General features: G+C 67.9%; 420 protein-coding genes, 4 tRNA genes, 1 pseudogene and 1 riboswitch (1 of these 426 cut by a window edge). Of the genes and pseudogenes, 174 read left to right on the top strand and 251 right to left on the bottom strand.

Annotation, left to right across the window (positions count from 1 at the left end):
• The 4 genes from DKG74_RS08330 to DKG74_RS08315 form a co-directional block, all read right to left on the bottom strand.
• Nucleotides 1-689: the 5' portion of a helix-turn-helix domain-containing protein gene (locus DKG74_RS08330; RefSeq protein ID WP_109904572.1), read on the bottom strand. It extends 403 nt beyond the left edge of the window; the window shows 689 of its 1,092 coding nt (coding positions 1-689); its start codon is at nucleotides 687-689; the stop codon falls past the left edge of the window.
• Between the two features lie 193 nt (nucleotides 690-882).
• Nucleotides 883-3,150 carry a phosphoenolpyruvate--protein phosphotransferase gene (ptsP, locus tag DKG74_RS08325; RefSeq protein ID WP_109904570.1) on the bottom strand — a complete coding sequence of 756 codons (2,268 nt, stop codon included), beginning with the start codon at nucleotides 3,148-3,150 and terminating at the stop codon, nucleotides 883-885.
• Nucleotides 3,150-4,211, bottom strand: a complete 1,062-nt coding sequence (locus DKG74_RS08320; protein ID WP_109904568.1) for an NAD(P)H-dependent flavin oxidoreductase — start codon at nucleotides 4,209-4,211, stop codon at nucleotides 3,150-3,152. Before DKG74_RS08320 ends, ptsP begins: the two co-directional genes overlap by 1 nt.
• Nucleotides 4,212-4,253: 42 nt before the next feature.
• Nucleotides 4,254-5,477, bottom strand: coding sequence for an aspartate kinase (locus DKG74_RS08315; RefSeq protein ID WP_109904566.1), 1,224 nt, complete (start codon nucleotides 5,475-5,477; stop codon nucleotides 4,254-4,256).
• 151 nt (nucleotides 5,478-5,628) lie between these two features.
• Here DKG74_RS08315 and ubiG point away from each other — a divergent pair, with 151 nt between their 5' ends.
• Nucleotides 5,629-6,381, top strand: coding sequence for a bifunctional 2-polyprenyl-6-hydroxyphenol methylase/3-demethylubiquinol 3-O-methyltransferase UbiG (ubiG, locus tag DKG74_RS08310; protein ID WP_109904564.1), 753 nt, complete (start codon nucleotides 5,629-5,631; stop codon nucleotides 6,379-6,381).
• A 7-nt stretch (nucleotides 6,382-6,388) separates the two neighbouring features.
• On the opposite strand, the gene DKG74_RS08305 is transcribed toward ubiG, so the two are convergent.
• From DKG74_RS08305 to DKG74_RS08285, 5 genes are read right to left on the bottom strand one after another with little or no spacing between them, the layout of a single operon-like run.
• Nucleotides 6,389-6,811 (bottom strand): DUF1178 family protein, encoded by a 423-nt coding sequence (locus tag DKG74_RS08305; RefSeq protein WP_109904562.1) that lies wholly within the window; start codon nucleotides 6,809-6,811, stop codon nucleotides 6,389-6,391.
• A gap of 42 nt (nucleotides 6,812-6,853) precedes the next feature.
• On the bottom strand, nucleotides 6,854-7,831 hold the full coding sequence (locus tag DKG74_RS08300) for a lysozyme inhibitor LprI family protein (RefSeq protein ID WP_109904560.1): 978 nt from the start codon (nucleotides 7,829-7,831) through the stop codon (nucleotides 6,854-6,856).
• Nucleotides 7,831-8,652, bottom strand: coding sequence for a carbon-nitrogen hydrolase family protein (locus tag DKG74_RS08295; RefSeq protein ID WP_109904558.1), 822 nt, complete (start codon nucleotides 8,650-8,652; stop codon nucleotides 7,831-7,833). The genes DKG74_RS08300 and DKG74_RS08295 overlap by 1 nt, the downstream gene beginning before the upstream one ends.
• A 21-nt stretch (nucleotides 8,653-8,673) precedes the next feature.
• Nucleotides 8,674-8,934, bottom strand: coding sequence for a glutaredoxin 3 (gene grxC / locus DKG74_RS08290; protein ID WP_109904654.1), 261 nt, complete (start codon nucleotides 8,932-8,934; stop codon nucleotides 8,674-8,676).
• 52 nt (nucleotides 8,935-8,986) lie between these two features.
• Nucleotides 8,987-9,775 carry a ComF family protein gene (locus tag DKG74_RS08285; RefSeq protein ID WP_243404059.1) on the bottom strand — a complete coding sequence of 263 codons (789 nt, stop codon included), beginning with the start codon at nucleotides 9,773-9,775 and terminating at the stop codon, nucleotides 8,987-8,989.
• Here DKG74_RS08285 and DKG74_RS08280 point away from each other — a divergent pair.
• Nucleotides 9,774-10,706 (top strand): methyltransferase domain-containing protein, encoded by a 933-nt coding sequence (locus tag DKG74_RS08280; RefSeq protein ID WP_207779289.1) that lies wholly within the window; start codon nucleotides 9,774-9,776, stop codon nucleotides 10,704-10,706. The two genes, DKG74_RS08285 and DKG74_RS08280, sit on opposite strands and share 2 nt — an antisense overlap.
• Before the next feature lie 87 nt (nucleotides 10,707-10,793).
• On the opposite strand, the gene DKG74_RS08275 is transcribed toward DKG74_RS08280, so the two are convergent.
• Nucleotides 10,794-11,465, bottom strand: a complete 672-nt coding sequence (locus DKG74_RS08275; protein ID WP_207779288.1) for a hemerythrin domain-containing protein — start codon at nucleotides 11,463-11,465, stop codon at nucleotides 10,794-10,796.
• Between the two features lie 162 nt (nucleotides 11,466-11,627).
• Here DKG74_RS08275 and DKG74_RS08270 point away from each other — a divergent pair, with 162 nt between their 5' ends.
• From DKG74_RS08270 to DKG74_RS08250, 6 genes are all read left to right on the top strand, one after another.
• On the top strand, nucleotides 11,628-12,098 hold the full coding sequence (locus tag DKG74_RS08270; RefSeq protein WP_109904550.1) for a hypothetical protein: 471 nt from the start codon (nucleotides 11,628-11,630) through the stop codon (nucleotides 12,096-12,098).
• Nucleotides 12,095-13,426, top strand: a complete 1,332-nt coding sequence (locus tag DKG74_RS08265) for a GAF domain-containing protein (RefSeq protein WP_109904548.1) — start codon at nucleotides 12,095-12,097, stop codon at nucleotides 13,424-13,426. The genes DKG74_RS08270 and DKG74_RS08265 overlap by 4 nt, the downstream gene beginning before the upstream one ends.
• A gap of 78 nt (nucleotides 13,427-13,504) precedes the next feature.
• Entirely contained in the window at nucleotides 13,505-13,645 is a 141-nt protein-coding gene (locus tag DKG74_RS21720; RefSeq protein ID WP_165837592.1) for a hypothetical protein, read from the top strand.
• Nucleotides 13,632-14,153, top strand: coding sequence for a hypothetical protein (locus DKG74_RS08260; RefSeq protein WP_133251541.1), 522 nt, complete (start codon nucleotides 13,632-13,634; stop codon nucleotides 14,151-14,153). The genes DKG74_RS21720 and DKG74_RS08260 overlap by 14 nt, the downstream gene beginning before the upstream one ends.
• Nucleotides 14,150-14,569, top strand: a complete 420-nt coding sequence (locus DKG74_RS08255; RefSeq protein WP_243404058.1) for a DUF1924 domain-containing protein — start codon at nucleotides 14,150-14,152, stop codon at nucleotides 14,567-14,569. The genes DKG74_RS08260 and DKG74_RS08255 overlap by 4 nt, the downstream gene beginning before the upstream one ends.
• 2 nt (nucleotides 14,570-14,571) lie before the next feature.
• Nucleotides 14,572-15,009 carry a diheme cytochrome c gene (locus DKG74_RS08250; RefSeq protein WP_109904650.1) on the top strand — a complete coding sequence of 146 codons (438 nt, stop codon included), beginning with the start codon at nucleotides 14,572-14,574 and terminating at the stop codon, nucleotides 15,007-15,009.
• Here the strand turns inward: DKG74_RS08250 and DKG74_RS08245 are convergent, their stop codons facing one another.
• From DKG74_RS08245 to DKG74_RS08235, 3 genes are read right to left on the bottom strand one after another with little or no spacing between them, the layout of a single operon-like run.
• Nucleotides 15,010-16,344 (bottom strand): sensor histidine kinase, encoded by a 1,335-nt coding sequence (locus tag DKG74_RS08245; protein WP_109904544.1) that lies wholly within the window; start codon nucleotides 16,342-16,344, stop codon nucleotides 15,010-15,012. It abuts the gene before it with no gap.
• Nucleotides 16,341-17,000 carry a response regulator gene (locus tag DKG74_RS08240; protein WP_109904542.1) on the bottom strand — a complete coding sequence of 220 codons (660 nt, stop codon included), beginning with the start codon at nucleotides 16,998-17,000 and terminating at the stop codon, nucleotides 16,341-16,343. Before DKG74_RS08240 ends, DKG74_RS08245 begins: the two co-directional genes overlap by 4 nt.
• Before the next feature lie 2 nt (nucleotides 17,001-17,002).
• Nucleotides 17,003-17,311, bottom strand: a complete 309-nt coding sequence (locus tag DKG74_RS08235; RefSeq protein ID WP_109904540.1) for a PepSY domain-containing protein — start codon at nucleotides 17,309-17,311, stop codon at nucleotides 17,003-17,005.
• 116 nt (nucleotides 17,312-17,427) lie between these two features.
• Between DKG74_RS08235 and DKG74_RS08230 the strand changes: the two genes are divergently transcribed.
• Entirely contained in the window at nucleotides 17,428-19,581 is a 2,154-nt protein-coding gene (locus tag DKG74_RS08230) for a PepSY domain-containing protein (protein ID WP_109904538.1), read from the top strand.
• 4 nt (nucleotides 19,582-19,585) lie between these two features.
• Here the strand turns inward: DKG74_RS08230 and DKG74_RS08225 are convergent, their stop codons facing one another.
• Together DKG74_RS08225 and DKG74_RS08220 are read right to left on the bottom strand one after the other, a co-directional pair.
• Nucleotides 19,586-20,263, bottom strand: coding sequence for a tellurite resistance TerB family protein (locus DKG74_RS08225; protein WP_109904536.1), 678 nt, complete (start codon nucleotides 20,261-20,263; stop codon nucleotides 19,586-19,588).
• 63 nt (nucleotides 20,264-20,326) lie between these two features.
• Nucleotides 20,327-20,728 carry a (deoxy)nucleoside triphosphate pyrophosphohydrolase gene (locus tag DKG74_RS08220; protein WP_243404057.1) on the bottom strand — a complete coding sequence of 134 codons (402 nt, stop codon included), beginning with the start codon at nucleotides 20,726-20,728 and terminating at the stop codon, nucleotides 20,327-20,329.
• 280 nt (nucleotides 20,729-21,008) lie between these two features.
• Between DKG74_RS08220 and DKG74_RS08215 the strand changes: the two genes are divergently transcribed.
• Complete coding sequence (locus DKG74_RS08215) at nucleotides 21,009-21,230, top strand: AbrB/MazE/SpoVT family DNA-binding domain-containing protein (protein ID WP_109904532.1); 222 nt, start codon at nucleotides 21,009-21,011, stop codon at nucleotides 21,228-21,230.
• On the top strand, nucleotides 21,227-21,643 hold the full coding sequence (locus tag DKG74_RS08210) for a PIN domain-containing protein (protein ID WP_109904530.1): 417 nt from the start codon (nucleotides 21,227-21,229) through the stop codon (nucleotides 21,641-21,643). Before DKG74_RS08215 ends, DKG74_RS08210 begins: the two co-directional genes overlap by 4 nt.
• Here the strand turns inward: DKG74_RS08210 and argJ are convergent.
• The 8 genes from argJ to kdpF all read right to left on the bottom strand — a co-directional run bounded on the left by argJ (nucleotide 21,621) and on the right by kdpF (nucleotide 31,776).
• A complete protein-coding gene (argJ, locus tag DKG74_RS08205; protein ID WP_109904528.1) occupies nucleotides 21,621-22,868 on the bottom strand; it encodes a bifunctional glutamate N-acetyltransferase/amino-acid acetyltransferase ArgJ in 1,248 nt (415 codons plus the stop codon). The genes DKG74_RS08210 and argJ overlap by 23 nt on opposite strands.
• Before the next feature lie 43 nt (nucleotides 22,869-22,911).
• On the bottom strand, nucleotides 22,912-23,787 hold the full coding sequence (locus DKG74_RS08200) for a peptidylprolyl isomerase (RefSeq protein WP_109904526.1): 876 nt from the start codon (nucleotides 23,785-23,787) through the stop codon (nucleotides 22,912-22,914).
• 147 nt (nucleotides 23,788-23,934) lie between these two features.
• Entirely contained in the window at nucleotides 23,935-24,633 is a 699-nt protein-coding gene (locus DKG74_RS08195; RefSeq protein WP_109904524.1) for a response regulator, read from the bottom strand.
• On the bottom strand, nucleotides 24,626-27,319 hold the full coding sequence (locus DKG74_RS08190) for a sensor histidine kinase (protein ID WP_109904522.1): 2,694 nt from the start codon (nucleotides 27,317-27,319) through the stop codon (nucleotides 24,626-24,628). Before DKG74_RS08190 ends, DKG74_RS08195 begins: the two co-directional genes overlap by 8 nt.
• Nucleotides 27,320-27,341: 22 nt before the next feature.
• On the bottom strand, nucleotides 27,342-27,914 hold the full coding sequence (gene kdpC, locus DKG74_RS08185) for a potassium-transporting ATPase subunit KdpC (RefSeq protein WP_109904520.1): 573 nt from the start codon (nucleotides 27,912-27,914) through the stop codon (nucleotides 27,342-27,344).
• 19 nt (nucleotides 27,915-27,933) lie between these two features.
• Complete coding sequence (gene kdpB / locus DKG74_RS08180) at nucleotides 27,934-29,973, bottom strand: potassium-transporting ATPase subunit KdpB (protein WP_243404056.1); 2,040 nt, start codon at nucleotides 29,971-29,973, stop codon at nucleotides 27,934-27,936.
• A gap of 8 nt (nucleotides 29,974-29,981) precedes the next feature.
• On the bottom strand, nucleotides 29,982-31,685 hold the full coding sequence (gene kdpA, locus DKG74_RS08175; RefSeq protein WP_109904516.1) for a potassium-transporting ATPase subunit KdpA: 1,704 nt from the start codon (nucleotides 31,683-31,685) through the stop codon (nucleotides 29,982-29,984).
• 1 nt (nucleotide 31,686) lies between these two features.
• Nucleotides 31,687-31,776 (bottom strand): K(+)-transporting ATPase subunit F, encoded by a 90-nt coding sequence (kdpF, locus tag DKG74_RS08170; protein WP_109904514.1) that lies wholly within the window; start codon nucleotides 31,774-31,776, stop codon nucleotides 31,687-31,689.
• Between the two features lie 192 nt (nucleotides 31,777-31,968).
• On the opposite strand from kdpF, the gene ruvX reads away from it, so the two are divergent.
• From ruvX to DKG74_RS08140, 6 genes are all read left to right on the top strand, one after another.
• Nucleotides 31,969-32,445, top strand: coding sequence for a Holliday junction resolvase RuvX (ruvX, locus tag DKG74_RS08165; RefSeq protein WP_109904512.1), 477 nt, complete (start codon nucleotides 31,969-31,971; stop codon nucleotides 32,443-32,445).
• A gap of 70 nt (nucleotides 32,446-32,515) precedes the next feature.
• Nucleotides 32,516-33,478, top strand: coding sequence for an aspartate carbamoyltransferase catalytic subunit (locus DKG74_RS08160; RefSeq protein ID WP_109904510.1), 963 nt, complete (start codon nucleotides 32,516-32,518; stop codon nucleotides 33,476-33,478).
• Nucleotides 33,475-34,803: a dihydroorotase gene (pyrC, locus tag DKG74_RS08155; RefSeq protein WP_243404055.1), complete on the top strand. Its 1,329-nt coding sequence runs from the start codon at nucleotides 33,475-33,477 to the stop codon at nucleotides 34,801-34,803. The genes DKG74_RS08160 and pyrC overlap by 4 nt, the downstream gene beginning before the upstream one ends.
• 19 nt (nucleotides 34,804-34,822) lie before the next feature.
• Nucleotides 34,823-35,446: a glycerol-3-phosphate 1-O-acyltransferase PlsY gene (plsY, locus tag DKG74_RS08150; RefSeq protein WP_109904508.1), complete on the top strand. Its 624-nt coding sequence runs from the start codon at nucleotides 34,823-34,825 to the stop codon at nucleotides 35,444-35,446.
• A 76-nt stretch (nucleotides 35,447-35,522) separates the two neighbouring features.
• Nucleotides 35,523-36,095: a TetR/AcrR family transcriptional regulator gene (locus tag DKG74_RS08145; RefSeq protein WP_165837590.1), complete on the top strand. Its 573-nt coding sequence runs from the start codon at nucleotides 35,523-35,525 to the stop codon at nucleotides 36,093-36,095.
• A complete protein-coding gene (locus DKG74_RS08140) occupies nucleotides 36,095-36,439 on the top strand; it encodes a DMT family transporter (protein ID WP_109904504.1) in 345 nt (114 codons plus the stop codon). The genes DKG74_RS08145 and DKG74_RS08140 overlap by 1 nt, the downstream gene beginning before the upstream one ends.
• Nucleotides 36,440-36,457: 18 nt before the next feature.
• Here the strand turns inward: DKG74_RS08140 and DKG74_RS08135 are convergent, their stop codons facing one another.
• The 5 genes from DKG74_RS08135 to DKG74_RS08115 form a co-directional block, all read right to left on the bottom strand.
• A complete protein-coding gene (locus tag DKG74_RS08135) occupies nucleotides 36,458-36,922 on the bottom strand; it encodes a hypothetical protein (protein ID WP_109904502.1) in 465 nt (154 codons plus the stop codon).
• Nucleotides 36,923-37,008: 86 nt separating this feature from the next.
• Complete coding sequence (gene secA, locus DKG74_RS08130) at nucleotides 37,009-39,708, bottom strand: preprotein translocase subunit SecA (RefSeq protein WP_109904500.1); 2,700 nt, start codon at nucleotides 39,706-39,708, stop codon at nucleotides 37,009-37,011.
• A 188-nt stretch (nucleotides 39,709-39,896) separates the two neighbouring features.
• On the bottom strand, nucleotides 39,897-41,330 hold the full coding sequence (locus DKG74_RS08125; protein ID WP_109904498.1) for an FGGY family carbohydrate kinase: 1,434 nt from the start codon (nucleotides 41,328-41,330) through the stop codon (nucleotides 39,897-39,899).
• Complete coding sequence (locus tag DKG74_RS08120; protein WP_109904496.1) at nucleotides 41,327-42,571, bottom strand: FAD-dependent oxidoreductase; 1,245 nt, start codon at nucleotides 42,569-42,571, stop codon at nucleotides 41,327-41,329. The genes DKG74_RS08125 and DKG74_RS08120 overlap by 4 nt, the downstream gene beginning before the upstream one ends.
• A complete protein-coding gene (locus DKG74_RS08115) occupies nucleotides 42,568-43,944 on the bottom strand; it encodes an NAD(P)/FAD-dependent oxidoreductase (protein ID WP_109904494.1) in 1,377 nt (458 codons plus the stop codon). The genes DKG74_RS08120 and DKG74_RS08115 overlap by 4 nt, the downstream gene beginning before the upstream one ends.
• A gap of 149 nt (nucleotides 43,945-44,093) precedes the next feature.
• Here DKG74_RS08115 and DKG74_RS08110 point away from each other — a divergent pair, with 149 nt between their 5' ends.
• The gene (locus DKG74_RS08110; protein ID WP_165837589.1) at nucleotides 44,094-45,008 is read left to right on the top strand and encodes an alpha/beta fold hydrolase; all 915 of its coding nucleotides are present in this window, start codon (nucleotides 44,094-44,096) and stop codon (nucleotides 45,006-45,008) included.
• A gap of 130 nt (nucleotides 45,009-45,138) precedes the next feature.
• On the top strand, nucleotides 45,139-46,131 hold the full coding sequence (locus DKG74_RS22025) for a hypothetical protein (protein ID WP_109904490.1): 993 nt from the start codon (nucleotides 45,139-45,141) through the stop codon (nucleotides 46,129-46,131).
• Between the two features lie 129 nt (nucleotides 46,132-46,260).
• Here DKG74_RS22025 and DKG74_RS08100 read toward each other — a convergent pair.
• Nucleotides 46,261-46,335 (bottom strand) — tRNA-Val (locus DKG74_RS08100).
• 21 nt (nucleotides 46,336-46,356) lie between these two features.
• A complete protein-coding gene (gene gph / locus DKG74_RS08095) occupies nucleotides 46,357-47,082 on the bottom strand; it encodes a phosphoglycolate phosphatase (protein ID WP_109904488.1) in 726 nt (241 codons plus the stop codon).
• Nucleotides 47,083-47,197: 115 nt separating this feature from the next.
• Here gph and glmU point away from each other — a divergent pair, with 115 nt between their 5' ends.
• Both glmU and glmS read left to right on the top strand, forming a co-directional pair.
• Nucleotides 47,198-48,565, top strand: coding sequence for a bifunctional UDP-N-acetylglucosamine diphosphorylase/glucosamine-1-phosphate N-acetyltransferase GlmU (gene glmU, locus DKG74_RS08090; protein WP_109904486.1), 1,368 nt, complete (start codon nucleotides 47,198-47,200; stop codon nucleotides 48,563-48,565).
• 12 nt (nucleotides 48,566-48,577) lie between these two features.
• Complete coding sequence (glmS, locus tag DKG74_RS08085; RefSeq protein WP_109904484.1) at nucleotides 48,578-50,401, top strand: glutamine--fructose-6-phosphate transaminase (isomerizing); 1,824 nt, start codon at nucleotides 48,578-48,580, stop codon at nucleotides 50,399-50,401.
• Nucleotides 50,402-50,425: 24 nt separating this feature from the next.
• Here glmS and DKG74_RS08080 read toward each other — a convergent pair whose 3' ends face one another.
• On the bottom strand, nucleotides 50,426-50,998 hold the full coding sequence (locus tag DKG74_RS08080) for a TetR/AcrR family transcriptional regulator (RefSeq protein WP_165837588.1): 573 nt from the start codon (nucleotides 50,996-50,998) through the stop codon (nucleotides 50,426-50,428).
• 108 nt (nucleotides 50,999-51,106) lie between these two features.
• Here DKG74_RS08080 and DKG74_RS08075 point away from each other — a divergent pair, with 108 nt between their 5' ends.
• On the top strand, nucleotides 51,107-52,537 hold the full coding sequence (locus DKG74_RS08075; protein ID WP_109904482.1) for a flavin monoamine oxidase family protein: 1,431 nt from the start codon (nucleotides 51,107-51,109) through the stop codon (nucleotides 52,535-52,537).
• Nucleotides 52,538-52,608: 71 nt separating this feature from the next.
• Nucleotides 52,609-53,922 carry an SAM-dependent methyltransferase gene (locus DKG74_RS08070; protein WP_109904480.1) on the top strand — a complete coding sequence of 438 codons (1,314 nt, stop codon included), beginning with the start codon at nucleotides 52,609-52,611 and terminating at the stop codon, nucleotides 53,920-53,922.
• 9 nt (nucleotides 53,923-53,931) lie between these two features.
• On the opposite strand, the gene DKG74_RS08065 is transcribed toward DKG74_RS08070, so the two are convergent.
• From DKG74_RS08065 to DKG74_RS08055, 3 genes are all read right to left on the bottom strand, one after another.
• Nucleotides 53,932-54,360: a type II toxin-antitoxin system VapC family toxin gene (locus tag DKG74_RS08065; protein ID WP_109904478.1), complete on the bottom strand. Its 429-nt coding sequence runs from the start codon at nucleotides 54,358-54,360 to the stop codon at nucleotides 53,932-53,934.
• On the bottom strand, nucleotides 54,357-54,659 hold the full coding sequence (locus DKG74_RS08060; RefSeq protein ID WP_109904476.1) for a hypothetical protein: 303 nt from the start codon (nucleotides 54,657-54,659) through the stop codon (nucleotides 54,357-54,359). Before DKG74_RS08060 ends, DKG74_RS08065 begins: the two co-directional genes overlap by 4 nt.
• A 76-nt stretch (nucleotides 54,660-54,735) precedes the next feature.
• Nucleotides 54,736-55,149 carry a DUF3830 family protein gene (locus DKG74_RS08055; RefSeq protein ID WP_109904474.1) on the bottom strand — a complete coding sequence of 138 codons (414 nt, stop codon included), beginning with the start codon at nucleotides 55,147-55,149 and terminating at the stop codon, nucleotides 54,736-54,738.
• A 93-nt stretch (nucleotides 55,150-55,242) separates the two neighbouring features.
• Here DKG74_RS08055 and DKG74_RS08050 point away from each other — a divergent pair, with 93 nt between their 5' ends.
• The gene (locus DKG74_RS08050) at nucleotides 55,243-55,743 is read left to right on the top strand and encodes a GNAT family N-acetyltransferase (RefSeq protein ID WP_207779287.1); all 501 of its coding nucleotides are present in this window, start codon (nucleotides 55,243-55,245) and stop codon (nucleotides 55,741-55,743) included.
• On the opposite strand, the gene DKG74_RS08045 is transcribed toward DKG74_RS08050, so the two are convergent.
• Complete coding sequence (locus DKG74_RS08045; RefSeq protein ID WP_109904470.1) at nucleotides 55,719-56,201, bottom strand: hypothetical protein; 483 nt, start codon at nucleotides 56,199-56,201, stop codon at nucleotides 55,719-55,721. The genes DKG74_RS08050 and DKG74_RS08045 overlap by 25 nt on opposite strands.
• 127 nt (nucleotides 56,202-56,328) lie before the next feature.
• Here DKG74_RS08045 and gabD point away from each other — a divergent pair, with 127 nt between their 5' ends.
• From gabD to DKG74_RS08030, 3 genes are read left to right on the top strand one after another with little or no spacing between them, the layout of a single operon-like run.
• Entirely contained in the window at nucleotides 56,329-57,789 is a 1,461-nt protein-coding gene (gabD, locus tag DKG74_RS08040) for an NADP-dependent succinate-semialdehyde dehydrogenase (RefSeq protein ID WP_109904468.1), read from the top strand.
• 22 nt (nucleotides 57,790-57,811) lie between these two features.
• Nucleotides 57,812-59,206 (top strand): glutathione-disulfide reductase, encoded by a 1,395-nt coding sequence (gor, locus tag DKG74_RS08035; protein WP_109904466.1) that lies wholly within the window; start codon nucleotides 57,812-57,814, stop codon nucleotides 59,204-59,206.
• Between the two features lie 2 nt (nucleotides 59,207-59,208).
• Nucleotides 59,209-59,688 carry a nucleoside deaminase gene (locus DKG74_RS08030; RefSeq protein ID WP_109904464.1) on the top strand — a complete coding sequence of 160 codons (480 nt, stop codon included), beginning with the start codon at nucleotides 59,209-59,211 and terminating at the stop codon, nucleotides 59,686-59,688.
• A gap of 168 nt (nucleotides 59,689-59,856) precedes the next feature.
• Here DKG74_RS08030 and DKG74_RS08025 read toward each other — a convergent pair whose 3' ends face one another.
• From DKG74_RS08025 to DKG74_RS07910, 24 genes are all read right to left on the bottom strand, one after another.
• Nucleotides 59,857-61,152 carry a virulence factor family protein gene (locus tag DKG74_RS08025; RefSeq protein ID WP_133251540.1) on the bottom strand — a complete coding sequence of 432 codons (1,296 nt, stop codon included), beginning with the start codon at nucleotides 61,150-61,152 and terminating at the stop codon, nucleotides 59,857-59,859.
• Entirely contained in the window at nucleotides 61,149-63,683 is a 2,535-nt protein-coding gene (gene mprF, locus DKG74_RS08020) for a bifunctional lysylphosphatidylglycerol flippase/synthetase MprF (protein WP_109904460.1), read from the bottom strand. Before mprF ends, DKG74_RS08025 begins: the two co-directional genes overlap by 4 nt.
• A gap of 96 nt (nucleotides 63,684-63,779) precedes the next feature.
• Nucleotides 63,780-65,831, bottom strand: coding sequence for an NAD-dependent DNA ligase LigA (gene ligA, locus DKG74_RS08015; protein ID WP_109904458.1), 2,052 nt, complete (start codon nucleotides 65,829-65,831; stop codon nucleotides 63,780-63,782).
• Nucleotides 65,831-67,498, bottom strand: coding sequence for a DNA repair protein RecN (gene recN / locus DKG74_RS08010; protein WP_109904456.1), 1,668 nt, complete (start codon nucleotides 67,496-67,498; stop codon nucleotides 65,831-65,833). Before recN ends, ligA begins: the two co-directional genes overlap by 1 nt.
• Nucleotides 67,499-67,537: 39 nt before the next feature.
• Nucleotides 67,538-68,368 carry an outer membrane protein assembly factor BamD gene (locus tag DKG74_RS08005; RefSeq protein ID WP_109904644.1) on the bottom strand — a complete coding sequence of 277 codons (831 nt, stop codon included), beginning with the start codon at nucleotides 68,366-68,368 and terminating at the stop codon, nucleotides 67,538-67,540.
• 216 nt (nucleotides 68,369-68,584) lie between these two features.
• Nucleotides 68,585-69,517 carry a UDP-3-O-acyl-N-acetylglucosamine deacetylase gene (gene lpxC, locus DKG74_RS08000; protein ID WP_243404053.1) on the bottom strand — a complete coding sequence of 311 codons (933 nt, stop codon included), beginning with the start codon at nucleotides 69,515-69,517 and terminating at the stop codon, nucleotides 68,585-68,587.
• Nucleotides 69,518-69,695: 178 nt separating this feature from the next.
• Complete coding sequence (gene ftsZ, locus DKG74_RS07995) at nucleotides 69,696-71,435, bottom strand: cell division protein FtsZ (RefSeq protein WP_109904454.1); 1,740 nt, start codon at nucleotides 71,433-71,435, stop codon at nucleotides 69,696-69,698.
• Between the two features lie 55 nt (nucleotides 71,436-71,490).
• Nucleotides 71,491-72,732: a cell division protein FtsA gene (gene ftsA / locus DKG74_RS07990; protein WP_109904452.1), complete on the bottom strand. Its 1,242-nt coding sequence runs from the start codon at nucleotides 72,730-72,732 to the stop codon at nucleotides 71,491-71,493.
• Nucleotides 72,733-72,753: 21 nt separating this feature from the next.
• Nucleotides 72,754-73,674, bottom strand: coding sequence for a cell division protein FtsQ/DivIB (locus DKG74_RS07985; RefSeq protein ID WP_133251539.1), 921 nt, complete (start codon nucleotides 73,672-73,674; stop codon nucleotides 72,754-72,756).
• Entirely contained in the window at nucleotides 73,662-74,576 is a 915-nt protein-coding gene (locus DKG74_RS07980; protein ID WP_109904448.1) for a D-alanine--D-alanine ligase, read from the bottom strand. The genes DKG74_RS07985 and DKG74_RS07980 overlap by 13 nt, the downstream gene beginning before the upstream one ends.
• Nucleotides 74,573-75,514: a UDP-N-acetylmuramate dehydrogenase gene (gene murB, locus DKG74_RS07975; RefSeq protein WP_109904446.1), complete on the bottom strand. Its 942-nt coding sequence runs from the start codon at nucleotides 75,512-75,514 to the stop codon at nucleotides 74,573-74,575. Before murB ends, DKG74_RS07980 begins: the two co-directional genes overlap by 4 nt.
• The gene (murC, locus tag DKG74_RS07970; protein WP_109904444.1) at nucleotides 75,514-76,953 is read right to left on the bottom strand and encodes a UDP-N-acetylmuramate--L-alanine ligase; all 1,440 of its coding nucleotides are present in this window, start codon (nucleotides 76,951-76,953) and stop codon (nucleotides 75,514-75,516) included. The genes murB and murC overlap by 1 nt, the downstream gene beginning before the upstream one ends.
• On the bottom strand, nucleotides 76,950-78,092 hold the full coding sequence (murG, locus tag DKG74_RS07965; protein ID WP_243404052.1) for an undecaprenyldiphospho-muramoylpentapeptide beta-N-acetylglucosaminyltransferase: 1,143 nt from the start codon (nucleotides 78,090-78,092) through the stop codon (nucleotides 76,950-76,952). The genes murC and murG overlap by 4 nt, the downstream gene beginning before the upstream one ends.
• The gene (ftsW, locus tag DKG74_RS07960; protein WP_109904442.1) at nucleotides 78,089-79,219 is read right to left on the bottom strand and encodes a putative lipid II flippase FtsW; all 1,131 of its coding nucleotides are present in this window, start codon (nucleotides 79,217-79,219) and stop codon (nucleotides 78,089-78,091) included. The genes murG and ftsW overlap by 4 nt, the downstream gene beginning before the upstream one ends.
• Nucleotides 79,216-80,595, bottom strand: a complete 1,380-nt coding sequence (gene murD, locus DKG74_RS07955) for a UDP-N-acetylmuramoyl-L-alanine--D-glutamate ligase (RefSeq protein WP_109904440.1) — start codon at nucleotides 80,593-80,595, stop codon at nucleotides 79,216-79,218. The genes ftsW and murD overlap by 4 nt, the downstream gene beginning before the upstream one ends.
• Nucleotides 80,596-80,599: 4 nt before the next feature.
• Nucleotides 80,600-81,685: a phospho-N-acetylmuramoyl-pentapeptide-transferase gene (gene mraY / locus DKG74_RS07950; RefSeq protein WP_109904438.1), complete on the bottom strand. Its 1,086-nt coding sequence runs from the start codon at nucleotides 81,683-81,685 to the stop codon at nucleotides 80,600-80,602.
• A 28-nt stretch (nucleotides 81,686-81,713) separates the two neighbouring features.
• Nucleotides 81,714-83,123 carry a UDP-N-acetylmuramoylalanyl-D-glutamyl-2,6-diaminopimelate--D-alanyl-D-alanine ligase gene (locus DKG74_RS07945; protein WP_109904436.1) on the bottom strand — a complete coding sequence of 470 codons (1,410 nt, stop codon included), beginning with the start codon at nucleotides 83,121-83,123 and terminating at the stop codon, nucleotides 81,714-81,716.
• A complete protein-coding gene (locus tag DKG74_RS07940; RefSeq protein ID WP_109904434.1) occupies nucleotides 83,120-84,589 on the bottom strand; it encodes a UDP-N-acetylmuramoyl-L-alanyl-D-glutamate--2,6-diaminopimelate ligase in 1,470 nt (489 codons plus the stop codon). Before DKG74_RS07940 ends, DKG74_RS07945 begins: the two co-directional genes overlap by 4 nt.
• A gap of 11 nt (nucleotides 84,590-84,600) precedes the next feature.
• Nucleotides 84,601-86,373 carry a peptidoglycan D,D-transpeptidase FtsI family protein gene (locus tag DKG74_RS07935; RefSeq protein ID WP_243404051.1) on the bottom strand — a complete coding sequence of 591 codons (1,773 nt, stop codon included), beginning with the start codon at nucleotides 86,371-86,373 and terminating at the stop codon, nucleotides 84,601-84,603.
• Complete coding sequence (gene ftsL, locus DKG74_RS21470; RefSeq protein WP_133251538.1) at nucleotides 86,370-87,089, bottom strand: cell division protein FtsL; 720 nt, start codon at nucleotides 87,087-87,089, stop codon at nucleotides 86,370-86,372. The genes DKG74_RS07935 and ftsL overlap by 4 nt, the downstream gene beginning before the upstream one ends.
• Nucleotides 87,086-88,063, bottom strand: a complete 978-nt coding sequence (gene rsmH / locus DKG74_RS07925) for a 16S rRNA (cytosine(1402)-N(4))-methyltransferase RsmH (protein ID WP_109904636.1) — start codon at nucleotides 88,061-88,063, stop codon at nucleotides 87,086-87,088. Before rsmH ends, ftsL begins: the two co-directional genes overlap by 4 nt.
• 5 nt (nucleotides 88,064-88,068) lie before the next feature.
• Nucleotides 88,069-88,569 carry a division/cell wall cluster transcriptional repressor MraZ gene (locus DKG74_RS07920; RefSeq protein WP_109904430.1) on the bottom strand — a complete coding sequence of 167 codons (501 nt, stop codon included), beginning with the start codon at nucleotides 88,567-88,569 and terminating at the stop codon, nucleotides 88,069-88,071.
• Between the two features lie 417 nt (nucleotides 88,570-88,986).
• Nucleotides 88,987-95,814 carry a M10 family metallopeptidase C-terminal domain-containing protein gene (locus DKG74_RS22400; RefSeq protein WP_165837586.1) on the bottom strand — a complete coding sequence of 2,276 codons (6,828 nt, stop codon included), beginning with the start codon at nucleotides 95,812-95,814 and terminating at the stop codon, nucleotides 88,987-88,989.
• 256 nt (nucleotides 95,815-96,070) lie between these two features.
• Nucleotides 96,071-96,985 (bottom strand): LysR family transcriptional regulator, encoded by a 915-nt coding sequence (locus tag DKG74_RS07910; RefSeq protein ID WP_109904426.1) that lies wholly within the window; start codon nucleotides 96,983-96,985, stop codon nucleotides 96,071-96,073.
• Nucleotides 96,986-97,118: 133 nt separating this feature from the next.
• Between DKG74_RS07910 and DKG74_RS07905 the strand changes: the two genes are divergently transcribed.
• Nucleotides 97,119-97,892 (top strand): SDR family oxidoreductase, encoded by a 774-nt coding sequence (locus DKG74_RS07905; protein WP_109904634.1) that lies wholly within the window; start codon nucleotides 97,119-97,121, stop codon nucleotides 97,890-97,892.
• Nucleotides 97,893-97,929: 37 nt separating this feature from the next.
• Here DKG74_RS07905 and DKG74_RS07900 read toward each other — a convergent pair whose 3' ends face one another.
• A complete protein-coding gene (locus DKG74_RS07900; RefSeq protein ID WP_109904424.1) occupies nucleotides 97,930-98,925 on the bottom strand; it encodes an NADPH:quinone oxidoreductase family protein in 996 nt (331 codons plus the stop codon).
• 72 nt (nucleotides 98,926-98,997) lie between these two features.
• On the opposite strand from DKG74_RS07900, the gene DKG74_RS07895 reads away from it, so the two are divergent.
• Nucleotides 98,998-101,628, top strand: a complete 2,631-nt coding sequence (locus tag DKG74_RS07895; RefSeq protein ID WP_109904422.1) for an acetate--CoA ligase family protein — start codon at nucleotides 98,998-99,000, stop codon at nucleotides 101,626-101,628.
• An 893-nt stretch (nucleotides 101,629-102,521) separates the two neighbouring features.
• Here the strand turns inward: DKG74_RS07895 and tsaD are convergent.
• Nucleotides 102,522-103,601: a tRNA (adenosine(37)-N6)-threonylcarbamoyltransferase complex transferase subunit TsaD gene (gene tsaD, locus DKG74_RS07890; RefSeq protein WP_243404050.1), complete on the bottom strand. Its 1,080-nt coding sequence runs from the start codon at nucleotides 103,599-103,601 to the stop codon at nucleotides 102,522-102,524.
• 47 nt (nucleotides 103,602-103,648) lie between these two features.
• On the opposite strand from tsaD, the gene hemC reads away from it, so the two are divergent.
• From hemC to DKG74_RS07860, 6 genes are read left to right on the top strand one after another with little or no spacing between them, the layout of a single operon-like run.
• Nucleotides 103,649-104,554, top strand: a complete 906-nt coding sequence (gene hemC / locus DKG74_RS07885; RefSeq protein WP_279340860.1) for a hydroxymethylbilane synthase — start codon at nucleotides 103,649-103,651, stop codon at nucleotides 104,552-104,554.
• Nucleotides 104,554-105,282: a uroporphyrinogen-III synthase gene (locus DKG74_RS07880; RefSeq protein WP_109904416.1), complete on the top strand. Its 729-nt coding sequence runs from the start codon at nucleotides 104,554-104,556 to the stop codon at nucleotides 105,280-105,282. The genes hemC and DKG74_RS07880 overlap by 1 nt, the downstream gene beginning before the upstream one ends.
• A complete protein-coding gene (locus DKG74_RS07875; protein ID WP_109904414.1) occupies nucleotides 105,279-106,616 on the top strand; it encodes a mitofilin family membrane protein in 1,338 nt (445 codons plus the stop codon). The genes DKG74_RS07880 and DKG74_RS07875 overlap by 4 nt, the downstream gene beginning before the upstream one ends.
• Nucleotides 106,617-106,618: 2 nt before the next feature.
• The gene (locus DKG74_RS07870) at nucleotides 106,619-107,995 is read left to right on the top strand and encodes a heme biosynthesis protein HemY (protein WP_109904412.1); all 1,377 of its coding nucleotides are present in this window, start codon (nucleotides 106,619-106,621) and stop codon (nucleotides 107,993-107,995) included.
• 24 nt (nucleotides 107,996-108,019) lie between these two features.
• A complete protein-coding gene (locus DKG74_RS07865; protein ID WP_109904410.1) occupies nucleotides 108,020-110,647 on the top strand; it encodes an ATP-binding cassette domain-containing protein in 2,628 nt (875 codons plus the stop codon).
• On the top strand, nucleotides 110,634-111,074 hold the full coding sequence (locus tag DKG74_RS07860) for a cyclic nucleotide-binding domain-containing protein (protein ID WP_165837585.1): 441 nt from the start codon (nucleotides 110,634-110,636) through the stop codon (nucleotides 111,072-111,074). The genes DKG74_RS07865 and DKG74_RS07860 overlap by 14 nt, the downstream gene beginning before the upstream one ends.
• 4 nt (nucleotides 111,075-111,078) lie before the next feature.
• On the opposite strand, the gene DKG74_RS07855 is transcribed toward DKG74_RS07860, so the two are convergent.
• The 3 genes from DKG74_RS07855 to DKG74_RS07845 all read right to left on the bottom strand — a co-directional run bounded on the left by DKG74_RS07855 (nucleotide 111,079) and on the right by DKG74_RS07845 (nucleotide 114,602).
• Nucleotides 111,079-113,412 carry a S8 family peptidase gene (locus DKG74_RS07855; RefSeq protein WP_109904406.1) on the bottom strand — a complete coding sequence of 778 codons (2,334 nt, stop codon included), beginning with the start codon at nucleotides 113,410-113,412 and terminating at the stop codon, nucleotides 111,079-111,081.
• A gap of 87 nt (nucleotides 113,413-113,499) precedes the next feature.
• Complete coding sequence (gene xth / locus DKG74_RS07850; protein ID WP_109904404.1) at nucleotides 113,500-114,297, bottom strand: exodeoxyribonuclease III; 798 nt, start codon at nucleotides 114,295-114,297, stop codon at nucleotides 113,500-113,502.
• 11 nt (nucleotides 114,298-114,308) lie between these two features.
• Nucleotides 114,309-114,602, bottom strand: a complete 294-nt coding sequence (locus tag DKG74_RS07845; RefSeq protein ID WP_109904402.1) for a 2Fe-2S iron-sulfur cluster-binding protein — start codon at nucleotides 114,600-114,602, stop codon at nucleotides 114,309-114,311.
• 143 nt (nucleotides 114,603-114,745) lie between these two features.
• On the opposite strand from DKG74_RS07845, the gene DKG74_RS07840 reads away from it, so the two are divergent.
• The 4 genes from DKG74_RS07840 to DKG74_RS07825 are packed head-to-tail and all read left to right on the top strand — an operon-like array spanning nucleotide 114,746 to nucleotide 118,320.
• Nucleotides 114,746-115,207: a MarR family winged helix-turn-helix transcriptional regulator gene (locus tag DKG74_RS07840; protein ID WP_109904400.1), complete on the top strand. Its 462-nt coding sequence runs from the start codon at nucleotides 114,746-114,748 to the stop codon at nucleotides 115,205-115,207.
• Nucleotides 115,204-117,234: an FUSC family protein gene (locus tag DKG74_RS07835; protein ID WP_109904398.1), complete on the top strand. Its 2,031-nt coding sequence runs from the start codon at nucleotides 115,204-115,206 to the stop codon at nucleotides 117,232-117,234. The genes DKG74_RS07840 and DKG74_RS07835 overlap by 4 nt, the downstream gene beginning before the upstream one ends.
• Nucleotides 117,231-117,437 (top strand): DUF1656 domain-containing protein, encoded by a 207-nt coding sequence (locus tag DKG74_RS07830; RefSeq protein ID WP_243404049.1) that lies wholly within the window; start codon nucleotides 117,231-117,233, stop codon nucleotides 117,435-117,437. The genes DKG74_RS07835 and DKG74_RS07830 overlap by 4 nt, the downstream gene beginning before the upstream one ends.
• 13 nt (nucleotides 117,438-117,450) lie before the next feature.
• Nucleotides 117,451-118,320: an efflux RND transporter periplasmic adaptor subunit gene (locus DKG74_RS07825; RefSeq protein ID WP_109904396.1), complete on the top strand. Its 870-nt coding sequence runs from the start codon at nucleotides 117,451-117,453 to the stop codon at nucleotides 118,318-118,320.
• A gap of 4 nt (nucleotides 118,321-118,324) precedes the next feature.
• Here the strand turns inward: DKG74_RS07825 and DKG74_RS07820 are convergent, their stop codons facing one another.
• Together DKG74_RS07820 and putA are read right to left on the bottom strand one after the other, a co-directional pair.
• Nucleotides 118,325-118,747 (bottom strand): SRPBCC family protein, encoded by a 423-nt coding sequence (locus tag DKG74_RS07820; protein ID WP_109904394.1) that lies wholly within the window; start codon nucleotides 118,745-118,747, stop codon nucleotides 118,325-118,327.
• A gap of 106 nt (nucleotides 118,748-118,853) precedes the next feature.
• The gene (putA, locus tag DKG74_RS07815) at nucleotides 118,854-122,690 is read right to left on the bottom strand and encodes a trifunctional transcriptional regulator/proline dehydrogenase/L-glutamate gamma-semialdehyde dehydrogenase (protein ID WP_109904392.1); all 3,837 of its coding nucleotides are present in this window, start codon (nucleotides 122,688-122,690) and stop codon (nucleotides 118,854-118,856) included.
• Between the two features lie 174 nt (nucleotides 122,691-122,864).
• Here putA and DKG74_RS07810 point away from each other — a divergent pair, with 174 nt between their 5' ends.
• Nucleotides 122,865-124,259 (top strand): GGDEF domain-containing protein, encoded by a 1,395-nt coding sequence (locus tag DKG74_RS07810; RefSeq protein ID WP_109904390.1) that lies wholly within the window; start codon nucleotides 122,865-122,867, stop codon nucleotides 124,257-124,259.
• Here DKG74_RS07810 and DKG74_RS07805 read toward each other — a convergent pair.
• The gene (locus tag DKG74_RS07805; RefSeq protein ID WP_109904388.1) at nucleotides 124,256-125,434 is read right to left on the bottom strand and encodes an NAD(P)/FAD-dependent oxidoreductase; all 1,179 of its coding nucleotides are present in this window, start codon (nucleotides 125,432-125,434) and stop codon (nucleotides 124,256-124,258) included. The two genes, DKG74_RS07810 and DKG74_RS07805, sit on opposite strands and share 4 nt — an antisense overlap.
• A complete protein-coding gene (gene amaB / locus DKG74_RS07800; RefSeq protein ID WP_243404048.1) occupies nucleotides 125,431-126,960 on the bottom strand; it encodes an L-piperidine-6-carboxylate dehydrogenase in 1,530 nt (509 codons plus the stop codon). Before amaB ends, DKG74_RS07805 begins: the two co-directional genes overlap by 4 nt.
• A gap of 140 nt (nucleotides 126,961-127,100) precedes the next feature.
• Here amaB and DKG74_RS07795 point away from each other — a divergent pair, with 140 nt between their 5' ends.
• The 3 genes from DKG74_RS07795 (at nucleotide 127,101) to DKG74_RS07785 (ending at nucleotide 129,612) form a co-directional block, all read left to right on the top strand.
• On the top strand, nucleotides 127,101-127,607 hold the full coding sequence (locus DKG74_RS07795) for a peptide deformylase (RefSeq protein WP_109904386.1): 507 nt from the start codon (nucleotides 127,101-127,103) through the stop codon (nucleotides 127,605-127,607).
• Nucleotides 127,604-128,860: an Hsp70 family protein gene (locus DKG74_RS07790; protein WP_109904384.1), complete on the top strand. Its 1,257-nt coding sequence runs from the start codon at nucleotides 127,604-127,606 to the stop codon at nucleotides 128,858-128,860. The genes DKG74_RS07795 and DKG74_RS07790 overlap by 4 nt, the downstream gene beginning before the upstream one ends.
• 152 nt (nucleotides 128,861-129,012) lie before the next feature.
• On the top strand, nucleotides 129,013-129,612 hold the full coding sequence (locus DKG74_RS07785) for a TetR/AcrR family transcriptional regulator (protein ID WP_133251537.1): 600 nt from the start codon (nucleotides 129,013-129,015) through the stop codon (nucleotides 129,610-129,612).
• Here DKG74_RS07785 and DKG74_RS07780 read toward each other — a convergent pair.
• Genes DKG74_RS07780 through DKG74_RS07770 form a run of 3 tightly spaced genes read right to left on the bottom strand, consistent with a single transcriptional unit; the run spans nucleotide 129,593 to nucleotide 131,509 of the window.
• A complete protein-coding gene (locus DKG74_RS07780) occupies nucleotides 129,593-130,312 on the bottom strand; it encodes an NAD(P)H-dependent oxidoreductase (RefSeq protein WP_109904380.1) in 720 nt (239 codons plus the stop codon). The two genes, DKG74_RS07785 and DKG74_RS07780, sit on opposite strands and share 20 nt — an antisense overlap.
• Before the next feature lies 1 nt (nucleotide 130,313).
• Entirely contained in the window at nucleotides 130,314-130,934 is a 621-nt protein-coding gene (locus DKG74_RS07775) for a pyridoxamine 5'-phosphate oxidase family protein (protein ID WP_109904378.1), read from the bottom strand.
• Nucleotides 130,935-130,966: 32 nt separating this feature from the next.
• Entirely contained in the window at nucleotides 130,967-131,509 is a 543-nt protein-coding gene (locus DKG74_RS07770; RefSeq protein ID WP_109904628.1) for a carboxymuconolactone decarboxylase family protein, read from the bottom strand.
• Nucleotides 131,510-131,625: 116 nt separating this feature from the next.
• On the opposite strand from DKG74_RS07770, the gene DKG74_RS07765 reads away from it, so the two are divergent.
• The 4 genes from DKG74_RS07765 to cysQ all read left to right on the top strand — a co-directional run bounded on the left by DKG74_RS07765 (nucleotide 131,626) and on the right by cysQ (nucleotide 135,124).
• Nucleotides 131,626-132,561, top strand: coding sequence for a LysR family transcriptional regulator (locus DKG74_RS07765; RefSeq protein WP_109904376.1), 936 nt, complete (start codon nucleotides 131,626-131,628; stop codon nucleotides 132,559-132,561).
• 79 nt (nucleotides 132,562-132,640) lie between these two features.
• Entirely contained in the window at nucleotides 132,641-133,798 is a 1,158-nt protein-coding gene (locus tag DKG74_RS07760) for an iron-containing alcohol dehydrogenase (RefSeq protein WP_109904374.1), read from the top strand.
• 12 nt (nucleotides 133,799-133,810) lie between these two features.
• A complete protein-coding gene (locus DKG74_RS07755) occupies nucleotides 133,811-134,248 on the top strand; it encodes an acyl-CoA thioesterase (RefSeq protein ID WP_109904372.1) in 438 nt (145 codons plus the stop codon).
• 87 nt (nucleotides 134,249-134,335) lie between these two features.
• Nucleotides 134,336-135,124 (top strand): 3'(2'),5'-bisphosphate nucleotidase CysQ, encoded by a 789-nt coding sequence (cysQ, locus tag DKG74_RS07750; RefSeq protein WP_109904370.1) that lies wholly within the window; start codon nucleotides 134,336-134,338, stop codon nucleotides 135,122-135,124.
• Nucleotides 135,125-135,128: 4 nt separating this feature from the next.
• On the opposite strand, the gene DKG74_RS07745 is transcribed toward cysQ, so the two are convergent.
• Both DKG74_RS07745 and DKG74_RS07740 read right to left on the bottom strand, forming a co-directional pair.
• The gene (locus tag DKG74_RS07745) at nucleotides 135,129-135,779 is read right to left on the bottom strand and encodes a LysE family translocator (protein WP_109904368.1); all 651 of its coding nucleotides are present in this window, start codon (nucleotides 135,777-135,779) and stop codon (nucleotides 135,129-135,131) included.
• A 19-nt stretch (nucleotides 135,780-135,798) separates the two neighbouring features.
• A pseudogene (locus DKG74_RS07740) lies at nucleotides 135,799-137,658 on the bottom strand (AMP-binding protein); the annotation flags it as partial.
• 229 nt (nucleotides 137,659-137,887) lie between these two features.
• On the opposite strand from DKG74_RS07740, the gene DKG74_RS07735 reads away from it, so the two are divergent.
• Nucleotides 137,888-138,904, top strand: coding sequence for a glycerophosphodiester phosphodiesterase family protein (locus DKG74_RS07735; RefSeq protein WP_109904364.1), 1,017 nt, complete (start codon nucleotides 137,888-137,890; stop codon nucleotides 138,902-138,904).
• Between the two features lie 14 nt (nucleotides 138,905-138,918).
• Here DKG74_RS07735 and cobT read toward each other — a convergent pair whose 3' ends face one another.
• On the bottom strand, nucleotides 138,919-139,941 hold the full coding sequence (gene cobT, locus DKG74_RS07730) for a nicotinate-nucleotide--dimethylbenzimidazole phosphoribosyltransferase (RefSeq protein ID WP_109904362.1): 1,023 nt from the start codon (nucleotides 139,939-139,941) through the stop codon (nucleotides 138,919-138,921).
• An 87-nt stretch (nucleotides 139,942-140,028) separates the two neighbouring features.
• Here cobT and DKG74_RS07725 point away from each other — a divergent pair, with 87 nt between their 5' ends.
• The 8 genes from DKG74_RS07725 to DKG74_RS07690 are packed head-to-tail and all read left to right on the top strand — an operon-like array spanning nucleotide 140,029 to nucleotide 146,677.
• Nucleotides 140,029-140,790, top strand: coding sequence for an adenosylcobinamide-GDP ribazoletransferase (locus DKG74_RS07725; RefSeq protein WP_165837584.1), 762 nt, complete (start codon nucleotides 140,029-140,031; stop codon nucleotides 140,788-140,790).
• Nucleotides 140,783-141,430, top strand: coding sequence for a prepilin peptidase (locus tag DKG74_RS07720; protein ID WP_109904358.1), 648 nt, complete (start codon nucleotides 140,783-140,785; stop codon nucleotides 141,428-141,430). The genes DKG74_RS07725 and DKG74_RS07720 overlap by 8 nt, the downstream gene beginning before the upstream one ends.
• Nucleotides 141,431-141,460: 30 nt before the next feature.
• Nucleotides 141,461-142,366, top strand: a complete 906-nt coding sequence (locus DKG74_RS07715; RefSeq protein WP_109904356.1) for an MBL fold metallo-hydrolase — start codon at nucleotides 141,461-141,463, stop codon at nucleotides 142,364-142,366.
• 4 nt (nucleotides 142,367-142,370) lie between these two features.
• Nucleotides 142,371-144,125 carry a patatin-like phospholipase family protein gene (locus DKG74_RS07710; protein ID WP_109904354.1) on the top strand — a complete coding sequence of 585 codons (1,755 nt, stop codon included), beginning with the start codon at nucleotides 142,371-142,373 and terminating at the stop codon, nucleotides 144,123-144,125.
• A gap of 55 nt (nucleotides 144,126-144,180) precedes the next feature.
• Nucleotides 144,181-145,092 carry a CAF17-like 4Fe-4S cluster assembly/insertion protein YgfZ gene (gene ygfZ, locus DKG74_RS07705; protein WP_109904352.1) on the top strand — a complete coding sequence of 304 codons (912 nt, stop codon included), beginning with the start codon at nucleotides 144,181-144,183 and terminating at the stop codon, nucleotides 145,090-145,092.
• Complete coding sequence (locus tag DKG74_RS07700; RefSeq protein WP_109904350.1) at nucleotides 145,092-145,682, top strand: DNA-3-methyladenine glycosylase I; 591 nt, start codon at nucleotides 145,092-145,094, stop codon at nucleotides 145,680-145,682. Before ygfZ ends, DKG74_RS07700 begins: the two co-directional genes overlap by 1 nt.
• Before the next feature lie 38 nt (nucleotides 145,683-145,720).
• Complete coding sequence (locus tag DKG74_RS07695) at nucleotides 145,721-146,200, top strand: GNAT family N-acetyltransferase (RefSeq protein ID WP_109904348.1); 480 nt, start codon at nucleotides 145,721-145,723, stop codon at nucleotides 146,198-146,200.
• A 45-nt stretch (nucleotides 146,201-146,245) separates the two neighbouring features.
• Nucleotides 146,246-146,677 carry a PaaI family thioesterase gene (locus tag DKG74_RS07690; RefSeq protein ID WP_109904346.1) on the top strand — a complete coding sequence of 144 codons (432 nt, stop codon included), beginning with the start codon at nucleotides 146,246-146,248 and terminating at the stop codon, nucleotides 146,675-146,677.
• A gap of 15 nt (nucleotides 146,678-146,692) precedes the next feature.
• Here the strand turns inward: DKG74_RS07690 and DKG74_RS07685 are convergent, their stop codons facing one another.
• From DKG74_RS07685 to pdxH, 4 genes are all read right to left on the bottom strand, one after another.
• On the bottom strand, nucleotides 146,693-146,956 hold the full coding sequence (locus DKG74_RS07685) for an usg protein (RefSeq protein WP_109904344.1): 264 nt from the start codon (nucleotides 146,954-146,956) through the stop codon (nucleotides 146,693-146,695).
• A 216-nt stretch (nucleotides 146,957-147,172) separates the two neighbouring features.
• A complete protein-coding gene (locus tag DKG74_RS07680) occupies nucleotides 147,173-147,919 on the bottom strand; it encodes an SDR family NAD(P)-dependent oxidoreductase (RefSeq protein ID WP_109904342.1) in 747 nt (248 codons plus the stop codon).
• Nucleotides 147,920-147,966: 47 nt separating this feature from the next.
• Nucleotides 147,967-148,914 (bottom strand): cation diffusion facilitator family transporter, encoded by a 948-nt coding sequence (locus tag DKG74_RS07675; protein WP_109904340.1) that lies wholly within the window; start codon nucleotides 148,912-148,914, stop codon nucleotides 147,967-147,969.
• 32 nt (nucleotides 148,915-148,946) lie between these two features.
• Nucleotides 148,947-149,567, bottom strand: a complete 621-nt coding sequence (pdxH, locus tag DKG74_RS07670) for a pyridoxamine 5'-phosphate oxidase (protein WP_109904338.1) — start codon at nucleotides 149,565-149,567, stop codon at nucleotides 148,947-148,949.
• A gap of 159 nt (nucleotides 149,568-149,726) precedes the next feature.
• On the opposite strand from pdxH, the gene fabI reads away from it, so the two are divergent.
• Both fabI and aroC read left to right on the top strand, forming a co-directional pair.
• A complete protein-coding gene (fabI, locus tag DKG74_RS07665) occupies nucleotides 149,727-150,545 on the top strand; it encodes an enoyl-ACP reductase FabI (RefSeq protein WP_109904336.1) in 819 nt (272 codons plus the stop codon).
• A 1-nt stretch (nucleotide 150,546) separates the two neighbouring features.
• Nucleotides 150,547-151,617: a chorismate synthase gene (aroC, locus tag DKG74_RS07660; protein ID WP_109904334.1), complete on the top strand. Its 1,071-nt coding sequence runs from the start codon at nucleotides 150,547-150,549 to the stop codon at nucleotides 151,615-151,617.
• Here aroC and DKG74_RS07655 read toward each other — a convergent pair whose 3' ends face one another.
• The gene (locus tag DKG74_RS07655; RefSeq protein ID WP_109904332.1) at nucleotides 151,618-152,163 is read right to left on the bottom strand and encodes a cysteine hydrolase family protein; all 546 of its coding nucleotides are present in this window, start codon (nucleotides 152,161-152,163) and stop codon (nucleotides 151,618-151,620) included.
• A 94-nt stretch (nucleotides 152,164-152,257) separates the two neighbouring features.
• Between DKG74_RS07655 and DKG74_RS07650 the strand changes: the two genes are divergently transcribed.
• On the top strand, nucleotides 152,258-153,232 hold the full coding sequence (locus tag DKG74_RS07650; protein ID WP_109904330.1) for a GlxA family transcriptional regulator: 975 nt from the start codon (nucleotides 152,258-152,260) through the stop codon (nucleotides 153,230-153,232).
• Nucleotides 153,233-153,350: 118 nt separating this feature from the next.
• On the opposite strand, the gene DKG74_RS07645 is transcribed toward DKG74_RS07650, so the two are convergent.
• Both DKG74_RS07645 and DKG74_RS07640 read right to left on the bottom strand, forming a co-directional pair.
• The gene (locus tag DKG74_RS07645) at nucleotides 153,351-154,298 is read right to left on the bottom strand and encodes a CE1 family esterase (RefSeq protein WP_109904328.1); all 948 of its coding nucleotides are present in this window, start codon (nucleotides 154,296-154,298) and stop codon (nucleotides 153,351-153,353) included.
• Between the two features lie 11 nt (nucleotides 154,299-154,309).
• Nucleotides 154,310-155,290, bottom strand: coding sequence for an extracellular catalytic domain type 1 short-chain-length polyhydroxyalkanoate depolymerase (locus tag DKG74_RS07640; protein ID WP_109904326.1), 981 nt, complete (start codon nucleotides 155,288-155,290; stop codon nucleotides 154,310-154,312).
• Nucleotides 155,291-155,430: 140 nt separating this feature from the next.
• On the opposite strand from DKG74_RS07640, the gene DKG74_RS07635 reads away from it, so the two are divergent.
• Both DKG74_RS07635 and DKG74_RS07630 read left to right on the top strand, forming a co-directional pair.
• Entirely contained in the window at nucleotides 155,431-155,988 is a 558-nt protein-coding gene (locus DKG74_RS07635) for a methyltransferase family protein (RefSeq protein ID WP_165837583.1), read from the top strand.
• A gap of 4 nt (nucleotides 155,989-155,992) precedes the next feature.
• On the top strand, nucleotides 155,993-157,132 hold the full coding sequence (locus DKG74_RS07630; protein WP_109904322.1) for an acyltransferase family protein: 1,140 nt from the start codon (nucleotides 155,993-155,995) through the stop codon (nucleotides 157,130-157,132).
• Nucleotides 157,133-157,281: 149 nt separating this feature from the next.
• Here DKG74_RS07630 and DKG74_RS07625 read toward each other — a convergent pair whose 3' ends face one another.
• From DKG74_RS07625 to DKG74_RS07620, 3 genes are all read right to left on the bottom strand, one after another.
• On the bottom strand, nucleotides 157,282-158,892 hold the full coding sequence (locus tag DKG74_RS07625; protein ID WP_109904320.1) for a GMC family oxidoreductase: 1,611 nt from the start codon (nucleotides 158,890-158,892) through the stop codon (nucleotides 157,282-157,284).
• Between the two features lie 233 nt (nucleotides 158,893-159,125).
• Entirely contained in the window at nucleotides 159,126-159,503 is a 378-nt protein-coding gene (locus DKG74_RS21465) for a hypothetical protein (RefSeq protein WP_165837582.1), read from the bottom strand.
• Nucleotides 159,504-159,668: 165 nt separating this feature from the next.
• Nucleotides 159,669-160,403 carry an SDR family NAD(P)-dependent oxidoreductase gene (locus tag DKG74_RS07620; protein ID WP_109904318.1) on the bottom strand — a complete coding sequence of 245 codons (735 nt, stop codon included), beginning with the start codon at nucleotides 160,401-160,403 and terminating at the stop codon, nucleotides 159,669-159,671.
• 86 nt (nucleotides 160,404-160,489) lie between these two features.
• Here DKG74_RS07620 and DKG74_RS07615 point away from each other — a divergent pair, with 86 nt between their 5' ends.
• Nucleotides 160,490-160,900, top strand: coding sequence for a winged helix-turn-helix transcriptional regulator (locus DKG74_RS07615; protein WP_109904316.1), 411 nt, complete (start codon nucleotides 160,490-160,492; stop codon nucleotides 160,898-160,900).
• A 366-nt stretch (nucleotides 160,901-161,266) separates the two neighbouring features.
• Here the strand turns inward: DKG74_RS07615 and DKG74_RS07610 are convergent, their stop codons facing one another.
• The 3 genes from DKG74_RS07610 to DKG74_RS07600 form a co-directional block, all read right to left on the bottom strand.
• Nucleotides 161,267-161,944: a transposase gene (locus tag DKG74_RS07610; protein WP_109904314.1), complete on the bottom strand. Its 678-nt coding sequence runs from the start codon at nucleotides 161,942-161,944 to the stop codon at nucleotides 161,267-161,269.
• Between the two features lie 81 nt (nucleotides 161,945-162,025).
• A complete protein-coding gene (locus tag DKG74_RS07605; RefSeq protein WP_109904312.1) occupies nucleotides 162,026-162,463 on the bottom strand; it encodes a cupin domain-containing protein in 438 nt (145 codons plus the stop codon).
• Nucleotides 162,464-162,630: 167 nt separating this feature from the next.
• Entirely contained in the window at nucleotides 162,631-163,986 is a 1,356-nt protein-coding gene (locus DKG74_RS07600) for a dicarboxylate/amino acid:cation symporter (RefSeq protein ID WP_109904310.1), read from the bottom strand.
• Between the two features lie 205 nt (nucleotides 163,987-164,191).
• Here DKG74_RS07600 and DKG74_RS07595 point away from each other — a divergent pair, with 205 nt between their 5' ends.
• A complete protein-coding gene (locus tag DKG74_RS07595) occupies nucleotides 164,192-165,946 on the top strand; it encodes a sensor histidine kinase (RefSeq protein WP_207779286.1) in 1,755 nt (584 codons plus the stop codon).
• Nucleotides 165,943-167,292, top strand: a complete 1,350-nt coding sequence (locus DKG74_RS07590) for a sigma-54-dependent transcriptional regulator (RefSeq protein WP_109904306.1) — start codon at nucleotides 165,943-165,945, stop codon at nucleotides 167,290-167,292. Before DKG74_RS07595 ends, DKG74_RS07590 begins: the two co-directional genes overlap by 4 nt.
• Before the next feature lie 27 nt (nucleotides 167,293-167,319).
• Here the strand turns inward: DKG74_RS07590 and DKG74_RS07585 are convergent, their stop codons facing one another.
• On the bottom strand, nucleotides 167,320-168,213 hold the full coding sequence (locus DKG74_RS07585; protein ID WP_109904304.1) for a LysR family transcriptional regulator: 894 nt from the start codon (nucleotides 168,211-168,213) through the stop codon (nucleotides 167,320-167,322).
• Between the two features lie 102 nt (nucleotides 168,214-168,315).
• Here DKG74_RS07585 and DKG74_RS07580 point away from each other — a divergent pair, with 102 nt between their 5' ends.
• Nucleotides 168,316-169,953 carry a GMC family oxidoreductase gene (locus DKG74_RS07580; RefSeq protein ID WP_109904302.1) on the top strand — a complete coding sequence of 546 codons (1,638 nt, stop codon included), beginning with the start codon at nucleotides 168,316-168,318 and terminating at the stop codon, nucleotides 169,951-169,953.
• 62 nt (nucleotides 169,954-170,015) lie between these two features.
• Entirely contained in the window at nucleotides 170,016-170,513 is a 498-nt protein-coding gene (locus tag DKG74_RS07575; RefSeq protein WP_109904300.1) for a GNAT family N-acetyltransferase, read from the top strand.
• Here the strand turns inward: DKG74_RS07575 and DKG74_RS07570 are convergent.
• The 3 genes from DKG74_RS07570 to DKG74_RS07560 form a co-directional block, all read right to left on the bottom strand.
• Nucleotides 170,485-171,357 (bottom strand): LysR family transcriptional regulator, encoded by an 873-nt coding sequence (locus tag DKG74_RS07570; protein WP_109904298.1) that lies wholly within the window; start codon nucleotides 171,355-171,357, stop codon nucleotides 170,485-170,487. The two genes, DKG74_RS07575 and DKG74_RS07570, sit on opposite strands and share 29 nt — an antisense overlap.
• 4 nt (nucleotides 171,358-171,361) lie before the next feature.
• On the bottom strand, nucleotides 171,362-172,354 hold the full coding sequence (locus DKG74_RS07565) for a YeiH family protein (protein WP_109904296.1): 993 nt from the start codon (nucleotides 172,352-172,354) through the stop codon (nucleotides 171,362-171,364).
• 72 nt (nucleotides 172,355-172,426) lie between these two features.
• Complete coding sequence (locus DKG74_RS07560) at nucleotides 172,427-173,473, bottom strand: AraC family transcriptional regulator (RefSeq protein ID WP_207779285.1); 1,047 nt, start codon at nucleotides 173,471-173,473, stop codon at nucleotides 172,427-172,429.
• Between the two features lie 115 nt (nucleotides 173,474-173,588).
• On the opposite strand from DKG74_RS07560, the gene DKG74_RS07555 reads away from it, so the two are divergent.
• Genes DKG74_RS07555 through DKG74_RS07545 form a run of 3 tightly spaced genes read left to right on the top strand, consistent with a single transcriptional unit; the run spans nucleotide 173,589 to nucleotide 178,101 of the window.
• A complete protein-coding gene (locus tag DKG74_RS07555) occupies nucleotides 173,589-175,196 on the top strand; it encodes a carboxyl transferase domain-containing protein (RefSeq protein WP_109904294.1) in 1,608 nt (535 codons plus the stop codon).
• Nucleotides 175,197-175,213: 17 nt separating this feature from the next.
• Entirely contained in the window at nucleotides 175,214-177,187 is a 1,974-nt protein-coding gene (locus tag DKG74_RS07550) for an acetyl/propionyl/methylcrotonyl-CoA carboxylase subunit alpha (RefSeq protein WP_109904292.1), read from the top strand.
• 11 nt (nucleotides 177,188-177,198) lie between these two features.
• Nucleotides 177,199-178,101 (top strand): hydroxymethylglutaryl-CoA lyase, encoded by a 903-nt coding sequence (locus tag DKG74_RS07545; protein ID WP_109904290.1) that lies wholly within the window; start codon nucleotides 177,199-177,201, stop codon nucleotides 178,099-178,101.
• A 4-nt stretch (nucleotides 178,102-178,105) separates the two neighbouring features.
• On the opposite strand, the gene DKG74_RS07540 is transcribed toward DKG74_RS07545, so the two are convergent.
• The 16 genes from DKG74_RS07540 to DKG74_RS07465 form a co-directional block, all read right to left on the bottom strand.
• Nucleotides 178,106-178,987 carry a peptidylprolyl isomerase gene (locus tag DKG74_RS07540; RefSeq protein ID WP_109904288.1) on the bottom strand — a complete coding sequence of 294 codons (882 nt, stop codon included), beginning with the start codon at nucleotides 178,985-178,987 and terminating at the stop codon, nucleotides 178,106-178,108.
• A complete protein-coding gene (locus DKG74_RS07535) occupies nucleotides 178,984-179,607 on the bottom strand; it encodes a hypothetical protein (RefSeq protein ID WP_109904286.1) in 624 nt (207 codons plus the stop codon). Before DKG74_RS07535 ends, DKG74_RS07540 begins: the two co-directional genes overlap by 4 nt.
• A gap of 2 nt (nucleotides 179,608-179,609) precedes the next feature.
• Entirely contained in the window at nucleotides 179,610-181,379 is a 1,770-nt protein-coding gene (locus tag DKG74_RS07530) for a putative porin (RefSeq protein ID WP_109904284.1), read from the bottom strand.
• A 23-nt stretch (nucleotides 181,380-181,402) separates the two neighbouring features.
• A complete protein-coding gene (locus DKG74_RS07525) occupies nucleotides 181,403-182,140 on the bottom strand; it encodes an energy transducer TonB family protein (RefSeq protein WP_109904282.1) in 738 nt (245 codons plus the stop codon).
• Nucleotides 182,141-182,146: 6 nt separating this feature from the next.
• On the bottom strand, nucleotides 182,147-182,554 hold the full coding sequence (locus DKG74_RS07520) for an ExbD/TolR family protein (protein ID WP_109904280.1): 408 nt from the start codon (nucleotides 182,552-182,554) through the stop codon (nucleotides 182,147-182,149).
• A gap of 5 nt (nucleotides 182,555-182,559) precedes the next feature.
• A complete protein-coding gene (locus DKG74_RS07515) occupies nucleotides 182,560-184,533 on the bottom strand; it encodes a DUF2341 domain-containing protein (protein ID WP_207779284.1) in 1,974 nt (657 codons plus the stop codon).
• A gap of 29 nt (nucleotides 184,534-184,562) precedes the next feature.
• Nucleotides 184,563-186,152 carry a ShlB/FhaC/HecB family hemolysin secretion/activation protein gene (locus DKG74_RS07510; protein ID WP_207779283.1) on the bottom strand — a complete coding sequence of 530 codons (1,590 nt, stop codon included), beginning with the start codon at nucleotides 186,150-186,152 and terminating at the stop codon, nucleotides 184,563-184,565.
• Nucleotides 186,153-186,393: 241 nt separating this feature from the next.
• Nucleotides 186,394-187,257, bottom strand: a complete 864-nt coding sequence (locus tag DKG74_RS07505; RefSeq protein ID WP_165837581.1) for a type II secretion system minor pseudopilin — start codon at nucleotides 187,255-187,257, stop codon at nucleotides 186,394-186,396.
• 1 nt (nucleotide 187,258) lies between these two features.
• Nucleotides 187,259-187,834, bottom strand: coding sequence for a type II secretion system protein GspM (gene gspM / locus DKG74_RS07500; protein ID WP_109904272.1), 576 nt, complete (start codon nucleotides 187,832-187,834; stop codon nucleotides 187,259-187,261).
• The gene (locus tag DKG74_RS07495) at nucleotides 187,831-188,853 is read right to left on the bottom strand and encodes a PilN domain-containing protein (protein ID WP_133251534.1); all 1,023 of its coding nucleotides are present in this window, start codon (nucleotides 188,851-188,853) and stop codon (nucleotides 187,831-187,833) included. Before DKG74_RS07495 ends, gspM begins: the two co-directional genes overlap by 4 nt.
• Nucleotides 188,853-189,518, bottom strand: coding sequence for a prepilin-type N-terminal cleavage/methylation domain-containing protein (locus tag DKG74_RS07490; protein WP_109904268.1), 666 nt, complete (start codon nucleotides 189,516-189,518; stop codon nucleotides 188,853-188,855). Before DKG74_RS07490 ends, DKG74_RS07495 begins: the two co-directional genes overlap by 1 nt.
• Nucleotides 189,502-189,882: a prepilin-type N-terminal cleavage/methylation domain-containing protein gene (locus DKG74_RS07485; RefSeq protein WP_109904266.1), complete on the bottom strand. Its 381-nt coding sequence runs from the start codon at nucleotides 189,880-189,882 to the stop codon at nucleotides 189,502-189,504. Before DKG74_RS07485 ends, DKG74_RS07490 begins: the two co-directional genes overlap by 17 nt.
• The gene (locus DKG74_RS07480) at nucleotides 189,882-190,301 is read right to left on the bottom strand and encodes a GspH/FimT family pseudopilin (protein ID WP_165837595.1); all 420 of its coding nucleotides are present in this window, start codon (nucleotides 190,299-190,301) and stop codon (nucleotides 189,882-189,884) included. Before DKG74_RS07480 ends, DKG74_RS07485 begins: the two co-directional genes overlap by 1 nt.
• The gene (gene gspG / locus DKG74_RS07475) at nucleotides 190,285-190,722 is read right to left on the bottom strand and encodes a type II secretion system major pseudopilin GspG (protein WP_109904624.1); all 438 of its coding nucleotides are present in this window, start codon (nucleotides 190,720-190,722) and stop codon (nucleotides 190,285-190,287) included. The genes DKG74_RS07480 and gspG overlap by 17 nt, the downstream gene beginning before the upstream one ends.
• 2 nt (nucleotides 190,723-190,724) lie before the next feature.
• Nucleotides 190,725-191,933 (bottom strand): type II secretion system F family protein, encoded by a 1,209-nt coding sequence (locus DKG74_RS07470; RefSeq protein WP_109904262.1) that lies wholly within the window; start codon nucleotides 191,931-191,933, stop codon nucleotides 190,725-190,727.
• The gene (locus DKG74_RS07465; protein ID WP_207779282.1) at nucleotides 191,930-193,645 is read right to left on the bottom strand and encodes a GspE/PulE family protein; all 1,716 of its coding nucleotides are present in this window, start codon (nucleotides 193,643-193,645) and stop codon (nucleotides 191,930-191,932) included. The genes DKG74_RS07470 and DKG74_RS07465 overlap by 4 nt, the downstream gene beginning before the upstream one ends.
• Nucleotides 193,646-194,157: 512 nt before the next feature.
• Between DKG74_RS07465 and DKG74_RS07460 the strand changes: the two genes are divergently transcribed.
• Complete coding sequence (locus DKG74_RS07460) at nucleotides 194,158-195,528, top strand: substrate-binding domain-containing protein (protein ID WP_165837580.1); 1,371 nt, start codon at nucleotides 194,158-194,160, stop codon at nucleotides 195,526-195,528.
• A gap of 65 nt (nucleotides 195,529-195,593) precedes the next feature.
• Here the strand turns inward: DKG74_RS07460 and DKG74_RS07455 are convergent, their stop codons facing one another.
• From DKG74_RS07455 to DKG74_RS07440, 4 genes are all read right to left on the bottom strand, one after another.
• Nucleotides 195,594-196,517 carry a helix-turn-helix domain-containing protein gene (locus DKG74_RS07455; RefSeq protein ID WP_109904258.1) on the bottom strand — a complete coding sequence of 308 codons (924 nt, stop codon included), beginning with the start codon at nucleotides 196,515-196,517 and terminating at the stop codon, nucleotides 195,594-195,596.
• Nucleotides 196,508-209,410: a filamentous haemagglutinin family protein gene (locus DKG74_RS07450; RefSeq protein WP_109904256.1), complete on the bottom strand. Its 12,903-nt coding sequence runs from the start codon at nucleotides 209,408-209,410 to the stop codon at nucleotides 196,508-196,510. The genes DKG74_RS07455 and DKG74_RS07450 overlap by 10 nt, the downstream gene beginning before the upstream one ends.
• 138 nt (nucleotides 209,411-209,548) lie before the next feature.
• On the bottom strand, nucleotides 209,549-213,349 hold the full coding sequence (locus DKG74_RS07445) for an ExeM/NucH family extracellular endonuclease (protein WP_109904254.1): 3,801 nt from the start codon (nucleotides 213,347-213,349) through the stop codon (nucleotides 209,549-209,551).
• Between the two features lie 141 nt (nucleotides 213,350-213,490).
• The gene (locus tag DKG74_RS07440) at nucleotides 213,491-213,934 is read right to left on the bottom strand and encodes an Lrp/AsnC family transcriptional regulator (RefSeq protein ID WP_207779281.1); all 444 of its coding nucleotides are present in this window, start codon (nucleotides 213,932-213,934) and stop codon (nucleotides 213,491-213,493) included.
• A 139-nt stretch (nucleotides 213,935-214,073) separates the two neighbouring features.
• On the opposite strand from DKG74_RS07440, the gene ald reads away from it, so the two are divergent.
• The 3 genes from ald (at nucleotide 214,074) to DKG74_RS21710 (ending at nucleotide 216,369) form a co-directional block, all read left to right on the top strand.
• Complete coding sequence (ald, locus tag DKG74_RS07435; protein ID WP_109904252.1) at nucleotides 214,074-215,192, top strand: alanine dehydrogenase; 1,119 nt, start codon at nucleotides 214,074-214,076, stop codon at nucleotides 215,190-215,192.
• A 15-nt stretch (nucleotides 215,193-215,207) separates the two neighbouring features.
• A complete protein-coding gene (locus tag DKG74_RS07430) occupies nucleotides 215,208-216,161 on the top strand; it encodes a CE1 family esterase (RefSeq protein WP_109904250.1) in 954 nt (317 codons plus the stop codon).
• A 61-nt stretch (nucleotides 216,162-216,222) separates the two neighbouring features.
• A complete protein-coding gene (locus tag DKG74_RS21710; RefSeq protein WP_165837579.1) occupies nucleotides 216,223-216,369 on the top strand; it encodes a tetratricopeptide repeat protein in 147 nt (48 codons plus the stop codon).
• 13 nt (nucleotides 216,370-216,382) lie between these two features.
• On the opposite strand, the gene DKG74_RS07425 is transcribed toward DKG74_RS21710, so the two are convergent.
• The 3 genes from DKG74_RS07425 to DKG74_RS07415 form a co-directional block, all read right to left on the bottom strand.
• On the bottom strand, nucleotides 216,383-217,951 hold the full coding sequence (locus DKG74_RS07425; protein WP_109904248.1) for a helix-turn-helix domain-containing protein: 1,569 nt from the start codon (nucleotides 217,949-217,951) through the stop codon (nucleotides 216,383-216,385).
• Nucleotides 217,952-218,017: 66 nt separating this feature from the next.
• Nucleotides 218,018-218,680, bottom strand: a complete 663-nt coding sequence (locus DKG74_RS07420) for a TetR/AcrR family transcriptional regulator (protein WP_109904246.1) — start codon at nucleotides 218,678-218,680, stop codon at nucleotides 218,018-218,020.
• A 9-nt stretch (nucleotides 218,681-218,689) separates the two neighbouring features.
• Nucleotides 218,690-219,967 (bottom strand): cytochrome P450, encoded by a 1,278-nt coding sequence (locus tag DKG74_RS07415; RefSeq protein WP_109904244.1) that lies wholly within the window; start codon nucleotides 219,965-219,967, stop codon nucleotides 218,690-218,692.
• Between the two features lie 374 nt (nucleotides 219,968-220,341).
• Between DKG74_RS07415 and DKG74_RS07410 the strand changes: the two genes are divergently transcribed.
• Nucleotides 220,342-221,583, top strand: a complete 1,242-nt coding sequence (locus tag DKG74_RS07410) for an NAD(P)/FAD-dependent oxidoreductase (RefSeq protein ID WP_207779280.1) — start codon at nucleotides 220,342-220,344, stop codon at nucleotides 221,581-221,583.
• Between the two features lie 22 nt (nucleotides 221,584-221,605).
• Nucleotides 221,606-221,926 (top strand): 2Fe-2S iron-sulfur cluster-binding protein, encoded by a 321-nt coding sequence (locus DKG74_RS07405; protein WP_109904240.1) that lies wholly within the window; start codon nucleotides 221,606-221,608, stop codon nucleotides 221,924-221,926.
• Nucleotides 221,927-222,050: 124 nt separating this feature from the next.
• Here the strand turns inward: DKG74_RS07405 and DKG74_RS07400 are convergent, their stop codons facing one another.
• Both DKG74_RS07400 and DKG74_RS07395 read right to left on the bottom strand, forming a co-directional pair.
• Complete coding sequence (locus tag DKG74_RS07400; protein ID WP_109904238.1) at nucleotides 222,051-222,833, bottom strand: SDR family NAD(P)-dependent oxidoreductase; 783 nt, start codon at nucleotides 222,831-222,833, stop codon at nucleotides 222,051-222,053.
• A 133-nt stretch (nucleotides 222,834-222,966) separates the two neighbouring features.
• On the bottom strand, nucleotides 222,967-224,202 hold the full coding sequence (locus DKG74_RS07395; RefSeq protein ID WP_207779279.1) for an acetyl-CoA C-acetyltransferase: 1,236 nt from the start codon (nucleotides 224,200-224,202) through the stop codon (nucleotides 222,967-222,969).
• Nucleotides 224,203-224,355: 153 nt separating this feature from the next.
• On the opposite strand from DKG74_RS07395, the gene DKG74_RS07390 reads away from it, so the two are divergent.
• Entirely contained in the window at nucleotides 224,356-225,507 is a 1,152-nt protein-coding gene (locus DKG74_RS07390) for an acyl-CoA dehydrogenase family protein (RefSeq protein ID WP_109904236.1), read from the top strand.
• 13 nt (nucleotides 225,508-225,520) lie between these two features.
• On the opposite strand, the gene DKG74_RS07385 is transcribed toward DKG74_RS07390, so the two are convergent.
• From DKG74_RS07385 to DKG74_RS07360, 6 genes are all read right to left on the bottom strand, one after another.
• Nucleotides 225,521-226,276, bottom strand: a complete 756-nt coding sequence (locus tag DKG74_RS07385) for an ABC transporter ATP-binding protein (protein ID WP_109904234.1) — start codon at nucleotides 226,274-226,276, stop codon at nucleotides 225,521-225,523.
• Nucleotides 226,264-227,061, bottom strand: coding sequence for an ABC transporter permease (locus DKG74_RS07380; RefSeq protein WP_109904232.1), 798 nt, complete (start codon nucleotides 227,059-227,061; stop codon nucleotides 226,264-226,266). The genes DKG74_RS07385 and DKG74_RS07380 overlap by 13 nt, the downstream gene beginning before the upstream one ends.
• Nucleotides 227,062-227,192: 131 nt before the next feature.
• Complete coding sequence (locus DKG74_RS07375; protein ID WP_109904230.1) at nucleotides 227,193-228,230, bottom strand: ABC transporter substrate-binding protein; 1,038 nt, start codon at nucleotides 228,228-228,230, stop codon at nucleotides 227,193-227,195.
• 134 nt (nucleotides 228,231-228,364) lie between these two features.
• Nucleotides 228,365-229,717, bottom strand: a complete 1,353-nt coding sequence (locus tag DKG74_RS07370; RefSeq protein WP_279340859.1) for a calcium-binding protein — start codon at nucleotides 229,715-229,717, stop codon at nucleotides 228,365-228,367.
• Between the two features lie 110 nt (nucleotides 229,718-229,827).
• Entirely contained in the window at nucleotides 229,828-230,871 is a 1,044-nt protein-coding gene (dmpG, locus tag DKG74_RS07365) for a 4-hydroxy-2-oxovalerate aldolase (RefSeq protein ID WP_109904226.1), read from the bottom strand.
• Nucleotides 230,871-231,812, bottom strand: coding sequence for an acetaldehyde dehydrogenase (acetylating) (locus tag DKG74_RS07360; protein ID WP_109904224.1), 942 nt, complete (start codon nucleotides 231,810-231,812; stop codon nucleotides 230,871-230,873). The genes dmpG and DKG74_RS07360 overlap by 1 nt, the downstream gene beginning before the upstream one ends.
• 113 nt (nucleotides 231,813-231,925) lie before the next feature.
• Between DKG74_RS07360 and DKG74_RS07355 the strand changes: the two genes are divergently transcribed.
• The gene (locus tag DKG74_RS07355) at nucleotides 231,926-232,678 is read left to right on the top strand and encodes an IclR family transcriptional regulator (RefSeq protein WP_109904222.1); all 753 of its coding nucleotides are present in this window, start codon (nucleotides 231,926-231,928) and stop codon (nucleotides 232,676-232,678) included.
• 14 nt (nucleotides 232,679-232,692) lie between these two features.
• Here the strand turns inward: DKG74_RS07355 and DKG74_RS07350 are convergent, their stop codons facing one another.
• The 3 genes from DKG74_RS07350 to DKG74_RS07340 all read right to left on the bottom strand — a co-directional run bounded on the left by DKG74_RS07350 (nucleotide 232,693) and on the right by DKG74_RS07340 (nucleotide 236,385).
• Nucleotides 232,693-234,069 (bottom strand): DUF1329 domain-containing protein, encoded by a 1,377-nt coding sequence (locus DKG74_RS07350; RefSeq protein ID WP_109904220.1) that lies wholly within the window; start codon nucleotides 234,067-234,069, stop codon nucleotides 232,693-232,695.
• Nucleotides 234,070-234,093: 24 nt separating this feature from the next.
• Nucleotides 234,094-235,467: a hypothetical protein gene (locus tag DKG74_RS07345; RefSeq protein WP_133251533.1), complete on the bottom strand. Its 1,374-nt coding sequence runs from the start codon at nucleotides 235,465-235,467 to the stop codon at nucleotides 234,094-234,096.
• A gap of 255 nt (nucleotides 235,468-235,722) precedes the next feature.
• Nucleotides 235,723-236,385: a TetR/AcrR family transcriptional regulator gene (locus DKG74_RS07340; RefSeq protein WP_207779278.1), complete on the bottom strand. Its 663-nt coding sequence runs from the start codon at nucleotides 236,383-236,385 to the stop codon at nucleotides 235,723-235,725.
• A 64-nt stretch (nucleotides 236,386-236,449) separates the two neighbouring features.
• Between DKG74_RS07340 and DKG74_RS07335 the strand changes: the two genes are divergently transcribed.
• The 4 genes from DKG74_RS07335 to DKG74_RS21705 all read left to right on the top strand — a co-directional run bounded on the left by DKG74_RS07335 (nucleotide 236,450) and on the right by DKG74_RS21705 (nucleotide 240,184).
• On the top strand, nucleotides 236,450-237,310 hold the full coding sequence (locus DKG74_RS07335; protein ID WP_109904214.1) for a M24 family metallopeptidase: 861 nt from the start codon (nucleotides 236,450-236,452) through the stop codon (nucleotides 237,308-237,310).
• Nucleotide 237,311: 1 nt separating this feature from the next.
• Nucleotides 237,312-239,072, top strand: a complete 1,761-nt coding sequence (locus DKG74_RS07330) for an SDR family oxidoreductase (RefSeq protein WP_165837578.1) — start codon at nucleotides 237,312-237,314, stop codon at nucleotides 239,070-239,072.
• A gap of 11 nt (nucleotides 239,073-239,083) precedes the next feature.
• A complete protein-coding gene (locus DKG74_RS07325; protein ID WP_109904210.1) occupies nucleotides 239,084-239,950 on the top strand; it encodes a metal-dependent hydrolase in 867 nt (288 codons plus the stop codon).
• A gap of 93 nt (nucleotides 239,951-240,043) precedes the next feature.
• A complete protein-coding gene (locus tag DKG74_RS21705; protein ID WP_165837577.1) occupies nucleotides 240,044-240,184 on the top strand; it encodes a hypothetical protein in 141 nt (46 codons plus the stop codon).
• Nucleotides 240,185-240,206: 22 nt separating this feature from the next.
• On the opposite strand, the gene DKG74_RS07320 is transcribed toward DKG74_RS21705, so the two are convergent.
• From DKG74_RS07320 to cobD, 8 genes are all read right to left on the bottom strand, one after another.
• Complete coding sequence (locus DKG74_RS07320; RefSeq protein ID WP_109904208.1) at nucleotides 240,207-242,363, bottom strand: malate synthase G; 2,157 nt, start codon at nucleotides 242,361-242,363, stop codon at nucleotides 240,207-240,209.
• Between the two features lie 29 nt (nucleotides 242,364-242,392).
• Entirely contained in the window at nucleotides 242,393-242,800 is a 408-nt protein-coding gene (locus DKG74_RS07315; RefSeq protein ID WP_109904206.1) for a heme-binding protein, read from the bottom strand.
• Between the two features lie 97 nt (nucleotides 242,801-242,897).
• Nucleotides 242,898-243,677, bottom strand: coding sequence for an ABC transporter ATP-binding protein (locus tag DKG74_RS07310; RefSeq protein ID WP_109904204.1), 780 nt, complete (start codon nucleotides 243,675-243,677; stop codon nucleotides 242,898-242,900).
• Nucleotides 243,677-244,684 (bottom strand): FecCD family ABC transporter permease, encoded by a 1,008-nt coding sequence (locus DKG74_RS07305; protein ID WP_109904202.1) that lies wholly within the window; start codon nucleotides 244,682-244,684, stop codon nucleotides 243,677-243,679. Before DKG74_RS07305 ends, DKG74_RS07310 begins: the two co-directional genes overlap by 1 nt.
• Nucleotides 244,681-245,493, bottom strand: a complete 813-nt coding sequence (locus DKG74_RS07300) for an ABC transporter substrate-binding protein (RefSeq protein WP_165837576.1) — start codon at nucleotides 245,491-245,493, stop codon at nucleotides 244,681-244,683. The genes DKG74_RS07305 and DKG74_RS07300 overlap by 4 nt, the downstream gene beginning before the upstream one ends.
• 82 nt (nucleotides 245,494-245,575) lie before the next feature.
• Entirely contained in the window at nucleotides 245,576-247,489 is a 1,914-nt protein-coding gene (locus DKG74_RS07295) for a TonB-dependent receptor plug domain-containing protein (RefSeq protein WP_109904198.1), read from the bottom strand.
• Between the two features lie 147 nt (nucleotides 247,490-247,636).
• A riboswitch (cobalamin riboswitch) is annotated at nucleotides 247,637-247,830 on the bottom strand.
• 48 nt (nucleotides 247,831-247,878) lie between these two features.
• A complete protein-coding gene (bluB, locus tag DKG74_RS07290; protein WP_109904196.1) occupies nucleotides 247,879-248,517 on the bottom strand; it encodes a 5,6-dimethylbenzimidazole synthase in 639 nt (212 codons plus the stop codon).
• Nucleotides 248,514-249,503: a threonine-phosphate decarboxylase CobD gene (gene cobD, locus DKG74_RS07285; protein ID WP_109904194.1), complete on the bottom strand. Its 990-nt coding sequence runs from the start codon at nucleotides 249,501-249,503 to the stop codon at nucleotides 248,514-248,516. Before cobD ends, bluB begins: the two co-directional genes overlap by 4 nt.
• 34 nt (nucleotides 249,504-249,537) lie before the next feature.
• Here cobD and cbiB point away from each other — a divergent pair, with 34 nt between their 5' ends.
• The 3 genes from cbiB (at nucleotide 249,538) to DKG74_RS07270 (ending at nucleotide 252,358) form a co-directional block, all read left to right on the top strand.
• Nucleotides 249,538-250,524: an adenosylcobinamide-phosphate synthase CbiB gene (gene cbiB, locus DKG74_RS07280; protein WP_243404047.1), complete on the top strand. Its 987-nt coding sequence runs from the start codon at nucleotides 249,538-249,540 to the stop codon at nucleotides 250,522-250,524.
• A 63-nt stretch (nucleotides 250,525-250,587) separates the two neighbouring features.
• Entirely contained in the window at nucleotides 250,588-251,436 is an 849-nt protein-coding gene (locus DKG74_RS07275; RefSeq protein ID WP_109904192.1) for a PaaX family transcriptional regulator C-terminal domain-containing protein, read from the top strand.
• The gene (locus DKG74_RS07270; RefSeq protein ID WP_109904190.1) at nucleotides 251,399-252,358 is read left to right on the top strand and encodes a fatty acid desaturase family protein; all 960 of its coding nucleotides are present in this window, start codon (nucleotides 251,399-251,401) and stop codon (nucleotides 252,356-252,358) included. Before DKG74_RS07275 ends, DKG74_RS07270 begins: the two co-directional genes overlap by 38 nt.
• A gap of 19 nt (nucleotides 252,359-252,377) precedes the next feature.
• Here the strand turns inward: DKG74_RS07270 and DKG74_RS07265 are convergent, their stop codons facing one another.
• The 5 genes from DKG74_RS07265 to DKG74_RS07245 all read right to left on the bottom strand — a co-directional run bounded on the left by DKG74_RS07265 (nucleotide 252,378) and on the right by DKG74_RS07245 (nucleotide 257,998).
• Nucleotides 252,378-252,983, bottom strand: coding sequence for an exosortase-associated EpsI family protein (locus DKG74_RS07265; protein WP_109904188.1), 606 nt, complete (start codon nucleotides 252,981-252,983; stop codon nucleotides 252,378-252,380).
• A gap of 114 nt (nucleotides 252,984-253,097) precedes the next feature.
• Nucleotides 253,098-256,118: a calcium-binding protein gene (locus tag DKG74_RS22390; protein ID WP_109904186.1), complete on the bottom strand. Its 3,021-nt coding sequence runs from the start codon at nucleotides 256,116-256,118 to the stop codon at nucleotides 253,098-253,100.
• A 652-nt stretch (nucleotides 256,119-256,770) separates the two neighbouring features.
• Nucleotides 256,771-257,223 (bottom strand): hypothetical protein, encoded by a 453-nt coding sequence (locus tag DKG74_RS07255; RefSeq protein ID WP_109904184.1) that lies wholly within the window; start codon nucleotides 257,221-257,223, stop codon nucleotides 256,771-256,773.
• Entirely contained in the window at nucleotides 257,223-257,633 is a 411-nt protein-coding gene (locus DKG74_RS07250) for a hypothetical protein (RefSeq protein ID WP_109904182.1), read from the bottom strand. Before DKG74_RS07250 ends, DKG74_RS07255 begins: the two co-directional genes overlap by 1 nt.
• Nucleotides 257,634-257,635: 2 nt before the next feature.
• Nucleotides 257,636-257,998 (bottom strand): hypothetical protein, encoded by a 363-nt coding sequence (locus tag DKG74_RS07245; RefSeq protein ID WP_109904180.1) that lies wholly within the window; start codon nucleotides 257,996-257,998, stop codon nucleotides 257,636-257,638.
• Nucleotides 257,999-258,188: 190 nt separating this feature from the next.
• Here DKG74_RS07245 and DKG74_RS07240 point away from each other — a divergent pair, with 190 nt between their 5' ends.
• Both DKG74_RS07240 and DKG74_RS07235 read left to right on the top strand, forming a co-directional pair.
• On the top strand, nucleotides 258,189-258,467 hold the full coding sequence (locus DKG74_RS07240; RefSeq protein ID WP_133251532.1) for a hypothetical protein: 279 nt from the start codon (nucleotides 258,189-258,191) through the stop codon (nucleotides 258,465-258,467).
• Nucleotides 258,467-259,024, top strand: a complete 558-nt coding sequence (locus DKG74_RS07235; protein ID WP_109904176.1) for a hypothetical protein — start codon at nucleotides 258,467-258,469, stop codon at nucleotides 259,022-259,024. The genes DKG74_RS07240 and DKG74_RS07235 overlap by 1 nt, the downstream gene beginning before the upstream one ends.
• Nucleotides 259,025-259,169: 145 nt before the next feature.
• On the opposite strand, the gene lysC is transcribed toward DKG74_RS07235, so the two are convergent.
• From lysC to DKG74_RS07155, 17 genes are all read right to left on the bottom strand, one after another.
• A complete protein-coding gene (gene lysC / locus DKG74_RS22500; RefSeq protein WP_423841694.1) occupies nucleotides 259,170-259,460 on the bottom strand; it encodes an Rz1-like lysis system protein LysC in 291 nt (96 codons plus the stop codon).
• The gene (locus tag DKG74_RS07230; protein WP_109904174.1) at nucleotides 259,345-259,719 is read right to left on the bottom strand and encodes a hypothetical protein; all 375 of its coding nucleotides are present in this window, start codon (nucleotides 259,717-259,719) and stop codon (nucleotides 259,345-259,347) included. Before DKG74_RS07230 ends, lysC begins: the two co-directional genes overlap by 116 nt.
• Entirely contained in the window at nucleotides 259,716-260,216 is a 501-nt protein-coding gene (locus tag DKG74_RS07225; protein WP_207779277.1) for a lysozyme, read from the bottom strand. The genes DKG74_RS07230 and DKG74_RS07225 overlap by 4 nt, the downstream gene beginning before the upstream one ends.
• On the bottom strand, nucleotides 260,200-260,454 hold the full coding sequence (locus DKG74_RS07220; protein WP_109904170.1) for a DUF7940 domain-containing protein: 255 nt from the start codon (nucleotides 260,452-260,454) through the stop codon (nucleotides 260,200-260,202). Before DKG74_RS07220 ends, DKG74_RS07225 begins: the two co-directional genes overlap by 17 nt.
• Before the next feature lie 2 nt (nucleotides 260,455-260,456).
• Complete coding sequence (locus tag DKG74_RS07215) at nucleotides 260,457-260,675, bottom strand: hypothetical protein (RefSeq protein WP_109904168.1); 219 nt, start codon at nucleotides 260,673-260,675, stop codon at nucleotides 260,457-260,459.
• Entirely contained in the window at nucleotides 260,672-260,989 is a 318-nt protein-coding gene (locus tag DKG74_RS07210; protein WP_133251531.1) for a phage holin family protein, read from the bottom strand. Before DKG74_RS07210 ends, DKG74_RS07215 begins: the two co-directional genes overlap by 4 nt.
• 65 nt (nucleotides 260,990-261,054) lie before the next feature.
• A complete protein-coding gene (locus DKG74_RS07205) occupies nucleotides 261,055-263,865 on the bottom strand; it encodes an SGNH/GDSL hydrolase family protein (RefSeq protein ID WP_109904164.1) in 2,811 nt (936 codons plus the stop codon).
• 19 nt (nucleotides 263,866-263,884) lie between these two features.
• The gene (locus tag DKG74_RS07200; RefSeq protein ID WP_133251530.1) at nucleotides 263,885-264,094 is read right to left on the bottom strand and encodes a hypothetical protein; all 210 of its coding nucleotides are present in this window, start codon (nucleotides 264,092-264,094) and stop codon (nucleotides 263,885-263,887) included.
• Complete coding sequence (locus tag DKG74_RS07195; RefSeq protein ID WP_109904160.1) at nucleotides 264,091-264,729, bottom strand: hypothetical protein; 639 nt, start codon at nucleotides 264,727-264,729, stop codon at nucleotides 264,091-264,093. Before DKG74_RS07195 ends, DKG74_RS07200 begins: the two co-directional genes overlap by 4 nt.
• On the bottom strand, nucleotides 264,729-267,005 hold the full coding sequence (locus DKG74_RS07190) for a phage tail protein (protein ID WP_165837575.1): 2,277 nt from the start codon (nucleotides 267,003-267,005) through the stop codon (nucleotides 264,729-264,731). Before DKG74_RS07190 ends, DKG74_RS07195 begins: the two co-directional genes overlap by 1 nt.
• Complete coding sequence (locus DKG74_RS07185) at nucleotides 267,002-267,400, bottom strand: DUF6950 family protein (RefSeq protein ID WP_133251529.1); 399 nt, start codon at nucleotides 267,398-267,400, stop codon at nucleotides 267,002-267,004. The genes DKG74_RS07190 and DKG74_RS07185 overlap by 4 nt, the downstream gene beginning before the upstream one ends.
• Before the next feature lie 2 nt (nucleotides 267,401-267,402).
• Entirely contained in the window at nucleotides 267,403-268,029 is a 627-nt protein-coding gene (locus DKG74_RS07180) for a hypothetical protein (RefSeq protein ID WP_109904154.1), read from the bottom strand.
• Nucleotides 268,026-268,739, bottom strand: a complete 714-nt coding sequence (locus DKG74_RS07175) for a hypothetical protein (RefSeq protein WP_109904152.1) — start codon at nucleotides 268,737-268,739, stop codon at nucleotides 268,026-268,028. The genes DKG74_RS07180 and DKG74_RS07175 overlap by 4 nt, the downstream gene beginning before the upstream one ends.
• A 3-nt stretch (nucleotides 268,740-268,742) precedes the next feature.
• Complete coding sequence (locus DKG74_RS07170; RefSeq protein ID WP_109904150.1) at nucleotides 268,743-271,550, bottom strand: tape measure protein; 2,808 nt, start codon at nucleotides 271,548-271,550, stop codon at nucleotides 268,743-268,745.
• Between the two features lie 59 nt (nucleotides 271,551-271,609).
• Entirely contained in the window at nucleotides 271,610-271,894 is a 285-nt protein-coding gene (locus DKG74_RS07165; RefSeq protein ID WP_109904148.1) for a hypothetical protein, read from the bottom strand.
• Nucleotides 271,895-271,908: 14 nt separating this feature from the next.
• The gene (locus DKG74_RS07160; protein ID WP_109904146.1) at nucleotides 271,909-272,718 is read right to left on the bottom strand and encodes a phage antirepressor KilAC domain-containing protein; all 810 of its coding nucleotides are present in this window, start codon (nucleotides 272,716-272,718) and stop codon (nucleotides 271,909-271,911) included.
• 26 nt (nucleotides 272,719-272,744) lie between these two features.
• Entirely contained in the window at nucleotides 272,745-272,963 is a 219-nt protein-coding gene (locus tag DKG74_RS07155; protein ID WP_109904144.1) for a hypothetical protein, read from the bottom strand.
• A 93-nt stretch (nucleotides 272,964-273,056) separates the two neighbouring features.
• Here DKG74_RS07155 and DKG74_RS07150 point away from each other — a divergent pair, with 93 nt between their 5' ends.
• Nucleotides 273,057-273,362: an Arc family DNA-binding protein gene (locus DKG74_RS07150; protein WP_109904142.1), complete on the top strand. Its 306-nt coding sequence runs from the start codon at nucleotides 273,057-273,059 to the stop codon at nucleotides 273,360-273,362.
• A 42-nt stretch (nucleotides 273,363-273,404) separates the two neighbouring features.
• Here the strand turns inward: DKG74_RS07150 and DKG74_RS07145 are convergent, their stop codons facing one another.
• The 19 genes from DKG74_RS07145 to DKG74_RS07055 all read right to left on the bottom strand — a co-directional run bounded on the left by DKG74_RS07145 (nucleotide 273,405) and on the right by DKG74_RS07055 (nucleotide 287,334).
• On the bottom strand, nucleotides 273,405-273,902 hold the full coding sequence (locus DKG74_RS07145) for a hypothetical protein (RefSeq protein ID WP_133251528.1): 498 nt from the start codon (nucleotides 273,900-273,902) through the stop codon (nucleotides 273,405-273,407).
• Nucleotides 273,903-273,964: 62 nt separating this feature from the next.
• Complete coding sequence (locus DKG74_RS07140; protein WP_109904138.1) at nucleotides 273,965-274,510, bottom strand: gene transfer agent family protein; 546 nt, start codon at nucleotides 274,508-274,510, stop codon at nucleotides 273,965-273,967.
• Between the two features lie 2 nt (nucleotides 274,511-274,512).
• On the bottom strand, nucleotides 274,513-274,962 hold the full coding sequence (locus DKG74_RS07135; RefSeq protein ID WP_109904136.1) for a phage tail tube protein: 450 nt from the start codon (nucleotides 274,960-274,962) through the stop codon (nucleotides 274,513-274,515).
• A gap of 48 nt (nucleotides 274,963-275,010) precedes the next feature.
• Nucleotides 275,011-275,199: a hypothetical protein gene (locus DKG74_RS07130; protein WP_109904134.1), complete on the bottom strand. Its 189-nt coding sequence runs from the start codon at nucleotides 275,197-275,199 to the stop codon at nucleotides 275,011-275,013.
• Entirely contained in the window at nucleotides 275,180-275,527 is a 348-nt protein-coding gene (locus DKG74_RS07125) for a gene transfer agent family protein (RefSeq protein ID WP_109904132.1), read from the bottom strand. Before DKG74_RS07125 ends, DKG74_RS07130 begins: the two co-directional genes overlap by 20 nt.
• Complete coding sequence (locus DKG74_RS07120; RefSeq protein WP_109904130.1) at nucleotides 275,527-275,940, bottom strand: DUF3168 domain-containing protein; 414 nt, start codon at nucleotides 275,938-275,940, stop codon at nucleotides 275,527-275,529. The genes DKG74_RS07125 and DKG74_RS07120 overlap by 1 nt, the downstream gene beginning before the upstream one ends.
• Nucleotides 275,940-276,395 carry an HK97 gp10 family phage protein gene (locus DKG74_RS07115; RefSeq protein ID WP_109904128.1) on the bottom strand — a complete coding sequence of 152 codons (456 nt, stop codon included), beginning with the start codon at nucleotides 276,393-276,395 and terminating at the stop codon, nucleotides 275,940-275,942. Before DKG74_RS07115 ends, DKG74_RS07120 begins: the two co-directional genes overlap by 1 nt.
• Nucleotides 276,392-276,769, bottom strand: a complete 378-nt coding sequence (locus DKG74_RS07110; protein WP_109904126.1) for a head-tail adaptor protein — start codon at nucleotides 276,767-276,769, stop codon at nucleotides 276,392-276,394. The genes DKG74_RS07115 and DKG74_RS07110 overlap by 4 nt, the downstream gene beginning before the upstream one ends.
• Nucleotides 276,766-277,059, bottom strand: coding sequence for a head-tail connector protein (locus tag DKG74_RS07105; RefSeq protein ID WP_165837574.1), 294 nt, complete (start codon nucleotides 277,057-277,059; stop codon nucleotides 276,766-276,768). Before DKG74_RS07105 ends, DKG74_RS07110 begins: the two co-directional genes overlap by 4 nt.
• Before the next feature lie 2 nt (nucleotides 277,060-277,061).
• Nucleotides 277,062-277,502, bottom strand: a complete 441-nt coding sequence (locus DKG74_RS07100) for a hypothetical protein (protein WP_109904122.1) — start codon at nucleotides 277,500-277,502, stop codon at nucleotides 277,062-277,064.
• Between the two features lie 61 nt (nucleotides 277,503-277,563).
• Entirely contained in the window at nucleotides 277,564-278,826 is a 1,263-nt protein-coding gene (locus DKG74_RS07095) for a phage major capsid protein (RefSeq protein ID WP_109904120.1), read from the bottom strand.
• A gap of 9 nt (nucleotides 278,827-278,835) precedes the next feature.
• Entirely contained in the window at nucleotides 278,836-279,666 is an 831-nt protein-coding gene (locus DKG74_RS07090) for a head maturation protease, ClpP-related (protein ID WP_109904118.1), read from the bottom strand.
• Nucleotides 279,653-280,915, bottom strand: a complete 1,263-nt coding sequence (locus tag DKG74_RS07085; RefSeq protein ID WP_207779276.1) for a phage portal protein — start codon at nucleotides 280,913-280,915, stop codon at nucleotides 279,653-279,655. Before DKG74_RS07085 ends, DKG74_RS07090 begins: the two co-directional genes overlap by 14 nt.
• A gap of 1 nt (nucleotide 280,916) precedes the next feature.
• Nucleotides 280,917-282,518 carry a terminase large subunit gene (locus tag DKG74_RS07080; protein ID WP_243404046.1) on the bottom strand — a complete coding sequence of 534 codons (1,602 nt, stop codon included), beginning with the start codon at nucleotides 282,516-282,518 and terminating at the stop codon, nucleotides 280,917-280,919.
• Between the two features lie 23 nt (nucleotides 282,519-282,541).
• The gene (locus DKG74_RS07075; protein WP_109904114.1) at nucleotides 282,542-283,075 is read right to left on the bottom strand and encodes a phage terminase small subunit P27 family; all 534 of its coding nucleotides are present in this window, start codon (nucleotides 283,073-283,075) and stop codon (nucleotides 282,542-282,544) included.
• 165 nt (nucleotides 283,076-283,240) lie between these two features.
• Entirely contained in the window at nucleotides 283,241-283,552 is a 312-nt protein-coding gene (locus tag DKG74_RS07070) for an HNH endonuclease signature motif containing protein (protein ID WP_207779294.1), read from the bottom strand.
• A 92-nt stretch (nucleotides 283,553-283,644) separates the two neighbouring features.
• Complete coding sequence (locus DKG74_RS07065) at nucleotides 283,645-284,238, bottom strand: hypothetical protein (RefSeq protein ID WP_133251527.1); 594 nt, start codon at nucleotides 284,236-284,238, stop codon at nucleotides 283,645-283,647.
• 265 nt (nucleotides 284,239-284,503) lie between these two features.
• Nucleotides 284,504-286,249: a hypothetical protein gene (locus tag DKG74_RS07060; protein ID WP_133251526.1), complete on the bottom strand. Its 1,746-nt coding sequence runs from the start codon at nucleotides 286,247-286,249 to the stop codon at nucleotides 284,504-284,506.
• Between the two features lie 11 nt (nucleotides 286,250-286,260).
• The gene (locus tag DKG74_RS07055) at nucleotides 286,261-287,334 is read right to left on the bottom strand and encodes a DUF7146 domain-containing protein (protein WP_109904106.1); all 1,074 of its coding nucleotides are present in this window, start codon (nucleotides 287,332-287,334) and stop codon (nucleotides 286,261-286,263) included.
• Between the two features lie 111 nt (nucleotides 287,335-287,445).
• Between DKG74_RS07055 and DKG74_RS22495 the strand changes: the two genes are divergently transcribed.
• Together DKG74_RS22495 and DKG74_RS07045 are read left to right on the top strand one after the other, a co-directional pair.
• Nucleotides 287,446-287,637 (top strand): type II toxin-antitoxin system HicA family toxin, encoded by a 192-nt coding sequence (locus DKG74_RS22495; protein WP_109904104.1) that lies wholly within the window; start codon nucleotides 287,446-287,448, stop codon nucleotides 287,635-287,637.
• Between the two features lie 71 nt (nucleotides 287,638-287,708).
• Nucleotides 287,709-288,137, top strand: coding sequence for a HicB family protein (locus DKG74_RS07045; RefSeq protein WP_109904102.1), 429 nt, complete (start codon nucleotides 287,709-287,711; stop codon nucleotides 288,135-288,137).
• A 35-nt stretch (nucleotides 288,138-288,172) separates the two neighbouring features.
• On the opposite strand, the gene DKG74_RS21460 is transcribed toward DKG74_RS07045, so the two are convergent.
• The 7 genes from DKG74_RS21460 to DKG74_RS07015 form a co-directional block, all read right to left on the bottom strand.
• Entirely contained in the window at nucleotides 288,173-288,382 is a 210-nt protein-coding gene (locus DKG74_RS21460) for a hypothetical protein (protein WP_133251524.1), read from the bottom strand.
• Nucleotides 288,379-288,987, bottom strand: a complete 609-nt coding sequence (locus DKG74_RS07040; RefSeq protein ID WP_133251523.1) for a helix-turn-helix domain-containing protein — start codon at nucleotides 288,985-288,987, stop codon at nucleotides 288,379-288,381. The genes DKG74_RS21460 and DKG74_RS07040 overlap by 4 nt, the downstream gene beginning before the upstream one ends.
• Before the next feature lie 5 nt (nucleotides 288,988-288,992).
• The gene (locus DKG74_RS07035) at nucleotides 288,993-289,226 is read right to left on the bottom strand and encodes a hypothetical protein (RefSeq protein ID WP_109904098.1); all 234 of its coding nucleotides are present in this window, start codon (nucleotides 289,224-289,226) and stop codon (nucleotides 288,993-288,995) included.
• Nucleotides 289,223-289,399: a hypothetical protein gene (locus DKG74_RS21675; protein ID WP_165837573.1), complete on the bottom strand. Its 177-nt coding sequence runs from the start codon at nucleotides 289,397-289,399 to the stop codon at nucleotides 289,223-289,225. Before DKG74_RS21675 ends, DKG74_RS07035 begins: the two co-directional genes overlap by 4 nt.
• Nucleotides 289,396-289,683 carry a hypothetical protein gene (locus DKG74_RS07030; RefSeq protein WP_109904096.1) on the bottom strand — a complete coding sequence of 96 codons (288 nt, stop codon included), beginning with the start codon at nucleotides 289,681-289,683 and terminating at the stop codon, nucleotides 289,396-289,398. The genes DKG74_RS21675 and DKG74_RS07030 overlap by 4 nt, the downstream gene beginning before the upstream one ends.
• Before the next feature lie 542 nt (nucleotides 289,684-290,225).
• Nucleotides 290,226-290,522, bottom strand: coding sequence for a hypothetical protein (locus DKG74_RS07020; protein ID WP_133251522.1), 297 nt, complete (start codon nucleotides 290,520-290,522; stop codon nucleotides 290,226-290,228).
• Complete coding sequence (locus tag DKG74_RS07015) at nucleotides 290,519-290,770, bottom strand: carph-isopro domain-containing protein (protein WP_109904090.1); 252 nt, start codon at nucleotides 290,768-290,770, stop codon at nucleotides 290,519-290,521. The genes DKG74_RS07020 and DKG74_RS07015 overlap by 4 nt, the downstream gene beginning before the upstream one ends.
• Before the next feature lie 87 nt (nucleotides 290,771-290,857).
• Here DKG74_RS07015 and DKG74_RS07010 point away from each other — a divergent pair, with 87 nt between their 5' ends.
• Nucleotides 290,858-291,592, top strand: a complete 735-nt coding sequence (locus DKG74_RS07010) for a S24 family peptidase (RefSeq protein WP_109904088.1) — start codon at nucleotides 290,858-290,860, stop codon at nucleotides 291,590-291,592.
• Between the two features lie 8 nt (nucleotides 291,593-291,600).
• Here DKG74_RS07010 and DKG74_RS22015 read toward each other — a convergent pair whose 3' ends face one another.
• Both DKG74_RS22015 and DKG74_RS07000 read right to left on the bottom strand, forming a co-directional pair.
• A complete protein-coding gene (locus DKG74_RS22015) occupies nucleotides 291,601-292,068 on the bottom strand; it encodes an HIRAN domain-containing protein (protein WP_207779275.1) in 468 nt (155 codons plus the stop codon).
• Nucleotides 292,069-292,351: 283 nt separating this feature from the next.
• Nucleotides 292,352-292,696 carry a hypothetical protein gene (locus DKG74_RS07000; protein WP_109904086.1) on the bottom strand — a complete coding sequence of 115 codons (345 nt, stop codon included), beginning with the start codon at nucleotides 292,694-292,696 and terminating at the stop codon, nucleotides 292,352-292,354.
• 116 nt (nucleotides 292,697-292,812) lie between these two features.
• On the opposite strand from DKG74_RS07000, the gene DKG74_RS06995 reads away from it, so the two are divergent.
• Entirely contained in the window at nucleotides 292,813-293,073 is a 261-nt protein-coding gene (locus DKG74_RS06995; protein WP_109904084.1) for a hypothetical protein, read from the top strand.
• Here the strand turns inward: DKG74_RS06995 and DKG74_RS06990 are convergent.
• Nucleotides 293,064-293,264, bottom strand: a complete 201-nt coding sequence (locus tag DKG74_RS06990; RefSeq protein WP_109904082.1) for a hypothetical protein — start codon at nucleotides 293,262-293,264, stop codon at nucleotides 293,064-293,066. The two genes, DKG74_RS06995 and DKG74_RS06990, sit on opposite strands and share 10 nt — an antisense overlap.
• 256 nt (nucleotides 293,265-293,520) lie before the next feature.
• Here DKG74_RS06990 and DKG74_RS06985 point away from each other — a divergent pair, with 256 nt between their 5' ends.
• The 11 genes from DKG74_RS06985 to DKG74_RS06940 all read left to right on the top strand — a co-directional run bounded on the left by DKG74_RS06985 (nucleotide 293,521) and on the right by DKG74_RS06940 (nucleotide 300,882).
• A complete protein-coding gene (locus DKG74_RS06985) occupies nucleotides 293,521-294,225 on the top strand; it encodes a hypothetical protein (RefSeq protein WP_109904080.1) in 705 nt (234 codons plus the stop codon).
• A gap of 110 nt (nucleotides 294,226-294,335) precedes the next feature.
• Nucleotides 294,336-294,608 carry a hypothetical protein gene (locus tag DKG74_RS06980; protein ID WP_109904078.1) on the top strand — a complete coding sequence of 91 codons (273 nt, stop codon included), beginning with the start codon at nucleotides 294,336-294,338 and terminating at the stop codon, nucleotides 294,606-294,608.
• Nucleotides 294,609-294,611: 3 nt separating this feature from the next.
• Nucleotides 294,612-294,866, top strand: a complete 255-nt coding sequence (locus DKG74_RS06975; protein WP_109904076.1) for a hypothetical protein — start codon at nucleotides 294,612-294,614, stop codon at nucleotides 294,864-294,866.
• Nucleotides 294,863-295,621, top strand: a complete 759-nt coding sequence (locus DKG74_RS06970) for a hypothetical protein (RefSeq protein WP_109904074.1) — start codon at nucleotides 294,863-294,865, stop codon at nucleotides 295,619-295,621. The genes DKG74_RS06975 and DKG74_RS06970 overlap by 4 nt, the downstream gene beginning before the upstream one ends.
• Nucleotides 295,614-295,769, top strand: a complete 156-nt coding sequence (locus DKG74_RS21670; RefSeq protein ID WP_165837572.1) for a hypothetical protein — start codon at nucleotides 295,614-295,616, stop codon at nucleotides 295,767-295,769. The genes DKG74_RS06970 and DKG74_RS21670 overlap by 8 nt, the downstream gene beginning before the upstream one ends.
• On the top strand, nucleotides 295,766-297,052 hold the full coding sequence (locus DKG74_RS06965; protein ID WP_109904072.1) for a ParB/RepB/Spo0J family partition protein: 1,287 nt from the start codon (nucleotides 295,766-295,768) through the stop codon (nucleotides 297,050-297,052). The genes DKG74_RS21670 and DKG74_RS06965 overlap by 4 nt, the downstream gene beginning before the upstream one ends.
• A complete protein-coding gene (locus tag DKG74_RS06960) occupies nucleotides 297,049-297,402 on the top strand; it encodes a hypothetical protein (RefSeq protein ID WP_109904070.1) in 354 nt (117 codons plus the stop codon). Before DKG74_RS06965 ends, DKG74_RS06960 begins: the two co-directional genes overlap by 4 nt.
• A 1-nt stretch (nucleotide 297,403) precedes the next feature.
• Nucleotides 297,404-297,868, top strand: coding sequence for a single-stranded DNA-binding protein (ssb, locus tag DKG74_RS06955; protein ID WP_109904068.1), 465 nt, complete (start codon nucleotides 297,404-297,406; stop codon nucleotides 297,866-297,868).
• 11 nt (nucleotides 297,869-297,879) lie between these two features.
• Nucleotides 297,880-299,553 (top strand): DNA cytosine methyltransferase, encoded by a 1,674-nt coding sequence (locus tag DKG74_RS06950; protein ID WP_109904066.1) that lies wholly within the window; start codon nucleotides 297,880-297,882, stop codon nucleotides 299,551-299,553.
• Complete coding sequence (locus DKG74_RS06945) at nucleotides 299,553-299,843, top strand: helix-turn-helix transcriptional regulator (protein WP_109904064.1); 291 nt, start codon at nucleotides 299,553-299,555, stop codon at nucleotides 299,841-299,843. The genes DKG74_RS06950 and DKG74_RS06945 overlap by 1 nt, the downstream gene beginning before the upstream one ends.
• Nucleotides 299,830-300,882: a tyrosine-type recombinase/integrase gene (locus tag DKG74_RS06940; RefSeq protein WP_109904062.1), complete on the top strand. Its 1,053-nt coding sequence runs from the start codon at nucleotides 299,830-299,832 to the stop codon at nucleotides 300,880-300,882. Before DKG74_RS06945 ends, DKG74_RS06940 begins: the two co-directional genes overlap by 14 nt.
• Before the next feature lie 9 nt (nucleotides 300,883-300,891).
• Here DKG74_RS06940 and DKG74_RS06935 read toward each other — a convergent pair.
• The 7 genes from DKG74_RS06935 to tsaE all read right to left on the bottom strand — a co-directional run bounded on the left by DKG74_RS06935 (nucleotide 300,892) and on the right by tsaE (nucleotide 310,068).
• Nucleotides 300,892-300,966, bottom strand: a tRNA-Gly gene (locus DKG74_RS06935).
• 107 nt (nucleotides 300,967-301,073) lie between these two features.
• A complete protein-coding gene (gene trxA, locus DKG74_RS06930; protein WP_109904059.1) occupies nucleotides 301,074-301,394 on the bottom strand; it encodes a thioredoxin TrxA in 321 nt (106 codons plus the stop codon).
• A 66-nt stretch (nucleotides 301,395-301,460) separates the two neighbouring features.
• On the bottom strand, nucleotides 301,461-304,880 hold the full coding sequence (addA, locus tag DKG74_RS06925; RefSeq protein WP_165837571.1) for a double-strand break repair helicase AddA: 3,420 nt from the start codon (nucleotides 304,878-304,880) through the stop codon (nucleotides 301,461-301,463).
• Entirely contained in the window at nucleotides 304,877-307,861 is a 2,985-nt protein-coding gene (addB, locus tag DKG74_RS06920) for a double-strand break repair protein AddB (RefSeq protein ID WP_243404045.1), read from the bottom strand. The genes addA and addB overlap by 4 nt, the downstream gene beginning before the upstream one ends.
• Nucleotides 307,845-308,573, bottom strand: a complete 729-nt coding sequence (locus tag DKG74_RS06915) for a nucleotidyltransferase family protein (RefSeq protein WP_109904053.1) — start codon at nucleotides 308,571-308,573, stop codon at nucleotides 307,845-307,847. The genes addB and DKG74_RS06915 overlap by 17 nt, the downstream gene beginning before the upstream one ends.
• Nucleotides 308,570-309,616, bottom strand: coding sequence for an aminoglycoside phosphotransferase family protein (locus DKG74_RS06910; protein WP_109904051.1), 1,047 nt, complete (start codon nucleotides 309,614-309,616; stop codon nucleotides 308,570-308,572). Before DKG74_RS06910 ends, DKG74_RS06915 begins: the two co-directional genes overlap by 4 nt.
• Nucleotides 309,613-310,068, bottom strand: coding sequence for a tRNA (adenosine(37)-N6)-threonylcarbamoyltransferase complex ATPase subunit type 1 TsaE (gene tsaE, locus DKG74_RS06905; protein ID WP_207779274.1), 456 nt, complete (start codon nucleotides 310,066-310,068; stop codon nucleotides 309,613-309,615). The genes DKG74_RS06910 and tsaE overlap by 4 nt, the downstream gene beginning before the upstream one ends.
• 273 nt (nucleotides 310,069-310,341) lie before the next feature.
• Between tsaE and DKG74_RS22170 the strand changes: the two genes are divergently transcribed.
• The 3 genes from DKG74_RS22170 to DKG74_RS06890 all read left to right on the top strand — a co-directional run bounded on the left by DKG74_RS22170 (nucleotide 310,342) and on the right by DKG74_RS06890 (nucleotide 316,004).
• Nucleotides 310,342-314,538 (top strand): beta strand repeat-containing protein, encoded by a 4,197-nt coding sequence (locus DKG74_RS22170; protein ID WP_109904047.1) that lies wholly within the window; start codon nucleotides 310,342-310,344, stop codon nucleotides 314,536-314,538.
• Between the two features lie 102 nt (nucleotides 314,539-314,640).
• On the top strand, nucleotides 314,641-315,663 hold the full coding sequence (locus DKG74_RS06895; protein WP_109904045.1) for an NAD(P)/FAD-dependent oxidoreductase: 1,023 nt from the start codon (nucleotides 314,641-314,643) through the stop codon (nucleotides 315,661-315,663).
• Nucleotides 315,664-315,677: 14 nt separating this feature from the next.
• Nucleotides 315,678-316,004: a YnfA family protein gene (locus tag DKG74_RS06890; RefSeq protein WP_109904043.1), complete on the top strand. Its 327-nt coding sequence runs from the start codon at nucleotides 315,678-315,680 to the stop codon at nucleotides 316,002-316,004.
• A gap of 3 nt (nucleotides 316,005-316,007) precedes the next feature.
• On the opposite strand, the gene DKG74_RS06885 is transcribed toward DKG74_RS06890, so the two are convergent.
• The 7 genes from DKG74_RS06885 to DKG74_RS06860 all read right to left on the bottom strand — a co-directional run bounded on the left by DKG74_RS06885 (nucleotide 316,008) and on the right by DKG74_RS06860 (nucleotide 320,858).
• Complete coding sequence (locus DKG74_RS06885) at nucleotides 316,008-316,337, bottom strand: hypothetical protein (protein WP_109904040.1); 330 nt, start codon at nucleotides 316,335-316,337, stop codon at nucleotides 316,008-316,010.
• Between the two features lie 10 nt (nucleotides 316,338-316,347).
• The gene (locus DKG74_RS06880; protein ID WP_109904038.1) at nucleotides 316,348-317,442 is read right to left on the bottom strand and encodes a PLP-dependent cysteine synthase family protein; all 1,095 of its coding nucleotides are present in this window, start codon (nucleotides 317,440-317,442) and stop codon (nucleotides 316,348-316,350) included.
• A 78-nt stretch (nucleotides 317,443-317,520) separates the two neighbouring features.
• Nucleotides 317,521-318,147: a peptide chain release factor H gene (prfH, locus tag DKG74_RS06875; RefSeq protein ID WP_109904036.1), complete on the bottom strand. Its 627-nt coding sequence runs from the start codon at nucleotides 318,145-318,147 to the stop codon at nucleotides 317,521-317,523.
• A complete protein-coding gene (locus DKG74_RS06870; RefSeq protein WP_109904034.1) occupies nucleotides 318,144-319,223 on the bottom strand; it encodes an RNA ligase RtcB family protein in 1,080 nt (359 codons plus the stop codon). Before DKG74_RS06870 ends, prfH begins: the two co-directional genes overlap by 4 nt.
• Nucleotides 319,220-319,690 (bottom strand): hypothetical protein, encoded by a 471-nt coding sequence (locus tag DKG74_RS06865; RefSeq protein ID WP_133251521.1) that lies wholly within the window; start codon nucleotides 319,688-319,690, stop codon nucleotides 319,220-319,222. The genes DKG74_RS06870 and DKG74_RS06865 overlap by 4 nt, the downstream gene beginning before the upstream one ends.
• Nucleotides 319,680-319,817, bottom strand: a complete 138-nt coding sequence (locus tag DKG74_RS21665) for a hypothetical protein (RefSeq protein ID WP_165837569.1) — start codon at nucleotides 319,815-319,817, stop codon at nucleotides 319,680-319,682. Before DKG74_RS21665 ends, DKG74_RS06865 begins: the two co-directional genes overlap by 11 nt.
• 207 nt (nucleotides 319,818-320,024) lie before the next feature.
• Nucleotides 320,025-320,858, bottom strand: a complete 834-nt coding sequence (locus DKG74_RS06860) for a sterol desaturase family protein (protein ID WP_109904030.1) — start codon at nucleotides 320,856-320,858, stop codon at nucleotides 320,025-320,027.
• 148 nt (nucleotides 320,859-321,006) lie between these two features.
• Here DKG74_RS06860 and DKG74_RS06855 point away from each other — a divergent pair, with 148 nt between their 5' ends.
• Nucleotides 321,007-321,714, top strand: coding sequence for a Crp/Fnr family transcriptional regulator (locus DKG74_RS06855; protein WP_165837568.1), 708 nt, complete (start codon nucleotides 321,007-321,009; stop codon nucleotides 321,712-321,714).
• 12 nt (nucleotides 321,715-321,726) lie between these two features.
• On the opposite strand, the gene DKG74_RS06850 is transcribed toward DKG74_RS06855, so the two are convergent.
• On the bottom strand, nucleotides 321,727-322,356 hold the full coding sequence (locus DKG74_RS06850) for a thermonuclease family protein (protein WP_109904026.1): 630 nt from the start codon (nucleotides 322,354-322,356) through the stop codon (nucleotides 321,727-321,729).
• A 152-nt stretch (nucleotides 322,357-322,508) separates the two neighbouring features.
• On the opposite strand from DKG74_RS06850, the gene DKG74_RS06845 reads away from it, so the two are divergent.
• Genes DKG74_RS06845 through DKG74_RS06835 form a run of 3 tightly spaced genes read left to right on the top strand, consistent with a single transcriptional unit; the run spans nucleotide 322,509 to nucleotide 326,143 of the window.
• Nucleotides 322,509-323,186 (top strand): acyl carrier protein, encoded by a 678-nt coding sequence (locus DKG74_RS06845; RefSeq protein ID WP_109904024.1) that lies wholly within the window; start codon nucleotides 322,509-322,511, stop codon nucleotides 323,184-323,186.
• Between the two features lie 32 nt (nucleotides 323,187-323,218).
• The gene (locus tag DKG74_RS06840; RefSeq protein WP_109904022.1) at nucleotides 323,219-323,653 is read left to right on the top strand and encodes a hypothetical protein; all 435 of its coding nucleotides are present in this window, start codon (nucleotides 323,219-323,221) and stop codon (nucleotides 323,651-323,653) included.
• Between the two features lie 33 nt (nucleotides 323,654-323,686).
• On the top strand, nucleotides 323,687-326,143 hold the full coding sequence (locus DKG74_RS06835; protein WP_133251520.1) for a DUF4132 domain-containing protein: 2,457 nt from the start codon (nucleotides 323,687-323,689) through the stop codon (nucleotides 326,141-326,143).
• Nucleotides 326,144-326,205: 62 nt separating this feature from the next.
• On the opposite strand, the gene ahcY is transcribed toward DKG74_RS06835, so the two are convergent.
• On the bottom strand, nucleotides 326,206-327,501 hold the full coding sequence (gene ahcY, locus DKG74_RS06830) for an adenosylhomocysteinase (RefSeq protein ID WP_109904018.1): 1,296 nt from the start codon (nucleotides 327,499-327,501) through the stop codon (nucleotides 326,206-326,208).
• A 157-nt stretch (nucleotides 327,502-327,658) separates the two neighbouring features.
• Here ahcY and DKG74_RS06825 point away from each other — a divergent pair, with 157 nt between their 5' ends.
• The gene (locus DKG74_RS06825) at nucleotides 327,659-328,381 is read left to right on the top strand and encodes a DUF599 domain-containing protein (protein ID WP_165837567.1); all 723 of its coding nucleotides are present in this window, start codon (nucleotides 327,659-327,661) and stop codon (nucleotides 328,379-328,381) included.
• Between the two features lie 110 nt (nucleotides 328,382-328,491).
• Here the strand turns inward: DKG74_RS06825 and DKG74_RS06820 are convergent, their stop codons facing one another.
• Nucleotides 328,492-328,689, bottom strand: coding sequence for a hypothetical protein (locus tag DKG74_RS06820; protein ID WP_109904014.1), 198 nt, complete (start codon nucleotides 328,687-328,689; stop codon nucleotides 328,492-328,494).
• Between the two features lie 326 nt (nucleotides 328,690-329,015).
• Nucleotides 329,016-329,678: an OmpW/AlkL family protein gene (locus tag DKG74_RS06815; protein WP_109904012.1), complete on the bottom strand. Its 663-nt coding sequence runs from the start codon at nucleotides 329,676-329,678 to the stop codon at nucleotides 329,016-329,018.
• 181 nt (nucleotides 329,679-329,859) lie between these two features.
• Between DKG74_RS06815 and hemN the strand changes: the two genes are divergently transcribed.
• Complete coding sequence (gene hemN, locus DKG74_RS06810) at nucleotides 329,860-331,200, top strand: oxygen-independent coproporphyrinogen III oxidase (protein ID WP_109904010.1); 1,341 nt, start codon at nucleotides 329,860-329,862, stop codon at nucleotides 331,198-331,200.
• 6 nt (nucleotides 331,201-331,206) lie between these two features.
• On the opposite strand, the gene DKG74_RS06805 is transcribed toward hemN, so the two are convergent.
• The 4 genes from DKG74_RS06805 to DKG74_RS06790 all read right to left on the bottom strand — a co-directional run bounded on the left by DKG74_RS06805 (nucleotide 331,207) and on the right by DKG74_RS06790 (nucleotide 335,933).
• Entirely contained in the window at nucleotides 331,207-332,763 is a 1,557-nt protein-coding gene (locus DKG74_RS06805) for a sensor histidine kinase (protein ID WP_109904008.1), read from the bottom strand.
• The gene (locus tag DKG74_RS06800) at nucleotides 332,760-333,464 is read right to left on the bottom strand and encodes a response regulator transcription factor (RefSeq protein WP_243404044.1); all 705 of its coding nucleotides are present in this window, start codon (nucleotides 333,462-333,464) and stop codon (nucleotides 332,760-332,762) included. Before DKG74_RS06800 ends, DKG74_RS06805 begins: the two co-directional genes overlap by 4 nt.
• Before the next feature lie 25 nt (nucleotides 333,465-333,489).
• Nucleotides 333,490-334,926, bottom strand: a complete 1,437-nt coding sequence (locus DKG74_RS06795; RefSeq protein ID WP_165837566.1) for a DUF4153 domain-containing protein — start codon at nucleotides 334,924-334,926, stop codon at nucleotides 333,490-333,492.
• 215 nt (nucleotides 334,927-335,141) lie between these two features.
• Nucleotides 335,142-335,933 carry a thioesterase family protein gene (locus DKG74_RS06790; protein ID WP_109904004.1) on the bottom strand — a complete coding sequence of 264 codons (792 nt, stop codon included), beginning with the start codon at nucleotides 335,931-335,933 and terminating at the stop codon, nucleotides 335,142-335,144.
• A 287-nt stretch (nucleotides 335,934-336,220) separates the two neighbouring features.
• Between DKG74_RS06790 and miaB the strand changes: the two genes are divergently transcribed.
• From miaB to DKG74_RS06740, 10 genes are all read left to right on the top strand, one after another.
• The gene (miaB, locus tag DKG74_RS06785) at nucleotides 336,221-337,582 is read left to right on the top strand and encodes a tRNA (N6-isopentenyl adenosine(37)-C2)-methylthiotransferase MiaB (protein WP_109904002.1); all 1,362 of its coding nucleotides are present in this window, start codon (nucleotides 336,221-336,223) and stop codon (nucleotides 337,580-337,582) included.
• Between the two features lie 23 nt (nucleotides 337,583-337,605).
• Nucleotides 337,606-338,604, top strand: coding sequence for a PhoH family protein (locus DKG74_RS06780; protein WP_109904000.1), 999 nt, complete (start codon nucleotides 337,606-337,608; stop codon nucleotides 338,602-338,604).
• Complete coding sequence (locus DKG74_RS06775) at nucleotides 338,604-341,078, top strand: HD family phosphohydrolase (protein WP_109903998.1); 2,475 nt, start codon at nucleotides 338,604-338,606, stop codon at nucleotides 341,076-341,078. Before DKG74_RS06780 ends, DKG74_RS06775 begins: the two co-directional genes overlap by 1 nt.
• A complete protein-coding gene (gene ybeY, locus DKG74_RS06770) occupies nucleotides 341,032-341,553 on the top strand; it encodes an rRNA maturation RNase YbeY (protein ID WP_243404062.1) in 522 nt (173 codons plus the stop codon). The genes DKG74_RS06775 and ybeY overlap by 47 nt, the downstream gene beginning before the upstream one ends.
• Nucleotides 341,550-342,434: a hemolysin family protein gene (locus tag DKG74_RS06765; RefSeq protein WP_109903994.1), complete on the top strand. Its 885-nt coding sequence runs from the start codon at nucleotides 341,550-341,552 to the stop codon at nucleotides 342,432-342,434. The genes ybeY and DKG74_RS06765 overlap by 4 nt, the downstream gene beginning before the upstream one ends.
• A gap of 8 nt (nucleotides 342,435-342,442) precedes the next feature.
• A complete protein-coding gene (gene lnt, locus DKG74_RS06760) occupies nucleotides 342,443-343,993 on the top strand; it encodes an apolipoprotein N-acyltransferase (protein ID WP_109903992.1) in 1,551 nt (516 codons plus the stop codon).
• Nucleotides 343,994-344,076: 83 nt separating this feature from the next.
• Nucleotides 344,077-344,484 (top strand): helix-turn-helix domain-containing protein, encoded by a 408-nt coding sequence (locus tag DKG74_RS06755; RefSeq protein WP_109903990.1) that lies wholly within the window; start codon nucleotides 344,077-344,079, stop codon nucleotides 344,482-344,484.
• Nucleotides 344,485-344,569: 85 nt separating this feature from the next.
• Nucleotides 344,570-345,742 carry a methionine adenosyltransferase gene (gene metK / locus DKG74_RS06750; RefSeq protein WP_109904608.1) on the top strand — a complete coding sequence of 391 codons (1,173 nt, stop codon included), beginning with the start codon at nucleotides 344,570-344,572 and terminating at the stop codon, nucleotides 345,740-345,742.
• A 2-nt stretch (nucleotides 345,743-345,744) separates the two neighbouring features.
• Nucleotides 345,745-346,461 carry a tRNA (guanine(46)-N(7))-methyltransferase TrmB gene (gene trmB, locus DKG74_RS06745; protein WP_109903988.1) on the top strand — a complete coding sequence of 239 codons (717 nt, stop codon included), beginning with the start codon at nucleotides 345,745-345,747 and terminating at the stop codon, nucleotides 346,459-346,461.
• A gap of 225 nt (nucleotides 346,462-346,686) precedes the next feature.
• Nucleotides 346,687-348,609, top strand: a complete 1,923-nt coding sequence (locus DKG74_RS06740; RefSeq protein WP_109903986.1) for a sigma-54-dependent Fis family transcriptional regulator — start codon at nucleotides 346,687-346,689, stop codon at nucleotides 348,607-348,609.
• Between the two features lie 364 nt (nucleotides 348,610-348,973).
• On the opposite strand, the gene DKG74_RS06735 is transcribed toward DKG74_RS06740, so the two are convergent.
• The 5 genes from DKG74_RS06735 to DKG74_RS06720 all read right to left on the bottom strand — a co-directional run bounded on the left by DKG74_RS06735 (nucleotide 348,974) and on the right by DKG74_RS06720 (nucleotide 355,298).
• Entirely contained in the window at nucleotides 348,974-349,837 is an 864-nt protein-coding gene (locus DKG74_RS06735) for a DUF3800 domain-containing protein (protein ID WP_109903984.1), read from the bottom strand.
• 152 nt (nucleotides 349,838-349,989) lie between these two features.
• Nucleotides 349,990-350,101, bottom strand: a tRNA-OTHER gene (locus DKG74_RS21660).
• A 171-nt stretch (nucleotides 350,102-350,272) separates the two neighbouring features.
• Nucleotides 350,273-350,779, bottom strand: coding sequence for an acetone carboxylase subunit gamma (locus DKG74_RS06730; RefSeq protein WP_109903982.1), 507 nt, complete (start codon nucleotides 350,777-350,779; stop codon nucleotides 350,273-350,275).
• Between the two features lie 23 nt (nucleotides 350,780-350,802).
• Nucleotides 350,803-353,130, bottom strand: coding sequence for a hydantoinase B/oxoprolinase family protein (locus DKG74_RS06725; protein ID WP_109903980.1), 2,328 nt, complete (start codon nucleotides 353,128-353,130; stop codon nucleotides 350,803-350,805).
• 20 nt (nucleotides 353,131-353,150) lie between these two features.
• Nucleotides 353,151-355,298: a hydantoinase/oxoprolinase family protein gene (locus tag DKG74_RS06720; protein WP_109903978.1), complete on the bottom strand. Its 2,148-nt coding sequence runs from the start codon at nucleotides 355,296-355,298 to the stop codon at nucleotides 353,151-353,153.
• Between the two features lie 308 nt (nucleotides 355,299-355,606).
• Here DKG74_RS06720 and rimP point away from each other — a divergent pair, with 308 nt between their 5' ends.
• The 10 genes from rimP (at nucleotide 355,607) to DKG74_RS06670 (ending at nucleotide 367,020) form a co-directional block, all read left to right on the top strand.
• Complete coding sequence (gene rimP / locus DKG74_RS06715) at nucleotides 355,607-356,221, top strand: ribosome maturation factor RimP (protein ID WP_341475850.1); 615 nt, start codon at nucleotides 355,607-355,609, stop codon at nucleotides 356,219-356,221.
• Nucleotides 356,222-356,231: 10 nt separating this feature from the next.
• Entirely contained in the window at nucleotides 356,232-357,788 is a 1,557-nt protein-coding gene (gene nusA, locus DKG74_RS06710; RefSeq protein WP_109904606.1) for a transcription termination factor NusA, read from the top strand.
• On the top strand, nucleotides 357,757-358,458 hold the full coding sequence (locus DKG74_RS06705) for an RNA-binding protein (RefSeq protein ID WP_109903974.1): 702 nt from the start codon (nucleotides 357,757-357,759) through the stop codon (nucleotides 358,456-358,458). Before nusA ends, DKG74_RS06705 begins: the two co-directional genes overlap by 32 nt.
• 3 nt (nucleotides 358,459-358,461) lie before the next feature.
• Nucleotides 358,462-361,503, top strand: coding sequence for a translation initiation factor IF-2 (infB, locus tag DKG74_RS06700; RefSeq protein WP_109903972.1), 3,042 nt, complete (start codon nucleotides 358,462-358,464; stop codon nucleotides 361,501-361,503).
• Between the two features lie 127 nt (nucleotides 361,504-361,630).
• Nucleotides 361,631-362,086, top strand: coding sequence for a 30S ribosome-binding factor RbfA (gene rbfA, locus DKG74_RS06695; RefSeq protein WP_109903970.1), 456 nt, complete (start codon nucleotides 361,631-361,633; stop codon nucleotides 362,084-362,086).
• 11 nt (nucleotides 362,087-362,097) lie between these two features.
• Nucleotides 362,098-362,568: a YbaK/EbsC family protein gene (locus tag DKG74_RS06690; RefSeq protein ID WP_109903968.1), complete on the top strand. Its 471-nt coding sequence runs from the start codon at nucleotides 362,098-362,100 to the stop codon at nucleotides 362,566-362,568.
• Complete coding sequence (gene truB / locus DKG74_RS06685; protein WP_109903966.1) at nucleotides 362,565-363,494, top strand: tRNA pseudouridine(55) synthase TruB; 930 nt, start codon at nucleotides 362,565-362,567, stop codon at nucleotides 363,492-363,494. The genes DKG74_RS06690 and truB overlap by 4 nt, the downstream gene beginning before the upstream one ends.
• Nucleotides 363,495-363,505: 11 nt before the next feature.
• Entirely contained in the window at nucleotides 363,506-363,775 is a 270-nt protein-coding gene (gene rpsO / locus DKG74_RS06680) for a 30S ribosomal protein S15 (RefSeq protein ID WP_109903964.1), read from the top strand.
• Between the two features lie 241 nt (nucleotides 363,776-364,016).
• On the top strand, nucleotides 364,017-366,140 hold the full coding sequence (gene pnp, locus DKG74_RS06675; protein WP_109903962.1) for a polyribonucleotide nucleotidyltransferase: 2,124 nt from the start codon (nucleotides 364,017-364,019) through the stop codon (nucleotides 366,138-366,140).
• A 115-nt stretch (nucleotides 366,141-366,255) separates the two neighbouring features.
• Nucleotides 366,256-367,020, top strand: a complete 765-nt coding sequence (locus DKG74_RS06670; RefSeq protein WP_109903960.1) for a hypothetical protein — start codon at nucleotides 366,256-366,258, stop codon at nucleotides 367,018-367,020.
• 114 nt (nucleotides 367,021-367,134) lie between these two features.
• Here DKG74_RS06670 and DKG74_RS06665 read toward each other — a convergent pair whose 3' ends face one another.
• A complete protein-coding gene (locus tag DKG74_RS06665; protein ID WP_109903958.1) occupies nucleotides 367,135-368,955 on the bottom strand; it encodes a calcium-binding protein in 1,821 nt (606 codons plus the stop codon).
• A gap of 205 nt (nucleotides 368,956-369,160) precedes the next feature.
• Between DKG74_RS06665 and DKG74_RS06660 the strand changes: the two genes are divergently transcribed.
• Both DKG74_RS06660 and DKG74_RS06655 read left to right on the top strand, forming a co-directional pair.
• Nucleotides 369,161-369,964, top strand: coding sequence for a hypothetical protein (locus tag DKG74_RS06660; protein ID WP_109903956.1), 804 nt, complete (start codon nucleotides 369,161-369,163; stop codon nucleotides 369,962-369,964).
• A gap of 54 nt (nucleotides 369,965-370,018) precedes the next feature.
• Nucleotides 370,019-370,792: a hypothetical protein gene (locus tag DKG74_RS06655; RefSeq protein ID WP_109903954.1), complete on the top strand. Its 774-nt coding sequence runs from the start codon at nucleotides 370,019-370,021 to the stop codon at nucleotides 370,790-370,792.
• On the opposite strand, the gene DKG74_RS06650 is transcribed toward DKG74_RS06655, so the two are convergent.
• Nucleotides 370,764-372,350 carry a toll/interleukin-1 receptor domain-containing protein gene (locus tag DKG74_RS06650; protein WP_109903952.1) on the bottom strand — a complete coding sequence of 529 codons (1,587 nt, stop codon included), beginning with the start codon at nucleotides 372,348-372,350 and terminating at the stop codon, nucleotides 370,764-370,766. The two genes, DKG74_RS06655 and DKG74_RS06650, sit on opposite strands and share 29 nt — an antisense overlap.
• Before the next feature lie 249 nt (nucleotides 372,351-372,599).
• On the opposite strand from DKG74_RS06650, the gene DKG74_RS06645 reads away from it, so the two are divergent.
• The 3 genes from DKG74_RS06645 (at nucleotide 372,600) to DKG74_RS06635 (ending at nucleotide 374,980) form a co-directional block, all read left to right on the top strand.
• A complete protein-coding gene (locus DKG74_RS06645; RefSeq protein ID WP_109903950.1) occupies nucleotides 372,600-373,997 on the top strand; it encodes an NAD(P)H-dependent flavin oxidoreductase in 1,398 nt (465 codons plus the stop codon).
• A gap of 16 nt (nucleotides 373,998-374,013) precedes the next feature.
• Nucleotides 374,014-374,457 (top strand): iron response transcriptional regulator IrrA, encoded by a 444-nt coding sequence (gene irrA, locus DKG74_RS06640; RefSeq protein ID WP_109903948.1) that lies wholly within the window; start codon nucleotides 374,014-374,016, stop codon nucleotides 374,455-374,457.
• Between the two features lie 106 nt (nucleotides 374,458-374,563).
• Nucleotides 374,564-374,980, top strand: a complete 417-nt coding sequence (locus DKG74_RS06635; RefSeq protein ID WP_109903946.1) for a rubrerythrin family protein — start codon at nucleotides 374,564-374,566, stop codon at nucleotides 374,978-374,980.
• 16 nt (nucleotides 374,981-374,996) lie between these two features.
• Here DKG74_RS06635 and DKG74_RS06630 read toward each other — a convergent pair whose 3' ends face one another.
• Nucleotides 374,997-376,160: a helix-turn-helix transcriptional regulator gene (locus DKG74_RS06630; protein ID WP_109903944.1), complete on the bottom strand. Its 1,164-nt coding sequence runs from the start codon at nucleotides 376,158-376,160 to the stop codon at nucleotides 374,997-374,999.
• A 426-nt stretch (nucleotides 376,161-376,586) separates the two neighbouring features.
• Between DKG74_RS06630 and DKG74_RS06625 the strand changes: the two genes are divergently transcribed.
• The 3 genes from DKG74_RS06625 to DKG74_RS06615 all read left to right on the top strand — a co-directional run bounded on the left by DKG74_RS06625 (nucleotide 376,587) and on the right by DKG74_RS06615 (nucleotide 380,194).
• On the top strand, nucleotides 376,587-377,612 hold the full coding sequence (locus tag DKG74_RS06625; RefSeq protein ID WP_165837565.1) for a spirocyclase AveC family protein: 1,026 nt from the start codon (nucleotides 376,587-376,589) through the stop codon (nucleotides 377,610-377,612).
• An 89-nt stretch (nucleotides 377,613-377,701) separates the two neighbouring features.
• Nucleotides 377,702-378,859, top strand: coding sequence for an ATP phosphoribosyltransferase regulatory subunit (locus DKG74_RS06620; protein ID WP_109903940.1), 1,158 nt, complete (start codon nucleotides 377,702-377,704; stop codon nucleotides 378,857-378,859).
• A 42-nt stretch (nucleotides 378,860-378,901) separates the two neighbouring features.
• Entirely contained in the window at nucleotides 378,902-380,194 is a 1,293-nt protein-coding gene (locus DKG74_RS06615; protein WP_109903938.1) for an adenylosuccinate synthase, read from the top strand.
• A 60-nt stretch (nucleotides 380,195-380,254) separates the two neighbouring features.
• On the opposite strand, the gene DKG74_RS06610 is transcribed toward DKG74_RS06615, so the two are convergent.
• Entirely contained in the window at nucleotides 380,255-380,920 is a 666-nt protein-coding gene (locus DKG74_RS06610) for a TetR/AcrR family transcriptional regulator (protein ID WP_109903936.1), read from the bottom strand.
• A 75-nt stretch (nucleotides 380,921-380,995) separates the two neighbouring features.
• Here DKG74_RS06610 and DKG74_RS06605 point away from each other — a divergent pair, with 75 nt between their 5' ends.
• Together DKG74_RS06605 and DKG74_RS06600 are read left to right on the top strand one after the other, a co-directional pair.
• Nucleotides 380,996-382,072, top strand: coding sequence for an efflux RND transporter periplasmic adaptor subunit (locus DKG74_RS06605; protein ID WP_109903934.1), 1,077 nt, complete (start codon nucleotides 380,996-380,998; stop codon nucleotides 382,070-382,072).
• On the top strand, nucleotides 382,069-385,200 hold the full coding sequence (locus tag DKG74_RS06600; RefSeq protein WP_109903932.1) for an efflux RND transporter permease subunit: 3,132 nt from the start codon (nucleotides 382,069-382,071) through the stop codon (nucleotides 385,198-385,200). The genes DKG74_RS06605 and DKG74_RS06600 overlap by 4 nt, the downstream gene beginning before the upstream one ends.
• Before the next feature lie 6 nt (nucleotides 385,201-385,206).
• On the opposite strand, the gene DKG74_RS06595 is transcribed toward DKG74_RS06600, so the two are convergent.
• Entirely contained in the window at nucleotides 385,207-385,668 is a 462-nt protein-coding gene (locus DKG74_RS06595) for an NUDIX hydrolase (RefSeq protein ID WP_109903930.1), read from the bottom strand.
• A gap of 160 nt (nucleotides 385,669-385,828) precedes the next feature.
• Between DKG74_RS06595 and DKG74_RS06590 the strand changes: the two genes are divergently transcribed.
• Nucleotides 385,829-386,611 carry a DUF2066 domain-containing protein gene (locus DKG74_RS06590; RefSeq protein ID WP_109903928.1) on the top strand — a complete coding sequence of 261 codons (783 nt, stop codon included), beginning with the start codon at nucleotides 385,829-385,831 and terminating at the stop codon, nucleotides 386,609-386,611.
• Here DKG74_RS06590 and DKG74_RS06585 read toward each other — a convergent pair.
• Genes DKG74_RS06585 through DKG74_RS06575 form a run of 3 tightly spaced genes read right to left on the bottom strand, consistent with a single transcriptional unit; the run spans nucleotide 386,599 to nucleotide 388,712 of the window.
• Nucleotides 386,599-387,318 carry an RluA family pseudouridine synthase gene (locus DKG74_RS06585; RefSeq protein WP_109903926.1) on the bottom strand — a complete coding sequence of 240 codons (720 nt, stop codon included), beginning with the start codon at nucleotides 387,316-387,318 and terminating at the stop codon, nucleotides 386,599-386,601. The two genes, DKG74_RS06590 and DKG74_RS06585, sit on opposite strands and share 13 nt — an antisense overlap.
• 3 nt (nucleotides 387,319-387,321) lie before the next feature.
• Nucleotides 387,322-387,789, bottom strand: a complete 468-nt coding sequence (gene queF, locus DKG74_RS06580) for a preQ(1) synthase (RefSeq protein ID WP_109903924.1) — start codon at nucleotides 387,787-387,789, stop codon at nucleotides 387,322-387,324.
• Nucleotides 387,790-387,800: 11 nt separating this feature from the next.
• The gene (locus DKG74_RS06575; RefSeq protein WP_109903922.1) at nucleotides 387,801-388,712 is read right to left on the bottom strand and encodes a LysR family transcriptional regulator; all 912 of its coding nucleotides are present in this window, start codon (nucleotides 388,710-388,712) and stop codon (nucleotides 387,801-387,803) included.
• A 103-nt stretch (nucleotides 388,713-388,815) separates the two neighbouring features.
• Here DKG74_RS06575 and DKG74_RS06570 point away from each other — a divergent pair, with 103 nt between their 5' ends.
• The 5 genes from DKG74_RS06570 to DKG74_RS06550 all read left to right on the top strand — a co-directional run bounded on the left by DKG74_RS06570 (nucleotide 388,816) and on the right by DKG74_RS06550 (nucleotide 393,456).
• On the top strand, nucleotides 388,816-389,232 hold the full coding sequence (locus DKG74_RS06570) for a DoxX family protein (protein WP_109903920.1): 417 nt from the start codon (nucleotides 388,816-388,818) through the stop codon (nucleotides 389,230-389,232).
• 79 nt (nucleotides 389,233-389,311) lie between these two features.
• A complete protein-coding gene (locus DKG74_RS06565; RefSeq protein WP_109903918.1) occupies nucleotides 389,312-390,091 on the top strand; it encodes a dioxygenase family protein in 780 nt (259 codons plus the stop codon).
• A gap of 94 nt (nucleotides 390,092-390,185) precedes the next feature.
• A complete protein-coding gene (gene cyaY, locus DKG74_RS06560) occupies nucleotides 390,186-390,515 on the top strand; it encodes an iron donor protein CyaY (RefSeq protein WP_109903916.1) in 330 nt (109 codons plus the stop codon).
• Entirely contained in the window at nucleotides 390,508-392,307 is a 1,800-nt protein-coding gene (locus DKG74_RS06555; protein WP_109903914.1) for an ABC transporter transmembrane domain-containing protein, read from the top strand. Before cyaY ends, DKG74_RS06555 begins: the two co-directional genes overlap by 8 nt.
• Before the next feature lie 63 nt (nucleotides 392,308-392,370).
• The gene (locus DKG74_RS06550; protein WP_109903912.1) at nucleotides 392,371-393,456 is read left to right on the top strand and encodes an SMP-30/gluconolactonase/LRE family protein; all 1,086 of its coding nucleotides are present in this window, start codon (nucleotides 392,371-392,373) and stop codon (nucleotides 393,454-393,456) included.
• A 477-nt stretch (nucleotides 393,457-393,933) separates the two neighbouring features.
• On the opposite strand, the gene DKG74_RS21455 is transcribed toward DKG74_RS06550, so the two are convergent.
• Genes DKG74_RS21455 through DKG74_RS21445 form a run of 3 tightly spaced genes read right to left on the bottom strand, consistent with a single transcriptional unit; the run spans nucleotide 393,934 to nucleotide 395,722 of the window.
• Entirely contained in the window at nucleotides 393,934-394,308 is a 375-nt protein-coding gene (locus DKG74_RS21455; RefSeq protein WP_133251519.1) for a hypothetical protein, read from the bottom strand.
• Between the two features lie 47 nt (nucleotides 394,309-394,355).
• The gene (locus DKG74_RS21450; RefSeq protein WP_133251518.1) at nucleotides 394,356-395,168 is read right to left on the bottom strand and encodes a hypothetical protein; all 813 of its coding nucleotides are present in this window, start codon (nucleotides 395,166-395,168) and stop codon (nucleotides 394,356-394,358) included.
• The gene (locus tag DKG74_RS21445; RefSeq protein ID WP_165837563.1) at nucleotides 395,165-395,722 is read right to left on the bottom strand and encodes a hypothetical protein; all 558 of its coding nucleotides are present in this window, start codon (nucleotides 395,720-395,722) and stop codon (nucleotides 395,165-395,167) included. The genes DKG74_RS21450 and DKG74_RS21445 overlap by 4 nt, the downstream gene beginning before the upstream one ends.
• A 783-nt stretch (nucleotides 395,723-396,505) precedes the next feature.
• On the opposite strand from DKG74_RS21445, the gene DKG74_RS06545 reads away from it, so the two are divergent.
• The 6 genes from DKG74_RS06545 (at nucleotide 396,506) to DKG74_RS06520 (ending at nucleotide 403,866) form a co-directional block, all read left to right on the top strand.
• Nucleotides 396,506-397,525: an ABC transporter ATP-binding protein gene (locus tag DKG74_RS06545; protein ID WP_243404043.1), complete on the top strand. Its 1,020-nt coding sequence runs from the start codon at nucleotides 396,506-396,508 to the stop codon at nucleotides 397,523-397,525.
• On the top strand, nucleotides 397,522-398,256 hold the full coding sequence (locus tag DKG74_RS06540; protein WP_109903910.1) for an ABC transporter permease subunit: 735 nt from the start codon (nucleotides 397,522-397,524) through the stop codon (nucleotides 398,254-398,256). Before DKG74_RS06545 ends, DKG74_RS06540 begins: the two co-directional genes overlap by 4 nt.
• A gap of 4 nt (nucleotides 398,257-398,260) precedes the next feature.
• A complete protein-coding gene (locus tag DKG74_RS06535; RefSeq protein ID WP_109903908.1) occupies nucleotides 398,261-400,195 on the top strand; it encodes a Gldg family protein in 1,935 nt (644 codons plus the stop codon).
• Nucleotides 400,196-400,206: 11 nt separating this feature from the next.
• Nucleotides 400,207-401,370 carry a DUF4340 domain-containing protein gene (locus DKG74_RS06530; RefSeq protein WP_109903906.1) on the top strand — a complete coding sequence of 388 codons (1,164 nt, stop codon included), beginning with the start codon at nucleotides 400,207-400,209 and terminating at the stop codon, nucleotides 401,368-401,370.
• Nucleotides 401,371-401,443: 73 nt separating this feature from the next.
• Complete coding sequence (htpG, locus tag DKG74_RS06525) at nucleotides 401,444-403,330, top strand: molecular chaperone HtpG (RefSeq protein WP_109903904.1); 1,887 nt, start codon at nucleotides 401,444-401,446, stop codon at nucleotides 403,328-403,330.
• A gap of 182 nt (nucleotides 403,331-403,512) precedes the next feature.
• Complete coding sequence (locus tag DKG74_RS06520; protein WP_109903902.1) at nucleotides 403,513-403,866, top strand: hypothetical protein; 354 nt, start codon at nucleotides 403,513-403,515, stop codon at nucleotides 403,864-403,866.
• A gap of 129 nt (nucleotides 403,867-403,995) precedes the next feature.
• Here the strand turns inward: DKG74_RS06520 and DKG74_RS06515 are convergent, their stop codons facing one another.
• A complete protein-coding gene (locus DKG74_RS06515; RefSeq protein WP_109903900.1) occupies nucleotides 403,996-407,472 on the bottom strand; it encodes an indolepyruvate ferredoxin oxidoreductase family protein in 3,477 nt (1,158 codons plus the stop codon).
• Between the two features lie 124 nt (nucleotides 407,473-407,596).
• On the opposite strand from DKG74_RS06515, the gene DKG74_RS06510 reads away from it, so the two are divergent.
• Complete coding sequence (locus DKG74_RS06510) at nucleotides 407,597-407,950, top strand: RidA family protein (protein ID WP_109903898.1); 354 nt, start codon at nucleotides 407,597-407,599, stop codon at nucleotides 407,948-407,950.
• 72 nt (nucleotides 407,951-408,022) lie between these two features.
• On the opposite strand, the gene gcvA is transcribed toward DKG74_RS06510, so the two are convergent.
• Nucleotides 408,023-408,910: a transcriptional regulator GcvA gene (gene gcvA / locus DKG74_RS06505; protein ID WP_109903896.1), complete on the bottom strand. Its 888-nt coding sequence runs from the start codon at nucleotides 408,908-408,910 to the stop codon at nucleotides 408,023-408,025.
• Nucleotides 408,911-409,020: 110 nt separating this feature from the next.
• On the opposite strand from gcvA, the gene DKG74_RS06500 reads away from it, so the two are divergent.
• Nucleotides 409,021-409,257 (top strand): hypothetical protein, encoded by a 237-nt coding sequence (locus DKG74_RS06500; RefSeq protein ID WP_109903894.1) that lies wholly within the window; start codon nucleotides 409,021-409,023, stop codon nucleotides 409,255-409,257.
• On the opposite strand, the gene DKG74_RS06495 is transcribed toward DKG74_RS06500, so the two are convergent.
• Both DKG74_RS06495 and DKG74_RS06490 read right to left on the bottom strand, forming a co-directional pair.
• Nucleotides 409,235-410,623: a sensor histidine kinase gene (locus DKG74_RS06495; protein ID WP_109903892.1), complete on the bottom strand. Its 1,389-nt coding sequence runs from the start codon at nucleotides 410,621-410,623 to the stop codon at nucleotides 409,235-409,237. The genes DKG74_RS06500 and DKG74_RS06495 overlap by 23 nt on opposite strands.
• Entirely contained in the window at nucleotides 410,623-411,297 is a 675-nt protein-coding gene (locus tag DKG74_RS06490; RefSeq protein WP_109903890.1) for a response regulator, read from the bottom strand. Before DKG74_RS06490 ends, DKG74_RS06495 begins: the two co-directional genes overlap by 1 nt.
• 114 nt (nucleotides 411,298-411,411) lie before the next feature.
• On the opposite strand from DKG74_RS06490, the gene DKG74_RS06485 reads away from it, so the two are divergent.
• Nucleotides 411,412-411,681 carry a PepSY domain-containing protein gene (locus DKG74_RS06485; RefSeq protein WP_207779273.1) on the top strand — a complete coding sequence of 90 codons (270 nt, stop codon included), beginning with the start codon at nucleotides 411,412-411,414 and terminating at the stop codon, nucleotides 411,679-411,681.
• Between the two features lie 122 nt (nucleotides 411,682-411,803).
• A complete protein-coding gene (locus tag DKG74_RS06480) occupies nucleotides 411,804-412,331 on the top strand; it encodes a cytochrome b/b6 domain-containing protein (protein WP_109903888.1) in 528 nt (175 codons plus the stop codon).
• A gap of 102 nt (nucleotides 412,332-412,433) precedes the next feature.
• Here DKG74_RS06480 and DKG74_RS06475 read toward each other — a convergent pair whose 3' ends face one another.
• From DKG74_RS06475 to DKG74_RS06445, 7 genes are all read right to left on the bottom strand, one after another.
• Complete coding sequence (locus tag DKG74_RS06475) at nucleotides 412,434-413,039, bottom strand: EF-hand domain-containing protein (protein ID WP_165837562.1); 606 nt, start codon at nucleotides 413,037-413,039, stop codon at nucleotides 412,434-412,436.
• 200 nt (nucleotides 413,040-413,239) lie between these two features.
• The gene (locus DKG74_RS06470; RefSeq protein WP_109903884.1) at nucleotides 413,240-414,688 is read right to left on the bottom strand and encodes a porin; all 1,449 of its coding nucleotides are present in this window, start codon (nucleotides 414,686-414,688) and stop codon (nucleotides 413,240-413,242) included.
• Nucleotides 414,689-414,905: 217 nt separating this feature from the next.
• A complete protein-coding gene (locus tag DKG74_RS06465; protein WP_243404042.1) occupies nucleotides 414,906-416,102 on the bottom strand; it encodes a type 1 periplasmic-binding domain-containing protein in 1,197 nt (398 codons plus the stop codon).
• Complete coding sequence (locus tag DKG74_RS06460) at nucleotides 416,099-417,343, bottom strand: FCSD flavin-binding domain-containing protein (protein ID WP_109903882.1); 1,245 nt, start codon at nucleotides 417,341-417,343, stop codon at nucleotides 416,099-416,101. Before DKG74_RS06460 ends, DKG74_RS06465 begins: the two co-directional genes overlap by 4 nt.
• A complete protein-coding gene (locus DKG74_RS06455) occupies nucleotides 417,340-418,155 on the bottom strand; it encodes an ABC transporter permease (RefSeq protein ID WP_109903880.1) in 816 nt (271 codons plus the stop codon). Before DKG74_RS06455 ends, DKG74_RS06460 begins: the two co-directional genes overlap by 4 nt.
• Complete coding sequence (locus DKG74_RS06450; RefSeq protein ID WP_109903878.1) at nucleotides 418,152-418,946, bottom strand: ABC transporter ATP-binding protein; 795 nt, start codon at nucleotides 418,944-418,946, stop codon at nucleotides 418,152-418,154. Before DKG74_RS06450 ends, DKG74_RS06455 begins: the two co-directional genes overlap by 4 nt.
• 7 nt (nucleotides 418,947-418,953) lie before the next feature.
• Nucleotides 418,954-419,322, bottom strand: a complete 369-nt coding sequence (locus DKG74_RS06445) for a c-type cytochrome (RefSeq protein ID WP_243404041.1) — start codon at nucleotides 419,320-419,322, stop codon at nucleotides 418,954-418,956.
• A 152-nt stretch (nucleotides 419,323-419,474) separates the two neighbouring features.
• Here DKG74_RS06445 and DKG74_RS06440 point away from each other — a divergent pair, with 152 nt between their 5' ends.
• Nucleotides 419,475-420,638 (top strand): FIST N-terminal domain-containing protein, encoded by a 1,164-nt coding sequence (locus tag DKG74_RS06440; protein ID WP_165837561.1) that lies wholly within the window; start codon nucleotides 419,475-419,477, stop codon nucleotides 420,636-420,638.
• Nucleotides 420,635-423,223, top strand: a complete 2,589-nt coding sequence (locus DKG74_RS06435) for a hybrid sensor histidine kinase/response regulator (RefSeq protein ID WP_109903874.1) — start codon at nucleotides 420,635-420,637, stop codon at nucleotides 423,221-423,223. Before DKG74_RS06440 ends, DKG74_RS06435 begins: the two co-directional genes overlap by 4 nt.
• A gap of 9 nt (nucleotides 423,224-423,232) precedes the next feature.
• Here DKG74_RS06435 and DKG74_RS06430 read toward each other — a convergent pair whose 3' ends face one another.
• The 6 genes from DKG74_RS06430 to pedF all read right to left on the bottom strand — a co-directional run bounded on the left by DKG74_RS06430 (nucleotide 423,233) and on the right by pedF (nucleotide 428,977).
• Nucleotides 423,233-423,895: a response regulator gene (locus DKG74_RS06430; RefSeq protein WP_109903872.1), complete on the bottom strand. Its 663-nt coding sequence runs from the start codon at nucleotides 423,893-423,895 to the stop codon at nucleotides 423,233-423,235.
• Nucleotides 423,896-424,048: 153 nt separating this feature from the next.
• Nucleotides 424,049-425,818, bottom strand: coding sequence for a PQQ-dependent methanol/ethanol family dehydrogenase (locus DKG74_RS06425; protein ID WP_109903870.1), 1,770 nt, complete (start codon nucleotides 425,816-425,818; stop codon nucleotides 424,049-424,051).
• A 154-nt stretch (nucleotides 425,819-425,972) separates the two neighbouring features.
• Nucleotides 425,973-426,896 carry a quinoprotein relay system zinc metallohydrolase 1 gene (locus tag DKG74_RS06420; RefSeq protein WP_109903868.1) on the bottom strand — a complete coding sequence of 308 codons (924 nt, stop codon included), beginning with the start codon at nucleotides 426,894-426,896 and terminating at the stop codon, nucleotides 425,973-425,975.
• The gene (locus tag DKG74_RS06415; RefSeq protein ID WP_207779272.1) at nucleotides 426,893-427,666 is read right to left on the bottom strand and encodes a quinoprotein dehydrogenase-associated SoxYZ-like carrier; all 774 of its coding nucleotides are present in this window, start codon (nucleotides 427,664-427,666) and stop codon (nucleotides 426,893-426,895) included. The genes DKG74_RS06420 and DKG74_RS06415 overlap by 4 nt, the downstream gene beginning before the upstream one ends.
• Nucleotides 427,663-428,535: a substrate-binding periplasmic protein gene (locus DKG74_RS06410; RefSeq protein ID WP_109903866.1), complete on the bottom strand. Its 873-nt coding sequence runs from the start codon at nucleotides 428,533-428,535 to the stop codon at nucleotides 427,663-427,665. The genes DKG74_RS06415 and DKG74_RS06410 overlap by 4 nt, the downstream gene beginning before the upstream one ends.
• A 1-nt stretch (nucleotide 428,536) precedes the next feature.
• On the bottom strand, nucleotides 428,537-428,977 hold the full coding sequence (gene pedF / locus DKG74_RS06405) for a cytochrome c-550 PedF (protein ID WP_243404040.1): 441 nt from the start codon (nucleotides 428,975-428,977) through the stop codon (nucleotides 428,537-428,539).
• Between the two features lie 264 nt (nucleotides 428,978-429,241).
• Between pedF and DKG74_RS06400 the strand changes: the two genes are divergently transcribed.
• Complete coding sequence (locus DKG74_RS06400) at nucleotides 429,242-430,225, top strand: YVTN family beta-propeller repeat protein (protein ID WP_109903864.1); 984 nt, start codon at nucleotides 429,242-429,244, stop codon at nucleotides 430,223-430,225.
• A gap of 93 nt (nucleotides 430,226-430,318) precedes the next feature.
• On the opposite strand, the gene pqqE is transcribed toward DKG74_RS06400, so the two are convergent.
• The 11 genes from pqqE to pabB all read right to left on the bottom strand — a co-directional run bounded on the left by pqqE (nucleotide 430,319) and on the right by pabB (nucleotide 439,080).
• Nucleotides 430,319-431,410: a pyrroloquinoline quinone biosynthesis protein PqqE gene (gene pqqE / locus DKG74_RS06395; protein ID WP_109904592.1), complete on the bottom strand. Its 1,092-nt coding sequence runs from the start codon at nucleotides 431,408-431,410 to the stop codon at nucleotides 430,319-430,321.
• The gene (pqqC, locus tag DKG74_RS06390) at nucleotides 431,407-432,132 is read right to left on the bottom strand and encodes a pyrroloquinoline-quinone synthase PqqC (protein ID WP_109903862.1); all 726 of its coding nucleotides are present in this window, start codon (nucleotides 432,130-432,132) and stop codon (nucleotides 431,407-431,409) included. The genes pqqE and pqqC overlap by 4 nt, the downstream gene beginning before the upstream one ends.
• A complete protein-coding gene (pqqB, locus tag DKG74_RS06385; protein ID WP_109903860.1) occupies nucleotides 432,129-433,025 on the bottom strand; it encodes a pyrroloquinoline quinone biosynthesis protein PqqB in 897 nt (298 codons plus the stop codon). Before pqqB ends, pqqC begins: the two co-directional genes overlap by 4 nt.
• A 30-nt stretch (nucleotides 433,026-433,055) precedes the next feature.
• Nucleotides 433,056-433,136 (bottom strand): pyrroloquinoline quinone precursor peptide PqqA, encoded by an 81-nt coding sequence (gene pqqA / locus DKG74_RS22490; RefSeq protein WP_109903858.1) that lies wholly within the window; start codon nucleotides 433,134-433,136, stop codon nucleotides 433,056-433,058.
• A gap of 128 nt (nucleotides 433,137-433,264) precedes the next feature.
• Nucleotides 433,265-433,657, bottom strand: coding sequence for a DUF779 domain-containing protein (locus DKG74_RS06375; RefSeq protein ID WP_109903856.1), 393 nt, complete (start codon nucleotides 433,655-433,657; stop codon nucleotides 433,265-433,267).
• A gap of 117 nt (nucleotides 433,658-433,774) precedes the next feature.
• Nucleotides 433,775-435,295: an aldehyde dehydrogenase gene (adh, locus tag DKG74_RS06370; RefSeq protein WP_109903854.1), complete on the bottom strand. Its 1,521-nt coding sequence runs from the start codon at nucleotides 435,293-435,295 to the stop codon at nucleotides 433,775-433,777.
• A gap of 196 nt (nucleotides 435,296-435,491) precedes the next feature.
• The gene (locus tag DKG74_RS06365; protein ID WP_109903852.1) at nucleotides 435,492-436,298 is read right to left on the bottom strand and encodes an aminotransferase class IV; all 807 of its coding nucleotides are present in this window, start codon (nucleotides 436,296-436,298) and stop codon (nucleotides 435,492-435,494) included.
• Nucleotides 436,295-436,864 (bottom strand): anthranilate synthase component II, encoded by a 570-nt coding sequence (locus DKG74_RS06360; protein WP_109903850.1) that lies wholly within the window; start codon nucleotides 436,862-436,864, stop codon nucleotides 436,295-436,297. The genes DKG74_RS06365 and DKG74_RS06360 overlap by 4 nt, the downstream gene beginning before the upstream one ends.
• On the bottom strand, nucleotides 436,861-437,337 hold the full coding sequence (locus DKG74_RS06355; RefSeq protein ID WP_109903848.1) for a type II toxin-antitoxin system YhaV family toxin: 477 nt from the start codon (nucleotides 437,335-437,337) through the stop codon (nucleotides 436,861-436,863). Before DKG74_RS06355 ends, DKG74_RS06360 begins: the two co-directional genes overlap by 4 nt.
• A 12-nt stretch (nucleotides 437,338-437,349) precedes the next feature.
• A complete protein-coding gene (locus tag DKG74_RS06350) occupies nucleotides 437,350-437,667 on the bottom strand; it encodes a type II toxin-antitoxin system PrlF family antitoxin (RefSeq protein ID WP_109903846.1) in 318 nt (105 codons plus the stop codon).
• Between the two features lie 78 nt (nucleotides 437,668-437,745).
• On the bottom strand, nucleotides 437,746-439,080 hold the full coding sequence (pabB, locus tag DKG74_RS06345; RefSeq protein WP_109903844.1) for an aminodeoxychorismate synthase component I: 1,335 nt from the start codon (nucleotides 439,078-439,080) through the stop codon (nucleotides 437,746-437,748).
• Between the two features lie 136 nt (nucleotides 439,081-439,216).
• On the opposite strand from pabB, the gene dcd reads away from it, so the two are divergent.
• From dcd to DKG74_RS06280, 13 genes are all read left to right on the top strand, one after another.
• Nucleotides 439,217-439,771: a dCTP deaminase gene (gene dcd, locus DKG74_RS06340; RefSeq protein WP_109903842.1), complete on the top strand. Its 555-nt coding sequence runs from the start codon at nucleotides 439,217-439,219 to the stop codon at nucleotides 439,769-439,771.
• A 20-nt stretch (nucleotides 439,772-439,791) separates the two neighbouring features.
• Nucleotides 439,792-441,051: a UDP-N-acetylglucosamine 1-carboxyvinyltransferase gene (gene murA / locus DKG74_RS06335; RefSeq protein WP_109904590.1), complete on the top strand. Its 1,260-nt coding sequence runs from the start codon at nucleotides 439,792-439,794 to the stop codon at nucleotides 441,049-441,051.
• Complete coding sequence (locus tag DKG74_RS06330) at nucleotides 441,048-441,488, top strand: DUF2948 family protein (protein WP_109903840.1); 441 nt, start codon at nucleotides 441,048-441,050, stop codon at nucleotides 441,486-441,488. Before murA ends, DKG74_RS06330 begins: the two co-directional genes overlap by 4 nt.
• Nucleotides 441,488-442,159, top strand: coding sequence for an ATP phosphoribosyltransferase (gene hisG / locus DKG74_RS06325; RefSeq protein ID WP_109903838.1), 672 nt, complete (start codon nucleotides 441,488-441,490; stop codon nucleotides 442,157-442,159). The genes DKG74_RS06330 and hisG overlap by 1 nt, the downstream gene beginning before the upstream one ends.
• Nucleotides 442,149-443,450, top strand: a complete 1,302-nt coding sequence (gene hisD, locus DKG74_RS06320) for a histidinol dehydrogenase (protein WP_109903836.1) — start codon at nucleotides 442,149-442,151, stop codon at nucleotides 443,448-443,450. The genes hisG and hisD overlap by 11 nt, the downstream gene beginning before the upstream one ends.
• Entirely contained in the window at nucleotides 443,450-443,926 is a 477-nt protein-coding gene (locus DKG74_RS06315) for a UPF0262 family protein (RefSeq protein WP_109903834.1), read from the top strand. Before hisD ends, DKG74_RS06315 begins: the two co-directional genes overlap by 1 nt.
• Before the next feature lie 11 nt (nucleotides 443,927-443,937).
• Nucleotides 443,938-444,393, top strand: a complete 456-nt coding sequence (locus DKG74_RS06310; RefSeq protein ID WP_243404039.1) for an arsenate reductase ArsC — start codon at nucleotides 443,938-443,940, stop codon at nucleotides 444,391-444,393.
• Between the two features lie 106 nt (nucleotides 444,394-444,499).
• Nucleotides 444,500-444,718, top strand: coding sequence for a translation initiation factor IF-1 (gene infA, locus DKG74_RS06305; protein ID WP_109903830.1), 219 nt, complete (start codon nucleotides 444,500-444,502; stop codon nucleotides 444,716-444,718).
• Nucleotides 444,719-444,739: 21 nt separating this feature from the next.
• Nucleotides 444,740-445,345: a Maf family protein gene (locus DKG74_RS06300; protein ID WP_109903828.1), complete on the top strand. Its 606-nt coding sequence runs from the start codon at nucleotides 444,740-444,742 to the stop codon at nucleotides 445,343-445,345.
• Nucleotides 445,342-446,463, top strand: coding sequence for a ribonuclease E/G (locus DKG74_RS06295; RefSeq protein WP_109903826.1), 1,122 nt, complete (start codon nucleotides 445,342-445,344; stop codon nucleotides 446,461-446,463). The genes DKG74_RS06300 and DKG74_RS06295 overlap by 4 nt, the downstream gene beginning before the upstream one ends.
• Nucleotides 446,460-446,654: a DNA gyrase inhibitor YacG gene (locus tag DKG74_RS06290; RefSeq protein ID WP_109903824.1), complete on the top strand. Its 195-nt coding sequence runs from the start codon at nucleotides 446,460-446,462 to the stop codon at nucleotides 446,652-446,654. Before DKG74_RS06295 ends, DKG74_RS06290 begins: the two co-directional genes overlap by 4 nt.
• A 217-nt stretch (nucleotides 446,655-446,871) precedes the next feature.
• Nucleotides 446,872-446,947, top strand: a tRNA-Phe gene (locus DKG74_RS06285).
• A gap of 87 nt (nucleotides 446,948-447,034) precedes the next feature.
• A complete protein-coding gene (locus DKG74_RS06280; RefSeq protein ID WP_109903822.1) occupies nucleotides 447,035-448,666 on the top strand; it encodes a site-specific integrase in 1,632 nt (543 codons plus the stop codon).
• Nucleotides 448,667-448,766: 100 nt separating this feature from the next.
• On the opposite strand, the gene DKG74_RS06275 is transcribed toward DKG74_RS06280, so the two are convergent.
• A complete protein-coding gene (locus DKG74_RS06275; RefSeq protein WP_109903820.1) occupies nucleotides 448,767-449,675 on the bottom strand; it encodes a ParB/RepB/Spo0J family partition protein in 909 nt (302 codons plus the stop codon).
• 1,405 nt (nucleotides 449,676-451,080) lie between these two features.
• On the opposite strand from DKG74_RS06275, the gene DKG74_RS06265 reads away from it, so the two are divergent.
• The gene (locus DKG74_RS06265) at nucleotides 451,081-451,755 is read left to right on the top strand and encodes a recombinase family protein (RefSeq protein WP_109903816.1); all 675 of its coding nucleotides are present in this window, start codon (nucleotides 451,081-451,083) and stop codon (nucleotides 451,753-451,755) included.
• Nucleotides 451,756-452,278 lie beyond the last annotated feature (523 nt).

Raw genomic sequence — 452,278 nt, 5'->3', positions numbered from 1 at the left:
TGGGGCAAGGCCCCCGGCACGGCCGGCGCACCCGGCGCGACGGTCAGCGCGGGCACCGTGGCGGCGACGGGCGCCGGCTGGGCGGCCGCAGGCACGTCGACCGCGGGCAGCGGCGCGGCCTGGGCCGCAGTCGGATCATGCTGGGGCACGGCTTCCGGCGTGGCGGCGACAGGCGCCGCCGGCGCCTCGGGCACGGTCGCCAGTTCGGCCGGCACCGCCGGCACGACCTCGGCCAGCGGCGTATTGGAGCGCGAGATATAGTAATAGGCGCCGTAGACCAGCACCGCGAGCACGACCGAGAGCGAGAGCACGCGGCCGGTCGGGAACTTGGCTTCCTGCACCGGCGCGGGGAAGACCAGCGGCCGGTTTTCCGGTTCGCGGTTCAATTCCGCCTTGAAGGCGACCACCGCCGCCTCGCCGTCGAGACCGAGATACTGGGCGTAGGAGCGCAGGTAGCCGAGGGCGTAGGTCAGGCCCGGCGTCCCCTCGATCTCGCCCCGCTCCAGGGCATCGAGATGGGCCGGCTTCAGGCGCAGCACCTGGCCGATTTCGGCCGTGGTCCGGCCATAGGACAGGCGGGCATCACGCAGCTGCGCGCCGACGCCCGTGTAATAGAGTTCCTGTTCCGGCGGCACGAAGTGCTGGTCGTCGGAAGAAACCAGATACGGCTTACGTTTGCCCAGTGCCATCGAAACTCTCGCAACACCCCGGCCGATACGCGGTACCGAATTGGGCCTGGGGGTTTCCTCTAGCCGGCCAATCGGGAAGATGCCACTACGCTCGGAAATCTGCCGTCACCATAAGAAGGTCGCGGCGTTAACGCAACTCGGTTAACACCCGTAACGCCGGGTAAAGTGACGCTGTTGCCGCTACTCCGCAGCGTCAGATGCGGACACCGTGATCGCGGGCGAAACTCTCCAGCTTGCCGCGCAGGGTCCGGTCCGGCCCTTCGATCAGCGTGTCGATATAGGCGCGGCACTGGCCGACATCGAGGCTGCGCAGCATCGCCTTCACCGGACCGATGGAAACCGCGTTCATCGACACCGAGCGGAAGCCAAGACCGATCAGGGCCATCGCCTCAAGCGGCCGCCCGGCCATCTCGCCGCAGAGCGAGATCGAAACCCCGGCCGCCGTGCAGGCGGCGCAGACGTCGCGCAGCAGCTTCAGGGCGGACGGCGCGAGCAGATCGTAGCGGCTCGACACCTTGGGGTTGCCCCGGTCGGCGGCGAAGAAGAACTGCAGCAGATCGTTGGAGCCGACCGAGATGAAATCGACGAGCGGCAGCAGCGCCGGCAGCTGATAGGCGAGCGCCGGCACCTCGAGCATGGTGCCGATCCTGATGTTCACCGGCAGGGTCTGGCCCATGCGCTCCAGCCGGCGGCGTTCCACTTCAAGAATCTGGCGCGCCTGCCGGAATTCGGCGACATCGGCGACCATGGGGAACATGACCGACAGGGTGCGCCCGCCCGCCGCGATCAGCAGGGCGCGCAGCTGATAGCGCAGCAGTGCCGGCCGGTCGAGCACGAGACGGATCGCCCGCCAGCCGAGCGCGGGATTCTCCTCCCGCTGGCCGACCATATAGGGCAAGACCTTGTCGCCGCCGACATCGAGCGTGCGGAAGATCACCGGCCGGTCGCCCGCCGCGTTCAGCACATGGGCATAGAGTTCGATCTGGGCGGCGAGGCGCGGCATGGTCGAGGAGACCATGAACTGCAGCTCGGTCCGGAACAGACCGATGCCGTCGGCCCCGGTCTCGTCGAGATGGGGCAGGTCGACGGTCAGTCCAGCGTTCATGTAGAGCTGGACATCGACGCCGTCGCGGCTGGTCGCCGGCATGTTGCGCAGCGCGGCGTATTCCGCCTTGCGCTCGACCCGGATCAGCAGGTTTTCCGAGAAGGCGGCAGCGACTTCCGGCGTCGGGCGGAAGATCGCCTGGCCGGTGTCGCCGTCGACGATGGCGATATCGCCCGGCTCCACCCGCTCGAGCACGCGCTCGCAGCCGCCGACCACGGGAATGCCGAGGCCGCGGGCGACGATGGCGACATGGCTCGTGGGCGAGCCTTCCTCGAGCACCACGGCTTTCAGCCGGCTGCGGTCGTAATCGAGCAGCTCGGCCGGCCCCATGCTGCGGGCGACCAGGATCGCCTCGTCGGGCAGGACTTCGCCCGCCGCCGTCTCGGTCTTGCCGGCGAGATGGCGCATCAGCCGGTTGGCGAGGTCTTCGAGGTCGGACAGGCGCTCGCGCAGGTAGGGATCGGTGATCTGGCCCATACGGGCGCGGGTTTCCATCTGCACCCGCTCGACCGCCGCCTCGGCGGTGAGGCCGGAGCGGATCGCTTCCTCGATCTTGTCGCGCCAGCCCCGGTCGTGGGCGAACATGCGATAGGTCTCGAGCACGTCGCGGTGCTCGCCCGCCGGCACCATGTCCTGGTCGGCCAGCATGGCGTCGATGCGCTTGCGCAAGGAGGCCATGGCGACGGCGAGGCGATTCAGCTCGGCCTGGGCGTCCTCGGCGATCAGCCGCTCCACCGCGACGCGGGGCTCGTGCAGCACCGCGACGCCCATGGCGATGCCCTCGGCCAGACCGACGCCATCGTAGGTATAGGGCTCGCGCCGCCGCGCCTCGCTCTCCGAGAATTCGGCGGGATCGACCAGATCGCCCTGCCCGACGAGTTCCGCGAGGACCATGGCGATGGTCTGCATCACGTCGATCTCGTCCTCGTCGTATTCCCGCATGGTGCGGTTCTGGACGACGAGCACGCCGACGACGCGGCCGGCCCGGATGATGGGCACGCCCATCAGCGAGTGGAAAATCTCTTCGCCGGTCTCGGGCAGATAGGCGAATTTGGGATGCGACTGGGCGTCCGGCAGGCTGAGCGGCAGCGCGGTATCGGCGATGGTGCCGACGAGGCCCTCGCCCACCCGCAGGGTCGCCTTGTGCACCGCGTCCGGGTTCAGGCCTTCGGTCGCGAAGAGTTCGAGCCGGCGGCCCGCCCGCAACAGATAGATCGAGCACACGTCGGCGACCATGTTGGCCGCGATGTTGCGCACGATGCGATCGAGACGATCCTGGGCCGACCCCGGCCCCGCCATGACTTCACGCAGGCGCCGAAGGAGGGCACGCGGGCCACCGACAGCGCCCATCGCCATCAGGCCCTCAGCGGTGTCGATGTCGCCACCGTATGGAGCGACATGCGGGCATCGAGCGCGGCCGCCGCCTGATCGACCAGTTCGGCGATGATCTCGGTCGTCGGCTGTTCGCGGGTGACCATGCCGACCGACTGGCCCGCCATCAGCGAGCCATTCTCGACGTCACCCTCGATCACCGCGCGGCGCAGGGCGCCCGCCCAGAAGTGCTCGATTTCCAGCATGGCGGCGTCCTTGTCCACTTCGCCACGATTGAAGCGCGCGACCACATCGGCCTGCATTTCCATGAAGCGGCGCGTGCCCTGATTCTGCAAGGCGCGAACAGGGATGACGGGAAAACGGGCGTCGAGCTGGACCGACGGAATGGCATCCCGGGCGGCGCCCCGGATGAAGGCCTTCTTGAAATTGGCGTGGGCGATGGATTCGGTCGCGCAGACGAAACGGGTGCCGAGCTGCACGCCGGACGCCCCCAATTCGAGATACATGACGATCGCCTCGCCCCGGCCGATGCCGCCGGCGACGAAGACCGGAATATCCCGGATCTCGGGCAGGATTTCCTGCGCGAGCACGGCGGTCGAGACGGGACCGATGTGGCCGCCCGCTTCCATGCCCTCGATCACCAGCGCGTCGACGCCGGAGCGGACGAATTTCTTGGCGAGGGCGAGCGCCGGGGCGAAGCAGATCACCTTGGCGCCCGCCGCCTTCACCTTGTCGATGGCGAATTTGGGCGGCAACCCGCCTGCGAGGACGACATGGCCGACCTTCGCGGCGATGCAGACATCGACCAGCTGGTCGAGCTGGGGATGCATGGTGATCAGGTTGACGCCGAAGGGCTTGCTGGTCAGGCCCTGCGTGCCGGCGATTTCCTTTTCCAGCAGCTCGGGCGACATGGCGCCGCAGGCGAGGACGCCGAAGCCGCCCGCGTTCGAGATGGCGGCGACCAGATGCCGCTCCGACACCCAGGACATGGCGCCGCCCATGATCGCGGTCTCGGTGCCAAGGAAATCCCGGCCCCTCTGCCACAGTCGGTTCAGGACCTCGAGTCCGCCGGCCGTATGGGTCATCACGCCACCTTCATTCTGTAGGGTCCGAATCGCCGCGAACGGTCAGGCGACCGCGTCGAGACCATAGGCCGTGTGCAGGGCACGGACCGCAAGCTCGGTGTATTCCGCGGCGACGAGGACGCTGATCTTGATTTCCGAGGTGGAGATCACCTGGATGTTGATGCCCTTGTCCGCCAGGGTGGTGAACATCTGGCGGGCGATGCCGGCGTGGGAGCGCATCCCGACGCCGATCACCGAAATCTTGGCCACATTGCCGTCGGTGTGCAGGTCGCGGAAACCGATCTGCTGGCGATTGTCTTCCAGCACCTTGATGGCGAGGGCGAGGTCCGCCTTGCCGACGGTGAAGGTGACGTCCGTCGTCTTGCCGTCATCGGCGACGTTCTGGACGATCATGTCGACATTCACATTGGCATCGGCCAGCGGGCCGAAGACGGCGGCGGCGACGCCCGGCCGGTCCGCGACCTTGAGCACGGTCACCTTGGCTTCGTCGCGGCTGTAGGCGATGCCGGAAATGAGTTCCTGTTCCACGATTTCTTCCTCGTCAACAACGAGCGTGCCGGGCTTGTCCTCGAAGCTGGAGAGGACCTGCACGCGGACGCGATGCTTCATCGCCATCTCGACCGAGCGGATCTGCAGGACCTTGGCCCCGACCGAGGCCATTTCCAGCATTTCCTCGTAAGTGATCTTATCGAGTTTGCGGGCCTTTTCGACAATGCGGGGATCGGTCGTGTAGACGCCGTCGACATCGGTATAGATGTCGCAGCGGTCAGCCTTCATCGCCGCCGCCAGCGCCACCGCCGAGGTGTCGGAGCCGCCACGGCCGAGCGTGGTGATGCGCTTGTCCGGGCCGATGCCCTGGAAGCCGGCGATGACCGCGACCTGGCCTTCCTTCATCCGGCGCTCGATCTCGGCGGTGTCGATCCGCATGATGCGGGCCGAGCCATGGGCGCCATCGGTCTCGAGCGGGATCTGCCAGCCGGCCCAGGAGCGGGCGGAGACGCCGAGTTCCTGCAGGGCGATGGCCAGCAACCCCGCCGTCACCTGTTCGCCGCTCGCCACCACCGCGTCATATTCGCGCGCATCGTGCAGCGGGGCAATGTCGCGGCAGAAGCCGACCAGCTTGTTGGTCTCGCCCGACATGGCCGAAACGACCACGGCGACTTCATTGCCGGCATCGACGACGGCCTTCACCCGGCGGGCGACATTCTTGATGCGCTCGATATTGCCGACGGAAGTGCCGCCGAATTTCAGGACCAGGCGGGCCATGCGCGTGCTACTCCAGATCTAGTCTCGCTCGGGGCCGGAACGCAGCTTGGGGCTGGCCGGCCGTAAAAGGCGCGTATACATATCCCCCGTCAGGTCCTTAGGCAAGGCGCCCTTCCCGATCGGAGGGCGCGGCGACGAAGAGGTAAAGTCCATGTCCGGCGAAACCGCGCAACGCACCACCATCGACGACGCCGAAGTCGCCCAGTTCGCCGCCATCGCCGACGAATGGTGGGACCCCACCGGCAAGTTCAAGCCGCTGCACAAGTTCAACCCGACGCGCCTGACCTATCTGCGCGGCAAACTGGGGGCACATTTCGGCCGGAATGAGGCGGACCCGAAACCCTTCGCCGGGCTTCGCTTCCTCGATATCGGCTGCGGCGGCGGGCTTCTGTCGGAACCCATGGCCCGGCTGGGCGCCGAGGTCGTCGGCGCCGATGCCGCCGAAAAGAACGTGAAGGTGGCGGCACTGCACGCGCAGCAGTCCGGTCTTTCCATCGACTACCGCCACACCAGCGCCGAGGCCCTGGCGACGGCGGGTGAGCGATTCGACGTCGTCCTCAACATGGAAGTGGTCGAGCATGTCGCCGACCTGAACCTGTTCATGGCGGCCTGCGCCTCGATGGTGAAGCCGGGCGGCGTCATGGTGACCGCGACGCTGAACCGCACCATGAAGGCTTTCGCCCTTGCCATCGTCGGCGCCGAATATGTCCTCGGCTGGCTGCCGCGCGGCACCCACAAGTACCAGAAATTCGTCCGCCCCAGCGAACTCGCCGCCGCGCTCCGCCCGACCGGCATGGAGATCACCGACTGCGCCGGCGTCTCCTACAATCCCTTGAGCGACGAATGGCGCCTCGGCCGGGATGTCGACGTCAACTACATGGCCTTCGCCGTCCGGCCCGTGTGATCGCCGCTCAGGCGTCTTCGCGGTCGATCCAGGGAATGCGGGCGACCGGCACTCCCTCCTCGTCGAGGGCCTTGGCTTCCTCGACCGTGGTCTCGCCATAGATGCCGCGGGCTTCGGCCTCGCCGTAGTGAATCTTGCGGGCTTCCTCGGCGAAATTGCTGCCGACATTCTCGAGATTGCTCTCGACCGCCGAGCGCAGCTCGCGGAGCGCAGCGCGCATTTCCGCCTGTTTCTCGGATGCCTTCACCGAGCGGTCGCGCGAAACCCCGGTCGCGACCTGAGTCGCCTGCGGCCCGCGCGTCACCGTGGTGACACCGCAGGTCGGGCAGACGACCTTGCCCTGCCGGGCCTGCCGTTCATAGGTGGCGCTGTCCTTGAACCAGGCCTCGAAGACGTGGCCTGCCGAACAGCTGAGGTCATAGACGATCATGCTCTTGATGTGACAAGCCGCCCGCCGTTTGACAAGGGGGGATCAGTCGAAGGGCAGCGGGGCGCCGGGTTTGAGGAGGGGCTTCAACGCCGTCCAGCCGATCGCGCAGTCGTAAGAACCTTCGGCATAGGCGCCGAGGGCATAGGCGTCGTATCGGATGCGGGCCCCCTTCGCGTCGAAGCTCCAGGCCGGCAGCACGTCGATGCCGTCGCCCAGGGCCTCGTCGGTCAGGGACGGCGCGATCAGTTCGTCCGGCACGCCCCGTTCGCGCTTCTCCGCGGCGATACTGTCGCGGCACAGGGGGATCAGGGCCTTTCGCCCCGCCTCGTCGATGAAATCGTCGAAGGCAAGGGCACGGCCCGCCGCCGGCAGGAAATTCACCGCCCGGCCATAGCTCATGCCATGGGCGCCGCCGGTATATTCGTAGATGTCGAAGAACACCGAAACGAAGCGGGCCGAGGCATAGAGGATGCGATAGGAAACGGTGCGGCCGTAAGGCCCCTCGCCGCCGCCGATCTCCGCCTCGCTGGCATCAGCCGCCTGCTCCAGAGCCGCGTTCAATGGCGCGAAGGCGTCATCGACGGCCCGCGGCCGCAGGATGGAGACCGAAATCTGCGCCGCCGCGTCGTCGACCCGGGTCAGCACGGGCAGGAAGCGCGGCGCCCCCGGTCCTTGGGTTTCAGCCGTCGCGGACAATTCCCGCGTCCGTTCCTCGGTCATGCGTTTGAGGCAGGCGCGATCGAAGCTCGTTTCCTGACCTTGATCGTATTGGGCGCAGATGCCGTCGCGCCGCTCGATCCAGTCGCGCTGATCGCCGCGCCAGGCCGTCCGCTGCGCCTCGTCCGAGGCGCCGCGCAGCGTGGCGTAGGCGGCGCTCATGCGGTCGTCGGCCGCTTTCAGGGCGGGATCGGCGCAGATCGCCAACTCGACCGGCGCTTTCGCCTTGGCGCAATCGAAGGCCAGCGCGGCGGGCGCGAAACCGCCGGCCAGCGCCAGGCCGAGCAGCAGGGCGCGGCGCATCACGGCCCCTCGAACGGCCGGTCGTGCTGGAGCGCGGGGATACGTCCCCGGGCGGTGGTCACCTCCGACAGGTCGAGATCGGCGACGATGATGCCGACCTCGGTGCCCGCATCGGCCAGCACCCGGCCCCAGGGATCGACGATCAGCGCATGGCCGAAGGTCTGGCGGCCATCCTCATGGGTGCCGGTCTGGGCCGGGGCGATGACGAAACTGCCGGTCTCGATCGCGCGGGCGCGCTGCAGCACATGCCAATGGGCCTCGCCCGTCACCCTGGTGAAGGCGGCCGGCGTCGCGATGATGTCGGCCCCGGCCTGCGCCAGCCGGCGATAGAGCGGCGCGAAGCGGATGTCGTAGCAGATCGTCAGACCCAGCCGCGCCCCGTCGACATCGGCGAGCACCGCCGCCTCGCCCGGGCGATAGCCGGCGCTCTCGCGGAAGCTCTCGCCTTCGGGCAGGTCGACGTCGAACATGTGAATCTTGTCGTAGCGCGCCTTGATCGCGCCGTCCGGCCCGATCAGGAAGGCCCGGTTGGCCAGCCGCGCCTCGCCGATGTCGATGGGCAGGGAGCCGATCAGCAGGTCGATGCCGAGTTCGGCCGCGAGGCCCCGGAAAGCGGCCAGCGCGCTATCCTCGGCCTCGGTCTTCACCTTGGGCCGCATCGCGCGCTTGTCCCGCTCCATCAGCGAGGTCATCTCGGGCGTCGCCACCAGTTTCGCCCCCGCGGCCGCCGCCTGACGGATAAGACCCGAGGCGGTCTCGATATTGGCCGCGACATCGCGTCCGGAGCAAAGCTGGACGCAGGCGACACGCAAGACGGACATGGGATGACGACTCCGGCCGGATCAGTGGGCGGCGAGAAGCGTATCCAGCCGCCCGGCGTGATCAAGGGCATAAAGATCGTCGCAACCGCCGACATGGGTGCCGCCGATGAAGATCTGCGGCACGGTGCGCCGACCGCCCGCCTTTTCCGTCATTTCCCGGCGCAGGGCGGCATCCATCGAAACGTCGATTTCCTTGTAGGCGACGCCCTTCGACTGCAGCAGCTGCTTGGCCCGGTAGCAATAGGGACAGATCTGGGTGGTGTAGATGGTGACGTCGGTCACGGCGGTCTCCTGCGAATGCTCCTTGTTAACGTGGTGCAGTGCGAAAGGATCCTCAAGTCCCATCGCCGTCATGTATGACCCGCGCCGCGGTCAGGACATCGACCCGCGCCGCCCCCGCCGCCTTCAGGACCCGGGCGCAGGCGTAGACTGTGGCCCCGGTGGTCAGCACGTCGTCGATGAGGACCAGATGCTTGCCGGCGATGCCCCCCTTCGCCCCCGCTGGCACCGAAAAGGCCCCGGCGACATTGCGCAGCCGGGCGAGGCGCCCCAACCGGCCCTGCGGCGGTGTCGGCCGCGCCCGGACGAGGGCCTGCGGCAGCACCGGCACATGGGCGATGCGCGAGATCGCCCGCGCCAGTTCGGCCGACTGGTTGTAGCGCCGCATCAGCCGCCGCCGCCAGTGCAGCGGCACGGGCACCAGCGCGTCAGCGTCGGCCAGCGCCTCCACCCCCGCCTGTGCCATCAACCGGGCGAGGCTGGGCGCGAGGTCCAGCCGGTCGGCATGTTTGAAGCGCAGCAGTAGTTCACGCATCGGCCCGCCATAGCGCGCCGCCGCCCGGGCGACGGTAAAGGGCGGCGGATGGGCGATGCAGCCGCCGCAGCGCGTCCCCGCCGGCACCGGCAATTCAAACGGCAGGCCGCAGCAGGCGCATTGCGGCGCGGTAATGAAGCCGACGTTCGGCCAGCACTCGGGGCACAGGCGCCCGGGCGCGTCGACGGCTGCGTCGCAGCCAAGACAAGCCGGCGGCAACAGAAAATCGAGGAGGCCGGTGAAGCCCCGCCGAAATTGCCGCTGCATCCCTCTCGCGATCATGGCGCCATCGTGCCATATCAGGGCCATGTCCGCAGCCCCGCCCCGCACGCCCACCGCCGCGCCCGACGATATTCTCGTCTTCGACCGCCGTGCCGTCGCCCGCAACCGCGCCCGCGCCGCCACCGGCCTCGCCGCCCATGATTTCCTGTTCCGCGAAATCGCCGAACGGATGATCGACCGGATCGAGGATGTGAACCGCCGCTTCCCCCTCACCCTCGATCTCGGCTGCCACGACGGCGTCCTTGGCCGCCTGCTCGGCGCGACCGGGCGGATCGACACCCTGGTGTCGGCCGATCTGTCGCCGGCCATGGCGCGGCGCGCGGGCGGCCTCGCCCTCGCCGCCGACGAGGAATGGCTGCCCTTCGCCGGGGGGAGTTTCGATCTCATCGCCTCGGCCGGCTCGCTGCATTGGGTGAACGATCTGCCGGGCAGCCTCGTCCAGATCCGCGATGTCCTGAAGCCCGACGGCTTCTTCGTCGCCTCGCTGATCGGCGGCGGCACCCTGACCGAGCTGCGTCAGGCCTTCCTCGCCGCCGAAGCGCGGGTGGAGGGGGCGGCCTCGCTCCATGTCTCGCCCTTCGTCGACCTGCGCGACGCCGCCGGGCTGATGCAGCGCGCGGGCTTCGCCATGCCGGTCGTCGACCTGGAGACGATCACGGTCACCTATGGCGATGTCTTCGGCCTGATGCGCGACCTGCGCGGCATGGGGGAGCAGAACGCCCTCGCTGCCCGCCGCCGCCGGCCCCTGCGGCGCGAGACGATCCTCGCCCTCGCCGAAGAATACCGCGACCGTTTCGCCGATGCGGACGGCCGCATCCCCGCGACCTTCGAGATCGTCACCCTGTCGGGCTGGGCCCCCGGCGAGGGTCAGCCGGTGGCGAAACGCCGGGGCTCCGCCACCCACCGCCTCGCCGACGCCCTCGGCACCGTCGAGGTGCCTGCGGGCGAGAAGCCCTGAGGGCCCGGCCCACCTCACCCCGGCCCTCTCCCTCCCCCCTGAAGGGCGGAGAGGGAGATGCAGAATGGCCCCCGCTCCACCCGACCTTCAGGCTGCGATGCCCAGTTCGCCCGCGAGGCGGTCGAAGTCCCGCGCCGGCAGGCTGGGCTTCGCCGCGAGCTCGATGACGGCGGCGAAGGCTTCGGCCGGGGCGCCCGCCTTCATGCCGGACAGCAGACCGGCGCGTTCCGCCGGGGTCATGGCCGGCAGCATCAGGCGCATGTAGGCGATATTCTCGTCCGGCGTCAGGCTGGCGATGATCGTCATCTCGATCGCCTGCAATTCCTCGTCGGCGAACAGCCGATGCAGGATCGGCCCCGTGACCGCCTCTTCCTCGTGCATGTGGTGGAAATCCTCGGCGACGAAGGCCGAGAAGGCGAGGTAAAGACCGTGGCCATGGGCCGGGTGCTCGGCGACGGGCGCCGCTTCGAGGGCGGCCATCAGGCGGGCCAGCTGGGCGAAGCGGGTCTGGTGGCCGCGATGCTGATCCTCGAGGGTGCGGGCCGCGCCGGGCAGGCGGGCGTCCAGCGCCTTGTGCAGATGGGTTTCCTCGTGCTCCAGATGGGCGGCGGACAGCGCCAGCTGGGCACGCAGATCGGCGAGCAGCGCCGCCGCGCTCACGGAATCCGTGAAGTCCTGACTGCCGAGACGCAGCATAAGCCGGGAGAGACCGAGGCGAAGGCCCTTGTGGATCGGACCGTAGAAATCGTAACGCGGCATGACCGTCATCCTGTCCCCCGTGGGGGCTGTTGTTGCGATGACCATCCAGATAGGCCACGTCCCGGACCGGCGCTTCCTAAATGCCTCCTAAGTGCTGTTCGCTTTTCCTAAATTTTCGCTATCGGCTAATCTGTTCGCGCGGGCACAGACCGGGGGACAGGGGTGATCGACAACGCCATTGCCGAGTTCGTCGAAGGGGCGGTGATGACCATCCTCGCCTCGCGCGATCAGGGGTTCCATCCCGCCATCGGCCGGGGCGTCGGCACCCGCCGGGCGGCGGACGGGCACCTCCTCGATACCATGGTCTCGCGGGCGCAATGGCCCGATCTGATCGCCAATCTGGCGCCCGGCGCCCCGTTGGCGGTGACCTTTGTCGCCCCGGACGACTACCGCACCTTCCAGATCAAGGGCGTGATCGAGGCCGTGACCCCGGCGAGCGATGGGGACCGCGCCTTCACCCACGCCTACCACCGCGACATCCACCGCGTCCTGACCGCGCTCGGCGTCACCGAAGGGCAGATCGGCTTCTGGCTGACCGATGCCGACCTCTGGTGCCTGCGCTACCGCCCGACCGACGTCTTCGTGCAGACGCCGGGGCCGCGCGCCGGCACGCGGCTGGAGCAGTGCCCATGACCGCCGTGCCCCTGCAGAGTCTGCACGCCTGTTTCGAGGGGGTGATCCCCTCGATCATCGCCACGGTCGATGCGGCGGGCGTGCCCAACATCTCCTATCTCTCCCACGTCCACTACGTGGATGAAGAGCACGTCGCCCTGTCCAACCAGTATTTCAGCAAGACCGCCGCCAATGTCCGCGATCGGGGCACGGCGGCGCTGATCCTGGTCGACGGGCGCAGCGGCCGGCAATATCGCCTCGATATCGCCTTCGTCTCGTCGAGCCGCGAGGGCGAGCTGTTCGACCGCATGTCGGACCATCTGAGCGCCATGTCGGCCCGGCAGGGCATGTCCGACATCATGGCCCTGCGCAGCGCCGACCTTTACCGGGTCCTGCGCTGCGAAGCCGTGCCTGCCGTCGGCGTGAACGAGGAGGCGCCGCCAGCACCGCCCGATGCCGCCGCCCGGCTGGCCGCCGCCGCGCGCCTCGCCGGCGCCCTTGCCCGCGAGGCCGACGCCGACGCGATGATCGACCTCGCCTTGAACAGCCTGCATCGGGACTTCGGCTTCCCGCACCTGATGGTGCTGATCCCCGACGAGGGCGGCGCCCGCCTGACCGTGATCGCCAGCCGCGGGTACGAGACCCCGGGCACCGGGGCGGAAGTCGCCGTGGGCGAGGGGGTCGCCGGAACCGTCGCCGCCACCCTGCGCCCCTTGCGCCTCGCCGACATGAGCCGGGGCCGGCGCTATGCCGAGGCCGCCCGGGCGGAAAGGCCCCTGCCCCGCGCCGCCATTCCCTATCCCGGCCTCGGGGATCCGCTGAGCCAGATGGCCGCCCCCATGATCGGCCGGGGCGAGCTGACCGGTGTCCTGCTGGCGGAAGCGGCCGCGCGTTTCGCCTTTACCCGGGCGGACGAGGATGCGCTCGGTCTCGTCGCCGGCCAGCTGGGCGCGGCCCTCGCCCTGCACGACCTGGCGGCCGAGGGCGCGACGGCGCAGAAACCCGCCGGCACCGGCATCAGAGGCCCCTGTATCCGCATCCGTTACTTCCCCTTCGACGACAGTATCTTCATCGGCGAGGATTACCTGATCCGGGGCATTTCCGGCCGTCTGCTGCACCATTTCCTGCGCCTGCACCTCGACGAGGGCCGGAGCGATTTCACCAATCGGGAACTGCGCGTCGATCCCCGCCTGCGCCTGCCCGAGGTGAAGGACAATCTGGAGACCCGCCTGATCCTGCTGCGCCGCCGGCTGGAGGAACATGAGGCGCCCCTCCGCCTGCTGCGCCCCGAGCGCGGCCGCATCCGGCTCGAGATCGGCGGCACGCCCGAGATCGAGGTCGTGACCTGAACGACAGCTGAACGACCGGTTCAGGAAAGGCTCAGTCCCGCCCCGCGATACTGCCCCCGAGTTGAATGGAGGCAGTCGATGCTGAAACGCATGATGATCGAGGGACTGGTGGTCGCCAGCCTCGTCGTGTTCGCCGGGGCGACCTATCAGGCCCTGCGCTATGGTCCGGCGTCGCTGGCCGACATCGTTTCGGGGGCGGGCGATCATGACCGCGACTGACACCCCCCGGCGAAGGCCGAAACCCATCGAGATGCGTCTGCTGCTCGGCTTCCACGCGATCATGAGCGGCTCGTTCCTCGTCGCCTATCTCTCGGGCGGGGAAGACAGTTACGGCATCCATGTCTTCGCCGGTTACACCGTGCTGGCCGCCCTCGCCGCCCGCCTCGCCATGGCGCTGGTCGCGCCGACGGGCAGCCCCCTGCGCCTGCCCCGGCCGTCCCTGTCCGCGCTCGGCGACTGGCTGGCGCGGCTGCTGCGCCTCGACGGTGCCGCCTTTCGCGCGCGCAGCCCGCTGCTCGCCTTCATCGCCGTCGCCATGCTGATCGGCACCGCCGGTGCCGCCATGACCGGCGCCGTCGCCGACTGGGTCCAGCCGGTCGAGGACCTGCACGAGGCGCTGGGCGAATTCGCCCTGATGCTCGCCCTTGTCCATATCGCCCTCGCCTTCGGTCTCGCCGGCCTGAAGCGCGTCGCCCCCGCGCCCCATACCCGAGAGGTGCTGCCGTGAAGAAAATCTCCCCGCTTCTGCTCCTGTTCTTGATCTGCGCCGCCGTGCCGGCCTCGGCAGCCGGCAACGAGGCGGCCCGCAAGGATATCCTCGACGGTTACGCCGCGGCCGCCGGCCCCGGCTTCGCCGGCTTCTCGGCGGAGAGGGGACGCCCCCTGTTCCTCGGCCCCCATGCCGGCGGCAAGCCCGAGACGCCGGCCTGCGCCACCTGCCACACGCCCGATCCCCGCGCGGTCGGCCATCACTACCGCACCGGACGCGACATCCCGCCCATGGCGGTCAGCCAGACGCCGGATCGTTTCACCTCCTTGGCCGAGGTCGAGAAGCGTTTCGGCCGCGACTGCCCCGCCGTGCTCGGGCGCGACTGCACCCCGCTCGAAAAGGGCGATTTCATCACTTATCTGTCGGGACAATGATCATGGCCCTGCGCCCCCATCTGCTGTGCCTCGCCCTGCCGCTGACCCTGCTGGCCGTCTCCCCCGCCTTCGCCGACGAGGGCGAATGGGTGCCGCCGGTGCGCCACGCCGAAACCCTGAAGGAATGCGGGGAATGTCACATGGCCTTCCAGCCCGCCCTGCTGCCGGCGGGCAGCTGGCGCGCGATCATGGGCAACCTGTCCGATCACTTCGGCGAGGATGCCAGCCTGCCCGCCGCCACCGCAGCGTCGATCGAGCATTATCTGGTCGCCGGGGCCGGGCGGGGCGATCCCGCCCTGCTGCGCATCACCGAGCAACGCTGGTGGCGGCACGAACACGATTTCTCGCCCAGCCGCTTCACCCGGCCGGAGGTGCGCAGCAAGATCAATTGCGCCGCCTGCCACAAGGGCGCGGACCAGGGCTTCTACGAGGACGACTGATCAGGGAAGCGTCGGCAGATCGACCCGGGCCCGCAAGCCGCCGAGGGCGGAGCGGCCGAGATGGAACCGGCCGCCATAGAGCACGGCGAATTCCCGCACCATGGCAAGGCCAAGGCCCGCGCCCGGCACGCTCTCGTCGAGGCGGACGCCGGGGCTGAGCACCGCTTCCCGTTCCGCGTCGGCAAGGCCGGGTCCGTCATCGTCGACCGCGAGCCAGATCATGCCGGCTTCGCTGCCGGCGCCGATCGCGACCCGGCCCCTTGCCCATTTGCAGGCGTTGTCGACCAGATTGCCCAGGATTTCGTCGAAATCCTGCCGGTCCCCGGCGAAGACGAGACCGGGCGGCACCTGCGCCTCGATCGCGAGGCCGCGTTCCTCGTAAAGCCGGCGCATGACGCGGACGATGGCGGCGACGGCGCCTTCGACCGCCGTGCTGCTGCCCGGCACGCCCTTGGTCGCGGCCGCGCGCGCCCGGGCCATGTGATGGTCGATGGTGCGGCGGATCAACTCGATCTGGCGGCGAATGGGTCCGGCCTTGGCCTCGTCGAGGGCCGAGGCCTCGTTGGCGAGAATCGCGAGATTGGTCTTCAGCGCATGGGCCAGATTGCCAGCTTCGAGCCGCGAGCGCGCGACGACGTCGGAGGCATGGCCCAGCAGCGCGTTCAGATCATCGACCAGTGGCTGCACTTCGGAAGGCAGCGTGCCGCCCAGCCGCTCCGCCCTTCCGGCCCGGACCTCGGCGAGGCCCCGGCGCAGGCGGGACAGGGGGAACAGCCCGACCTGCACCTGCACGACGGCGGCGAGGATCAGCGCCGCCGCCAGAAGACCGAGGGAACCGAGCAGCGTTACATTGAAGGCGCGCATGACCGTGCCCAGTTCCGACTTGTCGGCGGCCACGGCGAGACGCAAACCCGCCCCCGTGTCGGCCAGGGTCACGCTGCGCTCGATCACCACGAGGTGCTGGCCCTGCGGCCCCATCACATTGTGACGATGGGCCGTGCTGTCCGGGTCGGGCGGCAGGTCGAGGACGACATCCCACAGCGAGCGGGAGCGCAGCACCGCATCCCCCGCCTGGACCTGCCAGTAAAGGCCGGAGAGCGGCCGCTGGAAACGAGGATCGCTCAGGGCCTGGGGCAGCACCGGCCTGCCATCGGGGCCGACGTCGATATTGGCGGCGAGCTGGTCGAGGTGATGTTCCAGCTCTATGTCGAAGCGGGCGATCACATGATCGCGGAACAGCGTCGACAGGCCGACGCCGGCCGCCGCCAGCGCCAGCGCGATCCACAGCGCCGCCCCGGCGAGCAGGCGAAAGCGAAGCGAGCGCGGCGCCCTCACGGCGCCTCGAGCCGGTAGCCGAGGCCGCGCACGGTGGCGATCAGGCTGTTGCCGAGCTTGCGCCGCAACCGCCCGACGAAGACCTCGATCGTGTTGGAGTCCCGGTCGAAATCCTGGGCATAGACATGCTCGGTCAGTTCCGCGCGGGAGATGACCTGACCCTGCCGGTGCATCAGATAGTCCAGCACCTTGTATTCATAGGCGGTGAGTTCGACCGGCGCGCCGTCCAGCGTCACCCGCCCGCTGCGGGTGTCGAGGGTGACCGGCCCGCAGGTCAGCGCGGCGCTGGCATGGCCCTTGGCCCGGCGGATCAGGGCGCGCAGCCGCGCCAGCAACTCCTCCATGTTGAAGGGCTTGGCCAGATAGTCGTCGGCCCCGGCGTCGATGCCCTGCACCTTCTCGTGCCAGGCATCGCGCGCGGTCAGGATCAGCACCGGCGTGTCGATGCCCTTGCCCCGCCAGTGACGCAGCACCGACAGACCGTCGATGCGCGGCAGGCCGAGGTCGAGGATGACCGCGTCATAAGGCTCGGTCTCGCCGAGAAAACGCCCTTCCTCGCCATCGCGGGCAAGGTCGACAGCGTAGGATTCGGCGGTCAGGCGCATCACCAGCTGCTCGCCAAGGGCAGGCGTATCCTCAACGACGAGAACGCGCATGTTCAGTGATATCCCCCATGACGCTGGCGAACGCGCAGCAATTGCCCGCTCGCCGCATCATAGTCCAGCTTCATGATCCGGCCATCGGCGGCGATCAGCTTGATTTCATAGACGAAGCCCTCGTCCTCGTCCTCCAGCTCGACATCGAGGATGTCGCCGCCGAAATCCTTCTGGGCGGCAGCGATGATCGCCTCAACGGGCAGGATGCGCCCGTCGCGCAATGCCTCGAGGGCACGGTCGTGATCCTCATCCGCAAGGGCCGGAAGCGGCGCCGACATGAGCGCGAAAAAAAGGGCGAGCAGGATACGCATGGCGGCAGTATCGCCCCTGCCGGCTGAACGGCGCCTGAACGGCCGGTTCAGCTTCGGCTCAGTCGCGGGATGCGATATTGGCCGCGTCATTTGCGTCATTGGGCAGGATCGTCTTCATGGTTTTCACCGATATCAAGCGGCGCCTGGTCTGGCTGCACCGCTGGCTCGCGCTGGGGCTCGCGCCCCTGTTGCTGCTCGTCACCCTGACCGGCGGCATTCTCGCCTTCGTGCCGGTGACGGAGAGTCTCGCCCCCGCGGACAGCACAAGGATCGACAGCGCCGCCCTCCTTCGCACCATCAATGGGGCCGACCCCGAAGGCAAGGCCACCATGGTCATGCCGGCGGACGGCGGCAGCGCCGTCACCCTGGTCCGCGATGGCCTGTGGCAGACCTATGCCCTCGAAGGCGGTCAGCTGCTGCGCGAGGCGCCGCCGCCCTTCGATTTCTTCCACACGGTCGAGGGCCTGCACCGCAATCTGCTGATCGGCGCCGGCATCCTGGTCGAGATCGCGGCCTGGGCCATGCTCGCCATCACCGTCATCGGCCCCCTGCTGGCCTGGCCGCGTTTCGCCAACAGCCTGATGGGCTGGCACCGGGTGGCGGGCTGGGTCGCCCTGCCGCTCGTCCTGATGCTGCCGCTGACCGGCGTCCTGATGACCCTCGGCATCGGCGGCCCCAGCCTGCCGCCGGCGACGGGCGGGCCGACCACGCCGGTTGCCGCCCTGACCCGCGCGGCCGACAGCGTCGACCTCTCGGATCTCACGCTCGCCCGCAGCTTCCGTCAGGGCCGCGTGCTGATCACGACGAGCGCGCCCGCGACCTATGTCGCGACGGCGACCGAAATCGCGCCCCTGACCGGCGGCCCCGGCCTCGTCCGCGAATTGCACGAGGGGACCTGGGCCGGCGCCTGGTCGGGCCTTCTGAACGCCGTCGGCGCCGCCGTGCTGTTCGGCCTGACCGCGACCGGCATCCTGTCGTGGTGGCGCCGCCGCCGGGCCGACCGGGCGCGCAGCAGCGATCAGGGCGCCCGCATCCTGATCGCCCATGCCAGCCATACCGGCACCGCCGCCGCCCTGGCCCATGCGAGTGCGGAAGCCCTGCGCCGCCGGGGCGATCCTGTCGCCTGCGCAGCCCTCGGCGCGGTCGATCCGGCTGAACTCGCCGGTTACGAGACCGTCCTCCTCATCGCCTCGACCACGGGCGAAGGCGAATTGCCGGACAGCGGCCGGCGTTTCCTCGCCGCCCTCGGCACGCGGCGGCTGGACGGCGTCCGCTACCGGATGCTCGCCCTCGGCGACCGGCGCTATGCGCATTTCTGCGGCGGCGCCCATCGGCTGGACGAAGCCCTGATCGCCGCCGGTGCCCGCCCGGCCGCGCCCATGGCCTGCGCCGATGGCGACCCGGCCGCGACCTGGCGCGACTGGCTGGACGCGCAGTTTCCGGGCCTCGAACTCGGCGCGCTGCCGGCGGCGGATCGCAAACTGTCGCTGACGCTGGAAAGCCGGACGCTGCTGACCGCCGAAAACGATGACGAGGTGTCGGAAAGCTGGCACATCGTGCTGACGGCCGACGAAGACCTCGACTACCGTCCGGGCGATCTTCTGATGTTCGCGCCGCCCGGCGCCGCCCCGCGCAGCTATTCGATCGGCAGCGCCGAGCCGAGGCGGATCGGCCTGACGGTCGGCCTCGCCCGCTACAGGGACGCCGACGGGCAGGAACACTTCGGCCTCGCCTCCGGCCTTCTCTGCCGCGGGCTTGCCCTGGGCAGCCGGATCGAAGCCGCCCTGCACCGGCACGAAGCCTTCCGTGCCCCCGCCGACCTCGCCCGCCCGCTCGTCATGATCGCCGGTGGCTGCGGCGTCGCGCCTTTCATCGGTTTCATCGACGAGCGACGCGGCCGCGCGGACGCGGGACCGAGCTGGCTGATCTTCGGTTGCCGCAAGCAGGAGGGCGATTTCCTGCACCGGGCGCGACTGGAAGCGGACCTGGCCGACGGCACGCTCACCCGCCTGTCCACCGCCTTCTCGCGGGAGGGAGAACGGCTGCATGTCCAGGACCGGATGCGCGCCGAAGGGCGGGAGCTGTGCCGCTGGCTGGTCGAGGACGGCGCCTTCGTCCGGGTCTGCGGGCGCAGCGACCTCGGCCTGGGCGTCGAGGCGGCGCTGGCCGACGTGCTGGTCGATTTCGGTGGCCGCACGCGGGAGGCGGCGCGGGTAGAGATCGAAGGCTGGCGCCAATCGGGCCGCCTCGCCTTCGATCTGTTCGGCTGACGGGTCAGGCGCTGGCGGCGACCTGCGCGTCGAGATGGGCGGCGAGGCCCGGCTCCAGCCGCAGCCGCGCCGCCAGCCCGTCGAGGAAGGCGCGTTCCGCCGGCTGGTCCGGCTCGATGGCGAGACGGGCGGCGAGATAGAGTTCCGCCGCCTGTTCCGGCGAGGCCGCGGCGCGGGCGATCTCGTCGATGGCGACGGGCCGCGCCAGCAGGTCGAATACCGCCGCCTTCTCCTCCGCCCCGAGGCCGAGGCGCTCGACCTCGGCGAAGAGCCGGCTCTGTTCGGATGGATCGACATGACCGTCCGATTTGGCGGCGCCGACCATGGCGGTCAGCAGGGCGAGGGCGAAGGGCTTGCCGTCGGCACCAAGCGTGCCCGGATGAAATTCCGGTGGCGGCAGGCCGGCGGGATCGGCGACGACCGGCCCCGGCGCCTTGCCGTCCTGCCAGTTGCGATAGGCCTTCCAGGCGAAATAGCCGAGCGCGGCCGCCCCGCCCACCTTGGCGACATCGCCGACGAGATGGCGCCCGGACTTGGAGCCGAGCAGCAGGCCAAGCAGGCCGCCCGCGGCGGCGCCGGAGGCAAAGCCCGTGCTGCCGTCCATGCGGTCCAGCCGGCCCCTGGTGCTCCGGCCGATATCCGAACCGAGAACCCGGTCCAGCAGCGATTTGGCGTCGAACATTCTGTCACTCCACGGCGAGGCCCCCGAAGGCTAGATCGGGGCGATCGCCATGGATTCAAGACCTCAGATCTGGTCCTGGATCGCCTGAATCAGCGGCAGGTCGGCCGGTGGCATCGGATAGTCGCCAAGACGCATCCGCGGCGCCCAGGCCAGCGCCGCATGTTCGCGCGCCTGCGGCATCCCTTCCCAGCGCCGGCAGACATAGACCGGCATCAGGAGGTGAAAGGCTTCATAGGCATGGCTGGCGAAGGTCAGCGGGGCAAGGCAGGGCTCCCGCACCGTGATGCCCAGTTCCTCGTCCAGCTCGCGGATCAGGGCCGCTTCCGGGCTTTCCCCCGGCTCGACCTTGCCGCCGGGAAACTCCCAGAGGCCGGCCAGCGATTTGCCGGCGGGACGCTGCGCCAGCAGGATGCGCCGGTCGGGATCGACCAGCACCGCGGCAACGACGAGCACGATCTTGGACACGGTCATATCCCATTGAATTCAAAGGGGTTTAGGAATGCCGATATAGCAGCGGTGGAGCCGGCTCGCAAGGCGCCTCGCGATGTATATCTTATTGAGGATATACATCGGGCGAAATATGGGCCAAAGTCATTTCGAATACGGCAAAGGCCCCCGCCCCTGCTCGTCATGCCGGCGAAGGCCGGCATCTTGGGCCGGCGGAGGCGCCTCCCTCGTCCGAAGACGCCGGGGCGACGAGGACATGGATTCAGTCTTGCGGAAGACATCGCGCGGAGGGTCGATCATGCAGGTCGCGAAATGGGGTAACAGCCTCGCCGTGCGGCTGCCCAAGGCCCTGGTCGAGCGCCTCGGCCTGAAGCCCGGCGATGAGCTGGAGGTGGTCGCGAGCGAGGACCGGCTGATCGCGGTCGAAAAGCGCGAGCGGGCAGCGGCCGCCCTGTCCCGCATGGCCGCGCGCCACTGGCCCGAAGCGCGCTTCAGCCGCGAGGACGCGAACGAGCGGTGAAGCCCTTTTTCGACACGAATATCATCGTCTACGCCCAGCAGGCCGGCCCCAAGGCGGAACGGGCGCGGGCCCTGCTCGCCGCGGGCGGCACGATCAGCGTTCAGATCCTGAACGAATTCTCCAATGTCGCTGTGCGCAAGCGGGGCCGCAGCTGGGGAGATGTCGCCGAGGCGGTCTCGGACGTGCTGGCCGTCGTGGCGCCGCCCATGCCGCTGACTCTCGAGATGCACGAGGGTGCGCGGCAACTGGCGGCCACGCACCGTCTGTCGTTCCACGACGCGCTGGTCGTCGTCGCGGCCCAAAGTGCGGGCTGCGACGTGCTCTACAGCGAAGACCTGCAGAACGGCCGGGTCTTCGACGGTTTGCGCGTCGTCGACCCCTTCGCCGATCTCAGCTCCGGTAATCGGCGTTGATGTCGATGTAGCCGTGGGTGAGGTCGCAGGTCCAGACCGTGGCCTCGCCCTTGCCGATGCCGACGTCGACTTCGATCTGGATGTCGCGGCCCTTGAAGTGCTCGGTCGCCGCCGCCTCGTCGTGGCGGGGGTGCACCGCGCCCTTCTCGGCGACGAGCTTGCCGCCCATCCTGATCGTGATCTTGTCCCGGTCGGCCTTTTCGCCGGCCTTGCCCACGGCCATGACGATGCGGCCCCAGTTGGCGTCCGCGCCGGCGATCGCGGTCTTGACCAGCGGCGAATTGGCGATGGAGAGGGCGATCTTGCGCGCCGACTTCGGCGACTGGGCACCGGTCACGGTGATGGTGACGAATTTCTGCGCGCCCTCGCCGTCCTTGGCGACGAACTGGGCGAGTTCGATCAGCAGGTCCTCGAAGGCGGCGCGGAAGGCGCGGAAATGCACGTCGGTGAGCTTGGTCACCGGCTTGTGGGTGACGCCCTTGCCGGTCGCGAAGGCGAGCAGCGTGTCCGAGGTCGAGGTGTCGCCGTCGACCGTGATCGAATTGAACGACTTGTCGGTCGCCTTGGCCAGCAGGGCCTGCAGCACGTCGGCCGGGATCGTCGCGTCGGTCGCGACGAAGGACAGCATGGTCGCCATGTCGGGCGCGATCATGCCCGAGCCCTTGGCGATGCCGACGATGGTGACGGGCTTGCCGTCGATCTCGGTCTTGCGCACGGCCGCCTTGGGGAAAGTGTCCGTGGTCATGATCGCCCGGGCGGCCTCGTCCCAGCGCTCCGGCTTCAGGGTGGTGGCGAGGCGGGGCAGCGCCGCCGTCACCTTTTCCGCCGGCAGCACTTCGCCGATGACGCCGGTCGAGGCCATGAAGACGGCGTCCGCCTTGCAACCGACCAGTTTCGCGGCAGCGACCGCCACCGTCTTGGCGGCGGCGGCGCCAGCCTTGCCGGTGAAGGCATTGGCGTTGCCGGAATTGACCACCAGCGCCCGCGCATTGCCCTTGTCGAGGATGGAGCGGCACCAGTCGACCGGCGCCGAGGCGCATTTCGACGTGGTGAAGACGCCCGCCACCGAGGTGCCGATGGCAAAGCGCATCATCATCAGGTCGGTACGGCCCTTGTAGCGGACCCCGGCCTCGATGGCGCCGACCTCGATGCCGGCGATGGCCGGCAACTCGGGCATTGCTTCGGGGGCAAGCGGCGATACGGGATGGGCTTTCCCACCGGCCATGGACACTCTCCTCGGGCTCTCGGGTACTATCTCTGTTCGGAACTTACTGGGCGGGGGCGATCTGCGGCCGCTGCACCGAGCCATCGGCGTTCAGCAGCTCGATCTTCACGCCCTTCTTCAGCTCGTCGACGCGGGCCGCGGTCAATTCCTGCGCGACCATGTCCTTGAGCTGGGGCTTCACATCCTCGAAGGGCGGCGGCGCCTGCTTGCGCTTGTCCTCGACCAGGATCAGATGCCAGCCGAACTGGCTCTTCACCGGGCCGACGACCTTGCCGACCTCGGCCGCGAAAGCCGCCTCGGCGAATTCGGGCACCATGCGCTCGCGGGTGAAATAGCCGAGATCGCCGCCCGAGCCGTCACGCGCGTCCTTGGAATTCTTGTTGGCGAGTTCGGCGAAATCCGCGCCCTTGTCGAGCTCGGCCTTCAGCTTCTTCGCTTCCTCTTCCGAGTCGACGAGGATGTGGCGGGCGCGGACCTCTTCCTCGGCCGGATTGTCGGCGATGATCTTGTCGTATTTCGCCTTCATCATCGCGTCGGTGATGCTCGCCTCGATCTCGCGGGAAACATAGGTTTCCTCCATCACCCGCTCCTTGAGGAGCTCGACCTTGCGCTTCACCTCGGGATCGTCGCCATAGCCCTTCTTGGCGGCGTCGAGCGCCATCACCCGGCGGTCGACGAGCTGCTGCAGCAATTCGCCGAAGATCGCGTCCATCGGAATCTGCGCGAACTGCTCGGGCAGGGATTTGTAGGCCTCGACCACCTCGGAGCGATGGATTTCCTGGTCGCCCACGCGGGCCACCACCGGATCCTCGGCCGGGGCCGCGGCGGGCGCGGGCGTGGCCGCGGTGCCTTCCGCGAAGGCGGGCTGGACGGAAACCAGCCCGAGGGCGAGAAGGCACGCGATATTCAGACGTTGCATGATAACCCCGATAGGGACCAACAGAAGGGCCGGACGGCCTTGGAGAGGCGCGGATCATGGCGCCTGGCGCGACTCTCCGCAAGTCGTCCCTGCACCCCGTGGAACAAGGCCATAACCGAAAGAAAAGGCAGGATTAGGGCAGAAGGATTACCCTTGTTCGTCTTCGCTGCGCACCAGCCGATAGCCGATGCCGGGCTCGGTCAGGATGAAGCGCGGACGGGCCGGATCGGGCTCCAGCTTCTCGCGCAGATGGCCGACATAGACCCAGAGATACTGGCTCTGCTCCGCCTGGGCCGGCCCCCAGACCTTTTCCAGGATGGAACGGTGGCCGACCACCTTGCCGGCATCGAGGACGAGAAGGCGCAGCACGTCCCATTCCCGGCGCGACAGTTTCACCGCCTGTCCGTCCCTCGTGGCGACGCGGGCGGCGGCGTCGATGCGCAAGCCCTCGCTCTCGAACACGGGCGACGGACTGTTCCGCTCGTGCCGGCGCAGGGCCGCGCGCAACCGGGCCAGCAACTCGCCCCCGGCGAAGGGCTTGGTCACATAATCGTCGGCGCCGAGGTCGAGGGCGCGGATCTTGGTCGCCTCGTCGCCCCGGGCGGAAAGGACGAGAATCGGCACCGCGCTCCAGCCCCGCCATTCCCGGATCAGCTCCAGCCCGTCCCGGTCCGGCAGGCCGAGGTCGAGGAGGACGAGGTCCGGTCGCTCCCCCGCCATGCGGCGCAGGGCATCCGCACCGGTCGCCGCCTCGATCACGCGGCAGCCCTGGGCCTCGATGGTCGCGCGCAGCACGCGGCGGACGGCGGCATCGTCCTCGACGATGAGCACGACGGGTTCAGTCATCCTCGCCCCCCTCCGGCGGCAGGGGCGCCATGGGATCGACCGGCAGGCCGAACCGCACCGTGGTGCCCCGCTCGCCCGGGCCGGGCCGGACCTCGATCCTGCCGCCATGGACCTCGACGAAGCCCTTGCAGATGGCAAGGCCAAGGCCGGTGCCCGCGACCTGCCGGTCGCCGCCCCGGATGCGATAGAATTTGTCGAATACCTGTGCCCGCTCGGCTGGCGGAATGCCCGGGCCTTCGTCGCTGACATCGGTTTCGACGACATCGCCCCGGCGGCGGATGTCGATGCGGATGTCGGTGCCCGCGGGCGCGAATTTCCGGGCATTGTCCAACAGATTGATCACCACCTGTTCCATCAGAGCATGATCGAGGCGGAGCGGCGGCAGGCCGGGCTCGACGGTCAGCCTGACCTCGTGGCCCTTCAACAGGCGCTCGGCCCGGCGCAGCGCGGTGGCGACCACGTCAGCCATGGCGATCCACTGCCGCCGCGGCTCCAGCGCCCCTGATTCGAGCCGCGTCATGTCCAGCAGATTGCCGACGAAGGCATTCAGCCGCTCCCCCTCCTCCTCGATGGAGAGGAGGAGATCGTCCCGTGCCGGGGCCGCCAGTTTCCCGCCGTCGCGGCGCAAGGTGGTGGCCGCCCCCATGATGCTGGCGAGCGGCGTTCTCAGGTCATGGCTGATCGAGGTGAAGAGGAGGCCGCGGAAGTGTTCCGACTGGGCCTTCACGCTCGCTTCGTCGAGATCGTCGGCGAGGCGGATGCGCTCGATCGCGACCGCTGCCTGATCGGACAGGGCATCGAGCAGGCGGCGCATGTCGCCCGAGGGCGCCGGCCCGTCGAGGCCGACCACCGCGACCGAGCCGGAAGCCGTGCGCAGCGGCAGAAAGCATCGCTCCGCCCCGGGCAGCGTATCGGTGCCGCGTCCGGCCGGGCGGCCCTGATCCCAGCTCCATTGCGCCGCCGCCCGCTCCGCCTCGGTCAGGCGGTCGTCGGGCGGATAGCCGCCGCGCACCAGCAGATGACCGTCCTCGTCCGGCATCAGGAGGACGACGCCGCGCTTCAGCATCAGCGCGAGCTGATGGACGACCGCCCACAGGAGATCGTCGAGCAGGCGCACCCCCGCCAGCTTGGCGGCGAAGGCATAAAGCGTCGCCGCATCGCTTTCCCGCCGCCGCGCCCGCTCCGCCAGCAGGCGCGTGCGCGCGGCGAGGCCCGACAGAAGCACGGCGATGCCGAGGAAGACGACCAGCGTCAGGATGTTGCCGGGGTCCGCCACGGTGAAGCGGTAGAGCGGCGGCATGAAGAAGAAATTGAATGCCAGCGTCGCGGCGAAGGCCGTGAACAGCGAGGGCAGCAGCCCGAAGGACAGGGCGGACGCCGTGACCGCGCCGATATAGAGGAGAGCGAGCGTCGGCGTGCCCGGCCCGATCGCCCCGGCGACCAGATGGGCAAGGCCGGTGATGCCGGCGACCATCAACCCGCTCCAGCCGAAGGGACCGGGGTCGATCGGGCCGGAACGGCGCCAGCGCGGCCGGGGCATCGCCTCGCCGCCCTCGATGTCGGGCAGGACATGGACCTCGACCGGGCCGACCCGGCGCAGCAGCCGGTCGACCGGGGAGCCGCGCAGGATCGCCTGCAACCGGCTGCGCCGCGACTGGCCGATGACGATACGGGTCACGTTCCGCTCCGCCGCGGCGGCGGCGATGGCATCGGCGGGATCGGCCGCCTGCAGGCTCAGGCTCTCCGCCCCCAGCTGCTCGGCGAGGCGCAAGGTCGCGTGGATCTGGTCGCGCGCCGCCTCGTCCAGCCGCTGTTCGTGCAGGGTCTCGACATGGACCGCGTACCAGCGGGCGTGCAGCCGCTCGGCGATGCGGCTGGCCGCGCGGACGAGGCGCGGCGCCGACGGCCCCGGCCCGACGCAGACCATCAGCCGCTCCCCCACCGGCCACGGGCCGGCGATGGCATGGGCGCGCATGTATTGCACGACCTGATCGTCGACCCGCGCCGCCGCCTGCCGCAGGGCGAGTTCGCGCAGCGCCGTCAGGTTCCCGGGCGAGAAGAAATGGCGCAGCGCCCGGCTGGCCTGATCGCCCAGATAAACCTTGCCCTCGCGCAGGCGCTTGATCAGATCCTCCGGCGTCAGGTCCACGAGTTCGATCTGGTCGGCGGTCTCGAGCACGCTGTCGGGCAGGGTCTCGCGCACCCTGATCCGCGTGATCTGGGCGATGACGTCGTTCAGGCTTTCGAGATGCTGGATGTTCAGCGTCGTGTAGACGTCGATGCCGGCATCGAGCAGCTCGGCGACATCCTGGTAACGCTTGGGGTGGCGGCTGCCCGGGGCATTGGTATGGGCCAGCTCGTCGACGAGAACGAGGCGGGGCCGGCGGGCCAGCACGGCGTCGAGGTCCATCTCCTCGAGCCGGCGGCCGCGATAGTCGGTCTCGCGCCGGGGCAGGACCTCGAGGCCGGCGACCATGGCGAGGGTCTCGCGCCGGCCATGGGTCTCGACCACGCCGACGACGACGTCGATGCCTTCGCGCCGGCGGGCCTGTCCGGCCTCCAGCATCGTATAGGTTTTCCCGACGCCGGGGGCGGCGCCGAGAAAGACCTTGAGCTTGCCGCGCCGCTCGGCCGCCGCCTCGGCGAGGAGGGCGTCCGGGGCCGGGCGGGCGTCTTCGTCCTGCACGTCGTGAGTCGCCTTTTCCGGGTCAGGGCGTCAATCTATCAAGGGCGAGGTTGAGAAGCAGCACGTTCACGCGCGGCTCGCCGAGGGCGCCGAGCTGGCGCCCCTCGACATGGGCGTCGACCAGCGACCGCAGCCGGGCCGGGTCGAGGCCCCGCGCCTTCGCCACCCGCTCGACCTGCAGATAGGCGGCGGCGGGCGAGACATGGGGATCGAGGCCGCTGCCCGAAGCGGTGACGAGATCGACCGGCAGGCGCTCGGCCCCGGTCTCCGCCCGGGCGACATCGACACCCTGCTTCACCCGGTCGATCAGCGGCTTCGAGGTCGGCCCGAGGTTGGAGCCGGACGAGGCGCCGGCATCGTAACCCGCGCTGCCTGCCGCGGACGGACGGCCGTGGAAATAGCGCGACCCGGTGAAGCCCTGGCCGATCAGGCTGGAGCCGATGACGCGGCCCGTCTCGTCCTTGATCAGGCTGCCGTGCGCTTGCCGCGGAAAGGCGCCTTCGGCGATGCCGGTCACGAGGGCGGGATAGAGCGCGCCGGTGATCGCGGTGAAGGCGACGACGAGCACGAGGGCGGGACGAATGAGCGAGAGCATGATGTTACCTCCTCCGCCTTCAGGCGAGCCCGAGGGCGGCGACGAGAAGATCGATCGCCTTGATGCCGGCGAAGGGCAGCACGACGCCGCCGAGGCCATAGATCGCGAGGTTCCGGCGCAGCAGCGAGGCGGCACCGACCGCGCGGTAGCGGACGCCCCGCAGGGCCAGCGGGATCAGCGCGACGATGATCAGGGCATTGAAGATGATGGCCGACAGCACGGCGCTTTCCGGCGTCGCCAGGTTCATGATGTTGAGGGCGCCGAGCTGCGGATAGGTGGCGGCGAACATCGCCGGGATGATCGCGAAATATTTGGCGACGTCGTTGGCGATCGAGAAGGTGGTCAGGCTGCCCCGGGTCATCAGCATCTGTTTGCCGATGCCGACGATCTCGATCAGCTTCGTGGGGTCGCTGTCGAGGTCGACCATGTTGCCGGCCTCGCGCGCGGCCTGGGTGCCGGTGTTCATGGCGACGCCGACATCGGCCTGGGCGAGGGCCGGGGCGTCGTTGGTGCCGTCGCCGCACATGGCGACCAGCCGCCCCTCGCCCTGTTCCTTGCGGATGAGGGCGAGCTTGTTTTCGGGCGAGGCCTCGGCCAGGAAGTCGTCGACCCCGGCTTCGGCCGCGATGGCGGCGGCGGTCAGCGGATTGTCGCCGGTGATCATCACCGTGCGGATGCCCATGGCGCGCAGTTCCGCGAAACGCTCGCGGATGCCGCCCTTGACCACGTCCTTCAGATAGACAACGCCGAGCAGCTTGCCGTTGCGGGCAACGCCCAGCGGCGTGCCGCCGGCCCGGGCGATGCGCTCCACCGCCTCGGTCCATTCCTTGGGGACGGGGCCGGTGCCGACCAGCTTCAGGATCGCCTCGACCGCGCCCTTGCGGATCGAGACCTCGCCGTGATCGACGCCGCTCATCCGGGTCTGGGCGGTGAAGGGCACGAAACGGGCGTTCAGCTCGCCCATCTCATGGGCGCGGATGCCGTATTTCTCCTTTGCGAGGACGACGATGGAGCGCCCCTCCGGCGTCTCGTCGCGCAAGGACGCGAGCTGGGCCGCCCCGGCGAGGTCGTAAAGATCGACGCCGGGCATGGCGACGAATTCGCTCGCCACCCGGTTGCCAAGGGTGATCGTGCCCGTCTTGTCGAGGAGGAGCGTGTCGACATCGCCCGCCGCCTCGACCGCCCGGCCCGAGGTGGCAAGGACATTAAAACGGATCAGCCGATCCATGCCGGCGATGCCGATCGCCGACAAAAGCCCGCCGATGGTGGTCGGAATGAGCGTGATGAACAACGCGGCGAGCAGCACGACCGAGACCGAGCCGCCGGCATAAAGCGCGAAGGGCTGGATGGTGACGGTGGCGATGACGAAGATGAGGGTAAGGCCCGAAAGCAGGATCGACAGGGCGATCTCGTTCGGCGTCTTTTGCCGCTTGGCGCCTTCGACGAGGGCGATCATGCGGTCGAGGAAGGTGCTGCCGGCGGCCGCCGTGATGCGCACCTTGATCTGGTCGGAGAGCACGCGGGTGCCGCCGGTGACGGCCGAACGGTCGCCGCCGGATTCGCGGATCACCGGGGCGGATTCGCCGGTGATCGCGCTTTCGTCGACCGAGGCGATGCCTTCGATCACCTCGCCGTCGGAGGGGATGACGTCGCCCATCTCGACGAGGACGACATCGCCCGCGCGCAGTCTGGTGCCCGGCACGGCCTCGACATGGCCGGACTCGTCGATCCGCTTGGCGATGGTCTCGGACCGGCTCTTGCGCAAGGACGCCGCCTGGGCCTTGCCCCGGCCTTCCGCCACCGCCTCGGCGAAATTGGCGAAGAGCACGGTGAACCACAGCCAGGCGGCGATCTGGCCCGAGAAGCCGGCCGCGCCGCCCGCCAGCAGATCGCGGATGAAGATCGCGGTGACGAGCACCGAGACGACCTCGACGACGAAGATGACCGGGTTGCGGATCAGGCTGCGCGGGTCGAGCTTGATCACCGCGTCGAGCAGTGCCCGGCCGAGAATGGCGCCGTCCAGCATCGAGCGGCCACGGGTGTCAGGGGTGATGGACATGGTTGACCTCAGAACATCTGGCCGGCGGCGAGGGCGAAATGCTCGACCACGGGCCCGAGGGCCAGGGCCGGCATGAATTCCAGCCCGCCGACGATCAGCACGACGCCGATCAGCAGACCGACGAACAGGGGGGTATGGGTCGGGAACGACCCGGCCGAAGGCGGCAGGCGCTTCTTGGCGGCGAGGCCTCCGGCGACGCCCAGCATCGGCACGATCATCAGGAAGCGGCCGATCAGCATCGCGATGCCGATGGTCACATTGTAGAAGGGCGTGTTGGCCGACAGGCCGGCAAAGGCGCTGCCGTTGTTCGCCGCGCCCGAGGTATAGGCGTAGAGCACCTCCGAGAAACCGTGCGGGCCGGCGTTGGCGAGGCTCTTCAAGGCATCCGGCCACAAGAGCGCGAGGGCGGTGAAGCCGAGCATGGCGAGCGGCAGCACGAGAAGGGCGAGGAAGGTCAGGCGCACTTCGCGGCTTTCGATCTTCTTGCCGAGATATTCGGGGGTCCGCCCGACCATCTGGCCGGCGATGAAGACCGCGAGCACGACGAAGAGCAACATGCCGTAGAGCCCGGCGCCGACACCGCCGACGACGATCTCGCCCAATTGCATGTTGAGCAGCGGCACGAGACCGCCCAGCGGCATGAAGCTGGAATGCATGGCGTTCACCGCACCGCAGGACGCCGCCGTGGTGATGGTGGCGAAGAGCGCGGAGTTGACGATGCCGAAGCGAACCTCCTTGCCCTCCATGTTGCCGCCCTCGACGCCGAGCGCCTGGATCAGCGGATTGCCGCCCGCTTCCGCGCCATAGGCGATGAAGACGCCGGCGAGGAAGATCACGCCCATGGCGGCCATGATCGCCCAGCCCTGACGCTCGTCCTTCACCATGCGGCCGAAGGTATTGGTCAGCCCCGCGCCGATGACGAAGATCGCGACCATCTGCAGGAGGTTGGAGAGCGGCGTCGGATTCTCGTAAGGATGCGCGGCATTGGCGTTGAAGAAGCCGCCGCCATTGGTGCCCAGCATCTTGATCGCGACCTGCGAGGCGACCGGGCCTTGCGCGATGGTCTGCTGCGCGCCTTCGACGGTGGTCGCGGTGACGTAAGGATCGAGGTTCTGCGGCATCCCCTGCCAGACGAGGACGAGCGCGAGGACGAGCGACAGCGGCAGCAGGACATAGAGGAGGCAACGGGTCAGATCGACCCAGAAGCAGCCGAGGCTGGCCACGCTCGCCCGCGAGAAGGCGCGGATGAAGGCGAGCGCGAGCGCGATGCCGGTGGCAGCCGAGGTGAAATTATGTACCGCGAGCCCGACCATCTGACTGAAGTAGCTCATGGTGGTTTCACCGCCGTAAGCCTGCCAGTTGGTGTTGGTGGTGAAGCTGATCGCCGTGTTGAAGGCGAGGTCGGCCGGCACCGCCGGCAGGTTCTGCGGGTTCAGCGGCAACACGTCCTGAAAGCGCAGCACCATGTAGGTGATCAGCAGGCCGAGCAGGTTGAACAACAGCATGGAGGCCGCATAGGCCAGCCAGTGCTGCTCCGCCTTGCCGTCGATCCCGGCGGCCCGGTAGAGCACGCGCTCGACCGGGGCGAGGACGGGGGAGAGGAACACTTTCTCGCCCGCGAACAGACGGGCCATATAGCCGCCCATGGGCCGGACGAGGAGGAGGACGACCGCGCAGAACAGCGCGATCTGGAACAGACCGTTCTGGGTCATGTCAGAACCTTTCGGGCCTGAGCAGGGCAATGACGAGATAGACCAGCAGGAAGGCGGCGACGGCGCCGCCCAGCGCATATTCCACGCTCATGATGACCGCCTCCCTACAATCGCTCGCAGCCGGCGGCATAGGCACCGGCTGCGACGAAGAAGGCGATCACGGTGGCGACAAGAATGAAATCCATGGCGAAACTCCGGATCGGGAGCGCCATGGTCGCGCCAGCCGGCCTAAAGGCGCCCTATGAGAATGGTGCGGCCTCGCGCGGGCCTGTATAAGGCGGCCATGGCCATTCTCGACAACGCGGACTTCGAGTCCGCGCTTCCCGCCTCCGCCCGTCTTCTCGGTGTCGATCTCGGCACCAAGACCATCGGCCTTGCCCTGTCCGACACCTCGCGCACGGTGGCAAGCCCGCTGGAGACGATCCGCCGGGTGAAATTCTCGATCGACGTCGAGCGGTTCTTTGCCCTGATCGACCAGCATCAGGTGGCGGGCATCGTGCTTGGCCTGCCCATGAACATGGACGGCACGGCCGGCCCGCGGGTCCAGGCCACCCGCGCCTTCGCGACCGAAGTGCTGAAGCGCCGGGAGCTAAACCTCACCTATTGGGACGAGCGCCTGTCGACCGCCGCGGTCACCCGCATGATGATCGACGCCGACATGACCCGCGCCCGCCGCGCCGAACTCGTCGACAAGCTGGCCGCGACCTACATCCTGCAGGGTTACCTCGACGCCGCCGCGAACTGGCGGCGCGGCGGGTAAACGGGGTGAGGTGGGCGTCTCCGGTCTTCCGCTTGCGGGGCGACCGGCCCCAACGTATAGAACGGGGCTTATGAGCGACTCTGCCGAAGCGGTCTTCCCGCACCGACATCTTCTCGGGATCGAGGGGATGTATCCGCCCGCCATCACCTATCTGCTCGACCTCGCCGACGGCTATGTCGAGCAGAACCGCGCCGTCGACAAGAAGAAGTCGGTGCTGCGGGGCCGGACCCAGGTGAACCTGTTCTTCGAGGCCTCGACCCGGACCTCGACCTCCTTCGAGCTGGCGGGCAAGCGGCTGGGCGCCGACGTCATCAACATGGCGGTCGCCCGCTCCTCGGTCTCGAAGGGCGAGACGCTGATCGACACGGCGATGACGCTGAACGCCATGCACCCGGATGTGCTCGTCGTCCGCCACCAGGATTCGGGCGCGGTCCAGCTGCTGTCCCAGAAGGTCGGCTGCGCCGTGATCAATGCGGGTGACGGCGCTCACGAGCATCCGACCCAGGCCCTGCTCGACGCGCTGACCATCCGCCGCCGCAAGGGCCGGCTGGACGGCCAGGTGGTCGCCATCTGCGGCGATATCCTGCATTCCCGCGTCGCGCGCTCGAACATCCACCTCCTCAACACCATGGGCGCGCAGGTCCGGGTGATCGGTCCGCCCACCCTGATGCCGCGGGCCATCGACGAGCTTGGCGTCGAGGTCCATCACGACATGCGAAAGGGCCTGCGCGGCGTCGACATCGTCATGATGCTGCGCCTGCAGATGGAGCGGATGCAGGGCGCCTATGTCCCGTCCTTACGCGAATATTTCCAGCTTTACGGCCTCGACCAGGAAAAGCTGACCCTGGCCAAGCCGGACGCGCTGATCATGCACCCCGGCCCGATGAACCGCGGCGTCGAGATCGACAGTCTGGTCGCCGACGACATCAACCGCTCGGTCATCCGCGAGCAGGTCGAGATGGGTGTCGCCGTGCGCATGGCCTGTCTCGAAGCCCTGACCCGTCACCTTCCCAACATCGGAGCGGCATCGTGAAGCGACCCGCCAATCCCGGCGCCGAAAAGGGCAAGCTGGTCGCCTATCTGAACGCCCGCCTGCTCGACCCCGCCTCCGGGCTCGACACCATGGGTGCCCTGCTGACGACCGGCGACCAGATCGCCGACCTCGGGCCCAAGCTGTTCGCTGGCGGCGTGCCGTCGGGGATCGAGGTCGTCGATTGCGGCGGCCATTGCCTCGCCCCCGGCCTTATCGACATGCACGCCTTCGTCGGCGAGCCGGGCGCGGAGCACAAGGAAAGCTTCGCCTCGGCCAGCGCGGCGGCAGCGGCGGGCGGCATCACCACACTGATCTGCCTGCCCAATACCGAACCCGCCATCGACGAGCCGGCCATCGTCGAATATGTCGAGCGCCGCGCGCGCGAGAACAGCCTCGTCCGGGTCCAGCCCATGGCGTCGATCACCAAGGGCCTCGCGGGCGCCGAAATGTCGGAAATGGGCCTGCTGATCGAAGCCGGCGCCGTCGCCTTTTCCGATGGCGACCGGGCGGTCGCCTCGGCCCGGGTGATGCGCCGCGCCCTGTCCTATTCCACCCTGTTCGGCAAGCTGGTGATCCAGCACGCCGAGGATCCGTCCCTGTCGAAGGACGGCGCCATGAACGAAGGCGACGTCGCCACCCGCCTCGGCCTCGCCGGCATTCCGGTCGCGGCCGAAGCCCTGGTGGTGGAGCGGGATGTCCGCCTCGTCGCCATGACCGGCGCGCGCTACCATGTCGCGCTGGTCAGCGCGGGCGATACGCTCGATGTCGTGCGCGGGGCGAAGGCGAAGGGGTTGCAGGTTTCCTGCGGCACCGCGCCCCATTATTTCGCCCTCAACGAGAACGCGGTGAACGACTACCGCACCTTCGCCAAGGTCTCGCCGCCCCTGCGCAGCGAGGATGACCGTCAGGCGGTGATCGCCGCCATCAAGGACGGCACCATCGACGTGATCGTTTCCGCCCATATGCCGCAGGACGTCGAATCGAAGCGCCTGCCCTTCGGCCAGGCCGCCTTCGGCGCCGCCGGGCTGGAGACCATGCTGGCGGTCTCGCTCATCCTGCATCACGACCACGGCCTGTCGCTGAACGACATCCTCTACAAGATGACGGCGGCGCCGGCCAAGCTGCTCGGCCTCGCCTCGCGCGGGGCGCTGCGGACCGGAGCCAAGGCCGACCTCATGCTGTTCGATCCCGACAAGCCCTGGCGCGTCAATGTCGACAAGCTGCGCGGCAAATCGAAGAATACGCCCTATGAGGGCCTGCCGCTGACCGGCAAGGTGCTGATGACCGTCGTCGACGGGCTGAAGGTTTTCGACGCCACGCATTAACCGGGGAAACGGCATCGCCATGGAAGACCTCGCCACCGCCGCGGCCATCGCCATCGGCCTCGTCGCCCTCGGCGGCTATCTGCTCGGCTCGATCCCCTTCGGCCTCGTGCTGACGCGGCTGGCGGGCTACGGCGATATCCGTGCGATCGGCTCGGGCAATATCGGCGCGACCAATGTGCTGCGCACCGGCAACAAGCCCCTCGCCCTCGCCACCCTGCTGCTCGACAGCGGCAAGGGCGCGATCGCGGTCCTGATCGCCGTTGCCCTGTTCGAGACGCCGATGATGGGCGTGATCGCGGGCGGCGCCGCCTTCCTCGGCCATTGCTTCCCGGTCTGGCTGGGCTTCAAGGGCGGCAAGGGCGTCGCCACCTTCCTCGGCACCATGATCGCCGCCGCCTGGCCCGTCGGCCTCGCCTGCTGCGCGACCTGGGCGGTGACCGCGGCGCTCACCCGCATGTCCTCGCTCTCCGCGCTGGTCGCGGCGGCGCTCGGCCCGGTCTATGCCCTCTTCCTCGCCGATCAGCCGCGGGCGGGTCTCGCCCTGTTCTGCGCCGTGCTGATCTTCATCCGCCACAAGGACAATATCGCCCGCATCCTGGCGGGAACCGAACCCAGGATCGGCGCCGGCAAGAAGAAGGGCTGAGTCCCCCGGCAGGGGGACTATCCGCGCGGGTTTTGGTCCGCTGGACATGATACCGTCCAGTTGGTATGTTTCAACGATGACCGAAGCCCATCGCCGCAAGAAGCAGCCGATCGAGCTGCGCCAGCAATTGCTCGATGCCGCCGCCACCCTGTCGGTGCGGGCGGGGGTCGGCAATCTGCGGCTGGATGCGGTGGCGGCGGCGGCCGGGGTTTCCAAGGGCGGTCTGCTGCATCATTTTCCCAGCCGGCAGGCCCTGCTCGAGGCGCTGTGCGAGGAATGTCTGAGCCGTTGCGACCGCCGGATCGAGGCGGAGCTGGCGGCGGACCCCGTAGTCGCCGGGCGCTTCTCCCGCGCCTATCTTCAGGTCATGACCGGGGTCGAGGTCACCGAGCGGGAGCGGGTCTGGGGCCTGCTCTCCGTCATGCTCTTCGCCGAACCCGAATTCCGTGACCGCTGGGGTCGCTGGCTGGCGGCCCATCTCGCCCGCCATGACGAGACCGGGCAATCGGTGCTGTTCGATATCGTGCGCCTCGCCGCCGACGGCATCTGGCTCTCCGACATGTCGGGCGAAAATTCCGACCCTTCGCGCCGGGCCGCCATCATCGCCCGCCTGCGCACCCTCACCCTCGACGGCCCGGAGGCCGAGTGATGTCCCCGTTGTTTCAGGCCTACGCCTTCCTCTGCGCCGCCATCCTGTGCGAATTGTCGGGCACCAGTTTCCTGCAGGCGTCGCAGCAGTTCACCCGGCCGCTGCAGACCGGGCTCATGGCCATCAGTTACCTGACGTCCTTCTACCTGATGTCGCACGCGCTGAAGATCGTGCCGGTCAGCATCGCCTATGCGATCTGGTCGGGCCTTGGCATCGTGCTGATTACGATCATCGGCTTCGTCGTCTTCAAGCAGAAGCTGGACCTGCCGGCGCTGGCCGGGGTCGGCCTGATCGTCGCCGGTGTCATCGTCGTCACCGGTTTCTCGAACAGCGTCCAGCACTGAAGGCGCGGAAGGCGCCGCTCAGTTCTCGGCGCAGACGAAGCAGGTGACGCCGCTCGGCACGATGCGCGAATCGGGGCTGAGGTTGGAGCGGAGCTGGCCGCCCGCCTCATAGGCGCCGTGATCGAAGATCGCCTCGAACGCCCGCTCTTCCGAGCGGCCCTCGGGGGTGACCAGCTTCAGACGGTAATTCACCGTGGAGCAGCGCTTGTCGGTCGAGGTGATCTCGACGAAATAGGCGATATCGGCGCCCACATTGTCGCGCCGCCGGCCGACGTCGGTCACCTTGACCTGCGCCGTGCAGGCGCCCTGCGCGATCGCGCATTCGCAGGGGCGATCCTCGGTGATGCTCTGGCTCGGCACGGACTGGGCGTCGGGATAGGTCGTCGCCGGGGCCTGCGGGATGAAAGGCTCTTCCGCCGGGGCCTGCTGGGCATGAGCCGGCGCGACGAGCGCCAGCAACGCAAGGATCGGCAGGATACGCATCTCGGTCTCCGGGGGGTGCGATGGACCGTGTCATTCTGGCCCCAAGCCGCCGCCTTGCAAAGGGGCGGCCTGGAACATGGGAGGGATCAGCCGGCGAGGGCGCCGTGGCAATGCTTGAATTTCTTGCCCGAGCCGCAGGGGCAGAGCGCGTTGCGCGACACCTTGCCCCAATTGGCGGCCGGAACGCGGTCGCTGAAGGGCATCCCTTCCGGATCGGGCATCGGCAGGGGCCGTGCCTCGTTCTCGCCGGTCAGCGGATCGTCATGCACCGGCGACAGATTGACCGGCTCGGGCGGCAGCGGCTCCGGCGGCTGCTCCACCCGGACCTCGACATGGGCGAGGATGCGGGTGACATCCTCGTTGATGCGGTCGAGCATGGCCTCGTAGAGACCGAAGGCTTCCTGCTGATATTCACGCAACGGGTCGCGCTGGCCATAGGCGCGCAGGCCGATCGCCTGACGCAGGTAATCGAGCTGGAGCAGATGCTCCTTCCAGCACTGGTCGAGAATCTGCAAGAGCATGCTCTTCTCGATCATGCGCATGATCTCGGCGCCGAACCGCTCCTCCTTCGCCTTGAAGAAGGCCGTCACCTCATGCTCGAGGCGGTGGCGGATCTCGTCCTCGGCGATGCCCTCTTCCGCGGCCCATTCGGGCACCGGCAGGTCGAGGGTGAAGATGCGCGCGACCTCGTCCTTGAGGCCCGGCGCGTTCCAGGCTTCGGAATAGGAACCGGCCGGGATATGCGAGGCGACGAGGTTGTTCACCGTGTGCTCGCGCATCGACAGGGCGACGTCCGAAACATCATTGGTGTTCATGAATTCGCGGCGCTGGCCGTAGATCGCCTTGCGCTGCTCGTTCATCACGTCGTCATAGCGCAGCAGGTTCTTGCGGATGTCGAAGTTGCGCGCCTCGACCTTCTGCTGCGCCTTTTCCAGCGCCTTGTTCACCCAGGGATGGATGATCGCCTCGCCTTCCTTGAGGCCGAGGCGCTGCAACATGCGGCTCAGATTGTCCGAGCCGAAGATGCGCATCAGGTCGTCTTCGAGGCTGAGGAAGAACTTCGACGCGCCGGGGTCGCCCTGACGGCCCGACCGGCCGCGCAGCTGGTTGTCGATGCGCCGGCTCTCGTGCCGCTCGGTGCCGATGATGTAGAGACCGCCAGCGGCCAGCACGATTTCCTTGTCGCGGGCATGCTTGGCCCGCATCTCGGCGATCAGCGCCTCGCGGTCGTCACTCTCGGGCAGCTCGGCGATCAGCATGGACAGGTTGCCGCCCATCTGGATGTCGGTGCCGCGGCCCGCCATGTTGGTCGCGATGGTGACGGCGCCCGGCTGGCCCGCCTGAGCGACGATACCGGCTTCCTGCGCGTGGAAACGCGCGTTCAGCACCCGGTGCGGGATATTCTTCTTCTTCAGATGGGCCGACAGAAGCTCGGACTTCTCGATCGAGACGGTGCCGACCAGCACCGGCTGCTGCCGCGCCCGGCATTCCTCGACCAGGAGGACGATGGCGTTGAACTTGTCGCCCATCGACAGATAGACCTCGTCGTCGAGGTCCTTGCGGATCACCGGCACATTGGTCGGGATCTCGATCACGTCGAGCTTGTAGATCTCGCCGAATTCGGCCGCCTCGGTCGCCGCCGTGCCGGTCATGCCCGACAGTTTGGGATAGAGCCGGAAATAATTCTGGAACGTGATCGAGGCGAGGGTCTGGTTCTCGTTCTGGACGGTGACGTGTTCCTTGGCTTCCAGCGCCTGGTGCAGGCCCTCGGAATAGCGCCGGCCGGTCATCATGCGGCCGGTGAACTCGTCGATGATGACGACCTTGTCGTCCTTCACCACATAGTCGCGGTCGCGCCGGAACAGGACATGGGCGCGCAGCGCCTGCTGCAGGTGATGAACGATGGTGACGTTCTCGGCGTCGTAGAGATTGCTGGTCTTCAGCATCCCGCCGGCCAGCAGCAGCTTCTCGAACTTCTCCTGCCCTTCCTCGGACAGGGAGACGGAGCGCTGCTTCTCGTCCTTCTCGTAGTCGGCCTCGACCAGCTGGGGCATCAGCGCGTCGATCCGGCGATAAAGGTCGGAATTATCCTCGGTCGGGCCGGAAATGATCAGCGGCGTGCGCGCCTCGTCGATCAGGATCGAGTCGACTTCGTCGACGATCGCGTAATGGAAGGGCCGCTGGACCAGATGCTCCAGCCGGTACTTCATGTTGTCGCGGAGGTAATCGAAGCCGAATTCGTTGTTGGTGCCGTAGGTGATGTCGGCGGCATAATTCTCGCGCCGCTCCTCGTCGGTCAGGTCATTGACGATGACGCCGGTGGAGAGGCCGAGGAAACCGTAGACCGCGCCCATCTGGGTCGCGTCGCGCTTGGCCAGATAGTCGTTCACGGTGATGACGTGGACGCCCTTGCCCTCGAGCGCGTTCAGATAGGCGGCGAGGGTCGCGACCAGGGTCTTGCCTTCACCGGTGCGCATTTCGGCGATCTTGCCCGAATGCAGCACCATGCCGCCGATCAGCTGCACATCGAAATGGCGCTGGCCGAGGGTGCGTTTCGCGGCCTCGCGCACGGTGGCGAAAGCCTCGACCAGCAGATCGTCCGTGGTCTCGCCAGCGGCGAGGCGGGCCTTGAACTTGTCCGTCTGGGCCTTCAGGTCGGCGTCCGACAGCGCGGAAATCTGGGCTTCCAGCGCATTGATGGCGGCGACCCGGCTGCGCAGCTGCTTGACGGTACGATCGTTGGCGCTGCCGAACAGCCGTTTGGCGAGCGAGCCGATGCCGAGCATGAGGCAACCTTCTTCTGCCGGTCAGCCCGGCCGGGGCCTGACGGGCGCATGAGGTGACGCGGGGCTGCAGCCCCGCCGGAATTCCTGTCGCCGGGCCCCTTATGGGCACCCGGGCGGGCATGGGACAGATAAGACGCGGCCTGCCCGATGTCAACGTGGACCCCCGCCGCTTCTCGCCGCAGTCGGGGTCAGAGGCCGTGGCGGCCCCAGGCCCGGGCCATGCGGATCGCTTCGGCGAAACGGGCACGGGCGGGGGCGCCATCCCCCTCGGGCAGGCTGCGGCGATCCGGCCCCGCCCCGGCCAGCGTCAGGTCGTCCGGTGCCCCGGCCAGCAGCGCGGTGCCGAGCGCGGTCAACTCCCCCGCGCCCCGGGCCACCACGGGCCGGCCCAGCACAAGGGCGAGAAAGCGGCAGAAGTAGGCGTTGCGCGCCATGCCGCCGTCGATCGAGACCTCCGCCCCCAGCGGGACATGGCCGGCCATGGCGTGGACGACCTCCGCCGTGCGCAGGGCGACGCCTTCGAGAACCGCGCGCGCAAGATCGCGCGGCCCCGTGTCGAGGGTCAGCCCCAGCCACAGGCCGGCGGCGTCGCGCTGCCAGTGCGGGCAGGCGAGACCGGCAAGGGCGGGCACGAAGACGAGACCGCGCTCGATGGCGGGCGGCCCCTCGAAATCGTCGATGTCGGCGTAATCGGCGAACAGCCCCAGCCGCCTGGCCCAGTCCATGGCCGAGCCCGCGGTATAGACCCCGCCGTCGAGGGCATAGGTGATGGCGCCGCCCGCGCGCTGCCAGGCGATGGTGGGCAGCAGCCCCTCGCCCGGCGCCCGGCGCATGGTCGGCCCGGTAACGGCAAGGGCGAAGGCGCCGGTGCCGAAGGTCACCTTGGCATCGCCCGCCTCGCGGCAGCCATGGCCATAAAGGCTGGCCTGCTGGTCCACGACGGAGGCCGTGACCGGCACAGGCCGCCCGGCGACCGTGATCGCGCCATGATCGGCAACGGTGGGGCGGATCGGCGGCAGCGCGGCGCGCGGCACGCCGAACAGGGCGCAGAGCGCGTCGTCCCAATCGCCGGTCGCCAGATTCATCAACGAGGTGCGCGAGGCCGTGGTGACATCGGTCTGGAAGCGCCCCGCCAGCCGGTCGAGGAAGAAGGCGTCGGTCGTGCCGAGGCGAAGCCGCCCCGCCGCCAGCGCCGCCCCGGCTTCGGGCACATGGGCCATGATCCAGCCCAGCTTCGAAGCGGAGAAATAGGGATCGAGCGGCAGGCCCGCCCGCTCCAGCGTCAGCGCCTCGTGTCCCCCGGCCTTCAGCGCCTCGGTCACATCGGCCGTGCGGTCGTCCTGCCAGACGATGACGGGGGAAAGGGCGCGCCTGGTCACCGCGTCCCAGGCGAGGCAGCTTTCGCCCTGATTGTCGATGCCGATGGCATCGAGCGGCCCCGCCGCCGCGAGGCAGGCCTCGATATTCGCGATCAGCTCCTCCGGGTCGTGCTCGACCCGCCCGGGGGCCGGGTAATGCTGCTCGTGGGGGAGAGCGTGGACCACCTCGGCCCTGTTCCCCTCGGCGACCAGGATGCGGGTGGAGGTCGTGCCCTGGTCGATGGCGGCGATGCGCCGGGTCATGGCTTGCCCCCTCCCGCCGGCTCGAGGGTCAGGCGCAGGCGGCGGGCATCGGCGATCTGCGATTCGCCCGGCAGGGGGACGAGGATGCGCCGCTCCGGCAGGGCGGACAGCCGGCGCGACCACAGCAGCCGGTCGCCTGCACGCAGGCACAGGCGGCCGCGCGCCGCCTCACTCACCCGGAGCTGGATCGCGCGGGTCTCGCCCGCGGGCGCCGGCACCACCAGCTGCGGCACGGCATAGGACAGCGGCGCCTCGATTTCGATAGGGATCGCCCCGGCGGCGGGGGGCAACAGGCCGGCCAGATCGTCGTATATGCGCCTTGCCGTCGCCACTGCCTCGCGCCAGCAGAAACCGGCGGTCTCGATCGGATGCAGCATGTTGCCGGCGGCGTAATAGGCGGGATCGCTGCACCGGCCGAACTGGTCGATGATCGGACCGCCGCTGTGCGGATCGACCGCGAGAGGACCGAGCCGGGCGAGGCTCGCCTCCGGCGTGAATTTCCCGGTGAACAGGATGCCGTCGCAATCGAGGCTGCGGCGGTGGAAGGCATGTTCGATCTCGACACCGGTGACGCGCGGGCCGCCCGCGATCTTGGTGATACGGGCGTCGAGCAGCAAGGGCACGCCCAGCAGCCGGGGCAGCAGGCCCGCCGGCCAACGCGCCGTGGTGCGCTGGCCCGCCTCGATCATGGCGACCGGCCGGATGCCCGCCTGACGGCAGGTGATCAGGGCGGAGAAGGAGACGAGTTCACTGCCGACGACGAGCGGGGCACGGAACGGCAGGCGCTTCTCGGCATGAATGAAATTCTGCAACGCGCCCGTGGTGAAGATGCCGAGGGGCCGCGCCCCGGAGACCAGCCGGGCCGAGCGCGGCGCTTCCCGCGCGCCCGTGGCCAGCAGCACCCGCCGGGCGGTCACCGTAAAGGGCGCCTCGGCGTCGCCTGCCGCCAGCACCCCGCCCGGATGCAGCGCGAAGACCGCCGTCCCCGTGCGGATTTCCACGCCCTCCCGGTCCGCCCGCTCGACCAGTTCGCGGGCATAGGCGGCCCCCCTCATCAGCTTGCCGTATTCCCGCAGGCCGAAGGGCGAATGAACGCAGGTGAGCGGCATCCCGCCCGCCGCCGACGTCCGCTCCAACACGACGATGCGGCCGGCACCCAGCCGGCGCAGCTCCGCCGCCGCGGCGAGGCCCGCCGGCCCGCCGCCAACAATGGCGACATCGCAGACGATATCCTCGCTCATGACAGCGGCCCCGCGCCGAGCGGCACGGACAGCCGCGCATCGACGAGCGCCGAGAGGCGCGCCGCGCAGTGGAAGCCCTGACAGCGCCCCATCATGGCCCGGGTCCGCCGCTTCAGCCCGGCGGGATCGGACGGCGGCAGCGGACTTTCCAGCGCCGCCTCGATCTCGCGCCTTGTCACCAGTTCGCAATGGCAGACGATCTCGCCCCGGCCCGGCGCCTGATGGTCGCGCGGCAGATGTTCGGCGAGATTGGGCATTTGCGGCCAGACGATCTCCGGCGGCGGTGTGAAGGCCCCGCCGTGGAGACCAAGGACATGGCGCGCGATGCCGAGGGCGGCGGTCAGCCCGGTCGAGCGGATGCCGCCCACGGTGATCCAGTGCCGCTCGGCATCGGCGAAGATGCGATAGTCCTTCTCCTCGGTCGCGGGCCTGATCCCGGCATAGATCGCGGTGACCGGCATCCCGGCGAGGCCGGGCAGGATGCGTTCCGCCTCCGCCTTCAGGCGGCGCAGGGTCGCCTCGTCGGTGCTGCTGTCGGCGCGGCTGTCCTGTTCCTCGGCGGTCGGGCCGACCAGGACATTGCCGAAGATGGTCGGGCAGACCACGACCCCCTTGGTCCGGCTGGTCGGCACCGGCAGCAGGATGGTGTCGAGCAGTTTGCTCGCCGCCTTGTCGTAGACGACGAACTGGCCCTTGCGCGGGTGGATGGCGAAACGGCTGGCGCCCAGCAGGCTGCGCTCCAGCCAGTCGCCGTAAAGGCCGGCGGCATTGACGACGAAGCGCGCGCGCACCTCGCCCCTGCCGGTCTGCAGGCGCCAGACCGCGCCATCGAAGCGGCCGTCGGTGACGCCCGCGCCGAACAGCGCCGTCGCCCCATTCTCGACCGCCTGGGTGAGATAGGCGAGCGGCGCGCTCCACGGGTCGATGACATACTCGCGCGGAATCTCGACCGCCGCCCGCGCCGCGGGGCCCAGCGCCGGGGTGCGCCGCCGCGCCGCCGCCGCCGTAAGGATGCGAACATCGGCGACGCCATTCTCATGCGCGGCGGCGAGGATCGCGGGCAATTGCGCCTCCTGATCCTCGGTCCAGGCGACGAGATGGGCGCCGGTCTCGAGCAAGGGCAGGTTCAGCTTGCGGTGCAGATCGAGATAGAGCGCGTGGCTTTCCGCCACCAGCCGCGCTTCGAGCGAACCGGGCACGGCGTCGAAGCCCGTGTGCAGGATCGCGCTGTTGCCCTTGGAGGCGCCCGCGAGAATATCGCCCGCGATTTCAAGAAGGACGGTGGAAGCCCCGGCCAGGGCGAATTCCCGGGCAATGGCACAGCCCACCACGCCGCCGCCGACCACGGCGACATCGAAACACAGAGACACCATCGCACCCTTTGCCCCGGCCCCGCCCGATGTTAGGGATGGTTTCCCCACAGGGTCAATCGGTGCCGCCGTTGCGACTGTCGACAAAGTCGATTCCAAGCCTTTTTGCGGCCTGTGCGCTTGCCCTGCTGCTGGCCGGCTGCGGCGCGACCGTGACCGGTCTTGGTCCCGGGCAGGGGCCGGCCCGGCTGGACGAAGGCGAGGGCTTTACCGCCGCCGACGGCACCCGATTGCCGGTGACGATCTGGCGGCCACCGGCGGGCGCGCCGGTCCGGGCGGTGATCCTCGCCCTGCACGGCTTCAACGATTACGCCCATGCCTTCGCCCTGCCCGCGCCCTTCTGGGCCAGTCGGGGCATCGCCACCTATGCCTATGATCAGCGGGGTTTCGGCCGCAGCGCGACCGCCCGCCTGTGGCCGGGGGAAGACGCCCTCGTCGCCGATGCCGGGGCCATGGTCCGTCTCGTCGCCCGGCGCCATCCGGGCGTGCCGCTCTATCTGATGGGCGAAAGCATGGGCGGCGCCGTCGCCATGCGCGCCCTCGGCCGCGATCCCGGATTGCCGGTCGCCGGGAGCATCCTGCTCGCCCCCGCGGTGTGGCGGGCCGAGGATATCCCCTTCCCGGGCGCGTTCCTGCTCGAGACCATGGCCTTCCTCATGCCGTGGAATCCGATGACCCCGCCCGAGGGCCTGAGAATCACCCCGACCGACAATCGCGACGAGATGGCGGCGATGAGCCGCGACCCCCTGATGATCAAGGGCACGCGGACCGATGCCGTGCTCGGTCTGGTCCGGCTGATGCAGGCGGCGGCCGAAACCGGCGTGCCGCGCGACCGGTCCGTGCTGCTGCTCTATGGCCTGCGGGACGAGGTGGTGCGCTTCCCCGCCATCGCCGCCCTGACGGCGCGGGCGCGGCGCGACAATCCGCGCTATCGCGAAAACTGGTATGACAGAGGCTACCATCTGCTGCTGCGCGACCGTCAGGGTCCGCGGGTGTGGCGCGACATCGCCGCCTTCGTCCTCGACCCCGATGCGCCCATGCCCGGCGATGCCCTGAATAGGCCATGATTTGGGACTATCCGGGCGAATTCCCGTTTGCGTCCGACGGTAACAGGCGCGACCTTGTGACAGTGGCGTCGGGGCCGAACAACGGTACGGATGGCAACGTATCGGGTCCGCGGCGCCGAGGGGCAGCGTGATGGTCAACAAGAACAACAATAGGGCGACAGACTGGCGCCGGGCGAATCTGTGGCCGTTGCTCCTGTTGCTGGCCCTGGTCCCCGCGCTCGAAGCCTGCTCCAAGAATCGACTCGGCCAATCCCGCGGCTCGGTGCTCACGACCGCAGTCGGTGTGCCCGCGCCCATCGTCAATGCCCCGAAACCCGTCGCTGCACCCCCTGCCAGCCCTCCTTCGGGCCATGCCGAACAGGCCGAACTCGAAGAAGCCGAAGATCAGGCCGACACGCTGACGATCGCGCCCGGCATCGCGGAAGGCGACGGGCCGGCCGGCGCCGGCGCGCCCCCCGGCCTCAGCGGCGACCCGATGCCGGCGGCCGGGCGCCAATCGCCGCCCGGCGCGGGCAGCGCGCAAACCGTGCTCGAGGCCATCGCCGCCTCCGACGGCATGAAGGTCTTCTTCAGCACCAATTCCATCGACCGCGGCCTGTCCAGCCGCCGGGTGGCGCTGGCCGCCAGCGGCACCGGCGAGCGGGCGGCCATGATCGACGAGACCTGCCGTCAGGCCGGCCTGTCCTGTTTCTACGCTGCCGATTTCAATTCGCTCTCGGTCTATGATCCGCGCGAATTTCACGCGGCGGGGCCGGACATGACCGCCCTCGTCTACAACCGGCGCGACGGTTTCGAGACGGCGGGCGCCAGTCGCCCGGTGGTAACCGAAGACAGCCGGCCGGCAAAGCCGAAACCCGTGGCGACCAAACCCGGCAAGCCCCAAAAGCCCGGCAAGCCCCAAAAGCCCGGCAAGCCCCAGAAGCCGGCCGCGCACAAGCCGGGCAAGCCGGCGAAACCCGCCGCCACCAAGCCTAAACCGACGAAACCGGCGGCGACCAAGCCGAAACCGGCCAAGCCCGCGGCGACCAAGCCGACACCGAGCAAGAAGCCGCCAGCGGCGAAGCCGAAACCCGCCGCCACGAAGCCCGCGGCCCCCGCCCCGACCAAAAAGCCGGTGTCCTAGGGGCCTGCCCCTCGCTCATCGCGCTGGCGCAGGCCGGAATCCCGATGCGCCGGAAGCGCACCGTCAGGATCGGCAATGCCCGAGGCACCGTCGTGTCTTCATAGACCGAATGTAGGGATGGAGACGAGATGGTGGGCGCGACAGGGATTGAACCTGTGACCCCCGCCGTGTGAAGGCGATGCTCTCCCGCTGAGCTACGCGCCCATCTCGTCGAGGCGCGAATATCTAGTGGCGGGCGCCGGTCCTGTCAAGCACCTGGGTCAGGGCATGAGGCAATTCGCGGAAATGGTCGATCACCGCGTCGGCGCCGAGCTTCTGTGCCGGGATCGGCGTATAGCCGAAAGTGACGAGAACGGCGGGAACGCCGGCATCGCGCGCGGCATTGAGGTCGGTCGCGCTGTCGCCAACCATCACCGCGCGGTCGAGATCGCCCGAAAGCGCCTCGATGGTGGCGATCAGATGCCTTCCGTCCGGCTTCTTCACCGTCAGGCTGTCGCCGCCGAGAATCGCGTCGGCAGGGAAAAATTCGTCGAGTTCGAGGGCGACGATCAGCTGTTTCGCCAGCACCACGGGCTTGTTGGTGCAGACGCCCAGCCGCACGCCCCGCGCCCGCAGCCAGTTCAGCGTCGCCACGACGCCGGGAAAGGCCACCGAATGATCGGCGACATGGCCCGCGTAATAGCCGATGAAGTAATCGACCAGCGCGTCGATTTCGCCCGCCGACTTCGGCACGGCATGGGCCTCCAGCCCGCGCTCGATCAGCTTGCGGGCGCCGTGCCCGACCATGTGGCGCACCTCCGCCTCGGGCAGGGCGGCGAGGCCGAGGCTGGCCATGGTCGCGTTCAGCGCCCCGGTCAGGTCGGGCGCGCTGTCGACGAGGGTACCGTCGAGATCGAAGATGACCGTGTCGGGCAGGGTGGCGGAGAAGGGCAGGATTTCGCAGGACGACATGATCGGACCAGTTTGCCGCGCGGGCGCAAAACTTTGAAACAAAAGGTGACTGTAACGGCAAGTGCCGGCTGTGGCACCTTGTCGCTCGCGATTCTGCCCGAACCTGAGTACCGCCATGCCCGCCGACACCGCCGCCCCCTCGCCGACCGCTTCGCTGCCGACCGCGGCGGTGATCCTTGCCGCCGGCATGGGCACGCGGATGAAATCGGCCCTGCCCAAGGTCATGCATCCGGTCGCCGGGCGACCGATGATCCACCATGTCGCCGGGGCCGCGAAAGCCTGCGGCGCCGACAGGCTGGTGGTCGTGCTCTCCCCCGGTCTTTCCGCCGTCGCCGACAGCCTGCCGGGGGCCAGCATCGCGATTCAGGACCCGCCGCTCGGCACCGGCCACGCGGTCGCCTGCGCCCTGCCCGCCCTCGAGGGCTTCACGGGCGGCGTGCTCGTCCTGTTCGGCGATACCCCCCTCGTCGAGGCGGCAACCCTGCTGCGCCTGCGCGCCGCCCTGGAAGCGCCCAACGTCGCCGTCGCCGTGCTGGGCTTTCGGCCCCCGGAGCCCGGGGCCTATGGCCGGCTGGTCACTGATGCGGACGGGCAGCTCGACGCCATCGTCGAGGCCAAGGACGCGAGCGCAGAGCAATTGAAGATCGGCCTGTGCAACGCCGGGGTGATGGCGATTTCGGGCGCGCACCTGGCCCACCTCGTCGGCCGGATCGGCAACGACAATGCCAAGAAGGAATATTACCTCACCGACATCGTCGCCCTTGCCCGGGCCGACGGACTGTCGGCCGTCGTCGTCGAGGGCGCGGCGGACGAGGTGCTGGGCGTCAACTCCCGGGTCGAGCTGGCGGAGGCCGAGGCGATCTGCCAGGCCCGCCTGCGCCGCCGCCACATGGAAGCGGGCGTCAGTTTCGAGGATCCGGCCTCGGTCCGGCTGATGGCCGACACGGTGCTGGGGCGCGATGTGACCATCGGCCCCCAGGTCGTCTTCGGCCCGGGCGCCGTCATCGGCGACGACGTGCGCATCAACGCCTTCTGCCATGTCGAGGGGGCGACGGTGGCGCCAAAGGCGATCATCGGCCCCTTCGCCCGATTGCGGCCGGGGGCGAAGGTCGGCGCGGGCGCCCATGTCGGCAATTTCGTCGAGCTGAAGAACGCGGTACTGGGCGAGGGCGCCAAGGCCAATCACCTGAGCTATCTCGGCGATGCCGAGGTCGGCGCGGGCGCCAATATCGGCGCCGGCACCATCACCTGCAATTACGACGGCTTCAACAAGTCGAAGACGGTGATCGGCGCCGGGGCCTTCATCGGCTCCAACTCGGCGCTGGTCGCCCCCGTGAGCGTCGGCGACGGCGCCATCATCGGCGCCGGCTCGGTCGTCGTTGAGGATGTCGCGGCGGACGCTCTCTACATCGAGCGGGCGCGGCCCGTGCACAAGGCGGGCTGGGCCGCCCGCTTCCGCGCCCTCATGCGCAAATCCAGGTAAAGGACCGGTTCCATGTGCGGCATCGTCGGTATCGTCGGCAAAAGCGAAGTGGCCTCGCGCCTGGTTGAGGGTCTGCGCCGTCTCGAATATCGGGGCTATGATTCGGCCGGCCTCGCCACGCTGGTCGACGGCGCGATCACCAGACGCCGGTCGGAGGGCAAGCTGTCCCGCCTGACCGACCTGCTGGTCAGCCAGCCCCTGCCGGGCGTCACCGGCATTGGCCACACCCGCTGGGCGACCCATGGCGCGCCGACGACGACCAATGCCCACCCGCACGCGACGGCCCATGTCGCCGTGGTCCACAATGGCATCATCGAGAATTTCCGCGAGCTGAAGGACGACCTCGTCGCCCGCGGCCACATCTTCGAGAGCGAGACCGATTCGGAAGTCGTCGCCCATCTCGTCTCCGACGGGCTGGAACAGGGCCTGACGCCGCAGGCGGCGGTCTCCGCCGCGCTGAAGCTGATGCGCGGCGCCTTCGCCCTCGCCATCCTCTTTGCCGGGCACGACGGGCTGCTGATCGGCGCGCGGCGCGGCAGTCCGCTCGCCGTCGGCTTCGGCGAGGGCGAGATGTATCTCGGCTCCGACGCCATGGCCCTGTCGAGCTGGACCCGCCAGGTGCTCTATCTCGAGGAAGGCGACTGGGTGGTGCTTTCCCACGCAGGCGCCACCGTCTTCGACGCCAACGACCGTGAGGTGACCCGGGCCGTGCGCACCGTCGCCCTGTCCCCGGCGATGATCGAGAAGGGCAATTACCGCCACTACATGCAGAAGGAAATCTTCGAGCAGCCGCAGGTGATCGGCGATGCCCTCGCGACCTATCTCGACCCGGCGACAAGGCGGCCCCGCCTGCCCGAGGGCGGGCCGGACTGGGCCGCGGTGCCGCGCCTGACCATCGTCGCCTGCGGCACCTCGTCCTACGCCGCGCTCGTCGCCAAATACTGGTTCGAGCAGATCGCCCGCCTGCCGGTCGAGGTCGATATCGCCTCCGAATTCCGCTACCGCGAGGCGCCGATGCCGAAGGGCGGCGTCGCCCTGTTCATTTCCCAATCGGGCGAGACTGCCGACACGCTGGCCGCGCTCCGCTACGCGAAGGACGAAAATCAGTTCATCGTCGCCCTGGTCAATGTCCCCGAATCCTCGATGGCGCGGGAGGCGGACCTCGTGCTGCCCATTCTCGCGGGGCCGGAGATCGGCGTCGCCTCGACCAAGGCCTTCACCTGCCAGCTGACCGTCCTGATGTGCCTCGTCCTCGCCGTCGCGCGCAGCCGGGGCACGATCGACGCGGCCGAGGAAGCGCGGCTCTGCGCCGCCCTGTCGGAAGTGCCGGCGCGGGCGCTCGAGGTGCTCAATCACGACGAGAAGATCCGCGCCATCGCGCTCTGGCTGGCCGAGGCGCGGGACGTGCTCTATCTCGGTCGGGGCGCGATCTTCCCCATCGCCCTCGAAGGCGCGCTGAAGCTGAAGGAAATCTCCTATATCCACGCCGAAGGCTATGCCGCGGGCGAACTGAAACACGGCCCCATCGCCCTCATCGACGAGGCGGTGCCGGTGATCGTGCTCGCCCCCCACGGGCCCTTGTTCGAGAAGACGGTCTCGAACATGCAGGAAGTGCTGGCGCGGGGCGGCCGGGTGGTCCTGCTGTCCGATACCGCCGGCATCGAGACCGAGGGGCGCAATGCCGCCGAAATCATCGAACTGCCGATGGTCGATGCTTTCGTCACCCCGGTGCTCTACGCGATCCCGGTCCAGTTGCTCGCCTATCACACCGCCGTCGCCAAGGGCACCGATGTCGACCAGCCGCGCAACCTCGCCAAATCCGTGACCGTGGAATAGGCCACCGCGAGGCGGCACGGCGCCTCAGTCAGCGGCAGGCCGAAGTCCGGCCAGATAGCTCCGGACCGTCATGCGGCCGAGGGCGCGGGCGTCGCCCCACGGATATTCCGGGATCGTGATCAGGTTCAGCGCCAGCCCCTGCATCACGCACAGCAGGCCGCGGGCGATCGCGTCGGGCTCCGCCCCCAGAAGATCGCCTTGCGCCCTCGCGTCGGCCGCCACCCGGGCGATGAGATCGAAGCGTTCGACGATCCCCGACGACGCCAGATAGTTCCTCGTGCCGTCGGGGGCGACGTCCTTCTGCAGGAACACAATCAGGAAGCGCCCCGGATGCTCGATCCAGTAATCGAGATAGGCGAGGGCGATGTCCTCCAGCCGGGCACGCGGCGTCTCCGCCTCGATCCGCTCCAGCCGCGCGAAAAGCTCGCCGAAGAACAGGTCCCAGACCTGCCACAGGATTTCCTGCTTGCCGGCGAAATAGCGATAGAGCGCCATCGGCGAGCAGCCCACCTCCCCCGCGATATTGCGCATCGACACGGCGTCCACGCCGTCCCGCAGGAACAGCTCGCGCGCGGCGGCGGCGATGCGCTGCCGCATCTCCTCCTCATGCGTGGCCGTCTTGCGGGGCCGGCCACGGGGCTTGGCATCGGGGCTGCTCATGTGCGATAAAATATACGCGTATATGAAAATATCGGAACCCGCATCATGTCCCCTGATCAGACCGGCGCCAAAGCGCCCCTGCATGGCCCCGAGCTTAGCACGAAGCCCGGAGACCGAGTCGACGTGTGCGTCATCGGGGCCGGCGTGTCCGGGCTTCGGGCGGCGCAGCGCCTGACGGAGCGCGGGCTCGCCGTGCACGTCCTCGAGGCGCGGGACCGGGTCGGCGGCCGCACCATGGGGGGCCTTCTGTGCGGCGAGGCCGTCGATCTGGGCGGCCAATGGGTCGGCCCCGGCCAGACCCGGGTCCTCGCGCTTTGCGACGAGTTGGGCCTCGACACCTACCCGCAATATGCCGAGGGCCGCCGCCTGATGGAGATCGACGGCCGGGTGCGCGGCTACACCGGCACGGTGCCCCGCATGTCGCTGCTCGGCCTCGCCGACGCGGGCCTCGCCATGCGGTCCCTGAACCGGGCCGCGCGCTCGATTGATCCGGCGGCCCCGTGGGATGCCCCCGATGCCGCCATCTGGGACCGCATCACCATGGATCAGTGGATGCGCCGCCATCTGCACACCAGGGGCGCACGCAGTCTGATGAAGATCATCGCGCGCGCCATCTACACCTGCGAGCCGCATGAAATCTCCATGCTCTGCGTTCTCGGCTCCATCGCGGGCGCGGGCTCCATCGAAATTCAGGCCGAGGTCCATGGCGAGGGCGCGCAGCATTCCCGGATCCGGGGCGGCGCCTTCCAGATCGCCGCCCGGTTGGCCGATCGCCTGGCACCCGGCGCACTGACCCTGAACGCGCCCGTCCATGCCGTCGAGCAGTCTGAAACCGGCGTGCTGGTCCGACATGCCGGCGGCGCGTTGACCGCCGACCGCCTGATCGTCGCCCTGCCGCCGGCGCTGGCGGCGGGTATCCATTTCCAGCCGGCCCTGCCGCCGGCACGCCTGCAGCTGCAGGCCCGTATGCCCATGGGTTCCGTGATCAAGGCACTGGTGGCTTACGAACGCCCGTTCTGGCGCGACCGCGGATGGTCGGGCGAAGCCATCGGCGAGCAGGGCCCGTTCGGCCCGGTGGCCGACGCCACGCCCCCGGGCAGCCCGCATGGTTTCCTCGTCGGTTTCTTCGTCGGCGAACACGGCCGCGCCTTCGCGGGCCTGCCGGAGACGGCGCGGCGCGACGCGGCGGTGCGAAGCTTGTGCCGCTACTTCGGCGACGAGGCGGCCATGCCGATCGGCTATGTCGACAAGAACTGGATTGCCGACCCGTGGAGCCAGGGCGGCTATGCCGGCTTCACCGCCCCCGGCACGCTGACCGCCTGTGGCCGCGCCCTGCGTGTCCCCCGCGGCCGCATTCACTGGGCCGGCGCTGAAACCGCGACGCGCTGGATCGGCTATATCGACGGCGCCGTCGCGGCCGGCGAGCGGGCCGCCGAGGAGGTGGCGGAGCTTCTGCCGCCAGTGCCGCGCGAATAAGCCGCCCGAACAGGCTGCGCCAGGGCGCCGCGCGTGGCACAATAAACGGGAAGCGAGGGGAGTTGCCGTCCGTGTCCAGTTCCGCCGAAGCCAAGCGTCTGCTTGCCGCCCGCCAGCTGTTCGAGAGTGTCGCGCAGAAACTGGACGGCAGCATCGCCGTCCGCCTGTGGGACGGCAGCGTCATCCCCCTCGGCCCCCATGCCGACACCCGCTATCAGGTGGTATTCGATTCGGCGGCGACCATCGGCCGCCTGCTGCGCAAGCCGACGCTGGAAAACCTCGTCATCCATTACGCGGAAGGCCATGTCGACCTCGTCGGCGGCGACCTGATCGACTTCGTCGAGGCGGCGCAGAAGCGGCGCATGAAGCTGAAGTGGCGCGACCTCGACAAGGGCACCCTCGCCCGCTCGCTGTGGGCATTGGCGCGGGCGCCGGGCGACCTTGCCTCCCGCCATGTTTACGGCGACGACGAGGCGGCCCGCGTCGCCTCGGACCAGCGCCACAATCAGGATTACATCCGCTTCCACTACGATATCAGCGACGATTTCTACCGGCTCTTCCTCGATCCCGAGATGCAATATTCCTGCGGTTACTTCACCGACTGGTCGAACGGGATCGAGCAGGCACAGGTCGACAAGCTGGACCATATCTGCCGCAAGCTGCGCCTGAAACCGGGGGAGCGTTTCCTCGACGTCGGCTGCGGCTGGGGCGGCCTGATCGCCCATGCGGTGCGCCATTACGGCGTGATCGCCCATGGCGTCACCCTGTCGACCAACCAGCATGATTTCGCCACGGCGAAGATGCGCGACCTCGGCATCGCCGACAAGGTGACCATCGAGCTGAAGGATTACCGGCTGCTGACCGGGACTTACGACAAGATCGCCTCGATCGGCATGTACGAGCATGTCGGCATCGCCAATTACCCGGAATATTTCGGCAAGCTGAAATCGCTGCTGCGGCCGGGCGGCATCCTGCTGAACCACGGCATCACGCGGCGGGCCAAGGCGGACAAGAGCCGTTTCCGCAAGATCAGGCCGGAAAACCGCCTGATCCTGAAATACATCTTCCCCGGCTCGGAACTCGACCATATCGGCCATTCGGTCGAGAGCATGGAAGCCGCCGGCTTCGAGGTCCATGACGTCGAGGGCCTGCGCGAACATTACGCACAGACCACCCGCCTGTGGTGCCAGCGCCTTTCCGCCCGCAAGGACGAAGCCATCGCCCTCGTCGGCGAGGCGAAATACCGGCTCTGGGTCGCCTATCTCGCCGGGGTGTCCTTCGCCTTCAAGAACGGCACCATCCGCCTGTTCCAGACCGTCGCCACCCGCCACCAGAAGAACGCCCCGCTGGAGCTGCCGCCGACAAGGGGCGATCTCTATCGGTGACGGGCGCCCTCAGGCGCCGCGCATCGGATTGACGAAGGCAAGACCGGCGAAATCCCGCTCGTTGTCGGTGACGACGACACAGGAATGCGCTTCCGCCGTGGCCGCCACGATCATGTCGAGGGCGCTGCGCGGTCGGCCGGCCGCCTTGCCTTCCGCCATCAGCCGCGACCAGATCAGGCCGGCCCTCGTATCGAAGGCAAGGATACGGCCCGGGAACAGCGCCTGCGGTCCCTCCGGCCCCGCGAACCAGGCCGATAGCGCCTCGCGCCGGCGGCCTTCCGGCAGGGCCAGAATACCACGATGGATTTCGGCCACGCTTAGGGCGGAGATGAACAGGTCATCGTCCCGCTGCGCCGCCATCCAGATCAGCAGGGACGAAGACGGCGCCGGCTTGACGGCATTGCTGACGATGTTCGTGTCGAGCAGATAGCGCGTCACAATTCGACAATCCGCCCTTCGTCCCTCGGACGATCGAGGTCGAGGTCGGCCCCGACGAGGGGGGAGCGGCGAAGCGCGGCCAGAATGCCGCCTGTCTTCGGTTCTTCCTCGGCGACGAGCGTACCGAGGGTCTCACGCAATTCGTCCGCCTGCGGTCCCTCTTCAGCCAGTCGCCGGGCGAGGCTGCGGATCAAGGCGCGATCCGTCTCGGGCGCCATGACTTCGAAGCGCGTGACACCGCGCGCGGCAAGGCGCGCGCGGTAGGCGGCGATGGCTTTTTTCTGGGCGGAACTGCTCAATCCGGTCTCCACGATCTACCCTGATATATAATCCGGATAGATGCGGCCGGCAAGGCGGACCACCGTCGGATAAGGCTCAGACCAGCTCGAAGCGGATATCTTGGGCGCCCTGCCACAGGGTCATCTTGCCCAGCTTCACCACGTCGTCGAGGTTGCTGGTGATGGTGATGAAGTGGTTGCCGGCGAGCTGGCCGACCTTGGAGGCGAACTGCACGCCGCCATAGGCCAGCAGGATCTCGGTCTCGGAAATGCCGCCCGGATAGAGGATGATCTGGCCCGGCGCCGGATAGGACGTGTGATTCTCGTAGCCGACGCCAAACTGATGATCGCCGAGCGGCATCCACACGCCCTCGCCGCTCCAGCGGACATGCACCACCTTGCTGACGAAAGGCATCTGCGCCTTGAAGGCGGCGACGGTCTGCGGTGCCAGTTCTTCTTCGAAACGGGCATCGAAGGTGAAGGGGCCGGCCGTGATGCGAAGTTTGCTCAAGGTGAATCTCCTGATTTCAGGCCGTGATTACAATGCGGCCGGGCAGCGCCGTCACCCCAAATGTCGGGCGGAACCCGCGCGAGGAGTTTCAAATTGCATTTGAAAAACAGCCTCGCTCTTCGCCCCTTCGCGCCCGAGGATGTCGGGCCCCTCATGGCCCTGTTCCGCGACAGCGTGCGCAAGGTCGCGCGGCGCGACTATAGCGACGAGCAGGTGCGCGCCTGGGCGCCGGACGAGATGGATATCGCCGCCTTCGGCGCCCGCCTCGGCCGCCAGACTGTTCTCGTCGCGATCGAGGGCGAGGCCATCGCCGGCTTCGCCGCGCTGGACGGCCAGGGCCACATCGACCTTCTGTTCGTCCACCCCGACCACCAGCGCAAGGGCGCCGGCCGTCTGCTGCTGCAAGGCATGGAGGACGCGGCGCGGGCCACCGGCCTGCCCCGCCTGTCCGCCCATGTCAGCCTGACGGCGCGGCCCCTGTTCGAAGCCATGGGCTTTGCCGCCCTCGCCGCGCGGCAGGTGCCGCTGCGCGGTCAGATCCTGACCAATTTCCGCATGGAAAAGCCGCTTCAGACCCCGGGACAGCCTTCCTGATCGAGGGCGAGATTGTCCGGATTGCCGGGCAGCAGGCGCTCGACCGTCGCGCTCGGGATGCCGGTGTAATCGGGATTGCCGCCGATGGGGTAAAACCGCTCCCGCCCCGGGGGGCCGCCGACAGCGAAACAGGACGGGTCGCCCTTGTCGTTCAGGGTCGGGTAGTCGTAACAGATGACGGGCGTGCCCGCCGCGATCTGGCCGAAGTCCTGGGGCAGGCTGGTCACCCACCAGGTGCCGGCGTGGAGGCATTGCAGCTGGAAATAGGCCGTACGCCCGTCCGGCGCATGATATTCGCGGAAATTGTCGCCCGAGGGAAAGCGGCCATAGACCGTCTTGTCGCTGAACCGGCCCTGCAGTTCCGCGGGGTCGCGGATCACGTCGAGGTCGGCGCGCGCGGCGGGCACGGCGGCAAGAATGGCAAGCACGGCGAACGCGAGACGGACAAGGCGGGCCATGACACGGCGACTCCCCGAAAGGCACGGCCCTGATATGCGCCTTTGTCGCCCCGGATGAAAGGGGGCGGGGCTTCCGCCGCCGGCCCGCCCGGTCTTAAGATGAAGATCGAGATCAAGGGAGGATGACATGGTCGCGCTCAAGGACCCCAGCCTGTTCCGCACGCAGAATTTCATCGGCGGCGAATGGGTGGACGCGGACGACGGCGCCGTCGTCGCGGTGAACAACCCGGCGACCCTCGAAACCCTGGGCACTGTCCCCAAGGCCGGCAAGGCCGAGACCGCGCGCGCCATCGCCGCCGCCGACATCGCCTTCCCCGCCTGGCGCCGCAAGACGGCCAAGGAACGCGCCCTCGTGCTGCGCCGTTTCGCCGACCTGATGATGGCGAATCAGGACGACCTCGCCCTGCTGATGACCGCCGAACAGGGCAAGCCACTGGCCGAATCGAAGGGCGAAATCGCCTATGCCGCCGCCTTCCTCGAATGGTTCGGCGAAGAGGCGAAGCGCATCTATGGCGAGACCATCCCGTCCCATGCCGCCGACAAGCGCCTGATCGTAATGAAGGAGCCGGTCGGCGTCGTCGCCGCGATCACGCCGTGGAATTTCCCGGCGGCCATGATCACCCGCAAGATCGGCCCGGCGCTGGCCGCCGGCTGTACCGTCGTGGTGAAACCGGCGACCCAGACGCCCTATTCCGCCCTCGCCCTCGCCGAACTCGGCGTCCGGGCCGGGCTGCCCGCGGGCACGCTGAATGTCGTCACCGGCGCCGCCACGGCGATCGGCGGCGAGATGACCGCGAACCCGACCGTGCGCAAGCTGACCTTCACCGGCTCGACCGAAATCGGCAAGCTGCTGATGGCGCAATGCGCCGGCACAGTGAAGAAGGTCAGCCTGGAACTCGGCGGCAACGCGCCCTTCATCGTCTTCGACGATGCCGATCTCGACGCCGCGGTCGAAGGCGCCATCGCCTCGAAATTCCGCAACACCGGGCAGACTTGCGTCTGCGCCAACCGCCTCCTCGTCCAGGACGGCGTCTATGACGCCTTCGCCGAGAAGCTGGGCCGCGCCGTCGCCGCGCTGAAGGTCGGCAATGGCGTGGAGCCGGGCGTGACGCAGGGCCCGCTGATCGACATGAAGGCGGTCGCCAAGGTCGAGGAACATATCGCCGATGCCCTCGCCAAGGGCGCCAGGATCGCGACCGGCGGCAAGCGCCACGCCCTCGGCGCCAGTTTCTTCGAGCCGACGGTGCTGACCGGCGTCACCCCCGCCATGGCCGTCGCGCGCGAGGAGACTTTCGGCCCCCTCGCCCCGCTGTTCCGCTTTTCCGACGAGGAACAGGCGATCCGCATGGCGAATGATACCGAATTCGGCCTTGCCTCCTATTTCTACGCCCGGGACGTCGGGCGTATCTTCCGCGTGGGCGAGGCGCTGGAATACGGCATCGTCGGCGTCAACACCGGCCTCATCTCGACGGAAGTCGCGCCCTTCGGCGGGGTGAAGGAATCCGGTATCGGCCGCGAAGGCTCGTCCCACGGCATCGACGATTATGTCGAGATGAAATACCTCTGCCTCGGCGGCATCGACCGCTGACGGGCGGCACGGGAACAGCACCATGACCAATAATGCCCATCCCTTCGACTACGACCTCTTCGTCATCGGCGCCGGCTCCGGCGGCGTGCGGGCGGCGCGGATTTCCGCCGGCCACGGCGCCCGCGTCGCCATCGCCGAGGAATATCGCGTCGGCGGGACCTGCGTCATCCGCGGCTGCGTGCCGAAGAAGCTCCTGTCCTATGCCTCCCACTATGGCGAGGATATCGCGGATGCCGCCGCCTATGGCTGGAACGTGACCGGCCCGGTCACCTTCGACTGGCCGACGCTGATCGCCGCCAAGGACAAGGAAATCGACCGCCTGAACGGCCTCTACCTCAAGGGGCTGGAGGGCGCGGGGGTCACCCTCCTCGAAGGCCGGGCCAGGCTCGTCGATGCCCACACGGTCGAGGTCGCGGGCCAGAGCGTGACCGCCGCCCATATCCTGATCGCCACGGGCGCCACGCCCGAGGTTCCGGACATTCCGGGCGCCGACCTTGCCATCACCTCGAACGAGGCGTTCCATCTCCCCGCGCTGCCGAAAAGGGTCGTCGTGGTCGGTGCCGGTTACATCGCGGTCGAATTCGCCGGCATCTTCCATGGCCTCGGCAGCCACACGACCATCGTGCACCGCAGGGGCCAGCTGCTGCGCGGCTTCGACGACGACATCGCCCGCCACCTTGGCGACGAATATGCCCGGAAGGGTATCGCCCTGCATTTCAACGCTTCGCCCACGGCGATCGACAAGGTGGCGGGGGGCCTCGTCCTCCACCTTTCCGACGGCACGTCCATCGAGGCGGACGCGGTCATGTTCGCGACCGGCCGACGGCCGAACACGAAAGGTCTCGGTCTCGAGAACGCTGGCGTCGTGCTCGGCCAGAAGGGCGAGGTGAAGGTCGATCTCTATTCCCGCAGCAATGTGCCCAACATCTATGCCGTCGGCGATGTCACCGATCGCATGGCCCTGACCCCGGTCGCGATCAAGGAAGGCCATGCCTTCGCCGACACGGTGTTCGGCGGCCGGCCCGGCCTTGCCGATCACAACGACGTGCCGACCGCCGTCTTCAGCCAGCCCGCCATCGGCACCGTCGGCCTGACCGAGGCGCAGGCCGCCGCCCGTTTCGGCACGGTCGATATCTACGAGGCCGGTTTCCGCCCGATGAAGCACACGCTGACCGGCAGGGCCACGCGCACCTACATGAAGCTGATCGTCGAGCCGCGCTCGGACCGGGTGGTGGGCGCCCATCTGATCGGCGACGACACGCCGGAGATCATCCAGGCCCTCGGCATCGCGGTGAAGATGGGCGCGACCAAGGCCCAGTTCGACCGCACCGTCGCCGTCCATCCGACCGCGGCCGAGGAACTGGTGCTGATGCGCACGCGCGCCCGGATCGCCAAGGCGGACGCGGTGGCCTCGTAACCATGAGCGCGGCACCCGATCACGAGGCCCTGCTGCGCCTCTGCTTCGAGGAAGCGGCGGCGGCGCGGGCGAAGGGCATGCATCCCTTCGCCGCCCTGCTGGCGGATGCCGACGGCGAGGTGCTGATGATCCAGCACAACGCCTATATGCCGGACCATGACGCCACGGGTCACGCCGAGCGGGTGCTGATGACCCGCGCCTCGACCAGCCTCGCCCCGGAAATCTTGCGCGGGGCGACCATGTATACCTCGGCCGAGCCCTGCGCCATGTGCGCAGGCGCGGCCTATTGGGTGGGGATCCGGCGGGTGGTCTACGGTCTCTCGGAAAGCCGGCTGAAGGTGATCACCGGCAACCACCCGGAAAATCCCACCCTCGACCTGCCCTGCCGCACGGTCTTCGCCGCTGGCCAGCGCCCGGTCGAGGTGATCGGCCCCCTGCTGGAGGACGAGGCCGCCGCCGTTCACATCGGGGCCTGGGGGTGACGGGTTACATCCCTCACGCCCCTTGCGGATTGAACGCCCCCAGTCCCTCGTCGCCCCGGCGCAGGCCGGGGCCTTTCGACGATGAAGGTGCCCTACCCGGCCCCAGATGCCGGCCTTCGCCGGCATGACGAGAAGTGAACGGCGGATGTCACGCCGATAATGTCACCCTCACGGTTTGGCGTCCGCCCGGCGCGCGACACCGTCCAGCACGATCTGGGCGAGGTGGTCGTAGTCGCCGTCGAAATGATGGCCGCCGTCGATGGTCACCACCTCGACGCCTTCCTTGTCGTGCAATTCCTTGCAGATGGCGTCGTCATCCTCGTTGCCGTCGATGCACTGGATGAGGCCGGGCTTGATCTTTTCAAGCTCGGGCAGGGTCGGCACAGCATCCGTGCTGTCGCCGAGGAATTCGCCGACCGAGACTTCCCAGCTCGCCTCTTCCGAGAGGCCGAGCAGGGAGAGCTGCACCACTGCCGCCCGATCCGCCTCGGGCAGCAGGTTGTAGAGCGTCGGCATGATGTCGGCGCCGAAGGAATAGCCGACGAGCACGACCTTATCGACGCCAAAGCGGCGACGGTAGGTTTCGATGATCATGGCGAGGTCGGCGGCGCTGTCCTCGGGGCTGCGCCTCGTCCAGAAATAGCGCAGCATGTCGAGGCCGACGGTCGGCACCCCTTCGGCCTGCAGATATTCCGCGACATCCTTGTCGAGATCGCGCCAGCCGCCGTCGCCCGAATAGACGATGGCCATGACGCCATGGGCGGGTTTGGCCGGCAGTTCCACCAGCGGCAGATCCTCCACCCCCTTGCCGGCGTCGACGAGGCCGGTCAGCCGGCTGGCCAGGGCGACGGCGGGCGGCAGCGAGACCTTGGCCGGCGCGACCGTCGTCATACCCGCGCGGGCCTGCACCGCATCGTTGAAAGTGCGGCGCTGGGACGACAGGGCGATGCCCGGCACATCGGCGACGGCGCCCGCCGGGCACAGCGGCTTGTCCCCGGCGGCCAGCGGCGCGCTGTCGACGGCGATCACCCCGGCGAAGGTCGCCGCCCGGGCCTGCTGCGCCAGGGCAAGGGCGAAGCCGCCGCCCTGACCGATGCCGGCGATCCACGGCAGATGATAGGTCGAGAGCGAGAGCCGGCGCTGCACCTCGTGGCTGAGGTCCTGCGCCGCCCATTGCGGCGAGACGCAGGCGTCCTGTTCCTTGGCCGTGCGGGCCAGCACGGTGGGCAGATCGACCGCGATCACGGCGATGCCCTGTGCGGTCAGCCGGTCGGCGGCGGCCTGGGCGGTCGCGTCCCAGCCCTGCCGGTCCGAGATCAGCAGGGCGACGGCGCGCACATCGGCAGCCGCCGGCAGCACCCGGACCTGACCGAGCAGGCCGCCGTCGACCGTCATGTCCTCGGCCCGGGCCCCCTGCGCGCCCATCATGAGGGCAAGGCTCAACAGAAGGGTTTTCAGTCTCATTTCGCCACCACGCCGCGCCAGCCGCCACTGATCAGCACCGTGATGTCCGCGAGTGCGATCATGGGGTTCATGCCGCCCGAGACCGCGAGATAGCGCGGCTCCCAGACCGGGGAAAACTTGCCTTTGAAACTGTGCAGGCCGGCGAAATTGTAGAACCTCTCGCCATGCTCGAACACCGCTCTTCCGACCCGGTACCACAGGGTCGCGGCGCTGCTCTCGGGCAGGCCGGCCAGCGGCGCCATGCCGAGATTGAAACGGCCATAGCCCTGTTCCTTGAAATGCAGCAACAGGCTGATGAAGAGGAAATCCATGCTGCCGGTCGGCGCGTCGGAAGCGAAGCGCATCAGGTCGACGCTGACCTCGTCCTTCAGTGTCGTCAGCATCAGGGTGGCGAAGGCGACCACCTTGCCTTCCCGCCGCAGCACGGCGACCGGCTGGCAGGCGACATAGGCGGGATCGAAGGCGCCGAGGGAGAAACGCTTCTCCCGCACATTGTGCAGCGCCAGCCATTCGTCGGACACCGCGCGCAGCTCGGCCATATGGGATGGCACGGCTTCGAGCGGGATCATCTCGAAGACGAGGCCGTCGCGCTGGCCCTTGTTGTAGGCATGGCGCAGGTTGGCGCGTTTCGAACCCTTCAGCTCGAAGCCGGCGAGTTCGACCATCGCCTCCTCGCCCAGCTTGAAGGCGGTCAGCCCGGCATCGGCATAGAGCGACAGGTGGGGCGGCTCGACCTGATAGAACACCGCCCGGCCGCCCGCGCCGCGCGCGGTCTCGACGAAGCGCCAGACCAGTTCGGGCCAGGACGAACGCTCGCCCACCGGATCGCCCAGGGCGATCCACGAGCGCCCCTGCCGGCCATACATGATGAACGCCTTGCCATCGGCCGAGAACATCAGGTTCTTGTCACCCATCAGGGCAAGCTGGCCTTGCGTGTCGGGCTGGGCGGCGAAGATCGCCCGCGCCTTCTCGATCTCGTCGTCGCTCGCCTCGGTCGCGGGCGGGGCCAGCGGACGTAGCAGCGACCAGGCGGCAAGGCCGAGGGCGAGGATGGTGAGGCCCAGCAGGGCGCGCAGGCCGCGCGGCGCCTCGGCCGAGAATTCGAACTGCCACCACAGTTCATGGGCGTAGTCGACGTCCTTGTAGGCGAAGAACAGCACGGCGACGGCGCTGACCAGCAGCACCGCGATGGTCATCAGCCAGCGCCCGCCCAGCACCTGATGCAGGAGCGGCGCCGGCCGCTTGAACGAGTCCCGGGCCAGCAGGAGGAGGACGAGCAGGATGCCGAGCAGGGTGCTCTCGGTCAGCGCGATGCCCTTCATCAGCGACAGCACCATGGCGATCGGCGTGATCGCCACCGCCGCCCACCATGCCCCATCCAGCCGGTAGGCGAGACCGCGCGCCGTCACCAGCAGCAGAAGGCCGAGGATCGAGGAGATGAAATGCGCGCCCTCGACGATGGGCAGCGAGAGCAGGACGGCCAGCTGGTCCAGCCGCGCATCCTCGGCCGGAGTCACGCCCGAGAACACCAGCATCCCGCCGAGCAGCAGGGCGAGCGCGGCGATGACCGGCGGCACCACCCGCACGCCTTCGCGGAACAACCCGCTGGTGGCGAGGCGCGCGGCCGCCCGCCGGGTTTCCAGCAGACTGACGACGACGGCCGCGAGCAGCAGCGGCACGACATGATAGACGATGCGATAGAGCAGAAGGGCGCCCAGCACCTGCCCCGTATCCGCCTGCGCGCCGACGAGGGCGACGATCACCGTCTCGAACACGCCAAGACCGGCGGGAACATGGGACAGCACGCCAAGGCCGATGGCGACGGCATAGACGGCGATGAAACCGGTCCAGCCGACGTCGATGGGGGGCAGCAGGATCCACAGCGCGCTGCCCGCGGCCGTGATGTCGATCACCGTCGCCGCCAGCTGCTGGACGATCAGGCGCGGCGCCGGCGTCTCCAGCCGGTGCTGGCGGAAGCGGAGCGCACCGCCGCGAAAGGCGGCGATCAGCAGCACCGCCGGCACGACGAGCAGCAGCGCCCCCGCCGGCCGCAGCAGCGCCTCCGGCATGTCGAGCCCCGGCGCCGCGCCCGCGATCAGAAGCCCGAGGCCAGTGGTCGACAGCAGGCCGATGCCGAAGGCGGCGGTAACGAAGGCGATCACGCGCGCCACATCCTCGGGCTCGAGACCATAGGGCGTGTAGAAGCGATAGCGGATGGCGCCAGCGGTCAGCGGACCGAAGCCCATCGTATTGCCGACGGCATAGGCGCAAAAGGACGCCACCGAGACGACGCCGTAAGGAATGCGCGCCCCGACGTAAGAAAGCGCCGAGCGGTCGTAGAGCGTGAGGGCGAGGAAGCTGACGGCGGTGCAGCCGAGCGCCACGGCGACCTGCCATGAGGGTGTGGCGCGCAGGGCGGCCATCACGTCGTCATAGGAGATTTCCTGCGCGAGATGGCTGAGCGCGACCCANGGGGGGGGGGGGGGGGGGGGGGGGGGGGGGGGGAGCCGGCGGGACCGATCGTCGCGCATGGCCGGTGCCAGAGGGGGCTTTGCCGGTGAGGGCCGGCGTCAGCCCCGAGAAACGCCCGGAACGTGGCGTAATTGGGGCGGTCTCCCCGCCGGCCTTCAACCGCCGATCAGCGCCAGCCATTCGTCTTCGGTCATGACCTGAACACCGAATTCGGCCGCCTTGGCGAGTTTCGAGCCCGCGCCGGGGCCGGCGACGACGATGTCGGTCTTCTTGGAAACCGACCCCGAGACCTTGGCGCCCAGGGTTTCCGCCCGCGCCTTGGCCTCGTCGCGGGTCATGCGCTCCAATGTGCCGGTGAAGACCACGGTCTTGCCGGCCACCGGGCTGTCGGTCGCCCGCGCCTCCGGCGGCTGGACGTCGAGCAGGGGCAGCAGATCGCGCAGGGTCTTCTGGTTATGCGGCTCGGCCAGGAACTGGCCGAAAGCCTCGACCACGATGGGGCCGAGGCCATCGACGGTCAGAAGTTCGGCAAGCGCGGCCGCCCGTGCCTCCTCATCGCCGAGGCAGGCGGCGGTGAAGGCTTCGATGCCGCCGAAATGGCGCGCGATCAGGCTGGCGTTGCGCTCGCCGACATGGCGGATGCCGAGGGCGAACAGCAGCCGGGCCAGCGGCACCCTGCGCTTCTCGCGGATCGCCTCGAACAGCTTGCGGGCGGACTGGCTGCCCCAGCCATCGCGCGCGCGCAGCGGCGTGAGCGAGCCGGCGTCCCGTTCCTCCAGCGTGAAGATGTCGGCGGGGCCATGGGAAATCAGGCCCCAGTCCCACAGCGCCTTCACCTGCTTCTCGCCCAGACCCTCGATATCGAAGGCCTGACGGCTGACGAAATGGCGCAGGCGTTCGACGGCTTGCGCCTCGCAGGTCAGGCCGCCGGTACAGCGGCGCACCACCTCCCCCTCCTCCCGCGTTGCGGTCGAACCGCAGACCGGGCAATGGTCGGGGAAGGTGAAGGGCGCGGCGCCCTCGGGTCGCAATTCGGCGATGACGCGCACCACCTGGGGGATGACATCGCCCGCGCGCTGGACGACGACCGTATCGCCGACGCGGATATCCTTGCGGGCGATCTCGTCCTCGTTGTGCAGGGTCGCGTTGGCGACGACGACGCCGCCGACGGTGACCGGCACCAGTCGCGCCACCGGGGTGAGCGAGCCGGTCCGGCCGACCTGGATGTCGATGCCCTCGACCGTGGTCCGCGCCTGTTCGGCCGGGAACTTGTGGGCGACGGCCCAGCGCGGCGCGCGCGAGACCATGCCGAGGCGGTCCTGCCAGTCCAGCCGGTCGACCTTGTAGACGACGCCGTCGATGTCGTAGTCGATGCTCGCCCGCTCGGCTTCCAGTTCGCGGAACGTGGCCATCACCGCGCCGATATCGGGGGCGAGGCGCGCGCGCGGGTTCAGCGGCAGGCCGAACCCGCCCAGCCATTGCATCGCCTGTTCTTGTGTCGGCGGCAGGGGGGCTGAAACCTCGCCCCAGCCGTGCAGGAAGAAACGCAGGGGCCGCGCCGCCGTGATCGCCGGGTCGAGCTGGCGCAGCGAACCCGCCGCCGCGTTGCGCGGATTGGCGAAGACCTTTTCGCCCGCCGCTTCCTGCCGCGCATTGAGGCGCAGGAAATCGGCGCGTCCCATGTAAACCTCGCCCCGCACCTCGAGGATGTCGGGCGCGCCGCGCAGGGCCTGGGGAATGCCGGCGATGGTCCGGACGTTTGACGTTACATTCTCCCCGACCCGGCCATCGCCCCGCGTCGCGCCGAGGACGAGTTGCCCCTTCTCGTAGCGCAACGACAGGGACAGGCCGTCGATCTTCGGCTCGGCATAGAGCGCGACCTCCTCCTCGCCGAGGGCGAGGAAGCGGCGGACACCGGTGACGAAGGCGCGGACGTCTTCCTCGGTGAAGACTTTCTCGAGGCTGAGCATGGGCCGCGCATGGGCGACCTTGTCGAATTTCGCCGCTGCTTGCCCCGCGACAGTCTCGGTCGGGCTGCCCGCCTTCAGGTCGGGGTAGTCCGCCTCGATCTCCAGCAGCCGGGCCACCAGGCCATCATATTCGGCGTCGGAGACAGTGGGGGCGTCATCCTCGTAGTAACGCCGGTCGTGCTCCCGCACTTCGGCGGCGATGCGGGCGTGTTCGGCGCGAATGTCGTCCGGGGTCATCAGCGGGCGGCCTTCAGCAGGGCGTCGGCGGCGGCGCGGGCGGCGGCGGTGATTTCCGCGCCCGAGAGCATCCGCGCGATTTCCTCGCGCCGCGCCGGCTTGTCGAGGGTGACCACCTCGGTCCGCGTGGTCACCCCATCGGTTTCCTTGGCGATGCGGAAATGCTGGCGCCCGCGCGCCGCGACCTGCGGGCTGTGGGTGACGACGAGCACCTGGGCATTGCCGGCGAGGCGGGCCAGACGGTCGCCCACCGCGTCGGCGACGGCGCCGCCGATGCCGCGGTCGACTTCATCGAAGACCATGGTCGGCGCCGTGCCGGCCCCGGCCAGCACGACTTTCAGCGCCAGGATGAAACGCGCCAGTTCGCCGCCCGAGGCGATCTTGATCAGGGCGCCGAAGGGCGCGCCGGGATTGGTCGCCACCTCGAAGGTCACGCGGTCGGCGCCGTCGGCGGTCCATTGGCCATCGCCCAGCGGCTCCACCCGCGTGCGGAACTTGGCCTTGCCCAGTTTCAGCGCGTCGAGTTCGGCGTTCACGCCCTCGTCCATGCGCGCGGCGGCCTCGACGCGGGCGCGGCTGAGGGCGGCGCAGGCAGCGACCAGATGCCGGCGGCTCTCGTCGCGCTGGGCGGCGAGGACGCCGACCCGCCCCTCGCCGGCATCGAGGGCGGCGATCCGTCCCTCCATCTCGGCGGCGAGGCCGGCGAGGGCATCGGGCTGGACATGATGCTTGCGCGCGGCGGCGCGCAGGGCGAACAGCCTCTCCTCGACGATCTCGAGCCGGCGCTCGTCATAGGCGATGGCGGACCTTGCCGCGGACAGGGCCGAGACCGCCTCCTCCGCCTCCAGCGCCGCGCGGTCGAGGGCGTTCAGCACCCCTTCCAGCTGGGGGCCGAGACGGCCCGCCGCCCGCTCCAGCCGGCGCTGGGCCGCGCGCAGCCTGGTCTCGATGCCGCCGCTCTCGGCCAGCATCCCGGCCACCTCGTCGAGGTCGCCGGCGGCGCGTGCGCCTTCCTGCATCAGATGGCGTTCAGCGGCCAGCTTCTCCTCCTCGCCCGGCTCGGGACCGAGCTGGCGGAGTTCGGCGACGACATGGCGGAGATATTCCTCGTCGCGCCGGGCGTCCTGAAGCTTCGCTTCGGCGGCGGCGAGATCGGCGGCGGCACGGGCATGGGCGCCATGGGCTTCGCGCACGGCGGCCAGCAGGGCGGCGTGACCGGCGAAGGCGTCGAGCAGATCGCGGTGGCCGGCGGGATTGAGCAGGCCCCGGTCGTCGTGCTGGCCATGCGCCTCCATCAACAGGGCGCCGATCTGGGCCAGCAGGCCGACGCTGGCCGACTGGTCATCGACGAAGGCGCGGCTGCGTCCGTCCTTGGTCACGATCCGGCGCAAGACGAGGGTATCGGCGGTCTGCCAGCCCTGATCGCGCAGCAGGGTTTCGACCGCATGGCCGGGCGGCAGGGCGAATTCGGCGCTGATCACCGCCTGATCGGCACCGGGACGCACCAGACCGGAATCGGCCCGCGCGCCAAGGGCAAGGCCGAGCGAATCGAGCAGGATGGATTTGCCGGCGCCGGTCTCGCCCGTCAGCACGGTCAGACCGGGCGCGAAATCGAGGTCCAGGCGCTCGATCAGCACCACGTCACGAATGGCGAGTCGAAGCAGCATGGCGGCGCAGAAGCGGGCCTCGCGGCCCGCCCCCCAAGATCAGAACACGGAATCGAGGGTACGATCGAACGCCCGGGTGATCCACGACCCGGAATCCGCCAGCGGGCGCAGATCGGCATTGGTCAGCAGGGCATAGGAATCCTGATACCAGCTGCTGCCCGGGTAATTGTAGCCGAGCACGGCGCCAGCGGCCTGGGCTTCCCGCGTCAGGCCGATGGCGAGATAGCTCTCGACCAGGCGATGCAGGGCCTCGGGCACATGGGTCGTGGTCTGGTACTTCTCGATCACGGTGCGGTAGCGGTTGACCGCCGCCAGATACTGCTTGCGGCTCTGGTAATAGCGCCCGACTTCCATTTCCTTGCCGGCGAGATGGTCGCGCGTCAGGTCCAGCTTCAGGCGGGCATCGCGGGCGTAATCCGTGTCGGGGAAGCGGCGCACCACTTCCGACAGCGCCGCCAGCGCCAGTTCCGTGTTCTTCTGGTCGCGGCCGACGTCGACGATCTGGCCGTAGTAACAGACGGCGACGAGGTAATAGGCGTAAGCCGCGTCCTTGTTACCCGGGTGCAGCTGGATGAAGCGCTGCGCCGTGTCGATCGCCTCGGCGTATTTCTCGGCCTGATAATAGGCGAAGGCGGCCATGAGCTGCGCCTTGGTCGCCCAGATCGAATAGGGGTGCTGGCGCTCGACCTCGAGGAAGAGATCGGCGGCCTTGTTGTAGCGCTCGGCGGCGAGGGCATCGGCCGCTTCGTTGTAGAGCGGCTCGACCGGCTTTTCGACGTAGGCTTCCGGCTCGCTGTTGTTGGAACAGGCGGCGAGGGTGGCGACGACGACGGCGAGAGCCGCGGAACGTAGGCGCGCAAAGGTACCAATGGGCGACACGAGCGTCACGGCCTCCGGCTATCCAAACAGCAAGAATCAGACAGCCGCAGCACGGGCGACCGCCATGGAAACGGCGTCACGCTACACCAGCGACAGCGGCACGCCAACCACAGAGAATCCCCCCGGATTCCCCCCGGAATCCCCGCCCCACGAACGAAAACGGCGGCCGCCGAGGCGACCGCCGTCCCTTTTCATCGGGAATTCCACTCAGAGCGGGGCGGCCACGCTGGCCCCGGCCCAGGCCGCGCCGCTCTGGCCCTCGACTTCCTCGACCGCGGCGACATAGGTCCAGGCGGTCCGGTCGGCGAACAGGGCATAGAGCAGCTTGTTGTTCAGCGCATGGCCGGACTTGTAACCCTCGAAGCGGCCGATGATCGGCGCGCCCGCGAGATAGAGATCGCCAAGGGCGTCGAGCGCCTTGTGACGGACGAATTCGTCGTCGAAGCGCAGGCCTTCCGGGTTCATGATCGCGTCGCCGTCGACCACCACCGCATTGTCGAGACTGCCGCCAAGGGCAAGGCCCTTGGAGCGGAGATATTCGACCTCGGCCCGGAAGCCGAAAGTGCGCGCGCCCGACAGAAGCTCGGCGAAACCGCCGTTGCCGAGATCGTAGGAGCCACTGCGGCGCTCGATCGCCTTCGACGGGAAGTCGATCTCGAAGTCGATTCCGAACCCTTCGCCCGGGACGAGGGCGGCGATCTTGCCGTCCACCACGACCTCGACCCGCTTCAGGATCTTGATCGCACGGCGCGGCGGGCGCTGGTTACGCGTGCCGACGCGCTCGATCATCTCGACGAAGGGCTGGGCCGAGCCGTCCAGGATCGGCAGCTCCGGCCCGTCGATCTCGATCACCACATTGTCGATGTGCAGACCCGACAGGGCCGCCATCAGATGCTCGACCGTGCGCACGGAAACCCCGGCGCCGTTGACGAGAACCGTGCACAGCGTGGTATCGCGGACATGGTCGTAAAGCGCCGGAACCATGTTGTCCCGGTCCGAGACATCGGTGCGGCGGAAGAAGATGCCATGGTCGCTGGGCGCCGGCACCAGGGTGACGCGGACAGGTGCGCCGGTGTGCAGGCCGACGCCGTCCAGCGAAACCCTGGCCGCCACCGTCTTCTGTGCCTCGAGAGCGATCACCGGAAACCTCGTCCAAAAGCAGGCCACTGAATCAACGGACTCTGAGCACCTGCAAAAAAACTGCCGGTGCCAGATGTAAGTCCTGGCACCGGCAGACTCAAATCACTCTTTGTTACGGAAGGTTACAGATGCAAGCCTTTGATTTCGCTTGGCTTTGCAACCTTCCGTGACAGATGCGTCAGTTGGCCTGACGGCGCAGGAAAGCCGGGATTTCCAGCTGGTCGTCGGCGCTGCGCGGCTGGGCCTGACGCTCGGCGCCTTCCATCCGGCCGAGCAGCGAGGGGTTCTGCTGCACCGGCGCGGGCGCCTGGGGCTGCTGCGGCTGGGTGACCTGCTGCAGCATGGGCTGGGGCGCCGGGGCCTGCGGCTGGGCCTGACCGACCGACAGGGCCGCCGTCCCCTGCGCCTGCGGCTGACCGGCATAGGTCGGACGACGGGCGTAGCCATAGGGCGCCTGCGGGGCCTGCGCCATCGGCTGGGGCTGCTGGTACTGCGGCTGCGGCTGCGGCGCCTGGGCGCGCGACGCGTTGCCGGTCATCTTGTCGAGCAGCGAACGGAAACCGCCACGCTTGGCCGGCGCGGCTTCGACCTGTTCGCGGATCGGCTGGGCACCGCCCAGATCGACGCGCGGACCGCCCTGCGGCGCCTGCTGATAGACCGGCTGCTGGTAGGCCGGCTGCGGCGGATAGACCGGGGCCGGCGCTTCGGCGACCGCCGGCATCGGCTGCGGCTGGGACACCGGGGCCTCGAACACCGGGGCCTGCGCGACCGCGGCGGCCGGGGCCGGCTGCAGGGCCGGGGCCTGGCCGGTAGCGGCCATGGTCGCGGCGGCGACGGCGGCCGGACGCAGCACGGGCGAGGCCGGCATGGCGGGAGCGGCGGCGCTGGCGGTCGGGCGGGCGGTCGCGGTGGTGGTCACCACCGGCTGGGCCGGACGCGGCTGGGCATTCGCCTCGGCCTCGATGCCGGTCGCGACGACCGAGACGCGGATGCGGCCTTCCATTTCCATGTCGAAGGTCGAGCCGACGATGATGTTGGCTTCGGGATCGACTTCGGAACGGATACGGTTCGCCGCCTCGTCGACCTCGAACAGGGTCATGTCCATGCCGCCGGTGATGTTGATGAGGACGCCGCGGGCGCCCTTCATCGAGACATCGTCGAGCAGCGGGTTGGAGATCGCGGCCTCGGCGGCCTCGATCGCCCGCTTGTCGCCCGAGGCTTCACCCGTGCCCATCATGGCCTTGCCCATCTCGGACATCACCGTGCGCACGTCGGCGAAGTCGAGATTGATCAGGCCCGGCATGATCATCAGGTCGGTGACGCCGCGCACGCCCGAGTGCAGCACGTTGTCCGCCATGGCGAAGGCCTGGGCGAAGGTCGTCTTCTCGTTGGCGAGACGGAACAGGTTCTGGTTCGGGATGATGATCAGCGTGTCGACATACTGATGCAGTTCCTTGATGCCCGATTCAGCCGTCCGCATCCGGTGGCTGCCCTCGAACTGGAACGGCTTGGTGACCACGCCGACGGTCAGGATGCCCTGCTCGCGCGCCGCGCGGGCAACGACCGGGGCCGCGCCGGTGCCCGTGCCGCCGCCCATGCCGCAGGTGATGAAGACCATGTTCGAGCCGGCCAGGGCCTCGACGATCTGGTCGTGAGTCTCCTCGGCGGCCATGCGGCCCACTTCCGGCTTGGAGCCGGCGCCGAGGCCCTGCGTGACCTCGCCGCCGAGCTGGATCTTGCGCGCCGCCTTGTTGTTGGCGAGCGCCTGGGCATCGGTGTTGGCGACGACGAATTCGACGCCCTCCAGCTTTGCCTCGATCATGTTGTTGACCGCGTTGCCGCCCGCGCCCCCAACACCGAACACGGTGATCCGCGGCTTGAGCTCAGCCGGTTCCGGCACACCCAGCGAAATCGTCATGTTGCTCTCCTTACCAAGTGGCCTTGTGGCCGGTGTTGCCCGATTGGTTACAAACTTAGAAATTCTGCTTCAGCCAGCGCCCGATGCGGCGCACCCGCCCGGTTCCGCCCGTATCGTCCGGCCCCAGCACCGCCTCGATCGGCGCCCGCGCGGCATAGGCGAGAAGCCCGGCCGCGGTCGCGAAGGACGGCCCGCCAGTCGATTCGGCGAGGCCCGAAAGGCGGATCGGCCGGCCCATGCGCACCTGCTTGTCGAGGACGCCGGCCGCGAGTTCGCGCACGCCCTGCAACTGCGACGCGCCGCCGGTCAGCACCACCTTGCGCCCACCCACCTTGTCGAATCCGCTGTCCCGCAGATGGTTCCGCACCAGCTCGAAAGTTTCCTCGATCCGGGGGCGGATGATGCCGTTGAGGACGGAGCGCGGCACATGATTGGCGGCGCCATGATCGCTCTCGCCCATCTGGGGCACGTCGATCACCTCGCGGTCGTCGTTGGCGCCGGGCACGGCGCTGCCGAACAGGGTCTTCATGCGTTCCGCGTGGGCGGTCGGCGTCAGCAGGCCTCGCGCGATGTCGTTGGTGACATGGCCACCGCCGATGGGCAGCACCGCGGTATGGACGAGACTGCCGTCATAGAACACGGCGATCGAGGTCGCGCCGCCGCCCATGTCGATGAGGGTGATGCCGAGGTCCATCTCGTCCTCGACCAGGCAGGCGAGAGCGGAGGCATAGGGCGCGAGCACGATGCCCGAAACGCCGAGATGCGCCCGGCTGATGCAGACCGAGAGATTGCGGATCGGCCCCGACTGGGCGGTGACGACGTGGATATTGACACCGAGACGCTCGCCGAACATGCCGCGCGGATCCTTGATCCCGCGCGAGCCGTCGATGGTATAGCCGACGGGAATGGCGTGGATCAGCTCGCGGTCCGGGGTTTCGGCGCGGACGCGGTTGCCCTGTTCCAGCACCTTGCGGATGTCGTTGTCGCCGACCTCGTGTCCGGCGATGGATACCTCGACCCCGATGGTATGCGACTGCGGCAAGCCACCCGAGAAGGAGACGAAGACGTCGCGGATGGTCTCGCCCGCGGTCCGCTCGGCGGTTTCGACCGCGGCGCGGATCGCGTGTTCCGTCGCCTCCATGTCGGTGACCGTGCCCGAGCGCATCCCCCGGCTGGCGTGATGGCCGACACCGATCACGCGCACCTGCCCGGTCGCGTCGATGCGACCGATGAAGCAGGCAACCTTGGTCGTTCCGACGTCAAGGGCTGCGATCAGGGCGTTGCGGGCGGCGGCCATGGCTCTCTGGGCGTCCTTCTCTCAGGTGTTCTTGGCGGGCGGCACAGCCATCTGCTGCACCGCGCCGTCCGACAGGCGGACGATCAGGCGATCGGACTGGCGCAGGTCGACGACGGTGATGTCGCGCGACAGCAGGCGGTCGGTCCGCTCCAGCCGGGCCAGCCGCTCGAAGGCCTCGGCCATGCCTTCCTCGGGCAGGCGGACTTCGACGCCATTGTCCAGCTTCAGGTTCCAGCGCCGCTTGGAGACGCGGATCGCGGCCTCGACGCGCTTGCCGATCGTCGGCTCCCGCGCGAGGAGGTCGATGAGTTCGGCGGCATAGCGCGGCGCGTCATCGCCGACGATCAGCGGCAGCTTGGCATAGAGCGCGAGCTGCGCCCCCTCGCCCTCGATGGCGATGCCGTTCTGGTCGACGAGATGCATCTTGCCGTCGGTCTGCCACAGCGCCATCGGCCGGCGCTCCACCAGCGTTACATGGATGGAATCCGGCAGGCGCCGCTCGATCGAGGCGGACTGGACCCAGGACAGGCTCTGCAACCGCTCGCGCGCCGCGCCGAGATCGAGCGAGAGGATGTCGTCGCCCCGCTCGATGTCGAGGGCGGCGAGCACGTCGCCGGCCTTGACCACGCTGCGGCCCGAGACGGTCACGCTGTCGACGATGAAGCCCTCGCCCCGGGCGAGACGAGACAGCCGCGCGCCGATATCGGCCTTCACGTCATCGAGCCGCCCGGCCAGCGCCAGCACGCCGACGACGAGCACCGAGGCCCCGGCGAGGCCGAGCACCGTCCGGCCGCGCCAGCCGAGCTGGGCAAGCCCGGGCATACCGCGGGCGACCGCCTCGCCCAGGGGACGCGGCTTCGCTTCCATCACCCGGCGCTTGCGGCGCTTCGGGGCCTTGCCCTGGCCGAAGAGCCCGCCGACCATGCCGCCTAGCGATCGCATGACGCATCCTCCACCATCCAGGTCACCAGCGCCTCGAAGCTCATGCCGCAATGGGCCGCCTGTTCCGGCACCAGCGAGGTGCCGGTCATGCCCGGCTGGGTGTTGACTTCGAGCACGATGAGTTCGCCGCTGGCGTCGTCGAACCGGAAATCGATGCGGCTGACGCCACGGCAGCCCAGCGCCCGATGAGCGGCGACGGCGAGCGCCATCGCCTTTTCGGTCACGCCTTCGGGCAGCTGCGCCGGCACGACATGACGCGAGCCGCCGGCGGCATATTTCGCCTCGTAATCGTAGAAGTCCGTGGCCGGCAGGATTTCCGTGACCGCCAGCGCCCGGTCGTGCATCACGCCGACCGTCAACTCCCGCCCGGGGATGAAACGTTCGACCAGCACCGGCTTGTCCGCCGTCCAGCCTTCGGTGAGACCTTGGGGGTAACGGTTGTCGCCCGGGCGCACGATATGCACCCCGACCGAAGAACCCTCATTGGTCGGCTTCACCACATAGGGCGGCGCCATCAGGTGGCCGGCCGCGGCCTCGCCCGCCGTCGTGGCGACACCCTCGGCCAGCGGCAGGCCGCAGGCGGCCAGCACCACCTTGGTCGCCGGCTTGTCCATGGCGACGGCGGAAGCCCGCACGCCCGAATGGGTATAGGGAATGCGCATCAATTCGAGCACGCCCTGCACGCAGCCATCCTCGCCGAAACGGCCGTGCAGCGCGTTGAAGACGACGTCGGGCTTCACCTCGGAAAGGCGCAGCGCGAGATCGGCGCCCACGTCGATCTCGGTCACGCGGAAGCCGGCGTTGCGCAGCGCCTGCGCGCAGGCAGCACCCGAATTCAGGCTCACCTCCCGCTCGGTCGACAGGCCGCCCTTGAGGACGGCGACATGCAGCGCGGCGCTCATCGCGTCACCTCCGCCGGCTGCGCGCCGTGACGGCCAAGACGCATGATTTCCCACTCCAACGTTACGCCCGAGGTCTCGAATACCCGGCGGCGAACCTCTTCGCCCAGGCCCTCGATGTCGGCGGCGCTCGCCTCGCCCTCGTTGATCAGAAAGTTGCAATGCAGGGGCGAGACCAGGGCGCCGCCCCGGCGCAGGCCCCGGCAGCCGGCGGCGTCGATCAGCTCCCACGCCTTGTGACCCTGCGGGTTCTTGAAGGTGGAGCCGCCGGTCCGGCTGCGCACCGGCTGCGCCGCCTCGCGCGCGGCGGCGATCTCGTCCATGCGGGCGGCGATCGCGGCGATATCGCCGGCGCGGCCCTGCAGCACGGCCTCGGTCACGATCCAGTCGGCCGGGAAATCGCTGTGACGATAGCTGAAATGGAAAGCATCGGGTTTCAGAACACGGATTTCGCCCGCGCCGTCGACCACCGTCGCCTCAACGAGGACATCGGCGAGTTCGGCGCCATAAGCCCCGGCATTGGTGCGGAAGGCGCCGCCGATGGTGCCCGGAATGCCGCGCAGGAATTCAAGCCCGGCGATGCCGGCGTCGCGCGCGACGAGCGAGACATTGAGATCGAGCGCGGCACCGCCGACGCGAAGCCTTGCCCCCGCCTCGACCGCGATGCTGGCGAAGCCCCGGCCCAGCCGCAGCACGATCCCGTCGAGTCCGCCGTCGCGGACGAGCAGGTTGGAGCCGACGCCGAGGGTGAGCAGCGGCACGCCTTCGGGCCGCCCGCGCAGCAGGGTCACGAGATCCTCGAGATCACGCGGGCGCACCATCACCTCGGCCGGGCCGCCGACCTGAAACCAGGTCACGCCCGACAGGGGCGCGCCCGGGGAGACCCGGCCCTTCAGGGGCGGCAGGCGCTCGGCCAGGGTGGGGGTGACGGGCGCGGTCATCATTGGCCCCGCTCCGCGGTCGCGGTCGCGGTCGCGGCCAGCGCGGCGAGCTGGCCCGGCAGGGCCGCCGCCCACTGCGTGATGTTGCCGGCACCGAGGCAGACGACGAGATCGCCCGGCCGGGCGATTTCCGCGACGACCCCTGCGAGGTGATCGGGCCCCGGCAGCGGAACGACATGGCGGTGGCCATGGGCGCGCAGCCCCTCGACCAGATGATCGCGGTCGACGCCGGGCAAGGGCTGCTCGCCCGCGGCATAGACGTCGGCGACGATCACCGTGTCGGCATCGTTGAAGCAGGTGCAGAATTCGAGGAACAGGCTGTGCAGCCGGCTGTAGCGATGCGGCTGCACGACCGCGATCACCCGGCCGGCATAGGCCGTGCGCGCGGCGCTGAGCACGGCCTGGATCTCGACCGGATGGTGGCCGTAATCGTCGATCACGGTAACGCCATTGGTCTCGCCGGTCTTGGTGAAGCGCCGCTTCACCCCGCCGAAGGTGGCGAGGGCCTTGCGCGCCACCTCGTCGTCGAAGCCCATCTCGCGGGCGATCGCGATGGTGGTCAGGCTGTTCAGCACATTGTGCTTGCCCGGCATGGGCAGGCGCAATTCCCGGATCACCCGCTTCTCGCCCGTCGGGCGGTCGGTGACCTGAACGTCGAAGGTTGCGCCGCCCTGCGCGAAGCGGACGTTGATCGCGCGGATGTCGGCCTGCGGGCTCATGCCGTAGGTGACGATGCGGCGGTCGGGCACGCGGCTGATCATGGCCTGCACTTCCGCATGGTCGATGCAGAGCACGGCGCAGCCATAGAAGGGCACATTGTCGACGAAGTGACGGAAGGCGTCCTTCACGCCGTCGAAAGTGCCGTAGAAATCGAGGTGCTCGGGGTCGATGTTGGTGACGACGCCGATGGTCGCCGGCAGACGGGTGAAGGTGCCGTCGCTCTCGTCCGCCTCCACGACCATCCAGTCACCGGCGCCGAGACGGGCGTTGGTGCCATAGGCATTGATGATGCCGCCGTTGATCACCGTGGGGTCGAGCCCGGCGGCATCGAGCAGGGCGGCGATCATCGAGGTCGTCGTCGTCTTGCCATGGGTGCCGGCGACGGCGATGCACCAGCGCAGGCGCATCAGTTCGGCCAGCATCTCGGCCCGGCGCACCACCGGCAGCAGGCGGGCGCGCGCCGCGTCGAGTTCCGGGTTGCCCGGCTTCACCGCCGAGGAAATGACAACGATGCGGGATTCGCCCAGATTTTCCGCGGCATGGCCGACGGCGACGGGAATCCCCGCCTCGCGCAGGCGCTTCACATTGGCGCTGTCGGCCATGTCCGAACCCTGGACGCGATAGCCGAGGTTATGCATGACCTCGGCGATGCCGGACATGCCGATGCCGCCGATACCGACGAAATGGATGAGCCCGATGTCGAGCGGCAGCGCTCTCATGCGGCTACCCTTTCGGAAAGAGACTTGAGGGGGTCGCGGCACAGACCTTCGACCAGATCGGCCAGCCGCTCGGCGGCGTCGATGCGGGCCTGGCCGCGCGCGGCCTGCGCGGCATCGGCGAGGCGCGACGGCACGGTGACCAGGCGCTGCAGGCGTTTCGCGAGTTCGGCCGGGGTGAAGTCGGCCTGCGTCACGGCGAAGGCGGCGCCCGCGTCGACGAGGGCGGCGGCGTTCACGGTCTGGTGATCGTCGGCGGCCGAAGGCAGCGGCACGAGGATGGACGGGCGGCCGGCGGCGGCAAGCTCGGCCACGGTCGAGGCCCCGGCCCGCGCGATCACCAGATGCGCCCAGTCGAGACGCGACGGCACATCGGTGAAGAAGGGCGCGAGTTCGGCGGCGATGCCCTCGGCCCGGTAGCGGGCGGCGACCTCCACCGCTTCCTCGTCCCGCGCCTGCTGGGTGACCTGCAGGCGGGACTTCAGCGCGGGCGGCAGCAACGCGAGGGCGGCGGGCACCACCTCGCTCATCACCCGGGCGCCGAGGCTGCCGCCGAGGACAAGCAGGCGGAACAAGCCATCGGCCGCCGGTTCGGCATAGGGCTTGGCGGCGATGGCGACGATCTCGGGCCGCACCGGATTGCCGGTGAAGACCGCCCGCGCCGCGTCGCGCGCCGAAAGGCCCAGCGTCTTCGCGAAGGAAATGGCGAGAGCGGACAGGCGCGGCGCCATCAGGCGGTTCACCCGGCCCAGCACGGCATTCTGTTCGTGCAGGCAGGTCGGCACCCGGCGACTGACCGCGGCCAGCATGGGCGGCAGGGTGGGATAGCCGCCGAAACCGACCACGGCGACGGCACCCCAGCGTTTCAGCAGACGGCGCGCGGCAAGCGTGCCGCGCAGGATATCGACGACGGCGCGGAGCTTCGCCAGCGGGCTGCGCCCGGCGAATGTGCCGGCGGGAAGGACCGCGAAGGGCACGTCGCCGAAGCCGGCGCGGAATTTCTCGCCCCGCACGTCGGTCATCACGGCGACGCGGCGGCCGCGGCGGCGCAATTCTGCCGCCAGCGCCTGCGCCGGCATGACATGGCCGCCGGTGCCACCGGCGGCAAGGACGATGAGGCCCCGCTCGGTCGCCGCGCTCACCGGTAACCTCCCAGGCCCGGCCGCGTCCGCGACAGCGCCAGCAACATGCCCATGCCGAAGGCGAGGGCGAGCATGGACGAACCGCCATAGGAAATGAACGGCAGCGTCATCCCCTTGGCCGGCAGCAGGTGCAGGTTCACGCCCATGTTGATGAAGGCCTGCAGGCCGAACTGGCAGACAAGGCCGGTGCCGGCATAGACGACGAAGGAATCGGTTTCCTGCAGCAGTCGCGCGAGCAGTCGCAGCACGATGAAGGCGAACAGCAGCACGAGGGCAAGGCAGGCGATCATGCCGAATTCCTCGCCCGCGACGGCGAAGATGAAGTCGGTATGGGCGTCGGGCAGGATGCGCTTCACCGTGCCCTCGCCCGGGCCCCGGCCCCACAGGCCGCCGGACATGAAGGCATCCATCGAACGGTCGACCTGATAGGTATCGCCCGCTTCCGGGTTCAGGAAGCGGTCGATGCGCGAGGCGACGTGGGGCAGCAGCAGATAGCCGCCGACAATGCCCACCGTGGCAAGGCCGGCCAGGGCGAAGACGATCACCATGGGCAGACCGGCGACGAAGAGCTGCGTCCCCCACATCATCGAAACCAGCAGGGTCTGGCCGAAGTCGGGCTGCATCAGCAGGATGGCGACGACGGCAAGATAGGCGAGCACCGACAGGATGCCGCCCGGAAAACCCGGATGGCGCTGACGCTCGGCCAGCAGCCAGCCCGAAACGACGATGAAGGCCGGCTTCACGAATTCCGACGGCTGCACCGACAGCGAGCCAACCCCGATCCAGCGGCGCGAACCCTTGATTTCCGCGCCGATCACCAGGGTCGCGGCGAGCGCGGCGAGGGTCAGCACGAAGGCGAAACAGGCAAGGCGCCGCACCTGATCGACATTCATCAGCGAGATCACGAACATGGCGGCGATGGACGGCACCAGGAAGGCGACCTGCCGGCGCACGAAGTGGAAGGGATCGACGCCGATCCGCTCGGCCACCGCGGGACTGGCGGCGAGGGTCAGCACCAGCCCCATGATGATGAGGAGCGTGAGCGCGATCACCGCCCAGCGGTCGACGGTCCACCACCAGCGGCCGACGACCGAGTTATCCGTGCGGGCGAAGGTGAAGGTCGTCATGCCGCCGCCGCCCCCAGAGCCTGAACGAGGGCGCGGAAGCGATCGCCCCGCGCCTCGTAATCGCTGAACTGATCGAAGGAGGCGCAGGCCGGCGACAGCAGGACGACGGGCGCGGCATCGCCGCTCGCCTGTGCGTCGCGCGCCGCGGCCTCGACCGCGGCTTCAAGGGTGACCGTGACGGTCGCCGGAACATGGCCGGCCAGGGTCGCGGCAAAATCCTGCGCTGCCTCGCCGATCAGATAGGCCTTGGCGATGCGCGGCCAATAGGCGCCGAGGGTGGTGATGCCGCCCGCCTTGGGTTTGCCGCCGGCGATCCAGTAGATGCGGTCATAGGCGGCGAGCGCCTTGGCCGCGGCATCGGCATTGGTCGCCTTGCTGTCGTTGACGAAACGCACGGGGCCGCGCTGGCCGACCAGTTCCATCCGGTGGGCAAGACCGGGGAAACTGGCGAGCCCGGCCAGGATCGCCTCGCGGCCGAGGCCGACAGCGCGCAGCGCGGCGAAAGCCGCGGCGACATTCTGCCAATTGTGCGCGCCGGGCAGGCGCGGCAGCGTGGTCAGATCGAACAGGGCCTCGCCGTCCTCATAAAGCGTGCCGCCTTCGGCCGAGACGCCCGAGGCCAGCACCCGGCCGATGGCGAGTTCGGTCACCTTGCGGCCCCTGCCCTCGAGGTCGCGGGCGATGCCGGCGACATGCGCGTCGTCGATGCCGACGACCGCGGTTTGGCCAGCGCCCTGATCGCGGAACAGTCGGGCCTTCACCGCGACATAACCGTCCATGCCGCCGTGGCGGTCGAGATGGTCGGGCGTGATGTTCAGCAGAACGCCGACATCGGGCACCAGCGTGTCGATCAAGTCGATCTGATAGGACGAGATTTCAAAGACATAGACCCCGCCCGCCGGCAGCGGATCGAGATCGAGAACCGCCGTGCCCAGATTGCCGCCCACGGCGACGGGAACGCCGGCCACCGCCAGCAGATGCGCGGTCAGCGCCGTCGTCGTCGACTTGCCGTTGGTGCCGGTGATCATGATCACCCGGGTACCGGGCAGACGCTGGGACGAGCGGGCGAACAGTTCCATGTCGCCGATGACAGGAACGCCCGCCGCCCGCGCCAGCCTGACGACGTCGTGGGGCATGGGATGGGTCAGGGGCACGCCCGGCGCCAGCACCAGGGCGGCAATGTCCGGCCAGTCCGCCGCCCGCAGGTCCGCCAGCGGCACGCCTTCGGCCGCCGCGTGATCGCGCGACGCCGGCTTGTCGTCCCAGGCCAGCACCGTCGCCCCGCCGGCCAGCAGCGACTTCGCGGCCGAAATCCCGGTCCGGGCGAGGCCGAAGACGGCGACTTTGCGGTTGCGGAAACTGTCGGCGACGATCATGGCCTCACCTCAGCTTCAGCGTGGCGAGGCCGACCAGGGCGAGCACGACGGCGATGATCCAGAAGCGGATCACCACGGTCGGCTCCGACCAGCCCTTCTGTTCGAAGTGATGGTGTAGCGGCGCCATGCGAAACACGCGCTTGCCGGTCAGCTTGAAGGAAATGACCTGAACGACGACCGACACGGTCTCGAGCACGAAGAGGCCGCCGACGATGGCGAGCACCAGTTCGTGCTTCACCGCGACGGCGATGGCGCCGAGCGCACCGCCAAGGGCGAGGCTGCCGGTATCGCCCATGAAGACCATGGCCGGCGGCGCGTTGAACCACAGGAAGCCGAGACCGGCGCCGACGAGGGCGCCGCAGAACACGGCGAGTTCACCCGCCCCGGCGACATGGTGGATTTGCAGGTAATCGGCGAAGCGGAAGTTGCCGACCAGATAGACGATGATGCCGAAGGCCCCGGCCGCGATCATCACGGGCACGATGGCGAGTCCGTCGAGACCATCGGTCAGGTTGACGGCATTGCCGGCGCCAACGATGACGAAGACCGCCACCGGAACGAAGAACCAGCCAAGCTGGATCAGCAGATCCTTGAAGAAGGGGATCGCCAGCGCGGTCGAATGTTCCGGCGTCGTGATGGCGACGATCCAGCCGACGGCGCCGGTCGCGACCACGACCTCGAGCAGAAGCTTCAGCTTGCCCGGCACGCCCTTGGGATTGACCTTGGAAACCTTCAGATAGTCGTCGGCGAAACCGATCAGGCCGAAACCGAGGGTGACCACGGTCACCGCCCAGACATAGCCCGACGACAGGTCGGCCCAGAGCAGGACCGAGACGACGAGGCCGATCAGGATCAGGAAGCCGCCCATGGTCGGCGTACCCTGCTTGCTCAGATGGGTTTTCGGCCCGTCCGTGCGGATGGGCTGGCCCTTGCCCTGCTTGGTCTTCAGCCAGGAAATCAGACGCGGGCCAAGCACGAAGGCGACCAGAAGGGCGGTCAGGGTCGCCCCGCCGGTCCTGAAGGTCAGGTACCGGAAGAGGTTGAAAACCGCGAACTGGTCGGCCAGCGGGGCCAGGAGGTTGAACAGCATGACGCTTCCCAAAGACTGTCCGACGCCCTCACGGGGCCGAATCAGCCGAATCAAGCTTTAGTAGTGTAGCGATGATCGAAGCCATATAACTGCCCAAAGATCCCTTCACCACCACAACATCTGCTTGACGAACCGCCTCTGACACATAGGGCGCCAGGCTCGTCGAGTCGGATGTGTGACAGCCGCGGATAGGGGCGGGCAGGGCTTCGTAGAGGGCCTTCATATGGGGGCCGCAGGCGAAGACGAGATCGACGCCCGAGGCGACGAGCGCATCGGCGAGACCGGCGTGCAGGGCATCGGCGTCGGCCCCCAGTTCGCGCATGTCGCCAAGCACGGCGATGCGCCGGCCGCGCGGCCCGGGTTCGGACAGGGCGAGATTGGCGAAAGCCGCCCGCATCGAGGCGGGGCTGGCGTTATAGCTTTCGTCGACGAGGGTAAAGCTGCCACCGGACGCGAGGGTGACGACATGGGCCCGGCCACGACCGGCCGGCGGCTTCATCTCGGCCAGCGCCAGCGCGGCGAGGCTGAGGTCGGCGCCCGACAATTCGACCGCGGCCATGACGGCGAGCGAATTCATCGCCCAGTGCCGGCCCGGCGTGCCGATCTTGTAAGTCAGGTGGCGGCTGCCGACCATGGCGTCGACCACCACCATATGGGGCTTCAGCACGAGGTCGAGCAGGCGGACATGGCAGCCGGGCGCCGTGCCGAAGGCCGCGACATGCAGGCCCCGCGCCGCCGCCGCCACGGCCAGCCGGTCGAAATGCGGATTGTCGCGGTTCAGCACCGCGGCACCGCCCGCCGGCACCCCGGCGAAGATTTCCGCCTTGGCGTCGGCGATCGCCTCGACCGAGGGGAAGAATTCCATATGCGCCGGCTCGACCGTGGTGATCACGGCGATATGCGGCCGGACGAGGCGCGACAGCGGCGTCAGTTCGCCCGGGTGGTTCATGCCCATCTCGAACACGCCATAGCGCGTCTCGCGCGGCATCCGGGCGAGTGTCAGCGGCACGCCGACGTGATTGTTGAAACTGCCGACCGAGGCATGGGTCGGCCCACTGGGCGCCAGCGCGACCTTCAGCGCCTCCTTGGTGCCGGTCTTGCCGACGCTGCCGGTGACGCCGATGGCGACGACATCGGCGCGGGCGCGGGCGGCGCGGGCCATGTCCTCGAGCCCGACCATCGTGTCGGCGACGATAACGAGGCCGGCATCTTCGGCCACGCCTTCGGGCACATGGGTGACGAGGGCGCCGGCCGCCCCGGCGGCGAGGGCGCGGGCGACGAAATCATGGCCATCGACCTTGCTGCCGGACAGGGCGACGAAGAAATCCCCGGTCTCGACCTTGCGCGAATCGAAGACGACATGGGCGACGTCGAAATCGCTCAGCGCCTTGCCGCCGGTCGCGGCGGCGATCTCGGCCGACGTCCAGAGCGCGCTCATGCCGCCCCTCCCCTCATGATGCGCAGGGCCGTGCGCACGACGGCGCGGTCGTCGAAGGGGCGGGTCTCGCCCTTCACGATCTGACCCTGCTCGTGGCCCTTGCCGGCGACGACGACGACATCGCCCGCCGACAGGTCGGAGACGGCGGCGGCGATGGCGGCGGTACGGTCGCCGATCTCGACCGCGCCGGGGCTGGCGGCGAGGATCGCGGCGCGGATCGTCGCCGCCTCTTCGCTGCGCGGGTTGTCGTCGGTGACGATCACCCGGTCGGCGAGGCGGGCGGCGATGCGGCCCATTTCCGGCCGCTTGCCGGGATCGCGGTCGCCGCCGCAGCCGAAGACGACGATCAGGCGCCGCTCGACGTGGGAGCGGAGGGCCGCCAGCACCCGCTCCAGCGCGTCGGGCGTATGGGCGTAGTCGACGAAGACCGGGGCGCCGCTGGCATGAACCCCGGCGAGTTCGAGCCGGCCGGGCACGCCGCGCAGGCCGGCGATGGCGCCGACCGCAGCGCCGGCATCGGTGCCGGTGCAGACGACAAGGCCAAGGGCGACGAGGGCGTTGGCGGCCTGGAAATCCCCGGCCAGCGGCAATTCGACTTCGAACATCTCGCCGAACAGCGACAGGCGCAGGGCCTGTCCGGCCGCCGTCGGCTGGCGGCGCAGGAGGGCGATATCCGCCCCCTCCCCGCCCAGGGTGACGAGGCGAAGGCCGGCCTCGCGGGCGGCGCGGGCGATGGCGACGCCCGGCTCGCCCGCCTGATTGACGATGGCGGGCGCGCCCGCGGGCAGCAGTGTGTCGAACAGCCGGCGCTTGGCCGCGAGGTAGCTGCCGAAATCGTGGTGATAGTCGAGATGGTCGCGGGTCAGATTGGTGAAGGCGCCGGCCGACAGGCGGACGCCGTCCAGCCGCCGCTGATCGAGACCGTGGCTCGACGCTTCCATCGCCGCATGGTCGATACCGCGGGCGGCGAGATCGGCCAGCACCCGGTGCAGCACGACCGGATCGGGCGTGGTCGCGCCGAGGGGGGCATCGCCCGCCGCCGTGGTCACGCCCAGGGTGCCGATGGCGGCGGCTGGCCGGCCGGTGGCTTCCCAGATCTGGCGGGTGAAGCTGGCGACCGAGGTCTTGCCATTGGTGCCGGTAACGGCGACGACGGTCGACGGCTGGGCACCGAACCAGCGCGCGGCAGCCAGCGCGAGGGCGCGGCGCGGGTCGGCGGCGGCGATCACGGGAACGGACCCGACCTCGATCCCGTCGGCCGAGGCGGCGACGATGGCGGCGGCGCCCTTCGCGATGGCGTCGGCGACATAGCGCCGGCCGTCGTCCCGACTCCCCGCGAGGGCGAAGAACAGGGCGCCGGGCACGACCGCGCGGCTGTCGGCGGTGATCGCGGAAATGTCGGTGGCGCCGACCGCCGGACCTGGGACAAGGTCCGGGATCAGGTCGGCGAGGCGTTGCGTCGCCATGTCTCTGTCCTTCAGTCCTTGTCGGTCGACGCGCTGATCAGCACGCCGCCTTCGGTCGCGGGATCGGGGCCGTCGGTCGGCAGGACGCCCAGCATGGGCGCGATACGTTCGACGATGCGGCCGACCGTGGGGGCCGCCGTCCAGCCGCCGGTGGCATAGCCGTAGGTTTCCTTGGTGCCCTTCGGCTCGTCGATCATGACGAGCACGACATAGCGCGGCTCGGTCATCGGGAAGGCCGAGACGAAGGAGGACAGCAGCGCCTTGCGGGCATAGCCGCCGGCCGCGGCCTTTTCCGCCGTGCCGGTCTTGCCGCCGATCCAGTAGCCCGGAACGTCGGCCTTCTTGCCCGTGCCCATGGTGACGACGAGGCGCATCAGCTTGCGCATGGCGGCCGAGGTCTTGGACGAGATCACCCGCTCGCCCGCGGGCGGATGGGCGCTGTCGGGATGCAGCAGGGTCGGCTGGAAATAGATGCCGCCGTTGACGAGGGCGGAAACACCCGTGGACAGATGCAGCGGCGTGACCGACAGACCATGGCCGAAGGCGATGGTCATCGCATTGATTTCGCGCCAGGGATTGGGCACCAGCGGCGAGCCCGTCTCCGGCAGTTCGACCGACAGGCGGCGGGTCATGCCCAGCTTGGTCAGGAAGGCGCGCTGGGTGTCGACCCCGGCGTCGAGCGCCATCTTCACCGAGCCGATGTTGGACGAGTAGATGAAGATTTCCGGCACCGAGAGCCAGCGATACTTCGGATGGTCGTCATTGATCGTGAAGCGGGCGATGCGGATCGGATGGGTCGCGTCATAGGACGAGGTCAGCTTGGCGACGCCGCTGTCGAGGGCCATCGCCGTGTTGAACGTCTTGAAGGTGGAACCCATCTCGTAGGTGCCGAGGGTGGCGCGGTTGAAGCGGTTCTCGGGCGTTGCGTCGCGCGGGTTGTTCGGATCGAAATCGGGCAGCGAGGCCATGGCGAGGATTTCGCCCGTGCGCACGTCCTGCACCAGCGCCGCGCCGCCGATGGCGCGGAAGGTCTGGATCGCCTTGGCCAGCTCGTCGGTCACGGCGTGCTGGATGCGGATGTCGATCGACAGCTGCAGCGGCTTGCCGGCGCGCAAGGGGTCGCGCAGGTCCTCGTCGAAGCGGGCCTCGATGCCCGAGATGCCCTTCGAGTCGATGTCGACGAAGCCGAGGATATGGGCCGCCAGCCGGCCGAAGGGATAGACCCGGCGCTCCTCGCGCTGGAAGGCGAAGCCGGGCAGGCCGAGGCTGTTCACCTCGTATTCCTGACGCGGGGTCAGGTTGCGGCGGATCCAGACGAAGCTCTTGCCCGAGCGCAGCTTGGCATCGAGCTCGACCCGCGACAGGTCGGGCAGCACCCGCATCAGCTTGGACACCGCCTCGTCGACGTCGATCAGCTTGGTCGTGTTGGCGTAGAGCGAGGCCGTGGTCAGGTTGGTGGCCAGCACCGTGCCGTTGCGGTCGGTGATGGCCGCGCGTTCGGCGATCGGCTCGCCCGAGGTCGCGGCGCGGCTGTCGTCCGGCTGGCTAAGGATCGTCAGGTCGAACAGGCGCAGGCTAAGCGCGAGGAAGCAGAAGCAGAACACGGCGCCGAGGATCATCAGCCGGCTGCGGCCGATCTCGATCGCCGTCTTGGCCTGACCGTCGAGCATGACCGTCTGGCCGGTGCGCGGCCCGACATAAAGCGTGACGCCTTCCGGGATATGAACCTGGGTCAGGGACGGCTGTCGCCCGACGTTCAGCGGTTCGCGATCCATCTCGGTCATCGGCGCCCCGTCGGATAGCTGGCTTCGGCATTGGCGAACAGGCTGTCGATATCGGCGATGGTCTGATCGTCGTAGGACGTCGCCGAGACCGGCGTCGCGCGCGGCACTTCGGCCGTCCGCGTGACCGGGGGCGCCGCCGGACGCGCCGGAGCCGGCGCGGGCGCGGGGCTGCGCGCCGGCACGGTGGCGGGGACCGCCGGGGCGGCGGGCTTGGCCGGCGCGGGCTTGGCGGCGGCCGGGGCCATCGCCGGGGCGGGCTTCTGCGGGCTGGCGGCCGCGGGGGCCGAGGCAGGCTCGACCCGGGCCGGGGCCGCGCGGCCGGCCTGGGGCCGCAGGGTCGGCATCGGCACGCCGGACGGCGCGCTGGCGGACGGCGGCACGGCATAGGCGACCAGCCCGTCACCCGGGGTGGCGGAGCCGGGGGCGATATCGGGCGTGACCGGGCGCAGGGGCAGACGGTCGATCGTGGTGATCTGCGTCGGCTTCACCGGTTTCAGGTCGAGATAGCGCTCGGCCAGATCCTGGATGCGCGAGGGCTGGTTCATGAAGGCCCATTCAGCGTCGAGCACCTGGATCGACTGCCGCTCGCGGGTCACGCCGCGGTGCAATTCGCGCGCTTCCTGTTCGAGCAGGCGAACCTCGTATTTCACCTGATAGAGGGTGGCGGCGGTACCGACGGCGAGGCCGATCGCGGCCAGGGTCAGGATGCGGCTCATCGGCGGGCCTCCTCGGTGATGGGGAATGCCGGGGCCGTGGTCCGCCGCGCCGCACGCAGGCGGGCCGAGCGGGCCCTCGGATTGATGCGGATCTCGTCGTCGCCCGGCTTGGCGGCGCCGCGGAACAGCAGGTCGAAACTGGGCGCCCGTCCGCCGGCACGAACGGGCGCATGGCGCGACGGAGCACCCTCTGCCCCGGCACGCTTGGACAGGAACCGTTTCACGGCCCGGTCCTCGAGACTGTGGAACGAAACGACGGCGAGACGACCGCCCGGCCGCAGAAGGCGCTCGGCGGCGGCGAGGCCGCGATCAAGCTCGCCCAACTCGTCGTTCACGGCGATGCGCAGGGCCTGGAAGGTCCGGGTCGCGGGGTGGATGCGGTCGCGCTCCGCCCCGCGGCCGATGGCGCGGGCGACGATGTCGGCAAGGGTGCGCGTGCGCGTGATCGGGGCTTCGCCCCGGGCCGCCACGATGAAACGGGCAATCCGGCGCGAGGCGCGTTCCTCGCCGAAGTCGTAGATGATGTTGGCGAGGTCTTCCTCGGCCGTTTCGTTCACGATATCGGCGGCGGTGCGGCCGGGGCCGCCCATGCGCATATCGAGGGGGCCGTCCTCGCGGAAGGAGAAGCCCCGCTCCGCCTCGTCGAACTGCATGGAGGAGACGCCGAGGTCGAGGGCGACGCCGTCGACACCGTCGATGCCACGCGCGGCGAGCAGGCTTTCCATGTCGCCGAAGCAGCCTTCGAGCATGGCGAAACGCGCGCCGAATTCCGCCTCGAAGGCGCGGCCGCGCGCCACCGCCGTCGGGTCGCGGTCGATGCCGACGACGAGCCGGGGGCCGGCGCCGAGAAAGGCGCGGGCATAGCCGCCGGCGCCGAAGGTGCCGTCGACAATGGTCTCGCCCGGCTGGGGCGCGATCGCCTCGACCACTTCGCGGCCAAGGACCGAGATATGGGGGCCGTCGGTGTTCAGCATGTCGCTCATGCCGCGCCTCCCCCGTTGGTGCCGCCATTGCCGGTGGCGGGCGCGCGGGCCGGCCAGGACAGGCGGGTCCGCGTTTCGCGGGTGATCTGGGCGGCCTTGGCGTTCATTTCGGCGAAGGCCGTCGGCTCCCAGATGCGGAACTGCTGGCCGAGGCCGACGAAGACCACGGCTTCCGACAGGCCGGCATGGGCGATCAGGTTTTCCGGCAGGATGATGCGGCCTTCCGGATCGAAACCGAGCTGGTGCGAGGCGCCGAAGATGGCGGTCGAGAAGGCTTCACGCTCCTCCGAGAAGGGCGGCAGTTCGTCGACCATGGCGGCGAGGCGCTCGAAATAGGCCGCGCCCGAGCCGTCGATGGCGGCATAGTCGAGCGAGGGATAGACGAAGACGCCGTTGAAGCCCTGGGACGCGGCGAGCGAGCGGAAGGGCGCCGGGACGGAAACCCGCCCTTTCTTGTCCACCTTGTTGGTGTATGTGGACGTGAACAACGCCAGCATCGAATGCCCCCGGTCCACCCCGCGCGCTGCGACGGGTCAGGGGCTTGTCGCGCCTGCGAGATGGGATGATCTGGGATATCATGGGTAAAGATGGGCGGTCAATGGGCGGACAGGGTAAATGGCGGCAATGAATCCCCATTTACGCCTTCTGGAGAAGCGCCACGGGCTCGGTCGGAACAAACGCGAAACGGCGCGAAAGCGCACCTGGCCTCGATAATGGGGGTTTGTCGGAGGACGTTTCCACGAATTGCCCTGGAAACCCATCTCTCTCGAAAGAGGCGCCCGCTTCGACCCCGGGCGCCGGTGCCGGAGCGTCATCGCCGGCACACACAATCCAGCCCTCACACCCCCGCTCCCGGCGGGCTGAGGCATGGACTGGAAGCGGGGGCCGACCTTGCCGGTCGGCCCCCCCATGCGTCAGACCACCACGAAGTCCAGGCTGCTGAGCGCGGCCTTGTTGTCCAGCGTGGCGAACTGGATCATGTCGATGGCGCCCGACCCGTCTTCGTCGAAGAAGAGCGTACCCGCCGCGCCGTCGTACAGAATGCGGTCGCTGTCATCCACGACCCCGTTCGAGATATCCTTGAAGGCCGCGGCGGCGAGGCCGCCGAGCGCCAGCGTATTGAAGATGGCGGACGAAAGCTGGATCAGGTCGTGGACCGGCGCGGACGCCACACTGAAATCCATGATCCTGTCGATGTTCCCGGCGCCGAGCGCGGTGCTGAACACGAAGGTATCGGCACCACCGAAGCCGAACAGCGAATCATTGCCCAGGCCGCCGTTCAGGATGTCGTTGCCATCCCCCGTCCTGAGGCTGTCGTTGCCATTGCCGGTCCAGAGATTGAAGCGCTCGACACCCGAGAACGCCACCCGATTGCGGTCGCCATAGTCGGGATCCCCGCGGTAGGTGCCGCTGTAGCCCGTGGCCAGACTGCCCGTGACGTCGTAACTATAGATGTCGTAACCCGACACCGCCGACCAGTTGACCACCAGCGTGTCGCCCTTGCCGGCCCCCAATGCCGCCACATCCTTGCCACCGGCGACGGTCACGGTGTCGTTGCCCGCGCCCGTGGTGACCGTGTCATCGAAGAAATCGGCCCGCGTCGTGATGACGTCGGCCCCCGCCCCCGTGGTCAGGGTCAGCATTTCGATGCCGCGCACCGACCCGCCCGTGCCGTAGGTTGCTGCACCGGCGCTGTTCAGGTCCAGCACGAATGCCTGTCCCGATGTCAGCGCCGACTTGTCGGCGACCCAGCGGTCGTTGCCGGCGCCGCCGTCGATGACGTCGTTGCCCTTGCCCGACGACAGCGTGTCGTTGCCGCCACCGCCGTTCAGGGTGTCGTTGCCATCCCCGGTCGCGATGGCGTCGCCCTCGCTGCCCCCCTTGATGTCGAAATGCTCGACCCCCGAGAAATCGACCCGGTTACGGTCGCCGTAATCAGGATCGGCGTGATAGGAGCCGCTGTAGCCCCCGGCGAGGGTGCCTACAATATCATAGCTGCCGAAGCCATAACCGGCCGTACCCGACCAGTCGATCACCAGCGTATCGCCCGTGCCCGCCCCCATGGACACCACATCCTTGCCACCGGCGACCGTGACAATGTCGTTGCCCGCCCCCGTGTCGATCGAATCGTTGAGGAAACTGGCCAGTGTCGTGATGACGTCGGCCCCCGCCCCCGTGGTCAGGGTCAGCATTTCGATGCCCTTGACCGATCCGCCGGTGCCATAGGTCGAGGCGGTGGCGCTGCGCAGGTTCAGGATGAAGCCCTGCGACTCCGTCAGGGCCGACTTGTCGGCAATCCAGCGATCGTTGCCCAGACCGCCGTCGATGACGTCATTGCCCTTGCCGGACGACAGCGTGTCGTCGCCCGCCCCGCCGGAGAGCCTGTCGTCGCCGTTGCCGGTCGTGATGCCGTCGTTGCCGTTACCGGTCCTGATGTCGAAATGTTCGACGCCGGTGAAATCGACCCGGTTACGGTCGTTGTAGTCGGGGTCGGCGCGGTAGGTACCGGCATAGCCGGCGACCAGATCGCCCGCGAAATCGTAGCTGCCAAAGCTGTAATCGGTAACGCCCGACCAGTCGACGATCAGCGTATCCACCCCGTCGCCGGCCAGGACGACGTCCTTGCCGCCCTTGATCGTGACGGTGTCCGCGCCGCCGTTCGTCTCGATGAAATCGCCGAGGAAATCGGCCCGGGTGACGATCCTGTCGGCGCCGGCGCCGGTGGCGAAGCGGTTGCCTGGACTGTTCCCGAGCCCCAGCGCCTCGATCCCCCTGACCGAGCCCAATGCGCCCCCCTCGGTCAGACGGTAGCTGGAGGATGACCGATCGAGGTCGATGGTCAGGGCCAGCGTTGCATCGGATTTGTCGGCGTGCCAGCGGTCGGCACCCGCCACCCCGCCGTCGACGACATCGGCGCCCTTGCCCGTGACGATGGTGTCGCTCCCCAGGCCGGCCGCCACTCTGTCGTCGCCGTCGCCGGTGACAATGCCATCGTTGCCGTTACCGGCCTTGATGTCGAATCGCTCGATGCCGGAGAAATCGACCCGGTTACGGTCGGCATAATCCGGGTCCGAGCGGTAGGTGCCGGCATAACCATTGACCAGATCGCCCGCGAACTCGTAACTGCCGAAACTGTAATCGGTAACGCCCGACCAGTCGACGATCAGCGTATCCATCCCGTCGCCGGCCAGGACCACGTCCTTGCCGCCCTTCACCGTGATGGTGTCGGCACCGCCGTTCGTCTCGATGAAATCGCCAAGGAAGTCGGCCCGGGTGACGATCCTGTCGGCACCGGCGCCAGTGGCGAAGCGGGCACCGCCCGCAATGCCCAGCGCCTCGATGCCCTTCACCGTGCCGGTCGACCCGCCCAAGACCAGCCGGTAGCTGGAGGACGACGCGGTCAGGTCGATGATCATAGCCAGCGTCGCGTCCGACTTGTCCGCCTGCCAGCGGTCCGCTCCACCGGTGCCGCCGTCAATGAGGTCAACGCCCTTGCCGCTGACGATGGTATCGTTACCGCCGCCGGTCGCCACGCTGTCATTGCCGTCGCCGGTCACGATGCCGTCATCCTGGCTGCCGGTCTTGACATCGAAATGCTCGATGCCGGAGAAATCGGCCCGGTTACGGTCGGCGTAGTCGGGATCGGAGCGGTAGGTGCCGCCGTATCCGCCGGCCAGATTGCCGGAAAATTCATAGGTGCCAAAGCCGTAACTGGTGACGCCTGACCAGTCGACGATCAGTGTATCCGTGCCGCTGCCGGCGATGATCACATCCTTGCCGGCCTTGATCGTGACGGTGTCATCGCCGCCATTGGTTTCGATGAAATCGCCGAGGAAGTCCCCGCGGGTGACGATCTTGTCATCGCCGGCACCACTGGCGAAGCGGTTGCCATCGCTGTTGCCGAGGCCCAGCGCCTCGATCCCCCGGACCTTGCCGAGCCCGCTGTCGGCGGTCAACCGGTAGCTCGAGGACGAACGGGTAAGGTCGATGACAATGTCCAGCGTCGCATTGGACTTATCGGCGTGCCAGCGGTCGGCGCCGGTCGTCGCGACCCCGTCGACCATCGTCACACCGCCATCAATGTTGTCGACCCCCTTGCCGCTGACGATGGTGTCGTCTCCGCCACCGGTCGCGACAGTGTCGTTGCCATCCCCGGTCGCGATGGCATCGCCCTGGTCTCCGGTCTTGACGTTGAAATGCTCGATGCCGGAGAAAATGACCCGATTGCGATCAGCATAATCGGGATCGCTGTGGTAGCTGCCACTGTATCCATCGGCCAGGCTGCCGGTGAAATCGTAGCTGTAGCTGCCGTAACCGGTGACGCCGGACCAATCGACGATCAGCGTGTCCGTGCCCGCGCCCGCAGCCACGACATCCTTGCCGCCGCCGACCGTGACGGTGTCGTTGCCGGCGCCCGTCGTCAGATTGTCGTCGAAGAAGGCGATCAGGGTCGTGATGATGTCGTTGCCGGCGCCCGTGGACAGGGTCAGCATCTCGATGCCGCGCACCGACCCGCCCGAGCCGTAAGTGGCGGGTGATACGCTGCGCAGGTTCAGCACCATGGGGCGTTGCACGGTGAGGGCCGACTGGTCCGCTATCCAGCGGTCATCGCCCAGCCCGCCATCAATCACGTCATTACCCCTGGCGCTGGACAGCGTATCGTTACCGGCCCCGCCATTGAGGATGTCGTCACCGTCTCCGGTCACGATACCGTCGCCCTGATCGCCCGCCGTGATCTCGAAACGCTCGATCCCCGAGAAATCGACCCGGTTACGGTCGCTGTAGTCGGGGTCGCTGTGATAACTGCCATTATAACCGGCGGCCACACTGCCGGTTATATCGAAACTATAGATGCCGTAACCCGTCACGCCGCCCCAGTCGACAACAAGTGTGTCGGCGCCAGCGCCTGCCTCCACCACGTCCTTGCCGGCGCGTCCGCCACCCAGGCGATCGGCGCCGCTGCCGCCATAAAGGTAATCGTTTCCGGTTCCGCCCGTCAGGTCGAACCGCTCCACGCCGACGAAAGTGGTCGAGAAGAAATATTCAGTGGAATGGGAGACGCCTTCGCTGACCACGGTGACGGTGTGGGAATAGCTGCGATAGACATTGTCCTGCAGGAAGATACCGTAGGAGGCGGCAGACCAGTCCATGATGAGCAGGTCGCCGCTGCCCTGGCCGCCATTGAATACGGCGCTATAGGAGGTCGCCAGATCGACCGCCAGCGTGTCGTTGCCGGCCTTGCCGTCAAAGAACGTGCTGGTGCGCTGGAAGTTGGGGTCTGTCGACGGCATTCCCACGGGATTGACGACGGTCCCCCGCACGTCGAGGAAATCGTTGCCGCTGCCGGCCTCGAGATCAATCGCTTCGATCGAAGACAGAATGGTCCCATTCGACAGCGTCACGGTTCCACTGCCGATGGCGTCTTTCAGAACGATCGAGTTGTTGCCGCCCGACAGACTGATCACGGCGCGATCGAAGCCGTTACCGCCTCGGAGCGTGTCGACGCCGCCGCCGCTAACCAGTGTGTCGTCCCCGCCATTGCCGATCAGCGTGTCGTTGCGTTCGCCGCCGCGCAGCATGTCGCCACCGGCGCCGCCGGTCAGGTTGAAGCGCTCCACCTCCTTGAAGTAGAGGTTCTGGCCGTTGCTGAAAATGCGATAGTTTCCGGCTTCGCCGATCACCGGGGAACTCGTGGTGCCCGGCGCGCTGTAGAGGATGGCGCTCTGCGCCCCGGACCAGTTCATGACCAGCAGGTCGTCGTCACCCGATCCGCCGTCGTAATTGTCGGTGCCACCCGAAGTATCGCTGAAGATCGCGGTATCGTTGCCGCCATGTCCGAAAACCGTGTCGGAGCCGGTGCCGGGTGTGAATGTGTCGCCACCGTCCGAGAAGGGATCGTCGTCGTCGGCCTTCGCCGTGTTCGGATCGACCCGGTACATCCGGACATTGTCGAGCAGCGTGCCGTTGGCATCGGAATCGGTGCTGATTTCCTTGAAGGTCAGTCGATTCTTGTCGCCGCCCGCGCCCACCCCGCCGACGAGGTCAATGTAATAGACCAGGGTGCTCGTGGTCGGGTCGATATAGGCGTTGGTATGGCCGTCGATGGTCCAGTTCAGCTTCTGGCCGCCCCAGTAAACCTCGAGCCGGGCACCGGAGCCATCGAGTTTGCTCGCGTCGAAGGCAAGGCGATAGAGCACGCCGTCTTCGGCCCGCGTCATTTGCTGGGTGATCGCTATGTTGGACGCGGAACTATATTGCTCCATGTCCAGGCCGAACTTGCCTTCCGAAGGGGCGCCCGCCTCGCCGACCGTGAACAGCTCCAGCCCCGGTCCGGACAACCGCGTCCAGCCGTCGACCTCGCTGACCGAAGTGACGTAGCCGTTCGCCCGGACAACCGGATTGGCGATGACCTCGAAACCGCCATTGACGACGAGGTTGCTGTCCGCGCCATAGAAGGTTTCGTTGCCAAGGGCACCGGTGATGGTGTCGGCCCCGAGGCCACCACGGATGATCGTCGTCGTGGTGCTGGAGGTGATCGTGTCGTCGAAGGAACTGCCGGTCAGGTTTTCGATCGAGATCAGCCGGTCGCCGGTCGCGTCGCCACCCGTCGGGGCGATATATTGGGCATGGGACGGGTCAAGTCTCGCGCGGGCCAGGTTGACGGTCACGGCGGCGCTGGACGCGCTGTAACTCACCGTGTCCGTGCCGTTGCCGCCGTCGAGCGTGTCGCCGCCGCCGCGGCCGTCCAGCACATTGTCGGCGTCGTTGCCGGTGATCGTGTCGTTGCCGCCGGCACCGATGGCATTTTCGATCAGCGAACGGGCATCGTTGTTGTAGAGCAGCGCATTGGCGATGTTGCCGCGGGCGAAATGGTTGACGCCGTCGTCGGCGCCCAGCCAGGCCCGCTGCGTGCCCAGCGCCTCATTGCTGACCGTCGTCCAGTTGCCCGGCCGCAGGTCGACGTTCAGCGCCTGGGAGCCGTAATTCGAGAAGTCATAGGTGTCGTTACCGCCACCGTCCCAGATGGTCTGGAAGATCATGTTGCGCGCGGGCGCCTGATCCTGCTGCGGCGTGCCGTTGATCGACATCCGGCCGGTGGTGGTGCTCCACGTATAGACCGAATTGCCGGCGTTGGTCGTGAAGTTGGCGCCATAGAGATATTGCAGCGCCGCGATATCGTCCTGCATCAGTCCGATCGGGTAATCCGCCGCCGTATTGCCGACGGTCGGGCTGCCGACGTACCGCTTGTACGTCATGATCGAATATTCTTGGCTGTCGTGGTCGTTGGGCAGCTTGGGGAAGGCCTCGCCATGGACGGTCTGGCTCGCATGGCCGTGCTTCAGGCCGAGGGCATGGCCGATCTCATGCGCGATGCCGGCGGCCCAGCCGAAAGTGCCGGGCACGGGGCTGTTGTAGGCGGTCTTGTTGAACCAGGCGTCGCCATGGGCATAGTCAGGAAAATTGGTCGGGTCGGGGGGCGTGGCCTCGGCCGAATTATTCGATCCCCCTGGGACGTGGAGCGTGTCGGACGCCCCGCTGTCGATGGAATCGACCATGGCGAAACGCAGGTTGGCGCTGGTGTCGGTCGTGAGCTGGAAGCTCAGCTGCGTCACAGCGGCGACATTGTCCAGCATACGCTGAACACCGGCCTTCTGGGGGTCGCCGAAAGCCACGAGACCGTTGACCGCCTCGTAACCGTCTTCGGTATATTCGGCGGCAGAGCTTGTATAGGCGAAGGTCAATGTCGTGAGGGTCCATTTATACCCCCACAACAGACCGTTAACATCGCCGGTGTCGCCCGCCTTTTTGCTGACGGACGCATAAGTTGTAGAACTGCCGCTCATGAGTGTCCCCCCCGGAACATTACAGTAAAACTATGTCTCTCTCGCAGAACAAAGCAATAGGATTACTGTGTATCTTTGCGGTCGGAATTGCCCACGAATTGACAACAGCGGCCGGTTTCGCCGTCGAACACGACTGTCGGCAAGCGCGCCCCTCTTACGGCCGGGCTTGCCCCGGGATCGCGCGCCGGAGCAGGGCTTCGAGCCAATCCGCGAAAATTTGCAGTCGTCGCGAGAGATGCTGGCGGTGGGGATAGAGCAGTGTCATCGGCATCGCCTCGGCCCGGTGGCCCGGCATGACCTCGACCAGTTCGCCCCGGTCGATATGGGCGCGGACATCATAGGCCGGGATCTGGATCAGGCCGAGCCCGGCCAGGCAACAGGCGATATAGCTCTCGGCGCTATTGACGGTGACGCGCCCCCGCAAGGACCGGCTGCGCAGGACACCGGCCTCGAGCCATTCCCAATCCTCGACCCGCCCGCTCGAAGGAGAGGCGTAGTTGACCGCATGGTGACCGTCCAGATCGGCGGGTGACAGCGGCACCCCATGGCGGGCGAGATAGGCGGGACTGGCGACATTGATCAGCGCGAGGTCGCCGATCCTGCGCGCGACGAGGCCGGAATCGGCCAGCGGCCCCACCCGCAACACGCAGTCGACACCATCCTCCACCAGATCGACCGCCCGGTCGGTCACCCGCAACTCGATGTCGAGTCCGGGATGGCGGTCCAGAAATTCGGGCAGGGCCGGGGCGACGATCAGGCGACCGATCCGCCCCGGCACGTCGACCCGCAACCGCCCGGACGGACCGTCTGCGCCATCGCGGAACAGGCCCTCGGCTTCCTCGACATCGGCGATCAGGCGCAGGCAGCGTTCGTAGAAGGCCGTACCGTCATGGGTCGGCGATACCTTGCGCGTGGTCCGGTGCAGCAGACGGGCCCCGACCCGCGCCTCCAGTTCGCTGATCGCGGCCGAGACCGACGAACGCGGCAGGCCCAGCGTATCGGCCGCCCGCGTGAAGCTGGAACAGTCGACGACCCGGGTGAAGATGCGGAACAGGTCGATGCGGTCCAAGGATCAGGCCTCATTGTCCATGAATTCCGACAGGTCATGTCAGAATAAGGTACTTTATCCAGGTTTTTCAAACGACATGCTGCAAACCCGGAGCGGCGGCACCTCGCGGCCGCGTTATGAGGAGGCGCGTGGCATGACCGACCACAGCATCAAAGGCAAAACCGTCCTGATCGCGGGCGGCGCCAAGAACCTGGGCGGGCTGCTGGCCCGAGATCTCGCCGAACAGGGCGCGAAGGCGGTGGTCATCCATTACAATACCGAAGCGACCAAACCCGCCGCGGAGCAGACGCTGGCGGCGATCCGCGCTGCCGGGGCCGAAGGCGTCGCCCTTCAGGCCGATCTGACCACGGCCGGGGCGATGGAAAAACTGTTCGCCGACACGGTCGCCACCGTGGGCCGGCCCGATATCGCGATCAATACCGTCGGCAAGGTGCTGAAGAAGCCGATCGTTGAGATCACCGAAGCGGAATATGACGAGATGTCGGCGGTGAACGCCAAGACCGCCTTCTTCTTCCTGAAGGAGGCCGGGCGCCACCTGAACGACAATGGCAAGATCTGCACGCTGGTGACCTCGCTGCTGGGTGCCTATACGCCCTTCTATGCGTCCTATGCCGGGACCAAGGCGCCGGTCGAGCATTTCACCCGCGCGGCCTCAAAGGAATTCGGCGCCCGCGGCATTTCGGTGACCGCGATCGGCCCGGGGCCGATGGACACACCCTTCTTCTATCCGGCCGAAGGCGCGGACGCGGTCGCCTATCACAAGACCGCCGCCGCCCTGTCGGCCTTTTCCCGGACCGGCCTGACCGATATCGAGGATATCGTGCCCTTCATCCGCTTCCTCGTCTCCGACGGCTGGTGGATGACCGGCCAGACCATTCTGGTCAACGGCGGCTATACGACGAAGTAAGGGGCGGGGCGGCACCCCCGGGCCGCCCCATTTACCGTCAGGTGCTTTCCGTCTCGTCGACGGTGATCACCACCTTGCCGGTCGAGCGGCGCTCGAGCACCAACTCGAGGGCTTCGGCCGCGAGGGCGAGGGGCCGTGTGTCCGAGACATGGGGGCGCAGCCGCCCCTCTTCCCACCAGCCGATCAGGGTGCGGAAGGATTGCGCCATGGTCGCGGGCGCCTTGTCGGCATAGGCGCCCCACCAGAAGCCGACGACATCGACATTCTTCACGAGGAGGCGATTGGCGGCGATCTGCGGTACCTCGCCCGAGGCGAATCCGATGATCAGCGCCCGCGCCTCGAAGGCGGCGGCCTTCATGCCCGCCTCGAACAGGGCGCCGCCGACAGGATCATAGATCACGTCGACCCCGGCGCCGCCGGTCGCGGCCATGATCGCATCCTTCAGATCGGGCGCTTCCGCGTCGATCAGGTGATGCGCGCCTTGCACCGCGGCGACGTCGAGCTTGGCCTTGCCCTTGGCGACGGCGATCACCTCGGCCCCCATCAGCACGCCGAGTTCGACCGCGGTCAGACCAACACCGCCCGCCGCCCCGAGCACCAGCAGCTTCTCCCCCGCCTTCAGCCGCGCCCGATGCCACAGCCCGAGATGGGACGTGCCATAGGCGACCGGAAAGCCGGCGGCGGTGACATAATCCATCGCATCGGGGATTTTCACCGCCCGCGCGGCCGGCACGGCGACCTTGCCGGCATAGCCGCCATAGGAGGGAATCGCCAGCACCCGGTCGCCGACCGCATGGTCGAACACCCCCTCGCCCACCGCCGTGACCACCCCTGCGACTTCAAGTCCCGGGGAGAAGGGCAGCGGCTGTTTCGTCTGGTACCGGCCATTCAGCATCAGGCTGTCGGCGAAATTGACCCCCGCCGCCCGCACACCGACGACAATTTCCCCTTTTCCCACAATGGGTTCGGGGATGGACTCGTATTTCATGCCGCGCGGGCCAAGACCAAGGCCGGTCACAAGCATCGCCTTCATGGATCGTCTTTCCTCAGGATTTGTCCCAAACTGATCACGGGACGAACGGCCAGCTTCGTGGGATGATGGGCCATGACCGTGCGTTATCTCGAATACTTGTTCAATCCGCGTATCGTTGCGTTGCTTGGCCCGGCCGAGCCGCGCGATCCCGTCGCTGCCGCCGTGGCCAACGGGATGCAGCGCGCGCCGTTCCATGGCCACCTGCTGGTCGCCCTCGACGAGGTCGAGGCGATCGAGGCCCTCGCCGAGACGCCGGAGCTTGCCGTGCTCAACGGCGATCTCGACCGCGCCCCCGCCCTGATCGAGGCACTGGGCCGCAAGGGCTGCAAGGTCGTGCTCGCCGTCGGCGCGCCGCCGGAAAACCCGGAAATCGTGCCCGCCATGCTGGCCGCCGCCCATCCCTTTGGCCTGCGCATCGTCGGGCCCGGCGCCTTCAACCTGGCGGTGCCGGCCATCGGCCTGCAGGCCGTGGTCTCGCCCGTGTTGCCCCAGCCCGGGCGCCTTGCCTTCATTACCCATTCCAACGGCATTCTCGACACGCTGATCGACTGGGCGGCGGGCAACGGCATCGGCATTTCCCGCGCCGTCTCGCTGGGCGCCAAATGCGATGTCGACCTTGCCGACGTCCTCGACTTCCTCGCGCTCGATCATTCGACCGGCGCCATCATCATGTATCTGGAGTCGATCACCCGGCCGCGCAAGTTCATGTCAGCGCTGCGGGCCGCAGCCCGCATCAAGCCGGTCGTTGTGCTGAAGGCCGGCCGCTTCGGCCCGTTGCCCCCGGCGACGACGGCGATTCGCCGCCTCGCCGATGCCGACGCGGTGTTCGATGCCGTGCTGGCCCGCGCCGGCTGCGTCCGTGTCGACGCGGTCGAGGAATTGTTCGATGCCGCCGCCACCCTGGGCTTCCCCGGGGCGGCCATGGGCGACCGTCTGGCCATCCTCGCCAATGGCTATGGCGCCGGCCTGCTGGCCGCCGACCATCTGCAGGACCGCAACGCCCGCCTCGCCGAACTGTCGAGCGAGACGCTGGCCGGCCTCGCCAGCATTCACGGCCTGAAATCGGACCTCAATCCGATCGACATCGGCCCCGACGCCGAGCCCGAACGTTACGCCGAAGTGCTGCCGGTGCTGACGGCGGATCGCGGCGTCGACGGTATTCTGGTCGTCCATACGCCGTCGGCGGTCTCCTCCGCGCTTTCGGCGGTGGAGGCGACGCTGCGCGGCTTCGGCGTGCGTCGCCAGCCCCGCCTGATCGCCTGCTTCATGGGCGAGACCGAGGCGCGGGCGGCGCGGGCCGCCCTGCGCGCCTCGGGCATCCCGACCTTCTCGACCCCGCGTCAGGCGGCCAGGGCGATCATGCATATGGTCGCCTATCGCCGGAACCAGGAGTTGCTGGCGGAAACCCCGGCCTCGATGCCGGCGGATTTCTCGGTCGACAGCCTGACCGTCGCGCAGGAAATCGAGGAACATCGCCTCGCCGGCCGCGAATGGGTCCATGGCCCGGATGCCCTGCGCCTGCTCTCCGCCTATGGTTTTCCGACGGTGCGGCCGATCTTTGCCGCGACCCCGGCGGAGGCGGCGCAGCACGCCAAGCGCATCGGCGCGACCGTGGTCCTGAAGATCGCCACGCGCGATCCCATCGACAAGAAGGCGGTCGGCGGCGTCACCCTCGGCCTCGACGAGCCGGACGACGTGCACCGCGCGGCCGAACTCATGATGCGCCGGGTCACCGCGCGGGCGCCCCAGGCCCGCATCGACGGCTTTACCGTCGAGCCCATGGTGATCCTCCCGGACGGTCACGAATTGCTGCTCGGCTTCGTCGAGGACGAGCAGTTCGGCCCTGTCGTCGTCTTCGGCAATGGCGGCACCGCCTGCGAGGTGATCCGCGACCGCATCGTCGCCCTGCCGCCCCTGAACATGGCGCTGGCCCGCCACGCCATCGGCCGCACCCGCGTCGCCAACCTCCTGTCCGGCGGACCGGGCCGGCCGGGCATCGACAGCCGGGCACTGGAACTCGCGCTGCTCCGCGTCGCGCAGATTGCCATCGACCACCCGGAAATCATCGAGCTGGAAATCAACCCGCTGGTCGCCGATCCGGAAGGCGTGATCGTGCTCGACGCCCGCTTCCGCCTCGCCGAGGCGAGCCAGCCGGGCAGCAAGCGCCTCGCCATCCGGCCCTATCCGAAGACCCTCGAGGAACATGTGGTCGACGATGTCGGCGACCATTACCAGCTGCGGCCGATCCGGCCCGAGGACGAGCGACCGCTGATCAAGGGCGTGACCACGGTCAACCCCGAGCATCTGCGCCTGCGCTTCTTCGCGCCGATGAAGGAACTCAGCCACGCCTTCGCCGCCAAGCTGACCCAGATCGACTACGACCGGGAAATGGCCTTCGTTCTGATGGGCGAGGGCCCCCCGGGCGAGGCGGAATGGTTCGGCACCGGCCGCCTCGTCTCCGATCCCGACGGCGAGAAGGGCGAATATGCCGTCATCGTCCGCTCGGACCGGCTGGGCCGCGGCCTCGGCCGGCTGCTGATGGAGCGCATCATCTCCTATGGCAAGGAGCGGGGCCTGCGCGAGATCTACGGCGAGGTCCTGCGCGAGAACCGGACCATGCTGCAGTTGGCGGTCGAACTCGGCTTCGTCGTCAAATCGACCCCGGGCGAGCCTGACGTCGCCCATGTCGTGCTGAAGATCTGATCGGCCGGCCCGGCATCGCCGCCGGGCCTTCGACCAAGGTCCTGCGACCAACTGACTGATTTTCAGCCCCGGCATTCAGTCCTAGGCTTTCTCCCGCACCTCCGGGAGGGGTGCCCTGCGGCCCCTTGGGGTCGCCCGTGATCAATGAACATTTTTGGTAGTTTTTAGCGAAAGCGGCGGAATGCGCGGCTTTCGGCCGGAATTTTCTCGCTGACGAGTGAACGGATCGAAAAATATTTACAGAAAATGCAAAAAAGGGCTTGCGGTGAATAAATCCTGAGATATTTATTATTCATCGTTCAGCGGCGGTGACCCAAGGGGGCAGGCCCGGACGAGAGCCGCAGGAGGATGGACATGACGACCATCGAACACATCGCCGCCAAACTGAGCTTCGGCCGCATCGCCACGCTGGTCGTGCTGACCTACAGCGCGGCCGCCCTGGTGCAGATGACCAGCAACGTGCTGGCGATCTGAGCCGCACCCTGTCAAGGCGGAGACCGACCATGATTGCCACGCGCCTGAATTCGATCCTGGCCAGCCTGATGACCGCCGCCGTGCTGCTTTACGCCGCCGCCGTGGTGATCGAGAGCGCCGGACACATCGCCGCCCTCGCCTGAGCGACCGCGGCCCCCTCGCAGAACCCCATTCCAAGGACCAACGACCATGCAGACCTTCGCCCGCTTCTTCGATCGCTTCGCTCTCGCCGCCGTTGCCGTCTATGCCGTCGCGCTCACCGCGCAGATGGTGCAGAACGTCGGCCTGATCTGACGCGCAGCCTTCCCTGGAGGGTCTCGGTCTCCCCGGACCTTCCACCCTGCGGCGCACCGCAACTGTCGCGCTGCCCTAGAGCCCGATCCCGGCCAGCCCCGGATCGGGCTTCTTTTTTGTGGACTTCAGGCCTTTGCACCAGCCGCCGCCGCCACGGGATCGAGCGGCCAGCGGGCCCGCGGCTTGATGTCGAGGGCATCGGTGTGGCCGGCGCGGAAATGCTCCACCCCGGCCCAGGCGATCATGGCCGCGTTGTCGGTGCACAGACGCAGCGGCGGCGCGACGAAGGGCGAGCCCGATTCGCCCGCCAGCACTTCGAGCCGCGCCCGCAGATGCCGGTTGGCGGCGACGCCCCCGGCGACGACGAGGGGCGTGCCCGCCGGCATCAGGGCAAGGGCGCGGCGCGTCCGGTCGACCATGACGGCGCCGACGACGGCCTGGAAACTGGCGGCGAGATCGGCCTTGTCCTGCGCCGACACCGGCTGGGACAGGCCCGCCAGGGTCTCGCGCACCGCCGTCTTCAGCCCGGAGAAGGAAAAATCGCAGCCCGGCCGGCCGATCATCGGCCGCGGCAGGGCAAAACGCGCCGGATCGCCGGCTTCAGCCGCCTTTTCCACCGCCGGCCCGCCGGGATAGCCAAGGCCGAGCAGTTTCGCCGTCTTGTCGAAGGCTTCGCCCACCGCATCGTCGATCGTGGTGCCGAGGCGGCGGTAGCGCCCCACCCCCTCGACCGCCAGCAGCTGGCAATGCCCGCCCGAGACGAGCAGCAGCAGATAGGGAAAGCCGACCTCGGAGACGAGTCGCGGCGTCAGGGCGTGACCTTCGAGGTGATTGACCCCGATCAGCGGCTTGCCGCTGCCAAGCGCCAGCGCCTTGGCCGTGGTCAGGCCGACGATGACGCCGCCGATCAGCCCCGGTCCCGCCGTCGCCGCGATGGCGGCAAGGTCGGACAGGCCGACCCCCGCCTCGGCCAGCGCCTGACGGATGAGGCCATCGAGATGGGAAACATGGGCGCGCGCGGCGATTTCCGGCACGACGCCGCCATAGGGCCGGTGTTCGTCGAGCTGCGACAGCACGACATTGGACAGAATCCGCCGGTCGCCGGCCACGACGGCGGCGGCGGTCTCGTCGCAGGACGATTCGATGCCCAGCACCAGACAGGATGCTGCGGCGATCCCGGTGGTTTCCATATCCCCTGACCGCATGTTAAGGCTTTGCCGTAACACTGGATGGTCGGACCTTGCAAGCAACCTTGAGAATCGGCACCCGCGGCAGTCCTCTTGCCCTAGCCCAGGCCCATATGGTGCGCGACCTGCTGGCCGCTGCCCACCCCGACCTTTTGCCGGCCGAGATCGTGATCATCAAGACGACCGGCGACAAGGTCCTGGACCGCAGCCTGTCGGAAATCGGCGGCAAGGGCCTGTTCACCAAGGAAATCGAAGAGGCGCTGCTCGACGGCGGCATCGACCTCGCCGTCCATTCCATGAAGGATGTCGCGACGGTCCTGCCGGACGACCTCGTCATCGACTGTTTCCTCGAGCGGGAAGACCCGCGCGACGCGCTGATCGGCGCCGCCAGCCTGGCCGCCCTGCCGGCCGGGGCGCGGGTCGGCACCGCGTCCTTGCGCCGGGGCGCCCAGCTGAAGGCGCGGCGGCCCGACCTCGTCGTCGAATCCCTGCGCGGCAATGTCGGCACCCGCCTGTCGAAGATCGCCGACGGCACTTTCGACGCGACCTTCCTCGCCCTCGCGGGCCTGCGCCGGCTCGGCCTCGCCGACAAGGCGACGGGCATCCTCGCGCCCGAGGACATGCTGCCCGCCATCGCCCAGGGCATCATCGGTATCGAGCGGCGGATATCGGATACCCGCGTCGCCGCCCTGCTCGCCCCGCTGAACCACGGCCCCAGCGCCCTCGCCGCGACCTGCGAGCGCGCCTTCCTCGCCGGGCTCGACGGCTCGTGCCGGACGCCCATCGCCGGCCTTGCCCGGCCGGATGGCGCGGGCGGCCTGACCTTCATGGGCGAAACCCTGGCCCCCGACGGCAGCGCCCGCCTCGCCGTCACCACCTCGGGCCCCGAGGCCGACGCCTTCGCCATCGGGGCCGAGGCGGCGCGCATCCTGCTGGACCGGGGCGCGGCCGCCCTGCTCGGCCGGGGGTAATGCGTCTTCTCGTCACCCGCATCGCCGCCGAAGCGGCCCGCCTGACCCGCGATCTAACGGCTGCGGGCCACGAATGCGCCGTCGCGCCACTGATCGAGATCGTGCCCCGGAGCGATGTCGCCCTCGACCTCGCCGGGGCGCAGGCGCTTCTGGTGACGAGCGGCAGCGGTGTCGCCGCCCTCGCCGCGGCGACCAATGCGCGTGACCTGCCGGTGCTGGCGGTCGGCGATTCGACCGCGCGCAAGGCCCGCGCCGCAGGCTTCGCCGCCGTGACCAGCGCCGACGGCGATGTCCACGCCCTGACCGAACTCGCCGCCCGTACACTCGATCCAGCGGGCGGGCGCCTGATCCACGCCGCGGGCGCCAGCCTCGCGGGGGACCTCGCCGGGCTGCTGACGGCGCGGGGCTTCGCCGTCGACCGGATCACGCTCTACGATTCGGAAGCCGCGCGCGCGCTGCCGGACGATATCCGGGAAGCCCTGATCGCCGGGGCTTTCGACGGGATTCTGTTTTTCTCTCCCCGCACTGCGGCGACCTTTGTTACCCTCGCGCTGGCTTGCCGGCCGAGACCCGATTTCAGCGGCAAGTCAGCCTATTGCCTGTCGGCGGCGGTGGCGGCGGCGCTGGCCCCTCTCGGTTTCGGCCGGGTCCTGGTGGCGGCGCATCCGACCGAGGCCGACCTCGTGGCGCTGATCGCCTCTTCGCCTGATCAACGGAGCACGACATGACCGAGCGTCCCGACCAGCCGGGCCAGAAACCCGACCCGCGCGACCTCGACATCGAGATCGAAGCGGCGACCGGCGGCGATGCCGGCCCGGGCAGCGATGCCCCCATCCTGGACAAACCGCTGGAAGACCCGCCGCCGCGCTTCGACTCCTCGGCCTATGCCATGCCCCCGGCGCCGCGCGGCTCGCGCCGCAGTCTGTGGCTGGGCGTTTCCGCCATCGTGCTGATCGGCGCCGGCGCCGCCATCTGGCACTTCTATGGCGAGAGGCTGATCGCCGCCCCGGTCGCCGCCACGGCGCCGATTCCGGTCAACGGCGGCGCGCTCGAAAGCCGTGTCGGCGCCCTCGAAACCGCCGTCGCCTCCCTTGATCGCAAGCTTCAGGCGCTGGAAGGCCGCGTCGCCGCGGCCGGCGATTCGCAAACCGGCGATACCGCCGCCGAGGATCCTTCGTCGAGCGAGGCGGCCCTCGCCGAACTCCGCGACGAGATCGCCGCCCTGCGCGAGCGGCAGGGCGCGCTCGAAGAAAATCTGGCCGCGACCGAAGACGGCGGCGACACCCCGACAGCCGAACCCGCCAGCCCCGAGCCGGCACCGGCACCGGCCCCCGGCGGGATCATCGCCGATACCGCCCTTTCCGCCCGCATGGCGGCGCTCGAGGCCAAGCTGGCCGCGCTGCCCATGGTCGATCCCGAGGCACTCGCCGGGCTGGAGCGGGAGATCGCCGCCCTGAAGACCGCGTCGGCCGAGACCGATACCCGCATCGCCAGCGAGACCGAGCGCCTGAAATCCGTCGGGCGCGGCGTTTCCCTCGTCTACGCCATCGGCCGGCTGCGCAGCGGGGTCGAGGGCGAGGCGCCCTTCGCCGCCCCGCTCGATGCCGTGCGCGGTCATTTCGAGGCCCTCGGCCTTCTGCGCGAACCCGCCATCGGCAAGGCGCTGGACACGCTGTCCGCCCATGCCGCCGCTGGCCTGCCGAACCGCGCCAGCCTTGCCGCCCGCTTCGCCGCGCAGGCCCGCGCCGCCCTGCAGGCCGCCCGCATCCCGCAGGATGGCGACATGGTCGACCGCCTGCTGGCCGAGGCCGGCAATCTGGTCACCGTGCGCCCCATCGGCGAGATCGAGGGCGATTCGGTCGAGGCCCGTCTTGCCCGCGCCGAAGCCCGGCTCGGACGCGGCGATCTGGCCGGCGCGCTGACTGAAATTGCACCGCTTCAGGGTGGCGCGGCCAATGCCCTCGCCGGCTGGAAGGCGGATGCCGAGGCCCGGCTGGCGGCGGAAACGGCAGTCGATCTGCTCGACGGCGAGGTTTCGGCCCGCTTCGCCGAGGCGAACTGACCATGCGCGCCGTCCTGAAGATCGCCCTCGGCTTTCTGATCGTCCTCGCCATCGCCGCGGTCGCGGCCTGGCTGGCCGACCGGCCGGGCGCCATCGCGGTCGAATGGCTGGGCTACCGGATCGAGACTTCGATCGCCGTGCTGATCGTCGCCTTCATCCTGCTGATCGCGATCTTCGCCGCCCTCGGCCGTCTGATCCTGATCGCCTCGCGCGGGCCGCGCCTGCTCGCCGCCCGGCGCCTCGCCAAACGCCGCCGTCAGGGCGAGCTGGCCATCGTGCGCGGTCTCGTCGCCATTGCCGCGGGCGATGCGCGGGATGCCCGCAAGCAGGCGGTGGCGGCCGAAGGCGCCACCAATGCCTCGCCCCTGGCCCTGTTGCTGGCGGCGCAGGCGGCGCAGCTGAACGGCGATCCAGACGCAGCGGAACGCGCCTACCGCCTGATGCTGGACGACGACGAGACCAGGTTCCTGGGCCTGCGCGGTCTCATCGTGCTGGCCCGGCGGCGGGGCGACAACGATACCTCCCTCGCCCTCGCGCGGGAGGCACAGGCGCTGCGCCCGGGCGCGCCCTGGGTCGCGAGCGAGATTTTCGGCCTGCAGGCCGCGCTTGGCGAATGGCACGCGGCGGAGGAAACCCTGGTCGGCGCCCTGCGCCACAAGCTGATCGACAATGACGAGGGCAAGCGCCACCGCGCCGTGGTGCTGGTCGGCCGCTCGGATGCCGCCGCCGCGCGGGGCGACACGCGCGAGGCCCTGACCCTTGCCGAGACGGCCCATGGCCTCGCGCCCGATCTGGTGCCGGCGACCACCCGCCTCGCCCGCCTGCTCGCCGCCTCGGACAAGCGGCGCAAGGCCGAGCGGATGCTGGAAAACGCCTGGGCCAGCTATCCCCATCCCGATATCGCCGAGGCTTACGCCGATATCGGCGGCGAGCTTTCCGGGGACGAGCGCGCCCATCGGATGGCGAGCCTCGCCGCCATCAATCCCTCGGCCCGGGAAAGCCGCCTCCTTGCCGCCGAACAGGCGCTGAACCTGCGGCAATGGGCCGAGGCGCGGGAGGCGCTGATGGTTCTCGTCAACGCCAGGGAAGCCACGCGGCGCACCTTCGATCTCCTCGCCGAACTCGAACGGCGCGAGAAGGGCGACCAGCGCCGGGCCACCGAGTGGCAGGAAAAATCCGCCAGCGGCGAGGCCGAGGCGCGCTGGTTCTGCCGCGCCTGCGGCCATGCCCCGGCCAGCTGGACGCCCCATTGCCCGTCCTGCCATTCCTTCGACACGCTGGACTGGCGGGTGCCGGGCGCGATCACCGAAATCCTGCCCCCGCCGGCAGCCCCCGCCGACGGCACCTTGCCCAGCGCCAGCATCGGCAAGAGCGGCTAGGCGCCGCGCGGGGGGCGCGGAGAGGTGCAGCGGGATTTCAGACAGTTCGTCTGGCGCCACACGGCCGGCGCGCAATTCGCCATGCTCGGGATCGCCTTCGCGTCCTTCCCCTTCCTCTGGCTCTATTACGAGATGCCGAAGGAAATCGTGGCCCTGCTCGGCGCGGACAAGGGGGAGCCGTTGCGCCTGTTCGGCCGCGACCTGCCGGCCAGCCTGTTCGGCCTGCCGCTCGACCGGCCGGTGACCCTTGGCCTGCAGTGCCTCATCCTCCTGCTGCTCGTCCTGATCAACCAGCGTTTCCGCTTCTGGATCGCGCGGCTGCGCAACCTGACCGCCGAGCGGGCGCTGCGTCGCATCCGCTTCCAGATCCTCTCCCTCGTGCTGCGCTTTCCGCTGCACGCCTTCCGCCAGCGCACGGCGGGCGAGACATTGGCGGCCATGGGCTCCGATCTCGACAGTCTGTGCGGTCATGTCGGCGACGCGGTCTCGGTCCCGGCCTATCAGGGCGGCACCCTCGCGGTCATCCTGATCTTCCTCGTGTGGCAGGATCCGCTGATCGCCGCCGCCGCCGCCTCGATCTATCCCTTGAGCATGATCGTCGTGCCGCGTCTGCAACGCAGGGTCAACGACCTCTCGCGCGAGCGCGGGCGCCTGACCCGCGGCCTCGGCGAGCGGATCGACGAGACCTTCCGCCTCGTCACCGACATTCATGCCAACGACCAGACGCGCTGGACCCGCGCCTGGCTGGGCGCCCAGTTGGCCCTGATCTATCGGGTGCGGCTCGACATCGCGCAGCGCAAGTTCGCCATCAAGACCATCAACACCCTGCTGCAGCAGTCGGGGCCGGTGCTGTTCTACGCCGCGGGCGGCTTGATGGTGATCGAGGGGCGCCTCGACATCGGCACACTGATCGCCGCCATCGCCGCCCACAAGGACATGGCGACGCCCTGGCGCGAATTGCTCGACTGGTATCAGGGCCGGGAGGATGCGCGGGTGAAATATGAAAACACCCTGCGCCTGTTCAACCGGCCCGATCTGCGCCCGGCGGCCCGCGACGCCCAGCCCGAGGAGGCGGTCGACTTTCGGGGGCAGGCGATCACGGTCGAAGACCTCGTCGTGCGGGACGAGGGCGAGGCGTTGCGCCTCGACCGGGTGCGCCTGACCATACCCGCCGGCCAGTTGACCGCCCTCGTCGGCCCATCGGGCGGCGGGCGCGAGGCTCTGGCGCTGGCGCTCTGCGGTCTCGTCGAGGCTTCGGCCGGGCGCGTGCGCATCGCCGGGCAGGAGATCGCCCGCCTGCCCGCCTCGCTGGTCAACCGGCGCATCGCCTATGTCGGGCCGGGCAGCGGCCTGCAGGCCCGCTCCATCGCCGACAATCTCGCCTTCGGCCTGCAGGCGCGGCCCGGGCTGGGGCTGGGCGGCGATATCGACTTCCGCGAGGCCCTGTTGTCGGGCAATCCGGCCGATTCCATCGAGGCGGACTGGGTCGATTACGCCGCCGCCGGGGTCGCCGACCGCGAGGCCCTGCGCCGCCGCATGGTCGAATTGCTGAGCCGGCTCGGCTTTGGCGACGGGCTGTTCCGCCTCGGGCTTCAGGCCCGGCTGCCCGCGGGGGCCGTGGCCGACCTCGGCCCCCGCATCGTCGCCGCGCGCGCCGCCCTCGACACCCGCCTGCGCGAGCGCGGTCAGGTCGACCTGATCGCCCGCTTCGACGAGGGGGGCTATAACGACCACGCCACCATGGCCGAGAACCTGCTGTTCGGCCTGCCGACCGATCCCGCGCTCGACGCCGACCGTCTGGCCGAACATCCGGCGCTGCACGACCTCCTCGTCCGCTGCGGCCTCGCCGAGCGGCTGTTCGCGGCGGGGCAGACCATCGCCGCGGTGATGATCGAACTTTTCGCCGACCTCGATCCGGGCCACGAGATGGTGCGCCGCTTCGCCCTGGTCTCGCCGGGGGAATTGCGCCATCTGATCGCCCTGTCCGGCCGCCCGGGCGACAGCCTGACCCGCGCCGACCGCGCCCTGCTGACCAATCTGCCCTTTCGCGTGATCGCGTCGCGCCACCGGCTGAATGCCGTCGACGAGGCGCTGAAGGCCGCCATCGTCGAGGCCCGGCACCGCCTGCGGACCGAACTGCCCGGCATCGGCATCGCCCGTTTCGATGCCGCCAGCGTCAATCCCGCCGCCAGCATCCTCGACAATGTGCTGTTCGGCCGGATCGCGGCCGACCGCGCGGGGGCCGCCGGTCAGGTTCCGGCCCTCGCGGCGGACGTGCTCGAATCCCTCGGCCTTGGCGACGAGCTGCGCCGGCTCGGCCTCGATTTCGACGTCGGCATCGGCGGCGGGCGCCTCAGTCTCGGCGAGCGCCAGCGCATCGCCCTCGGCCGGGTGCTGCTGCGCCGGCCGGACGTCATCGTGCTCGACGATGTGCTGGGCGCGCTCGACGCCACCTGCCGCGCCGACATCATGACCCTCCTGCGCGAGGAAGCCGCCGCGGGGGTGACGGTCGTCGCCGCCCTGGGCGATGCCGGCCTCGCGGAAGGCTTCGACCGTATCGTCACACTGGAACGCGGCCGCATCTTGCAGCACGGCGAAGGCCGTCGCATCCTGCGGCAGGAAATGGGGAATAGCCGACATGAGCCTGAGTGAAGACGCCGCCACCCTGGCCGCCGTACCGTTGTTCCAGGGGGTGGACCCGGCCCGCCTGAAGCTGATCGCCTTCGCCGCCGAGCGGCTGAATGTCGCCGCCGGCACCGAACTGGTGCGTCAGGGCGAGGCGGGCGACGCGGTCTATGTCGTGCTGTCGGGCGAGGCATCGGCCTTCGTCAAGGTCGCCGATGGCAGCGAGCTGCGCGTCGGCCCGGTTCCCGTGGGCACGCTGTTCGGCGAGGTGGCCCTGCTGGCCGACGTGCCGCGCACGGCGACGGTCAGGGCCGATGGCGAGATGGCGGTGCTGCGCCTCGACGGCGAGCTGTTCTTCGACCTGATCCAGGAATTCCCGGCCGTCGGCATCGCCGTCATGCGGGAATTGGCCCGCCGCCTCGACCGCTCCACCGCCCTGCTGCGCGGCCGCTGACGGTTCAGAAACGCCGACGGTAGCGCACCATGCCCAGTACCTCGTCGTCGGCCGAGGCGATATTGCCCGGATCGACGACGTAAAGCAGGTTGAAGCCGAGCAGGGACTGTTCGTCGAGCGGCAAGGCATAGAAGGCTTCCCAGTCGATCTCGCGGCCGTCGCCGTTCAGGTCCAGCGTGACCTTGTCGCCATAGACCGTGCCGTCTTCGGTCCGGCCCAGCGGCCGGTCAAGGGTGATGCGGCCCGAGCTGGCGCGCAGCGGCTGATGGGCGCTGAACCCCCAGTGATCGCCGGCCGCGAAGGCATCCCGGCCAAGGAGGCCGACAGTCCAGCTGTCGCTGGTGATGCCGCCCGCGTCGGCGATGAAGGCGCCCGTGTCGCGGGCCGAGGTCACGGCCCGGTCGTAGCGGGCATAGAGGGCGACCTTGTCATCGAAGGCATAGGTCGCGCCGATGGAAACCTGCGCCGTTTCGGCGCCGCCGATGGACAGCAGCCCCTGACCCGAGGCGCCGAGCATCCGGCCATCCTCGGCGACATAGGCGAGTGCGGCTTCGACGGTCAGACGATCGCCGATATCCTGACGCAGGGCCGCCTGAACCGCGGTCGCGCCGGTGCCGACATCGCCCGCGCCGTAAGCCCCGGCCTCGCCCGTGCCGTTCATGACCGCGAGCGAGAGATGGCTGCCCTCGCCCAGCCGGCTGTCGATGCCGACAACAGCGCCATTGTCGGCAAGGCCGAGGGCGCCGGGCGTGAAGGCCCCTTCGGTCAGGGCGAGCCCGGCCTCGATCGGCAGGCTGTCGAGGGACGGCGAAACTTCGGCGAAACCGGCGTGCAGACCGGCGAAGGCGATGGTCGATTCGTCGAAGGCGAAGCGCAAGGTGGCGACCGTGCTGGTTGACGTCACGCCGGTGCTGGTCAGGGCAGCTTCGGCGCCGACCTCGCCCTGGCGCAGGCCCATGGTCAGGCGGAGACCAGGCACGCCGGTGACGTCGGAGAAATGGCCACGGCCGAAATCCGAAAAGGCGAGATCGGCGACCGCGCTGCCTTTCTGCCCGACCACCATGGCGCCCATGTCGGCGGTGAAGGTGGCGCCGTCATAGCTGTCGAACAGCGCGGCGGAAGTACCGGACAGGGCCTGCACCAGCGCATCGCCCATGACCGCGTTGGAGGACAGGGCGGCGCTCGTCGTCGCCGCCGTGCCATCGGTCGCCACGGTGCTGCCGACCGAGGCGGCGACCAGCGTGCCGATCGGCTTTGTCGCCGCCGCCAGATTCATCAGACCCTGACCGTAGAGCGCGCTGTCGGCATAAATGCCGGTATCCGTCGCCGTGGTCAGCAGGCGCGAGACGACCTGGGCATGGGTGAGTTCGGGAAAGCGCGACATGACGACGGCGAGCCCGCCCGAGACGAGGGCGGCGGCCATCGAGGTGCCGGTCATGGTGATATAGCCACCGCCGGCATCGGTCGCCAGGATCGAGGTGCCGGGCGCGGCGAGGCACCAGGCCGCCGCCTTGCCGCAGGCATTGGCGTAGGACGCCAGGGTGCCATCGGTGCCGACCGCCGTGACCGCGACCACCATCGCCTTGGTCAGCGTGTCGTAGAGCGGCACCATGACCGTCGCATTCGGCTGGTCGGCGCCGGCATTGCCGGTCGAGAAGACGACGACCGTGCCGCGGTCGGTCGCATAGCGCACGGCCGACGTCAGCGCGGCGGGGGTCGTGTCGGTCGGGCTGGAGCCCCAGCTGTTGTTGACGATATCCGCGCCGACGTTGGCGGCATAGATGATGCCGTCGTAAGGATCGCGGGTTTCGCTGTAATTGTTGGTATCGAAAGTCGTCAGGGGCAGGATGCTGGCCGACCAGGCGATCCCCTCCATGCCCGTGCCGTCATGGGCCGCGGCGATGGTCCCGGCCAGATGGGTGGCATGGGTATCGGGGGTCGAGTCGCCGATCCAGTTATAGCCGCCACTGGCGATCTGGCCCGCAAGCTCGCTGACCGAAGTGTCGACCTGGCCGTCGTTCACCGCGACCACGATGCCCTGCCCGGAAGCGCCGGTCGCCCAGGCGGTGCTGGCGCCGACCATGGCGAGCGCGGCCTGACGCCTGTATTCCGCCGTCTCGAAGACGCTGGCGACCGTGGTCACCAGGGTGGTGACCGTCGTCGTCGGCGTGGTCGTCGTGACCGTGGCCGGCGCCGTCGTCGTCGTGGTGGTGGTCGTGGTGGTGCTGGCGCCGCTGTTGCTGCCCCCCCCACCACCGCAGGCGGACAGGAGAGCGGCCATGGAAACCGTGAGACAGAGGAACAGGCACCGGTGGGCGGGGCGGCGGGTCTGGGGCATGATCCTTGTCCTCCCGGACTTGGTTTAATTTGCCCCCATATTGGAGATTCAATCCCCTAATAAACCCATAATGGTTGCAATCATTCCTCAGACTTCAAGAGTCAGCATCACCGGCACATGGTCCGACGGCTTTTCCCAGCCCCGGGCCTCGCGCAGGGTCCGGGTCGAGACCAGCCCGCCGGCCAGATCGGGCGTGACCCAGATGTGGTCGAGACGGCGCCCCTTGTCGGCGGCATTCCAGTCGGCGGCGCGGTAGGACCACCAGGAATAGAGCTTCTCGCTGGGCGGCACGAAATGGCGGACGGCATCGACCCAGTCGTGGGCGGCCTGCACCTCGCCAAGGAGATTGGTCTCGATGGGCGTGTGACTGACCACGTCGAGCAGCTTCTTGTGGCTCCAGACATCGTGCTCGAGCGGGGCGACGTTGAAATCGCCGACCACGATGGCGCGCTTCTCGCTCGCCCGCCGCCTCTCGCCCCAGGCGACCATCTCGCGCAGGAATTTCAGCTTGTGATCGAACTTCGGGTTGGCCACCGGGTCCGGCTCGTCGCCGCCCGCCGGAATGTAGAAATTGTCGAGCAGCAACCCGTCCTCGAAGCGGACGCGCAGGTGGCGGGCATCGCCCATGGCGACCCAGTCGTCCTTCTCGACGGTCTTGAACGGCAGCTTCGAGGCGATGGCGACGCCGTGGTAGCCCTTCTGCCCGGCGATGGCGAGATGCGGATAGCCCGCCTCGATCAGGGCCTTGCGCGGGAAACTGTCGTCGATGGTCTTGATTTCCTGCAGGCACAGGACATCGGGCGACTCCGCGGCCAGAAACTGTTCGACGATGCCGATGCGCAGGCGCACCGAATTGATGTTCCAGGTGGCAATGGTGATGGCCATGGCTTGTCCGTTCAGCCGGGCAGCGCCGGCGCGTCGAGGAAAGTGACTTCGCAGTCGGATTGCGGCAGCGCCCGGCAGGCGAGGATGAGGCCGGCCGCCGCCTCGGCTTCGGGCAGGGCGAAGCCGGCGTAGGGTTTCAGATCGACCGTGCCCGCGACCAGCACCGACTTGCAGCGGCCGCAGGTGCCGCCCCGGCAATAGAAGGGATAATCGAGGTCTTCCTCGAGCGCGGCATCGAGGATGGTCATGCCGCGCGGCACCTCGATCTCCACCCCGAATTGCGGAAGCTTTACCCGAAACGCCATGGCGGACCTCGCGATACGAAGCGGCAACCTAGGCAATGCGGCGGCGGGCGTCAAACCGGGCGGCGGCGCCCTTGCGCGAAACGCAGGGCTGATCCGTCGAGAACATAATTCAAAACATAATTATTAGAGAGCTAACTAATAGCATGAGAACGGACATCGACACCTTCGGCTTCCAGCTGATCACCACCATGCGGGCCTGGCGCCGGGCGCTGGACGATGCCTTCATCGCCGATGGCCTGAGCGAGGCGACCTGGCGGCCGCTGATCCACATCCACATCCTGGGCGAAGGCCTGCATCAGACCCGCCTCGCCGCCAGCCTCGGCATCGAGGGACCGTCCCTCGTCCGCCTGCTCGACAATCTGCAGGCGGCGAAACTGGTCGAGCGGCGGGAAGACCCGGCCGACCGCAGGGCCAAGACCCTGCATCTGACAAAGGCCGGCCGCACCCTGGCGACCCGCCTGCGGCAGGAGGCGCTGGAGCTTCAGGACCGCCTGCTGGCCGGCCTCACGCCGGAACAGATCGAAGCCTGCAAGGCGGTCTTCGCCACGGTGCAGGACAATTGCGCGCGGATCGCCGCGGAGCGGCGCGAGACGGCGACGCCATGATGCCCGTCTCCCGCAGGCTGATCTTCTCGCTGAAGACGTTCGGCGCCGGGATGCTGGCGGTCTGGATCGCCTTCCGGCTCGATCTCGCGCAGCCGACCTGGGCGCTGCTGACCGCCTATATCGTCTCGCAGCCGCTGGCGGGCGCCGTGCTCGCCAAATCCTTCGCCCGCATCGCCGGCACCTTCGCCGGGGCGACCATGTCCGTCCTCCTGATCGCCGCTTTCGCCGACGCGCGGGAATTCTTCGTGCTCGGCCTCGCGCTCTGGGTCGGGGCCTGTCTCTACACGTCGGTCCTGCTGCGCGAGGCGCCCGCTTCCTATGGCGCCATGCTGGCGGGCTATACCGCCGCCATCATCGGCTTCGCCGCCGTCGACGCGCCGCTGTCGGTCTTCGATACCGCCGTCGCCCGGGTGACCGAAATCTGCCTCGGCATCCTGTGCGCGACGCTGGTCAGCCGGGTCGTGCTGCCGATTACCGCCGGCCGCGTGCTGAAGCGCACGGTGGCCGACAGCGTGGAAGCCGCCCGGGCCTGGGCCGCCGACGTGCTGCGCGGTGTCAGCGACGAGCGCGCCGCCCTCGCCGACCGGCGCAAGCTGCTGGGCGACATCATGACCATCGACCTCTTGCGCGCGCAGGCCCGGCTGGACACGCCCGAGGTCCGGCGTCAGGACGATGCCCTGCGCCACCTGCAGGCACGGCTGCTCTCCCTCGCCTCGATCCTGCTGTCGATCCAGGACCGCCTGCGCATCCTGCTGCGCGACCGGACGGGCCGCGCCGCCGGCCTTGCCCCCCTGATGGCCGAAGTTGCCGACGCCGTCGAAAGCCGCGAGGCCGACACCGCCCTGGCCGAGAAAGTGGCGGCCGCCCGACCCAGCCTCGCCGAGATGAAGCGCGACCCCGCGCATCGCATCGAACACATCCTGGTCGCCCGCACAGGCGACGTGCTGGTGGCGACCGCCGACATGGAGCGATTCTCCCGCGCCCTGCTGCGCGGCGCGGCGCCGCCCGATCTCGGCCCGGCGCCGGGCCTCGCCCGTTATCGCGACCATACCCAGGCGCTGGTCGCCGGCCTCGTCGCCGCCCTCGCCCTTTGCGTCACCGCCGCCTTCTGGATCGGCACCGGCTGGGCCCAGGGCGGCAATGCCGCGACCCTCGTCGTCGTCGTCTGCTCGCTGATGGCGACGCTGGACGATCCGGCCGCGGGCGCCCTCGGCTTCCTGAAGCTCAGCGCGGTCGCCCTGCCCATCGCGGCGCTTTACGACTATGCGGTATTTCCCGCCATCGACGGCTTTCCACTGCTGGCCGCCAGTCTCGCGCTGCTGCTGGTGCCGCTGGGAATGCTGGTGCCCGACCGGCGCTATGCGCCGAAGGTCATGCCCCTGATCATGAGCACCATCGCCATCATGGGCGTGCAGAGCCGGCCCGTCCTCGCCTTCGAGAGTTTCGTCAACGCCTCCCTTGCCCTCATCTTCGGCATCGGCGCCGCCGTCGTCATGTTCGCCCTGCTGCGCCCCCTTGGCGTCGACTGGACCGTGCGGCGTCACGTCGACGGCATCCGGCGCGATCTCGCTTCGCTCGCCGCGGCACCCGCCGCGCAGGACCACGGCCGTTTCGCCAGCCATATGTTCGACCGCATCAACGCCCTGATCACAAGGATCGGTGCCGAAGACCTCGGCCACCGCGCGATCCTGCAGGGCAGCCTCGCCGCGCTGCGCATCGGCCACAACATCCTGATCCTGCGCGGCGGCATGGACGGTTTCGCGCCCGCCCCGCGTGCCGCGGCCGAACAGGCGCTGGCCACCCTCGCCCGGCTGTTCGCCGGCCGCGACGACGGTGCCGCCGCGCTCGACACGCTCGATGCCGTAACCGGTCAGGTGCTTGCCACCGATGGCGACGACGAGACGACGGCGACCCTCCTGGTGACAATCACCGGCATCCGCAGCAGCCTCGCCGAACATGCCGGCTTTTTCCGCCTCGCCCCGGCCCCCACCCCCGTCCCCGCCCCCATTCCGGAGCACGCCGCATGACCATGCTGAAGGAATTCGACCTCGCGGGGGTCTATCTCTCGCCCATGCTGCTTTACGCCCTGATCGCGGCCGTGCCCTGGGCGCTGGTCCGGGAAGGCCTTGGCCGGGCGGGCGCCTATGCGCTGATCTGGCACCCGCCCCTGTTCAATACCGCCCTTTACCTCGTGATGCTGGCCGGCGTCGCCGCCGTGCTGCACCAGTGACGGAGCCCATCCCATGTCCATCGCCCGGCGCCTGACGCGCCTTGCCCTTACCCTCGCCATCGTCGGCGCCGCCATCGGCGCCGGCCTCTACCTCTGGACCCTCTACATGGACACGCCCTGGACAAGGGACGGAAGGGTCCGCGCCGATGTCCTGCAGATCGCGCCCGATGTCTCGGGCCTCGTGGTCAGGGTCGAGGTCGGCGACAATCAGCCGGTGAAACAGGGCGACCTCCTGTTCGTGGTCGATCCCGAACGCTATCGCATCGCGGTCGAACGGGCTGAGGCGACGGTCGCCGCCCTGAAGGAACAGGCCGACCAGCGCCGGCGCGAGAGCGAGCGGCGCAACCAGCTCGGCTCCAACGCCATCACCGCGGAATCGCGCGAGCAGGCGGCGAGCGCGGCGGCGCAGGCCGCGGCCTCGCTGCACCAGGCGCTGGCCGACCTCGAGACCGCGCGGCTCAACCTCGCGCGGACCGAAATCCGGGCGCCGGTCAACGGCTTCGTCACCAACCTGCAACTGCACGTCGGCGATTACGCCAGCGCCGGCAAGCCGGTGTTCGCCATCGTCGACGGCGACAGTTTCTATGTCGTCGGCTATTTCGAGGAAACCAAGCTCGCCCATGTCCGCGAGGGCGACGACGCCTCGGTGCGCCTGATGGGTTTCGAGACACCCGTGTCCGGCAAGGTCGCCGGCATCGCCCGCGCCATCGTCGACCGCGAGGCGCCGCAGGGCGGCGACCTGCTGGCCAATGTCAACCCGACCTTCTCATGGGTGCGCCTCGCCCAGCGCATCCCGGTGCGGATCGCCCTCGGCCCCCTGCCGGAGGGCCTGCGCCTGTCCGCCGGCATGACCGCGACTATCGTGGTCGAGCCGGCGCGCTGATCTGTCAGGAAATCGCGCCGAGGCCCTTGGTGATACCCTTTTCGAGGGCCGCGCGGACGATGCCGCCGATGAAGGGCAGCTTGCCCTCGAACACGATGGTGTAGTCCAGCCGGCTGCCGCCAGCCGGCGTCGCCGAGAAGCGCATGGTGCCGAGGTGGTTCTTCAGCGGACTGCCTTTGGTGATGCGGTATTCGATCAGTTCGTTCTCGACCGCGCGGGTCACCGTCTCCTCGAAGGGGCCGCCGACCGGCATCTTCAGGCGGCGGACAGAGCCCGCGCCGTTGCGGCTGGTATCGCCGTCCCGAACCCGCGTGATCTTCGCCGGGGCGAAGACCTGGTTCAGATTCTCGTGTTCCGCCAGAAGGGCGTAGAGGTCGGCGACCGGCATCCTGAAGTCGCGGACGATGTGAATGCGCTGCTGGCCCATGGCCTCTCCCCCGATTTTTTGTCAGGAGGAGAGTAGAGGCCGGCACGGGCTGTCGGCAAGTGCCCATCCCGGGCACTCTCTGCCGCCAGTGCCCGCCCCGGGCGTGTCAACCTATCGTCATCAGGCTGGCATTGCCGCCCGCCGCCGCCGTGTTGGTGCTGACCGAAACCTCCTCGACGAGGGCATCGAGCCGATAGTCGTCCCTGCCGGTGGCGACGCCCTGCAGACCGACGATCGGTCCCGTGTCGATGGCCGCCAGCGCCTTCGCGAAATCGGCCAGCGTGTCACTGTCCCCTTCGTAGAGCGCGGCGGCGAGGGGGCCGGCGGCCGCGATCCCCGGCACCGTCTCGACGAAGGCCGCGAGATCGGGCGGCAACACGGCCAGAACATCCGCCGCCGAGCCATTCGCCTCGACGACGAGACGGTTGCCGGTCGCGAGCACGGTGGCGAACTGGCGCAGCAGGCCTTCCGCCGTCGCCGCCCGCGCCAGCACCCGGCCGCGCGGCCGGAAACCATAGGCGTTCCGTTCGCCGACCGGCCCCGGCAGCTCGGCGCGGCGGGCGAGCGGGCTGCGCGCCGCCATCTCCCGCGCGCGCTGGGCCAGAGGCTCCAGCGCCAGCTTCTCGAGCCAGGCGGCATAAGTCTCGACCAGTGGCGGGGGCGTGGCCGCGCCCTGTTCTTCCGGCCGCTGGGACAGCAGGCGGAGAAGATAGAGCGGCCCGCCCGCCTTGGGGCCGGTGCCGGACAAACCGCCGCCGCCGAAGGGCTGCACCCCGACCACGGCGCCGATCGTGTTGCGGTTCACATAGATGTTGCCGGCGTGGATGCGGCCGGTCACGCGGGCGATGGTCTCGTCGATCCTTGTGTGGAGGCCGAAGGTCAGGCCGTAACCCGTGGCATTCACCGCGTCGATCACGGCATCGAGATCCCTGCGCCGGTAGCGCAGGACGTGCAGGACCGGGCCGAACACTTCCCGGCCGAGGTCGGCGATGGCGCCGATCTCGATCAGCGTCGGCGCGACGAAGGTCCCGGCCGAGGTTGCCTCGGACAGAGGCAGACGGAACACCGGACAGCCCTTCTCCGCCATGGCGGCGACATGGGCTTCGATGCCTGCCTTCGCCTCCGCCGTGATCACCGGGCCGACATCGGTCGACAGCCGGTCGGGATTGCCGACGACGAGTTCCGCCATCGCCCCCTTCAGCATGGTCAGGATCCGGTCGGCGACATCCTCCTGCAGGCAGAGCACGCGCAGGGCGGAGCAGCGTTGCCCCGCGCTGTCGAAGGCGGAGGCGAGGACATCGCCCACCACCTGTTCGGCGAGGGCCGAACTGTCGACGATCATGGCGTTCTGGCCGCCGGTCTCGGCGATCAGCGGGATCAGCCGGCCCTCCGGCGTCAGCCGCCCGGCGAGCTGGCGCTGGATCGAGCGCGCGACCTCGGTCGAGCCGGTGAACATCGCGCCCCGGATGCGGCTGTCGGCCACCAGCGCCGCCCCGACCGCGCCATCGCCGACGACGAGGTTCAGAACACCCGGCGGCACCCCCGCCTCCTGCAGCAGGCGCACGGCCTCGGCCGCGATCAGCGGGGTTTCCTCGGCAGGCTTCGCGAGGACGGTATTGCCCGCGGCGAGCGCCGCCGCGACCTGCCCGGTGAAGATCGCCAGCGGGAAATTCCACGGACTGATGCAGACCACGGGGCCGAGCGGACGGTGCGTGAGACCATCGAAATCCCGTTCCACCGTCCGGCCATAATAGCGCAGGAAGTCGACCGCTTCCCGCACCTCGGCGATGGCATTGGGCAGCGATTTCCCGGCTTCCCGCACGATGAGGCCGAGCAGCAGGGGCATCCGCGCCTCCATCAGGTCGGCGGCGCGATAGAGGCAGGCGGCGCGGGCGGCGGGCGGCGTCGCGCTCCAGGCCGGGCCGGCCGCGACGGCGGCGCCGACGAAGGCCGGCGCATCGGCGGGGCTGGCAAAGGCGACCCGCCCGACCGTGTCGCGCCGATCCGCCGGATTGGCGACCGGCACCATGGCGGCGAGCGGATCACCCGCGACCCAGGCGACATCGAGACTGGCCAGCAACGCGGCCGAGACCGAGGCGAGGCGCTGTTCGTTCGAGAGGTCGAGGCCGGCGGAATTCGGCCGCTCGCCGCCGAACAGGTCGCGCGGCAGGCGGATCGCCGGATGCGGCGCGCCCAAAGGCTCGATCGCCCGCGCGGCCTGTACCGGGTCGGCGATCAGGTCTTCGACCGGCACGGTCTCGTCGGCGATGCGATTGACGAAGGAGGTGTTGGCGCCATTCTCCAGCAGCCGGCGGACGAGATAGGCGAGCAGGGTCTCGTGGGTGCCGACGGGGGCATAGATCCGGCACGGCCGGTTCAACTTGCCCTTGCCGACCACTTCCTCGTAGAGCGGCTCGCCCATGCCGTGCAGGCACTGGAACTCATATTGTCCCGCGTAATAATTGTCGCCGGCCATGACCATGACGCTGGCCAGGGTCTGGGCGTTGTGGGTGGCGAACTGCGGATAGATCGCGTCGGGTGCGGCGAGCAGCTTTCGCGCGCAGGCGAGATAGGACACGTCGGTATGGACTTTCCGCGTATAGACCGGAAAGCCTTCCAGCCCGTCGACCTGCGCCTTCTTGATCTCGCTGTCCCAATAGGCACCCTTGACGAGGCGCACCATCAACCGCCGGCCGGAGCGCCGCGCGAGGTCGATCAGATGGTCGATGACGAAGGGGCAGCGTTTGGAATAGGCCTGCACGACGAAACCGATACCGTTCCAGCCCGCGAGGTCCGGATCGAAACACAGGGCTTCGAGCAGGTCGAGGGAGATTTCCAGCCGGTCCGCTTCCTCGGCGTCGATGTTGAGGCCGATGTCGTAGCGCCGGGCGAGCAGGGCGAGACCTTTCAGGCGCGGCAGCAATTCGCCCGTCACCCGCTCGATCTGGGCGCGGGCATAGCGCGGGTGCAGGGCGGAGAGCTTGATCGAAATCCCCGGCCCCTCGTAAATGCCGCGCCCGTCCGAGGCCTGACCGATGGCGTGGATCGCCGTCTCGTAATCGCCAAGGTAACGGGCGGCATCGGCCGCCGTGGTCGCCGCCTCGCCCAGCATGTCGTAGGAATAGCGAAAGCCCTTCGCCTCCAGCCTGCGGGCATTGGCAAGGGCTTCGGCGATGGTCTGGCCGGTCACGAACTGCTCGCCCATCATGCGCATGGCGAGGTCGACACCCTTGCGGATCAAGGGCTCGCCCGAGCGGCCGATAAGCCGGGTCAGGGCGGCCGACAGACCGGCCTCGCTCGTCGTCGCGGTCAGCTTGCCGGTGACCAGCAGGCCCCAGGTCGCGGCGTTGACGAACAGCGACGGGCTGTGGCCGAGATGGGCGCTCCAGTCGCCGGCGGCGATCTTGTCGCGGATCAGCGCATCGCGCGTCGCCTTGTCCGGGATCCGCAGCAAGGCTTCGGCGAGACACATGAGGGCGACGCCCTCGGGCTCTGACAGGGTATATTCGTGGATCAAGCCCTCGACCCCGCCGTGGCGCCCCTTGGCCCGCAATTGGGTGACGAGGTCCAGCGCGAGGGTGGCGACACGCCCCCGCTTGTCTTCGGGCAGGCTCGCCTGTTCGATCAGATAGGGCAGGCATTCCGGTTCTGGCCGGCGATAGGCGGCGGTGATGCGCGCCCGCAGCACCCCTTGCGGCTGGACCCCTTGCGCGAATTCGAGGAAGGGAAGCGACAGCTCGGTTGCGCCGTCGCCGTCGAGCAGCGCCACCCCGTCGCCCTCACCCCCGGCATCGAGTCCCTGGCCGCGCTCGATCCGTTCGATCGCGGCGGTCAGCGCCTGCTTGACCAGCCAATGCGGCGTCTGGCCGATCCGGTCGGCGGCAGCCTTCAGCCGCGCGCGCAACTCGTCGCTGACTTTGACGCCGATGGTGGTGAGGGCCATGATCGCGCTCCGCCGAATGGGTTGCACCTATGTAAGCCGATTGGTGAAACCCGTACAGCGAAATCGCGGTTGCACCCTTCCGACAGCGGCAAAGCCGATTGTCCACGCTTGCACCTTTCCTTAATCGGTCCACGATGAAATGGCTTCGCGACTGCGGGGAGAGGCCGGGGGGCAATGAACAACGGGAAAGTGCGATATCTGCCGAAGGGTGTTTCGACCGACACGGCGATCGTCGCCGGGGTCGTCTTCATCGCTTGCATGACCGGAATTCTGACCCGCCCCCTGGGTTTTCTGGCTGCCTTCTGGCCGGCGAATGCCCTGCTGTTCGGCATGATGGTCCGCTTCCCCCGGATGAACACGCCGATCAACTGGATCGCCGCTTTCCTCGCCTATCTGCTGGCCGATTTCGTCACGGGCTCGTCCCTGCTGGCGGCCGTGTGGCTGAACGGCACCAACCTGGTCATGGCCGGCCTCGGCACCTGGCTCTACAACAGGGGCAATCCGGCGCAGGACCATTTGCGGCGGCCCCTGTCGGTCCTGCGCCTGTTCCTGATCTGCGTGATCGGCGCGGCGGCGGCTGCGCTGGTCGGCTGCGGCGCCAATCCGGTGCTGTTCGACCGGCCGCTGCTGTCGGGCTACGCCTATTGGTTTTCGGCGGAACTGTCCAATGCCGCCATCGTGCTGCCGGTCGTCCTGACCCTGCCGCGCTCCGCCGCGACCTTCCTGCCCGCCGTCCGCCACAGTCTTCATTCGGCGCGCCTGATCGCGCCGGGACTGACCGTGGCCGCCAGTGTCGGCGCCGCCTTCGCCGTCGGCGGCCCCGGCGCCATTGCCTTTCCGGTCCCGGCGCTTCTGTGGTGCGCGCTCAGCTATGGCATTTTCGGCACCGCCGTCCTCACGGTCGGGGTTACCGGGCTGATGCTGATCGCCGTGTCGGCCGGCTGGATTCCGGACCTCGAATCCACATCCTATGTCCACGAGACCCTGTCGGTGCGGGCTGGCGTCACCCTGCTCGCCCTTGGCCCGCTGACCGTCGCCAGCTTCAATGCCAGCCAGAAGGAATTGATGCAGCGGCTCGACCACGCCGCGACCCATGATTTCCTGACCGGCGCGCTGAACCGGGTCGCGCTGACCGGCAAGGGCGAGGCCCTGCTCCTGCGGTCGCCGCGGCTCGCCGCGCTGATGATCGACATCGACCATTTCAAGCGGGTGAACGACAACCATGGCCATGCCGCGGGCGACATCACCCTGATCAGCTTCGCCCGGCTGATGGAGGGCGCCTTGCGCGACGGCGACCTGTTCGGCCGTCAGGGCGGCGAGGAATTCGTCATCCTGCTGCCCGACAATGGTCTGCAAAAGGCCCTGGCCGCCGCGGAACGCCTGCGCCGCCTGACCGACGAGACGCCGGTCGACCTCGGCGACCGCACGCTGCGGGTCACGGTCAGCATCGGTGTCGCCGTCAGTACGGCGGAGGCCCCCCTGTCGCTGGCGCGGCTGCTGCAGCAGGCCGACGGCGCGCTCTACCGCGCCAAGGCCGAGGGGCGCAACCGGGTCATCGCCGCCGCCTAAACGATGTTGAGTTCGCGCACCGGCCGGCCGGCCGCGATCCGCCCGAAGCCAAGGGGCGAGAGGTCGAGGCTGCGGTATGCGCCCTCGACGATCAGTTCGGCGAGGCCGCGGCCGATGGCGGGCGACTGCTGCAGCCCATGGCCGGAGAAGCCATTGGCGAGATAGAAATTCCCGACCTCGCCCGCCGGCCCGACGATGGCGTTGTGATCGAACAGGTTCATGTCGTAATGCCCGGCCCAGGCGCGGCCCTGACGGATACGCTCGAAGGCGGGCACGCGGGCGGCGAGGGTCGGCCAGATATGATCGTCGAAAAAGCTGTGATCGACCTCGAAATCGCCGTCGGCGTCCGGATCCCGATCCTCCGGCGGCTGGATGCCGCAGAGGAAGCCCTGCCCTTCCGGCCGGAAGTAGAGGCCGGTCGGGTCGATCAGCAGGGGCGCGCCCGAAACCCGCTCGGCGCAGGTGAAGGTAAAGATGTAACGCTTCTTGTTATGAACGGGGATGTGCAGCCCGGTCGCGCGGGCAAGGGCCTGCCCGCCGCCGCCCGCCGCGTTGACGAGGGCGCCGCAGGGAATGCGGCTGCCGTCGTCGAGACGGACCGCGGCCACCCGGTCCCCCGCGCGCTCGACATCGGTCACCGTGGCGGCGCGGTACTCGACACCGAGGGAGCGGGCCTTGCGCCGGAAGGCCTGCATCAGACCGTAGCCGTCGAACCAGCCCTCGCCCGTGACGCCGAAGGAGCCGAGGGCGAGTCCCTCCGTGTTCAGCCAGGGAAAGCGCGCGCTCAGCCCGTCGGGGCCGAGCAGGGCGACATCGGCGCCCATCTCGCGCTGAAGCCGGTGATTGGCCTCGAGCACGGGACGCCCCGCCTCGCTCGCGAGGAAGAGGTAGCCGCCCTCGACGAGTCCGATCGCCGGAGCCTCGCCATCGACCGCCAGCGTCTCGCCGATGCCGCGCAGGAAGCGGATGCCGTGCAGCGAGATCGCGATGTTGATCGCGCTCGAATATTGCTGGCGGATCGACGCCGCCGAGAGGGCCGAGGCGCAGAAGCGATAGGCCGGGTCTTTCTCGACGACGAGGATACGGCCGGAAAAGCCGGGATGGGCCGCCAGATGATAGGCGACCGACGATCCCGTGACCGCGCCGCCGACGATCACCACGTCATAAGCGGTCATTCCACGTCGAACCTCACGCCCTGGGCGAGGGGCAGGCTGCGCCCGAAATTGATCGCCGAGGTCTGGCGCCGCATGTAGCCCTTCCAGGCATCGGAGCCGGATTCGCGGCCGCCGCCGGTCTCCTTCTCGCCGCCGAAGGCGCCGCCGATCTCCGCGCCCGAGGTGCCCATGTTGACATTGGCGATGCCGCAGTCGGAGCCGGCGGCGGACAGGAAGCCCTCCGTCTCGCGCATGTCGGTCGAGAAGATCGAGGAGGAGAGCCCCTGCGCGACCCCGTTCTGCAGGGCGATCGCCTCGGCGAAATCCTGATATTTCACGACATAGAGGATGGGCGCGAAGGTCTCTTCCAGCATCGGCCCCGCCTGCTCCGGCATCTCGACGAGGGCCGGGCGGCGATAGCAGGCGGCTTCCGCGCCCGGCACGGTCACGATATCGCCGCCGGTCACGGTCGCGCCCAGCGCCCGCGCGGCGTCCAGCGCCCGCGTCATCGCCTCGCCCGCGGCGGCATCGACGAGGGGGCCGACCAGCACATCGCCCGGCAGCGGATTGCCGACCGAGACCGTGCGATAGACCTTGGCGAGGCGCGGCACCAGCGCGTCATAGACCGAGGCGTGAACGATCAGCCGGCGCAGGGTGGTGCAGCGCTGGCCCGCGGTGCCCATGGCGCCAAACGCGATGGCCCGCACCGCAAGGTCGAGATCGGCCGAAGGCGCGACGATGGAGGCATTGTTGCCGCCGAGTTCGAGGATGCAGCGGCCGAAGCGCCGCGCCACCCGCTCGCCCACCGCCTTGCCCATGCGGGTGGAGCCGGTCGCCGACAGCACGGCGACGCGGGCATCGTCGACCAGCATCTGGCCGACCTCGCGCCCACCGGTCACGACCTGCGACAGGCCGTCGGGCACGCCGCCAAACCGGGCCGCCGCCCGCTCGAACAGGGCCTGCACCGCGAGCGCGGTCAGCGGCGTCTTTTCCGACGGCTTCCAGATCACCGGATCGCCGCAGACGAGGGCGAGGGCCGCGTTCCACGACCAGACCGCGACCGGGAAATTGAAGGCGGTGACGATGCCGACGACACCGGCCGGATGCCATTGCTCCATCATGCGGTGATCCGGCCGCTCGCTCGGGATGGCGAGGCCCTGCAACTGACGCGACAGGCCGACGGCGAAATCGCAGATGTCGATCATTTCCTGCACCTCGCCCTCGCCCTCGGACGGCACCTTGCCGACCTCGAGGGTGACGAGCCGGCCGAGGCCGCTCTTGGCCGCGCGCAATTCCTCGCCCAGCAGGCGGACGAGTTCGCCCCGGCGCGGCGCCGGCACCAGTCGCCAGGCGGCGAAAGCTGTGCTCGCCCGGGCGATCGCCGCCTCGACCGCCGGTGCCTCGCTGTCCGCCACCGCGCCGATCCGGCCGCCGGTGATCGGCGAGGTGACGGCCCGGCCCGCGCCGAAGCGCGCGGGATCGACACCGAAGCCGGTCAGGATGGCGGCGACTTCGGTCGCGAGATCGGTCGGGGCGGAAACGGTCACGGGCGATATCCTTTTGTTGCCTGTGCGGAAATATGCCAGCCTGCGCGGCGCTTCCAACCCGCATTTCGGCACGGCTGACCGGCAAGGAACGAGCGGGACGGCAGACTGGTCCGGCCCCGGCCGCCGGGCTAGAAAGATGGATGCCGATTCGTCCGATTCTCCGCTTCCCCGATCCCCTGCTGCGCCAGAAGGCCGGGTCCGTTTCCGATTTCGGCCCCGGCCTTGCCGCGCTGGCCGCCGACCTGACCGAAACCATGATCGAGGCGGGCGGCGTCGGCATCACCGCGCCCCATGTCGGCGTGATGCAGCGCCTCGTCGTGCTGAAGCTGGGCGATGCGCCGGTTGAGGTCTTCGTCAATCCGGACATCACCTGGACTTCGGACGACGTCGTCACGCGGGACGAGGGCAGCGTTTCGATGCCCGGCGTGGTCGACGCGGTGACCCGTCCCGCCCGCATCCGCCTGACCTGGGCCGACCTGTCCGGCGCCCCCCACGAGGGCGAGGCGGAAGGCTGGCGCGCCACCTGCCTGCTGCATGAGGTCGATCAGCTGGACGGCATCTTCTGGCTGCAGCGCCTGTCGCGCCTGCGCCGCGACAAGGTGGTGCGCCGCTACGAGAAAATCCGGCGTCTGGGGGGTGGGGCATGAGCGGGCTTTACTGCGGTCTCGACTTCGGCACCTCGAATTCGACCGCCGGCATCGTCGCCGGCAACGGCTTCACGCTCTGCCCGCTCGAGGGGAACAGCGTCACCCTGCCCTCGTCGATCTTCTTCGACTATGAGGAGCACCGGACGCGCTTCGGCCGCGACGGCATCGGCGCCTATGTCGAGGGCACCGAGGGCCGCCTGCTCCGCGCGCTGAAAAGCGTGCTCGGCTCCGCCCTGATCGAGGAGACGACGCTGGTCGGCCGGCGCCGGGTCTCGTTCCGCGACATCATCGGCCTGTTCCTGCACCATCTGAAGACGACGGTGGAAGCCCGGCTGGGCGGCCCCGTCGACAGTGTCGTGCTGGGCCGGCCGGTCCGCTTCGTCGATCACGACGACGAGGCCGACGCGCGGGCCGAGGCGGAACTGGTCGCCATCGCCAGGGCGCAGGGCTTTCGCCATATCGAGCTGCAGTTCGAGCCGGTCGCCGCCGCCCTCGACTACGAGCAATCGGTCAGCCACGAGGAACTGGCGCTGATCGTCGACCTTGGCGGCGGCACTTCGGATTTCGCCGTCACCCGCCTGTCGCCGCGCCATGCCGGCAAGGCCGACCGTTCGGGCGACATCCTGGGCCGGGCGGGCGTCCATATCGGCGGCACCGATTTCGACCGCGACCTCAGCCTCGCCCGGGCCATGCCGGAACTCGGCATGAAGGCGCTGATCGGGCCGAAGAAACTGCCGATGCCGATCCGGCTCTATCAGGACCTCGCCACCTGGCATCGCATCCCCAGCCTCTACACCTCGAACAACATCCATTATTTCAAGAGCCTGCTGCTCACCATCGACCGCCCCGACCTGGTCGAGCGGCTGCTCGACCTGCTGACCCATCGCAACGGACACCGGCTGGCCGGACTGGTCGAGAGCGCCAAGATCGCGCTCTCCGACGTCGAGGAAACCCATGTCGCCCTGCCCCTGTCGCGGCCGGTCGACATCGCCGTGACCCGGGGCGAGCTGGAAGCCGTGCTGGCGCCCCATGTCGCCGCGATTCTCGCCGGCATCGACCGCTGCCTGCGCGAGGCCAGCATAGCCCCCGACGCGGTCGAGGCCGTGTTCCTCACCGGCGGCTCCACCGCCGTGCCCGCCGTCCGCCGCGCCATTCTCGCCCATCTGCCGGCGGCCCGGCCGGTCGATGGCGACATCTTCGGCAGTGTCGGCATCGGCCTCGCCATCGACGCCCGCCGTAAATTCGGCCTGTGACGGCGAACACATCCCGTCAGCACTGCCTTCGACAGCGGGGCCGCCATCTGGTATTGAGGAGTAATGACAATTTTTCTGTGACCGCCGTGTCTGAAACCGGGAAAAGCGGCCGCCGCCGCTCGCCACGCCAACCCTCCGCCCTGCAACCCCGGTTGCGGGAGAAGATCGTTTCGGCCGCGGCCCAGGAATTCGCCACCGTCGGCTTCGACGCGGCCTCGGTCCTGCGCATCGCCACGGCGGCGGGGGTACACCACCCGCACATCTATTACTATTTCCGCAGCAAGGAAGAGCTGTGGCGCGAAGCCTCGACCCGGGCCTTCGCCCCGATCTTCGACCGGGTCGCCGTCGAGGGGCCGAAACTGGCTTTTCTCGGCCCGATCGAAGCCTGCGAACACGCGATCCGCACCTTCACCCGCTTTTCCGCGGAAAATCCTTTGGCCGCGCTGATCGTGACCAGGGAGACTCTGAACCCCGGCAGCCGGCTGGACTGGCTGACGGAACACCTGCTGACGCCGCTGCATCAGATCATGGTGCCGCTGCTCGAGCACGGCATGGCGGTCGGTGTCATCAGGCCGATCCCGATCCCGCATTTCATGCAGTCGATGGTCGGGGCGGTCGTGTCCTTCTTCAGCTCGGGCCCGGCGTTGCGGCCGCTCTATGGCATCGACCCGCTCAGCCCTGAGTCGATCGAGCGCCATGTCGACTTCATGGCCAGCCTGCTGATCGAAGGCATCAGGGCGCGGCCGGCCTGAGCCCGGGCTTCAGCACCAGGCGCTCGTAATCCGCCACCTTGGGCATGGGCAGCACGGCAGCCCGCTCCAGCCCCAGCAGTTTTTCGCGGTAGGCGGCGAGCACGCCCGCCCGCGTGGTCGGATCCATCCGCCCGGGGCCATAGACCACGAAGGGCTCGATCACCTGAAAGCCGGTGAAGCCGAAGATGCCGCGATGGATCGGGAACAATATGTCTTCCGCCGGGCCATAGACGCCGATGTCGGAATAGACCTCGGCGGTGCCGCCGACCGTGACCGACAGCATCGCCCGCCGGCCGGCCAGGGCGCCGCCATCGAACCAGCGCCCGCCGCCATAGGCGACGCCGAGGGCGAAGACCCGATCGACCCAGCCTTTGAGGATCGCCGGCAGGCCCAGCCACCAGATCGGAAACTGGAAGATCAGGTGGTCGCACCACAGCAGCTTTTCGATTTCGGCCGCGACATCGTCGGCGAAACCGCCCGAAGCCGCCGCCAGCCGCTCCTCCGCCTGCTGGTCGAGCCGCTCGGCGTTGGCCACGGTCCTGAAATTGCGCCGGTCGGACACCGGCTGGAAACCCATGGCGTAGAGATCGGAGACCCGCAGCTCGTGCCCGGCCGCCGCCAGCGTCTCGCGCGCCGTCGTCAACAGGGCGGTGTTGAAACTGGTCGGCTCGTGATGGGCATGGACGATCAGGACACGCATCTCAACCTCTCTCGCCCAGAAGGCCGCGCAGGCGCTCGATCTCGGCATTGGCCGCGGCCAGTCGCTGTTCCAGATGACCGATTGCGCCCGCGACATCGGCGAGATCGAGTTTCCGGGGAATATGCTGCTTGCAGTTCACGTCCCAGGCCTCGACCGTGAACAGGATCACCTGTTCCGGCCAGGCGCGATAGTTTTCGGGCATCAGGCGCCGGGTCAGCTCCTCGTCGCCTTCGACGACGCGGGCGTGGCCCCACAGTTTCACCCGGCGCTGTTCGGCATAGTCGATCAGGAACAGGAAGGCCTGGTCGTTTTCCGACAGGTTGCCGGTGGTCACGTATTGCCGGTTGCCACTGTAGTCGACGAAACCGATGGTCTCGTCATCGAGGGCGCGGATGAAGCCCTTGGGGCCGCCCCGGTGCTGGGCATACGGCTGGCCGTCCTTCGTCGCGGTGGCAAGAAACGCGGTATCGACCACGGTGAGGAAAGACACCAGCTCCGGCGTCACGCCGGTGCGAAAGCCCCCTTGCGCCTCCATCTTCTCGTAGAAGGCGCGCGACTGGCGGCGGCGCTGGATATCCTTGACCGCCGGCGTGAAGGCGATGTCGCTCGAAGGGTGCTGCATGACGTCCTCCCTGCCGGCGGTATTGTCGGCGATCAGGCGGCGACGGCCTGGACCAGCGGGAAATCGACCTCGGTTCCCGCCACATGGTTGAGGTAATTGGTGAAGCTGTTCAAGGCGACATGGGCCACGATCTCGACCACGGCGCCATGACCGATGCCGAGTTCGCGCAGCCGGTCGAGCGCCTGATCCGGCACCACGCCCCGCTGTTCGACGACGAGCCGCGCGAAACCGAGGATGGCATCGGTCTTCGGATCGGGCGAATGGGCGCGGCGGGCCTCGGCGATATCGGCATCGGACAGGCCGGCCCGGCGCGCCAGCGCGCTATGGGCGGACAGGCAATAGTCGCAGCCGTTCGCCTCGGCGACGGCAAGGGCGATGGCCTCGCGCTGCTTCACGCCGAGGCTGCCACCGGCCAGCGCCGACGAGAGGCCGAGCAGCCCTTCGAGGGCGGCGGGGGCCTGCGCGGCGACCCGGAACAGATTGGGCGTCATGCCGATGCCGGCATTGACGGCGGCCAGCAGGTCGCGGGCCTTGCCTTCGGTTGCGGCAGGATCGAGGGCGGGAATACGGCTCATCATGAAACTCCGGGGTGGGGCGGATGGGGGAAGCGACACCCGGAGCCTAGGCGCGCTTGTCATTTCTTCTGATAGCCATAATGCTGAAGGCATTATTGCGTTTGGTGGAATGATCAATGGACCGCTTCGATGTCATGAAGATCTTCGTCGCGACGGTCGAGGCCGGCAGTCTGGCCGGGGCGGCGCGCCGGCTGGGTCGTTCGCCCGCCGCCGTCACAAGGGCGCTGTCCCTGCTGGAAGAGCGGATCGGCGCGCGCCTGTTGCTGCGGACGACGCGGACCCTGCGCCTGTCGGAAGCGGGGGAGCGCTACCTGTCGAGCTGTCGGCGCATCCTGGCCGAAGTCGACGATGCCGAACGTCTCGCCGCCGGGGAGCGGGAGGCGCCGCGCGGCACCCTGAATGTGACGGCGCCGGTCAGTTTCGGCCGGCTGCACGCGCGCCCCCTGATCGACGATTTCCTTGAGCGCCATCCCTCGGTACGGGTGCGGCTGTTGCTGATCGACCGGGTGGTGAACCTCGCCGAAGAGGGCATGGATGTCGCCCTTCGGATCGGCCCGCTGCCCGATTCCGGCCTGATCGCCACCCAGGTCGGCAGCGTGGGCCGCATTCTCTGCGCCAGTCCCGCCTATCTGGCGGGTGTCGCGCCGCCGCATGGTCCGGCCGATCTGGCGCGGCTGCGCTGCATCGGCTTTTCCCATGTCGCCGGGGCACGGGGCTGGCGCTTTCCGCCCGGCCCGGGTGGCGGCGCGGCCCAGACCGTCGCCATCACCCCGCCGCTGGAGGTGAATGACGCCATGGCCGCCGTCGCCTCGGCGGTCGAGGGCCGGGGCGTGACCTGCGTGCTGTCCTATCAGGCCGATGCCGACCTGCGCGCCGGGCGCCTGATCCGCCTGTTGCCGGATTTCGAGCCGCCGCCCCTGCCCGTCCATCTCGTCTATCCCGAAAGCCGGCTGGTCGCCGCCAAGCTGCGCGCCTTCGTCGATTTCGCGGCGCCGCGCCTGCGCGCCCGTCTTGCATCCCTGCAAGAGCCGGATGCGCCGGGCGGCGGTTGATCCCTTCGCCGTGTCGGGTCACAGTCCGCCGATAACAAAGCAAGACCGCTCGACAAAACGATTCTGGGGGAACCAAGCGATGTCCGGGTTCATCTTCAACACGACGCCATCCATCGTCTTCGAGGCGGGCGCGGCGACGCGGCTGGCCCATCACGCGCGGCGCCTTGGCCCCCGGCTGCTCTTCGTCACCGATCCGGGCCTGCGCCGGCTCGGCCTGTGCGACCCGGCGCTGGCCGCGCTCGAAGCCGCCGGCATCGCCCTGACCGTCTTCGACACGGTCGAGGCCGATCCCTCGCTGGAAACGCTGAACGCGACGGTCGCCGCCGGGCGGACGGGGGACGTGACCGGTGTCGTTGGCTTCGGCGGCGGCTCCTCCCTCGATGTCGCGAAACTGGCCGCGCTGCTGCTCGGCTCGGGGGAGGATCTGGATGGCGCCTGGGGCGTCGGTAACGCCAAAGGGCCGCGCCTGCCGCTGCTGCTGGTGCCGACGACGGCGGGTACGGGGTCGGAGGTGACGCCGGTTTCCATCATCACCGTCGGGGCAGAGGAGAAGCGCGGCGTCTCCTCCGCCGTCATCCTGCCCGATGTCGCCGTGCTCGACCCGCTGCTCACCCTCGGCCTGCCGCCGGCGATCACCGCGGCGACCGGGGTCGACGCCATGGTCCATGCGATCGAGGCCTATGCCTCGGCCAGCCCGAACAACAACCCGCTGTCGAAGATGCTGGCCCGGCAGGCCCTGCAGCTGATCGGCGCCCATATCGAGACGGCGGTGTTCGACGGCAAGAATATCGAGGCGCGGGGCGCCATGCTGCTCGGCTCCATGCTGGCGGGGCAGGCTTTCGCCAATTCGCCGGTCGCCGCGGTCCATGCCCTCGCCTATCCGGTGGGCAGCCTGTTCCATGTGCCGCACGGCCTGTCCAACGCGCTGATGTTGCCCCATGTCCTGCGCTTCAACGCGCCGGACGCCGCGACGCTCTATGCCGAGATCGCGGCCGACGCCTTCCCCGTCCTTGCCGCCGAGGACAGCGTGCAGAGCCGCTGCGCCGGCTTCATCGAGGCGCTGACCCTGCTTGCCGCGCGGATCGGCCTGCAGCCGCGCCTCCGCGATGTCGGCATCGGCGAGGAAGCCCTGCCCCGGCTGGCGAGCGACGCGATGAAGCAGCAGCGCCTGCTGGTCAACAATCCGCGCCCCGTGACCGAAGCCGATGCCCTCTCGATCTATCGCGCCGCCTGGTAAGCCGGAGGTTCCATGAGTTCGCGTATCCCCCCCGCCACCCGCGACGGCTTTCCCGCCTTTCGCACCATCACCACCCGCTGGATGGACAACGACATCTACGGCCACATGAACAACGTGGTGCATTACGCGCTGTTCGACACGGCGGTGAACGGCTGGCTGATCGAACAGGGCGTGCTCGACATCCACAAGGGCGGGCAGATCGGCCTCGTGGTCGAGACCGGCTGCCGCTACCACGGGGAGCTTGCGTTCCCCGATGTGATCACGGCGGGCATCCGGGTCGGCAAGCTGGGCACCTCGTCCGTGCGCTACGAAATCGCCCTGTTCCGCAACGACGAGGCCGAAGCCGCGGCGGAAGGCTTCTTCGTCCATGTCTATGTCGACCGCGCCAGTCGCCGGCCGATGGCGCTGGCGGCGCCCTTGCGCGCCGCGCTGGAGGCGATCGCTCATTAGACCGGGCGTGAGGCTTTCTCACATTGCCTTGCCGCGACTGAACATTGTAAAGCTTCCAACCGCTTCCGCCCGCTGTACCGGATTGACATGCCCCGTCTCGACACCGCCACCCGCGCCGACCTGATCGTCGCCATCGCCGATCTCGCCGTCGCCGCCGGCGTCGAGATCATGAAGATCTACGCGACCGATTTCGACGTCAGGGCCAAGGGCGCCAACGACCCGGTGACCGATGCCGATGTCGCGGGCGAAGCCGTGATCACCGCCGGCCTCCTGAAGCTGACCCCGGATATCCCGGTCGTCGGCGAGGAAGCGGCCTCGGCCGGGCAGCTGCCGCCGGGCAATCCGGCGACCTGGCACCGCTTCTGGCTGGTCGATCCGCTGGACGGCACCAAGGAATTCATCAAGAAGAACGGCGAATTCACGGTGAACATCGCCCTGATCGAGGACGGCATCCCCATCCTCGGCGTCGTCCACACCCCGGCCAAGGGCTGGACCCATACCGGATACGGCACCGGCACCGCCATGGTGCGCAAGCAGGGCCTGCCGCCCCAGTCGATCAAGGTTCGCCCGGTGCCGCCGTCCGGCCTGACCGTGGTCGCCAGCCGCAGCCACCGCGACAAGGAAACGGATGAATTCCTGGCCGACCTTCAGGTCGCGTCGATGGTCGCCGCCGGCTCGTCGCTGAAATTCTGCCTGGTCGCCGAGGGCGCGGCCGATCTCTATCCCCGCATGGGACCGACCATGGAATGGGACACGGCGGCGGGCCACGCGGTCGTGCTGTCGGCCGGGGGCACGGTCACCACCCTCGAAGGGGCGGCGCTGTCCTACGGCAAGCCCGAATTCCGCAATCCGAAATTCGTCGTCCGCGGCGGGTGAAGCTTCAATTCGCCGCCGGCAGGATGCCGGCGAACAGCGGGTGATAGACGAGACTGGCCAGCGCCCAGACGCCGAAGCCGATGATCGCCGCGCCCGAGATGCGGTTGATCAGCACGAGGCCCCGCGCCTCGAGCCGGCCGCGCAGCAGCCCGACCAGCAGCGCGAGGGTCAGCCACCACAGCACCGAGCCGGCGAAGACGCCGGCCACGGTCAGCGATGCCCCGGCGAGCGAACCGTCGCCGGTCAGCCCGGTCGAGGCGAAGACGGTGGCAAAGCCGAGAATGGTGATCGGATTGGTCACCGTCAGCAGGAAGGTGCCCGCCATGGCGTGCGGGATCGAGCCTTCGTCGGCCTTCAATTCGCGATCCTTGGGCGTCGTGAACCAGGTCCGAAGCCCGAGCCCGATCAGGAAAAATCCGCCGAACAGGCGCATCCAGCCATCATGCGACAGCATCCAGTCGGAAATCGTGGTCAGGCCGAAAGCGGCGACGACGGCGAACAGCCCGTCCGCCACCGCGCCGCCGACCCCGGCCATGAAGCCGTTCACCCGGCTGATATGCAGGGTCCGGTGGATACAGACCAGATTGACGGGTCCGACCGGCGCCGCAACGACATAACCGACGATCAGCGCGCGGACGAACAGCTCGATATCCATATCCCCCGGTACCACCCCATCAGATCACGATCACGTCATTCCCCGGCGGATCGGCATAGAGCTTTTCGACGAGATGGGCCCTGCGGGTCAAGGCTGCTTTCTGGTTGATATAACCTTTGTCGGTGATTTCGCCGCCGTCGAGGCTGGCCGGTTCGGCCATGAACAGCACCCGGCGGATCACCGTGGACGAGCCCGGGTTGGCCTTGTTGTGGGCGCGGACGCCCTGACGGACGTGTTCGACCAGCTGGCTCGAATTCAGCATGGTGTCGAGCGAGCCCTGCGCCGCCTCGTCGGTCACCACCTTGGGCAGGCCGACCCAGTTGGGCCAGGCCAGCGCCGCGACGAACTTGCGGTCGTGGCCGCAGATCACCGCGTCCTGGATCGCCGGGGCAGCCGCGCCGACCAGATCGACCCGCAAGCGGCCCGCCTGCACCCAGGTGCCGGTGTCGAGCTTGAAATCCTCGGCCACGCGGCCGTCGAACACGAGGCCGAGTTCGGGATGCTCGGGGTCGAGGAATTTCGCGGCGTCGCCGATCTTGTAGAAGCCTTCCTCGTCGAAGGCATCGGCCGTCTTCTGCGGGTCGAGGTAATAGCCGGGCGTCACCAGCGGCCCGCGCACCCGGACCTCATAGGTATGGGCCGTCGGCACCAGCTTCAGCTCGACGCCGGGCAGCGGCAGGCCGATCATGCCGACCCGCTCGGACTCGCGGAACACGCTGGTCGCGACCGGCGCGGTCTCGGTGGCGCCCCAGCCCGTGGTGAAGATCACCCGCTCGCCCGTCACCTTGACGGCGAGAATCTGGAAACGCTCCCACAGGTCCTGCGACAGGGCCGCGCCGCCATAGGCGCAGAACTTCAGCCTGGCGAAGAAGCTCTTGGCCAATACCTCGTCCTTCTCCATCGCCGACAGCAGCATGGAGAAGGCAACGGGCACGTTCATATAGGTCGTCGGCGAGATTTCGCGCAGATTGGCGATCGTCTCGTCGAACAGGCCGGGCAGCGGGCGGCCGTCGTCGATATAGAGGCTGGCGCCATTATAGAGCGCGCCGTGCAGATTGGCGTTGCCGCCGAAGGTGTGGCTCCACGGCAGCCAGTCGACCGAGACCGGCGCCCCTTCCGCCGCCCGCCAGGCCGCCTGGTCGAGCACCAGCTGGCTCGCCATGCGGACATTGGCGCAAAGCATCCGGTGGGTATTGATCACCGCCTTGGGCATCCCGGTCGAGCCCGAGGTGAAGAGATATTTGCACACGCTGTCGGGGCCGAGCGCGGCGAAGGCGGCATCGACCTCGGGGCCGATCGGCGTCGCCAGCAGGTCGCGGAAATCGGTCGCCGGCAGGCCGCCCGGCGCATCCTGAACATAGACGACCTCGCAACCGTCGAGGTTCAGCTTGGTCAGCGCCGCCTCGAAGAAGCGGCCGTTCTGCACGAAGATGACCTTCGGCCTGATCATGTCGAAGACATAGACCAGCTTGGCGTGGTCCATCGACATCAGCGAATAGGCTTGGCTGATCGAGCTGACGGGAACGCCGGCCGCGATGGCGCCATACATCATCAGCGCATGTTCGACGGAATTGCCCGACAGGACCATGACGGCGTCCGACGGACCAAGGCCGCGCGCCAGCATGGCCGCCGCGATGGCGTTCACATGGCCCAGCCCCTGACCATAGGTCACCTTGCGCCAGTCGCGGTCCGGGCCGCGCTGGGCCAGCCACAGGGTATCCGGCTCCGCCGCCGCCCATTTGCGCAGCGGCACGATCATGTTGTGATCGTAGTCGGCCAGGGGTTCGGCAAGGCGCAGGATCATCTCGCCGCCGTCGCGGCGCTCGATCCCGATTTCGTTCGACAGATAAGTGACCTTGCGGAACGGTGGCTTCATGGCCTTCTCCCCAGCTCGAGCTGCCGGCTTTGCGCAACATCCGGCTTATGGTGCGCGAGTGTGCAAACTCGGCGCGCCTTTGCAACTGACAAAATCGTTCGCAACTGCGGCAAAGGGTGCGAATCCGCGGCCCGGGGCCGCATCGGGGCAAAATCCCGCACTCGCGATCTTCATTGATGCCGTCCTGTCGGCTAAGGTCGGCGCAGTTTTGTCCTGACGTGGAGAGCCGGTCATGTTTCGGCGCTTGCTGATTGCCGGCCTGGTCGCCGTTTCGCCCCTGCTTCTCGATGGGGTTGCCCGGGCCGATGGCGTGCAGGTCTTCGCCCGCGATGGCGCCGCCGTCACCTTCCCCGAAGGAACGCTGGCGGCCTTCGATCTCGCCATCGCCCAAGGGGCGGATGGCCTGCGGGTCGACGTCTATCAGACGGCCGACGGCGTCCAGGTGATTCGCACCGCCCGCAACCTCGCGGAAAATACCGATGCCGCCAGCCTGCTGCCGGCGCCGGCACCGATCAAGGGCGAGGCGCCGCCGGTCGGCCGCCCCATCGACCTGACCTTCTACAGCGATTACGCCCGGCTGACCGCGACCCAACCCATCGCGGGTCGCAGCACCGCCTTCGACGGCATGTTCACCGCGCCCATTCTCGAGGACCTGCTCGTCCTCGTCGAACGGCGCAAGATGGAGCGTCGGCGCCGCATCGCCCTGCTGATCGTGCTGCACGATACCGCGATTCACGCCGCCCGGGGCCGGCCGATGGAGCCGCGCCTGCTCGCCACCCTGCAGAAATATCGCCTGAACGGCGTGTCCGACGTGCTGATCGGCACCAGCGAGCCGTCGAGCTTCGCCCGCCTCGGCGCGACCGGCGGCAATCCGCGGGTCTTCGTGCTCGGCCCGTCGACCCAGCGACCCGGCGACGCCGCCCAGACCGGCGACCGCCGCAGCTTCGGCGACTATCAGACCCCGGACGGGCTGCGTGCCGTGCGCAATTTCGCCGATGCCGTATTGGTCGACGTGCAGGATGTTCAGGGCACCTATGCCGACGGCGGCGCCATGCCGGCCTCGACCATCGTCGACGACGCCCGCGCCGCCGGGCTTCAGCTCTTCGTCGGCGGCTTCGCCGATGCGGACGATCCGGTGAAGCCGCGGCGCGACGCCCTCGCCATGTATCGGCGGATCATCGCCCTCGGCGTCGACGGCATCGTGACCGACGAACCGGCACGCGCGGTTTCCGCGCGCTTCGGGCGCTGATCCGGCGGCGGGGCTCAGACCCCGCCGTCGACCCCCGCTTCGGCGAAGCTGGCCATTTCACCATGGCAGCGCGCCGCCGCCCGCACGATGCCGGCGGCAAGCGCCGCGCCCGACGCCTCGCCCAGCCGCATCCCGAGATCGAGCAGCGCGACAAGGCCGAGCCGGTCGAGCAACCGGCGGTGCGCCGGCTCGGCCGAGCAGTGACCGGCGACGGCATGGCCAAGACCGCCCGCGCGCAGCAGCCCAAGGGCGGCGACCGCCGCGGTCGCGACATAACCGTCGAGCACGACGGGCACCCGGGCATGGCGGGCGGCGACGCAGGCGCCCAGCATGGCGGCCAGTTCCCGCCCGCCGAGGCGCCGCGCGAGGTCCAATGGATCGTCGCACTGCGCCCGGTGGAAGGCGACGGCCGACTCGACCGCGGCGATCTTGGCCTGGAGCACGGGGCCGACCGCGCCGGTGCCGGGTCCAACCCAGGCCGCGGCGTCGCCCCCGAACAGCCCGGCCGACAGGGCGGCCGCCGCCGTCGTGTTGCCGATGCCCATTTCGCCGAGGCACAGAAGATCGAGCCCGGGCACGACCACGGCCATGCCGGCGGCGGCGGCGGCAACGAATTCCGCCTCGTCCATCGCCGGACCTGCGCGGAAATCCGCCGTCGGCCGGTCGAGATCGAGGGGGACGACGGTCAGATCGGCACCGATGGCGCCCGAGAGCGCGTTGATCGCGGCGCCGCCCGCGGCGAAATTGGCCACCATCTGGACGGTGACGCTGGCCGGATAGGGCGAAACACCGGCCGCGGCGATGCCGTGATTGCCGGCGAAGACGGCGATTCGGACCGACTCGGCCCGGGGCCGCGCGCGGGCCTGCCAGCGGGCGAGCCAGATGGCCAGATCCTCCAGCCGGCCAAGGGCACCGGGCGGCTTGGTCAGCAGCCGGTCGCGCGCGATCGCGGCCGAAGCCGCCGTCTCGTCGCCATCGGGCATTGTTTCGATCAGGAGGCGAAGGCCGGCGAGGTCGACGGGCGGTTTGATCGTCATGGCTAAAGCTGGCAGGGTCTCGTATGGCGGGCCCCAGCAGTAACCGTTCCGTGCCGGCCGCAGAAGTGTGAAATGCAAGATCCCGTCATGAACCGAACCGACGCCGCCACCGAATTCCGCCTCGCCCTGTCGCTGTTCTCCCGGCTGCCGGCGGGGTCGCTGCCCGTGCTGCCGCCGGGCAGCCTTGGCGCCGCGGTCTGGTGCTTTCCGCTGGTCGGCGCCCTGATCGGCCTGCTGGCCGGGATCGCCGGGCTGGTCGCCCATGGCCTCGGCCTCGGCATCTGGGGTGTCGCCATCGCCATCATCGCCGCTGAAATCCTGATCACCGGCGGATTGCACGAGGACGGTCTCGCCGATGTCGCCGACGGGTTGGGCGGGCGCGACGTCGCCAGCCGCCTCGCCATCATGCGCGACAGCCGCATCGGCAGTTTCGGCAGCCTCGCCCTGTTCCTGTCGCTGGCCGCGCGCCTCGTCCTGCTGGCCCAGATCGGCACCGGCTGGGGCGCGGGCGGTCTCGTCTTCGCCGCGATCGCCGCCAATGCCGGCGCGCGCCTCGCCCTCGTCCTGCCCCTCGCCCTGCTCGACCCCGCCCGGCCCGATGGACTCGGCGCCTCGGTCGGCCGGATTGATGGGGAGCGGGCGCTGAGCGGCGCCGTTTTCGCCTTTGGCATCGGCATCGTCTGTCTTGGCTGGGGTGTCCTGCCCGCCGCCCTCGCGGTCGTCATCGCCGGCCTCGTCGCCGTCGCCGTCGGCCGCGACCGTTTCGGCGGCTTCACCGGCGATCTCCTCGGCGCTGCCGCTTGCCTTGGCCTCGTTTTCGGCCTTGTCGCCATCGCCGGTCATGTCTGACATCGGCCTGTTCGATATCGACCGCTTCGCGCCCTATGTCGGCGCCCTGCTCGGCCTGATCGCCGGGCTGGCCGGCTGGCGCATCAACATCGCGCTGGCGCGGGCGCGGGCGCTGCCGGCGCCCCGTTTCGGCCTGCCGGCGGCCTTCGCCGCCGCGGGGATCGCCGCCGCCGCCCTCGCCCGCACCGGCTTCGCGCCCCATGGTTACGCCCTGATCGCCATGGCCGGCATCGGCAGCGCCATCCTCGCCTTCGATCTCGACCACCGGCGCATTCCCAACGAATGGTCGCTGGCGACCGCCCTCCTCGGCCTTGTCGACGCCGTCGCCACCGGGCGGGGCTGGCAGGGCCTCGCCACCGGCATCGGCGGCGCGGCCTTTCTCTGGGCCTTCGGCGCCGCCTATGCCTGGCTGCGCGGGCGGGAGGGGCTGGGCCTTGGCGACGTGAAGCTGGTCGCGGGCCTTGGCATCTGGCTGGGGCCGGTCGGCCTCGCGCTGTGCTTCATGGGGGCGAGCCTCGTCACCGTCGTCGTCGCGCTGGGTTTTCTCGCATTCCGCCGGCTCGCCGACGATCCGCCCTTCGGCCCCGGCCTCGTCGCCGCCATGCTGCTGTTGCTGGTCGGCGGCTTCGCCCCGATATAATCGACGAAACGACAGAGGAGGCGCGCGGCCATGGCGGTACAGATCCCCTTCCGCAAGGACATGAGCTTCGAATACGGCAGACTGGAGACCGTGGCCCCAGGCTTGCGCCGGATTCTCGCGCGCAATCCCTCGTCCTTCACCTTCCACGGCACCGGCACCTATGTCGTCGGCGAGGGCAAGGTCGCGGTGATCGACCCCGGGCCGGACGATCCCGCCCATATCGACGCCCTGCTGCAGGGCCTCGCCGGCGAGACGGTCAGCCATATCCTCGTCACCCATACCCATACCGACCATTCGCCGGGCGCCGCCCCGCTGAAGGCCGCGACCGGCGCCCCCACCTATGGCTACGGCCCCCATGGCAGCGGCCGGCGCGAGGCCGCGGGACATCAGGCGGTACAGGGCGGCGACATGGACTTCGTGCCCGACATAAGGCTGGAGGACGGCCATGTCGTCGCGGGCGAAGGCTGGACCATCGAGGCCGTGCACACGCCGGGCCACACCTCGAACCACCTGTGCTTTTCCTGGCGCGAGGCCGGTGTCCTGTTCTCGGGCGATCACGTCATGGGCTGGTCGACCAGCGTGATCATGCCGCCCGATGGCGACATGGGCGATTACATGGCGAGCCTCGCCCGGCTCCTCGAACGGGACGAGCGCGTGTTCTGGCCGACCCATGGCCCCGCCATCACCGAACCGCATCCGCATGTCCGCGCCTTCATCGCCCACCGGGGCGAGCGCGAGGGACAGATCGTGCAGCAACTGGCGGACGGCCCCGCCCGGATCATGGACATGGTCCCCGTCATCTACGCCGGGGTCGACCCCGGCCTGTTCCCGGCCGCCGCGCGTTCGACCTTCGCCCATCTGCTGCATCTCCACGACCGCGGTGCGGTCGAGGCGGAACCTTCGGCGACCATCGACGCCCTGTGGCGACTCGCCTGAGCCGATGGCCATCGGCGGCGAAGACGCCACCCTGATCGACGGCATCGCCTTCTTCGCCGACCTTGGCGAAGACGAACGGGCGGCGGTGGTCGAGCACGGGCAATGGTACAGCCTGCCCGGCGGCCACACGCTGTTCGCCCAGGGCGAGCCGGGCGACGCGCTCTATGTCGTGCTGCGCGGCGGCCTGTCCATCGTGCGGGTCGCGCCCGATGGCGTGCGTCGGCGCATCGCCCGCGTCCGTGCCGGCGAAGTCGTCGGCGAGATGGCGCTGGTTACCGGCCGCGCCCGCTCTGCCTCGGCCATCGCCGAGCGGGACTGCGAGATCCTGCGTCTCGACCGCGCCGCCTTCGAGGCGCTGGTGCACCGCCACCCGGAAGCCATGCTGGGGGTGACGCGCCAGATCGTCACCCGGCTGGAGGCGATCCAGGATCACCCGGGCGGGACGCCCGCGGCACGCCCGCGCAGCATCGCCCTGCTGCCCGCCGGCAGCGCGCGCGACTGCGTGGCCCTGCGCCGCGACCTCGCCCGGGCGATGCGGCTCTATGGCCGGGTCGCCGAGATCGGCGAGAGCGAGGGCGGCAATCGCCAGACCGACTGGTTCCACGACATCGAGACCGCCAACGACTACATCCTCTATCAGGCCGACGAAAGCGCGGGGCCGTGGAGCAGCCTGTGCCTGCGTCAGGCCGATCTCGTGCTCGTCGTCGCCGACGCGGACGACACCAGGGCCGGCCACCGTCACCCGCTGGAGGCGGTCGCGCGGGAGCGGGGCCTCGGCCTCGAACTCGTGCTGCTGCACCCGCACGACCGCCTGTCCCCCGGCGGTACCGCCGCCTTCCTCGAAGGCCGTGATTTCGCGCTGCATCATCAGGTGCGGATCGGCGACTGGGGCGATTCGGCCCGCCTGGCGCGGCAGGTCACCGGCCATGCGGTCGGCCTCGTCCTGTCGGGCGGCGGGGCGCGGGGCTTCGCCCATCTCGGCGTGCTGCGCGCCCTCGCCGAGGCGGGCGTGCCCATCGACATGGTGGGGGGCTGCTCCATCGGCGCCATCGTCGGCGCCGGTGCCGCCTTGCGCTGGGAAGCCTTCGAGGCCGAGCCGCGCTTCCGCCGCGCCTTCGTCGACAGCAATCCGGTCAACGATTTCACCCTGCCCATGGTCGCCCTGACCGCCGGTCGCCGGGTGATCAGGCGCCTGCGCGAAGCCTTCGGCGAAAGGCGGATCGAGGATCTGTGGCTGCCCTATTATTGTGTCAGCACCGATCTGACCGCGGGCCGCCTCGCCGTGCACCGGCAGGGGCCGCTGTGGTCCTGGCTGCGCGCCAGTGTCGCCATTCCGGGCATCATGCCGCCCTGGGTGGACGAGGCCGGCACCGTCTTCGCCGATGGCGGCGTGCTCGACAATCTGCCGGTCACCCCCATGCGCCGCCTCGGCCGGGGCGCCATCGTCGCGGTCGATGTCGGCGAGGCCCCGGCCTTTTCCGCGCCGGGCGCGCGGCCGGAGGAAACCAGCTTCGAGCGCGTCGTCCTGCGGCGGCGGCCGGCGATGCCCTCGATCTTCCAGATCCTGTTGCGTGCCGGCACGGTGAAGTCGCCGGCCGGCGATCTGCTGGGCTCGGGCCTCGCCGACCTCGTGTTGCGGCCGCCGGTGGAAAGCGTGGATTTCCTCGACTGGAAGGCTTTCGACCGGGCGCTGGCCCTCGGCCGCGATTACGCCCGGAAAGAGCTGGAACAGGCCCCCGCCTGTGTCTTTGGTCGATGACCGTCATGCTTGGCCGGCACTTGACTAACGGGCGGCCGCGCCGAACTCTTTGGACATGACCGAAACTGCAACGCCCTTCGCCACGCTGCTGCCGGGCCGCGGCCTCCTGCGCCTCGACGGCGAGGATGTACGCGGTTTCCTTCAGGGTCTCGTCTCGAACGACACCGCCCTGTTGACCCCGCGACACGCCCTGTTCTGTGCCCTGCTGACGCCGCAGGGCAAGTTCCTGCACGAGTTGATCCTTGCCGACAGTGGCGACGGCGTGCTGATCGACACGGAAGAGGCGCGCAAGGCCGACCTGCAGCGCCGCCTGACCATGTACCGCCTGCGGGCCAAGATCGGCATCGCCGCGCCGGACGGCCAAGCCGTCGCGGTCGCCTTCGGCGACGGTGTCGCCGCCCGCTTCGGCCTCTCCGAAGACGCTGGCGCCGCCCGCCCGCTGGACGGCGGCGGCGCGGTCTTCGTCGACCCGCGCAAGGCCGCGCTCGGCGTTCGCCTGGTCGGCCCGCGCGCCGCCGTCGAGGCGGCGCTGGCGGCGGCCGGCCTTGTCCCCGAAGAGGGCGAGGCTGCATGGGAGCGGCATCGCCTGAGCCTCGGCGTGCCCGACGGCTCGCGCGATATCGCGGTCGATCGCGGCTTTCTGCTCGAGAATAATTTCGAGGAGTTGAACGGCGTCTCCTTCACCAAGGGCTGCTACGTCGGACAGGAGCTGACGGCGCGCACCAAGCACCGCAGCACCATCAGGAAGAAGCTGATGACCGTGGAATTCGATCCGGCCGCGCCGCCGCCGCCGCCCGATACCACGATCATGTTCGGCGGGCGCGACGCCGGTGCCATGCGGACGGCGGTGCCGGGTGTCGGCCTCGCCATGATCCGTCTCGAATTTCTCGATCCGGCCGAGGGCGAGGACCACGTCTTCACCGCCGACGGCCTGGTGATCCACCCGATTCCGACGACGGCGGCGTGATGCGCGAAACCGGCCTCATCGTCCACGACGACGGCAAGGCGCGCTGCCCCTGGTGCGGCACCTTGCCCGAATACATGGCCTATCACGACGACGAATGGGGCGTGCCCGAGCGGGACAGCCGCGCCCTGTTCGAGAAGCTGATCCTCGACGGGTTTCAGGCCGGCCTTGCCTGGATCACCATCCTGCGCAAGCGCGACGGCTTCCGCCGCCGCTTCGAGGGGTTCGAGCCGGCGACGCTGGCGCGTTGGGGCGAGGCGGAGATCGCCGGGGCGCTGGCCGATCCCGGCATCGTGCGCCATCGCGGCAAGATCGAGGCAACCATCGGCAATGCCCGGGGTTACCTCGACATCGAGGCAAGGGAAGGCGACTTTTCGCGCTTCCTGTGGTCCTTCGTGAAGGATCGCCCGATCGTCAACACCTGGACCAGCATTTCGCAGGCCCCGACATCGAGCCCGGAAGCCGAGGCGATGTCGAAGGCCCTGCGACAATTCGGCTTCCGCTTCGTCGGGCCGACCATCGTGTATGCTTTCATGCAGGCCGTCGGGATGGTCGATGACCATCTGGCGGGCTGTCATGCCAAACGCGGATAGACCGGGAAAAACGGTTTCCGACCTGGGGACGAAATGACATGGCGGAAGGCGACAGACTTCGCGTGAGGCCGATGCTGGCGGCGGATGCCCCGGCCTGCGCCGGTATTTTCGTCGCCGCCCGCCGCCGGGCGCGCCCCGATGTTCCCGCCGACCGTTTCTCGACCGAGGATTTCGAGCTGGCGACCGCCGATCTCGAGATCGTCGTCGTCGAGCATCAGGGACTGGTCGCCGGTTTCGCCGGCTTCGACCGCCGCCACCGCGAGCTTGAATTGCTCTTCGTCTCGCCCGAGGCCCAAGGAAGGGGCGCGGGCGCCCTGCTGCTGGCGGAAACCGGCCGCATCCTCGGTCTTGGCGCGCACCTGCGCTGCGACGCACAGAATGCTTCGGGCCGCGCGTTCTATCGCGCCCAGGGCTGGGTCGAGACCGGCGAAGCCTGGGGTCGCATCCAGTTCACCCGGCCGGACCCGATCATGGCGCTGTTCCCCTCGCTGCTCGGCGTGCCGCTGATCGCCTTGTAGGACTTCGGGCTTGACGGCGAATTCAGCACTTCGTCCGATGGCGGCATGAACGATAGCAGCGATACCTTCGATCCCGCCCCGCCGCCGGGCTTCACCCGCCTGCCGGTGCGCAGCGGCTACGGCCTCTCCATCGGCCCGCTGTTCGAGCGCGAGACGGAAGACGGCGGTTTCATCCGGGGGTTCCGGGTCGGCCCCCATCTGACCAACACACTGAACAATTGCCATGGCGGCATGTTGATGGGCTTTGCCGATGTCACCTTCGGCCATGCCATCTCGCACCGGACCCGGGACAATTGGATCACCGTGCGCCTGCTGGTCGATTTCATTGCCGGCGCCCCCTTCGGCGCCTGGATCGAGGGCACGGGCCACATCGTCGCCGCCGACGAGAGTTTCCGCACGGTGCAGGGGCGCATCTGGTCGGGCGAGACCGTGATCGCCACCGGCACCGGCGTCTTCAAGGTGCTGACACCCCGCTGACGGGGCGCGAGCCGTTCAGTGCAGCGTGAAGTAATTCTGGGTGTGGCGGTATTCGCCCGGCTTGATGATGCGGTTGGACATCACCTTCACCGAATGAAGCTTGCCGTCGAGATTGGCTTCCCAGAAGTCGAGGAAACGTTTCAGTTCCGGGTATCGCGGCGCGATGTCAAGTTTCTGCCAAGTATAGCTTTGCAGCAGACTCGGATGATCCGGCATATGGTACAGAATTTCCGCCGTGGTAAGGCGATAGTCCGACAACATGCGTTCGAAGTCGCTCATGCAGAACCCTCCGTATCTTGACAGTTACATGCGCTGGATCAGCTCTACTCCCGGGAATTGCTCTACGGCGGGAACATGCCCGCGATTTGATTGAACACCTGCTTCGTAAAAGAAGCGTAACACGTCCGGCGCCGCCGTAAATACCGGCTTCGCCGCAGTGCGAAACAATTTTAATCGGGAATGGGGGAGGATCGGCGCCGATCCTCCCATTGGCGATCAGACGTGCTGGCCGCCGTTGATGTGCAATTCCGCGCCCGAGACATAGGACGACTGCTCGGTGCACAGGAAATAGATCGCCTTGGCGACCTCGGCGGTGGAGCCGAGGCGGCGCAGCGGGATCTGTTCGACCAGCTTCTCCGTCCCGGGCGAGAGAATCGCCGTCTCGATCTCGCCGGGGGAAATCGCATTGACCCTGATGCCGAGCGGGCCGAAGTCCGAGGCCATTTCGCGGGTCAGCGCCGCCAGCGCCGCCTTCGACGTGGCATAGGCCGAACCGGCGAAAGGATGCACGCGCGAGCCGGCGATCGAGGTGACATTGACGATGGAACCCTGCGCCGCCTGCAATTCCCGCAGCAGCCCGCGCGCCAGCAGGACAGGCGCGAAGAAATTCACCCGGAACACCCGGTCCCAGGTCTCGAACTCCGTCTCGATGGTGCCGAGTCGGCTGCCGCCCGGGCCTTTCGGCGAAATGCCGGCATTATTGACGAGGGCGTCGAGCCGGCCGTCGACCAGGCGGCTGCGCATTTCCTCGATCACCCGGGGCATGGCGTCGACGTCGGCAAGGTCGATCTGGACGTGATCCTCGGGACCGGCGGCCCAGGGGCAATTCTCCGGGAAAGGCTGGCGCGACAGGGTGATCACCCGCCAGCCCGCCGACGAGAAGCGCTTGACGGTGGCATGGCCGATGCCGCGGCTGGCGCCGGTCAGGATCAGGGTACGACGGGTATTTTCAACTACGGGCATGGCTATCTCGATCCTCGGCCGGACCTGCGGCGCGGGCGGATCCTGTATCAGATCCGGCGGGCGTGGCCGTCCGATTCCTCAACCCCGTCCGGATCTTCGTGAATGATCACCTCGGCACCGGGGAAAGCGGTGATCAACGCCTGTTCTACTGCTTCCGCGATCCCATGGGCATCACGAAGTTTCATATCGGCATCCAGCACCAGATGGAGCTGGATGAAGGTCGCGAGGCCGGAGCGCCGCGTCCGCAGGTCGTGAAGGGCGAGGACACGGGGTTCCGCCTTCACGATCTCGATGATCCGCGCGCGCTCCACATCCGGCAATTCCCGGTCCATCAGCATGTCGAGGGCGCCGCGCACGATGCCATAGGCGCCATGCAGCAGGATGCCCGCGATCCCGAGGGCGATGATGCCATCCGCCTCGACGAGGCCGAACTGGCTGGCGAGCACGAGGGCGAGGATGACGCCCGCGTTGGACAGAAGGTCCGACAGATAATGCAGCCGGTCGCCCGAGACGGCGATCGAGCCCGTGCGCCGCGCCACCCGTTGCTGATAGGTGACGAGACCGAGGGTGAGCACGATCGAGATCACCATGACCCCGATGCCGATCAGGCCGTTGTCGATCGGCGCCGGGTTGAGGATGCGCCGCACTGATTCGAACAGCAGGAACATGCCCGAGCCGGAAACGATGGCGGCCTGCAGGAGTCCCGCCAGCGCCTCCGCCTTGCCGTGGCCGAAGCGGTGCTCGCGGTCGGCGGGCGCGGTCGACTGATGAACCGCGAACAGGGTCGCCAGCGAAGCCGCCGCGTCGAGCGACGAATCGACCAGGCTGGACAGCATGGCGACCGAGCCCGACAGGACATAGGCCGCGATCTTGATGGCGATCAGGGTCAGCGCGACGCCGACCGACGCCATCGTCGCCCGGCGCATCAGGCGGGCGGCGTCGGCGACATCCAACGGTTCTGCGGCCGGGGCCGCGACGGCGGGGCTGGAACTCATCGAACCTTCACAAACTCAAGAACGGCGGAAAATCACGGATAGACGCGGTGAACCGTCCAGCCACCGGCGGCGACGGGCGTGAAGATCGCCCGGTCGTGCAGGCGGAACGGCCGGTCCTGCCAGAACTCTATACGCTTTGGCGCGATGCGGAAACCCGACCAATGCGGCGGGCGCGGCACGTCCTGACCCTCGTAGCGGGCGGCGACGGCGGCGATTTCCGCCTCGAAGGTGGCCCGCGACGCCAGCGGGCGGGATTGCGAACTGGCCCAGGCGCCGACCTGCGAATCGCGGGGGCGAATGGCGAAATATTCATCCGCCTCGGCCGCGGACACGGGCGCGACGGTGCCGTTGATCCGCACCTGACGGCGCAGGCCCTTCCAGTGGAAGTTCAGCCCGGCGACCGGATTGGCCAACAGGGCACGGCCCTTGTCGCTCTCGAAATTGGTGTAGAAGACGAAGCCGCGGTCGTCGTATTCCTTCATCAGCACGACCCGGACCGAGGGCTGCCCCGTTTCGTCGACCGTGGCGAGGGCCATGGCATTGGGGTCGTTCACCTCGGTTGCCGCTGCCTCGGCGAACCATTTGGCGAAAAGATCATAGGGGCCGCGCGCCGCGAGGGTCGCATCGTCGGTGGACGCCAGGATATCGGTCATGGAAAAACCTCGGATCGGAAGCTTCGGCGAACATAGGACTTTGCCCGCAAGGAAGCGAGGCATGGGCGAAATGCACCAGATGCAAGCCGTCCCTTGAGAGCCGGCCCGAGACGTCTATAATCCGCGCGCTTTGCACGCCGCCTTGAGGGAGATCAGCCTATGTCGATCGGCGCCGGCCTAATGGCTGGAAAACGCGGACTTATCATGGGGGTCGCCAACGACCGCTCCATCGCCTGGGGCATTGCCAAGGCGATTCACGCCCAGGGTGGTCAGCTCGCCTTCACCTATCTCGGCGAGGCCCTGGAGAAGCGCGTGCGGCCGCTGGCGGCGGAAGTCGGCACGCCGGACAGCCTGATCCTGCCCTGCGACGTTTCCGAGATGGCGTCCATCGACGCCGTCTTCGATGCGTTGAAGGCCGAATGGGGCACCATTGATTTCGTCGTCCACGCCATCGCCTATTCCGACAAGGAAGAGCTGAAGGGCCGCTACGTCGACACGTCGCCTGAGAATTTCAATCAGAGCCTGTTCATCTCCTGCTTCTCCTTCACCGCGGTCGCCAAGCGGGCGGAAGCACTGATGCCCAACGGCGGCTCGCTCGTCACCCTGTCCTACTACGGGGCGGAAAAGGTGATGCCGCATTACAATGTGATGGGCGTCGCCAAGGCCGCGCTCGAGGCATCGGTGCGTTATCTCGCGGTCGACCTCGGCAAGAACGACATCCGGGTGAACGCGATTTCGGCCGGGCCGATCAAGACGCTGGCGGCCTCCGCCATCGGCGACTTCCGCCTGATCCTGAAGTGGAACGAATATAATTCCCCGCTGAAGCGCAATGTCTCGACCGACGATGTCGGCGGCGCCGGGCTCTATCTGTGCTCGGATCTGTCGCGCGGCGTCTCGGGCGAGGTGCACCACGTCGATTCGGGTTACCACGTCGTCGGCATGAAGGCGGCGGACGCGCCGGACATCTCGGTGGTCTGAGGTGTCCTACAACAGCTTCGGTCATCTGTTCCGCGTCACCACCTGGGGCGAGAGCCACGGGCCCGCGCTTGGCTGCGTCGTCGATGGCGTGCCGCCGCGCCTTCCGCTGACCGAGGCCGACATCCAGGGCTTCCTCGACAAGCGCAAGCCCGGCCAGAACAGGTTCACCACCCAGCGGCGCGAGCCGGACGAGGTGAAGATCCTGTCCGGCACCTACGAGGGCCTGACCACGGGCACGCCCGTGAGCCTGATGATCGAGAATACCGACCAGCGCTCGAAGGATTATTCCGACATCGCCAAGAGCTTCCGCCCGGGCCATGCCGATTTCACCTATCAGGTGAAATACGGCATTCGCGATCCCCGGGGCGGCGGCCGCTCCTCGGCGCGGGAAACCGCGGCGCGGGTCGCGGCCGGGGCGATTGCCCGCAAGATCCTGGGGCCGGACGTCACCATCCGCGGCGCCCTGATCCAGGTCGGCGCCCGCCTGATCGAGCGCGAGCGCTGGGACTGGGCCGAGGTCGACAACAACCCCTTCTTCTGCCCGGACGCCGAGACGGCGAAACTGTGGGAAGCCGATCTCGACGCGGTGCGCAAGGCCGGGTCGTCGGTCGGCGCCGTGATCGAGGTCGTCGCCTCGGGCGTGCCGGCGGGCATCGGCGCGCCGATCTACGGCAAGCTCGACAGCGATCTCGCCGCCGCCCTGATGTCGATCAACGCGGTCAAGGGCGTGGAGATCGGCGCGGGCTTTGGCGCCGCCGCCCTGCATGGCGAGGAAAACGCCGACGAGATGCGCATGGAGAACGGCAAGGTCGTCTTCGGCTCGAACAAGGCGGGCGGCATCCTCGGCGGGATTTCGACCGGCCAGGACGTGGTCGCCCGCTTCGCGGTGAAGCCGACCTCGTCGATCCTCACCCCGCGCCACAGCGTGACGCTGGACGGCGAGGACACGGAAGTCTCGACCAAGGGCCGCCACGACCCCTGCGTCGGCATCCGCGCCGTGCCGGTGGGCGAAGCGATGATGGCCTGCGTGCTCGCCGACCACCTGCTCCGCCACCGGGGCCAGATCGGCTGATCAGGCGCCGAGGAAGGCGTCCGCCGTCTTCACCTCGGCATAGCCGAAGCCGAGCGCGGCCATGAAGGCGGCATGGACGTCGGCCGCCGGCACCTTGCGCCCGTTCAGTTCCAGATCATGGGTGGCGCAGGCATCCTCGATCACCGTCACCTTGTAGCCGAGGTCGGCGGCCGCGCGGCTGGCGGCGTCGACGCACATATGGCTCATGCTGCCGACGATGGCCACGTCGGTGACACCCGCCTGCTTCAGCGTCTCGTCGAGCGGGGTTTTCAGGAAGGCGTTGATCTCGGTCTTGGTGATCACCGGCTCGCCCGGCAGCGGTGCCGCCTTGGGATGGATTTCGGCGCCCGGGGTGCCGACCGCGAAAAAAGGCGCCTCGGCCGGGGCTTCGTGGCGGATGTGGACGACGAGATCGCCGGCCGAGCGCGCCGCGCCGATCACCGCCGCCGCCTTGTCGGCCGCCGCCTCCACCCCGGCAAGGGGCCAGCGCCCGTCCGGGAAATAATCCTGCTGGATGTCGACGACGATCACCGCGCGCTTGCTCATGTTGGGGCTCCTTGCCTGATGCCCCCTATTGATATCGGCAAGACGGCATGATTTGGATTGGCGAAATCGACATTCAGCGGGCCAAAACCGACAAATGACCGTCGCCCCCCTGCCGGAGATTGCCATCCTGCTCTACGACGGCGCGCAGGCGGCGGCGGTCCATGGGTTAACCGACCTGTTCGCCGTCGCCACCCGCATGACGCGGGAGCGGGGTGGCGGCGGCGCCTTGCGGGTCAGCCACTGGCGGCCCGAGGGGGCGGCCATGGCCTGCGTGTTCGACAGCGAGCCGGGCGCGGCGCATCGCCCCGCCATCCTGATCGCGCCGCCCAGTCTCGCCCCGCTGATGCCGGCGGAGGCGATGCGCCCCCTTGCCCGCTGGATGGCGGAGGCACACGAGCAGGGCGCCACCCTGGCCTCGATCTGCGCCGGGGCCTTCGTCCTCGCCGAGACGGGGCTGCTGGCCGGGCGGCCCGCCACCACCCACTGGGGCTATGCCGGACTGCTGTCCGCGCGCTTTCCCGATATCAGGGTCGACGCCGACCGGCTGGTGATCGACGACGGCGATCTGATCACCGCGGGCGGGGTCATGGCCTGGACCGACCTCGGCCTCGTCCTTGTCGAGCGGTTGCTGGGTCCGACCGTCATGCTCGATACCGCGCGCTTCCTGCTGGTCGATCCGCCGGGGCGGGAGCAGCGCAGCTACCGCGCCTTCATCCCCCGGCTGGACCATGGCGATGCCGCCATCCTGAAAGTCCAGCACGGCCTGCAGGCCACGGGCGCGGTCGGCGCCGCGCTGCCCGCCATGCTGGCCCAGGCGGGGCTGGAGGAGCGGACCTTCCTGCGCCGTTTCCGCAAGGCGACCGGCATGACCCCGACCGAATATGGCCAGCAGATCCGGATCGCCAACGCCCGCGCGGCGCTGGAGCTGACACGGCGCAGCGTCGGCCAGATCGCCTTCGATGTCGGCTATGAGGACCCTTCCGCCTTCCGCAAGCTGTTCCTGAGGCTGACCGGTCTTACCCCCGGCGCCTATCGCAAGCGTTTCGGCCGCGCCGGCTCAGGGGATTGAATCGCCGTCCCGGCTCAGGGGATTGAATCGCCGTCCCGGCTCAGGGGATTGAATCGCCGTCCCGGCTCAGGGGATTGAATCGCCGTCCCGGCTCAGGGGATTGAATCGCCGTCCCGGCTCAGGGGACTGAATCGCCCGGCGTCAGGAAGAAGCGCACAATCGCTTCGGTCGCGTCGAGATTGCCGGAGGAGCGGCCGGCGCGGCGCTGGCCGAGCTGGCTGGGCAGCGGCGGCCAGGCGTGGCCCCCGCCCGCGATCCACAGGCCGCGCACCCGGATACCGGCGGGGCAGTCCCGGTAATCGACACGGCGGAGCCGCGTGCCATCGTCGACCGTTGGCGGCAGATCGGCGGCCAAGGGCGCGCCCGTGCAGCCCGCGCCCTCGGCGAAGCGGCGCAGCGACGCTTCCGCCCCCGCGACCTCGCCCCGCTCGCAGAAGATTTTCGGCACGTCGGCGCAGACCGTGCCGCCCGCGAAAGGCACGATGGGATCGGCCATGCCGTTGATGGCCAGGACGGCAATCGGTCGCGAGGGATGGCAGCCGGGATAGATCGGCGACGCCACGGCGCCGATCACCGGCGCGATGCCGGCGACGAGGTCCGCTGCCTCGCAGCCCACCCGATAAGCCATCATGCCGCCGTTCGAGGCCCCGGCGACGAAGACCCGCCGCCGGTCGAGATTCACCCGCCCGCCGATATCGGCGACCAGGGCGCGCAGCGCGGCGACATCGTCGATGCCGGCCGCACTGGACGCCAGGGTGCCGCGCCCGTCGTTCCAGCGTAAGGTCCGGCGGGCGCCCGGCTCGCGATAGGCATCGGGATAGGCGACGGCGACCCGGTAAGCCTCGACATAGGACTCGAAGCCGAGGTGCCGCTCCATCTTGTCGGCGCTGCCATAGGTGCCGTGAAGCACGACGATCAGGGGCAGCGGTTCCGCCCCTGGCTTGGCCGGCACCGACAGGAGATAGTCGCGCGACCGGCCGTCCGGCGTGGTGAAACGGTATTCGCCGCCCTCGGCCAGCGCAGGAGAGGATGCCAGCAGCGCGACGAGCAGCAGCAGAAAGCGCATTTCCCCCCCCCCTAACGCACCACGCCCCAGAATTTCAGCAATTCGAGCGAGGAACAGATGCCGACATCGCTGACCAGCTGGCTGACGCCCTGGGGCGCCACGCCGCAGCCGGCCCACGAATCGACCGGGACCGAATGGCCGATGCCCTGCAGGTCGGTGAACTGCACCGCGGGGCGACCGTCGGCGCCCAGCCAGGTGGTGCGCTCGTAGGGGCCGACGCGATCCTTGATCGGCCGCTGCCCGGCGAGGCCGGTCAGACCCAGCCACTGGTCGCGCACGCGGGGGCCGTTGGATGGCGCGACCATGGGATCGGCGCTGCCCTGCCAGACCGACAGCCGGGGCCAGGGCCCGCGCCAGTCGGTCACGCTGGTGACGCGCCGGGCGAGATTGGCCGGGTCCGATTCGCCGAAGCCCAGCATGGCGACCGGCGCGGTCAGCATGATGTCGGTCTGGCCAATCGGCAGCGAACCGAAGACGCCGCCACCCGCGATCAGGTCGGGATAGCTGGCCATCAGGATCAGGGCCATGCTGCCGCCCGCCGACAGGCCGGTGACGAAGATCCGGCGCGGATCGAGCGGATAGGCGGTCAGCATGGCGCTGATCATCGAATGGATCGAGACGGGCTCGTCGCCCTTCGATCCCTGCTGCCAGGCATTGAACCACTGGAAACAATAATTGGGGTCGTTATAGGGCCGCTGTTCCGGCATCAGCACGGCGAAACCATAAGTGTCGGCAAGCGTGAGCCAGCCGGTTTCGACGGCATATTCATCGGCGGTCTGGAAACAATGATGCAGGGCGACGACGAGCGGCGCCCCCGGCTTCAGCGTGCGCGGCACATAGGCGCGCATCAACAGGCCGCCGGGATTGGCGCCGAAGCCCTCGAACTCGGTCGATCTGGGCTCGGCGACCGGCAGTTGCAGCGCACAGCCCCCGGCCAGCGCGAAAGCCAGCGCCACAACGACGAGCCGCATGATGTTGGAAAGCATATACATTCGGCGCCCCTGACTGTGCCTTCCGGCACCTTGGTGCCAAGGCGGGCGCTTTGCAAGAACCCGGCCTGCCCCTATAGTCCGCCCGGCCGGAGGAAGCGCCGGTGCCGCGATTCATGTGGCGTTGGGAAGACCATAAGAAGATGCGCCTGCCTCAGGACCTGCTGCTGATTCTCGCCAGTGTGATTTTCCTGGCTTTCACGATCGGCTATTTCGCCTACTTCCGCCGACCGGAAGGCACGCCCTGGCCGATGCGCGTGCTCGCCATCCTGTCGGGCGCGACGACGGGCGGCATCATCTCCGAGATCACCGACACGCGGGCGACCTGGGGCAGTTTCGTGCCCGCGCTCACCCTGTTGCTGCTTTCGGCCGCGCTCTATGGCTGGGCGATCCTGACCACGCGGCGTCAGCGCCTGTCCCTCGCCTTTTCGGGCGACGCGCCGGATTTCCTGCTGGCCGAGGGGCCCTACCGCCTGATCCGGCATCCGTTCTATACCGCCTATCTCCTCTACTGGCTGGGCGGGACCATCGCGGCGCGCCAGCCCCTGCTGCTGCTCGCGGTTGGCGTGATGGCGGCCGGCTTCGCCTGGGCCGCGCTCCGCGAGGAAGCGAAATTCGCCGCGAGTCCCCTTGCGGCGAATTACGCCGCCTATCGCCGCCGCACCGGCATGTTCCTGCCCTGGCGGATCTTCGGGGCCTGACGCCATGTCCCACGGCCCCGAGGCGGCGGCGCGGCGGCGCGAGCTGGACCTGCTGCGCATCTTAGCCTGTTTCGTCCAGTTCCCCTTCCACACCGCCAAGGTCTTCGACTACGACCCGGCCTATCATGTGAAGAACGCGGTCGCCTCCGGCGCGCTCGATCTCTTCGCCGCCTTCGCCCATGTCTGGCGGATGCCGCTGTTCTTCTTCATCGCCGGCTTCGCCGCGGCGACCGCCCTGTCCAGCCGCAGCGTCACCGCCTTTCTGCGCGACCGTTTCACCCGGCTGCTGCCGCCGCTGATCGTCGGTCTGCTGCTGTTCGCGCCCGCGATCAAATATATCGAGCGGCTGGGCGGCATCGACCTGCGGCCCAGCGGCCTGCGTCCGCCGACGGCGCCGATCGACATGGGCTATTTCGAATTCTATGCCCGCTTCACCACGCGGCTGAACCAGTTCACCTGGTCGCACCTGTGGTTCATCGTCTATCTGCTGCTGTTCTGCCTTCTGTTCAGCTGGCTGCTGAAGCGGATCGCCCGCGCCTATGACCGGCTGGATCGGGGCTGGGCCTGGCTGGCGGGGCCGGCCCTCCTCTGCGCGGCGGTGGAAATCCTGCTGCGGCCGCGCTTCGGCGACCTGCCCAACCTGTCCGGCGATTTCGCCAATATGTCGATCGAGGCGACATTCTTCCTGATGGGCGCCATCGTCTCGCGCCAGCCCCGGATCGAGGCGGATATCGCCGCCCGGCCCTTCGCCTTCCTCGGCCTCGGGCTTGCCGCCTTCGCCCTGTTCTATATCGGGGAAGGGCGATGGGGCCCGGTTGCGCTCGGCGCGCGGGGCATCGCCACCTGGTGCCTGGTCGCCGGCCTTCTTGGTCTCGGCCGGCGCCTGTTGCGGCCCCACGGCGCCTTCGATCGCTACATGGGCGAGGCGACCCTGCCGCTCTATGTGCTGCATCACCTGCCGGTGGTCGCGCTCGCCTTCGTGGTGGTGCCGCTCGCCCTGCCCTTGTGGGTGAAGGCGGCGGTGATCTGCTTCGGCTCCGCCGCCATCACCTTCGCCGCCTATCACTTCGCGGTCCGGCCCTTTGGCCCGATCCGCTTCCTGTTCGGCCTGAAGCCGAAGCGTCAGGCCGCCAGACCCCACTGATCGGCTCCGCAAGACGGAAACGCCGCGCCCCCTTGTCGTCATTCCGGCGCAGGCCGGAATCTCATGCCGGCAAGGGCGCTCTTGTCGTACCAAGGCCCCGGCCTTCGCCGGGGCGACGAGATTTCTTGCTCATCGCTCCGGAGGCCGTCTCAGGCCGCGCGGGAATAGGCCGAGGCACCGCCCAGGATATATTCGCTGGCCTTTTCCGCCGTCATGATCGTCGGCGCATTGGTATTGCCGCCGATCAGCGTGGGGTGGACCGAGGCATCGACGACGCGCAAGCCTTCGAGGCCATGGACCCGGCACTGGTCGTCGACCACGGCCATGTCGTCATGGCCCATCTTGCAGGTGCCGACCGGGTGATAGACCGTCTCGGCCCAGCGCCGGACATAGGCTTCGATCTCGGCATCGGTCTTCGCCGCTTCCCAGGTGAAATCGTGGTTCTTGGCGCGCTTGTCGGCGAAGGCCTGGTCGAGGATGACGTCGCGCGACAGCTTAAAGGCGCGGATCAGGCATTCCACGTCTTCCCGCTCGGCCAGATAATTCGGGTCGATCGCCGGATCGGCGAAGGGATCGGCCGACTTCAGCCACAGCCGCCCGGTCGAATGGGGCCGCAGCTGGCAGGCATGGGTCGAATAGCCATGGCCGAACTTGGTGTTCAGCCCGTGGTTCTCGAGGATCGCCGGGATGAAGTGCATCTGCACGTCGGGCCGGGGATCGTTCGGATTGGTGCGGGCGAAGCAGCCGGCCTCGGCGACATTGGTGGTGTAGATGCCGCGCTTGCGAATCCAGTAATCCATCAGGCCGATGGCGCCGCGATAGGCCATGCGCCACGAGAAGCCGTAGGATTCGGCGGTTTTCGTGCGCTGCTGCAGAGTGATGTCGAGATGGTCGCGCAGGTTCTTGCCGACGCCCGGCAGGTCGTGGCGGACCGGAATGCCCGCCGCCTTCAGGTCGGCGGGATCGCCGATGCCCGAGAGTTGCAGCACCTGGGGCGAATTGATCGCGCCGCCGCACAGGATGACGCTCTGCGCCGCTTCCTCCAGCCGGGTCTCGCCCTTGACGCGGAAGCGGACGCCCCGCGCCCGCTTGCCGTCGAATTCGATGGCCATGACATGGGCGCCGGTCAGGATGGTCAGGTTCGGCCGCGCCATGATCTCCCACAGATAGGCCCGGGCGGCGGAATAGCGCTGCCCTTCCTTCTGGGTGAGCTGGTAATAGCCGACGCCTTCCTGCTCCGCCCCGTTGAAGTCCGACGTCTCCTTCAGGCCCCAGCGCTTGCCCGCCTCGATATAGAGATCGCACAGGGGGTTCGGATGGCGCGGGTCGGTGACGTTCAGCGGTCCGAGGTTGCCGTGATACTGGTCGGTGATGCGCTCGTTGTGCTCCGCCTTCTTGAAATAGGGCAGCACCCGGTCATAGGACCAGTCGGCGAGGCCAAGCTCAGCCCAGTCGTTGTAATCGTCGCGGTGACCGCGCGTGTAGATCATGGCATTGATCGAGGAGGAGCCGCCCAGCGTCTTGCCGCGCGGCCAGAACATCTCGCGCCCGCCCATGTGCTGCTGCGGCACCGTGTGATAACCCCAGTTCCGCACCTTGGAGCGCATCAGCGCGACCACGCCGAAAGGCATCATCACCGACCAGTGCTTATCCGTCGGCCCGGCCTCGAGCAGCAGCACCTTCGTATTGGGATTGGCCGACAGCCGGTTGGCCATGACGCAGCCGGCCGAGCCCGCGCCGATGATGATATAGTCGTACATATCCCTCTCCCCGGGGCCTTATCGTTCTCGCCGGACCCGCCACCGCCAATCCGACAATTTGTCAGTCACAAAAATAGCGCATCGGCGGCGCGTGGAAAGGGAAATTTGGGGGTGGGTGAGGGGGGAGGGGGTGAACTGAGAGAGTTTTATATAGCGTCCCCGGGATTCCCGGGATTCCCGGGATTCCCCGGGATTCCCTAGCGTCCCCGGGATTCCCGATAGCTCTCCTACACTTATTTACCAGATCGGAAATAAACGCGAAAGCGATCGCCCTCCCCTCCCATGCTAAATTTATCAGTATACCAATCATTTTTGTCGCGTTCAAAGGCCTCCCAGACCAATAAACCAAACATAAGTGCGGCTAAATCAGGATTCATCTTTGCCGCCTGCTCATATATTGCTTGATACGGCGTGCCTTTCCAATCAGATCCGGGTATCCAACTCGATGTTTCAATTTCTTTTCCATCAATCCTGCTATCCAGCGCCTCACGTATAGCCGCAAGTTCGTTTTCAGTCAGTCGCGAACAAATTTTCCGATAGGTTTTGCCCCGCTCCCCTGTTTGAAGCACTCCCGTTACTACCTTCCCGCTACCCATATCCCTAATTGTCACAACTCACCTCTTTTCAATTTTAATGTTTCCTCCCCAGATTATAATCAGGGTTACATTTCAATCTCAAGCGGCATCGAGCGGTTGCTGCCTGAGCTATGGGGAGTTACGGGGACGCTACAGCGGGTCACTGGGATGCTATACTCAACTCCAGCGCCCCCGCGCCCCTCAGACCTGTGCGAAGCCGCCGTCGGCGAAGACTTCGCTGCCGGTCATGAAGCTGCTGTCGGCCGAGGCCAGGAAAGCCGCGACGGCGGCGGTTTCGGCGGGGTCGGCGATGCGGCCGATGGGGGTGCCGGCGCCGAAGGCGGTCATCGCTTCCTCTCCCACCACCTGGATCGCGAGTTCGGTCCGGGTCGGCCCGGGCGAGAGCACGTTGACGCGGATGCCGGTGCCCCGCAGGTCGAGCGCCCAGCTGCGCGCGAAATTGCGGATCGCCGCCTTGCTGGCGCTGTAGATGCTGAACTGCGGCGTGCCCATGACCCCGGTGGTCGAGCCGGTGAGGATGATCGAGGCCCCGGGGCTAAGCAGCGGCAGCGCCTTCTGCACCGTGAACAGGGTGCCCTTCACATTGATGTCGAAGGTTGCCGCGTAATGCTCCGGCGTGATCGCGCCGAGCGCCGCCAGTTCGCCAGTGCCGGCGTTGGCGAAGACGATGTCGAGACCGCCCCGCTCCGCCTTCACCGCGGCATAGAGCCGGTCGAGATCGGCGAGATCGGTCACCGAGCCCTGCACCGCCCGCGCCCGCGGCCCGAGCTTCGCCAGCGCGGCGTCGAGCGGCGCCTGCCGGCGGCCGAAGATGTAGACGAAGGCGCCTTCCTCGATGAAGCGTTTCGCCGTGGCGAAGCCGATGCCCGTGCCGCCGCCGGTCACCACCGCGGTCTTGTCTGCCAGTCTGCCCATGATGTGCTCCTGTTATGGGGGTTGCACAGAACTGGCATCTGGCTTACCTATAGACAAGTATGCACCTTTTGGTAAGTACCTGAAAAATGTCCGACGACCTCGCTGCCCTTCCTCCGGTGCCCGCCTGCACGCCGACGCTGCCGGGCTTCACCTGCGGCCTCGACGCGACGCTGCGGGTGATTTCCGGCAAGTGGAAGCCGCTGATCCTCTATTTCCTCGCCCAGGGCGGGCCGACCCGCTATGGCGAGCTGCGCCGCGCCGTGCGCGACGTCAGCGACAAGATGCTGATCCAGCAGCTGAAGGAATTGGAGGCCGATGGCCTCGTGACGCGCACCGACCATCGCGAAATCCCGCCCCGGGTCGATTACAGCCTCAGCCCGCTCGGCCACAGCCTCGCCCTGGCGCTCGTCCCGCTCTGCACCTGGGGCACGGAAAACATGGCCGAGGTCAGCCGCGTCTACGCCCGGCGGGCGGGCTGGGCGGCGGGGAAGGAGTAGGTTGGCGGACACGGCCATCGGCCAGGATTAGGTATAGCGTCCCCGGATTAAACCGAAGATATCCCTCAGTTAGGATTTTGTAGCACAATCACTCATAAGAACTTCCAGGAGATATTTCAATGCCGCGCTCTCTGACACGAAGTGGCGCATTCTTTTCTCCAATCCGCGCTCACTGTAATAAACATTCCAATAATTTTCACTCCCGGACAAAACATAGCACTCATCCTCTTGCCCATTTAAGGAAAATGCGGCGGAGCTAATATTCTCCCTTCGAACCGCATCGAGAAATTCTTGCCGGGTCATTGCCCTACCTCTTTCAGGGGATACGGGGACGCGAGATACCGGCGAGATACCGGGACACTATACTCAATCCCCCTTGCCTTTCGGTCCCGGCTTCTGGCGCTTCAGCACCCGCCCGGTCTCGGCTTCCAGCCGGTCGAGGAAGGCATCGTCGCCGCGCGGGCGGCCGGTGCGCAGGCTCGCTTCAATGGCCTCGACCTCGTCTTCCGGCAGGTCGCCGGCTTCGAGACCCTGACGCAGCAGGGCGCGCCAGTTGCGGTATGTGCCAGCGAGGGCGGAAAGGTCGGTGAAGCCGTCCGCCTTGCCGGTGACATGGGCCTTGGCGCTCGACCAGGGCCAATCCTCGGCGGGTTTGGCGAGGCCGGCCGCCACCGGGTTGTTCTCGACATAGCGGATCGCCGCCATCAGATGGGCGTCATCCATCGGGTAGGAGGCGAAGCGGCCCTGCCAGAGATAGCCGGTCCAGCCCTGCCCCTCGTTCACCTTGCGGGAGTAGCGGCGATGCGCCTCGGCAAGGGCGGCGCGCAGGCCATCCTCGTCCGAAGGAGTCAGGATCAGGTGAACATGGTTCGGCATCAGGCACCAGGCGAGGCAGCGCACCCCCGCCGCCTGGCACGAGGCCGCAACAAGGTCGCGGTAGAAGGCATAATCCGCCTCGGAGAAGAACACGGGCTGGCGGCGGTTGCCGCGCTGGGTGACGTGGTGGGGCACGCCGGGGATCACCACACGGGGAAGTCTGGCCATGGCCGCAGTGTGGCGCAAGGCGCGGGGTTTGGCAATTGGGTATAGTGTCCCCGGATTGGTGTCCCCGGATTGAGGGGCTGCTCAGGGGCCGGCGGTCTGCAGGCCGTGACGGGCCATGATGGCGGCGATGCGGGCGGGATCGGGTTTACCGCCGCCGACGAGTTCCACCGCCATTTCGGCGAAATAGCGCCGGCCGATCGACCCCGGCGTCAGCACGATCAGCGAGCGGGCGGTCGCGGTGCCGTGATTTTCGTGGCTGTGCACCGCGCCGCGCGGGATGAACAGGCTGTCCCCCGGGCCGATGCGGTGCGCGACGCCGTTCATCGTGGTGTCGGTCGTGCCGTCGAGACCGTAGATGGTTTCGTCCACCGCGACATGGAAATGCGGGGCCGGCACGCGGGACCCGGGCGGCACGGTGAATTCGAACATCACCACGCGGCCGTCGCTGTCGTCTTCGTCGGTCAGGAAGCGCAGCTCGAGGCCGCCGATCCTGATCACACTCTTCTCGTCGGTGCCCATGTCCCCCCCCGGATGTGCGCGCCGTCCTCAGGCTAGTCCATTTCGGCGCGGCGGCAAACCGCCTGCCGGACAGGACATCGGGCCGAAGCCGGAGGAGATGCACCTCCTCCGGCCGGCCCGGACCATCCCGCCGGGGGGGGCGGGGGCGGAATGGCCGAGGCGTCGGTTTATTCGGCGGCCTGGCGGGCGAGCGCCGGCACCGGCCCGGCTTCGACGTGGTCGTCGAGTTCGGGCAGGGCATGACCGTCGAGAGCGCGGGCGAGGCGGTCGGTGTCCAGTTCGCCTTCCATGCGGGCGACGACGATGGTCGCGACCGCATTGCCGATGAAGTTGGTCAGGGCCCGGCATTCCGACATGAAGCGGTCGATGCCGAGGATGAGGGCCATGCCAGCGACCGGCACCGACGGCACCACCGAAAGCGTCGCGGCGAGGGTGATGAAGCCCGAACCGGTCACCCCGGCCGCGCCCTTCGACGACAGCATGGCGACGAGCAGCAGCAGGATCTGGTCGCCGAGGGCAAGGTGCGTATCCGTCGCCTGGGCGATGAAGAGCGCCGCCATCGTCATGTAGATATTGGTGCCGTCGAGGTTGAAGGAATAGCCCGTGGGCACGACGAGGCCGACCACCGAGCGCGAGCAGCCCGCGCGTTCCAGCTTGTCCATGACGAGGGGCAGCGCCGATTCCGACGAGGAAGTGCCGAGCACCAGCAGCAATTCGCCCTTGATGTAGCGCAGCAGCTTGAGGATCGAGAAGCCGTTGACCCGGGCGACGACGCCGAGGACGCCGACGACGAACAGGATGGCGGTCAGGTAGAAGGTGCCGACCAGCAGGGCGAGATTGGCGATCGAGCCGATGCCATATTTGCCGATGGTGAAGGCCATGGCGCCGAAGGCCCCGACCGGCGCCGCCTTCATCAGGATGTTCACCATCGAGAAGACCGCGGCCGAGAGCGACTTGAGCAGCGCCGTCACCGGCTTGCCCTTCTCGCCGGCAAGGGCGAGACCGACGCCGAAGACGACCGAGAAGAACAGCACCTGCAGGATCTCGCCCGAGGCGAAGGCGCCGACGGCGGTCGAGGGGATGACGTTCATCAGGAAGCCGACCAGCGTCTGCTCATGCGCCTTCTGGGCGTAATCGGCGACCGCCTTGTTGTCGAGCGTGGCGGGGTCGATGTGCAGGCCCGTGCCCGGCTGCACGACATTGGCGACGATAAGGCCAAGGACGAGGGCGAGGGTCGAGAAGATCAGGAAGTAGATGAAGGCCTTGGCGCCGACCCGGCCGACCTTGGCCAGATTGTCGGAGCCGGCGATGCCGGTCACCACGGTGAGGAAGATCACCGGCGCGATGATCATCTTGACGAGCTTGATGAAGGCATCGCCCAGCGGCTTCAGGTCGGCGCCCAGCGCCGGCGAGAAATGGCCGAGCAGGATGCCGGCGGCGACCGCGATCAGCACCTGGAAATAGAGCACCTTGTAGAACGGACGGTGCGGCTGGACAGCGGCGACCGGCGTGAAACCTGCCATGGGGGAACCCTCCCTGAGTTATGCCGGATGCCTTTTCGGCAGCTCGGCCCCGGCCCGGCGGCGCCGGACGACGACCTGTCCGTCCGCAAGCATTGTGCCAGCCCCGAAAACCCGCTACGACTTGGCCAAGTGATTGAAATCGCAGGGGCAAATCGGCGGGGACCAGGGCCCTCGTGCGATTGTCCGCACAAGGGGAAGGATGGTCTTGGGCGGAAATCCGCACAGGCGCGCGTGGGCGCTCTTCGCTCTTGCCGGCGTGCTTTTGTGCCTCGGCGCCATGCTGTTCGCGGTCGGCGAGGCGCGGGAGCGTGCCCTGGCGGCGGCGCGGGCGCAGGTCGCGACCGATGCCCGCCTGAAGGTCGCCGTGCTGCGCGCCGAGATCGAGAAGCACCGCTCCCTCCCCGTCGTGCTGGCCGAGGATCCGGACGTCGCCGCCGCTCTGACCCTTGCGGGCGATGCCGCCGTGGTCGCGGCCATGAACGGCAAGCTGGAAGCCCTGAGCCGCGATACCCGCGTCGGCGTCATCTACGTCATGGATCGCCAGGGCCTGACCGTCGCCGCCAGCAACTGGCGCGAGCCGACCAGTTTCGTCGGCCAGCGCTACGACTTCCGGCCCTATTTCAAGGCCGCGCTGGCGAGCGGCGCGGCCGAGCATTTCGCCCTCGGCACCATGTCGAACAAGCCCGGGCTCTATCTCGCCCGGCGCCTGCGCGACGGCCTCGGCGTCGTCGTGATCAAGGTCGAATTCGACGCGCTGGAAGAGGAATGGGCCGGCGACCGCGACCCCGTCATGGTGACCGACGACAAGGGCGTCGTCCTGCTGACCGACCGGGCGGACTGGCGTTTCCACACCCTCGCCCCGCTCGACGCCGCGACCATCGAGGCGACGCGGGCTTCGCTTCAGTTCGGGGCCGCCCCCCTCGCCCCGCTGCCGGTCACGGAGCGGGCGGACGACCTGCTGCGCGTCGGCGGCGCCCGTTTCGTGACCGCCGCCGTGCCGGTGCCCACCACCGGCTGGACCCTGATGCTGCTGCGCGGATTGCAGCCCGTCACGCGGCAGGCCGAAGTCTCGGCCGCGCTGTTCGCCCTGTTCGGCAGTCTCGTCGTGATCGGCCCGGCCGGGGTCTACCTGCGGCGGCGCCAGCGCGCGCAGGAGCGCCAGCACCAGGACATCGCCCGCCGCCGCGAGCTGGAGGCCGAGGTCGAGGACCGCACCCGCGACCTCGTCGCCGCCAATACCCGCCTGTCGGGCGAAATCGCGGAACGCCAGCAATTGCAGGATGAACTGGCGCAGGCCAACCGCCTCGCCATTCTCGGCCAGATCGCCGCCAGCGTCGCCCATGAGATCAACCAGCCGGTCGCCGCCATCCGCTCCTATGCCGACAATGCCGCCGCCTTCATCGACCGGGGCGACGCGGCGACCGCCCGCGCCAACCTCGGCCTGATCGCCGGGCTGACCGAGAAGATCGGCGTCATCACCGGCCAGCTGCGCAATTTCGCCCGCCGGGCCGGCCGCGCCGCCGGTCCGGTCGACCTGTCGGCCGTGGTCGACGGGGCGCTCCTCCTGCTCGGGCCAAGGCTGCGGAGGCAGGGGGCGGAGATCGCGCGGGACATCCCCGCCGACCTGCCCGCCGCCCATGGCAACGCGGTGCGGCTGGAACAGGTGCTGGTCAATCTGTTGCAGAACGCCCTCGACGCCGTGCCCGGCGTGCCACGCATCGCCATCGCGGCCCGGGCGACGGCGGATGCGGTCGAGGTTTCGGTCGCCGACAATGGCCCTGGCCTGTCGCCCGAGGTGCGGGCGCGGCTGTTCACGCCTTTCGTGACGACGAAGCCCTCGGGCCTTGGCCTTGGCCTCGTCATTTCGGGCGATATCGTCAAGGATCTGGGCGGCAGCCTCGAAGCCGGCGAAGCACCGGCGGGCGGCGCCCTGTTCACCGTGAGGCTGCGCCGCGCATGACCGATTCCCCGCCCTTTCCCGTCGCCTTTGTGGACGATGACGCCGACCTGCGCGCCGCCAATGCCCAGAGCCTCGGCCTCGCCGGTTTTGCCGTGCAGTGTTTCGCCGACGCCGCCTCGGCGCTGGAAGCCGTGGGCGCCGATTTTCCCGGCGTCGTCGTCACCGACCTGCGGATGCCACGCATGGACGGGATCGAATTGTTCCGCCGTCTGAAGGCGCGCGACGCCGAATTGCCGGTCGTCCTGATCACCGGGCATGGCGATATCGAGACCGCCGTCGCGACCTTGCGCGAAGGCGCCTATGATTTCATCGCCAAGCCCTATCCCGCCGACCGCCTGATCGAAAGCGTGCGCCGCGCCGCCGACCGCCGCCGCCTCGTGCTCGAGAACCGCGCCCTGAAGACCGCGCTCGACGCCGCCGCAGGCGAAGCGCCGCTGGTCGGCGTCAGCCCGGCCATGCAGGCCCTGCGCGCCCGCATCCGCAGCCTCGCCGATCTCGATGTCGACGTCCTCGTCCTCGGCGAGACCGGCTCGGGCAAGGAGATGGTCGCCCAGGCCCTGCACCAATGGGGCCGGCGTCGGGCGAAGCGCCTCGTCGCGCTCAATTGCGGCGCCCTGCCCGAAAGCGTGATCGACAGTGAATTATTCGGCCATGAGGCCGGCGCCTTCACCGGCGCGCAGAAGAAACGCATCGGCCAGATCGAGCTGGCGGACGGCGGCACCCTGTTCCTCGACGAGATCGAGAGCATGCCCCTCGCCCTGCAGACCAAGCTGCTGCGCGTGCTCGAGGACCGGCAGGTGACGCCGCTCGGCGGAAACACCGGGCGACGCATCGACATGCGCGTCGTGGCGGCGACCAAGCTCGATCTGGCGCGGGCCGCCAGGGACGGCAGCTTTCGCGCCGATCTCGCCTATCGCCTCGATGTCGTGACCCTGCGCATCCCGCCGTTGCGCGAACGGCAGGACGATATCCCGCTGCTGTTCGGCCATTTCGCCGGCCGGGCCGCCGCCCGCTTCGGCCGCGAGCGACCCGAGATGACCGATGCCCTGCGCCGCCGCCTGCTCGCTCACGACTGGCCCGGCAACGTCCGCGAACTCGCCCATTTCGCCGAGCGCATGGTGCTCGGCCTCGAGGGCGACGAGGCCCCGGACGAGCCCCCGCCCGCGCCCGTCGGCGGCACCTTGCCCGAGCGCGTCGCCGCCTTCGAGGCCGCCCTCCTGCGCGAGGCCCTGCAGCGCCACCGGGGCAATGTCCCCGCGGTGATCGACGAGTTGGGCCTGCCGCGCAAGACCTTCTACGACAAGCTGACCCGCCACGGCATCGCCCCCGGCGACTTCAGGGATTGAAGGGCCGCCAGCCCGGACTCCGCCCCGCTACCCTTCCGGCAGGAAGAGCGGCCGGTCGGACCGGGCGGCATCGACGATGGCGTCGAGCACGGCGCGGACGCGGGCGAGGTGGCGCAGGTCTTCGTGGATCGAGATCCAGTAGCTGCGGCGCAGCGCGATCATGCCGGGCAGCAGCCGGATCAGGCCGGGGCGGCGGCGGGCCATGAAGGCGGGCAGGATGCCGAGGGCGGCGCCGCTTTCGATCATGTCGGCTTGCGCGACGACGCTGGTCGAGCGCAGCTGCGGCACGAGGTCGAGCCCGTCGAAATGAAGGAAATCGAGTTCGCCGGTGAACAGCAGCTCGGGGATATAGCCGCAGAACAGATGGCCCGGCAGGTCCGCGACCTCGGCCGGGGCGCCCTTCCGCGCGAGGTAATCGGCGGTGCCATAGAGATGGAGGGCGTAATCGGTGAGTTTCCGCACCGATTGCCGGCCCAGCGTCGGCCGGTCGAGGGTGATGGCGATATCGACTTCCCGCGCGGCGAGGGAATAGGCGCGCGGCAGGGCGACGAGTTCGAGTTCGAGCTTGGGATACGCAAGCGCGACGGTGCCCAGCCTTCCGCCCATATAGGCGGCGCCGAGGCCTTCCGGCGCGCCGATGCGCACCCGGCCCGACAGGTCCTGCGCCCCGGCGCCGAGGCTTTCCACCTTCTGCAGCATCAGGGATTCGATGGTCTCCGCCGTCGCCAGCAGCTCGGCCCCGGGCGCGGTCAGCCGGATGCGGCGGCCCGCCCGCTCGAACAGCAGCGTGCCGAGTTCACCTTCCAGCCGGGCCAGACGGCGGCTGACGGTCGAATGGTCGATGTTCAGCATCCGCGCCGCCTCGCCCATGCGGCCCTGGCGCGCCACTTGCAGAAATATGCGGATATCGTCCCAATCCATCGCTTTGCCCGGCAATTTCGCACAAGGTACTTGAGTCGGCCGGCCTTGAGTCCGGAAATCGGCCGTGGCACTCCAAAGGGCAGGGAAACAAGGAAACGGCTCATGAGCGGAAGCGCCAGCCCCGTCCTCGACGGTGACTATGATTACATCGTGGTGGGGGCTGGCACCGCTGGCTGCATCCTGGCCAATAGGCTGTCGGCGGACGCGCGCCGGCGGGTGCTGCTGCTCGAGGCCGGCGGCCGCGACAACTGGATCTGGTTCCACATCCCGGTCGGCTATCTCTTCGCCATCGGCAATCCCCGGGCCGACTGGATGTTCCGGACCGAGGCGGAAGCCGGGTTGAACGGCCGCTCCCTCGCCTATCCAAGGGGCAAGGTGATTGGCGGCTGTTCCGCCATCAATGCCATGATCTCGATGCGCGGGCAGGCGGCGGATTACGACCACTGGCGCCAGCTCGGCCTCGCCGGCTGGTCTTACGACGACGTGCTGCCCCATTTCCGCGCGCTGGAGGATCATTTCCTCGGGGCGAGCGCGGCCCATGGCGCGGGCGGCGGCTGGCGCGTCGAGGCACCGCGGGTGACCTGGGACGTGCTGGACGCGGTGCGCGACGCGGCGGTCGAGATGGGCGTGCGCGCCATCGACGATTTCAACACCGGCGACAATGAAGGCGTCTCCTATTTCCATGTGAACCAGAAGAAGGGCCGGCGCTGGTCCTCCGCCCGGGGCTTTCTGAAGCCGGTGCTGAACCGGCCCAACCTGCGCCTGATGACCCATGTTCAGGTCGAGCGGCTGGTGGTCGAGGGCGGCCGGGCCACCGGGGTCGCGTTCCGGGGCGCGGATGGCGCCGTGCTGACCGCGAAGGCCAGGGGCGAGGTGATCCTGTCGGCCGGGGCCGTGGCCACGCCGCAGATCCTGCAATTGTCGGGCATCGGCTCCGCCGAGTTCCTGCGGCCGCAGGGGATCGAGGTCGTGCACGGCGCCGAAGGCGTCGGCCGCAACCTGCAGGACCATCTGCAGCAGCGCGCGATCTATCGGGTCGAAGGGGTGAAGACCCTGAACGAGACTTATCATTCGCTGATCGGGCGGGGGCTGATGGGACTCGACTATCTGTTGCGGCGGCGGGGGCCGCTGACCATGGCGCCCAGCCAGCTCGGGCTGTTCACCCGCTCCGATCCGTCGCGGGAGCGGGCGAATATCGAATTCCACATCCAGCCGCTCTCGCTCGACAAATTCGGCGATCCGCTGCATCGCTTCCCGGCGATCACGGTTTCGGCCTGCAACCTGCGCCCGACCTCGCGCGGGACCATTACCCTGCGCAGCCGTAACCCCAAGGATGCCCCGGTGATCGCGCCCCATTACCTGACGACGGACGATGACCGCCGGGTGGCGGCCGACGCGATCCGGGTGACACGGCGCCTGATGGCGCAGCCCCGCCTCGCCCGCTATCGCCCCAGCGAATATCTGCCGGGACCATCGGTCGGCGACGACGACGCGGCGCTGGCCAAGGCCGCGGGCGATATCGGCACCACCATCTTCCACCCCGTGGGCACGGCGAAAATGGGCCGGGCGGACGATCCCATGGCGGTGGTCGACGAGCGGCTGCGCTGCCATGGCCTCGCCGGGCTTCGCATCGTCGATGCCTCGATCATGCCGACCATCACCTCGGGCAATACCAACACGCCGACGGCGATGATCGCGGAAAAGGGCGCCGCCATGATCGTCGCGGATGCGCGCTTGTGACGCTGGACCGAAAGCCGTGCGCGGGCGCAACAATGCCGGAGGTTCAAGGAAGGTGAGCAGCGATGGACATCCGCGACGCGACCGAGGGCGACCTGCCCGGCATTCTCGCCATCTATAACGACGCGGTGGCGAACACGACGGCGATCTGGAACGAGACGCTGGTCGATCTCGACAACCGCCGGGCCTGGCTGCACGCCCGGCTGGCGCAGGGCTATCCGGTGCTGGTCGCGGTCGATGACGGCGCCGTGCTCGGCTATGCCTCCTTCGGCGACTGGCGGGCCTTCGACGGCTATCGCCACACGGTCGAACATTCGGTCTATGTCGGGGCGAACACCCGGGGCCGGGGTGTCGGCCGGGCGCTGCTGACGGCGCTGATCCCCCGGGCCGCGGCGCTGGGCAAACATGTGCTGGTCGCCGGAATCGAGGCGGGCAATCAGCCCTCGATCCGCCTGCACGAGCAATTGGGCTTCCTGCGCACCGGCCTGATGCCGGAGGTCGGCATCAAATTCGGCCGCTGGCTCGATCTTCAGTTCATGCAGCTGACCCTGCCGACGCGATAAGCCGGCGGAAAGCCGCCTCCGCCACGCCCTGATGGCGGCCGCGATGGCGGATGGCGTGGAACGACCGGGGCGGCAGGCCGGCATCGAGCACCTGAAGATTGCCCGCCGCCAGCGCCGAGGCGACGACGAGGCGCGACAGTACGGCAAGGCCCGCGCCCGCCTCGACCGCGCGGCAAACCGCCTCGTTCGATGGCAACTCGAGACGGGACAGATCGCCGAGGCAGAGGCCACGCACCCGCAGCAGGGCCTCCATCGCCGCCCGTGTGCCCGAGCCCGGCTCGCGGCACACAAAGGGCAGGGCGCCGAGATCATCGCCCCGGGCCGCCAGCGCAGGGCTCGCCACCAGCAGCATGTCGTCGCTCCCAACGGTTTCGATGGACAGCTCGTCCGCCACCCCCTCACTCTCGATGAAACCGAGATCGGCCAGCCCCTCGATCACTTTTGCCGCCACCTGCCGCGAATTGCCAATGAACAGCTCCAGCACGATGCCCGGATGGGCGAGGCGATAGCGGTGCATCAGGGGCGGCAGCCAGTAATTGCCGATGGTCTGGCTGGCGGCGAGGCACAGGCGGCCGCGGCGCAAGCCAGCGAGGTCGGTCAGGGCCGCCTCCGCCTCTGCCGCGCGGTCAAGGACGGCCCGCGCCTCGATCAGGAAATCGCGACCGGCGCCAGTCATGGCGATGCCCCGGCCGATGCGATCGAACAGCACCACCCCATGCCGAGCCTCGAGCGCGGCGATGGCGGCGCTGACCGCCGAGGGGGTAAGGCCGAGGGCGGCGGCGGCCCTCGTTACATGTTCCCGCTCGGCGACGGCGATAAAGATGCGCAATTGTTCGAGGGTCATCGGGTCAGCCTATGGTCTCGACCAGCATCAGACTGAAACCGGCGATGAAAAGAAAGGCCGCGGCGCCCAGCAGCAGGGGGCGCAGGCCCCGCGCCTTCAGCCGGCGGATATCCGTCTCCAGCCCCATCGCCGCCAGCGCCGTGGTCAGCAGCAAGGATGTCGCCGTCGCCGCCCCCGCCGTGACCGCAGGCGGCACGGCGACGATGCTGTTCAGCCCGACGAGGGCGATGAAACCCAGCACGAACCAGGGCAGCGGCGCCCGCGCCGCCCGCTCGCCCTCGCCCCCTGCGCGGACGGCAAAGCCAAGGCCGATCACCACCGGCGCCAGCAGCATGACCCGCGCCAGCTTGGCGATGGTGCCAAAATCGCCGGCCGCCGGTCCTTCCTGATAGGAAGCGGCGACGACCTGGGCGATTTCGTGGATCGACGCCCCGGCCCACAGGCCGAAACCCTGCGCGCCGAGCCCGAGCAGCGGCGCCGCCAGTGGATAGAGCACCATGGCGATGGAGCCGAAGACGGTGACGCAGGCGATGGCATAAGCGACATCCTCGTCCCGCGCGCGGATCGCCGTGTTGGCGGCGACGACGGCGGAAGCACCGCAGATCGAGGTGCCGGCCGCGATCAGCGCCGCCAGCCCCCGCTCCACCCCCAGCAGACGGCCGAGCAGGACGGTGAACAGGAAGGTGCCCGCGAGGCTGAGGCCGATCACGGCCATGCCGCCCGGCCCCACCGAAGCGACCTGCGCCGCCGTCAATTGCAGGCCGAGCAGGATGATCGCAAGGCGCAGCAGGCGGCGTTGCGCAAACTGGAAACCCGCCACCGCCCGGGCCGGCACGCCGACGATATTGCGCCACAGAATGCCGAGCAGGATGGCCAGGATCATGGGGCTGAACAATCCAAGGCCGGGCAGGCGGTGCAGCAGGAAGCCGCCCGCCGCGACCACCCCGGCAAGGCCCACGCCGGACGCGATTTGCGCGGGCAGGGACAGGATACGCATGACCGAAACTCCATGATCGAAGTGGAGTTCAGGCTGCCATCCAGATCATTATCCGATCAAACAACTAATATTTCAATATTCGTTCGATTTATCTGCACGTTCACCAAGACGCCAGGCCGCCGGGCTGACCCCGGTCCAGCCGCGGAAGGCGCGGGCGAAGCTCCTTTCGTTGGCGAATCCGGTCTGCGCCGCGATCTGCTTCACCGGCCGGTTGCTGCGGTCGAGCAGGCGGATCGCCTCGGCCTTGCGCGCCTCGTCCTTCAGGGTCTGAAGCGAGGTGCCCTCCCGCGCCAGCTGGCGGTGCAGACTGCGGACCGAAAGGTTCAGCGCGCCGGCCAGCGCCTCGGCGTTGGCCAGCAATTCCGGCCGCGTCGCCAGCAGGGCCTGCGCCCGGCGCAGCAGCAGGCGGTCGCGCTTGTAGCGCAGCACGATCAGCGGCAGGGCGTTGCGCAGCATCTCGCGCATCGCCGCCTCGTCGCGCCGCACCGGCAGGGCGAGATAGCGGGCATCGAAGGCAACCCCGGCATCGACCGCGCCAAAGCGCGTGGGGCAGCCGAACAGAAGATCATAAGCCCCGGCATGATCGGGCGCGGGATAAGGAAACCACGCCTCGGTCAGGGCGATGCGGGAATCCGCCAGCCAGCTGGAAAAGCCGATGGCATTGCGCAGCAGGGTGACATGGCAGAATTCGCGCATGTCGGCATCGCCGCCGAGGGGCTGGTTCTCGCGCAGGTGAACCCGCGCCTCCGTCCCCTCGGCCTCGAGCGCGAGGCTGACATCGTCGGTCAGCAGGGCGTGGTGGCGGAACCAGCGCCGCAGGGCGGTGTGGATGTCCGGCGCGGTGAGCGAGCCCCGCGCCAGCAGGCCATAGGAGCCCCAGGGCAGGCGCCGGGAAAACCAGCCCAGCGCCTCGTCGTCCAGCTCGCGCATGGCGCGGCCGGCCATGGCTTCCAGCTGGGCCGCCGTCACCCCGGCGCCCGGCCCGGCAAGGCCGGCAGGGTCGATCTGCGCCCGGGCGAGGGCAGGCGCCGGATCGCGGCCCTGCCCCCTATAGGCGGCGAGGATCGCCCTGATGAAGGCGGCGGGGGTCGCGCGCGGCGCGGCGTCAGGAGTTGGCACGATTTGACCCCTGCGTGGCAGGACAGGACACGGCAAAGCCTATAATCTGCAAAGAGCCGGGGGCGCCACAAGAACATCGAAGCCCCCGGCCGAGGAAGCCCCCCCGAGGAAGTCCATGTCCGTCATCCGATCCGCCCTGTCGCCCCGCGCCGACGATTTCCGCGCCAATGCCGAACATATGCGCGGCCTCGTCGCCGACCTGCGCGAGAAGATCGCCCAGGCCGCGGAAGGCGGCGGCCCGGCGGCGCGCCAGAAACATGTCGCGCGCGGCAAGCTGCTGCCGCGCGACCGGGTGGCGGCCCTGCTCGACCCCGGCGCGCCCTTCCTCGAATTCTCGCAGATGGCGGCCCATGGACTTTATGGCGGCGACAGCCCGGGCGCCGGCATCATCACCGGCATCGGCCGGATTTCCGGCACCGAATGCGTCATCGTCTGCAACGACGCGACCATCAAGGGCGGCACCTATTACCCGGTTTCGGTGAAGAAGCACCTGCGGGCGCAGGAAATCGCCGAGGAAAACCACCTGCCTTGCGTCTATCTGGTCGATTCCGGCGGCGCCAACCTGCCGAACCAGGACGAGGTCTTTCCCGACAAGAACCACTTCGGCCGCATCTTCTACAATCAGGCCCAGATGTCGGCGAAGGGCATCCCGCAGATCGCCGTCGTCATGGGGTCCTGCACCGCGGGCGGGGCCTATGTCCCCGCCATGGCGGACGAAAGCGTGATCGTGCGCAATCAGGGCACGATCTTCCTCGGCGGCCCGCCACTGGTGAAAGCCGCCACCGGCGAAGTGGTGACGGCCGAGGATCTGGGCGGCGGCGATGTCCATGCCCGCATCTCGGGCGTCGCCGATCATCTGGCGGAAAATGACACCCACGCCCTCGCCATCGCCCGACGCATCGTCGCCAATCTGAACTGGCGCCGGCCCGACACGGTGAAACTGGCGACGCCGGAGGAGCCGCTGTATCCGGCCGAGGAGCTTTACGGCATCGTGCCGCGCGATACGCGCAAGCCCTATGACATCCGCGAGATCATCGCCCGGATCGTCGACGGCTCCCGCCTCGACGAATTCAAGGCGCGCTTCGGCACCACCCTCGTTACGGGTTTTGCCCATCTGTGGGGCATCCCGGTCGGCATCGTCGCCAACAACGGCATCTTGTTCGGCGAATCCGCGCAGAAGGGCGCCCATTTCATCGAACTCTGCGCCCAGCGCGGCATTCCACTGCTGTTCCTGCAGAATATCTCGGGCTTCATGGTCGGCCGGAAATACGAGAACGAAGGCATCGCCAAGCATGGCGCCAAGATGGTGACCGCGGTCGCCACCGCCGCCGTGCCCAAGCTCACCCTGGTCGTCGGCGGTTCCTACGGCGCTGGCAACTACGGCATGTGCGGCCGGGCTTATTCGCCCCGCTTCCTCTACATGTGGCCGAACGCGCGGATTTCGGTGATGGGTGGCGAGCAGGCGGCGAGCGTGCTGGCGACCGTTCGCCGCGACGGCATCGAAGCCAGGGGCGGCACCTGGAGCGCGGCCGAGGAAGACGCCTTCAAGGCCCCGATCCGCGCCCAATACGAGGAACAGGGCCATCCCTATTACGCCAGTGCCCGCCTGTGGGACGACGGCATCTTCGATCCCGCCCAGACGAGGCGGATGCTGGGCCTGTCGCTGTCGGCGACGCTGAACGCGCCGATCCCGTCGACCCGCTTCGGCGTCTTCCGCATGTGACCCGGGGGGAGTTCCAGATGTTCGACACCATCCTGATCGCCAACCGGGGCGAGATTGCCTGCCGCGTCATCCGCACCGCCCGGCGCATGGGCCTGCGCACCGTCGCCGTCTATTCCGAGGCCGATGCCGGCGCCCGCCATGTCCGCCTCGCCGACGAGGCGGTACTGATCGGCCCGGCCGCCGCGCGCGAATCCTATCTAGTCGCCGAGAACATCCTCGCCGCCGCCCGGGCGACCGGGGCACAGGCGATCCACCCCGGTTACGGCTTCCTGTCGGAAAACGCCGATTTCGCGGAGGCCTGCGCCGAAGCGGGGATCACCTTCATCGGCCCGCCCCCCGCCGCCATTCGCGCCATGGGCAGCAAATCCGCAGCCAAATCGCTGATGGAAACCGCTGGTGTTCCCCTCACCCCCGGCTATCACGGCGCCGAGCAGGAGCCGGATTTTCTCGCCACCGAAGCCGCGCGCATCGGTTACCCCGTGCTGATCAAGGCGGCGGCGGGCGGCGGCGGCAAGGGGATGCGCCTTGTCGAGCGGGCGGAGGACTTCGCCAGCGCCCTCGCCTCCTGCCGGCGGGAGGCCGCGGCTTCCTTCGGGTCCGACCTCGTCCTTGTCGAGCGTTATGTCACCCGGCCGCGCCATATCGAGATTCAGGTCTTCGGCGATGCCCACGGCAACTGCGTCCATCTGTTCGAGCGCGATTGCTCGGTGCAGCGCCGGCACCAGAAGGTGCTGGAGGAAGCGCCGGCCCCCGGCATGGACGAGGCGAGGCGCCGCGCCATGGGCGAGGCCGCGGTGGCCGCCGCCCGCGCCGTCGGCTATGTCGGCGCCGGCACGGTCGAATTCATCGTCGGCAACGACGGGCGCTTCTTCTTCATGGAAATGAACACCCGCCTGCAGGTCGAACATCCGGTGACCGAGATGATCACCGGGCAGGATCTGGTCGAATGGCAGATCCGGGTCGCCGCGGGCGAGCCCCTGCCCCTGATGCAGGATCAGCTTTCCATCGACGGCCATGCCATCGAGGCCCGTATCTATGCCGAAGACGCGGGCCGGGGCTTCCTGCCGTCCATCGGCCGCCTCGTCCATTTCGAGGCCCCGGCCGAGGGCGCCCATGTCCGCCTCGACAGCGGGGTGGAACAGGGCGACGACATCACGCCCCATTACGACCCCATGGTGGCGAAGCTGATCGTCTGGGACCGCGACCGGGATGCCGCCCTCGCCCGCATGGGCACCGCGCTGAAGGCGGTGCGCATCGCCGGGGTGACGACCAATGTCGCCTTCCTCGGCCGGCTGATCGCCTGCCCGTCCTTCGCGGGCGCGGACCTCGACACGGGCCTCATCGAGCGGGAACACACGGCCCTGTTCCCGCCGCAAGCGCCCACGCCCCGCGATGCCGTACTGGCCGCCGCCCTCGCCGACCTGTGCCGGGAGCAGGCCGCCGCGGGCGCCGACCCCTGGACCCGGCCTGACAACTGGCGCGCCACCATGTCCGTTCCGCGCCGGCTGCATTACCTCGACGGCGAGACCTTGCACCTCGTCGCCATCGTGGCGGAGGGCCCGGGCTGGAGACTGACCGTCGATGGCGTGACCTGCCTCGCCAGCGCCAGTCTGGACGCGGCAGGCGGCATGATGCTCGACCTCGGCGGCCGGCGCCTGCGGGCCAGCGTCGCCCTGCTGGGCGAGACGCGCCATGTGTTCCTGAACGGCGACCATCACATCCTGCGCCATCACGATCCCCTGCATCAGGATTTCGAGGACGAAGGCGAGGCCGGCGGCCTGGTCGCGCCCATGCCGGGCAAGATCGTCGCCCTGCTGGCCGAGGTCGGCGCGAAGCTGGACAAGGGAACGCCGCTCTTGGTGCTCGAAGCCATGAAGATGGAACATACGATCACCGCCCCCGCCGCCGGCACGTTGCGCGAATACCGCTTCGCGGTCGGCGATCAGGTGGCCGAGGGCGCCGCCCTCGTCCAGTTCGAGGCGGAAGCCTGAGGGAGAGGCCGATGTTGCCGAAGACCGTCACAATCGTCGAGGTCGGACCCCGCGATGGCCTGCAGAACGAGCCGGGCGTGGTGCCGACCGCGGTGAAGATCGCCCTGATCGACAAACTGGCCACGGCGGGCCTGACCATGATCGAAGCGACCGCCTTCGTTTCGCCGAAGTGGGTGCCGCAGATGGCCGACAACACGGCGGTTCTCGAGGGCATAACCCGGCGACCGGGCGTTACCTATCCGGTGCTGACCCCGAACCTGAAGGGTTTCGAGGCCGCGCTGGCCGCGGGCGCGACGGAAGTCGCGGTCTTCGCCGCCGCGTCCGAGAGCTTTTCCCAACGCAACATCAATTGTTCCATCGCGGAAAGCCTTGAACGCTTCCGTCCCGTCGTGGACGCAGCGGCGGCGGCGGGCGTTTCGGTGCGAGGCTATGTCTCCTGCGTCGTCGGCTGCCCCTATGAAGGCGCCATCGCGCCCGCGCAGGTCGCGAGGGTCGCGGCCGAACTGATGGTGATGGGCTGCCGGGAAGTCTCGCTGGGTGACACCATCGGCGTCGGCACCCCGCTCTCCATTTCCCGCATGATCGAGGCTGTGGCCAAATTCGTGCCGCTGTCCCGCCTCGCCGGCCACTATCACGACACCTATGGCATGGCGATCGCCAATATCAATGCCTCGCTGCAACTGGGCGTCGCCACCTTCGATGCCTCGGTCGGCGGGCTGGGCGGCTGCCCCTACGCGAAGGGCGCGAGCGGTAATGTCGCGACCGAGGATGTCGTCTATCTGCTGAACGGCCTTGGGCTCGCCTGCGGCGTCGACCTGAACCTTCTGGTCGATGCCGGGGCCTTTATCGCCGGCCACCTCGGCCGGCAGAGCGGCTCCAAGGTGGCGCGGGCGCTGCTGGCCGGACGGTCTTGAGCGGTTACTGCCCCTCGCCGGCCAGCAGGCGGGTCAGGGCGATTTCGTTGATCGCGGCGGGATTGGCCTGCAACAGGCCGGCCATGTAGTTCTGCGCCTCCACCTGCGCCCGCTCGCGGCGCAGGGCTTCGACCAGCTGGGGCCGCACCTCGTCCAGCGGGCGGGTATAGGCCGCCTTGGTCGCGAAGAGTTTCACCAGATGCCAGCCATCGTCGAGGCGGATGGGATCGGTCACAGCGCCTTCGTCGAGGCCGGCGATACGCTCGCGAATTTCCGGCCGGATCGCCGTCTCTGCCGCGAAGGCGGGATCGGCCCCCGCGCCCTCCTCGTCCGAGAATTGTTTGGCGAGGGCGAGGAAATCGGCGCCCTTCGGCTTCAGCGCCGCCTGTACCGCGGCGAGTTTCTTCTGCGCGGCCGCTTCCGCCGCCTTGTCGGCGCCCTTGGGCAGCGCGATGAAAATCTGGGCGAGGCGATATTGCCGGGGCACGAGGAAACTGGTGCGATTGGCATCATAGGCCGAGGCAATGTCGGCCTCGGACGGATAGCCATCCGGCGCCACCGCCTTGGTCTGCAGGTAACTCTCGACGATTACCGACTGGCGGGCGCGTTCGATGGCGGCCGCGACCTCGGGCCGCTTGTCCCATTTCTTCGCCTCGGCCTCGGCGAGGAGGAGGCGGCCGGCCAGCATCTGGCGCAGCAGGCGGCCGAGCGCCGCCGGGTCTTTCGCCAGCGCCTCGCGCTGTTGCGGGCTGAGCCCGTCGAGCAGGGCGCGCACTTCCGTCGCGGTCATATCGACACCGCCGACCCGGGCGATGACCTCGTCCGCCGCCGCCACTGGCCCGGCGAGGCCAAGGCCGATCACGAGGCCGAGGAGAGCGCGCCTCACGGCTTCACCTTGGCGTCGGCCAGCTTGTCGCGATAATCCTGCACCAGGGTTTCCAGCTCGACCCTTTTGAGGCCAAGGAACGGTTCCCGCGTCGCGACGACATCGCCAAGGCCAACGCCGGCATAGGCATCGAGGATTTCGCTGCCGACGCGGTAAAGTTCGATATTCTTCGCTTCGCAGGCGTCCGCCCGGCCACGCTGGCCGTCCAGCTCGGCCGAAAGGCGGCGCCCCTCTTCCTCCAGCGACTTGCCGAGCGTGACCGCCTTCTCGTTGGCGCTGCGGCACTGGCCCAGCACGCCCTGCATCCGGTCGAGCGCGCCGGCCTGTTCGCCGGCCCGTGTTTCGAGTTCGGCGACCTTGCCGGCTTCGGCGGCGGTTTCCTTGCGCGCGGCGGCGAGCTGGTCCTTCACGGTCGCGACCTGCGCCTTCAGCGCGTCCCGCTCCTTCTCGGCGACGGAGACCCGTGCCTGCAACGCCGTGCGTTCATCCTCGAGCGCGCGGAGCTGGCCCGTCGCGGTGCGCAGCGCGTCGCGCAGGCGGGTTTCCGTATCCTGATCGGCGAGGGCGATGCCGGCGGAAGCCGTCAGGATCGCGAGGGCGAGAGCGGAGCGGCGCCACATGGTCAGAACCTCGCGTTCAGGTCGGCTTGCAGCACATCGGCGGAATAGGGCGCGCCGGCGAGACTGTCCGCGCTCTGCCAGCGCAGCGACAACGCGACATTGTCGGCAAGACCGAGGGCACCGCCGAAGACGTAACCTTCGAGGTTGGTGCCGCCAAGACCAAAGTCGCTGTCGGTGAAACCGTCGACCACCGAATCCGATTCCAGATATTTATAGGCAAAACGCAGGTTCCAGTCCCAGCGCTGCCGCACCTGTTCGCTGCCGAGGGTGAGGCGGGCCATGAAGGCGGTATCGCCGCCCTCGAATTCGCCGATGGGATCGCCGGCCTTGGTGACCGCGCGGTTGTTCACCGCGTTGGCACGCAGGCGGCTTTCATCGAAGGCGAGGTTCTTTACATATTCGCCGTCGAGCGCGATCGGCAGGGTCTTGAATTCGCTGAGATCCAGCCGCGCGGTCAGCGAGAGTTCGCGGAAACCGGTGGCGAGACCGAAATACTGGTAAAGGTCGGTCGTGCCATTGCCGTTGGCCGCCGTCGGCAGGATGTTGCGCAGGGCCATGTAGCTGTTGCCCTTCTGCGCGAAGGAGGGCCGCGTCGCGTCGGTGTCGCAGGCGGTCGACGAACCGACCACCTCGCAGGGGCTGGAAAGCTGGCCCTTGATATCGTTGAACTGGTAATAGGCGATGCCGGCCTTCAGCTTGTAATCGTCGGCGATCTTCCAGTCGAGGCCGGCCTGGCCGCCCAGCAGCCATTTGTCATGGCTGGTGAATTTGGTCGCCTGATTGCTGGCGAAGTTGAAATCGGTGTTATAGACCGGAAAGGCGCCCAGCACCGCGAAGGGTTTCGCGCTGCCGCCGGGGTTATAGCGCGCGGCGGCAGCCAGCCCGTCGAAGCCGAGATCGTCGTCCCAGATCAGGTCTGTCGCGAAGAACGGATTGTCGAAACGCCCGCCATCGAGGGTGAGGTCGAGGCCGTCGACGATATCGCCCTTGTAGCGGATGTAGGCGCGGTCGAGCCAGATCGAATATTTGCTGAAGTCGCCGCCATTGCCGCCCAGGCTCTGGTTCGTGCTAACCGGGCTGGCGCCGTCGCCGGTCGCGATGCGAAGACCGGTGGAGAAGCCATCGCCGATATCGGCCGCAACGCCGAGCCGGGCGCGCAGGCGCATCCGTTCGCGGTCCTGATCGACATTCAGCTGCGGCAGCGGATTGAGCGCGATATTGGCGAGATCGACCGGGCTGCCGGTATTGATGGCGTTGAAATTGGGAAATTCACCCGCATTGTTCGGATCGGCGAACGTATCGCCGAAGTAATCGCCCTCGTAGCGCAGGCGCAGGTCGCCGGTGATCTTGATGCGCTGGGTCCAGTCGGGAATGGCGTTGGGCGTGGCCCAGCCTTCGCGCTTGGCCTGCGCCATCACTTCGCTGCGCACCTCGTCGCGGATTTGCTTGCGCACCATCTCGGGCACATATTGGACGCGCACCGTGCCATCGCGGTTGGGCACCGCCACCGTGGTGCCGCCGGGTGCCGCCGCCGTTGCCGGAGCCGCCGCCGCGGTCGCGGCCGCCGCTTCCGCCTCGGCCTGCTTGATCAGGCCCTCGGCGTCGGCCTTGGTGATCAGGCCGCGTTTCACCATCAGGTTGATGAGATTGATCGTCGCGTTGGGCGAAGGCGCCGTGTCCTGCGCCACGGCGGGCGCGGCGGCGGCCAGCCCGGCGGCAACCAGAAGGGCCGGGGCGGCGAGACGGCGAAGGCTGGTATCACGCTTGGACATGGGGTTCCCCACTTCGGAAGTCGTCAGCCCGGCCGCAGCGCCTTGATGCGCATGACGATGGGCTGGGGCATATCGGATGGCGGCGGCTCGAAATGCCGCCCCCGCAGGATTTCATTCTCGATCACGCGATCGACCTCGGCATCGCCGGTGGAGGCGGCGAGGCGGACGCGGGTGACATTGCCGGTGGCATCGAGCCAGAGCTGGACCCGGAGGCCGGAAATCGAGGCCTTGCGCGTTTTGCGGTTATCGCGCAGCGCGGCTTCGATCGCGGTCTGGACCTTGGCGGCATACCAGCCGAACCGGCTGCCGCCGCCCCCTCCGCCGCCACCCAACAGCCCTCCGCCCCCGGGCCGGCCGGCGAGACCGAAGCCGTCACCCGGACCCGTGCCCTGCTGGTCGAGGCCGAGGGGGCCGGGCGCGGGCGCGTCGGGCGGCGCGTCTTTGGGCTGCTCCTTCGGCGCCTCTTCCTTCACCTCGGGCTCGGCGATCTGGGGCTGCTCCTCCATCTTCTCTTCGGGCGGGGGCTGATCCTCGACCTCGGGCGGCGGCGGGGGCGGCGGTGGAGGGGGCGGCGGCGGCGTCAGGATCTGCACCACCTGCGGCTCCGGCACCTTCCGCGTCGGCTGGCTGTCGCCGCCGGTCACCATCACCGCGGCGACGCCGAACACCGCGACCGCGACGACACCCGCCGCGATTCCGGGCGCGTTGCGCCGCAGGAAGCCCTGCTTGTCGTCGTCATCCTCGTCGTCGCCGCGCATCATGGCCGGTCACTTCACCAGCGGCTTGGTGGCGAGGCCGACCTGGCTGATGCCGATCTGGCCGAGAAGGTCGAGCACGTCCATGACGCCCTGATATTGCGACAGGCCGTCGCCCTTGATCACCACGGGGAAGTCCGGCGTCAGCGCCTTCTGCGATAGCAGGCGTTGCTTCAGGTCATCGAGCGAGGCGACCGGCGTCGTGTTCAGGAACATCTTGCCGTCGGCGGTCAGGCTGATCGCCTGGGTCTTCGATTCGGCAAGACTGGGCTGGGCACTGGCGCGGGGCAGGTTCACCTTCATGCCCTGCACGCTGGCCGTCGTCATGATGATGAAGATGACCAGCAGCACATAGGCGAGATCGAGCATCGGCGTGATGTTGATGTCGTCATATGGCTTGTTGTCGCCCTGGACCTGCATCGCCGTCACTCCGCCGCGAGCGGATCGCCCGCCCGCTGCGCCGGAACCTCCGGCGACCAGGCGTAGAATTCGGCGACACGGGAAATGAACTCGTCGACGAAGACGTGAATGTCCGCCGTCGCATCCTTGATGCGCGAGTTGAGGTAGTTGTAGGCGAAGAGCGCGGGGATCGCGACGCCGAGACCGGCGACGGTCGCCAGCAGCGCGGCGGCGATACCGGGGGCGATGGCGTTCACATTGACGTCGCCGGACGCCGCGATGGCGGCGAAGGTGATCATCACGCCGACCACGGTGCCGAGCAGACCGAGGAAGGGCCCGCCCGAGATCGCGATGGTCAGGATCACGATCTGTCGGTTCAGCTTCTGCGTCTCGCGCACGACGACCGCATCGAGACTGGCACGGATCGCGGTGATGGATTCGACGCGCAGCCAGCGCTGCCCCTCCGGGGTTCCAGCGAAGCGGCGCTGGATTTCATGCAGCCCCGCATGAAAGACGCGGTAAAGCGCCGACCGGTGCACCAGCCGGAGTTCCGCCTTCGACAGATGGGCGGCCAGCACCCCGGCCTCGGCCGATTTGGTTTCGAGCGCCGAGAGGTCGCTGGCGAATTCGTCATAGGCTTCGAGGAAGCGGCGGTTGGCCTTCTGCTGGCCGCCGACATAGGACAGTTTGGCGGCAACGACGATCCAGGAAATCACCGCCATCACGGCAAGGATACCGATGACGACCCAGGCATCGAGCGTGACCGACTTCACGATCACGGCGAAATAGCCGGTCAGCCAGCTCGCCGTTTCTTCATCGACGCTGAGGGAGAGCAGCTTGGCGCTGTCGCCGCCCTGCCCGAGGGCGGCGAGGCGGATGAAGCCGGCCGGGCGCGCGACCTTGGCGATCTGCAACTCGTCGAGTTCGCCGACGAAGGCGCTGTAATGCGGCGCGGCGGGCGCGGGCGCAGCAGCCTCCGGCGCGGGCTCCGTGGCGGGCGCGGTGCCTTCGGCGGGCACGACGGCCGGCTCGGCAACGGCCTCTGCGACCGGCGCTGGCGGCGGCGCGGCATCGGCACCGATCAGCGCCGGGGTGTTCATCGCGGCGATGGCGCCGGCGATTTCCGCCTGCGGCAGTCCGTCGACATAGAGGCGGACATGGGTGCCGTCGGCGGTCACGGCGATATGGTGCCAGCTGCCGGCGGCGACGGCGGCCGGGGCCGCGCCCCGGAGCAGGCCGAAACCGCTGCGCAGCTCGACGAAGGGCACGCCATTATCCATGCCGATGTCGAGGCCGGAGACACCGTCGCGACGGCTGTAGATGAGGGCGTTCGGCTGATCCGCCGCCGACTTCACCCAGGCCGACCAGGTCAGCGCCGCGCCATTGCCAAACGCGAGCGAGGCGGAGGCGGGCAGGGTCACTGGCGTCTGGCCGTCGAGGCGCAGGCCCCGGCCGATCATCGAGCCATCGGCGGTCACGCCCGCGGTCTGGGCCGTATTGTTCCAGGTCGTGTAATCGCGGACCGGCAGGCCGTTCTCGGTGAAGTGATAGACCAGCAGCGTGTCCGGGTCGTAGCTCGCCTTGGCCTCTTCCGCCCCGCCCGCGTTCGGGTTGGCGTAATAGAGCCAGAGCTTGGCCTGCGCCCCCGGCTTCAGGTCGGGCACCGAGACCCAGACGAAAGCCTCGCCCATCAGACTGTCGAATTTCTCGACGTGATACTTGAGCGGTGTCGTGTCGTCATCGGCGACGAAACGGAGGTCCGTGCCGTCGGGCTTGGCCGCCTCGAACTGGAAATTGCCGCTGTGCAGGCGGATCAGCACGGGGCTGGTGCCGATGGGATCGGTGATGCCGGCGCCGTTCGCGCCGGTGTCGATGGTCAGCTGCTTGCGCAGCGTCCATTCGTCGTTCCACCACGCCTTGGCCGAGCCCGGCAGCATGGTCAGACCGGCCAGCAGGCCCAGCATCACCGCCAGGACGGACCCGGCCCCCTTGCGTCCCATCGCCCTCAACCCTTTAACGGAAACCATGGTCAGAACTCACCCCAGACGCGGAAATGCAGCCGGGGATCGCCGGCCCTCGTGCTGCTCTGGTCGACCAGCGGCACGCCGAGATCGACGACGCCGCGCAGGTAATCGAGCAGATGGATTTCGCTGCCGATGCCGACGCTGGCCAGGCTGAAGCCGTCTTCCTGCTCGGCGCCCGGGTTCAGCACGCCAAGCAGCGCGCCATCGGCGAAGACATAGAAGCGCCAGTCCTCGACCGTGCCGTCGCTCCAGTCCGAATCGCCGATGGTCGCGACGCTGGGGGAGCGCAGCTCCAGCCGGCCGATGACGCCGTTGTCACCCAGGCTTTCGGATTCAAGATAGCCGCGCACGGTATCGAATCCGCCCGCGCTGATCTCCTCGCTGGACACCAGGGGCTGATCGGCGGCCTGGCCCTCGATCCTCGCGAAGAACTGGAAGTCTTCGGGCAAATCGCGGGTATGGGTGGCATGGGCGCGCAGATAGACGAAATCGCCGTTGCTGCCGGCCCGCTTGTTGCGGAATTCCGATTGCGCGCTGCCGAGGCCGCGCAGGTTGAAGGTGAGGCCGACCCCGGCTTCGGTCTGTGCCTCTTCGGCGGTCCAGTTCGCCGTGTAATCGGCAGTGACCGGGTAATAGGTGATGGGGGCCGACTGGTCGGCGGCGCCGCCGAAACCCACCAGTTCCTCGAAATGCTTGTAATCGACGCCGACCGACGCCTGATGGAAGAAGCTGTCGTCACCGCCGGGCAGGGTGATCAGGCCGCGCAGCCCCAAGGTCTCGCCCCGGCCGACGACATTGGTGCCGCCGAGGGTCGAGATGTCGGAAGCGTTCTTCACCGCATAGCCGAGCAGGCTGAGCGACGGCATCCGGGGAATGCGCGCGAGATAGGAAGCGGAGAAGACTTCGCCGTCGTCCCGATCCTCGGGCGCGACCTGATAGCCGAGGGTGAGCGAATGACCGAGCTGCCACAGGTTTTCGTAGCGCAGGGAGCCCGTCAGGCGCAGCGGCTTCGTGTCCGAGCTGTAGCGGTTGTTCAGCTCGAGACTGCCATGCAGGGGGAAGCGATCCTCGACCTGCAAGTCGACGTCAACCGTCCCCGGCGCCACGCCCGCCCGCAACGTCGGTGTCACCCGCCGGTCGGGCTGCTGGTTCAGGCCGACGATGTCCCGGGTGACCGCGTTGAAGTCCGGCACCGTGCCTTCGGCCAGCGACGGCGCCTCGGCCCTGATCTGGTCGAGCGAATAGTAACGCGAACCGCGCACCCGCAACCGGCCGACCTCGCCTTCCGTGACCTTCAGGATCACGACGCCGTCCTTCACGTCCTGTGGCGGGATTTCGACGGCGACAGTCTGATAGCCCTTGTCGGCATAGGCCTTTTCGAGCGAGGCGCGCGCCCGCTCCACCTCGGCGACCTTGCGGCCGGGGCCGAGAAAGGGATAGACCGCGCGTTCCACATCCGTCTGGGCCAGGATATTCGTGCCCTCGATCCGGTATTCCCAGATGTCGAGGCGGCGCTCGTCTTCGGGTGGTGGCGACGGCTCCTCGGCGTGCGCGGCCCCGAAGAGGCAGGGCAGCGCGATCGCCGCCGCGCACACGAGCCTCGCACCCCACCGACCGACGCAAGCGACCCTGACCATCGACGTTCACACCCCGATACCGACGACGGGGCACGGGCGCCTTGCCCGGCGATACGCAGGTGCCATACCGGCACGACAGGCACCGGCCGCCCCCAAACCGCCACACGCGGCTCGTTGCGCCCCCTGTCATGGCAATAGCAGGGGCCGATGACCGGCCGGTGACTCATTTGCGATGATCCGGCGACAGTGACGGAGCCGCTCAGCGAACGGCGCGGATCCAGTAGGGCTGTTTCGGATCGCCGGTGAATTCGACGCTGGCCACCCGCTCGAAGCGCGCACCGCCTGGCAGTGTCGCGGCAATCCTGATGGTTACCAGGCGAAGGGCGATAGGCTCGTCATCGGCCATCTCGATGGCGGTCTGCTGGCCCGCCGCCTCGCGCCGCCGGTTGATGGTGGCGAAATCATCCACCCCCTCGCCCGCCATGACCGCGAGAACCTCGGGCGTTGCATGGCGACCATCGACGATGCCGACATCGGCGCGCGGGATCAGCGTGACGAGCGGTGCGACAGCGGCAAGGATGCGCGGTGTCATGCCTTTCACGAAGCCGATCTCGCCGATCGTGCGAAAGCCGGCGTTGCGCGGGACGATACCGCTGCCCGCATAGGCGTCCCGCTCGGCGCCGTGCAGACGGGGGGTGTCGTCCTCGTCCAGCCAGTCCTCGACCGCGTCGGTCAGGGCGTCGAGCTGCAGCCCGGATACCCCGGCATGGGCGAACAAGGCCCGGATCACCGGCGTATCGACGGAATTGATGGGGATCTTGCCCCGTTCGTCCTCGATGGCGATATCGAGAGTGACGCCATCGAACAGGAGACGACGCGGCCCGCCACCGACGGGCCAGCGCAAGGCCCTGTCCTCGATGGCGAGATCGTGGATCGCGATATTGAGGCCGGCATCCGCCGCCGCTTCCAACCGGGCACGCAGGCTCTCGGCGCGCAGCCAGGCGGCGGTGCCGCGTCCCCAGTCGACGATGGCGAGCGCGAGCAGGGCGAAGATGCCGACGCCGAGCACCGCCGCCGGCAGGGCGAAGCCACGCTGGCGACGCGGTGTGCCGGCGGCACGCATCTCAGTTGCCGGGGGCAGGCGCGCCATCGGCCGGGCGGAGCGTGACGGGGGCCGACACCTCCATCCGGACCGACAGGCGCGGCGCGGCGCCGACATCGTCGTTGCGGAGGACGGCGATGGACAAGCCGTCGATCACCACCGCCGGATTGTCGCGGGCAAGGCGCAGCAGCCCCTCATAAAGCTGAGGCTGGGCCATTTCCGCCTCGAGGCCCGCCCCGGCCCAGCCGGGTCGCGGCGCGGCCTGTTCGCCGACGTTGCGGATCTGGCTGCCCGGCTGGCCGAAGACCTCGGCCAGCAGGCTGCGCAGGGCCTCGGTCGCGCCACTCGCATCCTCGGCGGCGAGGGCGAAGGCCGGCGCCGTCTCGGCCTGGCGGGCGGCGGCGGCACGCCAGCCCGCGGCCCCGTCGAGAACCCTTGCGTTACGGGCGTATTCGGCCTCGAGGTCGGCGCGCTCCTCGGCGCGGGCGACGAAACCTTCCGCCAGCGGCTGCACGACGAGACCGAGGATGCCGACGACGACGGCGATCAACAGGCCGAGGGCGACGAGGCGGCTTTCGCGCGGGTTCAGCCTTCTCATGGCTGCACCTTGGCGGCAAGGGCGAGGCCGAAACTGCCGGGCGGGCCGGCGGCCTCGTCCAGCGGCCTGGCGGGGCCGAACAGTCCCGTCGCGTCGATCAGGGCGGGCAGGGCCCCGGGGTCAGCGGCCTTGCCGGCAAGGCGCAGCTCGGCGCCGTTCCAGTCGAAACGGGTGGCATGGGCATCGTCGGGCAACGCCCGCGTCACGGCGTCGAGCACGGGCAAGGGCGCCTGTCGCCGGGCAAGATCGAGCAGGTCGCGCCGCCGCGCCTCCTCGCGATCGACCTGACGGCGCAGTTGCTCGATGCGCTGGACCTGCAGGCGCTGGCCCTCCACCGCCTCGCGCAGGGAAACCGTAGCGAAATCGTCGCGCAGCACGAGAAGGCCGAGATTGGCCAACAGCAGCACGGGCAACGCGATCCGCAAAGCCATGCCGAGGCGGCCGCCCCGCGCCTGGACCGCGCCATCGAGGTCGCGGGTGAAATCGAAGCGCAAGGTCCCGGCCCCGTCGGCGAGGCCCGCGCTGGCGGGATGAATCCCCTTTCCGGCGAGAAGGGCGAGATCGCGCGCGAGATCCTCCCGCCGCATGACGGCAAGAGTAATGCGGCGGGTAGCCCCCTTCTCCGCCGGATCGGCGGCAACTTCGGCATCGAACACCGCATCCGCGGCGGCGAAGGGCGTCAGCCGGTCGAGATCGAGGGTCAACATGCGGCGGAGTTCTCCGGGCGACGGCACCGGATAGTCGAAGTCGCCGGTCAGCACCGCCTCTGGTGCGACCACCAGGGCTGCCCTCACGGCAGCCCGCCCCGGCTTGTCCACCCGGCGCCAGCTCCCTGTCCCGCTGCGGTAGAAGACAGGTTCGCCCCGCTCGATCGCGACGACCAGGCGAGGGCGCGTCAGCCGGGCACGAAACCTTGCCGGCACCAGCGCCGATAATTCCCCCGCCCACCAGTCCAGGCCACGCTTCAGACCCCGGACAAGGGTCGTCATGTCGGTATTGAGTAGGGCCTTGATATCCATCAGCCGCGCCCCGCGCATCGCGCGCCTTCGTCATAGAGTACACAATCGCCGTCGATATTGACCATGGGCCGGATCAGCAGATCGGGCCACCAGCGCGAATCGCCGGACGGAAACCGCACGCGCAACCGGATCAGCCCGGGGATGAAGGGGATCTTGTGCCAGCTTTCGCGCCAGGCCGCCGCCTCGTCCTCGGTCCGGCCGTAATAGGCGATGTCGAGGCCGGCGACGCCGCGCAACAGGACATCGCGTCGCCACGGGCGATCGCCATCGCGGCCGAACAGATCGCTGCGCGACAGCAGCACGAGATCACCCCCCGCCTCGACCGCGAGTTGATAACGGGCAAGGCCCGCCGGCCCGTCCGCCTGCGCCCGAGGTCCGGTAAAGACGAGGCCTGCCGGACCGCCGTCTATATCGGGATAGGGCGTCGGGGCGTCGTAGCGCGCTTTCAGATACATATGGCCGATCCGCTCCCGCAGCACCGCCTGCGCACCTTCGATCGCCTCGGCGACCGAAGCCCGGGCGGAAGCGCCCTGCCACAGGTTGCGCGCCGCCGTCAGCCCCTGGAGCAGCAGGAGCGAGAACAGCGCCAGCAGGGCAAGGGCGACGATGGCCTCGACCAGAGTGGCCCCGCGCTGGCGGGCGGCGGTGTCAGCGCGGGGGGACAAGGCGCAGGCTCCGCAATTCCGCGATGACCGGGCCGCCGGCCCGGGGCCAGACCGAAACGGTGACCAGCCACAATTGCCCGGCGGTGCTGGGCGCCGCAGTCTCGTAAGGCCGGCTGCGCACCGCATAGGCGAGCGGCCCCGAAACGCCGCCCACCTCGCGCCCGTCGAGGGCATAGGCGATGCCAGCGCCATCGAGCTGGCTCCGCGCGACGAGCAGCGCCGCCTGACGGTCGCCGCCGATCCGGCTGCGCAGCGCCGTGTCGCCGACGATGCCGAACAGAAGACCGAGGCCAAGGCCAAGCACGCCAAGGGCGACCAGCACTTCGACGAGGCCGAATCCGCGCTGCCCGTCCCGCCGCGCCATCACAGGCCTCGGAGCGCGACAGCGCCGGTCACGACATCCACCGTCACTTCCGCCCGGCGCGTGCCCCGCGCCGCGACAAGCGCGATGGCGCCGCCGCTGGTCGAGCCATCGGCGAAGAAGGTAACGCGAGGCGTTCCCGACAGGGTGATGCCATCGACCGCGCGCCGGGCGGCGCCGGTGCCCGGATCGTATCCCCCACCATCGCCGGAAAGGACGAGAGCGACCGGCCGCCCGGCGGTGAGTGCGAGGCCACGCGCGCCGCGCAGGTCGGCCGAAAGCTGTTCGGCGGCGCGGCGGAACTGCATCTGGGCAAAGCCCCGGTCCATGGTCGGATAGACGATGGCCCCGGCGAGGGCGAGGATGGCAAGCGCCACCATCACCTCGATCAGGGTCGCGCCGCGCTCACCAGTTGCCGACATCCTGCGCCTCGCCCGTGCCGCCCGGGGCGCCGTCGTTGCCGAGGGTATAGACATCCACTTCGCCGTGCTCGCCCGGCATCTTGTAGAGATAGGGATTGCCCCAGGGATCGCGCAGCGCCTCGGCCCGGCGCAGATAGGGGCCGTTCCAGCCCGGCGCGGTCTTCGGCGGCGCCATCAGCGCGGCCAGACCTTCCTGCTGCGACGGATAGCGGCCGACGTCGAGACGATAGAGCTCGAGGCTGGCGGTCACATTCTGCAACTGGACCCGGGCCGTCTGCGTGCGCGAGGAGCCGAGGTATTTCAGAACCTGCGGCCCGACCACGGCGGCAAGCAGGCCGAGAATGGCCAGCACCACGAGGAGTTCGATCAGGGTGAACCCGCGCTGGCGCTGCCCGCGGCGGGAAGGGATTTGGGGGAGCATGGTCATTGCAGGGCCAGATCGTTGACGCCGAGGATGGCGGACATGATGGCGGCGATCACCCCGGCGACGACGATGCCAAGCACGACGGTCAGCACCGGGGTCATCAGGGTGATCAGCCGCTGGGTCGTGTGGTTGACTTCGCGGTCGAGAACATCGGCGAGGCGCAGCAGCATGGGGCCCAATTGCGCCGTTTCCTCGCCGGTACGCAGAAACCCGATGGCGAGGCGCGGGAAGATGCCGGTCGCCGCCAGCGGCCCGGCCAGCCCCGCGCCCTCGTGCAGGCCCGCGGCGACACGGCCGACCGCCGCCGCCATGTGGCGGTTGGACAGGGTACGCGCGGCGATCGCGAGGGCGGCCGGCAGCGCGACATTGCTGTCGACGAGCGCGCCGAGGGTGCGGGCGAAACGCGCCGTCTGCGCCTCGACGACCAGCCGCCCGGCGAGCGGGACCGAGAGGATGCGGCGGTCGACGACCGCCTGCATCTCGGGCCGGCGCAGCCAGTGGCGGAGCAGGAACCCGCCGACGATGACGCCGAGCAGGGCGATCAGGCCCCAGTCACGGATGAAGCGGCTGATGCCGACAACGATGGCGGTGACCGGCGGCAGGTCGCCGCCCAGGTCGGCGAACAGCGTCTCGAACTGCGGCACGACGACGAGCAGCATGATCAGGATGACGCCGAGGGCGACCACGAGCAGCATCAACGGATAGAACAGGGCCGAACGCACGGTCTGGCGCAGCGCCTCCTGCCGCTCCAGCGCCGCGGCGAGCCGGGCGAGGGTGGTGCCCAGCCGGCCGCTGGCCTCCCCCGCCTCGGCGAGGGCGATCGCCATGGGCGAGAACAGGCCGCCTGCCTCGGCCATGGCCCTCGCCAGCGGCACGCCGCCCTTGACCCGGTCGCGTAGCGCGAGGACGGCACCGGCCAGCGCCGGATCGCGGGCATTGTCGGCGGCCATGGCCAGCGCCCGGTCGAGCGGCAGACCGGCATCGAGCAGCACGGCGATCTGGCCAACGGTATCGGGCAGGGCCTTGCGCTGGGCGCCCGCGACGCGGACCCGCGCGGGCGCGGCGGCTTCGCCTTCCGTCGCCTCGATCGCCATCAGGCCGGCGACGCGCAGGGCTTCGATCGCGGCATCGCGGTCGCGGCCCTCGACCGTGCCCTGCTGGATTTCGCCCGTGCGCAGGACGACGGCGCGATAGCGGAAATTCTTCACGCCTCGCCCTCCCGCGTCACGCGGAGGACTTCGTCGATCGTGGTCAGGCCCGCCACCACCTTGTCGATGCCGTCGGCCAGCATCGGGCGCATCCCCTCGCCGATGGCGATGCGGGCGATGTCCCGCGCTTCGGCCCGGCCGAGGACAAGGCGGGAAATCGCCTCGCTCATCGGCAGCAATTCGAGAATGGCGAGCCGGCCGCGGAAACCGCTGCCGCCGCAGGCCGCGCAGCCGACCTCGCGGTGGAAATGGATGTCCCCCGCCGGCACGGCCCCGGGGCCGAGGGCGGCGAGCGCCTCCGGCGTCGGGCGATAGGGCTCGCGGCAATGCGGGCACAACCGGCGCACCAGACGCTGGGCCAGCACGGCATTGAGGGTCGAGGCGATCAGATAGGGCTCAGCCCCCATGTCGAGGAGGCGGGTGACCGCGCTCGGCGCATCGTTGGTGTGCAGGGTCGAGAGGATGGTATGGCCGGTCAGCGCCGCCTGGATCGCGACCTGCACGGTCTCGAGATCGCGGATTTCGCCGACCATCATCACGTCCGGGTCCTGGCGCAGGAAGGAGCGCAGGGATTCGGCGAAGCCGAGGCCGATCTTGTGGCGCACCTGAGTCTGGCTGATGCCCTGCAGGCGGTATTCGATCGGGTCCTCGATGGTCAGGATCTTGCGATCCTGCGTGTTCAGGGCCGAGAGCGAGGCATAGAGCGTCGTGGTCTTGCCGCTGCCGGTCGGGCCGGTGACGAGGACGATGCCGTGCGGCCGGCGCAGGATCTTCAGCCACTGCGCCTTCATCGCCTCGCCGAAGCCAAGGGCGTCGAAATCGAGCGAGAGATGCGAGCGGTCGAGAATGCGAAGCACGACGCTCTCGCCGTGGATGACCGGCGAGGTGGCGACGCGGAAGTCGATATCCTGCCCCCGCACGGCGAGGCGCAGGCGCCCATCCTGGGGCAGGCGCCGCTCGGCGATGTCGAGATTGGCCATGACCTTGATGCGCGAGACGATGCTGTTCTTCATCGCCGCGGGCAGGGTTTCGCGGTCGACGAGGGCGCCGTCGATGCGCAGGCGCAGCTTCAGGCCATCCTCGCCCGGCTCGAGATGAATATCCGAGGCCCGCGCCTCGACCGCCCGCATGATCAGGGCATTGACCACGCGCACCACCGGGGCATCGCTGGCAAGATCGCGCATCCGCTCGATATCGGCATCGTCCGCCGCCTCGTCGGCACCGCTGGCAGCATCGCCGGTCGCCGCGCCCAGCAGGCGGTCCAGCGCCTGTTCGACATCGCTCGCCCGCGCCACCTGGGGCAGGACGGGACAGCGCAGGGCGAAGGCCAGCGCGGCGCGCGCATAAGTATCGAGGGGGTCGACGAAGGCGACCGCCATGCCCGCCTCGCCTTCGGCCAGCGGCAGGGCGCGCACCCGGCGCAGGAAACGCGGCGCGACCCGGCCGGCGGCGGGCAGGCTTTGGGGAAAGACGGCGGGGGTGGCGACCGGAAGGTCCAGCGCGCCGGCCAGCGCCTGCGCCAGGCTGTCCTCGGACATCATGCCGAGGCGGGTCAACACGGCATCGAGGGGTTCGCGGGTTTCCGCCTGCACGAGGCGGGCGCGAGCCAGTGTCTCGGGTGCCAGCAGGCCACGATCAAGCAGCAGCCCGCCGAGATCGGGAGCCGCCCCGCCTTGCTCCTCCGCACCACGACTGTCGATCAATTCGGACACACTGCGCCCCTGACGTACCCGACGCCTGCGAACCTTCGCCGCCCGAGGCCGGACCCCGGGGGACGGCGCTGGTTTAAGCAATCCCGGGTAGGGTCACAAACATTTTCCCCAGTTTCAAATAAAATTCACAAATCAGGAATTGGATTCGCCCCACCGCCATACCGTCATGAAATCGAAATAAATTCATCGCGCCGGGAAAATATAAATGTCATTGAATATCCGGAAACAGAAATACTGCTTTCACGCAGGCATCAAGAGACATTTCAGAAAACGACGTTATATCAATTCAAGCCAATTTACATATTGTTACCGTCCAGGACCTCGGATTCGGATTGATTGTGCGCCGCCAAAATCTAAATTCGGCCCGCGTTCGAAACGAACGGCAAATCTCCGTCGGGGGTGGACGGAAATTGCGCGCCATCACCAGTCGGAATTCTGGGGATTTGCCGATCGCTCCGGGCGCGGACTGAAGAGATGAACAATTCGCGGCATCTCCATCCATGAGGCCCAACATGAAGTCCCTCAAGCTCAAGCTCCTCGGCGGCGCTGTCCTCCTGGCGGCCGCCGGTCTTGCCGGCACCGCCTCCGCCACCGACATCCATGGCGGCGGTGCCACGCTGCCGGCCCCGGCCATCGCCCAGGCGTTCGGCTGCTACAGCGGCGCGACCACCGGCGCCGATTACCTGGTCCGCAATTCGTCGGGCGTGCTGGTCGACACGGCGGAAAAGCCCTGCCCGGCCAACATCGCGTCGCCGGTCGTCTCGACCAATGCCTACCACTATGCGGGCACGGGTTCGGGCCTTGGCATCGCCGGCTTCTTCAGCCACGATCCGAGCCGCTACGGCACCTATCCCGCCTCGGCTTTCCCGTCGGTCGAATTCGGCCTGTCGGACAATGCGCTGAAGCAGTCGGACATCGACGCCTATCGCAACGGCGGCACCGTCCAGGGCGTCACGGTCGTCGCCCCCGGCGCCACGCCGACCAGCGGCCAGTACGCCAATCCGTTCCAGAAGTACGGCGATATCATCCAGGTCCCGAACGTGATCGCGGCCGTCGCCATCGCCTACAAGGTTCCGGCGGGCGTCACCATCAACACCGCCAGCGGCAAGCTCGAACTGACCAAGACCGACCTGTGCAAGGTCTTCGACGGCAGCTACGCCTATTGGGACCAGATTCCGAATGTGACCGGTCACGTCCGCCTGCTGCGCGTCGGCCGTGCCGACAGCTCGGGCACGACCTCGCTGTTCACCCGTCACATGGCGGCGATCTGCGTCGGCATGAGCCGTAACAAGTTCAAGACCGCCTCGGGCACCTCGACCCTGCCGAGCACCAGCGGCTGGCGCCTCGGCACCGGCAACAGCGGTGTCTACGCCCTGCTCGACGGGACGAAGGGCACCATCGGCTACGTCGGTTCTGAATATCTGGTCGGCAGCACGCTGAATGCCGCCTCGATCCAGGAAGGCACTTCCGCCACCTTCCTGCAGCCGACCGCCGCCAACGCGACCAAGGCCTTCAACTCGCTCGGCTTCGTCGCGCCGTCGGGCGATGCGCAGAAGAACCCGCTGAACTGGGTCCCGACCGACATCAACAGCGCGGTCGAGAATCCGACGTCCGGCTACCCGATCATCGGCACCAGCAACACCCTGCTCTACAGCTGCTACAGCTCCTCGGCCAAGGTGAACGCGCTGATCTCGCCGACGTCGGGCGCGCTCGGCTTCTTCCGCTGGTATTACACCAACACCATCGTGAACTCGAGCTCGGGCCTGCTCGCCGCCAATGGCGTCGCGCCGCTGCCCTCGGCCATGCGGACCTCGGTCTACAATTTCCTGCGCGCTTCGATCCGGTACAAGAACCAGACCGGCTGCACCGGCAAGGGCGCCTGACCGCCCTCCCGTGCCCACAAGGTGACGGAACGGCCCTGGTATCCAGGGCCGTTCTTCTTTTCAGGTCAGTCGGACTGGGCCACGCCGCCCCGTCGACGCCCCAGCGAAGGCGGCTTGCCGTAGCGGCGTACATAGGCCCGCCAGAAGGGGGCGTAGGAGCCGAAGCCCACTTCCGCCGCGACCTGCCGAAGATCGAGCAGGCATTCTTCCGACGACAGCAGCCGGTGCGCCGCCTCGATCCGCAGGTTCTGCAGGTAGCGCGATGGCGTCACCCCCCGAAAGCGCAGGAAGGCGCGGTTGAGCGAGCGGGGGCTGGCGCCGACCCGGGCCGCGAGTTCGGCCACCGTCACCGGCTGGGCCATGTGGCGGGCGAGATAGTCCTCGGCCCGCTTGACATGGCGGGGAATGGACGGCGAAGCGTCGCCGCCCATCCGTGGGGTTTCACCTCCGATGGGATCGGTCGCAATGCCGAGCCCGGCCAGCAACAGGGCGGTCAGCCCGCGCAGTCCCCGCCACGGCCATTGTGTCAACGGCAGGATCAGAACGCCCTGTGGGCCGAAGGCTTCGAGCGTCGCTGACACCATCAGGCGCGAGAGATCGGCCATGACCGCCGCCGGAACGAGAGCGGCGATCAGCATCCCCCCCTCATCGAGGGCGACGGTATAGCCACGATGAGGCACCGCGACCAGCGCCTGCCTCGTCGTGACAAGCGCATCGCCAACGCGCGCCGCCGCCCCGGGGGCGAGACACAGAAGGTAACTCGAAGGCCGGCATTCGAGCGCCAGCGGTGCCCGGGTCCGGAGCACGAATCCCGTCACCCCTTCCAGCATGAAGGGATGCAGCGCGGCAAGATCGGTTGCGGCCGGCGGGCGGCCCACCGCGCCGCCGCGCTCCAGCAGCGTCGCCATGCCCTGCGCCGCCCCCGTCGCATCGGCGAAACCAAGGGCGGGCAGGACCTGAAAGACGAGACCGCCGCCGATCAGCGACATTGGCCGTCCGGTCCAACACCTTTCGGGCAGCCGTCGCCGCCGCCATAACCCAACACTTCGACCGTGATGATCGACGGCTGGTCGGTCGCCGCCGCGCCGCCGCTGCCGCCCGGCCCGGCCGCGCCCGCGGCCTCGGTCGCGGCCGTCGCCGCCGCCGAAGCCGCGGCGAGGCCGCCGACATCGGCGACTGCGACCACCGGCGTTCCGACCGAAGCGCCCGATACCTGGAAGTTGTCGGCATTGACGACATGCTGCGCGGCGACGAAAAGACTGCCCGAGACACGGACGCCCGCGTCGCCGGCATCGACCGTGCCACGCGGCGCCATCAGATAGACGTTGGGCTCGGCGCCTTCTTCCGTCGGATAGGCGGCGATGCCGGCGCCGCTGGTCGAGCCGGCGCGATCCTCCTCGACGAAGAGATCCTGATTCACCTTGACGACGACCGGCGGAACATTGGCCGTGGTCTTCGGCCCCTGACCCGCGTTCAGGTCGCCATTCGAGGACCACATGGCGATGTCACCGCCCGCCCTTGTGTAGAGACGGCTCTGGTTCAACAGGAAATCGCCATCGGTGAAGCTGGAAATGGAACCACCGCGCAGGGTCAGTACACCTTCGAGTCCGGTCGGGATCGTCTCGATCACGGCGGCGAAGGGCGAAAGGAAATTGGCGCTGTCGGCATTGCCGGCATAGAGCCGGCCGCCGTCATAGGCGCGGCGCGCGGCCTGTTCGCTGGTGCGCACGGTCGAGCCCGCGATGACCCGCCCGCCCGGGCCGAAGATGGCGATATCGCCGCCCCGTGCTGTCTGCAGCGTCGCCAGACGCAGATCGAGATCGCCGGTCTGTCGGCGAGCGACGATGCTGTCGACCCCGGTGCCGCCGGTGGCGAGGGCCGCGAGCACGCTGGCCTCGAATGCCGCCTGTTCGGCCTCGCCGAGATCGACGAGCGCATTGTCGACGACCTTGCGGTACCGGCCATCGACGAGCCGCGCGGCGAAATCGGCCCCCGCGAGCGAAATCGCATAGCCGTCGCCCGCGAGCCGGGACAGTCCGGCGGCAAGATCGTCGCTGTATCCCTTCAGGGTCAGCAGGTCGCGCAGGGCCGCGAAATCGTCCCCGGCCTCGCCGTTGGCGGTATAGCCGCGGCCCGACGGGAACAGGCGGTTCACGGCGGCATAGCCGCGCCCGCTGTCGCCGAAGGACGGGCTGTCCGGATCGGCGAAGGCTTCGAGTTCCTCGAAGAACAGCGAGGTCAGGAACGGCCGCTGGTCGAGCGCGGGAAAGGCAACGAAGACCGCATAGGCCTCGGCCGCGCTCACGTCCGTCCGGCCATAGGCCGCGATCAGCGCCTCGGGCCGGTGAGCCTTCAGCCACTGGACAAGCCCCGCGGCATGAAGCGGCAGACCGCCATCGGCGACGAGTACGCCCGGCAGGGCGGCGACACGCGCCGGATCGACGTAGTAGTCGCGCAAGGCATCGAAATCCGCGCCCCCGGCGACGCCGAACAGTACGGAAATGTCGGCCCCCGTTTCGGGTAGCGACGGGTTCCATTCATTGCCGACGGACAGGATGCCACCGGCATAGGTTTCGGCGACCGCCGCCAGCCTGGCGTCGCCTATATTGCGGATCGCCGTGATCTCGGCCGAATTCAGGAAGGGGCCGATATCGCGGCCGGCTTCGATCGTGAAGCTGCCCGGGCCGCCGATCACGAAGGTATTGCCGAGAACCGCAGGGCGAAGCTCGGTCACGATCGTCTCCGGCCCGGAGAAACCGGAAGCAGGCGCGACCAGGCGCGTCGTCGCGGTAATGTCGCGGCCGGCGACGATCCGCGTGATGTCGCCGCCTTCGACATTCTGGCCGAAGAACATCATGTTGACGATGTCGCGTCCGGCAGCCACCCGGGCCTGCTCGGCGACGGAGAGGATGAGGCCTCCGTCCTCCGCGCCGATGTCGAGGCCGGCAAAGACCCGCGCCGGCTCGCCGTCGCCGGCATGTGTGATCGCCCCGTTGTGCTGGCGCGCGCGCGCGCTGTCGCTCGTGCTCGAGAAGACCGAGGGGAAGCGGAAGGCGAGCCCCTGTCCGAGCACGGCGCCCTGCAGCGCGAAGTCGCTGAAGTAGCCGGGCAACAGCCCCGGATCGGCATCCAGCATGGCGATGCTCGCCCCGGCGATGGAGCGGCCCGCGAGCAGCGACAGGTTACCCCGGCTGCCGGGCATCATCAGGATGGCGCCGGCCTCCCCCGCGAGGTCGATGTCGCCGCGCAGGCTGACCGCCGCGACACTGGCCGGCCAGACCGCGTTGAAACTGGCGCTCGGCTGCAGATCGCTGACCAGGGCAAAGCCGGCGCTGTTGGCGAAACTGAGGTCACCGCCCGCGACGAGCGCGACCGCGGCCCGTTCCGTCGTGAAACCATAGGCATTCACATCGTCCAGCAGATAGGCGCCGTTGGCGCCCGGCCCCTTTGCCGCGATCGAGGCAATGCCCTGCAGCGCGATATCGCCAAGGGCCGACACGTCGATCGTGGTATCGAACAGGCGGAGGCCGAGGCTGTTCTCGAGCGCGCGCAGACGCCCGGTCGCATCGGGCGCCACCATGGTGCCAGCGGCCGCGATATCGCCGCCAGCGTGGATGCTCGCCCGGCCCGACCAGACGTCGAAGCGTCCGCCCAGGATGTCCGCGCCGGCCACGACCGAAAGATCGCCGCCCCCGAAGGTGACGAGGGTGCTGGCGCCCGCCTCGCCGGTCCCGGTTTTCGCGCTGCCGCCGGCGATGAGGACGAGATCGACGATATCAGCCCCCGCTGAAACTGTCAGCATTCCACCGCCCAGGGTGGCGACCCCGTCGGTAAAACCGTCGTCGCCCGGCTTCGCCACCGCGAGATCCGTCGCCATGCCGACGGCGCCGGTCAGCCAGGATTGCCCGGCCCTGGGCCCCTCGATCCGGCTGCCGATGATATTGCCGAGGGCATTGAGGGAAATGTCGCCGCCATCAGACAGATAACGCCCGGCGCCTGCCGTCACCGCGTCGCGACCCGTGGTATAGATGGCCGCCCCGCCCAGGCTATAGGCCGTGCCGTCGATGGCGGAATAGGTCGGCAACGCCAACGCGGGATCGTGGAGCGCGATATCGCCCGAAGCGTCGAGACTGATCCCGCCACCCGCGGTTCGCACCACGTTCCGGGCCAGGCCGGGCGCTATGCTCCCTTCGCTGCCGCCACCGCTACCGCCACCACTTCCTCCGAAGGGCGACGGCAGGCCGAAAGCGGTGAAATAGGCCGGCAGGTCGGCCGACACCGCCGCCGCCATGTAATGCACCACCCAATACTGCAGCACCGCGGCCGCGCCCGACAGATAGCCGTCGCCGTAAATATCGGGCATTCCATAGAGGTCGATCAGTGCCGCCAGCTCGGGATCGCCGCCATTGTCCAGCGCGTCGATGAACGCAGCCCAGGCTTCGCGCGAATGCGTGCCGGATGCATCATCCGCAGCGTCCCACGACAGGTCGATTTCCAGCACGGTATCCGCGCCCAGCGCATCGACGAGACCCGAGCCGGTAACGAAACTGGACTCTTCATCCGGAAAGGCACTGCCGAGGAAGAGATCATTGTTGCCGACATCGAAATAAAGCTCGATCTCCACCGGTCCTGCCGTCGCCGAGGCTTCGATGCCGCTGTAGGAACGATAAGGGTTGAAGGTGATGCCGGCCCGGCTGCCGGCCTCCAGCGCGCGCGGATTCGCACTGCCGAGGCTGGCGCCCGCGACGAGACTGTAGGAACTGGTCGCGACCGCGCAGGTGCCATCGGCACACAGGTCGGGGAAGGCGACCATGTAGGACAGGGTGTCGACGCCGGTCTTCGCGTCCGGCGCGTTGGCCGACGGATCGTAACCGAGTTCGATGCTGGCACCGCCTCCCCCGCCGCCGCCGTCCCCGCCCAGAATGACATAGGGCGCCCCACTGGCGAGAGAATTGAAACCATAGACGTAGTAGTAGAGACCAAGGCTGTCGAGACCGCCGAAGCGTTGGAAGGCAAACTGGAAGGGCTGGCCGCTTCCATCGCCAGCGCCTGCGTCGGTCGTCACGAGAACTGGCGCTTCGTAAGAGAAATAGCCGTCAGTCAGGCTGCCCTCGAGCCGAAGGTCGCCGCCCGCCCGGAAGGTAACCGCCGGAGCCTCGCCGTGCACCTCACCGCCGGTGCGATAGATCATGTGAGTGTAGCCGGCGAAAATCCCGGCCTCGGCGCCCGCCGCGATCCGGCTGTAGCCGCCGCCGAGGCGAGTCATCAGGCCCGCCGCCAGCGCCGATGTCACGTCCACCGTGCCTGCCCCGAGATTCCAGCTGGAAGCAAGGGTGACCGCGCCGTCGAAAGCCAGCTCGATTCCCGGCCGGGCGTGGAAATTATCGGCCCCGGCGAGACCGCCGAGCACCGCATAGGCGCCAGAGACATCGAAATTCTGCACGAAATCGGCAAGGGTGCCCGGTCCCTCGTCGCCAAGGAAATTCACCCGGCGCAGACTGGTGCGTGAGCCGTCCTCCTTCGCGGGATCGAGATCGTCGGTCACATCGAGAGTAACCGTTCGCGTTGCCTCATCGAGCGTCACACCGGCGAAATCACCGCTGGCCGCGACCTGGCCCAGATCCCAGCTTTTGTAGGCTTCGAGCACGATATCGCGGGCGCCGACGAGGGAAGCGGCATCCTCCAGCGAGACCCTGACCGTGTCGGCACCTGCCTGCTCGATCAGGGGACTGCGGATGGTGACGGTGCCGCCCCGATCCGCCGGTACCGCCAGCGCGTAGGCGACGCCATTGCGGGTGACCGGGACCGTGCGCGCCATGCCATGGGCCGAGACATCGACGACAGCGCCCCGCTCGACGCGGATCGAGCCGTCGCCCAGGGTCCCGAGCAGCACGTCGCCCCCCGCCGCCTGACGGCTGTCGTCGGAGCCATAGCCGTCCGCCGAGGCGTCGATGCGCGCGCCATCGGCGAGCAGGACGCCGTCCCGACCGAACAGGGCGACATCGCCGCCCGAAATGCCGGACGTGTCGATGGTGCCCCAGATACCGACCCGGCCGCCGTCCGATGTCAGACGGACACTTCCCGCGGACAGAACTTCGCCGGCACGCAACGTCAGGTCGCCCGTCCGCGTGCGGATATCGAAAGCACCGTCGAAGCCGCGCGCGCCGATGCTGGCGCCAAGCAGGGCGAGATCGAATCCGCCCAGGCTGTCGAGGCTGAAGCTGCCACCCGACGTCCGGCCGCGACCGTCGAGCGCGCCGCCCAAATTCACCGTACCCCCGGCAGCGGAGAGCACGAGGCGACCCGCCGCACCTGCGCCGGCGCCAACCGAAACCAGCGAGCCCGGACCGAGGTCGATATCGCCGGTCTTCGTCGCGAGGGTGAGACTGCCCGCTGGCGCCGCCTGCAGCACGCTGTCGACGGCATCGCCGAAGCGCTGGTCGTACCCTTGCGTCGCGACCACGGCGCCATCGCCCAGCCGGATGCCGGAGATGGCGTCGAACTTCAACGTTCCCGCCGTCGCGCGCAGGGTGGCCCCCGTCACCTCGATGGTATCGCCGACAATGCTCAAGGAAGAGCCCGGCATTACGGCGGTGGGCGCATCCGCTCCATCGCCGACGATGGTGACCCGCCCGCCAGAGGACAGCGCCATGGCCGCGGCAACGGCGCCGTCACCGATGAAGGACGTATGGATGTCGAGGTCAGCCATGCCGACATCGAGACCGCCGTCGCCCGCGCCGAAGATGCCGTCGCGGGCGACAAGACTTACCCCCCCCGTCTCGAAGCCGAGGACGCGGATGGTGCCGTCACCGATGTCGAGACGGCCGGTGTCGATGGCGAGCTGACCCGCGCCGCAGTCGGTCGCGCAGGCGCCCAGCGTCACACCGGTCTGGTTCGACAGGACGAGCGCGCTCGAGGACAGGGCGACCGATCCACCCTCGCGGGCGATCAGGGCCGGCGCGTCGAGACGCAGGCTGCCGAGGTCGTAATGCCCGTCGTCGAAGGCGATGCCCCGATCCGCCCGGATGGTAAGCTGGCCGGCCGCCGCGAAGCGAGCCAGCAGGGCAGGCGTCACCACGAGACCATCGGTGCCCCGTGCCTTGTCGCTGAAGGTTACGGCCCCCGCGCCGAGGACGAGGTTATCCGCCTCGATCGCGGCACGACCGGCGATGACGAGTTCGCCCGCGGAATCGACAGCGACCGAGCGACCCGCGAGATGGGCCGAGCCAACCGAGACCAGCGACCCTGGCAGGGCTCCGGCATCGGCGCCCCGCAGGCGCGTGATCATCCGCTCACCACCATCGGCGACGCGGAGGAAGGCGCCACCCTCGCCGTTTTGGACCACGAAGGCGCCGGTGTCCATGGCGGTATCTCCGCCGCTGGCCAGAACCGCCGCGCCATTGGCGACGGTGACACGGCCCGCCACTTCGGTGCCGGCGACGAGCAGGATCTCGGCCGCCGACAGGGGATGGTCCGCATCGTTCGCCACGAGGACGCTGCGCGCGGTGACGTCAATCGACGTCGTGCCATCCGTCGCCTCGGTCCTGATGCCACCGATCAGCAGGCTGCCGGCGCCGAACGAGGTCAGGCGGTCGGCCGACAGACGGACAATGCCGTCGGCGGCCGCGCCGTCCACGGAACCGGCGGAGATGACGATATCGCTGCCACCGATGTCGATCTGGGCCGCGCGGCCGCCGCCGTCTGCATTGGCGGCCACCGCCGCCTCGAGGATCAGCCGCGCCGTCGGGTCGAGCACGAGGCGACCCGCGTCGATCCCGCGTCGCGGCGCGGCGCCGTCGCCGCGCGTCGCCGTCTCTGCGAAATAGCTGTTGCCTTCGGTGATTGTATAACGCGACTGGTTCATGACCGTTTCGCGCGGCGTCACATCGAAGAGATGAACGGTGGAAGATTGCGTCCCCGACAGGGTATCGCCATAGCGACCGGAGACGGCCAATGTGCCGTCAGGCGTGGCGATGCCGGTTCCGGCGGCGACAGTGGTTGCCTCCGTCCGCTCGACGACGCGCATCCCGCCCGGCAGCAGGGCATAGCGGGCCGGCAGCAGCGTGTACCAGCCGGCGGCGAGGCCAGGCGCGGCATCGAGCCAAACCCGCTTGCCGACACCGCTGCCCGAGGCAAGATCGTAACCGGCGGCATAAATGGGATCATAGGCCGCCACCTGCGCGTCCGACAGGCCGGGCACGATGGCATAGACCTGCCGGCCATCCGGATATTGCAGCCCGCCGTTGCCAGTCGAGGCATCGCCGTTCAGACGCGACAAGACGTCGTAGGAACCGCCGGTTCCGGGAACGAACTCATAAGCGAAGACGTCACCGCCGCCGGACAGGTCGATGTTCGCCCCATCCGCGAGGTCGATGTCGTCGCCCGCGACATGCAGAGTGCCGGTCGGCGCCGCGGTCAGAGGATCGGTGGCGGTCGGCGCGAAGTACCATTCGGTGCCGTCGGTCGTTGTGCCATAGGGAATGGACAGGCCGCCGGCACTGACCGAGGTGACGCTGCCGGCGCGCAAGGTAACGCTTTCCGTCGCGGGAGCGAAGATGCTTTCCGGCTCGCCATCGTCGCCGCCAGTCACATAGGCGTCGTGACCGCCGAGGGCGATGGTGCCAAAGGGCGCGAAGATCGCGCCGCCCTGGACGATGTTCGCGGCCTGCACCGTCAGGCTGCCGCCCGCCGACAGGGGGGCCGTGGCCTCGTCGCCCTTGCGCCCGAATTCGATCGTTCCGCCCGCCACGGAAGAGGTGATCGCGAAATCGGTGCCCGTCGTCGGATAGAGCCGGCCGGCGACCAGCGTGAGATTGCCGGCGGCGGCGATCTGACCGCGCAAGGTGGTGGGGATCGCCTCGTTGGCCGGCAGCAGGGCCTGCCAGGGCCGGGCGCCGATCAACCTTATATCCTGGTCTGCCTCGAGGCGGAGGCGCGACACGCTGCCATCGACCAGCAGGGCGCCGGTGACGTCGATGGCTCTGGCGCGGAAGGTGACGCTACCGCGTCCACGTCCTTCGGCCGGGGCTGCAATCGTGTCGAACAGGCCGGAGCCAAAGCCGACGTAACCCGCCTCGATGCTCAGGTTGCCGCCAAGACTGGCGACGGTCGGCAGATAATCGTCGCGCACCGCGGCGTCGCTGATGTCGAAGCGTGGATCGACGGCATAATCCCGGCTTTCCAGCAGGAACGCGCGGCGCAGGGACAGGGAGACGTCGCCCTGGCCCGCGACGCTGCCGAAGACGCGCAGCGTGTCGAAACCCGCGGCCTCGATCTGATCGGCTGACAGCGTGCCCGGGGCCATGTCGGTGCCGGCATGTTCGACAAGGACGAGATCGGAGACTTCGAGCATACCGCCAAGGGCCCGCGGATCGCCGCCCGCGGCGTCGATTTCGGCCGCGCGGTCGATGGTCAACCCACCGGGCGCGGACAGTGTCCCTCCTTCGCTCCAGACATCGACGAGGGCATAGCCCCGGCCGTTCACCACGCGGCCGTCGATGGCGCGTTGGTCGAGCCGGCCCAAGGCGCCCGAAATGTCCAGTTTTGCTCCGCCGTCGACGACGATGCCGCGTTCCGTGCGCAAGAGGCCGTAACGCACGCCATTGTCGACGCTGAATTCGCGCAGAAGGGCTTCGTTGGCCCTGAACGGCAGACCGGCGAGGGCGTGGGACGCCAGGGCCTCGACGGTGCCGCCGGCGATCACGCGACCGTCGCGGATCATGGCGCCATCGCCGCCCAGCGTTGCCCTGGGATTGACGATCACGGCACCGGACAGATCGGTGACGCTACCCTCCGCCAGTCGGATCCCCTCCCCCTCGTCAAGGAGACCGAGGAGATAGAGCGCGTGACGGCCGGCGAGCTGGCCATTGGTCAGCAGCGAGCCGTCCTCGTCGGTGATTCCGAGGGTGTTGAGCGTCTCGCTCTCGATCCGGCCGGCGGCGTTGTAGGAGAAGGCGTCGGCAAGGTCGCGCACGCCATGAGCGAGTCCGTCGCCGCCATAGATCAGCGGCAAGGCCTCGCTCTGGGTGATGGTGCCGCCGGGCAGCACGATACTGCCCTCGTTCAACAGTTTGGGCACCGTCAGATGGGCCCCGGCGGCGCCAACGATGCGCCCCCCCGCCGCGACGTGCAGCTCGATCAAGCCGCCCAGGGTGAGGTCGACGGCCTTGCGATCGTAATCGGCTTCCGGCACCGCCGGCATCACGACGCCATAAAGATCGCCGCCAGTGGCAAGGCCGCGCAATCGTGCCGCGGTCGCCGCGTCGGGATAAGCGGGGAACATCGACTGGCTGAGATTCAACACCTCGCCCGGGCCGACCCCGAGGGTCTGTGTCGCGAAGAGGGCATTGGTGCCCCCCTTGCGGTCGGCGAAATCATTGGCCAGCAGCGCGGTCTTGTAGGACGTCAGGCTGAAGGCGCCGAAGCCCGAACGCGGGATGAAATCGAGAGGCAATGCCGTTACCCCCGCCGTCTCGGGCTCGCCGAAGGCGATGGCGGGCGCGGTGAGAGCGAAGCTGCCGCCACCGGCGAAGCCGTGGGCACGGATCGAGGCCGGGTCGAATGCCACATGGGCATTGATACGATCCGGGTTCAGCGTGAGATAGGGCGTTTCATTGCCGGAGCTGTCGGTGAAGACAAGACCGCCAACCCGGAACCCGGAAAGCCCACCGGCGAGGCCCGAGGTCGTGGTCCCCAGCTGGCCATAGGTCGTTTCACTGACAAGGGCAAGGTCGCCGCCGGTGGCCGAGGTGTCGATGCTGCCATCGGGGCGGACCCGTCCGCCACCGGAGACGTCGAGCGTGGCGCCCGCGTCGACGATGATGCTGCCGCTGATGTCGGTCGCGCTGCGCGGGGCCGCCGGGTCGTCGGGATCGGCATAGGCGGCCTGGGTCAGGCGGTTGCCGTTCCGGTCGAAGGCGATGGCGATATCCGGCGCGGCATAGAGCGAGATCGCGCCGCCGTCGATCCAGGCCCCACCGTCGCCGCCACTGACGAACTGGCCAGCATCGTTGACCCAACGCCCGTGCGTCGACACAGTGCCCGAAACCAGGATGTCATAGTCGCCAAGCGTATCGCCCAAGGCCTTGTCGGCGAAGGCGGAACCACCCCAGGCGTGTTCGCTCAGGCCGCGCGAATTGAACGTTTCGAGCGATATCCGTCCGCCCGGGGCGACGATGTCGCCCGCCACGCTCAATGTCCGCCCGGCCAGCGCGTCGAAGACACCCCCCGCGACGAGACCGACCTTGGCCCCGGCCTCGACCGTGATGGCGCCCGAGGTGTGAATGGAAACCTGGGCAATACCACTGTCCGACAGCAGGCTGTCCGCGACGGTCATCGTGGCGCGCCGCTCGCCCGGCAAACGCGAGGCATTGCCGCCTGTCCGCCGGACAAGACCGCCGTCCGCCGCGACGGAAACGGATTCGCCATAGGCGAAGCCTGGCGCCAGATCGCTGTCCTCGCCGGCCGCGACGATGGCGACATCGGCACCGCCGGTCGTATCGGTCAGCAGCTGGAAATGCAGAAAGGCACCACTGGGCAATTGCGAACCAGCGGCCTGGAGGTGGCGGGTGTCCCCGAAGATCGAGGTGTCCGCGCTCCCGGCGACGGCCGTAAGACGCTGGCGGTCCCCGGCGAAGGCTTCGCCGTGCAGCGTGCCGTCGAAGGCGATGGCCGAGGCCTTCAGGATGACGGCGCCGGCATCGCGCCCTTCGGTGAATTCGGCCACCGTCCGGCTGGCGCCGGAAAGGGGAGACATCCAGGTTCCACCGCTGCCCCAACGCCCCTGATCGAGGGTGAAACCCTTGTAGATGCCGGCATAGATCGTGTCGGGATCGGCATCGCCAATGTCGACCAGCTTGCCATCGGCAGTGATGAGACGGGTGGTCCGCACCGTACCGCCGGCATGGCGCAGCCAGCCGCCCGAGACGTCGATGATCGCACCCGCCTTTACCGTGACATCGCCCGCCAGCGCGCCGGCCCCCATGCCGGCATAGCCCTGGGCGCCGATGACGACGGTGCCGCCCGTCGTCATCAACTCCGCGACCCCGACACCGACCTGGGCATAATAACTGGCGGCGTCGATCAGGGGTGAACCGATCCAGGCGACGCCATCGTCGCGCACGCCCGACAGGCGAGGGTCGACATAGATCGTCTCGCCATTCAGGAAGCCGTTGCGCAGCAGCGGCGAATTGGCGAGTTCGTTGCCCTTCAGCGGACCGATCTCGAGCACATTGCGAGACAGGGGGACGAGGACGTCCTTGAGACCGGCGACGTCAATGGTCGCGCCCGTGTCGATGAAGACCCGGGACTTGCCCTGACCCTGACGATCGTCGGCGCCGGCCAGGCCGGCCACGGCCCCGATATTGACATCGGCCCCAGGGGCATGGATCAGGGCGTCACGGCCGATCTCGATGCGCGCGGAAGGATCGAAGGCCGCAGCACCGTAACCGTTTCGATTGCCGATGAAGATACTGGACGACTTGAAGGCGGCGATGGAGTCCGCGTCCTGCGGAATGACGTCGGAATCGGCATCCGCCTCGATTGCGAGGATCGAGCCCGGCGCCAGCTTCACATCGGCCGCGGAAAGCACGATGGAGCCGTTGCGCGATACGCTGGTGGTCGAGGCCAGCATCCCCTCGTTGATCGCCGCGGCGAAGGCGCCGAGTGTGATATTGCCCCGGTCCGCCTCGATCAGGCCGGTCTCTGTGTTGAGGACGTAATCGTCCGGGTCTCCCAGATTGCGCACGCTGGTCGCGACGACGCCTCGGATATTGGGATCGAGACTGGCCGCCGTGCCTTCCGAGCGGCGGAGCAGGACCTCGCGCCCCGACTGCAGCACGACCTGACCGCCATTGGCCGTCAGATGGCCGCTGTTCACCACCCGGGGGCCGGTCAGCAGGATAAGGCCATCGGCGCCCGCCTTCAGGATCGCCCCCGCCTCGACCGCAATCGTCCCCTCGACGGTCGCTTCATTGCGCGTGGTGCCGTCGGCCGCGACGCGCTGGGCCGAGAAGGTGGCGCCGTCCTGTATGCTGGTATCGTTGTAGCCCAGAAGGCCGGACGCGAGGAATTCGGCATTGCGGTCGGCGATGGTGCGGGGATCGGTCCTGCCGACATCGTAGGCGCGGCCGATTTCCAGCGTGCTGGCCATGAAGCTGTGAGTGTCGACCTGCGCCGTCCCCGAGAACAGGATACCGTTCTGGTTGATGACGAGCACGGTTCCGTCGGCCTTGATCGAGCCGAGAATCTGGCTGGGCGCCGCCGCCTTGGCCGGATCGCGCCGCCCGGTCGCGGGGTCGAGTCCGCCGACCACGCGGTTCAGCACAACCCAGTCCTTGTTGCCCTGCTGGTCGAAGGTCAGCGTCGTCTCGCGACCGATGTTGAAGGTATCCCACGACAGGATGGCGCGGCCGCCGGTCTGCTTGATGGTGACGTCGTAATGGCCGCCCTCGACCGTCTGCTTCGGCGCTTCGGCGTTGATCCAGTCGGTCAGGCCGTTCGCCGTCGAATTCGGGGCATCGACCGGCTTCAGGCCGCCAAGGCCGACACCGTTGGGCACGGAACCGCGCACCGCCGCCGCCGCGTCGCGCGCAGCCGCCTGGGCTGTGCGCATGGCGTCGAGGGCAAGGGTTGTGCGGGCCAGGGAATCCCGGCCGCGCCGGGCCGCCGCCTGTGCCGCCGCGGTCACGGCCGCCTGCTGGGACGAAACGGGCGCGATGGGCGAGGCCAACGGGCCGGCCAGAATGTCGCGCGCTTCCGCCCCCGACCCCGCGACCAGCAGGGCAATGATGCTGGCCCCGGCGAGAAGCCCCGCCCGCCGCAGCCCGGCCGCCCCGCGCAAACCACCGGCGACACCGGCCCCGACACGCCCCCGAACAACCATCTGACGCCCTACCCCCGCAGGTTCAAGCCGTTAGATAGCGCACGCGAATGCTGCGGATTTCAGCGCGCTTCCATGAATTTTCAACGGCAGTTTCATGGCAACGGCCGGTGCCCGTGCACCGGCCGCCATTCCTTGCGCTCAGGCCACAAGGCTGTCGGAAACCAGGACGTGGCCTGCGAGCACCGCCTGGCTCAGGATTGCGTCGAAGCGGGCAAAAGTCGCGAAGCCATCGCCGCCACCATCGACATCGACCTGAAGCTCGGCTTCCCCGCCCGCGGCGACGACATGCAGGAAGCCGCCGTCGAACAGATCGGCCGCTGTCGCGCCGGCAAAGCCGGTGAAGGCCCCCTTGTCCAGCACCAGCACGTCCCGGACACTGCCGCGCGTCTGAAAGCCGATGATCGTATCGACACCATCGAAAGCGTCGATGACGATCCGGTCGGCGCCGTGTCCCCCCTTCAGCGTATCGTTGCCCGCCCCGCCCATCAGCGTGTCGTCGCCCGAACCGCCGTCGAGCATGTCGTCGCCTTCGCCACCGGTCAGGACGTCATTGCCCTGCGCCGCGAGCAAGACATCGTCCCCCGCGCCGCCATCGAGGATGTCGGCGCCCTGTCGGCCTTCGAGCCGGTCGTTGCCCGTCCCGCCGTCCAGCCGGTCGTCGCCGACACCGCCGTCCAGCCGGTCGTTGTCGGCGCCGCCGCGCAGGATGTCGTCGCCCGCGCCGCCGATCAGCGTGTCATTGCCGGCATTGCCCGCCAGCATGTTGCCATCGCCGTTACCGCGCAGGGTATCGGCGGCGCCGCCGCCGACGAGATTTTCGATCGAAACGAAGGTGTCGACACCATAACCGCCGACGCCATCCTTCAGACTGACGCGAACGCTTGCGGTCAGGGCGCTGTAATCGAGCGTGTCGATGCCGTCGCCGCCGTCATAGAGATCGTGACCGTCCTGGCTCGGGCGATCGGCGGTAATGATGAACGTATCGTCACCCGCGCCGCCATGCACCTGGTCGTGGCCCTTGCCGGCCTCGATGACATTATCCGCGTCATTGCCGACGATGATATCGTCGCCCGCGGTCGGCAGGGTGAATTCGACGAGGTCGATGCCGATCACCAGCGGATCGTGATCGGATACCCGCACCGGACTTTCGAGGTCGGCGATGGCCGGATCGCGGCCGTAGTCGAGATTGTAATCGAGGGCATCGGCCTCGTCCGAATTGATGTGCCATTCGGTCATGCCGGTGATCTGATCGGCCAGCGCGCCATTGGCGAAGATGTAATCGAGCGAGCCGGTCTGGCCGTCGAAGACATAGGAATAGGGATCGGCGCTCAGCGTCGCCTGCAGATTGTCGAAGCCGGCGGCTTCAAGGAGGGCGATGGCGTCTTCCTTGAAGTAGGCGTTGAAATCGCCGAGCAGCAGCACGTCGCCGTCGCCCGATCCCGTGGGATCGGAGGCGACCCAGGCGGCCAGCGCCTCGGCCGCCAGTTCGCGCTGCTGCTGCCAGCCGCCCTGCCCGTCGAGCTGGTCGGCGTCGGCGCCGGTGCCCGCGCCACTCTTCGACTTCAGGTGATTGGCGACGGCGGTGAAGGTGCCGCCGGTGGCGATTTCGGTGAAGCTGACCGCGAGCGAGTTGCGGCTGGTATTCTCGCCGTCGAAGATCGCGCCGATGGTGCTTTCCTCCGTCAGGTCGCCGAGGCCGAGGCCGGCGAGATCGGCATCGCTCAGGGTTTCCACCGTGGTCCCCGCCGCGATGGACAAGGTGCCCACCTTGTAAAGGAAGCCGGGGGCGATGGCGTCGCCACCGACGAACTGCATACCCGGATCGACCCAGGCGTAGGCCTCGCTGCCGAGCGCGGCGTTCAGCTGACCGCAGAGATACTCGAGAGCATTGCCCGACGCGCCGGGCAGGAAGTTGTTTTCCAGCTCGACGAGGCTGAACAGATCGGCGTCGATGGTAACGAGAGCGGTCACCAGCTTGTCGGTCTGGCGCGCGAATTCGGCGGCGGTGTTGGCGCCACGCGGATCGAGACCGTTGGCGGTCAGACTGCCGTCGTCGAGCGTCGCGAAGTAATTCAGCACGTTCAGGCTGCAGGCGGTGATGGTGCCGCCGACATCGGCCGGCGCCATCTCGCGTGGGCCCTGCGAGGTGAAGCTGTTGTCGCCGTCCTCGACCGCACGGACGCGCCAGGTAGCGCCGCTGGACGAGGCCCCCGCCCACTGGTAATCGAGCACGCCGGTCAGGCCGGTGATCGTGTCGCCCATGCGCGGCGCGGCGTCGGTGTCGTAGCCCGCGAAGCCGTCGAGATTGGCGATGGCGCCGTTCTGGACGTTCAGGCCGTCGTCATAGGTGATGGTGCGGCTGCCGACGTCCTCAAGGTGAGCCTGATAACCCGCGACGTCGGGACTGTTGTCTTGCGTGAACTGGGCCGGACGTTCGCCCGCCACCAGCTTGATTTCGTTGAAGCGGTCGAGATTGAACTGTTCCGTGACGGTCAGCGTGTCGTCGAAGCGGACCAACATGCTCTCGAAGGCTTCGAGGTCGGGCTGGTAGTCGCCATCCTGGTTCAAGGTCGTGCCTGCCGCCGGCAGGCTGATCGTCTGCGCCATCGTGTTCACGTCGGCGACGGCGCCGGCCTCGACCACGGTCACGCTGGTCGCGGTCAGCTGGGTCTGGCCGAAATACTCGCCGATCGTGCCGGTGACCTGGACCCGGTCGCCGACATGGACATCGGTATTGCCCCGGAAGACGAAGAGACCTTCCGAGGTTCCGGCGTCGCCATCCCAGTCGGCGGCTTCTTCCTGCAGGTAGAAACCGTTAAGATTGCGCGCACCATCGGCATCGCCGTTCTGGAAGTCGCCAACGACGATGGCCTCGACCGTAACGGTCCGGCCGACCAGCGGGCTGGTTTCGGTTGCACCCTGAATTTCCGAAATCAGGGTAAGGTCGACGTCGTCATTGACGATGGTGCCAGTCGCGGTTGCGTCGCCCAGCTCCGCGGTGCCCGTGACATCGACGATATTCTGCAGGGTGACGGTAAAACTCTCGTCCCCCTCGACATCGGCATCGCCCGCGACGGTGATGGCGATATCCTGGGTCAGGGCGCCGCCGGCCTCGAAGGTCAGCGTGCCGAGCGCCGCCGTGTAATCGCTGCCGGCGGTGGCGCTGCCGTCCGTGGTGGCGAAGTCGACGGTGAAATCGCTTTCGTTGTCGCTGCGGGTGACGGTCAGATGCATCACCGTCTCACCATTATCGCCTTCCACGACCGATGAATCCGCGATGGAGACACGGGTCGCCGTGCCGGTCTCGGCCACGCTGGAGACATGGATGTCGTCGATACCGACCCATTCGTCGTTGCCGGCCGCATTGGTGGTCAGGATGCGGACCTGAATCTGCGCCTGGCCGTTCGCCTCGGCCGGCAGGGTCACGTCGAAGGCCGTGCTCTGGCCGGCCGTGCCGCCCATGGTCACATCGGCATTGTAACCGCCATCGACATTGGTCCAGCTGCCGCTGTCACCGATGCGGTACTGCACGGCGATGGGCTGGGCGGCATTGTCGGCCGAGCCGTCGAGGTCGATGGCATTGAACTGGACGCGCACGTCCTGACGGCCGCTGGCGTCGAGATGGATGACGATGCCCGGCGCATCGGCCGTGCCCGAGCCATTGAGGCCGACCGCCGGATTGGCGATGGCGAATTCGGCGACGCCGCCGCTGGTCAGCGTGTTCGGATTGGTCTGGTTGGCGATGACGTCGACCGCGCCCAGGTTGGCCCCGGTCAGGGTGCGGGGATCGACCCCGGTCGGCGATCCCGTGTCGATATCGCCGAGGAACCCCTGGATGCTGGGCACGCCCGACCAGTCGTCGTTGGCGGTGATCAGCCCGGCATCGCTCCAGTCCTGGACCAGATCGCTTGCGCCAAGATCGTGATAGACGGTCGACATGACAGATACCCCCGGTTCGCGAAATGGGGGGATGCTGGTCGGCCTCTCTTACGCCGGCATGACCGCACGATTGTCGATTTTCGAAGTTTTTGCGTCGGCCTACGCCATTACCGGTTGCAAAACACGCCCGGGTCGTAGCCTTCAGCCCGCCACCTTGCGCAGGGCGAAATTCGACTGCATCCGGTCGACATGGGGCAGGCGCGAGAGCTGTTCCTTGTGGATGCGCTCGTAATCGGCGACATCGCGGGCGACGACGCGCAGGGCATAGTCGTATTGGCCCGACAGTAGAAAGCCCTCGGCGACATTGGCGCAGGCCCGCACCGCCTTCTCGAAGGCGGACAGGCTGTCCTCGGTCTGACTGCGCAGGGTGACGAAGACGATGGCCGACAGGCCCCGGCCCAGCGCCGCCTCGTTGATCTGGGCGCCGTAACCGAGGATCACCCCCTCGTCCTCGAGCCGGCGCAGGCGGCGGGAACAGGCGGAAGCCGACAGGCCGACGCGGGCGCCAAGGTCGGTCGCCGTCACCCGCCCGTCCCGGCGCAGGATGTCGAGGATCGCCAGATCCATGCGGTCGGTTTCGATCATGCGCAAAATTCCGTCGCCAGAATGCCGGAGAACGACGAAACTTTGCATGTCTTCCGTCAGCTTGCGCAAGCATTGCACGCACATTGCGGCGAGGGCGCGGTAGTATGGCGGGATCGAAAGGCGAGGCGGAGCAACGCAAATGCGGATCGGTGTCCCCCGGGAAATCAAGAACAACGAATTCCGCGTCGGCCTCGTGCCCGGCAGCGTTCAGGAATTCACCGCCCATGGCCATCAGGTGACGGTCGAGACCGGCGCCGGCATCGGCATCGGGGCGAGCGACGATGACTACCGCGCCGCCGGCGCCGAGATCGCGGCGACCCCCGCCCTGATCTTCGCCACGGCCGACATGATCGTGAAGGTGAAGGAGCCGCAGGCGGCGGAACGGGCGATGCTGCGTCCCGGCCAGATCCTCTTCACCTATCTCCACCTCGCGCCCGATCCGGAACAGACGAAGGATCTGGTCGCCAGCGGCGCGGTCTGCATCGCCTATGAGACGGTGACCGACGCGAGCGGCGGCCTGCCCCTGCTCGCCCCCATGTCGCAGGTCGCGGGGCGGCTGGCGGTGCAGGCCGGCGCCAGCGCGCTGGAGCGGGCCCATGGCGGCAGCGGCATCCTGATCGGCGGCGTGCCGGGCGTCGCCCCGGCCCGCGTGGTGGTGGTCGGTGGCGGTGTCGTCGGCGAGAACGCGGTCGAAATCGCCGTCGGCATGGGCGCCGATGTGACGGTGATCGACCGCTCCCTGCCCGCGCTCGACCGGCTGGCCAAGCGTTTCGGCCCGGCCCTGACCACCCGCTATTCGACCAAGGCGACCTTCGATGCCCTGATCCCGGCGGCCGATCTCGTCATCGGCGCGGTGCTGGTGCCGGGTGCCGCCGCACCCCGGCTGGTAACCGCGGCCCATGTCAGGGCGATGCGTCCGGGCTCCGTGCTGGTCGATGTCGCCATCGACCAGGGCGGCTGTTTCGAGACCAGCCACGCGACGACGCACGAGAAGCCGACCTATGTCGTCGACGGCGTCGTGCATTACTGTGTCGCCAACATGCCAGGGGCGGTGCCCCGCACCTCGACCTATGCCCTGAACAATGCGACGCTGCCCTTCGGCCTCGCCCTCGCCGACAAGGGCTGGCAGGCGGCGCTGACGGCAAATCCGCATCTGAAGGCCGGGCTGAACGTCTGCGCCGGGCGTATCACCCATGCAACCGTCGCCCGCGATCTGGGTTATGATTTCACCGACCCGGAGACTTTTCTCCACGGATGAACGGCGGAGCGGGCGATGCGTTACGGTCTGGCCGTCCTGATCCTGCTGCTCGCCCCTCTCCTCCACCATCCCGGCCTCGCCGCGGATTTCCCCGACAAGGGCGATCCCGCGAGCGCCACCCGCCGCAGCCTCGAGACACGAGACGGGCCGCGCGACTATCTGGTGCAGCCGCTGGCCACGCCGGGGCGGCATCCGGTCGTCATCCTCCTCCACGGCGGCACGCAGGATGCCCGGCGCATCTGGAAACAGACCAGCCTCGCCACAATCGGCAAGGCGGAAGGTTTCATCTTCGTCGCGCCCGAGGGGATCGACGGCCACTGGAACGATGGAAGGGGTTCGACCATCGCCGGCGATCCCCCCTCGACCGCCGACGACATCGGTTTCCTGAAGGCGGTGATCGCGGACGTTGTCGCGCGCGATGGCGGCGATCCGGCCCATGTCTATATGGCCGGGGTATCCAACGGCGGCTTCATGACCATGCATTTCGCCTGCAACGCGGCCGAGGTGCTGGCGGCCGGCGCCAACCTCATTTCCGACCTGCCGGCCGAGACGGCGAAAACCTGCACCCCGCGAAAAGCCCTGCCCTGGCTGTCGCTGAACGGGACGACGGACACCATCGTGCCCTTCGGCGGCCAGCCGCCGGGTACAAAGAAGCGCGGCGTGGTCCAGCCCGAACTTTTGTCGGCCGACGCCACCTTCGCCTTTTTCGCCGACAGGGCGGGCTGCGCCAAGGCCGTGACCGCGCGGCGCCTGCCCGATCTCGACACCCGCGACGGCTCCTGGCCGGAGCTGCGGGAGAGGACGGGATGCGCGGGCGGGACCGCGTCGCTGCACTATGTCATGCACGACAGCGGCCACATCACCCCGGGTCTGAAGGTCGGGCCGATCATCGGCCGCGCCCTCGGCGGCACCAGCATGGATGTCGATACCGGCAGCCTGCTGTGGGATTTCTTCAAGACCGTGCGCTGACATTCGGGAACATGCCCCGTCACGCGGGGTTCAGCGAACATCCACCGAGCGGGAGAGTCGAATGCCCAAGAGCGTGCTTGTCGCCATCATTGTCGTGCTGATCGGCGTCGCCGGCTTCTTCGCCTATCAGGCCTATCAGAAGGACGACGACACACTGTCGATCCAGATCGGCCCGAACGGCGTGAAGATCGACCCGCCCGGCCAGTAAGCCGGGCGCGCGGTCACAGCTTGTCGAGATACCAGGCGTGGTCGAGGGGGTTCACCTCGGCCTCGTAACGCTCGAATTCGGCGCGGCGCAGGCGGCCGTAATGCTGGTGATAGGCTTCGCCCAGGCAGCGCGGCAGGATCAGCCCGTCGTCATAGGCATCGAGCGCATTCGACCAGTGGCGCGGCAGGCTGGGCGCGACCAGATCGTAGGAATTGCCCTCGACCGGCGGGCCCGGGTCGATCTGGTTGGCGAGGCCCCAATGCATGGCGCCGAGAATCGTCGCCACCGCGAGATAGGGATTGGCATCGGCACCGCACACCCGGTGCTCGATCCGGCGGGCCTTGCCGTCGCCGCCCGGAACGCGCAGCGACACCGTCCGGTTCTCGAAGCCCCAGCAGGGCGCCACCGGCGCGTAGGAGCCGAGCTGGAAACGGCGGAAGGAATTGGCGTTGGGCGCGAAAACCGCCATGGATTCCGGCATCGCCGCCATCAGTCCGCCGATGGCGTGGCGCAGGCGCTCGTCCGCCCCCGGATGACCGGGGCTGAAGGCGTTGCGGCCCTTCTCGTCGGCGAGGCTGACATGGACATGCAGGCCGGAGCCCGAAATGCCGCCATAGGGCTTGGCCATGAAGGTCGCGTCGATGCCGTGGCGCCGGGCGACCGCGCGCACCGTCCGCTTGAACAGGATCGCGTGGTCGCAGGCGACGGCGGCATCGGCGACATGATGCAGATTGATCTCGAACTGCCCCGGGGCATATTCCGACAGGGCGCCGGTCACCGGCACGCCCTGTGCCTCCATCGCCGCCGAAATGTCGGACAGCACGGTGCGATGGGCATCCATCTCGTCGAGGGAGAGGACCTGGGTCGACCAGTCGCGCCGCCCGGTATAGGGCGACGGCACCGGCTGGGGCGCGCCCAGCAGCGTGCGGTCCCGGTCGATCAGATAGAATTCCAGCTCGCAGGCGACAACCGGGTTAAACCCGAGGGTGCGGAATTTCTCGAGGACACCGCATAGCACCTGCCGGGGATCGGCGAAAAAGGGCGCGCCTTCCTCGTCAAGGAGGGTCAGCATCATCTGGGCGGCATCGGGACCGACCCAGGGCATGGGCAGGATACGGCCGTCGACCGGTACCGCGATCTGGTCGCGGTCGCCGCTGTCCATGCCAAGGCCCGCCTCCTCGACATTGTCGCCATGGATGTCGAGACCGAAGATCGAGCCGACCAGCTTCAGGCCATGGTCGATGACGTCGATCGCCTCGGCCCGCGTCGCGCGCTTGCCCCGGCAGACACCGTTGGTGTCGGCGATGATCAGGTCGACGTGGCGGACCTCGGGATGGGTATCGAGATAGTGGCGCGCGGCGACCACGGGGTCGTGGTGCTCGTCGGCGGGATCGGGCGGCGCATAGAAATCGGCGGGCGAGACCAGCCCCGAGGAGGCTTCGGCCAGGCGGCGCATGGTTTCCGGGCGAGGGATCTGGCGGCCGCTGGCATAGCGGCTCATGGCGGCGACGGAAACACCCGCGCGGCGGGCGAATTCGGTCAGGGTCAGCTGCTCTCGGGCAAGGTAATCGGTAATTTTCACGATGTCCCAGCCTAACCCGCCGCCCCCGGGGCTGGCAAGCGAGGCCCGCCCGCGACGCGCGCGGCGTTACAGATGGCGGCGGGTTTCCTCGGACATCGGGGCGCGCAACAGGCCCTCGATCCCGTCGATCAGGTTGCGCCGGGCCAACTCCTCCCCCCAGCCTTCCGGCCACAAGGCGGGATTGGCGACGGCCGACGGGCGCGACGAGATGAAGGCGAAAGCCTGCAGCATGGCGAGCCTGATGCGCTGGCCGGTGACGATTTCGGGCAGGGCCGGCATCATGCGGCGCAAATGGACGACGCAGCGCCGGGTCGCGGTGTCGAGGTCGATATGGATCGCCTCGAACAGCAATTCGCTGTGGCTGGCCATGACCCGGTCGATGAAGCGGCGGCCGTCGGCGGGGATGCCTTCCGACGTCCGGTCCGACAGGTCGAGCAGGATATCCAGCACCTCGCCCATGCTGGCCGGCCCGCCCGCCGCCTCCATCGCGTCGACCCGACGGTTGCGCCCGACCTCAAGAATGGCGGCGATATCGGTGATCAGTTCCGCGATCAGGGCTTCCTTCGAGCGGAAATAGTAATTCACCGAGCCGGCGTTCTTCTGCCCCGCCTCGCGCGTGATGTCGCGAATCGAGACCGCGTCGAGGCCGCGGTCGGCGAACAGACGGCGGGCCGCCTGTTTGATTCTGTCGCGGGTGTCCTCGCCCCGGGTCGAGCGTTCGTCGAGCATGGCCGCAGATTAGGCGATCTCGTAACGGATCGGCAGCACTTTCGGGCCGTTCACGAAACTCGATTGCGAGACCTTGGCTTCGCCCGCCAGTTCGACCGACTTGAGGCGCGGCAGCAATTCCTCGAACAGGATGCGCATTTCCATCTTGGCCAGATGCTGGCCGAGGCACAGATGCGCGCCATAGCCGAAGGCGAGGTGCTTGTTGGGCTTGCGGTCGACGCGGAAGCGGAAGGGATCCTCGAAGACCGTCTCGTCGCGGTTGCCCGAGGCATAGCACAGCATCAGCCAGTCATCCTTGGCAATCCGTCGTCCGGCCAGTTCGGTGTCTTCGGTCGCCGAGCGCATGAAGGTCTTTACCGGCGTCGTCCAGCGGATCGCCTCGTCGACGAGGCCCGGGATCAGGGATGGGTCGCGTTTCACCAGATCGAACTGGTCGGGATTCTCGGCGAGCGCCCACATCGCCCCGGCGGTCGAGGACGAGGTGGTGTCATGCCCGGCGGTGGCGACGATGATGTAATAGCTCATCGCTTCGAAATCCGAGATGGGCGCGTCGTCGATGGTCGCATTGGCGAGCACGGTCGCGAGATCGTCGCGCGGGTTGCGGCGCCGCTCCTCGGAAATCACGCCGAAATAGGACTGAAAATCGTCGACCGTCGCCTTCATCATCAGGGCGATCTGCTCGGTGTCCATCATGGTGATCATCATGCGGGCCTGATCCGGGTCCTGCGCCCCGAACAGCTCCTGCGTCAGGCGCAACATGCGCGGCTCGTCCTCGGGCGGGACGCCGAGAATGTCCATGACCACATGCAAGGGGTAGCCGAGGGCGAGGTCGGAGACGAATTCCGCCGTGCCGCCCTTCTCGAGGAAACGCTCGACCGCGGCGCGCGCGATCTCGCGCACCCGCCCCTCCACCTTCTTCAGGTTCTGCGGCATGAACCAGCTCTGGGTCAGGGCGCGGTATTTGGGATGATCCGGCGCATCCATCTGCACCAGCGAGCGGACCAGATGGGGGCTGCCCCCGGTCAGCTTGCGGACGAAGGCATCGCCCTGACGGTCGACGATGGTGGTCGGCCGGTCCGCCGAGTGGAACAGATTGTTCTGCCGGCTGACCTCGAGAATATCGGCATGGCGCGTCACCACCCAGAAGGGATCGAAGCCCTCGGGCTCGGCCATGGCGAGGGGCATGTTGGCCCGCAACCAGGCGTAAGTTTCATGCAGCTTGGCGGTATCGCCGAACACGACCGGATCGACGATGGCGTTGGCGATCTCCTGCGGAATCCTCTCCATGATGCGCGTTCCCCCTTCTTATGGGCGGGTGGTGATCCGGCCCTTGTTTTGTTAGTACGTTGTTTTAATATGTCATGAAAGCGATCGGCACAAGCGCGATCGCAAGGCGCAAGACCCGGTCAATCCGGGCGGGAGGACATGATGGTCGGGCAAAGAGGTGGGCCGCGCCATGCGCGCCCGCGAAGTATTAAGCTATTCCCGTCACCGGTTCTTCGCGCATATATTTCGCCACCGTCGCCGCTGTCGCATTGCCTTGGGGACGGAAGCCAATCTGTTGCGCATAGGGGCCGCCTGTCTTTTCGGCTATATCGGTCCCCGACGGAAAGTGTTCGAACCGTGAACCGTCCGTTGCATGAATCGAGGAGAGTACAGCGGTGACAGAACAGTCGCTTTCGCCGGAGACGAAGATCGTCGTCATCGGCGCCGGTCATGCCGGAGGCTCGATCGCGGGCTTCCTGCGCCAGTTCGGTTTTCCCGGCACGATCACGCTGGTCGGCGACGAGCCCATCGCGCCCTATCACCGCCCGCCGCTGTCCAAGGCCTGGCTGAAGGGCGAGGCCGATGCCGCCAGCCTGGCGCTGCGCCCCGCCAGTTTCTACGAGGAGCAGAAGGTCGCGCTTCGCCTGTCGCAAAGCGCGACCGCGATCGACCGCGCGGCCAAGACCGTCACCCTGTCGGACGGCGCCGTCCTGTCCTATGACGTTCTGGTCATCGCCACCGGCGCCCGCGCCCGCCGCCTGCCCATTCCGGGCGCCGATCTCGCCGGCGTCCTTGAACTCCGCAATGCCGAGGATGCCGAGAAGCTGAAACAGGCCATCGGCCCGGGCAAGCGCCTCGCCGTGGTCGGCGGCGGCTATGTCGGGCTGGAGGTCGCGGCTTCTGCCCGCGCCCTCGGCGCCGAAGCCGTGGTGATCGAGCGCGAGGCCCGGGTGTTGGCGCGCGTCGCCTGCGCCGAATTGTCGAACTTCTTCCAGACCTATCACGGCGGCAAGGGGGTCGGCTTCGAGCTGAACGCCGGGGTCGAGGGTTTCGTCGGCGCCGACGGCAAGATCACCGGCGTCCGCCTGTCGGACGGCCGGGTCATCGCCTGCGATGCCGCGGTCGTCGGCATCGGCGCCATTCCCAATGACGAGATCGCCGGGGCGGCCGGGCTTTCGCTCGACGCCGGCATCCTGGTCGACGCGGACGCCCGGACGAGCGACCCGGCGATCTTCGCCATCGGCGACGTCACCCGCCGCCCGCTCAGCCACTATCAGCGCGTGCACCGGCTGGAGAGCGTGCCCAACGCCCTCGAACAGGCGAAGCAGGCGGCGAGCGCGATCATGGGCCGGCCGCGCCCGGCGCCCGAGGTGCCGTGGTTCTGGTCCGACCAGTACGACCTGAAACTGCAGATCGCCGGCATTCCCTTCGATGCCGACCGGATCGTGATCCGGGGCGACCGGGGCGCGGCGAAATTCGCCGTGTTCCATCTGAAGGGCGACCGCATCGTCGCGGTCGAGGCGGTGAACGCGCCGCCGGAGTTCATGGCCGGCAAGCTGTTCATCGGCAATGCCAAGCCGGTCGATATCGAGAAACTGGGCAACGACAGCGTTTCAATGAAGGAGGTCGCCGCCTGAGCGGCGCGACGGGATCAGCACGATGGCGAAGATTACCTATATCGAACACAACGGCACGCCGCATGAGGTCGAGGTCAAAGCCGGGCTTTCCGTGATGGAAGGCGCCGTGAAGAACAATATCCCCGGCATCGACGGCGATTGCGGCGGCGCCTGCGCCTGCGCGACCTGCCACGTCTATGTCGACGCCGCCTGGCGCGACAAGGTCGGCACGGCCGAGGATCTCGAGAAGTCGATGCTCGAATTCGCCGAGAACGTCGAGGAAAATTCCCGCCTGTCGTGCCAGATCGTGGTCAGCGACGCGCTCGACGGTCTCGTCGTGCGGATGCCGGAAAGCCAGCACTAAGACGACCCCTGTCGCGAGATTCCGGCCTTCGCCGGAATGACGAGCGGGAGGGAGATATCCTTCCCTGAACTCGTCGCCCCGGCGAAGGCCGGGGCCTCGTGACGCGGAAGCGCGGTGTTCCGGATTACCGCGGCGACATGCGGATGGCGCCGTCGAGGCGGACATCCTCGCCGTTGAAGTAACCGCAGGTGATCATGGTCAGCGCCAGCTGGGCATATTCCGCGGGCATGCCGAGACGCTTGGGGAATGGCACGGAGGCGGCGAGCGCCGCCTTCACATTGTCGGGCGCGCCCTGCAGCAGCGGCGTGTTGAAGATGCCGGGCAGGATGGTATTCACCCGGATGCCCTCGCCCATCAGGTCGCGGGCGATGGGCAGGGTCATGCCGACGACGCCGCCCTTCGAGGCCGAATAGGCCGCCTGGCCCATCTGGCCGTCCTCGGCCGCGACCGAGGCGGTGTTGACGATGGCGCCGCGCTCGCCGTCCTCCAGCGGATCGAGGGTCAGCATCCCGGCCGCCGACTTGGCGATGCAGCGGAAGGTGCCGACCAGGTTGATCTGGATGATCTTGTCGAAACTGTCGAGCGGGAAGTGCTTCACCTCGCCGCTCGTCTTGTCGCGGCTCGCGGTCTTGATCGCATTGCCGGTGCCGGCGCAATTGACCAGGATACGCTCCTGACCGTGGGCGGCGCGGGCCTTGGCGAAGCCGGCGTCGACATCGGCGTCCGAGGTTACATTCACCTTGCAGAAGGTGCCGCCGATCTCGGCCGCGACCTGTTCGCCCTTGGCCTCGTTCATGTCGAAGAGGGCGACCTTCACGCCCTGCGCGGCCAGCGCCCGGGCCGTGGCTTCGCCAAGGCCCGAAGCCCCGCCGGTAACCACGGCGGCAATCGAATTGTCCAGTTTCATGCGCGCTCTCCCCTTGGTTTCCTCTGGTCTTATATGAATTGACGGGCGGAGCCCTGGAGGAGCAGGGGTCCGCCCGTCACTTGCCCGGGTCGCAGTCTTCCGCGCATCCGCGCCCGGTCAAGGCCGTTGTTGGTTACATACGCTCGATGATCGTCGCCGGGGCCATGCCGCCCGCGGCGCAGAGCGTGGCGAGGCCGACGTTCACATCCCGCCGCTCCATCTCGTCGAGCAGCGTGCCGAGGATGATGGCGCCGGTCGCGCCGATGGGATGACCCAGCGCCATGGCGCCGCCGTTCACATTGACGATCGAGGGATCGACATCCATCTCGCGCATGAATTTCAGCGGCACGACGGCGAAGGCCTCGTTGATCTCGACGAGGTCGACATCCTTCATGGTCATGCCGGCCAGCCTCAGGGCCTTGCGGGCGGCGGGCGCCGGGGCGTTCAGCATCAATTCGGGGCTGTCGCCCGCCGTCGCCATGGCCCGGATGCGGGCGCGCGGCTTCAACCCGTGCGCCTTCGCGTATTCGGGCGAGGCGAGCACGACCGCGCCCGCGCCATCGACCACGCCGGACGAATTGCCGGCGTGGTGGATATGCTCGATCTTCACGTCCGGGAAGCGCCTCTCGACCAGCGCCTTGTAACTCGTGCCTTCCTCGTCGAGCGGATAGCCATAGAGGGCGGCGAAGGCCGGCTTCAGCTGGGCGAGGCCTTCCATCGTGGTGCCCGGCCGCGGAAATTCGTCCCTGTCGAGAGCAAGGCGGCCGTCATCGTGATGGACGGGGACCAGCGCCCGGTCGAAATGCCCGTTGCGGATCGCGTGATCGGCACGGCGCTGGCTTTCCAGCGCCAGCGCGTCGACATCCTCGCGGCTGATGCCCTCGAGCGTCGCGATGAGGTCGGCGCAAACGCCTTGATGCGGCTGGGGATGAATCTCGCGCAGGTGCAGATTGCCCGAATCCATGAAACGCGAGCCGTTCAGCGTGGAGCCATGAGACATGGATTCGACGCCGCCCGCGACGACGAGCTGCTGCATCCCCGACATGATGCCCATGGCGGCCAGATTGACCGCGGTCAGGCCCGAGCCGCAGAAGCGGTCGAGGCTCATGCCCGGCGCGTCATTGTCGTAGCCGGCGTCGAGCGCGGCCATGCGGGCGATGCACCAGCCCTGCTTGCCCCACTGGCTGCCGCAGCCGGCGATGACATCGTCGACATCGGCCGTGTTCAGACCATTGCGCGTCGCGAGGGCCTTGAGGACGGTGGAGAGGATGCGCTGCGGATGGACCTCCGACAGGCCGCCCTTGCCGATCTTGCCGATGCCGCGCGGCGTGCGGGCCGCGTCGATGATCCAGGCTTCGGACAGGCTCATGTCTCTCTCCCTCTGCTTTATTCATTTTGATTTAAACAGACATTTAACAACCGGCGATGCTGCTGGCAAGGGGAATTCGCGACCGTTTCCCGCTTGCCCGGGAATTACGCACGGCCTAAGCCAGACCACGCGAAATCAGGTGAGGGACGAAATATGATCAGCGCCGAAGTGGCCGAGACCGTCCGCCGGGTGGACGCCTTCATCCGCGAAACCGTGATCCCCTATGAGGCGGACCCGCGGAACGGCGGCCACGGCCCGACCGACGAACTGGTGCAGGAAATGCGGGAAAAGGCGCGGGCCCTCGGCCTCGTGGCGCCCCATGTCCGGCCCGACGGCAGCCATGTCAGCCATGTCGAGACGGCGGCGCTGCTGAAGGCGTCGGGCTATTCGCCGCTCGGCCCCCTTGCCGTCAATGTGATGGCGCCGGACGAGGGCAATATGTACCTCCTCCACAAGGTGGCGACGGCGGAGCAGAAGCGCCATTTCCTGAAGCCGCTGGTCGAGGGCCGCACCCGCTCCGCCTTCCTGATGACCGAGCCGGACGGCGGCGCGGGGGCCGATCCCGGCATGATGAAGACGACGGCCCGGCCCGACGGCAACCATTGGGTGATCGACGGCCGCAAGACTTTCATCACCGGGGCCGACGGTGCCGCCTTCGGTATCGTGATGGCGAAATCGCCGGGCGGCGCGACCATGTTCCTCGTCGACCTGCCGAACCCCGCGATCCGCATCGAGCGGGTGCTGGATACCATCGACAGCTCGATGCCCGGCGGCCATTCGGTGATCGCGATCGAGAACCTGCGCGTCAGCGCCGATCAGGTGCTGGGCGAGATCGACCAGGGCTTCCGCTATGCCCAGGTGCGGCTGGCGCCGGCCCGCCTGACCCATTGCATGCGCTGGTGGGGCACGGCGAAACGCGCCCATGATATCGCCACAGGTTACGCCGTGAAGCGCCACGCCTTCGGCAAGCCGCTGATCGACCACGAGGGCGTCGGCTTCATGCTGGCGGACAATGAAATCGACCTGAAACAGGCGGAATTGATGATCGACTGGGCGGCCGGCGTGCTCGACACCGGCGCCCATGGCACGGTCGAAAGCAGCATGGCCAAAGTCGCGGTCTCGGAAGCCCTGTTCCGCGTCGCCGACCGCTGCGTGCAAATTCTCGGCGGCACGGGGGTTTCGCGCGACACGGTGGTCGAACAGGCGTTCCGCGAAATCAGGGCCTTCCGCATCTACGACGGCCCATCGGAAGTGCACCGCTGGTCGCTGGCCAAACGCCTGAAGAAGCTGAACACGCCGGCCTGAGGGGCGTGCCCCCTCAGATCCCGCCGCCGTCCGAAACCGTGTTCTGCAGGTTGTCGCGGATTTCGGCGGCGAGGCCCTGCGCCTCGACATGGTCGCGCTGGCGCGGACGGGAGGCGGTGACGACATGCTGGGACTGGATGCGTCCCGGCTTGCCGCCGAGCAGGATCACCCGGTCGGCGAGATAGACCGCCTCGTCGATGTCGTGGGTGACGAAGATGATGGTCTTGCCGGTCTCCTGCCACAGGCGCACCAACTCGTCCTGCAGGCTGGCCCGCGTGATCGCGTCGAGGGCGCCGAAGGGCTCGTCCATCAACAGGATTTCCGGCTCGACCGCGAGGGCGCGGGCAATCGCCACGCGCTGGCGCTGCCCGCCCGAAAGCTGATGAGGATAACGCAGGCCGTGACTGCCGAGGCCGACCAGCGACAACGCGGCCTCGGCCCGGGCGCGCCGGCTCTTGCGGTCGAGGGACAGACCCTCGGCACCGAATTCGACATTGCGCGTCACCCGGCGCCAGGGCAGCAGGCGGGCATCCTGGAACACCATGGCGTAGGGCCGACGATCGGGCGCGGCGGCGGCCGCGACCGCGACCGTGCCGGCGGCGGAAGGGATGAGCCCGGCGACGATGCGCAGCAGGGTCGATTTGCCGACACCGCTGGCGCCGACCACGGCGACGAATTCGCCCTTCTCGACGGCAAGATCGAAATCCTCGAGGATCGTGTTGCCGCCGAGGACGATGGCGAGGCCACGAATGTCGATCACGGGCGCCATGCGAGCAACCTGTTGCGAATGAGCATGAACACCGCGTCGACAAGACCGTAGAGCAGCGCCATGGTCAGCATGTAGACGACGACGATGTCGGAGGCGAGCAGGGTCGCCGCCTCATTCATGCGCTGGCCGAGGCCGGCAACACCGAACAACTCCGCCGCGACCACCGACATCCAGGCCTGACCGAGGCCGGTGCGCACCCCGGCGAGAATGCCGGGGGTCGAGGCCGGCAGCACGACCTTGACCAGTTTGACGAGGCGCGAACGATAGCCGAAGGATTCGGCCAGTTCGATCAGATCGCCATCCACCCCCTGCACCGCCGACAGGGTGGCGTAGTAATTGATCCAGAACACGCCGACGCCGACGATGAAGGTCGCGGCGGCGGGCGAGATCTGGAACCACAGGATGGCGAAGGGCACCCAGGCAAGGCCCGGAATCGGCCGCAGCACCCGGATCACCCAGGCGGTCAGCCCTTCGAGGGTGCGCGACATGCCGGTGGCGACACCGAGCGCGATGCCGAGCAGCGAGCCGAGCACGAGCCCGGCCAGATAATGGTCGAGGCTTTGCAGGATACGGTCGAGCCAGATGCCGCTGGTCACTTCCCGCCAGAAGGCTGTCGGCAGGCTGGACGGCGGCGGCAGGAAGATCGGCGACATCAGGCCGAAGCGCGTCACCCCTTCCCAGATCCCGAGAAAGCCGAGAAAACCGAGAATGGCGAGAAAGGTCGGATGGCGGAACAGGCCGGGGCCCGCCGGGGCGGGGCGTCGGCCGTCGGGCGCGGTGCTCATGAAGTCCCGTGTCTGCGGCGAAGGGGACCATAGACATGGCCGAGATCGGCCGCCTTGTCGACGATTTCCGACCACCGCCCCTGTAAATCGCCGGCCACCATTTCCAGTGGCCGGCAATCGGGTGGCCAGGCTTACTTGCCCACCGCCTTCTTGTAATAGCTGGCGTCGAACAGCTGGGTCAGATCGCCCGCCTTGTCGATGGCGCCGATTTCCAGCTGGAAGTCCTGGAAAATCTTGGTCGATTCCAGGATCGACTCGGGATCGGCGACGAATTTGGAGCCGGGGGAGACCAGCGCCTTTTCCACCGTCTCGACCGACAGCAGGCCCTTGCCCAACACGGCATTGACGAGGGGGGCCGCCGATTTCGGGTCCTTGTTCAGGAGATCGGTCGCCTTCACGGTCAGGTCGACCAGGCTCTGCGCCGCCGCCGGGGCCTTTTCGATGAAGGCTTCGGTCAGGCCGAAGACCGAACCGGGCTGGTTCGGCAGGATCTGGCCGCCGGTGACCAGGATCTTGATCTCCGGGTTCTTTTCCATGACGACGGTGATCGCCGGCTCGCGGATGGTCGCGGCCTCGACACCGCCGGCCAGCAGGGCCTGCTGGGTCTCCTCGATGCCGAGGGGCACAACCTCGACCGAGGCGTCGTCGATCTTGGCGACCTTGCGAATCCAGTAGAGCAGCACGGTCTGCGGCACCGAGCCCTTGGGCTGGGTTGCGATCTTCACCGGGCGGCCCAGGTCCTTGGCGACGGCGGCGAAGGCTTCGGCGATGGTGCCGCCCTTGGCCACGGCCTCGGCGACCTTCTTGCCGCCGAGCACGGCCACTTCCTCGACCGCGGTCGCCGCGACGACCTTGACGCCGATGCCCTTCTGGCGCGCGACGATCAACGGACCGACACCCGCGTAATAGGCGTCGATCCCGCCCGACGCGACGGCCTGGATCAGGTTCGGGCCGGACGCGAACTGGGTCAGGGTCAGCTTCAGGCCCTTCTCCTCGGCCCAGCCGAGGCCGTTCAGCACGAAGAGCTGCGAGACGCCGGTGACCGGGATGAAGCCGACGCGCACTTCGACCGGATCGGCCGCGCGGGCCTTGCGGCCGGCCCCGGCGAGCGCCAGGGCAGCCGCCCCGGCCCCGAGACCGAGAACCCCACGACGAGCGATGGTGAACATGATCGACCCTTTCCTTGTGTCATTCCCTGCGCCGGGCAGGTCTTTGGCCGGCGAGTGAACGATGACAAGGCTTATTGGTCAATATGAATTTGCACAATGATATATTTCACACTTATATCTGATTATATATCCCCTCAGACCGCGAAGATGAAATCGGCCGCCGTCAGGCTGGCGGAATCGACTCCGATCAGCACGAGATAGCTGATGTCGTTGAATTGCAGTTCCGCGTCGGCGGCGCCGCTGATCGCGGGAATATCGCCCAGCGACCGGAAGCCGAAGCTGGAGACGTCGATACGATCGACCCCGACCTCGAAATCGGTGATCGCGTCGGCGCCACTGCCGCCTTCGCTGCGGGCCGAGGCGACGAAGATATCGGCCCCGGCGCCGCCGGTCATGTAATCGCCGCCGTCACCGCCGTCGATCAGGTCGTCGCCCGCCCCGGCGTCGATCGTGTCGGTGCCGTCTAGGGCGAAGATGCGGTTGTCGCCATCATTGCCGTCGATCGAATTGCCGCGGGCATTGCCCGTCGCGTCGATATCGGCCGTTCCCGTCAGGGTCAGGCTCTCGACCTCGGCCCCCAGCACATAGCTGATCGAGGACAGGACGTGGTCGCCCTCGCCGCCCCCTGCCCCTTCGATCACCACATCGCCTGCGTCGTCGACGACATAGACGTCGCTGCCCGTGCCGCCGATCATCACGTCGGCCCCGTCCTGTCCGTCGAGATAGTCGAGCCCGCCTCGCCCCGACAAGCGGTCGTCGCCAGCGCCGCCATAAATCGTGTTGGCGGCATTGTTGCCGGTGATCACATTGTCGAGGTCGTTGCCGCTGGCGCCAAGCTCGGCGGCGCCGGCCAGGATCATGATTTCGACTTCGGCGGCGAGACTGCCGCCAACCAGGGTGCGTATCGTGTCGACGCCGCCGCCCGCCGTCTCGGTGACCGCGTCGCCGACATCGTCGACATCGTAGTAATCGTTACCATCGCCCCCGGTCATGGTATCGGCGCCGGCGCCCCCCGCCAGCCGATCGTCGCCCAGACCGCCGATCAGCGTGTCGTTACCGTCACCGCCCCGCAACACATCGTTGCCGGCCCCGCCGTCCAATATATTGGCGCCGACATTGCCGTAAATCCGGTTGTCGAGGGCATTGCCCGTGCCGTCAAGATCGGCACTGCCCCGGAAAGAAAGCCGCTCGACGAAATCGCCCAGGGTGAAATCCACCGTGGCGGCGACCCGGTCGGTGCCCCCGCCGTCCAGTTCGACGATCGTGTCGAAAAGATCGGTAACGACATAGATGTCGTCGTCGGCGCCGCCGGTCAGCGTGTCGCTGCCATCGCCGCCGAACAGCTTGTCCCGCCCGGCACCGCCGTCCAGCAGGTCATCGCCCGCCCGGCCGATCAGACGGTCGTCACCGCCGAGCCCGTCGATCGTATCCGCATCCGCCGTGCCCGACAGCACATTGTCGGCACCGTCACCCGTCTTCACCGCCATGTTGCGATCCCCCCGATCGAACCCGTCGGAGAGATAGCTTACGCCCGGCCGGGCCATCTGTATCGGTCGTCACGGCCGGCGACGAAAATGCCGGCCGTGACGTCCGGCTCTTACGCGACAGCCGCCTTCTTTTCCTTGGCGAGGTCGAGGGCGATGTCGACGATCATGTCTTCCTGACCGCCGACCATGCGGCGCCGGCCGGCCTCGTAGAGGATGGCGCGGGTATCGACGCCATATTCACTCGAAGCCTTCTCGGCATGGCGCAGGAAGGACGAATAGACGCCGGCATAGCCGAGGGTCAGGGTCTCGCGGTCGACGCGGACCGGACGGTCCTGCAGCGGACGCACCAGATCCTCGGCGGCGTCCATCAGCTTGAACAGGTCGCAGCCGGTCTTCCAGCCCTTGCGCTCGGCCGCGGCGATGAAGACTTCGAGCGGGGCATTGCCCGCGCCCGCGCCCATGCCGGCCAGCGAAGCGTCGACGCGGATCGCGCCCGCCTGCACGCCGACGATCGAATTGGCGACGCCGAGCGAGAGGTTGTGGTGGGCATGAATGCCGCGCTGGGTCTCGGGCTTCAGCACGCGGTCATAGGCTTCGCAGCGCGCGCGGTAGCCGTCCATGTCCATGGCGCCGCCGGAATCGGTGACATAGACGCAGGTCGCGCCGTAAGTCTCCATCAGCTTGGCCTGCTGGGCGAGGTGCTCGGGCTCGATCATGTGGCTCATCATCAGGAAGCCGATGGTGTCCATGCCGAGGTTACGCGCCGCCTCGATGTGCTGCTTCGAGACGTCCGCCTCGGTGCAATGGGTGGCGATGCGGACCGAACGGACACCCAGCGAATAGGCGTGCTTCAGTTCTTCCACGGTGCCGATGCCGGGCAGCAGCAGGGTGGTCAGCACCGAGGTCTTCACGACGTCGGCGACCGCCTCGATCCACTCCCAGTCGGTGTGGCGGCCGAAGCCGTAGTTGAAGGTACCGCCATTGAGGCCGTCGCCATGGGCGATCTCGATCGCGTCGACGCCGGCTTCGTCCAGCGCCTTGGCGATCGCCTGGACATGGGACAGGCCGTACTGGTGACGGATGGCGTGCATCCCGTCGCGCAGGGTGACGTCCTGGATGTAGAGCTTGGTCTTGGTGGGGTCGAGCGTAGCCATCACGCGACTTCCTTCAGCATCTTGCGGGTGGCGATCTTCTCGGCGGTGCGCATCCCGGCCGAGGTCATGATGTCGAGATTGCCGGCATAGGCGGGCAGGTAATGCGCCGCGCCCTCGACCTCGAGGAAGACCGAGGTCTTGATGCCCTCGAAGGTGCCGTGGCCGGGGATATGCACCGGGTTGTTCGAGCCGAAATGCTCGAACTGCAGCTCCTGCTTCAGGCGATAGCCGGGGACATAGGCCTGCACCCGCTCGATCTGTTCCTTCACCGCCTTGGTGATCGTGGCCTCGTCGGCGCCGGACGACAGGGTGAACACCGTGTCGCGCATGATCATCGGCGGCTCGGCCGGGTTCAGGATGATGATGGCGCGGCCGCGGGCGGCGCCGCCCACCTGCTCGATGCCATGGCGCGTCGTCTCGGTGAATTCGTCGATATTGGCGCGCGTGCCGGGGCCGGCCGACTTCGACGAGATCGAGGCGACGATTTCGGCGTAGTGAACCTTGGCGACCGAGGAGACCGCCGCGACGATCGGAATGGTCGCCTGGCCGCCGCAGGTGACCATGTTCACATTCTGCGCGTCGAGGTGGACGTCGCCGTTCACCACGGGAATGACATAGGGACCGATCGCCGCCGGGGTCAGGTCGATCATGATCTTGCCCGCCGCCTTGCAGACATCATTGTGCTTCTTGTGCGCGCCCGCCGAGGTCGCGTCGAAGACGATGCCGATTTCCGGCCAGACATCGAGCTTCTGCAGACCCTCGATGCCCTCGTGGGTCGTGGCCACGCCGAGACGCTGGGCCCGCTTCAGGCCGTCGGATTCGGGGTCGATGCCGACGAAGGCCCCCATCTCCAGAACCTTGGAATTACGCATGACCTTGATCATCAGATCGGTACCGATATTGCCCGAACCGATGATGGCGACCTTGACCTTGGCGCTCATACCGTTCCTCCCGCTGCTGTCCGGGGAAATGGCCCCGGTGCCGAGGGGATGATTGGCGGAAAGCCCCGGGCTTGCCAATTTACCGGGCCGCCGAATACTCATATAGTGAGAGAATGAAAAACGATCCCGAAGCCGCCGATTCCGGCACCCAGGCCCTCGACCGCGCCCTCGGGTTGTTCACCCTGGTGCTGCGGGACAGGGGCAAGACCCCCCTGTCCGAACTGGCCGGACAGGCGGAAATGCCGGTTTCGACCGCGCACCGGCTGATCGCGGCCTTCGAGCGCCAGCGCCTGATCACGCGGGCGGCGCGGGGGCGCTATGTCGCCGGCATGGGCCTCGCCGAACTCGCGTCCGACCGGCGTCAGGTGCTGATCAACGCCAGCCGGCCGCTGCTGCGCCGCCTCGCCCGGCAGCAGAAGCGGACCGCCCACCTCGGCATTCTGGAAGCCGAGATGGTCACCTATCTGGTCAAGGAGGCGGGCGGGCCGGGCAAGGTCTTCACCCGCGAGATGATGCAGCTCGAGGCCTATTGCACCGGCATCGGCAAGGTGCTGCTGGCCGGCCTCGACAAGCCGGTGCGCGAGCGTTACCTGGCCGGCGGCCCTTTCCCCCGGCTGACGGAAACGACCCTGACCGAACCCGACCAGCTGCGCGCGGCGATATCCACCATCGCCGAACGCGGCTACGCCGAGGACGACGCCGAGATGGCGGAGGGGCTGCATTGCGTGGCCGTGCCCCTGCACGACCGCCAGGGCAAGGTGGTGGCCGCCATTTCGCTGACCGGCCTCGCCGAGACAGGAGCGCCCGGCGTTCCGCCCGCGCTGCTGGCGGCCGCGCGGGCGATTGAGGACAAGCTCTGGGGCTGAAGGGCGGAAACCGATCAGTCGCCCCGGCGCTGCATCGCCCCTTGCGTGAGGTAAAGATCGTAGGTCGCGGGATCGTTCACCCGCATCACGTCGCCGCTGGCGAGGCGCTGCACCTGCTCGATCCGCGTCATGTGGCCGGTCTGGGTGTTATAGGCATGGACATGGGTCCAGGACCAATAGGGATGCTTGCCGTCCATGACCTGCCCCTTGCCATCGTCATAAAGCGAATAGGCCCCGTCGAAGGAACGGAACAGCTGGCCGCGCCGGTCGAAGCTGACCATGGTGATGGGCAGCATGGTGCGCAGGTCGAAGCGTACTTCCTTCTTCGAGATGGGCGCGCGCGGATAGCGCACGGGTTGCGCCTCGACGTTGATCGCCTGCGGCACCAGCTCGACCACCGTGTCGTAGAAGGTCTCGCCCTTGGGCCCGCCATGGGTGCCATGGGTCCAGTTGTCGGCGCTCGACGACCAGTTGCCCGACAGGCCGGCCAGCGCCGGCCCTGTGCCGATCACCTTGTAATTGCCCCAGGTCAGATAGGGATCGCCGGTCGCCCAGGCGTCGGACAGATAGAGATCGGAGCCCGGCAGCAGCGGCTCGAAGCGCTGGTTGGTGGGGAAGCGGCGGATGCGCTTGAATTCCGGCACGTAACCGAAGAGGTCCGGGAATTCGCGCTGGTCGTAGGGCCAGATGTTGAGGAAGGACGAGCCCCTGATATCGTCGGGCGAAGTGAAGATGATGGACTGGAAGCGCATCTTGTCTTCATGGCCCGGCAGATAGGGCTTGGGGTCCATCGCCACCCGGGCGACCGGGGTCATTTCGGCCCAGACGCCTTCGTAGCGATAGTCGACCTTGCCCGACGCACTGACGTCGCATTCCCGGATGCCATAGACGCTGGCATCGTGCCGGCCCCAGGACAGGGTCTGGCCGGCAAAGGCTTCGAGCCCGTTGGTGCTGGCCGGGAACGGATGGCCGCCGATCCACGGCTTGCCGTCGTCGGTCGCGATATTGCCATTGGCGTCGAGCCGGCCGCGGCCCTTGTTGCTCAAGGTCGCCTCGACATATTCCCAGGGCGACAAGCGCATGACGTCCGTCGTCTCACGCGCAAGGGTCAGGCGCCGCCCCATGTCCTTGACCTGCTGGAACTGAATGGGATCGAGCAGTTCGCGGACCTGGTCGACATTGCCGGCGTCGATGGTGTCGCCCGGCTTCAGCTTGCCCTTGGTATAGGCCTCGATCGACAGCAATTCGTCGGGATAGGCGGCCGAGGCGTCGCCCGTCTTGGCGATGGCCTGCCACAGGGGCATCAGCACCCCTGCGGCGACGGTGCCCCGGCCGAGCTGTTCGAGGAAGTGGCGGCGGGAATAATCCCGGTCATACCGTCTGATGTGCATTCCGTCGGCTCCCCCTCATACCCGTCAGGGTACGAAGGAGAGGAGAGGCAGGCCCGAAAGTCCACTGCTGCCGCCGCTCAGAAGCCCGGTCAGCGTGTCGGTCAGGCGACCGGCGAAACCCTGAAGGATGGCGGGATCGCTGGCGAAGCCCTGCAGCATACCGGGAACGAGCACGCCGAGCAGCTGATCGGGCTTGGCCGCGCCGAGGAGATAGAGCACCGGCTCGGCCGGCAGCAGGCTGACCAGATCGCCGACCAGCGGCAGGCTGGCGACGGAATTCGGGCCTGTCGGCAGGTCGCCGATGCGCACCGTGTCGGGCGACAGGATTTCGGTCAGGCTGCCCAGCAGATCGCCGACCACGGGAATGCCGTCGAGCGGCGTGCCGGTCGAACCCGCCGGCAGGATACCGGCCAGCAGATTGCCCAGCGGCGCCTGTTCGCCGTCGGTCGAGACGAGGTCGGTCAGGAGATTGGTCAGCGCCGCCGCAGGATCCGCGCTCGTGCCATTGGCGGACAGGCCGGTCAACATGCCGCCGCCCGCGTCGGGTGCCGGCACCGCCTCGATATCGCCGAACTCGGTGCCTTCCTGGATCGCGCCGGCTGCCGCGGTGATGAAGCGGATACCGGTCGAATGGGGCGCCGCGATGAAGAGATTGTTACGCCCCATGTGGCGGTGGCGATAGATCAGGCTGGGACCGCCCGCGTCCTCTTCCCCGGCCGAGGCCATGGCGGATTCCGGCGCGCCGGTATAGAGCCGCAGCCCGACCATGCCGACCGAGCCATCGTTGTCGAAGCCGCCGGTCGCGTAAAGCGCGAGGCCGCTCGCCGGGGCGACCAGATATTCGGCCTCGAGATCGCCGCCGAATTCGCTCGCCTCGGTATAGGAAATGCCGCCGCCGACCCTAAGGTTGGGGGAAGCGTAATAGGCCATGCCGAGGCGCCCGGCGAAGCCGCCGTCGACGATGTCGCCGGTCTGCACGCCCGCCATCGCCTCGAGGGTAATCTGGTCGAGGTAATATTCGCCGATGGCCGAGACGCTGAACTGGCTTTCCTCGTCGACACGAAGCGCCGTCACGGCAAGACCGAGCAGATGACTTGACGGGTCACGGAAATAGAGCTGGGCCGCGCCGCCGTAGAAGCTGACCTCGGACGCCGCCTTGCCGACGATGCCGTCGATCTGCAGACCCATGCTGTCACCGAGCGGCGTGTTGAACGAGACGCCACCGCCGTAGAGGCCGCCATTCTCGTCACCGCCACCGAAGGCTTCGAACTGGAAGCTGCTGGCGGCCACCGCGGCCATGTCCTCAGGCGACGGCGCCTGATCCTGGGCACTCGCCCACGACGCCACACCCAGCGCGGCCCCCAGCGTCGCCGCCGTCAACAAACCCGTCCTTTTCATTTCCCACCCCTCGAGCTTCCGCCTGCGCCACGGCCGGGCCCCGCCGATCCGCGAACGCTTATGTTTTTTTGCCCGGACCTTCCCTCATCCGGTGCCTGTCGGCTGGCGCAGACCATGCCGACAGAATGCGCCGAGTGTGCAGGAAGCGGGGGGAGCGGCCTCCCACCCATTAGGGGGGAAATCGGCCCGATACGGAAAGTCTGCGGTTGAGATAGCCCCAGCCCGACACCAATGTCGGTCCGGCAGAGCGGGGAATTACACCGGAATGTCGAGGTCTCGCCGGATGAGAGCGAGCATGGCGTCGAGCACCCGGCTTGCCGTCGCCGTGGTTTCCACCCGCGACACGCCTGGGGTGTTCAGCCACCATTCCGATCCGGCCTCCGCCGCGCCGAGCAGGGCATAGGCATAGGGGCTGACCCGGCGCCTCGCGATGGCCCGGTGCAGGCCGGGCGGGGCGAGTTCGGCGAGGGTGATCAGCATGGCGTGGATCAGCGCGGCCCGGTAACCCCGCGCCCGCTCGGCCAGCGGGCCGTCGCCCCGCATGGCCGACAGGATCACCCGCCAGCTCGCCGTCTGTTCGTAGAGCCGCGTGATCAACAGGTCGAGGGTCGCCCTGATGCGCGCTTCCGGGTCGGGGATCGCCGCCATCAGGGCGAGGCCCCCCAGCAGCTCGGCGCCCGTCCGCTCGAGCAACGCCGCCAGCAGGCCCGGTTTCGAGCCGAAATAACTGTAGATCATCGGCTTGGTCACACCGCAGGCGGCGGCGACATCGTCCATCGAGGTCGCGTGGAAACCCTGCGCGGCGAACATTTCCGCCGCCACCTGCAGGATCTGCGCCTCGCGCGCCGCCCGTGGCAGGCGCCGGCTGCCGTTTCGCGGCCCTTCTTCGCCCATGTTCCGGCTTTTCCGATCGCTCATTGACTCAAACTTACTTTCAAGTAACTTACTTCAAAGTAATAAACAGGGGAAGCGGGGAGCCGCCATGTCCATACCCGATCCGGCCGAGCGAATCGCCGCCTTCCGGGCCGCCCAGCGTCTGGCCTACGACTGCGCCGAAGCGATCGCGGCCGATTTGCGCCCGGGCATGACCGAGCGCGAGGCGGCAACCCGCATGAAGACCTGGGCCGCCGATCACGGCGTGCGCGAATGGTTTCACGAGCCCTTCGCCTGGTTCGGCGACCGCACGGCCTTTCGCGGCGCCATCGGCATTCGCGCCCTGCGCGGTTTCAACCCGGCCTTCTTCCCCGGCGGTCGCCGGCTGGAGGAAGGCATGGCCTTCATCCTCGACTGCGCGCCGGTGGTCGGCCGGGCAGTGGCCGACATCGGCTATTCCGGCGCCCTCGGCCACAATCCGGTGGTCGAGCAGCTGATGGACGACCTGATCGAGCATCGAAACCTCATCCCCCGCGAAATCGCCGCCGGCCGCAGCATGGCCGAGGTTTCGCGCGCGGTCGATGCCCTGTGCCGCCGTCAGGGCGTGGAGCCGCGCCACAAGGCCTATCCCTACACGGTCCTCGCCCATCGGGTGGAAGTGCTGCCGGGCGAGGCCTCGCGCTTCAGCCTCGCCCGTTTCGGCCTCCGCGCCGTGCGGGAGCTGCGCCGCCAGGTCGCCGAAGGCCGGGACAAGGGCTGGTCGCCGCTGTGGAACAGCACCGAAGCCTCGGACCATCCGCCGGTGCCCGGCCTCTGGGCGGTGGAGCCGCATCTGGGCTTTCGCGACACGGGCGCGAAATTTGAGGAATTGCTGCTGATCGGCGACGACGGCGGCGCCCGCTGGCTGGACGACGACCTGCCCCATGTCCGGCGCTTCGAAACCCGCCGCAGCCAGAAGAAAGCCGCCTGACATGAGCACACCCTTCGAGGTCGAGACCGGCGAAGTCACCCTGTCCGGCCATGTCGCCGGCCCTGAAAAGGCGCCGGTCGTCCTGCTGATCCACGGCTATCCCGACGACAGCACGGTGTGGGACGGCGTCGTCGCCGACCTCGCCGCCGACCACCGGGTCATCACCTATGACGTCCGGGGCGCCGGCGCCTCGACCGCGCCGGCGGGCCAGCGCGGCTATCATCTCGGCCGGCTGATGGCCGATCTCGCCGCGGTGATCGAGGCGCAGGTGCCGGATGGCGCCAGGGTGCATCTCGTCGGCCACGACTGGGGCTCCATACAGGGCTGGCAGGCGCTGGTCGATTCCCGCACCCGGCACCGCATTGCCTCCTATACTTCAGTCTCCGGCCCGTCGCTCGACTTGGCCTTCGGCGCCATGTCGGAGCGGCTGCGCGCGCGGAAACTGGCCGCCCTGCCGCCCATGCTGGGGCAGATGCTGCGCTCCTGGTACATTTTCGCCTTCCATGTCCCCGCCTTCGCCCCCCTCGTCTGGCGGGCCGGCGCTGCCCACCTCTGGCCGCGTCTCCTGCGCCGGACCGACGGCATCGAAGTCGCGCCCCGCGCCGGCCAGTTGGCCGATGCGCTGCGGGGCATCAACCTCTACCGCGCCAATTTCCGTGAAAAGGCGCTGGCGCCCCGGCCCGCGACCATCGAGCAGCCGGTTCAGCTGCTGGTGCCGCGCAACGATCCTTTCGTCAGCCCGGCCGTCTTCGACGATCTCGCCACCCGCGTGCCCCATCTGGTGCGCGAGGATATCGAAAGCGGTCACTGGCTGCCGCTGAAGGATCCGGCCCTGCTGGCCGCGCGTGTCCGCCGCTTTGTCGCCCATGTCGACGGCGGCCGTGACTGCGGCGCCCTCGTCCATGGCCGGCGCCTCGCCGCGCGGAAGACCGCCGGCGCTGGTCCCCTCGCCGGCCGCCTCGCCCTCGTCACCGGGGCGGGCAGCGGCATCGGCCGGGCGACCGCCATCGCCCTCGCCGGCAAGGGCGCCGACATCGTCGCGACCGATATCGACAAGGCGGCGGCGGAACGCACCGCGACCCTCGCCCGCCTCGTCGGAGTGGAAGCCCATGCCCGCGTGGTCGACGTTTCCGACGCGGGCGCCATGGCCGCCCTCGCCGACTGGACCGACGATGTGCTGGGCGGGATCGACATCCTCGTCAACAATGCCGGCATCGGCATGGCTGGCGATTTCCTCGACACGAGGATCGAGGACTGGCGCCGCGTGCTCGACGTGAACCTCTGGGGTGTCATCCATGGCGCGCGGCTGTTCGGCGCGCGCATGGCGGCGCGGCAATCCGGCGGTCACATCGTCAATGTCGCATCGGCCGCCGCCTTCATGCCGGCGCGGGGCCTGTCGGCCTATGCCGCGACCAAATCCGCCGTGCTGACCATGACGACCTGCCTGCGCGCCGAACTGGCCGACCAGGGCATCGGCGTTTCCGCCATCTGCCCCGGCATCATCGACACCGGCATCACCGACCGCACGACCTTCGTCGGCGCCAGCGCCGAGACGCAGGACCGCAAGCGCGCCGCCGCCTCGCGCCTCTATGCCCGTCGCGCCCTGACCGCCGAGGCGGTGGCGGACCAGATCCTCGCCGCCATCCTGAAGAACGAGCCGGTCGCCCTGGTCGGGCTCGAAGCCGTGATCGGCAATCTGCTCGGCCGCGTCTCGCCCGCCCTGATGCGCCGCCTCGCCGGCGCCGACCTGATGCCGAAGTAGGAGTTCCGCCCGTGACCCGTCACAAGATCACCCCGCGCAAGGTCGCCTTCGACTGGAGCAAGACCAGGCCGCAGTGGATCGAGGGGGAGGCCTTCATCTCCCACCTGACCAATTCGACCCATATCCTGCTGCCCATCGTCGAAGTCTGGTTCTGTCAGGTGTTCAAGGAAGCCCTGCCCCATGTCACCGACGACAAGGTGCGGGAGGATGTCATCGCCTTCATGCGACAGGAAGCGATTCACGGCGCCGCCCACAAGCCGCTGATCGAGCATTTCCTGCAGCACGGCATGGATATCAGGGACGGCGCCGCCCGCACCCAGCGCATGATCGACCGGCTGCTGGGCGATCCGGCGCGCATCTTCGGCCTGCTGCCGACGGGCAGGCGCCTCGCCCGCTGGTGGCTGGGCACCCGCGTAGGCATCATCGCCGCGGGCGAGCATTTCACCTGTATCCTCGGGCGTTTCATCCTCGAGAACGAGGAATTGCCCCGGCTGGACGCCGACCCCGCCATGATGGAGCTCCTGCGCTGGCATGGCGCCGAGGAGGTCGAGCATCGCTCGGTCGCCTTCGATCTCTACAAGCACCTGACCGGGGCGCCGCTGGCCAACCGGCTGCTGGTCATGGGTTTCATCATTCCGTTTCTCACCTGGTACTGGATCGAATCGACCCGCTACCTGATGCGGCAGGATCCGGCGTTGGCGATCAAGCCGGGCTTCTTCGCCGAATGGCGCCGGGCCTCCAGCCGCAACCTGATCCCCTCGGCCCGGGACCTGCTCGGCGGCAGCTGGCGCTTCCTCATGCCCGGCTACGATCCCGAGAAGGAGGCGGACACGGATATCGCCCTCGCGCATCTGGCGAAAAGCCCGGCGGTGCGCTGACCCCATCCTTTAGACCGGTGATCGCCCATTCTGCGATCGGCTAATCCGATATAGAATGATCGTGGGTTCGATCTCTTCAGAAGGAAGACCGGAATGACCCTGTGCCCCATCGCCGCGGCCGTGACCTGCAAACGCTGCCCGGTCTTCGCCATCTGCCCCGCCAAGAGCATCCTCGGCGATCAGAAGAAGGCCCCGGCCAAGCCCGAGACGGACGCCGCGCCGCCCAAGTCCTGACCCGAGCGGGCGCCGGGGCCGGTCAGCCCGCCTTGGCGACCTGACGCCAGCGGTGCAGCAGCGGCTCGGTATAACCGGACGGCTGCTCCCGCCCCTTGAACACGAGATCGCAGGCCGCCCGAAAGGCGACGCCGTCGAAACCGGGTGCCATCGGCGTGTAGAGCGGATCGCCCGCGTTCTGCGCGTCGACGACGGCGGCCATGCGGCGGAAGGTTTCCGTCACCTGCGCCTCGGTCACGATGCCGTGGTGCAGCCAGTTGGCCATGTGCTGGGATGAGATGCGCAAGGTGGCGCGGTCTTCCATCAGGCCGATGTCGTTGATGTCCGGCACCTTGGAACAGCCGACGCCCTGGTCGATCCAACGCACGACATAACCGAGGATGCCCTGGGCGTTGTTGTCCAGTTCCGCCTGCACCTCGGCCGGGGACCAGTTGGTGTCCTTGGCGACCGGAATGGTCAGCAGCTCGGCGGTCAGGTCGGCGCGCTGGCCTTCCATGGCCTTCTGCACGGCGGCGACATCGACCTCGTGATAATGCAGGGCGTGCAGGGTCGCGGCGGTCGGCGACGGCACCCAGGCGGTATTGGCGCCGGCCTTGGGATGGGCGATTTTCTGCTTCAGCATCTCGGCCATCAGGTCGGGCATGGCCCACATGCCCTTGCCGATCTGCGCCTTGCCGCGCAACCCGCAGGCAAGGCCGATCAGCACGTTGTTCTTTTCATAGGCCGAAATCCAGGCGGCCGACTTCATGGCGCCCTTGCGCACCATCGGCCCTGCCTCCATCGAGGTGTGGATTTCATCGCCGGTCCGGTCGAGGAAGCCGGTGTTGATGAAGGCGACCCGGTGCCTGGCCGCGGCGATGCAGGCCTTCAGGTTCAGGGTCGTGCGGCGTTCCTCGTCCATGATGCCGAGTTTCACCGTGTAACGCGGCAGGCCCGCGATATCCTCGGCCCGGGCGAACAGTTCGTCGGCGAAGGCGACTTCGGCCGGGCCGTGCATCTTCGGCTTCACGATATAGACGGAACCGGCGCGGGAATTGCGGAACTTGCCCGCGCCGCTCAGGTCGTGCTTGGCGATCGTCACCGTGATCGCGGCATCCATCAGGCCTTCCGGGATCTCGCTGCCATCGGCGAGCAGGATCGCCGGGTTGGTCATCAGATGGCCGACGTTCCGAATGAACATCAGCGAGCGGCCCGGCAGGGTCAGTGTGCCGCCCGACGGCGCCACATAGGTGCGGTCGGGGTTCATGGCGCGGGTGAAGCTCTTGCCGCCCTTCGCCACCTCCTCGGTCAGCGTGCCCTTCATCAGGCCGAGCCAGTGGCGATAGACCACCACCTTGTCCTCGGCATCGACGGCGGCGACCGAATCCTCGCAGTCCATGATCGTGGTCAGGGCGGCCTCGGTCAGCACGTCCTTGATCCCGGCGGGATCGCTCGCGCCGATGGGATGGCTCTTGTCGAACTGGATTTCGAGATGGAGGCCGTTGTGGCGGATCAGCACCGAGGTCGGCGCCGAAGGATCGCCGGTGTAACCGACGAAGGCCTTGCCGTCGGCAAGGGTGGTCAACCCGGTGCCGAGCGCGACCGACAGGCGCCCGCCCTCGACCGTATAGGCGATGGCCGCGGCGTGGGAGCCGGTGACGAGCGGCGCCGCCCGGTCGAGCATGTCGCGGGCGAAGGCGATGACCCGCGCGCCCCGCACCGGATTATAGCCGCCGGCCTTGCCCGCGCCGTCGCTTTCCGGGATCGCGTCGGTGCCATAGAGCGCGTCGTAAAGGCTGCCCCAGCGCGCGTTGGCGGCGTTGAGGGCATAGCGCGCGTTCATGACCGGCACGACGAGCTGCGGCCCCGCCTGTTCGGAAATTTCGCTGTCGATGCCGCTGGTGTCGATGGCGACACTGTCGGGCACCGGCACCAGATAGCCGATATCGCGGAGGAAAGCGCGATAGGCGGCGGGATCGCCGACGCCATTCGCCTTGTGCCAGGCGTCGATCTTGGCCTGCAACTCGTCGCGAATCGCGAGCAGCGTCCGGTTCTTGGGCGCCAGATCATGGGCCATGGCGTCGAAGCCGGCCCAGAAATCCGCCGCCTCGATCCCGGTGCCGGGCAGCGCCTCGTCCTCGATGAAGGCGACGAGATCGGCGGACACCTGCAGGCGGTTACGGGTGATGCGGGACGTCATGGGCGCGGCCTCCGGGCGATGGGTCGGGATCAGCCGAGCAGGGCGGCGATGCCGGCCTTGGCGATCTGGGCATCCTCGATCGACTTGACGCCGGAAACGCCGACCGCGCCGATCACATCGCCGTCGACGATCACCGGCACGCCGCCTTCGAGCAGGCCCTGCAGCACCGGGGCCGAGAGGAAGGACATGCGGCCGCCATTGACCATATCCTCGAAAATCTTGGTCTCGCGCCGGCCGAGGGCGGCGGTGCGGGCCTTTTCAGTGCCGATATAGGCGCTCATCTGCGGGCAGCCGTCGAGACGGATCATGCCGAGGGGATGGCCGCCGTCGTCCACCACCGCGATGGTCACCGCCCAATTGTTGGCCAGGGCTTCCGCCCGCGCCCCTTTCAGGATGGTATCGACATCTTCGACGGTCAGAACGGCCTTGGTCTTCATGCGATGGTCTCCAGCAACACTACAGGCACCATAGGGGTGTCGCCCGCCGCCGTCCACCGCGCGGCGCCCTGAAGCATTCTTCGGGTTTTCCGTAAGATCAGGCCGGGTCGATGCGCTGCCACGGCAGGGTGAAATCCGCCCCCTCCGCTTCCCCGTGAAGGGCGCGGATGTGATAGGCGGCCGCCAGATTATCGTCCGACAGGACCGCGCGGGGCGCCCCCGCCGCCATCACCCGCCCGCCCGAGAGCAGCACCAGCCGGTCGCAGAAGCGCGCCGCCAGCGTGAGATCATGCAGGACGACGACGACGCCTGCACCGCGCGCCGCCACATCGCGCAACAGTTCCATAGTGTGGAGCTGGTGATAGGGGTCGAGGGCGGCGACCGGCTCGTCCGCCAGCAGCATCTCCGCCTCGACCGCCAGCGCCCGGGCCAGCAGCGCCCGCATCCGCTCCCCGCCCGAGAGCGTGTCGAGCCGGCGTCCGGCCAGCCGCTCGCAATCGGTCGCGGCCAGCGCCCGGGCGACCGCCGCAAGGTCCGCCGCCGATTCGCCCGCCAGCGGCCTTCGGTGCGGCAGCCGGCCGAGGCGGACCAGCTGGTCGACCCGGATCGGCCATTGCGCCTCGGCATCCTGGGCGAGATAGGCGAGGCGGCGGGCCAGTTTCGCCCTTCCGAGGGCGCGCAGGCTTTGCCCGTCATAAGTGACGGTGCCCGCCGCCGGCACCGCGAGCCCGGCGAGATGGCGCAGCAGCGTGGTCTTGCCCGCGCCGTTCGGCCCGATCAGCCCGACCATTTCGCCCGCCCCGAAGGCAAGGCCCACGTCGCGCAGCAGCAGCGTATCGCCCACCCGGCAGGACAGGCCCGTCGCCTCGATCCGCATCACGCTCCCTCCCGCCGCAGCCGGTAGATGAGGGAGAACAGGAAGGGCGCGCCGACGACGGCGGTCACCACCCCCAGCTTCAACTCGGGCTGGATGCCGATCAGGCGAACGCCGATATCCGCGGCGAGCAGAAGAACCGCGCCGCCAAGGCCGGAGACCAGCAACAGCCGCCCCGGCCGATGGCCGACGAAGGGGCGCAGCACATGGGGCACGACGAGGCCGACGAAGCCGATGGCCCCGGTAACCGCCACCGCCGCCCCGACCGACAGCGCGGCCCCGGCGACCAGCTTCAGCCGCAGGCGCGGCAGGTCGAAGCCCATGCTGGCCGCCGTGTCGTCGCCCAGCGACAACCCGTCCAGCGCCCGGCCGGACGACAGCAGCATGAGCCAGCCCGCCGCCATCAGCGGCAGCGCCAGCACGACATGATCCATGCTGCGGTCGGTGAGCGAGCCCATGAGCCAGAAGGTGATCTCGACCACGGCATAGGGATTGGGCGAGAGATTGAGGGCGAGCGCGGTCAAGGCCCCGGCGAAGGCGGACACCGCGACCCCGGCGAGGACGAGGGTGGTGGTCCCCGCCCCCCGCCCGACGAGGGCATAGAGCAGCACGGTCGCGACCAGCGCCCCCCCGATGCCGCCGAGCGGCAGGGCAAGGCCGAAACTGCCGGCAAGCCCCGAATAGAACACCAGCACGGCGCCGAGGGCGGCGGCGCTGGAAACACCGATCACCCCCGGCTCCGCCAGCGGATTGCGCAAGAGGCCCTGCATGGCGGCCCCGGCGAGACCGAGGGTGAAGCCGGTCATCGCCCCCATGAGGGCACGCGGCAGACGGAGTTCGGTCAGGATCACCGCCGGCAGCGTCTCCCGCCCGGCGAGGACGTCGGCGAAAGCGGCCGAGAGGTCGAAGGGGGCATAGCCGATGGCGACGGACACGGCCATGAGCGCGAGCATGGCGAGGGCAAGCCCCCCCGCCAGCAGGGCATGGGGCGGCTCGGGCAGGTTGATCATGGCGTGCCCTCGATCCGCCCGGCGGCCCGGGCGAGCACCGAGACGGCATCGACGATGGCGGGACCGGCGCAGGTCCACAGGCGCGACGGCAGGCCGGTCACCGTCATCCGGTAGGGCATGTGGCGCAACACCGGATGGCGCAGCACGTCATAGGCGAGGGCGGGGGCCGGCACCTCCTCCTCGTCGAGGATGACGAGATCGGGCTTCGCCAGCACCAAGGCTTCAAGGGGCATTTCACGATAGGTCGAGAGCGCGGGATCGGCCCCCAGATTGGCAAGTCCCGCGCGCCGGATCAATGTGTCGACGAGGGAGCCGCCGCCGACGGTAAAGCCGTTCGGCCGCAGCACCAGCGTGCGCAAAGGTTTCGGCGCCGGGGCGATGGCGGCGAGGCGGCGCTCCATGTCGGCGATCATGGTCTCGCCCCGCGAGGCCTCCCCGAGCAGGGCGGCGACCTCGCGGATCTGCGCCACGACTTCCTCGAAGCTGACCGGCGCGTCGAAGGCGACGACCTTCATGCCCGCCTGCCGCAGCAGGGCGACGCTGGCCTGCGAGGTATAGATGCCGGCGAAGACGATATCGGGCCGCGCCGCCAGGATTTCCTCGGCGAGGCCATGGTTGACCGGCACCTGTTCGGCGAGGGCGGCGACATTGGAGCCGCCGGGATCGCGCGAGAGATAGGAGACGGAAACCACCCGGTCGAGATCGGCCAGTTGGAGCACGAGTTCGTCGGTGCAGAGATTCATCGAAGCGATGCGGGCGGGCGCGGCGATGGTCGGCGTTCCGAACAACAGGACGACGGCGAGAAACAAGCCGAAGGCGCCCCTTCCCCCACGAGATTCCGGCCTTTGCCGGAATGACGGGAAAGAAGGAAGGAGGCGCCTCATCACGACCTCAGAAATCCGCCTTCACGCCGGCATAGGCGGCGCGGCCGGTGCTGCCGTAACTCCAGGCTTCCTCATATTCCGCATCGCCCAGATTCTCGATCCGGGCATAGAGCTGCACATTGTCGAGCACGTCGTAGGAACCGGCGAGATTGACCAGCGTATAGCTGCCGAGATTCTGCGTCGTATAGGTCGCATAGTCGATATCGGTCGTGTCGCTGTTGACGACGATGCCGAGGTTCACCTGCGCCTTCTCGTCGAGGAAGCGGTAACCGATGTCGAAACTGCCCTGATGCACCGGCTGCAGGATTTCGGGCGCGTTGCGGTTGGCATCGTGGGAATGGGTATAGGTATAGGCGGCGCGCAGGCTGAGGTTCTTCACCGGCTCCAGGGTCGCCTCGACCTCGATGCCGCGATGGCGCGAGGTCGCGGGATCGTTCTGCGGCGTGCTGCCCAGGAAGACGCCGGTGCCCGTGTCATAGAGATAGACCGTGGTGATCTCGTTGCTGATGCGCTGGTCGAAATAGGTGAGGCCAAGGCTCAGGCGGTCGCCGAACAGCGACTGGTCGAGGCCGACATCCCAGCCCTTGGCCTTCTCCGGCTGCAGGTTGGGATTGCCGATGTAACTGCCCCCGTAACCGTAAAGCTCGTTGATGGTCGGGTTCTTCACCCCGGTGCCATAGGACGTGCGCAGCTTGGTCCCGATGGCCGCGATATCATAGGCCGCGGTCAGGCGATAGGTCGTCGCGTCCTCGAACTTGTCGTTGGCGTCGCGGCGCAGCGCCCCGGTCAGCGACAGGGCGTCGAACAGGCCGAGCTGATATTGCGCGACATAGGAGCTCTGGGCCATGTCCTCCTGGACATAGCTGTCGATCTCGTCGTGCTGATATTCGACGGCGGCGGTCACCGTGTGGGACAGGTCGGCGCCGGTATCGAAGCTCAGGTTGCTCTGGTAATCGTATTTCGTCGTCTCGCCCCACAGGGTCGAATCCGGCCACAGGCCGGGCGCGGTGTAATCGACATCATTGCGGAAATGGCTGACGCCGAGGCGCTGGGTCCAGCGCCCGTCGAGAAGGGCGAGCCGCGCCTGACCCCGGGCGAAGGTCTCGGTGCCATCGGCGACCGAGGGCCAGTCGGACAGGGTGTAGAAGGGCGGCGGCGTGTCGTCGTATTCGCTGCGGTAATCCGTGTTGCGGAACACGAGGTCGAAACCATAGACCGGCGTGGGATCGTAGCTGGCGTTGACATAGGACGACAGGCTGCGGAAACCGTCCTCCTCGCTGTTGCCGCGCCACTTGGAGGCCGAGGAGGTGCCGGTGGTGGAAAAGCCCGAGGCGCCGGCACGGATGCTGAAACCGTCGCCCGCGGCATGGGCCGAGACCGCGGAGGCATAGGTGTTCATGCTGCCGGCCTCGGCGCTGACCGTCACGCCCGAACCCGGCTCGCCCTTCTTGGTGACGATATTGATCACGCCGCCCACCGCGTCGGAGCCATAGAGCGCGCTCTGCGGCCCGCGCAGCACCTCGATCCGCTCGATGTCCTGGGCCATCAGATGGCCGAAATCGAATTCCGAGCTGGAGGCGGGATTATTCACCGCGACACCGTCGATCAGCACCAGCGTCTGGTTGCTCTCCGAGCCGCGCAGGCGAACCGTGGTCTGGTTGCCGAAACTGCCGTGCCGGCTGACCGAGACGCCGGGAATGAGACGCAGCGCGTCCGAGACGACACGGATCTGCTTCGCCTCGATGTCCTCGGCGGTGACGATGGTGACCGCGCTGCCGACCTCGGTCAGCGGCGTCGCCTCGCCCCGGTTGGCGGTGACGGAGACTTCCGGCAGGGCCTCGGCCTCTTCCGCCCGGGCACTGCCGAGCGAGAGGCCGAAAACCGAAACGGAAAGAAGAAACGTGCTGCGAATGCTGCTCATGCCCAACCCCACGGTGCCGGTGTCCCGGCTCGTCCAGATACGGACGGTGCCGCGCGGTGACCCCTGGGGGCGGAACCGGCCGCGACAACGTCCAACGACGCATCACCGCAGCGGTTTTCCGCACCAAAGGCTCGCCCGGCCCCTGGTAGAGTGATGCCCTTGGCGGCAGGTCTCCTGGCTCGCGGGTTATGACCGTCGCATCGTCTTCCCGGCCATAACGCCAGTGACCTCTGATGCGCGGCTCGCCGCTCACAGTTGCGGGGACAGCCACGGTGGGGCGCCGACAGGCGCCTTCCGTGTTCCCTTTTCATCCCGAAGGAACCGCCAAAGCAGGCGCAGTTGAAGCGTGAGCGGCGGTTGATGTCAATCCTGTTGCCGCACCCGCGGCATCAGCGGCGGAACAGGCGCGCCGACAGGGGGCTGCGGGCCTGCCAGCCGAGGCGGGCCAGTTCCGCGTCCTCATGCTCTTCGACCGGATAGCCGAGGCAGAGATAGGCGATCAGATGCCAGTCGGCCGGGCAGTCGAGATCGGCATTGATCGTGGCGGGATCGAGAATCGACACCCAGCCGAGGCCGACGCCATGGGCCCGCGCCGCCAGCCACAGGGTATGGACCGCCGTGGTCGCCGAATGCTCGATCGTCTCGGGCATGGTGCGCCGGCCGAGGCCCGCGCCCTGATCCGGATGCAGATCGGCGAAGACGGCGAGATGGACCGGCGCCTCGCGCAGGCCCGACAGTTTCAGCCGCGCGTAGAGCGCCGCCCGCTCTCCGGCGTAATCGCCGAGGGCTTCGGCGTTCGCCCGCTCGAAATTGGCGATCACCGCCGCCCGCCGCGCCGGATCGTCGATGGTGACGAAGCGCCAGGGCTGGCTGTTGCCGACCGAAGGGGCAAGATCGGCGAGCAGCAGCAGACGGTCCAGCAGCCCTTCCGCCAGCGGCTCGGTGCGGAAGCGGCGGACGTCGCGGCGCCAGCGCAGCAGGGTCTCGAAACGGGCGCGGAAAGCGTCGTCGAAGACAGGCGGGGTCATGACAGCGCCGCCGCCAGCCGCTGGAAATCCGCCTCGCTCGCCGGCAGACCGAGGCGGAGGAGATCGCTCCGCCAGGCGAAGGGCCGGGTCAGGATGCCGGCCCGGGCCAGACGCTCGAACCACGCCGTCGCATCCTTGCGGGCATAAAGCCGGAACAGACGGCAGCCGCCCTCGACCGCGAAGCCGGCGCCGGTCATCAGGCCATCGAGCCTTGCCGCCGCGCTTGCCGTCCAGTCGGCCGCCGCGCGGCGCCAATCCTCGTCCGCGAGGGCCTTGCGGCCGACGGCGATGGCGGGGCCGGAGACCGCCCAATCGCCAAGGCCGGCGCGGATCGCCGCCGCCATGTCCGGCGCCGCCAGCGCGAAGCCGAGGCGAAGACCGGCAAGGCCATAGGTCTTGCCGAAAGAGCGCAGCAACACGAGACCGGGGCGCGGCAGATGCGCGCCAAGGCCCGGACCTTCGAGATCGGCGAAAGCTTCATCGACCAGCAGGAAGCCGCCCCGCGCGCCCAGCCGGGCGGCGAGCGGCAAAAGGTCGGCGGCGGCGAAGACCCGCCCGTCCGGATTGTTGGGATTGACCACCACGCCGTAATCGGCGCCCGCCAGATCGCCGAGGTGATGGACACTGCGCAACTGATGGCCGGCGCGCAGCCAGCCCGGGCCATGCCCGCCATAAGTCGGCCCGAGCACCGCCGCCTTGCCCGGCGCGACCAGCAGCGGCAGGAGGTCGATCAGCCCCTGCGTGCCGGGCGCCGCGACCACCATCGCGGGGTCGGCGACGCCGTAAGCCCTTGCCGCCGTCGCTTCGAGGGCGGCGAGATCCTCGGGGTCGGGCAGATCGGCGAAGACGGCGGGATCGAGCGGGCCGACCGGATAGGGCCGCGGATTGATGCCGGTGGACAGGTCCAGCCAGGGGCGCGGCGCCTCGGGAAATCGGGCCATGGCGGCGGCGCGCCTTCCGCCGTGGACCGACAAGGGGTCTGCCATCGCCTGCCCATTCGTGCTAGCGGTGCCCGCGTCCATGATGATCGACCCCTTCCCCCTGCTTCTCGCCTTCGCCCTTCTGATCGAGGCGGCGCTCGGCTATCCCCAGCCTCTCGTGCGGCGCATCGGCCATCCGGTGATCTGGATCGGCGGCCTGATCGCCCGACTCGACCGGGCCCTGAACCGGCCGACCATGCCGGACCGGCGCCGCCGGCTCAATGGCGTTGCCGCGCTCGTGCTCGTGCTCGCCGCCACCGTGCTGCCGGCGGCGCTGGCGCAAGGGGCGGCCTTCGCCCTGCTCGGTTTCTGGCCGGCGCTTCTGCTGCTCGCCCTCGCCGCCTCCTCCCTGCTCGCCCAGCGCAGCCTCGACAGCCATGTCCGCGCGGTCGCCGACGCGCTGGAGAATGGCGGGCTCGACGCCGGGCGGCGGGCGGTTTCGATGATCGTCGGGCGCAATACATCCGTCCTCGACGAGGCGGGTGTGAGCCGTGCCGCCATCGAGAGCCTCGCGGAGAATTTCTCGGACGGGATCGTCGCCCCCGCCTTCTGGTGCGGCGTCTTCGGCCTGCCGGGCATCGCCGCCTACAAGGCGATCAATACCGCCGATTCCATGATCGGCCACCGCACGCCGCGCCATCTGATGTTCGGCTGGGCCGCCGCCCGGCTGGACGATCTCGTCAATCTGCCGGCCTCGCGGCTCTGCGCCCTGTGGCTGGTGCTGGCGGCCGTGGTCACGCCCGGCGCGCGGCCGGGGACGGCGCTGGCGGCGGTCTGGCGCGATGCCCGCCATCACCGCTCGCCCAATGCCGGCTGGCCGGAGACGGCCATGGCCGGCGCCCTGTCCTTGCGCCTGAACGGGCCGAAACTCTATGGCGAGACCCTGTCGCAGGATCACTGGATGGGCGACGGCCGGGCGGAAGCCGGCGCCGCCGACATCCGCCTCGCGCTGCGCCTCTATCGCCGGGCCTGCCTGATCCAGTTCGTCGCCGTCGCCCTGCTGGCAGGAGCGCTTCATTACACTTGACGGCAACATCCGATTCATTGTGTATCATTACACCAATGCCAAACTGATGCGCGCAGGTGTAATGTGGCGAACCCGCCCACGCCCAAGGCCCTGATCCTCGAATTGCTGCTGGTCGCCAGCGGCGGCGTGCTCAGCGTGCGCGACGCGATCCTGGGCGCCGGCCTGTTCGACATCGGGGAATCCGCCGTGCGGGTCACGCTGGTGCGCCTCGCCGCCGCCGGCCTTGTCGAGGGCGCGGGACGGGGCTGCTATCGCCTCGGTCCGGCGGCGACCAGCCTCGCCGCCGATGTCGCCCGCTGGCGCGAGGCGGGGCAAGGCCTCCGCCCGTGGGACGGCCGCTATGTCGCCGTCCACTGCGGGGCGCTGGGCCGGGGCGACCGGGCGGCGCTGCGGGCCCGCAGCCGGGCGCTCAATCTCGCCGGCCTTGCTGAACTCGAGAGGGATTTCTTCGTCCGCCCCGACAATCTGCCCGGCGGGGTCGAGGCGTTGCGCGCGCGCCTTGCCGCCCTCGGGATGGAGCCGGCGGCCAATGTCTTCATCGCCGGCGGGTTCGACGCGAAGCGCGAGGCGGCGGCGCGGGCGCTGTGGGACGGCGCCGCCCTCTCCGCCGCCTATGACCGCAGCCGGGCCGATCTCGACCGCTGGCTGGACGGGGCCCTGACCCTCGATCCCGATGTCGCCGCGCGGGAAGCCTTCCTGCTGGGCGGCAAGGCGATCCGCCAGGTGATCTTCGATCCGCTGCTGCCCGAGCCCCTGGTCGACGCCGGGGCGCGCGAAGCCTTTTTTGCCGCGACCCGCCGCTTCGATACGGCGGGCCGGCGCCTGTGGCAACGGTTCTTCGCCGCGCAGGCCAACAACAACGAGGGAGAGACAGATGAGCAGCTTCCGGCTGACCGACGCCTTCACGCCTGAGGAAATCCGCGCCTTCAACACCAAGTCGGATCTGGCCGGCTGGTGGGCGGTCGGCAGCGCCTGGGCGCTGATCGGCGCGACCTTCGCCGTGATGGCGATCTGGCCGAACCCGGCGACCATCCTGCTCGGCCTCATCGTCCTCGGCGGGCGGCAGCTCGGCCTGTCGATCCTGATGCATGAGGCGGCGCATTACAGCCTGTTCAAGACGCGGTCGCTGAACGACAGCGTCGGCCAGTGGCTGTGCGCGCGGCCGGTCTGGGGCGATGTCGCGCGCTATCGCAAGCATCACATCCAGCACCATTCCCACACCAGCACCGATCTCGACCCCGACCTGTGCCTGGTCGCGCCCTATCCGACCACGCGCGCCTCGCTGCGGCGGAAATTCGTTCGTGATCTGTCGGGTTATACCGCGGCCAAGCGGGTGTTCGGCCTGTTCCTGATGGATATCGGCGCCCTGACCTATACCGTCTCGGGCGGTGCCCGGCTGATCCCGCGGGACGGCCGGCGCTGGACCGCCTATGCGCGCGAGGGCATCCGCAACATGGCGCCCATGGTCATCACCAACGCCATCCTCGGCGGGGTGCTGGCGGCGACCGGCAACGGGCTTCTCTACCTCGTCTGGCTGGGCGCCTATTTCACCACCTACAGCCTGTTCATCCGCGTCCGCGCCCTCGCCGAACATGCCTGCACCGAGATGAGCGATCATCCGTTGCGCAACACGCGGACCACAAAGGCCGGCGTGCTGGCCCGGCTGACGGTGGCGCCCTTTCATGTGAACTACCACCTCGAGCATCACCTGATGCCCTCGGCGCCGTGGTTCCACCTGCCCCGGATGCACAAGGTGCTGCGCGGCCGGCAGGCGACGACCGCCGCGCCGTCCTACGCGGCGGTCATGCGCATGGTCACGGCCAAACCCGCCTGAGAGCCCGCGCTCGCCGGGATCACATCCCGGCGAGTTTCTTGACCTCGTCGACCTTCCAGGCGCTGAACAGGGCCTTCACTTCGTCGACGGAAGCGCCGCTGCCTTCGGCCTGCAGCAAAAGCCGGCTGCCGACCGTCAGCAGGATCTGCACCTGACCCGACTTGTCGTCCTTCAGCATGGCCTCCTCGCGCCCGACGCGGATGCGCTGGAAGCCGGCCTGGGCCGCCATCATCGGATTGGCGAAGATCATGCCCATCGACTGCAGCATGGGGCTGTCGGCGGTCAGGCTCAGCTTCACCGAATTGCCATTGGCATTGGTATAGGTCCGCGAGACGTTCTGGCCCATGCCCATGATCGCCATGGACTGGGCGTCGACCTCGTCCGCGGTCCAGCCGGCCGGCGGCTCGGGGAAGGTCGAGCCGTAGGATTCGTTCATCTTGGCCTGGATCGCCGCCGTGGCGAAGCCAAGCTCCTTCAGCGCGCCGGCCAGGTCGCCCTTGGCATAAAGATCGGCGGAAAGCGCGAGGCCGTCGGAAATCTCGTCCGCCAGCGCCATGCGCCCGGCCCCGAAGATCAATCCGGCGGCCAGAACGGCCGTCCCCAGTCGTTTCACCATCGCGCTCATCTGGTCCCCCGAAAGTGGTGATGTCGGCCGACACCTTCGCCCACCCGCCGCGAGACGCCAAGCCCCAACCGCGCGCGCCGTGACCGGGATCACGGCACGGGCGGTTGGATGTGCTCAGACCAGCGCGAAATCCAGGATATCCAGACTGGCCGGTTTGGTCGCCAGCAGCGCGAACTGGGTCAGGGCATCGCTTTCGCCATCGTGGAAATAGAGCTTGCCCGTCGTCGACTGATAGAACAGGACATTGCCCGTCAGCCCGGCGGTAGACGTACCGGTGACGACATCGACGGTTTCACCGCCATCGACCCCGAAGCCGACCAGCTTGATCTGCAGGATATCGCCGTCTTCCCAATCGTTGATGCGATCGACGCCTTCCGCCCCCAGCTGGCCGAAGACGAAGACATCCGCGCCCGCGCCGCCATAAAGCTGATCGTCGCCAGCCCCGCCGATGATGGTGTCGGCCCCGTCACCGCCAATGATCCGGTCGTTGCCACCATTGCCGATCAGCAGGTTGTCGAGAGCATTGCCGCGGATCGTGTTGTCCTGCTCGTTGCCGGTGCCGCTGAGCGCCGCCCCGCTGAGGACCAGGATCTCGATATCGGCCGAGAGGGTGTAGCTGGCCGCCGTCGAGGTAACGCGGTCATTCCCTTCGCCCGCCAGCTCGACGATCGTATCGCCCGCGCTGTCGACGGTATAGCTGTCGTTGCCGGTGCCGCCGGTCATCGTATCGTCGCCGGCACCGCCGGACAGGGAATCGTTGCCGGCACCGCCGTTGATGATGTCGTCGCCAGCCTCGCCCCGCAGCGCGTCGTTGCCGTCGTCCCCGTTCAGCGTGTCGTTCCCCGCGCCGCCCGTCAGGACATCGCGGCTGTCGCCGCCAGACATCACGTCATCGCCATCGAGACCGTAAAGCCGGTTGGCGCCGGCATCGCCAGTCAGCGTGTCGGCATGGGCCGAGCCTTTGACATTCTCGATGCTGGACAGGATATCGCCGGCCGCATCGCCCCCGCTCGCCGTGCCGAGGCCGAGATCGATGGTGATGCCCGCGGCGGAGCCCATGTAACTGACCGTATCCAGGCCGGCACCACCGCTCAGAATATCGCCGCCGGCACCGCCGACGAGTTGGTCGTTGCCATCGCCGCCATCGAGGGTATTGGCGCCCGCGGTGCCGGTGAGAATATCGTTGAAGGACGAACCCGTCAGATTCTCGATGGACAGGAGAACATCGCCCACGGCGTCGCCGCCATAGGCCTTCCCGGCATCGAGATCGACCACCACGCGCGAGGCCGAAGCAGCATAGGAAACCGTATCCGTGCCATTGCCGCCGGACAGCGTGTCCGCGCCGCCAAGGCCGGCCAGCGTGTCGTCGCCGTCGCCACCGGTCAGGGTGTTGGCGGCGGCGCTGCCGGTCAGAATATCGCCCAGGGCCGAACCGATCACGGCTTCCATCGCGGTGAACGTATCGCCCTGCGCATCGCCGCCCACCCCGGCGCCGCCGCCGAGATTGACCGTCACGCCGGCGGCGGAAGCGGTGTAATCGGCGGTATCGAAACCGTCGCCGCCGGTCAGCGCATCGGCGCCGGCGCCGCCGATCAGGGTGTCGTCGCCGAGGCCGCCGGTCAGCGTGTCGTTACCGCCGTTGCCAGTCAGCACATTGGCACCGTCGTCACCGGTCAGCGCATCGTTGCTGGCGCCGCCGATCAGATTCTCGATGCCGGACAGCGTATCGCCATGGGCATCATTGGCCTGACCGAGGCCAGTCGCGAGATTGACGACCACATTGAAAATGGAAGAGGCATAGCTGGCGGTATCGATACCGTTGCCGCCGATCAGTGTGTCGCCCGCACCGCCGCCTTGCAGCAGGTCGTCGCCGTCGCCGCCGTCGAGCGTGTTGCCCTGGCCATTGCCGGTCAGCACGTCGTTATAGGCGCTACCGATCACACCTTCGATACTGGAGAATGTGTCGCCATCCGCGTCGCCGCCGCTGATGGTGCCTGCCGTCAGGTCGATGGTCACCGCCGCCGACGAGAGGCTGTAGGAAGCGATGTCAAAGCCGGCGCCGCCGATCAGTTGATCGGCGCCGCCTCGGCCTTCCAGCGTGTCGTTGCCGTTGCCGCCGGTCAGGATGTTGTCGAGCGCGTTGCCGGTCAGGGCCAGGGCGACGGTGCTGAAGGAATTGCTGGTCGAGATATTCTCGATATTGTCCGACAGCGCGTAACTGGACGAGGTCAGGACCATATCCGTGCCGCCGCCCGCCAACTCCACGATCACGTCGCTCGCGCTGTCGACGTAATAGGTGTCGTTGCCGGCGCCGCCGGTCATCGTGTCGTCGCCGGTGCCACCATCCAGCGTGTCGTCGCCACTGCCCAGCGTCAGGGTGTCGTCGCCGCCGCCGCCCGCGAGGGTCCGGCTCGCCGTGCTGACGATCGAAAGCGTGTCGCCATGGGCGGAGCCCATCAGACCGATGATGCCGGTCAGCGTGTCGTCCTGCGCGTGGCCGCCGATGCCCGTGCCATCGCCATCGATGTCGAGCGCGACCGTGACCCCGGCATCGGACAGGCTGTAGGACGCCTTCGCCACGCCGTTGCCCGAGATCGTATCGGCACCGCCCGCCCCTTCGAGGACAGAGGAGCTGTTAAGGGAGGTCAGGACATCGGAATAGGCCGAGCCAATGGCGGACTCGATCGAGGACAAATCGTCGCCATCCGCATCGCCGCCACTGGCCGTCGCGGAAGCACCGCCGATGGTGACGGTGACGGCGGCCCCTGAATCGATATAGGAAACAGTATCGGTGCCGGCGCCGCCGTTAAGAAAATCGCTTCCCGCGCCGCCCCAAAGGACATCCGAGCCACCGCCGCCGTTCAGCGTGTCGTTGCCGGCGCCGCCGATGAGCGTGTCGTTACTGAATTCGCCGTTCAGCGTGTCATCGCCGGTGCCGCCATCCAGCAGGTCGTTGCCGAGGCCGCCGTTCAGCACGTCGTTATCGGCGCCGCCTTCCAGCGTGTCGTTACCATCGCTGCCGTTCAGCGTGTCGTTGCCGGCAAGGCCCTGGATCAGATCGTTCTCGATCCCGCCGTCCAGCGTCGGATTGTCGATCCCGTCGTCATTGCCGTTGGTCCCGATGATGGTCGCCATGGTCCTGCTCCCCGTGCTGCCCGGATCGGTCGCAAGACGGCGGCCGCATTCGCCAGCCCGTCAAGACAACCTCCAGAAATCCGGTGGAGTGTCGCGGTATCGCGCCAGGGTAACCAGAACTATTTCTATTTCACCTCGTTCTTATTGCTGAATTTATGGCCCAATATGGATTCATTTCCGTCAGGCACATGATCTATAGATCAAGGTACTCATTTTGGGTATCAGAGTGCTGGACTATTACTTTTCAGCATTTCACACTGAAGCGAGCATGTGTATGGCATGCCCCTCACTCGGGCGACCGGCGCAACGGATGAACGGGCGCGCCTCTGGCGGGCGCGAATCGTGGCGCGGCCCACCGAACCGGGACGGTCGAAAGTCTGTGCTGGGAATGGTCGAAGGCCGGGGCGATGGAGCGGGCGATGGGAATCGAACCCACGACACTCAGCTTGGGAAGCTGAATATTTTCAATAGAAATCAATGATATATTGGAAAAACATCGAATTTTCGTGCCATTGAATATCAATGACTTAGCAGCTCATGGAAAAACAGAAAGCTCGCCATGCCCATGCGCCAAAAATAATAAAGGGGACCGGCCGGGCCGATCCCCTTGGCGCGGTCGGTGACTGGGAGACCTTCGCGCGGCATCATCCTGTCATTGTGCGGCGGCGGAGGCAAGTCCAAGCTGTATTCGTAACCGCTCGACCGCTTCAGCCTGCAATTTGCCGGCCGGGTTTGGACTCGGCCGGGGGTCAATCCAGTCAAACCGAGGCCGGGACGGATCGGAGGCGACGGCGATAAATCGCGGCGGTAAAAGGTGCACGACCGCCGCCTGCCCCAGATCCGTGGACCCCGATAGCCAGCGCGGGCGGCTCTGGACCGCAGCCGTCAGCCAGGCCACGACATCGTCGGGAACGATCCGCTTGGCCGACCGCCACCGGCGGATCGTCGTCGCCGCATTGTCGATATTGTCCGTCAGCAGCCCTTCGCCGGCGAGAGCCCGGGCCAGCGACGACGCAAAGTGCTCGCCGCCCCACAGCCGGCCAAGGCGATCGAATTCGGCGGCTGACGCCTCGAGTTGGTCCGGAGTGGGTTGCGGCCGCGCCATCAGGCTTCGCCCCCATCGACCTTGCGCGGCTTGCCGCCCAGCTTCACCGTGGACCATCCGAGCGCAGCACCCGGACGCTCCTGCGATCCGCCCTTCAGCTTGACCCCCAGTCGGTAGGCATCACCCTTGATCACCATGCGCTCCCGACGATCGAGAGCGCTTTCCGCGCGACCTTCCGCCGTGGTGGCGGCCTCGTCCACGAGGACATTGATCACCCGCAAGCCCTCGGCCTCGCACCATTCGACCAGGGCCTGCCGCTGGGCCAGATGGGCGAGATAATCCTCGCCCGGCCGCAAGCGATAGAAAGTGTTGGCATCCGGGTAGCGCGTCAGCGCGATTTCATCGAGCCCGGGATGCGCTTCGCGCTGCGCCCGGATGACGTCGACCGCTTTCTGCAAGGCGTTCATCATCGTCAGCCCTCCGCCATCATGGCCTGATAGTCGGCATCTGTCATCGCCTCGGGGACATCCGACCAGCTCGCAGTCACGATGCGCGGCGCGAGATCGTCCCAGGCATCCGATTCTGTCGCCGCGCGGCTGAAAAGCAGCTTGCCGTAAGGTGACGCACCGTCCCATGCCGCGACCATCTTTCCGGCCGCGCTGTTGACACTGCCCTGGCTGACGTAGAGCTGCCAGCCCCCCTCCTCGCGACGCAGGTCATAGCGATGACCGTCGTGAGACAGCCGCGCCTGCGCGACCTCGAGCGCGGTCAAGCCGCTCTCCGGATAGCCACGGCCATCGGCGGGATAGGCATAGGTGCAGGTGATCTTGGTCATGAGAGCCTCCAGCTCTGGAGGGCCAGCCCATCGCTCGCCCTTAATGATCACCTTTTAGCTGACCGCTAACGCGCCGTCAAGGCGATTTATAGGTCTTAATGTCCTATTCTTCCCTTGATGATAGGACGAAATATCCTAATATAGCTCTTGTCGGCAGGGCATGGAGCCCGCCGAAACCGGAGACAAGATCATGACCGACCCCCGTATCGCCCGCGCCGAACAGATCGCGAAAGCCCTGACCGGATATCGCACCGAAGATGTCGGTCGCGGCTGCTGGGTTTACGACGCAAAGGTCTGGGCCAAGGGCAGCAAGGTCCGCGTCTACCTCGACAAGCGATATGTCGATCGCGAGGGCAATATCGAAGCCCGCGTGTTTGGCGGCGGCAATATCGACCTGATCCCGGGCGGGATCGTCTACGCGATCAAGGACGATGCAAATGCGATCCGCCGCGCGGTGGAGGCTATCTGATGCCGACGATTCCCAGACGTCCCGTCGACGGCGTTGCCACCATCCACGCCTGCACCGACAAGGCCGGGCGCCATATCCTCTATGTTGTCAGCGCTGAGCTTGGCGCCGGCATAGGCCTGATGTCAGCGCAAGATGCCGGCTGCGCAAGGCCGGCGAGGCGCATGGTCGGACCGGACTGGTCCACCCCCGAGACCATCGAGGGCGAGGGGCCGGGGCTGATCGTCTGGGGCCGCCACAAAGGCGACCGCCCGAGCCTGTCGAGCGCCATCGCACTTGACCCCGTGGCGGCGCGTGCCGTGGCCGCCGACTGCGCGACCAGGGGACTTGCCTATGAGGACCCGATTGTCTTTGCCGAGGTCCGCCGCCGCCTCGGTATGTCCGGCGAAGAGCTGGGAGTTGCACTCGGGTTTTCGCCCGATAATCCCGACCCGGTCCGCCGCCGCAAGAACGCCGGCCGGAATATCCGCCGCTATGAGGCAGAGGGCGCGCCGCCGACCGTCGCTCTGGCCCTGCGCTGGCTTGCGCTGCGGGGTGGCATCATCGAGCTTGACGGGTAGCGGAGGCCGTAAGAGGATCGTCCGTCCGCCAGCTATGGCGCGTGAGTTGAAACTGAGGATTTTTTGCTGTCGACACGCTGCCGTCCCTCGCGGGACGTGATGTCGAAATGCGCTGTGAGGACCAATCATCCTCGGACAGCCCGGCCTAACCGCCGGGCTGTCTCATTTGGTCCGCCCACACCCTGACCCCCGAAAGTCGGCTCCGGCAGTCCTGCCCGGCCCGCCGCAACTCGACGATCCAGAGGGCAAGCCCAGCATCATCGGCATCCGCCGCCGGCGGCGCGGGTTCTGGCGAGCAGGTCAGCAGGCTCGCCGGGATCTCAGGGACGATCACCTGCGGCGCCGGCGCGGAGGTCGTTGAGCAGCCCGCGGACAGCAGGGCTGTCGACGCAAGCGCGAGAGCGAGGGGCAGCCGCGATCCGGCGGCGGAGGGCATCGGCATTGGTTTCGGCTTTCTGGCGGGCGGCCTCGACGGCCGCGAGGGCGACTTGGGAAGCCGTCTGATCGGCGCGAAGCCGGGATAGAGCGGCGGCGGTCTCGATCTGGAGGCGGCGGGCATCGGCGGCCTGCAGATCGGCCAGGGCGAGATCGGCACGCAGGGCGCGGATATAGAGCGCGCCCGCCGCTAGGACGAGCAGGATCAAGCCGAGTCCGATCAGGCGACCATTGGCGAGCAGTCCGGTCAGCGAGATCATGGCGCAAGCCCCGTCTCGCAAAGCGCGCGCTCGGCAGCGCGGCGCTTGACGAGGCCCGGCAGCACCCGCCCGCGCGCCGTCACCCACTGCGGCCGGCCGGAATCGCTCTCATTGAAGGCCTTGCAACCGCCCCACCAGTCGCCGGCCCGGAAGCGCCGGGCCGCCGTCGAGCCGCAGAAGGCGCCGGACCCTATGTTGTAGGCAAAGCTGACGGAAGCGGCGAGCTGATAGGTCCGGCCGGCGAGCTGCGGCACACAGGCCAGCACCGGCTCGGCATGGGCGATCAGCTCGTCCTCGAGCGAGGCCCGGCACTCCGCCTCGGTGTAATGTCGGCCGACCTCGACGTCGGTCGTGTCACCCATGCATTTCGTCGGGATGCCGACCGGATCGAGATAGCCGCGCAGGATCGTGCCCTCGAATTGGGGCACGATGGCGAACAGGATCGCGGCGGCGGCGGCACCGGTCACCCCGGCCAGGGCCTTATTCTTCCGGGTCATCATGTAATGCCTTCTGTTTCACCAACCGCGCAACGATCGAGGCGGCGAAGATCACGACGCCCAGCATCGTCATGGCCCGCTCCGGCACCAGACCCCGAACCTCGTCCGGCATCATCTGCCAGAGGTAAAGCGCGGAATCGGGCCACAGCGTCAGCAGGCTCGTCAGCGCCGTGCCGGCGGCGGCAAGACGAACCGACCACAGGCGCCACCAGGTGCGCCGCCAATTGTCGATCAGCATGGCTACTCCCCTTCCCGCCCGACCAGATCGGGCCATGGATCGTCTGTTGTCACATCCCGCCCTTGCCGGGCGCGCTCAAGACCCATGAGCGCGACGGCGCATTGCTGATTGAGGGCGAGGACGCCGAAGAACGGGATTTCGACCAGGAACGGCATGCCCTCCCGATCCACACCGGTCAGCGTCGCCGTTTCGCCCTCGATATGGGCAAGGCAGGCGGTCACGATGCCGCCCCCTTGCCGGCCTTGAGGCGGGCGAGGATGACCTCCACGATCACACGGGGGCCGATCCAGCCCGCCGTCGCGGCGATGGCGCACGCAACCGTCTGGCTGGCACCCAGCCAATCGGCGAGTCCGCTGGCCATGATGCCGCCGCCGACGGCCGACGGCAGCTCGAGCAGCCAGCGGGACAAGCTGAACTCGCCGCCTCGCGCCGCCCTTTCGGCCAACTTGCCGATGCGGCCAATGACGGCAGAGATGACGGGACCGAGCGCGCCCTGGATTACATCCATGAGCGGCTGGGGATCAGGCGTTGCCATGCGGGCCTCCGGGACATAAAAAAGCCCGCGCGCGGCGGGCTGGTCACAAGAAATTACGGGCGGGATCACGGCCTGCAGAACCGCCACAGGATCGCGTCAGTGATGGCGTCCGCCCACATCGCATAACCGCGCCGACGCATATGCACGATGTCGCCCGCCCCCTCGATCGCCAGAGATGCGTCGGTTGTGACCCGATTTGGCGCCATGCTTGCACGGCTGAAGCAATAATCCGGGTCCATCTGGTGCGACACCTGGATGAACTCAGCGTAATCCCTGTCATCGCACACCTTGCGATAAGCCAGACCGTAATCCCGCACGGCAGTGCGAAAAACATCAGCCGCGCAGTACCACCGCTGCACGACAGATGAAGTATTGCCTTTGAAGATGCCCTCCGGGGGCGCCCACAGACCGACCACCCAGACCGTTGCCGCCGGGTATTCGACATGAATTCGGTCCATCATGGCAGCGACATAGCCGGCTGATGCCGTCGGATCGACGCCCGCCGCCCAATCGTTCCAACCGAGGGCAATCATCACGAGCAGATTTCCCCCGTCAGATTCCACACCAGAAATGACAGTACCGACATCCCATCCGTTGTTCTCGATGAAATATTTCATCGAGAACTTCCACGCCGTTCCCTCCGGGCCCCATGGCGTCAGCGCGGGATCCCAGAAAGCATTGGATTTACCATCGCCGCCGACCGCATCGGTACGCTCAAGATAGCTGAGGGGTTTCCATCCACCACGCCCCTCATGCTTGACGGTTGCTGTTCCGCGTGTCCCGCGAAAATGGATATTGCCCAGACCAAGGGCGGGCCTTATGTCTCCGGCAACAACAGGCCCCCACTCGCTCGGACCGGTCGAGAGTGCGGGGACGCCGATCCCTGTCAACTGGCGGGAGACCTCATTGATCATGGTGCCATCCCCGTCGATCGCCTCCGGATCGCCCGAAGACAGCTGAGACATCGTGCTGTCACCGATCGCCACGATATTGAGAGGCGCGGCCGGCGAAGTGACGGAGCCGGTGTCAACAATCTCCAGCAAGATTTCGCCGATATCGACCTGCACGCTGCCGACCGTTGCCCGCACCGCGACGGCCGATGGAGCATCGCTGTCCTTGCGAATCTGCAATGTCTCGACACCGCGGAAAACGTCGAAAGACCCCGAACTCGGCGCCCATGCGAGCGGCACCGCACGATCACCGATGATCCCCCGCGCGTGCATGTACAGGGGCTCGCCGATCCGGCCAAAGGCTACCTTGGGCGCGAGATAGACAATATCTGGAGCTCCCGATTCCTGCAGGACCTGAGCCGGCCGGACGCTGAGCAAGGCATATGGCACCATATCATTGCGCGCGGTTGCCCGAATATACGCCACACCAGAAGGGATGGTAACTCGTCGAGATACAAAATCGCTGTTCGTCGGGCCGATCAAAAGATTGGCAACAAAGACCTTGGAGCTGTCATAGCCAGCGACAACCGCCCCAAGACCGGTGACGTTTTGTGCCGAAACGTAAAAGACCTGTCCCTCGGTGACGGGGATGTAATCGGTTGTGCGAAAATAGGGGTGACCGGCCTGCACCGTGCCGCCGACAAGATTGAGGCGCTCCGCCGAGACCAGGGATGGGGCAAGGTAGTTGACGATCGCGCCATTCGCCAGCATGTCCATTGCAAAGGCCAGGCCGGCGCCGGAGTTGACAATGCGGACCGGGCCGACATCGTCGGCATGGAAAGTAATCCTTATGGTTTCCGCCGTCGGAAAAAGATCGCCAACCCGGATGGTCTGATTTCGCGCCACCGGATTATGGCTGCCCAGATAGGCTTCCGCAGCGCCATAGAAGGCAATCTGACAACGCAGGCTGTCGACATTCGAGATCAGGCCGCCGCCGCAGGAAACATAGCTGTCCGCACTCACCGGGAGCGCATCGGTCATGAGGTACGACGCCGAATTACCGATCGCTCCGGTCGATTTGATAACATACTGGCTGGACAGCCCGCCTGCGCTGTCCGTCGGCGTGCCGTAAATCGTAAACATCAGATCGCTGACCAGGTCGACGGATTTCTGATCGTAGACGTAATATTGGACGGCGCCGGTTTCAGCCGTCAGCCGGGCATATTTCGTCCCCGCCGGGGCATCGGCAATATCATATACGGTTACATCGGTCGGCGCCCAGAGGTGACCGAGGAACGCCTTCGATGCATCGTAAAAGGCAATCGGCACGCGGGAACCCGCAATGACACTGGCACCCATCCGGGTGATGGCCATTGTCGAGGTAAGCTCGATGTAATCGGTAGCATATCGACCGCCCGCAGCGACCTGCGCGCCCGTTGTGTCGATTGCGGCATTGGCGATGGCATCGGCAGTATGGTTCCGGAAGTCGCCGCCGAATACACTCAATGCATCGGCGGCACGGCGCGCGGTATAACCATCTACGGTATTCGCCATGAGGTCCGCGACATCGCCTTCGACGGCATCGACGCGCGCGGAGATGCCGTCGATCTCGCCGTCGACATAGGCGGTCAGGCTGGCCAGAACAGCGGCCGAATCGAGAAACTGAAAGATTTGCGACCACGATCCCGACCCGCTGGCACCAGCCTTGACATAGATGCCGTTATAACTCGAGGTCCCATCCTGCGTGACCGCCGCGATCGTGCCCGCGGCATAGGCAAGATCCGCATAGAGCGAAACTCGCGTCGTCTTGTAAACGGTCACGCCCCCGAGGGCGAGAATCTGCCGGATATCCTCCAAGGCCATATCGAGAGCTTGGCCAAGCGCACGAATCGTGACCTTCCGGGGCTTGTATGCACCGGATGCCGGAACCCCATCGGTTTCATAGTCGCGCCAGGCATCGGCGTAAAGATCCGTGAAATTCGTCATGATATTTCCGTTCGTTCGGTTAAGACGCGAGACTCTGGGCGCTCTTCCACACCGCAACGCGCTCCGCCGTCCAGTGATCGGCGCAAGCCGCCTGCACTTCGGCAGGCTCGGCCGAGATATCGGCCCCGGGCAGGATCACGCGGCGGTGATAGTCGCCGGCCTCGTCGATCTCGCGGATCTGGATGGGACCGATGGGGTGGCGGTCGATCATGTCAATCTGTACGGTCAAATCCAGTACTCCACTGCAAGGTTGATCGTATGGGCGAAACCGGACGATAGGTTCGCCACAGTCATGGTCGCGGTCGAGGCACCCGCGATATTGGTTTGCAGCAAGATGAATGAGTTGGATGGAGAGACCCGTGCGACGGGGGTGCCGGTGTAACCGACGAAGCGGGCGTTGATCGACTGGATGTGACCGCCGCCGATCACTGACCCGGTGACGAATGGCAGGCCATTGATCACAAAACTCCCACTTGCCGTCGTCCACGTCGGCGTGAAATTGCCGTCCAGCGTGGCCTTGACCCTGTTGCCGAGCCGTTGATACTTGCCGGCCAGAGTATTTGATGTGATGGCCAGATCACCCGCCGTCGTGAAGGTTGGCGACGGCGTCCACGTCCCCTCCTCATAGGGCAGTGCCGACCATGCCGCTGCGGCACGCCTCGGCAGGCCATCGCCAAGCGCGGCGATGGCGCTAAGGTCCGCGTCGAATCCCTGTATGTCGCTCCCGATGACGAGGTCGAGCAGGTCGAGCAGCTGGGCCCTCGTCAGCTTTTTTGAGGCGCCGTCCTGCCAAATCGGGAAGACTTCATCTCCGACGGGCGTTGGCGCGCCGACGGTCAGGTCGCTGAAGGTCTTGGTCGCCATCAGACCACCACCAGATAATTACCGAGTCCATCCACCATGAGGTCACCCCCCTCTGTCGCGATGTAATCCGTTGCAATCGCCAGCGTCACCGGCCCGGCCGGGGCGGACGATGTACCGACCGTGTTTTCCGCGGTCACCCAATAGTCGTAAGCCCCGATCGGCAGGTCGGGATCGGTCACGCTCATGATCTGGCCAAGGCCGCCGGCTATATCGCTGGCAACCGGTACCGCCGCGCCGAAGCCATCCCCGGCCGCCGCCCGCCAGACCGTCGCGGCGGCGAAATTCGTCGAGCGGGGGTTGCGCCACGTCACCACCGCGTCGCCAAGGGCCGACGTTGCCGAAAGACCGCTTGGCAGCTCCGGGGCGATGCCGTCGGTCGATGTATCGGCATAGGCTGAGGCCGACCACAGTCCGGCCCTTACCCTCACCTGATATTCGATCGTGACGTCGGCGGGCGCCGGCTGAACCCGCGCCCGGATCAGTCCCGATCCGATGGTGACCGCGGCGAGGCTGGACGACGCCCAGGGCTCCGATCCGACGCGATGCCGCTCCTCGAAGCTGCAGGTCTCCGATTCGTCGAAATCGTCCCATTCCAGGTCAACGCCGATCCCGGTCACGCCATTCGCGAGGCCGATGGCTACGGGCGCAGCGACGAGGCCGGTTACCTGCGGCGCACCATCTCCCGTCACGCGTTCCGCGACGGGCGGTGGCTCGCCCTCGTCCGTCGCGTCCCAGGCGTCGATGGCATTCGGGTTGACCGACCGGACATTCAGGGTCCGCGTCAACTGCGCCAGCGACGTCGTCTGCCCGCCAATCTCGACGACGACATCGGACAGGCGCGGCACCCGTTCCGACCGTACCCTGACCCAGCGATGGCCGATGGTCCGCAGGGCCGAAAGCCGGCATATCAGGGTGCCGCGCAGCGACGCCGTCGAGCGGTCGACCATGCGCTTGCCCAGCCGGCGCGCCTGCGACAGATTATGCACCTGCCACAGGTCGATGGACTGCGACCTGTAGCCATATTCGACGATGGAGGCATCGTCGCGCCACGGCTCCGCCGAGACCGCGCCGAAGCCCTGATCGGGCGATGTATACTGGATCGCCAGATGATTGATGTAATCGCTGTCGTTCTCGTCGTCGTCGATGGAATAGCCGCAGATATCGTCATCGGTCAGGACGACGGTCGGCTCGATATACTTGCCGACTATCATGATCATGCTGCCGTCGCCGAACTCGCAATCCCAGCCATCGCAACTCGCCATGATAGAAGCGCGCACGCTGGCCCTGTCCGTCTCCGCGTCCCACCAGAAATGACACGCATAGCGGGGCGCCGTGCCGCCCGCCCGTTGCGGGACGAGGTCGTCGCAGGCATCGGCCTGTGCCATCCACAGATCGAGGCGGGGCAAGACCACCTCGGCATAGGGCCGCTGCGGGCCATGGGGGCACCAGCACTCGTACCAGATGCGGACCAGCACCGGATTAGCGGAATACCCCCACGTCGCCTCATCCTCGGGGTTCTGCCCTTCGTCACGCGGGTCCCATATCGCCTGCCAGCGCCCCGACACCGACATGACGGGATCGCCGCCGACATAGACCGCCTGAAACCGTTCCGCCCCGACCGGCAGGCAAGCCCAGCCGATGGCGCAGACCCCGTCGGCGCGAAAGCCCGACGTCATCACGGCGGGCGCCGCCTCGATCATCCAGGTCGCCGGATTGTCTTCGGCGGCGGTCGAGGCCGGCATCGGCCCGCCGTCATGGGTCCAGACATGGACGCGCGGGCGCGAATTCTCGTTGCCGAAGCCCATGTCCCAGAACCGATGATCGGAATAGGTATCGAGCGTTACGCGGCGCCGCGGGTCGATGATCCAGGGCGCCAGCGAAACCTCGTCATCGCCGATCCAGTAGCGCTGCATTTCGACACAAGGCCCCTGCTTCAGGGCCGAGACGCGCCAGAGCGTTCCCAGGCTGGCCTCCTTCACCATCGTCTTGCCGGCGACGCGACAGGTTCCGACGGCATAGAGGACCGCCGGCACCGGCTCCTGCACCGGCACCGTGCCGTCCGCCGGATCGGGCAGCTTCGGGCGCGGCGTCAGCAGCGACATGATGCCGATGGAGATAGCGGCGACCGCGACCTGCACGATCACAGCCGCGACAATCGCCGCCGCCTCCGCGCCGATATAGGTCGCGAGGAAGGTGGCAATGGCCGCCGTCACCGGATCGGCCAGGGCCACGCGCGGCACCAGCAGGCCGGCGAGCGTGACGATCAGCAGGATCATGCGGCAACCCTCCATGCCCGGGCCGTCGGGAACGGCGCGGCGAGCAGCCGGCGGATGCCGCGCACCACCCACAGGTCGCCCTGGCGGATCGCCGAGACCACGCCCATGCCGTCCAGGGCGGTCGGCGCCCGCACGAGGCCGACATCGCCCGTCACCGGGGCATCCGTCTCGCTGAAGCGCGCCGCCGTCATCGCCCGCGCCACGACGGCTTCGAGCCCTCCCGCGTTGAGGAGGCGCGCCCGACACTCGTCCGCGCTGCCGTATCGCCCGCGCCAGCCCGCGGCCGGATCGGTACCGGTCACCGCCAGCACCCAGTCGGCGGCGAACAGCGTGCAGTCATGGCTGCCCCATTCCCACCGCCGCCGGCAGCAGGATTCGAGGTAATCGCGCAGCATCATCAGAATGTCGGCCAGGTCACGGTCGCGCCCCGCTGATATCGGGGCGTCAGGTTAGTGAAGGTCGACCCCTCGTGCAGCGCCTTCCACTGGTTCGGCACCCAGTGCAGCGGCTGTCCGCGCGACCGGGAGGTGTCGCCGTTTTTGCAAACCAGCGTCAGGGTCACCGTGTTCGGCGCCGCCGGCCCATCGCCCGGCGCGCTCGAAATCGAGAGATGCGAGGCCGTATATTGCGCGACCGGAATGATCGGAGTTACAGGCGACCAATCCCGGTTGAAGGCCATCAGCCCCAGATTGACCCGGCGCCCCCGAACCTTGACCGCGCCCCCGGCGACATAGGCTTCGACCGTCGGCGGTACGCCGGACAGCCGGAACGAGACATCGTCCGCCGTGCCATCCACGATATGGTCGATATCCGGTGCGTCGAGCAGCACGCCAAGGCCGATGTAATCCTCTGCCCCGGCGACGACGACGGCGCCCGAGCGCATCTCGCCGGCGCGCGCCTGCACGCCGGACCACAGGCGCAGGCTGGTCGCCGACGTGTCCCCCTGACAGCGGAAGAAGATGCCGAAACGCGCGGCCGGATCGGCCAGCGCCGCCGCCAGCGCCTCGTCGATATAGACGCTCACGGCACGCCCCCGAACTCGATGAAGGAGGCCGAACCGGTGCCGAAGCGCCGAAGATCGGTGTCCCGCTCGAAACCATCCGCCGCCGCCAGGACCATGGTGCAGCGCGGCCGGTCGAAAATCGCGGCATCCGCCGCCGCGACCGCCTCCCACAGCGGCGCGCGGATCGTCACCGTCATGACCGCGCCCGCCGTCGCCTCGATGCTGCGGATAACATAGAGACGCCAGCCGAACGCCGGGTGCAGCACCGAGAAGCGCTCGCCGCCTCGAAACGCCCCGGATCGCAAGACCTCGATCTGCACCGTGGTCGCCCCCGCCGGGGCCGCCGCGGCGAAGCGGGCGACGATGACATCGGTCGAATAACCCGTCGCATCGCTGAAGAACGCGCCGTCCGAATGCGGCACCTGGTCGAGCGCGGTCACCGCACGCCCCTGATACAGCGGCCAGGGCACGAGCCGGGGGTCGCATACCGGGACGATCACCGGCTCGGCCCCACCGTCCAGCAGGGCTTCCATCGCCGCCCACTGCGCGAAATCGTCCCGGCCGCGCAGGGGCACGTCAACGAATTCCGCCGCCCACAACCCGGCGCCGCCGTCGATCCGGGCGCGCGAGGTTACGCCCGATAGTGAGCGCGGCCCCTCGTTCAAGAGCGACGACAGGCGCCAGTTGACCCGCCGCGCCTTGTGCATGACGGGGGCCAGCTCATGGGTCATGGATCAGCGCCCGTATTTCTGCTGTTTGGCGAGGCGCGCGGCGAATCGCTGGTCGCTGGCCTTGATCGCCATCGCCGCGCCCTTCTGCGCTTCCTCGCGGGCGATGCGGGCAATGGTTTCGTCGCCGTTGGCGCCGCGCAGGTCGATGGTCTGGCGAAAGCTGGTCTCGATCCGCTGCGGCTGCGGGCTGGCCCGTTCGGCCGTCCGGTTGATGGCGGCGACATCGGGGATTTTCGGGATGATCCGGCCGCCGGCATCGGGTGTGAACAGCTCAGGTCCCTTCTCGCCGACGAGATAGGAGGCCCCAATGCGCACCGGCCCGCCCTTCGCCAGATGGCCGCGCACCGGTCCAGCCGAAACGCCAAGGCTCGTCGCGATGGTGCCGTGCCCGCCACCACCGCTGAAAAGACCGCCGATCCCGGCGCTAATCAGGCCGAACAGCCCGCCGCCGCCACCGCCCGACGTCGCCGTGCCGAGCAGACCGGCGAAAGGCCCGGTGCCGAGCAGCGCCGCCTGCAGGGCCGCGTTGGCCAGCGCCTTGCCCAGGTTCTCGACCGCGTCCGCCGCGTTCTTGCTGTTGGTGATGATGTCGGTCAGGGCGGTCACGCTCTGCTGGCCCAGAAAATCCCACATTTCCTGTTCCTGCCGCATCGTCTCGACCGCGCGGGCATTGGTCTCGTTGGCCGCGACCCGCGCTTCGGCCAGGGCGGCGATCTCGCCGCGATAGGCCGACAGATTGGTCACGCCCTGTTCGAGATACTGCTGTTCCAGCCGATAGGTTTCGAGGGCGACGGCCCGGTCATGCTCGTTCTTCGACAGGGCGGCGGTATTGTTCGTAACCTCAGCCGTTTCCGCCGCATAGGACGCGCGCAGATCGTCCAGCCCCTGCCGCTGCTGGACCTGCTGGCGAAAAAACTGGTCCGCCGCATCCTGCATCGGGATGTCGGACGGGTCGGCCTTTTTCCTGGCGGCACGCTCGCGGGCCGCCGTCGCCTCACGATCCGCGACCACCTTCTCCGCATCACGGCGAAGCGCGAGTTCATCGGGAATCTGAATGCCAGAGGCCGCCGCATCGCGCCGGAGACGATCCATTTCCTGAGCAACGTCGCGGGCACGAGCTCCAAGCCGGGCAAGCTCCCTCTGCTCCCGGATATATCGGTTATAAACGCTTTGCGGATCAGGGGCCGCGCGATCCCGACCGTAGGGCGCGACGGGGGCTGCCGTCGGGGCAGCTTCATTCAGGGTCTCGATGCCACGACGAAGCCGTTCCGTCTGGGATATGGCCTCACGCAACCGCCCGATCAGCTTGTCGACATCCGGCGATATTTCTTGCCGTGAAACATCGTCCAGCCTGCGCTGAAGGGCGGCGGCTTCCTGCGTGCCGTCCCGTGCTGCCTGCGCGATATCGAGCAATTCCTGACCCGCGGCGGAGTTGACAATCCGCTCCCCGCTGCCGGCACGAAGCCGGAAAATCTCGCCGATCATCGTGTTGAGGTTGTCGGCACCAAGACCGCCAATCCCCCCCCGATTGGTCGTCAGGCGATCCAACTCATCTGCGAGCTTCCTCGCTTCCTCCCGTTTTTTTTCAAGAGGCATCCGATTCAACGCGCCGGACACGTCGTCGATCTTGCCGGCAGCCTCCCGTGCCTTGATGCCGAGGCGATCGAGGATCTGCGCGGCTTCATCGGTTCTGGCACCCGTCTCCGCTGCGCGCGCCGTCACCAGGGCGAAGGTCGCTGCCACCGCCGTCAGCGCGATACCGACCGGGCCGCCAAGGGCTGCGCTCAGCGCGCCGAAGCCTCGCGCCGCGATGGTCGCCGCTCCGGCCGAGGCCGCGAAGGCCCGCATCCGCGCCGTGGCCGCGAAGAGGGCCGGGATCGCGCGCGATACCAGCGCGATTCCGATGGCCGTCAGCGCGACTGCCGCCACGTCGAGGTTATTGGCGAGATAGGTGATCGCCCCCGACAAGATCGCCGTCGCGCCCGTCGCCTTGTCGACCGCGCCCGCGCCCCGCAGAAGCTGATTTTCGAGCACCGTGAAGGCGCCAGACAGGGTCAGCGTCGCCTTCCCGGCCTGCCCTTCGAGTTGCCCCGCGCCCTTCAGGAAGGCCTGGAAGAAGTCCTGCGAGGTGACCTTACCATCGGCGATCAGGGTGCGCAGCCTTGCCACCGAACCGCCGGCCGCCGCGAGGTTGTTGGCGACCGCCTGCGCGATGACCGGCAGGCCTTCGAGCACGCTATTGAATTCTTCCGCCCGGAATACCCCCGAGCCCAGCCCCTGCGAGAGCTGGAGCAAGGCGCCCGAGGCCGCCGCGGTCGATGTCCCTTGAATGCGGACCGCCGCCGACACGCCGTCGACGAAGGTCTTGAGCTGATCCTGTGTCGCGCCCAGGGACTTCGCCGCGAGGCTGGCACGGGCATAGACCTGCCCCAGGCTTTCAACCTCGACGCCATTGCGATTCGCGGCGGCGAACAGATCATCCTCGACCTGCGCGAAGGCCTGCCCTTCCAGCCCCGCCACCTTCAGGGTGTTGGCGAAGCGGGTGTAACCATCGGCGAGACGGCCCGCCGCCTCGATGCCCTGCACCCCGGCGAAGGCCGCGCCCAATTGCAGCAGGCCGGCGCGTGCCCGGGCGATGGAGCCGTCGAGGCCGGAAAAGGCCGAGGACGACCGCTTGTTCATTTCGTCAAAGCGGCGCTTGATTTCGGCGGATCGCTGCGCCGCCACATTGGCCGCCTTCGCCATCTGCTTCTCGAAGGCATTGGCCTTCGCTTCGAGCACGACGATCAGTTTTTCGACATCCGTGGCCATGTTTCACCCATGAAAAAAGGCGCCCGGTCAGGGGCGCCTTGAAGTCTCGATAAGCACCATCAAGACCGATGGCGCGCCAGGCTTGCGTTGGCAGAAACCCGGTCATTTACCTCGTCGAGCCAAGCCTGCGGCAGCGCGGCGACCAAACCGCGTAACGATTCCACCAGAAAGCTAAGAGATGCGACGGATGCGCACTGAGGCAATACCCCCATTTTTTTCATCTGCAGAAGATCGGTGGAGATCCTGTCCGCTTCCTCAATGAGAAGATCGCTTACCCCTTCCAGCTGGAACAGCATGGTTTCGAAATCCAGTTCGCAGCGCGCCGCGGAAGGAACCGTCGTCATTGCCGCTCCCCCTTTCATACATCCTGCTCGTTGGCCGACAACATGCGGGCCAACACGGATATACCCTTGGCCGTGATGAAGACCTGACTGCGGGTCCGCTCACCGCTGTCGCCGCCGACCAGCACCGTCTTCTGATGCAAACAGCCGGTCTCGATCCGCGCCTGCATCGATATCTCGTAACCATCGCGGCCCCGCTTGTAGATCCAGCGCATGTCGCGCATCCACTGGAACAGCGTCTTCGGCCGCAACTGCAGGATCTTCGCTGCCTCGGTAATGGTATGAAGACCGTCCGCCACGGCGATCCGCTCCGCGACCCGCGCCTTGGGCCGCAGATCGGTGTTTTCCATCGCCAGTTCGGTGTTTTCGACAAGCAGTTCGGCCCTCTCGGCCTCAAGGGCGATGACCTTCTCGGTATAGATCAGCAGGGCCGAGCGCAGGAACGACGGATCGTTCAACTGATGATCCATGTTCACGGTCGGCTCGGGCGCGCGGCGCACGCGCTCTTCGAGCTCCCGCCAACGGTCCACCAGCCGCGCGGTGAACTCCGGCGAAAGCTGCGCCACGATAACGTAGCTGTCACGCTGGCCGACGCGGTAGACCTCGACCGGACGGGCGCCGGCCCCTCCATGGGAGGTTTCCTCAAATTGAGTAAACCTAACAAGCCCCCTTTCAGCCAGCGTTTGGATCGTTCGCTTCACGTTGTCGTGGCGCTTCTCGACCAGATCCGCGATCTCGCGGCTCGACATGGTCAGATCGGCGGGGGAGCCTTCCGAAAATTCCCGTCCCGAATGCCGGACAGTAGTGATAGATTTCCCTTCAGCCATCGCTGGTATCTCCTTTACCACCTTGGTTAGTCCGACAGCGCGTCAACGCTGTTGCGATGCTCGCCAGCGACGGGGTCACTGACGCCAATCTGCGCCCCGCCGCTGGCCTCCGCCCGGGTAAGCCCGAGGCGATAAACGATCTCCGAATTCTTGGTACGGAAGTTCCGCGCCGCCTCCCCTTCGATGAACAGGTCCAGGTCCGGCGGAAGCCGAAGCCTGATCTGCGGCCATTCATTGACTTTCACAACCACCCTCCCGGAATGCCACACCGTGCGGCACGCAATTGGTGGCATCCGTGTGGCATTGTCGTCAAGCCCAATGTGTGTCATTCGTGCGCCATGTCGAGAGAAGATCTCCACTTCCGCCTTCGCATTCCACCCGATCTCAAGAACAAGATCGAAGCGGCCGCTACTGCCAGCCATCGTTCCATGACGGCCGAAATCGTGGCGCGGCTGGAATCGACCTTCGGCCATCCCGAAGCCGCGACGACAAGCATCGGTGCCTCACTTCTCGCCGTCGTCGATGCGCTGTCGGATCGCGATATCGTCATGCTCCAGTTCGCTACAAAGAGACTTCGGGACCGGCGCAAAAAGGCCGCCCATCTGATGGACACAGAGAAAGTCGAAAAGTCTAAGCCCAAATAAAAAGGCCGCCCGGAGGCGGCCCTTCACTTGATCTTGTTCCGATCAAGGGGTCAAAATCAGCTTTTCGTGCTTCCCGCCGGAGACCGAAACCCGCTTCATAAGCCCACCGCCCTGGGCGACGTAGCCAACAGTCCACGCAACATAAGTCGTAACGTAATATTCGCCGTCAGGAACATTCTCGAAATCGAAATTCCCCTGCGCATCACAATATGCCGTCCTCGAAAGCCTTATGTATTCAGCATTCTCAGGCAATTTCTTTTCGATTATCGCAGGAAGATAACCGGAGACGGAGTTGCCATAGATTCCGATCATCCGATCTGTCGAGTATGCATTTACTGGCGTCAGGCCAACACCACTGCCGGCGCACGTCACGACGCCGCCCCCATTCTGCCGAACGAAAGCCTGCCCGCTGACACGGTTTGGCCCGTCCTTGAGCACAAATTCCGCATCCGCCGGATTGAACACCGTGTGAAGTTCCACCTGCTGCGCACATCCAGCCAGCCCCAAGGCCAGCCCCACCGTCAAGATCACCGCTCGCATCACCATTCCCTCCGCTTTACCCGTGCGGATTGTGTCACCGCGCGGCGCGCGGGTCGAGACGATCAGTGCAGCCGGACCGTCGAGTCATTCAACGCCCGCAGCGCGTCCATGATCTCGTCGAATTCCGCGTCTGTCGGGGCATCGGCGCCCGTCTTGCCCAGGGCCGCGAAGGTCGACAGCAGCCCACCCAGGCTCATACGGTCGATGGCGGACGGGGAAACGCCGAACTCCAGCAATTTAGCCCGGAAGCGGGCGAAATCGACCGGCCGCTCCACAGGCCGGCCGCCCTGTCCCTCGACCGCCGGCAGGCCGTTGAAGGCCGCGCCCATCGCCAGCATGGCCGCGGGCACGGCCTCGGTCCGCAGGCGGGCCATGGCGGCTGTGGCCACATCCTCGGCCTCGACCGGCCCCATGCCGGCGCCGGCAAGACCGAGGCGCAGCACGTCGAGCACGTCGTCGACCCGCCAGCTTCGTGACCACAGGCGCCGGGCCACGGCCTGCACCCCGGCGGCGCGGCGGCGCTGCAGCTCGTCCAGCATCTCGCAGTCGAGACAGAGGGCGCGGCGGCGCCCGGCCAGCTCGACCACCACCATGGCGGCGGGCGCCATCGTCAGACCGCCGGCACCCAGACCGGCTTGCCGTCGAAGGTGATGGTAAAGCTGTTCTGCCAGCGCTGGCCCCGCTCGCCGGTCTCCTCATAGGCGGTCAGCAGGGCCGAACCGGCCAGATGGCCGCCGCCGGCACCGGCCGACAGGTTGGTATAGACGCGCACATTCTTCGGCCCGCCGGCCAGGTCCCATTCGCGCCAGGTTTCCGCCGCGTTCTGGTCGAGGACGCCGGAGCCGCTGACCTGCTTCTGCCGGCTGATCTCGTCGATCGCCAGCCAGGACGCGAGATCGGGATCGTCACAGTCGGGCAGGTTGGTCGTGTTCGTCTCGACGTTGGTCGTGACGGTGAGCGAGGTCACGCCGCAGGGCGCGGCGAAAACTTCGGTCGGCGACGCGCCGTCACCCAGCATGAGGGCGATCAGCCCGTATTTGATCGAAACGGCTTGCGCCATGACAGGTCTCCTTTTGCCGCCTTGCCTAAGGGCGCTGATCAGATCGCGTCAGGTCAGGCGGCCCGACTTGTCCATTTTCGCGGCTGCCGGCCGCGTTACCCGGCGGCCCGCGCCGGCCGCTTCCGCCGCATCAGCGCAGGGGCCGGGCACCAGCATGGTGAGGCCGGCCGGATAGGCCACGACCGAGCGCGGCGTCGCGCGCCAGTCGAAGGCGCGGTCAAACCGAAACCACGGCATCGGCGTCGCCACCGGCCGGCGGTGCCTCGGCATCGCCCCACAGCGCCAGCATGATCAGGGTCTGCGCCAGCTCGACCGACAGCGCCAGCGGGCCATCCTCGACATGGGCGGCGACCAGGCGCCGCGCCTCGTCCTTGGCCAGGCCGCCGCCTTCGAGGCCGAGGCGGATCGTGTCGGTTACATCCGCCACCCGCCACGTCCGCGTCATCAGCCGGCCGAGGATTTCCTCCGGCCCCGCATTGCAGCGCTGTTCGAGCGCGCGCAGATGCTCGATGCCAAGGCGGAAAGCATGTTCGCCGCCTGTCCAGGTCAATGTTTTCGGGGTCATCAGGCCTCCTCGATCAGGGCTTCGACGGTCACGATGCCGTGACCCGTCAGCCCGTCCGCATCCACGAATGCCCGCCGACCGGTTACCCGCAGGTCGACGAGCGCGTTGTCGACAAAGCCGGTGTCGAGACCGCGCAGGGCGGCAGCGACCGCATCGGCCATGCGCTTGGCCCAGACCAGACCGGGCCGGCGCGACCAGCAGTCGATCTGCAGCGCGTGCAGCGCGGCCGCGACGCAATCGGTTTCATCCTCGACCGTGTCGCACGGCCCGAAGGAGATATAGGCATCGAGCCCGCCCCAGCGCGCGGCATCCGCCGGCACGCGGTCATAGACGTCGGACGCCAGGGCCATGACGGCCGGCGCGGCACGCAAGGCATCGCGCACGACCTTTTGCAGCTCTTCCTGCGGCCCCATCAGGCAGCCCCTTCCTTCAACCCCTGACGGATCGCGCGCGTCATGCGGGTCTTGCTCGACCGGCGCTTGGCCCGCCAGGCCGGGAAGAAGAACGGGCTCGCGGCGATGGCCGGGATTTCCGATCCGGCGAAAGCCCCGCCGGCCGCGTGAGCCTGCGTCCCGAACTCGACGAATCGGGCATAGAAGGTATCTCCGCCGCCGGCATAGAGCGTGATGGTCATGCCGGCGATGCCCCGTTTGCTCTTGCCGATGACCATCGCGCCCTTGGGTGCCTCGCCCCAGGTCCAGCCGATGCTGTCGCGCAGATCGCCAGAATCGACAGGGACCAGGCGCCGCATGAGCTGGACCGTTTCTTCGGCCGATTTTTCCATGGCGTCGCGCAGGCGCTTTACCGCCGCCGCCGGAACGCGACGCTTCAGCTTCGCTTCGAGCGCGGCCAAACCCTGCACCGTCATGCCGCCACCCCGCTTTCGACCATGATATCCAGCCATTGCCGATCCGGGCTTGGGATGACCGAGCGCACGGCATAGACCGGCCCCGCCCAGTAGGCCCCGCCGGCATCCGCCGCCCATGCCCCCGCGCGCAGATCACGCATCCGCCAGTCGGCGCCGATCTGCCGGGTCGACGACGAGGCCCGCACCCGAACGACGATCGGCTGCCGCCCTTCGAGGCGGGCGGCGATCACGCTTTCGCCGCCGCGCAGAAAGGTGAAACCCGCCCGGCAGACCAGGCGCTGTTGCCAGGTTTCGACGCCATTGCCGAAACCGTCATCCAGCACATCGCGGGCATCGAATGCCACGCGCCGGACGAGATCGCCGGCCCCCGTCATACCCGCAACATCCTGTGCGGTCCGACCAGCCACAAGACATTGGGGGTAAGCGCGATAGGCGTGGACGTGCCGCCCGTCTGTACCGTCTCCCGGTAACCGTACAGGTCACCGACCACCAGCAGGGCGGCGGCCTGAAACACGGCCTCCGCCCCCGATGGCACCGCGTCGATGCGGCAATATTGCAGCAGGCCCGTCTCCGCCGCGGCGATATAGAGGGCGATCAGGTCGTCATCGTCGTCGAAATCGACGCAAAGGTGATCCTTGGCCTGCTGCAGGCTGACGATGGGCACGATCAGGCCTGATCGGCTTCCGGACGATTGTAGCCGTTGCCCTTGAGCACGATGGCCGCGATGGGGGTGCCGGTGCCATGGGTGCCCGAGAAATCGGCCAGCAGCTTGAGGTGGCGCCGGCCGCCCTTGTAACCAAAGCGATACACCGCCGGCGCCGCATGGGCAGCCACCAGCGCCTTGACGATGCCGCCGGTGCCGACGTCATCGGCCCCCAGGATATCGTCCACCTCGACCGCGTCATAGGTCGAGTCATCATCGCTGTGGGTCAGCTTGAACTCGATTTTGTTGGTGCCGGAAAAGGTGATGCCGCCGATACCGATGGCGAGCACGATTTCGGCGGAATTGTAGCCCTGCAGGTCGATGGCCGCGGGGGTATTGTCGGCGGCGAGCACCGCCGCACCGATCGCCTGCACCGCGATGATCTTGGAATGGAGATCTTTCATGTCATGATTCCTTGCGAGTTACGAGGCGGTCGGGGCGGATCGTTCCGCCCCGGCTGGATCATCAGGAGGCGGCGACCTTGAGGAGCTTGATCGCCTCGAAGTTCTGGACACCGCCGCCGACGCGCTTCGTGGTGTAGAAAGCGACCTTGCCGTTGACCTTGTAGGGGTTGCGCAGCACGCGGATGCCGATGCGGTCGACGATCAGATACCCACGGGCGAAATCGCCGAAGGCGACGGGGAAGGTTCCGGCCGACATGGACGGCATGTTGTCGTCGGTCAGGACCGGCTTGCCCAGAATGGTACTCGGGGCTTCGGCGACGGTCGGCGGCGCCCACAGGTAGTTGCCCTGACCGTCCTTGAGCTTGCGGACCGCCGCCAGGGTGGCATCCGACATGATGAAGCGGGCATTGCCGCGATAGCCCTGCTTGAGGCCATGGTACAGATCCACGAAGGCATCGGCCGGCGCGCTCGCCGCGAAGCCGGAGGCGCCGCCGGTGACGACGAAGCCGATCTTGCCCCAGGCATAGGACGCATTGGCGACGGTGTCATAGGACAGGATGCCGCGCGGCTTCTTCACCCCGTTGCCGGCGATGAAGGCCGCGCCTTCCATTTCCGCGAAGGTCGTCGAGACCTCGCCCGCCAGCCAGGCCTCGATGTCGATGCGGGCATCGTCCAGCACGGTCTGCGTCGCATAGGGTTCCGCGTAGATTTCGGCGACGGGGAATTCGAGCTGGCGCAGGGTCGGGGTCGCGGTTTCCGTCCGGGCGTCTTCCTCGCCCACCCAGCCGGCGGTGGCCCCGCCCATCGACACTTCCTTGGTATAGGTCGAGGTACCGATCGGCAGGACCTGCGCGACCGAGCGGAAGGTCGAGACCGTGCCGAGCACGCGATTGATCGTCGTTTCCATCTCGACGGGCACGAGATAGCCGCCGTCCGGGTCCGACTGGGTCGTGAGCTGGGCCTTGATCTCGAGGTCGCGCAGGCCCGCTTCGGCACCCTTGCGGAAGAAGGTGTCGAAGGCACTGCGATGCGCGGCGCGCGCCGGATCGACCGACGCGGCCGCGCCGGCACCGACCTTGAGCGCGGCAAGCTGGGCATTCACCCTGTCCAGCTCGCGACCGTATTCCTCGATCGACGCATTGATGCGATCGACCTTTTCGGTCTGCAGGACATCCTTGCGGACCGCGTCGATTTCGCGCTTGTGGTCCGCCTTGAAGGCCTCGAAGGCGGCCTGCATCTGCGCCAGGATGGCGTTGGGATCGGCGCCTTCGGCGCGGATATAGGGCGCCGCCCGAAAGGATCGGGCGGGGAAATGCTTGGTCATGGTGACCTCTCAGGATTTGAGGGTGGCGAGAAGCCGCGCGGCGGCGGCCATGTCGATACCAGCGCAGGGCGTGGCGGGGACGGCAGCGCCAGGCGTGCCGGTGGCATCGCGCAGCAGGCGGCGCCGCTCGGCACGCGGCACCCCCTGACGGGCGAGAAGAATATCGAGGCTGGCGCGAGCCGAGCGATCCGCCCGGGCGGAGGAGGCCGGCGGGACGGGATCGCTCGAAATCATATCGGCGAAACGCTTGTCGACCGCTTCGCGCGCCGACAGATAGGTCTCGTCGTCCATCATCTTGACGATCGCCTTCCGGGCGAGACCGCTGCGCGCCTCATAGATATCGGTCATCGCGCCATCGACGGTTTCGAGGTAATCGGCGACGAGGCGAAGCCCATGGCGATTGTCGATGATCCCGGCCTGGGCATTGTGGATCATCAGCATCGAGCCGAGACCCATGACGATCTCGTCGCCCGCCATCGCGATGAAGGAGGCCGCGGAAGCCGCGATCCCCATGACCTTGACGGTTACCTTCGCGGGATGCTCCGCCAGGAGATTATAGATGGTCAGCCCCTCGAAGACGTCACCGCCGACCGAATTGATCTTGACCGTGACAGGCTTCGGCCCGATCGACCGAAGCGCCCCCGCCATGCGTTTCCCCGTGAAGCCTTCCGACCAGATGCCACCGCCGATCTGCTCATAGATCGAGATGGTCGAAGGATCGTCAGCCTCCGCCGCGATCGGGCCGGCCGACCACTTTTCGAGAAGGTCGGGGGAGGGGTCCCATTCGTACCCGTCCGGGCGTTCCAGGGCGCTGATCTTGGGCAGTTCACGCAGGCTCATTGCCGGCCCCCGTCGTTTGCGTTGTCATCGGATTCTTCAGTCCCGCGCCGTCGACGTGAGGACCGAGCCCCACGTCCTCGCGGACTTCATTCGCCTGCATCCAGGGCTGCGAGCCGCCCGCCCCCAGCGCCTTGGCGTAGAAATTGGCCTGATCGGTCAGGGAGCCGCGCAGCATCTCTTTCTCGTCGAAATCCGCGTAATAGCGGCCGATTTCCGCTTCGGTCAGGCAGGTCAGGGCGATTGCCTCCTCCCACGCCCTGAACCAGGGCGCGAGGGAGTAGCGGACGAACAGAATACCGAGCTGTTCGATGCCCGAGCCCCATGACGTCTCATCCATCATCAGGAGAGGACGTGGCACGCCGAAGGCGCGCGCGACCTCCTCGATCTGGAACTTTCGCGTCTCGATCTGCTGATTGTCGCGGGCCGAGGACTGGGCAACCTCCGCCTTCATCCCCTCCTCGAGGATGATCCACTTGCCCGCGTTCTCGACCCCCGAATATTTCGACTTCAGGCTGGCGTCGAGGTTCGCGAAGGCATCATCCCCCAGCTTGCCCGGATGCTGGAGGAAACCGCCCACCATGACGCCATTTTTGTACAGCCGCGCCGTGCCGGCCTCGGCCTGCATGGCGAGGCCGATGGCTTCGCGCGCGACCGCGGTCCGCGAGATACCAAGGACACCATCCCAGCTCAGGCCCCGCAGGTGCAGGATATCCGACGACGGCAGGCTCACCAGCGTGCCATCGGGCCGTGTCACGTCATAAATCACACTCCAGTCGTTCTGGAGGCGAACGCGGACCCTGTTGGGGTCTATCGGGTTAAGCGCGATGACCCGGCCGCGCGACCTGACGATCAGGGCATAGGCATTGCCGTTGACCAGCGCGCGCATCTGCATGTGCGCCTTGAACACCAGCGGCGTCTGATAGCCATTCGGGCGCGACATCAGCACCCGATAAAGCGCGTGATGTTCGGCGTTGGCGATGCCACCCGAAGCATCACGCTCCCGGAGATAGAGCGGGAGCATTCCGATAGACCCGGAAATCAGGTCGACGCAGCGCCAGACCGCCATGTTCCGCAGGGACGCTTCCGGCGAAACCACGGCACCCGACAGGGTCTCCGCGCCGCCACGGAGATAGGCCTCCATCGCGGGGTCCCCGAGCATGATGGCGATCCCGCCATCTTCGGCGCGCGCACGCCGGACGGCGCCGCCGGCAGGCTTGCCGCGACGGCGAAACAGATCCGCGATGCCCATGTCAGCCTGCCATCCTCAAACCGCGCTTGGCATAGATCGACGGCTCCGCCGCGCGCTGCGTCGGCACGAGGCCGATGCTCATCACGGCCGCGACGATCCCGTCGATCTTCTGCGGCGCCTTAGCCTTCGACGGCTTGATGTTCCCGGCGGCATCGGTCTCGACGATCGCGTTTTCTGCCATCCACTTCGCCATCGGGTTGTTCCCATGCTCCAGCAATTCGCCGACGACCATCCGCTCGAATTCCTTCGATGGCGCCGACATGGAGGCAAAGCCTTGGCCGAACATCACCATGTTCACGCCCTCACCCTGCAGATCGACGGCGGTCTGTGTGGCGTTCCAGCGGTCGACGGCCAGCCCCTGAACGTCATAGATCTCGCGATCCGCCAGCACCTGCCGGCTGATCAGGTTGTAATCTATGACATTCCCTCCGGTCAGGGTCAGCGCGCCCGAGCGGGCGAAGGCCTCGTACTTCATCCGCCGGGCCGGCGGCTGGTCCTGCACGGTCAGGGCCGGCAGCCAGTGACGCCACAGGATGATCCAGCGGTCGCCCTCCTTCTCGGGCGGGAACGACCAGGCGAGCGCGGTGATATCGCGAGTCGACGACAGGTCGAGGCCACCCCAGCACTTCCGGCCCCGCATCTGCTGCTCCAGATCGCGCCAATAGGTCGCGTCTGCGGGCCGAAGCGTGCAGGATTTCCACGACGACATCGGTATCCATCGCGTCGCCTGTTCGGTCCAGAGGTTCAGGTGGAAGCGCTTGTAATCATTCTCGGCTCGCGGCGAGCGCATCGCCTTGGCGCATTCGTCGGTGATGAACTGCGGCTTGACCGAGACGCCATAGTTCGGATTGGCCCGGCGCGCCGCTTCTTCCGACGTCCAGTCCTCGTCGTCGTTCGCCGCGAAGATCACCGGCAGGAAAGACGGATCGACGATGGAGCCATCGAGGATCTGTAACGCCAGCTCGTGCATCTCCCAGGCGTAGCCATGATCCTTCAGACCGGCCGTGGTGATATAGATCTCCAGCGGCTGACGGCGGGCCGCCATGCCCTTGTGCACGACGTCGGCCAGCTCGCCATCGGGCCACTCGTGGACTTCGTCGCCGATCGCGCCCGTCGGCGAGAAGCCATGCTTTCCGCCCGGACCCGAAGACAGAGGCTTGAACGATCCGATCAGCTGGGGGCAGAAGATCGACGTCTTGTAGACCTCGACGTTCTTCCTCAGCGTCTCCGAAAATCCGATCATCGTGCCCGCCTTGTTGAACACGATCTTGGCCTGGTCCTTGTCGACGGCCATCGAATAGACCTGACCGCCCTTCTCCCCGTCCCCGAGAAGCATCAGCAGCGATATGCCCGCGGCCAGTTCGGTCTTGCCGTTCTTGCGCGGGACCTCGATCCAGACGATCCGGATCAGGCGCGTGCCGTCCGCCCGCTTCCAGCCGAAGATGGGGCGGATGATCCGGTCGCGCTGCCAGTCCGCCAGGATGAAGGGCTTGCCCGCCCATTCTCCTTCGGTATGCCTGAGGTAACGCGAAAAGAAGTCCGTCGCGGCCTGCGCCGCCGCCTCGTCCCACCACGCCCCGAACTGCTCCGCACCCTTTGGCATTGGCGGAACAGTCGGGGTATCCATCAGTGGATCTGACCCAGGATGCCGATCGGGCCGGCATCGTCGTCAGCCCGCTTGCTTTCGACCGGCTGCCCCGGGAGCGCCAAGGGCAGCTCGGGTGCGAGCATGGACAGATTCCGCATGATCTGATTACGCGCCGCCGGCAGAAGCCCAAACTGCACCTCATAGGCCTCAAGGCGGCGGTCGATCCGATCCATCGCCTGAAATGCAGGATCGAGCCGCTTCATCTTGCCGTGAGGGGTCTCGGTCCAGTAGGTTTCGGCGCCCGGCTTGACGGCATCGTCCAGCTCGCACCAGCGCACCATGTAACGGCAGTAGCGCGCGAAGGCGTAGCGGTCGGTCGACCGCACGAAATTCATCCGCTCCAGATCGCCGATCAGCTCGTTCCAGATGGCAAGCGCCTTCTTCGTCAGCTTCAGCGGCGAGACGAGCGAGCCGCCCGCCTTCTTCTCGGCAAGCCCCACGATCTTGCGCTTGCCCGGGTTACCCTTCGCCAGGGCAAGCTCCGGCTGTTGCGGCTTCCTTCCCCGGGTCATAGCCCCTCCAAAAAAAGTTTCAGCAATTACGCGGCGATACGCGAATGATTACCCCGTCGGTCCACAGGTCGAGGGGCATCAACTTTTGACTCCCCCTCCCCCTCCCGGTCGGGCAGGGGGAGGGGGCCAAGGCGTCGGGCGAACGGCGTTCGCCTCGACCGCACCCTATGGGCGGCGACCCTCGCGGGCCGTCTTCGCCGAATGATGTGACTTGCAAAGCGGCTGCCAGTTGGTCCGATCCCAGAACAAGCCCTGATCACCGCGATGCGGCTGGATATGGTCGACCTCGGTCGCGGGCGTAACGCGCCCAATTTCTCCGCACTCTCTGCAGAGCGGATGGGAGGCCAGAAAGCCAAGCCGTGCGGCCTGCCACTTGCGCCCGTATCCACGCGATGCGGCGGACTCGCGCCGCTGGTCATGATCCCGCTTGCGATCCGCGTCGCTGCGCGGGGGGCGAGCACCGAAGGTCGGCGGCATAATGGGCATACCGGTCTCCGGGCAACAAAAAGCCCGCCGAGTCGTTCGACCGGGCGGGCGCAATTCAGGCACTGAAAAAGTCAATACTAGGATCAGCGGCCACCGTCAAGGCCCCATGGAGCAAGCGGCGGCAGCACATCCGTGACCTGCCAGCGCCGCAGCCGCCCCGTCTCCTTCCGAAGGCCATAGGCGACGAGGATCAGGCCCGAGACCCAGGCCGTGTATTGCGCGCGCTGGAAGGCAATCTCCCGCGCGTTGTCGTCGATCACGACGGGACAGTAGAGGTAACCGGGATGGCGGGGCTGGCGGGGATCGGGCCAGCGGTGCTGTTCCGGGAGCGGCACGATCCTGATAGGGGCCACATCCGCCGCCCATCCCGGCCGATCGCCCGTGCGCGCATATCGCATCAGCATCGACGAGACCTGACCGAGCGCGGCGACCAGCCCATGCACATGCTCGGCATCGTCGTCGATCGCCATGCCGCCGACCGCGCGGCCCCGCACGTCGACGTCGGCGCCCAGCATGGCCCGGTCCTCGATCGCCGCGCAGCCATCCGCCGACCGGCCGAACACCTTGTGGCCATCGGCCGCCCGCTCCAGCGGGTGCATCTGCGCGCCGCCGGCATAAAGGTCCGCGCGCTGGTCTCGGTAGGTCCACACCAGCAGCGCCTCAACGTCGATATCCACCGCCATAGCACCTCTCCCGTATCACCGAAACAGCGACCGTAACCCCCGCCGTAACCGATCAACCCATTGAATCCATTCTATAATTCATTAAGTGTTACGGTGTTACGCCACATCCCTCGCACGCCCGCGCCCGCACGCGCATCATACGCGAGGCGACGCTGCACCGACCGTAACGATTTGCCGTAACCCACGAGAAACATTGATGTTTTTTCCGTTACGCAGACCGTTACAGCGGCCGTTACAGCGACTGTTACGCCCGGAACCGTTACGCCTCCGCATCCACATCGGGGATGCCCTCACCCCCACCGTCGCGCTGCTCCTCGGCAGCGTCCGGCTGGATGTAATCCGCCGGTATCGCCGTCCAGCGCGACAACGCGCCCGCGAAGCGCGTCGGCTTCGCGGGCGCCCACGCCCCCGGCAGCAGCTTGAGCGCGGTTGCCCAGCCCCCGCTCTGCCACTTGATGGTGCCGGCGAACAGCTTCGCGAGACCCGCGTGCTGATTGGCGACGGCGATGACGCGAACGCCGTTCGCCTCTCCCGGCGGGGTCTCGGTAAGGATTCGAATCCCGACCTGCTTCAACGCCCGCTTCGCATCCATCTCCGCATCGACGAGGTAAAGCGCCTCGTAAAGCAGGCCGCCGACCACCCGCCGCGAACCGCCATGCCATGTGTCCATGGGCGAGGACAGCAGATGCCGCCAGCATTCCTCGCCGTGCCCCTCGCCCTGATCGCTGTCCATCAGCGCGGCAAGATAGGGGCGGAGGCGGTCGATCTCGGCTTCCCGGGCCGATGCGCCCAGCACCTCGTCTTCCAGCATCGTGTCCCGGGCCGCCACCCACGTCCCGACCAGATCGGCCATGCGCACCGTGCAGCCGAGCGCGATCAGATCGGCGCGATAGGCCGCGAAGGAATCGCAAAACCGCCCCCACCCTGTAATCATCCGCGCCCATAGTCCGGTGGAAAGCGCCCCCACGTCCTCGATGGCCGCGTCGATGTCGCCGGGATCGGATCGACCGTCGAGCGGCCCCAGCGCGATCGCGATGAACCGCGACCGGTCCTGCGGCTCGAGCACGGGGGGCAGGATGGCCGCCATCCAGGCCGCGCCGACGACGCGATCCTCGACCGCCCGCCCCCCATCGGCGCGCCGGGTCGATGCGCCATCGCGAGAGGACATCCGGCGCAGCAGGCCGATCATTTTCCGGACGTGATGGCCGCTCCCCGCGTCATCCTCGGTTTCGTCGAGAATGATGGCGCGGGCCTCGCCCCGCTTGGCCTTCCGCGTGCCGGCCTCCGATGTGTCGGTCTGGGTACGGTCGGCGGCATCCCCCAACGCGGCCGACATCAGCGCGGTCAGTGTCGATTTGCCGGCGCCATAACCCGCCTGCACGATGACATGGTTGCGCCAGGACGGCGCGCCCCCCAGAAAGGCCGCCGCCAGCCATCCCATCACCATCTCGGCGCCCAGGGGATCGAGATATGTCCAGCGTTTCACGACCGACAGCAGCCGGTCCCTCACCGTCGCGGCATCCGGAATCGCGTCGAAATCGGGCCGCGACACGCGCGCCGCCGTCGGATAGCGGATGCCCTCGATGGTCGCCCCGCCCGGCAGCCATTCGCCGTTGTACCATATGGCGTCTCCACAATGGACAGCGAGGGCGCCGCCCTTGACCCGCCACGTCCCGACGGAGCGCATGGGCGTGCTCTCATCCCATATCCCCGCCTCGACGCACGAACGTATCAGCCACGCGAGGGCCATCGCATGGTCGAAAGGCGCGGTCGCCCGGCTCCCCGGCGGAAACATCGTCGCCAGCCACTCCGTATCGCCATCGAACAGCGAGATAAGCCCGGCATAGCCGAAATCCTTCGCGCTGCCGCTGCGGACCTCCCCGGCGCGCGACACGAAGAAATAGATGCCGTTCCGATGGCCGAGCGGCGCAATCGGGCAATCCTCCACCTCCCGCCGGCCGAACACGGCCATGTGAATTCCGCTGTCGCGGTCTTGCTCGCTCATGACGCCTCCGATTACGCTGCCGCTGTCGCCCGCGCGCGGGCCTGCAGCATGTCGTTGAAATCCTGTCCCTCATCAGCCCAGGCGATACGGGCGATCCGCCCCTCGATCCGCTGGCGCGTCTCCGCCCGGGCCATCAGGGCGCCGGTGATCTCGGGATCGCTGTCGCTGTCGCCCAGCAGGATCGCCTCGCGGCACTCCGCCGGAATGGCGATGCCCGGCCGCCCCATGTCGGGGCGGGGATCGGGCACCTTCACGCCCTCGCGGCGGGGATGCGGCGTCATCGGCCCGCGCCCGGCGCCCGCGAGATTGCCCAGCGATCCGGCAGCCCATCCGGCCAGCCCGGGGCAATCCTGCATGACCGACAGGGTGCTTTCGATCCCCTCGCCGAAACACATCACGTCACTGGCCGGCGCCAGCCGGATCGCGCCGCCGATCATGATGCCGGCCATCTTCTTGGCCGGGCTGACCAGCGCCTTGCCCTGCCCGTCATCCCGCAGATAGGTGCGATGGATGCCGATCACGCTGCGATCCGGCCCCTGCACCGCGGCGACCATGCAGGGCAGCACCAGCCCGCTGTCCGAATGCCGCATCATCGCGAAACGCAAGGTGGGCGGCACCGGCAGGGTAATCGCCCGCGACCGCAGATAGACCTCGACCAGCGTGCCGGCGCCAGGCGCCGCCGCCCGCCACTGCGCCCGGCACCACTCGACATAGGCGCCGATATCCTCGCGCGCCGCCCGCGCCTCGACCGGAATGCGCTCCGGCGGGCGCGGGCGGACCTGTCCGTCCGGCACCGGCGCCAACCCGAATTCCTCCGCCAGCCCGAGCAGGGCGATCTTGAACGTCTTGCGTTCCATCCCCATGACGAAGGAAATGACATCGCCCGATGCCCCGCAGCCAAAGCAGAAAAACCGCTTCTGGTGCTGCAGGCAGTGGAACGACGGCGTCTTCTCGCCATGGAACGGGCAGCATCCCCACCAGTCGCCGCGCCCCCGCTGCTTCAGGGTCGTGTAACGCCCGGCGATATCGACGATGGAGACCCGCGCCCGGACCTCCGAAGCCAGATCGGTCAGCGGCGAAGCCATCGTCACGGCCGCCCCCCAACCTGAAAAATCAGGACAAATTCGTCCTGATTTCCCTTGCCATCAGGACAAATTCGTCCTAATTTATCTCCATCGACAACAACAGAGGGATTGATGAACAGCGGACAATTCGAGCGATGGCTTCGCTCCCAAGGGATCAGGGTCCACGAACAACACGGCTCCGGCCACGTCGACCTTGAAAATCCCGCCAACGGCAACTGGTCCCAGATGCCTCGCCACGGTGGCAAGAAGCAACTCGGGACCGGACTGATGGCGAAGATCAAGAAAGACCTCGGGCTCAAATAGAGCCCGGGGTCACCCCCCGGAACAGGCCACGACCGCTGAACACATCCCCAAGGCAGCAAGGATGACAATGCATGGATCGCTATAAACTGAACATCGAGCCGGACGACAACGGAACCTTTCTGGTCACCTGCCCCGCCCTGCCCGAACTGACGACCTTCGGCGAAACCGAGGCGGCAGCCCTCGCCGCCGCGCAAGATGCGCTTGTCGGCATCGCCGGGCAATATGCCCGCCGCGACATCGACCTGCCGCCGGGCGACGCGATGCCGGGCGAGGCGGCGGCGCGCCTGCCCGCCATGGCCCGGGCGAAGATGGCGCTGGCCCGCGCCATGCGCCGCGCCGGGGTGACGCAGGTCGCGCTGGCCCGCCGCATGGGCATCGACGACCGGCAAGTCCGCCGCCTGCTGGATCCCCACGTCGCCAGCGGCCTCGACCAGCTCGAACAGGCCTTCGCCACCCTCGACCTCGCCCTGCGGATCGAGGTCCAGCCCATGGCCGCGTGACGACCGGGGGCCGCCGGCATATGCGCCGGCGGCCCTCACAGCAGCCGCCCCTGCCCGCCATTGGGGCGGGGGCGCTCCAAGGCCGGCTCGATCACAGGCGCGACGGCGCCCCCGTCCCGATGCGCGCTGCAATACCAGCGCCCGATCCGCCCGCGCAGCAGGCAGACGTCGACGCCGAAGGCGCCGGGCAGATCGCAGTCCGGCATCATGCAGGTTACCACCAGCGGATGGGGAATCGCGCTCACCGGCCCTTCCCCCTGCCCTTGACCCCGTCGAGCCGGGGGCGACGGATATAGACCCGGGCATGATGCCCCGCGCACCAGGACCCGCCGTCGAGGCGCGGCGCGCCGCACCAGGTCCAGCCCGTCCGCCCCGGCTGCCCGTCGATGAAACGGCAGCCGCCGCCATGATCCCGCAGCGGGGGAGCCCAGGCCTCCCCGCGCGGCGTGGGCGGGCGCGGCGTGGGCTGGGCATTCGGCATCGGCGCCGCCACGACGGCCTTCGGTGTTTTCGCGCGCGCCGCAGGCGCCGCTACCTCCTTGGCCGCCTTGGGCCGTGGCTCCCGATATCCGGTGCCCTGACCGCGCGGAATGCGGCGGCCGATCACCGCTCCGGCGGTCCTTGCCCCGCTGGCAAGGATGGTCACGACCCGCGTCTTTGCCCCTCGCTCGACCAGGATCAAGCCGCGCCGCTCCAGAGCCCTGATAAGGCGCGAGCCATATTGGGGGGCGTGCAGGCCATACCGCGCGCACAGAACCTCATTCGTCGGGCAAGCCTCGCCCCGCGCGGCGCAAGCCTCGAGCTGCGCCAGCACGGACGCGATCATGCCCTCGTCGATCTTGCCCGCCATCACCGTCACCCCACCGAAAAAGCCGCCGCCCCGGCGATCCGGGGCGGCGAAGGCTGGGAGGAAACGCCCATGCGGGCAGCGTCGCGCCCCTCGGGGCGGACCTCGTCGGGCGCCCCGCGCCCCTGTCTCACCGGCAGGTCCAGCCGCAGCAATCGCGCCAGCCGGACACGATCCACATCGGCCATCAACTGCACCGCGGCCAGCGCCGCCAGCACCCCGTCCGCCGCCACCGCGCTCATACCCGGCCCTCCCGGTCGCGCCCGGCCGCTTCGCCCCGCAGGCGCCGCCAGGCTGCCTCGTGCCGGCGCTGCGCCGCCGCGTGCACGGCGTAACGCGCATCGTGCCAGGCCGACCAGTGGCCGTGCCACAGCGTCGCCGCGAAGTGCCAGAGCCGGCCGAGTGTCGTCATCATCCCCCCAGAATCTCGCGGGCACGGTCTTCACCCGCCCGGCGCCGCGCCTCGATCTCGTCGATCCGCGCGCGGAGGCGGCGGATTTCATCCGCTTCCCACGCATGGATGGTCGCCGCCGCCCCGTAATAGAGGTCCTTCACCCGCGACGGGCTGACCCCCACCTGCCGCCCCAGCGCGGGAAATGCCGACTTCAGCGCAAGCCCGCTCGCCCGCACGATCACGCGCGCGGCCTCCCGGACCTCGCCCCTGACCCTGTCCGCGGGGTGAACGGTCACATCAGTCATTTCGGCTTTCCGCTCCAATTTTTCGCCATTTGGCGACAACTTTTCGGACATCGGCTCCAAACTCCGTGCGATCTCTGGACGCGGAAGAAAGGAGGTCACGGTGACCGAAGAAACCCAATGCGTTGCAAACAGGGCCGGTCCGGGGCGCGCCAACGCCCCGCCCGGATATGGCCGTGACGGCCGGCGATAAGGTCTTGCGCGGCTGTCGGAAAAACTCACACATCCCCGATACCGCCCCGATCCATCGGACTAACCGGCACAAGCCGCAGCTCGACCCGGCATCCGCAAAGGCCGGCGATCCCCTCGATCTCGCATTCCGTCAGCGGCGCGCTCATATCGAGGCGGGCCAAGGCCCGGCGGATACGGCGGGGGAACCGGAGACACCCCCGATGCGAGAGGCGATAGGATCGTGCCGCCGCCAATACGGCGGTCATGAGCGCCGCCCGAACCGGAGTATCTATTTCACCCCGGGCAAGCTCGCCGACATCGAGCAGGGAGAGACCCTTCATGCCGCCGCCCCCATGCCCGCCTTGCGGTCGACGTCACGGTTTACGGTCATCCCCGCCCTCCGAAAGCGGGATGAACCGAATCTCCACCCGGCATCCAAGGCCCGCCGCCAGCCCCTGAATTTCCACCTCGCTGATCGGCGCCCATGCCCCCGCGCGGTTATTCCAGCGCCGCATCATGCGGTACGCGCGCCGCCGCTCGGGCTTGGGCGCCCGGTAATACGCCTTCGACGCGGCGGCATGCACCGCCCACCGAACCGCCATCCAGGGCAACGAGCCCTCGTCGGAGTCGAAGAGCCCGACGTCCATTTCGGGATGATCGAGGGTCTTCACGCCGCCGCCTCCGGGCTCGAGGCTTCCGCGGCGGGCGATGGCGCAGCGGCGGCGATGTCGGCCAGACACTGGATCGTGATGCCGGGCAAGCCTCTCAGATTGGCGGCGCGGACGATGCCATTCCAATGGCGCGGCGGAACCGCACCGCGCCGCCGCCACTGCCTGACGGTGACGCCCGGAACGCCAAGGTCGCGGGCAAACTCTTCGGCCGATGGCCATAGGGCAATGATCGAGGCGACGCTTTCCATGCCCGCAACGATACAATCGGTATTGTTTAAGTCAATACGTTTTGTAGCGTGCATTCGCCGCGCCGGGAGATACACCCTGTAACGGCTATGTCCGCGCCCAAAAACCCTAAATACCCCCCACATCCGAGATTGCGCCAGGCACGGCGCGCGGCTGGCTACGCCTCAGCCGGAGCCTTCGCGCGCGCGGCGGGCATCGAGGAAGGGGGGTATCGGCACCACGAAAACGGCACGCGGCCACTCACCGCAGAGGCCGCGCAAAAATACGCGCCGCTGCTGCATTGCGACTGGGTATGGCTTTTTAGCGGCGACGGGGCAGCGGACGGCGCCACCAGTCCAACGGACGGCAACCCCGAGATGATCGAGGATGACGATACCAGCGCGTTCGAGCGCATGGGTTTTGCCCTCGTCAACGTCTATGACGCCACGCTTTCGGCGGGCCACGGCGCAGTCAACGGACAACAGATCATCGTCGATCACAAGCTGGCATTCCGCCTCGATTGGCTGCGCAGCCGCACATCGGCAAGTCTGGATAAGATCGGTATCCTGCGCGTCCAGGGTAATAGCATGGAGCCGGACTTGAGATCAGGCGATACTGTACTCATAGATATGTCAGTGACGGAGATTCGCCGCGACGGCATGTACGCCATTTCTTACCGAGACGGCGACGAGGCAATGGTAAAGAATATCCGCCGAGACCCACGCAACAGGCGATTGATAATTCGGAGTTCCAATTCTTCCGACTACCCGGAAATACCCGATGTTCGCGACGATGACATATTGGTCTGGGGACGAGTATTATGGGTTGGTAGAAATATTGAATAGTTTATGACTTATGCCCTTACGGCAACATAAAGCACAATGCCGCGAGAGGGCTTTTCTTTAGTTCCGCCGGAAACTTTGTAAACAGATACGAATATTATTCTGGAACATTCTATATCGCGAAGAATTCGCGGCGCTTTCTGACGAGAAACATAGCCGACCTGTCGGCCCGAAACATAAACCGCCACCGCATTGGAATCGTGCGGATTTGTCGGCTCCGGCCTCAGCTCGACCGGATCACCGGCCCGGCAGCGCGTCAATATTTGCTGGCGCGACGACCCATCCACATTTCGCATGGTCTCGCCGACAACGTCGAGAAGAAACGACCGCTCGGCATCATCCGCTTCACCGACGGTCGCCTCGGCATCTTGCCGATCATCAGACGCCCTCACCCCCGCATAGCGGTCTCGGGGCGAGTGAAATATTGCCCCGATCACAACCACCGCAGCGGCTGCCGCTGCCCACCACCAAACGCTCATGGCCAATCCCCCCGATGCACAACAAAAATACAGCGCCCGCCGGGTCAGCGGTCGATACTTTTTGTATTGACGTCAACGATACCAATTGTATTGTTTCCCCATCACCCGCTGATGGGAGCCACCAATGCCGACCCCGACCGATCACCCGCCCGCCGACCCCGCATCCATCGAACTGCCGGCCCCGGCAGCGGCCCCGCTGAAAGGGAGCCGCTGACATGGCCGCCCCGAAAATCGCGGCCTATATCGACGCGGCGGGCGAGGCACGAACCATCACTGTTCGCGATCAGCCTTCGGCCAGCCTTGTACCGATCGTGACCTTCAGCGTCGCGAGGCATTCCGTGCAGTTGGCCTGGCCGAGAAGGTCGACCTCGCTTGTTCCGTTGAAGCTGGAGCGCATCCTCCGCTCGACGCGATCGAAGTCGATCTTGGCGCCTGTCAGCGCGACCAGTTCGGCGACCAGTTCTTGCAGGGCCAGAATCTGCGCCGACTGCGTCGTGACTCCCTCGAGCGCAAATTTCAGCAACCGCTCGGCCTCTTCGAGGCGGGCGCCGACAGTGGCGAAATTCTGTTCGGCGGCCATCAAGGCGCGCTCGACCTCGCGATCCGTCAATTTCCGTTTCCCGGTCATGCTCCCTCTTCTCCCCTGCATGGCGTGTGGAAAAGCCCGGGGCAGGTGGCGACCCGCTCCGGGCAACCTGATTGGGCATGGATCGAGCGAGTCGATCAAGTCGGAGGGCAACTGACATGGCCGGCCCCTCAGCCTCCACCGACGCGAACGCCGTTCGCGAGACCGTCGACGCGCCCCGCCGCACGCCGGCCGAACGCTTCGCGGCGTTCGCCGCCCGCGAGCCGGAAGCCGCCGAGGAACTGATGGCCAATCTGGAACATCGCATCCGCGCCGGCATCTTCGCCGATGGGCGGGTTCCCATCCCCGCCCTCAAGAGCTGGCGGCGGATCACGCCCTATGTCCTTGGCGGCGAGATCGCGGGCGAGGATCAGCCCTGATGCGGCATATCCAGCCCCTCGGCATCGCCGCCGACCGCCCGCCACGCCGCCAGCAGGATCTGGTAATTGCGGCGAATAGCGCGAGCCATAGCCTCGTCGATCTTCCGGTCGGGAAACTCCGGATCGCTGCGGACTGTCGTTTTCTGCAGGCAGTCCAGCGCCGCCAGCTCGAACAGTTTTTCACGGGTCATGTGCTTCGTCCTTCATGGCTTGTGAAACGGCAGGGGCGGGGCGCTCACCCCGTTCCTGCCACCCGCGATGTGAGCGCGTTTCGCGCCCCCATGCAACCCTTCTGGTCGCACCGCCCCCTCATCCGATCTGCCGGCGTCACCCTGCCCCCTCGCCGCCGGCAGCCAGCGCGGGAGGGCTGCCCTTCGCCATACCGCGCGACCCCGACCCCGATGCGAATTCCGTTTACTTTAACCCCCAGCCTTCGGAGGACTGATCATGGATAATCCCCCCTCCCGCGCCATCCGGGTCAGCGGCGCCGCCCTCGCCGCAGCAAGCCTGTTCAGCAGCCGGGAAGCGACCCGCTACTATCTGAACGGCGTCGGCATCGAGCCCTGCCCGGACGGCGGCGCCCTCGTCGTCGCGACCGATGGCGCCACCATGACCGTCATCCGCGATCTGGCAGGTTACGCCAACGCGCCCGCCAACTGTTCGCTGCCGCCGGCAGCGATCAAGGCCTGCGCCTTGCGCAGACGCGATGGAAAGTCGCCGACCGCGTATTTCTTCGGCAATAACCTGCATGTCATCGCGGAAGACCCGGGCACTGACCCTGGCCTTCCGGTCCATGAGGACGAAATCCGCGCCCCGCGCGAGGACACGGTGTTTTTCGGCTGGGCTCCGGCCATCGACGGCCCCTTTCCCGACTGGCGGCGCGTGGTGAAGCACGTCAGCGGCGGACATCCGCGCCTTCCGCCCTTCAACCCGGCGCTTATGGCCCGCTTCGGGAAGGCGGATCAGCTGCTTGGCGTGCCCGACCGCGGCCCGCTTCGCCTCTCGCCCAGCAGCGAAGAAGGCCCCATCGTCGTTTCGCCGGAAAGCAACGCCTGGTTCGGCCTGATCATGCCCATGCAGGCCAAGGGCACGACCGTCGTGCCCGCCTGGGCCGGCCTTGCCGAAACCGCCGCGACGGATAGCGCGGCATGACCGCCCCCCATTCCGCCGGGCCCCTGCCCCCTCGCCCCGGCGGCGCAGCGCGGGAGGGCTGCCCTTCGCCCTCCCGCGCGATCCCTTCCCTTTTGCCCGAAAGGAACATCATGACCATCGTCCCCTGCGGGCGCCTGCCCGACGGCACCCCGATCATGGGTCGCCTCACCGCCCCGCCCCCTGCCCCCAAGCCCGACACCCGGCCGGCGCCCGAGCGCATGGCCGACGACATGCTGGCCGCCTATGAGCGCAAGGGCGATGTCCTCGGCACCGACCTGTCGCGCGCCGGCTGGACCGCCGCCGAAATCGCGGAACACGGCGACAAGGCCCGGGCGATCCTGCGCCGCCGCATCGGCCGCCAGGCCCTGCCGGCGGAGGCGTGAGCGATGATCGCGCCCCGCCGCTATTCCCCCGGCACGCTGGTCACCGCTGGCGGCACCATCGTCTACCGCGTCCTGTCGACCCGCCGCAGCACCCTTGCCGGCTGGCAGCACGAACTGTCACCGGTGACCGGTGGCGTCACCATCTATCGCTTCGGCGAGGCCCTGACCGAGGTGGCGCCACCGGCCCGCCCCAGCGTGGCCGATCTCGTCACCCGAAGCCCCGCCCGCCTCGGCATCATCCAGGGAGGAAAGCCATGATCACCCTCAGCACCGGCGGCCTGTCGCCGACCGATCCCCTGCGCTGGCTGGCCAATGCCGCGGCGATCGCGGAATCCCGGGTCACCTTCGACCGCCTGCGCGAGACCCGCGCGGCGGAATGGTCGGAACGCGATGTCAGCGATTACAACCGCGCGCAGGAAGCGGAGGTGAATGCCCTGCAGGACCTCGCCGCCCTGCACCGGGGCACCCCATTGCCCTGCCCCGACACCATCACCCTGACCGGGCCGATGGTTACCCTCGTCGCCAATCTCGTCGCCGCCGCCCTGTCGTTCGACCAGTCCGCCGTCACCATGGAGGCCCTGCCCGATAATAATGCGGACTGGACGGACTTGCACCACTGGGGGGCCAACCGCGCCAGCGACGACGAGCTGCGAGGCTGGGAAATCCTTGCCGGCCTTCACCGGGGCGATGCGACGGATATGACCACGCTGCGGCGGATCGTCTTCCGCCCACAGGTGACCTGTTATTGGGATGCCGATGATCGGGAGGTCGGCTACGAATCGCCTTGCGACATTGTGGAGTGTCGCGACGATGGCGACATCGCCGAAGTCGAGCACCTCGCCATCGTCGACCGAACCTTCCATGTCACTCTGCCGCCCGCGCCCGACGTGGATGATGACGACGAATGGAACTTCGTCGGGCGGTCGTTGCCCGAGGCGCAGGAAGCCCTCGCGGCCGAACAGGCCCGCCGCGCCGCGCTGCCGGCGAAAGGCGAGGAGACCGCCGATGCGTAAGCCCCCTCGCCACCGCGTCCGCCCCCTCGCGAACGCCGTTCGCCAGTTCGTCACCGCCAGTTGGCTGGCTGCCGGCGATCACTTTTTCGGCGGCATCATGGCCGGTTTCATCGGCGCGCTGATCACCTTCGCGTGGGTGCTGTCATGATCGCGCCGACCACCATGGATTGGGACGCCATCCGCGCCCGCCTCCAGGCCGCGCAAGACCGGGCCGGCCTGTCGCTGCGCGCCCATGCCGAAGCCGCCGCTTGCGACAATGGCGCCCTGTCGAAATTCCTGACCGGCAAGAGCGCGACCATGGCCCTCGACCAGCTCAGCCGCCTTGCCGAGGCCGCGGATACCAGCCTTGCCGACATTCTCGGCATCGCCGCCAGCCCCGGACCCGGGCCGATGACCGTCCCCCTGAATCGGCTGGTCGAGGACCCCAACAATCCGCGCCAGACCGCGATCGACGAGACGCTGAACGACCTTGCCGAGTCGATCGCGACGGCCGGTCTGCTGGTCCCCCTCATCGTCCGCCCGCTGCCGGACAGGCCCGGCGACTACATGGTGGTCGACGGTCATCGCCGCCTGCTGGCCCTGCGCCAGCTGGAGGGGCAGGCGGGCGATGGCGATATCCTCGTCGTGCACGAGGACACCCCGATCCCCGTGGTGATCACGGCCCCGGCCGATGACACGGATATCCTGATCCGCCAGCTCGCCGCCAATCTGGCCCGGGCCGACATGCACCCCCTCGACGAGGGCGAGGCCTTCGGCCGCCTCGTCACCGCCGGCCTTTCGACCGCCGATATCGCGGGCCGCATCGGCCTCACCCAGCGGCTGGTGCAATCGCGCATGGCGCTGACCCGCCGCCTCTGCGATCTGGCACGCGATGTGTTCCGCGAGGGGCATATGAGCCTTGCCCATGCCGAGACGCTGCAGGGCTTCGGCCCCGATATCCAGATCGCCTTCATCGGTCGCCACCCGTCCCTGATCGGCTGGACCGAGAAGGAGACCAGGGCCGCCCTCGAAGCCCTGACCAGCGAGATGGCCGGCCCGACCGGCGAGGAGGCGGAAGAACAGCCCGCCGGCTGGACGCCGCCACCAGCCCCCAAGGCGCCCGAAATCGCCGGCCCCGCCGAAACCCCGCGCGACCCCGCCGGCCCGGCAGACCTGACCACGCTCATCAAACCCGATGCCGGCGCCCCGCCCCGCCCGGAATACGACGAGGACGACGAAGGCCTCGCCACCGAGATCACCGAGACCGAGGCCGCGGCATGGACCCCCGACGACCGCCTGCCCGGGGCCGCCTTCGGCCATGAAGTCGGGCTGGTCATAACCCATGCCGCCGCCCCCACGAAAACCCATGCCACCGCCGTGATCATCCTCGACCGCGCGCTCGACGCATCTGCCGTGTTCCGGCTCGACGGCGACTGGAAGGAAACGAAATGACCGATATCACCCTGCGCGTCACCGCGCGCGATGAAGTCTGGGCCGGCATCGCCCGCCGCTATTTCACCGCGCTGATCGAGCTCCGCCGCGCGATCGACCAGAGCGACGGCCCCGCCGCCGCCCGCGCCGCCAAGGCGCTCGAGCGCTACAGCGACCAAGGTGCCACCCTCGCCGCCATGGAAAAAGGGGATGCCACCGATCCCATCCTGTCCGATACCGCGCTCGACCGCGCCGCCGCCGCCGCCAGGGCGGAATTCACCAGGGCGTGGGGGCCGGAGGTTCCGGACGACCTCTGGCATCGGGTTTCCCGCGAAGTCATCGGCGCCCTTGTCGGCGGGGAGGTCCGCTGACATGGCCGGCAGCGTCAACAAGGCGATCCTGATCGGCCATCTCGGCCGCGATCCGGAAAGCCGGAACAGCCAGGGCGGCGACCTGATCGTCAACCTGTCGCTCGCGACCTCCGAAAGCTGGAAGGACAAGGCGACCGGCGAGCGCAAGGAACGCACCGAGTGGCACCGCGTGGTCATCTTCAACGAGGCGCTGGCCAAGGTCGCGCGCGATTACCTGCGGAAGGGCAGCAAGGTCTATGTCGAAGGCGCGCTGCAAACCCGCAAGTGGACCGACCAGCAGGGCCAGGAGCGCTACACGACCGAAGTCGTGCTGCAGCGCTTCCGGGGCGAGCTGACGCTTCTCGACGGCAAGACCGGCGACGACACCGGCCGTTCCGCGCCGAGGGAGAACAGCGCGCCCGGCGCCGGGCCGGGCGGCGGCGCATCCGGCCGGGGCTACGACCTCGACGACGAAATTCCGTTCTAGGGGGAGCCATCATGCACGGAAAGCTATCGCCCGCGCCCGCCTGGCTGCTCGACCAGCGGATGACCGTCGTGCTCTTCGCCGGCATGGGCGGTGCCTGCGACGGACTGGAGGCGGCGGGCTTCCCCGTGCATCTGGCGATCAATCACGATGCCGTCGCGGTCGCCGCGCATCAGGCCCGCCACCCACACACGCGGCATCTGCAATCGGATGTCTTCGAAGTCTGTCCGCGCGCGGCGACCGGCGGACGGCCGGTACGCATCCTCTGGGCATCGCCCGACTGCCGGCATTTCAGCCGGGCCAAGGGCGGCGCGCCGGTGTCGCGGCGGGTGCGAAGCCTGCCGTGGATCGTCTGCCGCTGGGCCGGCATGACGGCCCCCGAGACCATCTTCACCGAAAATGTACCGGAGCTGCAGACCTGGGGGCCGCTGATCGCCAAGCGCGATCCGGCCACCGGCAGGGTGATCCGTCTCGACGGCAGTGTGGCCGCCCCGGGCGAACGGGTTCCTGTCGCGGAACAGCAGCTGGTGCCCGACCCTCGCCGGCGAGGCAAGACCTTCGGGCGGTGGCTTCGGCACCTGCGGGGTCTCGGCTATACCATCGAGTTCCGCGAGGAGATTTGCGCCGATCACGGCATTCCGACCATCCGCAAACGCTTCTGGGCCGTGATGACCATAGGCGGGCGACCGCCCCGCTGGCCGGCGCGCACCCATGCACCGCGCGAGAAGGCGAAGGCCCTGCGCCTGCGACCCTGGATCGGCGCCCACACCTGCATCGACTGGTCGATTCCCTGCCCGTCGATCTTCGAGCGGGCAAAGCAACTGGCCCCCGCGACGCATCGCCGGATCGCCGTCGGCACCATGCGCTATGTCGTCAAGGCAAAACGCCCGTTCCTGCTCCATGTGACCCATCACGGCGGGGATCGTACACACGACATCGCCGATCCCCTGCGCACGGTGACGAGCGCCAATCGCGGGGAAATCGCGCTGGTGGCGCCGCATGTCACCAAGTTTCGCAATGGCGCCATCGGGCACGATCTGTCCGAACCGCTGGCGACCGTGACCGCGAACAGCTTCGAGAAGCGCCCGGGCGGCAGCGTACCGATGGGGCTGGTCGCCGCTTTCCTCGCCCAGCACAACACCGGCGTCATCGGTCGCCCGGCGGACGAACCCATGTCGACCTCGACCACGGCCGCGACGCAGAAGGCGGTTGTCGCCTGTAGCCTCGCGACCCTTCGCGGCACATCGAAGGACGGGCGAGACATCGCCGATCCCATGCCGACCGTGACCGCGGGCGGCAGCCATGTTGCCCTCGTCGCCGCCTTTCTCGCCCAATATTACAGCGTGGGCGAGAGTTGCCGCGCGGCGGACGAACCCCTCGGTACCGTGACGACGAAAATGCGCCACGCCGCCGTGACCATAAGCATCGCGGGCAGCGAATATGCCCTGACCGACATCGGCATGAGGATGCTGGAGCCGGAGGAATGTGCCCGCGCCCATGGCTTCGACCCGGCCAGCCTGAACCTGCCGATCCGCATACGGGACAAGAAGGGCAACTGGATCGCGCGAAAGCTGACGAAAACCGAGAAGTATCATCTCATCGGCAACAGCGTGCCGCCCGAGATGGCGCGGCGCCTGGCCTTCGCCAACGTGCGCGAAGAGCTGGTCACAGAGGCGACGGGAACCTGATGGTCGCCCGCATCGAAGATATCGGGCGGCTGCCCGGCTGGCCAAGGATGCTGTCGCGCGAACAGGCCGCCGCCTACCTTGGCGTATCGGCCGGGACCTTCGACCGCGAGGTTGCCGCCGGCCAGTGGCCTCAACCGCTGGAGCGCGGTCGGCGCAAGACATGGGATCGCTTCGCGCTCGACCGGATGTTGGATGGCCGCATGGGCGTTGCCTCCACCGCCAGCGCGCGTGAGGATGACGATCTGGATCGCGAGCTGTCGGAGTGGAAGCGGAGCCGTGGCAAAGGTTGACCTGAAATCGGTCTACAAGGTCGTCGCGCGGGGGAAGACCTACTATTACGCATGGAAGGGCAAGGGCGCCCCGCGCCTGCACGCCGCGCCGGGCAGCGATGAATTCGTGGCCGAGCTGGAGTCCGCCCTGTCCTCGCGTCGCAAGACCGACGGCCGCCGCGTCTCCGATCTGATCGTCAGCTACAGGGGCAGCCGCGATTGGGACAAGCTCGCCCCTCGCACAAAGATCGAGTGGGATCGCTGGCTTGGGCGAATCAATGATCGCTTCGGCCCGCTGTCGATCAAGCAATTCGACCGGGCCACCATCCGACCCGAGATCACGGATTGGCGGGACGAATGGGCCAAGACACCGCGCGCGGCCGACATGGGGATGCAGGTGCTATCCCGCCTCATGAGCTTCGCCGCCGCCAAAGGGTTGATCCTGGTCAACCCCTGCAAGGGCATCGCCCAGATTTACGAGGTCGACCGCTCAGAGATCATCTGGATGGCGGCGGATTTTGAGCGCCTGAAGGCGGCGTCCTCGCCAGAGATCTATCAGGCCGCGCGATTGGGCGCCCTGACGGGCCTGCGGCTCAGCGACCTGCTGAAGCTGTCATGGTCGCATGTCGCACCGCTGGCGATCGAGATCAGGACCGGTAAGAGCCGCGGCCGCCGCGCCGCGTTGATCCCACTGCACGGCGAGCTGCGCGAGCTTCTGGCGGCGATCCCGAAGCGCGCGACCACGGTTCTGACCAATACCGATGGCCTTCCGTGGCGATCAGGCTTCACATCGAGCTGGCAGAAGGCGATGAAGCGGGCCGGCCTCAATCTGCACTTCCACGACCTTCGAGGGACTGCCGCTACCAGGCTTTATGTTGGCGGCATCACCATCCGCGAAATCGCCGAAATTCTGGCCTGGTCCGAAGACCAGGTCGAGCGGCTGATCGACCGCTATGTGAAGCGCGACGAAATCCTTCTGGATCGAATCAGACGGCTCGACGCGAACGCCGCGAGAACGGCCCCAGAAAAACAGTCGGAAAAACCATCTGGGGATAAGTGACCTAAGTCTTGGAGCGGGCGATGGGAATCGAACCCACGACACTCAGCTTGGGAAGCTGATGTTCTACCTCTGAACTACGCCCGCTCAGAGCCGGAGAGCGTTCTTAGCAATGAAGAACGCCGCCGTCAAATGAATGGCCCCGGCACTGTCGCACCGGGGCCCGATTCACCGACGAAGGGTCGAAAAGCGGATCAGATCGAGTTGTTGATCCACTCGACGATCTTGCCCTTGGGCAGGGCGCCGACCTTGGTCGCGGCGACCTTGCCGTCGCGGAACAGCATCAGGGTGGGGATGCCGCGCACGCCGTAACGGGCCGGGGTATTCGGGTTTTCGTCGATATTGATCTTGGTGATCGTGACCTGCTGGCCGAGTTCCTCGGAGATTTCCTCGAGGCTGGGGCCGATCTGCTTGCAGGGGCCGCACCATTCGGCCCAGAAGTCGACGACGACGGGGCCGGGCGCGCCCAGCACGTCGGTCGCGAATGAAGTGTCCGTCACCTTCTTGGTGGCCATGGCTTGAAGCACCTTTCGTGGTCGAGGGGCGAACCCTGCGACATCGTTCATGTTCGGTCAACAAATCTAGGAAGGCTGGCGGGATGCGTCAACTGGAGGGGCGACGCCGGGCAGGTCTGCAAGGCTTGCATCGAGAATCGCCCCCGGAATGGGCATCAGGCGCGGCGTCTCGGTCCAGAGCAGCGCCGCCTCGACCGGCTTGCCCGGAAAGAGCCGGGAAACCGCCGCGCGGTAAAGCGCGAGCTGGCGCAGATAGCCGGGCGCAACCGCGCGCCAGTCGCTGGGCGAGGGCCGGTCGGTCTTGAAATCGACGATCAGCACCCGCTCCGGCAGGACCACCAGCCGGTCGATCTGACCGAGCACCGAGGTCGTGCCGAGCAGGGCGGCGACGGGCACTTCGGGCCGGCTGCCTGGGCCGAAGACGGCGCCGAATTCGGCATGATCCAGCACGGCGAGGGTTTCCGCCGCGAGATCGTCCCGCGCCTCGGCCGGCAGGTCGCCCGCGCGGGCAGCAAGGAAACGCGCCGCCGCCGCCCCCCGGCTTTCCGCCGGCAGGTCGGGCAGCAATTCCAGCATCCGGTGGACGAGGCGCCCGCGCAGGAAACGCCCGCCCGCCGCAAGCGCCAGCGGGCTGGCGACGCCGATATCCGCATCGGCGAGGCGGGACGGGCTCAGGGGATCGGACGGCCGGCTTTCCTCGGGCGCGGGGCGCAGCGCCCAGGCCGGCAGCGGCAGGGGCGCCGCGCTCGCCGCCGCAAGATGCGCCCTCTCCCCCACCGGGTCGCGCTGAACACCCGATTTCCGCCGGATGGCGAAGCCGGGCGACAGCTCGTGCACTTCCGCGTCCTCGGGGAAGGCGGCGGCGACGAGATCGTACCAGGAGCCTTCCTCGAAGTTCCGATCCTTCTTCTTGCCGGCGCGCCAGCCGCAGACCACCAGCCGGTCCTCCGCCCGTGTCAGCGCGACATAGAGCAGGCGGCGATATTCGCGCAGGGCCGCCGCCCGCAGGGTCTCGCGTAAGGCGGCAACGACGGGCACAGTCCCTGCCCCTTCGATGGCGAAGACCGGCAGGCCGCCGTCGGTCATCAGCAGGCTCTCGCGCACGCCGGGCAGGCTGGTGGTGTCGGGCAGGATCACCACCGGCGCCTCCAGCCCCTTGGAGGCATGGACGGTCAGGATGCGCAGCTCGTTCCGGCCGCGGTCGAGGTCGCGCTTCAGCTCGGTGCCGCCGCTTTCGACCGCATGCAGGAACCGCTCGAGCGACGGAGCCTCGTCCGCCTCGTGGCGGAGGGCATGAGAGAGGAATTCCTCGATCGGCTCGATCGCCTCGGCGCCCAGCCGGCCGATCAGCCGCCGCCGTCCGCCGCCCTCGTCGAGAAGGCGGGAGAAGAAGGCGAAGGGCGTGACGTAATCGGCCCGCGCCAGCACCGCCGCCAGCGCCTCGTGGGCGGCGGCGAAATCGGGCCGCGTGCCCGCCCGCGCCACCAGCCGGCGCCACAGCCTCTCCGGCCCGCGGCCATGGGCGAGATCGAACAGGGCTTCCTCGCCCAGGCCGATGAAGGGCCCCTTCAGCACCGTCGCCAGGGTCAGATCGTCATCCGGCAGCAGGGCGAAACGGCCCATGGCGATCAGGTCGCGCACACCCAGCTGGGCCGCGAGGCTCATGCGGTCGCTGCCGGCGACCGGCACGCCCCGCGCCTTGCAGGCCCGCGTCAGGGCATCGACAAAACCGGTGCGCCGCCGCACCAGGACCATGATGTCGCCGGGCCGCAACGCCCGGCCCCGGGCCGGCAGCAGGGTGCCGGCATCCAGTTCGGCGCGGATGGCGTCGGCGATCCGCTCCGCCAGCATGTCTTCGGCCGAGCGGCCGCGGGCGGCGACCTCGGCCGGGGACCAGGCCTCCGCCTCGTCGACCGTCTCGCCCTCCTCGACCGGCCACAGCTCGACGCTGCCGGCGGCCCCGGCGCGGTGGGCGACATGGCGCAGCACGCCGCCCTCGACGACGCCATCCCGCGCCTGCGGCAGGGCGAAGACCGCGTCGACCAGGGCGAGCACGGCGGGCGCGGTGCGGAACGACATGTCGAGTTCGATGGGCCGGAACGCCTTGCCTGCCGCGTGCGCCGCGCTGTCGGTGCGCTGGCGCTCCGCCCCGAAAATCTCCGGCGCGGCGCCCTGGAAGGAATAGATCGACTGTTTGGTGTCGCCCACGGCGAAGACCGTGCGATGGCGGGTCTGCGCCCCGTCGCCGGCGAAGAATTCCCCGGTCAGGGCGCGAACGAGCTGCCACTGGGCGGGGCTGGTGTCCTGCGCCTCGTCGATCAGCAGATGGTCGATGCCACCGTCGAGCTTGTAGAGCACCCAGGGCGCCGCCGCGCCCCGCGTCAGCAGGTCGCGCGCCTTCAGCACCATGTCGTCATAGTCGATGGCGCGGCGCCGGGCCTTGGCCGCCGTGTAACGCGCGAGGATCGCGGTGCCGAGGATCAGCAGCGCGCGGGAGGCAAGATGAACCTCCGCCGCCGTCGCCTCCGCCTCCAGCGCGGCGAGCGCGGCGGCTTCCGCCGCCATCCAGTCCCGCTCGGCCGGGAAACGCTCGCCCAGCTTTTTGGTCATCGGGGCCTTGCGCGGCTCGCCCGTGCCGGTCAGGAACACCCCGGCGTAATCATCGTAATCGAAGGCGACACGCGTCTGCGCCAGCGCCGTCGCCATCTTCTGATCGGTCGCCGTGCCGCCGCGCAAGGCTTCGACGGCCCGCTCGACCGGGGTCCAGTCCTTCTGCCGGCGGGCGGCGAAACGGGCGATGACCTCGGCCCTTCCGCCCCTGTCCTCGGGTTTCCGGCCGAACAGCCTTGCGAGATCGGCGAGGTGCCGGGCCATGGCCGGCCGGCTCAGGTCTTCCGGCAGGCGGGTGCGCAGGGCGATGAAGCTGCCGACCAGCCCCTCGAAGGCGACATCGCTGACGAGACCCGAGAGGTGCTGCACGGCATCGACCAGTTCCGGATCGGCGGCGGACAGAACCTCCCCCGTCGCCTCGGCCAGCAGGAGGCCGGCGGCCTCGTCGTCCAGCGCCTCGAAACGGGGCGGCAGGCCGACCTCGACCGGAAAACGGCCGAGCAGCGACTGGCAGAAGGCGTGGATCGTCTCGATCCGAAGGCCCCCCGGCGCTTCGAGCACGCGGGCGAACAGGCGCCTCGCCCGCGTCACCGTCTCGATTTCCGGGATGTCGCCGGTCAGGTCGCGGATGGCGGCGGAAAGCCGCGCCTCGGGTTCCACCGCCCAGGCGGCCAGCCGGTCCTGGATGCGGTTGGCCATTTCGGCCGCCGCCGCCTTGGTATAGGTCAGGCACAGGATTTTCTCGGGCGCGACATTCTCCTGCAGGAGGAGACGCAGCACCCGGTTGGTCAGCACATGGGTCTTGCCCGTGCCGGCCGAGGCCGAGACGAAGACCGAGATGCGGGGATCGGCGGCGGCGTCCTGCAACGCGGTCATGCCTCGCCCTCCCCGCCCCATTCGCCGACCCGGGCGAGATGGTCGTAGTCGCCATACCCCTTCTGGCGCGGATTGGGCGCCGAGAGATAGGGCTGCGTCTCGTCGCTGTAACGGGTGAAGAGCCGAACCACGCCGTCAAGCGCGGCGGCGGCGATGGCATCGGTGTCCGCGTCGCCGACATGCTTGATCTCGCCCGGCGGCCGCCCGCCCTTCAGGCGCCAGACCTCGATAGCACCCGCCGGGCGCTGCTTCACCTCGGGAAAGGCGCCTTCGGCCAGCATCGCGGCTTCGAGCGGCAATTGCGGGCGAAAGCCCGCCTGCATCTGCGCCTTGCTGGGCGGAATGCCGGTCTTGTAATCAATGACGATGCCATAACCGTCGGGGCGGCCGTCGATGCGATCGGCCCGCGCGGTGACGATATGTTCGACCCCGCCGATGTCGAGCCGCAGCGCCCCCTCGGTCTCGACCGCCAGGGGCTCGATCCCCTCGGCGCGGCGGCGGCTTTCTTCCGCGACGAACCAATGGGCGACTTCGACGAAGCGGGGCCACCAGAAACGTCTCACCACCGGCCAGTCGTCGAAGCGGCGGAAGGCTTCGCGGCCGAGAGCGATCAGCCGGTCGGCCGCATCGCCGGGCAGCGGCCCCCGCATGTGCCCCCGGACAAAAGCGTCCAGCACGTCGTGGATGATCGTGCCCCGGTCCGACGCCCCCGGCGGCTGGTCGACGGGATCGAGCGGCGACAGGCGCAGGATCTGCCGGGCATAAAGCGCGTAAGGATCGCGCACCAGCAATTCGACCGCCGAGACGGAAAACACGCGGGGCCGCGCCGCCAGCGGCGGCCGGGGCGCCGGCTCGGCGCAAGGCGCGCCCTCCCCGGGATCGAGCGACAGTGCCCAGCCCGGCGCCGGCCCGGTCCGCCAGCGCGCGGGATCGACCAGCGCGTCGAGCCGGCGCAGCCAGCGCGACGGCACCGTGGGCGACAGATCGACCTTGGCCGCCCGCGTCAGCACGACACGGGGCGCGGCGGCGAGGCTGGCGAAATCATGGGCCGCCTGACCGAGGCGCTTGTCGGCGGGCGGCAGGCCCAGGCTGTCGCGCATGGCGCGCGAGGCCCAGGGATCGGCCGCCGGCTCCACCGGCCAGGTGCCTTCGTTGAGACCGCCGAGGATGACGAGATCGGCCGATTCCAGCCGCGCCTCCTGCGGGCCGAGGATGCGCAGCCGGGGATGCAGGCCAAAACTGGGACGGACGGCGACGCCCGCCACCATGGTCTCGAACAGGCCGGGGTAGTCGCGGGGGCGGATAGCGCCCAATTCCCCCGCCGCCGCCAGCATGTCCTGGACGAGACCGGCCGCCGCCTCGCCGGCATCGCCGCGCCACAAGGGCTCGGCGCCCGGAATGCCGGGCTGGCCCGCGATCGCCTCCGCCGCGAGGACATGGGCCTCGACCAGCACATCGAGACGGGCCGTCTCCCCGGCGAGGGCCTCGACCAGCGGCCGGGTCGCCGCCGCCAGCCGGTCGATCAGGTCGAGCATGGCCTCGGGCATGGGGACCGCCGCCGCCAGATGGCGCAGCGCGTCGAGCCCCGGCGCCGGGCGCGGCCCGCGCAGGCAGCGCCGCTCCAGCCGGCGCAAGGCCCGCAGCGCATCCGCCCGCTCGAGCCCGAGGGCGGCGAGCGGATGCTTGAGGCACGAGAGGAGTTCCAGCGGCGCGAAGCCCGACAGCGCCATGTCGAGGACGAGGCGCAGGAAGGCGCCCGGCACGCTGGCGCCGAGACTGGCCCCCGCGCTGTCGTCAACCTCGACCGACCAGCGCGACAATTCGGCGCCGACCCGGCGGGCCAGATTGCGGTCGGGCGTCACCAGCATGGCGGTGGCGGCCGGGGTTTCCAGCACCTCGCGCATCAGAAGCGCGATGGCCCGCGCCTCCGCCGGACTGTCATTGGCCTCGATCCGCGTGACGCCGTCGAGGGCGGCCTCCATGTCGAGGCTGCGGCTGCTGGCCGACCAGCGCTCGGTGGTCTCGGCCGGGGCCAGGGCTTCCGCCAGCAGGGCGAGGCGGGGTGATGGCGGCGCGGACACGCCGCCCGCCGGCCACAGGCCGACATCCGCCCGGTCGGCGCGCAGGCGCTGCAGCAATTCGCGCATCGCCCATTGCGGATGGCCGGGGGCGAGACGCTCCCAGTCCCCCGCCGCCATGGCGAGGTCGAGCCCGGGCAGCACCACCGCGCCCCGGGGCAGGCGGGCCACGACGCTCATCAGATGCGCCGTCGCCGGGATGGAGCCGGTCGAGCCGGCGACGATGACCGGATGTTCGGGCGGCGCGGCGCGCCAGCCCTCCGCCTGCATCAGCAGCAATTGATTACGCCGGGCCGCCGGGTCCATGGCGCCATGGGCATCGCGGATCGCGGGCCAATAGTCGCGCGCCGCGATCTTCAGGAAATCGAGGGTGGCCTGCCAGTGTCCGGCCAGCGCGTCGGGCACCAGCGTGTCGAGCCGCGACCAGTCCGCCCCTTCCGTCTCCATCTCGTCGATCAGCCGGGCGAGGGCATCGGCATGGGCGAGGGCGGCGCCGAGGTCCGCCGCCTCCCCCCTCGCCTTCCACCATTGCAGGACGAGGCGGGCAAGCAGGAAATTCCGTGTAACGGGTTCAATCGCGGGCGGCAGGTCGAGCACGGCGGGCGTGCCGGCCAGCGCCAGCTCTTCCTCGTCGGCATCGCCCAAGGGACGCATCCGGGGCAACAGCAGCGGCCGGCCGCGCGCCCGGCGCAGGAAGGCTTCCTTCAGCGAGCGGGCGGCGCGCCGCGTCGGCACGAGGATCAGGGTCGCGGCCAGGTTCAGCGGATCGTCCGCCGCCCGCGCCAGCAGCGTATCGGCCAGCGTGTCGACGAAGGACAGGCCGGCCGGAATGGTCAGCAGACAGGGCCGCCCGGTGACGGGCGGCAGGGCGGCGAGGGAGAGCGGCTCAGCCGAGGTCGGCAAGGGCCAACTCCGCCTCGGCGATGGCCGGAATGGTGCCGACATGGAGGAACTGGCCGTCCAGCCGCTGGCCGTACAGCCGTCCCGCCTCGATGGCGCGATTCCACAGAAGGTTCAGCGAGAAGGCACCCTCCGGCAGATCGTGGAAACTCCCCGGTTTCATCACGGCGCAGCCGGCATAGACGAAGGGCGCGACCAGCGATTCCGGCCGGCGTGACAGGCGCCCGTCCGGGTCCATCAGGAAATCGCCGAGGCCCTCGAGGCCGACCGCCGTCGCCGTGGGGGCGACCAGCAGCAGCGCATCCATCGTCTCGGGATCGAAGCCACGCGCAAGGTCGCGGATCGGATCGGCGAACCCCTGGCGCCACAGCGTGTCGGCATTGCAGATCAGGAACGGCCCCTCGCCCAGCAGCGGCAGGGCGCGGGCGACGCCGCCGCCGGTCTCCAGCAGGGCATCCCGCTCGTCCGAGACGGTGGTGGCCGGGCCGAGGCCCTCGGCCTTGCGGCGGGCGAGGCGCGCCTCGATCTGGTCGGCGAGGTGATGGACGTTGACCACGGCGCGACCGATCCCCGCCGCCTCCAGCCGGTCGAGCAGCCGGTCGAGCAGGCTGCGATGGTCGACCTCGACCAGGGGTTTCGGCACCCGGTCGGTCAGGGGGCGCATCCGCATCCCCTTGCCCGCGGCCAGCACCATGGCGGTTTCGATCTTGGTCATGCCGCGAGCTTCCGGATGCCGGCGCGCAAGTCCTCGCCCGGCAGGTAATGATCGTACCAGGCCCGCAGGTTGGCGAGCAGCGGATGACGCAGGTCGCGCTCGAGATGGCGCCAGACCCGGGGCAGGAAATCGAGATAGCGCTTCTTGCCGTCCCGCTTCCACAGGCGGACGAAGACCCCGGCGATGCGGCTGTTGCGCTGCGCCGCCATGATGGCATAGGCCGCCTCGAAAGCCGTGGCGTCGAAGCGGGGATCGACCCGCGCGGCCCCCGCGGCGTAACGCGCCTTGAGGTCCGCCGCCAGCGCCGGATCGACATCGCGCCTTGCATCTTCCAGCAGCGAGACGAGATCATAGGCCGGCGGCCCCAGCGTCGCGTCCTGGAAATCGAGCAGGCCGACCCGGGCCGCGCCCTTCCGCCCCGGCAGCCACAGCAGATTGTCGGCGTGATAGTCGCGCAGCATCAGGGTTTCGCGCTCGCGCGGCAGGCGCCGCCACAGGTCGGACCAGATGCTGACAAAGGCCGCGCGCGCGTCGTCCTCGAGGTCGAGGCGCAGCGCCTTCGCGTGCCAGTCGAGGACGAGGGAGGGGCCGAAGGCGAAGGTCTTCTCGTCATAGGGCTTCGTCCGGTACTGGCTGCCGTCGACGAAACGCTGCGGCCCCGGCGCCGGCACCCGCCGCAGCTCGACGAGGACATCGACCGCCGCCTCGTAAAGCACGGTTTCCAGCTCGGGCTGGCGCGACAGCACGGCGTTGTAACTGTCGTCGCCCAGATCGTCGAGCAGCAGGAAGCCCTGACCGATCTCGGCCGCGAGGATCTGCGGCGCCGAAAGACCAAGGCGGGCGAGATGACGGGCGATGCCGATGAAGGGCCGGACATTTTCCTGCGGCGGCGGCGCATCCATCAGAACGGCCGTGCGCCCATCCGGCTTCTCCACCCGCTCGTAGCGCCGAAAGGAGGCATCGCCGGCCAGATCGCGCCGGACGGCATCGCCCCAGCCGGTCGAAGTCAGGAATGTGTCGATGGCTTGGCTGCGCGCGGTCATGGGGCAAATCCGTCGAGGCGGGCGGGCCAGTCGCCATGCCCGGTCAGGGTGGCGGCGCGCTGGCCCGATGAATCCAGGGAAAACACGATATCCAGCCGGTCGTCCGGCAGGCGCCGCCCGGCCCGGCCCGGCCATTCGACGAGGATGATGCCGTCGTCCAGCGCGGCGTCGAAGCCGATTTCGTCGAGTTCCGCCTCCGCCTCGATCCGGTAGAGATCGAAATGGGCGACAGGCCCCCCGTCGGTGTCATAGGGCTGGACGAGGGCGAAGGTCGGGCTCGGCACATCCTCGACAACGCCGAGGGCGCGCAGGAAAGCGCGGGCGAAGGCGGTCTTGCCAGCGCCAAGATCGCCCCACAGCGCGATGCAGTCCCCCGCCCGCGCCAGCGGCGCCAGCGCCGTGGCCAGCGCGGCGGTGCGCGGCAGATCGGGCAGGGCGAAATGCAAGGGCAAGGTTCCGAATCCGGCGGGCAACAACTCCCGCCATTTAGCCCAAGCGCGCGAGGGACCGCAACCGGCGGCAGGGCGCGGCCACCCGCCGTTCCCGTCGAATGCGGCTCCAGGATGGCGCTTCCTCGCGACGCCGGAACGCCGGCCGTCACGGAAATATCGCCGGAATGGCTTGAAAGCCCGGATGCTCTAACCCGTTAGGGTGATGCCGGACCACTAGCGTTCCGGGACAATTGGCGCCGACACACCCGTTGAACCGATCAGCAAGGCTATGAGATGGCTACAGTTTCCGGCACAAGCGGTCCCGATTGGTTGTATGGCACGGATGGCACCGATGTGATTTCGGGCTACGACGGCAACGACGTTCTATATGGCGAGGCCGGTGACGACGATCTCCATGGCGGAGCAGGCAACGACAACCTCGATGGCGGAGCAGGCAACGACGTTCTATATGGCGAGGCCGGTGACGACGATCTCCATGGCGGAGCAGGCAACGACAACCTCGATGGCGGAGCAGGCAACGACAACCTCTATGGCGAGGCCGGCGACGACAGAATTCTGACCGACAAGGGCATAGACCATGTCGACGGCGGCGACGGCGCCGATCTTGCAATGGTCGACCGGAGTTCGCTCTCCGTTGCCTTCGCCGTCGACCTGTCGGGCGGGCCGGATGTCCTGACCACCTTCAGCGACGGCTCGACCTTCATCCATGTCGAGAGCTTCTCGATCAGCGGCGGCAGTGGCGACGACATGATCCGCGGCGGCAGCGGTAACGACTCCCTCTCAGGGGGAGCGGGTCACGACGCCCTGTTCGGCGGTGCCGGCGACGATTCACTCCATGCGGGCGATGCGGACGACCTCGACGGCGGGGCGGGCTTCGATTTCGCCTGGGTGGACCGTATTTCTTCCGGGGCCTCCTTCCACGTTGACCTGTCCCCGGGGCCAGACAGCCTGGTCTCGGCCAGCGACGGCACCACCTTCATCGGCATCGAGAGCTTCCAGATATGGGGTCACAATGCCTCCCTCAACTATGAATATGACGCCGACTATAACGCCATCCTCATCCGCGAGCCCGATGACGACATCACGGGCGGCGCGGGCGACGATAAGTTCTATGGTCTGCGCGGCTTCGACACGCTTTCCGGCGGCGACGGAAATGATGTCATCTACGGCGATATCGACCCCTTTCAGCGGAACGGCGTAGATCCCGATCCGGATGTGGGCGAGGCTGACACGCTGAACGGCGGCGGCGGAGACGACGTCCTGCAGGGCAATGGCGGCGACGACATGCTGAACGGCGGCGGCGAAGACGACTACCTGCAGGGCAATGGCGGCGACGACGCGCTGAATGGCGGCGATGGGGACGATCTGCTCTGGGGCGGCGTCGGAAAGGACACACTCGACGGCGGGGCCGGCGACGATACCATATACTCCGCGAGTAACGACGATGCCGCCGAACGGCTTGTTGGCGGCGCCGGCAACGATGTCGCCATCATCTCCAGAAGTGTCGCCAATTTCTCGGTCGATCTCTCGGCCGGGCCGGATGTGCAGGCGACAGCCTCCGATGGCTCGACCTTCATCGGGATCGAGTATTACCGGTTCAACGTCGGGCAGAGCAACAGCGTCTCAAACATCCGCGGCGGCGCCGGTGACGATTACTTCAACGCTTACGGGCGCGGCAATCTGCAAGGCGGAGCGGGCGACGACTGGCTGTTCGGCAGCGATTATACGTACGGCGGCGGCTACAACGATACCCTTGACGGCGGCGACGGCCACGACCACCTGCACGGCGGGTCGGGGAGCGATACGCTGACCGGCGGCGCGGGCGACGACGTGCTGGAAAGCGGGCTGGGCGCGGATCGCCTGGACGGCGGTGCCGGCCGGGACCGGGCGATCATCGACCGCAGCAGGCTGGGCCTCGACTTCACGCTCGACCTTTCCGCCGGACCGGGGGCCACGGCCACGGCCAGCGACGGCACCACGGTGACCGCCGTGGAAGAGTTCACCATCATCGGCGATACCGGCAACGATACGTTGCGGGGGGCATCCGGCAACGACCGCTTCACCGGCGCCGCGGGCGACGACATACTTGCCGGCGGGGCAGGCAACGACGTGCTGGATGCCGGCCAGGGTGTCGACCATCTGGATGGCGGCGCGGGCGACGACCGCGGCATCATTGACCGCGGCGATCTGACCGGCGCCTTCACCATCGACCTGTCGGCCGGCCCGGACAATCTGACGACCGCCAGCGACGGCACGAGCTTTATCGGTATCGAGCATGTGGAAATAAGCGGCGGCAGCGGCGGCGACGTCATCCGCGCGGCCGCCGGGGACGACAGGCTGCGCGGCGGCGGCGGCAACGACACCCTGGACGGCGGCGCGGGCGACGATACCGCCGTCTTCTCCGGCAAGCGGTCGGATTACACCATCACCGTCAACGGGGACGGCAGCCAGACCGTCGTGGACCTGAGGGAGGGAGCCCCCGATGGCACCGATACGCTGGTTTCCGTCGAACATCTGTTCTTCGACGGAAACACCATCGCTCTCGATTTCAATCACAACTATTTCGTCGGTACCGGCGACGACGAGCGCATTTCTTCTGCGGCCAATTATGTCTCGCTCTACGGGATGGACGGAAACGACACGCTGAGCGCCAGAACCGGTACCCTCTATGGCGGTCGGGGTGACGATGTCTATATGGTTCGCGGGGCAACCACAGGGACCGTGGAACTCCCGGGCGAAGGCGTGGATACGGTCTATGTCGACGTCATCCGGCGAGCTCCTCTGCTCTCTGCCAATACCTTCACCCTGGCCGACAATGTCGAGAACATGGTCCTGCTCGACGCCACGGTAGAATACTGGTACTGGGACACCGCGAGACCTAATGATATCGACGCCGTCGGCAATGCGCTGGACAACCGGATCACCGGCAACAGCGGCAACAACCGGCTGGACGGTGGCGAGGGCACCGATACCGCCGTCTATTCCGGCCGGCAGAGCGATTACCGGATCACCGATAATGGCGACGGCAGCCGGACCATCCGGGATCTGCGCTACCGTTCGCCCGATGGAACCGACACGCTCGTCTCGATTGAACAGATCGTGTTCGAGGGCAAGGAGGTCAACGGAATCCTGGGCACCGAACAGGACGACGTGCTCGACGGCGCCGAGGACGCGGATTCGATTTCCGGCCTCGGCGGCAACGACATGCTTCAGGGCCATGGCGGGGACGATGTCCTCGACGGCGGCGCCGGGGACGATCGGCTGGACGGCGGTGCCGGTTCCGACACGCTGCTGGGCGGGCTTGGCGACGATACCTATGTCGTCGATGGCGCCGATACCCTGTCCGAGCGGCGCGGCGAGGGCATGGATACCATCGTCACCACCGGCGCCTTCTTCACCCTGGCCAGCAATTTCGAGAATCTGAGCTTCGCCGGCACCGGCAATTTCTCCGGCACCGGCAATACGCTGGTCAATATCGTTACCGGGGGCAGCGGCGACGACACGCTGTCGGGCGGCAAGGGGGCCGACACGCTGCGGGGTGGCCTCGGCAACGACATCTATGTCGTCGATAATCTGGGTGACGTCGTCGACGAGACCGACGGGGGCGGCGTCGACACGGTCCATACCACGGCGACCCACACCCTGAGCGACGGGGTCGAAAATCTCGTCCAGTACGGCACGGCGACAACCACGGGGACCGGCAATGCCCTGGGCAATGCCATGACTGGCAACGTCGTCGCCAATCGGCTGTTCGGCATGGGCGGCGACGACGTGATGGGCGGCGGTGACGGCAACGACACGCTCGACGGCGGCGACGGCAACGACATGCTGTCCGGCAATGCCGACGACGACTCACTGGTGGGCGGTGCCGGCAACGACACGCTCGATGGCGGCACCGGCACCGACAAGATGCGGGGCGGCCTCGGCGACGATACCTATGTCGTCGACAATGCCGGCGACGTGCTCAGTGAAGCGGGCGGCGACGGGATCGACACGGTGCGAACCTCGATCAACTTCACACTGGCCAGCGGATTCGAGAATTTGACCATCTCGGTCAGCAAGACCGTGTCGGGCACGGGCAATGCCGCCGCCAATGTCATGACCGGCGGCGGCGGCGCCAACGCCCTCTCGGGTCTCGGCGGCGACGATGTCATCAATGGCGGCGGCGGCGCCGACACGCTCGACGGCGGGACCGGCGCGGATACGCTGACCGGCGGCTCCGGCAACGATGCCTTCGTCTTCGCCGCCAGGCAGAGCCAGGGCGACAGGGTGACCGATTTCGCCGGCAACGGCGCTTCGGCCGGCGACACGCTTCGCTTCACCGGCTTCGGCACCGCGGCGCAGGGAGCGAGTTTCGTACAGGTCGATGCAACCCACTGGCAGGTGAATGCGGCGGATGGCTCGCTTCACGAGGTGATCACCTTCACCAATGCCGCCGCCATCCATGCCAGCGACTACACGTTCGTGTGACCGACCAGAGACTTCGCCCCGCGATGTCGCCCCGCGCTTGAATCCTCGGCGCCATGGCGCCATGGTGGCGGCCTTTGCGGGTTCACGAGGAGCATCAGGCCCATGTCCGACATTCTCTCGACCGACGTCGCCATCATCGGCGCGGGGCCGGTCGGCCTGTTCGCCGTGTTCGAGGCGGGGATGCTGGGCATGAAGGCGGTGGTGTTCGATGCCCTCGACGCCATCGGCGGGCAGTGCGCCGCGCTTTACCCGGAAAAGCCGATCTATGACATCCCGGCCCATCCGGCCATCGACGGCCAGACCCTGATCGACCGGCTGGAAGCGCAGGCCGCGCCCTTCGCGCCCTATTACCTGCTGGACCAGCAGGTCACCACGCTGGCGCCGCTGGAGGGCGGGCGTTTCCGCCTCGCCACCTCGGGCGGGGCGGTGGTCGAGGCCGGGGCGGTCATCGTCGCGGCGGGCTGCGGCGCCTTCGGGCCGAACCGGCCGCCGCTCGACGGGCTCGACATCTATGAAGCCGGCAAGGGCGTGCAATATCTGGTGCGTCGGCGCGAGGATTTCCGGGGCAAGCGGGTCGTCATCGCGGGCGGCGGCGACAGCGCGGTCGACTGGGCCCTGAGCCTTTCCGAGGTCGCGGCCTCGGTCGCCCTCGTGCACCGCCGGCCGAAATTCCGCGCCGCGCCCGAATCGCTGCGCCAGCTCGACGAACTGGCGAAATCGGGCAAGGTCGAGCTGGTCGTGCCCTATCAGCTCGACGGTCTGGAGGGAGAGGGCGGCATCCTGTCGGGCGTCCGCGTCGCCACGCTGGACGGCCAGAAGAAGGTGCTTCCGGCCGATGTGCTGCTGCCCTTCTACGGTCTCGCCATGACCCTCGGCCCCATCGCCGACTGGGGCCTCGGCCTCGACGACAGCCGCATCCTCGTGGAACAGCGCGACTGCTCGACCTCGGTCCCCGGCATCTATGCCGTCGGCGACATCGCCCATTACCCGGGCAAGCTGAAGCTGATCCTGTCGGGCTTCGCCGAAGCCGCCGCCGCCGCCCATGCCGCCCACGCCCATGTCCACCCGGACAAGGTGGTGCATTTCGAATATTCGACCACCCGGGGCGTGCCCGGCGCCGCCTGACCGGAGCCGCACGGATGTCGGGCCTCGTCGTCTTCGCCTTCGCCGCTCTCGCCGAAATCGCCGGCTGCTTCGCCTTCTGGGCGGTTTTCCGGCTCGGCGCGCCCAAACCCTGGCTGGTCGCCGGGGTGCTGTCGCTGATCCTCTTCGCGACCCTGCTGACCAGGGTGGACACGGATTACGCCGGCCGCGCCTATGCGGCTTACGGCGGGATCTATATCCTCGCCTCCCTTGCCTGGCTGTGGCTGGTCGAGGGGGCGCGGCCCGACCGTTTCGACATCCTCGGCGCCGCGCTCTGCCTCGGCGGCGCGGCGATCATCCTGCTGGCGCCCCGGGGAGCTTGAGCCTCAGCCGGCGGCGAGCGCGGCCTTGGCCTTGTCGTCGAGCGGGGCGCCCGCCGCGCGCAGCGCCTGCAGGAAGCGGATCGCCTCGGCCCGTGCGAAATTGGCGCTGAAGGAGCGCCAGCCGGCTTTCGGATAGAGCGAGACCAGAAGCCCCATGCCCTTCATCACCGTCACCTTGTCGAGATCGGCGATGGCGATCCGCCCGCTGCGGAAGACGCGCATGATCACCACCCCGTCCTCGAGCGCGAGGCGCGGCACCAGACCGTTGTAGGTGACAGCGAGCAGCGGCACCGACTTGATGCCGCTGAAGGTCGCGAGGGGATGAAACTGCATCGGATCGTCCTCAGACAAAGTCGCCGGTATCGAGAAAACGTTCGAGCCGGGCGCGGTGGGGCGCCAGCTCCATGCCGTTGGCCGCCAGCCAGCCCTCGTCGAAATAGGTCGAGGCATAGCGGTCGCCACTGTCGCAGATGACGGTGACAAGGGCGCCTTCCCGCCCTTCGCGCATCATGCCCGCGGCGAGGCGGCACAGGGCGTGGAAATTCGTCCCCGTGGAGCCGCCGACCCGGCGGAACAGCCGCTCGGACAGGACATGGGCGGCGGCGATCGAGGCGGCGTCGGGCACGCGGATCATATGGTCGATCACGCCGGGAATGAACGACGGCTCCACCCGGGGCCGGCCCACCCCCTCGATCCTCGACGAGCGGTCGCAAGTGGCGCCCCCGTCGCCCGACACGAAGGCCTCGTAGAAGGCGGAATATTCGACATCGGCGACGCAGAGCCGCGTCGCCAGATTGCGATAGCGGATATAGCGCCCGAGCGTGGCCGAAGTGCCGCCGGTGCCGGCGCTCATCACGATCCAGTCGGGCACGGGGTGGGGCTCGGCCTGCAGCTGGCTGAAGATACTGTCGGCGATATTGTTGTTGCCGCGCCAGTCGGTCGCCCGCTCGGCATTGGTGAACTGGTCGAGGTAATGGCCGCCCAGCTCCCGGGCGAGGCCGGCGGCGACGCCATAGACCTCGCCCGCGCCATCGACGAAATGGCAGCGCCCGCCAAACCGCTCGATCGCCTCGACCTTCACCTTGCTGGTGCCGCGCGGCATGACGGCGACGAAGGGCAGGCCCAGCAATTGCGCGAAATAGGCCTCGCTGACCGCGGTCGAGCCGGAGGAGGCTTCGACCAGCGGCGTGCCCTCGCCGATCAGGCCGTTGCAGATGCCATAGAGGAACAGGGAATGGGCCAGCCGGTGTTTGAGGCTGCCGGTCGGATGGGTCGACTCGTCCTTGAAATAGACCGAGATGCCTTTCAGGCCCTTGAACACCGGTTTCAGCAGATGGGTATCGGCCGAGCGGCGGCGGTCGCCCTGCAGCAGCTCGATGGCGCGGCGGGTCCAGCTCCGGTCCGGGCAATCCGGCAGGGCGAGATCGTCAATGGTCATCGGGCGCGCCCTCCCCTTCGTTGGGTCGCAGCGAGGATAGAGCGGCATGGCCCCCGGAAACGAGCTTCTTGTGAGGGATCACGGCACGGCCCTCGGCTCGAAATTCGGTCCGGCATAGGTCCGCACCGCGTTGCCGCGCTCCAGATTGCGGTTGCGCAGCCATCCGGCGTGGCGACCGGCGCGCTCGCTGTCCTGCTCCCGCTCGGCCAGCATCACCAGAAGCTTCAGGCGCGCCAGCTTGCGATTGGCGTGCTGCGAGCGCTGATCCTGCGCGACCGTGGCGAGGCCGGTCGGTCTGTGGATCGCGCGGACGGCGCTGTCGGTCTTGTTCACATGCTGGCCGCCCGGCCCTGACGCCCGCATCGCCTGATAAGTGACGTCCTCGTCCCGCAGCCCCTCGAATTCTTCGGGCGGCGGCACGCGGGAGACGCCGACGAACCAGTTGCGCCGCCGGTGATGGGGCCGGAAGGGGCTGGCGCCGGTCCAGAGGATCGTGCCCGTCCGCGCCGCCGCGAAGGCTTCCGCCCCCTCGCCCGTCACGCTGACGAGGAGGGAGGCGGGATTGCCCTCGGCCGCCTCGAGCAGCGTGCAGCGGACGCCGGCCCGCGCCGCCTCGTCCTCGAACACGAGGGCGAGGCGGGCGACGACCCAGCGGCATTCCGCCGGCCCCTGCCCGGCGGAGAGATGCAGGACGATCTCGCTCATGTCCGCCTCGTCTTGTAGCTGAGCAGCGGGCGCAGCAGGGCGATCACGCGGACGAGCCCGGCCCCGACCAGGGCGCCGACGACGTCGTGGATGTCCTTATAGGCTTCCGGCGCTTCCTCGAAGATCAGCCGGCGATCCTCGCAGATCACCCGGCCGCCCAGCGCGGTCCGCTCCAGGTCGCTGGCCTTGAAGCGTCTGGAGAGTTTGGCGTGGGCGTCGGACCGGCTCCACCGCCGCCCGGCGCCATGGGCCAGCGAATGCAGGGCATCGTCGGCGTGGTCCGCCAGCGGCTCGACCAGATAGCTGAAATCGCCGCGCGATCCGGGAATGACCACGAGACCCCGGTCGGCCGGCGCCGCGCCCTTGCGATGCAGCCAGCCGCCGCGATGCGGCGTCACGCTGTTGTGCAGGATGTCGAGGCGGCATTCGCCGGCAAGACCCAGTTTGGCGCAGAAGCGCCGCGCGATGATCTCGCGGTTCAGCACGGCCCAGCCCGCCGCCCGGTCGTGGTCGGCGAGATAGGCGATGCCATCGGCGCCGGTGGCGGCGAGGCCGCCCTCGCAGCCGCGCGCCCGCCAGTGGTCGAGCACGGCCTGACCCAACCCGCGCGAGCCGCTGTGGACCATCAGCCACAGGCGGTCGGCGCGAAAGCCGAGCGCGTTGAAGCGGGCGTCGTCGACGATACGCTCGATCCGCTGGAATTCGGCGAAATGATTGCCGCCGCCGATCGTGCCGAGTGCGGCGCCTCCTTCGCTGTCCTCCCCTGCGCCTTCCCAGGGCGTATCGAGCCCGTGAAGGCTGCGTTCCGCCTTGTCGGGCCTGAATTTCCGCACCGGCAGGTCGGTCTCCCACAGCGCCATGCCGCAGCCGATGTCGCTGCCGACCAGATGCGGAAACAGGCGGTCGGGCGACCAGAAGGCGGCGCCGACGGCGATGCCGCGCCCGGCGTGGAGATCGGGCAGGCCGACGACCCGCTCGATCCCGTCGAGGGTCGCGGTGCCACGCAGCTGTTCGAGGGCGACCGGGTCGATCCGGGCGGGATCGGCGGCGATGACGCGGATCGGGGCTTCGCTCATCGCGCACCGCCTTTCCGCGGCCGGTTCGCCGCCGGCAGGGCGCCGCAATCCTTCAGGATGCCGTCGCGGGGATCGACGAAGAAGCGCCGACCCCCGCGACCGGTCCCCCCGATCACCCGGCCGTCGGACAGCCATTCGCCCCGGCGCCCGATGGAAATGCGGGACAGGACGATGTCATCGAGATGAAGACGGACATGGCTCTTCAGCGTGCTCCGCGTGTCGAGACCGGCGCAGATTTCGCTGAACACGGCATCCCAGCGCCGCCCCAGCCGGCTGCGCAGAAACCGCGCCAGCGGCGCCAGATTCTCGTTGAGACCCTTGGCGTAGCGCGTGCCGACGAGGGCATGACGCCCGAGGCCGATCTGGCTGACGCCCGGATCGCGCAGCCGCTTCAGCTTTGGCGAGGGGGCGTGACGCGAGCCGACGCGCGGCCGCTCCACGATGACCTTGAACATGTCAGCGCGCATGGCGGCCCTCCCCCGTGCGGAAGATCGGCTGTGGCCGGCGGCCCTGATGGTCGATGGTGAATTCGCCGCCCCGAAGGCCCGGCGAAACAATCAGGCGAGAATTCTCGCCCGAGAAGGAATTGCCCATGCAATTCGCCCCTGGATGATCTGGAAAGAAAGCTGTGTCATGTGTCGGCGAGGCGCTGCGCGCATGACGTTCTCCTTTCCGATCCAGGGGACATGCCGAAATTGGCGAGGCCGCACCCTACGGCAATCCAGCCGCGAATTCAAGACGGCCGCGCGACAGGGCCCGTCGCCGGCCGGCTTCCCTGTGCCGGCCGGCAACAGCCTGATGTCAGGCCCGGCTTCCGGCCGGCACCGCCTCGGCCTTGGCTTCCGCCGGGGCATGGAGCAGCGGCCGCAGCATCTGTTCGCCCACGGTGGTCGGCGGCAGGTTCTCGACGCCGAACTCTGCGGGATAGCGGCGTGTGATCTTGGCGGTGCCGAACAGCACGTCCCAGAAGAACAGCAGATTGCCGAAATTGCCCTTGTAGTTGGTGATGCCGTCGGCGGCATGTTTGCCGTGATGGGCGGCATGGGTCGCGGGGGTGGAGATCGTGCGCTCGACCAGCCACATCAGGGGCGACAGCCACTTGATCCGGTAGAGAGGCGCATCCCAGCGCACATCCGAATGGGCGCCGATGATCACCGCCATCTTGACCACGGCATAGACGGCATAGACCGGGCCGAGACCGAGATAGACCAGCGCGCCCGACAGCCACAGCGACGGCATCAGCAGGTAATAGAAGAAATTGTTCCGGTAGACGATGCGCACCGACATGTATTCCGCGTTGTGATGCGGCCGGTGCAGCTTGTAGAGCCAGGACACCGAATGGGACAGGCGGTGCCACCAGTATTGAAACATGTCGTCGAAGACGAGGAACAGGCCGATCTGCGCCAGCAGGGGCCAGTTGGCCAGCGCATCCCGCGCCGCGAACTGGCTGGCGATGAAGGCCCCGCCCATCAGGCCCACCGGCATGGAGACCAGCAGCAGCGCGCCGAAGCTCAGGGCCTCGACCATGCCGTCGCCCGGCTTCTGCGCCGCCTTGCGGAAGAAGCCGGTGACGCAGGCCTCGGTCAGGGCGACGCCCAGAAAGATGCCCAATATGGCGATGTCCTTGGTTTCCATGGCGCTCTCGCTCCCCGGGCCGCGCGGCCCTTGTTCTTGATGCCTTGGGGATAGGCCGGTTCCGCGCGCGAGAATGCAAACTTGTTATCAATTATGCCATGATCGGAATAATTTCACGCCCGAGGGAAAAGCAGGAGAACGGGGCGCCATGACCGATATCTTCGATCTCGACACGCCGGCGCTTCTGCCGCTGCTTCCGCCCGCGACGAAGGCGGCGCTGCTCTCGGCTGCCGTTCCGGTGCATTACCCGGATGGCGCGCTGGTCCATGCCCGGGGCGACCGCAAGCCCGGCCTCTCCGTCGTTCGTTCGGGCACGGTGCGGATCGGCAATCCGGGCGCGGACGGCTCCTATACGACGACCTCGATCCTCGGGCCGGGCCATTGCTTCGGGGAATTCACGCTGTTCGCCGACCTGCCCCGCACCCATGACGTGGTGGCGATCGGCGAGGTGGTGATCGACCAGATTTCGGCGCCGCGCGTCATGGCGCTCTATGACGCCGACCCGAAGCTGGGCTGGGCGCTTCTGTGTCTCGCGACGCGGCGGCTGCACGCCCTCATCGAATTCGCCGAGGACCTGCGCCGCCTGCCCCTGCCGGTACAGCTGGCCAAGCATCTGCTGGCCATGACCCGCCAGCACGCGCCAGCCTCGGCCCCGGCCAGCGTCGCCCTGGTGCAGGACGACCTTGCCTCGATGTTCGGTGTCTCCCGCGTCTCGATCGGCAAGGCCCTGCGCCGCCTCGCCGCCGAAGGCCTGGTGGAGATCGGCTACGGCCGCCTCACCCTGCCCGACCGCCCCCGCCTCGCCGACTGGCTCGCCGAACGCGCGGTGCTCATGCCGGTGACGGCGGGGGGATGAGGGGATATCCGTTCAGGGACGCGCGTGGCGCCAGTCCTCGGGCTTGTCGAAGCGACCCCGCCACAGGCCGAGACTTTGCTGCCGCGCCTCGTCCTCCGCCGCCGCGTAGCGCCCGGTATAGTGGCGATAGGCCAGCGCCCAGCCGGCGGCGACCATGGCGCGGTTGATATCGACACCCTCCCGCGTGCAGAAGCCGAGGGTGCGGCCGTAGGGGTCCAACTCCCCCGTCGAGCAGGTCACGGTGCGAAAAGCGACGAGCCCCCTCAGAAAGAGCTCGGCCGCCCGGCCGCAATCATAGGCCGTCCCGGCCGCCTCGCAGACCTGCCCGCTTTCCGGCGCGTCGATACCATCGAGCCGGATGACCAGATCGCCGACCATGATGGTATCGCCATCGACGACCGCCGCCCGCCCCGTCACCCCGCCCACCGGCTGCGCCGGTTCGGCGAAGAGGGAGGCGACTTCCTGAGGATGGGCCGCCAGATAACCGCCGACCGCGCCCAAGGGCACGCCCAGCACCAGTATCCGTAGCCAGTAGTACCAGGCGGCGCGGCGGCGCGCGTGTCGCCGCCACACGCGCGCCGCGGCCTTGCCGGCGCGGGGCCCGCGAGCACGCTGAAAGACGAATTTCCGGTCCGCGGACATCCACCGATCTTGGCGCTACAGGGCTTAAGAAATTGTTCGAGGCAAGGCGGCGACATGGTGTGGCCGGGCCACCAGCCATCGCCACCACGGTGCAATCTTGGCAAGTGGTGCCCTGCCGGCTACGCTCGGCGCGTCTGGCAGGGCGGTTCGACATGCGTGTCTCTCTCGATCTTTGGGATGGTCTCGACGTCGCGGGCATGATCGGCGACATCGAAGCCGCCTTCGATACGCACCTCACGCCGGCGGAGCTGCGGCAATCCTTCACCATGGGCGATCTGCAGGACCGGCTCGTCGCCCGTCTGCCGGCGGAAGCCGAGCGCGGCAAGGGTTGTCCGACCGCCATCGCCTTCTGGCGCCTGCGCGCCGCCCTTCGGCCCCATGTGCCGGGCCTGACCTTGCGCCCCTCGACACCGATCGGGGCGTTGCGTCACCTTTCGCACGTCAGGCTCCGGCGCGTGATCGAAGCGGATACCGGCTTCGCCCTGCCACCGCCCGAAATCACCATGGGTTTCCTGCTCGGCTGGCTCGCCCTTCTGATTGCCGTTCCCGGCGGTACTTACCAGGCGGGCCTCTCCGGCGGCCTCGCCTTCGCGCTGGCTTTGGCCATTCTCGCCCTGCCCCGCCTGTGGCCGCACCGCCTGCCCGGGCGGATCGTCACCCTCGGCGACCTCGCCCGCGACGTGGCCGACCGGAACCCGGTCAGACTGGCCCGTCTGGGCGCACGGCTGGACGAACAGGCCATCTGGAACAGGCTATGCGTCATCGCGTCCGACTATGGCGATGTGCCCGCGGCGGACATCGCCCGTCACACGCGATTGACGGGCTCATGACCTCACCGGCTGCCGGAGAAAACAGAACTGCCATGGTTACGACCCTGAAAATCGTGGACGAATATTTCGGCGCCGGGGTTCCGGGCGCACGGCGGGGCGCCGAACTTCGCGTCGCGTCCGAGCGTGTATCGGGGCGGGACATCATCCGGTCGAAGGTAGCGGCCGAAGTCGAAGCGTTGAGGCAAAGGCCTCAGACAGCCACCCTTGCCCGCTCGCATTCCTTCATCATCGACATGCCGCCCACCGCCCCGGAGATGACGATGAACCCGATGCCTTCAATAGATCGTCCGGGCTTCAGGCCGCCGGAAATGGAACAGGAAGTCCTGCGCGCCTTTTCCGCCTTCGCTCGCGGGGGTTTCATCATGTTGCTCGACGGCCGTCAGATCTGCGATCTCGACGAAGAACTGGTTTTGCGACCGGAAAGTGAAGCGGTCTTCCTCAACCTCACGCCGCTGCAGGGCGGTTGAGAATCACCCGGCTGACAAAGGGAAGGCCGCATCGTGACCGAAGGTCGCCCACCCTCGAGCGATGGTCTTCCGGCTTCGGCGACCCCGTCGGCGCCCGGAAACGCGGACAGCATTCTCCTGAAAATTTGGGACGAGGTTTCGGCCAACAGGCCGAGCGTTCAGGTAACTCTTGACGTATCCGATCGTTGGCGGGCGCTGACGAAAGAGCCGCCGGCATTGCAGATCGCGGTGGCACTGGCGACCCTTGAACCCAAATTGGCCGAGCGTCGCGCTCGGGAAGGCGGGACGATCGAACTCCTCGCGACACAAATTTCGCGACAAGTCCTGAGCCAGAGCCTGCAAAGGGGATTGCCGTTCTCGCCCGCGCAGATTCACCAGATGCTCGAAGCTTGGCTTGTGCAGAACGAGCCTCTCGCCCACGGCTGGCCCGGCCGGTGGATGCTGCAGACAGTCGAAAACCTGTCGAGCGAACATCCACTGACGCCCGACCTGATCTCGGTGCTCGGCCGCATCCGCGCCCGTGCACGGGGAGACCGCTTGCAATATCATATTCCAACCAAGTTCGACCTGCAGGTGATCGAGCGCATCACCACCCTGATCGACCCACCTGAGGGCGATCACCGGCCATTGCCGGTCGGCGCTTTCGCCGAGAATTTCGAGCGGTGGATGGCGACGCTGGCAGAGGGCAAGGCCAGCATATGGCGGGATCTCGCCCTCCTCTGCGCCGAGGTGGGCGACGGCACCGCGCCGCGCAAGGGATGGCTGACAGCGAGCCAGAGGCTCGTCGACAAGATCGGCCGTATAATACTGTCGGAGCGGATCTCTCAACTCCTGAAGGAAACGATACCCGACCCGGAGCATCCGGATCGAAGCCTCGACATTCTGAAGGGGCTGCTGTGGCTGATCCCGCATCTCGACCACGCCCCCCTCGCGGGGGAGGTCGGAAGCTTCGCCGAAACATGCTTCAGCAAGATCACGCTCCTCGGTCCGCGCTCGGTCCGGCTGGGCAACGCCGCGCTCTGGACCTTGTCGGAAATGGCCGGGGAGCCCCGCGCGGCGGCTGAACTCTTTCGATTACGCACCAGGATACAATACCCTTCGGCGCGCAAGATCATCGACAAACGCCTGGCCGATCTGGCGGACAAGCGCGGCCATTCGGTCGAGAACATGGAGGACCACGGCCTGCCCACATTTGGGCTGGACGAAAGCTCCGCCCTCGTCGTGCCATTCGGCGGAGCGCGGGTCGAGCTTCGGGTCCATTCGACAGGCATTTCGCAGCAATGGTACAGCGCCGCGGGCAAGCCTGTGAAGGCGCCACCGTCTGAGGTGAAACTTGTCCACGGCGATGCTCTCTCCGCCTGTCGCCAGAGGATCAAGGACCTCGAGGGCGCCCGCCAGACCCAGGTCGTCCGGCTTGAACAGTCCTGGGTGGAGAACCGGAGTTGGGCCTTCGAGACTTGGAGCAAGTATTTCTTGCGGCATCCCCTGCGCCGCCCCATCGTCGTTTCGTTGATCTGGTCCATCGGCGACCATGTCGTGATGCCGGATGGGGAGGGACTTCGGGATGTGACGGGCACCCTCCGCGCCTTCGATCCGCAGGCGCGGGTGCGATTATGGCATCCGCTGAACGGCGATCAGCAAACCGTGCTGGCCTGGCGGCGCCGCATTCTGGAACACGGGCCGACACAAGCCCTGAAGCAGGCGCATCGCGAAATTTATGTGCTGACGGAAGCCGAACGGGCGACGCGCGTCTATTCCAACCGCTTTGCCGCCCACATCCTGCGCCAGCACCAGTTCAAGGCCCTGTGTCAGGCGCGGGGCTGGACATATGCCCTGATGGGCGCCTGGAATGGCGGCAACAGCCCTGCGCTGGCCCTGCCGCGACAATCCCTGACCGCCGTCTTTCATGTCTCGATGATCGACGAAGGGCCACGGATGGCGTCCGGCGTCGCGCACTACCTGTCGTCGGATCGAGTGTGTTTCAACGACGCCGAAGGCGGCGCAGTCGCGCTGGAGCAGATTCCGCCGGTGGTCTTTTCCGAAGTGCTGCGGGACGCCGATCTCTTTGTCGCCGTCACCAGCGTCGCCAATGATCCAAACTGGACCGATGGCGGCCCAGACGGCCGACATGCCGGCTACTGGAGGCGATGGGCCTTCGGCGAGTTGAATCAGTCGGCCGCCACCCGCCGGGCGCTGATGGCCTGGCTCGCGCCCAGGCTTTCGATCGCCGACAAGCTCGAAGTAGCGGACAGAGCCCTGATCGTTCAGGGGCAGCGGCAGAAATACGCCATTCACCTCGGCTCCGGCAATGTCCAGATCATGCAGAGCAACCGCTACCTCTGCATCGTGGCCGACCAGAAGGCGAAGGAAATCGACAACATCCGGCTGCCCTTCGTCGGCGACAACATTCTGTCGGAAATTGTCGCCAAGGCGTTCCTGCTGGTAGACGAGAGCAGGATCAAGGACCCGTCGATACTCCATCAGCTGTAAAAAAAGGCGGCACCCTGCGGCGCCGCCTTTTCCTTGAACCAGCCCCGTAAGGCCGGCGCATATCAATAGCGGTAGTGTTCCGGCTTGAACGGGCCGGCGGCCTTCACGCCGATGTAGTCGGCCTGCTGGGCCGAGAGCGTGGTCAGTTTCACGCCGAGCTTGGCGAGATGCAGGCGGGCGACCTTCTCGTCGAGGTGCTTGGGCAGCATGTAGACCTTGCGCTCGTAATTCTTGTGGTTCTTGAACAGCTCGATCTGGGCGATGACCTGGTTCGAGAAGGAGGCGCTCATCACGAAGCTGGGGTGGCCGGTGGCGCAGCCGAGGTTCACCAGGCGGCCCTCGGCGAGGACGATCAGGCGCTTGCCGTCGGGGAAGACGACTTCGTCGACCTGCGGCTTCACGTTTTCCCACTTGTAGTTACGCAGGGCGGCGATCTGAATTTCGCTGTCGAAGTGGCCGATGTTGCAGACGATCGCCCGGTCCTTCATCTCGCGCATGTGGTCGAGGGTGATGACGTCGATATTGCCGGTCGTCGTCACGAAGATGTCGCCGAGGGGGGCGGCGTCTTCCATGGTGACGACCTGATAGCCTTCCATGGCGGCCTGCAGGGCGCAGATCGGGTCGATCTCGGTCACCATCACGCGGGCGCCCTGGCCGCGCAGCGAGGCGGCCGAGCCCTTGCCCACGTCGCCGTAACCGGCGACGACCGCGACCTTGCCCGCCAGCATGACGTCGGTCGCGCGCTTGATGCCGTCGACGAGCGACTCGCGGCAGCCATAGAGATTGTCGAACTTCGACTTGGTGACGCTGTCGTTCACATTGATCGCCGGCACCTTCAGGGTGCCCGCCTTGTACATTTCATAGAGACGGTGCACGCCCGTCGTCGTCTCTTCCGAGAGGCCGAAGACGCCTTCCATCAGTTCGGGATATTCATTGTGCATGAGGACGGTGAGGTCGCCGCCATCGTCGAGGATCATGTTGGGAACCCAGCCGTCCGGGCCCTTCACGGTCTGATGGATGCACCACCAGAATTCCTCTTCCGAGAGGCCCTTCCAGGCGAAGACCGGGATGCCGGCCGCCGCGATCGCCGCCGCCGCCTGATCCTGGGTCGAGAAGATGTTGCAGGACGACCAGCGGATTTCCGCGCCGAGCGCCGTCAGCGTCTCGATCAGCACGGCGGTCTGGATGGTCATGTGCAGACAGCCGGCGATGCGCGCGCCCTTCAGCGGCTGCGACGCGCCATATTCCTCGCGCAGGGCCATCAGGCCGGGCATTTCCGTCTCGGCGATGCGGATTTCCTTGCGGCCCCAGTCGGCGAGCGAGAGATCCTTGACCTTGAAATCGGTGAAAGCGGCCATGTCGATTGTCCTTGCGTCGGGCGCCGGGGGCGCACATCAGGCCCTTCTCATACCAGCCGGCGGCGCCGGGCGCAAGCAACGAGATAAAGACATCTTTATGTGTTGATGCACAATCGCCGCCATGGTCAGGCGACAGGACTCTGCTAGAGTCGGGGCCATGCAGACCCTCGTCGACACTTTCGGCTTCACGCCCCTCGATATCGTGGCGATCACCCTCTTCGTCGCGACCTGGCTGTTCTATCAGCGGCTGCTGAACCTGCTGGGCCGGCGTTACCGGACGATCAATTTCACCATGAAGCTGGTGCGGCGGCACTGGATGCAATGCATGGCCAAGCGCGACATGCGCATGGCCGATGCCGCCCTGCTGGGCCATGTGATGAATTCGACCTCGTTCTTCGCCTCAACGACGGTTCTCGTCGCGGCGGCGCTGGTCGGCGCCATGGCCAGTCTCGATTCGATGCAGCCGGCGATCGAGGGACTGGATTTCACGGTGAAGACCAGCCGCGCCTTCTTCGAATTGAAGATGGCCCTGCCGCTCGTCGTCTTCGTGTCGGGGTTTTTCGCCTTCACCTGGGCGCTGCGCCAGTTCAATTACGCCATCGCCCTGATCGGGGCGACGCCGCCGCCGGGGCAGACCGACCGGGAAGAGGCGGAAGTGCTGGCGGACTTGACGGCGACCGTGCTCTCGGCCGGGGCCGAGTCCTTCAACGCCGGGGTCAGGGCTTATTATTTCGCGGCCGCCTGCCTGTTCTGGTTTGGCGGCCCCATCGCCTTCATGGCGTCGATCGTCGCGATTATCTGGATCCTGCTGCGGCGCCAGATAAGCTCGCACACGGCGGTGGCCATAAGGACTGAGGCAAGAAAGCTGACCCGTTATTGAAATCATCAGGCCCCCTGGGGGCCAGGACCGCCGCGCAGCGCGCTTGGCTGCGCCGGCAGGTCAGCTCGCCTCCCCTTCGGTGCCGGGCACCGGAGGGGGAGCGCGGCGGATCAGGCCGCCTTGGCGCAGGTCTGATGGGCCCAGACCGAACCGGCCAGGGTCTTCAGCGCAATCTCGTAATCGCCCTTCAGGGCCAGTTCCGACGCCTTGCGCTCCGCCCACTTCAGGTGGCGGGCCTCGAAGGTCTCGGTCGCGGTCACAACGTCGGTGGCCAGCACGCGGTCATTCTGCTTCAGCTCGATAATCATTTCAGACTCTCGAAATTCCCCAAGGTACAGCCAGCCGACGGGGACCGGCGCCCCGGACAGCGCATCAGGACAGAAAACCTGTCCTTGTTTTGCCGTCACCCCCAATTAACCCGGACCCCCCGGGATTGGTTCCAGATCATTTTGCACGGCGAAATATTGCACCGCAATATTTCATTGCCGTGAAGGGGGGCAAAAAAAAAGCGGCCCCGAAGGGCCCGCCTTGAGGACCAAAAAAAAGCGGCCCCGAAGGGCCGCTGAATGAGAGAGCCGCGCGGGCGGCAGGGATGGGGAGGAGGAGGCCGCCCGGCGTAGTGCCTCTCGAGTGATCAGAACCGATAGCCGACGCCGAAACCGACGAGCAGCGGGTTGATGTCCACGTCGGCCTTGATCGCGCCGTTCACGGTCGCGGTGGTCGACAGGAAGATCTGCTTCACGTCGACGTTCAGGGCCCAGTGGTCGTCGAGCGGAATGTCGACACCGGCCTGCAGCGCCCAGCCGAAGCCATTGTCGTATTCGACCTTGGAGACCGGGGCCTTCTCGCCGTCCTGGCCGTAGAAGATCGTGTAGTTCACGCCGACGCCGACATAGGGCCGGATCTTGGCTTCGGGCGCGAAGTGATACTGCAGGGTCAGGGTCGGCGGCAACAGCCAGGTCTTGCCGAGGTCAAGATCACCAAGCGCGGTGCGCTTCGCCTTCACGTCATGCGGCGTGGTGCCCAGGATCAGCTCGGCCGCGATGTTCTTGGTGAAGAAATAGGTGATGTCGAGTTCCGGCACGACCGAATCGTCGATCTGGACATCGGCACCGTTCAGCGCCGCGGAATTGCTACCCGTCAGATCCTCTTCCGGCAGCACGATCAGCGCGCGGCCGCGGATCATCCACGGGCTCTGTTCCGCCGCCTGCGCAGCGGTCGTGTCGACAAGGCCGAACCCCAGCCCGGCAGCGAGAATGGCGGCAGCAGACAGGCCCGCCTTGACGTTGTGCTTCATCGTTCTTCCCTCCGTGGCGACATGACGACTGTCGCCCGCGGTTCGGAATGTGGAGCCAGTGCCGGGGTTAAGCGTTGATTAAAGTCAATTCGCCGAAACTGCGACGAAATGGACCAACCCCCCGTTGCTCGCTTGACCTGGATCAAAGCGAAACTGCGGCGCGCGGCGCTTCATTGGTCACATGGCTGATACGCATCTGACCGGGCGCTACCCGCGCTACACGAGCTTCCCGACGGCCCCGCATTTCCATGCCGGGATCGACGGCGAAACCTTTGCCGACTGGCTTTATCGCCTGCCGGAGGACCAGGACCTGTCGCTCTATGTGCATGTGCCCTATTGCGACAGTCTGTGCTGGTTCTGCGGTTGCCACATGAAGGTGATGAACCGCTCGGGACCGGTTACGCGCTACGTCGCGGCCCTGACCGCGGAGGCAAGCCTGATCGCCGAGAGCATGGGGCGGAAGCCCCGTATCGCCCATCTCCATTTCGGCGGCGGCAGCCCGACCATCCTCAGCCCGCGCGATATCGAGCATCTGATGACCGGCCTGCGTGGCCGCTTCATCATCGACGCCGAGACCGAGATCGCGGTCGAGATCGACCCGCGCGACCTCGACGATCAGAAGCTGGACGCCTGGGCCGCCGCTGGCATGACCCGCGCCAGCATCGGCTGTCAGGACCTCGATCCCCGGGTGCAGCAGGCGATCAACCGCATCCAGCCCTTCTCCGTCATTTCCCGCGTGGTCGATGGCCTGCGTCGGCGCGGCATCAATTCGATCAATATCGACCTCGTCCATGGCCTGCCCTGGCAGACGGTGGACAGCCTCCTCGATACGGTCGAGAAGATCCTGACCCTGTCGCCCGACCGGCTCGCCCTGTTCGGCTATGCCCATGTGCCGCAGCTGAAGCCGCATCAGCGCCTGATCCCCACGGAATCCCTGCCCGGCCCGGCCGAGCGCCACGCCCAGGCGACCGCGGCTTTCGATGCCATCGTCGCCGCGGGTTACGAAGCGATCGGCCTCGATCATTTCGCGAAGCCCGGCGACACGCTGGCGACCGCCGCCGCCAGCGGCAGGCTGCACCGCAATTTCCAGGGTTACACCACGGATAATGCCGATGTCCTGATCGGCCTTGGCCCCTCGTCGATCAGCGAATTGCCCGGCGGCTATGCCCAGAACACGCCCGACATCAACAGCTGGCACAAGGCGGTGGCACAGGGCACGCTGGCGACAACCCGCGGCATCGCCCTGTCCGCCTCGGACCGGCTGCGCCGCGCGGTGATCGAGCGGCTGATGTGCGATTATCAGGTCGATGTCGACGTGGTTGCGGCGGCCCTGCGCCTCGACCCCGGCCTCGTGAACGATGCCTGGTCGCGGCTGGACATGCTGGAAGCCGAAGGCGTCGTGACCTGCAAGGGTGCGCATGTCGCCATCGACCCGGATTCCCGCGCCCTGGTGCAGAAGGTCGCCGCCTGTTTCGACGACCGCTTCACCGCGCCCGAGCCCATGGCTGGCCGCGCCGCCTGACCGCGATCAGACAGAAGGCAGGTCGAGGCGGAAACACGCCCCGGCCGCGCTGTCCGCCAGCACGATATCGCCCCGCGCATTCGCCAGCAGCGCCCGCGCGATGGCAAGGCCAAGGCCGCTGCCGCCCGCTGCCCTGCGCGTGGTGAAAAAGGGCTCGAACAGGCGGGCGCGGTCGCCGGGCGCAATGCCGGCGCCGTCGTCCGTGACCTCGACCAGCACCCGCATCGCCGCGCGCCGGGCCGCGACCGTAACCTTATGCGCCCCGGCCTGACGGCTGTTTTCCAGCAGAATCGCGAAAACGGCTTCGAGCACATCGGCCGGCACCGCGGCCTCGGGCCAGGGCAGATCGGTGCATTCGACGGAAAAATCCCCGCCCCGCAGCGCATCGGCGATCCGGCGCAAGGGCGCCTCGACCGGGGTCGCCACATCATCGCCGAAGCGCGCCATGTCCGCCCGCGCGAGATCGAGCAGCCGGCCGACCAGCTGGGTCAGCCGCGCCGCATCGCCCGCGGCATTGGCGAGGAAGCGGCGCCGCTCCGCCTCGGACATGGTCTTTCCATGGTCTTCGAGCAATTCGAGCGCGCCTCGAATGCCAGCCAGCGGCGTCTTGAATTCATGGCTGACCGCGGCGGCGAAATCCCGCAGGTAAGCCGAGCGCCGCTCGATCCGCGCCGCCATCACCCGGAAATCCTGAAACAGGGCGCGAATCTCCACCGCCGCCGTCTGCGGGGTTTCGGGAATGAAGCCCTTGCCGGCGGCGATATCCGCCGTCGCCCGGCCCAGTTCCTCGATAGGCCGCGTGATGGTCCGGCTCAGGACCCCGGCTAGGCCGATCACCACCAGAAGCCCGGCGGCACTGCCCGCCGCGATCTTGCCGATATCGTCATAGATGCCCCGGAACAGCGCCCGGGGGGAGCGGGACAGCAGCAGGGCGCCGACCACCTTGCCCCCGAAGATCACCGGCCTTGCGTAATGCACCCGAATCGCTGCCGCCCGGCTGAGCATCTCGAAGGTGTAACGCGGGGCGTAGTCACCGCGCCGGCGCAGCACCGAACGGCTCTCGCCCGCCAGCGCCGCCCGGACCTCGGGCAAAGCGGCATAGGACAGGCCGACATCGGCCCGGCCGAGGACGACGATTCCCGCCGCATCGACCAGGCGAATGGAGGCGAGGGTCGACTGGCTGGCCCGGTTGACGACGGGTGCCACCGCCCGCGCCGCCGCCAGCAGGGCGGGATCGGCCGGGCCGGCCGGCACGCCCTTCGGCCGCTCTGGCCCTATGTCCATCGTGTTGAGGTCGATGGTCAGGGGCTGGGGATCGTAGTCCGGCGGCTCCTCGGCTGGCGGCAGCGGGCCGAGGGCGGCGGCGACCGCGGCTTCGATGACGGCGCCCTGCGCGATCAGCTCGGCCTCGGTCTGGCGCACCAGCGTATTCTCGAACACCCGCAGGAACACCGCCCCCGCCGCCGGCAGGACCGAAACGAAGAGCAGCACGAGGGTCAGGATCACGCGCAGGCGCAAGGGCGGCCAGCGCCGCTTGATCGCGGCTTTCAGCCTTCCGATCACCGGGCACCGCAGGGGCCGAGGCGATAGCCGATGCCAGCCCTCGTCTCGATGGCATCTTCAAGGCCAAGGGCGGCGAGCTTTCGCCGGATGTGGCGGATGTGGCTGTCGATGGTGCGGTCGGTGACGGCGAAACCGGGGCCATGCAGGCGGTCGATGATCTCGTCCCTGGTGAAGACGCGGGCGGGCGATGCGGCGAGAATGGCCAGCAGCTGGAATTCGGTCGCGGTCAGGCCGGCATCCATCTCGCCAACCAGCGCCGCCCAGCCCTCGCGGTCGAGGCGAAGGCGGCCGTGGGCGGCGGGGGCCGGTGCCCCGGCTGGCGCCTTTGCCCGGCTGCGCTTCAGGATGGCACCCACACGCGCCACCACTTCGCGGGGCGAGAAGGGCTTCACCACATAGTCGTCGGCGCCGATCTCGATGCCGACGATGCGGTCCACCTCGTCGTCGCGGGAGGAGAGGAAGAGGATCGGCACCTCGCTCGCGGCACGCAGGCGGCGGCAGACCTCGAGCCCGTCGAGGCGCGGCATGTTGATGTCGAGGACGAGAAGGTCCGGCGCCTCCCGCGCGGCGGCGGCCAGCGCCGCCTCGCCATCGCCCGCCTCGCGGCAGTCGTAGCCGGCCTTGGCGAGGGCGAAGGCCAGCAACTCGCGGATATGGGGGTCGTCGTCGACGATGAGGATGCGGGCAGCCATGATCGCCATCAGTCTCACCCTCGGCCCCGCGCGGTCAATCCCGGCCGAGCAGCGCCCGCGCCGCCGCCAGCCGCCGCGCACCCCGGAAGCTCCAGCGTTCGCTGGATTGATCGCGCTCGAGCGCGACCATCAGGCGGTCGCGAAGGTTGGCCGCGGCTGCCTTGAGTTCCGGATCCTCGGTCGTCTGTTCGAGACGGATCGCCGGCACCAGCGCGGCCGAGCCGAGATGGCGCAAATAACACCAGTCGTTCTGCTCGTCCGCGCTGTTTCCGGCGGCCCGGGCCAGATTCCATTCGGCGGCGACCATGGCGGGATCGACGATGAAGACACATGTGGTGACCACGATGCCGGCCGCGAGGGCATTGCTATTGATCAGCCACCGGGTGCTGCGCCCGGTCAGCAGCCGCCAGCAGATGAGGAACAAGCCAAAGGCGACCAGCGCCATCCACAGAAGGGCGGCGAAGCGCATCTCGGTCATGTCGTAGGCGTCGATGTAATCTAGGGTGCGGCGGACGCTGGAGGCGACCAGGACCAGGTTCTGCCCAGTCCAGAGCACCACCAGCCGGCGCAGCCAGACCGAATTCGCGGTGGCCGATCCGGGGCGCAGTGTGACGATGACGAAAGCCCCGGCCAGCAGGGCGGTGACGATCAGCGGATAGGTGCCGCGATGGGCATATGCGGCCAGGGTCACGCCTTCCGGAAGGCCCGCACCGGACCACAGGAAGGCAAGGTCGAGACCATTCTCGACCGCGAAGATGAGGTTGAAGACGACGAGCGAAGCGCCGACCGAGGCAACGGTGACACCCGGCAACGCGAGAACCCGCCGTGTGACCCGCCGACGGCGCAGGCGCCAGCGTTGCGGCCGCAGCAGCGCGGTCGCCAGAATCAGCATCAAACCCCAGTCGGACATCCGTTCGCCCGAGAGCGCGACAAGCCACTGCCGGGGATCAAGCTGCGCCAGCCCCTGTTCGACCAGCGGATTGGCCGAGGCGAACAGGGCGATGAAAATCAGTCCGCCGACCACGGGCAAGGCGAGGATGCCCAGCCATCGGCCGAGAGCCCGGGGCGGCCGGCGATCGAACGCCCGCAGCCACAGGATGAAGTCGCGCAGCGGGCCCCAAGGCGAGGTTACAACGGCCCCGATCACGCGAAATCCCCAAGCCAGCGCATTGTCGAAGCGGGCAGCGCGGGGCAGCAAAGCCGCCGCCGTCAGGAAGGCGAGGAACAGCAGCACACCCAGCAGCTGAATTTCCTCGATCATGGACAAGGCATAGAGCGCGGCAAGGCCGAGGGCGACCCGCGCCGCGCCATGGCGCAGCACCACCGGCCGCGCGAAGGCGAGGGCGGCAACCAGCAGCAGCCCGAAGGCGCCCCAGTAGACCCCCGGCCAGCGGTGGAGCAGGAAATCGCCCGCGACGACAAGCGCGAGGATAAGGAAAACCTTGGTACGGAACAGATGACGGATCGGCATGAGGACACCTCCTGCCCGCCAGACTGCCGTCCGGCGGCGGAGGGGTGATCGGCATCCCTTGCGCATGCCATGTCCGGGCCGTGCAGAAACGGTGCAGGCCGAGTCCAGAGGCCTCGTCGTCCCGGCGCAGGCCGGGACCTTGGGGTAAGAAGGCGCCCCTTCCTGCGCGAGATGCCGGTCTTCGCCGGCATGACGAGGCAGAAGGAGGAGGCGATCTAGACGAAGACGGCCACGGTCTGCCGGCTGACCAGCAGTGGCGTGCCGTCGGCCGCCCAGGTCTTCATCGACTGGCTGGAATAGCCATGGGTGACGGTCTCGGCCAGGCTGGTTTCCAGCCGCCAGCCGTCGTCTTCGCCCGCCGCCCGCTCGTTCAGGACCTCGATCGACCAGGTCATGGAACTGATCGGGCCGAAGCTGGGGAAACGCACCATGGCGGCCGGCGGCGGCGCGTCGGCGAGGGCGATCAGGGCGGTGATGTCGTTCGGCGTCTGCCGGTCCTTGTGGCGCAGCCACACTTTATATTCCGGGACTTCCGCCATCGAGAAGGGCGGGGCGCCGCCGGCGTCCAGCATGTCGAAGTGATGGGCGAAATTGGGCCGGAAGCCGCCCCGGAAGAAATCCCGGCAGGTCTCGGGCGCGGGCGCCTCCGGCATGGGGACATGGGCGAAATCGACCGACGATTCCCGGATGGCGCCGAAGCACAGCAAGGCCCGCGTGGCGAGACCGGCATCGCCGACCAGATCGACCCCGACGAAAGTCGCCGAGCGGCCACGGCGCAGCACCTCCGGCTTGATCAGCAGGGGACCGGAGGCAGGACCGATGAAGGCGAACTGGGCGGACCGCAAGGGTGGCAAGCCGTCGAAGGCGCGCAGGGCCGCCTCGGTGCACAGGGCCGCCGAAGCGCCGCCATAGAGTGTCCGCCCCTGCAGCCAGTCCTCGGTGAGGGACACGGAAAAATCGCTGCCCACCCGGGCGATCCCGGCCAGCACTTCGGTAAACGGCGTCATCCCCGACCTTTGTTCGATATAATTCGTTGCCCGAACCATAAGCCATGGCCCGCCGCCCGGCCAGCCCCCGCCAGCAACGCCGAACCCCCACCGAAGGACGCGATTTTCCCCGGGAATCACGTCCATTTCCCGGGCGGAAAGGGGCGCAACCTTGACTCTTGGCCCCCGCGTTCTTATTGGTTAGGGCTGTTGGATTACGCCCCGCACAGAATTTGGCCGGCAGGGCCGACGGCAGGAACAGGCCGCGGCATGTCGCCAGCGGGATTTGCGCAGGAAGCGGGCTCTCGGTGGCCAAGAAGCTTTGTATCAAGACCTATGGTTGCCAGATGAACGTCTACGACAGCGGTCGTATGGCTGATCTTCTGGCCCCGCTCGGCTATGCCACCACGGAAGACGCGGCCGAGGCCGATCTCGTCATCCTGAACACCTGCCATATCCGCGAGAAGGCGGGCGAGAAGGTCTATTCCGACGTCGGGCGCCTGCGCAACCTGCGGGCCGAGCGGGTGGCCGCGGGCGGCGCCCCGCTGACCATCGCCGTCGCCGGCTGCACCGCCCAGGCCGAGGGCGAGGAAATCATGCGCCGGGCCCCGGCGGTCGATCTCGTCGTCGGGCCGCAGGCCTATCACCGCCTGCCCGAGCTGATCGCCCGCGCCCATCGCAGCAAGGGCGAGGCGCTGGACACCGAATTCCCGGCCGAGTCCAAATTCGACCATCTGCCGCAACAGAGCCGGGTCGAAGGCACCGCCGCCTTCCTGACCATTCAGGAAGGCTGCGACAAATTCTGCACCTTCTGCGTCGTGCCCTATACGCGGGGCGCCGAAACCTCGCGCCCGGTCGCCGCGGTGCTGGCGGAAGCCGCCCATCTCGCCCGGCTCGGCGCGCAGGAAATCACCCTGCTGGGCCAGAATGTGAACGCCTATCACGGCGAGGCGCCGGATGGCGGCGCGCCCTGGTCGCTGGGCCGCCTCGCCCATGCGCTGGCGGACGTGCCGGGCATCGCCCGCATCCGCTATACGACCTCGCACCCGCGCGACATGGACGACGAATTGATCGCCGCCCATGGCACGCTGCCGGCCCTGATGCCTTTCCTGCATCTGCCGGTGCAATCGGGCTCCGACCGCATTCTCGAGGCCATGAACCGCCGCCATACCGCCGCCGACTATCGCCGGCTGGTGGAGCGGCTGCGCCAGGCGCGGCCCGATCTGGCCCTGTCGTCCGATTTCATCGTCGGCTTCCCGGGCGAGAGCGAGAAGGAATTCCAGGCCACCCTCGACCTCGCGGCCGAGATCGGCTTCGCCCAGGCCTATAGCTTCAAATACAGCCCGCGCCCCGGCACGCCCGCCAGCATGATGGCGGATTCCCTGTCGGAAGAGGTGAAGTCGGAACGGCTCGCCCGCTTGCAGGCGGTGATCGCCGACGGCCAGCGCCGCTTCAACGACAGCTGCATCGGCCGCACAATGCCTGTGCTGTTCGACCGTCCCGGCCGCCACGAAGGCCAGCTGATCGGCCGCAGCCCCTATATGCAGGCGGTCCATGCCGAGGTGCCGGCGGCCCTGTCCGGCCGCATCCTCGACGTCACCATCGAATCGGCCCATCCCAATTCCCTGGGCGGGCGTCTCGCGGCCGACCCGGCCGAGGCGGCAGCCTGAAGAGCCGCGCCCCCCGCCCCGCCATGGCAACCCCCCGCAACGATCCGGCCGGCGGCGATCCGTCCCGCCGCCCCGTGGTTCTCGATTTCCCGGACAACCGGCTGCTGCCGCGCCTGTTCGGCGAGCACGACGTGCATCTCGCGCGGGTCGAACGTGCGCTCGGCGTCTCGGTCTCGTCGCGCGGCAATCGCATCGCCATCTCGGGCGACGTCGCGGCGGCGGGTGTCGCCCGCCACGCCCTGCGCGATCTCTACAAGCGGCTCGAAGCCGGCCACGACATCGGCCCCGGCGATGTCGACGGCGCGATCCGCCTCGCTGAAGCGGCGGCGGGCGGCGAGGCGGAAGGCCCCGCGCCCATTCCCGGCATCCGCACCGGACGGCGCACCATCCTCGCCCGCTCGGCGGCGCAGGCCGCCTATCTCGATGCCCTCGGCCGCAACGAACTCGTGTTCGGCCTCGGTCCCGCCGGCACCGGCAAGACCTATATGGCGGTCGCCGTCGCCGTCGCCATGCTGCTGGACCGCCGGGTCGACCGGCTGGTGCTGTCCCGCCCCGCGGTCGAGGCCGGGGAGCGGCTGGGCTTCCTGCCCGGCGACATGAAGGAAAAGGTCGATCCCTACCTTCGCCCGCTCTATGACGCGCTCTACGACATGATGCCCCAGGGCGAGGTCGCGCGCCGGCTGGAGACCGGGGAGATCGAGATCGCCCCCCTCGCCTTCATGCGCGGGCGGACGCTGGCCAATTCCTTCGTCATTCTCGACGAGGCGCAGAACACCACCGCCGGCCAGATGAAGATGTTCCTGACCCGGCTGGGCGAGAACGGCCGCATGGCGGTGACCGGCGACCCCAGCCAGATCGACCTGCCGCCCGGCGTCCGCTCCGGCCTGACCGAGGCGATCGAGACCCTGGAAGGCGTGCCCGGCATCGGTTTCTGTCGCTTCGGCGAAAACGACGTGGTGCGCCACCCGCTGGTGACCAAGATCGTGCGGGCCTATCGCCTGCGCGAAGAGGCGGGACGCTGATGGCCGCCGCCATCCCCCCGGCCGCCGAGACCGACGCCTCGGACCTGCAACGCGCCCGCGCCCTTCTGTCGGCGACGGCGATCCGCGCCCTGGCCGAGGATCGCTGGACCCGCTGGCGGCCCTGGCTCGATTCGCCACTGTTCGCGGCGGTGATCATCGCGCTGACCTTCGTCTTCGCCCCCGTCGGCCAGTCGGTGCGGCCCATACCGCCGCTCGATTCCATCGCCTCCGAAACCGTCCGGGCCGAACGCGCCGTCGCGGTCGAGGACAAGGCCGCGACCGAGGCGCGGCGCGCCGTCGCCGCCTCGTCCAGCCTGCCGGTCTATACCTACGCCCCCGACCTCTACCTGACCCTGTCGAAGCAGGTCGCGACCGCGGTCGAGGCCATGGCCGAACGGGCGAAGGACATGACCCTGGCCCCCGCCCAGCGCCGCGCCGCCTTTCAGGAGGCGATCGGCCGCCCGGTCTCCCAGGCCGCCTTCGACGTCATCGAGAAGATCGACAATCCGGCGGACCTGACCGCCGCCATTTCCTATCTGCTCAATCTCGGCATCGACCGGATGATCATCGCCGACCGGATGGACCTGCCGCCGGAAGGGCCGATCCAGGTCTCCGACCCCGACGGCAAGCGGATGGACAAGGCGCTGGTCGCCGGCGTCCTTGACCTTGCCCAGTTCCGCCGCCTGATGCAGGCCCGCTCGGGCGATGCGCCCTATGGCACGGCGCGGGTCGCCCGCACCTTCGTGCTCGAGACCGCGCTGGCCCTGACCGCGCCCAACCTGATGCCCGATCCCGTCCTGACCGCCTCCTTACGCGACAAGGCGGTCGCCGCGGTCGAGCCGGTGGTGGTCCGCCTCGCCATCGGCGAAGTCGTCATCCGCGAGGGCGACCGGGTGACCAAATCGGCCCAGGACCGCCTGCGCCTCCTGAACGAAGGCGGCGCCCAGCGTTCCGTGATCGGCGAGACGCTGGCGGTCGGCGCCCTCATCCTCGGGCTCACGCTGCTCGCCGGCAGCTTCTTCCGCGTCCGCCGCGCGACCTCCTTCCTTGGCCGCAAGCAGATCTACATCACCCTCGCCGTCGTCCTCGGCACCTCGATCGTCGGCGTCGCCAGCTGGTATGCCGGCCGGGGCGTCGCCGCCGGCCTCGGTGTGCCGGCCGATGCCGCCGCCTTCCTGCCGCCGGTCGCCCTCGCGACGGTGATCGTCGCCCTCGTCATCGACACGCGGACCAGCCTTCTCGTCGGCGTCAGCCTTGCCCTTCTGATGGCTTACCGGGTGGGCGGCGACATCTGGGTGCTGGCGCATTATCTGGTCGGCGTGCTCGCCGCCGGCATGACCGCGCGGCGCGGCCGGCGCCGTTCCGACATCCTGAAGGTCGGCCTGACCATCGCCGGGGCCCAGCTCGTCCTCGTGCCGATCATGGTCGTGCTCGACACCACCGTGCCGCCGGACGAGATTTCCTATTTCGTCGGCGCCGCCGTCGCCGGCATCGTCGGCACGCTGCTGATCTCGGCCTTCACCACCGCCGGCCTGCCCCTTCTCGAATGGCTGTTCGACGAGACGACGGACATGCGCCTGCTCGAGCTCGCTTCGGCCGACAATCCGCTCTTGAAGCAGCTCGCCCTGCGCTCGCCCGGGACTTACTACCATTCGGTGATGATGGCCAATCTGGCCGAAAGCGCGGCCGAGGCGATCGGCGCCAACGGCCTGCAGGCCCGTGTCATGGCCCTGTATCACGATCTGGGCAAGATGGAGCGGCCGAGCTATTTCGCCGAGAACCAGCGCGGCAGCAATGTCCACGACCGGTTGCCGCCCGAATTGTCCGCCCGCATCATCTTCGCCCATATCAAGGATGGCATCGACATCGCCCGCAAGCACCGGCTGGGCCGTCCCGTCCTCGACGCCGTGACCCAGCATCAGGGCACCACCCTGCTGCGCGTCTTCTACCAGCGCGCGGTCGAGCGCGCGAAGACCACGGGCGAAGCGGTGAACGAGGCCGAATTCCGCTATCCCGGCCCCCGCCCCATGACCAAGGAATCCGGCATCCTGATGCTGGCCGACACGGTCGAGGCGGCGACCCGCGCCCTGAAGGACCCCAAGCCCGCCGACGTGCGCGAGCGCGTGGCCCGCGTGATTTCCGAGAAGATCGCCGACCACCAGCTGGACGACTGCGCCCTGACCATGAAGGATCTCGCCACGGTCGAGGCCGCCTTCGTCCGGGTGCTGACCCTCGGCGTCTATCACACCCGCATCGAATATCCCCCCCTGCCGACCAAGAAGGAGCCGACCCCGGAACGCCGCCATGACGACGCCAACACCGCCCAGGGCGAGCCATCACGCCCCCGCCCAGCGGAGCCGACGCCGATCAGCGAAGGCCAGTCCCCCGCCGGAGCCCAGCCAACAGCGGTCCCGACCGCGTCCCAGGATCAGCCTGCGGACGGCGTGCCGGGACTGGACATCCGCGCTTCCTGATCTGCGCAAACTGTTGCCTCCGGCCGCCAGGGCCGCCTTCGCCGCCGGCGCCGCGCGCTGCGCCGCGCTGTCCGGCGCGACTGGCCCGGCCGAAATCGCCATCACCCTGAGCGATGACGCGGAGGTTCGCGACCTGAACCGGGACTGGCGCGGCAAGGACAAGCCGACCAACGTGCTGTCCTTCCCGGGCCTCGAAGGTGCCATGGCCGCCCTGCTGCCGCCGGAGGCCCCGCGCCCCCTCGGCGACATCATCCTGGCCTTCGAGACCTGCCGCGTCGAAGCGGAGGAACAGGGCAAGCCGCTGGCCGATCATGCCCGCCACCTCGTCGTGCACGGTGTTCTCCACCTGCTCGGCTACGATCACGAGGAGGATGCCGAGGCGGAGGAAATGGAGGCTCTGGAAACCATGGTGCTCGCCGGCCTTGGCATCCCCGATCCCTATGGGGCCGATCCCTATGGGGAGACCCGGGCATGACCGACAGCAGCAGCCGCTCGCCCCGCGACAGCGCCGGCTTCATGTCCTGGCTGCGCGGCCTCGCCCGGGGCAAGCCCGAGCAGTCCTTGCGCGCCAGCCTCGAGGATATCATCGACGAGCACGAGGAAGCGGCTCACCACACGCCCGACGAGGGCGAGCGGGAGATGATCCGCAACCTGCTCGAATTCGGCGAAATGTCGGTCGACGACGTCATGGTGCCGCGCGCCGACATCTATGCCGTGCCGGAGAGCATCGGCCTCGACAAGCTGATCGAGACCTTCCTCGAAAGCGGCCATTCCCGCCTCGTCGTCTATGGCGAATCGCTCGACGACGTCGTCGGCATGGTCCATGTCCGTGACGTGCTGCGCTTCTGGGCCGGGCGGGAGCCGTTCAGCCTCGCCACCATCCTGCGCCGCGTGCTCTTCGTGCCGCCGTCCCTGTCCCTGCGCGAGGTGCTGGCCCGCATCCAGGCCGAGCGGTCGCATCTCGCCATCGTCATCGACGAATATGGCGGCACCGACGGCCTCGTCACCATCGAGGATCTGGTCGAGGAAATCGTCGGCGATATCGAGGACGAACACGACGAGCACGAAGGCCCGCTGTTCACCGTCGGCGCCGACGGCGTGCTCGACGCCGATGCTCGCGCCACGATCGAGGATGTCGAGGCCGCGCTCGGCCAGCATCTGGTGCCCGACGACCTCGAGGAGGAAATCGACACCATCGGCGGCCTTCTCGTCTCCCTCGCCGGCCGCGTGCCCGAGGCGGGCGAGCGCATCGCCCTCGGTGACGGGCTCGATTTCGAAGTTGTCGACGCCGATCCGCGCACGGTGCGGCGTTTGCGCATCTATCGCCACATCGCCCCCGACGCGGTCGAGGACTGACACCGATCATGGATCGCATCGCACAGGGTATCGCCGGCCTTTCCGGCTGGCGGCGCGCGCTCGTCGCCTTTCTGGCCGGCGCGATTTCCACCCTGGCGATGCCGCCGCTCGGCCTGTGGCCGGCGCTGTTCGTCGGCTTTCCCGTGCTCGTCCTCCTGCTCGAAGGGGCGGGATCGACGCGGCGTGCCTTCTTTGCCGGCTGGTGGTGGGCCTATGGCCATTTCGTCGCCGGGCTCTATTGGATCGGCATCGCCCTGCTGGTCGATCCCGAGCGTTTCGCCTGGCTGCTGCCCTTCGCCGACCTCGGCCTGCCCATCGTCTTTGCCCTGTTCCCCGCCGCCGCCGCCGCCCTCGCCTACCGGATCGGCCGGCGTGGCCCCGCGCTGGTGCTCGCCCTCGCCGGCTGCTGGGTGCTCGGCGAATATGCCCGCGGCCATGTCCTGACCGGCTTTCCGTGGAACCCGCTGGCCGCGATCTGGATCGAGACCCCGGTGATGGCGCAGGGTGCCGCCCTCGCCGGCAGTCTTGGCCTTGGCGGCGTGACCGCCCTCGTCGCCGGCCTGCCCGCGCTTCTGCCGCGGCCGGCGGCAGGCCGGGCCGCCGCCTTCGCCCTTGCTCTCGGCATCGTCGCCGGCTGCCTTGCCTTCGGTTACGCGCGTCTGCCGGACGGGCCGGCGCCGCGCCACGAACCGGCGGTGACGATCCGTCTCGTGCAGGGCAATATCGACCAGCAACAGAAGCACTCGCCCGCGGCACTGATCGGCAACCTGAACCGTCACCTCGACCTGTCGCGCCGGCCGACAAAGGATGGCGTGCCGCCCCGCGTCGTGATCTGGCCCGAGACCGCGCTGCCCTACCGGCTCGACATCGACCCGAAACTGCCCGAGTTGCTGGGCGGCCTCGTGCCCGCGGACGGCGTCGCGCTGATCGGCGCGGTCCGGGTCGAAGAGGATGCGGCGAACGGGCTTCGGGCCTGGAACAGCCTTCACGCCATCGCGGGCGACGGCAGGCTGCTCGCCACCTATGACAAGCATCATCTGGTGCCCTTCGGCGAATATCTGCCGATGCGCGGGCTGCTTGGCCTGATCGGGCTCGACAAGCTCGCGGTCGGCGCCGTCGACTTCTCGGCCGGCGCGGGGCCTGTCGCGCTGCATCTGCCGGGATTACCCATGCCGCTGCCGCTGATCTGCTATGAAGCCATCTTCCCGGAGGCCGGCTTCGCCCTCGACGCGCGGCCGGACTGGCTGGTCAATGTGACCAACGACGCCTGGTTCGGCACATCGAGCGGACCGCCCCAGCATCTGGCACAAGCACGGTTGCGCGCGATCGAACAGGGCCTGCCGCTGGCGCGTGCCGCCAACACCGGGATTTCCGCCCTCGTCGACCCCTTCGGCCGTGTCGAACAAGCCTTGCCGCTGGGCGTTGCCGGGGTGATCGACGGCACCCTGCCGGCACCCCTCGCGCCGACCCCCTTCGCCCGCTTCGGCATTGCCATCGCCTTGGGATTGGCTGCACTTTTCCTTGCATCGAGCATGACAATTCGCCGTATCACGGCTTGACCGACCCGACTGTCAGCGGCATACAGGAATATGATTTTTTGGCGCAATCTAAGTGCGCGCCGCTGTTCATATTCGGAGTCGTTATGGCCAATCCCGTCGATGTGTATGTCGGTGCCAGGGTCAAGCTGCGCCGTCAGCTGATCGGCATGAGCCAGGAAAAGCTGGGCGAGGCGCTGGAGCTGACCTTCCAGCAGGTGCAGAAATACGAACGCGGCGCCAACCGGGTTTCGGCCTCCAAACTGCATCGCATCGCCGAAGTGCTGGACGTTCCGATTTCCTATTTCTTCGACGGTTACGAGGGCGATCTCGAGGCTCACGACGGCTTGTCGGAGCCGCCGGCCGCCGCTTTCGAGCACGAGCAGTTGAGCCGCAAGGAATCCATCGACCTCCTCAAGGCCTATTACGAGATCGACGACGCCAAGCTGCGCCGCAAGGTGATCGACCTGATTCGGACCCTCGCCGAGACCACGAAGCCCTCGACGACGGCTTGACCGGCAGCGCCCGCCCTGCCAAAAACACCCATTGGTCAGGGCCGGAATGTCCTTGGACCGGACAAGCCGTTACTGGGAGTCGATTGTGGCGCGCTCGAATTATCTCTTCACGTCTGAGTCTGTTTCCGAAGGGCATCCGGACAAGGTTTGCGACCGCATCTCGGACACGATCGTCGACACCTTCCTGTCGGTCGATCCGCAGGCGCGCGTCGCGGTGGAGACCCTGGCGACGACCAATTTCGTCGTCCTCGCCGGTGAAGTGCGCAGCGCGACGCCGGTCTCCCACGATGTCCTGATCGAGAATGCCCGCAAGGCGATCCGCGAGATCGGCTACGAGCAGGACGGTTTCCACTGGCAGAACGCCGAGGTGGTCTGCCGCGTCCACGGCCAGTCGGCCGATATCGCCGTGGGCGTCGATGCCGCCGGCAACAAGGACGAGGGCGCGGGCGACCAGGGCATCATGTTCGGCTACGCCTGCCGCGAGACCGACGTGCTGATGCCGGCGCCCATCGTCTATTCGCACCGCATCCTGAAGAACCTCGCCGATGTGCGCCACGCCGACCCGAAATCGGGTCTCGGCCCCGATGCCAAGAGCCAGGTCACCCTCGCCTATGAAAACGGCAAGCCGGTGCGCGCGACCTCGGTCGTCGTCTCGACCCAGCACGACGAGGGTCTGAGCCAGGAACAGGTGCGCGAGATCGTCCGCCCCCATGTCCTCTCGGTCCTGCCCGAGGGCTGGATGTGCCCCGAGGCGGAATTTTACGTCAACCCGACCGGCAAATTCGTCATCGGCGGCCCGGATGGCGACGCCGGCCTGACCGGCCGCAAGATCATCGTCGACACTTACGGCGGCGCGGCCCCCCATGGCGGCGGCGCCTTCTCGGGCAAGGATCCGACCAAGGTCGACCGTTCGGCCGCCTATGCCGCGCGCTATGTCGCGAAGAACGTGGTCGCCGCCGGCCTCGCCGAGCGTTGCACCCTGCAGGTCGCCTATGCCATCGGCGTCTCCAAGCCGCTCGCCCTCTATGTCGATCTGCATGGCACCGGTACCGTCGACGAGGAACGTCTGGCCAAGGCGATCCAGCAGGTCATGGATCTGTCGCCGCGCGGCATCCGCACCCATCTACAGCTGAACAAGCCGATCTATGCCCGGACCTCGTCCTATGGCCATTTCGGCCGCGAGCCGGACGCGGACGGCGGCTTCTCGTGGGAGAAGCTCGATCTCGTCGACGCGCTGAAGACCGCCGTCGGCGCCTGATCGTGACGACCGACGACGAAGCGCCGGTCGAGACCCCGGCGCTTCGCCGGAAGGTCTTCGGGCGCCGCACCGGCCACAAGCTGCGCGCCCGCCAGGCCGATATCCTCGACAGCGGCCTCGCCCGGCTGGCGGTGCCCCTGCCCGCGCCCGGCGAGATTCTCGATCCGCGCGACCTGTTTCCCCGCGCCGTCGATGAAGTCTGGTTCGAGATCGGCTTCGGCGGCGGCGAGCATCTCGCCGCCCAGGCCGAAGCACACCCTCATGTCGGCATCATCGGGGCGGAGCCTTTCGTCAACGGCATGGCCAGCCTGCTGCGCCATGTCGAGGAACGGCAGCTCGACAATGTCCGGGTGCTGGCCGACGATGCCCGCCTGCTGCTGGCCGCCCTGCCCGAGGCCAGCCTGTCGCGCGCCTTCCTGCTGTTCCCCGATCCCTGGCCGAAGAGCCGGCACCACAAGCGCCGCTTCGTGCAGCAGGAAACCCTCGACCTGCTCGCCCGCGCGCTGAAGCCGGGTGCGGAGTTCCGTGTCGCCAGCGATATCATGGGTTACATCGAGTGGACCCTCGCCCAGGTTGGCCTGCACAGTGCTTTCGAGTGGATGGCGGAAGGCCCGGCCGACTGGCGCGCCCGCACCGAGGACTGGCCGCCGACCCGCTATGAGGCGAAGGCCATCGCCGCCGGTCGCAAGCCCGCGTACCTGCGCTTCCGCCGGCGCTGAAGCCGGCGGCGGGGTGCAATTCCATTGTTGCCCCGCGCCCGACTGTGATAGTTTTCCGTCACAAAAATGGGAGGAGCTTGAGGTCGTGATGTCAGGTTTCCGTAAGGGAATCGGCATGACTTCACCCGGGAGAGCAAGCCGGCGTCAGGCCGTGCCGCCCCCCCGTTCGTAGGTGCTTACTCAAGCTTTCAATGCGACATCGTCTGCTGCTCGGAGAAGGGCGCGATGGAAGTAAGCCGCGTCAGGCAAGCGTGGGAAGCCTTCGTCCAGACCGGGGAAAAGCCGCCGTCTGACGTGCGCCGCATCGTGGCCGCGTCCTGGGGCCGTTCGTCGGCCTTTCGCATCCGGACCGACAACCGCAAGGCCCCGCTCGCCAGCGAAGCCGAGGTCCATCGCCATCGCCTCGACAATCTCCCCCTGCTGAAGGCGGCCGAAGCTGCGCTCGACCGTTCGCGCCTGTTTCTCGGCGCCTCGCGCGCGATGATGGTGCTGACCGATGCCAAGGGCACGATCATCGCGACCGAAGGCGATCCCCGCGTGGTCGACAGCGGCCGCGAAAACCATCTCGAACGCGGCGGCCGCTGGAGCGAGGATGTGATCGGCACCAATGCCATCGGCACCGCGCTGGCCGAAGGCCGCCCGATCCAGATCCACGGCCACGAGCATTTCTGCGAAGGCGTGCAGCGCTGGACCTGCGCCGCGGTGCCGGTCCGTCATCCGCTCGACGACGAATTGCTGGGGATCATCGACATTTCCGGCCCGGCCGAGCATTTCAATCCGCAGAGCCTCGCCCTCGCCGGCTCGATCGCGCAGGAGGTGACGGCAAGCCTCGACCGCGCCATCCGCATCCGGCACGAGGCGCTGCTCCGCCGCTTCATCGCCCGGCGCCCGGCCTGGCTCAGTGACGACATGCTGGTCCTCGATCCCCGCGGCTTCCTGGTCCATGCCGCGGGCAAGCCGGGCGCCGGCCTGGTCGAAGGCAACCGGGTCGCGGCCGTCCGGTCCCTGCCCATCGACGAATGGCCCGACGTCCTGCAGCGGCGCGTTCCGGGTGCCCGCACTGAAATCGTGCGCGAGGACGGCGAGGCCCTGGGGGCGATCGTCGTCATGGCCCGCCCCGGCCGGGCCCGGGCCGCGACGGCGCCCGCGCCCGGCGCCCCCGCCATCGCGACCCCGCGCGAGGCGCGCCGCATCGGCTTCGACGAGATCCTGGGCGAGAGCGAGATCATGCGGCGCAAGCGCGACAAGGCCGCCCGCCTCGCCGCCTCCGGCCTGCCGATCCTGATCGAGGGCGAGACCGGCGTCGGCAAGGAACTCTTCGCCCGCGCCATCCATGCCGCCAGCCGGGCGGAAGGCCACCCCTTCATTCCGGTCAATTGCGGCGGGATGCCGCGCGAGCTGATCGCCAGCGAACTCTTCGGTTACGCCAAGGGCGCCTTCACCGGCGCCGACGAGAAGGGCCGCACCGGCAAGATCGTCGCTTCCGACGGCGGCACCCTGTGCCTCGACGAGATCGGCGAGATGCCGATGGAGCTGCAACCTTATCTGTTACGCGTGCTCGAGGACGGCGAAGTCTTTCCGGTCGGCGCGCACGAGGGCCGGGCGGTCGACATGCGCCTCGTCTCGATGACCAACCGCAACCTCGCCGACGAGGTGGATGCCGGCCGCTTCCGCCGCGATCTCTATTACCGGGTCGCGGCTGCCCGCATCCAGGTGCCGCCCCTGCGCGCAAGAGGCGACGACGTCGTGCTGCTGGCCGGACATTTCGCGCGCCTTGCCGCCACGCGGCTCGGCCTGCCCGCCCCCGCCATCGACCCCCGGGCCTGCGATCTCCTGCTGCGCTATCCCTGGCCCGGCAACGTGCGGGAACTCCGCAACATGGTCGACACGCTGGTGGTGCTGACCAAGGGGGACCGGATCGGCCCCGACGATCTGCCGCGCGAATTCGCCGCCAGCGCGGTGGCCACGCCCCCCCATGTCGATAGCGCCGATCTCCGCGCGATCGAGAAGGCGGCGGTGATCGCCTGTCTCGAAAAGACCCGGGGCAATTGCAAGGAAGCGGCGCGCCTGCTGGGCATCGCCCGTTCGACGCTCTATGTCCGCCTCGCCGAATACGGCATTCCCCGGCCGCGCCAGGGCCGGGGCTGATCCTTCCCGTCACTAAGAATGGCAACTATGTACTTTGCAGATGCAGGCAAAATTAGCCCGTAGGAAGCAGGCGCCAAATCCGTCCTGTCCAAGGCTTATTTCCACCCTATGAAGCATGTCAGCTGTCGATCAGTTGATTGGAAAGCCATGAGAAAAAGCGATTCATTCTCAAGCGGTTAGCCCTAAGTCCATGGAATCGCTGAATGATTCTTGACAGAGCGGTGTAATTATGGGATTAAGTGATAGGTAGGCTACGCCGATCCAAGCCCTGCCATCCGAGCAAAGAACGGATGGCTACCAGCGCGACGGTCGCCCATCGGATGGCGTCCTAAAAGCGGGCTGGGACACGGGGTCCGGGGCCTACCTACCATCTTGCAAAATTGTAACCATAGTACTCGAAAATCCGTTGCTGCTCAGCGGTAAGATTCGCCTTCCATGGCGGGGTTGGTTGCAGGCAAACACCGAAGTCCTTCTGAGAGCCCTTCTCGGTTGCCATAATCCGCGCAAGTGCCTTGGCAGGATCTGCGTCCCAACTCCCTGGACCAAGACAATCGGCAGCTTGGTAAAAGGCGCTTGCGATTATATCTGCAAGTTGCAAACCGGCCCGGCTATCGTGCGGGTGATCCTCCATGAGATCAGTGTTGAGCATATCGGTTCGGACCAATCGTTTTTCGAGGAAAGTTGAACCAGCCTTGCGTTGATGATCGAGATAAAGGCTATAGGCTCTTGTTTGGCTGTAGCGATGGCCGCCCCTTCGAGAAAATTCTATCTTAATTGGAAGCTTTCGCCCGTGATCAGCAATAGTCCTCAATGCGCAAAATTCAGTGACTCGCTCTAATAGAAGACGAAGGCAGAAATTATAAAACCATTCCTGGGATGGTATTTTTGCAGCTCGCCTATTCTCATGACCACGCATATTTTTCTTGTTAGAACAAATTACGAATCCACGCAGTGGGAGCCTAGAAATTGCATTGGCGGCCGCAATTTTTCGTGTAGGAGATAATGTTCTATAGTGAAGGTCTCGACGCTGTCGAATTCCGAGTCCCGTTCTAATATTGTCAACCCAAGCAACTACGTCATTTTCCCATTTTGCCCGCATGACAACAGCGCTCAGCATCAACCACTCTGAAGCGCCATCAGGATCAATGGGACGAACTTTTTTCAAGCCGGGGTCACCTGCCTCGTCAATACATGCTAAATATCCATATTCTGGTGTTTTTTCAGTCATGACAGACAAACCGCCATTGAATAACAATTAAAATCAATTCGAAAAATTCAAATAAACCGCTTGAAAAGCCTGCCGTGATAAGGACAGGGCTCGCTTTGAGAAAGCCTATACAAGGCGACCAAGGCCGAGGCTGCGTCGAAACTTAAAATGCTTGGTGCGGCTGACGGGACTTGAACCCGCATAAGCTTTCGCTTGGCAGCTTCCTAAACGCTCAACAAGAGCGCTTAGGCAAGCTGCCGTGTCTACCAATTTCACCACAACCGCACGCCAAAACGGTACAGCTATCGGCTGCGTCGTGCAACATGGCCTGCTAAGTATCCAACCAACAAAAAAATGCCCCGGCTTTCACCGGGGCGAGGTCATGCTCGGGGGAGAGCAAGGCGTTCGCGCGGCGGCGTCACCCCGTGGCCGGAATGACGCCACGCGACCAATGGCTCAGTCGACGCGCTCGGGCACCGGCAGGCCCAGCCATTCGCCGTAGAAGGCGTCGATATCCGGCTCGAAGTCGTGAATGACCGGATACCAGGGGGTCGGCGCCTCGACATCGTGCTGGGTGCCGCAGTCCGGGCAGTAATATTCGCGGTAAACCTGCCAGGCCGTGTCCGGCGCCATCAGCGCGGGGTAGACGTCGGCCATCGCCTCGGCCGTGTCGCGGACATAGACGTTGGCGTGCAGCTTCCAGTTCTCCTTCCAGCCGCAGAAGACATGGCCGCAGCCGCATTTCGTCACCCAGCGCCTGGTCGCCGCCTGCTGGACGATATAGAGATGCGGGCCGAGCGGCAGGACGATGCGGTCGTGCCACTTCACCTTGCCCTGCAGCACGCCGAGATAGAGTTCGAAACGTTCCTCGTCCTTCGGCATGGTCAACATGCGGGTAGTGGTATCCCAGTCGAGCTTGCCCTCGACCAGATTGGCGACCTGTTCCCTCGTGTAGGTGGACATTGCTGATCTCCCTTGTCTCTTCGTTATTCCTCGACCTGAACGACGGTGGTCACATCCGGCATCAGGGACAGGTCCATGCGGTATTTGGCGCCGTAGGACGGCACATCGAGTTCAGCCTCGGTCACCGTCCAGTCGGCCGGCAGGCTCCAGAACGCGCGGAAGTCGTTCAGGAATTTCTCCGACAGGCCGAAGGAGGTGGCGAACATATGCCGGACCTGGGGCGAAGCTTCCTTGGCGAGGATGCGCGCGCGCTCCTCGGCCATCCAGGCCTTGACCGGCTTCGAGCGGGCGAGGCGTTCCTTGCGGATATGCGCCCGGCGCTCCGCCGTCGCCACTTCGTCCACGCTCCAGCGACCGCTCGCGTCCTGCGCCGAGACGGCGCCATGAACCTTGGCGGCGAATTCGGGCAGCAGGCAGCCCTCGTTCAGGTCCTTGGCGATGGCGTCGGTCTCGCGCTCCAGCGGATCGCCGAAGCCGGGGCCGCCGCGCAGGTAGTTGAGATAGAGATCGTGGTTGTCGTAGCAGTCCTCGGTCGTCATGCACTGCTTGTCGCGCTTCACCCGGGCCCGGGCCCCGAGATGCGCCTCATAGGCGGGATGCGACGGGTCGAGGTCGCCGCCCAGGGGCAGGGACAGGCCCTTCTCGATCCGCTCCTGCAGGCCGGTGTCATGGGCCTCGAAGCGATAGCCGGTCGCCGCCGGATAACCGCCCATGAAGCCCCAGTCGGAGTTCATGTAACCATTGCCCATGAAGAACATGGTCCAGTCCTGCGCCTTCCAGACCATGCGCAGGGTCTCGAAGCCGCAGCCGCCCCGGTATTTGCCGTAACCGCCCGAGTTCGCCTTCACATTGCGCCCGAGATAGAGCAGCGGCTCCGCCATCTCCCAGATCTCGATGTCGCCCATGTCGCCTTCGGGGTTCCAGATCGCGGCGGCATGGTTGAGACCGTCCTTGATCGCGCCGGCGCCGGTGCCGCAGGACGAGGCCTCGAAACTGTTCACGGCATGGACTTCGCCGTCCTGGTTGATGCCGCCGCCCTGCAGCCAGTTCGAGGTATTGGCGTTGCCCGCGTTCACCTCCTCAAGATAACCCCGGCTGAAATAGGCCTGACCGAGGCCGCGCCACATGGCGCTCCAGCCCGAGACCAGGAAGTGCCAGGCATAGGCGTGGCCCGTGCGCCGGTCGTCCGGGTTCATCCAGGTGCCCTTGGGCAGCCGGAATTCGGTGCCAAAATAGGCGCCGTCGTTGATGCGCTGGGTTGGCACCAGGGTCTGGGTCATCATCACCCAGATGCCCGAGGTGAAGGCGACATGATGGGCGTTGTAGCTGTGCCAGCCCCAGCGGCTCGCGCCCTCGAAATCGAGGCGCCAGCTCGCATCCGGCCGGATCGTCATCTCGACCGGCGAATGCATGATCGTGTCGATCTTGGCGAAGGCCGACGGCGTCTGCACGTCGGGATGGGCATAGGGCACGTCGACGAAGGCGACCTTGCGATACTTGCCCGGCAGGGTCATGGCTTTCAGCCGGCTCTGCAGGCCGCGGCGGCCTTCCTCGATCACCTCGAAACCGAACTTCTCGTAGGCTTCCAGCCCCTCGGCCTCGACGATCTCCTCGACCATGGAGCGGATCATGTGGCAACCGGCGATGCGGGTGCGCTCGTCCAGGATCCAGTATTTCGGCGTGCGCACCGAACGCTGGCTCTCGTGCAGCCAGTCGCGCAGCGGGGTGTCGTTCACGCCCGTCTTGCGACAGGTGATCTGATAGCCGTCGCCGAAACGCTGGACCTGGCCGGTCGACATCGAACCCGGCGTAACCGCGCCGGTGTCGATCACATGGGTGACGCCGCCGACCCAGCCGATCAGCTTGCCGGCCCAGAAGATCGGCACGATGGTCGCGATGTCGCAGGGGTGGACATTGCCGATCGAGCAGTCGTTGTTGGTGAACATGTCGCCGGGGTTGATGCCCGGATTATCCTCCCAGTTGTTCTCGATCATGTATTTGATCGCGGCGCCCATGGTGCCGACATGGATGATGATGCCGGTCGAGGTCAGGATGCAGTCGCCGACCGCGTTGTAGAGGGTGAAGCAGAGTTCGCCCTCCTGCTCCACGATGGGCGAGGCGGCGATCTTCTTCGCCGTCTCGCGGGCATGGACGAGGCCGCCGCGAATCTTCGAGAACAGCTTCTCGTAACCGATCGGATCGCTCTCGCGCAGCTCAAGCTTCTCGAGACCGTTGTAGTGGCCGCTCGCCGCCGTGCGCGCCATCACCTCGGCGCGGTATTGCTTCAGCGTGACGCCGGTGCCGAGCAGGCCGAGATTGAGGTCCCGGTCCTTGTTCAGGATCTTGTTCATGTTTTCGTCCTCCCTTGTCGTTATTTCACTTCCCGCAGATGGAACAGGCGGTGCTTGTCGAGGCTCGTGGCGAAACCGTCCGGCACCACGAAGGTGGTCGAGGCGGATTCGATGATCGCGGGGCCGGTGATCTCGTTGCCCGGCAGCAGGGCTTCCATCTGCCAGACCGCGGCCTCGACCCAGCGTTTGTGGCGATAGAACGGACGCTTGCCGAGCAGCGCCGCCGCGGGCGGCACGGGGCCGCCGTCGGCGTCTTCCGGCAGCACCGGCTTCTGCGTCGCGACGAGGCCGCGCATGATCGCCCCCGTGGCCGAAAAGCCGAGTTCAGGCGAACGGGCGGACGAGGCATAGACCCTTGTGTAGGTCTCCTCGAAAGCGTCGGTGATCTTCTGCCAGTCCTCGACCGTGGCGGCGGCGGTGATGGGCGAGGTGATCTCGAGATCGTTCAGCTGGCCCATGTACTGCATCCGGTAACCGGGCAGCAGGGTGATGTCCTCGGGCCGGAAGCCGTTGATGACGAATTCGTCGATCACCTTGGCCGCGAGTTCGGCCCAGGCGTCCTGGATCACCTTGCAGGCCGCCGTCTTCACGTCGTCGCCGGCATCGGGGCCGACCGCGATGTCGACGCTCTTGTCGTAGCGATACTCGAAGTCGGCGCAGGCGCAGCCGAAGGCCGAGAAGCCCGCGGCCCAGGCCGGCACGATGACATCCTTGAAGCCCAGGCCTTCCGTGTAACCATAGGTGTGGACCGGGCCGGCGCCGCCGTAGGAGAAGCAGACGAAGTCGGTCGGGTTGTAACCCTTGGCGCTGATGTTCGAGCGCAAGTATTCGTGCAGGTTGAGGTCGAGCAGCTCGATGACCCCCGCCGCCGCGTCCTCGACCGAGAGGCCGAGCGGATCGGCGATCTGGGCCTTGATGTGCCGGCGCGCCCGCTCGACGTCGAGCTTGATCGCCCCGCCGAGGAAATTGTCCGGGTTGAGATAGCCGAGCACGACATGGCAGTCCGAGACCGAGACGGTGTCGAGCCCGCTGCCTTCCCAGCAGGTGCCGACCCGGTAGCCGGCCGAATCCGGCCCCAGCTTGATCGAGCCCGAATAGGGATCGAGGCGGACGAAGGAGCCGGCACCGGCGCCGACCGAGTCCATGGCGACGAGCGGCAGCGAGAGCACGAGACGCGCCATGTCCGGATCGGAGGCGATGGCGAAATTGCCCTTGGTGATCAGCGCCATGTCGAACGAGGTGCCGCCGATGTCGGAACAGGCGATATTCTCGTAGCCCAGCCGCTCGCCCAGCAGCTTGGAGCCGATGACGCCGCCGATCGGGCCGGAGACGATGGTGCGCGCCAGCTCCTTCGCCTTCCACGAGATGGTGCCGCCATGGGTCGCCATCACCCGGAGGTCGAATTTGGCGCCATGCGCCTTGAAGCGGTCGGAGACCTTCTTCAGGGTCTGGCGCGACGGCTCGGCGGCATAGGCCTCGAGAATCGTCGTGTTGGTGCGGTGGCTTTCCTTCCGCGACGGGTAGTAGTCGACCGAGGCGAAGACCGGAATGTCGGCGCCGATCGCCTTCAACTCGTCACGGCAGACGTCGCGGGCGCGCTTCTCGCTGGTCTCGTTCTTGTGGGACTGGAGGAGGACGATGGCGATCGCCTTCGAACCGGCGGCGACCAGTTCGCGCGTCGCCTGGCGCACCTCATCCTCGCGCAGCGGAATGACGATCTCGCCCTGGACGTCGGTCCGCTCGGTCACGCCGCGGGTCCTCGAATAGGGCACCAGCGGTTCGTCGTAACGGTGGGTGTTGAGATGCAGCCGCTCCTCGAGCGCATAGCCGAGATAGGACTGGATCGCCCGGCCCATGGAATGGATCTGCTCGAAGCCCTTGTTGCAGATCAGGCCGACGTCGAGACCCTTGCGCTGGACGACGCGGTTCAGCATCGCCGTGCCCGAGTAGACGCAGGTCACGAGTTCCGGATAGACCTCGTCGACCTCGCGGCCCCATTGGGCGAGGGCATCGTGCGAGGATTCGAGGATGGCGAGGGATTCGTCGCCCGGATTGCTCTGGGCCTTGCCGACGACGAAACGGCCGTCGGCCCGGACGAAGAATGTGTCGGTCATCGTGCCGCCGGCGTCGATGCCCATCACCTGAACGGTGCTGTCTTGGCTTTGCATGGTTCCTCCCGTTGTCCGGCGGCCGCTTTTTTTCCGGCCGCGCCAGAGGACAGGGGCAAGCGCCGTGCCAGCGCCTTCAGGGCGCGCGGGATCGAGGGAATCCGCCATCGCGGTGCCCATGCGGTGCCCGCGGCCGGTGTCCGGGCCCTGATCACGCCGGACAGGGGTGACCGGATTCCGGTCACGGAAACGCCGGTTCGAGACGAAAGACTTGAAAGTCTCGCCCCCGCGCTGTACATCACACCTCACATAGCCCGACGGTACCCTCGGGATGAGATCGAAGCGGGCCAGGTGGCCCGCTTCGTCGTTTGAGGACAGGAATGGAACTGACCAGCCGCATCGCCGCCCTGATCGAGCCGTCGCTTCTCGCGATGGGCTTCCTTCTCGTGCGGGTGCGTTTCGGCGGGGCCAAGCGTCCCGTGCTGCAGATCATGGCCGAGCGCCCCGACGGCACCATGACCGTCGAGGATTGCGCCGACGTCAGCCGCGCGGTTTCCGCCATCCTCGACGTCGAGGATCCGATCAGCAGCGAATATGTCCTCGAGGTTTCGTCGCCGGGCATCGACCGGCCGCTGATGAAGCTGGACGATTTCCGCCGTTTCTCCGGCTATGAAGCCAAGGTCGAGACGGTGATGCCGGTCGAGGGGCGGAAGCGTTACCGTGGCCGCCTGACCGGCATCGACGGCGAGGATGTGCTGATCACCGTCGACGGCCAGGATTACCGCCTGCCCTTCCCGCTGATCGGCGAGGCCCGCCTCGTGCTGACCGACGACCTGATCGCCGCCAGCCTGAAGGGCACGCTGCTGCCGCCGGGCGCCGAGGACGTGGCCCGGGTGGCCGCCGTCGCCGACGCCGAAGGCGACGAAGAGACTATTGACGATGCCGCCGTGGCCGACGAGCCTGCCGGCGAAAAGACCGCTTGAGGTGATGAAGATGGCCGCTGTCAGCGCGAACCGGCTCGAACTTCTGCAGATCGCGGACGCGGTCGCCCGCGAGAAGTCGATCGACAAATTCGTCGTTCTGGAAGCCCTGGAAGAGGCGATCCAGAAGGCCGCGCGTTCGCGTTACGGCAGCGAGAACGAGATCCGCGCCGAGATCGACCCGAAGTCGGGCGAGACCCGCCTGTACCGCCTGCTCGAAGTGGTCGAGACGGTCGAGAACGACGCCACCCAGATCGGCCTCGACGACGCGCTGACGCGCAACCCGGCGGCCCAGGTCGGCGACTTCCTGTCGGAATCGCTGCCGCCGCTGGAATTCGGCCGCATCGCCGCCCAGACCGCCAAGCAGGTGATCGTGCAGAAGGTGCGCGACGCCGAGCGCGAGCGTCAGTACCAGGAATTCAAGGACCGCATCGGCGAGGTCGTGAACGGCCTCGTGAAGCGCGTCGAATATGGCAATGTCATCGTCGATCTCGGCCGGGCCGAGGCGATCATGCGCCGCGACGAGAGCCTGCCGCGCGAGACCTTCCACAACGGCGACCGCTGCCGCGCCTATGTCTACGACGTCCGGCGCGAGGCCCGCGGCCCGCAGATCTTCCTCAGCCGCACCCACCCGCAGTTCATGGCGAAGCTGTTCGCCCAGGAAGTGCCGGAAGTCTATGACGGCATCATCGAGATCAAGGCCGTCGCCCGCGATCCGAGCAGCCGCGCCAAGATCGCCGTCGTCTCGCGCGACAGCTCGATCGACCCCGTCGGCGCCTGCGTCGGTATGCGCGGCAGCCGCGTGCAGGCCGTGGTCGGCGAGCTGCAGGGCGAGAAGATCGACATCATCCAGTGGTCGCCCGATCCGGCCACCTTCATCGTCAATGCCCTCGCCCCGGCCGAAGTCGCCAAGGTCGTGCTCGACGAGGAAACCCGCCGCATCGAGGTCGTGGTGCCGGACGATCAGCTGTCGCTCGCCATCGGGCGCCGCGGCCAGAACGTCCGCCTCGCCTCGCAGCTGACCAGCTGGGACATCGACATCCTGACCGAGGCCGAGGAATCGACCCGCCGCCAGGAGGAATTCCGCAACAAGTCCGAGATGTTCGTGCGTGAGCTGGACGTCGAGGAGACCATCGCCCAGCTGCTCGCCGCCGAAGGCTTCACCTCGATCGAGGAAGTCGCCTATGTCGCCGAGGACGAGCTGTCGGGCATCCAGGGCTTCGACGAGGAAATCGCCGCCGCCCTGCAGGAGCGCGCCCGCGAGAAGATCGCCGAGCGCGACGCCCGTTTCGAGGAAGAGCGCAAGGAGATGGGGGTCGAGGACGCCATCGCCGCCCTGCCTCATGTCACGCCGGCCATGCTGGTCGCCCTCGGCCGCGCCGGGGTGAAGACGCTGGACGATCTGGCCGATCTGTCGACCGACGAGCTGATCAGCGCCAAGGACGGTGTCCTGAAGGACTTCGGCCTCGACGAGGATTCGGCCACCGAGATGGTGATGGCCGCCCGAGCCCACTGGTTCGCCGACGAGGAGGAGGGTGATGCAAGCGCCTCCTCTGACGCCATCGAGTGATGTGCCCGCGCCGTCGGTAGCCAATGGCGCTGCCGACGACGGGCCCGGCCCCATCAGACGCTGCATCGCGACCGGGGAAACCCTCGAACGCGAGGCCATGATCCGTTATGTCGTCGGCCCCGACGGCACGCTGGTCCCCGACCTGAAGGCAATCCTGCCCGGGCGCGGTTTCTGGACCTGCGCCCGGCGCGACGCGATCGAGCGCGCGGTCACCAGGAAGATTTTCGCCAAGGCCGCCGCGCGCGCGGGCCATGAAGGCCCGCTGACGGTGCCGGACGGCCTTGCCGACCGGATCGAGGCCATGCTCGCCCGGCGCTGCATGGACATCCTCGGCCTTGCCCGGCGGGCGGGCGAGGTGACGGCCGGCTTCGACAAGATCGAGTCCCAATCGCGCAAGGGCCCCCCGGGGCTCCTTCTCGGCGCCAGCGACGGCGCCGCCGACGGAAAACGCAAGCTGCGGTCGATTTCGGCCGCTGCCATGCATTCCGAGATACTGACCAGCGCCGAATTGAGTTTGGCATTGGGCCGGGAAAATGTAATACATGCAGCCTTCAAACCCGGCCGGCTGGCAGAGCAGTTCCTGGGCGAGGCGCGACGCCTCGCCGGGTTTCGTTTATTGGTAGCGGCCAACGGGCCGGAATTGCCCCGGGCTGGGGCGCAGGCGGAATGATCGATGAGTGACGTCAAGGATAACGACGACAAGAAGCTGAGCCTCGGCGGCTCGCGCACGCTTCAGATGAAGAAGCCGGCGGTCGAGGCCGCGGGTCAGGTGCGTCAGAGCTTCTCGCATGGCCGGTCGAAGCCGGTTGTCGTCGAGCACAAGCGCAAGCGGATGGTCGAGCCCGGCCATCCCGCACCGGCGGCGGCCGCGCCCGCGTCGGCGCCCGCCCCTGTGCCGCCGCGCCCGTCGACCCCGGCCGCGACCGCCCCGGCCGCGACCGCCCCGGCGGCGCCCCCGGTTTCGGTCCAGCCGACCCCCGCCCCGCACAGCGCGCCGACCCCGACCCCGGCAGCGGAAGCCGCGCCCGTCGCCGTCCCGGCTGAAGCGCCCGCGCCCGCCGCGAGCGAGGCCGACCGGCCGTCGCGCGCCGACGCCGGCCTGCCCCGCATCATCGAGGCGAGCGCCCCCGTGGTGCGCCCGAAGATCCTGGGTGAAGCCCCCGTGCGCCGTCCCGAGGCGGCGCCCGCGGCGACTCCGGCGCCTTCGGCCACCGGTCCGCGCATGTCGCCCAACCAGAATCCGCCGGGCCATATCCCCGGCCGGCCGAGTCCGTCGCAGCAGCAGCGCGGCCCGCAGGGCGGTCAGCCGCAGGGCGGCCGTCCCCAGGGTCAGCAGCAGCAGCGCCCCAACCCGCAGGCCCAGACCAAGGGCCGCGTCGTGCTTCGCTCGCTCAGCGACGAGGAAAAGGCCACCCGTGCCCGCGCCCTCGAAGGCGCCCGCGTCGCGGAAGAACGTGCCCGCCAGATCGCCGAGATCGAGGCCAAGCGCCGCCTGATCGAGGATGCCCGCCTCGCCGAGGAAAAGGCCGCCGCCGAACGCCGCCAGGCCGAGGAAGATGCCCGCCGCAAGTCGGACGAGGACGCCCGCCGCAAGGCCGAGGCCGAAGCCGCCCGCCGGCTGGAGCAGGAAAATCCGGGCGCGGCGCGCAAGGCCGATGCCACCACGGCAACCACCGACGAGGCGCCGCGCAGTGCGCCGCGTGCCCCGGGCAGCCTGCCCCGCGTGCTCGACGACGAGGAGCGTCCGCGCTCGAAGAAGCCGGGCGGCGTGCCGGGCAAGGTCGCGCCCAAGGTCGTGGCGCCCAAGCCCGGCCGCACCGACGACAAGCGCCGTTCGGGCAAGGTGAATGTCACCGCCGCCATCGACGGCGAGGAGCGTCAGCGTTCCATCGCCTCCATGCGTCGCCGCATCGAGCGTGAGAAGCGCCAGATGCGCGGCCAGGAAGACAAGGTGAAGGTCGTCCGCGACGTCATCGTGCCGGAAGTCATCACCGTGCAGGAACTGGCCAACCGCATGGCCGAGCGCGGCGCCGACGTGATCAAGCAGCTCATGCGCCTTGGCGTCATGGCGACGATCAACCAGTCGATCGACGCCGACACCGCCGAACTCGTGGTGCAGGAATTCGGCCACCGCCTGAAGCGCGTCGCCGAGTCCGACGTCGAAATCGGCCTCGAGGGCGAAGTCGACGTCGACGAGAACCTGGAGCCGCGCGCGCCTGTCGTCACGGTCATGGGTCACGTCGACCACGGCAAGACCTCGCTGCTCGACGCCCTGCGCTCGACCGACGTCGCCGCGGGTGAAGCCGGCGGCATCACCCAGCACATCGGCGCCTATCAGGTGAAGCTGGGCAGCGGCCAGAAGATCACCTTCCTCGACACCCCGGGCCACGAGGCGTTCACCGCCATGCGCGCCCGCGGCGCCAAGGTGACGGACATCGTCGTCCTCGTGGTCGCGGCCGACGACGGCATCATGCCGCAGACGGTCGAGGCGATCCGCCATGCCCGCGCCGCCGGCGTGCCCATGGTCGTCGCCATCAACAAGATCGACAAGCCGGACGCCAACCCCAACAAGGTCCGCCAGAACCTGCTTCAGCACGAAGTGGTGGTGGAAGAGCTGGGCGGCGAGGTTCAGGCGATCGAGGTTTCGGCCAAGAGCCGCATCGGCCTCGACAAGCTGGAGGAAGCCATCCTCCTGCAGGCGGAAATCCTCGAGCTGCGCGCCAACCCGAACCGCGAGGCGGCGGGCGTCGTGATCGAGGCCAAGCTGGACCGCGGCCGCGGCCCGGTCGCCACCGTGCTGGTCCAGAAGGGCACCCTGAAGGTTGGCGACATCTTCGTCGCCGGTTCCGAATGGGGCAAGGTGCGCGCGCTGCTCAACGATCGCGGCGATCAGCAGACAGAAGCCGGCCCGGCTGTCCCGGTCGAAGTGCTGGGCCTGACCGGCACGCCGTCGGCGGGCGACGACTTCCAGGTCGTCGACTCGGAAGCCCGTGCCCGCGAGGTTACCGCCTTCCGTCAGCGCCGGACCAAGGAACAGCGCGCCGTCGGTACCGCCCGCGTCTCGCTGGAACAGATGTTCAGCAAGATCAAGGAAGGTCAGGCCAAGGAACTGCCGGTCGTCATCAAGGCGGACGTGCAGGGCTCGCTCGAAGCCATCGTCGGCTCGCTCACCAAGATGGGCACCGACGAGGTCCAGGTCCGCATCCTGCACGACGCGGTCGGGGGCATCACCGAATCCGACGTCACGCTGGCCAAGGCGTCCAACGCCCCGATCATCGCCTTCAACGTGCGTGCCAACAAGCAGGCGCGCGAGATGGCCGATCACGAAGGCGTCGAGATCCGCTACTACTCGATCATCTATGACCTCGTCGATGACGTGAAGTCGGCGCTCTCGGGCCTGCTGGCGCCGACGCTGAAGGAAACCTTCCTCGGCTACGCCTCGATCCGCGAGACCTTCCAGATCACCAAGTCGGGCAAGGTCGCGGGCTGCCTCGTCACCGATGGCATCGTCAAGCGCGGTGCCAAGGTGCGCGTGATCCGCGACAACGTCGTCATCCACGAAGGCACGCTGTCCTCGCTCCGCCGCTTCAAGGACGAAGTGAAGGAAGTGAAGGCGACCTTCGAATGCGGCATGGCCTTCGAGAACTACGAAAATTTCCATGTCGGCGACGTCGTGGAATGCTTCGAGATCGAGGAAATCGCGCGGACGCTCTAAGTCTGCCCTCAAGCACCGGGCGGCGGCATCCGCCGCCCTGGCCCGCTTCGCGGGGCCGCAATGGCCCTGAAGGGAACAGTGAACTCCGGCCCGACGGCCGGAGTTCGTCTTTCGGAAAGGACATGCCATGTCTCGTGGTCGTTCGCCGGCAGGCAGCCGGCAGGGTCGCGACGACGATCATCGCGCCGGCCGGGCCGCCAGCCAGCGCCAGCTGCGCGTGGGTGAATTGCTGCGCCATCTGATCGCCGAGCTGCTGCGCCGCGACGTGATCCACGATCCGCATCTGACCGGCATCGCCATCACCGTGTCGGAAGTCCGGGTCAGCCCGGACCTGAAGAACGCGACCGTCTTCGCCCTGCCGTTGTCGGGCAAGAACACGGCGGAAGTGATCGCCGCGCTGAACCATGCCGCGACCTTCATCCGCGGCCAGGTGTCGAAGGGCACCGAGCTGAAGTTCACGCCCAAGCTGACCTTCATCGGCGACGAGAGCTTTGACGAGGCCGACCGCATCCGCACCCTGCTGGACACGCCGCGGGTGAAGCACGACCTCGAAGAGGCCGGCTGGGCCGACGACGAGGACTGAACGGCGCCATCATGAGTCTCGAGTCCGTCCGCGCCTTCATGGCGCAGCACGCCCCCGATATCGCCATCATCGAGACCGCCGAATCCTCGGCCACGGTGCCGCTGGCCGCCGCCGCCCATGGCGTCGAGCCCGGCCAGATCGCCAAGACCCTGTCCCTGCGCCTTGGCGAGGACGTGGTGCTGGTGGTCGCGCGGGGCGATGCCCGGCTCGACAACCGGAAATGCAAGGATGCCTTCGGCACCAAGCCCCGGATGCTGGGGATCGAGGAAGTCTCGGATCTGACCGGCCATCCGGTGGGCGGGGTCTGCCCCTTCGGTCTCGCCCGGCCGCTGAAGGTCTATTGCGATGTCTCGCTGAAGGCCTATGACGTCGTGGTGCCCGCCGCCGGCTCGACCAACTCCGCCCTGTTCATCGCGCCGGACCGGCTCGCCGCCATCACCGCGGCGACCTGGGTCGACATCTGCCAGGACCCTGCGCCTTGAAGCGCGGCAAGCGCGTCGTCAACGGCTGGGTCATCCTCGACAAACCGCTGGGCGTCACCTCGACCCAGGCTCTCGGCAAGCTGCGCTGGCAATTGTCGGCGGCCAAGGGCGGCCATGGCGGCACCCTCGACCCGCTGGCGACCGGCATCCTGCCGCTGGCCTTCGGCGAGGCCACGAAGGCCCTGCCCTATGTCGTCGACGCCACCAAGACCTATCGCTTCACCATCCGCTTCGGCATCGAGACCACCACCCTCGACGCCGAGGGCGAGGTGACGGCGACGTCCCCATCCCGGCCGGAAACGGCGGCGATCGAGGCCGCCCTGCCCGCCTTCCAGGGCACGATCGAACAGGTGCCGCCGATCTTTTCCGCGATCAAGGTCGACGGGGAGCGCGCCTATGACCTGGCGCGGGCGGGCGAGACGGTGGAACTCGCCGCGCGCGCGGTCGAAATCCTGTCCTTTCGCCTCGTCGAGCGGCCGGATGCCGACCATGCCACCTTCGAGGTCGATTGCGGCAAAGGCACCTATGTCCGCTCGCTGGCGCGCGACCTGTCGCGGGCGCTCGGCACCGTCGGCCATGTCGTCATGCTGCGCCGGCTGCGGGTCGGGCCCTTCGGCCTCGACCGCGCCGTGACGCCGGAGCAGGTCCAGAATCTTGTGGAAAACCACCCGGATTTGCTTCATACATCGCCCCCTGACGGCATTCTGCTGCCCGTCGTGACTGCGCTGGACGACATCCCGGCGCTAGCCGTGACGGCAGGTGATGCCCGGGCCCTCAAGGATGGCCGGGCAATCGGAATGTCGGGCACCGTGCAACAGCGTGACGGGGAAGCCGTTGTCCGCCTGATGGCGCCGACGGGCCTTGTGGCGTTGGGGCGGGTCGATGGCCCGCTTGTCCGCCCGGTGCGTGTTTTCCACCTTGATTAGGAGACCACACGATGTCGATCACGCCGGAGCGCAAGTCCGCGCTCGTCAAGGAATACGCCACCCACGAGGGTGACACCGGTTCGCCGGAAGTGCAGGTTGCGGTCCTGTCGGAGCGCATCGCCAACCTGACCGAGCACTTCAAGACCCACAAGAAGGACAACCACTCGCGTCGTGGCCTTCTGATGCTGGTCTCGCAGCGTCGCCGTCTGCTCGACTATCTGAAGTCGCGCGACACGGCCCGCTACACGAGCCTGATCGGCCGTCTCGGCCTGCGCAAGTGACGATACGGGCGGACGATATTTCCATCGCGCCGCCCCTTCGGGACATCGGGGCCCGGCCGGCAATTCCGCGACGCGGATAGTGCCGGCCGGGCCCTTCCCCATTTCCGGGGGGTCATCCGGGACATACCGCGCGGAAGGTCCGGCGCGGGCAGACAGGGGCACGGCAGGGGCCGCGCTCCCACGGGGCTGAAAGCCCACGGGTCGGCCGCAAGGGCGGAAACCCGTCAGGAAGGATAGAGATATGTTCACCATTCACCGCAAGGAACTGACCTGGGGCGGTCGCCAGCTGGTCCTCGAGACCGGCCGCATCGCGCGTCAGGCCGACGGCGCCGTGCTCGTCCAGTATGGCGACACCACCGTGCTGGTCACCGCCGTCGCCGCCAAATCCGTGAAGCCCGGGGTGGATTTCTTCCCGCTCACGGTGAACTACCAGGAAAAGGCCTACGCGGCCGGCAAGATTCCCGGCGGTTTCTTCAAGCGCGAAGGCCGTCCGACCGAGAAGGAGACCCTGGTCTCCCGCCTCATCGACCGCCCGATCCGTCCGCTCTTCGTCGACGGTTTCCGCAACGAGACCCAGGTCATCGCCACCGTCCTCTGCCACGATCTCGAGAATGATCCCGACATCGCGGCCATGATCGGCGCCTCCGCCGCCCTGACCCTGTCGGGCGTGCCCTTCCTCGGCCCGATCGGCGCCGCCCGCGTCGGTTACATCAACGGCGAATACGTCCTCAACCCGCAGCTCGACGAACTGCCGACCTCGGACCTCGACCTCGTGGTCGCGGGCACGGGCGACGCCGTGCTGATGGTCGAATCCGAAGCCAAGCAGCTGTCGGAAGAGGTCATGCTGGGCGCCGTCATGTTCGGCCACCGCGCGATGCAGCCGGTGATCCAGGCGATCATCGAACTCGCCGAAGCCGCCGCCAAGGAGCCCTGGGCCCTGCCGGAAGCCCCGGACGAGAGCGCCCTCGTCGCCCGCCTGAAGGACGCCGTCGAGGCTGACCTGCGCGCCGCCTATGGCATCCGCGTGAAGCAGGCCCGTTACGACGCCGTCGGCGCCGCCAAGAAGAAGGCCGTCGCCGATCTGGGCGCCGAAGGCTTCGACGTCGCCCGCGTGGTCGAGCAGTTCAAGGCGCTGGAGTCGGACATCGTCCGCAACGACATCCTCGACAAGGGCACCCGCATCGACGGCCGCGACCTCGTCACGGTCCGTCCGATCGTCGCGGAAGTCGGCGTGCTGCCGCGCGCCCATGGCTCGGCCCTGTTCACCCGTGGCGAGACGCAGGCCCTCGTGGTCGCGACCCTCGGCACCGGCGACGACGAGCAGATGATCGACGCGCTCGAGGGCACCTACCACGAGCACTTCATGCTGCACTATAACTTCCCGCCGTTCTCGGTCGGCGAGACGGGCCGCATGGGCGCCACCGGCCGCCGCGAGATCGGCCACGGCAAGCTGGCCTGGCGCGCCGTGCGCCCGGTACTGCCGTCGAAGGAAGCCTTCCCCTACACGCTGCGCGTCGTCTCGGAAATCACCGAGTCGAACGGCTCGTCGTCGATGGCGACGGTCTGCGGCTCGTCCCTCGCCCTGATGGACGCCGCCGTGCCGCTGGAAACCCCGGTCGCCGGCATCGCCATGGGCCTGATCAAGGAAGGCGACCGTTTCGCCGTCCTGTCGGACATCCTCGGCGACGAGGATCACCTCGGCGACATGGACTTCAAGGTGGCGGGTTCCGACAAGGGCGTGACCTCGCTCCAGATGGACATCAAGATCACCGGCATCACCGAAGAGATCATGAAGGTCGCGCTGCATCAGGCCCAGACCGGCCGGATGCACATCCTCGGCGAGATGGCCAAGGCCCTGACCGGTGCCCGCACCCAGGTCAACGCCTATGCCCCGCGCATCGAGACCATCTCGATCCCCAAGGAAAAGATCCGCGAAGTGATCGGCACCGGCGGCAAGGTCATCCGCGAGATCGTGGAAAAGACCGGCGCCAAGATCGACATCAACGACGATGGCACGATCAAGGTTTCGGCCTCCGACACCAACGCGATCGAAGCCGCGATCAAGTGGATCAACGGCATCGTCGCCGAAGCCAAGGTCGGCGAAGTCTATGACGGCAAGGTCGTGAAGGTCGTCGACTTCGGCGCCTTCGTGAACTTCATCGGCTCGAAGGACGGCCTCGTCCACATCTCGGAACTGGCGCCCAAGCGCGTCGCCAAGGTGACGGACGTCGTCAACGAGGGCGACGCCGTGAAGGTGAAGGTCCTCGGCATCGACGAGCGCGGCAAGATCCGCCTGTCGATGAAGGTCGTCGACCAGCAGACCGGCGCCGACATCGTCCCCGAGAAGAAGGCCGACGCCGAGTAATCGGCCCCGGCGCTTCATCGCAAAGACAAGGGCGGTCCCGCGGGGCCGCCCTTTTTCTTTGCCCGTGATAATTGCCCCAACTACCCCGAAGCGAATCGTGGGAAGTGAGTGATCCATGGGTTTCTTCAGGCCGGTTTTCTTCGCCCTTCGCCAATGGTGGAGCCTCGAAGCCCTCGGCTTCGCCCTGCTGCAGGCGGCGCAGGACTTCGGCCTGCTGGCCGCCACCGGCAATCTGGATCGGCTGTTCACCGATCCCTATTTCACGCCGATGGAAATCGACAGGATGCAGGCGGAGGCCACCCGGCCCATGATGCTGGTCTCGCTGGTCTTGCTGCCGATCCCCGTCGCCCTGGGCTCGCGCCTGAACCGCCGGCTGTTCGGCCGCCCTCTGCCCGTCGGCCCGGTCGAGGGCGCGTTCCGCTGGATGAAGACGCAGATCCTCGGCGGGCTATCGCTCTTGGCGCTGACCGCCATTCCCTTTGCCTTTGTCATCCTGACGACGAAACTCGTGGCGCCGGGCGCCATCGACCCCATCGGCGCCACGGCCGGCGCCATCGCCGTGCTGGCCGCCGTGGTTCTGGCCATTGCTCACGCCTTCTACCCGATCCGCGTCATGTACAAAGGCTGGTCCAGTTTCGCCGCCGCGCGCCGGCTGTCGCGCGGCCACCGCTGGACGCTTGTCGGCCGCGTCCTCGCGCTCGTCGTGGCGATCCTCGCGATCTGCATCGTGTTCATGCTGCCGGCCCTCATCATCAACGACAGCCGGGGCCTCTTCCTGATCACGCATATCGCCTTGAGTCCGCTCGCGGCCGCGGCGACCGCGCCCTGTATCGCGCTGTGGAGCAGCCTCTATTTCGAGGCGGAGGCGGCCGCCGCCTAGGCGCCGCCCCTCACCCCATCCCTCTCCCCGCAAGCGGGGCGAGGGGGTATATCGAGGCTGCGTCGCCCCCCTCGCCCCTCCGGGGAGAGGGATGGCGTGAGGGGTAGCAAGGTGTTACACCAGGACGATATCCGCCGCCGTCAGGTCGGCGAGGGCGATACCGACCAAGGTCACGCTGTTGCCGCTGCCGGCGTCGATGACGACATTGGCGCCGTCGGCATGGGCCGCCGCCAGCACCGCGTCCACCGTGGCGAAGCGCGATTTCAGGAACAGCAGCTGGTCGTGGCCGTTTTCATGGATGTTGAAATCGGTGATGCGGTCGTGGCCGAAGCTGCCCGAATTGAAGCAGAACAGGTCGCTGCCGACGCCGCCGGTCAACTGATCGTTGCCGAGGCCGCCGTAGAGCCGGTCATTGCCGGCGCCGCCATAGACGAAGTCACTGCCCGCGTCGCCATAGACGTAATCATTGCCGTCGCCGCCGTGGACGAGGTCGTCGCCCGCCCCGCCATAGAGCTTGTCGTTGCCGGCCTGGCCGAAGATGCGGTCGGCCCCCGTGCCGCCGGTGATCGTGTCCTTGCCGGCGCGGCCTTCGGTCGCCGCGTCATAGGCGATGAAGGACAGGCCGGTGCTGCTGGTCAGGCCCTTGTCGCCGATGCCGAACCAGGTGCCCGGCCGGTCGGAGAAGATCACCCGCTCCACCCCCTCGAGGTCCTTGAGACCATAGAGGTTGCCGCTGTCGAACAGGAACAGCGTGCCGTCCGACAGGTGGAAGGCATCGTAGCGGGCGGCCGCGCCCTTCACCTCGACCGTGTCGGTGCCGAGGCCGCCAGCCACCGTGTCGGTACCCGTGGTCAGGCGGAAGCGGTCGTTGCCGCCAAGACCGTCGAGGAAATCATCGCTGGCGCCATCGGCCAGTTTGTCGAAGTAATCGGTGCCGATCAGGAAGGCGGGGTCGCCGAAATGGTCCGAGGTCGGCGTGTCGCGATCCTGCACCCAGGTCAGCGCGCGGGTGGCATTGCTGAGGAAGGAGAGCAGGATCACGCTGTCCTGCTCGATATAATCGTAGAAGCTCGACTGGCCGATGCGCTCGACGGGATTGGTGAAGACGCCTTCGAGATGGGCGATCCAGCCGGTGAGATTGGCGATGCTGAAGACGCCGTAAGGCCAGAGCGGGCTGGCATAGGCATCGTCGAACAGGATCAGATTGTCGACCGAATTGGCGAATTTGGGATCGTTCGGCAGCAGCACATTGTCGATCGCGTCCTGGAACGAGGTGGAATCCCCCGCCACCCGGTGCACGACGTCATTCTCGAAACCGATATTGGCGATGCCCGGCCGGTCGACGATCACCGGCACCGCCCCCGCGACATAGTCACTGGCGGCGTAGAAGCCGCCCCAGGCGCTGTCCTTGATCGCGAACATATTGTTGGTCGTGCCGGCGCCGAGGCTGTAGCCCGTCACCAGAACGTCGCTGCCGTCGAGCCCCTTGCCCGCCGCGAAGGTCTTCACCGCCTCGAGCAGATAGTCGAAGGCATGGACGTATTCGCCCGCGATCATCGACGGATAGTCGACGACGTCGAGCGGGTTGTTGGTCGGGGCATAGACGATGGAAAGCTGCGCGATCTGGCCGCCCGCATCCTCCCGCGCCCAGATCTTGGCCTGCGAGGTGAACAGCCCGTCGACCGTCGGCCCCTTGCCGACGAAGAAGCCCTGCAGGTCGACCTTGGACGCGGCAAGGCCAAGCTCGGCCGCCGAAACCTCGCGCCAGCCCGCGGGCGGCTGCGCATTGGTGCCGAGGGCGACATTCATCAACGGATTGGCGAGGGGCAGCAGCGGCTCCGCCCCGAACGACTGAATGCCCGTATAGGACGCCAGCGACCAGGCCGTCGACAGCAGATCGCGGCCATCCTGACCCTTGTAATCGAATATCGGCATGTTTCCCCCAAGGACGACGGGCTCTTACCCTGTCGCACGCAGACTAACATCCCTGTCAGCAGGAAGGCGCGGCCGGAAGATGCCAATTCGGGTTGAGTGACGCGAAATGCTCCGGTCGCGGCACCCATCTTATGGGTTGATTAGGAATATGAAATTGCCGCCCTGATTGAACCGTGTCAGCCTGCGCCGGTCGCAGGAGAGTTCGATGACCGTTTCCGTCTGGTCCGCCTTCACCTTCGCCGTCCGTAACACGATCCGTCCCGTGACCCTGGGCTTCGTCGGCTTGCAGCTCGCAGGCGCGGCGGCGTTCGTGATGTGGACGAAGGTCCGGATCGCACAGCTGGCGGCACTCAACGATCCCGCCGCCTGGCAAAGCTATGCGTGGCAGACCGGCCTCCTGAACGCCTTGCTCAGCCTTCTTTCCCTGCCCGTCTTCGTCATCCTCGCGTCCCGCTTGAGCGCCGATATCTTCGGACGCCCCTTCCCGGTCACTTGGTGGCGGGGCAGCCTGCGCGCCCTCAAGGTCGTGGCGATCCTCTTCGTGGCCCTGGTCGTCATCCTCCTCCCTGGCATGTTGCTGCAGGCTTTCGTATTCAAGGTTGAGGAAACAGGGCCGCTCACCACCATGTTGCTCGCCTTGCTTCCGATGCTGGTGGCGCTCTGGTGTCTCTTCAGTCACATCTTTTACGGCTACGGCGTGATGTTCAAAGGCCGCTTCGGCTTTCGCCAGGCCCGGGCTTACGCCCGAGGGCGGCGACTGCGCCTGGTCGGGGGCATGGTGCTGCTTTTGCTGGTTACGGTGCCGTTCCAGCTCCTGCTGAGATACGAACCGATCCAGCCCATGCTTCCCATTGGCAGTTTTCTGGCGCTATCGGCGCTGTCAAGCCTGCTGGGCGTGGCTGTCCAGGTGCTGGTCCTGCGGGAATTCCTCGAAGCCATGGACGAGGCCGATGCCCGGGCCGCGGAAAGCCCGCCGCCCGAAATCGCCACCACCGCCTTTGAGGGTTGAGCCGCCAACCGATAAAGGGTAGCAGGGTCGACCAGTCATTGCGGACCCGATGCCATGCCCCCTGCCCTGCTCGCCCTGATGATCCAGAGCGCGTTTCGCGTCACCTTCGAGCGGGAATCGCTGCGCCTTGCCTTCTTCCTCGGGGTGTTGCCGTCGGTGGTCTCCCTGGGCCTGACCAATGGCGCCGATGCGCTTTACGATCTCGACAGGGAGGATGTCTATCTGATCGCGATGGTCGGCACCCTGATCGGCCTTGCCCTGGCCGTGCCCTTCGCGGTCAAGGCGGGGGGCGATCTCGTCGCCCGGGCCCTGGACCGGCCACCCGCGGTCAGCCCCGGCATCGCGACCCGGCGCGCCTATCTCGTCCTGTTGCAGATCTTCGGGTTGATGGCGGCATTCGGCGCCGTCCTCGGCGTCATCGGGGGCCTGGCGCCTGGCCTGCTGGACAATCCCGTGCTGCGCCTCGCGGTCGCCGCCGTGGTGATCTATGTCGCCGCCGGCTTCGTGTTCGGCCCCATCCTCGCCTTCTTCGGCGAGACGGTCGATCCGCGCCGCTCCTTCGCCCTCGCCAGGGGATCGCGGCCCAAACTGCTGGCCTTTCTCATGGTGGTCGGGCTGCCCTATTTCGTGGCCTCGATCTTCGTCAGCTCGATCGCCGTGGCCCAGCCCGACAGCGCCATCATCCTCGCGGTGCTGGTCGCGCTGGTCGGGGGCTTCGTCAACGGCCTGTCCTATGGCCCCCATCTGATCGGCCTGACCCAGGCCTATTTCGCGCTGACCGGCGAGACGCCGCCCAGCCTCAATATTCCGGCTGGGCCCAGAACCTGACCACCTTCCAGGCGCCGTCCTTGCGCTGCAGCCAGGCCTGCTCGATCACCCTTGCATCGGTGAAATTGGCGGCGAACTGGACATAGGCGAAGTCGCCGGCCTCGCCGAGCAATTCGGTGAAGGCATAAGTGGCGACCAGCTTGCGATCCGTCAGATCGCCGCCGCGCATACTCTGCACCCGGTCGAACCATTCGGTGGAATCCGGGGCCGGACTGACCATCAGCGCCTTGTTCACTTCGCCATTCTCCAGACCCTGGAACAGCTTGGTCGCGACGCCCGACGCCTGATCGCGCTCGCCCGCCGTCAGGGGCTTGGCCGCGGCCTGAATCTCGACATCGGCCAGCACCCATTGGCCATCGCCCGCGTCGCGGAAGATCAGGCCATCCGCCACCGTGCCCTTGGGCAGGGCCGTCTCGACCCGCAGGTAGTAATAGGGCCCCTTCGATTTCGGCTGGAACGGCAGCTCTTCCAGCCGCAGGGCGACGACGACGACCGGCGTCCCCTCGCCTTCGCCATAGCGATCGGCGCGGTCCTTGTACATGCCCGCCACGGTATCGCGACTGACCGCGCCCCTTGTGTCGGGATCGAGCAGCTCGTCATAGATCGTGCCCGGATCGCCGCTGTTCAGCAGCGCGAGATAACGCTCGAACGCCGGCTTCACCGCATCGGGCACGTCGACCGCGGCCGGCGCGGCCACGGGCGCGGATGCCGGCGGCGTGGGCTCGGGCGTGGGCGCCGGCGCCGGGGCCTGCGGCGCGGGCGTGGGTGGTGCTGGCGGCGCGGTCGCCGGCGCCTCGGCCACCACGGCCGGCGGCGCGGCCGGATCGACCGGCTTGCCTTCGAGCATGGGCAGAACGACGAAATAGGTCAGCGCCCCGGCAATACCCGCCAGCGTGACCAGCCCGCCCGCGACCACGACCGGGTTGGAGCCCGATGTCGGCGCCGGCTTGGCGCCCGCCGGCTTGTCGCCGACCGACAACGGCGGCGGGGGCGGCGGAGGCGGGGGTGGTGGCGGCGGGGGTGGTGGCGGCGGGGGCGGCGGCTCCACCGCTTCCGGAGCCGGCTTGGCCTCGGGCGGCGGCGGCGCGGCCTCGGCGGCCGGGGTCTCGGCCGGACGGGGCACGAAGACGGCGAGGTCAGGCTGGGGCAACAGCTGGATGTTCAGCGTCGCCGCGATCCCCTCGGCCAGACGGTCGAGATATTGGGTGATCGGCGGGCGCCAGGCGTCGATCCATTGTTCGGACGAGACGAAGAGTTCGAGCGCGCGGGCCGGCGTCACCTCGCGGATGCGGACGGTGAAGACGTTCTTGCCCTTCGAGACCGAGCGTTCGATCTCCTTCCGCACGAAGATCGACTTGTTCGAGCTTTCGGACAGCAGGAAGACGATCGCCCCCGCCGCGTCCAGCCCGTCGATGATCTGCTCGGCGTAGTCGGCGCCGGGACGGATATCCCGGGGCGCGATGAAGCACTTCACCCCACGCTGTTCGAGATAGGCCGTGATCTTTTCGGCGAACTCACGATCCTCGGATGCGTGACTGATGAAGATCGGCGCACTCATGCCCTGCCGCCTTTGAAAAAGCCCTGAAAATCGCGTGCAGTCTATCGCGGGCGGTCGGGCTGAACAGTGGTGTTGCGCACACAGGGCACGGAATTTTCATTCACACTGGTCAAAATTGACGCGACCCCCCCTCGAAAGGCGCGGCGGGCCTTTATTGCTGCCTGCGATACGCTATATGTAGACGACATTGGAGACGTCATCGTTCCGCCATGATGCGGGACGGTCAGGGTTATCGGGAATCAGTCGGACATGAAGGCGCTAAACGCGGTTCGTATTCAGGGTGTCGAGGTGTTGCCGCTCCTCGAAGGGGGCAAGGGCGTCTCGGCGACCAACGGATTGTCGTCCGGTGCCTGGGCCGCGGCGGGCGGCATCGGCACCGTGTCGGCCGTCAACGCCGACAGCTACGACGCCGACGGCAATGTGATTCCCCAGATCTATCGCGGCAAGACCCGGCGCGAGCGGCACGAGGAACTGGTCGAATACGGCATCAAGGGCGGCCTCGCCCAGGTGCAGCGCGCCCATGACGTCTCGGGCGGCAAGGGCCGCCTGCACATCAACGTGCTGTGGGAGATGGGCGGCGCCGAGCGGGTGCTGAAGGGCGTCCTCGAGGGTGCCAGGGGCATCGTCCATGGCGTGACCTGCGGCGCCGGGATGCCTTACCGGCTGGCCGAAATCGCCGCCAGCTTCGGCGTGAACTATTACCCCATCGTCTCCTCCGGCCGCGCCTTCCGCGCGCTGTGGAAGCGCGCCTATCACAAGTTCTCGGGCTTCCTCGGCGGTGTCGTCTATGAAGACCCGTGGCTGGCCGGTGGCCACAACGGGTTGTCCAATTCCGAAGACCCGCTGGTGCCGGAAGATCCCTATCCCCGCATTGTCCAGTTGCGCCGCGACATGAACGAGGCCGGCCTGCACGACACGCCGGTGATCATGGCGGGCGGTGTCTGGTACCTGCGCGAATGGCAGCATTTCATCGACAACCCGGAAGTCGGGCCGGTGATCTTCCAGTTCGGCACCCGGCCCCTGCTGACGCAGGAAAGCCCGATCCCGGAAAGCTGGAAGCAGCGCCTGACCCGCATCGCCAAGGGCGAGGTCTCGCTGCACCGCTTCTCGCCGACGGGTTTCTATTCCTCGGCCGTGCGCAATCCCTTCCTCCGTGAACTCGAGGATCGGTCGGAGCGCCAGATCGCCTATTCCTCCGAGCCGGTGGGCGACCATCAGGCGGCGCTGGCGATCGGCGCCCGCGGCCGCCTCGTCTATGTCACCCCGCACGACAAGGAACGGGCCGAAGGCTGGATGGGTCAGGGCTTCTCCGAGGCGATGCGCACCCCGGACCACACGATGGTCTTCGTGACGCCCGAAAAGGCGCGCGAAATCCACAAGGACCAGATCGACTGCATGGGCTGCCTGTCGGCCTGCAAATTCTCGAACTGGTCGCAGGGGGAAGAAGGCTCGACGGGCAAGAAGTCCGATCCGCGCAGCTTCTGCATCCAGAAGACGCTGCAGGACATCGCCCATGGCGGCGATCCGGAGAACAACCTGATGTTCGCCGGCCATTCTGCCTATCGCTTCGGCACCGACCCCTTCTATTCCAACGGCTTCGTGCCGACCGTTCGCCAGCTCGTCGACCGTCTGGTCACGGGCGATTGACGAGGGAGTAACGCCCATGAGCAGGACCACCGGCCCCGAGCGGCCCTTCCGCGATGCCCTGCAACGGCTGAAGGCGGCGGGGCTGCGCCCCACCCGCCAGCGTCTGGCGCTGACCCGCATCCTGTTCGAGAACGGGCATCGCCATGTCACGGCCGAAACCCTCCACGCCGAGGCGAAGACCGCCGGCGTCGATGTCTCGCTGGCGACGATCTACAACACGCTGCACCAGTTCACCGGTGTCGGCCTGCTGCGGGAAGTCGTGATCGACACGGGCAAGGCCTATTTCGACACGAACACCGACGACCATCATCACTTCTTCTTCGAGGACAGCGGCCGGCTGGCCGACATCCCCGGGGCGGAAATCGCCATCGCCAACCTGCCCGGCACGCCGCCCGGCATGGAAGTGGCGCGGGTCGACGTGGTGATCCGCCTGCGCGGCACCGCGCCCCAGGACCTGTGACGCCGTAAAGCTGCCTCACGCGGGACATGATCCCGCGTTATCCTGTTCGGGTCCGCCCCCACCGGGTTCCCCCCACTGGGATTCCCGGAACAACAGGAGTGACGCGATGTCGCTTGCCGGCACCAGGACCCTGGCCAATCTGAAGGCCGCCTTCACCGCCGAGGCGGAGGCCAATCGACGCTATCTCTATTTCGCCCGTCAGGCCGATGTCGAAGGCTATAACGACGTCGCCGCCGTGTTCCGCTCGGCAGCGGAAGGCGAGACCGGTCATGCCCATGGCCACCTGCGCTTCATGGCAGCCGACGGCGATCCGGCGACCGGCCTGCCCATCGGTCCGACCGCGGCCAATCTGACCGCCGCCATCGCAGGCGAGGATCAGGATTCCAAGGTCATGTATCCGGAAATGGCCCGCGTCGCCCGCGAGGAAGGCCTGACCGAGATCGCCGAATGGTTCGACGCCCTGGCCAAGGCCGAATCCTTCCACGCCATCCGCTTCCGCAAGGCACTGGAAACCCTCGACTGACCGGCGTTTCGCTCCGTCAGCTGGCCTTGTCGAGGCAGCCGAGCGGGGCAACGCCATTGACGAGAATGCGCACCAGTTCCGCCTGCCGGGTGACGCCGGTCTTGGCGAACATCGAGCGCAGGTGGGCACGCGCCGTATTGTAGCGGATGCTGAGTTCCGCCGCCGCTTCCTCGAGGCTTTCGCCCTTGGCGAGCTGGGTGGCGAGGGCCGATTCCGCCTGGGTGAAGCCGAACAGCTGCTTGAGGATCGACGGATCGGCGCGCACGGCGGATTCGGGATCGCGAATGAAGATGGTGACGCCGGAGCGCCAGCGGTCCGAAATCTTGTTGCCGAGACGGATGCCGTTGACGACGAGGCCAAGATCGCGGGCGCCCGACGGCCGCGTGATCGACAGCGCCTGGGCGTGCATCCGCTCGCCATTCTCCGCGGCTTCACCGTTCAGGGCGGCGCGGATCAGCGCCTGCAGGGCGCGGTCTTCATGGGTCGAGGTGGCGCGCACAGAGCCATTGACCATGGTCAGACCGTCGCGCCGGCCGAGAAGATCCGAGGCGATCGAATTCATCACGATGATCTTGCCATTGTCGTCGAGGACAAGGCCGCCGACGGCGAGCCGGTCCATGGCATCGGCATAGATCTGGTTGACCATTTCCGACTGGGTCAGGCGCGAGCGCAGCTCCAGCGAGCGGGCGAAATGCGGCGCCAGCAGGGAAATGAGATGCGCCTCTTCCTTGATGAAAGGATCGGATTCGCGGGCCCGCATGACCCGCACGAAACAGTCGATGCTCTCGAGGCTGCAGACCCAGGCGCCCATGTAGTGGTTGATGCCGCCGATCTCCAGCAGCTCGTTGAACTTGCCGTATTCCGAACGGTTCAGGGTCAGCCAGTCGTTGATCGTGTAGACCTGCCCCAGGCGGGTCTCCACATTGGGACGGTGCTTCTGGTATTCGCTCTCGTAGGTCAGGAACTGGTCGAAGTCGATCGGCCCCGCGTTGATCGTCGCTTCCTGCTTGAGCGCCGATTTCGCCACGATGGACAGGGTGACGAAGCGGGCGTCGAGCAGCTCGCGCAGCAGCTCCAGCGACTGCTTCCAGGCAATATCCTCGAACGCACCCTGGTAGATCTGGCCGATCAGCAGGCTCAATTGCTCCTGCGACGGGCCACGGTGGCTAAGTTCCAGCATATCCGAGCCTCGTGAACATCCAACACGGAAGAACCGTCACCGGCGTGCCTGCCGATGGCGAAAGCCGACCCGTCAAAGTCGCCGCGCCGCGAAAACACGGTCGGCCGGTCGAAGTCATTCGTCGATGCTGCCGGAAGCCGGTACAGCCGCCCCCCAGCCGCAAGCCCACAACAGGTTCGGATCGTGCTTGCCCGTCCCCCCCAAAGGGGTGACCGCCTCGGGCTTCGCCCGTCCCCTCCCATTTGTTGTCGGATCACCTCCATTTGGAGGAGGGCCCGAACTCTTTAATTATTTAAGACACTAACAGTATCTCGCATGGCGAACATCCATGGAATTTCCCGTTTCGGGTCGGACACGCCGGAAATGGGAACAGTTTTTGCAGTTGCGATGCATCTTTGCGACCGCAGCAAACAAGGCGGGGGAGCCATGGCGACGATGACGGCTGCTGTCCGGGACGATGGCGCCCGCCCGATCCTGTGGTGGGCGGCCCTCGGTGCCCTGTTCGCCGGTTTCCAGATCTATCTCTTCGCGGCCTGGATCGCCTCCGACCAGTTCGCGCCCATCGCGCCCGGTCCCGATCCCCTGCCGGACGGCAGCCGCCTCGTCATGATGGGGCTGTGGATCGGCTTTGGCCTGTCGGCGCTGGCGGGCATCGGCTGGGTGCTGGCGACGCTGCTGCGCGGCCGCCCGTTGAACCTGATCCAGCTGCTGATCATCGGTTGCGGTTTCTGCCTGTGGCAGGATCCGACGGTGAACCTGCTGCGCCCGGTCGCCATGTATAATACCCACTACCTGAATTTCGGCAGCTGGGCGGAGCAAATCCCCTGGTGGTTCAGCCCCAACGGCCACCGCAATGGCCAGCCGCTGGCCTTCCAGTCTGCGCTCTACCCGATCATGGTGCCCGTCTGGGTGCTGACCGCGGCCGCGGTCATGGCGGGGGCGAAGCGCCTGTGGCCCCGCCTGTCCGGACCTTTCCTGGCGCTGATCGCCGTCGCCGCCATCACCATCGGTCAGACCGGGGCGGAGGTCGCGATGGTCCGGGCCGAGATTTTCGCCTATGGCGGGGTCATCCGCGCGGCCTCGGTCTTCGCCGGCACGCGCTGGCAGTTCCCGGTTTACGGCGCCTTCCTGTGGGCCATCGGCACGGTCGCCATCGCCTGCCTGGTGCATTGGCGCGACGACAGGAACCGGACCCTGGTCGAGCGCGGGATCGAGCGCCTGCGAATCGGCACCGCGACCGCCAATCTGCTGCGTGCGCTCGCCATGACCGGGGCGGCCAATCTGGCCATTCTCGCCTATTACCTGTCGTTCATGGTTGTCTCGCTCTATTCCGATCCCTGGCCGGACGGCTTCCCCAGCTATTTCATGAACGGTATCTGCGGCCCGGGCACCGGCTATGCCTGTCCCGACCCGTCGCTGCCGATTCCGGGCCGCCTCGTGCCACCCGGCTGATCGCGGCAGGGCAGCCATCCCAAGACGCCGCAGCTTTTCCTCGCCTTTTCCATGGACGGCGAGACGCGCATGAGTAAACTCCGCCCGCCATGACGGAATACGCCGCCCGCGCCCTGCTGCCCGAAGGCCTGCAAGACGAACTGCCCCCCGCCGCCGAACATGAAGCGGCCGTGGTCGCGCAGCTCGTCTCGGCTTTTGCTGCCCACGGCTATCAGCGGGTCAAACCCCCACTGATCGAATTCGAGGAAAGCCTCACCCAGGGCCCCGGCGCGGCGCAGGGGACGGGCATGTTCCGCCTCGTCGATCCCGCCAGCCAGCGCCTGATGGCCGTGCGTTCGGACATGACCGTGCAGGTCGCCCGCATCGCCGCCACCCGCCTGCGCAACACGGCGCGCCCCCTGCGGCTCGCCTATGCCGGCCAGGTCTTGCGCGTGAAGGGCACCCAGCTGCGGCCGGAGCGCCAGTTCACCCAGGCCGGGGTCGAACTGATCGGCACCCGCTGCGTCGCCGCCGATGCGGAAGTCGTGCTGCTCGCCCTCGAATCGCTCGCGGCCTGCGGCCATGCCCGCCCGGTTACCGTCGACCTGACCCTGCCGACCCTGGTGCCCGCCATCGCCGCTGCCCTCGGCCTGCCGCCTGCACTGGCGCAGCAGGCGCGGGACGCCCTCGACGGCAAGGATGCCGGCGAGCTGGAAGGCCTGCCGGCGGAGGCCTTCCGCCTGTTCAACATCCTGCTCGAAGCCGCGGGCCCGGCCGACCGGGCGCTGGCCGCCCTCGCCGGCCTCGAGCTGCCGCCGGACGCGCGGGCCGGTGTCGCCGAACTGGCCGGCCTCGTCGCCGAAATCCGCAAGGCGGCCCCCGGCGTCATGGTGACGGTCGACCCGGGCGAATATCGCGCCCATGAATATCACACCGGTTTCGGCTTCACCCTGCTCGCCACCGGGGTCCGGGGCGAACTTGGCCGGGGCGGGCGCTACGACCTCGTCGGGCCCGACGGCGGCACCGAGGAAGCGGTGGGTTTCACGCTTTACGTCGATTCGCTGCTGCGCTCCCTGCCGAAGCCGGGCGCGGTCGCCTTCGTCTATCTGCCCTTTGGCACCGGCGCCGATGCCGCGCGCGCCTTGCGCGCCGCCGGCCATCGCACCGTCGCGGCCCTCGCGCCCGAGACCGATGCCATGGCCGAGGCCCGTCGCCTCGGCTGCAGCCATATTTTCATCGAGGGCGCCGTCGCGCCCGTCGCGGCCTGAGCCCGCGAACCATCACACCTTGCGTCCAAGGATGTAGAGACCATGGCCAATGTTGCAGTGATCGGCGCCCAGTGGGGCGACGAGGGCAAGGGCAAGATCGTCGACTGGCTGTCGGAACGCGCCGATTGCGTCGTGCGCTTCCAGGGCGGTCACAATGCCGGCCACACGCTGGTTATCGGCGGGGTCACCTACAAGCTGTCGCTGCTGCCCTCGGGCATCGTGCGCGGCGGCAAGATTTCCGTCATCGGCAATGGCGTCGTGGTCGACCCCTGGGCGCTGTTCAACGAGATCGAACGGCTGCAGGGTCAGGGCGTCGCCATCGGCCCGGACAATCTGGTGCTGGCCGACAATGCCTGCCTGATCCTGCCCGTGCACGGCGAGCTGGACGGTTTCCGCGAGGACGGCAGCAAGACCGGCGGCATCGGCACCACCCGCCGCGGCATCGGCCCCGCCTATGAGGACAAGGTGGGCCGCCGTGCCGTCCGCGTCTCCGATCTCGCCGATCCGGCCACCCTGTCGCGCCGGCTCGATGCCCTGATCACCCATCACGACGCGCTGCGCGCCGGCTTCGGCGCCCCGCCGGTCGACCGGGCCGCGCTGGAGGCGAAGCTGGCCGAGATCGCGCCCCGCCTGCTGCCCTTCGCCCGCCCGGCCTGGCTGGTGCTGGACGAGATGCGCACCGCGGGCAAGCGCGTGCTTTATGAAGGCGCGCAAGGCTCGATGCTCGACATCGACCATGGCACCTATCCTTTCGTCACCTCGTCCAACACGGTGTCGGGTCAGGCGGCGGCGGGTTCGGGCGTCGGCCCGCGTTCGGTCGGCTATGTCCTCGGCATCACCAAGGCCTATACCACCCGCGTCGGCGGCGGCCCCTTCCCGACCGAGCTGACCGACGCCGTCGGCCGCCGGCTGGGCGAGCGCGGCCATGAATTCGGCACGGTGACCGGACGGCCGCGCCGCTGCGGCTGGTTCGACGCCGTCATGGTGCGTCAGGCGGTGAAGGTCGGCGGCATCGACGGCATCGCCCTGACCAAGCTCGACGTGCTCGACGGTCTTGAAGAACTGAAGATCTGCGTCGGCTATCGCCTGCGCGGCGAGATCATCCGCCACTTCCCCTCCTCCGCCGGCGATCAGGCCGCGGTCGAGCCGGTCTATGAGACGATGGAAGGCTGGTCGCAGTCGACCCAGGGCGCGCGCCGCTGGGCCGACCTGCCGGCGACGGCGATCAAATATGTGAAGCGGGTCGAGGAGCTGATCGAAGCCCCGGTCGCCCTGCTGTCGACGAGCCCCGAGCGCGACGACACCATCCTGGTCCACGATCCCTTCGTGGACTGAACCCCACCTCGTCGCCCCGGCGCAGGCCGGGGCCTCCCCACGAGAATGGGGCGCCCCACTTCAGTCCCTCGCCAGCAATCCGTTCAGCAGCAGGTCGAGATGCGCCGCCTTCATCGAGGCGACGTCGGGTTTGGGCGCGCCGATGGTCGAGCTGATCACGACCTGCAGGCAGGCCATGACCGCCGGGGCGACGATGGCGTCGGGAAAGCCGGCGAGCCGCGCCGCCGCCTGCGGATGGAATTCGCCGGCCGCGACGCCCCGCTCGATCACGCCGAGGATCAGCGCATCCGCGCGGTTGAACAATTCATGATGGAAGAACTGGGCCAGCTCCGGCACCCGTGACGCCTCGCCCACCATCAGGCGAACGAATTCCCGCGATTTGGCGTTACCCACCAGATCGTCATACGCCCGGTCGATCAGCATGGTCAGCAGCAGCCGGCCGCTGGCCTCGACGGCGGAAACCGCCCTCATGCCTTCGATCAGCGGCAGCAGATGGGCGCGGATCATCGCCTTGAACAGCTCTTCCTTGCCCGGGAAATAGTGATAGATCGTGCCCTTGGTCACGCCGATGCGCCGGGCGACGTCTTCCAGCCGCGCGCCGGCATAACCCTTTTCCGCGAATTCGGTGAAAGCCGCCTCAATGATCTGGCCGGGCCGGGCCGCCTTCTGGCGCTGGCGGATGCCGGGGGCGAGTTGCCCCATGTCGTCTGCAGTGATCGTCGTCATGGATATTTTTTTCCATTGACCGACGAGTTAGTCAATATACATCTACTGTATCGAACCGATATAGCGAGCCCCGCCATGGCCATGTTCCGTTTTTCGCTGATCCCGGCGGCCCTGCTGTGCCTGTCCCTGGCCCCGCCGACCGCCGGGGCGGAGGGGGCGCGTCCGCCGGCCGTGACGGTCACCGTGGCGCGGGCGGCCAACCACGATATCGCCCGGCAGGTCGTCGTCTCCGGCACCATCCGCGCGTGGGAGGAAATCACCGTCGCGGCCGAGGCCCAGGGCCTCGCCGTGGTCGAGGTCGGGGCGGAGGAAGGCGACAGCGTCGCCGCGGGTGCCCTGCTGCTGCGCCTGAACGATACGGTCCTGACCGCCCAGCGCGCCCAGCAGGCGGCCAATCTCGAAGCGGCGCGCGCCGTGCTGGCCGAAGCCTCGGCCAATCTCGCAAGGGCCCGCGACCTGCAACCGCGCGGCGCCGTCAGCCGGCAGAGCCTGGACGAGCGACTGGCGGCCCAGCGCACCGCCGCCGCCAATGTCGCGGTCGCCGAGGCCGCCCTCGCCGAAATCGACGCCCGCCTGTCGCAGACCGTGATCCGCGCGCCGGTGGCCGGTGTCGTCTCGCTGCGCAGTGTCAACCTCGGTCAGGTGGTGAACGCCGGCACCGAGCTGTTCCGCCTCATCCGCGATGGCCGGCTGGAATTGCAGGCCGAAGTGCCGGAGACCGCCTTCGGCCGCCTGCGCCCCGGCCTTGCCGCGGCGGTCGAGGTCGACGGAAGGGCCGACGCGCTGCCCGCCACCCTGCGCCGCCTCAGCCCGACGCTTGATCCGCGCACCCGGCTCGGCATCGCCTATCTCGCCCTCGGGCCCGACGTTGCCCTGCACCCGGGCATGTTCGCGACCGCCCGCATCGACCTTGGCGTCGCCCAGCTGCTGATGGTGCCGCAGGCCAGCATCGTCTGGCGCGGCGGGATCGAAGGCGTGTTCCTGATCGGCGACGACGGCATCGCCCGTTTCACCCCGATTTCGACCGGCCTGCGCCGTGACGGCCTCGTCGAAATCCGTGGCGGCATCGCCGAAGGCGACCGCATCGCCCTGCTCGGCGCCGGCTTCCTGTCCGACGGCGATACCGTCGGCGTGGCGGAGGCGCGCTCGTGAACGGTCTCTCGTCCTGGTCGATCCGCAACCCGGTCCCGGTCATCGCGCTCTTCCTGGTGCTGAGCATCGCCGGGATCGCCGGCTTCATTGCCCTGCGCATCAACAACACGCCCGACATCGACATTCCCATCGTAACCGTCACGGTAGCGCAGCCGGGTGCGGCGCCGAGCGAACTGGAAACCCAGGTCACCCGCATCATCGAGAATGCGGTGGCCGGTGTCGGCTCGATCAAGCACATCACCTCGACCGTCAGCGACGGCATCTCGCTGACGACGATCCAGTTCCAGCTCGGCGTCAATTTCGACCGGGTGACCAATGACGTGCGCAATGCCGTCTCGGGCGTGAAGGCCGACCTGCCGGGCGATGCCGAGGACCCGGTGGTGGCCCCTCTCAACGCTTCGGGCATGCTTTTCACCTATGCCGTGCGCGCCCCGGGCATGACCCCGGGCGAGCGCAGCTGGTTCGTCGACAATGACGTCGCCAAGGCGCTGCTGGCGGTGAAGGGCGTCGCCGACGTGACGCGCGAGGGCGGCGTCGACCGCGAGATCCGCGTCCGCCTCGATCCGCAGCGCATGGCCGCCCTTGGCGTTTCGGCCCAGACCGTTTCCTATGCCCTGCGCCGGGCCAACAGCAATCTGCCCGGCGGCCGCGTCGCCATCGGCACGGGCGAACAGGCGATCCGCACCGTCGGCAGCGCGACCTCGATCGAGGCGCTGGCGGCGACCCGCATCGACCTGCCAGACGGCCGCTCGTTGCGCCTCGGCGACCTCGGCACGGTCGAAGACGGTTTCGCCGAACCGCGCAGCCGGGCCCGTTTCGACGGGGAGGAAGTGGTCGGATTCTCGGTCGTGCGCAGCAAGGGCACCTCCGAAGTCCATGTCGCCGAGGCCGTGCGCGCCGCCATCCAGCAGATGGACGCCGCCCGCGACGACGTCGAATTCGAGGAGGTGACCTCGGCCATCGACTTCGTGCTCGAGAGTTATTACGCCTCCATCGAGGCACTGGCGCTGGGCGCCGCCCTTGCCGTCCTCGTGGTCTGGTGGTTCCTGCGTGACGGGCGGGCGACCTTCATTTCGTCCATCGCCATGCCGCTGTCGCTGATCCCGACCTTCGCGGTGATGCTCGCCATCGACCAGTCGATCAATATCGTCAGCCTGCTCGCCCTGTCCCTGACCGTGGGCATTCTCGTCGACGACGCCATCGTCGAGATCGAGAACATCGTGCGTCACATCGGCCAGGGCAAGAAACCCTATCAGGCCGCGCTGGAGGCAGCGGACGAGATCGGCCTCGCCGTCGTCGCGACCACGGCGACGATCATCGCCGTCTTCATGCCGGTCGGCTTCATGCCCGGCGTGGTCGGCCAGTTCTTCCAGTCCTTCGCCATCGCCGCCTGCGTCTCGGTCGCCTTCTCGCTCGTCGTCGCCCGCATGCTCACCCCGCTGATGGGTGCCTATATGCTGCGCGGCGAGGACAAGCATCCGCACCGCGAGCCGGGCTGGATGCCGGGCTATCTGCGTTTCCTCGGCTGGTGCCTGCGGCGGCGTTTCACCGTGCTCGTCGCCGGCGTGCTGATCTTCATCGGCTCCCTCGGCCTGACCACGCTGCTGCCGAACGATTTCGTGCCGGTCAGCGACCGCGGCCGTTCGGTCATGTCGGTCGAGTTGCCGCCCGGCGTCACCATCGACGAGACCGATGCCGCCGTCTCGGAATTGACCGCGCAGCTGAAGGCCCGGCCCGAGGTCCGCACGATCTATGTCTCCATCGGCACCAATACGGTGACCGGCAGCCCGGGCGGCGGCGGCTCGCTGCTGGGCGAGGTGCGGCGGGCGACCGTCGTCGTCAATCTGGTGCCGCGGGGCGAGCGCAAACTGAGCCAGCAGGAGTTCGAGAATGAAGTCGGCGCCCTGCTGCGGCAGGTGCCGGGCACCCGCGTCCGCTTCGGTGCCGACGGCTCGTCGGGCGCCAAGTTCCAGCTCGCCCTCGTCAGTGACGATGCCGCCCTGCTGGCCCGCACCGCCGCCCAGGTGGAGCGGGAAATGCGCGGCATCGACGGTCTCGCCAATGTCGCCTCGACCGCCAATCTGGCGCGGCCCGAGATTCGCATCGTGCCGAAGCCCGACAAGGCCGCCGCCCTCGGCGTCTCGGCCGAGACGCTGGCCAGCGTCGCCCGCGTCGCCACGTTGGGCGACATCGACCAGGCCTTGCCCAAGTTCAATCTGCCGGATCGCCAGATCCCGATCCGCCTGATGCTGCGCGAGGACGCCCGCCACGACGCCGAGACGCTGGCCGCCCTTCGCGTGCCGACCGCCGACGGCGGCTCTGTCCCGCTGGCCGCCGTGGCCGACATCGAATATGGCGCCGGCCTTGCCCAGATCTACCGGCTGGACCGGCGCAGCAGCGCCGCCATCGAGGCGGAGCTGATCGGCATTCCGCTGGGTGTCGCCGCCGAGCGGGTCCATGCCTTGCCCGCGATGCGCAATCTGCCGCAAGGGGTGATCGAGCTGCCGACGGGAGACGTCGAGAATCTGGCGGAGCTGATGACCGGCTTTCTCGTCGCCCTCGGCACCGGCGTCTTCCTGATGTATGTCGTGCTCGTCCTGCTGTTCAAGGGCTTCACCCATCCGGCGACCATCCTGACCGCCCTGCCCCTGTCCATCGGCGGCGCCTTCGGCCTGCTGTTCCTGACCGGGCAGGCGCTGTCGATGCCGGCGCTGATCGGCATCCTGATGCTGATGGGCATCGCGGCGAAGAATTCGATCCTGCTGGTCGAATATGTCCTGCACCAGCGCGCCGCCGGCATGAGCCGGCACGAGGCCCTGATCGAGGCGGCGCACAAGCGCGCCCGGCCCATCGTCATGACCACGGTCGCCATGGGCGCGGGCATGCTGCCCATCGCCATCGGCATCGGCGCGGACACGGAATTCCGCGCGCCCATGGCGATTGCCGTCATCGGCGGGCTGATCACCTCGACCCTGCTCAGTCTTGTCTATGTGCCGGTGGTCTTTACCGTGGTCGACGATATCCGCGATTTCTTCGCCCGCCGCTTCGGCCACCGCCTGAGCGCCCGGCGTGAAGCCGGGGAGGAAGCGGTCCGCCTGCCCGGGCGGGAGGTCGAAACCCTGCCCTGACGAGGATCAGCGGTCGGCGCCGATCACCGCCAGCGGCGGCAGGCTGTCGATCAGCCGGCGTTCGTTGCGCAGCAGCAGCGAGACCAGCCCGCCGTCCGACAGCAGCATCAGGGCGTCGAGGTAAGTGACGGTGCGGATGTCGCGCTGCCCCTTCTCGGGAAAATCGTCGAGATAGGCCGAGACGCGGAACGGATAGACCAGCACCCGCGCCGGGGCGGCGGTGGTCCCCTGCCCCTTCACGCCGACGAAACTGCCCAGCGACTTGTGCGACACGGTGCCGAGCAGCCCCGCTTCCTCGAAGGCTTCGCGGCGGGCGACCTCATGCCCCGGCAGGCCCGGCTCCGGCCGGCCCTTGGGCACGATCCAGCGCCCCGTGGTCCGCGACGTGACGAGGACGATCTTCAGCTCGCCCGAGGAAAGATCGATCGGCAGGGCGGCATATTGTCGGGTCTCGGCTTTTTTCGTCATCGCACTGTGCTGATCGACCTTTACCGGCAAACATCCATATCTTCGGAATACGTTGGAACCATACCACAATAGATTGCGATATACCTACCCCGATACCGTGACAAAAGAATGGCAGACGAGCCGATTCCGACAGGACCACAGGCCTGATATTCTTGGTGCCATGAAACCGTGGCTCCCCGTTCTCCTCTTCGGTCTCCTTTGTGCGTCGTCCGCGGCCGAGGCCCGGCCGGTCGAACATCTGAACGCTTGCGAAACGCTGGTCACGGGTCAGGGAGAAGCCGAGCGCGCGCGAGGGCTCGGGGTCTGCCTGACCGAAGTGCTGGTGCGGGTCTCGGGCCGTCCCGGGCTGGCCGATGACCCGCGCCTCCAGACCTTGATACCTGGGGCGGCACGGGCCGTCCTTGATCTGGAATATGAAGATCGCATGAAGGCGTTACCGGTCGGTGACGAACAGGGCACGCGGGATCGCCCCTTCTTCCTGCGCCCAACCTTCCGCGATGACGCCATCGGCAACATGCTGGCCGGTTTCGGCCTGAAACCCTGGGGCGCGGATCGCCCGGTGCTGGCGGTCGTCGTCACCAGCCACCGCGACGGGCGGGACTGGGTCGTCGCCCGGGGCGTGACCGGCGTGACCGCGGGCGCGCAGGTCGAGGCGTTGGACGCCGCCGGCAACCGCTTCGGCGTGCCGCTGATCCTGCCTGAAACCGCCGGCCTCGCGCCGGGGGAGGCGCCGGCCGACCTCGCCGCCCGGCTGGGGGGCGAGGCCCTGCTGGTCGGCGACCTGAGCTGGGACGAGACGGCGCCGGGCTGGCGCGTGACCTGGTCGATGCCCGGCCAGGCGGCGAAGCCGTGGTCGCGCGGCGGCGTTTCCTTCGACGATGCCTTCCGGGCCGGGGTTGGCGGCGCGGCCTCGATCCTGTCGGGCGGACCTCAGCCGGAATAGCCGCAGGCGCGCAGGGCTGCCAGCATGTGTTCGGCCGGCGGCGCCGTCACCTCGACGGGGTCGCGGCTGGGGTAGAGCGGCAGCCGGATCGCGCGGGCGAGCAGGTGCAGCGGCTCGTCCGGCTCGGGGGCGTCTTCCGCGCGGCCGTAGATCGGCTCGCCCAGGATCGGGCAGCCCATGTCGGCGCAGTGCACGCGGATCTGATGGGTGCGGCCGGTGCGGGGATAAAGCTCCAGCCAGGACAGGCTGCCGTCGGCGCTCGTCCCCATCAGGCGATAGTCGGTCACCGCCGGCTGGCCGGCTGGATCGACCACCATGCGCCAGCCGCGCTTCGGCGTCAGCTTGGCCAGCGGCTTGTCGATGGTGCCCTGGTCTTCCGCCGGGCGGCCGCGCACCACCGCCCAATAGGTCTTCTGCGCCCGGCCCCCGGCGAAAATCTTGCCCAGCTTGGCCAGCGCCTTGGCATGACGGCCAAGGACGAGGCAACCCGTGGTGTCGCGGTCGAGCCGATGGGCGAGGGACGGCGCCTTGGGCAGGCCATAGCGCAGGTGGACGAAGGATTGCTCCAGGTTGGGGCCGCCGCCCGGCCCCTGATGCACGGGCAGGCCGGCCGGCTTGTCGATGACGAGGATCAGGCTGTCCTTGAACAGGACGCGGGCCTCGATCTCCTCCGCCCCGGGGGCCTTGCGTTCGGAAGGACGGGGCATGGCCTAGCCCCGGCCGCGATAGGGCGGCACGCCCTGATCGGGCAGCCACAGGCCCTCGGGCGGGGCGCCGGTCGCGTAGAAGACGTCGATCGGGATGCCGCCGCGCGGATACCAGTAGCCGCCGATGCGCAGCCATTCGGGATCGAGCAGATCGACCAGCCGGCGGGCGATGCGCACCGTGCAATCCTCGTGGAAGGCGCCGTGATTGCGGAACGAGCCGAGGAAGAGCTTCAGCGACTTGCTCTCGACGATGAAATCGCGCGGCACATAGTCGATCACCAGATGGGCGAAATCCGGCTGGCCGGTCACCGGGCAGACCGAGGTGAATTCCGGGCAGACGAAGCGGATCAGATAGCGCACGCCCGCCTGCGGGTTCGGCACTTTCTCGAGGAGGGCGCTGTCCGGCCCCTCGGCCTGCGCGGTCGGGTGGCCGAGCTGGTTCAGCGTGGTGGTTTCATGGGAAGTCGTCATGGCGGCGCACTCTAGCCTGCGCCGACCGCCTTGGCCAGTTGCGCCACCTCGCGCCGCAGCCAGCGGTGCAGGGGCGCCTCGTCGTTGCGGCGGTGCCAGATCATGGCGAGGCGGACCTGCGGCAACTCGAAGGGCACCGGCCGCTCGACGAGGCCGAAGGCGCGCATCAGGACATGGCCGACCGATTGCGGCAGGGTCAGCAACAGGTCGCTGTCCGCCAGCACCGCCCCCGCCGCGAGGTGATGGGAGACCACGGGGCCGAGGCGGCGCTGCAGACCCCTTTCGGTCAGCAGCCGGTCGACCGCGCCGGTGCGGCTGGCGACGGCGGAAACCAGCATGTGGCGCGCGGCGAGATAGACATCGAGCGACCAGTCGCCCGCCGCCGCCGGATGGCCCGGCCGCATGACGACGCAGAACCCCTCCCGGCGCAGGAACTGCCGGGTCATGCGCGCGGGGGGATCGGGCAGCACGCCGATGGCCAGCAGCAGCGCCTCGTCGTCGATCAGGCCGACCGCGTCAGAGCGGTCGCAATGGCGGAAGGTGAGGGAAAGCCCCGGCGCCGCCGCCTCGATCCGGGCGATCAGGGCCGGCGCCAGCACCAGTTCGGCATGGTCGGACATGCCGACCGTCAGCTCCGCCTCCGCCCCCGTGGGATCGAAGGGGGCCCGGCCGTCGATGGCCATGCGCAAGCCCGAGAGCGCCGCCGCCACCGGCGCCGCCAGATCGCGCGCCCGCGCCGTCGGCTCCACCCCGCCCGGCCGGCGGATGAACAGCGGATCGCCCAACACCTCGCGCAGGCGGGCAAGGCCGTTGGAGGCGGCGGATTGCGTAAGGCCCAGCTGCGTCGCCGCCCGGCTGACGCTGCCCGAATGAAGCACGGCCTCGAACAGGCGGAGAAGATTGAGGTCCAGACGGTCGAACATCACAAACGGAAATATATATCCTCACAAACATCAATTTCAATAATGTGCGAACAAGACGCATGTTGAAGGGGTCACGGCATTCACGCCGTCCGGAGATTTCATCATGTCGACCAATACCGCCGATCTCGGCGCCTTCGTCCTCCGCGTTACCCTTGGCGTTCTCGCCTTTTCCCACGGCTTCATTCTGAAGGTGCTGACCTTCACCCCGGCCGGCACCGCCGGCTATTTCGAATCAATCGGCTATCCCGCCGCCTTCGCCTATCTGGTGATCTTCGCGGAAGTCGCGGGCGGCCTTGCCCTGATCGTCGGTTTCCTGCCGCGCCTCGCCGCCGTCGGCCTGATCCCGGTGCTGATCGGCGCGACGCTGCAGCACGCCGGCAACGGCTGGAGCTTCTCGGCGGCGGGCGGCGGCTGGGAATTCCCGGCGGCCTGGACCGTGCTGCTGCTCGCCTCGGCGCTGATCGGCCCGGGCGCCTTCGCCCTCGGCCGCAAGCTGCCCGGCAAGCTGGCCTCGCTGTAACGGCGGGCCGTGCCGCCCCCCGGTCTTGTGCCGGGGGCGCGGCGGGGCGCAAGATGACCGCGCCCGGAAAGGATTGATCATGTCGCGTATGCCCACTGTGTTCGTCGGTCACGGCTCGCCCATGCTGGCGCTGGACGACGGCGCGACCCACCGCTTCATGATGGGCCTCGGCGCCACCATGCCGAAGCCGCAGGCGATCCTTGTCGTCTCGGCCCATTGGGAAACGGCCAGCCCCCGGGTCTCGGCCGTGCTGAAACCCCGCACCATCCATGATTTCGGCGGCTTCCCCCGCGCCCTGTTCGAGATGCAATATCCCGCCCCCGGCGCCCCCGACCTCGCCGCAAGGGTCGCCCAGCTGCTGCCCGGCACCATGATCGACGAGGCGCGCGGCCTCGACCATGGCGCCTGGGTGCCCTTGAAGCTGGCCTATCCGGCGGCCGACGTGCCGGCGACCCAGCTTTCGGTGCAGACCATGGAGGGGCCGGCCCACGCCTATGCCGTCGGGCAGGCGTTGCGGCCGCTGCGGGACGAGGGCGTGCTGATTCTCGGCTCCGGCTCGCTGACCCACAATCTCCATGAATTCCGCAGTCCGGTGCAGGAACAGCCGCCCAAGCCCTGGGTCACCGCCTTCGCCGACTGGGTGGCGGAGCGGATCGCCGCCCATGACATCGACAGCCTGCTCGCCTATCGGGAAAAGGCCCCCTTCGGGCCGCAGAACCACCCGACGGAGGAGCATCTGCTGCCCCTGTTCACCGTGCTCGGCGCCCTCGACGCGGGCGAGGCGGCGGTCGCCTGGCACCGCGCCTACACCTACGGCATCCTCGCCATGGATGCCTGGGGCAGTGCGCGGGCTGCATAAGAGCCCCCGGGACGGCGCAAATGCGCCGTCTGCCCCTTCCCTCTCCGGGGCAATCGTCGTAACTCTTTCGGCCATTCCGCCGGGGAGTTGATGGATGGCGCAGGACGATACGGACTTCAGGAACCGGGCCGAGCACTGCCTCGCGTTCTGGCTCGACGTCTTCGAGGAATCGGAAGGCTTCGACGAGCTGGAACTGATCGACGGCGTGCTCCAGGCCGAGACCGAGGACGGCCGCACCTTCGTCCTGAACCGGCACAATCCCTTGCGTCAGGTCTGGCTGTCCTCCCCCGTCTCGGGCGCCCATCACTATGCCTTCGACGGGGAACGCGACGGCTGGTTCTCGACAAGGGGCGGCGAGGCGATGACGGCGCGGCTGGTGGCCGATCTCGCCGCCGTCGGCATCGAGGTGGGCGAGAATGTCTGACGCCCCCGCGGAGAAGCGCCGCGGCAATCCCATCCCCAAACTGCGCGCGCTCTGGCCCTTCATCCGTCCCTATCGCTTTCGCGTTCTCGTCGCCCTCGTCTCGCTCTTCGTCGCCGCCAGCGCGACCCTGACCATCGGTCAGGCGATCAAGCGCCTGATCGACAACGGCTTCGGCAGCGCCAACGCCGCGGGCGGCCATCTCGACATCTATTTCATCGCCCTGCTCGGCGTCGTCGTCGTGCTGGCCTTCGCCACCTATGGCCGTTTCTACATGGTGTCCTGGCTGGGCGAGCGGGTGATCGCCGACCTGCGCCGCACGCTCTATGGCCATGTCGTCAAGCTGGACGCCACCTTCTTCGAGACGACCAAGACCGGCGAGATCCTGTCGCGGCTGAATTCCGACACGATGGTGATCGAGGCTGTCGTGGGCTCCTCCGCCTCGGTCGCCCTCCGCAACCTGCTCATGTTCCTCGGCGGCTCGGCGCTGCTCGTCGTCACCTCGGTCAAGCTCTCGCTGCTCCTGTTGCTCGTCGTGCCGCTCGTCCTGCTGCCCATCCTGATCTTCGGGCGGCGGGTGCGCGGTCTGTCGCGGGCGAGCCAGGACAAGCTGGCGGATTCCGCCGCCGTCGCCAACGAGACCCTGTCCGCCGTCCATACCGTGCAGGCCTTCGGGCAGGAGACGGGCGAAGCCGCGCGCTATGGCGCCACGGTCGAAAGCGCCTTCGGCACCGCCCGCCAGCGCATCCGCACCCGCGCCTGGCTCACCGCCCTCGTCATCACCCTCGTCTTCGGGGCGATCGATCTCATCCTGTGGACCGGGGCGAGCGATGTCGCTTCCGGCGCCATGTCGGGCGGCGATCTCGCGGCCTTCGTGTTCTATGCCATCGTCGCCGCGGGCGCCCTGGGTGCCCTGTCGGAAGTCTGGGGCGACCTGCAACGCGCGGCCGGCGCGACCGAGCGCCTGCTCGAACTCCTCGCCATCGTGCCCGCCATCCGCGCGCCCGATCAGCCGCGCCCCCTGCCCGCCCAGCCGACGGGCACCATCGCCTTCGAGGGGGTGACCTTCCACTATCCCTCGCGGCCCGATCTGCCGGCGCTGCAAGACCTCAGCTTCACCGTCCGCCCGGGCGAGAGCGTGGCGCTGGTCGGCCCGTCCGGCGCCGGCAAGACCACGGTGTTCCAGCTCCTCCTCCGCTTCCACGATCCGGAAGCCGGGCGGATCACGGTCGACGGCATCGACATCCGCGAGCTGGACCCGGTTGATCTACGCCGGCTCTTCGCCCTGGTGCCGCAGGAAACCACGATATTCGCCACCGACGCCGCCGCCAACATCCGTTACGGCCGGCCGGAGGCGAGCGACGCCGAGGTGCTGGCCGCCGCCGAAGGCGCCTCCGCCCGGGGTTTCATCGAGCAATTGCCGGGCGGTTTCGCCGCGCAGCTGGGCGAGCGGGGCGTGCGCCTGTCCGGCGGGCAGAAGCAGCGCATCGCCATCGCCCGGGCCATGCTGCGCGACCCCAAGATCCTGCTGCTCGACGAGGCGACATCCGCCCTCGACGCGGAATCGGAAGTTCAGGTGCAAAGCGCCCTCGACCGCCTGATGCAGGGCCGCACCACCCTCGTCATCGCCCATCGCCTGGCGACCGTGATCAACGCCGACCGCATCATCGTCCTCGACGAGGGGCGCATCGCCGAGACCGGCACCCACGCCGAGCTGGTGGCAAGGGGCGGCCTCTATGCGAGACTGGCCGCCCTCCAGTTCGGCGAGGCGGAGGCGCGCGCCCGCCACGACTGAGATCAGATCAACCCGGGGCGAAGACCCCGGGGACATAACGAAACAATACCTGAGGAGAGAGAGATGAACAGCTGGGGCAAGCGCCTGATCGTGACGGGCGTCGCCGTCTTCGCCCTCTGCGCCGGGGGCGCCGCCCTGCTGATGGACAAGGCGGGCCAGTTCCGCGCCATCGAGGCGACGGGCGACGTGCAATGCACGGCGATCACCGGCGTCGTCGGGGCGGAGGATATCGTCGCCGACCTGTCCCGCCATCAGGCCTTCGTCTCCATCGACGACCGCCGCGCCCTGATGGCCGGCAATCCGGTGCGCGGGCGGATCGCCCTCCTCGACCTCTCGGCCGCCAACCCGGTGCCGGTCGACGTGACGCCGCCGGTGCCCGAGACGTTCCATCCCCATGGCATCAGCCTGTGGACCGACCCGGCGAGCGGCGCCCGCACCCTCTTCGTCGTCAATCATGTCGAAGGCGGGCTGAACGCCATCGGCATCAGCCGGGTGGAATTGTTCGACGTCGCCGCCGACGGCAAGCTGAGCCACAAGGGCGGGGTGATCGGCGCCGAGATGAATTCGCCCAACGACGTGCTCGCCGTCGGCCCCGAACAATTCTATGCCAGCAACGACCATGGCTCGCGCACCACGCTCGGCCTCATGGCCGAGAATTACCTCCAGCTGCCGCGCGCCAATGTGGTCTATTTCGACGGCAAGGGCTTCCGCCCGGTGGCCGATGGCATCCGCTTCGCCAATGGCCTCGGCCTCTCGCCCGACGGCAGCCGGCTCTATCTCGCCGAGACGACGGGTTTCGCCGTTCGCACTTACGCCCGCGACAGGGACAGCGGCAGCCTCACCCTGCTGTCCTCGACCCCGGTGCCGAACGGCGCCGACAATATCGACATGGCGCCCGACGGCTCCCTCTGGGTCGCCGGCCACCCCCACCTCCTCGACTTCGTCGCCCACGCCGCCGACCCCGCCAAACTCTCCCCCTCGGAAGTGCTCCGCCTCACGCCCCAGGGCGATGGCCTTAACGTCGAGACCATCCTCACCGACCCCGGCCACCTGATCTCCGGCGCCTCGGTCGCGACTTACGCGGGGCCGAAGCGGTTCCTGGTGGGGTCGGTGTTCGAGGAGAAGGTGCTGGATTGCCGGGGGCGGTGATCTTTTGTGCGTGCTGAGAGGGTAACGACCCGACAGTTCGAGCCACACCGGCCCCGCGCGGGGCCGGTGTGGCTATGCCGCCTCTGGACGGGTTTGATGGAGTTGCAAGCAACATCCCCCCAACCGGAGATGAGCATGACCACGGAGAAGAAAGTAGCACGTCGCAAGCTCAGCTTGCTTGAATTGGCGGCCGATCTCGGTAATGTCAGCAAAGCCTCAGAAAGCGGCCTGAAGCCCTGCCCATAAATGCGGCACCGTCAGCCAATTGCCATTTCAGTACACACTTGCCTGATACAGGAGGTGAGAAATTCGGCAAATGCGCCAATATAGCATTGAAATTAAATTCAACAGAATTAGGTGGCATGAATATTTTTTATCAAGAACTATTAATTTTTACCAATTCCACGCTCAATAAAATCTCGAAATCATCCATAAAAATAGTACCAATAAAATTAAATTCCAAAATCAAATTTTGATTCAGGGAATTTCAAATTTGTAATAATCTGAAACCGAATTTCCCGTAAATCCATCAAACGTAAATAAAATTTCATTCCCATTCTGCAGAAATACTTTGAATTTTAAGCGGCGCGAATCTCGCTTAGCAATCACCTCACAACTTATGGTATATGCCCCGCGCTCCACAGAATTCCCAATTAGAACTATTTTTCTATCGGTAGATTCCATTTTATTAGGCACATGATAGGTTTGCTGACCTCTTGGGCTCATAAGAAAACATCCGATATCGTTTTCTCCAGACCATGTTATAAATAATTCACTTCTATTATAAGCCAGAGCGGCATTACCTTCAAGAACTATACTAAGAAAAAATATCATATATTTGTTCAAGAACATTTTACCCCCCCCTCCATTAACCAAACATTTCTACAATTTCATTTAAATTACAAACCTAAAATCCTACTCGCTTCACTAAATGCAGCATCAATGGGAACCCGACCATTTTGAAGAACCATTCTTAAGCCAGAGGTATAAAACCCAAGCCGCTCTTCGTGAGTTCCATGGTGACTTGGACTATTGAAGTCCGTGTCCCCGATATCAAACATCTGCTTAGATATTTCTTGGATATTGACCTGCCCAGGAATATCTAAGGCACGGCACCCGGTATACCAACCAGCGAGAAAATCAGCATGCAACTCAGGACGCTTCCCTGATAGCCAATTTTGCATCTTCTTGAAAAAAACAATATGGCCAAATTCATGGGCCAGCACACCAACCAGCGCATGATCTCCCATGCTGATTGAGCTGGTCCCCTGGAATTTTCTAAACAACTCGTATATCAGTGAGATTCCAACAACAACCGTTCCATCTGGATAATCGTGCCCCATGATCTTCTCAGGAGTCGCGAAAGCATTATTGTCCGCGTATGTAAAAACCCCCGGATTAACTTGAAATAATCGCTTGAGGTAATCAAGTTCCCGATTCAGACCAGCATCTAGCACGGGAATCCCCGTAGAACTCCCGAACTGAGATCCGCCAAAAGTTGCTTGGAGCTCGCTATTCGAACGTAAGCCACAACCGTGATAGGCACGACGGGCTCGCGATGAATATTGATTCAAATCGGACTCAGGACCAAGATCTGGCCCATCGGTGCGAGCTGGCGGGAACTGCGCGAACGCCCGCGGCACAGCACAGATGCACCCGCCGCAATAAGCCCCCAAGACAGACAAGATAAAATCACGGCGATCACCCCTCATTCTGAAATCCCCCCGAATCTTAATGAAATCCTATTGTATCTTAATCCCAATGGGACAATTACCTCGAATCTCGTCGATTGACCATTACTACGTATATTACCCCACCACCGCACCCTCTCTGATTTTTCTTGATTATTAATCTTTACCTCATAACATTCTGAAATATATTTCGCAAGTTCATAGCCAAATTTCCTTGCATCCGCCTCGTCCGTCCCTTTATTTTGCGGCCAAGCGCATTCGTAACTGTAATACAACCCTCCTCGGTCATCACTAGTGCTGATTTCACATTCCTCCGCATTTGGAAGAACTACCCTCGGCATCGAAACAATAAATTCATTATCTCTTTTTGCGTCTTCTCCGTGCAGCGCACTCGGATCGGTTTGCAATTGAAATACTAAATTTTTTACAATATCACACATATCATCATCTTGCGCTTTTGAAAATCTTGAAGGAAAAAATACTAATATAATGGCGATAGCATAAATGCATTTACCATTAATCTTTCTTAGCGCCTTAATCATGCGGCATTTTATATAAATTGTTGATATCTTCATTATATTGCCTTCCTGAGATTCGATTCCGAACAACTCGTATGAAACAGATTTCACTTACATTCGATGTAACTCATTGATACATAAATATTTATAGAAACTATATAGAAAATTTTAACATAATTCCGACTAATTCTGGAGAACGTGCATATAAATGCAAATTTATTACTTTGATCTTAAATCATCAAAAGCGATTTTATCGCAATAATTGATCGCTTCCCACAAAGATAAATCCAAAATGATACAGCGTCTTCACCCCGCCGGGTGATGGGCAATTTATTTTCCTCCCGTTTTGGATTTTTTCTATCATACAGCCTCTATCATAAATCTGGAAATTTTGGAGACGCTAGAAATTTTGAGAAATTTTGGGGACGCTATATTCAATATCTGCCCGCCAAACACTAAAATGCCTTCCGACCCTATGATCCTGCTTTCACCTGAACGACGATTTGCCTTAGCCCCTCCCTCCCCCCGCCACGCTTTTGCCCAGATTCGGCCCTTCGGCGGCCCTATTGGGGGGGCATTTTCATCAGCGTTGGTCCTCAACGATGGCCCGACCGGATGTCAGGAAGACCCCCAAGCCCCCAGCCCCCTTCCTGATGTTCGGTCGGTCCGGACCGTCGGTTCCGCCGGACGCAAAAGCCCCCCCTCGTGTCCGGCGGACCACCCGATGCCCCTCCCCTTCCGAAGCTGTCGCGCCGAAACGCGCTTGATCCGCGCCGTGCCGGCACATAGCCTGCGCCGCCGGGGTTTGCCCGCGCTGGATGCCCGAATTGGATGAGCCGCATGTTGGATGAACCCGCCGTTCGGAATGCCAGGGTTGGCGCCGTCGAGGATGCCGCCGCGCCGATGATCGAGATCGTCGATCTGGTGAAACGCTTCGGGCCCTTCACCGCCGTCGACGGTGTCTCCTTCGCGGTCGGGCGGGGCGAGGTTCTGGGCTTTCTCGGGCCGAATGGCGCCGGCAAGTCCACGACCATGAAGATGGCGGCCGGTTTCCTGTCGCCGACGCGGGGCCGCATCGCCATCGCCGGCCATGACGTCGAGAACGACGCCATCGCGGCCAAGCGGGCGCTGGGCTATCTGCCGGAAGGCGCGCCGGCTTATGGCGACATGACGCCCCGCAGCTTCCTCGAATTCCTCGGCCGGGTGCGCGGGCTGGAGCGGGCGGCGCTGGCCGGGCGGCTGGCGCAGGTGGTCGACGAGATTCAGCTCGCCGCCGTGCTGGACCAGCCGATCGAGACCCTGTCCAAGGGCTTCAAGCGCCGGGTCGGCCTCGCCGGGGCGATCCTGCACGATCCGCCCTGCCTGATTCTCGACGAGCCGACCGACGGCCTCGACCCCAACCAGAAGCACGAGGTGCGCAACCTGATCCGCCGCATGGCGCCGGACAAGGCCATCGTCGTCTCCACCCATATCCTCGAGGAGGTCGAGGCGGTGTGCAGCCGGGCGGTGATCATCGACCGGGGCCGTGTCGTCGCCGACGGCAAGCCGGCCGATCTGGTCGCCCGCTCGCCCTTCCACAACGCGGTGCGCCTGCGCCTGATCGCCACCGTCGCCGATCTCGGCGCGCGGCTGGCCGACGTGGCGGGGGTGACGCGGGTGACGACGCCCGAGGGCGGCACGCCGGGGCGCGATTTCCTCGTCGTGCCGGCGCAGGGCGCCAGCATCATCGAAGGGGTGGCGGCGCGCCTGCGCCAGACCGGCATCGCCATCGAGACCATGGCGGTCGAACACGGCAAGCTGGAAGACGTCTTCCGCGACCTGACCACCAGCGACGCCGCCCGCACCGGAGCCCGGCCATGAAGTCCGTCTGTACCATCGCGCGGCGCGAGCTGGCCGGCTATTTCGCCACGCCGCTCGCCTATGTCTTCATCATCGTCTACCTGTTCCTGACCGGCATCTTCACCTTCTATGTCGGTAATTTCTTCGAGCGGGGCGAGGCCGACCTGGTGCCCTTCTTCGATTTCCACCCCTGGCTCTATCTGTTCCTGATCCCGGCCATCGCCATGCGCTTGTGGGCCGAGGAGCGGAAAAGCGGCACCATCGAATTGCTGCTGACCCTGCCGGTGCCGCTGTGGGCGGCCATCGCGGGCAAGTTCATCGCCGCCTGGGCCTTCACCGCCATCGCCCTCGCCCTCACCTTCCCGATGTGGATCACGGTGAATTACCTGGGCGAGCCCGATAATGGCGTCATCCTCGCCGGCTATATCGGCTCGCTGCTGATGGCCGGGGCCTATCTCGCCATCGGCTCCTGCCTGTCGGCGGCGACGCGCAATCAGGTGGTCGCCTTCGTGCTGACGGTCGTCGTCTGCTTCCTGTTCACGGTCTCGGGCGCGCCCATGGTGCTCGACGCCTTTTCGGGCTGGGCGCCGCAGGCGATCGTCGACACCGTCGCGTCGTTCAGTTTCCTGACCCATTTCAACGGCATCGTCGCGGGCGTCATCGAGGCGAAGGACATCGTCTTCTTCGCCTCGCTGATCCTGGCCGCGCTGGCGGCCAATGCCATCGTCATCGACATGAAGAAGGCGAGCTGATCCGATGGCCCCCACCCGCGTCCGCGTCGCCGGCGGCCTTGCGCTTGTGCTGATCGCCGCCCTGTTCCTCGCCACCAACCTGATCGTGCAGGTCGGCGGCGCCGGGCTTCGCCTCGACCTGACCGAGCGCCAGCTCTACACGCTGTCGCCCGGCACCCGTTCCGTGCTCGACAAGCTGGACGAGCCGGTGACCCTTCGCCTGTTCTATTCGGCGACCCTGTCCAACCAGTTTCCGGCGATCAAGACTTTCGCCGGGCGGGTGACCGAGCTGCTCGACGCCTTCCGGCGGGCGGGCGGCGGCAAGGTCCGGGTCGAGATCATCGACCCCATCTCCTACACGCTGACCGAGGACGAGGCGGTCGCCGCCGGCATCCAGGGGAACGACACGCCCTCGGGCGAGAGTTTCTATTTCGGCCTCGTCGGCACCGGACCCATCGGCGGGCGCGAGGTCATTCCGGTGATCACGCCCGACCGGGAATCCTTCCTCGAATATGATTTCGCGCGGATGATCGTCTCGCTGACCGCCGAGCGGAAGCCGGTGCTGGGCGTCATCTCGTCGCTGCCGCTCGATGTCGGCTTCGGCGGGCCGATGGCGGCGCTGCGCGGCCAGTCCCACCCCTTCGCGGTCTATTCCCAGCTGTCGGAGCTTTATGACGTCCGCCAGATGGCGCCCGATTTCGTCGAGATCGGCAGCCATGTCGACCTGTTGCTGATCGCCCATCCGCCCCGCCTCGGGCCGCAGCAGCTCTATGCCATCGACCAGTTCGTGATGGGCGGCGGCAAGGCCGTGGTCATCCTCGACCCCAACGCGGAAGTCGCGATGCAGGGCGCCCAGCGCGGCGCGCCCCCGCCGCAGACCGCCTCGGATATCGGGCCGCTGGCCGCCGCCTGGGGCTTCAAGGTCGACACCGAGAAGGTGGTGGGCGACGGCGACCTCGCCACCAAGGTCACGGTCGCGGGCAACCGCCGGCCGATGGATTATCTGGTCTGGCTGCGCGCCGGCAAGGCGCAGATGAACCCCGCCGACATCGTGACCGGCGACCTGAGCCAGGTGATGTTCGCGACCGCGGGCGCCATCGAGAAGCTGGACGGCGCCACCACGAACGTCGAGCCGCTGATCGAGACGACGGCCAATGCCGGCACCTTCAACCCGGTCGCCGTCCGCATGACCGGCAATCCGGAAGACCTCGCCAAACTGTTCAAGCCGGAGGACCGGCGCTTCATCCTCGCCGCCCGCGTCACCGGCCCGGCCAGGACCGCCTTCCCCGACGGCCCGCCCAAGGTCGACGAGAAGGACCAGCCGAACCCGGTCAAGCCGGGCGAGACCCCGGCCTTCGGCGCGCGCGAGCGGGCGCAGGTGAAGGACGGCAGCCTGAACCTGATCGTCATCGCCGACGCCGACGTGCTGGACGACCGCCTGTGGCTGCAGGACAGCGGTCAGGGCGCCGGGCGCCAGGCGCCGGTGCCCATCGCCGACAATGGCAATCTGATCGTGAACGCGGTCGAGAATCTGGCCGGCTCCACCGACCTGATCGCGATTCGCGGCCGGGGTCCGGCCAGCCGGCCGTTCACCGTCGTCACCGACATGAAGAAGGCGGCGGAGCAGAAATTCCTGACCCGCAGCCAGGAGCTTCAGGCCAAGCTGCAGGCGACCGAAGCCCGGATCCAGGAGCTGCGCGGCGGCGCCAATGGCGCGCGCAGCGGCGCCATCGTCTCGGCCGAGACCGAGAAGGCGCTGGCCGACGCGCGGGCCGAGGTCGCCGCCACGCGGCGCCAGCTGCGCGACGTGCAGCGCAGCCTCGATGTCGAAATCGAGCGGCTGGAAGCGAACCTGCGTTTCGTCAACATGGGGCTGGTGCCCCTCGTCGTCGCCCTCGTCGCCCTCGGTCTGTCGCTGGCCCGCCAGCGCCGGCGCCGGGCGCGGCGCGGCGTGAACTGAGGCAGAAGCCCATGCGCCGCTCCACCCTCGCCATCCTGCTGGGCTTCACCCTCGCGCTTGCCGCCGTGGGCGCCTGGCTCGTCGCCAACAAGATCGCGCAGACCAGCGCCGATCTCTCCGGCCAGCTGATGCTGCCCGGGCTGAAGGCCCGGCTGAACGATGTGACCGAAGTCGACGTCGCCGGGGCCGAAGGCCGCTTCACCCTGAAGCGCGTCGGCGCCGACCATTGGGTCATGGCCGAAAAGGGCGACTATCCGGCCGATTTCGGCAAGGTTCAGCGCCTGCTGCTCGCCCTCGCGGACCTGCGCGCCATCGAGCCGAAGACCGCGCGGCCCGACCGTTTCCACTTCATCGACGTCGAGGACATCGGCCCCGGCACCCGGGGCCTGCAGCTGACGGTGAAGGGGCCGGACGGCAGCGCCTTCGGCGACATGATCTTCGGCAAGCCGTCGTCGGTCATGGGCGCCGCCAAGGTGCCGCGCTTCTTCGTCCGCCCGGTCGGCCAGCCCCAGTCCTGGGAAGCGGAGGCCGATGTCCGGCTGGAGCGGGACGCCGCGCAATGGCTGGAACGCGATCTCGTCGTCATCTCGCCCGACCGTTTCCGCGCGGCGAGCGTGACCATCGACGGCGCGGCCGCCCGGATCAGCCGGGCGAAACCGGGCGATGTCTTCAGCCTCGACGGGCTCGACCCCGGTGCCGAGCAGGTGAAGGCAGCACGGCTGAACGCGCTGTCCGTCGCCGCCTCCTATCTCGCGCTCGAGGATGTGCAGCCGGCGGACAAGGCCCCGGCGGGCACGCCGCTGGGCCGGGTGAGCTTCGAGACCTTCGACGGCATCACGCTGACCCTCGACCTCGTCTCCATCGACGGTCAGGGCTGGGCCCGCATCGACGCCGCCTTCGATCCCGTGATCGCGGGCGAGAGCCGCCTGCTCGACCCCGCGCAGGATGCCGGCGGCCAGCCGGTGGTCCGCCCGGCGGAGGACGCGCGGGCCGAGGCCGGCGCCATCGCCGCCCGCACCAAAGGCTGGCTCTACCGCCTCGACGGCACGCGGGTCATCGACCTGACGCCGAAGCGCGCCGACCTCGCCGAGCCCAAGCCCGCGGCGCCCCCGGCGCCCGAGACGCCGACCGAAGCCGCCCCCACTGAAGCCGCCCCCGTGCCGCCGGCCCAATAAGGGGCCTTGAAGGCCGGGGGTGCCTTCCTATATCGACGTGCGCTTGGGACTCATCAATCGAGGCGGAACAGAAATGACGGCTGAAGCGATCGAAACCCGTGGCTTCGAGACGGAGGTGGCGCGCCTCCTGCACCTGATGGTGCATTCGGTCTATTCCGACAAGGACATCTTCCTGCGCGAGCTGATCTCCAACGCTTCCGATGCCTGCGACAAGCTGCGCTACGAGGCGCTGACCGATGCGTCCCTGACCGCGGACGATCCGGGCTTCCGGGTCGAGATCGCCATCGACCGCGCCGCCCGCACCCTCACCATCTCCGACAATGGCATCGGCATGTCCCATGACGAGCTGATCGCCAATCTCGGCACCATCGCCCGCTCCGGCACCTCGGCCTTCGTCGAGCAGCTGTCGGGCGACGAAAACAAGGACATGAACCTGATCGGCCGTTTCGGCGTCGGCTTCTATTCCGTGTTCATGGTCGCCGGCCGGGTCGAGGTCGTGTCGCGCCGGGCGGGCGAGGCGCAGGCCCACGCCTGGGAATCGGAAGGCACCGGCACCTACACGCTGCGCCCCGCCGAACGCGCCACGCGCGGCACCACGATCATCCTGCACATGCGCGAGGGGGAGGATGAATTCCTCGATCCCTGGCGCCTGAAGCGGATCGTGAAGACCTATTCCGACCATATCGCCCTGCCCGTGATCCTGAAGGCCGGCGCCGACGAGGGCCAGACCGAGGACGAGACGCTGAACGCCGCCTCGGCCCTGTGGACCCGGCCGAAGTCGGACATCACCGCCGAGCAATACACCGAATTCTACCGCCACGTCGGCCATGCGGTGGACGAGCCCTGGGCGACCATCCACTGGAAGGCGGAAGGCACGATCGAATATACCGGCCTGCTGTTCATCCCCGGCAGCCGGCCCTTCGACCTGTTCGATCCCAAGCGCCAGTCGCGGCTGAAGCTCTATGTCCGCCGGGTCTTCATCACCGACGATTGCGAAAGCCTGCTGCCGGGTTACATGCGCTTCGTGCGCGGCATCGTCGATTCCGCCGACCTGCCGCTGAACATCTCGCGCGAGATGCTGCAGGAAAGCGCGCTGACCGCCAAGATCCGCGCCGGTCTCGTGAAGAAGATCCTGTCGGAACTCGAAAAGCGCAGCGCCGATGTCGCCGCCTACCGGACCTTCTGGGATGCCTTCGGTCCCGTGCTGAAGGAAGGCCTCTACGAGGATTTCGAGCGGCGCGAGCAGATCCTGAAGATCGCCCGTTTCCGCAGCACCAAGTCGGGCGACGATGTGATCAGCCTCGCCGATTATGTCGCGCGGATGCGGCCGAACCAGACCGCCATCCACTTCATCACCGGCGACGCCGCCACCATCGCCTCCTCGCCCCAGCTCGAAGCCTTCAAGGCGCGGGATGTCGAGGTCCTGCTGCTGTCCGACCCGATCGACGATTTCTGGACCGGCGCCGGCCTCGATTTCGAAGGCAAGCCGTTCCAGTCCGTGACCCGGGGCGACATCGACCTGTCGCTGATCCCGGAAGCGGAAGATGCGGGCGAGAAGGCGGCGGAAGCGCCGGAAGCCGATATCGCCACCCTGATCGGCGCCGCCAAGCTCGCCCTCGGCGAGGCGGTGAAGGATGTCCGCGTCTCCAAGCGCCTGACCGACAGCGCGGTCTGCCTCGTCGCCGACGCCAACGACATGGACATGCACCTCGCCCGGCTGATGCGCGCGGCCAAGGGCACGGGTGCGGCCGACGCCCCCCGCATCCTCGAAATCAACCCGCGCCACCCGCTGGTGAAGGCCCTCGCCATCCGCGCCGCCGCGGCCGCCAGCGCCGACGACCTCGCCGATGCCGCCCATCTGCTGCTCGACCAGGCCCGCATTATCGAAGGCGAAGGCCCGCAGGACCCCATCGCCTTCGCCAGGCGCCTGTCGGACATGATGGTGCGCGCGGTCGGGTAACCACGCGTATCCCCACCTCACCCCCCGCCCTCTCCCCCCTGAAGGGCGGAGAGGGGGCCACCCGCATCTCCCTCTCCGCCCCCTGGGGGGAGAGGGTCGGGGTGAGGTGGGAAGGACGGGTCTTTCCCGGTTACAACGCTGCCCGATCAACGCCGGAGGAAGGCATGATACGCCCATCCGACATGAGCATCTTCAAGGGCAGGGAGCTGATCCCCGAGCTCACCCTGCGGCGTCCGATAGCGAACATCGAAAGAGAATTCGGTATCCTGTTCGAAAGCGATTTCGACGATCTCGATTACTTCAGGGCTCACGCCTTCCAGCTCGACGAACCCGAAACAGCGGAAGGTTTCGGCTTCGCCCTAATGCAATATCGCGGGCATGAAAACGATACGGTAACGCTATACTTTCCTTACGGTCGCGAAGACATTCGGCCGACGGGGATCGCGCGGGATGCCGGATACCAGGCCCGCCTTCTGTCGATCATGCGGGAACTCCGCGTGTCACCCGAAGAAATCGTCTGGTCCCGTCTGGACTGAACGCCTGCGCCCCCACCTCACCCCCCGCCCTCTCCCCCCAGGGGGCGGAGAGGGGGCCATGCTGCATCTCCCTCTCCGCCCCCTGGGGGGAGAGGGCGGGGTGAGGTGGGGATGCCGGGTCTTCCCCGATTACTCTGCCGCCTTCGCCATGCCCTTGGGCGGCTCGCGCCGGAACTCGGCGAGCAGGCGGGCGCGGGCGGCTTCCGCTTCCGCCACCGCTTTCATCTTCACGGGACCGAAGCCGCGAATGCGCGCAGGCAGCGCCATCAGGGCGACGGCGGCGGCGTGATTGTCCCGCGACAGGTCGCGCGCAATCTCCTCGGCGAGGGCCAGGGCCTCGTCGCGCAGGCGGCGTTCCGTCCGCCGTTCTTCCGTCCGGCCGAAGGGATCGAAGGGGGTGCCGCGCAGAATCTTGAGGCGCCGCAATAGCCCGAGAAAGCCGAAAATCCATGGCCCGAAGACATGCTTGGCCGGGCGCCCGGTCGCGGGGTCGGGCCGCGCCAGCAGGGGCGGGCTCAGGTGCAGGCTGACCTTTGCCCCCGGCTCGAACATCGCGTCCAGCTGCTGGCGGAAGGCGGGATCGGCCTGCAGGCGGGCGACTTCATATTCGTCCTTATAAGCCATCAGGCGGAACAGCCCGTCCGCCGCCGCCCGCGCCAATTCCTCGCCGCCGGGTGACACCCGCTGTTCGGCGGCGCGCAAGCGCGCGATGGCCTCCTGGTAACGCGCGGCATAACGCTCGTTCTGATAGATGGTGAGCGCCTCCGCCCGCCGCGCCACCATTTCGTCCAGACTGGAGGAGCGGCGGTGATGCGGCGGATTGGCCTTGCCCTCGGTCGCTGTCGCCGCCGTCTCGACCGCAGCGGCGTCATGGGCCCAGGCCCGGCCCCAGCGGAAGGCGTTCAGATTGTCGCGCGCCGCCGTGCGGTTCAGCGCGATCGCGGCCTCGATCGAGGCGGGAGCGACGGGCAGCAGGCCGCGCTGGCAGGCGATGCCGAGCAGGAAGATATTGGTCGCCAGCGCATCGCCGGTCAGCGCCGTCGCCAGATGGGTGGCGTCGAGATCGGCAACCGGACCGGTGCCGCAGCCCTGGCGGATCAGGTCGACCAGCAGGGGCATGGGCAGGCGCGCCTCGGCGTCATGGGTGAATTCGGCGATGCTGCCGACATGGCTGTTGACGAGGGCGGCCGTGTGGTCGAGGCGCAGGCGCAGGCGCGCGTCGGTGCCGGCGGCGACCACGGCATCGGCCGCCAGCACGAGGTCGGCGCCAAGGGCCGGGATGCGCGGCGCGGGCGGCGCCTCGCCCGGCGCACCGATCCGGATGTGACTGGTGACGCCGCCGCCCTTCTGGGCAAGGCCGGTCTGGTCGAGGACGCTGGCCTCCTTGCCCTCGACATGGGCGGCCATGGCGATCAGGGCGCCCAAGGTAACGATCCCCGTGCCACCGATGCCAAGGGCGAGGATCGACCACGGCAGGGGCGCGAGCGGCGGCGCGGGCAGGCCGGCGGGATCGGGCGCGTCGCCGCCCTTGGGATGCGGTTTTTTCAGCGCGGCGCCGTCGACCGAAACGAAACTGGGACAGAAACCCTTGAGGCAGGAATAATCCTTGTTGCAGGACGACTGGTCGATCTGGCGCTTGCGGCCGAATTCGGTGTCTACCGGCACGATGGACAGGCAGTTGGACTGCACGCCGCAATCGCCGCAGCCCTCGCATACCGCCTCGTTGATGACGACGCGGCGCAAAGGATCGGCCAGCAGGCCGCGCTTGCGACGGCGGCGCTTCTCGGCGGCGCAGGCCTGATCGTAGATGATGACAGTAACACCCGGGATTTCGCGCAGCTCGCGCTGCACGGCGTCGAGCTCGTCGCGGCCGTGGAAGCTGGTGCCGGGCGGGAAATCGGTGGGCCTGTGACGGGTGATGTCCTCGGCGACGAGGGCGATGCGCGTAACGCCTTCCGCCCGCACCTGCGCCGCGATGATCGCGGGGGTCAGCGGCCCGTCGTGATGCTGGCCGCCGGTCATGGCGACGGCGTCGTTGTAGAGGATCTTGTAGGTGACCGGCACCCTGGCCGCAACGGCGGCGCGCAGGGCCAGCAGGCCGGAATGGAAATAGGTGCCGTCGCCGAGGTTCTGGAAGATGTGTTTCGTCGCAACGAAAGGGGCCTGCCCGATCCAATTCGCCCCCTCCCCGCCCATATGGGTAAAGGTCTCGGTCGAGCGGTCCATCCAGGTCGCCATGTAATGGCAGCCGATACCGGCATGGGCCTGGCTGCCCTCGGGCACCTTGGTCGATGTGTTGTGCGGGCAGCCGGAACAGAAATAGGGTGTGCGCTTCGCGGGCGGCGGCTCGGGCGCATTGGCCCCGGTCAGGCGACGGCGGCGGTCTTCCAGCGCCTCGTCCCCGGTCAGGGCGTGCAGCCGGCGGGCGAGGGCATCGGATATCTCCACCGGCGAGAGTTCGTCGTGCGACTTGAGGAGGTGATGGCCCGCGCCGTCCCGCTTGCCCGAAACCCGGGGGCCCTGCCGGCCGTAGAGCAGGGCCTTCACCTGATCCTCGATCAGCGGGCGTTTCTCCTCGACGACGAGGATTTCCTCCAGCCCCTCGGCGAAAGCCGCCAGACCTTCCGGCTCCAGCGGCCAGACGAGGCCGATCTTGTAAATGGCGATGCCGTGCCGCGCCCGTGCCGCCTTGTCGAGGCCAAGCAGGTCGAAGGCCTGCATCAGGTCGCCGTAAGCCTTGCCCGCGGTGACGATGCCAAGGCGCGCCCCGGCCGGCCGTTCCATCACGCGGTTCAGCGGGTTGGCCCGGGCGAAGGCGAGCACGGCGGGCAGCTTGTGCAGATGCAGCCGCGCTTCCTGCGCCTGCGCCGTGTCGGGCCAGCGGATGTGCAGGCCGCCGTCCGACGGGGTGAAATCGGTCGGCCGGGCGAAGGCCTGATAGGCCGGGACGGCGGGAATGGTCGCCGAGGTATCGGCGATTTCCGACACCAGCTTCAGCGCCGCCCAGGTCCCGGCGAACCGCGAGAGGGCGATGCCGGCAAGGCCGAAGTCGATCACCTCGGCGAGGTTGGACGGCGCGAGCACCGGGATCATGGCGTCGACGAAGGCATATTCGGTCTGATGCGCCGTCGTCGAGGATTTGCAGGTGTGGTCGTCGCCAGCGATGGCGAGGACGCCGCCGAGGGGCGCCGTGCCGGCCAGATTGGCGTGTTTGAACACGTCGCCCGTGCGGTCGACCCCCGGCCCCTTGCCATACCAGAAGCCGAACACGCCATCGAACAGCGCGGGTTTGCCGAGGGCGACCTGCTGCGTGCCCCAGAGGGCGGTCGCCGCCAGATCCTCGTTCACGCCGGGCTGGAAACGGATGTTCCCGGCCTCGAGCAGCGGCTTGTTGCGCTCGAGTTCCAGATCGAAACCGCCCAGCGGCGAGCCGCGATAGCCCGAGATGAAGCCGGCGGTGTTCAGCCCGGCCGCCGTGTCGCGGCGATGCTGCTCGAGGGCGAGGCGCACCAGCGCCTGCATCCCGTTCAGATAGATCCGGCCCTCGTGACGGCGGTATTTGTCGTCGAGGGAGATGTCGGCGGGCACCAGGGTACCATCGGCCATGATCGTTCCTCCCCGATCGTTGTTTCTTGTCGTCTCCTGCATATTGGCACAGGCGGGCCACTGGACAAGTCCGCGCGGGCGCGGCACAACCCCAGCCTCGGTTCCTTTCCAAGGATGAAGCATCATGTCGATTACCCGCCTCGATCCCGGCCCCCGCATGTCGCAGGGCGTCGCCTACGGCAATCTGGTCTTCCTCGCCGGTCAGGTGGCCGAGACCAAGGCCGGCCAGTCGGTGACGGAACAGACCACCGAGATTCTCGCCCAGATCGACGCCCTGCTGGACCGCGCCGGCACCGACAAGACCCGCATCCTGTCGGCCAATATCTATCTGGCCGACATCGCCACCTTCGGCGAGATGAACAAGGTCTGGGAATCCTGGGTGGTCCCCGGCGTGACCCCGGCCCGCGCCACCATCGAGGCCAAGCTGGCCGCGCCGCAGTACACGGTCGAAATTCAGGTCGTCGCCGCGAAGAAGTAAGCTCTTTTCCGTCGCACCGTCCCGGCGCAGGCCGGGACGGGGTGACGAAAGCGGGAGGGCGCCTGTTTCGCCTTACGTCGGCGCCCTGCCGGTGAAGAACGCCGCCTCGGCCTGCAGCCAGGCGCGGAATTTGGCGATGGCGGGTTCCTCCCGCCGCTCCGGCAGGGTGACGGTCCAGTAGGAGAAGATGTTCGGCACCTCGACGTCGAACAGGCGCACCAGCCGGCCACTGGCGAGATCGTCGGCCGCCAGCACGCTGCGGGCGAGCGCGATGCCGCCGCCATTGGCCGCCGCTTCGAGCAGCACCGACGAATCCTGGATCGCGGTGCCGAATTTCAGCCCCTGCACCTCGATGCCGGCCGCACGGCACCAGATCGCCCAATCGTCGAAGGAATCGCGCAGCAGCGTGTAGCGACGCAGCTCGTCCAGCGTCTTTGGCAGGCCCCCGGCCAGCCGGGGCGAGGCGACGACATAAAGCGCCTCGCTCATCAGGAATTGCGTGTCGAGCCCGGGGTATCGCCCCTTGCCGACACGCACCCCCATGTCGATGCCGTCCCGCCGCAGATCGGCCAGTTCCCGCCCGGTGCGCATGTTCAGGACCACCTCGGGGTGCGCCTCGTGGAACCGCTCCAGCCGGGGCACCAGCCAGCGCGCGGCGAAGGAGGTGAGAACGGAAATCGTCAGCGTGCCGCTGCCCTGACGGCGCACCGCCTGCATCGCGTCATTGATGCGGGTGAAACTGACCGAGAGGGCTTCGGCCAGATGCTGCCCCGCCTCGGTCAGGGCAACGCCCCGGCCCCGGCGCTCGAACAGCGCGCTGCCCAGCAGGGCTTCCAGCGCCTTCACCTGATGGCTGATGGCGCCATGGGTGAGGTGCAATTCCTCCGCCGCGCGACTGAGCGAGAGGTTGCGCGCCGCCGCCTCGAAAGCGCGCAAAGCATTGAGCGGCAGCCGGTCCATGACCCCTCATATGTCAATTCAATTCACATATTAGCGCAATGCTTCTCCTTTGTCGAAGCACGAGAAATGGCGCATTCCTTGGCCATGAAACGAGTTCATGGAGAACGGTCATGGTCAATATCGCTCACAATAATGCCTGCTGCGCCGAGATTCCCCCGGTCGGCCTTCTCGCCCGCGTCGGGGCCGCCATCGCGCGTTATCGGGCGCGGGCGGCGCACCGCCGGGCCATGGCCGGACTGCTGGTCGCCGACCCCCGGCTGTTGAAGGACATCGGCCTCGACCGCGCGACGGTGACGGGTCACTACATGGACCCGGAAGCCGCTTTCAGGGCGCGGTCGCGGGACTGAGCGCCGCCGGCAGCCGCAGGCGGAAGATCGCCCCGCCGCCCGGCCGGTCCTCCGCCTCGGCGGTGCCGCCGTGGCGGCGCGCGACGGCGGCGACGATGGCAAGACCGAGCCCGGCATGGCCGGAGCCGCTGGGCGCCGAGGAGACGAAGGGCGTGAAGATCTGGCTGGCCCGGCCGGGGGGCAAGCCCGGCCCGCGATCCCGCACCTCGACGATCACGGCGCGGCCAGCGTCGTCCAGAGAACCCGCGACTTCGATCAAGGCGCCGGCCGGACTGAAACGCAGGGCATTGCCGACGAAATTGCGCAGGGCTTCGGCCAGCGCCTCGGCGTCGCCCAGCACCGGCAGGGTTTCCGCCCCGGCCTGCCATTCGATCTCGCAGGATTTCGCCAGGGCGAGCGGCGCATATTCGGCGACGACCGAGCGCGCCACCGCGCAGAGATCGACCGGCACCAGCGGCGCCTTGCCCTGCTCCATCCGCGCCGAGGTCAGCAGCCGCTCGACGATCTTGCCCAGGCGCTCGACATCGCCGATCAGCCGATCGGCGACGGCGCGGTCGGCAAGGCCGTCGATCCGCGCGCGCAGCACGGCGATCGGGGTTTTCAGCTCGTGGGCGGCATCGGCGATGAAGCGCCGCTCGTGCTCGAAGGTCGCCGCCACACGGTCGAAACTGTCGTTCACCGCGGCGACGAGGGGAGCGATCTCGTCCGGCACGAGGCCGACATCGAGCCGGCCGTCGCCCCGCGTCGGATCGAGCCGGGACAGACGGGCGGTGACTTCGGCCACGGGCCGCATCAGGCGCCGCACGGCGAAGAGGGCGACCACCAGCGAAATGAGCAGGGCCGGAATGGCCGTCGGGGCGATTTCCCGGGCGAATTCGTTGCCGACCCAGGAACGCATGTCGTGCCAGCTGCTGTCGCCATGGACCACGGCGAGGCGCAGCGGCAGGTCATCGAGCGCGATGGTCATGACGACGCCGTTCAGCCCGGTGCCGTCGGGCAGGCGCAGGCTGAAGATGCTGCGGCGCCATTCGCGCAGCCAGCGATCGCCGACCGCCCGATGCAGGATGCCGCCGTCATTGCCGATTTCCTCGCCGCTGGCGGGATCGAGCACCAGGAACAGCAGATCCTCGTGATCGGCCATGATGTCGCGCCAGGCGTCGCTTTCCGCGTCGAAGGACAGGTGGCCGTCGTCATCGCGCCGGATCGAATCCTCGATCACCGCCGCGACATCGTCGATACCGTCCTCGAAGCGGTTCTGCCGGTCCGCGAACCCGGAGATGGCGAAGCCGAGGGTAATGCCGGCAAGCGCGATCAGATTGGCCGCGACGAGGGCCCGGGTGATCGCCCCCGCGAGACTGCGGCGCATCACGTCGGCGCCCGCAGAACGTAGCCGACACCCCGCACGGTGACGAGTTCGACCGCCGCGCCCGATTCGGCCAGGTGGCGCCGCAGGCGGGACACCGAGGCTTCGAGGGCATTGGGCTCGACCGCGTCGTCGAGACCGTAGAGCGCCTCGAGCACCGCCTCCTTCTGCACGACGCGCCCGGCCTTGCGCAGCAGGATTTCGAGCAGCGTGGTCTCGCGCCGGGCGAGGGCGAGCGGGCGGCCGTCGACGCTGGCCTGCCGTTCGGCGGTATCGAGCGACAGCGCGCCGAGGTTGAGCACGGGCGCCAGGCGATGGCGCGGCCGGCGCAACAGCGCGCGCAACCGCGCCACCAGTTCGCCATGGGCGAAGGGCTTGCCCAGATAATCGTCGGCGCCGGCGTTCAGCCCCTCGATCCGGTCCTCGGTCGCATCGCGGGCGGTCAGGGCGAGAATGGGCAGGCCGGGCTGCAGGCGTTGCAGCACGGGCACGAAAGTGAGGCCCTCGCCGTCCGGCAGGCGCCGGTCCAGGACGGCGGCATCGAACTGAGCAAGTTCGGCGAATTCCTTCGCCTCGGCGAGGCTGGCGGCGAGATCGACGGCGAAACCGTCCCGGCGCAGGTTCTCGGCGACGACGGGGCCGAGATCGCGATCGTCCTCGACCAGAAGAATGCGCATGACGCCGAATACTCCGATCTCGTCAGGCTGTCGTCAGCCAGGCGGGCGATAGTCCCCTTCGCCGCCGGTACCCACCCCCTCCCGGCGGCAACGAGATACTACGAGGAACATATCATGCGTCACCTGTCGAGCCTTCTCGCCGTCGCGGCGGTTGCCCTGTCCGCCGGCACCGCCTTCGCTTCCGAAGACCTGTGCACCGGCACCGGCCCGCAGAAGACCGCCGACGAGGTCAAGGCCCAGTACGAAGCCCAGGGCTACAAGATCAAGAAGTTCGGCACCGAAGACGGCTGCTTCGAGATCAAGGGAACCGACGCCGCCGGCAAGAAGGTCGAGATGTACGTCAGCCCGTGGACCGGCGAGACGGTGAAGACCAAGACCTATTGACCGTCATGAATTCCGCGGCGTATCGACCCCAGTGATTGCTGGCCGCGGAAGGGTCCTGTATCTGCCACCCCTGCCCCCTCCAGGCAGGTGCAGGACCCGCCCCTTCTTGTGAAAGTCCCGTCATGTCTTCCGACCGCCTCGGTACCGTCAGCGTCTGGGATCCTCTGGTCCGCCTGTTCCACTGGTCGCTGGTCGCCTCGATCGCCATCGCCTGGTTCTCGGAAGAAGGCGAAGCCCTGCACCGCTGGTCGGGCTATGTCGCTCTCGGCCTCATCGCCTTTCGCCTCGTCTGGGGCGTGGTCGGGCCGCGCTATGCCCGCTTCACCGATTTCGTGCGCTCCCCCTTTGCCGCCCTTGCCTATCTGATCGACGAAATCAGGGGCCGTGGCCGGCGCTATCTCGGCCACAACCCGGCCGGCGGCGTCATGGTCGTGGTGCTGCTCGTGATGATCGCCGTCACCGGTATCTCCGGCTGGCTGTCGACCACCGATCGCTTCTTCGGCGACGATCTGGTCAGCGAAATCCACGAGGTGTCCGCCAACCTTCTGCTCGCCTCTGTCGGGCTTCACGTTCTCGGCGTGATCTTCTCCAGCCTGATGCACCGGGAAAATCTGGTGCGGGCCATGATCACCGGCCGCAAGGCGCCCTGAGGGAGCCGTTCGGCCGCGGAAGGCGGCCCAAGGGCGCCGTTCGGCCGCGGAAGGCGGCCCAAGGGCGCCGTTCGGCCGCGGAAGGCGGCCCAAGGGCGCCCCTCAGCCGCAGAAGGCCGCCGCTTCGCTGGCGGAAATCCGCCCGTCGCCATTCGTATCGAGCTTCGCCCCGCGCTCGGTCAGCTTGGCCAGCAGCTCGTCGAGACTGACCCGGAAATCGAGATCGGCATCGGCTGCCATCACGAGATCGGAGGTCGCGGGCGTCAGCAGATAGCGCCGCCGCTCGGGATCCTGCACTTCGGTGCCACCCGGCGTCTTCATTGGCGCATTCGACGTCGGCGGCAGCGGGCCGGCGATGGAGCGGCGGTATTCGGCCGGATAGGTCTTCTTCCGGTAATCGGTCAATTCGACCGGGGTGATCAGGCCGTTACGATCCGTATCGACCTCGGCGAAGAAGCGGCGGGCATCGGCCTTGGCCTCGGCCAGATCGACCGCGCCATCCTTGTTGGTATCCGCCTGTTCGACCCAGCGCGACTGGGCGGCGGAACAACCGCTCGACGGATCGTCGACCAGGGGCTGACCCGAGATCGCCGAGGGCGGCCCGACTTCATAGGACAGGCGCGGCCGGCTGCAGGAAACGAGGGCAAGCGAGACCATCGCGACGACCAGCAGCGGCCGATGCGCGCGACCATGCACGTCAAACACCATGAACTGTCCCTTTTCCTCCCGTTTCGGCGATCCTAGAGGCATTTCAGGCGAAGTGGAATCCGGTTCGCCGTCCGTAGATGCGTCAAATCAAAAGATCAGGGCATCGGGGGAGGAAAAGCCGCGTCGCACCCCGGCGGAAATCCCGCCGGGGTGCATTGCCGCCGCATCGTGAGGCCGAACCGGCGGCAGCCGCCCCGCCCTCAGAAGAACAGGATCGTGCCGAGGGCGAAGATGTCTTCGGAAGCGTCGCTGCCGTCATGCGCTTCCGAGTCCATGTGGATGTATTCGCCGACCACGGTCGCCCATTTGCGCAAGGAATAGCGCGCCTGCAGCGCGGTCGAGGTGTTGCTCTCGACCAGGATCGACGACGCCTCGCCATGGGCGAGATCGAGATAGGACGCCCCGTAACTGGCGCCGACCATGAACTTGCCGAAGGTATAGGTACCCTGGACGAGGAAGCCCTGCGAATCGCGCGCCTCGCCATTGGCGGCGACCGAGCCGTAGAACAGGCCGGTCGTGCCGACACCCTTGCCGTTATAGTAATAGCCAAGCAGGCTCGCCCCGCCCCAGGTCAGCTTGGCGCCGACATCGACGGCATAGGCCGTGGTCTCCGCCGCCGAGGGCTCGCCCTTGTCCTGGCTCGCGCTCAACTCCTGCACGACGCCGCCGGCGAAGAGCCGGCCGCCGATGTCGCCCGTGTCGAAATCATAGGTCACCTTGCCCTGGAAGCCGGGCGAATCGTGACCGGTCAGGTTCGGACCCAGCACGGCGACGGTATCGAGCGGCTGGAAAATGCCGAGCGACGCCTTGAAGCCACCGAAATCGGGCGTCGTATAGGTGATCTGCGGCTGGAAGTCGGTATAGATGTAACCTGTGCCGATATGGCCGAGGGACGTGTTGGAAGGCGCCGCGTTGCTGCCCGTGCCGCCGACGCCGAGCAGCAGCATGTCGGACAGAATGGCTTCCGAGCCGAACAGGCCGATGTCGCGCCCCGCCTTGAATTCGCCAAAGCGGTCCGAAGCGACGGTCATATAGACCTGGCGGAAGTCGATGCCCGAGGTGGCGAGGCCCTGGGGCGCGCCGGCGGAATTGGCGCCATTGGTCCAGTTGACGCTGTTGATCCCGGGATAGAGGCCGAAATGGCCGCCATAGGTGACGCCATCGTCGGTCGTCGTCACGTCGATCTTCAGGAAGCCCGGCAGCAGGCCGTTGCGCACCGACGAGGTATCATCGGTGCCGCCCACGGTGCCGAGGGCGACAGGCTGGTTGCCGTCGTCCTTGCCGCTGTGAACGTAGAAGGCGTTGATCGAGCCCGACAGCGCGATATCGACCGGGCCGACCTGCATCCCGATACCCTTGGACGGATCCTTGACCTTGACGTAGAGCGAGTCGCCGCCTTGCGTCGCCTCCGCCTTCGCGGCGGCGACCGCGGCCGCCGTCGCCTCTTCCTGCTTTTGCGCCGCCACCTTGTCCTCGGCCTGCTTGCGGCCGAGGATGGCGTTATATTCCTGCTGGTTCAGAATGCCCTTGGCCTTCAGCTGGCGCAGCAGGTCCTCGGTCGCGTCGGCGTGCGCCGGCCCCGCGGCCAGCAGACCGCAAAGCGCGACACCCCCCAGCAACCATCCCCCGATCCCCTTGTAACCCGACATGTCGTTCCTCCGGTTCTGTCCCTGACCGCCGATCGCCCGTGTGACCCGGGCATGACCGGCGGTGGCTGGCAGAATTCCGGCCGCGCGACGAATTTGAAATTGCACTTTGCACTTAAGACGTTCGGCCTATCCGGCGCGAAAACCAAAGTTCAATGAACTTTGGTATCATCGACCGTTCAAAGGTCGAAGACCGAAGCCGCGGTGTGACCGCCCGGCCTCAGCCGCGCGCCTTGCAGGGGCTTTCGGGCTCGTCGTCGCCCAATGTATCGAGGGGAGTTACCCGGTGCAGGAACCCGTCCTCGGGCGCGACCGAGACGAGGCTGCGCACCGTCGTCAGCAGGACGGGCTGACGCATCTGGCGGTCCCAGCGCCGGAACGACAGGGGCGCGCCCTTGAAGCCGGCGACACCGAAATCGGGCGCCAGCAGGGCGGCGCGGAGCGCGGGCACATCGGCGCTCGCGGCCCGGGTCGCCGCCTCGCCCAGCGCGCGAAGGGCGAGCCAGTTGGCGTAATCGCGCGCCGTCATGGGCCGGCCAGCCTGTTTCTCGAACCGGCGCTGCAGCTGGGTCGCGCCCCATTGCTCGTTGGCCCGGCTCCAGCCCGTCGGCACGAGGCCGTGGGTGCCGGCGACCGGGCGCGGCAGGGCGGTGCGATAGGGCAGATATTCGCCGAAATCATCCGCCTCGTCGGCGACGATCAGCACGTCGTAGTCGCCAACCCTGGTCAGCGGGCGGATTTCCTCGCGCGCATTGGTCACGCCGCTGTCGGTGCGGCGGTTGCCGACTTCATAGGTCCAGGGCTTGTCCTCGGCGATCCTGGCGCCGAAGCGCGCGGCCGAGGCGCGCACCGCGGCGGCGAAGGCCCTGTCGTCGCCCGACGGGCCGACCACCAGGAACCACTGCCGCCAGCCCATGGCCACGAGATATTGCGCCAGCGCGTCGGCCCGCATGGCGCGCGACAGGGCGGTGTGGAACAGATTGGTCCGGCACGCCTCGCGGCGCAGATCGTCATCGGTCACACGCGCGTTGATGACGATGTCGTCGGCCGAGGCCGGCAGGGCCAGCAGGGCATCGAGATCGGCGCGGGACAGATCGGCGACGACGAGGCGCGGCCCCGCCAGCGCCGCCGCCAGCTCGGACGAATCCGCCAAAGCCCCCTCGGCCGGCAGGGTGATTTCGCGCAAGGCATAGGTCTGGCCGGTGAAACGGCCCGAGGCATTGTCGTCGGCAAGACCGAGACGGGCCCCCTGACGCCCCTCCTCCTCGGGCACGGGCTCGAGGAAGGAGAAGGGAATCGGTGGTTCCTCCGACCGCGTGACATGGGTGATTTCAAGCTCAACCGGCGCCGCCACGGCCTGGGCGAGCGGCAGCAGCGCGAGACCCGCCGCCAGCAACATGGCTTTCATCGCGGTCATCCCTCCCCTTCGAACACGGTCCTGGAAAATTCCGCGATCCAGGCCGCGCCTTCATCCCTGTTGGCGCGTCTTTGCTGCGCGCTTTCGCCGACCTTGCTGATGAACCCTTCACGGGCCTTGATCCTGCCGTCGACGATGCCATAGCTGCCGCCGACGATCACCGTCTCGTCGGCCGACAGCCGGCTGTAGCAGGTGTTGAACAGATCGGCCGGCGGCGCCGCCCGCCCCAGCCATTCGGCAGCCAGGGTGCCGGCCATCAGAAGGGCCTGGGCCCGGGCCGAAAAGGCCGATTTCGGCATGTCGCCGGGGATGCAGGCATCGCCCACGGCGCTGATCCGGGGCGAGACCGCAGTCCGGAAGCCCGCGCCCGCGACCGGAACCCAGCCGGTCGCATCGACAAGGCCGCTGTTCCCGGCGACCGCGCCCGCCCGCTGCGGCGGCACGACATGGAGCAGGTCGAAGGCGAAGGCGCCGGTCTCGGTCTCGACCCGTTTCGCGCCGAGGTCGAGACGCAGGATACGGCCGATGGCCTCGACCGGATACCATTCGATCATGCCGGGATAGAGCCGGCGCCAGGCATCCTCGAACAGCGCCTGCTTGGGAAAGGACGATTTGGCGTCAAGGATCGCGATGCGGCCGCGCTTGCCCCGGGCCTTCAGGCGCGCGGCGATGGCCGTCGCCCGCTCGTAAGGCGCGGGCGGGCAGCGATAGGGCGCGGGCGGCGCCAGCAGCACGACATTGGCGCCATCGTCGAGGGCGTCGATCCGCTCGCGCAGGGGCAGGATGCTCTCCCCCGCGGTCCAGAAGGGCGGCAACACGGCGGGATCGTAACCCTCGTAATCCGGTGGGCGGATCGAAATGCCGGCGGCGATCACCGCATGGTCGTAAGCCGTGCCGGCGATACGCGGCCGCTCGCCATCGAGGTCGATGCGTTCGACACCTTCGACCCGCAGGCCCATGCCGGCGGCGCGGATCGCCTCGTGACGATGCAGCAGGGCGCCGTCGTCGAGCCAGCCGGCCAGCGCCTGATTGGCGCCGAAACAGGCGTGATAGGCCGGCAACGGCTCGAACACGTCGATGCTTGCGCCAGGCAGCAGGCGGCGCAGCGCGAAGGCCGCGCTCGACCCCGCGACACCGGCGCCGACGATGGCGAGGCGCAGCCCCGCGCCATCGCCCGCGCGCGCCGGGGGCGCCAGCAGCAGCGCGCCGGCCGCCAGCAGGCCGCGCCGGGTCAGGCTCATGCGAGGCCCGGCCTCGCCCGGCCCAGCAACCCGCGCTGCGGATCATAGGCGAGCCGCGCCAGCAGGAAGGCGGCGAGCCCGGTCCCGGCGACGACCGCGAGGGCAAGGGGCTCCAGCTCGCCATAGGCGGCGAAGCGGATCAGTTCGACCGCATAGGTGAAGGGATTGACGAGGCACAGGTAATAGACCGGGGCCGCCGCCGCCTCGCCGATCTTCCACAGGGGATAGAGCGCGCTGGAGAGGAAGAACATCGGGAAGATGACGAAATTCATCGCCCCGGCGAAATTCTCGAGCTGGCGGATGGTGGCGGACAGCAGCAGCCCGACCGCGCCCAGCATCAGCGCCGACAGGACCAGCGCCGGCAGCACGGTGAGATAGCCGAGCGCCGGCAGCCGCACGTCAAGGAGGGCAGCGACGCCCAGAAAGGCATAGACCTGCACGAGGGAGAGCAGCACGCCCGCCAGCAGCTTGGCGAACAGCAACCACCAGCGTGGCAGGGGCGCGGTCAGCACCAGCCGCATCATGCCCATCTCGCGGTCGTAGACGAGGGAGAGCGAGGATTGCATCCCGTTGAACAGCAGAACCATGGCGGCAAGGCCGGGCAGGACATAGACCTGATAAGTCACATAGGTCTGGTAGGGCGGAATGATCGAGACGCCGAAGACATTCTGGAAGCCGGCGGCAAAGACCATGAGCCAGAGCAGCGGCCGCACCAGCGCCGAGGCGAGGCGGCTGCGCTGCTCGACGAAACGCCGGAGATCCCGGCGCGCGATGGCGGCGGCGGCGCCAAGGGCGTGTCCGATCGCGCTCATGATCCCGCGCCGCCGGTAAGGGCAAGAAAGGCTTCGGTCAGCGTGCCCCGGCCGGAGGCGGCGACCACATCGGCCGGCGCGCCGGTTGCGACCACGCGGCCCTGATCGAGGATCACCACCCGGTCGGCCTGGCCGACCTCCTCGACGAGATGGGTGGCCCAGAGCACGCCGCAGCCGGTGAGGTGGCGCAACCGGTCGATCTCGCCGCGCAGGGCGATGCGGCTGCCGGGGTCGAGCGCATCCGTCGGCTCGTCGAGGAGCAGGAGCGCGGGGCCGCCGATCAGCGCCCGCGCCAGCTCGACCCGGCGGCGCAGCCCGCCCGAGAGTTCCCGCGCGCGTGACCGCAGACGGTCGGTTAGGCCAAGACGGCTCAGGGCATCGGCGACGGCGGCCCGGCGTTCTTTACGCGGCACACCCCGCAGCGCGGCGTAATAGGACAGATTCTCGCCGACCGAGAGGTCGGGATCGAGCGTCGCCTCCTGAAAGACGATGCCAAGGGCGGCGAGCGCGCGCACCGGCTCGGCCGCGACATCGGCGCCGGCCACCGTCGCCCGCCCGCCATCCGCCGGGATGAGACCTTCAATGACCCGGAACAATGTCGTCTTGCCGGCGCCGTTGGGGCCGAGCAGGGCAACCATCTCCCCCGCCCCGACCTGCAGCGAGACGCCGTCCAGCGCCTTGCGCGCGCCATAATGGCGGGTGACCGCCGCCACCTCGAGCACGGCCCCCCCGGAAAGCCCGGAGGCTTCCGGCAGGGCACCGCGCCGCGGCAGGGAGACGAGGTCGCCCATGCGCCGCCTAGTGGTGATGCGAGGCGAGGAAGGCGATCACCGCCGCCCGGTCCTCGGGTTTCTTCAGGCCCATGAAGCTCATATGCGTGCCGGGCACCGCCGCCTTGGGGTTGAGCAGATAATGGTCGAGTTCGGCCTCGGTCCAGGTGCCGCCCTTGGCCTTCATGGCATCGGAATACTTGAAGCCTTCGATCGAGGCAACAGGCCGGCCGACGACGCCGAACAACGACGGGCCGACCTTGTTCTCGCCCTCGGCCACCGAATGGCAGGACATGCACTTCTTGAAGACTTTTTCCCCTGCCTCCAGATCGTCGGCAAGGGCGAGCCCCGGCGCGAAGAGAATGGCGGCAAGGCTGAGCGCGCGAATGGCGGACACTGGAATTTCCTCCCCCGAGGTCGATCGTTGAACGGAAGCTAGGAAGCTTCCCGGCCAGGGCCAATTGCACTTTCGATCAGTAGACCCGGACAGGGTCCGGCGCGATGATGACGGCAAGAAGGCCATGCAAGTGCCCGGTCGGGAGAGCGCGTATGTCGAAGATCAGGGAGGAAGCGGTGCCACCGATCCGGCGGGCGACCAGCGAAGCGATGGGGGTCGAGACGGCGGTGGCCGATATCGTCGCCGGCATCGGCCGCGCGCCCATCGCCCTCCTGCTGCTGTTCTGCTCGCCCAGCCATCCGCTCGACGCGGTCGCCGCGGGGATCGAGGAGGCCCTGCCCGGCGTCACCATCGCCGGCTGCACCACGGCGGGCGAGATCACGCCTTTCGGCTATCGCACCGGCACGGTCACGGCGGTCGCCCTGTCGGAGCCGCATTTCATCGCGACGCCGCATCTGATCGAGCCCATGTCGGCCTTTTCCTTCGAGGAAGGACGGGTGCTCGCCCGCACCCTGCGCCAGACCCATGCCGAGGCCTGCCGCGGCCGCCCGGGCGAGACTTTCGCCCTCGCCGTCTCGGACGGCCTGTCCATGAGCGAGGAGCGCCTCGCCTCGGTGCTCGGCGACGTGCTCGAGGAAATCCCGCTCGTCGGCGGCTCGGCGGGCGACGACCTGATGTTCCGCGAAACCCGCGTGCTGCTCGGCGATGTGACGCGCAAGGATGCGGCCATCGTCATCCTGGTCACCACCGACCTGCCGTTCCAGGTGTTCCAGACCCAGCACTTCGTCTCGTCGAGCGAGAAACTGGTGGTTACCCGGGCGGACCCCACGCGCCGCCTCGTCACCGAGATCAACGCGGAACCCGCGGCGGAGGAATATGCCCGCCTGATCGGCCTGCAGGTCGCCGACCTGACGCCGCCCGTCTTCGCCTCGCGCCCGCTGGTCGTCCGGGTCGGCGGCCGCGACTATGTGCGCTCGATCCAGCGGGTGAACGGGGACGGCAGCCTGTCGTTCTTCTGCGCGATCGACGAGGGCATCGTGATGAATGTCGCCAATTCGATCGACCTCGTCGCCAATCTGATCGACACCTTCGAGAACCTGAAGCAGGCGGTGGGCGGCCGGATCGAGGCGGTGATCGGCTTCGACTGCGCCTTCCGCTACATCGAGATGGAGCAGCGACAGCTGCTGCCCATGGTCTCGCGGCTCTTCGCCGAGAACCGGGTCGTCGGCTTTTCCACCTATGGCGAGCAATTCGGCATGATGCATGTGAACCAGACCTTCACCGGTATCGCCTTCGGCGGGCATGTGGCGGCATGAGCGGGACGGAGCGCATCGCCGAACTCGAACGCAAGCTGGCCAAGCTCGCCGAGATCAACCGCGCCCTGATGGGCCGGGTCGAACGCAGCCTGGATTTCCACGGCAATGCCTTCTCGCTGTTCGAATCGGCGATCTTCCTCGACCGCAAGGTGAACGAGCGCACGCGCGAGCTGACCGACACCATGCGTTCGCTCGAGACGACGAACAACGAGCTGAACGCGGCGATCATCGCCAGCCACACGGCGCAGAACCGCCTGCACGACGCGATCAACTCGATGTCGGAAGGCTTCGCCCTGTTCGACCGCGACGACCGCCTGATCCTGTTCAACCAGAAATTCCTCGATTACTGGCCGTCGCAGCGCGAGCGCATCCGCGCCGGCATCACCTATCACGAGCTGCTGACCCAGAGTTTCCGCCGCGGCGAGATCGCGATGGCCCAGGAACTCGCCGCCGACTGGATCAAGAACCGCCTGGCCGAGCGGGTGAACGTGCGGCGTGGCCACCCCGCGCGCAGCATCCATTCGCTTCGCGATGGCCGCTGGGTGCAGAGCAACGACCGCCTGTCGGCCGAAGGCGGCATCGCCTCGGTGCTGACCGACATCACCGACCTGAAGCGGGCCGAGCGCGAGATGCGCGAACAGGCGCTGGCCGAACGTTCGCTGCACCTGCAGGCGACGATCGAGAGCATGTCGCTCGGCGTCGCCGTGTTCGATGCCGGCGGTATGCTGGTCCATGCCAACGAACGCTTCTGGCGCCTCCTCGACCTGCCGCCGGTCTTCGCCATGCCGGGCGCGACCTTCGAGGAATTCAAGGCCTACAACCGGCGCCGTGGCTCGGCCGCGCTGATCCCCGAAGGCGGTGAGCGCGATGAACGCTGCTGGGCCGGGCGCTGGTTCTCGGTCAAGCGCGACCGGATGCCCGACGGCGGCTTCGTCTGCACCTTCGAGGACGTGACCGTGCGCAAGGAGGCGGAACTCGCCCTGCGCGACAGCGAAAGGCGCATCCGCCTCGTCACCGACGCCATGCCGGCGATGATCTGTTATGTCGACGCGGGTCTCGTCTACCGCTTCACCAATCGCCCCTATCGCGAGGCCTTCGCCGCCGGGCGCGATCCCGTCGGCCTCCACGTCGCCCAGGTGCTGGCGCCGGCCGACTATGCCTCGCGCAAGGACCACATGGAGCAGGCGCTGGGCGGGCGCTTCACCACTTTCGAGCTGAATCTGCCCGGGCAGGGCCGTTTCGGCATCGCGACCTATGTGCCCCATATCGCCGACGACGGCAGCGTGATCGGCTTCTTCACCCTCATTCAGGACATCACCGAGCGGCGCCGGGCGGCCAAGCTGCTGGCCGAGGCCAACGAGATGCTGGAGCGCCGGGTGGCCGAACGGACCGCCAGCCTCGTCACCCTGAACGAGACGCTGCGCAGCGAAATCTCGGAACGCGAGCGCGTCTCCGTCGAATTGCAACAGGCCAAGCTCGACGCCGAGCGGGCCAACCTGTCGAAGACCAAATTCCTGACCGACGCCAGCCACGACCTGCTGCAGCCGCTGAACGCGGCGCGTCTCTTCGTCTCGTCGCTGATCGAACAATCCCTGCCGCCGCAGAGCGCGGCCCTGACGCGGAAGCTCGACAACTCCCTCAGCGCGGTCGAGGAATTGCTGGGCACCCTGCTCGACATCTCGAAATTCGACGCCGGCCGCGTCGTCATCGAGGAACAGGTGGTTTCGCTCGATACCATCCTGTCGGGCCTCGTCGATGAAATGGCGCCGGTCGCGCGGGCCCGGGGCCTTGACCTGCGCATGGTGCCGACCTCGGTCTTCGTGCGCACCGATCCGCGCCTGTTCCGCCGCATCCTGCAGAATCTCGTCTCGAACGCCATCCGTTACACGCCGCGCGGCCGCATCCTGATCGGCGTGCGCCGGGCGGGGCACCTGGCCCGTGTCACCGTGCTCGACACCGGCGTCGGCATTCCGGCCGAGCGCATGGAGGATATCTTCGAGGAATTCAGGCGCCTGGAGCAGCCGGAGGGCATGGTCAACGGCTTCGGCCTTGGCCTGTCCATCGTCCGCCGCATCGCCCGCCTGCTGGGGCACCAGGTTTCCGTGCGCTCTGGCTTCGGCCAAGGCTCGGCCTTCGCGGTCGATCTGCCGGTCAGCACCGCCCGGCCGAGCGTACGCCCGGTCCTGCCGGTGCCGCCAGTCGCGCCGGTCGCCCGGGTCGGCACCCGCGTCCTTGTCATCGACAACGAACAGGCGATCCTCGACGGGATGCGCTCCCTGCTCGAGGGCTGGTCGTGCGAGGTCGCGGTCGCCCGCGGCCTGTCCGACGCCATGAATGCCGCCGGACGCCAGCCGCCCGACATCGTGCTGGCCGATTTCCATCTCGACCGCGGGCAGACCGGGATCGAGGCGATCGGCGCCCTGCGCCGCCGCCTGGGCGGCACGGTGCCGGCCGCCCTGCTGACCGCCGACCGCAGCGTCGAGCTGCGCCAGAACATCTCGTCGATGGAACGCTGCGCCCTGCTCTACAAGCCGGTCAAGCCGGCCAAGCTGCGCGCCCTGATGACCGCCCTGCTGGACGGCTGAGGCGTCGCCTCAGCTGCCCACGTCCTGCAATTCCTTCATGCGCCGAAGGGCGAGCACGGCCTGGGTCCGGCTGGCGACGCCGAGCTTGTGCAGCACGGCCGAGACATGGGCCTTCACCGTCGTCTCCGAGACCGAGAGGAGATAGCTGATCTCCTTGTTCAGGCGCCCCTCGCCCATGAGTTCCAGCACGCGCATCTGCTGGGGCGTGAGCGAGCCGATCTTGGCGAAGGGCTCGTCCTGCACGCGGCCCTTGGGCACCGGCCGGGTCGAGACGGCGAGCGATCCCGCGTCGGGCACGAAAACCCCGCCCGCCAGCACCTGTTCGACCGCGGCCCGGATCCGCTCGCGCCCCAGGGACTTCGGAATGTAACCGGCCGCGCCACAGGCGAGGCAGCGGGCGACCGTGTCCTCGTCCGCGAGGGCGGAAACGATGACGATGGGCAGGTCGGGCCGCACCTTGCGCAGGGTGACGAGACCGGCGAGCCCGTCCATGCCGGGCATCCGCAGGTCGAGCAGGGCGAGGTCGAATTCATCGTCGCCTTCGACGAGTTCGAGCACGCCGCCAAGGCTCGCCGCCTCGACGACGAGGGCATCGCCGCGAACCGCCGCCACCGCGCCCTGCAGGGCTTCGCGGAATAGCGGATGGTCGTCGGCGATCAGCACTTTCAGCATAGGTCCCCCCGGATGACTTCCGTTTCTGTCCGGCTTCTGCGGCCGGGTCGTTTGGCCCTCATTGGAGCCGGTCAGGTGCGGTTTGGCAACCCTACCAAAGGAAAAGACCGGGGCGGCATCGCCCCCCCGGTCTCTTGTGTCGCGATATGGAAATCAAGCCTTCTTCGGCAGCTTGAAGACCCAGAGCATACCGCCCTGATTGAAGCTCTTCACGAAGTCGGCCACATCGCCGCCCCACAGCGGCACCGCGCCGCCCCAGCCCGAGACCACGGCGACATATTGTTCGCCGTCCATGTCCCAGGTGATCGGGCTCGCCACGACGCCCGAGCCGGTGTTGAAGCTCCACAACTCCTCGCCGGTCTCGTCGTCGAAGGCCTTCAGATAGCCTTCGGGCGTGCCGGTGAAGACGAGACCGCCGCCGGTGGTCAGCACGCCGCCCCACAGCGGCGCATGGTTCTTGTATTCCCACTTGATCTTGCCGGTGGCCGGGTCCATGGCGCGCAGCACGCCGATATGGTCCTGGTAGAGCGGCTTGATCGTGAAGCCGGCGCCGAGATAGGCCGCGCCCTTCTTGTAGGTGATCGGCTCGTTCCAGATGTCCATGCCCCATTCGTTCGACGGAATGTAGAACAGGCCGGTCTTCTGGCTGTAGGCCATCGGCATCCAGTTCTTGCCGCCGAGGAAGGACGGCGCGGTGAACACGGACGTGCCCTTGCCGTCGGCCCCGCCGCCCTTCGCGGGATCGCCCGGGCGGAAGTCGGTATTGTAGATCGGCCGGCCGTTCTCGTCATAGCCCTTGGCCCAGTCATGGCGCGAGACGAAGGGGCTGGCGCTGATGAACTTGCCGGTGGTGCGGTCGAGCACGAAGAAGAAGCCGTTACGGTCGGCCGTCGCCGCCGCGTCGATGGTCTTGCCGTCGGCGCCCTTGAGCGGGAAGGAGATCAGCTCGTTGACACCGTCGAAGTCCCAGCCGTCATGCGGCGTGGTCTGGTACGACCACTTGATCTCGCCGGTCTTGGGGTCGATCGCGAGGCGGGACGACGAATAGAGATTGTCGCCCGGACGCAGCCAGGAATTCCACGGCGACGGGTTGCCGGTGCCGTAGTAGAGCAGGCCGGTCTTCGGATCGTAGGTGCCGCCGAGCCAGGTGCCGCCGCCGCCGGTCTGCCACTGGTCGCCCTGCCAGGAGGCGTTCTTGGTCCCGGTCATGGTCGAGGGCTTGCCGTCGAGCGTGCCGACGTTGCCTTCGATCACCGGACGGATCCACTTCATCTCGCCCGTGTTGGCGTCGAGCGCGTAGACCTTGCCGACGATGCCGAATTCGCCGCCGCCGATGCCGGTGATGACCATGCCGTTGACGACCAGCGGCGCATTGGTGATCGAATAGCCGGCCTTGTAATCCTCGATCGCCTTCGACCACACGACCTTGCCGGTCTCGCGGTTCAGCGCCACGACCTTGGCGTCCAGCGTGCCGAAATAGACCTTGTCGCCATAGACGGCGGCGCCGCGGTTGATCACGTCGCAGCAGGGCATGATGCCGTCGGGCAGACGGTGATTATATTCCCACAGCTCCTTGCCGGTCTTGACATCGATCGCCCACATGCGGCTGTAGGAGCCGGTGACATACATCACGCCATCGACCACCAGCGGCTGGCTTTCCTGCCCGCGCTGCTTCTCGCCGCCGAAGGAGAAGCCCCAGATCGGAACGAGGCCCTTCACCGTCTCCTTGTTGACGAGGTCGAGCGGGCTGAAGCGCTGACCCTGCGTGCCGAGGCCGTAGGTCAGGACATCGCCCGTCGTCTCGGCATCGTTCAGAATATCCTGATCGGTTACAGGCTTGGCGAGGCCCAGCCCCGCGAAGCCGAGCGTCGTCGCCATGGCCAGCGTCACCGCCGCCACCGACCGCCTCAAAGTCGTTGCCATCCCAGTCTCCCTTGCGTCATGGCGCCCTCGAGGGGCTTTTCCAACCGGCGCGCGAAGTCCTCCCCTCCGCGAGCCGGCTCCTGCATAGTGGGCAAGCGACAAGGACGCGCCTATTGCCCAATAGTACGACACTCGTATCGTTACTTCGGACCGCTCAATCGTCCGAAAGTACTGCCCGCTCGAAAGCGGGGTAGAGATGAGCGACCGTGCGGGCGAATTCTTCCCGCGCGACGGCGAGACCGGCGAATTCCGGCGGCAATGGCAGCGCCAGGATTTCGGCGGCGTCGCGGCCCTCCGCCGCCGCAGCGCCCAGCGTCTGCTTCAGCCAGCGCAGATAGGCCTCGGTCTGATCGAGGGCGGCGGGCGGCGGCGCGGCGGGGCCATGCCCGGGCACGATGAGCAGGGGCGAGAGCGCGCGCAGGCGGACAAGCGCCGCCAGCCAGCGGTCGATGTCGGCCTGCGGCGTGGTCGGGGTGCGCGCCAGAAAGGCGAGGTCGCCGGCGAAGAGCACGCCCGTCGTCCGGTCCAGCACGGCGAGGTCCGCGGCGGTATGGCCGTCGAGGGCGATCAGCTCGAAATCATGACCGCCGATCGTCATCGGGCCGGGGGCCACGCTCTCGCGCGGGGGCTCGCTGGACGTTCCCGCCATGGCATCGCCGACGAGGCGGTAGATGCCGTCGAGGATGGCGCCCGGCATGGCCTCGATCTCGGCCCTGGTCGCCGGCAGGGCGGCCACCGGCACATCGGCGAAGGCGCCGTCGCCGAGGTAATGGTCGGGATGGGCATGGGTGACGAGGACAAGGCGGATCGGCCTGTCGGTCACCGTGGCGATCAGCGCCCGCAGCTGCCGCCCGTAGTCGAGCGAGGGGCCGCTGTCGATGACGACGACGCCATCCCCGGTCACGACGAAGGCGGTATTGACGATGTTGCCGCCGTTCGCGCGGGTGAAATGCTCCATCCGCCCCGGCACCAGATAGGTATCCTCGGCGATCTTCTCGGCCCTCAGCGCGTAGTCGAAGGCGAGCGCGGGCGGCGAGGCCAGCAGCGCCAGGCCAAGGGCGAAGGCCGCGCGTTTCACAGCGTCACCTTGCGCGAAAAGACATTGCCGTTGTTGTCGCGGGCGCGGATGCCGACCTCGGACAGGCCAAGGGCGGTCGGCAGCTCGAAGGTGAAGAGCGGGTTCTCGGACACGGGCTCGGAGGTCGCGAGTTCGCCCAGCACCTCGCCAGCCGCGTCGGTCAGCACCAGCTGTTCGATGAAGAAGGCGGGAATGCCGGCGGCAAGCCCCGTGTCCATCGGGTGGCGGATCTGCAGGCGGATACGCTTTCGCCCCTCGCGGTCGAAAACCCGGACCGAGGTCTCGCCCAGCCGCGCCGTCCAGTCCGCCTCGCCATGGGCGAGGGCCGGCGCCGTGCAGCCGCCGCCCATGGCGTCGATCCAGAGGCCGCCGACATGCCAGCGCCCCTGCCCGTCGAGCGCGGCGGCCCGCAAAGGGGTCGCCTGCTGTATCTTGAAGCGGGCGGCAAGCACGGGGGCGAGGCGCCCGGGCGTGAAGTCGAGGATGCGGTTGATCGGGTTCAGGTCGGCGAAGACAAGGATGCGCAGCACCCGCGACAGCCGCGTCGCGTCGATCAGGAAGGGCACCTGCATCGCATCCTCGGCCGAGGTCGGCGCGGTCACGCTGACCTTGTCGTCGAAGACGAAGGGGGCATCGCCCAGGAACGCTTCCCGCATCAGGCCCCAGTTGACCGATTGCAGCGGATCGTCCGGCGTCGGCCCGGCCCGGCCGATGCGGGGGCCCATGGCGAGGCCGGCCATGCCGGCGAGCAGGGCGCGCCGCGCGATCATCGCTGCGGTGCCAGCCAGGTGACGCCGGCATCGGCGAAGATGCGGCGCAGGGTGCCGTCCTCCGCCATCGCGCCAAGGGCGTCGCCGACTTCGTAGACGAAGGGCCGGCAGGTCTCGCGCACGGCACAGCCGACGGTCCAGCGCGAGCGGAACATGCCGCCCATGATGAAGGGCCTGACCGAAGCCCTGGGCGCGTGCTGCGGCCCGAACGCCTCGATCTGGGCCGATTGCAGGATGACCGCGTCGACCTCGCCCGCGCCGAGCGCCTGCATCGCCTCGAGGGGGCGCAGGAAATGAACGGCCGCGTTGCGCATCCGCCCGCCGTTGGCGGAGGACAGCCAGAAGTCCGGCAGGGTGTCGATCTCGACCCCGATGCGCTTGTCCTCATCCGCCTCGGGATCGAAGCCACCCGGCAGCTTGTCCGGGTCGGTCGCGATGGCGAAGCCTTCCTCGAAATAGGGCCCGAACAGCACGGTGAGATCATTGTTGATCTGAATCTGCCGGTCGTAAGGGACATGGAACATCAGGTCGCCGACGCTGCGGTCGATCAGATTGCCGCGCCAGATACCGTTGCGCAGGTCGTCGTCGATCTTCTCGCCCGCGACCAGCGGGAAGAAGCTGGGCGTCAGCTTGATGCGCTGCGCCACTTCGCGCCCGACCGCGACGTCGATGCCTCTGGGGCCGTCGGGCGCGGTCCAGGAATAGGGCGCGAAATCCTCGTAATAGGGGATGCGCAGGATGCCGCGTTCGCGGATCGTGTCGTAGCGCAGGGGCCCGAGGGTGTCGATATCCGCGCGGGCCCGCGCCGGCAGCGCGAGGCCCGCCGCGAGCGAACCCGCGAGACCGAGGAAGGCGCGCCGGTTGGGCATCCTATTCCTCGTGCTTGCTTTCGATATAGGTGCGGATGGCCCAGAGTCCCTCCTGGCTCAGCACGCCGTCGAACACGGGCATGTAGACCTTGCCGTCGCGCACGGCGCCATGCTTCATCCGCTCGACGAACCAGGCATCGCCGTCCGGCCCGACCTCGAGCTGGCGCAGGTCAGGGGCGATGCCGCCCGACTTCACCTCGAGGCCGTGGCAGCGGGCACAGTTCTGGTTGTAACCCGACGAGCCGATCTCGATCGCCCGCGCGTTGCCCGTGTAGGGATTGGTTTCGCGCCACTCGCTGCCCAGCGGCTCCAGCCCGGTCGTGTCCACCTGCTGGGGCGTGACGTCGCCATGGCCGAAGGCCGCGCCGGCCGCGACCGCGACACCCGCCGCCGTCACCGCCGCCACAAGGATATCGCGCATGATGTGCCGATTTGCGGCCATGGTTCCCATTCCTCCCGAATGCTTGTTGACGGCAAGCTATGGGCGGACGGCATCCACCACCATTGTACTTTGGATCGAACGCTTCTCTGTCTCGTTCCAAAGTGCCATGGCGCCGCGCATATTCCCGGCTATCGTCTTCTGCAACGAGAGCGCGGTTTCCGGCAAAGTGGACGCCGGTTTGCCGCTAGAAACCGCGCCAACTCAAGACATCTGAGTCATTTGCCGATTCCGCGAATCGGCAAATGACTCTGGAGGGAGGAAGGAATGCCGACACAAGGTCGGAAGCTGCGGGCCACGCTCGTTTTCGCTGCCGGAATCTCGCTTGGCGCCGCCCCGCTGCGGGCTGAAACCATCTATGTCTCGAACGAACGCGACAATACGATCAGCGTGATCGACGGCGCGACGCTGGCCGTTACGGCGACGATCAAGGTCGGCAAGCGCCCGCGCGGTATCCTGACCGATTCGAAATTCACCCGGCTCTACATCTGCGCCAGCGACGACGACACGGTGCAGGTGATGGATATCGCGACGCGCAAGATCATCGGCGAACTGCCGTCCGGCGACGATCCCGAGCAATTCGCCCTGCACCCCGACGACCGGCACCTCTACATCTCGAACGAGGACGACAATATCGCGACCGTGGTCGACGTCGAGACGCGCCAGGTGGTCGCCCAGATCGAGGTCGGGGTCGAGCCCGAGGGCATGGCCGTCAGCCCGGACGGGGCATGGGCGGTCAATACCTCCGAGACCACCAACATGGTGCACTGGATCGACACGGCGCAGCAGAAACTGGTCGACAATACCCTGGTGGGCCAGCGGCCGCGTCATGCCGAATTCAGCCATGACGGCAAGACCCTGTGGGTCTCGTCCGAGATCGGCGGCACGGTCACGGTGATCGACGTCGCGACGCGCAAGGTGATCAAGACCATCGGCTTCGCCATCAAGGGTATGCCGGCCGACCAGATCCAGCCGGTCGGGGTGAAGCTGACGCGCGACGGCGCCACCGCCTTCGCCGCCCTCGGCCCCGCCAATCATGTCGCGGTGATCGACGCGAAGACGCTCGAGGTGAAGGATTACCTGCTGGTCGGGCGCCGGGTCTGGCACCTGGCCTTCAATGGCGACGAAAGCCGGCTCTACACCACGAATGGCGTCAGCAACGATGTCTCGGTCATCGACGTCGCCAAGCTGGAAGTGACGAAATCCATTCCCGTGGGGCGGGCCCCATGGGGTGCCGTGGTCGTGCCCTGACCGCGGCTGGCCGCGGCGCCGTCCCCTCTTCTGCACGGACGGTGCCGCGCCCCCTCGCCTGACCCCTCGTTGCGAAACGAGGGGTCTCTTTTTTCAGCTTTTGCCGCCCATGCGGCGCCAGGCCCGCACCACCGGTTCGGCGAGGGAAGCGGCGCGGGCGAGATCGAACAATTCATCATGCCGGGGCGAGCGTTCGCAGGCCGGGTCAATCGCCCCCGCCTCGCCGGTCAGGGCCAGGGCCTGACAGCGGCAGCCGCCCCAGTCGATCTCGCGCCGGTCACAGGATTTGCAGGTTTCGGGCATCCAGTCGGTGCCACGAAAGGCGGCGAAGGCGGGGTCGTCGGCCCAGATATCGGCGAGGCTGCGTTCCGGATAGGTGGCGAAGGCGAGGCTCGTGATCGTCTCCGCCGCGTGGCAGGGCAGCACCTTGCCCTCGGGCGAGACATTGAGGAACCGCCGGCCCCAGCCGCCCATGCAGGCCTTGGGCTTGCGGGCGTAATAATCGGGAATGACATAGTCGATGACGAGGCGCCCGCCGAGGCGCGCCCGCTCCCGCTCGACAAGGGCGGTCGCCGCGTCGAGCTGGGCGAGGGTCGGCATCAGGAAATCGCGGTTCTTCAGCGCCCAGCCGTAATACTGGACATGGGCGATCTCGATGCGCTGGGCCTCGACCTCTTCCGCGAAGGCGATCATGTCGCCGACCCGGTCGAGATTCTGCCGGTGCACCACGGCGTTGATCGTCAGGGCGAGGCCCGCCTCGCCGACCAGCAGCGCCGCCTGCCGCTTCTTCGGCAGGGCGCCGGGATAGGCGCTGATCAGGTCGGAACCCGCCGGATCGCTGTCCTGAATGGAAATCTGCACATGATCGAGCCCGGCCCGCGCCAGCGCCTCCATCTTCGTGGCATCGAGCAGCACGCCCGAGGTGATAAGATTGGTATAGAGCCCGGCCGCCCTGGCATGGCCGACGAGCTGGGCAAGGTCGGTCCGCACCATCGGCTCGCCGCCCGAGAAATGAATCTGCAGGATGCCGAGGGCGGCCGCCTCGTCGATCAGGCGCTGCCAGTCCGCCGTCGCCAGCTCCGCCCCCGCCCGCACCAGCTCCACCGGGTTCGAGCAATAGGGGCACTGCAATGGGCAGCGATGGGTGATCTCGGCGAGCAGGGCGAGCGGCGGCTCGCGCGTCATGGCGTCCACGCGCCGGGCGCCGGCAGCCCCGGCTGGACATAGGCGAAATAGAGCGCGTCGAGCTGGGCCCAGAGCACGTCGCATTTGAAGTTCAGGGCGGCGATCACCGCCTGCTGCTGGTCCGGCCGCCGGGCCTCGCGCTTGACGTAGTCGAGGGCGAAATCGGCATCGCGCGGCGCCTGGGTCAGGCGCTTGTCGAAATAGGCCAGGGTCTCCTTCGAGACGAAATCATAATGGGCCAACATGCCGGAAACGCGGGTCGCGATGATGCCGGGCGAGAACATCTCGGTCAGCGACGAGGCGATGGCTTCCAGCAGGGTCTTGTCCGAGACGAAGCGGACATAGGCGTCGACGGCGAATTTGGTCGCCGGCAGGATGCCGCGCCCGGCCATCACCTCGGCGCGGTCGAAGCCGAAGGAATCGGTCAGCCGCAGCCAGCGTTCGATGCCGCCGTCGCCCTCGCGCTCGCCGTCGTGATCGACGATGCGCTGGCGCCACGAGCGGCGCAGGGCGGGGTCTTCCAGCCGGGCGAGCAGGGCCGCGTCCTTCAGCGGAATCCGGCTCTGGTAGTAGTAACGGTTCAGGGCCCAGGCGGCGACCTGATCGCGGTTCAGCCGGCCTTCCTGCAGCAGGATCTGGAACGGATGCTTGTCGTGATAGCGGGCGGTGCCGACGGCGCGCAGGGCCGCTTCCAGTTCATCCGGCGTCATGATCGCGTTCATGGGTGGATTTCCTCCCCGTCGACGGGAATGTGCCAGCCCCTGGCCTCGGCTTCGGCCCGCTCTGGCGTGTCGGCGGCGAGGACCGGGTTGGTCGTGTTGATGTGGATGAAGATGCGCCGTCCGATGTCGAGGCCGGCCAGCTTCGCCATGGCGCCATCCGCGCCCGACATGCTGACGTGGCCCATGCGCTGGCCGGTCTTGGGCGATACGCCAAGCTGGACCAGTTCGTCGTCCCGCCACAGCGTGCCGTCGAACAGCAGCAGATCGCAGCCGTCGATCCGCGCCCGTACCTTCTCGTCGATCTCGGCGCAGCCGGGGATGAACAGAACACGCCGTCCGCCCCCGGTCAGCTCCAGCCCGACCGTGGTGCCGGGCTTGCCGGCGAGCGAGCCCTGCCCCTCAAGGTAAAGCGGCACCTTGCCCGGCACATCGAACGCCGTGACGGTCACGCCCGAAGACAGGGTGAAGGTCTCGTCGAGCATGAAGGGGGCGCGTGGCACCCTTGCGGCCGGCAGGGCGCCGAAGATCGGGTTGGCGTCGATCGTCGCCAGCGTCTCGGCTGAACCGCGCAGGGTGAATTCATGCCCCTCGCGCAGGGTCAGCAGGCCGGTGACGAAGTCGATCTCGCCCCCGGTCAGCAGCACGTCGCGGATCGGCGAATGGCGCAGGCCTTCGCGCGGCCAAAGCGCCGCGTTGGCCAGGATCTGGCTGCGCAGGTCGGGCGACGCGTTGATCAGGGTCCAGTCGCGACCGTCGAGGGTGACGGCGATCGAGGTCTGGGTGCGGGCGGGGGCGGCGGGATCACCCCGCCAGGCGCGCAGCGAATTGGCGCTGCGGCAGTTCCACTGGGGAAAGCCGCCGCCGGCCGCGGTACCAAGAAGCAGAATGCGCATGGCGATCGACGGCCGGCGGCGACACCGAACTCAGCGCTCGGCGCAGGCGTAGCAGTTGATTTCCATGCCGACGCGCACTTCGGAAATTTGGGGCTTGGACCACTTCTTCATCGCATTACTCCCTGATTGTGGGTTCTGTCGCCTCACGACGCTGAACTCTAGCCGCGAAGCGCAGACCTTTGGATTGTCCTTTAGGACGAGCGCGACACGCTCTCCGTCCACCTCCTGCCATACACCATTCAGGCTGCCGTTGCAGCCCATTCCTCGCCACTCATTGGGGGGGCCAGGGCATCGGTCTCGGCATCGGTGAAGACCCGGCTGCGGGTGAGGAAACGCACGCCCTCCGGCGCCTCGAGCGAGAAGCCGGAGCCGCGCCCGGGCACCACGTCGATGATCAGCTGGGTGTGAGACCAATAGTCGAACTGGGCGGCGCCCATGAAGAAGGGCGTGCCCTCGATCGTGCCGAGGAAGACGTCGCGGCCGCCGACGCGGAATTCGCCGCGCGGGTAGCACATGGGGGCGGAGCCGTCGCAGCAGCCGCCCGATTGATGAAACAGCAAAGGCCCGTGCAGGGCCTTCAGTTTGCCGATGACCGCCGCCGCGGCCTCGGTCACTTCGACGCGAGAGACCATATCGGTTCCTTTCCGAGCGTGCTCCCCCCCGCTTGAGGCCGCCCGGCGCGCGCCCGCGTCACCGGCCGGAGATGGAACCGGCGGCCCTTTCGGGGCCGCCGGCGCATTTTCGTCCGATCAGAAGAAGCCCAGGGCCTTCGGGCTGTAGCTGACCAGCATGTTCTTGGTCTGCTGATAGTGATCGAGCATCATCTTGTGGGTCTCGCGGCCGATGCCCGACTGCTTGTAACCACCGAAGGCCGCATGGGCCGGATAGAGGTGGTAGCAGTTGGTCCACACGCGGCCGGCCTGGATCGCCCGGCCAAAGCGATAGGCGCGGTTGCCATCACGGGTCCAGACGCCGGCGCCGAGGCCATAGAGCGTGTCGTTGGCGATGTGAAGCGCCTCGGCCTCGTCCTTGAAGGTGGTCACGGACACCACGGGCCCGAAGATTTCCTCCTGGAAGATGCGCATCTTGTTGTTGCCGCGGAACACCGTCGGCTTCACATAGTAGCCGCCGGCCAGTTCGCCGCCGAGGATGTTGCGCTCGCCGCCGATCAGCAGCTCGGCGCCTTCCGCCTTGCCGATGTCGATATAGGACAGGATCTTCTCGAGCTGGTCGTTCGAGGCCTGGGCGCCGATCATGGTCGCGCCTTCGAGCGGGCTGCCCTGCTTGATGGCGGCGACGCGGGCGAGGGCGCGATCCATGAACTTGTCATAGATCTTCTCGTGGATGAGGGCGCGGCTGGGGCAGGTGCAGACTTCGCCCTGGTTCAGCGCGAAGAGGACGAAGCCCTCGATCGCCTTGTCGAAATAGTCGTCGTCCTCGGCCGCCACGTCCTCGTGGAAGATGTTCGGCGACTTGCCGCCCAGCTCCAGCGTCACCGGGATCAGGTTCTCGGAGGCATACTGCATGATCAGCCGGCCGGTGGTGGTCTCACCGGTGAAGGCGATCTTGGAGATGCGCTTGTTGGAGGCGAGCGGCTTGCCCGCTTCGATGCCGAAGCCGTTGACGATGTTGAGGACGCCCGGCGGCAGGATGTCGCCGATCAGCTCGGCCCAGACCATGATCGACAGCGGGGTCTGTTCGGCGGGCTTCAGCACGACGCAGTTGCCGGCGGCGAGCGCCGGGGCCAGCTTCCAGCAGGCCATCAGCAGCGGGAAGTTCCACGGAATGATCTGGCCGACGACGCCCAGGGGCTCGTGGAAGTGATAGGCCATCGTATCGTGATCGACTTCGCCGATGGTGCCTTCCTGCGAACGGACGCAGGAGGCGAAATAGCGGAAGTGGTCGATGGCGAGCGGCAGGTCGGCCGCCTTGGTCTCGCGGATCGGCTTGCCGTTGTCGATGGTCTCGACCATGGCGAGAAGGTCCAGCTTCTCTTCCATGCGGTCGGCGATCTTGTTGAGGAGCCGGGCACGTTCGGCGACCGAGGTCCGGCCCCAGGCGTCCTTGGCGGCATGGGCGGCGTCGAGCGCCAGCTCGATGTCCTCGGCGGTCGAACGGGCGATCTGGGCGACCGGCATCCCGGTGATCGGGGTGATATTGTCGAAATACTGGCCGCGCACCGGGGCAACCCACTTGCCGCCGATGAAATTGTCGTAGCGCGAGCGGAACGCGATGGATTTCGAGATTTCTTCGATGGTCTGATGGATCATGGTTCGCTCCCTGGGCCTCGGTATTTTCATGGGGCCGCTGACAGAAGCGTTAGCCCAAAGCGGCCGGGGCCAGTATAGCACTATGGTACTAAACTGGCCTGCCCATTCCGGCGGCAGAAGCGACGGCAGATGTTGCATCCGCGGCAATTTTCTCGCAGATGCAGCAGGAACTGGACGTTGGTAACCTGTTCCGTCTTCAATCTTCGGCAAGGCCGCAGGCCCGCCGCAGCATATCGGTGTAATGGGGCGGCACCGGCGGCACCGCCTGTCCGTCCAGCATGGCAACGGGCAAGAGCAGGCGCAGGCTGTTGGTCAGGAACAGGGGCGCGCCGGCAAGATCGGCCGAGGTCAGGCTGCGCTCGCCCGCGCCCGCCGTCTCGATCAGGAAGGCCCGCATGATGCCGGGGCGAACCCCGTCCCCGACCGGCGGCGTCACCAGTTCGCCGCCAATGAGGGCGAAGAGATTGGCCATGGCGCTGCCGGCGACGCGGCCCCTGGTGTTCAGCATCAGGGCATCGTCCGCCCCCGCCCCCTTCGCCTCGGCCAGGGCAAGGACATTGTCGAGATAGGCGAGGGTCTTCAGCCGCGACAGGGGCGAGGTTTCGTTGCGCCGGATCGAGACGGTGGCGAGGGCGACCGGCTGGAAGGCCATGGCCGGCGTCCAGGGCGCGAGACTGGCGAGGACGATGGGCAGGGAGCTGGCCGGCGGCAGCAGCCCGCGTGGGCCGGCGCCCCGGCTGACCGTCACCCGGATCGCGCCATGGGGGCCGGGCATGGCCGCGACGAGATCGGCCACCGCCCGCTCGACCGTCGCCATCGGTACCGCGAAGCCAAGGACACCTGCCGCCGCCGCGAGGCTGTCGAGATGGGCGCCCAGGGCGAAGGGCGACCGGTTGAACACACCGATGGTCTCGAACACGCCATCGCCCAGCAACAGGCCGCGATCCGTGGCATCGAGCGGGATCGTCCCGCCAGCGCTCAGGCGCCCGTCGAACCAGATCATCGCAGCGTCTCCAGAAAATTGCGCAGCAGGGCATGACCGCCCTCGGTCAGCACGGATTCCGGGTGGAACTGCACCCCGAAGGTCGGATGCTCGGCATGGGCAAGCGCCATCACTTCGCCCTCGTCCGAGCGCGCCGTAACCGAAAGCGGCTCCTCCCCCGACAATTCGACGACGAGGGAATGGTAACGCCCGACCTTCAGGGGCGAGGGCAGGCCGGCGAACAGCCCCCTGCCTTCATGCGCGATCCCGGTCGCCTGACCGTGCAGCGGCCGCCGCGCCCGCGCGATCCGCCCGCCGAAGGCCTGGCCGATGCACTGATGACCGAGGCAGACGCCGAGGATCGGCAGACGCCCCGACAGGCCCCGCACCACGTCGAGTGAGACTCCCGCCTGATCCGGCGCGCAGGGCCCGGGCGAAATCACGATGGCATCGGGCGCCATCGCCTCGACCCCGGCAAGGCTGATCGCGTCGTTGCGCAGCACGGCGACCTCCGCCCCCAGCTCCCGCAGATAGCGGGCGATGTTGAAGACGAAACTGTCGTAATTGTCGATGACGAGGATCGTCATTCGGGTTCGTCCCGACGATCCTGCTTCTGCCAGTCCGGGCGGCAGGCGGCCAGCAGCGTTGCCCAGTCGTCGGGCGGATGGCCGCGATCCAGCATCCGCTCGAACACGGCATAGGGATCGCTGCGGCTGCCCGCGGCGCGCAGGGTCTGTTCGTCGTTGACCCAGGCATAGACGATCACACGGACCCGTGAATCGTACCGAAAGAACAGGCGAAAGCGCCGGCCGATCTTGGCCCGCCGCCAATGGCGATAGGCGCCCCCCAGGGTATTGCCCTGTCGATAGTCGTCGCGGGCCGGATCGCCCGGCACCGCCTCCAGGATCAGGTGGCTGAGCGCGCGGAACAGTTTCACGTTGGCATTGCTCTCGGCCCCTTGCGGATCGCCGCGCCGCGCCCGTTCCACCGCCTGTTGCAGCCGGCGCAACTGCTCGATCACGCCGTCATGAAACAGCAGCGTCCAGCCGTGGCTTTGCATCGCTACCCCCGGTCAGAGCGCCACATCGCCTTCGATATCCTCGTCGATATCGACCGGGGTTTTCACTTCGGCCAGCAGAGCCGCCGCGACATCGTCAGGCAGGCTGCCGACATGGCGGCCGGCGCGGATATCCCGCTCGATCAAGTCGAGAAATGCCCCGATGGCCGGGTCCTCGTGGTCCGCTTCCGCCCGGGTCACCACGACTTCGCCGCTTCGGATTTCGAAACGGACCTTGCCGCCCTGATCGACCCCCAGCACCTGACGGACCGCCTTGGGCAGGGTGATCTGGCCCTTGGAGGTGAGGGTGGCGAATTCGCGGATATCGTTCATGGCGAGCCCTCTACCGGAAAATGTAAGTAAGGAATAATCCTTACCATCATCGGAAGCACCCTTCAAGGCCGGGTCGCGTCACGCGGTGGCCGCGAGGATACGGGCGGCCTTGGTCAGGGTTTCGCGATATTCGGCGGCGGGGTCGGACAGGGCGGTGATGCCGCCGCCGACCTGGAAATAGGCGGTGCCGCCCGCGATGGTGACGGTGCGGATCGCGATGTTGAGATCGGCGGCGCCGTCGAAGCCGAGCCAGCCGATGGAGCCGCAGTAGAGCCCGCGCGGCCGGCCTTCGATGGCGCCGATCAGGCGCATGGCCTCGGGCTTGGGCGCGCCGGTGATGGAGCCGCCGGGAAAGCCGGCGGCGACGGCGTCAAGCGCGTCGCCCCCCTCGCACAGGCGGCCGGTCACGGTCGAGACCATGTGATGCAGCCCGGCATAGGTCTCGATCACGCAAAGCTCCGGCACCTCGACCGTATGGGGCCGGCAGACGCGGGAGAGATCGTTGCGGAGGAGATCGACGATCATCACGTTCTCCGCCCGGTCCTTGACCGAGGCGGCGAGACGGGCGGCGCGGGCGGCATCTTCCGCCGGATCGTCGGCGCGGGCGATGGTGCCCTTGATCGGGCGGGTCTCCACCCGGTCGCCGTCGACGCGCAGGAACCGCTCGGGCGAGGAGGACACCACGTCGAGGCCCGGAAAGCGCAGCAGGGCTGCGAAATCGCCCGGATTGGCCCGGCGCAGCGCGGCGTGCAGGGCAAGAGCGTCCGCCCCCGCCGGCCAGTCGGCCGAATAGCCTTGCGCGATATTGGCCTGAAACAGGTCGCCGGCCAGGATCGCCTCGATCACCCGGCGCACCGCCGCCTCGAAATCACCGGCCGACATATCCGCCCGCCAGTCGAGGCGGGGCGGGACGACGGCCGGCGCCGGCCGGGCCAGCAGGGCGCGGATCTGGTCGGCCCGGTCCGGCAGCGCGCCGGGCAGAAGATCGGTCAGAAGGAAAGCCTCGTCCGATACTCCGTCGAAGGCGAGCAGCCAGTCGTAGAGACCGAACATCATGTCCGGCACCGGAGGATTGTCGAAAGCCGGCTGAACCTCGAACAGGCGCCCGGCCTCATAGGACAGGAAGCCGATGGCGCCGCCCCGGAAGGGCGGCAGCCCCGCGCCTTCCGCGTGCCGCCCCGTGGCGAGAAACCGGCGCAGGGCGGGGATCGGTGCCTCGGCCAGCGCCTCGCCCCGCCAGTGGGCGATGCCGCCGCGCACCTCGAAAAAGCCGGCGGGATCGGCGGCGATATAGCTGTAACGGCCCTGCCGGACGTGGCCCATGGCGCTGTCGAGAAAGGCGAATCCGGGCAAGCCGGCCAGACGGCCGGCGGCCTGCATCGAATCGAGGGGACCGAGGGGGATGATCGCCATGACCCTTCATGGCGCCGCCCGGCGCCACAGGCAACAGTCCGGCAATGCTGGGCGGCGTTCTCGACGGTTTCAAATCGTCGGAAAAGGCACTAGATAAGCGGTCGAAAACCGTCCAAGCCCCGTCGAGCGAGCGCCTATGGCCATTCTGTCCGATATTTCGATCCGCGAACTCGCCCGCAGCCAGGGCATGATCGAGCCCTTCGTCGAAGGACAGAAGCGCGATGGCGTGATTTCCTACGGCCTGTCGTCCTATGGCTATGACGCCCGGGTGGCCGACGAGTTCAAGATTTTCACCAATGTCGACAGCGCCGTGGTCGACCCGAAGAATTTCTCGAGCAACAGTTTCGTCGACCGCAAGACCGACGTCTGCGTGATCCCGCCCAATTCCTTCGCCCTTGCCCGCACGGTTGAATATTTCCGCATCCCGCGCGACGTGCTGGTGATCTGCCTCGGCAAGAGCACCTATGCCCGCTGCGGCATCATCGTGAACGTGACGCCGCTGGAGCCGGAATGGGAAGGCCACGTCACCCTGGAATTTTCCAACACGACGCCGCTGCCGGCGAAAATCTACGCCAATGAAGGCGCCTGCCAGTTCCTGTTCCTGAAGGGGGACAAGCCCTGCGAGGTGTCCTACGGCGACCGTTCGGGCAAATACATGGGCCAGACCGGCGTCACCCTGCCGAAGCTGTAAGATCGGGATAGAGAATGGCATTGCAGCGTATCGTCGTCCGCGGCGGCAACGAACTCTTCGGCGAGATTCCGATCTCGGGCGCCAAGAACGCCGCCCTGCCGCTGGTCGCCGCCGGCCTGCTGACGGCGGAAACCCTGACCCTCGACAATCTGCCGGAACTCGCCGACGTCGGCTTCATGCTCGGCCTCGTCGAGCAGCACGGGGCGGAAATCCTGCGCGGCCCCCGCCATGTCGAGATCACCGCCGGCACGATCACCAGCACCACCGCGCCCTATGACCTCGTGCGCAAGATGCGGGCCAGCGTCCTCGTGCTCGGCCCCCTGGTCGCCCGCATGGGCGAGGCCAAGGTCTCCCTGCCCGGCGGCTGCGCCATCGGCACAAGGCCGGTCGACCTGCACCTCAAGGGCCTCGAAGCCATGGGCGCGAAGATCGAGCTGGTCGATGGCTATGTCCATGCGACGGCGCCGAAGGGCCTGAAGGGCGCGACCATCCGCTTTCCCTTCGTCTCGGTCGGCGCGACCGAGAACCTGCTGATGGCCGCCAGCCTCGCCGAGGGCGAAACCGTGCTCGACAATGCCGCGCGGGAGCCGGAGATCACCGATCTCGTCCAGTGCCTGCAGGCGATGGGCGCGGATATCTCGGGCGTCGGCACCGAACGGCTGGTGATCCGGGGCAAGGCGTCGCTGCATGGCGCGCGCTATTCGATCCTGCCCGACCGGATCGAGACCGGAACCTATGCCATGGCGGTCGGCGTCGCCGGCGGCCAGGTCGAACTGGTGGGCGCCCGGCCGGATACGCTGGAAGACGTGATCGACGTCCTGAACCGCTCCGGCGTCGAGGTGACGCCGACGACGCGCGGCATGAAGGTGAAGCGGAACGGTCACCGGGTGCATGGCGTCGACGTCATGACCCAGCCCTTCCCCGGCTTCCCGACCGACCTGCAGGCCCAGATGATGGTGCTGATGGCGACGGCCGAGGGCGCCGCCATGATCACCGAGACGATCTTCGAGAACCGCTTCATGCATGTGCCGGAATTGGCGCGCATGGGCGCCAATGTCACGGTCCACGGCGCCTCGGCGCTGGTGCGCGGCGTGCCCAAGCTGAAGGGCGCGCCGGTGATGGCGACCGATCTGCGCGCCTCGATCAGCCTCGTGCTCGCCGGTCTCGCCGCCGAGGGCGAGACGGTGGTCAACCGCATCTATCACCTCGACCGCGGTTACGAGCGGGTCGAGGAGAAGCTGGGCGCCGTCGGCGCCGACATCCGGCGCCTGACGGAATGAGCGCGGCGCCCCGCCTTTACCTCGGCTTCGCCGACGCGGACGACCTGCGTGTCGTCTCCGCGCTGGTGCAGGACGCGGTGGTGAAGGCGGCGGACCTCGTTTATCTGGGCGCGGCGAAGCGCTTCGCCCTGGTCGCCAACCGCTTCTGCTGGGAAGCCGGGGGCGAAGCCTGCCGGCGACGCTGCGGCCTGCATTTCGACACGGTCCGTTCGGTCCGGGTCAAGGGGATCGACCGCACCGCGGTCGAACAGGTTCTGGAACTCCTGGCCATCGAGGTCGGGGACAATGACAATGGCGTGCTGGTCGATCTGATCTTCGCCGGGGGTGCCCAGATCCGTCTCGACGCCGAGACGATCGAGGGTGGCCTGAAGGATCTGACCGAGGCCTGGCCCACCCGCCAGGCGCCGCAGCATGAAAGTGACGGGGAATCCGCCTGATGGTCACCAAGTCGCCCAACGAAGGGCTGGTCTTCGCCCTGCCCAAGGGCCGCATCCTGAAGGAGCTGCGGCCCCTCCTCGACAAGGTCGGGCTGACGCCCGAGCCCGATTTCGACAATGAGAAATCGCGCGCCCTGCGGTTCCGCACCGCCCATCCCAATGTCTCGCTGATCCGGGTGCGCTCCTTCGACGTCGCCACTTTCGTCGCCTTCGGCGCGGCCCACCTCGGGGTCGCGGGCAACGACGTGCTGATGGAATTCGACTATCCCGAGATTTACGCCCCGCTCGACCTGAACATCGGCCATTGCCGCCTGTCGGTGGCGGAGCCCGCGGACCTTGCCGGCAAGGACGATCCCAGCCGCTGGAGCCATGTCCGCGTCGCGACCAAATATCCGCATATCACCCGCCAGCATTTCGCCGCGCGCGGCGTGCAGGCGGAATGCGTGAAGCTGAACGGCGCCATGGAACTGGCGCCCACCCTCGGCCTGTGCCGGCGCATCGTCGACCTGGTCTCGACCGGCGATACCCTGCGCGCCAACGGCCTCGTCGAGATCGAGAAGATCGCCGATATTTCGTCGCGTCTCGTCGTCAACCGCGCCGCCTTCAAGACCAGGGTGGAGGAGATCGGCGGCTGGATCGACGCTTTCAGGGGGGCTTTGCGTGCCGCTTGACCTGAACACCCAATCCGCCGATTTCGCCGCCGGCTTCGAGGCCCTGCTGAACTCGAAGCGCGAGATGTCGGTCGATGTCGATGCCGCCGTCGCCGCGATCATCGCCGACGTGCGGGCGCGCGGCGATGCCGCCGTGCTCGACTACACCAACCGCTTCGACCGCATGAGCCTGTCCGAGGCGGTGGAACTGCGCGTCTCGGCCGACGAGGTCGACGCGGCACTCGAACAGGTCGGGCCGGAGTTGCTGGCCGCCATCGACCTCGCCGCGACGCGGATCGAAAGTTTCCACGCCCGGCAGATGCCGCTGGACGACCATTACACCGACGCCGTCGGCGTTCGCCTTGGCCTCCGCTGGACACCGGTTTCCGCCGCCGGCCTCTATGTCCCCGGCGGCACCGCGGCCTATCCCTCGTCGGTCCTCATGAACGCCCTGCCGGCCAAGGTCGCCGGGGTGGCCCGCATCGTCATGGTGGTGCCGACGCCGGACGGCGTCCTCAACCCCGCCGTGATGGCCGCCGCGCGCCGCGCCGGGGTCACCGACATCCTGCGCATCGGCGGGGCCCAGGCCGTCGCCGCCCTCGCCTATGGCACGGACAGCATCCGCCCGGTGGACAAGATCGTCGGCCCCGGCAATGCCTATGTCGCCGCCGCCAAGCGGCAGGTCTATGGCATCGTCGGCATCGACGCCATCGCCGGGCCGAGCGAGATCCTGGTGGTGGCCGACGGCGCCAACGATCCCGCCTGGATCGCCGCCGACCTGCTGTCCCAGGCCGAACATGACGAAAGCGCCCAGTCGATCCTGCTGACCGACGATGGCGCCTTCGCCGACCGGGTCCTCGCCGCCGTCGAGGACCATCTGGAGCGCCTGCCCCGCGCGGCGACCGCGCGCAAGAGCTGGGACGATCACGGCGCCGTGATCCGCCTGCGCAGCCTCGACGAGGCGCCGGCCCTCGTCGACGCGGTCGCGCCCGAGCATCTCGAACTCGCGCTCGACGACCCGGACGGTTTCGCCGCGAAGGTCAATCACGCGGGCGCCATCTTCCTTGGCCGGCACACGCCGGAAGCGATCGGCGATTATGTCGCCGGCCCGAACCACGTGCTGCCGACGGCGCGCACCGCCCGCTTCTCCTCGGGCCTGTCAGTGTTCGACTTCCTGAAGCGCACCACGCTGGTCGGCTGCGACGAAGCGGCCCTGCGCGCCATCGGCCCCGCCGCCGTCACCCTGGCGCGCGCCGAGGGACTGGGCGCCCACGCATTGTCTGTCGCGATCCGGCTGAACGAGGCCAACTGATGAGCGCCGAGACGAGAAAACTGGTGGGCGTCACGCTCGACGAGGCTTCGGTCGCAAGACGCAGCCCCGATGTCGATCACGAGCGCAAGGTCGCGATCTTCGACCTGCTCGACGAAAACCATTTCTCGCCCATCGGCGATCACGACGGCCCCTACCACCTGCATCTGGCGATCGAGGAAAGCCGCCTCGTCTTCGACATCCGCGATGCCGACACGACGCCCCTTGGCAAGATCATCCTCGCCCTATCGCCGTTCCGCAGCCTGATCCGCGAATATCTCGGCATCTGCGAGAGCTATTACGCCGCCATCAAGACCTCGACCCCGCAGAAGATCGAGGCGATCGACATGGGCCGGCGCGGCCTGCACAACCAGGGCTCCGAATTGCTGATGGAGCGGCTGAAGGGCAAGATCGAGATCGACTTCGATACCGCCCGCCGGCTGTTCACCCTGATCTGCGTGTTGTTCATGAAGGGCTAGGCGGCATCGCCGTGGGGGGATTTTCAGCCGATCTGCCGGGGGCCGTGTTGTTCTGCTGCACGCAGAACGCCATACGCTCGCCCATTGCCATGGGCCTGATGAAGCATTTCTACGGCCGGGTGATCTTCACCGATTCGGTCGGCGTCCGCGCGGGCGACCTCGACCCCTTCGCCGTCTCGGTGATGGACGAACTGGGTATCGACATCTCGAAATACCGGCCAAAGGATTTCGACCAGCTGGAAGATACCAGTTTCGACCTGATCATCTCGCTATCGCCGGAAGCGCAGCACAAGGCGGTGGACCTGACCAGGACCATGGCCTGCGACGTCGAATACTGGCCGACCTTCGATCCCAGCCTCGCCCAGGGCTCGCGCGAGCAGGTGCTGGACAGTTATCGCGGCGTGCGCGACCAGTTGCTTCAGCGCATTCGCGGCCGCTTCGGTGTGGTACGCGCGCCCAACGTCTGAGCAATTCACCGCAAACAGGGCCGATCTGCGGGCTGAACGCTTGCAAAAACGGGCTTGCGGTCGCATGTTCCTGCCAAATTTAGCCTCAGGGTCCTCAGGAGAACATATGCCCAAGGAAGAATTGATCGAGTTTCCGGGTACGGTGACCGAGCTTCTGCCCAATGCCCACTTCCGCGTCCGCCTCGACAACGATCACGAAGTGCTGGCCCATACTGCCGGCAAGATGCGCAAGCACCGCATTCGCGTCCTCGCGGGCGACAAGGTGCTGGTCGAAATGACCCCCTACGACCTGAGCAAGGGCCGCATCACCTTCCGCTTCAAGTAAGCGCCCGCCGGGCCTTCGCCCATGGGAAACGACCTCAAGCTCGTTCTCGCCTCGGCCTCGCCCCGCCGACGCGAGCTGCTGGACCGACTCGGCCTCGCGCCGGACCTGATCCTTGCCGCCGATCTCGACGAATCGCCCCGTCCGGGGGAGGCGCCGCTCGCCCTCGCCGCCCGTCTCGCCGCCGACAAGGCGCGCGCCGTGCAGGGCCTGCTGCCCGAAGGCTTCGGCCCCGCCTATATCCTCGCCGCCGATACGGTCGTCGCCTGCGGCAACCGCATTCTGCCCAAGGCCGAAACCGAAGCGGAGGCGCGGCGCTGCCTCGCCCTGCTGTCCGGACGCCGCCACATGGTCGCCACCGGCCTTGCGCTGATCCGCCCGGATGGCGAATTGCGCGGCCGCACCGGCACCAGCACCGTCACCTTCAAGCGCCTCTCGGCCGACGAGGTGGAATGGTATATCGCCAGCGGCGACTGGCGCGGCAAAGCCGGCGGCTATGCCATCCAGGGCCGGGCCGAGGCGCTGGTGCGCGCCCTGTCCGGCTCCCATTCCAATGTCGTCGGTCTGCCGCTGTTCGAGACCTGGCAACTGCTGAACGGCAACGGCTTTTGCCTGACGGCGCGGCCATGAGCCGGCGCCTTCTCGTCGAAGCCGGAGCGGTCGAGACGAGGCTGGCGCTGACCGAGAACGGCGCCGCCGCCGAATTCCACGTCCGCCCGGCGGGGGAGCGCGGCCTGCTCGGCGAAATTCGCCTCGGCCGCATCACCGACAGCGCGCCCGAGATGGGCGCCTTCTTCGTCGACATCGGCCATGCCACCCCCGCCTTCCTGAAGAAGAAGGACGCGGGCGAGGCCCGGGAAGGCGCCCTTGTCGTCGCCGAAGTGATCCGCGAGCCGCTGTCGGGCAAATCCGCGAGGATCAGCGCGCGCAGCCCCGCCGCCCTCGCCGCCGCGCCACTGGCGGCGGGACGCACCGCGCCCGCCCTGCTGCGCCCGGCACCGCCCTTCGCCGCCCTGCTGGCGCGGGCGCGGGGCGTCTCCGCCCTGCTGGTCGCCGGGGGCGAGGCCGCGGCGGCTTTGCGCGCCCATCTGCCCGGACTCGCCGTCGAGGTCGCGGTGGGCGGCGCCGATCTCTTCGCCCGCGAAGGCCTGGCCGACGATTTCGCCGAATCCCTGCGCCCCGCCCTGCCCCTCGGCCCGACCGGGCGCCTGACCCTCGACGAGACCGAGGCCCTGACCGCCATTGACATCGACGGCGGCGGATTGTCGCCCCGGGCGGCGAACGAGACCGCCGCCCCCCTCGCCGCGCGGGAAATTCGCCGCCGCAACCTGTCGGGCCAGATCGTGATCGACTTTATCGGCGACGCCCCGGCCATCGCCGCCGGCCGCGCCGCGCTTGCCCGCGCCCTCGCCCCCGATCCGCTGAAGCCCGACCTGGCGAAAGGCGATCTCGGCGGCCTCGTCCTCGTCACCCGCCGACGCGAGGGCGAGAGCCTGCAGCGCAGCCTGACCGTGCCCTGCCCGGTTTCGACCGGCCGCTGGACCAGCGCCGCCCATCTCGCCGCCGACGTGCTGCGCCGGGCGGAAAGCCTCGCCCGGCACCAGCCCGGCCGGCCCCTGCTGGCCCGCGCCCCGGCGGATGCCCTCGCCCTGCTCGAATCGAGGGCGGACGTCTGGCGCGGTCTGCCGCTGACCCTCGAAGTCGCGGCATTCCCCTCGCGCGAGGTCGCGGTTATGGTGCGGCCATGAAAGCCGATCCCGCCAACGACAACCCGAAACCCTGCCCGATCTGCCAGCGCCCCGCGGCGGCGGCCTATCGGCCGTTCTGCTCGGCCCGCTGCGCCGATGTCGACCTGCACCGCTGGCTGGGCGGGCAATACGCCATTCCCGCCGTCGAGACCGAGGAACCGGACGAAGGCGAGGGCGGCCGGGAAGGCTGAACCCGGTCGGAATGCGCCCGCGCATCCGCGTCCCCCAACGCCCATCTGCGCCGCCCGACGGCTCCAGATCGAGCGCCCGGCCAACGCAACCGCGACCGCCATCGCCGCCTTTCCGAAACGCCTGCGCCGCGAACGCGAAACGGTTGACGGCCCCCGCCCTTTCCTCTAATAACGGCGTCCTCGCCGACCGGTGGTGACTCACCACCGCATCTCATGGGCCCAGGTAGCTCAGTTGGTAGAGCAGCGGATTGAAAATCCGCGTGTCGCTGGTTCGATTCCGGCCCTGGGCACCATTACCGCGAAAATCCCTTCTCGGTCAGGAACATAAGCGTTTTCTTGGCACTGCGTCTCGCCTACTGGTACACAAAGGCGGTGCACAGATGCTCTTTCGGCTGGTCCAACCGATGAAGCGCGAAGGTTCCAACAATCGCTATTTCCGCCGCCGCATCCCGGCGGACATCCTCGAACGCGCCCGGGGCCTGACGCTGGTCATCCCCGTAGGCAAGGAAGCCGTGTCGGTCTCGCTCACGGCCGCACCGACGCACGTCAAGGTGTCCTTGCGAACGGCCGACCCCAGCGAAGTGAAGGCCCGCCACGGGGCCGTTGCCGCTCATCTGGAGCGGATATGGCAGGGCCTCCGCAACGGCCCTCGCTCCCTGACGAACAAGGAAGCCGTTGCGCTGGCCGGCGAAATCTATCGCCGCTGGACTGAAGCTCTGGAGGCCAACCCCGGAAGCCCGGACTTGTGGCGTAGGGTGCGGGACATGAACCAGCAGGCTCAGGCGGGCGAATATGGTCTCGGCCCCCTGTTGATCGGCGAGGGCGCTCAACGCCGCCGGTCGCTGGAGGACCGCTTTGGCGCCTTCGTCGACCTCGTATTGGGCTGGCACGCCATTCCCGCCATCGACGACACCAGCCGAACGAAGCTCCTCGAACAGGTCGCCAAGGCGATGGATTTGGCCGCCTCCCGCCTCGAAGCCAATGCCGAAGGCGATTACAGCCCCGACGCCAACCTTGCGCGCTTCCCTTCGACCGAGGCCGCCGCGCCAGCATCGCGCCCTGCCTTGGGCAAAAGCACTCTCTCCGCCCTTCTGGAGGGGTGGTGGAAAGAGGCACGGGCTGCCGGGCTCAAGGAAAGCACCCACGCTTCGCACAAGACGTCCGTGGCGCATCTGCGGGGGTTTCTGGGGCACGACGATGCCGCGCGTGTCACGCCCGATGACATCATCCGCTTCAAGGATCACCGGCTTGCCGAGGGAGTGTCCGCCAAGACCGTCAAGGATAGCGACCTGTCCGGCCTCAAGGCCGTGTTCGCCTGGGCTGCCAACAACAGGCGGCTTCCTTCCAACCCGGCCCACGGGGTCACCGTCAAGGTTCCGCCGAAGGCTCGGTTGCGGACCACGAAAGGCTTCACGGATGACGAAGCCAACGCCGTCCTCGCCCACGCTCGCCACTCCACGCCCAACTCCCGCTCGCGGCGCTCGCCCAAGATCGCCCTCGCCTGTCGCTGGGTCCCTTGGCTTTGCGCCTACACCGGCGCCCGCGTCGGGGAAATGGCCCAATTGCGGAAACAGGACTTGGTCCGCGAAGGCGACCATTGGGGATTGAGGATCACGCCCGAGGCCGGGACCGTGAAGACGAACATCGCTCGCGTCGTCGCCCTTCACCAAGACCTGATAGCCCAAGGCTTCCCGGCCTTCGTCGAGGAACAGCCGGACGGCTATCTGTTTCTGCCCGCCATCGGCAAGGATGACGTTCGCGGCCCTTGGCGCAGTCTCAAGAACCGCCTGGTCGAATTCGTCCGCGAGGTGGTGACAGACCCGGAAGTGCAGCCCAATCATGGTTGGCGCCATCGCTTCGAGACTTTGGGCCGGAAGGTGGGCATTCCGCAGGACATCCGCGACTACATGGTGGGCCACGCCGGGAAGGGCCAAGGCTTCCACTACGGCGACTTCCCGCTCGTGGCGCAGGCCCGTGAACTCGCCAAGGTCCCGCCTTATCGGCCGGGCTGATCACCCCGCAAAGTCGCCGCCCAGAACCTAGGTTTTCTGCGGCTCCCAGCGGCCCTCCTGTGCAAAATGCACGCCCAATGGATTGCACAGGGGGCCGGGGTCACTCCTCGTCGTCTTCCCCGGTGTCGTCCTCGAACGGCATGAATTTCCGCATGGCGTCCCCGAGGTGTTCCAGAGACCCGGGAGCGTTCCTGTGCAAGGCCCGAAGGAACATGTCCGGCGCCTTCTTGAGGTAGTGCCACAGATGCGTCTTCGTCTCGATCTCGCGCCACAGTTCATCCGCCTTGGCGTCCAACATTTCCTCGGTCTCCTCTTCTTGCTCTGGTAGGCGCCCGTTGCGCAGCGTGTTCACGACGTCCCGCCATCCCATCTCCCATTGCAGGAAGCGGTAGGGCGCCAACTCTTTCGTTGGCCGGTCCATTCCTTGCGCTTCCTCGATCATCCGCGCGGTACTCCGCATGGTGGCGACGGTTCTCTTCCCTGCCCCCGTCCGCTGCGCGATCTCCGCCTTGCTCATTGGGGCAACGATCTCGTGATGGTCCATCTTCACCAGTCGCCACGCGTATTCGCTGCGCTCTTTCTGGGTCATCGGAAGCTGCGTCTTGACGTTATCCGCCCCGGCATTCGCGAGGGCTTCCCGCACAGTCCATCTGCGGACGGCCACAGGCACAGCGTCACCGTCCTGTAGCTTCTTGCGATAGGCCGCCAACCTGTGATGGCCCTCGACCACGACCAATCTCGGCCCCGCCTCGATCACTGTCATGGGATCGAACCGCCCGGCCGCCGCCAAGTCCCCGGCCAACCGCGCCACATGGTCTCGGTTCACGCCATCCCGCCCAAGGTCATCCGTCCGGTTCTGAAAGAGCACCGGGATTACCTCAAGGCTGCCGAGGGGGACGTTGATCACGTCACCGTCGCTTGTGCCGGGAAACCCGAGGGCACCGAGGGCCGTCGCCTTCTTGCGTTCTGCCCGCTCCAGCCCTGCCAAGGCTTTCTCGATTGTTCTCATGCTTCGTTGTCCATTGTGCCCTTCATCAAAAAAACAGATAGGGACGCACGCCCGCGAACAGCATCGCGTGTGTTCTCGCGGACAGTGCGTGTATCCCTAGAGTGCGCGGTAATCGCCGCCCTCTCTGGCGCCTTCTCCGCACCCTCCAGCCCGCCGTTTCCAGCGGCTCGAACTCCCGTCCGGCGACGCCCCTTCATCGCCCTACGGGGCTTCCAAGGGCCTTCACAGCGACAGGTGATGGGCGGGCGTGAACCAAGACTTGCGCCAATACGGCGGCCACCAGAACAACTGTCCGCATCCGGGCCACGGTGCGTAGAACTCGATCCCGTACCACCCTAGCCCGACGTCAACCGCCGCTTCCTTGTGCGGGTCAGCAAGTCCCCGACCGAAGCCGATGCGAAGACCCTGTAGCATGATCGTAAAGCGCATAGTCCAGCCTCTCCCAAATGCCTTTCGGCGCCTCTGAGAAGACCTTGACCAGCCATGAAGAACTAGACGCGAACTGAAATTTTCTTTAGCTTCCGATTTGAATTCGACACTGGGCAATAAAGTCGCTTGCGACCCCTTTATTATCAGGGCCTTAACGGGTTTGTGTGTCCGAAGCATTTGGCGGTTTGTTCCGCCCCACCCGTCCTCGAACGACGTGCACACCGCGCACGCCGCGCGCAACATCCCGAAGTCCTCCGGTGGCCCGCCTCGGTGCGCGAGAGGGCGCAGATGTAAAGCGCCTGCTCCTCGTTGAGGTAATAGGCGGTGGTCTCTTGAACCCGCCCCTTGCCGCAGATGATTGGCTCACGCACCGCATGAACCAATCCGAAGTCCTCCAGCCGCCCTCGGTGCGTCGTGATGGTGGTCCGCAGGTTGAGCGGCTGGGCCATCCCAAGGCGTTCGCCGAGGGTCACGTCAGGCGCGCCTAGCGCCGCTGAGGATGCGGGGTTCTGAGTTAATTAGGGTGTTGATGTGGGGGAAGGGACTGAAAGCGCACGCTGAGGCGCCACAAGCAATTCGACCGTCCCTCTGCACTGATCAATTTTGTAGACTTGCCCGCCGACTTCCTTGAGGTCCAGACACGAAATTGGCGACGCCTGAAAGAATGCTTTCGGGTCTCTAAAGAATTCGACGGAGAGGCGGCCAGCCACCACAAGGATGAATGGCAAAAGTAAAGCCAGCAGTACCGCCACAATTGGTCCTGGCGAAAGCCTGTAAACAAGCTCAGGCCATGTCCTCGGAGGGGGTTCGTCGCTCATCATGTCTCCTCGCTTGGCCCGCCCTATACCATCAAAGCTACCACCGCTTCCCGTACGCTCCCAGCCTCGCTCGGAAACCGCACAGCAATGCCCCCTTGCCATCCGTATCAAATCCCCATACGTTCGTTTGGCGAATTGATACAGACATAAAGGCAGCGATGGCAGACGGTCGGTTCATTTCCTATCTCCGGGTCTCGACAGAGAAGCAGGGCCGTTCCGGCCTCGGGCTTGAAGCGCAGCGCGCCGCCGTGGCCGCCTACCTGAACGGTGGCGCTTGGGAAATCGTTCGCGAATACGTCGAGACCGAGAGCGGTAAGCGGAATGACCGGCCGGCTCTTGCCACGGCACTGGCCCACGCCCGGGCAATCGGGGCCTCGCTGATCGTCGCCAAGCTCGACCGCCTGTCCCGCAATGCCGCCTTCCTGCTAACCCTTCGGGATGCTGGCGTGGACTTCGTGGCCGCCGACATGCCCGGGGCTAATCGCATGACGGTCGGCATCATGGCCGTGGTTGCCGAGGAAGAACGGCGCCTGATCAGTGAGAGAACCAAGGCCGCGCTGGCCGCAGCGAAGGCCCGGGGTCAGTCCCTCGGCAGTCCGAAGGGCGCCGCGCATCTCCGGGGGCGGGGCAATGCCGAGGCGGTGGAAGCGATCAAGGCCGGGGCTGACCGGCGCGCCCACGACGTCGCCCACTGGATCGAGGAAGCCCGTGGCAACGGGGCTACGTCCGCCCGGGCCGTGGCCGACTACCTGAACCATCGGGGCATCAAGACCGCACGGGGCGGGCAATGGTACGCGGCCAGCGTTCAACGCGCACTGGCGCGCGCCGGTTAAGGCCGCATCCAAGGCCGCTGCCGACCCGCCGCAGGACACCGCAGGCCGCCCCCGAGGGGGGAAACTCGCGCAAGCCGAGGGTTCGATTCGGCCTCACAGATTTTTCCCGTGGGATAATCCCGGACCCTGACGCCTGCGGCTTGAAGACGGGACACGCCCCTGGTACACAGTGAGCAAGAGGCGAAGTCACGTTTTCATTATGTTTCAATGCTCTAGGGGGACAAGCTCAACAGTCCGGCCCTGGGCACCATTACTTCGGTCGCGCGTCGATTTTCTGAAAACCGAGAAAAAATATCGCTGGCGGGATCTTGGCTTGCCTTCGGCACCCGGCGCGCCGCCACACCGAAGGATCGCGTGATCGTCCATCCGGCGCGTCATTTGCCGAGTCTCCGAAACTGAGTGTAGCGCGCCGTGCAAATTGAGCACACGCGCCGAGCAAATTGAGCACGGTGGATGGACCTCAATCCGGCGCTCTCCAGCCGATGAAGCCCGCCCCATGACCCTGTCCGTCTGTAGGGTGTCG

Source organism: Zavarzinia aquatilis, from assembly GCF_003173035.1.
Taxonomy (GTDB): domain Bacteria; phylum Pseudomonadota; class Alphaproteobacteria; order Zavarziniales; family Zavarziniaceae; genus Zavarzinia; species Zavarzinia aquatilis.
This window is presented reverse-complemented; position numbering and strand designations above follow the sequence as displayed.

Coding starts and splice junctions, on each gene's coding strand:
- DKG74_RS07240 (WP_133251532.1), top strand. CDS start 258,189: ATGACCGACCCCCGTATCGCCCGCGCCGAACAGATCGCGAAAGCCCTG.
- DKG74_RS07675 (WP_109904340.1), bottom strand. CDS start 148,914: ATGAGTTCCAGCCCCGCCGTCGCGGCCCCGGCCGCAGAACCGTTGGAT.
- hemN (WP_109904010.1), top strand. CDS start 329,860: ATGGCTGATACGCATCTGACCGGGCGCTACCCGCGCTACACGAGCTTC.
- DKG74_RS07980 (WP_109904448.1), bottom strand. CDS start 74,576: ATGAGCGCCGCGCTGCATGTCGCCGTCCTCAAGGGCGGCCTGTCGACC.
- DKG74_RS07945 (WP_109904436.1), bottom strand. CDS start 83,123: ATGAGCGCGCTCTGGACGTCGGCCGAGATCGCCGCCGCGACCGGCGGC.
- DKG74_RS08295 (WP_109904558.1), bottom strand. CDS start 8,652: ATGTCCGTCTTGCGTGTCGCCTGCGTCCAGCTTTGCTCCGGACGCGAT.
- DKG74_RS06375 (WP_109903856.1), bottom strand. CDS start 433,657: ATGGTCTCTCGCGTCGAAGTGACCGAGGCCGCGGCGGCGGTCATCGGC.
- recN (WP_109904456.1), bottom strand. CDS start 67,498: ATGCTGCTTCGACTCGCCATTCGTGACGTGGTGCTGATCGAGCGCCTG.
- DKG74_RS07760 (WP_109904374.1), top strand. CDS start 132,641: ATGTCCGGGTTCATCTTCAACACGACGCCATCCATCGTCTTCGAGGCG.
- DKG74_RS06605 (WP_109903934.1), top strand. CDS start 380,996: ATGGCCATGTTCCGTTTTTCGCTGATCCCGGCGGCCCTGCTGTGCCTG.
- DKG74_RS06515 (WP_109903900.1), bottom strand. CDS start 407,472: ATGGCCGATGGTACCCTGGTGCCCGCCGACATCTCCCTCGACGACAAA.
- DKG74_RS07315 (WP_109904206.1), bottom strand. CDS start 242,800: ATGAAGACCAAGGCCGTTCTGACCGTCGAAGATGTCGATACCATCCTG.
- DKG74_RS07170 (WP_109904150.1), bottom strand. CDS start 271,550: ATGGCCACGGATGTCGAAAAACTGATCGTCGTGCTCGAAGCGAAGGCC.
- DKG74_RS07320 (WP_109904208.1), bottom strand. CDS start 242,363: ATGACGTCCCGCATCACCCGTAACCGCCTGCAGGTGTCCGCCGATCTC.
- DKG74_RS21720 (WP_165837592.1), top strand. CDS start 13,505: ATGCTGAAACGCATGATGATCGAGGGACTGGTGGTCGCCAGCCTCGTC.
- DKG74_RS06280 (WP_109903822.1), top strand. CDS start 447,035: ATGCTCTTTCGGCTGGTCCAACCGATGAAGCGCGAAGGTTCCAACAAT.
- DKG74_RS07770 (WP_109904628.1), bottom strand. CDS start 131,509: ATGAGCCGTATTCCCGCCCTCGATCCTGCCGCAACCGAAGGCAAGGCC.
- DKG74_RS07040 (WP_133251523.1), bottom strand. CDS start 288,987: ATGGCGGGCAAGATCGACGAGGGCATGATCGCGTCCGTGCTGGCGCAG.
- DKG74_RS21710 (WP_165837579.1), top strand. CDS start 216,223: ATGCCCAAGAGCGTGCTTGTCGCCATCATTGTCGTGCTGATCGGCGTC.
- DKG74_RS06455 (WP_109903880.1), bottom strand. CDS start 418,155: ATGAGCGCGATCGGACACGCCCTTGGCGCCGCCGCCGCCATCGCGCGC.
- murD (WP_109904440.1), bottom strand. CDS start 80,595: ATGATCGTCGCCGACAGTTTCCGCAACCGCAAAGTCGCCGTCTTCGGC.
- DKG74_RS07150 (WP_109904142.1), top strand. CDS start 273,057: ATGTCGAGAGAAGATCTCCACTTCCGCCTTCGCATTCCACCCGATCTC.
- DKG74_RS06650 (WP_109903952.1), bottom strand. CDS start 372,350: ATGAGTGCGCCGATCTTCATCAGTCACGCATCCGAGGATCGTGAGTTC.
- DKG74_RS06330 (WP_109903840.1), top strand. CDS start 441,048: ATGAGCGCGGCGCCCCGCCTTTACCTCGGCTTCGCCGACGCGGACGAC.
- DKG74_RS06315 (WP_109903834.1), top strand. CDS start 443,450: ATGAGCGCCGAGACGAGAAAACTGGTGGGCGTCACGCTCGACGAGGCT.
- DKG74_RS07775 (WP_109904378.1), bottom strand. CDS start 130,934: ATGCAGCACCCTTCGAGCGACATCGCCTTCACGCCGGCGGTCAAGGAT.
- DKG74_RS06795 (WP_165837566.1), bottom strand. CDS start 334,926: ATGCCGATCCGTCATCTGTTCCGTACCAAGGTTTTCCTTATCCTCGCG.
- ftsA (WP_109904452.1), bottom strand. CDS start 72,732: ATGGCCGCCGCCCGCAACGCCCTGATCGCAGCCCTTGACGTCGGAACG.
- DKG74_RS07080 (WP_243404046.1), bottom strand. CDS start 282,518: ATGCCAAAGGGTGCGGAGCAGTTCGGGGCGTGGTGGGACGAGGCGGCG.
- DKG74_RS07555 (WP_109904294.1), top strand. CDS start 173,589: ATGTCCGTCATCCGATCCGCCCTGTCGCCCCGCGCCGACGATTTCCGC.
- DKG74_RS06730 (WP_109903982.1), bottom strand. CDS start 350,779: ATGTCCACCTACACGAGGGAACAGGTCGCCAATCTGGTCGAGGGCAAG.
- DKG74_RS06820 (WP_109904014.1), bottom strand. CDS start 328,689: ATGATTATCGAGCTGAAGCAGAATGACCGCGTGCTGGCCACCGACGTT.
- DKG74_RS08240 (WP_109904542.1), bottom strand. CDS start 17,000: ATGCGCGTTCTCGTCGTTGAGGATACGCCTGCCCTTGGCGAGCAGCTG.
- DKG74_RS06495 (WP_109903892.1), bottom strand. CDS start 410,623: ATGCGCCGCAGTCTCGCGGGGGCGATCACCCGGGCCCTCGTCGCGGCC.
- DKG74_RS08320 (WP_109904568.1), bottom strand. CDS start 4,211: ATGACCCATACGGCCGGCGGACTCGAGGTCCTGAACCGACTGTGGCAG.
- DKG74_RS08300 (WP_109904560.1), bottom strand. CDS start 7,831: ATGCGCCGCGCCCTGCTGCTCGGCCTGGCGCTGGCCGGCGGTTTCGCG.
- irrA (WP_109903948.1), top strand. CDS start 374,014: ATGAGCAGGACCACCGGCCCCGAGCGGCCCTTCCGCGATGCCCTGCAA.
- DKG74_RS06655 (WP_109903954.1), top strand. CDS start 370,019: ATGCCCCCTGCCCTGCTCGCCCTGATGATCCAGAGCGCGTTTCGCGTC.
- DKG74_RS06740 (WP_109903986.1), top strand. CDS start 346,687: ATGGAAGTAAGCCGCGTCAGGCAAGCGTGGGAAGCCTTCGTCCAGACC.
- pqqA (WP_109903858.1), bottom strand. CDS start 433,136: ATGAAGAAGTGGTCCAAGCCCCAAATTTCCGAAGTGCGCGTCGGCATG.
- DKG74_RS06645 (WP_109903950.1), top strand. CDS start 372,600: ATGAAGGCGCTAAACGCGGTTCGTATTCAGGGTGTCGAGGTGTTGCCG.
- DKG74_RS22495 (WP_109904104.1), top strand. CDS start 287,446: ATGAACAGCGGACAATTCGAGCGATGGCTTCGCTCCCAAGGGATCAGG.
- gspG (WP_109904624.1), bottom strand. CDS start 190,722: ATGCTCCCCCAAATCCCTTCCCGCCGCGGGCAGCGCCAGCGCGGGTTC.
- DKG74_RS06845 (WP_109904024.1), top strand. CDS start 322,509: ATGCGTGTCTCTCTCGATCTTTGGGATGGTCTCGACGTCGCGGGCATG.
- ygfZ (WP_109904352.1), top strand. CDS start 144,181: ATGACCGAAACTGCAACGCCCTTCGCCACGCTGCTGCCGGGCCGCGGC.
- DKG74_RS07640 (WP_109904326.1), bottom strand. CDS start 155,290: ATGTATATGCTTTCCAACATCATGCGGCTCGTCGTTGTGGCGCTGGCT.
- DKG74_RS07160 (WP_109904146.1), bottom strand. CDS start 272,718: ATGGCTGAAGGGAAATCTATCACTACTGTCCGGCATTCGGGACGGGAA.
- DKG74_RS21705 (WP_165837577.1), top strand. CDS start 240,044: ATGACCCTGTGCCCCATCGCCGCGGCCGTGACCTGCAAACGCTGCCCG.
- DKG74_RS07610 (WP_109904314.1), bottom strand. CDS start 161,944: ATGGCCAGACTTCCCCGTGTGGTGATCCCCGGCGTGCCCCACCACGTC.
- DKG74_RS07210 (WP_133251531.1), bottom strand. CDS start 260,989: ATGGCAACGCCTGATCCCCAGCCGCTCATGGATGTAATCCAGGGCGCG.
- DKG74_RS06690 (WP_109903968.1), top strand. CDS start 362,098: ATGAGTCTCGAGTCCGTCCGCGCCTTCATGGCGCAGCACGCCCCCGAT.
- DKG74_RS07570 (WP_109904298.1), bottom strand. CDS start 171,357: ATGACCCTCGAACAATTGCGCATCTTTATCGCCGTCGCCGAGCGGGAA.
- DKG74_RS06775 (WP_109903998.1), top strand. CDS start 338,604: ATGGCCGCCGCCATCCCCCCGGCCGCCGAGACCGACGCCTCGGACCTG.
- DKG74_RS07615 (WP_109904316.1), top strand. CDS start 160,490: ATGTCCGACGACCTCGCTGCCCTTCCTCCGGTGCCCGCCTGCACGCCG.
- DKG74_RS08080 (WP_165837588.1), bottom strand. CDS start 50,998: ATGCGGCAGCGCATCGCCGCCGCCGCGCGCGAGCTGTTCCTGCGGGAC.
- DKG74_RS07480 (WP_165837595.1), bottom strand. CDS start 190,301: ATGTCGGCAACTGGTGAGCGCGGCGCGACCCTGATCGAGGTGATGGTG.
- lysC (WP_423841694.1), bottom strand. CDS start 259,460: ATGCCCTCCGCCGCCGGATCGCGGCTGCCCCTCGCTCTCGCGCTTGCG.
- DKG74_RS06880 (WP_109904038.1), bottom strand. CDS start 317,442: ATGACCATTGACGATCTCGCCCTGCCGGATTGCCCGGACCGGAGCTGG.
- ruvX (WP_109904512.1), top strand. CDS start 31,969: ATGGCCATTCTCGACAACGCGGACTTCGAGTCCGCGCTTCCCGCCTCC.
- ftsW (WP_109904442.1), bottom strand. CDS start 79,219: ATGACGACCTTCACCTTCGCCCGCACGGATAACTCGGTCGTCGGCCGC.
- DKG74_RS07380 (WP_109904232.1), bottom strand. CDS start 227,061: ATGAGCACCGCGCCCGACGGCCGACGCCCCGCCCCGGCGGGCCCCGGC.
- DKG74_RS06550 (WP_109903912.1), top strand. CDS start 392,371: ATGAACAGCTGGGGCAAGCGCCTGATCGTGACGGGCGTCGCCGTCTTC.
- DKG74_RS06975 (WP_109904076.1), top strand. CDS start 294,612: ATGATCGCGCCCCGCCGCTATTCCCCCGGCACGCTGGTCACCGCTGGC.
- cbiB (WP_243404047.1), top strand. CDS start 249,538: ATGATGATCGACCCCTTCCCCCTGCTTCTCGCCTTCGCCCTTCTGATC.
- pabB (WP_109903844.1), bottom strand. CDS start 439,080: ATGGCGATCATCCCCCTCGGTCCCCTCGATTCGATGCAGGCCGCCGGC.
- ftsZ (WP_109904454.1), bottom strand. CDS start 71,435: ATGACGATTTCGCTGGGTGTGCCGGAACCGGCTGAGCTCAAGCCGCGG.
- DKG74_RS07600 (WP_109904310.1), bottom strand. CDS start 163,986: ATGGCAGGTTTCACGCCGGTCGCCGCTGTCCAGCCGCACCGTCCGTTC.
- DKG74_RS07580 (WP_109904302.1), top strand. CDS start 168,316: ATGAGCGGAAGCGCCAGCCCCGTCCTCGACGGTGACTATGATTACATC.
- addA (WP_165837571.1), bottom strand. CDS start 304,880: ATGACCGCGTTGCAGGACGCCGCCGCCGATCCCCGCATCTCGGTCTTC.
- cyaY (WP_109903916.1), top strand. CDS start 390,186: ATGGCGCAGGACGATACGGACTTCAGGAACCGGGCCGAGCACTGCCTC.
- DKG74_RS06620 (WP_109903940.1), top strand. CDS start 377,702: ATGACGGAATACGCCGCCCGCGCCCTGCTGCCCGAAGGCCTGCAAGAC.
- htpG (WP_109903904.1), top strand. CDS start 401,444: ATGACGGCTGAAGCGATCGAAACCCGTGGCTTCGAGACGGAGGTGGCG.
- DKG74_RS07755 (WP_109904372.1), top strand. CDS start 133,811: ATGAGTTCGCGTATCCCCCCCGCCACCCGCGACGGCTTTCCCGCCTTT.
- DKG74_RS06950 (WP_109904066.1), top strand. CDS start 297,880: ATGCACGGAAAGCTATCGCCCGCGCCCGCCTGGCTGCTCGACCAGCGG.
- DKG74_RS06520 (WP_109903902.1), top strand. CDS start 403,513: ATGAGCATCTTCAAGGGCAGGGAGCTGATCCCCGAGCTCACCCTGCGG.
- DKG74_RS08280 (WP_207779289.1), top strand. CDS start 9,774: ATGTCCGCAGCCCCGCCCCGCACGCCCACCGCCGCGCCCGACGATATT.
- rbfA (WP_109903970.1), top strand. CDS start 361,631: ATGTCTCGTGGTCGTTCGCCGGCAGGCAGCCGGCAGGGTCGCGACGAC.
- DKG74_RS06535 (WP_109903908.1), top strand. CDS start 398,261: ATGGCCCCCACCCGCGTCCGCGTCGCCGGCGGCCTTGCGCTTGTGCTG.
- DKG74_RS07225 (WP_207779277.1), bottom strand. CDS start 260,216: ATGACCCGGAAGAATAAGGCCCTGGCCGGGGTGACCGGTGCCGCCGCC.
- DKG74_RS06665 (WP_109903958.1), bottom strand. CDS start 368,955: ATGCCGATATTCGATTACAAGGGTCAGGATGGCCGCGATCTGCTGTCG.
- DKG74_RS07550 (WP_109904292.1), top strand. CDS start 175,214: ATGTTCGACACCATCCTGATCGCCAACCGGGGCGAGATTGCCTGCCGC.
- DKG74_RS07575 (WP_109904300.1), top strand. CDS start 170,016: ATGGACATCCGCGACGCGACCGAGGGCGACCTGCCCGGCATTCTCGCC.
- fabI (WP_109904336.1), top strand. CDS start 149,727: ATGTCGATCGGCGCCGGCCTAATGGCTGGAAAACGCGGACTTATCATG.
- hisG (WP_109903838.1), top strand. CDS start 441,488: ATGGTCACCAAGTCGCCCAACGAAGGGCTGGTCTTCGCCCTGCCCAAG.
- DKG74_RS06450 (WP_109903878.1), bottom strand. CDS start 418,946: ATGGGCGACCTCGTCTCCCTGCCGCGGCGCGGTGCCCTGCCGGAAGCC.
- tsaD (WP_243404050.1), bottom strand. CDS start 103,601: ATGCGGTCAGGGGATATGGAAACCACCGGGATCGCCGCAGCATCCTGT.
- DKG74_RS07845 (WP_109904402.1), bottom strand. CDS start 114,602: ATGGCGTTTCGGGTAAAGCTTCCGCAATTCGGGGTGGAGATCGAGGTG.
- DKG74_RS07090 (WP_109904118.1), bottom strand. CDS start 279,666: ATGAGCCTGCGTGAACTGCCCAAGATCAGCGCCCTGGAACGCCCGGAC.
- DKG74_RS22025 (WP_109904490.1), top strand. CDS start 45,139: ATGGTCAACAAGAACAACAATAGGGCGACAGACTGGCGCCGGGCGAAT.
- DKG74_RS06910 (WP_109904051.1), bottom strand. CDS start 309,616: ATGACCGCGCGCAGCCAAGCCATCGACACATTCCTGACTTCGACCGGC.
- DKG74_RS06965 (WP_109904072.1), top strand. CDS start 295,766: ATGATCGCGCCGACCACCATGGATTGGGACGCCATCCGCGCCCGCCTC.
- bluB (WP_109904196.1), bottom strand. CDS start 248,517: ATGACCCCGCCTGTCTTCGACGACGCTTTCCGCGCCCGTTTCGAGACC.
- DKG74_RS06465 (WP_243404042.1), bottom strand. CDS start 416,102: ATGACCGCGATGAAAGCCATGTTGCTGGCGGCGGGTCTCGCGCTGCTG.
- DKG74_RS06435 (WP_109903874.1), top strand. CDS start 420,635: ATGAGCGGGACGGAGCGCATCGCCGAACTCGAACGCAAGCTGGCCAAG.
- gor (WP_109904466.1), top strand. CDS start 57,812: ATGACCAATAATGCCCATCCCTTCGACTACGACCTCTTCGTCATCGGC.
- murC (WP_109904444.1), bottom strand. CDS start 76,953: ATGAGAGCGCTGCCGCTCGACATCGGGCTCATCCATTTCGTCGGTATC.
- DKG74_RS07700 (WP_109904350.1), top strand. CDS start 145,092: ATGCGCGAAACCGGCCTCATCGTCCACGACGACGGCAAGGCGCGCTGC.
- DKG74_RS06360 (WP_109903850.1), bottom strand. CDS start 436,864: ATGACGATCCTCGTCATCGACAATTACGACAGTTTCGTCTTCAACATC.
- DKG74_RS07825 (WP_109904396.1), top strand. CDS start 117,451: ATGTCCATCGCCCGGCGCCTGACGCGCCTTGCCCTTACCCTCGCCATC.
- DKG74_RS07390 (WP_109904236.1), top strand. CDS start 224,356: ATGATCAGCGCCGAAGTGGCCGAGACCGTCCGCCGGGTGGACGCCTTC.
- DKG74_RS08285 (WP_243404059.1), bottom strand. CDS start 9,775: ATGGCCCTGATATGGCACGATGGCGCCATGATCGCGAGAGGGATGCAG.
- DKG74_RS07450 (WP_109904256.1), bottom strand. CDS start 209,410: ATGGTTGTTCGGGGGCGTGTCGGGGCCGGTGTCGCCGGTGGTTTGCGC.
- ligA (WP_109904458.1), bottom strand. CDS start 65,831: ATGACCCCGGACGACATTCGCGCCGAACACGCCCGCATCGCCGCCGAA.
- infB (WP_109903972.1), top strand. CDS start 358,462: ATGAGTGACGTCAAGGATAACGACGACAAGAAGCTGAGCCTCGGCGGC.
- DKG74_RS07525 (WP_109904282.1), bottom strand. CDS start 182,140: ATGATGCGCGGCGACGACGAGGATGACGACGACAAGCAGGGCTTCCTG.
- DKG74_RS07870 (WP_109904412.1), top strand. CDS start 106,619: ATGCGCGCCGTCCTGAAGATCGCCCTCGGCTTTCTGATCGTCCTCGCC.
- infA (WP_109903830.1), top strand. CDS start 444,500: ATGCCCAAGGAAGAATTGATCGAGTTTCCGGGTACGGTGACCGAGCTT.
- glmU (WP_109904486.1), top strand. CDS start 47,198: ATGCCCGCCGACACCGCCGCCCCCTCGCCGACCGCTTCGCTGCCGACC.
- DKG74_RS07125 (WP_109904132.1), bottom strand. CDS start 275,527: ATGACCCCGAAAACATTGACCTGGACAGGCGGCGAACATGCTTTCCGC.
- DKG74_RS07405 (WP_109904240.1), top strand. CDS start 221,606: ATGGCGAAGATTACCTATATCGAACACAACGGCACGCCGCATGAGGTC.
- DKG74_RS06265 (WP_109903816.1), top strand. CDS start 451,081: ATGGCAGACGGTCGGTTCATTTCCTATCTCCGGGTCTCGACAGAGAAG.
- DKG74_RS07565 (WP_109904296.1), bottom strand. CDS start 172,354: ATGCGTATCCTGTCCCTGCCCGCGCAAATCGCGTCCGGCGTGGGCCTT.
- DKG74_RS06485 (WP_207779273.1), top strand. CDS start 411,412: ATGCGTCACCTGTCGAGCCTTCTCGCCGTCGCGGCGGTTGCCCTGTCC.
- DKG74_RS21455 (WP_133251519.1), bottom strand. CDS start 394,308: ATGTTCTTGAACAAATATATGATATTTTTTCTTAGTATAGTTCTTGAA.
- DKG74_RS06840 (WP_109904022.1), top strand. CDS start 323,219: ATGGTTACGACCCTGAAAATCGTGGACGAATATTTCGGCGCCGGGGTT.
- DKG74_RS07875 (WP_109904414.1), top strand. CDS start 105,279: ATGACCGAGCGTCCCGACCAGCCGGGCCAGAAACCCGACCCGCGCGAC.
- putA (WP_109904392.1), bottom strand. CDS start 122,690: ATGGCCCTCACCACCATCGGCGTCAAAGTCAGCGACGAGTTGCGCGCG.
- DKG74_RS06660 (WP_109903956.1), top strand. CDS start 369,161: ATGACCGTTTCCGTCTGGTCCGCCTTCACCTTCGCCGTCCGTAACACG.
- DKG74_RS06985 (WP_109904080.1), top strand. CDS start 293,521: ATGGATAATCCCCCCTCCCGCGCCATCCGGGTCAGCGGCGCCGCCCTC.
- DKG74_RS07175 (WP_109904152.1), bottom strand. CDS start 268,739: ATGACCCATGAGCTGGCCCCCGTCATGCACAAGGCGCGGCGGGTCAAC.
- DKG74_RS07385 (WP_109904234.1), bottom strand. CDS start 226,276: ATGGCGCCCGTGATCGACATTCGTGGCCTCGCCATCGTCCTCGGCGGC.
- DKG74_RS06970 (WP_109904074.1), top strand. CDS start 294,863: ATGATCACCCTCAGCACCGGCGGCCTGTCGCCGACCGATCCCCTGCGC.
- prfH (WP_109904036.1), bottom strand. CDS start 318,147: ATGAGCGAGATCGTCCTGCATCTCTCCGCCGGGCAGGGGCCGGCGGAA.
- DKG74_RS08230 (WP_109904538.1), top strand. CDS start 17,428: ATGGTTTTCACCGATATCAAGCGGCGCCTGGTCTGGCTGCACCGCTGG.
- DKG74_RS06895 (WP_109904045.1), top strand. CDS start 314,641: ATGTCCGACATTCTCTCGACCGACGTCGCCATCATCGGCGCGGGGCCG.
- DKG74_RS07455 (WP_109904258.1), bottom strand. CDS start 196,517: ATGTCGCTGATCGGCGGCGGTCTCGTCTTTCAGGTCCTGCCCGCCCTT.
- DKG74_RS06960 (WP_109904070.1), top strand. CDS start 297,049: ATGACCGATATCACCCTGCGCGTCACCGCGCGCGATGAAGTCTGGGCC.
- DKG74_RS21670 (WP_165837572.1), top strand. CDS start 295,614: ATGCGTAAGCCCCCTCGCCACCGCGTCCGCCCCCTCGCGAACGCCGTT.
- queF (WP_109903924.1), bottom strand. CDS start 387,789: ATGACGACTTCCCATGAAACCACCACGCTGAACCAGCTCGGCCACCCG.
- DKG74_RS07100 (WP_109904122.1), bottom strand. CDS start 277,502: ATGAAAGATCTCCATTCCAAGATCATCGCGGTGCAGGCGATCGGTGCG.
- DKG74_RS07010 (WP_109904088.1), top strand. CDS start 290,858: ATGTCCGCGCCCAAAAACCCTAAATACCCCCCACATCCGAGATTGCGC.
- DKG74_RS06430 (WP_109903872.1), bottom strand. CDS start 423,895: ATGCTGAAAGTGCTGATCGCCGACGACCATCCGCTATTCCGCGAAGCC.
- dcd (WP_109903842.1), top strand. CDS start 439,217: ATGGCCATTCTGTCCGATATTTCGATCCGCGAACTCGCCCGCAGCCAG.
- kdpF (WP_109904514.1), bottom strand. CDS start 31,776: ATGAGCGTGGAATATGCGCTGGGCGGCGCCGTCGCCGCCTTCCTGCTG.
- DKG74_RS07590 (WP_109904306.1), top strand. CDS start 165,943: ATGACCGATTCCCCGCCCTTTCCCGTCGCCTTTGTGGACGATGACGCC.
- DKG74_RS07905 (WP_109904634.1), top strand. CDS start 97,119: ATGACCGACCACAGCATCAAAGGCAAAACCGTCCTGATCGCGGGCGGC.
- DKG74_RS07820 (WP_109904394.1), bottom strand. CDS start 118,747: ATGGGCCAGCAGCGCATTCACATCGTCCGCGACTTCAGGATGCCGGTC.
- DKG74_RS07085 (WP_207779276.1), bottom strand. CDS start 280,915: ATGGGCATCGCGGATCTGTTTCGCCGTCGCGGCAAGCCTGCCGGCGGC.
- ssb (WP_109904068.1), top strand. CDS start 297,404: ATGGCCGGCAGCGTCAACAAGGCGATCCTGATCGGCCATCTCGGCCGC.
- DKG74_RS07720 (WP_109904358.1), top strand. CDS start 140,783: ATGTCTGACATCGGCCTGTTCGATATCGACCGCTTCGCGCCCTATGTC.
- DKG74_RS08305 (WP_109904562.1), bottom strand. CDS start 6,811: ATGATCGTCTATGACCTCAGCTGTTCGGCAGGCCACGTCTTCGAGGCC.
- DKG74_RS06565 (WP_109903918.1), top strand. CDS start 389,312: ATGTCGCGTATGCCCACTGTGTTCGTCGGTCACGGCTCGCCCATGCTG.
- cobD (WP_109904194.1), bottom strand. CDS start 249,503: ATGGCAGACCCCTTGTCGGTCCACGGCGGAAGGCGCGCCGCCGCCATG.
- DKG74_RS07505 (WP_165837581.1), bottom strand. CDS start 187,257: ATGCGTGCCGCCGGCACACCGCGTCGCCAGCGTGGCTTCGCCCTGCCG.
- DKG74_RS06865 (WP_133251521.1), bottom strand. CDS start 319,690: ATGCGCGCTGACATGTTCAAGGTCATCGTGGAGCGGCCGCGCGTCGGC.
- DKG74_RS21665 (WP_165837569.1), bottom strand. CDS start 319,817: ATGGGCAATTCCTTCTCGGGCGAGAATTCTCGCCTGATTGTTTCGCCG.
- DKG74_RS07355 (WP_109904222.1), top strand. CDS start 231,926: ATGAAAAACGATCCCGAAGCCGCCGATTCCGGCACCCAGGCCCTCGAC.
- DKG74_RS07605 (WP_109904312.1), bottom strand. CDS start 162,463: ATGGGCACCGACGAGAAGAGTGTGATCAGGATCGGCGGCCTCGAGCTG.
- DKG74_RS06815 (WP_109904012.1), bottom strand. CDS start 329,678: ATGAAGCACAACGTCAAGGCGGGCCTGTCTGCTGCCGCCATTCTCGCT.
- DKG74_RS08160 (WP_109904510.1), top strand. CDS start 32,516: ATGAGCGACTCTGCCGAAGCGGTCTTCCCGCACCGACATCTTCTCGGG.
- kdpA (WP_109904516.1), bottom strand. CDS start 31,685: ATGACCCAGAACGGTCTGTTCCAGATCGCGCTGTTCTGCGCGGTCGTC.
- DKG74_RS06460 (WP_109903882.1), bottom strand. CDS start 417,343: ATGAGCCTGACCCGGCGCGGCCTGCTGGCGGCCGGCGCGCTGCTGCTG.
- DKG74_RS07015 (WP_109904090.1), bottom strand. CDS start 290,770: ATGGAAAGCGTCGCCTCGATCATTGCCCTATGGCCATCGGCCGAAGAG.
- DKG74_RS06705 (WP_109903974.1), top strand. CDS start 357,757: ATGCAAGCGCCTCCTCTGACGCCATCGAGTGATGTGCCCGCGCCGTCG.
- DKG74_RS06545 (WP_243404043.1), top strand. CDS start 396,506: ATGTTGGATGAACCCGCCGTTCGGAATGCCAGGGTTGGCGCCGTCGAG.
- DKG74_RS06735 (WP_109903984.1), bottom strand. CDS start 349,837: ATGACTGAAAAAACACCAGAATATGGATATTTAGCATGTATTGACGAG.
- DKG74_RS07075 (WP_109904114.1), bottom strand. CDS start 283,075: ATGACCCGGGGAAGGAAGCCGCAACAGCCGGAGCTTGCCCTGGCGAAG.
- DKG74_RS06755 (WP_109903990.1), top strand. CDS start 344,077: ATGGCCAATCCCGTCGATGTGTATGTCGGTGCCAGGGTCAAGCTGCGC.
- ptsP (WP_109904570.1), bottom strand. CDS start 3,150: ATGGCGATGGGCGCTGTCGGTGGCCCGCGTGCCCTCCTTCGGCGCCTG.
- DKG74_RS07545 (WP_109904290.1), top strand. CDS start 177,199: ATGTTGCCGAAGACCGTCACAATCGTCGAGGTCGGACCCCGCGATGGC.
- DKG74_RS07035 (WP_109904098.1), bottom strand. CDS start 289,226: ATGAGCGCGGTGGCGGCGGACGGGGTGCTGGCGGCGCTGGCCGCGGTG.
- ftsL (WP_133251538.1), bottom strand. CDS start 87,089: ATGAGCCGCATCCTGACCCTGGCCGCGATCGGCCTCGCCGTCGGTACC.
- DKG74_RS07645 (WP_109904328.1), bottom strand. CDS start 154,298: ATGCGCTTTCTGCTGCTGCTCGTCGCGCTGCTGGCATCCTCTCCTGCG.
- DKG74_RS07190 (WP_165837575.1), bottom strand. CDS start 267,005: ATGATCCTGCTGATCGTCACGCTCGCCGGCCTGCTGGTGCCGCGCGTG.
- DKG74_RS07765 (WP_109904376.1), top strand. CDS start 131,626: ATGGACCGCTTCGATGTCATGAAGATCTTCGTCGCGACGGTCGAGGCC.
- DKG74_RS07440 (WP_207779281.1), bottom strand. CDS start 213,934: ATGATCGAAACCGACCGCATGGATCTGGCGATCCTCGACATCCTGCGC.
- DKG74_RS08195 (WP_109904524.1), bottom strand. CDS start 24,633: ATGACTGAACCCGTCGTGCTCATCGTCGAGGACGATGCCGCCGTCCGC.
- nusA (WP_109904606.1), top strand. CDS start 356,232: ATGGCCGCTGTCAGCGCGAACCGGCTCGAACTTCTGCAGATCGCGGAC.
- DKG74_RS07535 (WP_109904286.1), bottom strand. CDS start 179,607: ATGTGGCGCCGCTCCGCTCTCGCCCTCGCGATCCTGACGGCTTCCGCC.
- DKG74_RS07485 (WP_109904266.1), bottom strand. CDS start 189,882: ATGGCGCGGCGGGACGGGCAGCGCGGATTCGGCCTCGTCGAAGTGCTG.
- kdpB (WP_243404056.1), bottom strand. CDS start 29,973: ATGTCCATCACCCCTGACACCCGTGGCCGCTCGATGCTGGACGGCGCC.
- DKG74_RS06860 (WP_109904030.1), bottom strand. CDS start 320,858: ATGGAAACCAAGGACATCGCCATATTGGGCATCTTTCTGGGCGTCGCC.
- DKG74_RS07710 (WP_109904354.1), top strand. CDS start 142,371: ATGGCCATCGGCGGCGAAGACGCCACCCTGATCGACGGCATCGCCTTC.
- DKG74_RS07255 (WP_109904184.1), bottom strand. CDS start 257,223: ATGGCGCGGCCGCAACCCACTCCGGACCAACTCGAGGCGTCAGCCGCC.
- DKG74_RS07130 (WP_109904134.1), bottom strand. CDS start 275,199: ATGCCGTGGTTTCGGTTTGACCGCGCCTTCGACTGGCGCGCGACGCCG.
- DKG74_RS07135 (WP_109904136.1), bottom strand. CDS start 274,962: ATGGCGCAAGCCGTTTCGATCAAATACGGGCTGATCGCCCTCATGCTG.
- DKG74_RS07220 (WP_109904170.1), bottom strand. CDS start 260,454: ATGCTGATCGACAATTGGCGGCGCACCTGGTGGCGCCTGTGGTCGGTT.
- DKG74_RS08315 (WP_109904566.1), bottom strand. CDS start 5,477: ATGGCCCGCCTGGTCCTGAAATTCGGCGGCACTTCCGTCGGCAATATC.
- DKG74_RS06615 (WP_109903938.1), top strand. CDS start 378,902: ATGGCCAATGTTGCAGTGATCGGCGCCCAGTGGGGCGACGAGGGCAAG.
- pnp (WP_109903962.1), top strand. CDS start 364,017: ATGTTCACCATTCACCGCAAGGAACTGACCTGGGGCGGTCGCCAGCTG.
- ald (WP_109904252.1), top strand. CDS start 214,074: ATGCGGATCGGTGTCCCCCGGGAAATCAAGAACAACGAATTCCGCGTC.
- xth (WP_109904404.1), bottom strand. CDS start 114,297: ATGGCCATCACCATTGCCACCTGGAACATCAATTCGGTGCGCCTGCGC.
- DKG74_RS07745 (WP_109904368.1), bottom strand. CDS start 135,779: ATGGATATCGAGCTGTTCGTCCGCGCGCTGATCGTCGGTTATGTCGTT.
- murB (WP_109904446.1), bottom strand. CDS start 75,514: ATGACCGCGCCCGTCACCCCCACCCTGGCCGAGCGCCTGCCGCCCCTG.
- DKG74_RS07310 (WP_109904204.1), bottom strand. CDS start 243,677: ATGCGGATCGAGGCGACGGGCCTGTCCTGCCGGGTGGGCGATACGCTG.
- DKG74_RS06475 (WP_165837562.1), bottom strand. CDS start 413,039: ATGGTGTTTGACGTGCATGGTCGCGCGCATCGGCCGCTGCTGGTCGTC.
- DKG74_RS08275 (WP_207779288.1), bottom strand. CDS start 11,465: ATGCCGCGTTACGATTTCTACGGTCCGATCCACAAGGGCCTTCGCCTC.
- DKG74_RS07235 (WP_109904176.1), top strand. CDS start 258,467: ATGCCGACGATTCCCAGACGTCCCGTCGACGGCGTTGCCACCATCCAC.
- DKG74_RS07000 (WP_109904086.1), bottom strand. CDS start 292,696: ATGACCGGGAAACGGAAATTGACGGATCGCGAGGTCGAGCGCGCCTTG.
- DKG74_RS07935 (WP_243404051.1), bottom strand. CDS start 86,373: ATGACCGAGATGGATCGCGAACCGCTGAACGTCGGGCGACAGCCGTCC.
- DKG74_RS07630 (WP_109904322.1), top strand. CDS start 155,993: ATGTCCCACGGCCCCGAGGCGGCGGCGCGGCGGCGCGAGCTGGACCTG.
- DKG74_RS21445 (WP_165837563.1), bottom strand. CDS start 395,722: ATGAAGATATCAACAATTTATATAAAATGCCGCATGATTAAGGCGCTA.
- DKG74_RS07805 (WP_109904388.1), bottom strand. CDS start 125,434: ATGACCGCTTATGACGTGGTGATCGTCGGCGGCGCGGTCACGGGATCG.
- DKG74_RS07635 (WP_165837583.1), top strand. CDS start 155,431: ATGCGCCTGCCTCAGGACCTGCTGCTGATTCTCGCCAGTGTGATTTTC.
- DKG74_RS08075 (WP_109904482.1), top strand. CDS start 51,107: ATGTCCCCTGATCAGACCGGCGCCAAAGCGCCCCTGCATGGCCCCGAG.
- DKG74_RS07655 (WP_109904332.1), bottom strand. CDS start 152,163: ATGAGCAAGCGCGCGGTGATCGTCGTCGACATCCAGCAGGATTATTTC.
- DKG74_RS07430 (WP_109904250.1), top strand. CDS start 215,208: ATGCGTTACGGTCTGGCCGTCCTGATCCTGCTGCTCGCCCCTCTCCTC.
- DKG74_RS08120 (WP_109904496.1), bottom strand. CDS start 42,571: ATGAGCGAGGATATCGTCTGCGATGTCGCCATTGTTGGCGGCGGGCCG.
- DKG74_RS06990 (WP_109904082.1), bottom strand. CDS start 293,264: ATGACCCGTGAAAAACTGTTCGAGCTGGCGGCGCTGGACTGCCTGCAG.
- DKG74_RS07340 (WP_207779278.1), bottom strand. CDS start 236,385: ATGAGCGATCGGAAAAGCCGGAACATGGGCGAAGAAGGGCCGCGAAAC.
- DKG74_RS06945 (WP_109904064.1), top strand. CDS start 299,553: ATGGTCGCCCGCATCGAAGATATCGGGCGGCTGCCCGGCTGGCCAAGG.
- DKG74_RS06725 (WP_109903980.1), bottom strand. CDS start 353,130: ATGAACAAGATCCTGAACAAGGACCGGGACCTCAATCTCGGCCTGCTC.
- secA (WP_109904500.1), bottom strand. CDS start 39,708: ATGCTCGGCATCGGCTCGCTCGCCAAACGGCTGTTCGGCAGCGCCAAC.
- DKG74_RS06415 (WP_207779272.1), bottom strand. CDS start 427,666: ATGATCGCGCGGCGCGCCCTGCTCGCCGGCATGGCCGGCCTCGCCATG.
- DKG74_RS08145 (WP_165837590.1), top strand. CDS start 35,523: ATGACCGAAGCCCATCGCCGCAAGAAGCAGCCGATCGAGCTGCGCCAG.
- DKG74_RS06850 (WP_109904026.1), bottom strand. CDS start 322,356: ATGTCCGCGGACCGGAAATTCGTCTTTCAGCGTGCTCGCGGGCCCCGC.
- dmpG (WP_109904226.1), bottom strand. CDS start 230,871: ATGGCTACGCTCGACCCCACCAAGACCAAGCTCTACATCCAGGACGTC.
- DKG74_RS07830 (WP_243404049.1), top strand. CDS start 117,231: ATGACCATGCTGAAGGAATTCGACCTCGCGGGGGTCTATCTCTCGCCC.
- DKG74_RS07360 (WP_109904224.1), bottom strand. CDS start 231,812: ATGAGCGCCAAGGTCAAGGTCGCCATCATCGGTTCGGGCAATATCGGT.
- DKG74_RS07895 (WP_109904422.1), top strand. CDS start 98,998: ATGACCGTGCGTTATCTCGAATACTTGTTCAATCCGCGTATCGTTGCG.
- DKG74_RS07265 (WP_109904188.1), bottom strand. CDS start 252,983: ATGAGCGCGATGGTGAAACGACTGGGGACGGCCGTTCTGGCCGCCGGA.
- DKG74_RS07305 (WP_109904202.1), bottom strand. CDS start 244,684: ATGATCAACCTGCCCGAGCCGCCCCATGCCCTGCTGGCGGGGGGGCTT.
- DKG74_RS07110 (WP_109904126.1), bottom strand. CDS start 276,769: ATGACGGGGGCCGGCGATCTCGTCCGGCGCGTGGCATTCGATGCCCGC.
- DKG74_RS07165 (WP_109904148.1), bottom strand. CDS start 271,894: ATGACGACGGTTCCTTCCGCGGCGCGCTGCGAACTGGATTTCGAAACC.
- pedF (WP_243404040.1), bottom strand. CDS start 428,977: ATGGCCGCAAATCGGCACATCATGCGCGATATCCTTGTGGCGGCGGTG.
- DKG74_RS07680 (WP_109904342.1), bottom strand. CDS start 147,919: ATGCCCGTAGTTGAAAATACCCGTCGTACCCTGATCCTGACCGGCGCC.
- glmS (WP_109904484.1), top strand. CDS start 48,578: ATGTGCGGCATCGTCGGTATCGTCGGCAAAAGCGAAGTGGCCTCGCGC.
- gspM (WP_109904272.1), bottom strand. CDS start 187,834: ATGAGAAGGCTGAACCCGCGCGAAAGCCGCCTCGTCGCCCTCGGCCTG.
- ahcY (WP_109904018.1), bottom strand. CDS start 327,501: ATGGCCGCTTTCACCGATTTCAAGGTCAAGGATCTCTCGCTCGCCGAC.
- DKG74_RS07115 (WP_109904128.1), bottom strand. CDS start 276,395: ATGACGGTGCAGGGTTTGGCCGCGCTCGAAGCGAAGCTGAAGCGTCGC.
- DKG74_RS07840 (WP_109904400.1), top strand. CDS start 114,746: ATGAGAACGGACATCGACACCTTCGGCTTCCAGCTGATCACCACCATG.
- DKG74_RS06440 (WP_165837561.1), top strand. CDS start 419,475: ATGTCGAAGATCAGGGAGGAAGCGGTGCCACCGATCCGGCGGGCGACC.
- kdpC (WP_109904520.1), bottom strand. CDS start 27,914: ATGCTCTCGCTCATTCGTCCCGCCCTCGTGCTCGTCGTCGCCTTCACC.
- DKG74_RS06790 (WP_109904004.1), bottom strand. CDS start 335,933: ATGACGCCGTTTACCGAAGTGCTGGCCGGGATCGCCCGGGTGGGCAGC.
- DKG74_RS07375 (WP_109904230.1), bottom strand. CDS start 228,230: ATGTTCACCATCGCTCGTCGTGGGGTTCTCGGTCTCGGGGCCGGGGCG.
- DKG74_RS06530 (WP_109903906.1), top strand. CDS start 400,207: ATGCGCCGCTCCACCCTCGCCATCCTGCTGGGCTTCACCCTCGCGCTT.
- DKG74_RS08200 (WP_109904526.1), bottom strand. CDS start 23,787: ATGCAACGTCTGAATATCGCGTGCCTTCTCGCCCTCGGGCTGGTTTCC.
- DKG74_RS22390 (WP_109904186.1), bottom strand. CDS start 256,118: ATGGCGACCATCATCGGGACCAACGGCAATGACGACGGGATCGACAAT.
- ubiG (WP_109904564.1), top strand. CDS start 5,629: ATGTCCGGCGAAACCGCGCAACGCACCACCATCGACGACGCCGAAGTC.
- DKG74_RS06585 (WP_109903926.1), bottom strand. CDS start 387,318: ATGCCCCGTCCTTCCGAACGCAAGGCCCCCGGGGCGGAGGAGATCGAG.
- DKG74_RS07245 (WP_109904180.1), bottom strand. CDS start 257,998: ATGACCAAGATCACCTGCACCTATGCCTATCCCGCCGATGGCCGTGGC.
- DKG74_RS08235 (WP_109904540.1), bottom strand. CDS start 17,311: ATGCGTATCCTGCTCGCCCTTTTTTTCGCGCTCATGTCGGCGCCGCTT.
- DKG74_RS06365 (WP_109903852.1), bottom strand. CDS start 436,298: ATGATCTGGTTCGACGGGCGCCTGAGCGCTGGCGGGACGATCCCGCTC.
- cysQ (WP_109904370.1), top strand. CDS start 134,336: ATGCCCCGTCTCGACACCGCCACCCGCGCCGACCTGATCGTCGCCATC.
- rsmH (WP_109904636.1), bottom strand. CDS start 88,063: ATGCTGAACACCGACGGCCCCCATATCTCGGTCCTTGGCCGCGAAGTG.
- DKG74_RS06540 (WP_109903910.1), top strand. CDS start 397,522: ATGAAGTCCGTCTGTACCATCGCGCGGCGCGAGCTGGCCGGCTATTTC.
- DKG74_RS21450 (WP_133251518.1), bottom strand. CDS start 395,168: ATGAGGGGTGATCGCCGTGATTTTATCTTGTCTGTCTTGGGGGCTTAT.
- DKG74_RS07685 (WP_109904344.1), bottom strand. CDS start 146,956: ATGAGCGACTTCGAACGCATGTTGTCGGACTATCGCCTTACCACGGCG.
- gabD (WP_109904468.1), top strand. CDS start 56,329: ATGGTCGCGCTCAAGGACCCCAGCCTGTTCCGCACGCAGAATTTCATC.
- DKG74_RS06630 (WP_109903944.1), bottom strand. CDS start 376,160: ATGCTGGAACTTAGCCACCGTGGCCCGTCGCAGGAGCAATTGAGCCTG.
- DKG74_RS08265 (WP_109904548.1), top strand. CDS start 12,095: ATGACCGCCGTGCCCCTGCAGAGTCTGCACGCCTGTTTCGAGGGGGTG.
- DKG74_RS07415 (WP_109904244.1), bottom strand. CDS start 219,967: ATGGAGAGGATTCCGCAGGAGATCGCCAACGCCATCGTCGATCCGGTC.
- DKG74_RS07790 (WP_109904384.1), top strand. CDS start 127,604: ATGAGCGGGCTTTACTGCGGTCTCGACTTCGGCACCTCGAATTCGACC.
- DKG74_RS06400 (WP_109903864.1), top strand. CDS start 429,242: ATGCCGACACAAGGTCGGAAGCTGCGGGCCACGCTCGTTTTCGCTGCC.
- gcvA (WP_109903896.1), bottom strand. CDS start 408,910: ATGGACCGGCTGCCGCTCAATGCTTTGCGCGCTTTCGAGGCGGCGGCG.
- DKG74_RS07860 (WP_165837585.1), top strand. CDS start 110,634: ATGAGCCTGAGTGAAGACGCCGCCACCCTGGCCGCCGTACCGTTGTTC.
- DKG74_RS06300 (WP_109903828.1), top strand. CDS start 444,740: ATGGGAAACGACCTCAAGCTCGTTCTCGCCTCGGCCTCGCCCCGCCGA.
- DKG74_RS07795 (WP_109904386.1), top strand. CDS start 127,101: ATGCCGATTCGTCCGATTCTCCGCTTCCCCGATCCCCTGCTGCGCCAG.
- pqqE (WP_109904592.1), bottom strand. CDS start 431,410: ATGACGCGCGAGCCGCCGCTCGCCCTGCTCGCCGAGATCACCCATCGC.
- DKG74_RS06915 (WP_109904053.1), bottom strand. CDS start 308,573: ATGACCAAGATCGAAACCGCCATGGTGCTGGCCGCGGGCAAGGGGATG.
- DKG74_RS07620 (WP_109904318.1), bottom strand. CDS start 160,403: ATGGGCAGACTGGCAGACAAGACCGCGGTGGTGACCGGCGGCGGCACG.
- DKG74_RS07400 (WP_109904238.1), bottom strand. CDS start 222,833: ATGAAACTGGACAATTCGATTGCCGCCGTGGTTACCGGCGGGGCTTCG.
- DKG74_RS07725 (WP_165837584.1), top strand. CDS start 140,029: ATGAACCGAACCGACGCCGCCACCGAATTCCGCCTCGCCCTGTCGCTG.
- DKG74_RS06290 (WP_109903824.1), top strand. CDS start 446,460: ATGAAAGCCGATCCCGCCAACGACAACCCGAAACCCTGCCCGATCTGC.
- DKG74_RS07460 (WP_165837580.1), top strand. CDS start 194,158: ATGAAGTCCCTCAAGCTCAAGCTCCTCGGCGGCGCTGTCCTCCTGGCG.
- DKG74_RS07055 (WP_109904106.1), bottom strand. CDS start 287,334: ATGGCTTCGCCGCTGACCGATCTGGCTTCGGAGGTCCGGGCGCGGGTC.
- DKG74_RS06350 (WP_109903846.1), bottom strand. CDS start 437,667: ATGAACGATATCCGCGAATTCGCCACCCTCACCTCCAAGGGCCAGATC.
- DKG74_RS06470 (WP_109903884.1), bottom strand. CDS start 414,688: ATGTCGGGTTACAAGGGGATCGGGGGATGGTTGCTGGGGGGTGTCGCG.
- DKG74_RS06670 (WP_109903960.1), top strand. CDS start 366,256: ATGGGTTTCTTCAGGCCGGTTTTCTTCGCCCTTCGCCAATGGTGGAGC.
- mraY (WP_109904438.1), bottom strand. CDS start 81,685: ATGCTGTTCAACCTCCTGGCCCCGCTGGCCGACCAGTTCGCGGTTTTC.
- DKG74_RS07780 (WP_109904380.1), bottom strand. CDS start 130,312: ATGCGTGTCCTGATCGTCCATGCCCATCACGAGCCGACCAGTTTCAAC.
- DKG74_RS06885 (WP_109904040.1), bottom strand. CDS start 316,337: ATGCAGTTTCATCCCCTCGCGACCTTCAGCGGCATCAAGTCGGTGCCG.
- DKG74_RS07060 (WP_133251526.1), bottom strand. CDS start 286,249: ATGAGCGAGCAAGACCGCGACAGCGGAATTCACATGGCCGTGTTCGGC.
- DKG74_RS06410 (WP_109903866.1), bottom strand. CDS start 428,535: ATGCCCAACCGGCGCGCCTTCCTCGGTCTCGCGGGTTCGCTCGCGGCG.
- DKG74_RS07940 (WP_109904434.1), bottom strand. CDS start 84,589: ATGGCGACGCAACGCCTCGCCGACCTGATCCCGGACCTTGTCCCAGGT.
- DKG74_RS06570 (WP_109903920.1), top strand. CDS start 388,816: ATGTCGACCAATACCGCCGATCTCGGCGCCTTCGTCCTCCGCGTTACC.
- DKG74_RS06890 (WP_109904043.1), top strand. CDS start 315,678: ATGTCGGGCCTCGTCGTCTTCGCCTTCGCCGCTCTCGCCGAAATCGCC.
- DKG74_RS07515 (WP_207779284.1), bottom strand. CDS start 184,533: ATGGGACGCAAGGGGGCCGGGTCCGTCCTGGCGGTGATGCTGGGCCTG.
- DKG74_RS07835 (WP_109904398.1), top strand. CDS start 115,204: ATGATGCCCGTCTCCCGCAGGCTGATCTTCTCGCTGAAGACGTTCGGC.
- DKG74_RS06780 (WP_109904000.1), top strand. CDS start 337,606: ATGGCAACCCCCCGCAACGATCCGGCCGGCGGCGATCCGTCCCGCCGC.
- DKG74_RS06800 (WP_243404044.1), bottom strand. CDS start 333,464: ATGGCGATCATGGCTGCCCGCATCCTCATCGTCGACGACGACCCCCAT.
- DKG74_RS06855 (WP_165837568.1), top strand. CDS start 321,007: ATGACCGATATCTTCGATCTCGACACGCCGGCGCTTCTGCCGCTGCTT.
- DKG74_RS07445 (WP_109904254.1), bottom strand. CDS start 213,349: ATGTCGACCGTCTATCACGATCTTGGCGCAAGCGATCTGGTCCAGGAC.
- DKG74_RS07900 (WP_109904424.1), bottom strand. CDS start 98,925: ATGAAGGCGATGCTTGTGACCGGCCTTGGTCTTGGCCCGCGCGGCATG.
- DKG74_RS07070 (WP_207779294.1), bottom strand. CDS start 283,552: ATGCCGCCGACCTTCGGTGCTCGCCCCCCGCGCAGCGACGCGGATCGC.
- DKG74_RS07350 (WP_109904220.1), bottom strand. CDS start 234,069: ATGCACATCAGACGGTATGACCGGGATTATTCCCGCCGCCACTTCCTC.
- DKG74_RS07585 (WP_109904304.1), bottom strand. CDS start 168,213: ATGGATTGGGACGATATCCGCATATTTCTGCAAGTGGCGCGCCAGGGC.
- cobT (WP_109904362.1), bottom strand. CDS start 139,941: ATGACGATCAAACCGCCCGTCGACCTCGCCGGCCTTCGCCTCCTGATC.
- DKG74_RS06825 (WP_165837567.1), top strand. CDS start 327,659: ATGCAGACCCTCGTCGACACTTTCGGCTTCACGCCCCTCGATATCGTG.
- DKG74_RS07810 (WP_109904390.1), top strand. CDS start 122,865: ATGAACAACGGGAAAGTGCGATATCTGCCGAAGGGTGTTTCGACCGAC.
- DKG74_RS07205 (WP_109904164.1), bottom strand. CDS start 263,865: ATGACGAATTTCACGGATCTTTACGCCGATGCCTGGCGCGACTATGAA.
- DKG74_RS07625 (WP_109904320.1), bottom strand. CDS start 158,892: ATGTACGACTATATCATCATCGGCGCGGGCTCGGCCGGCTGCGTCATG.
- DKG74_RS07295 (WP_109904198.1), bottom strand. CDS start 247,489: ATGAGCAGCATTCGCAGCACGTTTCTTCTTTCCGTTTCGGTTTTCGGC.
- DKG74_RS22170 (WP_109904047.1), top strand. CDS start 310,342: ATGGCTACAGTTTCCGGCACAAGCGGTCCCGATTGGTTGTATGGCACG.
- DKG74_RS07145 (WP_133251528.1), bottom strand. CDS start 273,902: ATGCGAGCGGTGATCTTGACGGTGGGGCTGGCCTTGGGGCTGGCTGGA.
- DKG74_RS07045 (WP_109904102.1), top strand. CDS start 287,709: ATGGATCGCTATAAACTGAACATCGAGCCGGACGACAACGGAACCTTT.
- DKG74_RS08215 (WP_109904532.1), top strand. CDS start 21,009: ATGCAGGTCGCGAAATGGGGTAACAGCCTCGCCGTGCGGCTGCCCAAG.
- DKG74_RS06625 (WP_165837565.1), top strand. CDS start 376,587: ATGGCGACGATGACGGCTGCTGTCCGGGACGATGGCGCCCGCCCGATC.
- DKG74_RS06355 (WP_109903848.1), bottom strand. CDS start 437,337: ATGCAAAGCCACGGCTGGACGCTGCTGTTTCATGACGGCGTGATCGAG.
- DKG74_RS07185 (WP_133251529.1), bottom strand. CDS start 267,400: ATGCTGCGCGATTACCTCGAATCCTGCTGCCGGCGGCGGTGGGAATGG.
- DKG74_RS06765 (WP_109903994.1), top strand. CDS start 341,550: ATGACCGACAGCAGCAGCCGCTCGCCCCGCGACAGCGCCGGCTTCATG.
- DKG74_RS08115 (WP_109904494.1), bottom strand. CDS start 43,944: ATGGTGTCTCTGTGTTTCGATGTCGCCGTGGTCGGCGGCGGCGTGGTG.
- DKG74_RS07030 (WP_109904096.1), bottom strand. CDS start 289,683: ATGACTGATGTGACCGTTCACCCCGCGGACAGGGTCAGGGGCGAGGTC.
- DKG74_RS06555 (WP_109903914.1), top strand. CDS start 390,508: ATGTCTGACGCCCCCGCGGAGAAGCGCCGCGGCAATCCCATCCCCAAA.
- DKG74_RS07195 (WP_109904160.1), bottom strand. CDS start 264,729: ATGGCGACCAAGACCTTCAGCGACCTGACCGTCGGCGCGCCAACGCCC.
- DKG74_RS06480 (WP_109903888.1), top strand. CDS start 411,804: ATGTCTTCCGACCGCCTCGGTACCGTCAGCGTCTGGGATCCTCTGGTC.
- DKG74_RS08045 (WP_109904470.1), bottom strand. CDS start 56,201: ATGGCCCGCCTTGTCCGTCTCGCGTTCGCCGTGCTTGCCATTCTTGCC.
- DKG74_RS06500 (WP_109903894.1), top strand. CDS start 409,021: ATGGTCAATATCGCTCACAATAATGCCTGCTGCGCCGAGATTCCCCCG.
- DKG74_RS08030 (WP_109904464.1), top strand. CDS start 59,209: ATGAGCGCGGCACCCGATCACGAGGCCCTGCTGCGCCTCTGCTTCGAG.
- DKG74_RS07230 (WP_109904174.1), bottom strand. CDS start 259,719: ATGATCTCGCTGACCGGACTGCTCGCCAATGGTCGCCTGATCGGACTC.
- DKG74_RS07330 (WP_165837578.1), top strand. CDS start 237,312: ATGAGCACACCCTTCGAGGTCGAGACCGGCGAAGTCACCCTGTCCGGC.
- DKG74_RS08140 (WP_109904504.1), top strand. CDS start 36,095: ATGTCCCCGTTGTTTCAGGCCTACGCCTTCCTCTGCGCCGCCATCCTG.
- DKG74_RS07920 (WP_109904430.1), bottom strand. CDS start 88,569: ATGCTGGCGTTGTTCACGTCCACATACACCAACAAGGTGGACAAGAAA.
- DKG74_RS06720 (WP_109903978.1), bottom strand. CDS start 355,298: ATGCAAAGCCAAGACAGCACCGTTCAGGTGATGGGCATCGACGCCGGC.
- DKG74_RS06275 (WP_109903820.1), bottom strand. CDS start 449,675: ATGAGAACAATCGAGAAAGCCTTGGCAGGGCTGGAGCGGGCAGAACGC.
- plsY (WP_109904508.1), top strand. CDS start 34,823: ATGGAAGACCTCGCCACCGCCGCGGCCATCGCCATCGGCCTCGTCGCC.
- DKG74_RS06590 (WP_109903928.1), top strand. CDS start 385,829: ATGAAACCGTGGCTCCCCGTTCTCCTCTTCGGTCTCCTTTGTGCGTCG.
- pqqB (WP_109903860.1), bottom strand. CDS start 433,025: ATGCGCATTCTGCTTCTTGGTACCGCGGCCGGCGGCGGCTTTCCCCAG.
- DKG74_RS06595 (WP_109903930.1), bottom strand. CDS start 385,668: ATGACGAAAAAAGCCGAGACCCGACAATATGCCGCCCTGCCGATCGAT.
- DKG74_RS06425 (WP_109903870.1), bottom strand. CDS start 425,818: ATGGCAACGACTTTGAGGCGGTCGGTGGCGGCGGTGACGCTGGCCATG.
- DKG74_RS08025 (WP_133251540.1), bottom strand. CDS start 61,152: ATGAGACTGAAAACCCTTCTGTTGAGCCTTGCCCTCATGATGGGCGCG.
- trxA (WP_109904059.1), bottom strand. CDS start 301,394: ATGGCCACCAAGAAGGTGACGGACACTTCATTCGCGACCGACGTGCTG.
- DKG74_RS08135 (WP_109904502.1), bottom strand. CDS start 36,922: ATGCGTATCCTGCCGATCCTTGCGTTGCTGGCGCTCGTCGCGCCGGCT.
- DKG74_RS08260 (WP_133251541.1), top strand. CDS start 13,632: ATGACCGCGACTGACACCCCCCGGCGAAGGCCGAAACCCATCGAGATG.
- DKG74_RS06610 (WP_109903936.1), bottom strand. CDS start 380,920: ATGACGACGATCACTGCAGACGACATGGGGCAACTCGCCCCCGGCATC.
- DKG74_RS07140 (WP_109904138.1), bottom strand. CDS start 274,510: ATGGCGCCCGCCGCCATGGTGGTGGTCGAGCTGGCCGGGCGCCGCCGC.
- DKG74_RS21675 (WP_165837573.1), bottom strand. CDS start 289,399: ATGATGACGACACTCGGCCGGCTCTGGCACTTCGCGGCGACGCTGTGG.
- DKG74_RS06980 (WP_109904078.1), top strand. CDS start 294,336: ATGACCATCGTCCCCTGCGGGCGCCTGCCCGACGGCACCCCGATCATG.
- DKG74_RS07395 (WP_207779279.1), bottom strand. CDS start 224,202: ATGAGCCTGTCCGAAGCCTGGATCATCGACGCGGCCCGCACGCCGCGC.
- DKG74_RS07370 (WP_279340859.1), bottom strand. CDS start 229,717: ATGGCGGTGAAGACGGGTGACGGTGCCGACAATGTGCTGTCGGGCACG.
- DKG74_RS07095 (WP_109904120.1), bottom strand. CDS start 278,826: ATGACCAAGCATTTCCCCGCCCGATCCTTTCGGGCGGCGCCCTATATC.
- DKG74_RS07880 (WP_109904416.1), top strand. CDS start 104,554: ATGCGTCTTCTCGTCACCCGCATCGCCGCCGAAGCGGCCCGCCTGACC.
- DKG74_RS06995 (WP_109904084.1), top strand. CDS start 292,813: ATGGCCGGCCCCTCAGCCTCCACCGACGCGAACGCCGTTCGCGAGACC.
- DKG74_RS07695 (WP_109904348.1), top strand. CDS start 145,721: ATGGCGGAAGGCGACAGACTTCGCGTGAGGCCGATGCTGGCGGCGGAT.
- DKG74_RS07690 (WP_109904346.1), top strand. CDS start 146,246: ATGAACGATAGCAGCGATACCTTCGATCCCGCCCCGCCGCCGGGCTTC.
- DKG74_RS07495 (WP_133251534.1), bottom strand. CDS start 188,853: ATGGATATCAAGGCCCTACTCAATACCGACATGACGACCCTTGTCCGG.
- DKG74_RS07120 (WP_109904130.1), bottom strand. CDS start 275,940: ATGGGGCCGCAGGAAGAGCTGCAAAAGGTCGTGCGCGATGCCTTGCGT.
- DKG74_RS06635 (WP_109903946.1), top strand. CDS start 374,564: ATGTCGCTTGCCGGCACCAGGACCCTGGCCAATCTGAAGGCCGCCTTC.
- DKG74_RS22015 (WP_207779275.1), bottom strand. CDS start 292,068: ATGAGCGTTTGGTGGTGGGCAGCGGCAGCCGCTGCGGTGGTTGTGATC.
- DKG74_RS07420 (WP_109904246.1), bottom strand. CDS start 218,680: ATGCTCGACGAACGCTCGACCCGGGGCGAGGACACCCGCGACAGAATC.
- gph (WP_109904488.1), bottom strand. CDS start 47,082: ATGTCGTCCTGCGAAATCCTGCCCTTCTCCGCCACCCTGCCCGACACG.
- rpsO (WP_109903964.1), top strand. CDS start 363,506: ATGTCGATCACGCCGGAGCGCAAGTCCGCGCTCGTCAAGGAATACGCC.
- DKG74_RS07270 (WP_109904190.1), top strand. CDS start 251,399: ATGAGCAGCTTCCGGCTGACCGACGCCTTCACGCCTGAGGAAATCCGC.
- DKG74_RS07335 (WP_109904214.1), top strand. CDS start 236,450: ATGTCCATACCCGATCCGGCCGAGCGAATCGCCGCCTTCCGGGCCGCC.
- DKG74_RS06295 (WP_109903826.1), top strand. CDS start 445,342: ATGAGCCGGCGCCTTCTCGTCGAAGCCGGAGCGGTCGAGACGAGGCTG.
- pqqC (WP_109903862.1), bottom strand. CDS start 432,132: ATGAACGCGATCATGACGCCGGATGAACTGGAAGCGGCCCTGCGCGCC.
- DKG74_RS07735 (WP_109904364.1), top strand. CDS start 137,888: ATGTTTCGGCGCTTGCTGATTGCCGGCCTGGTCGCCGTTTCGCCCCTG.
- pdxH (WP_109904338.1), bottom strand. CDS start 149,567: ATGACCGATATCCTGGCGTCCACCGACGATGCGACCCTCGCGGCGCGC.
- lnt (WP_109903992.1), top strand. CDS start 342,443: ATGGATCGCATCGCACAGGGTATCGCCGGCCTTTCCGGCTGGCGGCGC.
- DKG74_RS07715 (WP_109904356.1), top strand. CDS start 141,461: ATGGCGGTACAGATCCCCTTCCGCAAGGACATGAGCTTCGAATACGGC.
- DKG74_RS07985 (WP_133251539.1), bottom strand. CDS start 73,674: ATGCGATCGCTAGGCGGCATGGTCGGCGGGCTCTTCGGCCAGGGCAAG.
- DKG74_RS07520 (WP_109904280.1), bottom strand. CDS start 182,554: ATGCAGGTCCAGGGCGACAACAAGCCATATGACGACATCAACATCACG.
- DKG74_RS08250 (WP_109904650.1), top strand. CDS start 14,572: ATGGCCCTGCGCCCCCATCTGCTGTGCCTCGCCCTGCCGCTGACCCTG.
- DKG74_RS07855 (WP_109904406.1), bottom strand. CDS start 113,412: ATGCCCCAGACCCGCCGCCCCGCCCACCGGTGCCTGTTCCTCTGTCTC.
- DKG74_RS07250 (WP_109904182.1), bottom strand. CDS start 257,633: ATGATGAACGCCTTGCAGAAAGCGGTCGACGTCATCCGGGCGCAGCGC.
- DKG74_RS06510 (WP_109903898.1), top strand. CDS start 407,597: ATGTCGATTACCCGCCTCGATCCCGGCCCCCGCATGTCGCAGGGCGTC.
- DKG74_RS07345 (WP_133251533.1), bottom strand. CDS start 235,467: ATGAAAAGGACGGGTTTGTTGACGGCGGCGACGCTGGGGGCCGCGCTG.
- DKG74_RS08225 (WP_109904536.1), bottom strand. CDS start 20,263: ATGTTCGACGCCAAATCGCTGCTGGACCGGGTTCTCGGTTCGGATATC.
- DKG74_RS06490 (WP_109903890.1), bottom strand. CDS start 411,297: ATGCGCATTCTTCTGGTCGAGGACGATCGCGATCTCGGCCCCGTCGTC.
- DKG74_RS06575 (WP_109903922.1), bottom strand. CDS start 388,712: ATGTTCGACCGTCTGGACCTCAATCTTCTCCGCCTGTTCGAGGCCGTG.
- DKG74_RS08125 (WP_109904498.1), bottom strand. CDS start 41,330: ATGACCCGGCGCATCGCCGCCATCGACCAGGGCACGACCTCCACCCGC.
- adh (WP_109903854.1), bottom strand. CDS start 435,295: ATGATCCATCAGACCATCGAAGAAATCTCGAAATCCATCGCGTTCCGC.
- argJ (WP_109904528.1), bottom strand. CDS start 22,868: ATGGCCGGTGGGAAAGCCCATCCCGTATCGCCGCTTGCCCCCGAAGCA.
- DKG74_RS07650 (WP_109904330.1), top strand. CDS start 152,258: ATGACCGTCGCCCCCCTGCCGGAGATTGCCATCCTGCTCTACGACGGC.
- DKG74_RS07530 (WP_109904284.1), bottom strand. CDS start 181,379: ATGTCCAAGCGTGATACCAGCCTTCGCCGTCTCGCCGCCCCGGCCCTT.
- DKG74_RS06870 (WP_109904034.1), bottom strand. CDS start 319,223: ATGAGCGAAGCCCCGATCCGCGTCATCGCCGCCGATCCCGCCCGGATC.